This is a genomic window from Planococcus sp. 11815 (genome assembly GCF_051096385.1).
Taxonomy (GTDB): Bacteria; Bacillota; Bacilli; order Bacillales_A; family Planococcaceae; genus Planococcus; species Planococcus citreus.
Map to the genome: position 1 here is coordinate 2,431,266 of NZ_CP096991.1, position 461,373 is coordinate 2,892,638.

Annotated in this window: 448 protein-coding genes, 6 riboswitches and 2 other annotated features (2 of these 456 running past the window's edge); of the genes, 104 read left to right on the forward strand and 344 right to left on the reverse strand. The window is 48.3% G+C overall.

The genetic code is table 11. The annotated features are described in order from the left end of the window. Nucleotides 1-21, forward strand: the 3' end of a protein-coding gene (locus M1Q06_RS12305) for a GntP family permease (RefSeq protein WP_434399779.1). Its footprint begins 1,323 nt before the window's first position; 21 of the gene's 1,344 nt are visible here — the last part of the coding sequence; its start codon lies beyond the left edge, outside the window; it ends in the stop codon at nucleotides 19-21. A gap of 163 nt (nucleotides 22-184) precedes the next feature. Here M1Q06_RS12305 and M1Q06_RS12310 read toward each other — a convergent pair whose 3' ends face one another. From M1Q06_RS12310 to M1Q06_RS12325, 4 genes are all read right to left on the reverse strand, one after another. Further along, on the reverse strand, nucleotides 185-457 hold the full coding sequence (locus tag M1Q06_RS12310; protein WP_434399780.1) for a glutaredoxin family protein: 273 nt from the start codon (nucleotides 455-457) through the stop codon (nucleotides 185-187). Between the two features lie 49 nt (nucleotides 458-506). Next, on the reverse strand, nucleotides 507-2,963 hold the full coding sequence (locus tag M1Q06_RS12315) for a heavy metal translocating P-type ATPase (protein ID WP_434399781.1): 2,457 nt from the start codon (nucleotides 2,961-2,963) through the stop codon (nucleotides 507-509). Nucleotides 2,964-2,988: 25 nt separating this feature from the next. Continuing rightward, nucleotides 2,989-3,429: a CopY/TcrY family copper transport repressor gene (locus tag M1Q06_RS12320; RefSeq protein WP_434399782.1), complete on the reverse strand. Its 441-nt coding sequence runs from the start codon at nucleotides 3,427-3,429 to the stop codon at nucleotides 2,989-2,991. Nucleotides 3,430-3,662: 233 nt separating this feature from the next. Next, nucleotides 3,663-3,878, reverse strand: coding sequence for a YgaP family membrane protein (locus M1Q06_RS12325; RefSeq protein ID WP_241663150.1), 216 nt, complete (start codon nucleotides 3,876-3,878; stop codon nucleotides 3,663-3,665). 404 nt (nucleotides 3,879-4,282) lie between these two features. On the opposite strand from M1Q06_RS12325, the gene M1Q06_RS12330 reads away from it, so the two are divergent. Then, the gene (locus M1Q06_RS12330; RefSeq protein WP_434399783.1) at nucleotides 4,283-4,888 is read left to right on the forward strand and encodes a transposase; all 606 of its coding nucleotides are present in this window, start codon (nucleotides 4,283-4,285) and stop codon (nucleotides 4,886-4,888) included. A 188-nt stretch (nucleotides 4,889-5,076) separates the two neighbouring features. Here M1Q06_RS12330 and M1Q06_RS12335 read toward each other — a convergent pair whose 3' ends face one another. The 4 genes from M1Q06_RS12335 to M1Q06_RS12350 all read right to left on the reverse strand — a co-directional run bounded on the left by M1Q06_RS12335 (nucleotide 5,077) and on the right by M1Q06_RS12350 (nucleotide 9,954). Next, nucleotides 5,077-5,625: a DUF2179 domain-containing protein gene (locus M1Q06_RS12335; RefSeq protein WP_434399784.1), complete on the reverse strand. Its 549-nt coding sequence runs from the start codon at nucleotides 5,623-5,625 to the stop codon at nucleotides 5,077-5,079. A gap of 233 nt (nucleotides 5,626-5,858) precedes the next feature. Then, entirely contained in the window at nucleotides 5,859-6,647 is a 789-nt protein-coding gene (gene nagB / locus M1Q06_RS12340) for a glucosamine-6-phosphate deaminase (protein ID WP_434399785.1), read from the reverse strand. Between the two features lie 459 nt (nucleotides 6,648-7,106). Beyond that, entirely contained in the window at nucleotides 7,107-9,368 is a 2,262-nt protein-coding gene (locus M1Q06_RS12345) for a cell wall-binding repeat-containing protein (RefSeq protein ID WP_434399786.1), read from the reverse strand. Between the two features lie 364 nt (nucleotides 9,369-9,732). Then, a complete protein-coding gene (locus tag M1Q06_RS12350) occupies nucleotides 9,733-9,954 on the reverse strand; it encodes a hypothetical protein (protein ID WP_121298107.1) in 222 nt (73 codons plus the stop codon). 173 nt (nucleotides 9,955-10,127) lie between these two features. Here M1Q06_RS12350 and M1Q06_RS12355 point away from each other — a divergent pair, with 173 nt between their 5' ends. Further along, nucleotides 10,128-10,865, forward strand: coding sequence for a GDSL-type esterase/lipase family protein (locus tag M1Q06_RS12355; protein ID WP_434399787.1), 738 nt, complete (start codon nucleotides 10,128-10,130; stop codon nucleotides 10,863-10,865). A gap of 222 nt (nucleotides 10,866-11,087) precedes the next feature. Then, a complete protein-coding gene (locus tag M1Q06_RS12360) occupies nucleotides 11,088-11,912 on the forward strand; it encodes an aldo/keto reductase (protein WP_434399788.1) in 825 nt (274 codons plus the stop codon). Between the two features lie 152 nt (nucleotides 11,913-12,064). Here M1Q06_RS12360 and M1Q06_RS12365 read toward each other — a convergent pair whose 3' ends face one another. The 7 genes from M1Q06_RS12365 to M1Q06_RS12395 form a co-directional block, all read right to left on the reverse strand. Beyond that, a complete protein-coding gene (locus tag M1Q06_RS12365; protein WP_434399789.1) occupies nucleotides 12,065-12,397 on the reverse strand; it encodes a winged helix-turn-helix transcriptional regulator in 333 nt (110 codons plus the stop codon). Between the two features lie 59 nt (nucleotides 12,398-12,456). Continuing rightward, a complete protein-coding gene (locus M1Q06_RS12370) occupies nucleotides 12,457-13,281 on the reverse strand; it encodes a Cof-type HAD-IIB family hydrolase (protein ID WP_434399790.1) in 825 nt (274 codons plus the stop codon). Between the two features lie 223 nt (nucleotides 13,282-13,504). Then, on the reverse strand, nucleotides 13,505-14,041 hold the full coding sequence (hxlB, locus tag M1Q06_RS12375; RefSeq protein WP_434399791.1) for a 6-phospho-3-hexuloisomerase: 537 nt from the start codon (nucleotides 14,039-14,041) through the stop codon (nucleotides 13,505-13,507). 19 nt (nucleotides 14,042-14,060) lie between these two features. Beyond that, complete coding sequence (gene hxlA / locus M1Q06_RS12380; protein ID WP_434399792.1) at nucleotides 14,061-14,702, reverse strand: 3-hexulose-6-phosphate synthase; 642 nt, start codon at nucleotides 14,700-14,702, stop codon at nucleotides 14,061-14,063. Nucleotides 14,703-15,039: 337 nt separating this feature from the next. Continuing rightward, a complete protein-coding gene (locus M1Q06_RS12385) occupies nucleotides 15,040-16,245 on the reverse strand; it encodes a mannitol-1-phosphate 5-dehydrogenase (RefSeq protein ID WP_434399793.1) in 1,206 nt (401 codons plus the stop codon). A gap of 5 nt (nucleotides 16,246-16,250) precedes the next feature. After that, nucleotides 16,251-18,326 carry a BglG family transcription antiterminator gene (locus M1Q06_RS12390; RefSeq protein ID WP_434399794.1) on the reverse strand — a complete coding sequence of 692 codons (2,076 nt, stop codon included), beginning with the start codon at nucleotides 18,324-18,326 and terminating at the stop codon, nucleotides 16,251-16,253. Between the two features lie 806 nt (nucleotides 18,327-19,132). Further along, nucleotides 19,133-21,076 carry a PTS mannitol transporter subunit IICBA gene (locus M1Q06_RS12395; protein ID WP_434399795.1) on the reverse strand — a complete coding sequence of 648 codons (1,944 nt, stop codon included), beginning with the start codon at nucleotides 21,074-21,076 and terminating at the stop codon, nucleotides 19,133-19,135. A 468-nt stretch (nucleotides 21,077-21,544) separates the two neighbouring features. Between M1Q06_RS12395 and M1Q06_RS12400 the strand changes: the two genes are divergently transcribed. Beyond that, complete coding sequence (locus M1Q06_RS12400; RefSeq protein WP_101190995.1) at nucleotides 21,545-21,814, forward strand: phosphocarrier protein HPr; 270 nt, start codon at nucleotides 21,545-21,547, stop codon at nucleotides 21,812-21,814. Next, a complete protein-coding gene (gene ptsP / locus M1Q06_RS12405) occupies nucleotides 21,811-23,517 on the forward strand; it encodes a phosphoenolpyruvate--protein phosphotransferase (RefSeq protein WP_434399796.1) in 1,707 nt (568 codons plus the stop codon). Before M1Q06_RS12400 ends, ptsP begins: the two co-directional genes overlap by 4 nt. A gap of 131 nt (nucleotides 23,518-23,648) precedes the next feature. Here ptsP and M1Q06_RS12410 read toward each other — a convergent pair whose 3' ends face one another. The 4 genes from M1Q06_RS12410 to M1Q06_RS12425 all read right to left on the reverse strand — a co-directional run bounded on the left by M1Q06_RS12410 (nucleotide 23,649) and on the right by M1Q06_RS12425 (nucleotide 27,329). Then, entirely contained in the window at nucleotides 23,649-23,819 is a 171-nt protein-coding gene (locus tag M1Q06_RS12410) for a hypothetical protein (RefSeq protein ID WP_434399797.1), read from the reverse strand. Nucleotides 23,820-23,958: 139 nt separating this feature from the next. Beyond that, a complete protein-coding gene (locus M1Q06_RS12415) occupies nucleotides 23,959-24,369 on the reverse strand; it encodes a hypothetical protein (RefSeq protein WP_434399798.1) in 411 nt (136 codons plus the stop codon). 794 nt (nucleotides 24,370-25,163) lie between these two features. Beyond that, nucleotides 25,164-26,582 carry an alanine/glycine:cation symporter family protein gene (locus M1Q06_RS12420; RefSeq protein WP_434399799.1) on the reverse strand — a complete coding sequence of 473 codons (1,419 nt, stop codon included), beginning with the start codon at nucleotides 26,580-26,582 and terminating at the stop codon, nucleotides 25,164-25,166. A gap of 228 nt (nucleotides 26,583-26,810) precedes the next feature. After that, the gene (locus M1Q06_RS12425; protein ID WP_434399800.1) at nucleotides 26,811-27,329 is read right to left on the reverse strand and encodes a DUF6241 domain-containing protein; all 519 of its coding nucleotides are present in this window, start codon (nucleotides 27,327-27,329) and stop codon (nucleotides 26,811-26,813) included. Nucleotides 27,330-27,611: 282 nt separating this feature from the next. Between M1Q06_RS12425 and M1Q06_RS12430 the strand changes: the two genes are divergently transcribed. Together M1Q06_RS12430 and M1Q06_RS12435 are read left to right on the forward strand one after the other, a co-directional pair. After that, nucleotides 27,612-28,388, forward strand: coding sequence for a hypothetical protein (locus M1Q06_RS12430; protein WP_434399801.1), 777 nt, complete (start codon nucleotides 27,612-27,614; stop codon nucleotides 28,386-28,388). A gap of 25 nt (nucleotides 28,389-28,413) precedes the next feature. Continuing rightward, nucleotides 28,414-28,887: a VanZ family protein gene (locus M1Q06_RS12435; RefSeq protein ID WP_434399802.1), complete on the forward strand. Its 474-nt coding sequence runs from the start codon at nucleotides 28,414-28,416 to the stop codon at nucleotides 28,885-28,887. 203 nt (nucleotides 28,888-29,090) lie between these two features. Here M1Q06_RS12435 and M1Q06_RS12440 read toward each other — a convergent pair whose 3' ends face one another. The 4 genes from M1Q06_RS12440 to M1Q06_RS12455 all read right to left on the reverse strand — a co-directional run bounded on the left by M1Q06_RS12440 (nucleotide 29,091) and on the right by M1Q06_RS12455 (nucleotide 32,622). After that, entirely contained in the window at nucleotides 29,091-29,708 is a 618-nt protein-coding gene (locus tag M1Q06_RS12440; protein WP_434399803.1) for an HAD family hydrolase, read from the reverse strand. A gap of 183 nt (nucleotides 29,709-29,891) precedes the next feature. Then, the gene (locus M1Q06_RS12445) at nucleotides 29,892-30,473 is read right to left on the reverse strand and encodes a competence protein ComK (RefSeq protein ID WP_434399805.1); all 582 of its coding nucleotides are present in this window, start codon (nucleotides 30,471-30,473) and stop codon (nucleotides 29,892-29,894) included. Nucleotides 30,474-31,154: 681 nt separating this feature from the next. Beyond that, a complete protein-coding gene (locus M1Q06_RS12450) occupies nucleotides 31,155-31,628 on the reverse strand; it encodes a hypothetical protein (RefSeq protein ID WP_434399806.1) in 474 nt (157 codons plus the stop codon). Between the two features lie 112 nt (nucleotides 31,629-31,740). Then, on the reverse strand, nucleotides 31,741-32,622 hold the full coding sequence (locus M1Q06_RS12455; RefSeq protein ID WP_434399807.1) for a glycerophosphodiester phosphodiesterase family protein: 882 nt from the start codon (nucleotides 32,620-32,622) through the stop codon (nucleotides 31,741-31,743). 368 nt (nucleotides 32,623-32,990) lie between these two features. On the opposite strand from M1Q06_RS12455, the gene M1Q06_RS12460 reads away from it, so the two are divergent. After that, nucleotides 32,991-33,287, forward strand: coding sequence for a YrhK family protein (locus M1Q06_RS12460; protein WP_434399808.1), 297 nt, complete (start codon nucleotides 32,991-32,993; stop codon nucleotides 33,285-33,287). 170 nt (nucleotides 33,288-33,457) lie between these two features. On the opposite strand, the gene M1Q06_RS12465 is transcribed toward M1Q06_RS12460, so the two are convergent. The 23 genes from M1Q06_RS12465 to M1Q06_RS12575 form a co-directional block, all read right to left on the reverse strand. Continuing rightward, nucleotides 33,458-34,189: an SIS domain-containing protein gene (locus M1Q06_RS12465; RefSeq protein ID WP_434399809.1), complete on the reverse strand. Its 732-nt coding sequence runs from the start codon at nucleotides 34,187-34,189 to the stop codon at nucleotides 33,458-33,460. Between the two features lie 25 nt (nucleotides 34,190-34,214). Then, nucleotides 34,215-34,484 (reverse strand): phosphocarrier protein HPr, encoded by a 270-nt coding sequence (locus M1Q06_RS12470; protein WP_434399810.1) that lies wholly within the window; start codon nucleotides 34,482-34,484, stop codon nucleotides 34,215-34,217. Between the two features lie 19 nt (nucleotides 34,485-34,503). Next, nucleotides 34,504-35,226, reverse strand: a complete 723-nt coding sequence (locus M1Q06_RS12475; RefSeq protein WP_434399811.1) for a GntR family transcriptional regulator — start codon at nucleotides 35,224-35,226, stop codon at nucleotides 34,504-34,506. 5 nt (nucleotides 35,227-35,231) lie between these two features. Next, nucleotides 35,232-35,972: a glucosamine-6-phosphate deaminase gene (nagB, locus tag M1Q06_RS12480; protein ID WP_434399813.1), complete on the reverse strand. Its 741-nt coding sequence runs from the start codon at nucleotides 35,970-35,972 to the stop codon at nucleotides 35,232-35,234. Nucleotides 35,973-35,977: 5 nt separating this feature from the next. After that, entirely contained in the window at nucleotides 35,978-37,138 is a 1,161-nt protein-coding gene (gene nagA, locus M1Q06_RS12485) for an N-acetylglucosamine-6-phosphate deacetylase (RefSeq protein WP_434399814.1), read from the reverse strand. 62 nt (nucleotides 37,139-37,200) lie between these two features. Then, complete coding sequence (gene nagE / locus M1Q06_RS12490; RefSeq protein ID WP_434399815.1) at nucleotides 37,201-39,114, reverse strand: N-acetylglucosamine-specific PTS transporter subunit IIBC; 1,914 nt, start codon at nucleotides 39,112-39,114, stop codon at nucleotides 37,201-37,203. A 260-nt stretch (nucleotides 39,115-39,374) separates the two neighbouring features. Further along, the gene (locus M1Q06_RS12495) at nucleotides 39,375-40,604 is read right to left on the reverse strand and encodes a nucleotide sugar dehydrogenase (protein WP_434399816.1); all 1,230 of its coding nucleotides are present in this window, start codon (nucleotides 40,602-40,604) and stop codon (nucleotides 39,375-39,377) included. Nucleotides 40,605-40,683: 79 nt separating this feature from the next. Then, nucleotides 40,684-42,198 carry a lipopolysaccharide biosynthesis protein gene (locus M1Q06_RS12500; protein WP_434399817.1) on the reverse strand — a complete coding sequence of 505 codons (1,515 nt, stop codon included), beginning with the start codon at nucleotides 42,196-42,198 and terminating at the stop codon, nucleotides 40,684-40,686. Between the two features lie 54 nt (nucleotides 42,199-42,252). Further along, nucleotides 42,253-43,227: a glycosyltransferase family 2 protein gene (locus M1Q06_RS12505; protein ID WP_434399818.1), complete on the reverse strand. Its 975-nt coding sequence runs from the start codon at nucleotides 43,225-43,227 to the stop codon at nucleotides 42,253-42,255. Beyond that, the gene (locus tag M1Q06_RS12510) at nucleotides 43,224-44,441 is read right to left on the reverse strand and encodes an O-antigen ligase family protein (protein WP_434399819.1); all 1,218 of its coding nucleotides are present in this window, start codon (nucleotides 44,439-44,441) and stop codon (nucleotides 43,224-43,226) included. The genes M1Q06_RS12505 and M1Q06_RS12510 overlap by 4 nt, the downstream gene beginning before the upstream one ends. Nucleotides 44,442-44,450: 9 nt before the next feature. After that, on the reverse strand, nucleotides 44,451-45,575 hold the full coding sequence (locus tag M1Q06_RS12515; RefSeq protein ID WP_434399820.1) for a glycosyltransferase family 1 protein: 1,125 nt from the start codon (nucleotides 45,573-45,575) through the stop codon (nucleotides 44,451-44,453). 1 nt (nucleotide 45,576) lies between these two features. Then, nucleotides 45,577-46,758, reverse strand: coding sequence for a glycosyltransferase family 4 protein (locus tag M1Q06_RS12520; RefSeq protein ID WP_434399821.1), 1,182 nt, complete (start codon nucleotides 46,756-46,758; stop codon nucleotides 45,577-45,579). Between the two features lie 26 nt (nucleotides 46,759-46,784). Next, nucleotides 46,785-47,861 carry a capsular polysaccharide biosynthesis protein Cps4G gene (locus M1Q06_RS12525; protein ID WP_434399822.1) on the reverse strand — a complete coding sequence of 359 codons (1,077 nt, stop codon included), beginning with the start codon at nucleotides 47,859-47,861 and terminating at the stop codon, nucleotides 46,785-46,787. 4 nt (nucleotides 47,862-47,865) lie between these two features. After that, the gene (gene wecB, locus M1Q06_RS12530) at nucleotides 47,866-48,993 is read right to left on the reverse strand and encodes a non-hydrolyzing UDP-N-acetylglucosamine 2-epimerase (protein ID WP_434399823.1); all 1,128 of its coding nucleotides are present in this window, start codon (nucleotides 48,991-48,993) and stop codon (nucleotides 47,866-47,868) included. A gap of 3 nt (nucleotides 48,994-48,996) precedes the next feature. Beyond that, the gene (locus M1Q06_RS12535) at nucleotides 48,997-50,109 is read right to left on the reverse strand and encodes a polysaccharide biosynthesis C-terminal domain-containing protein (RefSeq protein WP_434399824.1); all 1,113 of its coding nucleotides are present in this window, start codon (nucleotides 50,107-50,109) and stop codon (nucleotides 48,997-48,999) included. Further along, a complete protein-coding gene (locus M1Q06_RS12540) occupies nucleotides 50,106-51,131 on the reverse strand; it encodes a polysaccharide biosynthesis protein (RefSeq protein ID WP_434399825.1) in 1,026 nt (341 codons plus the stop codon). The genes M1Q06_RS12535 and M1Q06_RS12540 overlap by 4 nt, the downstream gene beginning before the upstream one ends. After that, the gene (locus tag M1Q06_RS12545; RefSeq protein WP_434399826.1) at nucleotides 51,104-52,366 is read right to left on the reverse strand and encodes a glycosyltransferase family 4 protein; all 1,263 of its coding nucleotides are present in this window, start codon (nucleotides 52,364-52,366) and stop codon (nucleotides 51,104-51,106) included. Before M1Q06_RS12545 ends, M1Q06_RS12540 begins: the two co-directional genes overlap by 28 nt. Before the next feature lie 23 nt (nucleotides 52,367-52,389). Next, the gene (locus M1Q06_RS12550) at nucleotides 52,390-53,253 is read right to left on the reverse strand and encodes an NAD-dependent epimerase/dehydratase family protein (RefSeq protein WP_434399827.1); all 864 of its coding nucleotides are present in this window, start codon (nucleotides 53,251-53,253) and stop codon (nucleotides 52,390-52,392) included. Nucleotides 53,254-53,271: 18 nt separating this feature from the next. After that, nucleotides 53,272-53,874, reverse strand: coding sequence for a sugar transferase (locus tag M1Q06_RS12555; protein ID WP_434399828.1), 603 nt, complete (start codon nucleotides 53,872-53,874; stop codon nucleotides 53,272-53,274). Between the two features lie 23 nt (nucleotides 53,875-53,897). Continuing rightward, nucleotides 53,898-55,739, reverse strand: coding sequence for a polysaccharide biosynthesis protein (locus M1Q06_RS12560; protein WP_434399830.1), 1,842 nt, complete (start codon nucleotides 55,737-55,739; stop codon nucleotides 53,898-53,900). 125 nt (nucleotides 55,740-55,864) lie between these two features. Then, nucleotides 55,865-56,632 (reverse strand): tyrosine-protein phosphatase, encoded by a 768-nt coding sequence (locus tag M1Q06_RS12565; protein ID WP_434399831.1) that lies wholly within the window; start codon nucleotides 56,630-56,632, stop codon nucleotides 55,865-55,867. Nucleotides 56,633-56,815: 183 nt separating this feature from the next. Further along, nucleotides 56,816-57,520, reverse strand: a complete 705-nt coding sequence (locus M1Q06_RS12570) for a CpsD/CapB family tyrosine-protein kinase (protein ID WP_434399832.1) — start codon at nucleotides 57,518-57,520, stop codon at nucleotides 56,816-56,818. Further along, a complete protein-coding gene (locus M1Q06_RS12575; RefSeq protein WP_434399833.1) occupies nucleotides 57,513-58,247 on the reverse strand; it encodes a YveK family protein in 735 nt (244 codons plus the stop codon). Before M1Q06_RS12575 ends, M1Q06_RS12570 begins: the two co-directional genes overlap by 8 nt. Before the next feature lie 393 nt (nucleotides 58,248-58,640). Between M1Q06_RS12575 and M1Q06_RS12580 the strand changes: the two genes are divergently transcribed. Next, nucleotides 58,641-59,243, forward strand: a complete 603-nt coding sequence (locus M1Q06_RS12580; protein ID WP_434399834.1) for an SGNH/GDSL hydrolase family protein — start codon at nucleotides 58,641-58,643, stop codon at nucleotides 59,241-59,243. Between the two features lie 12 nt (nucleotides 59,244-59,255). Further along, nucleotides 59,256-60,176, forward strand: a complete 921-nt coding sequence (locus M1Q06_RS12585; RefSeq protein WP_434399835.1) for a LytR family transcriptional regulator — start codon at nucleotides 59,256-59,258, stop codon at nucleotides 60,174-60,176. Between the two features lie 54 nt (nucleotides 60,177-60,230). Here the strand turns inward: M1Q06_RS12585 and M1Q06_RS12590 are convergent, their stop codons facing one another. The 5 genes from M1Q06_RS12590 to M1Q06_RS12610 all read right to left on the reverse strand — a co-directional run bounded on the left by M1Q06_RS12590 (nucleotide 60,231) and on the right by M1Q06_RS12610 (nucleotide 64,158). Continuing rightward, the gene (locus M1Q06_RS12590; protein ID WP_434399836.1) at nucleotides 60,231-60,677 is read right to left on the reverse strand and encodes a hypothetical protein; all 447 of its coding nucleotides are present in this window, start codon (nucleotides 60,675-60,677) and stop codon (nucleotides 60,231-60,233) included. A gap of 323 nt (nucleotides 60,678-61,000) precedes the next feature. Further along, nucleotides 61,001-61,240, reverse strand: coding sequence for a hypothetical protein (locus tag M1Q06_RS12595; protein ID WP_404466685.1), 240 nt, complete (start codon nucleotides 61,238-61,240; stop codon nucleotides 61,001-61,003). A gap of 258 nt (nucleotides 61,241-61,498) precedes the next feature. Further along, nucleotides 61,499-61,693: a hypothetical protein gene (locus tag M1Q06_RS12600; RefSeq protein WP_404466686.1), complete on the reverse strand. Its 195-nt coding sequence runs from the start codon at nucleotides 61,691-61,693 to the stop codon at nucleotides 61,499-61,501. A 197-nt stretch (nucleotides 61,694-61,890) separates the two neighbouring features. Then, on the reverse strand, nucleotides 61,891-63,048 hold the full coding sequence (locus M1Q06_RS12605) for a glycosyltransferase (RefSeq protein WP_434399837.1): 1,158 nt from the start codon (nucleotides 63,046-63,048) through the stop codon (nucleotides 61,891-61,893). 36 nt (nucleotides 63,049-63,084) lie between these two features. After that, entirely contained in the window at nucleotides 63,085-64,158 is a 1,074-nt protein-coding gene (locus M1Q06_RS12610) for a dTDP-glucose 4,6-dehydratase (protein ID WP_434399838.1), read from the reverse strand. 389 nt (nucleotides 64,159-64,547) lie between these two features. Between M1Q06_RS12610 and M1Q06_RS12615 the strand changes: the two genes are divergently transcribed. Continuing rightward, entirely contained in the window at nucleotides 64,548-64,796 is a 249-nt protein-coding gene (locus M1Q06_RS12615; RefSeq protein ID WP_434399839.1) for a hypothetical protein, read from the forward strand. 609 nt (nucleotides 64,797-65,405) lie between these two features. Here the strand turns inward: M1Q06_RS12615 and M1Q06_RS12620 are convergent. The 4 genes from M1Q06_RS12620 to M1Q06_RS12635 form a co-directional block, all read right to left on the reverse strand. Continuing rightward, nucleotides 65,406-67,421: a bifunctional 2',3'-cyclic-nucleotide 2'-phosphodiesterase/3'-nucleotidase gene (locus M1Q06_RS12620; RefSeq protein ID WP_434399840.1), complete on the reverse strand. Its 2,016-nt coding sequence runs from the start codon at nucleotides 67,419-67,421 to the stop codon at nucleotides 65,406-65,408. An 825-nt stretch (nucleotides 67,422-68,246) separates the two neighbouring features. Then, on the reverse strand, nucleotides 68,247-68,621 hold the full coding sequence (locus M1Q06_RS12625; protein ID WP_434399841.1) for a hypothetical protein: 375 nt from the start codon (nucleotides 68,619-68,621) through the stop codon (nucleotides 68,247-68,249). A gap of 227 nt (nucleotides 68,622-68,848) precedes the next feature. Beyond that, complete coding sequence (locus M1Q06_RS12630; RefSeq protein WP_434399842.1) at nucleotides 68,849-69,874, reverse strand: acyltransferase; 1,026 nt, start codon at nucleotides 69,872-69,874, stop codon at nucleotides 68,849-68,851. A 93-nt stretch (nucleotides 69,875-69,967) separates the two neighbouring features. Further along, complete coding sequence (locus M1Q06_RS12635) at nucleotides 69,968-70,933, reverse strand: patatin-like phospholipase family protein (protein ID WP_434399843.1); 966 nt, start codon at nucleotides 70,931-70,933, stop codon at nucleotides 69,968-69,970. A gap of 1,317 nt (nucleotides 70,934-72,250) precedes the next feature. Between M1Q06_RS12635 and M1Q06_RS12640 the strand changes: the two genes are divergently transcribed. The 5 genes from M1Q06_RS12640 (at nucleotide 72,251) to M1Q06_RS12660 (ending at nucleotide 76,284) form a co-directional block, all read left to right on the forward strand. Then, nucleotides 72,251-72,982, forward strand: coding sequence for a C40 family peptidase (locus tag M1Q06_RS12640; RefSeq protein ID WP_434399844.1), 732 nt, complete (start codon nucleotides 72,251-72,253; stop codon nucleotides 72,980-72,982). Between the two features lie 219 nt (nucleotides 72,983-73,201). After that, the gene (locus M1Q06_RS12645; RefSeq protein ID WP_434399845.1) at nucleotides 73,202-74,242 is read left to right on the forward strand and encodes an ArsR/SmtB family transcription factor; all 1,041 of its coding nucleotides are present in this window, start codon (nucleotides 73,202-73,204) and stop codon (nucleotides 74,240-74,242) included. A gap of 148 nt (nucleotides 74,243-74,390) precedes the next feature. After that, nucleotides 74,391-75,077 carry a DUF2294 domain-containing protein gene (locus M1Q06_RS12650; RefSeq protein ID WP_434399846.1) on the forward strand — a complete coding sequence of 229 codons (687 nt, stop codon included), beginning with the start codon at nucleotides 74,391-74,393 and terminating at the stop codon, nucleotides 75,075-75,077. Between the two features lie 405 nt (nucleotides 75,078-75,482). Then, complete coding sequence (locus M1Q06_RS12655; RefSeq protein ID WP_434399847.1) at nucleotides 75,483-75,845, forward strand: GNAT family N-acetyltransferase; 363 nt, start codon at nucleotides 75,483-75,485, stop codon at nucleotides 75,843-75,845. 43 nt (nucleotides 75,846-75,888) lie between these two features. Then, nucleotides 75,889-76,284 carry a hypothetical protein gene (locus tag M1Q06_RS12660; protein WP_121298184.1) on the forward strand — a complete coding sequence of 132 codons (396 nt, stop codon included), beginning with the start codon at nucleotides 75,889-75,891 and terminating at the stop codon, nucleotides 76,282-76,284. A 60-nt stretch (nucleotides 76,285-76,344) separates the two neighbouring features. On the opposite strand, the gene M1Q06_RS12665 is transcribed toward M1Q06_RS12660, so the two are convergent. Then, nucleotides 76,345-76,551, reverse strand: coding sequence for a hypothetical protein (locus M1Q06_RS12665; protein WP_121298185.1), 207 nt, complete (start codon nucleotides 76,549-76,551; stop codon nucleotides 76,345-76,347). 524 nt (nucleotides 76,552-77,075) lie between these two features. Here M1Q06_RS12665 and M1Q06_RS12670 point away from each other — a divergent pair. Beyond that, nucleotides 77,076-77,453, forward strand: a complete 378-nt coding sequence (locus M1Q06_RS12670) for a VOC family protein (RefSeq protein WP_101191073.1) — start codon at nucleotides 77,076-77,078, stop codon at nucleotides 77,451-77,453. Nucleotides 77,454-77,504: 51 nt separating this feature from the next. Here the strand turns inward: M1Q06_RS12670 and M1Q06_RS12675 are convergent, their stop codons facing one another. The 8 genes from M1Q06_RS12675 to M1Q06_RS12710 form a co-directional block, all read right to left on the reverse strand. Beyond that, nucleotides 77,505-78,008: a peroxiredoxin family protein gene (locus M1Q06_RS12675; protein WP_101191075.1), complete on the reverse strand. Its 504-nt coding sequence runs from the start codon at nucleotides 78,006-78,008 to the stop codon at nucleotides 77,505-77,507. A gap of 66 nt (nucleotides 78,009-78,074) precedes the next feature. Further along, a complete protein-coding gene (locus M1Q06_RS12680; RefSeq protein ID WP_404466701.1) occupies nucleotides 78,075-78,740 on the reverse strand; it encodes a haloacid dehalogenase type II in 666 nt (221 codons plus the stop codon). Nucleotides 78,741-79,103: 363 nt separating this feature from the next. Further along, nucleotides 79,104-79,379: a hypothetical protein gene (locus M1Q06_RS12685; protein ID WP_434399850.1), complete on the reverse strand. Its 276-nt coding sequence runs from the start codon at nucleotides 79,377-79,379 to the stop codon at nucleotides 79,104-79,106. Between the two features lie 27 nt (nucleotides 79,380-79,406). Then, nucleotides 79,407-79,814 carry a hypothetical protein gene (locus tag M1Q06_RS12690; RefSeq protein ID WP_434399851.1) on the reverse strand — a complete coding sequence of 136 codons (408 nt, stop codon included), beginning with the start codon at nucleotides 79,812-79,814 and terminating at the stop codon, nucleotides 79,407-79,409. Further along, nucleotides 79,811-80,380 carry an AAA family ATPase gene (locus M1Q06_RS12695; protein ID WP_434399852.1) on the reverse strand — a complete coding sequence of 190 codons (570 nt, stop codon included), beginning with the start codon at nucleotides 80,378-80,380 and terminating at the stop codon, nucleotides 79,811-79,813. The genes M1Q06_RS12690 and M1Q06_RS12695 overlap by 4 nt, the downstream gene beginning before the upstream one ends. 36 nt (nucleotides 80,381-80,416) lie before the next feature. Beyond that, entirely contained in the window at nucleotides 80,417-80,833 is a 417-nt protein-coding gene (locus M1Q06_RS12700; RefSeq protein WP_434399854.1) for an NUDIX domain-containing protein, read from the reverse strand. 31 nt (nucleotides 80,834-80,864) lie between these two features. After that, complete coding sequence (locus M1Q06_RS12705; RefSeq protein WP_274625627.1) at nucleotides 80,865-81,236, reverse strand: hypothetical protein; 372 nt, start codon at nucleotides 81,234-81,236, stop codon at nucleotides 80,865-80,867. A 22-nt stretch (nucleotides 81,237-81,258) separates the two neighbouring features. Continuing rightward, nucleotides 81,259-81,969 carry an alpha/beta fold hydrolase gene (locus M1Q06_RS12710; RefSeq protein ID WP_434399855.1) on the reverse strand — a complete coding sequence of 237 codons (711 nt, stop codon included), beginning with the start codon at nucleotides 81,967-81,969 and terminating at the stop codon, nucleotides 81,259-81,261. Between the two features lie 561 nt (nucleotides 81,970-82,530). On the opposite strand from M1Q06_RS12710, the gene M1Q06_RS12715 reads away from it, so the two are divergent. Then, on the forward strand, nucleotides 82,531-83,067 hold the full coding sequence (locus M1Q06_RS12715) for a hypothetical protein (protein WP_434399856.1): 537 nt from the start codon (nucleotides 82,531-82,533) through the stop codon (nucleotides 83,065-83,067). Here the strand turns inward: M1Q06_RS12715 and M1Q06_RS12720 are convergent. After that, complete coding sequence (locus M1Q06_RS12720; protein WP_434399857.1) at nucleotides 83,051-83,881, reverse strand: DUF4037 domain-containing protein; 831 nt, start codon at nucleotides 83,879-83,881, stop codon at nucleotides 83,051-83,053. The genes M1Q06_RS12715 and M1Q06_RS12720 overlap by 17 nt on opposite strands. 160 nt (nucleotides 83,882-84,041) lie before the next feature. After that, complete coding sequence (locus tag M1Q06_RS12725) at nucleotides 84,042-86,159, reverse strand: heavy metal translocating P-type ATPase (RefSeq protein WP_434399858.1); 2,118 nt, start codon at nucleotides 86,157-86,159, stop codon at nucleotides 84,042-84,044. A 212-nt stretch (nucleotides 86,160-86,371) separates the two neighbouring features. Between M1Q06_RS12725 and M1Q06_RS12730 the strand changes: the two genes are divergently transcribed. Continuing rightward, the gene (locus tag M1Q06_RS12730; protein WP_101191097.1) at nucleotides 86,372-86,704 is read left to right on the forward strand and encodes a four-helix bundle copper-binding protein; all 333 of its coding nucleotides are present in this window, start codon (nucleotides 86,372-86,374) and stop codon (nucleotides 86,702-86,704) included. A gap of 47 nt (nucleotides 86,705-86,751) precedes the next feature. Here M1Q06_RS12730 and M1Q06_RS12735 read toward each other — a convergent pair whose 3' ends face one another. Next, nucleotides 86,752-87,429, reverse strand: coding sequence for a response regulator transcription factor (locus M1Q06_RS12735; RefSeq protein ID WP_434399859.1), 678 nt, complete (start codon nucleotides 87,427-87,429; stop codon nucleotides 86,752-86,754). Beyond that, a complete protein-coding gene (locus M1Q06_RS12740; protein ID WP_434399860.1) occupies nucleotides 87,422-88,810 on the reverse strand; it encodes a sensor histidine kinase in 1,389 nt (462 codons plus the stop codon). The genes M1Q06_RS12735 and M1Q06_RS12740 overlap by 8 nt, the downstream gene beginning before the upstream one ends. A gap of 812 nt (nucleotides 88,811-89,622) precedes the next feature. Here M1Q06_RS12740 and M1Q06_RS12745 point away from each other — a divergent pair. Both M1Q06_RS12745 and M1Q06_RS12750 read left to right on the forward strand, forming a co-directional pair. After that, nucleotides 89,623-90,273, forward strand: coding sequence for a YdhK family protein (locus tag M1Q06_RS12745; RefSeq protein ID WP_434399861.1), 651 nt, complete (start codon nucleotides 89,623-89,625; stop codon nucleotides 90,271-90,273). A gap of 35 nt (nucleotides 90,274-90,308) precedes the next feature. Beyond that, nucleotides 90,309-90,761 carry a DUF305 domain-containing protein gene (locus M1Q06_RS12750; protein ID WP_404334526.1) on the forward strand — a complete coding sequence of 151 codons (453 nt, stop codon included), beginning with the start codon at nucleotides 90,309-90,311 and terminating at the stop codon, nucleotides 90,759-90,761. Nucleotides 90,762-90,810: 49 nt separating this feature from the next. On the opposite strand, the gene M1Q06_RS12755 is transcribed toward M1Q06_RS12750, so the two are convergent. Further along, nucleotides 90,811-92,067, reverse strand: coding sequence for an MFS transporter (locus M1Q06_RS12755; protein WP_434399862.1), 1,257 nt, complete (start codon nucleotides 92,065-92,067; stop codon nucleotides 90,811-90,813). Between the two features lie 63 nt (nucleotides 92,068-92,130). Then, nucleotides 92,131-92,374 (reverse strand) — a binding site (T-box leader). A gap of 73 nt (nucleotides 92,375-92,447) precedes the next feature. After that, nucleotides 92,448-92,678 (reverse strand): hypothetical protein, encoded by a 231-nt coding sequence (locus M1Q06_RS12760; RefSeq protein WP_434399863.1) that lies wholly within the window; start codon nucleotides 92,676-92,678, stop codon nucleotides 92,448-92,450. 505 nt (nucleotides 92,679-93,183) lie between these two features. Here M1Q06_RS12760 and M1Q06_RS12765 point away from each other — a divergent pair. Together M1Q06_RS12765 and M1Q06_RS12770 are read left to right on the forward strand one after the other, a co-directional pair. Further along, nucleotides 93,184-93,399, forward strand: a complete 216-nt coding sequence (locus M1Q06_RS12765) for a DUF6366 family protein (RefSeq protein WP_434399864.1) — start codon at nucleotides 93,184-93,186, stop codon at nucleotides 93,397-93,399. 31 nt (nucleotides 93,400-93,430) lie between these two features. Continuing rightward, nucleotides 93,431-93,931 (forward strand): hypothetical protein, encoded by a 501-nt coding sequence (locus tag M1Q06_RS12770; protein WP_404334530.1) that lies wholly within the window; start codon nucleotides 93,431-93,433, stop codon nucleotides 93,929-93,931. A 75-nt stretch (nucleotides 93,932-94,006) separates the two neighbouring features. Here the strand turns inward: M1Q06_RS12770 and M1Q06_RS12775 are convergent, their stop codons facing one another. The 5 genes from M1Q06_RS12775 to M1Q06_RS12795 form a co-directional block, all read right to left on the reverse strand. Further along, the gene (locus M1Q06_RS12775; RefSeq protein ID WP_434399865.1) at nucleotides 94,007-94,378 is read right to left on the reverse strand and encodes a hypothetical protein; all 372 of its coding nucleotides are present in this window, start codon (nucleotides 94,376-94,378) and stop codon (nucleotides 94,007-94,009) included. 308 nt (nucleotides 94,379-94,686) lie between these two features. After that, nucleotides 94,687-95,067, reverse strand: a complete 381-nt coding sequence (locus M1Q06_RS12780) for a hypothetical protein (RefSeq protein ID WP_434399866.1) — start codon at nucleotides 95,065-95,067, stop codon at nucleotides 94,687-94,689. A gap of 24 nt (nucleotides 95,068-95,091) precedes the next feature. After that, a complete protein-coding gene (locus tag M1Q06_RS12785) occupies nucleotides 95,092-95,283 on the reverse strand; it encodes a hypothetical protein (protein ID WP_434399867.1) in 192 nt (63 codons plus the stop codon). 26 nt (nucleotides 95,284-95,309) lie between these two features. Further along, nucleotides 95,310-95,771, reverse strand: coding sequence for an NUDIX hydrolase (locus M1Q06_RS12790; RefSeq protein ID WP_434399868.1), 462 nt, complete (start codon nucleotides 95,769-95,771; stop codon nucleotides 95,310-95,312). 177 nt (nucleotides 95,772-95,948) lie between these two features. Next, a complete protein-coding gene (locus tag M1Q06_RS12795) occupies nucleotides 95,949-96,566 on the reverse strand; it encodes a YczE/YyaS/YitT family protein (protein WP_434399869.1) in 618 nt (205 codons plus the stop codon). A gap of 97 nt (nucleotides 96,567-96,663) precedes the next feature. Between M1Q06_RS12795 and M1Q06_RS12800 the strand changes: the two genes are divergently transcribed. From M1Q06_RS12800 to M1Q06_RS12835, 8 genes are all read left to right on the forward strand, one after another. After that, nucleotides 96,664-97,116 carry a MarR family winged helix-turn-helix transcriptional regulator gene (locus M1Q06_RS12800; protein ID WP_101191120.1) on the forward strand — a complete coding sequence of 151 codons (453 nt, stop codon included), beginning with the start codon at nucleotides 96,664-96,666 and terminating at the stop codon, nucleotides 97,114-97,116. Between the two features lie 21 nt (nucleotides 97,117-97,137). Next, nucleotides 97,138-97,650 (forward strand): GNAT family N-acetyltransferase, encoded by a 513-nt coding sequence (locus M1Q06_RS12805; protein WP_434399870.1) that lies wholly within the window; start codon nucleotides 97,138-97,140, stop codon nucleotides 97,648-97,650. 237 nt (nucleotides 97,651-97,887) lie between these two features. Next, the gene (locus tag M1Q06_RS12810) at nucleotides 97,888-98,502 is read left to right on the forward strand and encodes an FMN-binding negative transcriptional regulator (RefSeq protein ID WP_434399871.1); all 615 of its coding nucleotides are present in this window, start codon (nucleotides 97,888-97,890) and stop codon (nucleotides 98,500-98,502) included. 65 nt (nucleotides 98,503-98,567) lie between these two features. After that, a riboswitch (guanidine-I (ykkC/yxkD leader) is annotated at nucleotides 98,568-98,663 on the forward strand. A 281-nt stretch (nucleotides 98,664-98,944) separates the two neighbouring features. Beyond that, nucleotides 98,945-99,286, forward strand: coding sequence for a DMT family transporter (locus tag M1Q06_RS12815; protein WP_434399872.1), 342 nt, complete (start codon nucleotides 98,945-98,947; stop codon nucleotides 99,284-99,286). Beyond that, nucleotides 99,286-99,600, forward strand: coding sequence for a DMT family transporter (locus M1Q06_RS12820; RefSeq protein ID WP_404334552.1), 315 nt, complete (start codon nucleotides 99,286-99,288; stop codon nucleotides 99,598-99,600). The genes M1Q06_RS12815 and M1Q06_RS12820 overlap by 1 nt, the downstream gene beginning before the upstream one ends. A 121-nt stretch (nucleotides 99,601-99,721) precedes the next feature. Continuing rightward, the gene (locus M1Q06_RS12825) at nucleotides 99,722-100,618 is read left to right on the forward strand and encodes a 3-hydroxyacyl-CoA dehydrogenase (protein WP_434399873.1); all 897 of its coding nucleotides are present in this window, start codon (nucleotides 99,722-99,724) and stop codon (nucleotides 100,616-100,618) included. A gap of 208 nt (nucleotides 100,619-100,826) precedes the next feature. After that, the gene (locus tag M1Q06_RS12830) at nucleotides 100,827-101,477 is read left to right on the forward strand and encodes a DUF6088 family protein (RefSeq protein WP_434399874.1); all 651 of its coding nucleotides are present in this window, start codon (nucleotides 100,827-100,829) and stop codon (nucleotides 101,475-101,477) included. Between the two features lie 76 nt (nucleotides 101,478-101,553). Next, nucleotides 101,554-102,393, forward strand: coding sequence for a nucleotidyl transferase AbiEii/AbiGii toxin family protein (locus tag M1Q06_RS12835; RefSeq protein WP_434399875.1), 840 nt, complete (start codon nucleotides 101,554-101,556; stop codon nucleotides 102,391-102,393). Between the two features lie 160 nt (nucleotides 102,394-102,553). On the opposite strand, the gene M1Q06_RS12840 is transcribed toward M1Q06_RS12835, so the two are convergent. The 3 genes from M1Q06_RS12840 to M1Q06_RS12850 all read right to left on the reverse strand — a co-directional run bounded on the left by M1Q06_RS12840 (nucleotide 102,554) and on the right by M1Q06_RS12850 (nucleotide 105,773). Then, nucleotides 102,554-103,525: a carbohydrate kinase family protein gene (locus tag M1Q06_RS12840; protein WP_434399876.1), complete on the reverse strand. Its 972-nt coding sequence runs from the start codon at nucleotides 103,523-103,525 to the stop codon at nucleotides 102,554-102,556. A 32-nt stretch (nucleotides 103,526-103,557) separates the two neighbouring features. Beyond that, nucleotides 103,558-105,027: a glycoside hydrolase family 32 protein gene (locus M1Q06_RS12845; protein WP_434402876.1), complete on the reverse strand. Its 1,470-nt coding sequence runs from the start codon at nucleotides 105,025-105,027 to the stop codon at nucleotides 103,558-103,560. Between the two features lie 293 nt (nucleotides 105,028-105,320). Further along, nucleotides 105,321-105,773 (reverse strand): hypothetical protein, encoded by a 453-nt coding sequence (locus M1Q06_RS12850; protein ID WP_434399877.1) that lies wholly within the window; start codon nucleotides 105,771-105,773, stop codon nucleotides 105,321-105,323. A gap of 283 nt (nucleotides 105,774-106,056) precedes the next feature. Between M1Q06_RS12850 and M1Q06_RS12855 the strand changes: the two genes are divergently transcribed. Beyond that, nucleotides 106,057-106,257, forward strand: coding sequence for a cold-shock protein (locus M1Q06_RS12855; RefSeq protein ID WP_058383049.1), 201 nt, complete (start codon nucleotides 106,057-106,059; stop codon nucleotides 106,255-106,257). 796 nt (nucleotides 106,258-107,053) lie between these two features. Here M1Q06_RS12855 and M1Q06_RS12860 read toward each other — a convergent pair. The 8 genes from M1Q06_RS12860 to M1Q06_RS12895 all read right to left on the reverse strand — a co-directional run bounded on the left by M1Q06_RS12860 (nucleotide 107,054) and on the right by M1Q06_RS12895 (nucleotide 114,465). Beyond that, nucleotides 107,054-107,977, reverse strand: coding sequence for an alpha/beta hydrolase fold domain-containing protein (locus M1Q06_RS12860; protein WP_434399879.1), 924 nt, complete (start codon nucleotides 107,975-107,977; stop codon nucleotides 107,054-107,056). 393 nt (nucleotides 107,978-108,370) lie between these two features. Next, nucleotides 108,371-109,339: an arsenic resistance protein gene (locus M1Q06_RS12865; protein WP_434399880.1), complete on the reverse strand. Its 969-nt coding sequence runs from the start codon at nucleotides 109,337-109,339 to the stop codon at nucleotides 108,371-108,373. Nucleotides 109,340-110,085: 746 nt separating this feature from the next. Further along, a complete protein-coding gene (locus M1Q06_RS12870) occupies nucleotides 110,086-110,256 on the reverse strand; it encodes a hypothetical protein (protein WP_405314147.1) in 171 nt (56 codons plus the stop codon). Between the two features lie 729 nt (nucleotides 110,257-110,985). Then, nucleotides 110,986-111,888, reverse strand: coding sequence for a hypothetical protein (locus tag M1Q06_RS12875; RefSeq protein WP_434399881.1), 903 nt, complete (start codon nucleotides 111,886-111,888; stop codon nucleotides 110,986-110,988). Nucleotides 111,889-111,937: 49 nt separating this feature from the next. Next, a complete protein-coding gene (locus M1Q06_RS12880; RefSeq protein ID WP_434399882.1) occupies nucleotides 111,938-112,426 on the reverse strand; it encodes a hypothetical protein in 489 nt (162 codons plus the stop codon). Between the two features lie 75 nt (nucleotides 112,427-112,501). Beyond that, nucleotides 112,502-112,786, reverse strand: coding sequence for a hypothetical protein (locus M1Q06_RS12885; RefSeq protein ID WP_434399883.1), 285 nt, complete (start codon nucleotides 112,784-112,786; stop codon nucleotides 112,502-112,504). Nucleotides 112,787-113,038: 252 nt separating this feature from the next. Then, nucleotides 113,039-113,989, reverse strand: a complete 951-nt coding sequence (locus M1Q06_RS12890; protein ID WP_434399885.1) for a ribose-phosphate diphosphokinase — start codon at nucleotides 113,987-113,989, stop codon at nucleotides 113,039-113,041. A 23-nt stretch (nucleotides 113,990-114,012) separates the two neighbouring features. Then, complete coding sequence (locus tag M1Q06_RS12895) at nucleotides 114,013-114,465, reverse strand: hypothetical protein (protein ID WP_434399886.1); 453 nt, start codon at nucleotides 114,463-114,465, stop codon at nucleotides 114,013-114,015. A 144-nt stretch (nucleotides 114,466-114,609) separates the two neighbouring features. Here M1Q06_RS12895 and M1Q06_RS12900 point away from each other — a divergent pair, with 144 nt between their 5' ends. From M1Q06_RS12900 to M1Q06_RS12910, 3 genes are read left to right on the forward strand one after another with little or no spacing between them, the layout of a single operon-like run. After that, nucleotides 114,610-114,933, forward strand: coding sequence for a hypothetical protein (locus M1Q06_RS12900; RefSeq protein WP_434399887.1), 324 nt, complete (start codon nucleotides 114,610-114,612; stop codon nucleotides 114,931-114,933). Nucleotides 114,934-114,971: 38 nt separating this feature from the next. Beyond that, nucleotides 114,972-116,948 (forward strand): ABC transporter permease subunit, encoded by a 1,977-nt coding sequence (locus M1Q06_RS12905; RefSeq protein ID WP_434399888.1) that lies wholly within the window; start codon nucleotides 114,972-114,974, stop codon nucleotides 116,946-116,948. Nucleotides 116,949-116,979: 31 nt separating this feature from the next. Continuing rightward, nucleotides 116,980-117,477, forward strand: a complete 498-nt coding sequence (locus M1Q06_RS12910) for a hypothetical protein (protein WP_434399889.1) — start codon at nucleotides 116,980-116,982, stop codon at nucleotides 117,475-117,477. Nucleotides 117,478-117,507: 30 nt separating this feature from the next. Here M1Q06_RS12910 and M1Q06_RS12915 read toward each other — a convergent pair whose 3' ends face one another. Together M1Q06_RS12915 and M1Q06_RS12920 are read right to left on the reverse strand one after the other, a co-directional pair. Beyond that, nucleotides 117,508-117,879, reverse strand: a complete 372-nt coding sequence (locus M1Q06_RS12915; protein WP_058383030.1) for a hypothetical protein — start codon at nucleotides 117,877-117,879, stop codon at nucleotides 117,508-117,510. Nucleotides 117,880-117,904: 25 nt separating this feature from the next. Then, complete coding sequence (locus M1Q06_RS12920) at nucleotides 117,905-118,390, reverse strand: DUF4306 domain-containing protein (protein WP_274624003.1); 486 nt, start codon at nucleotides 118,388-118,390, stop codon at nucleotides 117,905-117,907. Nucleotides 118,391-118,629: 239 nt separating this feature from the next. Here M1Q06_RS12920 and M1Q06_RS12925 point away from each other — a divergent pair, with 239 nt between their 5' ends. The 4 genes from M1Q06_RS12925 (at nucleotide 118,630) to M1Q06_RS12940 (ending at nucleotide 121,252) form a co-directional block, all read left to right on the forward strand. Next, on the forward strand, nucleotides 118,630-119,055 hold the full coding sequence (locus M1Q06_RS12925; RefSeq protein WP_274624002.1) for a DMT family transporter: 426 nt from the start codon (nucleotides 118,630-118,632) through the stop codon (nucleotides 119,053-119,055). A gap of 12 nt (nucleotides 119,056-119,067) precedes the next feature. Further along, nucleotides 119,068-119,730, forward strand: coding sequence for a Crp/Fnr family transcriptional regulator (locus M1Q06_RS12930; RefSeq protein ID WP_434399890.1), 663 nt, complete (start codon nucleotides 119,068-119,070; stop codon nucleotides 119,728-119,730). 11 nt (nucleotides 119,731-119,741) lie between these two features. Next, a complete protein-coding gene (locus M1Q06_RS12935) occupies nucleotides 119,742-120,230 on the forward strand; it encodes a DMT family transporter (RefSeq protein ID WP_434399891.1) in 489 nt (162 codons plus the stop codon). A 173-nt stretch (nucleotides 120,231-120,403) separates the two neighbouring features. Further along, the gene (locus M1Q06_RS12940) at nucleotides 120,404-121,252 is read left to right on the forward strand and encodes an STAS domain-containing protein (protein ID WP_434399892.1); all 849 of its coding nucleotides are present in this window, start codon (nucleotides 120,404-120,406) and stop codon (nucleotides 121,250-121,252) included. Between the two features lie 56 nt (nucleotides 121,253-121,308). Here the strand turns inward: M1Q06_RS12940 and M1Q06_RS12945 are convergent, their stop codons facing one another. Further along, nucleotides 121,309-121,761, reverse strand: a complete 453-nt coding sequence (locus M1Q06_RS12945) for an SRPBCC family protein (protein WP_434399893.1) — start codon at nucleotides 121,759-121,761, stop codon at nucleotides 121,309-121,311. Between the two features lie 117 nt (nucleotides 121,762-121,878). Between M1Q06_RS12945 and M1Q06_RS12950 the strand changes: the two genes are divergently transcribed. Next, nucleotides 121,879-122,658 (forward strand): class I SAM-dependent methyltransferase, encoded by a 780-nt coding sequence (locus M1Q06_RS12950; protein ID WP_404466736.1) that lies wholly within the window; start codon nucleotides 121,879-121,881, stop codon nucleotides 122,656-122,658. Between the two features lie 55 nt (nucleotides 122,659-122,713). Here M1Q06_RS12950 and M1Q06_RS12955 read toward each other — a convergent pair whose 3' ends face one another. From M1Q06_RS12955 to M1Q06_RS13005, 11 genes are all read right to left on the reverse strand, one after another. Beyond that, nucleotides 122,714-123,256, reverse strand: a complete 543-nt coding sequence (locus M1Q06_RS12955) for a GNAT family N-acetyltransferase (RefSeq protein ID WP_434399894.1) — start codon at nucleotides 123,254-123,256, stop codon at nucleotides 122,714-122,716. Nucleotides 123,257-123,285: 29 nt separating this feature from the next. Continuing rightward, entirely contained in the window at nucleotides 123,286-124,650 is a 1,365-nt protein-coding gene (locus M1Q06_RS12960) for an MATE family efflux transporter (protein WP_434399895.1), read from the reverse strand. A gap of 355 nt (nucleotides 124,651-125,005) precedes the next feature. Next, nucleotides 125,006-125,560 (reverse strand): TetR/AcrR family transcriptional regulator, encoded by a 555-nt coding sequence (locus M1Q06_RS12965; protein ID WP_434399896.1) that lies wholly within the window; start codon nucleotides 125,558-125,560, stop codon nucleotides 125,006-125,008. Nucleotides 125,561-125,967: 407 nt separating this feature from the next. After that, nucleotides 125,968-126,456, reverse strand: coding sequence for an energy coupling factor transporter S component ThiW (gene thiW / locus M1Q06_RS12970; protein ID WP_434399897.1), 489 nt, complete (start codon nucleotides 126,454-126,456; stop codon nucleotides 125,968-125,970). Continuing rightward, on the reverse strand, nucleotides 126,453-127,070 hold the full coding sequence (thiE, locus tag M1Q06_RS12975; protein WP_434399898.1) for a thiamine phosphate synthase: 618 nt from the start codon (nucleotides 127,068-127,070) through the stop codon (nucleotides 126,453-126,455). Before thiE ends, thiW begins: the two co-directional genes overlap by 4 nt. After that, nucleotides 127,045-127,923, reverse strand: coding sequence for a bifunctional hydroxymethylpyrimidine kinase/phosphomethylpyrimidine kinase (thiD, locus tag M1Q06_RS12980; RefSeq protein WP_434399899.1), 879 nt, complete (start codon nucleotides 127,921-127,923; stop codon nucleotides 127,045-127,047). The genes thiE and thiD overlap by 26 nt, the downstream gene beginning before the upstream one ends. Beyond that, the gene (gene thiM, locus M1Q06_RS12985) at nucleotides 127,913-128,674 is read right to left on the reverse strand and encodes a hydroxyethylthiazole kinase (RefSeq protein ID WP_434399900.1); all 762 of its coding nucleotides are present in this window, start codon (nucleotides 128,672-128,674) and stop codon (nucleotides 127,913-127,915) included. Before thiM ends, thiD begins: the two co-directional genes overlap by 11 nt. Beyond that, complete coding sequence (gene tenA / locus M1Q06_RS12990; RefSeq protein WP_434399901.1) at nucleotides 128,667-129,356, reverse strand: thiaminase II; 690 nt, start codon at nucleotides 129,354-129,356, stop codon at nucleotides 128,667-128,669. Before tenA ends, thiM begins: the two co-directional genes overlap by 8 nt. 89 nt (nucleotides 129,357-129,445) lie before the next feature. After that, a riboswitch (TPP riboswitch) is annotated at nucleotides 129,446-129,547 on the reverse strand. A gap of 404 nt (nucleotides 129,548-129,951) precedes the next feature. After that, nucleotides 129,952-131,064: a S1C family serine protease gene (locus M1Q06_RS12995; protein ID WP_434399902.1), complete on the reverse strand. Its 1,113-nt coding sequence runs from the start codon at nucleotides 131,062-131,064 to the stop codon at nucleotides 129,952-129,954. A 182-nt stretch (nucleotides 131,065-131,246) separates the two neighbouring features. Further along, the gene (locus M1Q06_RS13000; protein ID WP_434399903.1) at nucleotides 131,247-133,256 is read right to left on the reverse strand and encodes an acyltransferase family protein; all 2,010 of its coding nucleotides are present in this window, start codon (nucleotides 133,254-133,256) and stop codon (nucleotides 131,247-131,249) included. Nucleotides 133,257-133,467: 211 nt separating this feature from the next. Beyond that, nucleotides 133,468-136,968, reverse strand: a complete 3,501-nt coding sequence (locus tag M1Q06_RS13005; protein ID WP_434399904.1) for a DUF6359 domain-containing protein — start codon at nucleotides 136,966-136,968, stop codon at nucleotides 133,468-133,470. Between the two features lie 370 nt (nucleotides 136,969-137,338). On the opposite strand from M1Q06_RS13005, the gene murJ reads away from it, so the two are divergent. From murJ to M1Q06_RS13025, 4 genes are read left to right on the forward strand one after another with little or no spacing between them, the layout of a single operon-like run. After that, a complete protein-coding gene (murJ, locus tag M1Q06_RS13010) occupies nucleotides 137,339-138,865 on the forward strand; it encodes a murein biosynthesis integral membrane protein MurJ (protein WP_434399905.1) in 1,527 nt (508 codons plus the stop codon). 15 nt (nucleotides 138,866-138,880) lie between these two features. Beyond that, on the forward strand, nucleotides 138,881-139,759 hold the full coding sequence (locus M1Q06_RS13015) for a PIG-L deacetylase family protein (protein ID WP_434399906.1): 879 nt from the start codon (nucleotides 138,881-138,883) through the stop codon (nucleotides 139,757-139,759). A 24-nt stretch (nucleotides 139,760-139,783) separates the two neighbouring features. Continuing rightward, nucleotides 139,784-141,247 (forward strand): O-antigen ligase family protein, encoded by a 1,464-nt coding sequence (locus tag M1Q06_RS13020; RefSeq protein WP_434399907.1) that lies wholly within the window; start codon nucleotides 139,784-139,786, stop codon nucleotides 141,245-141,247. Then, nucleotides 141,244-142,248 carry a GNAT family N-acetyltransferase gene (locus tag M1Q06_RS13025; protein ID WP_434399908.1) on the forward strand — a complete coding sequence of 335 codons (1,005 nt, stop codon included), beginning with the start codon at nucleotides 141,244-141,246 and terminating at the stop codon, nucleotides 142,246-142,248. Before M1Q06_RS13020 ends, M1Q06_RS13025 begins: the two co-directional genes overlap by 4 nt. Nucleotides 142,249-143,343: 1,095 nt before the next feature. On the opposite strand, the gene M1Q06_RS13030 is transcribed toward M1Q06_RS13025, so the two are convergent. Further along, entirely contained in the window at nucleotides 143,344-144,453 is a 1,110-nt protein-coding gene (locus M1Q06_RS13030) for a bifunctional metallophosphatase/5'-nucleotidase (RefSeq protein ID WP_434399909.1), read from the reverse strand. Nucleotides 144,454-144,971: 518 nt separating this feature from the next. Here M1Q06_RS13030 and M1Q06_RS13035 point away from each other — a divergent pair. Continuing rightward, a complete protein-coding gene (locus M1Q06_RS13035; protein ID WP_434399910.1) occupies nucleotides 144,972-146,330 on the forward strand; it encodes a hypothetical protein in 1,359 nt (452 codons plus the stop codon). A gap of 79 nt (nucleotides 146,331-146,409) precedes the next feature. On the opposite strand, the gene M1Q06_RS13040 is transcribed toward M1Q06_RS13035, so the two are convergent. The 29 genes from M1Q06_RS13040 to M1Q06_RS13180 form a co-directional block, all read right to left on the reverse strand. Then, entirely contained in the window at nucleotides 146,410-148,884 is a 2,475-nt protein-coding gene (locus tag M1Q06_RS13040; RefSeq protein WP_434399911.1) for a cell wall-binding repeat-containing protein, read from the reverse strand. A 359-nt stretch (nucleotides 148,885-149,243) separates the two neighbouring features. Further along, nucleotides 149,244-153,932: a cell wall-binding repeat-containing protein gene (locus M1Q06_RS13045; protein WP_434399912.1), complete on the reverse strand. Its 4,689-nt coding sequence runs from the start codon at nucleotides 153,930-153,932 to the stop codon at nucleotides 149,244-149,246. Nucleotides 153,933-154,826: 894 nt separating this feature from the next. Beyond that, nucleotides 154,827-155,531, reverse strand: coding sequence for a hypothetical protein (locus tag M1Q06_RS13050; protein ID WP_121298274.1), 705 nt, complete (start codon nucleotides 155,529-155,531; stop codon nucleotides 154,827-154,829). 16 nt (nucleotides 155,532-155,547) lie between these two features. Beyond that, nucleotides 155,548-157,809 (reverse strand): cell wall-binding repeat-containing protein, encoded by a 2,262-nt coding sequence (locus M1Q06_RS13055; RefSeq protein ID WP_434399913.1) that lies wholly within the window; start codon nucleotides 157,807-157,809, stop codon nucleotides 155,548-155,550. 269 nt (nucleotides 157,810-158,078) lie between these two features. After that, on the reverse strand, nucleotides 158,079-159,953 hold the full coding sequence (locus M1Q06_RS13060; protein ID WP_434399914.1) for an LTA synthase family protein: 1,875 nt from the start codon (nucleotides 159,951-159,953) through the stop codon (nucleotides 158,079-158,081). A 1,144-nt stretch (nucleotides 159,954-161,097) separates the two neighbouring features. Next, a complete protein-coding gene (locus tag M1Q06_RS13065; RefSeq protein WP_434399915.1) occupies nucleotides 161,098-163,470 on the reverse strand; it encodes a SpoIID/LytB domain-containing protein in 2,373 nt (790 codons plus the stop codon). Between the two features lie 192 nt (nucleotides 163,471-163,662). Then, on the reverse strand, nucleotides 163,663-165,048 hold the full coding sequence (locus tag M1Q06_RS13070; protein ID WP_121298283.1) for a cell wall-binding repeat-containing protein: 1,386 nt from the start codon (nucleotides 165,046-165,048) through the stop codon (nucleotides 163,663-163,665). Nucleotides 165,049-165,286: 238 nt separating this feature from the next. Next, nucleotides 165,287-166,384 (reverse strand): glycosyltransferase, encoded by a 1,098-nt coding sequence (locus tag M1Q06_RS13075; RefSeq protein ID WP_121298285.1) that lies wholly within the window; start codon nucleotides 166,382-166,384, stop codon nucleotides 165,287-165,289. Further along, nucleotides 166,384-167,106 (reverse strand): WecB/TagA/CpsF family glycosyltransferase, encoded by a 723-nt coding sequence (locus M1Q06_RS13080; RefSeq protein ID WP_434399916.1) that lies wholly within the window; start codon nucleotides 167,104-167,106, stop codon nucleotides 166,384-166,386. Before M1Q06_RS13080 ends, M1Q06_RS13075 begins: the two co-directional genes overlap by 1 nt. Nucleotides 167,107-167,166: 60 nt before the next feature. Continuing rightward, nucleotides 167,167-168,444: a nucleotide sugar dehydrogenase gene (locus M1Q06_RS13085; protein WP_274625330.1), complete on the reverse strand. Its 1,278-nt coding sequence runs from the start codon at nucleotides 168,442-168,444 to the stop codon at nucleotides 167,167-167,169. A gap of 225 nt (nucleotides 168,445-168,669) precedes the next feature. Next, nucleotides 168,670-170,091: an alanine/glycine:cation symporter family protein gene (locus tag M1Q06_RS13090; protein WP_434399917.1), complete on the reverse strand. Its 1,422-nt coding sequence runs from the start codon at nucleotides 170,089-170,091 to the stop codon at nucleotides 168,670-168,672. 95 nt (nucleotides 170,092-170,186) lie between these two features. Continuing rightward, a complete protein-coding gene (locus tag M1Q06_RS13095; protein WP_434399918.1) occupies nucleotides 170,187-171,278 on the reverse strand; it encodes an amidohydrolase in 1,092 nt (363 codons plus the stop codon). A 99-nt stretch (nucleotides 171,279-171,377) separates the two neighbouring features. Beyond that, on the reverse strand, nucleotides 171,378-172,991 hold the full coding sequence (locus tag M1Q06_RS13100; protein WP_434399919.1) for a M20/M25/M40 family metallo-hydrolase: 1,614 nt from the start codon (nucleotides 172,989-172,991) through the stop codon (nucleotides 171,378-171,380). Between the two features lie 42 nt (nucleotides 172,992-173,033). Beyond that, nucleotides 173,034-173,948: a DMT family transporter gene (locus M1Q06_RS13105; RefSeq protein WP_434399920.1), complete on the reverse strand. Its 915-nt coding sequence runs from the start codon at nucleotides 173,946-173,948 to the stop codon at nucleotides 173,034-173,036. Between the two features lie 44 nt (nucleotides 173,949-173,992). Then, entirely contained in the window at nucleotides 173,993-175,468 is a 1,476-nt protein-coding gene (panF, locus tag M1Q06_RS13110) for a sodium/pantothenate symporter (protein ID WP_434399921.1), read from the reverse strand. Next, nucleotides 175,465-175,737 (reverse strand): YhdT family protein, encoded by a 273-nt coding sequence (locus M1Q06_RS13115; protein WP_121298299.1) that lies wholly within the window; start codon nucleotides 175,735-175,737, stop codon nucleotides 175,465-175,467. The genes panF and M1Q06_RS13115 overlap by 4 nt, the downstream gene beginning before the upstream one ends. A gap of 179 nt (nucleotides 175,738-175,916) precedes the next feature. After that, nucleotides 175,917-177,224 carry an efflux RND transporter periplasmic adaptor subunit gene (locus tag M1Q06_RS13120; protein WP_434399922.1) on the reverse strand — a complete coding sequence of 436 codons (1,308 nt, stop codon included), beginning with the start codon at nucleotides 177,222-177,224 and terminating at the stop codon, nucleotides 175,917-175,919. Continuing rightward, nucleotides 177,221-177,910, reverse strand: a complete 690-nt coding sequence (locus tag M1Q06_RS13125; protein WP_434399923.1) for a hypothetical protein — start codon at nucleotides 177,908-177,910, stop codon at nucleotides 177,221-177,223. The genes M1Q06_RS13120 and M1Q06_RS13125 overlap by 4 nt, the downstream gene beginning before the upstream one ends. A gap of 1,014 nt (nucleotides 177,911-178,924) precedes the next feature. Next, on the reverse strand, nucleotides 178,925-179,155 hold the full coding sequence (locus M1Q06_RS13130; RefSeq protein WP_058382988.1) for a DUF2187 family protein: 231 nt from the start codon (nucleotides 179,153-179,155) through the stop codon (nucleotides 178,925-178,927). Nucleotides 179,156-179,233: 78 nt separating this feature from the next. Beyond that, nucleotides 179,234-180,196 carry an ABC transporter ATP-binding protein gene (locus tag M1Q06_RS13135; RefSeq protein ID WP_274625491.1) on the reverse strand — a complete coding sequence of 321 codons (963 nt, stop codon included), beginning with the start codon at nucleotides 180,194-180,196 and terminating at the stop codon, nucleotides 179,234-179,236. After that, entirely contained in the window at nucleotides 180,193-181,131 is a 939-nt protein-coding gene (locus M1Q06_RS13140; protein WP_434399924.1) for an NlpC/P60 family protein, read from the reverse strand. The genes M1Q06_RS13135 and M1Q06_RS13140 overlap by 4 nt, the downstream gene beginning before the upstream one ends. Nucleotide 181,132: 1 nt before the next feature. Beyond that, the gene (locus M1Q06_RS13145) at nucleotides 181,133-182,239 is read right to left on the reverse strand and encodes a mandelate racemase/muconate lactonizing enzyme family protein (RefSeq protein WP_434399925.1); all 1,107 of its coding nucleotides are present in this window, start codon (nucleotides 182,237-182,239) and stop codon (nucleotides 181,133-181,135) included. Between the two features lies 1 nt (nucleotide 182,240). Then, nucleotides 182,241-183,164: a S66 peptidase family protein gene (locus M1Q06_RS13150; RefSeq protein ID WP_434399926.1), complete on the reverse strand. Its 924-nt coding sequence runs from the start codon at nucleotides 183,162-183,164 to the stop codon at nucleotides 182,241-182,243. Nucleotides 183,165-183,546: 382 nt separating this feature from the next. Then, nucleotides 183,547-185,184: a peptide ABC transporter substrate-binding protein gene (locus M1Q06_RS13155; protein WP_434399927.1), complete on the reverse strand. Its 1,638-nt coding sequence runs from the start codon at nucleotides 185,182-185,184 to the stop codon at nucleotides 183,547-183,549. 187 nt (nucleotides 185,185-185,371) lie between these two features. Then, a complete protein-coding gene (locus M1Q06_RS13160; protein WP_434399928.1) occupies nucleotides 185,372-186,508 on the reverse strand; it encodes an ABC transporter ATP-binding protein in 1,137 nt (378 codons plus the stop codon). 4 nt (nucleotides 186,509-186,512) lie between these two features. Beyond that, nucleotides 186,513-187,433 (reverse strand): ABC transporter permease, encoded by a 921-nt coding sequence (locus tag M1Q06_RS13165; RefSeq protein WP_112230505.1) that lies wholly within the window; start codon nucleotides 187,431-187,433, stop codon nucleotides 186,513-186,515. Further along, nucleotides 187,433-188,368 carry an ABC transporter permease gene (locus tag M1Q06_RS13170; RefSeq protein ID WP_101191239.1) on the reverse strand — a complete coding sequence of 312 codons (936 nt, stop codon included), beginning with the start codon at nucleotides 188,366-188,368 and terminating at the stop codon, nucleotides 187,433-187,435. Before M1Q06_RS13170 ends, M1Q06_RS13165 begins: the two co-directional genes overlap by 1 nt. Before the next feature lie 12 nt (nucleotides 188,369-188,380). After that, a complete protein-coding gene (locus tag M1Q06_RS13175; RefSeq protein ID WP_434399930.1) occupies nucleotides 188,381-189,205 on the reverse strand; it encodes a M55 family metallopeptidase in 825 nt (274 codons plus the stop codon). 729 nt (nucleotides 189,206-189,934) lie between these two features. Continuing rightward, nucleotides 189,935-190,399, reverse strand: a complete 465-nt coding sequence (locus tag M1Q06_RS13180; RefSeq protein WP_434399932.1) for a transcriptional regulator — start codon at nucleotides 190,397-190,399, stop codon at nucleotides 189,935-189,937. A gap of 182 nt (nucleotides 190,400-190,581) precedes the next feature. On the opposite strand from M1Q06_RS13180, the gene M1Q06_RS13185 reads away from it, so the two are divergent. Together M1Q06_RS13185 and M1Q06_RS13190 are read left to right on the forward strand one after the other, a co-directional pair. Further along, nucleotides 190,582-192,114, forward strand: a complete 1,533-nt coding sequence (locus M1Q06_RS13185) for a hypothetical protein (RefSeq protein ID WP_434399934.1) — start codon at nucleotides 190,582-190,584, stop codon at nucleotides 192,112-192,114. Further along, entirely contained in the window at nucleotides 192,111-194,834 is a 2,724-nt protein-coding gene (locus M1Q06_RS13190) for a DEAD/DEAH box helicase (RefSeq protein WP_434399936.1), read from the forward strand. Before M1Q06_RS13185 ends, M1Q06_RS13190 begins: the two co-directional genes overlap by 4 nt. A gap of 53 nt (nucleotides 194,835-194,887) precedes the next feature. Here the strand turns inward: M1Q06_RS13190 and M1Q06_RS13195 are convergent, their stop codons facing one another. Both M1Q06_RS13195 and M1Q06_RS13200 read right to left on the reverse strand, forming a co-directional pair. Next, a complete protein-coding gene (locus M1Q06_RS13195) occupies nucleotides 194,888-195,031 on the reverse strand; it encodes a hypothetical protein (RefSeq protein ID WP_167358041.1) in 144 nt (47 codons plus the stop codon). A 20-nt stretch (nucleotides 195,032-195,051) separates the two neighbouring features. Continuing rightward, nucleotides 195,052-195,462 (reverse strand): single-stranded DNA-binding protein, encoded by a 411-nt coding sequence (locus M1Q06_RS13200; RefSeq protein WP_121298322.1) that lies wholly within the window; start codon nucleotides 195,460-195,462, stop codon nucleotides 195,052-195,054. Nucleotides 195,463-195,793: 331 nt separating this feature from the next. Between M1Q06_RS13200 and M1Q06_RS13205 the strand changes: the two genes are divergently transcribed. Further along, nucleotides 195,794-196,234, forward strand: a complete 441-nt coding sequence (locus M1Q06_RS13205) for a YwpF family protein (RefSeq protein ID WP_434399939.1) — start codon at nucleotides 195,794-195,796, stop codon at nucleotides 196,232-196,234. A gap of 54 nt (nucleotides 196,235-196,288) precedes the next feature. On the opposite strand, the gene fabZ is transcribed toward M1Q06_RS13205, so the two are convergent. From fabZ to M1Q06_RS13370, 33 genes are all read right to left on the reverse strand, one after another. After that, complete coding sequence (fabZ, locus tag M1Q06_RS13210) at nucleotides 196,289-196,726, reverse strand: 3-hydroxyacyl-ACP dehydratase FabZ (protein ID WP_101191249.1); 438 nt, start codon at nucleotides 196,724-196,726, stop codon at nucleotides 196,289-196,291. Nucleotides 196,727-196,781: 55 nt separating this feature from the next. Then, a complete protein-coding gene (locus M1Q06_RS13215; RefSeq protein WP_434399941.1) occupies nucleotides 196,782-197,045 on the reverse strand; it encodes a DNA-directed RNA polymerase subunit beta in 264 nt (87 codons plus the stop codon). Nucleotides 197,046-197,148: 103 nt separating this feature from the next. After that, on the reverse strand, nucleotides 197,149-198,144 hold the full coding sequence (gene mreB / locus M1Q06_RS13220) for a rod shape-determining protein MreB (RefSeq protein WP_434399943.1): 996 nt from the start codon (nucleotides 198,142-198,144) through the stop codon (nucleotides 197,149-197,151). 214 nt (nucleotides 198,145-198,358) lie between these two features. Then, entirely contained in the window at nucleotides 198,359-199,657 is a 1,299-nt protein-coding gene (gene murA / locus M1Q06_RS13225) for a UDP-N-acetylglucosamine 1-carboxyvinyltransferase (protein ID WP_121298330.1), read from the reverse strand. 373 nt (nucleotides 199,658-200,030) lie between these two features. Further along, entirely contained in the window at nucleotides 200,031-200,264 is a 234-nt protein-coding gene (locus M1Q06_RS13230; RefSeq protein ID WP_434399945.1) for a DUF1146 family protein, read from the reverse strand. A gap of 167 nt (nucleotides 200,265-200,431) precedes the next feature. After that, the gene (locus M1Q06_RS13235; RefSeq protein ID WP_058382971.1) at nucleotides 200,432-200,836 is read right to left on the reverse strand and encodes a F0F1 ATP synthase subunit epsilon; all 405 of its coding nucleotides are present in this window, start codon (nucleotides 200,834-200,836) and stop codon (nucleotides 200,432-200,434) included. A gap of 24 nt (nucleotides 200,837-200,860) precedes the next feature. Then, the gene (gene atpD, locus M1Q06_RS13240) at nucleotides 200,861-202,276 is read right to left on the reverse strand and encodes a F0F1 ATP synthase subunit beta (RefSeq protein WP_058382970.1); all 1,416 of its coding nucleotides are present in this window, start codon (nucleotides 202,274-202,276) and stop codon (nucleotides 200,861-200,863) included. A gap of 204 nt (nucleotides 202,277-202,480) precedes the next feature. After that, nucleotides 202,481-203,338 (reverse strand): ATP synthase F1 subunit gamma, encoded by an 858-nt coding sequence (gene atpG / locus M1Q06_RS13245; RefSeq protein ID WP_101191257.1) that lies wholly within the window; start codon nucleotides 203,336-203,338, stop codon nucleotides 202,481-202,483. 48 nt (nucleotides 203,339-203,386) lie between these two features. After that, nucleotides 203,387-204,895: a F0F1 ATP synthase subunit alpha gene (atpA, locus tag M1Q06_RS13250; protein WP_121298334.1), complete on the reverse strand. Its 1,509-nt coding sequence runs from the start codon at nucleotides 204,893-204,895 to the stop codon at nucleotides 203,387-203,389. Between the two features lie 28 nt (nucleotides 204,896-204,923). Then, nucleotides 204,924-205,454 carry a F0F1 ATP synthase subunit delta gene (locus M1Q06_RS13255; protein WP_121298336.1) on the reverse strand — a complete coding sequence of 177 codons (531 nt, stop codon included), beginning with the start codon at nucleotides 205,452-205,454 and terminating at the stop codon, nucleotides 204,924-204,926. Continuing rightward, nucleotides 205,451-205,972 (reverse strand): F0F1 ATP synthase subunit B, encoded by a 522-nt coding sequence (gene atpF / locus M1Q06_RS13260; protein ID WP_101191263.1) that lies wholly within the window; start codon nucleotides 205,970-205,972, stop codon nucleotides 205,451-205,453. Before atpF ends, M1Q06_RS13255 begins: the two co-directional genes overlap by 4 nt. Nucleotides 205,973-206,284: 312 nt before the next feature. Next, nucleotides 206,285-206,497 (reverse strand): F0F1 ATP synthase subunit C, encoded by a 213-nt coding sequence (gene atpE, locus M1Q06_RS13265; RefSeq protein WP_008433003.1) that lies wholly within the window; start codon nucleotides 206,495-206,497, stop codon nucleotides 206,285-206,287. Between the two features lie 59 nt (nucleotides 206,498-206,556). After that, on the reverse strand, nucleotides 206,557-207,267 hold the full coding sequence (gene atpB, locus M1Q06_RS13270; RefSeq protein ID WP_112230475.1) for a F0F1 ATP synthase subunit A: 711 nt from the start codon (nucleotides 207,265-207,267) through the stop codon (nucleotides 206,557-206,559). A gap of 28 nt (nucleotides 207,268-207,295) precedes the next feature. Then, the gene (locus tag M1Q06_RS13275; RefSeq protein WP_121298338.1) at nucleotides 207,296-207,667 is read right to left on the reverse strand and encodes an ATP synthase subunit I; all 372 of its coding nucleotides are present in this window, start codon (nucleotides 207,665-207,667) and stop codon (nucleotides 207,296-207,298) included. 3 nt (nucleotides 207,668-207,670) lie between these two features. Beyond that, nucleotides 207,671-207,892: an AtpZ/AtpI family protein gene (locus M1Q06_RS13280; protein WP_058382963.1), complete on the reverse strand. Its 222-nt coding sequence runs from the start codon at nucleotides 207,890-207,892 to the stop codon at nucleotides 207,671-207,673. A 620-nt stretch (nucleotides 207,893-208,512) separates the two neighbouring features. Next, complete coding sequence (gene wecB, locus M1Q06_RS13285) at nucleotides 208,513-209,631, reverse strand: non-hydrolyzing UDP-N-acetylglucosamine 2-epimerase (protein ID WP_434399951.1); 1,119 nt, start codon at nucleotides 209,629-209,631, stop codon at nucleotides 208,513-208,515. 19 nt (nucleotides 209,632-209,650) lie between these two features. Further along, nucleotides 209,651-210,280: a uracil phosphoribosyltransferase gene (gene upp, locus M1Q06_RS13290; protein ID WP_058382961.1), complete on the reverse strand. Its 630-nt coding sequence runs from the start codon at nucleotides 210,278-210,280 to the stop codon at nucleotides 209,651-209,653. A gap of 134 nt (nucleotides 210,281-210,414) precedes the next feature. Continuing rightward, nucleotides 210,415-212,589, reverse strand: a complete 2,175-nt coding sequence (locus tag M1Q06_RS13295; RefSeq protein WP_434399953.1) for an EAL domain-containing protein — start codon at nucleotides 212,587-212,589, stop codon at nucleotides 210,415-210,417. A 101-nt stretch (nucleotides 212,590-212,690) separates the two neighbouring features. Continuing rightward, nucleotides 212,691-213,926, reverse strand: coding sequence for a serine hydroxymethyltransferase (glyA, locus tag M1Q06_RS13300; RefSeq protein WP_434399955.1), 1,236 nt, complete (start codon nucleotides 213,924-213,926; stop codon nucleotides 212,691-212,693). Continuing rightward, complete coding sequence (locus M1Q06_RS13305; protein WP_434399957.1) at nucleotides 213,913-214,497, reverse strand: TIGR01440 family protein; 585 nt, start codon at nucleotides 214,495-214,497, stop codon at nucleotides 213,913-213,915. The genes glyA and M1Q06_RS13305 overlap by 14 nt, the downstream gene beginning before the upstream one ends. A 12-nt stretch (nucleotides 214,498-214,509) precedes the next feature. Continuing rightward, nucleotides 214,510-214,947: a ribose 5-phosphate isomerase B gene (rpiB, locus tag M1Q06_RS13310; RefSeq protein WP_058382957.1), complete on the reverse strand. Its 438-nt coding sequence runs from the start codon at nucleotides 214,945-214,947 to the stop codon at nucleotides 214,510-214,512. 197 nt (nucleotides 214,948-215,144) lie between these two features. Next, the gene (locus tag M1Q06_RS13315) at nucleotides 215,145-215,579 is read right to left on the reverse strand and encodes a low molecular weight protein arginine phosphatase (RefSeq protein ID WP_434399959.1); all 435 of its coding nucleotides are present in this window, start codon (nucleotides 215,577-215,579) and stop codon (nucleotides 215,145-215,147) included. A 1,140-nt stretch (nucleotides 215,580-216,719) separates the two neighbouring features. Continuing rightward, entirely contained in the window at nucleotides 216,720-217,709 is a 990-nt protein-coding gene (locus tag M1Q06_RS13320; protein WP_121298348.1) for an L-threonylcarbamoyladenylate synthase, read from the reverse strand. An 88-nt stretch (nucleotides 217,710-217,797) separates the two neighbouring features. Beyond that, complete coding sequence (prmC, locus tag M1Q06_RS13325) at nucleotides 217,798-218,673, reverse strand: peptide chain release factor N(5)-glutamine methyltransferase (RefSeq protein ID WP_434399961.1); 876 nt, start codon at nucleotides 218,671-218,673, stop codon at nucleotides 217,798-217,800. Further along, nucleotides 218,660-219,739 (reverse strand): peptide chain release factor 1, encoded by a 1,080-nt coding sequence (gene prfA / locus M1Q06_RS13330; protein WP_121298352.1) that lies wholly within the window; start codon nucleotides 219,737-219,739, stop codon nucleotides 218,660-218,662. Before prfA ends, prmC begins: the two co-directional genes overlap by 14 nt. A gap of 281 nt (nucleotides 219,740-220,020) precedes the next feature. After that, complete coding sequence (locus M1Q06_RS13335) at nucleotides 220,021-220,614, reverse strand: thymidine kinase (RefSeq protein ID WP_434399963.1); 594 nt, start codon at nucleotides 220,612-220,614, stop codon at nucleotides 220,021-220,023. Nucleotides 220,615-220,767: 153 nt separating this feature from the next. Next, the gene (gene rpmE, locus M1Q06_RS13340; protein WP_058382951.1) at nucleotides 220,768-220,983 is read right to left on the reverse strand and encodes a 50S ribosomal protein L31; all 216 of its coding nucleotides are present in this window, start codon (nucleotides 220,981-220,983) and stop codon (nucleotides 220,768-220,770) included. Between the two features lie 150 nt (nucleotides 220,984-221,133). Continuing rightward, nucleotides 221,134-222,417 carry a transcription termination factor Rho gene (gene rho / locus M1Q06_RS13345; protein ID WP_274625607.1) on the reverse strand — a complete coding sequence of 428 codons (1,284 nt, stop codon included), beginning with the start codon at nucleotides 222,415-222,417 and terminating at the stop codon, nucleotides 221,134-221,136. Between the two features lie 116 nt (nucleotides 222,418-222,533). Then, complete coding sequence (glpX, locus tag M1Q06_RS13350; RefSeq protein ID WP_101191286.1) at nucleotides 222,534-223,499, reverse strand: class II fructose-bisphosphatase; 966 nt, start codon at nucleotides 223,497-223,499, stop codon at nucleotides 222,534-222,536. 73 nt (nucleotides 223,500-223,572) lie between these two features. Then, the gene (locus M1Q06_RS13355; RefSeq protein WP_058382948.1) at nucleotides 223,573-224,871 is read right to left on the reverse strand and encodes a UDP-N-acetylglucosamine 1-carboxyvinyltransferase; all 1,299 of its coding nucleotides are present in this window, start codon (nucleotides 224,869-224,871) and stop codon (nucleotides 223,573-223,575) included. A gap of 26 nt (nucleotides 224,872-224,897) precedes the next feature. Next, nucleotides 224,898-225,548: a fructose-6-phosphate aldolase gene (fsa, locus tag M1Q06_RS13360; protein WP_058382947.1), complete on the reverse strand. Its 651-nt coding sequence runs from the start codon at nucleotides 225,546-225,548 to the stop codon at nucleotides 224,898-224,900. 57 nt (nucleotides 225,549-225,605) lie between these two features. Further along, a complete protein-coding gene (locus M1Q06_RS13365) occupies nucleotides 225,606-226,469 on the reverse strand; it encodes a class II fructose-bisphosphate aldolase (protein ID WP_216970549.1) in 864 nt (287 codons plus the stop codon). An 87-nt stretch (nucleotides 226,470-226,556) separates the two neighbouring features. Further along, on the reverse strand, nucleotides 226,557-226,916 hold the full coding sequence (locus tag M1Q06_RS13370; protein ID WP_274625540.1) for a response regulator: 360 nt from the start codon (nucleotides 226,914-226,916) through the stop codon (nucleotides 226,557-226,559). Nucleotides 226,917-226,988: 72 nt separating this feature from the next. Between M1Q06_RS13370 and M1Q06_RS13375 the strand changes: the two genes are divergently transcribed. Beyond that, the gene (locus M1Q06_RS13375) at nucleotides 226,989-227,474 is read left to right on the forward strand and encodes a DUF2529 family protein (RefSeq protein ID WP_434399968.1); all 486 of its coding nucleotides are present in this window, start codon (nucleotides 226,989-226,991) and stop codon (nucleotides 227,472-227,474) included. A gap of 93 nt (nucleotides 227,475-227,567) precedes the next feature. Here M1Q06_RS13375 and M1Q06_RS13380 read toward each other — a convergent pair whose 3' ends face one another. The 27 genes from M1Q06_RS13380 to M1Q06_RS13510 all read right to left on the reverse strand — a co-directional run bounded on the left by M1Q06_RS13380 (nucleotide 227,568) and on the right by M1Q06_RS13510 (nucleotide 257,269). Beyond that, complete coding sequence (locus M1Q06_RS13380; protein ID WP_434399969.1) at nucleotides 227,568-229,166, reverse strand: CTP synthase; 1,599 nt, start codon at nucleotides 229,164-229,166, stop codon at nucleotides 227,568-227,570. Nucleotides 229,167-229,442: 276 nt separating this feature from the next. Further along, nucleotides 229,443-230,045, reverse strand: a complete 603-nt coding sequence (rpoE, locus tag M1Q06_RS13385) for a DNA-directed RNA polymerase subunit delta (RefSeq protein ID WP_434399971.1) — start codon at nucleotides 230,043-230,045, stop codon at nucleotides 229,443-229,445. Between the two features lie 61 nt (nucleotides 230,046-230,106). Beyond that, the gene (locus tag M1Q06_RS13390; protein ID WP_167456518.1) at nucleotides 230,107-230,268 is read right to left on the reverse strand and encodes a hypothetical protein; all 162 of its coding nucleotides are present in this window, start codon (nucleotides 230,266-230,268) and stop codon (nucleotides 230,107-230,109) included. Between the two features lie 692 nt (nucleotides 230,269-230,960). Further along, nucleotides 230,961-234,212 (reverse strand): fused isobutyryl-CoA mutase/GTPase IcmF, encoded by a 3,252-nt coding sequence (gene icmF / locus M1Q06_RS13395; RefSeq protein ID WP_121298366.1) that lies wholly within the window; start codon nucleotides 234,210-234,212, stop codon nucleotides 230,961-230,963. 5 nt (nucleotides 234,213-234,217) lie between these two features. Next, nucleotides 234,218-234,859, reverse strand: coding sequence for a TetR/AcrR family transcriptional regulator (locus M1Q06_RS13400; protein WP_434399974.1), 642 nt, complete (start codon nucleotides 234,857-234,859; stop codon nucleotides 234,218-234,220). A 15-nt stretch (nucleotides 234,860-234,874) separates the two neighbouring features. Continuing rightward, on the reverse strand, nucleotides 234,875-236,014 hold the full coding sequence (locus M1Q06_RS13405) for an acyl-CoA dehydrogenase (RefSeq protein WP_274624265.1): 1,140 nt from the start codon (nucleotides 236,012-236,014) through the stop codon (nucleotides 234,875-234,877). 17 nt (nucleotides 236,015-236,031) lie between these two features. Then, nucleotides 236,032-237,168 (reverse strand): acyl-CoA dehydrogenase, encoded by a 1,137-nt coding sequence (locus tag M1Q06_RS13410; protein ID WP_121298370.1) that lies wholly within the window; start codon nucleotides 237,166-237,168, stop codon nucleotides 236,032-236,034. 18 nt (nucleotides 237,169-237,186) lie between these two features. After that, nucleotides 237,187-238,038: a 3-hydroxybutyryl-CoA dehydrogenase gene (locus tag M1Q06_RS13415; protein ID WP_434399976.1), complete on the reverse strand. Its 852-nt coding sequence runs from the start codon at nucleotides 238,036-238,038 to the stop codon at nucleotides 237,187-237,189. A gap of 2 nt (nucleotides 238,039-238,040) precedes the next feature. After that, a complete protein-coding gene (locus tag M1Q06_RS13420; protein WP_434399978.1) occupies nucleotides 238,041-239,234 on the reverse strand; it encodes an acetyl-CoA C-acetyltransferase in 1,194 nt (397 codons plus the stop codon). Nucleotides 239,235-239,554: 320 nt separating this feature from the next. Then, entirely contained in the window at nucleotides 239,555-241,696 is a 2,142-nt protein-coding gene (locus tag M1Q06_RS13425; protein WP_434399980.1) for a (Fe-S)-binding protein, read from the reverse strand. Between the two features lie 307 nt (nucleotides 241,697-242,003). Next, a complete protein-coding gene (locus tag M1Q06_RS13430) occupies nucleotides 242,004-242,678 on the reverse strand; it encodes an alpha-ribazole-5-phosphate synthase (protein WP_434399982.1) in 675 nt (224 codons plus the stop codon). Continuing rightward, the gene (locus M1Q06_RS13435) at nucleotides 242,678-243,151 is read right to left on the reverse strand and encodes an ECF transporter S component (RefSeq protein WP_121298379.1); all 474 of its coding nucleotides are present in this window, start codon (nucleotides 243,149-243,151) and stop codon (nucleotides 242,678-242,680) included. Before M1Q06_RS13435 ends, M1Q06_RS13430 begins: the two co-directional genes overlap by 1 nt. 2 nt (nucleotides 243,152-243,153) lie before the next feature. Further along, nucleotides 243,154-243,744 carry a cob(I)yrinic acid a,c-diamide adenosyltransferase gene (locus tag M1Q06_RS13440; RefSeq protein WP_274624259.1) on the reverse strand — a complete coding sequence of 197 codons (591 nt, stop codon included), beginning with the start codon at nucleotides 243,742-243,744 and terminating at the stop codon, nucleotides 243,154-243,156. Then, nucleotides 243,716-244,135: a bifunctional adenosylcobinamide kinase/adenosylcobinamide-phosphate guanylyltransferase gene (locus tag M1Q06_RS13445; protein WP_434399985.1), complete on the reverse strand. Its 420-nt coding sequence runs from the start codon at nucleotides 244,133-244,135 to the stop codon at nucleotides 243,716-243,718. The genes M1Q06_RS13440 and M1Q06_RS13445 overlap by 29 nt, the downstream gene beginning before the upstream one ends. Further along, complete coding sequence (locus tag M1Q06_RS13450) at nucleotides 244,087-244,671, reverse strand: histidine phosphatase family protein (protein ID WP_434399986.1); 585 nt, start codon at nucleotides 244,669-244,671, stop codon at nucleotides 244,087-244,089. The genes M1Q06_RS13445 and M1Q06_RS13450 overlap by 49 nt, the downstream gene beginning before the upstream one ends. Then, nucleotides 244,644-245,414 carry an adenosylcobinamide-GDP ribazoletransferase gene (cobS, locus tag M1Q06_RS13455; protein WP_434399988.1) on the reverse strand — a complete coding sequence of 257 codons (771 nt, stop codon included), beginning with the start codon at nucleotides 245,412-245,414 and terminating at the stop codon, nucleotides 244,644-244,646. Before cobS ends, M1Q06_RS13450 begins: the two co-directional genes overlap by 28 nt. Nucleotides 245,415-245,425: 11 nt before the next feature. Beyond that, nucleotides 245,426-245,974 carry a bifunctional adenosylcobinamide kinase/adenosylcobinamide-phosphate guanylyltransferase gene (locus M1Q06_RS13460; protein ID WP_216970567.1) on the reverse strand — a complete coding sequence of 183 codons (549 nt, stop codon included), beginning with the start codon at nucleotides 245,972-245,974 and terminating at the stop codon, nucleotides 245,426-245,428. Further along, entirely contained in the window at nucleotides 245,956-247,032 is a 1,077-nt protein-coding gene (locus tag M1Q06_RS13465) for a pyridoxal phosphate-dependent aminotransferase (RefSeq protein ID WP_434399990.1), read from the reverse strand. Before M1Q06_RS13465 ends, M1Q06_RS13460 begins: the two co-directional genes overlap by 19 nt. Continuing rightward, nucleotides 247,019-247,972 (reverse strand): adenosylcobinamide-phosphate synthase CbiB, encoded by a 954-nt coding sequence (gene cbiB / locus M1Q06_RS13470; RefSeq protein WP_434399992.1) that lies wholly within the window; start codon nucleotides 247,970-247,972, stop codon nucleotides 247,019-247,021. The genes M1Q06_RS13465 and cbiB overlap by 14 nt, the downstream gene beginning before the upstream one ends. Next, nucleotides 247,969-249,429 (reverse strand): adenosylcobinamide amidohydrolase, encoded by a 1,461-nt coding sequence (locus M1Q06_RS13475; protein WP_434399994.1) that lies wholly within the window; start codon nucleotides 249,427-249,429, stop codon nucleotides 247,969-247,971. The genes cbiB and M1Q06_RS13475 overlap by 4 nt, the downstream gene beginning before the upstream one ends. Then, nucleotides 249,430-250,422 (reverse strand): FecCD family ABC transporter permease, encoded by a 993-nt coding sequence (locus tag M1Q06_RS13480; protein ID WP_121298397.1) that lies wholly within the window; start codon nucleotides 250,420-250,422, stop codon nucleotides 249,430-249,432. Continuing rightward, on the reverse strand, nucleotides 250,415-251,392 hold the full coding sequence (locus M1Q06_RS13485) for an ABC transporter substrate-binding protein (RefSeq protein ID WP_434399997.1): 978 nt from the start codon (nucleotides 251,390-251,392) through the stop codon (nucleotides 250,415-250,417). Before M1Q06_RS13485 ends, M1Q06_RS13480 begins: the two co-directional genes overlap by 8 nt. Before the next feature lie 347 nt (nucleotides 251,393-251,739). Further along, nucleotides 251,740-251,921, reverse strand: a riboswitch (cobalamin riboswitch). Nucleotides 251,922-251,965: 44 nt separating this feature from the next. Next, entirely contained in the window at nucleotides 251,966-253,627 is a 1,662-nt protein-coding gene (gene argS / locus M1Q06_RS13490) for an arginine--tRNA ligase (RefSeq protein ID WP_101191329.1), read from the reverse strand. Beyond that, complete coding sequence (locus M1Q06_RS13495) at nucleotides 253,624-254,034, reverse strand: DUF1934 domain-containing protein (RefSeq protein ID WP_434399999.1); 411 nt, start codon at nucleotides 254,032-254,034, stop codon at nucleotides 253,624-253,626. The genes argS and M1Q06_RS13495 overlap by 4 nt, the downstream gene beginning before the upstream one ends. A 583-nt stretch (nucleotides 254,035-254,617) precedes the next feature. After that, nucleotides 254,618-255,490 (reverse strand): agmatinase, encoded by an 873-nt coding sequence (gene speB, locus M1Q06_RS13500; RefSeq protein WP_434400001.1) that lies wholly within the window; start codon nucleotides 255,488-255,490, stop codon nucleotides 254,618-254,620. Nucleotide 255,491: 1 nt separating this feature from the next. Continuing rightward, nucleotides 255,492-256,325: a spermidine synthase gene (gene speE, locus M1Q06_RS13505; RefSeq protein WP_058382917.1), complete on the reverse strand. Its 834-nt coding sequence runs from the start codon at nucleotides 256,323-256,325 to the stop codon at nucleotides 255,492-255,494. A 428-nt stretch (nucleotides 256,326-256,753) separates the two neighbouring features. Further along, nucleotides 256,754-257,269 carry a YwhD family protein gene (locus M1Q06_RS13510; protein WP_434400004.1) on the reverse strand — a complete coding sequence of 172 codons (516 nt, stop codon included), beginning with the start codon at nucleotides 257,267-257,269 and terminating at the stop codon, nucleotides 256,754-256,756. Between the two features lie 64 nt (nucleotides 257,270-257,333). Here M1Q06_RS13510 and M1Q06_RS13515 point away from each other — a divergent pair, with 64 nt between their 5' ends. Beyond that, nucleotides 257,334-257,519: a 2-hydroxymuconate tautomerase gene (locus tag M1Q06_RS13515; protein WP_058382915.1), complete on the forward strand. Its 186-nt coding sequence runs from the start codon at nucleotides 257,334-257,336 to the stop codon at nucleotides 257,517-257,519. A gap of 347 nt (nucleotides 257,520-257,866) precedes the next feature. On the opposite strand, the gene M1Q06_RS13520 is transcribed toward M1Q06_RS13515, so the two are convergent. The 3 genes from M1Q06_RS13520 to M1Q06_RS13530 are packed head-to-tail and all read right to left on the reverse strand — an operon-like array spanning nucleotide 257,867 to nucleotide 260,548. Beyond that, on the reverse strand, nucleotides 257,867-258,373 hold the full coding sequence (locus M1Q06_RS13520) for a YwgA family protein (protein WP_434400006.1): 507 nt from the start codon (nucleotides 258,371-258,373) through the stop codon (nucleotides 257,867-257,869). Next, nucleotides 258,374-259,678: an HD domain-containing protein gene (locus M1Q06_RS13525; protein ID WP_434400008.1), complete on the reverse strand. Its 1,305-nt coding sequence runs from the start codon at nucleotides 259,676-259,678 to the stop codon at nucleotides 258,374-258,376. It lies immediately after the preceding gene. A gap of 48 nt (nucleotides 259,679-259,726) precedes the next feature. After that, nucleotides 259,727-260,548 (reverse strand): lipoate--protein ligase family protein, encoded by an 822-nt coding sequence (locus tag M1Q06_RS13530; RefSeq protein ID WP_434400010.1) that lies wholly within the window; start codon nucleotides 260,546-260,548, stop codon nucleotides 259,727-259,729. 173 nt (nucleotides 260,549-260,721) lie between these two features. Here M1Q06_RS13530 and hemQ point away from each other — a divergent pair, with 173 nt between their 5' ends. Both hemQ and M1Q06_RS13540 read left to right on the forward strand, forming a co-directional pair. Continuing rightward, nucleotides 260,722-261,471 (forward strand): hydrogen peroxide-dependent heme synthase, encoded by a 750-nt coding sequence (gene hemQ / locus M1Q06_RS13535; RefSeq protein ID WP_121298416.1) that lies wholly within the window; start codon nucleotides 260,722-260,724, stop codon nucleotides 261,469-261,471. Between the two features lie 151 nt (nucleotides 261,472-261,622). Then, nucleotides 261,623-262,645 (forward strand): beta-carotene 15,15'-monooxygenase, encoded by a 1,023-nt coding sequence (locus M1Q06_RS13540; RefSeq protein ID WP_434400012.1) that lies wholly within the window; start codon nucleotides 261,623-261,625, stop codon nucleotides 262,643-262,645. Nucleotides 262,646-262,716: 71 nt separating this feature from the next. On the opposite strand, the gene M1Q06_RS13545 is transcribed toward M1Q06_RS13540, so the two are convergent. From M1Q06_RS13545 to M1Q06_RS13560, 4 genes are all read right to left on the reverse strand, one after another. Then, nucleotides 262,717-263,808: an acyltransferase gene (locus tag M1Q06_RS13545; protein ID WP_434400014.1), complete on the reverse strand. Its 1,092-nt coding sequence runs from the start codon at nucleotides 263,806-263,808 to the stop codon at nucleotides 262,717-262,719. 187 nt (nucleotides 263,809-263,995) lie between these two features. Next, a complete protein-coding gene (locus tag M1Q06_RS13550; RefSeq protein ID WP_434400016.1) occupies nucleotides 263,996-264,373 on the reverse strand; it encodes a DUF423 domain-containing protein in 378 nt (125 codons plus the stop codon). A 20-nt stretch (nucleotides 264,374-264,393) separates the two neighbouring features. Next, a complete protein-coding gene (locus M1Q06_RS13555; protein WP_101191349.1) occupies nucleotides 264,394-264,657 on the reverse strand; it encodes a YwdI family protein in 264 nt (87 codons plus the stop codon). 59 nt (nucleotides 264,658-264,716) lie between these two features. Then, nucleotides 264,717-265,391, reverse strand: coding sequence for a uracil-DNA glycosylase (locus M1Q06_RS13560; protein WP_121298426.1), 675 nt, complete (start codon nucleotides 265,389-265,391; stop codon nucleotides 264,717-264,719). 130 nt (nucleotides 265,392-265,521) lie between these two features. On the opposite strand from M1Q06_RS13560, the gene M1Q06_RS13565 reads away from it, so the two are divergent. Both M1Q06_RS13565 and pdxK read left to right on the forward strand, forming a co-directional pair. Continuing rightward, nucleotides 265,522-265,776, forward strand: coding sequence for a hypothetical protein (locus M1Q06_RS13565; RefSeq protein ID WP_121298428.1), 255 nt, complete (start codon nucleotides 265,522-265,524; stop codon nucleotides 265,774-265,776). Nucleotides 265,777-265,836: 60 nt separating this feature from the next. Further along, the gene (gene pdxK / locus M1Q06_RS13570) at nucleotides 265,837-266,670 is read left to right on the forward strand and encodes a pyridoxine/pyridoxal/pyridoxamine kinase (RefSeq protein WP_121298430.1); all 834 of its coding nucleotides are present in this window, start codon (nucleotides 265,837-265,839) and stop codon (nucleotides 266,668-266,670) included. 118 nt (nucleotides 266,671-266,788) lie between these two features. Here pdxK and M1Q06_RS13575 read toward each other — a convergent pair whose 3' ends face one another. Continuing rightward, complete coding sequence (locus M1Q06_RS13575) at nucleotides 266,789-267,799, reverse strand: ABC transporter permease (RefSeq protein ID WP_434400019.1); 1,011 nt, start codon at nucleotides 267,797-267,799, stop codon at nucleotides 266,789-266,791. Further along, nucleotides 267,800-268,663 carry an ABC transporter permease subunit gene (locus M1Q06_RS13580; RefSeq protein ID WP_434400021.1) on the reverse strand — a complete coding sequence of 288 codons (864 nt, stop codon included), beginning with the start codon at nucleotides 268,661-268,663 and terminating at the stop codon, nucleotides 267,800-267,802. Nucleotides 268,664-268,798: 135 nt separating this feature from the next. On the opposite strand from M1Q06_RS13580, the gene M1Q06_RS13585 reads away from it, so the two are divergent. The 3 genes from M1Q06_RS13585 to M1Q06_RS13595 all read left to right on the forward strand — a co-directional run bounded on the left by M1Q06_RS13585 (nucleotide 268,799) and on the right by M1Q06_RS13595 (nucleotide 271,533). Then, entirely contained in the window at nucleotides 268,799-269,149 is a 351-nt protein-coding gene (locus M1Q06_RS13585) for a YojF family protein (protein WP_058382902.1), read from the forward strand. A 12-nt stretch (nucleotides 269,150-269,161) separates the two neighbouring features. Continuing rightward, the gene (bshB2, locus tag M1Q06_RS13590) at nucleotides 269,162-269,842 is read left to right on the forward strand and encodes a bacillithiol biosynthesis deacetylase BshB2 (RefSeq protein ID WP_058382901.1); all 681 of its coding nucleotides are present in this window, start codon (nucleotides 269,162-269,164) and stop codon (nucleotides 269,840-269,842) included. 338 nt (nucleotides 269,843-270,180) lie between these two features. Next, entirely contained in the window at nucleotides 270,181-271,533 is a 1,353-nt protein-coding gene (locus M1Q06_RS13595) for a YjiH family protein (RefSeq protein ID WP_404334735.1), read from the forward strand. A gap of 49 nt (nucleotides 271,534-271,582) precedes the next feature. Here the strand turns inward: M1Q06_RS13595 and M1Q06_RS13600 are convergent, their stop codons facing one another. Further along, entirely contained in the window at nucleotides 271,583-272,527 is a 945-nt protein-coding gene (locus tag M1Q06_RS13600) for an L-threonine 3-dehydrogenase (protein WP_101191359.1), read from the reverse strand. A 240-nt stretch (nucleotides 272,528-272,767) separates the two neighbouring features. Between M1Q06_RS13600 and M1Q06_RS13605 the strand changes: the two genes are divergently transcribed. From M1Q06_RS13605 to M1Q06_RS13615, 3 genes are read left to right on the forward strand one after another with little or no spacing between them, the layout of a single operon-like run. Beyond that, complete coding sequence (locus M1Q06_RS13605) at nucleotides 272,768-273,586, forward strand: amino acid ABC transporter substrate-binding protein (RefSeq protein ID WP_112230368.1); 819 nt, start codon at nucleotides 272,768-272,770, stop codon at nucleotides 273,584-273,586. After that, the gene (locus tag M1Q06_RS13610) at nucleotides 273,573-274,274 is read left to right on the forward strand and encodes an amino acid ABC transporter permease (RefSeq protein ID WP_101191360.1); all 702 of its coding nucleotides are present in this window, start codon (nucleotides 273,573-273,575) and stop codon (nucleotides 274,272-274,274) included. The genes M1Q06_RS13605 and M1Q06_RS13610 overlap by 14 nt, the downstream gene beginning before the upstream one ends. Before the next feature lie 31 nt (nucleotides 274,275-274,305). Next, nucleotides 274,306-275,055, forward strand: a complete 750-nt coding sequence (locus tag M1Q06_RS13615; protein WP_434400025.1) for an amino acid ABC transporter ATP-binding protein — start codon at nucleotides 274,306-274,308, stop codon at nucleotides 275,053-275,055. Between the two features lie 45 nt (nucleotides 275,056-275,100). On the opposite strand, the gene M1Q06_RS13620 is transcribed toward M1Q06_RS13615, so the two are convergent. Continuing rightward, nucleotides 275,101-276,513 (reverse strand): YfcC family protein, encoded by a 1,413-nt coding sequence (locus M1Q06_RS13620; RefSeq protein ID WP_434400027.1) that lies wholly within the window; start codon nucleotides 276,511-276,513, stop codon nucleotides 275,101-275,103. Continuing rightward, nucleotides 276,510-277,634, reverse strand: a complete 1,125-nt coding sequence (locus M1Q06_RS13625) for a mandelate racemase/muconate lactonizing enzyme family protein (RefSeq protein ID WP_434400029.1) — start codon at nucleotides 277,632-277,634, stop codon at nucleotides 276,510-276,512. The genes M1Q06_RS13620 and M1Q06_RS13625 overlap by 4 nt, the downstream gene beginning before the upstream one ends. 149 nt (nucleotides 277,635-277,783) lie before the next feature. Between M1Q06_RS13625 and M1Q06_RS13630 the strand changes: the two genes are divergently transcribed. After that, nucleotides 277,784-278,986 (forward strand): M20 metallopeptidase family protein, encoded by a 1,203-nt coding sequence (locus M1Q06_RS13630; protein ID WP_434400031.1) that lies wholly within the window; start codon nucleotides 277,784-277,786, stop codon nucleotides 278,984-278,986. Between the two features lie 699 nt (nucleotides 278,987-279,685). Here M1Q06_RS13630 and M1Q06_RS13635 read toward each other — a convergent pair. From M1Q06_RS13635 to M1Q06_RS13695, 13 genes are all read right to left on the reverse strand, one after another. Beyond that, entirely contained in the window at nucleotides 279,686-280,876 is a 1,191-nt protein-coding gene (locus M1Q06_RS13635) for a glycine C-acetyltransferase (protein ID WP_434400033.1), read from the reverse strand. 77 nt (nucleotides 280,877-280,953) lie between these two features. After that, on the reverse strand, nucleotides 280,954-282,414 hold the full coding sequence (locus M1Q06_RS13640) for a YhgE/Pip family protein (RefSeq protein ID WP_434400035.1): 1,461 nt from the start codon (nucleotides 282,412-282,414) through the stop codon (nucleotides 280,954-280,956). Continuing rightward, nucleotides 282,411-282,869, reverse strand: coding sequence for a MarR family winged helix-turn-helix transcriptional regulator (locus tag M1Q06_RS13645; RefSeq protein ID WP_434400037.1), 459 nt, complete (start codon nucleotides 282,867-282,869; stop codon nucleotides 282,411-282,413). The genes M1Q06_RS13640 and M1Q06_RS13645 overlap by 4 nt, the downstream gene beginning before the upstream one ends. A gap of 148 nt (nucleotides 282,870-283,017) precedes the next feature. Then, entirely contained in the window at nucleotides 283,018-285,129 is a 2,112-nt protein-coding gene (locus tag M1Q06_RS13650) for a peptidase M6 (protein WP_434400039.1), read from the reverse strand. A 248-nt stretch (nucleotides 285,130-285,377) separates the two neighbouring features. Then, entirely contained in the window at nucleotides 285,378-286,511 is a 1,134-nt protein-coding gene (locus M1Q06_RS13655; RefSeq protein WP_434400041.1) for a bifunctional cystathionine gamma-lyase/homocysteine desulfhydrase, read from the reverse strand. Continuing rightward, a complete protein-coding gene (locus M1Q06_RS13660) occupies nucleotides 286,508-287,443 on the reverse strand; it encodes a PLP-dependent cysteine synthase family protein (RefSeq protein WP_404334752.1) in 936 nt (311 codons plus the stop codon). Before M1Q06_RS13660 ends, M1Q06_RS13655 begins: the two co-directional genes overlap by 4 nt. Before the next feature lie 11 nt (nucleotides 287,444-287,454). After that, entirely contained in the window at nucleotides 287,455-287,928 is a 474-nt protein-coding gene (locus M1Q06_RS13665) for an S-ribosylhomocysteine lyase (RefSeq protein WP_058382886.1), read from the reverse strand. 13 nt (nucleotides 287,929-287,941) lie between these two features. Then, nucleotides 287,942-288,577, reverse strand: a complete 636-nt coding sequence (locus tag M1Q06_RS13670; protein ID WP_434400043.1) for a class I SAM-dependent methyltransferase — start codon at nucleotides 288,575-288,577, stop codon at nucleotides 287,942-287,944. Between the two features lie 162 nt (nucleotides 288,578-288,739). Continuing rightward, a complete protein-coding gene (locus tag M1Q06_RS13675) occupies nucleotides 288,740-289,384 on the reverse strand; it encodes a YczE/YyaS/YitT family protein (RefSeq protein WP_101191385.1) in 645 nt (214 codons plus the stop codon). 55 nt (nucleotides 289,385-289,439) lie between these two features. Continuing rightward, a complete protein-coding gene (gene ybaK / locus M1Q06_RS13680; protein ID WP_434400046.1) occupies nucleotides 289,440-289,928 on the reverse strand; it encodes a Cys-tRNA(Pro) deacylase in 489 nt (162 codons plus the stop codon). Between the two features lie 14 nt (nucleotides 289,929-289,942). Beyond that, a complete protein-coding gene (locus tag M1Q06_RS13685; RefSeq protein ID WP_434400048.1) occupies nucleotides 289,943-292,102 on the reverse strand; it encodes a DNA topoisomerase III in 2,160 nt (719 codons plus the stop codon). A 141-nt stretch (nucleotides 292,103-292,243) separates the two neighbouring features. After that, nucleotides 292,244-292,813, reverse strand: a complete 570-nt coding sequence (locus tag M1Q06_RS13690) for an NADPH-dependent FMN reductase (protein ID WP_121298474.1) — start codon at nucleotides 292,811-292,813, stop codon at nucleotides 292,244-292,246. A 154-nt stretch (nucleotides 292,814-292,967) separates the two neighbouring features. Beyond that, a complete protein-coding gene (locus M1Q06_RS13695; RefSeq protein WP_434400051.1) occupies nucleotides 292,968-294,791 on the reverse strand; it encodes a cation:proton antiporter in 1,824 nt (607 codons plus the stop codon). A gap of 158 nt (nucleotides 294,792-294,949) precedes the next feature. Between M1Q06_RS13695 and M1Q06_RS13700 the strand changes: the two genes are divergently transcribed. Together M1Q06_RS13700 and M1Q06_RS13705 are read left to right on the forward strand one after the other, a co-directional pair. After that, nucleotides 294,950-295,132, forward strand: a complete 183-nt coding sequence (locus M1Q06_RS13700) for an SE1832 family protein (RefSeq protein WP_112231896.1) — start codon at nucleotides 294,950-294,952, stop codon at nucleotides 295,130-295,132. A 37-nt stretch (nucleotides 295,133-295,169) separates the two neighbouring features. After that, nucleotides 295,170-296,735, forward strand: a complete 1,566-nt coding sequence (locus tag M1Q06_RS13705; RefSeq protein WP_434400053.1) for an ABC-F family ATP-binding cassette domain-containing protein — start codon at nucleotides 295,170-295,172, stop codon at nucleotides 296,733-296,735. A 1,191-nt stretch (nucleotides 296,736-297,926) separates the two neighbouring features. Here M1Q06_RS13705 and M1Q06_RS13710 read toward each other — a convergent pair. From M1Q06_RS13710 to M1Q06_RS13720, 3 genes are all read right to left on the reverse strand, one after another. Further along, nucleotides 297,927-299,375, reverse strand: coding sequence for a phospholipase D family protein (locus M1Q06_RS13710; RefSeq protein WP_434400055.1), 1,449 nt, complete (start codon nucleotides 299,373-299,375; stop codon nucleotides 297,927-297,929). A 110-nt stretch (nucleotides 299,376-299,485) separates the two neighbouring features. Beyond that, nucleotides 299,486-300,022 carry an RNA polymerase sigma factor gene (locus tag M1Q06_RS13715; protein WP_121298480.1) on the reverse strand — a complete coding sequence of 179 codons (537 nt, stop codon included), beginning with the start codon at nucleotides 300,020-300,022 and terminating at the stop codon, nucleotides 299,486-299,488. Between the two features lie 137 nt (nucleotides 300,023-300,159). After that, nucleotides 300,160-301,434, reverse strand: a complete 1,275-nt coding sequence (locus tag M1Q06_RS13720; protein WP_434400057.1) for a hemolysin family protein — start codon at nucleotides 301,432-301,434, stop codon at nucleotides 300,160-300,162. Between the two features lie 150 nt (nucleotides 301,435-301,584). Between M1Q06_RS13720 and M1Q06_RS13725 the strand changes: the two genes are divergently transcribed. The 4 genes from M1Q06_RS13725 (at nucleotide 301,585) to M1Q06_RS13740 (ending at nucleotide 305,698) form a co-directional block, all read left to right on the forward strand. Next, nucleotides 301,585-302,964 (forward strand): dipeptidase, encoded by a 1,380-nt coding sequence (locus M1Q06_RS13725; protein WP_434400059.1) that lies wholly within the window; start codon nucleotides 301,585-301,587, stop codon nucleotides 302,962-302,964. Nucleotides 302,965-303,036: 72 nt separating this feature from the next. Further along, a complete protein-coding gene (locus M1Q06_RS13730; protein WP_434400061.1) occupies nucleotides 303,037-303,606 on the forward strand; it encodes a glycerol-3-phosphate acyltransferase in 570 nt (189 codons plus the stop codon). Nucleotides 303,607-303,715: 109 nt separating this feature from the next. Further along, nucleotides 303,716-304,579 (forward strand): DegV family protein, encoded by an 864-nt coding sequence (locus M1Q06_RS13735; RefSeq protein ID WP_434400063.1) that lies wholly within the window; start codon nucleotides 303,716-303,718, stop codon nucleotides 304,577-304,579. Between the two features lie 99 nt (nucleotides 304,580-304,678). Then, nucleotides 304,679-305,698, forward strand: coding sequence for a DUF2804 domain-containing protein (locus M1Q06_RS13740; RefSeq protein WP_434400065.1), 1,020 nt, complete (start codon nucleotides 304,679-304,681; stop codon nucleotides 305,696-305,698). Nucleotides 305,699-305,757: 59 nt separating this feature from the next. Here the strand turns inward: M1Q06_RS13740 and M1Q06_RS13745 are convergent, their stop codons facing one another. The 3 genes from M1Q06_RS13745 to kynA are packed head-to-tail and all read right to left on the reverse strand — an operon-like array spanning nucleotide 305,758 to nucleotide 307,501. Then, nucleotides 305,758-305,922 carry a hypothetical protein gene (locus M1Q06_RS13745; protein ID WP_434400067.1) on the reverse strand — a complete coding sequence of 55 codons (165 nt, stop codon included), beginning with the start codon at nucleotides 305,920-305,922 and terminating at the stop codon, nucleotides 305,758-305,760. Continuing rightward, complete coding sequence (locus M1Q06_RS13750; protein ID WP_434400069.1) at nucleotides 305,919-306,629, reverse strand: glycerophosphodiester phosphodiesterase family protein; 711 nt, start codon at nucleotides 306,627-306,629, stop codon at nucleotides 305,919-305,921. Before M1Q06_RS13750 ends, M1Q06_RS13745 begins: the two co-directional genes overlap by 4 nt. A 17-nt stretch (nucleotides 306,630-306,646) precedes the next feature. Beyond that, nucleotides 306,647-307,501: a tryptophan 2,3-dioxygenase gene (kynA, locus tag M1Q06_RS13755; RefSeq protein WP_434400071.1), complete on the reverse strand. Its 855-nt coding sequence runs from the start codon at nucleotides 307,499-307,501 to the stop codon at nucleotides 306,647-306,649. A 146-nt stretch (nucleotides 307,502-307,647) separates the two neighbouring features. Here kynA and M1Q06_RS13760 point away from each other — a divergent pair, with 146 nt between their 5' ends. Further along, nucleotides 307,648-308,166, forward strand: a complete 519-nt coding sequence (locus M1Q06_RS13760) for a YusW family protein (RefSeq protein WP_434400073.1) — start codon at nucleotides 307,648-307,650, stop codon at nucleotides 308,164-308,166. 45 nt (nucleotides 308,167-308,211) lie between these two features. Here M1Q06_RS13760 and M1Q06_RS13765 read toward each other — a convergent pair whose 3' ends face one another. From M1Q06_RS13765 to M1Q06_RS13780, 4 genes are all read right to left on the reverse strand, one after another. Further along, nucleotides 308,212-309,066 carry a GNAT family N-acetyltransferase gene (locus M1Q06_RS13765; RefSeq protein WP_434400075.1) on the reverse strand — a complete coding sequence of 285 codons (855 nt, stop codon included), beginning with the start codon at nucleotides 309,064-309,066 and terminating at the stop codon, nucleotides 308,212-308,214. 145 nt (nucleotides 309,067-309,211) lie between these two features. Then, nucleotides 309,212-311,035 carry an ABC transporter ATP-binding protein gene (locus M1Q06_RS13770; RefSeq protein ID WP_434400077.1) on the reverse strand — a complete coding sequence of 608 codons (1,824 nt, stop codon included), beginning with the start codon at nucleotides 311,033-311,035 and terminating at the stop codon, nucleotides 309,212-309,214. Next, nucleotides 311,028-312,752, reverse strand: a complete 1,725-nt coding sequence (locus M1Q06_RS13775) for an ABC transporter ATP-binding protein (protein ID WP_434400079.1) — start codon at nucleotides 312,750-312,752, stop codon at nucleotides 311,028-311,030. Before M1Q06_RS13775 ends, M1Q06_RS13770 begins: the two co-directional genes overlap by 8 nt. A 166-nt stretch (nucleotides 312,753-312,918) precedes the next feature. Then, nucleotides 312,919-313,830, reverse strand: a complete 912-nt coding sequence (locus tag M1Q06_RS13780; RefSeq protein ID WP_434400081.1) for a DMT family transporter — start codon at nucleotides 313,828-313,830, stop codon at nucleotides 312,919-312,921. Between the two features lie 267 nt (nucleotides 313,831-314,097). On the opposite strand from M1Q06_RS13780, the gene M1Q06_RS13785 reads away from it, so the two are divergent. Beyond that, a complete protein-coding gene (locus tag M1Q06_RS13785) occupies nucleotides 314,098-316,104 on the forward strand; it encodes an EAL domain-containing protein (protein ID WP_434400083.1) in 2,007 nt (668 codons plus the stop codon). A gap of 446 nt (nucleotides 316,105-316,550) precedes the next feature. Here the strand turns inward: M1Q06_RS13785 and M1Q06_RS13790 are convergent, their stop codons facing one another. From M1Q06_RS13790 to M1Q06_RS13810, 5 genes are all read right to left on the reverse strand, one after another. Further along, nucleotides 316,551-317,018: a threonine/serine exporter family protein gene (locus M1Q06_RS13790; protein WP_101191415.1), complete on the reverse strand. Its 468-nt coding sequence runs from the start codon at nucleotides 317,016-317,018 to the stop codon at nucleotides 316,551-316,553. A gap of 12 nt (nucleotides 317,019-317,030) precedes the next feature. After that, nucleotides 317,031-317,786, reverse strand: a complete 756-nt coding sequence (locus M1Q06_RS13795) for a threonine/serine exporter family protein (protein WP_058382863.1) — start codon at nucleotides 317,784-317,786, stop codon at nucleotides 317,031-317,033. Between the two features lie 91 nt (nucleotides 317,787-317,877). Further along, on the reverse strand, nucleotides 317,878-319,017 hold the full coding sequence (locus M1Q06_RS13800; RefSeq protein WP_101191417.1) for a zinc-dependent alcohol dehydrogenase: 1,140 nt from the start codon (nucleotides 319,015-319,017) through the stop codon (nucleotides 317,878-317,880). A gap of 145 nt (nucleotides 319,018-319,162) precedes the next feature. Next, nucleotides 319,163-321,301 (reverse strand): beta-propeller domain-containing protein, encoded by a 2,139-nt coding sequence (locus tag M1Q06_RS13805; protein WP_434400086.1) that lies wholly within the window; start codon nucleotides 321,299-321,301, stop codon nucleotides 319,163-319,165. A 71-nt stretch (nucleotides 321,302-321,372) separates the two neighbouring features. Beyond that, a complete protein-coding gene (locus tag M1Q06_RS13810; protein WP_434400088.1) occupies nucleotides 321,373-322,551 on the reverse strand; it encodes an alanyl-tRNA editing protein in 1,179 nt (392 codons plus the stop codon). Nucleotides 322,552-322,645: 94 nt separating this feature from the next. On the opposite strand from M1Q06_RS13810, the gene M1Q06_RS13815 reads away from it, so the two are divergent. Continuing rightward, nucleotides 322,646-323,557 carry a diacylglycerol/lipid kinase family protein gene (locus tag M1Q06_RS13815; RefSeq protein WP_101191423.1) on the forward strand — a complete coding sequence of 304 codons (912 nt, stop codon included), beginning with the start codon at nucleotides 322,646-322,648 and terminating at the stop codon, nucleotides 323,555-323,557. A 96-nt stretch (nucleotides 323,558-323,653) separates the two neighbouring features. Here the strand turns inward: M1Q06_RS13815 and M1Q06_RS13820 are convergent, their stop codons facing one another. From M1Q06_RS13820 to M1Q06_RS13830, 3 genes are read right to left on the reverse strand one after another with little or no spacing between them, the layout of a single operon-like run. Beyond that, nucleotides 323,654-324,844: an acyl-CoA dehydrogenase family protein gene (locus M1Q06_RS13820; RefSeq protein WP_434400090.1), complete on the reverse strand. Its 1,191-nt coding sequence runs from the start codon at nucleotides 324,842-324,844 to the stop codon at nucleotides 323,654-323,656. A gap of 16 nt (nucleotides 324,845-324,860) precedes the next feature. After that, the gene (locus M1Q06_RS13825) at nucleotides 324,861-326,027 is read right to left on the reverse strand and encodes a saccharopine dehydrogenase family protein (protein ID WP_434400092.1); all 1,167 of its coding nucleotides are present in this window, start codon (nucleotides 326,025-326,027) and stop codon (nucleotides 324,861-324,863) included. 14 nt (nucleotides 326,028-326,041) lie between these two features. Further along, entirely contained in the window at nucleotides 326,042-327,523 is a 1,482-nt protein-coding gene (locus M1Q06_RS13830; RefSeq protein ID WP_434400094.1) for an aldehyde dehydrogenase family protein, read from the reverse strand. 205 nt (nucleotides 327,524-327,728) lie between these two features. On the opposite strand from M1Q06_RS13830, the gene M1Q06_RS13835 reads away from it, so the two are divergent. Continuing rightward, the gene (locus M1Q06_RS13835; RefSeq protein ID WP_434400096.1) at nucleotides 327,729-328,523 is read left to right on the forward strand and encodes a MerR family transcriptional regulator; all 795 of its coding nucleotides are present in this window, start codon (nucleotides 327,729-327,731) and stop codon (nucleotides 328,521-328,523) included. Next, complete coding sequence (locus M1Q06_RS13840; RefSeq protein WP_277751604.1) at nucleotides 328,516-328,644, forward strand: hypothetical protein; 129 nt, start codon at nucleotides 328,516-328,518, stop codon at nucleotides 328,642-328,644. Before M1Q06_RS13835 ends, M1Q06_RS13840 begins: the two co-directional genes overlap by 8 nt. Before the next feature lie 51 nt (nucleotides 328,645-328,695). On the opposite strand, the gene M1Q06_RS13845 is transcribed toward M1Q06_RS13840, so the two are convergent. The 11 genes from M1Q06_RS13845 to M1Q06_RS13895 form a co-directional block, all read right to left on the reverse strand. Then, the gene (locus M1Q06_RS13845) at nucleotides 328,696-329,658 is read right to left on the reverse strand and encodes a rhodanese-related sulfurtransferase (RefSeq protein WP_121298524.1); all 963 of its coding nucleotides are present in this window, start codon (nucleotides 329,656-329,658) and stop codon (nucleotides 328,696-328,698) included. 153 nt (nucleotides 329,659-329,811) lie between these two features. After that, complete coding sequence (locus M1Q06_RS13850) at nucleotides 329,812-330,762, reverse strand: 2-hydroxyacid dehydrogenase (protein ID WP_434400099.1); 951 nt, start codon at nucleotides 330,760-330,762, stop codon at nucleotides 329,812-329,814. Nucleotides 330,763-330,809: 47 nt separating this feature from the next. Continuing rightward, nucleotides 330,810-331,421, reverse strand: coding sequence for a DedA family protein (locus M1Q06_RS13855; protein ID WP_434400101.1), 612 nt, complete (start codon nucleotides 331,419-331,421; stop codon nucleotides 330,810-330,812). Between the two features lie 129 nt (nucleotides 331,422-331,550). Then, nucleotides 331,551-333,122 (reverse strand): acyl-CoA synthetase MbcS, encoded by a 1,572-nt coding sequence (gene mbcS, locus M1Q06_RS13860; RefSeq protein ID WP_434400103.1) that lies wholly within the window; start codon nucleotides 333,120-333,122, stop codon nucleotides 331,551-331,553. A gap of 21 nt (nucleotides 333,123-333,143) precedes the next feature. Continuing rightward, nucleotides 333,144-333,698, reverse strand: coding sequence for a hypothetical protein (locus M1Q06_RS13865; protein WP_241663088.1), 555 nt, complete (start codon nucleotides 333,696-333,698; stop codon nucleotides 333,144-333,146). A gap of 12 nt (nucleotides 333,699-333,710) precedes the next feature. Beyond that, on the reverse strand, nucleotides 333,711-335,357 hold the full coding sequence (locus M1Q06_RS13870; RefSeq protein WP_121298534.1) for a solute symporter family protein: 1,647 nt from the start codon (nucleotides 335,355-335,357) through the stop codon (nucleotides 333,711-333,713). 3 nt (nucleotides 335,358-335,360) lie between these two features. After that, a complete protein-coding gene (locus M1Q06_RS13875; protein WP_101191442.1) occupies nucleotides 335,361-335,630 on the reverse strand; it encodes a hypothetical protein in 270 nt (89 codons plus the stop codon). 449 nt (nucleotides 335,631-336,079) lie between these two features. Continuing rightward, nucleotides 336,080-337,330, reverse strand: coding sequence for a mechanosensitive ion channel (locus M1Q06_RS13880; RefSeq protein WP_211655119.1), 1,251 nt, complete (start codon nucleotides 337,328-337,330; stop codon nucleotides 336,080-336,082). 188 nt (nucleotides 337,331-337,518) lie between these two features. Continuing rightward, complete coding sequence (locus M1Q06_RS13885) at nucleotides 337,519-339,663, reverse strand: sensor histidine kinase (RefSeq protein ID WP_434400106.1); 2,145 nt, start codon at nucleotides 339,661-339,663, stop codon at nucleotides 337,519-337,521. Nucleotides 339,664-339,800: 137 nt separating this feature from the next. Next, on the reverse strand, nucleotides 339,801-340,493 hold the full coding sequence (locus tag M1Q06_RS13890; protein WP_101191446.1) for a response regulator transcription factor: 693 nt from the start codon (nucleotides 340,491-340,493) through the stop codon (nucleotides 339,801-339,803). A gap of 80 nt (nucleotides 340,494-340,573) precedes the next feature. After that, nucleotides 340,574-341,437: a DMT family transporter gene (locus M1Q06_RS13895; RefSeq protein WP_434400108.1), complete on the reverse strand. Its 864-nt coding sequence runs from the start codon at nucleotides 341,435-341,437 to the stop codon at nucleotides 340,574-340,576. Between the two features lie 177 nt (nucleotides 341,438-341,614). Between M1Q06_RS13895 and M1Q06_RS13900 the strand changes: the two genes are divergently transcribed. Further along, on the forward strand, nucleotides 341,615-341,845 hold the full coding sequence (locus tag M1Q06_RS13900; RefSeq protein WP_434400110.1) for an excisionase family DNA-binding protein: 231 nt from the start codon (nucleotides 341,615-341,617) through the stop codon (nucleotides 341,843-341,845). 446 nt (nucleotides 341,846-342,291) lie between these two features. Here M1Q06_RS13900 and metX read toward each other — a convergent pair whose 3' ends face one another. Further along, on the reverse strand, nucleotides 342,292-343,311 hold the full coding sequence (gene metX, locus M1Q06_RS13905) for a homoserine O-acetyltransferase MetX (RefSeq protein WP_434400112.1): 1,020 nt from the start codon (nucleotides 343,309-343,311) through the stop codon (nucleotides 342,292-342,294). Between the two features lie 12 nt (nucleotides 343,312-343,323). Continuing rightward, on the reverse strand, nucleotides 343,324-344,613 hold the full coding sequence (locus M1Q06_RS13910) for an O-acetylhomoserine aminocarboxypropyltransferase/cysteine synthase family protein (protein ID WP_434400114.1): 1,290 nt from the start codon (nucleotides 344,611-344,613) through the stop codon (nucleotides 343,324-343,326). Nucleotides 344,614-344,714: 101 nt separating this feature from the next. Further along, nucleotides 344,715-344,829, reverse strand: a riboswitch (SAM riboswitch). 186 nt (nucleotides 344,830-345,015) lie between these two features. Beyond that, nucleotides 345,016-345,128, forward strand: a riboswitch (SAM riboswitch). Nucleotides 345,129-345,260: 132 nt separating this feature from the next. Here M1Q06_RS13910 and M1Q06_RS13915 point away from each other — a divergent pair. The 5 genes from M1Q06_RS13915 (at nucleotide 345,261) to pepT (ending at nucleotide 350,424) form a co-directional block, all read left to right on the forward strand. Next, nucleotides 345,261-346,292 (forward strand): methionine ABC transporter ATP-binding protein, encoded by a 1,032-nt coding sequence (locus M1Q06_RS13915; RefSeq protein WP_271853492.1) that lies wholly within the window; start codon nucleotides 345,261-345,263, stop codon nucleotides 346,290-346,292. Continuing rightward, nucleotides 346,282-346,932, forward strand: a complete 651-nt coding sequence (locus M1Q06_RS13920; protein WP_121298548.1) for a methionine ABC transporter permease — start codon at nucleotides 346,282-346,284, stop codon at nucleotides 346,930-346,932. The genes M1Q06_RS13915 and M1Q06_RS13920 overlap by 11 nt, the downstream gene beginning before the upstream one ends. An 86-nt stretch (nucleotides 346,933-347,018) precedes the next feature. After that, on the forward strand, nucleotides 347,019-347,852 hold the full coding sequence (locus tag M1Q06_RS13925; RefSeq protein WP_434400117.1) for a MetQ/NlpA family ABC transporter substrate-binding protein: 834 nt from the start codon (nucleotides 347,019-347,021) through the stop codon (nucleotides 347,850-347,852). 64 nt (nucleotides 347,853-347,916) lie between these two features. Further along, complete coding sequence (locus M1Q06_RS13930) at nucleotides 347,917-349,122, forward strand: M20 family metallopeptidase (RefSeq protein WP_434400119.1); 1,206 nt, start codon at nucleotides 347,917-347,919, stop codon at nucleotides 349,120-349,122. 84 nt (nucleotides 349,123-349,206) lie between these two features. Continuing rightward, nucleotides 349,207-350,424, forward strand: a complete 1,218-nt coding sequence (gene pepT / locus M1Q06_RS13935; protein ID WP_434400121.1) for a peptidase T — start codon at nucleotides 349,207-349,209, stop codon at nucleotides 350,422-350,424. A 100-nt stretch (nucleotides 350,425-350,524) separates the two neighbouring features. Here the strand turns inward: pepT and M1Q06_RS13940 are convergent, their stop codons facing one another. The 4 genes from M1Q06_RS13940 to M1Q06_RS13955 form a co-directional block, all read right to left on the reverse strand. Further along, nucleotides 350,525-351,022: a DUF4825 domain-containing protein gene (locus M1Q06_RS13940; protein ID WP_101805561.1), complete on the reverse strand. Its 498-nt coding sequence runs from the start codon at nucleotides 351,020-351,022 to the stop codon at nucleotides 350,525-350,527. Nucleotides 351,023-351,069: 47 nt separating this feature from the next. Next, nucleotides 351,070-352,014 carry a lipoyl synthase gene (gene lipA / locus M1Q06_RS13945; RefSeq protein WP_434400123.1) on the reverse strand — a complete coding sequence of 315 codons (945 nt, stop codon included), beginning with the start codon at nucleotides 352,012-352,014 and terminating at the stop codon, nucleotides 351,070-351,072. Then, nucleotides 352,011-352,850, reverse strand: coding sequence for a lipoate--protein ligase family protein (locus tag M1Q06_RS13950; RefSeq protein ID WP_404337839.1), 840 nt, complete (start codon nucleotides 352,848-352,850; stop codon nucleotides 352,011-352,013). The genes lipA and M1Q06_RS13950 overlap by 4 nt, the downstream gene beginning before the upstream one ends. A gap of 88 nt (nucleotides 352,851-352,938) precedes the next feature. Next, nucleotides 352,939-353,045, reverse strand: a riboswitch (TPP riboswitch). Between the two features lie 148 nt (nucleotides 353,046-353,193). After that, nucleotides 353,194-354,213 (reverse strand): STAS domain-containing protein, encoded by a 1,020-nt coding sequence (locus tag M1Q06_RS13955; RefSeq protein ID WP_404334810.1) that lies wholly within the window; start codon nucleotides 354,211-354,213, stop codon nucleotides 353,194-353,196. A gap of 134 nt (nucleotides 354,214-354,347) precedes the next feature. Here M1Q06_RS13955 and M1Q06_RS13960 point away from each other — a divergent pair, with 134 nt between their 5' ends. Together M1Q06_RS13960 and M1Q06_RS13965 are read left to right on the forward strand one after the other, a co-directional pair. Beyond that, nucleotides 354,348-354,578: a hypothetical protein gene (locus M1Q06_RS13960; RefSeq protein WP_101191467.1), complete on the forward strand. Its 231-nt coding sequence runs from the start codon at nucleotides 354,348-354,350 to the stop codon at nucleotides 354,576-354,578. A gap of 67 nt (nucleotides 354,579-354,645) precedes the next feature. Continuing rightward, nucleotides 354,646-355,068, forward strand: a complete 423-nt coding sequence (locus M1Q06_RS13965; protein ID WP_101191469.1) for a pyridoxamine 5'-phosphate oxidase family protein — start codon at nucleotides 354,646-354,648, stop codon at nucleotides 355,066-355,068. Between the two features lie 26 nt (nucleotides 355,069-355,094). On the opposite strand, the gene M1Q06_RS13970 is transcribed toward M1Q06_RS13965, so the two are convergent. Beyond that, a complete protein-coding gene (locus M1Q06_RS13970) occupies nucleotides 355,095-355,529 on the reverse strand; it encodes an RrF2 family transcriptional regulator (protein ID WP_058383791.1) in 435 nt (144 codons plus the stop codon). A gap of 216 nt (nucleotides 355,530-355,745) precedes the next feature. Here M1Q06_RS13970 and hmpA point away from each other — a divergent pair, with 216 nt between their 5' ends. Both hmpA and M1Q06_RS13980 read left to right on the forward strand, forming a co-directional pair. Then, nucleotides 355,746-356,927, forward strand: coding sequence for an NO-inducible flavohemoprotein (gene hmpA, locus M1Q06_RS13975; RefSeq protein WP_404466756.1), 1,182 nt, complete (start codon nucleotides 355,746-355,748; stop codon nucleotides 356,925-356,927). Between the two features lie 96 nt (nucleotides 356,928-357,023). Then, nucleotides 357,024-357,707 carry an IucA/IucC family C-terminal-domain containing protein gene (locus tag M1Q06_RS13980; RefSeq protein ID WP_101191473.1) on the forward strand — a complete coding sequence of 228 codons (684 nt, stop codon included), beginning with the start codon at nucleotides 357,024-357,026 and terminating at the stop codon, nucleotides 357,705-357,707. Nucleotides 357,708-357,736: 29 nt separating this feature from the next. On the opposite strand, the gene M1Q06_RS13985 is transcribed toward M1Q06_RS13980, so the two are convergent. Next, the gene (locus M1Q06_RS13985; RefSeq protein WP_434400127.1) at nucleotides 357,737-358,600 is read right to left on the reverse strand and encodes a VLRF1 family aeRF1-type release factor; all 864 of its coding nucleotides are present in this window, start codon (nucleotides 358,598-358,600) and stop codon (nucleotides 357,737-357,739) included. A 163-nt stretch (nucleotides 358,601-358,763) separates the two neighbouring features. Between M1Q06_RS13985 and M1Q06_RS13990 the strand changes: the two genes are divergently transcribed. After that, nucleotides 358,764-359,075 (forward strand): DUF3243 domain-containing protein, encoded by a 312-nt coding sequence (locus tag M1Q06_RS13990; RefSeq protein ID WP_068870281.1) that lies wholly within the window; start codon nucleotides 358,764-358,766, stop codon nucleotides 359,073-359,075. A 49-nt stretch (nucleotides 359,076-359,124) separates the two neighbouring features. Here the strand turns inward: M1Q06_RS13990 and mdrP are convergent, their stop codons facing one another. The 13 genes from mdrP to M1Q06_RS14055 form a co-directional block, all read right to left on the reverse strand. Beyond that, nucleotides 359,125-360,399, reverse strand: coding sequence for a multidrug efflux MFS transporter MdrP (gene mdrP / locus M1Q06_RS13995; protein WP_434400130.1), 1,275 nt, complete (start codon nucleotides 360,397-360,399; stop codon nucleotides 359,125-359,127). A gap of 31 nt (nucleotides 360,400-360,430) precedes the next feature. Beyond that, nucleotides 360,431-362,560 carry an ATP-dependent helicase gene (locus M1Q06_RS14000; RefSeq protein WP_434400132.1) on the reverse strand — a complete coding sequence of 710 codons (2,130 nt, stop codon included), beginning with the start codon at nucleotides 362,558-362,560 and terminating at the stop codon, nucleotides 360,431-360,433. A gap of 77 nt (nucleotides 362,561-362,637) precedes the next feature. Beyond that, on the reverse strand, nucleotides 362,638-362,811 hold the full coding sequence (locus M1Q06_RS14005) for a hypothetical protein (RefSeq protein ID WP_158290779.1): 174 nt from the start codon (nucleotides 362,809-362,811) through the stop codon (nucleotides 362,638-362,640). 15 nt (nucleotides 362,812-362,826) lie between these two features. Then, complete coding sequence (locus tag M1Q06_RS14010) at nucleotides 362,827-363,027, reverse strand: YwbE family protein (protein WP_121298572.1); 201 nt, start codon at nucleotides 363,025-363,027, stop codon at nucleotides 362,827-362,829. 93 nt (nucleotides 363,028-363,120) lie between these two features. Next, nucleotides 363,121-364,245, reverse strand: a complete 1,125-nt coding sequence (locus tag M1Q06_RS14015) for a YsnF/AvaK domain-containing protein (RefSeq protein WP_434400134.1) — start codon at nucleotides 364,243-364,245, stop codon at nucleotides 363,121-363,123. 124 nt (nucleotides 364,246-364,369) lie between these two features. Then, nucleotides 364,370-366,418, reverse strand: coding sequence for a catalase (locus tag M1Q06_RS14020; RefSeq protein ID WP_434400136.1), 2,049 nt, complete (start codon nucleotides 366,416-366,418; stop codon nucleotides 364,370-364,372). Nucleotides 366,419-366,575: 157 nt separating this feature from the next. Beyond that, nucleotides 366,576-367,547: a glutaminase gene (locus M1Q06_RS14025; RefSeq protein ID WP_135449298.1), complete on the reverse strand. Its 972-nt coding sequence runs from the start codon at nucleotides 367,545-367,547 to the stop codon at nucleotides 366,576-366,578. 113 nt (nucleotides 367,548-367,660) lie between these two features. Continuing rightward, the gene (locus M1Q06_RS14030; protein ID WP_434402879.1) at nucleotides 367,661-368,263 is read right to left on the reverse strand and encodes an alpha/beta hydrolase; all 603 of its coding nucleotides are present in this window, start codon (nucleotides 368,261-368,263) and stop codon (nucleotides 367,661-367,663) included. A gap of 121 nt (nucleotides 368,264-368,384) precedes the next feature. After that, nucleotides 368,385-369,254: an Hsp33 family molecular chaperone HslO gene (gene hslO, locus M1Q06_RS14035; protein ID WP_121298580.1), complete on the reverse strand. Its 870-nt coding sequence runs from the start codon at nucleotides 369,252-369,254 to the stop codon at nucleotides 368,385-368,387. A gap of 39 nt (nucleotides 369,255-369,293) precedes the next feature. Next, a complete protein-coding gene (locus M1Q06_RS14040; RefSeq protein WP_434400138.1) occupies nucleotides 369,294-369,503 on the reverse strand; it encodes a DUF896 domain-containing protein in 210 nt (69 codons plus the stop codon). A gap of 149 nt (nucleotides 369,504-369,652) precedes the next feature. Next, on the reverse strand, nucleotides 369,653-370,099 hold the full coding sequence (locus M1Q06_RS14045; RefSeq protein ID WP_434400140.1) for a GNAT family N-acetyltransferase: 447 nt from the start codon (nucleotides 370,097-370,099) through the stop codon (nucleotides 369,653-369,655). Beyond that, complete coding sequence (locus tag M1Q06_RS14050; protein ID WP_434400142.1) at nucleotides 370,099-370,980, reverse strand: patatin-like phospholipase family protein; 882 nt, start codon at nucleotides 370,978-370,980, stop codon at nucleotides 370,099-370,101. Before M1Q06_RS14050 ends, M1Q06_RS14045 begins: the two co-directional genes overlap by 1 nt. 27 nt (nucleotides 370,981-371,007) lie before the next feature. Continuing rightward, the gene (locus tag M1Q06_RS14055) at nucleotides 371,008-371,685 is read right to left on the reverse strand and encodes an SOS response-associated peptidase (RefSeq protein WP_434400144.1); all 678 of its coding nucleotides are present in this window, start codon (nucleotides 371,683-371,685) and stop codon (nucleotides 371,008-371,010) included. A gap of 164 nt (nucleotides 371,686-371,849) precedes the next feature. Here M1Q06_RS14055 and M1Q06_RS14060 point away from each other — a divergent pair, with 164 nt between their 5' ends. Both M1Q06_RS14060 and M1Q06_RS14065 read left to right on the forward strand, forming a co-directional pair. After that, nucleotides 371,850-372,281: a hypothetical protein gene (locus M1Q06_RS14060; protein ID WP_058382819.1), complete on the forward strand. Its 432-nt coding sequence runs from the start codon at nucleotides 371,850-371,852 to the stop codon at nucleotides 372,279-372,281. A gap of 119 nt (nucleotides 372,282-372,400) precedes the next feature. After that, a complete protein-coding gene (locus M1Q06_RS14065) occupies nucleotides 372,401-373,597 on the forward strand; it encodes an MFS transporter (protein ID WP_434402881.1) in 1,197 nt (398 codons plus the stop codon). A gap of 351 nt (nucleotides 373,598-373,948) precedes the next feature. Here M1Q06_RS14065 and M1Q06_RS14070 read toward each other — a convergent pair whose 3' ends face one another. From M1Q06_RS14070 to M1Q06_RS14080, 3 genes are all read right to left on the reverse strand, one after another. Beyond that, nucleotides 373,949-375,592, reverse strand: coding sequence for an SLC13 family permease (locus tag M1Q06_RS14070; protein WP_434400146.1), 1,644 nt, complete (start codon nucleotides 375,590-375,592; stop codon nucleotides 373,949-373,951). Nucleotides 375,593-375,817: 225 nt separating this feature from the next. After that, nucleotides 375,818-376,006: a hypothetical protein gene (locus M1Q06_RS14075; RefSeq protein ID WP_121298588.1), complete on the reverse strand. Its 189-nt coding sequence runs from the start codon at nucleotides 376,004-376,006 to the stop codon at nucleotides 375,818-375,820. A 65-nt stretch (nucleotides 376,007-376,071) separates the two neighbouring features. Further along, complete coding sequence (locus tag M1Q06_RS14080) at nucleotides 376,072-376,545, reverse strand: metal-dependent hydrolase (RefSeq protein ID WP_121298589.1); 474 nt, start codon at nucleotides 376,543-376,545, stop codon at nucleotides 376,072-376,074. Between the two features lie 104 nt (nucleotides 376,546-376,649). On the opposite strand from M1Q06_RS14080, the gene M1Q06_RS14085 reads away from it, so the two are divergent. The 4 genes from M1Q06_RS14085 (at nucleotide 376,650) to M1Q06_RS14100 (ending at nucleotide 380,156) form a co-directional block, all read left to right on the forward strand. Continuing rightward, entirely contained in the window at nucleotides 376,650-377,279 is a 630-nt protein-coding gene (locus tag M1Q06_RS14085) for a YfbR-like 5'-deoxynucleotidase (protein ID WP_121298590.1), read from the forward strand. A gap of 84 nt (nucleotides 377,280-377,363) precedes the next feature. Further along, on the forward strand, nucleotides 377,364-378,680 hold the full coding sequence (locus tag M1Q06_RS14090; RefSeq protein ID WP_241663049.1) for a hemolysin family protein: 1,317 nt from the start codon (nucleotides 377,364-377,366) through the stop codon (nucleotides 378,678-378,680). Nucleotides 378,681-378,796: 116 nt separating this feature from the next. Next, nucleotides 378,797-379,156 carry a YolD-like family protein gene (locus M1Q06_RS14095; protein WP_434400149.1) on the forward strand — a complete coding sequence of 120 codons (360 nt, stop codon included), beginning with the start codon at nucleotides 378,797-378,799 and terminating at the stop codon, nucleotides 379,154-379,156. 109 nt (nucleotides 379,157-379,265) lie between these two features. After that, nucleotides 379,266-380,156 (forward strand): YihY/virulence factor BrkB family protein, encoded by an 891-nt coding sequence (locus M1Q06_RS14100; RefSeq protein WP_434400151.1) that lies wholly within the window; start codon nucleotides 379,266-379,268, stop codon nucleotides 380,154-380,156. Between the two features lie 43 nt (nucleotides 380,157-380,199). Here the strand turns inward: M1Q06_RS14100 and M1Q06_RS14105 are convergent, their stop codons facing one another. The 34 genes from M1Q06_RS14105 to M1Q06_RS14270 all read right to left on the reverse strand — a co-directional run bounded on the left by M1Q06_RS14105 (nucleotide 380,200) and on the right by M1Q06_RS14270 (nucleotide 414,396). Continuing rightward, the gene (locus M1Q06_RS14105; RefSeq protein ID WP_434400153.1) at nucleotides 380,200-381,171 is read right to left on the reverse strand and encodes a dipeptidase; all 972 of its coding nucleotides are present in this window, start codon (nucleotides 381,169-381,171) and stop codon (nucleotides 380,200-380,202) included. Next, entirely contained in the window at nucleotides 381,172-381,894 is a 723-nt protein-coding gene (locus tag M1Q06_RS14110) for a gamma-glutamyl-gamma-aminobutyrate hydrolase family protein (protein ID WP_434400155.1), read from the reverse strand. It abuts the gene before it with no gap. Between the two features lie 179 nt (nucleotides 381,895-382,073). Then, the gene (gene dacB, locus M1Q06_RS14115; RefSeq protein WP_434400157.1) at nucleotides 382,074-383,573 is read right to left on the reverse strand and encodes a D-alanyl-D-alanine carboxypeptidase/D-alanyl-D-alanine endopeptidase; all 1,500 of its coding nucleotides are present in this window, start codon (nucleotides 383,571-383,573) and stop codon (nucleotides 382,074-382,076) included. 225 nt (nucleotides 383,574-383,798) lie between these two features. Next, nucleotides 383,799-384,722: a ribose ABC transporter substrate-binding protein RbsB gene (rbsB, locus tag M1Q06_RS14120; protein ID WP_434400159.1), complete on the reverse strand. Its 924-nt coding sequence runs from the start codon at nucleotides 384,720-384,722 to the stop codon at nucleotides 383,799-383,801. Nucleotides 384,723-384,734: 12 nt separating this feature from the next. Then, on the reverse strand, nucleotides 384,735-385,679 hold the full coding sequence (locus tag M1Q06_RS14125) for an ABC transporter permease subunit (RefSeq protein WP_241663066.1): 945 nt from the start codon (nucleotides 385,677-385,679) through the stop codon (nucleotides 384,735-384,737). Continuing rightward, nucleotides 385,660-387,162, reverse strand: coding sequence for a sugar ABC transporter ATP-binding protein (locus tag M1Q06_RS14130; RefSeq protein ID WP_434402883.1), 1,503 nt, complete (start codon nucleotides 387,160-387,162; stop codon nucleotides 385,660-385,662). Before M1Q06_RS14130 ends, M1Q06_RS14125 begins: the two co-directional genes overlap by 20 nt. A 26-nt stretch (nucleotides 387,163-387,188) precedes the next feature. Beyond that, the gene (gene rbsD, locus M1Q06_RS14135) at nucleotides 387,189-387,575 is read right to left on the reverse strand and encodes a D-ribose pyranase (RefSeq protein WP_434400161.1); all 387 of its coding nucleotides are present in this window, start codon (nucleotides 387,573-387,575) and stop codon (nucleotides 387,189-387,191) included. After that, nucleotides 387,572-388,447, reverse strand: coding sequence for a ribokinase (gene rbsK / locus M1Q06_RS14140; RefSeq protein ID WP_434400163.1), 876 nt, complete (start codon nucleotides 388,445-388,447; stop codon nucleotides 387,572-387,574). The genes rbsD and rbsK overlap by 4 nt, the downstream gene beginning before the upstream one ends. After that, entirely contained in the window at nucleotides 388,447-389,427 is a 981-nt protein-coding gene (locus tag M1Q06_RS14145; RefSeq protein ID WP_434400165.1) for a LacI family DNA-binding transcriptional regulator, read from the reverse strand. The genes rbsK and M1Q06_RS14145 overlap by 1 nt, the downstream gene beginning before the upstream one ends. A 409-nt stretch (nucleotides 389,428-389,836) precedes the next feature. Further along, complete coding sequence (locus tag M1Q06_RS14150; protein WP_434400167.1) at nucleotides 389,837-390,205, reverse strand: hypothetical protein; 369 nt, start codon at nucleotides 390,203-390,205, stop codon at nucleotides 389,837-389,839. 78 nt (nucleotides 390,206-390,283) lie between these two features. Beyond that, a complete protein-coding gene (locus M1Q06_RS14155; protein WP_434400169.1) occupies nucleotides 390,284-391,696 on the reverse strand; it encodes an MBL fold metallo-hydrolase in 1,413 nt (470 codons plus the stop codon). 159 nt (nucleotides 391,697-391,855) lie between these two features. Next, nucleotides 391,856-392,674, reverse strand: coding sequence for an enoyl-CoA hydratase-related protein (locus tag M1Q06_RS14160; protein ID WP_434400172.1), 819 nt, complete (start codon nucleotides 392,672-392,674; stop codon nucleotides 391,856-391,858). Beyond that, the gene (locus M1Q06_RS14165; RefSeq protein ID WP_434400174.1) at nucleotides 392,658-393,560 is read right to left on the reverse strand and encodes an NAD(P)H-dependent flavin oxidoreductase; all 903 of its coding nucleotides are present in this window, start codon (nucleotides 393,558-393,560) and stop codon (nucleotides 392,658-392,660) included. Before M1Q06_RS14165 ends, M1Q06_RS14160 begins: the two co-directional genes overlap by 17 nt. Continuing rightward, entirely contained in the window at nucleotides 393,553-394,734 is a 1,182-nt protein-coding gene (locus M1Q06_RS14170; protein WP_434400176.1) for an acetyl-CoA C-acetyltransferase, read from the reverse strand. The genes M1Q06_RS14165 and M1Q06_RS14170 overlap by 8 nt, the downstream gene beginning before the upstream one ends. Nucleotides 394,735-394,940: 206 nt before the next feature. Next, nucleotides 394,941-395,924 (reverse strand): quinone oxidoreductase family protein, encoded by a 984-nt coding sequence (locus M1Q06_RS14175; protein ID WP_434400178.1) that lies wholly within the window; start codon nucleotides 395,922-395,924, stop codon nucleotides 394,941-394,943. Between the two features lie 16 nt (nucleotides 395,925-395,940). Continuing rightward, a complete protein-coding gene (locus M1Q06_RS14180; protein ID WP_434400180.1) occupies nucleotides 395,941-397,323 on the reverse strand; it encodes a short-chain fatty acid transporter in 1,383 nt (460 codons plus the stop codon). Between the two features lie 18 nt (nucleotides 397,324-397,341). Further along, a complete protein-coding gene (locus tag M1Q06_RS14185) occupies nucleotides 397,342-398,115 on the reverse strand; it encodes an SDR family NAD(P)-dependent oxidoreductase (RefSeq protein ID WP_121298614.1) in 774 nt (257 codons plus the stop codon). Between the two features lie 50 nt (nucleotides 398,116-398,165). Then, nucleotides 398,166-398,525, reverse strand: coding sequence for a MaoC/PaaZ C-terminal domain-containing protein (locus M1Q06_RS14190; RefSeq protein ID WP_434400183.1), 360 nt, complete (start codon nucleotides 398,523-398,525; stop codon nucleotides 398,166-398,168). Next, entirely contained in the window at nucleotides 398,497-398,949 is a 453-nt protein-coding gene (locus M1Q06_RS14195) for an FAS1-like dehydratase domain-containing protein (protein WP_434400185.1), read from the reverse strand. The genes M1Q06_RS14190 and M1Q06_RS14195 overlap by 29 nt, the downstream gene beginning before the upstream one ends. A 69-nt stretch (nucleotides 398,950-399,018) precedes the next feature. Continuing rightward, complete coding sequence (locus tag M1Q06_RS14200) at nucleotides 399,019-400,071, reverse strand: phosphotransferase family protein (protein WP_434400186.1); 1,053 nt, start codon at nucleotides 400,069-400,071, stop codon at nucleotides 399,019-399,021. Nucleotides 400,072-400,087: 16 nt separating this feature from the next. Beyond that, the gene (locus tag M1Q06_RS14205) at nucleotides 400,088-400,933 is read right to left on the reverse strand and encodes a 3-hydroxybutyryl-CoA dehydrogenase (protein WP_121298622.1); all 846 of its coding nucleotides are present in this window, start codon (nucleotides 400,931-400,933) and stop codon (nucleotides 400,088-400,090) included. Nucleotides 400,934-400,949: 16 nt separating this feature from the next. Further along, on the reverse strand, nucleotides 400,950-401,732 hold the full coding sequence (locus tag M1Q06_RS14210) for an enoyl-CoA hydratase/isomerase family protein (RefSeq protein ID WP_241663067.1): 783 nt from the start codon (nucleotides 401,730-401,732) through the stop codon (nucleotides 400,950-400,952). Between the two features lie 12 nt (nucleotides 401,733-401,744). Beyond that, nucleotides 401,745-402,488 carry a 2-phosphosulfolactate phosphatase gene (locus M1Q06_RS14215; RefSeq protein ID WP_434400189.1) on the reverse strand — a complete coding sequence of 248 codons (744 nt, stop codon included), beginning with the start codon at nucleotides 402,486-402,488 and terminating at the stop codon, nucleotides 401,745-401,747. 18 nt (nucleotides 402,489-402,506) lie between these two features. Beyond that, the gene (locus M1Q06_RS14220; RefSeq protein ID WP_121298626.1) at nucleotides 402,507-403,100 is read right to left on the reverse strand and encodes a TetR/AcrR family transcriptional regulator; all 594 of its coding nucleotides are present in this window, start codon (nucleotides 403,098-403,100) and stop codon (nucleotides 402,507-402,509) included. Between the two features lie 24 nt (nucleotides 403,101-403,124). Then, nucleotides 403,125-403,673: a TRAP transporter small permease gene (locus tag M1Q06_RS14225; protein WP_434400191.1), complete on the reverse strand. Its 549-nt coding sequence runs from the start codon at nucleotides 403,671-403,673 to the stop codon at nucleotides 403,125-403,127. 15 nt (nucleotides 403,674-403,688) lie between these two features. Next, nucleotides 403,689-405,011 (reverse strand): TRAP transporter large permease, encoded by a 1,323-nt coding sequence (locus tag M1Q06_RS14230; protein ID WP_121298630.1) that lies wholly within the window; start codon nucleotides 405,009-405,011, stop codon nucleotides 403,689-403,691. A 75-nt stretch (nucleotides 405,012-405,086) separates the two neighbouring features. Beyond that, nucleotides 405,087-406,199: a TRAP transporter substrate-binding protein DctP gene (gene dctP / locus M1Q06_RS14235; protein ID WP_434400193.1), complete on the reverse strand. Its 1,113-nt coding sequence runs from the start codon at nucleotides 406,197-406,199 to the stop codon at nucleotides 405,087-405,089. Between the two features lie 57 nt (nucleotides 406,200-406,256). Further along, nucleotides 406,257-407,033, reverse strand: coding sequence for an enoyl-CoA hydratase/isomerase family protein (locus tag M1Q06_RS14240; RefSeq protein WP_434400195.1), 777 nt, complete (start codon nucleotides 407,031-407,033; stop codon nucleotides 406,257-406,259). Nucleotides 407,034-407,046: 13 nt separating this feature from the next. Beyond that, nucleotides 407,047-408,027 (reverse strand): NADPH:quinone oxidoreductase family protein, encoded by a 981-nt coding sequence (locus M1Q06_RS14245; RefSeq protein ID WP_434400197.1) that lies wholly within the window; start codon nucleotides 408,025-408,027, stop codon nucleotides 407,047-407,049. 34 nt (nucleotides 408,028-408,061) lie between these two features. Next, a complete protein-coding gene (locus tag M1Q06_RS14250; protein WP_121298636.1) occupies nucleotides 408,062-409,288 on the reverse strand; it encodes an acyl-CoA dehydrogenase family protein in 1,227 nt (408 codons plus the stop codon). Continuing rightward, nucleotides 409,281-410,870 carry a class I adenylate-forming enzyme family protein gene (locus tag M1Q06_RS14255; RefSeq protein WP_434400199.1) on the reverse strand — a complete coding sequence of 530 codons (1,590 nt, stop codon included), beginning with the start codon at nucleotides 410,868-410,870 and terminating at the stop codon, nucleotides 409,281-409,283. Before M1Q06_RS14255 ends, M1Q06_RS14250 begins: the two co-directional genes overlap by 8 nt. 219 nt (nucleotides 410,871-411,089) lie before the next feature. Then, the gene (locus M1Q06_RS14260; RefSeq protein WP_058382784.1) at nucleotides 411,090-411,806 is read right to left on the reverse strand and encodes a YebC/PmpR family DNA-binding transcriptional regulator; all 717 of its coding nucleotides are present in this window, start codon (nucleotides 411,804-411,806) and stop codon (nucleotides 411,090-411,092) included. A gap of 150 nt (nucleotides 411,807-411,956) precedes the next feature. Beyond that, nucleotides 411,957-413,122, reverse strand: a protein-coding gene (locus tag M1Q06_RS14265) for an IS3 family transposase (protein WP_434400202.1) whose coding sequence is annotated in 2 segments (ribosomal slippage) — nucleotides 411,957-412,846 and nucleotides 412,846-413,122 — 1,167 coding nt in all. Because the reading frame shifts where the segments join, the coding sequence is not laid out codon by codon here. Nucleotides 413,123-413,298: 176 nt separating this feature from the next. Further along, nucleotides 413,299-414,396, reverse strand: a complete 1,098-nt coding sequence (locus tag M1Q06_RS14270; protein WP_434400204.1) for a nitric oxide synthase oxygenase — start codon at nucleotides 414,394-414,396, stop codon at nucleotides 413,299-413,301. Between the two features lie 224 nt (nucleotides 414,397-414,620). On the opposite strand from M1Q06_RS14270, the gene M1Q06_RS14275 reads away from it, so the two are divergent. Then, nucleotides 414,621-415,421 (forward strand): HAD family hydrolase, encoded by an 801-nt coding sequence (locus M1Q06_RS14275; protein ID WP_434400206.1) that lies wholly within the window; start codon nucleotides 414,621-414,623, stop codon nucleotides 415,419-415,421. A 53-nt stretch (nucleotides 415,422-415,474) separates the two neighbouring features. Here M1Q06_RS14275 and serA read toward each other — a convergent pair whose 3' ends face one another. Next, on the reverse strand, nucleotides 415,475-417,061 hold the full coding sequence (gene serA, locus M1Q06_RS14280) for a phosphoglycerate dehydrogenase (RefSeq protein WP_434400208.1): 1,587 nt from the start codon (nucleotides 417,059-417,061) through the stop codon (nucleotides 415,475-415,477). Continuing rightward, entirely contained in the window at nucleotides 417,061-418,218 is a 1,158-nt protein-coding gene (locus M1Q06_RS14285; RefSeq protein WP_434400210.1) for a pyridoxal-phosphate-dependent aminotransferase family protein, read from the reverse strand. The genes serA and M1Q06_RS14285 overlap by 1 nt, the downstream gene beginning before the upstream one ends. A gap of 81 nt (nucleotides 418,219-418,299) precedes the next feature. Continuing rightward, nucleotides 418,300-418,524, reverse strand: a binding site (T-box leader). A gap of 327 nt (nucleotides 418,525-418,851) precedes the next feature. Between M1Q06_RS14285 and M1Q06_RS14290 the strand changes: the two genes are divergently transcribed. The 7 genes from M1Q06_RS14290 (at nucleotide 418,852) to M1Q06_RS14320 (ending at nucleotide 425,015) form a co-directional block, all read left to right on the forward strand. Continuing rightward, nucleotides 418,852-419,790 (forward strand): glycosyltransferase family 2 protein, encoded by a 939-nt coding sequence (locus M1Q06_RS14290; RefSeq protein WP_121298646.1) that lies wholly within the window; start codon nucleotides 418,852-418,854, stop codon nucleotides 419,788-419,790. Then, nucleotides 419,780-420,175, forward strand: a complete 396-nt coding sequence (locus M1Q06_RS14295; RefSeq protein ID WP_121299529.1) for a GtrA family protein — start codon at nucleotides 419,780-419,782, stop codon at nucleotides 420,173-420,175. The genes M1Q06_RS14290 and M1Q06_RS14295 overlap by 11 nt, the downstream gene beginning before the upstream one ends. A gap of 19 nt (nucleotides 420,176-420,194) precedes the next feature. After that, nucleotides 420,195-422,810, forward strand: coding sequence for a YfhO family protein (locus M1Q06_RS14300; RefSeq protein ID WP_434400212.1), 2,616 nt, complete (start codon nucleotides 420,195-420,197; stop codon nucleotides 422,808-422,810). Between the two features lie 70 nt (nucleotides 422,811-422,880). Beyond that, nucleotides 422,881-423,519: a superoxide dismutase family protein gene (locus tag M1Q06_RS14305; RefSeq protein WP_434400214.1), complete on the forward strand. Its 639-nt coding sequence runs from the start codon at nucleotides 422,881-422,883 to the stop codon at nucleotides 423,517-423,519. Between the two features lie 144 nt (nucleotides 423,520-423,663). After that, nucleotides 423,664-424,539, forward strand: a complete 876-nt coding sequence (locus M1Q06_RS14310; protein ID WP_434400216.1) for an SDR family oxidoreductase — start codon at nucleotides 423,664-423,666, stop codon at nucleotides 424,537-424,539. Between the two features lie 84 nt (nucleotides 424,540-424,623). Further along, complete coding sequence (locus M1Q06_RS14315) at nucleotides 424,624-424,914, forward strand: DUF2512 family protein (RefSeq protein ID WP_434400218.1); 291 nt, start codon at nucleotides 424,624-424,626, stop codon at nucleotides 424,912-424,914. Continuing rightward, complete coding sequence (locus M1Q06_RS14320; protein ID WP_434400220.1) at nucleotides 424,911-425,015, forward strand: hypothetical protein; 105 nt, start codon at nucleotides 424,911-424,913, stop codon at nucleotides 425,013-425,015. Before M1Q06_RS14315 ends, M1Q06_RS14320 begins: the two co-directional genes overlap by 4 nt. A gap of 40 nt (nucleotides 425,016-425,055) precedes the next feature. Here the strand turns inward: M1Q06_RS14320 and M1Q06_RS14325 are convergent, their stop codons facing one another. From M1Q06_RS14325 to M1Q06_RS14340, 4 genes are all read right to left on the reverse strand, one after another. Beyond that, nucleotides 425,056-425,748 carry a YqjF family protein gene (locus M1Q06_RS14325; protein WP_434400222.1) on the reverse strand — a complete coding sequence of 231 codons (693 nt, stop codon included), beginning with the start codon at nucleotides 425,746-425,748 and terminating at the stop codon, nucleotides 425,056-425,058. Nucleotides 425,749-425,822: 74 nt separating this feature from the next. Next, the gene (locus M1Q06_RS14330) at nucleotides 425,823-426,653 is read right to left on the reverse strand and encodes a manganese catalase family protein (protein WP_121298658.1); all 831 of its coding nucleotides are present in this window, start codon (nucleotides 426,651-426,653) and stop codon (nucleotides 425,823-425,825) included. A gap of 25 nt (nucleotides 426,654-426,678) precedes the next feature. Then, complete coding sequence (locus tag M1Q06_RS14335; protein ID WP_434400225.1) at nucleotides 426,679-426,963, reverse strand: hypothetical protein; 285 nt, start codon at nucleotides 426,961-426,963, stop codon at nucleotides 426,679-426,681. A 220-nt stretch (nucleotides 426,964-427,183) separates the two neighbouring features. Then, complete coding sequence (locus tag M1Q06_RS14340) at nucleotides 427,184-427,948, reverse strand: PAS domain-containing protein (RefSeq protein ID WP_434402885.1); 765 nt, start codon at nucleotides 427,946-427,948, stop codon at nucleotides 427,184-427,186. A 157-nt stretch (nucleotides 427,949-428,105) separates the two neighbouring features. Between M1Q06_RS14340 and M1Q06_RS14345 the strand changes: the two genes are divergently transcribed. Both M1Q06_RS14345 and M1Q06_RS14350 read left to right on the forward strand, forming a co-directional pair. Further along, nucleotides 428,106-428,810 (forward strand): type 1 glutamine amidotransferase domain-containing protein, encoded by a 705-nt coding sequence (locus tag M1Q06_RS14345; protein WP_121298664.1) that lies wholly within the window; start codon nucleotides 428,106-428,108, stop codon nucleotides 428,808-428,810. A gap of 59 nt (nucleotides 428,811-428,869) precedes the next feature. Continuing rightward, complete coding sequence (locus M1Q06_RS14350; RefSeq protein ID WP_121298666.1) at nucleotides 428,870-429,097, forward strand: hypothetical protein; 228 nt, start codon at nucleotides 428,870-428,872, stop codon at nucleotides 429,095-429,097. A gap of 66 nt (nucleotides 429,098-429,163) precedes the next feature. On the opposite strand, the gene M1Q06_RS14355 is transcribed toward M1Q06_RS14350, so the two are convergent. The 4 genes from M1Q06_RS14355 to M1Q06_RS14370 form a co-directional block, all read right to left on the reverse strand. Then, nucleotides 429,164-430,339, reverse strand: coding sequence for a S1C family serine protease (locus M1Q06_RS14355; RefSeq protein WP_121298668.1), 1,176 nt, complete (start codon nucleotides 430,337-430,339; stop codon nucleotides 429,164-429,166). Nucleotides 430,340-430,516: 177 nt separating this feature from the next. Then, nucleotides 430,517-431,920: a sensor histidine kinase gene (locus M1Q06_RS14360; RefSeq protein ID WP_121299531.1), complete on the reverse strand. Its 1,404-nt coding sequence runs from the start codon at nucleotides 431,918-431,920 to the stop codon at nucleotides 430,517-430,519. Beyond that, a complete protein-coding gene (locus tag M1Q06_RS14365) occupies nucleotides 431,910-432,590 on the reverse strand; it encodes a response regulator transcription factor (protein WP_121298670.1) in 681 nt (226 codons plus the stop codon). The genes M1Q06_RS14360 and M1Q06_RS14365 overlap by 11 nt, the downstream gene beginning before the upstream one ends. A 79-nt stretch (nucleotides 432,591-432,669) precedes the next feature. Next, entirely contained in the window at nucleotides 432,670-433,683 is a 1,014-nt protein-coding gene (locus tag M1Q06_RS14370) for a GTPase (protein ID WP_121298672.1), read from the reverse strand. A gap of 147 nt (nucleotides 433,684-433,830) precedes the next feature. Here M1Q06_RS14370 and M1Q06_RS14375 point away from each other — a divergent pair, with 147 nt between their 5' ends. Next, entirely contained in the window at nucleotides 433,831-434,157 is a 327-nt protein-coding gene (locus tag M1Q06_RS14375) for a CHY zinc finger protein (RefSeq protein WP_121298675.1), read from the forward strand. A gap of 83 nt (nucleotides 434,158-434,240) precedes the next feature. Here M1Q06_RS14375 and M1Q06_RS14380 read toward each other — a convergent pair whose 3' ends face one another. The 6 genes from M1Q06_RS14380 to msrA all read right to left on the reverse strand — a co-directional run bounded on the left by M1Q06_RS14380 (nucleotide 434,241) and on the right by msrA (nucleotide 438,411). Continuing rightward, nucleotides 434,241-434,720: a GNAT family N-acetyltransferase gene (locus M1Q06_RS14380; protein ID WP_121298677.1), complete on the reverse strand. Its 480-nt coding sequence runs from the start codon at nucleotides 434,718-434,720 to the stop codon at nucleotides 434,241-434,243. Between the two features lie 23 nt (nucleotides 434,721-434,743). Further along, entirely contained in the window at nucleotides 434,744-435,571 is an 828-nt protein-coding gene (locus M1Q06_RS14385; RefSeq protein WP_121298679.1) for a metallophosphoesterase, read from the reverse strand. 198 nt (nucleotides 435,572-435,769) lie between these two features. Beyond that, nucleotides 435,770-436,555 carry an ABC transporter permease gene (locus tag M1Q06_RS14390; protein ID WP_434400230.1) on the reverse strand — a complete coding sequence of 262 codons (786 nt, stop codon included), beginning with the start codon at nucleotides 436,553-436,555 and terminating at the stop codon, nucleotides 435,770-435,772. Next, nucleotides 436,552-437,433 carry an ABC transporter ATP-binding protein gene (locus tag M1Q06_RS14395; protein WP_121298683.1) on the reverse strand — a complete coding sequence of 294 codons (882 nt, stop codon included), beginning with the start codon at nucleotides 437,431-437,433 and terminating at the stop codon, nucleotides 436,552-436,554. The genes M1Q06_RS14390 and M1Q06_RS14395 overlap by 4 nt, the downstream gene beginning before the upstream one ends. Continuing rightward, nucleotides 437,430-437,624, reverse strand: coding sequence for a PLD nuclease N-terminal domain-containing protein (locus tag M1Q06_RS14400; protein ID WP_175578509.1), 195 nt, complete (start codon nucleotides 437,622-437,624; stop codon nucleotides 437,430-437,432). Before M1Q06_RS14400 ends, M1Q06_RS14395 begins: the two co-directional genes overlap by 4 nt. A 115-nt stretch (nucleotides 437,625-437,739) precedes the next feature. Next, nucleotides 437,740-438,411: a peptide-methionine (S)-S-oxide reductase MsrA gene (gene msrA / locus M1Q06_RS14405; protein WP_434400233.1), complete on the reverse strand. Its 672-nt coding sequence runs from the start codon at nucleotides 438,409-438,411 to the stop codon at nucleotides 437,740-437,742. Between the two features lie 107 nt (nucleotides 438,412-438,518). On the opposite strand from msrA, the gene M1Q06_RS14410 reads away from it, so the two are divergent. Further along, on the forward strand, nucleotides 438,519-439,103 hold the full coding sequence (locus M1Q06_RS14410) for a protein-L-isoaspartate(D-aspartate) O-methyltransferase (RefSeq protein ID WP_112230114.1): 585 nt from the start codon (nucleotides 438,519-438,521) through the stop codon (nucleotides 439,101-439,103). A 21-nt stretch (nucleotides 439,104-439,124) separates the two neighbouring features. Here M1Q06_RS14410 and M1Q06_RS14415 read toward each other — a convergent pair whose 3' ends face one another. Then, entirely contained in the window at nucleotides 439,125-439,610 is a 486-nt protein-coding gene (locus tag M1Q06_RS14415) for a DUF2243 domain-containing protein (protein WP_434400235.1), read from the reverse strand. Between the two features lie 161 nt (nucleotides 439,611-439,771). Between M1Q06_RS14415 and M1Q06_RS14420 the strand changes: the two genes are divergently transcribed. After that, nucleotides 439,772-440,476 (forward strand): DUF2294 domain-containing protein, encoded by a 705-nt coding sequence (locus M1Q06_RS14420; protein WP_121298689.1) that lies wholly within the window; start codon nucleotides 439,772-439,774, stop codon nucleotides 440,474-440,476. 43 nt (nucleotides 440,477-440,519) lie between these two features. On the opposite strand, the gene M1Q06_RS14425 is transcribed toward M1Q06_RS14420, so the two are convergent. The 17 genes from M1Q06_RS14425 to M1Q06_RS14505 all read right to left on the reverse strand — a co-directional run bounded on the left by M1Q06_RS14425 (nucleotide 440,520) and on the right by M1Q06_RS14505 (nucleotide 455,517). Continuing rightward, entirely contained in the window at nucleotides 440,520-440,711 is a 192-nt protein-coding gene (locus M1Q06_RS14425; RefSeq protein WP_121298691.1) for a hypothetical protein, read from the reverse strand. Between the two features lie 167 nt (nucleotides 440,712-440,878). After that, nucleotides 440,879-441,088 carry a heavy-metal-associated domain-containing protein gene (locus M1Q06_RS14430; RefSeq protein ID WP_121298693.1) on the reverse strand — a complete coding sequence of 70 codons (210 nt, stop codon included), beginning with the start codon at nucleotides 441,086-441,088 and terminating at the stop codon, nucleotides 440,879-440,881. A gap of 33 nt (nucleotides 441,089-441,121) precedes the next feature. Then, complete coding sequence (gene topB / locus M1Q06_RS14435; RefSeq protein ID WP_434400238.1) at nucleotides 441,122-443,230, reverse strand: DNA topoisomerase III; 2,109 nt, start codon at nucleotides 443,228-443,230, stop codon at nucleotides 441,122-441,124. Between the two features lie 1,129 nt (nucleotides 443,231-444,359). Beyond that, a complete protein-coding gene (locus M1Q06_RS14440; protein WP_058382755.1) occupies nucleotides 444,360-445,136 on the reverse strand; it encodes a sulfite exporter TauE/SafE family protein in 777 nt (258 codons plus the stop codon). Nucleotides 445,137-445,195: 59 nt separating this feature from the next. After that, nucleotides 445,196-445,423, reverse strand: a complete 228-nt coding sequence (locus M1Q06_RS14445; RefSeq protein ID WP_068870419.1) for a sulfurtransferase TusA family protein — start codon at nucleotides 445,421-445,423, stop codon at nucleotides 445,196-445,198. 311 nt (nucleotides 445,424-445,734) lie between these two features. Then, complete coding sequence (locus tag M1Q06_RS14450) at nucleotides 445,735-446,856, reverse strand: MBL fold metallo-hydrolase (RefSeq protein ID WP_434400241.1); 1,122 nt, start codon at nucleotides 446,854-446,856, stop codon at nucleotides 445,735-445,737. Between the two features lie 103 nt (nucleotides 446,857-446,959). Then, nucleotides 446,960-447,517, reverse strand: coding sequence for a sulfurtransferase TusA family protein (locus M1Q06_RS14455; protein ID WP_434400242.1), 558 nt, complete (start codon nucleotides 447,515-447,517; stop codon nucleotides 446,960-446,962). A gap of 44 nt (nucleotides 447,518-447,561) precedes the next feature. Further along, complete coding sequence (locus M1Q06_RS14460) at nucleotides 447,562-447,858, reverse strand: rhodanese-like domain-containing protein (RefSeq protein ID WP_068870424.1); 297 nt, start codon at nucleotides 447,856-447,858, stop codon at nucleotides 447,562-447,564. 18 nt (nucleotides 447,859-447,876) lie between these two features. Beyond that, nucleotides 447,877-448,242: a rhodanese-like domain-containing protein gene (locus tag M1Q06_RS14465; protein WP_434400244.1), complete on the reverse strand. Its 366-nt coding sequence runs from the start codon at nucleotides 448,240-448,242 to the stop codon at nucleotides 447,877-447,879. Between the two features lie 29 nt (nucleotides 448,243-448,271). Next, a complete protein-coding gene (locus M1Q06_RS14470; RefSeq protein WP_058382749.1) occupies nucleotides 448,272-448,751 on the reverse strand; it encodes a DsrE/DsrF/DrsH-like family protein in 480 nt (159 codons plus the stop codon). Between the two features lie 161 nt (nucleotides 448,752-448,912). After that, nucleotides 448,913-449,173, reverse strand: coding sequence for a metal-sensitive transcriptional regulator (locus tag M1Q06_RS14475; protein WP_058382748.1), 261 nt, complete (start codon nucleotides 449,171-449,173; stop codon nucleotides 448,913-448,915). A 171-nt stretch (nucleotides 449,174-449,344) separates the two neighbouring features. Further along, the gene (locus tag M1Q06_RS14480) at nucleotides 449,345-450,463 is read right to left on the reverse strand and encodes an MBL fold metallo-hydrolase (protein WP_434400247.1); all 1,119 of its coding nucleotides are present in this window, start codon (nucleotides 450,461-450,463) and stop codon (nucleotides 449,345-449,347) included. Between the two features lie 33 nt (nucleotides 450,464-450,496). Next, nucleotides 450,497-450,883 carry a DUF302 domain-containing protein gene (locus M1Q06_RS14485; protein ID WP_211655216.1) on the reverse strand — a complete coding sequence of 129 codons (387 nt, stop codon included), beginning with the start codon at nucleotides 450,881-450,883 and terminating at the stop codon, nucleotides 450,497-450,499. A gap of 139 nt (nucleotides 450,884-451,022) precedes the next feature. Next, on the reverse strand, nucleotides 451,023-452,402 hold the full coding sequence (locus tag M1Q06_RS14490; protein WP_434400249.1) for an SLC13 family permease: 1,380 nt from the start codon (nucleotides 452,400-452,402) through the stop codon (nucleotides 451,023-451,025). An 11-nt stretch (nucleotides 452,403-452,413) separates the two neighbouring features. Next, nucleotides 452,414-453,916, reverse strand: coding sequence for a tripartite tricarboxylate transporter permease (locus tag M1Q06_RS14495; RefSeq protein ID WP_434400251.1), 1,503 nt, complete (start codon nucleotides 453,914-453,916; stop codon nucleotides 452,414-452,416). A 15-nt stretch (nucleotides 453,917-453,931) separates the two neighbouring features. Beyond that, nucleotides 453,932-454,390 carry a tripartite tricarboxylate transporter TctB family protein gene (locus tag M1Q06_RS14500; protein ID WP_434400253.1) on the reverse strand — a complete coding sequence of 153 codons (459 nt, stop codon included), beginning with the start codon at nucleotides 454,388-454,390 and terminating at the stop codon, nucleotides 453,932-453,934. Between the two features lie 119 nt (nucleotides 454,391-454,509). Continuing rightward, nucleotides 454,510-455,517 carry a tripartite tricarboxylate transporter substrate binding protein gene (locus M1Q06_RS14505; protein ID WP_058382743.1) on the reverse strand — a complete coding sequence of 336 codons (1,008 nt, stop codon included), beginning with the start codon at nucleotides 455,515-455,517 and terminating at the stop codon, nucleotides 454,510-454,512. Nucleotides 455,518-455,735: 218 nt separating this feature from the next. Here M1Q06_RS14505 and M1Q06_RS14510 point away from each other — a divergent pair, with 218 nt between their 5' ends. After that, nucleotides 455,736-455,948 (forward strand): hypothetical protein, encoded by a 213-nt coding sequence (locus M1Q06_RS14510; RefSeq protein WP_434400255.1) that lies wholly within the window; start codon nucleotides 455,736-455,738, stop codon nucleotides 455,946-455,948. 111 nt (nucleotides 455,949-456,059) lie between these two features. Here M1Q06_RS14510 and M1Q06_RS14515 read toward each other — a convergent pair whose 3' ends face one another. From M1Q06_RS14515 to M1Q06_RS14540, 6 genes are all read right to left on the reverse strand, one after another. Next, the gene (locus tag M1Q06_RS14515) at nucleotides 456,060-456,728 is read right to left on the reverse strand and encodes a response regulator (protein WP_434400257.1); all 669 of its coding nucleotides are present in this window, start codon (nucleotides 456,726-456,728) and stop codon (nucleotides 456,060-456,062) included. Then, nucleotides 456,728-458,320, reverse strand: coding sequence for an ATP-binding protein (locus M1Q06_RS14520; RefSeq protein ID WP_434400259.1), 1,593 nt, complete (start codon nucleotides 458,318-458,320; stop codon nucleotides 456,728-456,730). Before M1Q06_RS14520 ends, M1Q06_RS14515 begins: the two co-directional genes overlap by 1 nt. Before the next feature lie 150 nt (nucleotides 458,321-458,470). Continuing rightward, the gene (locus M1Q06_RS14525) at nucleotides 458,471-458,917 is read right to left on the reverse strand and encodes an OsmC family protein (protein WP_434400261.1); all 447 of its coding nucleotides are present in this window, start codon (nucleotides 458,915-458,917) and stop codon (nucleotides 458,471-458,473) included. Nucleotides 458,918-458,934: 17 nt separating this feature from the next. Then, entirely contained in the window at nucleotides 458,935-459,873 is a 939-nt protein-coding gene (locus M1Q06_RS14530) for a carbohydrate kinase family protein (protein WP_434400263.1), read from the reverse strand. Nucleotides 459,874-460,060: 187 nt separating this feature from the next. After that, a complete protein-coding gene (locus M1Q06_RS14535) occupies nucleotides 460,061-460,891 on the reverse strand; it encodes a MetQ/NlpA family ABC transporter substrate-binding protein (protein WP_121298723.1) in 831 nt (276 codons plus the stop codon). A 12-nt stretch (nucleotides 460,892-460,903) separates the two neighbouring features. After that, nucleotides 460,904-461,373, reverse strand: the 3' portion of a protein-coding gene (locus tag M1Q06_RS14540; RefSeq protein WP_101191632.1) for a methionine ABC transporter permease. 202 nt of this gene lie beyond the right edge of the window; only the last 470 of its 672 coding nucleotides appear in the window; the start codon falls outside the window, past its right edge; the stop codon is at nucleotides 460,904-460,906.

The following is a 461,373-nucleotide window of genomic DNA, read 5'->3' on the forward strand; positions in this document are numbered from 1 at the left end:
GGGATTTTGCCTGGGCTGTAAGGAATAAAAAAATATGTAAAAAAGCCGCTTCCATTTTTGATGGAAGCGGCTTTTTGGTATAAAGATATGTCGAATTGTGTTGAACACAGGGACAAGCGACAAACGAAATCCCGGTGCGACAACATTCTGCCTCTGTGAATTGTGTCCAACACAGGGACAAAATCTACAACAACAAGTCCACTATCTCCTGGCGGTTCCGTTCGAAGCCGATGAAATGATGCGTCAGCTTCTTGCCGAACAATCCCTTTTTATAGAAGGCGAATACCGGCACGATCTTGGCGCCGGATATGTTTTTCATGTCTTGTTCGAGCGACGGGTCCGCGCCAACGTCTTTATGCTCGTACGGGATGTTATGCTCTGCCAGATAAGCTTTCGCGTCCTGGCAATCTGAGCAAGTCAGGCGCGTATAGAGCACCAATTCCGTTTTGTTATCCATTTCCATCAAACTCCTTTCATTTTCTACTATTATCCACTCAACTCACCCATCAAACCGCAGCTGGTTTGAAGTTTTTTAAGCGCAAGGCGTTGAGCAGTACCGATACGGAACTGAAGCTCATCGCCGCAGCCGCGATCATCGGGTTCAAGAGCGGTCCGCCGAACAAGTACAGGATGCCCATGGCAATCGGGATGCCGAGTACGTTGTAGGCGAATGCCCAGAACAGGTTTTGCTTGATGTTTCTGATAGTCGATTTGCTCAATTGAATCGCTGTCGGCACGTCCATCAAATCGCTGCGCATCAAAACGATGTCCGCCGATTCCATGGCAACGTCCGTTCCGGAGCCGATGGCGATGCCGATGTCGGCTTGCGCGAGCGCCGGGGCGTCGTTGATGCCATCGCCGGCCATTGCCACTTTATTGCCTTGTGCCTGCAATTTCTTCACTTCGTTCGCTTTTTCTTCTGGCAAGACTTCGCTCAATACTTCGTCAATGCCAACTTGCTTGGCGATTGCTGCGGCGGTCAATTTATTATCGCCCGTCAGCATCACTACTTTGATGCCCATGTCCTGAAGCTTGCGGATGGCATGGACGCTCGATGGCTTCACCGTATCGGATACGGCGATGATGCCTGCAAATTCTCCGTCCACAGCAACGAACATCGGGGTCTTCCCTTGATTCGCAATGCGGTCAGACGCTGCTGCAAATTCGCCGAGCGCAATTCCGGAATCGTCCATCAGCTTGCGGTTGCCGAGCAGGATTTCTTTTCCTTCAATTAATACTTCGATGCCGTGGCCAGGGATCGCGTTAAAACGCTCCACCGATTTCAGCGTCAGTTGTCGCTGTTCCGCGCTTTTGACGATCGCTTCGCCGAGCGGATGTTCCGAGCCTTTTTCAGCCGATGCGGCAAGGCTCAGCAATTCGTCTTCTGATAAACCATCTTGTGCAATCAATACATCAGTCACGGTCAATTTGCCTTCCGTGATCGTCCCGGTTTTATCGAAAACGATCGTATCGATGGCGTGCGTCGTCTCGAGTGCGCCGCCGCTTTTAATCAAAACGCCATGTTCTGCGCCTTTGCCGGTGCCGACCATGATAGCCGTTGGCGTCGCAAGACCGAGCGCACAAGGGCAGGCAATGACCAAGATGGAAATGGCGATCGTGAAGGCGAACAAGCCCGACTGTCCGCCAATATACCAAGCCAGTCCGGAAAGAATGGAAATAGCGATGACGATCGGCACGAAATAGCCGGAAATGATATCCGCCATTTTGGCGATCGGCGCTTTGGATCCTTGTGCGTCTTCCACCAATTTGATGATCTGGGCCAACGCCGTATCTTTGCCGACTTTGGTTGCTTCGTAGCGGATCGCGCCGTTTTTGTTGATGCTCGCCCCGATGACGCGGTCGCCGGCAGCTTTTTCGACCGGCATGCTTTCGCCCGTCAGCATCGATTCATCAATCGCTGTCGCACCTTCTACAACAATGCCGTCGACCGGCAGCTTCTCGCCGGGCTTAACGACGACGATATCGCCCGTTTCCACAGCGTCGACGGGAATTTCTGTCTCCACGCCATCACGTACGACGACCGCTGTTTTCGGTGCCATGCCCATCAATTTCTTGATCGCTTCGGACGTTTTTCCTTTCGACAGCGCTTCAAAATATTTCCCTAAAGTAATCAAAGTCAAAATCACGGCGGCTGATTCGTAATAAAGATTCGTCGTGTACCCCGTATTGCCCATCAAGACGAAAACAGTCGCGATAACGCTGTAAATGAAAGCCGCACTAGTTCCCAGCGCAATCAGCGAATCCATATTCGGATGGCCTTTGAATAAAGTCTTGAAGCCGACCGTGAAGAAGTTTTTGCCAAGAACCATTACCGGTATGGTCAGCACGAGCTGCACCAGCACGAAGTTCACAGGATTAAACATCGGGTCAACCACTGCTGGTAGCGGCATGCCGATCATATGCCCCATCGAAATCAACAACAACGGAATCGTCAATGCGCCGGACATCCAGAAGCGCCGCCACATCGAGTGGATATGCTGCTGTTTTTTCTCACGATCCTGATCGGCAGTTGATTCGCCGTCGATATCCTCGATTGCTGTATAGCCAGCATCCGCGACTGCAGCTTTGATATCATTCACTGTGATTTGTTGCGGGTCAAAGCGGATGACCATTTTCTCGGTGGCCATGTTGACGTTCGATTCTGCGACGCCATCTAGCTTTCTCGTTGCTTTCTCGACCGATTGCACACAGGATGCACAGGTCATTCCTTCAATCGTGAAGGTTTTCGTTTCGGCAGGGGCCAGCGCTTTATAGCCGGCTTGTTCCACCGCTTCGTAAATCTCTTCTATTGAAACCGCTTGTTCATCAAAGCGGACTTTCAGTTTCTCGGTCGCGAGATTGACGCTCGCTTCTTCCACACCGGATAGTTTGCCGGCGGATTTCTCGACGGACTGTGCGCACGAGGCACACGTCATCCCTTCGATTGTCAATAATTTCTCCATTGCGTTTCACCTCTCTATTTTAAAATCAATGCGTGCTGCACTTGCACTGGCCCGGCACGCAATTGCATGCCACTTCATCGACCGCGTGTTTCTTTTTGTCATTGAGTACTTGCTGAATTAATTCAACATCCTGATGGCTAAGTGGCGCCTCTGACAGCATATCCGCGATCGTCTTGCCCGCCTGCTTATGGCAGATCTGATCGAACAGCCGGTGCGCGGCCGTTTTCACGCTATCCTCTTCGCTGATCGCAGCCGAATAAATGTATTTATTGCCTTCCGGCTCCGCGAGCAAAAAGCCCTTCTTCACCAAGCGGCCAATAAACGTCTTGGCCGTCGCCGGCTTCCACTCTTTTTTCGCCTCCAGCACATCGACGATATCTTTACTCGTCGCCTCGCCAAGCGTCCAAACTACGCGCATGATTTCCCGCTCTGATGCCGTCATCTCCACTTTCTCTTCAACTGCCATTTTGCATGCCTCCCTTTTCGTTTACAATTGTAATCGATTGACCTTAGTTTACAACTGTAATCTTTTTTAGTCAACCCTTCTAGCTCGGTTCCTGCTCGGTTCCCTGTGTTGCGCACAATTCGACGGGCGCATCCCTTGGTGTATAGGCATTTCGCTGTTGGATTGTCCCTGTGTTAGACACAATTCTGCAAGCACAAAAAAACGCCCCCAGCTGTCGCCGGAGACGGTCTCTCTTACTTCAAAAACTTCGAACCTTCTAAATTCAATGCATCTGCCACAGGGCAATAATAAGTTATGCCTTCCCCGACTTTCTGCGCGCCGGCAAATGCCACTCCGAGCTGTACAGCGGACGTGCCTTCACGCGCCATTTTCGCCGTCGCATACGCAAGCAACGTCAAGCCGCCGGCAATGCGAAACATCGAGTTATACGTGCCGATATTTTTCTTCACGGTAGCGCCTCCTCTTGAGATAATAGTCAGTTTAAAAATTCCCCATATTCATATGTCTAAACAAACCTCTTCACTGGGGCTCCCTGTGCTCCATACAATTCGACGGGCGAAATCCTTGTTATATCGGCATTTCAGTGGCCGTCTGTCCCTGTGTTACACACAATTCCACAGAAACCTTCGTGCCACACAAAATTCTATATACTATTTTTCACCCGTCGATTATACTAAACGTGAATATATCCTCTATAGAAAGAAGGGATTTTTATAAGCATTTTCTCCATTTCCTCTTACACACATTCAGCGCCCCGCAAAAGCTCTTCAACTACCACTTTTAATTCTCCTCCACAAGAAAACAGTTACCTAACTCCATTTGTCAACGTCCCCCAATCGGGCGGTGGCCTCACATGACGAGAAGACGCAATTTCAACCCGGATTCCTATTACCACGTCATTATGCGCGGCAATAACCGGCAGTCCATTTTCAACACAAAAGAAGATATGCTTGAATTGAAGCGGGCATTCTTGCATGTCCATCAGCATTATCCATTCAAGATTCTTGCTTGGTGCTTCATGTCCAACCACTATCATATTTTAATTAAACCGGAGCAAGATTCGCTCAGCAAAATCATGAGCTTGGTGAATCGCCGCTATAGTCATTCTTATAGCAAGCGTTACGGGCATCTCGGGCGCATCTACCAAAAGCGATATTTCGCCAAGGAAGTCGCTTCGCCGTACGGTTTATTGGTCGTCAGCAGCTATATCCATCGCAACCCCATCCAAACATCCACGCCTATGGTCAAGCGCCTGGCCCACTATCCGTATAGCTCGTTTCCGTACTATTGGAACGAGGATCTGCCGGCTCCGCCGTTTTTGGACCGCTCCATTCTATCCACGTTAATGCCCGAGCCTTTCGCACAAACCAACGCCGCCTATTGCTTATACTGCCTGAAATACAAGCAACAAGTGGACGAAGACAAGCATGTGGAGGAACTTGCCCCGCCGGAAATGTAGTGTGCGGCTGCAGGTTTTCGTCAAAGTCGCTATGTGCCATAAAAATGATAAAAGCCTCCATCCGTCTTTTGGGCGGATAGAGGCTTCTTATTTTCTGTTGAATTGTGTCTGACACAGGGACATTCGAGCAGAGAAATGCCTCTATACCTGGAATTCATCCCTGTGAATTGTGTGCAACACAGGGACATCTAATCACTGACCGTAATCGTCCGCTTTTTCAACGCACGGATCCAGAAACCGCCGTAGATCGTTTTCGCATCATAAGCAACGATGAACGCGTGGGGATCCAACTCTTTCACGATGCGGTAAAGCTCAGGCTCCTGTTTTTTTGGCATCAGGATCTGAAGCGAGCTGCGCTTCCCTTCGTAGCCGTTTGTCTCCCAATCCGTAACGCCATATCCTTTATCGCGCAATTGAATAGCCAGCCGCCCGCTGCTGTCCTGCGAAATGACATTCGCCGTCACATAGCCAAGGCTTAGTTTGTCTTCAATATTTGAACCGACGATGATGCCGGCCGCAAAACCAAACGCGTACGCCAATAAATTTTGCACATTCGCTAAATTGTCCAAGACCAGACCAAGTCCCAAAATGTTGATGATGACTTCGAGAATCGACAGGCCGGCCGCTGAATATTGATAACCCTTTACCATTAGAATCATGCGAATCGTCGACAAAGTGACAAAACTTAAACTGATACTGAAAATGATCAGCACCAATAATAAGGGATGTATTTCCACTAAATCTTCTCTCCTTCCCACATGCGAACGCTTCGCATGCGTTTAAAGCTTAATGACTTTTTCCCGATACGCATTGCAATAAACGCATGTGTCCCTTTTTGATTCGATGGGCATAAGTACTGTCTGGACAAGGGCTGAAAATGAATTTTTCCCATACAAAAAGCCTGGAAAGCAGCGCTTTCCAGGCTTTTAAATTGTGTCTTTCACAGGGACGCCCAGCGACCAAAACCCCGCTATATCAACATTTCTCCCCCATGAATTGCATCGTGCACAGGGACATTACCAAACGCAATACTGTCCAAGTACTGCAAAGCTGCTTCATCGGCAATGATAGTAGCGTTTTGATGCGTCTTTACTATCGACGCAGGAAATCCTTCATCAATTACCCCAAGCACCAAACGGCTTAAAGCTGTGCTTTTTGCCGCACCAGAGACAAGCAATAGAATTTCTTCGCTTCCCATAATGGTGGATATGCCCATCGTGATCGCCCGATTCGGCACCAAATCGAGACTTCCGAAAAACTTGGCATTCGCGGTTCTTGTAGCGAACGTCAATTCCACGACATGCGTCTTTGAATCGAATGGAGTTCCGGGCTCATTAAAGCCGATGTGGCCATTGCCGCCCAAGCCAAGAATCTGCAAATCCACCTTGCCGCTGTCTTGGATGAGCTTTTCGTACGCCTCAGCTTCTGCGAATTCATCCACCGCATCACCTTTTGGAAGGTGCGTATTCTTTTTATCGATATCGATATGGTCGAACAGCCGCGTATCCATATAGTACCTGTAGCTCTGGTAATCGTGTCCGGACAATCCGATGTACTCGTCTAGATTGAATGTCTGGACGTGTTTATAGGAAGTGCCGTTCATCACATGGTCGGAAATCAATTCCCGATACAATCCTTTTGGCGTGTCGCCTGTCGCCATCCCCAATTTGATTTGCGGATTTCGGTGAAGTTTATCGATGACATAGTCAGCTGCGATCCGGCTCATTTCGTTGTAGTCTGCGACTTTAATCAACTTCATGACAGCTTCTCTTTCCTTTCTTAAGCAAATGTCCCTGCCGTATCAAAGGCTATGCCCTCACTAGACAGAAGAACTTTTGCCTCTACTCAAGGAGTCCCAGCATATCGCCACGAATTCACTGTTTATCACTCTTCAGATTCAGTGCCATAATCATTGTTCCCGTTAAAATAAGCATACATTTTATGATAAATTTATGCTAATTAGAGACATTTTGTTGACGAAATGTTATTGCAATTTGTGAAATTATTTTGACTATACACAATTAAAATTCACTAAAAAAACGAAAGAAGAAATCCATCGCGATACTCAGCAGTTGTTATATCTGCCCAAAATAAAACGCTGTATCCATGAGCAGGATACAGCGTTTAAATTGTGTCTAACACAGGGACAAGCGAACGGAAAAACACCGCCGCGACAAAGTTCCTGCCCGACGAATTGTGTCTAACACAGGGACACTACTCACCGCCCAAGCATCCCTTTCACTCCGTCCGACACCGCGCCGGTGCCTCCGAAGATCGAGAAGCCATGATACACCGGCAGCTGCTGTTCAGTTGCTTTCGGGATGCGATCCGGGCGCACGAGCAAAATCGGCGCGTCGTTTTTCGCAGCCAACACAGAGCCCGTCAGCGCGTCCGGGAAGTCGAGTCCAGTAGCGATAAAGGCGCGGCTGTCGCCGAGCGGAAGCCGTGTCGCGACTTCGGAACCGGTGTCGTAGCGCGATTTGCCGCCGAATCGTTCGGCATCCGGCAACTGGGCGAACACTTCTTCACTGACGGCGCCGGTGCTGCCGATGACGTAGCTCGACGTATAGCGTTCAAGCGCGGTAGCGGTCTCGTTCGGCAAGGAGTCGCTGCGCGTCAGCAAAATCGGTATGCCGTTTTTCGCGGCATATGGCGAAACCGATAAAGCATCCGGGAAGTTCAATCCGCTTGCGACGACCGCACGCTCCGAGTCCAATTTCTCTGCGATCAACGCAGCGGTGTCATAGCGCGACTTGCCGCCGATGCGCTCAGTGGCAAGTCCCATGTCTTCTAGTTCCGTTTTCACTGCACCGGAAATGGCGATGCTTCCGCCGAGGATGATCGCCTTGTCAGCGCCAAGCCGTTCGATTTCTTCGCGCGTTCCTGAATGAAGTTCACCTGTACGCGTCAATAAAATCGGTGCATCTTCCAGGTAAGCGAGCGGCCCGCCAGCCAGTGCGTCCGGGAAATAGCCTGCAGTGGCGAGGACCACTGTGTCAGCCTCATCCCAGCCGGTTTGTGAAATCGCGATTGCCGTTTGATAGCGGCTAGTGCCGGATATGCGTTCCGGCATTTCTTCCGGCCCCGTTTCTTGCACGATAACTTCCAGCGCCTCGCTTTCATTGCCGTAGCGGTCGCGCACCAGTATCGTCAACGCGCTTCCCGCTGTTTGCTTCGGAATCGCCACGCTGAACGTGCCCGCTCCCGTGTATCCTTCTTGGCGCGCGATTTCACCGCCTTCATTATCAACAGTGATCACGGCGTCTTCTACGGGTTGATTCAAAGTGCCAGTGATTTCCGCCGAGCTTTCATAGACAGCATTCACTGACGGCTGTTCGATATCAAAAATCATCAAAGCCGCTTCCGCATCGACCCGGCCGTGGCCGAAATAAGGGTCTTTGCCGGCAGCGCCGAGGTCGACCGAGGTATCATACAGCCGCTGGGCGATTTCTTCATTCGTCAAATCCGGCTCGTTCGCTTTCACGAGTGCTGCGACCCCTGCCACGACCGGTCCCGCCATCGAAGTTCCGCTCATCGATGAAAAGCTTCCGCCCGCGATTGTCGACCAAATGCCGGTGCCAGGTGCCGTGATGTCTTGGTCAGCACCATAATTCGAGAACCACGAAATCCGGTCAGCACGGTCTGTCGATCCGACCGCGACAACGTTTTCGTAACCCGATGGATAATGCGTCTCGTCCGTGTCATCATTTCCGGAAGACGCAATCACCAATACGCCGCGCTCATGCGCATAGTCAATCGCCGCTTGATAGGACTCGCTCTTGTAATAATTGCCCAGGCTCATATTGATGATGTCCGCCCCGGCATCCGCCGCGTAATAAATGCCTTCGATGACATCGGACGAATATGCCTCTTCTCCTTCGAACACATCAATCGCGAGCACCCCAGCGTCTGGTGCAACACCCGCGCCGTAAGTCCGGTTATTATGTGCAGCGTTGATGATGCCCGCAACATGCGTGCCGTGGTCGTCTTCGCTTATGCTCGATGCTGTTGCATAGGAACTGACGAGTTGACCTTTCAAGTCTGGGTGGTCCAAATCGAATCCATTATCCAGAACGGCGACCAATACATCCGTCGTGCCCATCGTTTTCGTCCATGCACGTTCCGACCCGATCAATCCGTGATGATACTGGAATGAATAATAAGGATCGTTCGACACCGCCGTCGTCTTGAGCAAATGATCCGGCTCGACATTCGCCACGCCCGGCGCCGCGCCGAGTTCTTCTATGTATGCTTCTGCGCTTTGCCCTTTCGGCACTTCGACCGTCACCAGCTTATTGGCTGTATTGACCTCCAAAGCTTCGATTTTTTCCCCTGTCAATGCATGGCTGCGTGCTCCCGCCTCCAATTCAACGATGACGCGATCGGTCTCGACAGCATCATCCGCTGACACTGCTCCTGCCATATGCAAAACCGCCGCTCCCGTCAGCACAGTAATTCCGATTTTCTTAGATGTATTCACATTGTTGGCCCCTTCCATCTGTTCTCCGTGGCTGGTAAATTCCCGCTTATTGTAACATCTCTATTTTCCAATTAATAGTAATTCACTTTCTGTTTTGGAAATCATTTCATCTTTTAACATAGCTGTGGCGAGTCAAATTGTGTGCTGCACAGAGACAACCACCATCTACCAAGCCGCAAAAACCGCATCCCCTCGCCTTTTTGGCATTGGGAATGCGGCTGGAATTGTGTGGCGCACAGGGACAACTCACGCCGCCTGCTGTTCTTTTTCCACCGGTAATTGTGCCTGACACAGGGACATCCGAACGGTCAAACCCCGCCAAAACAAGGTTCCTGTCACGCAAATTGTGTCTGACACAGGGACATCAAGTCCGACGCCGACCCCCGAACACGATGCCAACCCCTCCGCCAATCACAGCCCCCACATACGCCGCCAGCTCATAACCTTCCAGTCCGGTATTTTCGTAAATATCCAACCCGCCTAAAAAAGTACCGCCGATGACCAGCCCGAGAAACGCGCCAGCAAACACCCCTGCAATCAATCCGATTATCCCGCCCGCCAATTTTGATCGGCCTCTATGCTTCACGCCCAGCCCTCCCTATACATCCTTTCTCCTTATGTTCTCTCCCCCGCCGATAATTCCTCCATTCCTTAAATCCGTGACAATCGGATTAAACGAATCATATGCGTTAAAAATAGATAGAATATTCGAACTACTAGTTTTATACTATAGCTGAATGAAGAGAAAGGGAGGGTTCTATGAAAAAGCTCATCAAAACCATCGTCGTTGTGTTGCTCGCAAGCCTGCTCGTGTCTCCAGGTGCCTTTGCCAAAAGCGACAACGCCAAAGAATCGCTCGTCGCAGTCGGCGATTCGATTCCATTCGGCTTGAATCTCGGCCAGACCAACCAAAATCCCGCGAAGACCAGCTATCCTTATCTAATCGGCAAGCTCGCTGATCTCCGGGTGCGCAACCTCGGCGTGTCCGGCTGGCAATCGGATCAACTGCTCGAAGCTTTGCAGAACGACCAGAAATACCGCCAAGCCATCATCCACTCGGATTACGTCGCCGTGACGATCGGCAATAACGATTTTCTCGCCATCCTGCGCGAAGCCGCAATCGAAAGCGGCGGCAATCAACCAGCGTTCCAGTATTTGCTTGCAGCGAAGCTCAACCAAAGCGACGTCTTCTCGAACATCCAGCAAATTATCACGGAAATCCGCACACTCACAGATTCACCGATCGTGCTCTATAATGTCTACAATCCGTTCCAGCTGACCGACTCGCTCCACTATATCGTCGATCCCATACTCCCGGACATTAACGATGCATTCGCCGGCCTTGCTTTCTCCAATGAAGACGTCTATCTGGCGGATGCTTACACAGCCTTCGGGAACAATCAAGCACTGTACGTCCTGCCGGGAGACATCCATCCGACAAATGCCGGCCAAGCGAAACTCGCTGAAATCGGCTTGCAATCACTCAGCCTGTACTAAGCGCATAATCCCCAAAAGCTGCCTCTTTCGGCAGCTTTTTTTGCGTTGAATTGAATTGTGTGGCGCACAGGGACGCCAAAACTACAAAACCCCGCTACAACCGCAATCACATACTCGAAATTGCATCTGACACAGGGACACCAAACAAAAAAGCTTATCCCCGCCCACTTCAGGGTATGATAAACATTGTTGTGACAAAACCCAAAAAAGGAGAAATGTCCCGTGAATCATGTAACACTAAATAACAAACTCAAAATGCCCCAACTAGGCTTCGGCGTCTGGCAAGTCGACAACGACCAAGCAGCCGATGCCGTAACGACTGCGCTAAAAACTGGCTATACATCCATCGATACGGCCATGATCTATAAAAATGAAGAAGGCGTCGGACAGGCGTTGAAAGAAACGTCTGTCCCGCGCGAAGATTTGTTCATCACCACGAAAGTCTGGAACTCTGACCAAGGCTACGACAGCACCTTGCGCGCATTTGACGAAAGCCTGGAGCGCCTCGGCCTCGATTATGTGGACCTCTACCTCATCCACTGGCCGACACCTGAATTCGACAATTACGTCGAGACGTATAAAGCGATGGAAAAACTATACAAAGACGGCCGCGTCAAAGCGATCGGCGTCTGCAATTTCCAACCCGAACATCTGCAGCGCTTGTTGGACGAGTGCGACGTGCCGCCTGTCCTCAACCAAATCGAATGCCACCCGTACTTGGCGCAAAATGACGTCAAAGAATTCTGCGCACAGCACGATATTTTCGTTGAAGCTTGGAGCCCACTCGACCAAGGCGGCGAAGTACTGAAAGACGAAGTGATCCAACAAATCGCTGAAGCACACAAAAAATCACCAGCTCAAATCGTCTTGCGCTGGCACTTGCAAAACAACACGATCGTCATCCCGAAATCCGTCACGCCATCACGCATCGAAGAAAACTTCAATGTCTTCGATTTTGAATTAAGCGAAGAAGACATGAACCAAATCAACGGGCTGGACAAAAACCGCCGCAAAGGCGCCCACCCGAACGAAATGAACGTCCGTTAAATTTTCCATAAGAAAAGCCCGTTCCTTTCCCGGAACGGGCTTTTCTCTACTTAAATTGTGTGGCGCACAGGGACATCCGAAGCTCCCAAAACCGAAAAAACCGCATCCCATCGCCTTTTCATGCGGTGGAATTTGTGTGGCGCACAGGGACATCACAAATTCCGCTCCATATACTCTTTGCCCCAGTCGTACATCGAATCGAGAATCGGCATCAAGCTCTCGCCTTGTTCCGTCAGCGAATACTCCACTTTCGGCGGCACGACCGGATATACTTCGCGGTGGACGATCAAGTGATCTTCCAGTTCACGCAGCTGGTTGACCAGCATGCGTTGCGTGATGCCCGGCATGAGTTTTTTCAACTCGCCGAAACGCTTCGTGCCGGATTTTCCTAAATGCCACAACACGAGCATTTTCCACTTTCCGCCGATGATGGAAAGGGTCAATTCTTTTTCACAATTAAATGTCTTCTCTCCCAAATTGGGCATTTACGTTCCCTCCATCGTTAGCGTATTTCGTTAATTGTTCGCTTTCTGGGATCTGCCGCTCACTGGCCAGATTCGACAGCGGCTGTCCGCGGTTCCAAGATGAATTTATTGAGCACATGCAGTACGCCTTCTTCGTTGTTCGACAAACTGGTGTAGTCCGCGAGCTCTTTTATCTCGTCGACCGCGTTGCCCATGGCGATGCCGAATCCCGCTGCTTTGACGAGGTCGGCATCGTTGTGGTTGTCCCCGATGCCGATGACTTCCGAAGTGTCAATGCCGAGATGTTCGGCCAAAAATTTCAAAGCGCTGCCTTTATTCGCTTCCGGATGCGTCACTTCAAGGTAGCGCAGTTTGGATTTCTCGATGCACGCCCCATTGCCTAAAACCGCTTTTAATTCTTCCTGCACCGGCGCGAGTGCTTCCGGTTCGTCGATAAACAGCAGCTTCATAAAGCCATTTTTTGCGAGCTTGAGCAGATCCGGTTCGATTTTATAGCCGACGCCGACTTCTTTGGAATACGCTCTGACTTGTTCGTTATCTACGGCACTGTAGAGCACATCGTCTTGATAAACCTGGATATGCATTTGCTTCTCCGCTGCCAAATGGATGCATTTTTGCGCGATCTCAAACGGCACGACACGCTCACGCAGCACTTCTCCGCTCGTCGCCGATTTGATCATCGCCCCTTGGTACGTGATCATCGGTGCATCGAGTCCCAACTCTAAGGCGATGCGCTGTGCGGACGGATACATGCGTCCCGTCGCAATCGTCACGACCACTCCGAGTTCTCTCGACTTTCGAATCGCTGTCATCGTATCCATTGTCACCGTCAACTCATCCGTCAGCAATGTTCCATCTAAATCAATTGCGATCATTTTATACATACACTTGCTCCTTCACATCAAAATAATTTCGTTGGCGGGCCTTTTATTATAATTAAGCACTGTACGAGCGGCTCGCCATTCATTTCAATCAACACTGCCCTGTCACCGCAGTTCTCCATTTCATCAATTTTGCACCTCTGTGAGCGAGTTGTCCAATAGGTAAGCTTGGCATGAAAAATAAGCTTGAGACGGAATCGCTTCCAGCCTCAAGCTTATTTCTGTTTTATTCCAAATTGGCGTGTGTGCCGAACATCGCATCGGCGGTAATGTGGTACTGCTCCATATACGTCAAAACGAGCGCGTCGTACACCACCAACAGCGATTGCTCGAACAACGAACCCATCGGTTGGATGGACTTGCCGCTCGCGCCTTCCGCTTTTGCTTGCGCCGGAATGGTGATGTGGAGATCGGCAAGCTTGCCGATTGATGAATCGGGATTGGTCGTTACCGCCGCGACCGTTGCGCCGATCGTTTTGGCTTTCTCGGTCATCGCAATCAAGCTGCCCGTTTCACCGGAACCCGAGCCGACGATGAACAAATCATTCTCCAGTAAACTTGGTGTCACCGTTTCGCCGACGACATAAGCGGTCAAGCCCATATGCACCATGCGCATGACGAACGCTTTCGCCATGAATCCCGAGCGGCCGCCGCCTGCGACGAAAATCTTGTCGACTTGCGCCATCGCAGTGACCAACCGGGATGCTTCTGCCTCGTCCACTTGCCCAAGTGTATGCGCAAGTTCAGCTGAAATTTCATTCATAAATCCAGAAGCGCTCAAGTTAAACCGTCACGCTTTCGTTCATCAGCGCTTTGATTTTCGCCGCTTCTGATTGCTTATCGTCTTTAGACGTGATGCCGCCCCCGACGATGATCAAATCCGGCTGCGCTTTGATCACTTCCGGCAAAGTTTCGAGCTTGATGCCCCCAGCAATCGCCGTTTTCGCATTTTTCACGACGCGTTTAATGGTGCGCAAGTCTGCGAATGAATCTTTGCCCTCTGCCTGCAAATCATAGCCTGTGTGGACGCAAATATAATCCGCTCCCAGCACGTCCAGTTCAGCGGCGCGTGTTTCGATGTCTTTCACGGCGATCATGTCGACCAGGATCTTCTTGCCGAGTTTCTTCGCTTCTTCGACCGCGCCTTTGATCGACGAATCTTCCGCCTGCGCGAGAATCGTCACGATATCCGCTCCAGCAGCCGCGGCATTGCCGACTTCATAAGCCGCCGCGTCCATGATCTTCACGTCCGCCAAGACCTCCAAGTGTGGAAACGCCGCTTTCACTTCACGTACGGCTTTCAATCCTTCTTTATTAATGACCGGTGTGCCCAGTTCCACGATATCGATCGACCCTTCAACTTCTTTGATCAATTCGATGGCTTGCGGAATGTCTACTAAATCCAATGCTAGTTGTAATTTCATCTATGTGTAGCTCCTCATATGCGTATTTTGATGCTTACCAAGTGTAAGTCCTTCCCTACATCTTGGGAAGTACGCACTTTAACCGCACATACAGACAAAAAGTATACCGTCACGTGCCGAATTGTGTGGCGCACAGGGAAGAACGGACAGCCAAATGCCGCTGTGACAGGGTTTCGACCCGCCAAATTGTGTGCAACACAGGGACAAGGAAGAATACTCCCCGCTGAAATTGTGTGGCGCACAGGGACGCAAACCACCACCCGCAACACAAAAACCGCATCCCGGCGCCGTTTTGGCCACCGGGATGCGGTTGGAATTGTGCGGAACACAGGGACACCTACTTCTTCATCGCCTCATACTGGCGCACAACTTCCTTAGCCAGTTCGCTGCCGGCTTCAAGCCCGCTGACTTCTGTCAATACGCGCTCCGGCCCGCCTTGTGCGATCATTTCCTGGATTTTCACCGCTTCTTCGTCTTCTGCATAATCGAACAACAAAGCCGCCGCGATCGCTTTCGCGAGATGCGAATACGCTAGCCCCGCTTTTTGCGCTTGTATAGCCGGGCGCACGAGGCGGTCTTCCGGGCCGAGCTTGCGGATCGGCGCGCGGCCGACGCGCGTGACGCCGTCGTTCAAATAGCTGTTTTTGAAGCGTTCGATGTTTTTATCGATATAGGCGAGGTGCTCCTGTTCGTCCAAGCCGTATTGCTTCACGAGGTACGCGCCCGTCTCTTTCAAAGTTTCGCGCACTTCCTGTTCGATTTCCGGATCCGCCAAAGTTTCATCGATCGTCGTTTTGCCGGCGAGATATCCATAATACGCGATGACCGCGTGCCCCGTATTGACCGTGAACAGCTTGCGCTCAATGAACGGCGCCAAGTCTTCGACAATCGTCATGCCGGACACGTGAGGAATGTCTTCAGTCGTCTCGACGACCCACTCGTAATACGGCTCGACCAAGACATCAAGCGAATGGCCTTCCTGGATCGGCACGATGCGGTCGACTGCCGAATTAAAGAAATACACTTTGCCCGCGAGATCCGCTTTCGCTTCGTCGCTCAAATGGCTCAAAATATGGCCTTTTAAAATATCGGTCGCGCCGATCTGGTTTTCACAGGCAATGATGTATAATTTTTCCGAACCCGCGCTCATGTCCGTCGCCACATCCAAGGCTGACGCCGGCACCAAATCCGGCCCCGTCGCTAAATTACCCTTGACGCGCGCTTCGATTCCTTTTGCGATTAACGGCGCGATGCGTGGCAAGATGTTCGGCCCGATCGCTGTCGTCAAATACGTCGCTTCCATGATCTTCGCAATGACCGCGTCTTCGTCTTTCATATTATTGATGCCCGACACATTCTCCACCAAGACGCTTTCTTCCGTCTCTTGCGCCATATTCACACGGTACTGGCCTTGTTCGTTCAATCCGTCGATAACTTGTTCTGCCACATCGACGAAACTGACGTGATAGCCGGATTCCGAGAACAACGCCCCGATAAACCCTCTGCCGATATTTCCTGCTCCAAAATGGATCGCTTGTTTCATTCCAATCATTCCTTCATCAAATTATTTTGTAAGTATTCGTAAAACAACTCTTCCAACTTGCCGCGGATGACGCCTTCATTCGACGACGAGAAAATCATCATCGCCGCTTCACTTTCAATGAGGCTCGAACTAATCAAGCTCATGATTTCCTGTTCGCGCTCGCTTAATTCCACCGGCGTCAGCATCAATAACAGATTCGTCATGTGCACGTCGCGGCCGTCCATCCCTTTGACCGCACTCGGCGTATCCAAATGCACCACTTGGAACAGCAACTGCCCGACCGATTCGTCTCGGCAATGAAACAGTGCCATATTGGTCCCCGGAATCCCGAGGCCGCCTTTCGTCTCACGGTCTTTTAATTGCCGCAACGTGCTCGCCGCATTCAGCAAACCGTCTGACTCCATCCCGTCCAACACATCCGAGAGCACCTGCCAATAATCGGTGCCGCGCATTTTCACGACCCCGAAATGCTCGAGTATCGCTTCCATGCCGGTCTGCACTTGCTTGATGTCCAATAGCAATTTCCGCAGATCCGGCCTATGCTTTTTGCCCACATCGCCATAATCCTCCGCCGGCAAATACTGCTTATTGCGCGTCACTTTCTGGATATTGTGCTGCAAGTAATTCTCGATATGGCTGATGTCCTGTTCATTCAAAAGCGGGCTCACCATCAAATAATCCACATCGGTCACCGGCAGGCGGATGGTCGAAATGACTAGATCGTAGTCCTCAAAATTCGCCGCCTGGAAATCGTGGATCGACAAAATCTTCACCGTATCGATTTCCGGCAGCTCTTTTTGGATGCGGCTCGCGAGCATTTTCGACGTGCCGATGCCGGTCGGGCACACGACGACTGCGTCGATCTGCACGCGCTCTTCATTCATCAATAAGGCCGAGCCGAAATGAAGCACGATAAACGCCACTTCATCCGCCGAGAACTCGAGGTCGTCAAACTCCGTCTCCAAGGTCTGCTTGACTGCGAGAAACAGCATCGGGTATTTCTTCTTGATCTCGTCGGTCAACGGATTGAACGATTCGAGCTTTTGCTTAAGCCGGAAAATGAGCGGCTCCATATGCGCTAGCAAGCCTTGGTACAAGGAGAAATCCTTCGTCAAATCGACGCCGAGCTGCCCCGACACATCGCGAATCATGTTTTTCACGAGTTTTCCAAGCAGCACACTATCGTAATACAGTACATTGGACGCCTGGATTTTCGAACCCTTCAACACCACCGCCAGAAACTCGATATCGCGCTCCGTCAATTCCACGCCAAGCCGTGCATGCAAATCTTCACAAATCGCTTCGATGACGTGGTAATCACCATTCGGTTCACTCATCGGCTCTTGCGCCCCCAGCAACAACCCGCTTTCGGTGCGCTGCAGCGCCAAAGCGAGATGAACGACCAAGCCGGTATAATCGCTGTCGGCCAAGCGGATCTGCTCGTCGCTGATGTGTTCACCGACCAATTTATTCGCCGCCGAGAGATAGTCCGGATTGAAATAACCGAGCACTTTGTCGTCCTGCGTCTTGCCGCGCTGCAAATAATACAGGCTTTCAATGAGCTCTTCGTAGAAATGAATGAGGAAATACGCCGCCAGCGCATGGCGTTTATGCGCTTCCTCACCTGCCACTTCCACACCGACACCGCGCTGGCGGGACAAAGTGACCGAGAACTTGCGCAGCCAATTGCCGAGTTCATCCAAATACGAAGTCAGCGTCGTCGTGCTGATGCCGAGCTGATTCGACAGCACCTGCTTTTTAAAAAACGCGCCTTCTTCCATTAAAATGATGAGCAAGCGCAGCTTCTTCTCCTCAGGCGTCGCTTCCGGCGCACTCGAGGCCGCAAGCTTCTGCATCAAGCGATAGATTTTTTCGTTATTGCCATCAATAAACAGCGCATCCGCCGCATTGCGCTTCATCGCGAGTCCGAACCCTTCCAATAGCTTATCCACCGATTTCAAATCCCGCTGAATCGTCCGCGCGCTGACATCGAGATACGTCGCCAAGGAATTGACCGTATGCTTCGCCGACATCCGCGTCACCAGCTCAATAATCGACTTTTCCCTAACCGTGACAAACATCCACTCACCTACTCCCTTGTCACCTTTCGTTGATGAAGACTTTGTTGAATCAAATATTTTTCTGTAAAGATTAATAGGAAACCGTGTTTTTCGAAGCTTACCGCTCGCTTTCCGTGGGCTCGCGTCCAAGCCTCCTCATTCGCTGCGCTTAGTGCGAAAAGACTTTGTTCCCCGCATCTGCTCCCACATCTGCATGGCAGATGCGTCGCAAATGAATGTGCTCAGCTATGCTTCACTCATTCATTTCTTGCGGGGTCTCGGCCGTCTCGCTGATCCACAGGAGTCGAGCGGACGCTTCTACAAACACTCTAATATCTCACTGAACATTTTGTTGTGAACTCTTACTCTTATGGCTATAAAAGCTTTTCAACGTTCTGTCTTCATTTTCTCACTACTATCCACATTCCGCAAAATAGCTCACTTTCCTCCTTTATCTCAATAAAGGTAGAAACACTCCAACATTATTCACACTAAAATGAAAGAGCGGAAGGCGGCGACTAATGAATAAGCGAAAGGACTTGAGCTTGTTCATTTGCGACGCATCTGCCCCGCAGATGTGGGAGCAGCAGCGTTTTAAACTGATTCATTGGTAAACAGGAAGCGGCTGAAACCGCGGGCAGCTGAAACCGCGACGTCCTGTCGCATCAGCTGCATGACCCGCATCCTGCAGGCCTAAAGCGTCCGCCTAGAGCGATTTCCCCACTAACATTTACTATATCTGTTTCCTTATTGATCTTGCTCACTTTGAATAAACCAAAGAAATAGCACAAAAAGGCAGGATTTCCCCTGCCTTTTCGTGGTGCTGATTATTTGCTGTTCAAGATGTCGAGCAGCTCTTTAGAGGACTTGGCGGCGACGAGTTCGTCGACGTTCGACTGCTCGGCGCAGATGACCGCGATGCCTGACAGGATCTCCAGGTGCGTGCCGTCTTTGCCAGCGATGGCGAAGATCAATTTCGCTTTCTCTCCGTCAAAGTCTACTCCGTCCGGAACTTGGACAACCGTGAAGCCGGATTTGATAACCGCTTTTTTCGCTTCTTCGGTGCCGTGCGGAATCGCGACATCATTGCCCATATAAGTCGTCGTGATTTCTTCGCGCTTCAACATTTCATCGACATACGATGGTTCGACGTATCCTGCTTTCACAAGCGCATCGCCTGCGAAGCGGATCGCTTCTTCTTTATTGCGGAAGCGTTTATTGATGAAAATATTGTCTTCCGTGAGTAGTGGAGCGTCGCCTTCATCACCAGTCGCTGCGTTCGCTTCGCTGTCGTCGACCAGTTCACTTTGCTCTTCTGTCACGCCATGTTTCATCCGCTCGATCAAGCGGTCGTATTCCGGGCTCGACAGGAAGTTATCGACTGAGATGTGATACGCATCCGGGCGTTTGTCTTTCGCACGCGGCGTCAATTTATCCTGCGTGATGATAATTTGTGAATCGGCAGGGATGGACGAAATCGCGCTATTGGTGACTTTGATGTGCATGCCCGCTTCTTTTACTTTCTTACTCAAAAGCGAGGCGCCCATCGCGCTCGACCCCATACCCGCGTCACACGCAAAGACGATTTTTTGGACATCGTCCGGGAACGTTCCAGCTGTAGAAGCCGTTCCTGCAGCTCCAGCGCTAGCGCCAAGTGCGCCCGCAACCGAACTCTTCTTGCCTTTCATTTCTTCCATGCGTTTTGTTGCAGCTTCGACGTCTTCATCTGAAGCTGTGTCTTTGCTGCGCTTCAAGATGATCGCTGAAATTAAGAACGAGACAGTCGCTGCGACCAAGATTGCCGTGAAGTTTGCGACATACGCCATGCCTTCAGGCGGTGTGACCGCGGCAATCGCGAAGATACTACCTGGTGATGCAGGGGCCATCAAGCCACCGCCCATCAAGACCAGTGTGAACACGCCGCTCATGCCGCCGAGGATGACGGACAAGAGAAGCATCGGTTTCATTAACACGTACGGGAAGTAAATCTCGTGGATCCCACCGAAGAAGTGGATAATGACTGCCCCTGGTGCCGATTGCTTCGCGATGCCTTTTCCGAAGAACATGAACGCGAGCAAGACGCCAAGACCAGGTCCCGGGTTCGCTTCGAGCAAGAACAGAACCGAACGTCCCGCTTGCTGGACTTGTTCAAGCCCAAGCGGCGTCAGGATGCCGTGGTTGATTGCGTTATTGAGGAATAAAATTTTCCCCGGTTCGATCAAAATACTGGTTAATGGAAGCAAGCCTGTTTCAAGCAACCAGTCAACGCCTGCGACCAATACTTGCGTCAACGCGCTGACGGCCGGCCCGATGCCGAGGTAAGCGAAGATCGCTAGCGCCCCGCCGATGATCCCGGATGAGAAGTTATTGACAAGCATCTCAAAACCGGAGCGGATCTTGCCTTCGATCAGATGGTCAAACTGTTTGATGACCCAAGCCGCAAGCGGCCCCATGATCATCGCGCCGAGGAACATCGGCGTATCCGGCGCCCCGACGATGACCCCCATCGTGGCAATCGCACCGATAACGCCGCCTCGCTGGTCGTGCACCAGCTTACCGCCCGTATAACCGATCAATAGCGGAAGCAAGTACGTAATCATCGGCCCGACGAGTGACGCGAAATTCTCGTTCGGGAAAAAGCCCGTTGGAATAAATAACGCGGTAATGAGACCCCAGGCAATAAACGCGCCGATGTTCGGCATGACCATCGAGCTCAGGAAGTTACCGAACTTCTGGACTTTCACTTTCACGCTTGAACGTTCTTCTGCCATTCCTTTCATCCTCCTTTTTTGGGCTCTTGCCCTTGTGCTTTGTTTGTTAATTCAGATTATACGCCCTTTGTGTAAGCGCATTCAATCTAATGAAAAACCAACTTTGTCGCCACTGTCCGGACAAGGCTGTCGTTGCCCTAAATTGTGTGGCGCACAGGGACGAATCAAGAGCGGAATCCTGCTGCGGCGCGAATCGCACACGCGAAATTGTGTGGTGCACAGGGACAGCTCCCAAACGCCCGGCGAATTGTGTCGCGCACAGGGACAAACCACCACAAAAACCCCGCTACGACGCGATTTCCACGCCCCAAATTGTGCCGTGCACAGGGACATGTCGCCGCCTCCACGACAACATTGTCGTTTTTGATCCCACCGCCGAACGGCTCCCGGCTATGCAATTTGCGCAGAAACTGTCATAATGAGGGGTGAATTCGCTTACATCTCAAACATCCTAAGGAGGAATTATTCATGGTAGAAAAAACATTCACAATCACAGATCCGGCAGGTATGCACGCACGTCCAGCTTCAGCACTCGTAGGTTCGTTATCAAAATTCCAATCAGACATCACGATGGAATTCAAGGACAAAAAAGTTAACTTGAAATCGATCCTCGGCGTTATGTCACTTGGCGTTCCTTCTGGATCACAAGTTCAGATCGCAGCAGACGGTGCGGACGAAGCGGAAGCGATGGAAACAATCGAACGCGTACTCCAAGAGCAAGGAATCTCGAACGCATGAGTCGCCTCTCCGGAATCGCAGCGTCTAACGGCATCGCTATCGCCAAGGCCTTCCGCCTGGAACATCCGGATCTGACAGTCGACAAGAAAAACGTGGCGGATCCACAGGCGGAGATCGAACGCTTCGGCTCAGCAGTGGATGAATCCATCGCTGAACTCGAAGTGATAAAAAAACGCACCGCAGAACAAATCAGCGAAAAAGAAGCGGACATTTTCGGGGCTCACTTGCTTGTCTTGCAAGACCCGGAATTAATCGGGCCGATCACCGACAAAATCAAAACCGACAGTGTCAACGCCGAATTCGCGCTTCACGAAACGTCTACAATGTTCGTCGACATGTTCGAAGCGATGGACAATGAATACATGAAAGAACGCGCCGCCGATGTGCGCGACGTCACGAAACGCGTGCTCGCCCATCTATTAGGCGTCAAGATCCAAAACCCGAGCTTGATCACTGACGAAGTCGTCATCATCGCAGAAGATTTGACGCCATCCGATACGGTTCAATTAAACCCACAATACATTAAAGGCTTCATCACCGATATCGGCGGGCGCACATCCCACTCCGCGATTCTCGCACGCACACTGGAAATCCCGGCGGTCGTCGGCGCGAAATCAGCGATGAGCTCTATCCAGAACGGCACGATCGTCATCATCGACGGCTTGGAAGGAGAAATCCTTCTTGACCCCGATGAAGCGACACTTGCCGAGTACAAAGAAAAACAAACGGCGTTTGCCGATCAAAAAGCCGAATGGGCCAAGCTGAAAAACGAGGCGACGCTCACGAAAGACGGTGTTGCAGTCGAACTCGGCGCGAACATCGGCACACCGAAAGACCTTACCAGCGTCCTTGAAAACGGCGGCGAAGCGATTGGCTTGTACCGGACAGAATTCTTGTACATGGGCCGCGACAACTTCCCTACCGAACAAGAACAATTCGACGCCTATTCCGCTGTCCTAAAAGGCATGGAAGGCAAACCGACCGTCGTGCGTACGCTCGACATCGGCGGCGACAAGGAATTGTCGTACTTGAAATTGCCGAAAGAACTCAACCCGTTCCTAGGTCTTCGCGCAATCCGTCTATGCCTCGAGATGCCGGACATGTTCCGCACGCAGCTGCGCGCACTTCTTCGTGCAAGCGTCCACGGGAATCTCAAGATCATGTTCCCGATGATCGCGACGCTCGATGAGTTCCGCGAAGCGAAAGCTCTTCTATTGGAAGAAAAGGCGAAACTCGAAGCAGAAGGCGTCGAAGTGAGCGATTCGATCGAAGTCGGCATCATGGTAGAAATCCCGTCGACTGCCGTCATGGCAGACACCTTCGCCAAAGAAGTCGACTTCTTCTCCATCGGAACGAACGATTTGATCCAGTACACAATGGCCGCCGACCGGATGAACGAATCCGTGTCATATCTCTACCAGCCGTATAACCCAGCCATCCTGCGCCTCGTGAAGACCGTCATCGACGCGTCCCACAAAGAAGGCAAATGGACCGGCATGTGCGGCGAAATGGCCGGTGACGAAATCGCCATCCCGATTCTCCTCGGCCTCGGCCTGGACGAATTCTCGATGAGCGCTTCGTCCATCCTAAAAGCCCGCTCCCAGCTAAGCCGCCTATCTAAAGCGGACATGGAAGGGCACACCGAACACATTCTCGGTCTCGCGACTTCCCAGGAAGTTGAAGACTACGTGAAAAACCTATAATGCAGAAAAAGCCGTGAACTCAAATGAGTTCACGGCTTTTTGAATTGTGTGGCGCACAGGGACATCCAAGCACCAGAATCCCGCTGCGACGCGGTTCTTCCCACGCAAATTGTGCCTAACACAGGGACAGCTTACACTCCACTCTCCACTTTTAGCGCCTTACGATCCACCGGCACATGCCACTGCGGAGCCAATTTCTCCAGCTTATACTGTTTATAGCCGTCAATATGTTCCTTATAAGTTTGCAAATAGGTTTTGTTCGGGATCTCCATTGTCATTTCTTCTTTTACAATCGCAGTCATCCGATTCATCCTCCTCGATTTTGATCCTTACAAGCATTGATCACGCGGCTACCAACTCATTTATTAAAAACATTGCTGTTGTTGCTAAAATAAATGCATATCTTCCCCCACAACAATAAACGGGATAGATTTGCCGTATTCACTTTTTTCGCGGAAGCACATGGAGCGCATCCGTCAGGCGTTCAACAAAATCAGGGAACTCTTCTTTTGAAGTAATCCGAAGTGCATGCTGTCCGTCTTCTACTGACAAACGTTGCGAATAACTCGTCGGCAGCAAAATCGGATGTTCAATGAGCGCTCGCGTAAAACTTGGCAATTGCTCAACCGAAAGCAGGATCGTTGCCTCGTTCAGCCCCTCCTGCTCATCCCGATACAATTGAACGGAAACGCCGCGGTCGAGTGGCAATCCGATATACAGCTGAGGAACTTGATGGCCTGCGATTTCAGGCGCACTGCCAATCGGGCAATTATGCGATTTCTCTACCGCTTGTGCGGCCTTTATCTTGGCTGTCTTGTCGTCTAGTGAAGTCACCTGCTGGGTGTTCATCATGTCAACCATTCCTCCGCTCGATTTAATCGATTTACCAATGAAAGCTTCTCCCTTACGAACACCAATAAATAATTAAAAATCAATTATTTATCATAATTGATACTTCGTATAACTAATAACACTACAATAAACCTACATTAAGCGCCAAAATATGTAAAGTAGTCTATGAAAATTCTCATAATTCAGATATTTTTTTGCTTTTCTTATATACTTTTAATGGAAGATAAATAATTTGTTTTTGTCTTAAGAAAAAATCAACACTCAACACAATCCACTGTTTCCAACGGTTTCCACGCTTCCTCTTTTCGCCGTTTCTCAATAAATACCCCACCCGGTTACCATTAAAAAGCAAATCGCAATAATGATTTTTCGAAACTTTTTTCGCATATTTTCAATGAAAATATCTATAGTTGCCAAACAATATCTATTCACTTTAATTTATAAACATTCAAAACCGATTCAGTCTTCTCTTGTATCGACGGTATCTCCTCACTCCTTCCTTATTCATCGAGTGCATAAAAGCTCCCGTTTTATTCTCTTCTATTTCCAACTACTTCTAGGAATAAAAGAAAAATATACTTCAGCAAATAGTGCCGCATTCGGCTAAGATCGATGAATAATATCATGCCAATAGAAAAAGCCTTGAACTCAATCGAGTTCAAGGCTTTTTACGCTGAATTGTGTGACGCACAGGGACATCCGAGCAGCAAAATCCCGCTGCGATGCGAATCGCGCATCCGAAATTGTGTCATGCACAGGGACAAACCCAATGCACAGGGACAAAATCGAAAACTCTACGACTCATACCCTTCTCTAACCGCTTTCTGGCGTTTCGCCCGTTTCTTCACTTTCCGATCTTTTCTATAATACTCATCCGAGGTAAAGAACTCGTTCTTCAACTCTTTCACTTTGTTGCTCAACAGTAAAATCGCGATAACGTTCGGGATGAGGATCGCGGCGAGCATGATGTCGAGGAAGCCCCAGATGACTTCAGCTGCACCGACTGCGCCTAAAATGACGGCGAATATGTATACCACTTGCATGCCGTATGCCGCTTTCAGGCCGAACAAGAACTCTGCTTGCTTCGCGCCGTAGAACACCACGACCAGAATCGTCGAGAGTACGAAGAAAATAAGGGCGATTGTTACGAGAATGGCACCGAAATCACCGAAAAACTCTTCAAATGCCAAGCTTGTCAACGCCGATGAGTTTTCCATGGCGCCTTCTTCTGTCCATACGCCAGAAGACAAAATAACAAACGCTGTCGCCGTACAAACGATCAAGGTATCCACAACTACACCAATGACGGCCCAGAAGCCCTGGCGCACGGGATGGTCGGTCGTCGCAGCTGCGTGTGCGATCGGTGCTGTCCCAAGTCCCGCTTCGTTGGAATAAAGACCGCGGGCAAAGCCCCAACGGATAATTTCCACAATCGCCGCACCGGCAAATCCGCCCACGACAGGCGCCGGAGAAAAGGCGTTGCTAAAGATCAACATAAAGAATTCCGGTACAGCTTGGACGTTCATCAACAAAATGACAACCGCTCCGCCGACATAGAACAAAGCCATGAACGGTACGAAAATCTCCGTCACTTTACCGATGCGCTTGATGCCGCCGAAGACGACGATCGACACGAGCACAGCTGTCGCGATGCCCGTCCACAATACCGGTACATTGAATGTCGCTTGCACCGTATTCGCGATGGAATTCCCTTGCACCATGATGCTCGGAATCAATTCGATCATCAACGCGAACGAGAACCAGACGCCGAGCCATTTCATGTTCAACCCTTTCTTCATATAATACATCGGCCCACCGACAAATTCGCCGTTGCCGTTTTTCTCGCGGTATTCAACCGCCAGCACGCTTTCCGCGAATTTCAGTGCCATGCCGATCAATGCGATGACCCACATCCAGAAAATCGCGCCCGGTCCACCGAACATGATCGCTGCCGGGACCCCGACGATATTCGCCGCACCGATTGTCGATGACAGCGCAGACGTCAATGCTTGGAACGGCGTGACCGTCCCTTCGCCTTTTGGCCTTCTGAAAATACTGCCGAAAGTCTGTCCTACTATGTAACCGAAATAACGAAACTGAAAAAATCCTAATTTAAACGTCATATAAAGTCCAGAAACCAATAACAATGTTATGAGCGGGATGCCCCATATCCATGCTGAAAACTCAGCAATCCCCTGCAAAAATCCTTCCAACTGCTTTCCCCCTATATTATTTCAAGATATGAAATAATTCCCCGCCTGCCTAAGGATTAAACAGAAATCAGGGAGTTTTCTAATAAATTTAGAAAAAATCGGCAATTAAGCCCATGCTGCTATCACCTATTTAATACAATAAACCTTCCCTAAAACACAAAAGCCCTGGACTCCATCGAGGAATCCAAGGCTTTCGTCTGATAGCTTATGAAATTCAAATACATTTGATCAACGGAAATTATTCTCCACGTACTCCGCTTCCTGTTCTTCTGACAACAACCCCGTCGCGCGTCCGACCGTACCATTGTGCCATTCCCAGATGGTGTTGTGCACATTGACGGCATTGGAGAAATTGCCTTCTTCCCAAGCGCTCAAGCTTTGCTCATAGAATTCGTACTCTTTATAAGCGCCTTCGTTAGCCCGTAAGATTTTTAACATTTCATCGATGCGCTCCGGCGTCATTTCGATCGCCCCCCGCTTTTCGGTCGCTTGGATTTTTTGATGCGTCATTTGGTGAAGATGAATCTGGAATTCACCTTCACTCAAGCCCACAGTTTCAACAAGCTCATTCGCTTTAGGTGCTTCAGTATCTTCCCCTTGTTGCAGCTTATCTTCAGCTTCCTCTGCAGCCTTGGAAATTTGCTGCTCATCGCTCGCGGTCAAGCTCTTGTACGCCCAATATCCAGCTCCCGCGAGTATAGCTAAGCTCACCAGGAGGATAATAATCGTTCGTAATACAGTTTTCAAATAGACACGTCCTTCCTTTCAACGGCAAATTCATTCCGCCAAAAGCGATTTAAAACAAGCAAGGACTATTATACAACAAAAATCCATGAAATGCTGTACTTCTCCTACCTTTCTTCCTATTCGATTTAATTTTCATATTACTCCAGCACTTCTATTCTTACATTTATTAAAAATTAAGCCAGGTTCTTGTTAATGAACATACCTCAAAAAGCGATATTCTTGCTATAATTTAAATAGGCATTTATACATAGACATCATTTTCATCAGGAAAGGACTTTCCCCATGACCCAACCCAAACGCAAACGCCTGATTATCGGCATCATCCTCGTGGCACTTTCGCTTCCCTCCATCACGCCGATGCTCATGGAAATCGCATACAAGATCGAAATGGACACGCGCTACTACATCGACGAGTTGAACGCTGATTACGCCGGTGCTCCGGATGATGCCAATTACTACGGGAATATCATCCGCGCCTCGCACATCACAACCGGCGAGCCATATTTTAACGCCTGGGACGATTTGGTCCACCCGAGCGACATCCGACTCACCGTCAACGGCGAAACGGTCGAGACACTTAAGGACTATCCGGTCCAATTGCTTGAATACGAAGAACTCGCCGTCGAAGGCCTCGACCGCTATAATGGCGCCATCACGTACTGGACCGTGGAAGACAAGTTCACGGACAAGGATTTCTTCGCCATCACGATCTCCCGGAACGGCTACGATATGCGCTTCCACCGCGACGGCGAAGTGATGCCCGGCTATGTAGACATGGAAGACCGGGAGTTCAAGCTCATCAAGATCGCAAAGGACGGCGCCGTCTCGGAACAGCTGTTCACCTTCGAAGACAAATCCAAGCTGCAGACGCAATTGATCACCGAAGACTTCATCGGGCCGATCAATTATTACTTGCCCCCGGGCTATTACTACCCGTCGTTGTTGTATCCGCTGCTCTACCCATGGGTCACGGCAATCGCCGGGCTGGGCTTGATTCTTCTCAATTTACCTTATAGGGCAATGAAAAGACGAGATACGAAAGACGAGCTAATCAACTAACATCTATTGCGGAAGGAACCATGACATGAAAGCCAAATACATCCCGGTCATCCTGTGGGCATTATGCATCTTGGTCGCCACCAATAATTACAATTTCACGGCGCTGTTGGCGAACGACATTGACTTCAACATCCGCCTGTTCCCGAACCTGTCCGACCTATTCATCACTAGCGACATCCATCTCGACAGCAAGCTCTACGTGTTCCAGAAAACCGGTCACGCTTTATCATTCGGCATTTTATATTTACTCATGAATCAAGCCGTCAAAGAACGCCACGTCGCCTTCGTGCTATGCAGCTTGTTCGCCTTTTTCACCGAGTTCCTGCAGCTGTTCTTTGAGCGCAGCGGCAGGCTCGTAGATGTCCTGATCGATATCGCAGGCGTCTACGCGGCATATCGATTAAGTATCTATGTAAAAGCACATGGCGGCATCGTTCCCGCTTTCTCTCATGCCACACAGACAATATCCAATGTCTTAAAAGACGACAAAACCCATTAACGGAACACAAAAAGCCGAAAATCTCGATACGCCGAGATTTTCGGCTTTTCTGCCTACTGCGTAGTAACAATTCGATTGGTATCCGTCTCTGTCAAAGCTCCAGCTGATTGCGCTACTACGCAGTTTGTTCCAATAGTTCAGTAGAGCTGCTGAAAATACAGCCAGAAGCCTGTCCTGTCCGAAATGCCAAGCTTTTCATTTCTTCATCCGAACAAGGCCAATAATTCCTCAAACTCCTTCAGCTTATAATCATACTCATCCACGTCCCCAAATCCATACGCCGCATAGACAAACGGGAGTCCAGCCATTTTCGCTGCCTCATGGTCGCCTTTCGTATCACCGACATACACGGCCTTCGCCACCTCGTTCCGCTCCATGATCAATTGGATGTTCTCGCCTTTCGATAAGCCCGTTCTCCCCGGATTCTCAAAGTCAACGAAGTGACTATCCAATCCGTGGTATTCATAGAAGCTTTCGATATAGCCTTCCTGGCAATTGCTGACGATGTACAAATTGTATTTCTGTGACAGCCGCTCCAGTACACGCTCCACACTCTCATACAATTGCCCGCCTTGTTTTCGCAGATACTCACATTCCAATTGCGAGGATTCTTCCGTCAGTTTTTCGCATTGCTCTTTCGAGAGATGTGGAAACAACTTCTCACCGACTTGATCCGCTTGCAGCCCCATGATGCCTCGCAAATCGTCTTTCGTCAGCGTTTCGTCTACCCCATTATCAGCCAATACCCGGTTCCATACCGCTACCGACACGTCGAGCGGATTCCAAAGCGTGCCGTCCAAATCAAAAATGATGCTATCCATATGTATAACTTCCTTTCCTCTGTGTTTTCTCCAGTTTACCGCATCAGGAGAATTGTGTCTTACACAGGGACGCAAAGCGAGACGAATCCCATTCCATCAATCTTCTCTACTCCTGAATTGTGTGGTGCACAGGGACACGAACAAGAAAAAAGAGCAGGCAACAGCCCACTCTCCCCCTCTCATCTATTCCAAAGCCTTATGCTCATAATTCACTTGCCCAGCCTGCTTGACCAAATGATACGTCGTCTCTGGCATCACCCGGCCACTTTCAAAAAATCGCTTCTGCGCTTCCATCTTGAACTGGAGTTCATATGCTTTTTCCATGCGGCGCTGGATCGACTTCTTGCTGCCATCGAGGATGATCGAACTGCCATTGCTCAAATTGACCTTCGTCGTGCAGCCATCTATGCTGATGCATTCCATAATGTGCTGCAAGGATAACCAGACACAGCCATCCAAAAGCGCTGATTTGCTTGGCAATAAAATAACCCCTTTATCGCGATCGATGATGATCGGGTTCTTGTTAAGCTTGCCAAGAATCGCCGCTGAGCCTTCCACCGCGCCGCGCATGCTCGAGCCCCGGAAGCGCAAATTCGTATCAATCAAATCGAAGGGCTTCGACTCGACTTTGATCATGCCGTCCGTATGGTAAATCACCGAGTTCAAGCAACCATTTTCATCATAGTCCGGCAAAATCAATACGGTATCTTGCCCGATTTCCTTCTCTATGTTCATTTCCAACTTGAAATTCTTACGCTTTCTCACGTTTCTATCCCCTTTTGTGGTTTTTGATGTATTTCTTTACCGAAAAAGGAGTATACTAACTAATAGTTGGTACACTCCAACTGACTGCCTCCGGATGTTTGTCGGCCAAGACTATGACATCCGGGGGTTTCTTTTTGTCTTTATCCCCCTAACAGTGAACACAGCACACCTCCCCATTTCTATATTCATCGTCAGTTTCGAGAACATCTATCCGATTCATTAATACGCCACAATCATTATCGCGGCATATTACCTTCTTCCACGCCTGAGAGAAACGCCAATCAGCGAACACTAAACTGATGGCTGGTCGACCCAATCGGGCTCTCACGACCGTTGATCTCCAACGAGTGCATTCGGATTTCTTCTAGCCGCTAAAGCGGAATAAAATTTGTCGCTCTATTCTAACTTTTATCATTATATAGTTTTTATGGTCTACTTGTATAGATATTTTTTCCTTTTTTAAACGAAAATGGTCATTAGTTTATTAAAGCTATTATGACCTGTGAAAATGACTAGAGTTAAGCTTAATTATGCCGTTTTCTAGCTTAATTTAAGCAAAAATAAGCTTATTTCCTTCGCTGCAGATTACCTCCACTTTGCGGATTTGATCAAAAAAAGCCTGCTTTTCAGCAGACTTCTTTCAACAATCCGTATACAGAACCTGAAAATGTATTAAATCCTCTACACTTTCATCTGTCCGACCACAGCCCACTGGCCCCATCCTTTTTCAACCTGTTCCAGCTTCTCGTTCCAATACTTCACATACATCATGTCTGCTTGTTCGCGTGCGAAAAATTGGCGGTGCTGTTGTTCGGTCAAATAATAAGCCTGGAGTTCCGCTACGCCCATACGCCTCGCTTTCGCCACGCGATGATTGCCGTCGATCAACTTGAAAAATTCCGGACGCATCCAAACAATGATTACCGGCTTCGTAACATCCGCTTCCGGAATCCATGCCTCATCCAAAGAGTCCGAATCCGTCCCTTTTGAAGGCGGCGCGATTTGTACGACTGACAAATCGACTTGGTCCAAATTGTTGTCAATCCACGTTTGCACATGCGTGATATTCCAAGTGAACGGAAAACCGCCGAACGTTTCATCATCGACCACCGGTACACAAGGCGTAAAGTTTCGATTCGCTTTTAGTTTTCTCATCCGCTTACCTGCTTTCTGAATTGTGTCTTGCACAGGGACAAAACCAAATACAAACCCTCACCTTACAGCTTTTTTCGCCCTGAAATTGTGCCGTGCACAGGGACGCTAACAACTATTTCAAACTGCTAACAGCTTCAATATCATTCGTGAAGATCCCAGTTGCTCCCCGGGATTTCAGCTTCTTCCCTACTGCCAGTTTGTCGACAACAAAAGGATGGACCAATAAGCCGGCTTCTCTTGCAGCAGCAATATATGCCTCATCCGCCTCCCTGTGGCTAACTCCAATACCGACGGCATATTCCCTATACAACTCAAAAGTTTCAGGGGAAGGGATTACTTGCTCCGAGTCGTCTATCAATTGGATGAGTGGTATATCGTCGGCCAATTCATGAATCGTCTTTAAACTCTCTGAACTAAACGACTGGATAATCACTTTGCCTTTCGATAGAGACTCGTCCAACAACTCAAACTGATCGAGCAATTCCAGCAGCTTCTCTTCCATTTCTTCACTTTCAGCCGGTTGCTTGGTTTCAATGTAATAATTGGCACTGTCACCGAAAGCTGTAAAGATTTCCTCAAGCGTCGGAACTTGAATGCCTACATACTCATCTTTCGCTCTGTCCGGTTTTTCAGCATTGAACCAGGCACCCGCATCCAGTTTCTTAATGTCCGCCAAGTCCATTTCCGCTACTTTTCCGCTGCCATCGGTCGTGCGGTCCATAGTATCGTCATGCAAGGCAACCAGAACGCCGTCTTTTGTCATCTGTAAATCAATTTCAATAAAATCTGCACCCATATCCATCGCCAGTTGATAGGATGCCAACGTATGCTCAGGGGCAATTGCGCTTGCCCCCCGATGAGCAATCAAAAGAAAGGCATCTTCATCCAATAAAGCAGACTGCTGATCATTTTTACCGGCATTTCCTAAAATATAAATAGCCGCACAGATCATCACTATCACTAGTATAATTAACAGTTTTTTCAATATTATCATCAACCTTCACACTATAATGTTGTGAATACACTGAGTCGTTTTTGACACAGGGACGCGAATTTTTAATATTGCTATACTATGATCAAAAGCGATTATCATGGTTTTTGGTAAGACGCCTCCCGTCGAGCTACTGGTAATAGCCAACACGCCTTTTACTTTCTCTAGAGTTATTAAGGACATTATATCCGTCAATTTCTGGACAAACAATACCCTCAAATTTCGGACATTAAGAAACGGCAAGGAATACATACGGAAAAAAGAAGACCTTTTAATTTTCGTCAGTTTAGGGTATAGAAAAAATGAAACAACAACAAATTGTGCGTGAATAAACGGAATTGGCACCGTATCTTTAGGGGGTGCATCCACTAATGCCACAAAAAAACGGAAATGATTCTTCGGAAATCGAGTTGAGCTCTAAAAATCACGAGCTTTACATTCGCAACCGCTATAAGTTCTACTACAATATCAACGATGTCTTGATTGCGGTTTGGTTCATACTGGGCAGTGTTCTGTTCTTCTGGAAGGAAACTGAAACGATAGCGATTTGGTTCTTCCTGTTTGGAAGCGTCGAGCTTCTCGTTCGCCCGCTGATGCGCATATTCAGCGAAATTCACTTAAAGAATATCCGCGGAAAAACTGGCTCTGACGATAATTCCGGCCACTGAACAGTCGGGGTAAACGATATCAATAATACAGGATTTACTTTTCTCTCCCCCTCTATTCGTTACCGAATAGAAGTACTAGCAAAAAGCCAGCAACCGGGTCGACCGGTTGCTGGCTTTTTGCTTGAATTGTGCCGTGCACAGGGACACTAACTACTACAACCACACAACCACTACAACAACGAAATCCGCTCCTGATACTTCTCAATGAGCCGCGCATTATGCGCATCCGCCCCGTCGATATTGCCGCTCAAGAAAATGGGTGGCGCAAAACCGGAATTAGCCATACTCTTAATCGCTTCCGCAAAAATCGCATTCAGCATCGTGGCTCCGACCACAGTAGAGGTCGGTCCAAAAGGAACTTCGACGTGTTCATACGACAAGATGGCATCCCCAGACACCGAATGATTGTCGATGACCAGATCCACAGAATCGAACAGGTACTTGCCAGACTTGTGGCGTGAAGACTGGCCCCCTGAATATTCGAGCGATGTGATGCCAATGACAAATGCGCCTTTCTCGCGAGCCGCCAGTGCCACGTCCACCGGCACTGGATTACGGCCGGATGTGGAGATGACAAAGACCACATCGCCAGTACGGAAATCCTGTTCCTGCAAGAACCCGGCGGCGTAGTCATTTTTTCGCTCCAGCTGGGATGACTGGACCGCACCTTCATGAAGCATAAGCGGCTCGACAAAAATCGGCTTGACTGGCACCAATCCACCGGCGCGGTAGAATACTTCTTCTGTCAAAATATGCGAATGGCCGCAGCCAAACAATTGAACGATGCCGCCTGCTTGGATCGCATCTGACACTTTTTCAGCCGCCGCAAGCATCGCCGGCCCTTCTTGTTTTTCCACAAGCTCCAAGCGTTCCTGCACTCGTTTAAAATAATCGCTTAACATCACTCGTCCACCTCAACTCACTGACTTACGCTTTTCCTAGCCCTTCCGCTACGATCAATTCTTCCACTTTGGCCATCAAGGATTCTTCATCGCTGCCATCGGCTGTGATTTTGATGGCGTGGCCTTTGGAGACGCCGAGTGACATGACGCCCATAATGGACTTCAAGTTCACTTCTCTTTCTTTATACAGCATTTTGACATCCGCAGAAAACGGCGATACCGCTCCTACTAATTTGGAAGCTGGTCGTGCGTGAAGCCCTTCGTCGCTGATGATGGTGTAGGTTTTTTCAATCATTTCCATTTCTCCTTTGCGCTTACCGCTGAATTTCGGTCGTGAATTTATAACGGTCGGCCCGGTACGTGCTGCGGACCACTTCAAATGGCAGATCGCCTTCAAGAAAACTGATGCGTTCAATCATGAGGATTGCTGCGGGCGGTTTGATGTGCAGCAAATCGGCATCCTCTTTCTTCACCAGCTCTGCTTCTATACGCTGTGTAGCGTGGCTGATTTTCAGTTGCTGCTTGTTCTCGATGACCGCATACAGCGAGCCTTGAAACGACTCTTCGGTCAGATTCGGAAAGCGCTTGACCGGCAAAAAGGTGCGTTCGATGGCCATTGGCTTGTCGTCCGCAAAACGAATGCGCTCGACAAAATACACTTGATCGCCGTTGTTCAGTTGCAACTCTTGTGCGACGTCGGCATCCGGCTCCAAGATTTCAAAACCGATCAGTTTACTGCTCGGTACCATGCCGCGCGACTCCATGTCTTCCGTGAAACTGGTCAAGCCATTGAGCGGCTGCTCCACTTTTGGAGAGGCCACAAACGTGCCGCGCCCTTTTTCCCGGTACAACAAGCCATCATTGACCAAATTGGTGATGGACTGGCGCACGGTCATGCGGCTTACCCCGAAGCGTTCGGACAATTCGCGTTCTGAAGGAATCGACGTGCCAACGGAAAAGTCGCCTTGCTGAATTTGTTGCTTCAGCTGTTCTTCTATTTGAATGTAAATGGGAATCGGCGATTGTTTGTCCAGCACAGCATTCACTCCTTTTCTGCCGCTGCCAGGCTATAGGCTTCCTCGTCTACTATGAGTGTAACATGAGGATGCTTCCATAAAAACGACACCGGAAAATCTTCACTGACCCCGCCAGCCAAAAACCGCTTCACTGCCGGCGCTTTCTTTTTGCCGGAAGCAAGCACCAAGATTTGTTCACTTTTTAGAATCGACTGAATGCCCATCGTAATGGCATGCGTTGGCACACTATCTAGGTCGCTGAAAAACCGCGCATTGCTCTTGCGTGTCGATTCTTCAAGCTTAACGCAATGAGTCAGGCTCGTTTCAGCTGTACCGGGCTCATTAAATCCGATATGGCCATTCGTTCCGAGTCCTAGAATCTGCAGATGCGGCGGGCCGATTCTATCAATTAATGCCTCATAGCGCCGGCATTCCTCTTCTACTGGAGAAGCTGTGCCGCTTGGAATATGGGTATTGGCCAATTGAATATCGATGTGCTGGAATAGGTGTTCATTCATAAAATAGCGGTAGCTGTTCGGATGGTATGCGGAAAGTCCACGGTATTCATCCAAGCTGATGGTTTGAACATGCTTGTAAGAGATGTTTCGTTCACGGACGCCGCGGATCAGCTGCTCGTAAAGGCCGAGCGGCGTCGATCCGGTGGCGAGTCCAAGTACCGAACGGTTGTTGTTCAGGATCTGCTGTTCCACCAATTTTGCCGCGCTGCTGCTCATCTCTTCGTAGTTTTCGACTCGTATCAGTTTCATCACAGTCATTCCTTCCTGTAGGCGATTGTCCCTCGGCAGATGGTCAGTTGGACGTTCAAGTCTTCATCCAGTATGGCGATATCCGCATCCGCACCATCATGGATTTTTCCTTTACCTGCCAATCCCAGTTCGTTTGCCGCGTTGGCGGAAGTCATGACTACCAACTCATTCACACTGCAACCGGTGATAGACTGCACATTCTGAATCGCTCTATCCATCGTCAAGATGCTGCCGGCTAAAGTTCCATCCGCAAGCCGCGCGTCTTTTTTCGTTACCTGTACATCCTGTCCGCCCAAATCATAGACGCCAGGTGGCAGGCCTTTCGCGCGCATTGCATCGGTAATCAACATCAAGCGGTCCGCCCCTTTTTGGCGAAATGCCATTTCGACGGAAGCGGGATGGCTGTGAATGAAATCGGCAATGACTTCGACCATCAAGCCCTCTTCCATCAACGCCGCTCCCACAACTCCCGGCTTGCGGTGATGGAACGGGCTCATTTGGTTATAGAGATGCGTCACGTGGCTCGCGCCGGAGCGAACGGCTGCCTGTACTTCTTCAAAAGTGGCATCAGAATGGCCGATGGAGGTAATGATGCCATCGTCTGTCAGCTTTTTGATAAACTCCATGGCGCCGTGGGTTTCTGGCGCTAAGGTAATTAAACGGATCTGGTTGCCGCTGAGTTTTTGCCATTTTTGAAACAACGGATACGACGCTTTGACGATGTGTTCAATCGGCTGCGCCCCTGCACGTTCAGCGGAAATAAACGGCCCTTCCAAATGAACACCAAGCATTTCCGCTTGCCCTTCACCAGCTTGGAACTCACGGATATTGTCTAGCGCCGCTGAAATGGCCTCATCCGATTGCGTCATCGTGGTCGCGAGAAAACTGGTCGTGCCTTCTTTTGGCAAAGCTTTCGCTAAACCAACCAAGGCTTCCGATGTAGCGTCCATCACGTCATGCCCTGCCGCCCCGTGAATGTGGACATCGATAAATCCGGGAAACGCGGTCCAGTTTTTGCCGCTTGCTTCAATATGAACGTCTGCTTCTACGTCGATCTTTTCGGCGACGCGGCTTATTTGGCCGTCTTCGATGAGGATATCTCCTACAATACTTTCTTCCACCGCATCCGCAATGGTGATGCCCGAAATCAATAGGCTGTTCTTCACGTTGATCCCTCCTTACGAAAAACCAGGAGAATCACGATGGATGTCCTGGCTTTTCTGTTTTTCTATTCAATTTTCACAATGGAATGGGTTCCTTGTGGTTGATCGCCATCTTTTAAGATGATGACTTTTTGGTCTGTCAGGTTAGTGAAAATGACCGGTGTTGCAAGAGATGGTGCATTGGCGTCCAAGAATTCCAGATCCAGCTTCAGCAATTTGTCTCCGCGCTGGACGAGCTGGCCTTGTTCAACGAATAGCTCAAAGCCTTCGCCATCCAGTTTGACGGTATCCAAACCGACGTGAATCAAGATTTCAATGCCAGTATCGGTTTCGATGCCGATCGCGTGCTTCGTCGGGAAGACGCTGACCACACGGCCATCTACTGGTGAATAAAGCACATCTCCAGTTGGCAAGATAGCAAAGCCAGGTCCCATCATTTCTTTTGCAAACACATCATCCGGCACTTCTGATAGCGGAATGATTTTCCCTTGGATCGGCATTTCGAAATCTTTCGGGATGATTTCTTTCATGGCCGGTTCCTCGTTCGACGTATCTTCAACCGCTGCGGTTTCTGTTCCAGCTTCAGGAGCCGGATTGCCGTTTGCCACGCGCGGTTTCATTGCATCTCCTAGGAATTCGACAGCCGTTCCGATGACCACTTGGACATTGGTTTTATTGATTTTCATGACGCCCATCGCACCATGGCGCTTCAAGGCTTTTTCATCCACGAGATCTGCATCTTTCAGTGTCATGCGCAGACGCGTCGTGCAATACTCGGTCGCGACAATATTATCCGCGCCGCCCAAAGCTTCAATCGTGTTATAGGCTCTTACATCAATTGCGTTATTGCCTGAAGCCGCATTGTCTGCATCCTCGTCTTCGTCTTCACGGCCAGGTGTTTTCAAATCCAGTTTGACAATCAAGAAATAGAAGATAAAGAAGTAAATGACGCCGAACACGAGTCCCATCACCAATAAAATGAGCGGGTTGGTCGCGAGCCCGAAATTCAGCACATAGTCAATCGCTCCGGCAGAAAAGCCGAAACCGTGATGGATATCCAAAGCATAAGCGACCATCATCGACACGCCCGTTAGTAAAGCGTGGACGACATACAACACAGGCGACAAGAACATGAACGTGAACTCAATCGGTTCTGTGATCCCTGTTAAAAATGACGTGAAGCCGATACTGAAGAACATCCCGCCAACCAATGCTTTGCGTTCTTTTTTCGCTGCCGCGTACATCGCAAGACAAGCAGCCGGAAGCCCGAACATCATGATTGGGAAGAACCCAGACAGGAATGGTCCTGCCGTTGGGTCTCCTCGTAGGAAGCGGTTGATTTCTCCGCGCACGACTTCTCCACTGGCAGTAGTGAACGTTCCGAAATCAAACCAGACAATTGTGTTGATGACGTGGTGAAGGCCTGTCGGCAACAACAGTCGGTTCAAGAAACCGTAGGCGCCAACGCCAAACATGCCTGCATTTAAAATCCAGTTGCCGGCACCGTCAATAAGATCCTGGATCGGAGGCCACGCAACACCGAGCACACCCGCCAAAATCGTCATGGCTGCAGCTGTAATAATCGGCACAAAGCGCCTGCCGCCGAAAAAGGCCAGCCATTGCGGGAATTTCACGTTATAGAACTTATTGTACAACAGACCTGCGACAATACCGGAGATAATCCCGGCAAAGACGCCCATATCGATCGTCTCGTTAATCGTGACGATCGCCGACGTCAACACCAGATACGCAATGGCACCAGCCAACGCCGCTCCCCCGCTGCCATCATGTGCAAGACCCATCGCAATCCCGATGGCAAAGATAATCGCCAAGTTATCGATAATCCCCGCTCCTGCCGCTGACATGAACGGAATCCCAAACACATCATCTTGCCCCAAACGCAGCAGCAAAGCCGCAGCCGGCAATGTCGCAATCGGGAACATCAACGATTTCCCTATTTTCTGCAGAAAACCAAACATAAAATTTCCACCCCTTTATGTATTCTTAATTTTCACTATAGCTTTTAGAGGTATAGTTGTCTATACCAATTAAGCAATTAAAGTAAAATGTCTCACCTTTATTGAAGTGGAGTATTGCAAGATCCCAAAGAGAGAGGCAGGAATTTGGCTCTTAGTTACAAGGAAGCCTGAACGGTAATTAAATTGTAGAAAGGGGCTGTCCCAAAAAGTCGTTTTAAGACTTTTTGGGACAGCCCCTTTCTATTTAAGAGATCAAGCAATTATAACTTATAAAAGCCTTTATCCTCATTAGCAATATTCTTAGTATCAAGCACTAACTTACCTTTTAACGAATTTAAGTTCTCTTTAATATGGTCATGCCCTACTAGCAATACTACAATTTCAACTTCATTTAGAAACTCATTGAAATCCATCACTTGATCTTCAACTATTTGTTTTTCTACAAATGGATCATAAGATTTAACACCAAAGGCTAAATGTTCATCTAAGGTTTCAAGCAATTGTAGAGCAGGACTTTCTCTAGTATCATCCACATTTTCTTTATATGCCAAACCATATAAACCGACCTTAGAAATATCACTAATGTTATATTCACGCATAATGTCGCGGATACGCTTTAATACATGTGATGGCATTGAGTCGTTGATCTTGCGGGCAGCAAGAATTAGATTTGTTAAATCTGGATAGTCACCAACTAGGAACCAAGGATCTACCGAGATGCAATGTCCCCCAACGCCTGGACCTGGCTGCAAAATATTTACACGTGGGTGCTTGTTCGCGATTCGAATAATCTCATATACATCCATATTGTCTGCTCGACAAATTTTAGCTAGTTCATTAGCAAACGCGATATTCACGTCACGGTATGTATTCTCTACGACTTTAGACATTTCAGCTGTACGAATATCAGTTAATACAATTTCAGCCTTACAGAAGCTAGCATATAATTCTTTGATACGTTCTCCAACTTCTAGGTTATCTGCTCCAATAGTTCTTGAATTATACTCTAGCTCATGGACCATGTTTCCGGGAATAATCCGTTCAGGTGCATGCAACAAATGAATATCTTCACCAATTACAAATCCTCGTTTTTCAATTTCAGGGCGAATATAGCGATCGATGGTACCGGGGGAGATAGTAGACTCTATTATTACTGCCGCTCCTTTTTCACATACATTAAGAACATTATTTAAAGCGGCAATAACATAAGTGGCATCTAGTTTCTTACTTTCTGCAATATATGGTGTCGGAACAGCTAATATATATGCGCTAGATTTTTGATACTCAGTAGAAAACTCTACTCCGTTTCTTAGAGCTTCATCAAATAGTTCTTGGAGACCTTCTTCTTGGAATGTTAACTTTTTTTGATTTAGAGAAAATACTAAGCTTTTATTTAAGTCTGTTCCTATGACTTTCACACCGTTTTTTGCAAACATTAAAGCCGTAGGTAATCCAATATATCCCATTCCAACTACATTAATAAGTTTCATAGTAGTTTCCGCTCCTTTCCTAACAAGTTAATAATAGTAATATGTACTTTTAAATATTTAATAGTTTTTTGTTTAAAATTTAATTACTTTTTTCAAAAAAAATTTTCCAAATCTCTTTTCTACTGCTTGAGCTAAGTACAAAGAAATTGATAAATACAAGCGACATTATTGTTACTGATATAAATATCCAGAATAACTCAAACCAACTGTTAACTTCGTGAAAATATTCAATGAAATTACTTACAATTATCACCACACTAGTGCTTAATATCGCCTTTATAATTGTAGTATAGAAAAATTTGTTTTCTTCGTTCAAACATTTAGCTGCATATTGAATAGTGAACAAAATAAATGTTAATATACTCACAATAGCAGAAACAATAGGTATTACTAATAAACCATAATCAGTTATTGATAAAATAATTAAGATTATAATAACTTTTAATGCCCCTGTACATAACATAACTAGAGAGGGGATTTTCAAACGGTTGGTAACTGTGAAAACATTTGCAAGCATATTCCCTCCGCTTGTAATAACTAAAGCTATTAGGGAAACTATTAAAAGTAAATAAAGATCACTTTCACTCTCGTTAGGCAGCCAAAGTTTGAAAAAACGATCTCCAAACACTAGAAAAAGTCCTATAGGTATTGCAATTAAGCTAGTGGTGAATTCCATAGAAACCTTAACTGAATTTGCGAGGTTTCTTTGATCTTTCGAATAAATCATTAGAAATCGAGGAACAAATAGCATCGTTAGGATAGATATCAAAGAAAGTATGAGTGAGTTAATGCTATTAACTATAGCAAATTGTCCTGCCGCTAAAGCAGTAATAAAAATATTTGCAATTAATAAATCCAATTGCGTAAGTAAAACATTACTAAGCTGATTTAAAGAATTCCATATTCCTGAAGATAGGAGTTCTTTAATTGCACTAATACTAAAATAATCCTTTGAAAATTTAAGTTCAGGAAGTAATTTCTTAGTATACTGAATATTAGTAATAACTGTGAAAACAGTTACTACTGCAGTTGTTAATGTAACAAAAAAGATTTTGGGGTCGAATAAAGTGAAAAGAAGTATTAATATAACTACTCGTATAATATTACCTTGAATTAATCTTATTGAAGTTAAATCCAATCGATTTTTAGTAAACGGACCAATAGCAAAAATATTGCCAACTAGTGCAATTATTATATTTATAAAAACAAATAGAAATGTAAACTTTACATCTTCAATTAAAGAATTCGGTATATTCAGTATACTATTTAAGAATACTAAAAAAAAAGTAAAAGGAAGGATAAGTAACGAGGATAAAATCACATTCGAAATTAGTACCGAATTGTAATATTTATTAGCCCCTTCTATCCTATTCGAGTTTATTTCAATAGAAATGAATCTACTAGCCATTGAGTTTAGAGCTACTGTTAATACTCCAATTATAATTACAAAATTGTTTGAAAGAGCAATAAAACCAAAAGCTTCACTGCCAATATTTCTAACTATAAAAGGAGTAAGAATAAAAATAACTCCTATATTTATTATAAAAGCTAGTATAGATGCAACTAAATTTATTAGCATTTGGTTTTTTCTCATAAATTCACACTCTGTCTTTCTTATTTTAAAATTAAATTTTATAAAACTAGAAAGTTATTTACTTAAAACTCGCTTACCCACAGAATAATAAAATAGTTTAAACGGACCCAATCCCAAAAAAAGTATCCATCCAAGAATATTATACTTAAATCCGAAATCTCCTTTATTCTTAGTTTCAAGCAATAAATTTCTCACTGACTTTACCAATAGTTTTGGATACTTTTTATTATTGTATCCATTATTAAGCATTCTTATTGCAGTAATTATATACAATCTTAACTGAGATTTATTACAGTATTTTACTGAACTTGATGAATGTGCTCTCAATTCTTCTTTCATAAGTTCATATGCTTTTGTTACTGTAAAGAACCTATCATTAATCTCTGAACTCGAACTATTGGAATGTCTAATGTAATGATAACCAAATGTAGGTATGAAAACTACTTTGCTAGATTTCACCATTGCTATTGTATTGAATAACAAGTCTTCATACATATTAATATTTTCGTTTAGAAAATCAGACTTGAATACTTCCGACCTGTATAACTTGTTGCATAAATGTCCCATATAAATTTCACCTTTAAATAACTCTTCTATAGCTTCATTATTATCAAAAATTTTTATATTATCACGATTGGTACTTTTTTGTACATTTTCATTTTCCTCGCTTACGTATCCGCAAACAGCGATTGTAGCTTGATACTTTTCTATTGCTTTTACTAATTCCATGTAATAATCTTTTTCAATCCAATCATCACTATCAACAAATCCGATATAATTTCCTTCTGCTACTGAGAGTCCTATATTTCTTGCCGCGGAAACTCCACTATTTTCAATATTTATAACTTGAATTCTGTTATCTATATCTCTAAATTCTTCACATATTTTTAGTGATGAGTCGACTGATCCATCATTTACGATGATGATTTGCAAATTTGAATACGACTGCTGAATAATACTTAACAAACATCGCTCTAAAAATAATTCAGAATTAAAAACTGGTATAATAACAGAAATACATTTATTCATTGAATCACCAATTCTTTATTTATTTGTTTTATTCTAAAAGAAATAATAAACCCAAAGAAAAACCATAGCTCGGAAGAAACTAAATATGTTCCACTAAATAAAAGCATAGTTAAAGGAAACAAAGCTAATACACCTAAATAGAATATTTTCAAGTCTTGTCTTACTAACTTTAAAAACTTAAAAAATATGAGTATTGATACTATAGAGAATGTAATTAGATAAACAATTCCACCACTAAGCAGAATTTCTAAAATTATGTTATGGGGATTATCCATATGAGTGAAATATCCAAAAGGTCCATACCCTAGTAATGGTTGATCTAGTATTAGATTAATTGCCTGTTGATAGACTATTTCTCTGTTTGAAGTTTGATTCCATTGAATTGCACCACTTTCAATATATGAAAATGCTCTGTTAAAGCCATTTTGAACGATTTCATTCTTGCTAAATTGTATAAAAGGAAGGACACTTACAACCAGTGTAAAAATGATTTTCTTAAATTTAATTAAATGTAAATTTATAAAGAAAAGTAACACATATGTAAGTATGTAAACTAAAACCAATACGGAAGCTCCTCTCCCTCCTACTATAAATACAGAAAGTGCAGTTAGAGGAAGAAATACTGTTGATAAAACTTTATAAATGGTTAGATGTACAAATTGAAATCTTTGTATTTTTATGTTTGTGAAGTTTAAAAATAAATTTAATCCAAAAGCAAAAGCTGCTATATATGATAGAGTCTGATTAGTAGCCCCACCTATACCCGAACTGTAGCTTCCTTGAAGAACATTTGCTAACACACTCACAATGGCAGCAATTGAACTCATAAGCATTACTATATCAAGTGATTTTATTAAGTAAACTACTCTTCCCTCCACTGTGAAATAAACCCCAATTAAAAATGCCGGTAATGACCAAAGTAAATAATATGTAAAAAACATATTGGAAAACTGAGAAGAACCGCTAATAAAAAAAGAGAATAAATATGACAAGGCAATAAATCCAGGGATTAGAAGTATAAGATAATGAATTTTCCTATTAAACTTAGCAAAGTCTATTAAAAAAAATAATACACTTGTAATGGAAATAATAATAGTGAAGTACTTATAAACACCACTGCTATTTTCACCTAAGTAAGTCAATCCAAAGAGAGCAAAAAAAACAAAAAAGGCATGAGATCCAAAAATACATATAATAGGTATTATAATTTTCATAATCTACTCCTAACCTTGCGCGCTTTGAATTGATTTTAAATAATATTGTAGTAACTTTGGTGCTTGATTTTTTATATTAAATAGAGAGTTGTTTAGATCAGTGTTTAACCTTTGCTTATTAGAAAAATTATTATCACAAATTTCTTCAGCCCATTTTTGAGGGGTATCTTGAATATCCAAAAAACATGTTTTATTGAATAAATTCACCTCTTTAGGGACTCTATTCGAAACAAAGCAACTTAGCCCTGTCATTTGTGCTTCAATTACGCTCATCCCAAGTCCTTCGAATTTAGATGGAAAAATAAAGAAATCTGCAGCAAACAAAAAATCCTGAACGTTTTCTTTTTTCCCTAAAAAAATTACATCTTTTTCAATTTCAAGTCTTTTAGATAGTAAATTTAATTCTTCCTTTTTACTACCGTCTCCAATTAAAAGTAGTTTAGTATTACTATTGAGATTTTGAATCTCTTTAAATATTTCCAGAAGAAATGCATGATTTTTAGCGTCAGTAAACATACCAGAATGAACATACACTGTGGCATTCTCTATCATCAGTTTTTTTCTATATTCTTCTCTTACCTTTTGTTTAAATGCGAATTTTTCCGTTTCTATACCATTTACTATGACTTTAAAATTCGGTTTTTCTATAATCTTTTTTCCATAGAGCCATTTTCCAGCTTCTATTGAACAAGCATAAAAATCAGTTGCATAAAGTGGCAAAAGTTTTTTAAATGCTATTCTCTTTGCAATAGTTATAAAATTATTTGCAGGGTAATGGCTATGGCTATGTGAAACTCGAACAGGTATTCCTGCTTTCTTAGCTATTTTCAAAGGTATTATATTTAAGAAATTTTGATGTACATGAACTATTTTATAATTCACATCGTTTGATAAAACCTTTTTAAATTCTCTTTCAAAGCTTTTCTTGTCAATATGGAGAGGTGGTACTCTGTATATAATTCCTCCTAAACTTTCTACTTCGGGTTCAAAATACTCGATTTCCGGAGATTGTACAACAAAATCAAACTGCACTTTACTTCTATCAATATGTCTATAATAGTTCATTAAATTTGATTGAACGCCTCCAAATGTCAACTTAGTAATTACATGTAAAATTCTTATAGGTTTATGCATATTAATCCTCATTAGTGTATACTTTTTTTATTTCTTGCATATACTCGATACTCTTATCACTATAATCGTATCTATTTCTCACCATCTCTATTGCATTATTTCGCATCTTTTGATACTCATTAACCGGCATAGAAATACAATCAATAATCTTTTGCCTAAAATCATGTAAGTTTTCTTTTTCGAAAGTAAATCCGTTATTAAATTTTAGACGATCTGTATTGATACTATTGTTTTCAGATACTACGGGCAATCCACAAGCTTGGGCATCATAAAAACTTAAACTACACTGCTTTGGAAAAATTGATAAATCTGAACTTTGATAAAACTTGGCTAAGTCTTTGTATTTTTGGGTAGGAAACCTTAAGATTCTATTCTCGGATTTCTCAAATATTTTTTCGACTTCAGATCCATAATGGCCGTTACTATTTCCCACTACTAGTAAAACTACATTTTTTTCATTAAACTTGTTTACAAATACATTTGCTAGTAATTTTGCACCTTTCGCTTCATCTAACTTCCCAGTGTATACAATTACAAAGTCTTCATCGCCTATGTTTAATTCTTTTCTAAAACTTCTTCGCATTTGTTGATCTTCTTTAAATATCAAGGTATCAGATCCCACAGATATCCAAGGTGATTGGCTTAGAGGAATACCTAGGTGTTTCTCAACATAGTTATCATTTTGTGTTCTAATTACTGGTATTTCATTTTTTACTATTATAGGAGAAAAAAATGATCTATAAAAAAATCTAAAAACCTTATTAAACTTATTTACAGATGCCATTTCTAACATGTGACTATCCAGAACTAGTGGAAACTTCTTTTTTTTGTACCTTAATAAATATCTCATCGCTGTTAACGAATCGTTGCCATGAACATAAATTACATCTGGATTAAGATCACTAACCACTTTAAACAGTTCTTTTTCAAAAACAGCTCTACCACTAATAAAACCTTTTGTATCAACTCTTTTTATTTCAACGCCAGTATCTGCAGTGTATTCTTGGTCTTTCAAACTTATGTCGTCTTTTCCAAAGAAGTCTGTTAAAGACTCCGGCGCCTTATTAATTTTAGAAGTAATAACATAAACTTTATGCCCTTGATTTACCATGTATTTTGGAAGTATATTTATTTGATATCCCGCGTCAGGATGGAAAAAATCCTCAATATGAACAATCTTCATAGATATATACAACTCCAATTATCTTATTAATTTTCACTAAAAAATTTTTGAATCCTTTTATTAAATATAACATTATCTTTTTTGACTTCACTAAGAAATTCTTCACAATTATCTATGAGATCTTCTTGATTTAGAGATTGATAATACTCATATAGATTATTACATAAAAGAGGGTCTTCTAGATTCACGCTATATCCAAAATTAAATTTGGTACTGACACTTTCCATGAATGTACCAGGGGAGACCAGTATGGGTCTTGCTAATTTAGCTGCATAATACAATTTATTAGAAAGAGCGTAATCTAAAAGTGGCGAATTATTACCATATAAGTTATAGACTATATCAGTTTCTCTATAATAGTCTAATGTATCCTCTGGATTGAACTGATCAATTAGCACTACATTTTTAATGTCATTCTCTACGCAAAAGCTTTTCAATGCATAAGCATCTTTACCAATAAATTTTAAAACAAATCTGCTATCGTTTTTGAATTTTTCAATAACTTTCTTATTTTGATCATGAAATCTAATTAATCCAATACAGGAAATTCTGATTTTTTTTACTTTTTCTTTTAATCTAAGTTCATATATTTTATGAGCATCAATGTCAACATCATTATGAACTAAGGTGTAATTATTTTTCGGTAAAAACTCTTCGTATCCCTTAGAAGAAATAACAGTAATATATGACTTTTTAATTATATTTTTCAGTAAATGATAAAAAAGAAAGTTTTTTTCTAGTGTGTAGTCTCTTATATCTAACACATACCTTTTGTTGTATCTTGATATTAACTCTTTATTTAATAATAAACTCACACTGGTTTGTAAAATAACTAGACCATCATATTTATTTTCTTTCAAAACTTTTAAAGCATAGTTTTTGAATTTAATATATCCAAGAACTTTCCGAAATTTACTTTGTCCTTCTTCCATATTAATATTAAATCTATAATGATTTACTGCCCCTATGTCTTCCCCAACGTCATGCCTATCCCAATAAATAACGTCGTACTCATCTTTCATTAAATTAGTATATTTTTCTATATAAGGACATAAATACATATTATTTAAAGATATAAAACAAAATCTTTTCTTTTTTCTCATAACTTCAATCCTTTTTCCAAACTACTCTGTTAATGTAATCAGTATAGGACAATATAATTCGTAAAACTTTATCAGCAACATTTGGAACCTTATAATCATTAACATCTTTCAAACTGTTTTTGTCTTGAATATCTATGATTTTTAATCCTTGTAAGATTCTTTCCTTTTTTAATCCTGTCATTATAACTGCTGCTTCTTCCATTGCCTCTGGTCTTTCATGAGTTTCTCTGATATTTAAAGCTTTGAATCTTAATATTGATGACTCTTCACTTATAGTGCCACTATCACTTAGAACAACTTTTGCGTTTAATTGTAACTTTACATAGTCATTAAATCCTAAAGGCTTAAGCATTTTAACTAAAGAGTGAAATTGCACTTTTTGATTCTCAATCATATTTTTTGTTCTTGGATGAGTGCTTATAATAATAGGTAGTTGATATTTTTCTGCTATTGAATTTATACTCGCTACAAGCTCGAGAAAGTTTTTGATTGAATTTATATTTTCTTCGCGATGTGCAGATACTACGAAGTATTCCCCTTGTTCTAATTGTAATTTTTCTAAAATTGTTGATTTTTCTATCGTGGCTTCTTTAGATTTCAGCACCTCTAACATCGGACTTCCAGTTTTGATAATACGATCTGCGGGAAATCCTTCTCTTAGTAAGTATTCTCGAGCTATATCACTATATGTAAGGTTAATATCAGCAATATGATCAACGATTTTACGATTTGTTTCTTCGGGTACACGTTGGTCAAAGCAACGATTTCCTGCTTCCATGTGAAAAATAGGTATCTGTTTACGTTTTGCTGCGATCGCACTCAAACAACTATTGGTATCACCTAAGATTAAAAGTGCTTCTGGTTTTACTTGATCGAAAATAGGATCAATCTTCACTAAAATATTGCCGATTGTTTCAACTGCAGTTCCATTAGCTGCATTTAAGAAATAATCTGGTTTTCTAAGATTAAAGTCTTCAAAAAACACTTCATTTAGTTCATAATCGTAATTCTGTCCGGTGTGAACCAATACATGCTCGATCGCTTCAGATTGTTCTAGTTTATTGATTACCGCAGACAAACGAATAATTTCAGGCCTCGTACCTACTACAGTCATGACTTTCATCTTTTTCACAGGTCAAACCTCCACAAAATATGTATCAGGATTATTTGGATCAAAGCTTTCATTGACCCACATAACAGTTACTAAATCTGTTTCTCCTGTATTAACGATTGAGTGAGTATACCCTACTGGTATATCCACAACTTCTAGTTTTTCGCCAGTGACCTCGTATTGGATCACTCTATCACTATCCAATTTCCTGAAACGTATAACCCCTTGGCCGCTCACCACTAAAAACTTCTCGTTTTTCGTATGATGCCAATGGTTCCCCTTTGTAATACCAGGCTTTGAAATGTTCACAGAAACTTGACCGCGGTCTGGAGTTCTAATGAATTCGGTAAACGATCCGCGTTGGTCTTCGTTCATCTTCAAATCATAAGAAAACTGGTCTTCAGGTAAAAAGCTCAAATACGTACTGTAAAGCTTCTTATGAAGGTCATTGTTCATGTCCACAATAGACAAATCTGAACGACTTCCCTTAAAACTCTGAATAAGAGTGGCGAGTTCTCCCAGCTTAATCTCATGAGTTACAGGAATCGCGCAATAGTCGTTTTCTTTTTTAGCATTGTCGTTCAAAGCATTCATAAATTCTTCTAGTACATCATCGATATAAGCTAAATTTAAATGTGCTTCGGGGTTATTGACTTGGATTTCTAAGCCCCTTGCAATGTTGTAACAATAAGTTGCTACTACAGTATTGTAATTTGGTTTACTCCATTTTCCAAACAGATTAGGAAGTCTGTACACATAAACCTCAACACCTTTGTCAGTACCATAGGCTAAGATTTCATCCTCCCCTGCTTTTTTACTTTGGCCATAAGGATTATCTTTATTTGCTTGAATTGATGAGCTTAGCAATATAGGGCAAGAGTTATCGTTTTCTTTGAGTTGAGTAAGCAACTCTTTAGTTAAACCATGATTCCCCTTCATAAATTCATCTTCATTTTTAGGACGGTTTACTCCAGCTAAATGGAAGACAAACTCACAATCTTTTGTATACTTTTTTAAATCTTCAAACGAACTTTCTCTAGTATAAAGATATAAGTTTTCATATCCATGGTTTCTCAGTTCTGCGACCAAATTTTTTCCTACAAAGCCTTCTGCTCCTGTCACAAGGATTTTCTTCATACAGTAACACCCATTTTTTCAAGTTCGTCTTGTACCACATCTAGGGTCAAAAGAAGTTTTTTGATTTCATCCATGGAAAGTCTGTGGGTATTATGTGAGTTATACTCCCAGCCTTCTGAAATTTCTTCTTCACCTTCAGTGAAGAACTTGTTGTAATTTAAATCTCGGTTGTCAGCAGGAATGCGATAGTACCCCCCCATGTCAGTAGCTACCGCCATTTCTTCACGAGTTAAAAGTGTTTCAAAGAGCTTTTCACCATGACGTGTACCAATAACTTCAATTGGATTGTCCACTTTAAATAACTCTTTTAAAGCTTGTGCCAATTCTCCAATAGTGGAGGCAGGCGCTTTTTGGACGAAGATATCCCCTTGAGCAGAGTTTGTAAAAGCGAATAAAACTAATTCTACTGCATCATCTAAAGACATTAGGTAACGAGTCATGGATGGATCTGTTACAGTTAACGGCTCTCCAGCTTTGATTTGTTCAATGAATAATGGAATTACAGATCCACGAGATGCCATAACGTTTCCATAACGAGTTCCACTTATTGTTGTATCTTCAACATCTACTGTCCGTGATTTTGCTACCGTAACTTTTTCCATCATTGCTTTAGAGATGCCCATAGCATTTATTGGATAGACTGCTTTGTCTGTAGATAAAGAAATAACTTTTTTTACATTGTGTTGGATTGCAGAATTCAACACATTTTCTGTTCCAAGAACATTTGTTTTAACTGCTTCCATCGGAAAAAATTCACAGGACGGGACTTGCTTCAACGCTGCTGCATGGAACACATAATCTACATTATTCATAGCCATGTTAACGCTGTTGATATCTCTAACATCGCCAATGTAGTATTTCACCTTATCATTGTTTAATCGTTTTCTAATGTCTTCTTGTTTTTTTTCATCACGCGAAAATAGACGGATTTCTTTAATATCCGTGTCTAAAAATCGTTTTAAGACTGCATTCCCGAAAGATCCTGTCCCGCCTGTTATAAGTAAAGTTTTTCCTTTGAACATAGTTTTCCCTCCGAAATTGGAGCTTCCCCGAAATAACTATCCATTCGATTTAGGAGCTCATCTTTATTAAAATTAGCATTGTAATAATTCCTTGCATTATGACCTATTTCTGTTAATTCATTTTGCGACTTTGCAGATAAGTTTATAATCTGCTCAGCAAGCATCTCAGCATTTCCAGCAGGACTACAAACGCCACCCTTTGATGAATTTATCAATTCATTAGTTTCGCCATTAGCTGAAGCAATCGTTGGAATACCGCATGCCATATAAGACTGCAATTTAGCTGGAATAGTTTTTGTAAATAACGGATTATTGGATAGACTTAGGAATGCAGCATTATTAGCTGCCATTAATTGAGGAATTCTAGTAGCCGGTTGTTTGGGGATGAAATTAAACATGTCCTCAAGTTTAGAATCTTTAACTAAATTAATCAACTCAGTTTTATATCTACCATCTCCGACTATATTAAAACGTATTTTACTGTTATAATTTTTAGATTTGATTATTTTTGCAGCCTTGGGCAAAATGTCCAACCCTTGAGCTTGTCCTATATTACCTGCAAAAATGATATTAAAAGAATTATCGTTTGGAATTTCTGGAACTATATTTTTTTCTACAGGTACGTAAAAATCCTCAGCGAACTGAGGCCAATATTCAATCTTACTCTTCGGAACTCCACGTTCGTGAATAGATTCCACAAAACTTTTAGAAGTAGTAAAGATTTTATCGCAACTTTTATAAATGTAATCCACCATCTTACCAATTGATCCTAGAATATATTTATTCTTTATGCCCGTTATTATTTCTACATTTTCTGGCCATAAATCTTGTACATAAACATAACAAGGAATTTTTCTTTTCTTTGCGTACCAAACTCCTGGCAGCGCTTGGGACATAGGAGAAACTTCAAAGATGAATACATAATCAGCCTTTATTTTAGCTAACACTTTCCATATGTATCCAGAGAAAACAAACGATGAATAGTTAAGAGCTAGCATTAACGGATTGTTTCCTCTGGGTACAAGAGGAATCCGAACAATGTCAATACCTTTATATTTTTCTCTATTCTTCTTAAGAATTCCATAACCATCATAATACTTACCTTGAGGATAATTAGGTATACCAGTAACGACAGTAACCTTATAGCCCCTATTTATCCATTCAGCACATATATCGTTTATCCTAAATTGTTCTGGATAGAAATATTGTGAGATGACAAGAATATGTTTTTTCATATATTACTCAAAACCTTTCCATCTCATTTCTCAGTTACTCTTACCGATTCACTTAAATCTCTGACTCGGTAATTTTCTTTATATACACTAATATTCTGGTCGTACACCAAGTTACCAAAAACTTTATTGATAATATTGATTCTTTTTATAAGAACTTTTATGAGCGGATTAAATGTTTTTACCATGAATATCTTCTTATTGTGAACAGTTGAGATCTCTTTTACCAAATCACTTGTTTTCACATATTCAGCATTTTGAGGAAAAAATAATCCAGATTCATTATTATCAACAAGCTTTTTAATAAATTCGGATAGATTATCTACATGCAACATACTTCTTTGATTTTCGTACTCTGGAAAAACCGGAAGTGATTTTGCGATTTTTGATAATTTCGGGTAATTCCCTTTTGAGTTTTTCCCGTAAATCATAGGAGGTCTGATTACTGAGATTTTAAAATTTTGATCTTCTAGATGCTTTAATCCCTCTTCTGCTAAAAGTTTACTATTACCATAAAAGTTGCTTGGGTTTGGTAGAGTATCTTTGCCAATCACCCTTTTAACATTGTCTCCATCCCCATAGACAATAATGCTACTCATAAAAACAAACTGTTTAGTGCCTTGCTCTTTAGCGAATTGTGCTACTTCAATCGTTAAATCTCTATTAATTTTGTAATATCGTTCTTCCAACTTAGGATCTGCAGAGACATGAGCAATTCCAGCCACATGAATAATTGTGTCATAGTTACCGAAGTTCTCTCTCTTCCATTCATTTCCCCGCACAGAAATTTCAGAGACATCGTATTGGTCCGGCCATTGTTTTAACCACTTTATGAAGTTAGTACCGACATAGCTTCCTTTACCTGTGATTAAAATCTTTTTTTTCTCCATGTCTCTAACATCCTTATATTAAGAGTTTTTATTACTTATATCCGTACCTTCCTTAACGCCTTCACTTCTCAATACACTAAATACAGTTTTCACAAAAATCTCTGAATCAAGAACTGGATTTTGCTTTTCAACATACTCTCCATCGATTCTTGCTTTTAATGCTATGGGCAACTCGTCACGTCCACTAATTTGCGCTAAACCAGTCAATCCCGGAAGCACATCATTAGCTTTGTATTTATCACGCTCTTCAATAAGATCGAGCTGATTCCATAAAGCTGGACGGGGCCCAATTAAGCTCATATCTCCCTTAAGAATATTAATCAATTGAGGTAATTCATCCAAACTGGTTTTACGAAGAAACTTTCCTACTGGGGTAATATATGCATCCGGTCTATCTAATAAATGCGTAGGCATTTCTTTCGGCGCATCTGTCTTCATCGTTCTAAATTTTAAAATATGGAATTCTTTTTTTCCTTTGCCAATGCGTTTTTGTTTAAAAAATACTGGACCTTTAGAATCTAACTTTATAACCAAACTCAAAATGAGAAAGACGATAGATAAGCCAGCGAGAATTAGCAGTGAAAGCGTAAAATCTACAAAACGTTTTATAATTGGGAACATGCCTCTTCCCCTTCCAATTCGAATTAGCTACTACTTGCTACTAGTTTCTTAGTTTCAACATTCTTACGGTTAGCGAGTCCAACCAACAGTTCTTTAAGTTCTATGTCTTCCATCTCATGCAACTTCTCCATGATATATTTGAGCTCTAATTCTGCTACTGGATTTGCTACACCGATAAAGATTTTGGGAAATACTTGTTTATCCTGAATTTCATCCGAATCAAGTAATTCCTCGTACATTTTTTCTCCAGGACGAATTCCAGAGAAATTGATTTGGATGTCATCTTCCGAATAGCCAGATAAGCGAATTAAATTTTTTGCTAAATCGACTATTTTTACAGGTTCACCCATATCAAGAACAAATACTTCTCCACCACGTGCTAAAGTTCCAGCCTGAATCACTAAACGAGAGGCTTCTGGAATCGTCATAAAATAGCGCGTCATGTCTGGATGTGTAACGGTTACAGGTCCACCAGTTGAGATTTGCTTTTTAAAAAGTGGAATAACTGATCCACGAGAACCAAGAACGTTACCAAATCTAACAGCTACAAAAGTTGTTTCGCTCCGCTTCGCTAAATTCTGTACAATCATCTCTGCAAATCGTTTCGAGGCCCCCATCACATTCGGTGGATTAACCGCTTTGTCAGTTGATACCATAACGAAGTTTTTCACTCCCGCCATGTGTGAGGCTTCTGCAACATTCTTTGTCCCGTAAATATTGTTTTTCACAGCCTCCATCGGGTTTCCTTCCATTAAAGGAACATGTTTATGTGCTGCAGCATGGTATACAACATCTGGTTTGTACTCATCCATAATTGTAATGATTCGTTCACGGTCTTGAATATCTGCAATTAGAGGAATAATTTCAGTTTCGTTGCCCATAGACTTGCGCAACTCCATGTCTATTAAGTAAATGGAGTTTTCACCATGGCCAAGTAATAAGAGTTGTTTGGGACCAAAGCGCGCAATTTGACGACAAATTTCAGATCCAATCGATCCACCCGCGCCTGTAACCAAAATCGTCTTACCAGTTAGTTGATCAGCAATCTTATTCATATCAAGTTTTACTTCTTCACGTCCGAGAAGATCCTCAATTTTCACATCTTGAATATCAGTCACAGAAACCTTACCCGTCATGACGTCTTCAATAAGGGGGATAGTCTGGGTTTTGATACCGGTGTCCATACAGTGCTTAATTAGTTCTGCAGCTTCTTGCTTGGAAAGTGAGGGAATCGCAACGATAATCCGCTCAATGGCATTATCTTTTGCGATGGCATCAATGTCTTTTGTTTCGCCATGTACGACACGTACGTCATAAATGTCTAGACCGTGTTTATTCTTATCATCGTCAACGAACAATACTGGCAAGAATCCATTCTCAGGATTGTTCAATAACTGGCGCGCAACAAGCGTGCCGGCTTTTCCCGCACCTACGATCATTGTTCTTTTCAGTTCTTGATCTGAAGGTTTCAATTTAAAAGCTCGACCACGCATCATACGCCACGAAAGGCGAGATCCACCGATTAAAAGTACATGAAGCATCCAAGTGATAGCTAACGCACGGACTAAGATGTCACCACGATATAGGAATTGGACAAGTCCGATTGCGACAATGGATAAAGTTACAGCTTTTACAATAGAAGAAAGTTCACCAATAGAGGCATATTCCCATACTTTCCGGTAAAGGCCAAAGTACATGGCGAATACGTGATGGGCGATGAAAATGGTTAATGCGCTTGCTAAGAGGAATTGATTCTGGAAGATATCTACGTAAGGATAGAGGATGTAGTAACCGACGAAGATAGAGAAAAATACTATTAACGAATCGACTACTATGAGTAAAGACATTCTGTTTTTCAGTGACATATGGGTCCACCCTTTCACGAGGTACTACTATTTACACAAGTGCTGGAAATCTGTTGCTAATTTTAACACGCATTTCCCAGTAAAGATAGAGTAGAAATGTAAAATTCATACTAAAATATTAGGTTTTAAGCAAAGATATTCCACCACTTGCCCTTTTCTATGTCTTGTGGCTCAAGAACGTACAAGTCTTGGTCCAGGAGGATGCGGTCATTGTTCTCAAGTAGGATGTCAATCATCTGGTGACGGTTCTTTTTCTCAAGCACATCAAGACCCGCATTGAAATGGAACGGCCGCACGTCTTCACTGTGCACATCCGAACCATATACATGGATCATATTCGCATCGATCAGTTGCAGCGCCGTTTTTTGGATGCTCTTGCCGAAGCTTCCTGAGAGTGATCCTGCTGTCACTTGCGCCATTGCGCCATGAATTAATAGTTTCTTTAATCGTTCCGGTTTTTGGATGATCCCTTGATTGCGCTCTGCATGGGCAATGATGGGAATGTAGCCGGAAGTAATCAATTGTTGGATGACTGGCACTGTGTAAGCCGGAATTCCAGAAGAAGGCAGCTCTAATAGCACATAGCGAGATTCCGCTAAGGTCAATGCTTCGCCATTCGCGAGACGTTCTGGCAATTTATCGGATAAGCGGCATTCCTGTCCGCTATAAATTTCAAGCGGCAATTGCGCTTCTTTTACATAGTCTTTCACTGTTTTCAATTGCATATGAAGTGCTGCTATATCGGTCTTAAAGTTCGGGTGGTGACCGTGCGGCGTCGCAATAATCCCTGTCAATTGTTCATTGACCGCCATATCTAATAAGCGTTTTGTATGGTTCATCGTTTCTGCACCGTCATCCAGCGCCGGTAAAATATGTGAGTGCGTATCGATCATGTTTAATTCCCTCCTGTTGCTCGGCAATCATTTCTCAGGTCCAGGTATTCATTTCTCTATAAGAGTTCTCTATGTATTAGTTTGTGATTGATAGATTTGACAACTATGGCTAGCTTTAAATTTTTCTTTGAAAAAATTGGGTACCGCATTTAAAAGAAAAAGCAAAAGGAGGAGACCCCCCTTTTACTCTTCAGCATTGCCGTAGTATTGGTAATAATAGCTGTCTTTTGCCAGCTCAAAATTGTTCAATACGGCGCCGATCAATTTGCTGTTGGACGCTTCGATTGCCTCTTTTGCTTTGGCGGCCATTTCCTTTTCCGTGCTTCCGGAATTGACGACCAAAATGGCACCGTCGCATTTATTCGCCAGCACCTGTCCGTCCGTTACAGACAAGACAGGAGGTGCGTCAAAAATCACGACGTCGTATCGTTTCTTTAAATCAGAAATGAGCATCCCCATTGCGTTGGATGCCAATAGTTCTGCGGGGTTCGGCGGAATCGGTCCGCATGTCATCAAGTCTAAACGCTCAATTGTAGTTGGACGGATTGCGTCTTCTACAGAAGCCTGACGCGTCAAGACGTTTGATAGGCCAATTGTATTCGGCATATGGAATGTGTAATGAGTTGTCGGTTTGCGCATATCGCCATCTACAAGAAGTACATTCTTGCCTTCTTGTGCGAATACAGTCGCTAAGTTGGCAGATGTTGTTGACTTTCCTTCACCTGGTGCAGCGGAAGTGACAACGATTGAACGGAGTTCCACATCGGGTGATGCGAAATTAACGTTTGTCCGAAGTGTACGGAATTGTTCTGAGACAAAAGAACGCGGCGTTGTATGCGTGATGACTTTACGTGCTGTCGTTTGGAGACTTTGTTTTTTCTTAGCCATTCAATTCCGCCGCCTTTCTGCGATTGCTCGTTGTTGTTTCAAGTTCTGCTTTTTCTTTAATCGGTGAAATCACACCTAGTAGTGGAACTCCAAGAATGTCTTCAATGTCTTGTTCAGTCTTCATCGAGGTATCGAGGTATTCACGTAAGAATGCGATACCGACTCCAAGCATTAAACCAACTACTGCGGCGATTGCCATATTCAAGATTGGATTCGGTTCAACCGGGCTTGGATTTTCTTTTAATACGGCTGGCGATAAAATCGATACGTTATCGACGTTCATCAATTCACGAACATCATTCTCAAATACTTCCGCTGTCGTATTAGCGATTTCGACTGCTTGTGCTGGATCTTCATCACGTACGACTACGTTCACTACTTGTGAGTTTTCTGCTGTATTAACAGTAATTTTTGAAGTTAATGCTTCAGCGCTCATATCCAAGTTCATTTGCTCAATGACTTGATCGAGAATTGCTGGGCTTTTAATGATGACCGAGTATGTATTGATGAGTTGCAGGTCAGTTTGAATGTTTTGATTCGTCATCTGTGATGCTTCAGTTTGTTCTTGGTTGACAAGAATTTGTGTCGAGTTCTCATAAATCGGCGTCAAATACAGAAACGAAATCGCTCCTGCAATCGTGATCGCCAGGATTGTCGTCAGGGCAATAATTCCGAGGTTCTTCTTTAATGTCTTGAATAAATCCTGTAAGCTAATAGTCTCTTCCATGTAGTAAATGGCTCCTTCTATTTTAATTTAAATAATAGACAAATTTAAACAACATAAGACAGTATATCACAGGAATATACCATTTGGACTTCCAATTTTAAAAAGTTATATAGGAACAAGGATGGATTTATGCTATCTTTAATTTATATTAATGGCTATTTTTGAAAGGAGTAAAGTATGAAATTGTATAAATTAGGAGGGCTCGTTGCAGTCCTTGCTTGTCTAGGAATCCTTGTCTATTCTTACTTATCTTGGCAGGATAAATTACAATCAGCCACAAAAGCTGATGCAGAAACAACGATTGAAGCAGAAAGTGAAAGCACAAAAAGCAGCACTGAGAGTTCACAAAATAAAAGCTCAAACACTGATTCAAAAGAAAAAAGTGACGAATCTGTGAACACAGAAATTTTTTCAAATATGGATGAACAAGTCCAAGAACTGTTCCTTCAGAAGACTTCCGAAGGCGAAACACTCCAATTATTGATTACAGGCTCTGAAGCACTTGAATCCGGCGACCCGGGTTATGCGGAGCGCTTGAAGACTTCATTAGAAGAAGCATATGGCGATTCCATTGAAGTTACGATTGAACCAGTAGAAGGAACATCCTACAATTTGCCGAGCGTGGATTTATCAGCCGGCTACGATCTAGTCTTGCTCGAGCCGATGACGCTTATGAACAACGATCGCATTTCCATTGAAGATGAGCGCAAAGATGTCCGTGACTTCACCACTCGCCTGGAAGCAGAAAATCCAGATGCAGTTCTTGTCCTACACGCACCGCAGCCGATTTATGGCGCCGGGTTCTATCTGGCACAAGTGCAGGCACTCGAGGAATTCGCCAATCTTTACGGTCATCCGTACATTGAGCACTGGGATGCATGGCCCGAAACGGACGACATCGCTTTGAAGGAACATTTGACTGAAGACGCCGTCCCTAATGATAAGGGCGCTGAAATGTGGGCAACCGAACTAGCAAATTATTTTATCGCGAACTAACGGAGGACCGACATGAAAAAGAAAAGAAAATGGCCCAAGTACGTGCTCATCGCACTGCTTTTGGCGCTTATCGCTGGCGGCATCTACGCCTATAGCGTCTACTCGAATTTCACGACGACACTGGATACAATGCACGAACCTGTCGAACGCGAACAACCGTCTGTCGAACGGACCAAGATCGTCGAGTTCGACCAGCAAGATCCGTTCTCTGTGTTACTGCTCGGCGTCGACGAACGCGAAGACGATCGCGGCCGTTCGGACACGATGGTCGTCATGACCGTCAACCCGGAAACACAGTCGACCAAAATGGTTTCCATCCCGCGTGACACTTACACCGAAATTATCGGGCGCGGCACCACAGACAAGATCAACCACGCCTATGCATTCGGCGGCATCGAAATGTCGATGAACACGACCGAGAACTTACTTGATATCCCGATCGACTATGTCGTGCAAGTGAACATGGAAGGCTTTGAAGATATCGTCGATGCAGTGGATGGCGTGACCGTCAACAACTCACTCGCGTTTGATAACTTTCAGGAAGGCGAAATTCACTTAGACGGCGAAGAAGCATTGGAGTATGTCCGCATGCGCTACGAAGATCCGCGCGGCGACTTCGGGCGCCAAGACCGCCAGAAACAAGTCATTCAAGGCGTTATGCGAAAAGGCGCTTCCATTAACAGCCTCTGGAACTACAAAGATATCTTTGACGCGCTCGGGCAAAACGTCCGCACGAACATGACCTTCGACGAAATGGTCGACGTGCAGCGCAATTACCAAGACGCCGTTACCAATGTTGATCAGATGATTGTTGAAGACGGCTACGGCGAAACCATCAACGGCATCTGGTATTATATGATGGACGACGCAGAACTTGCAGAAATCCAGTCTACGTTGAAAGAGCATTTGGAATTGGAACAAGCAGCGGAATAATAACAAAAACTGCACCAGAGCCTAAATGGCTTGGGTGCAGTTTTTTGTTTACTGTCATATTTGGACTGTGGACATGCTTGATTGCTGTTCGGGCTTTTCTCTTTTTCGCAAGATCTCATCCACTACAAAGAACACAATCGATGAAATGACCGCGAAGATGACATAATCACGCAGGAATAAGTACGAAATAAAGCCAAATGCAATATGGATCAACAAGGCCAATAAAACACAGAACTTCTCCGTACGCACAGTCACCCAATCAGCAATGAGCGAAGTGGGAATCCCAAAGACAAAATTACCGAATAGAAAGATCAGTAAGATATGCGACGCCAAGAAGAATGCTGCAACATCTATCCCTTCTAGCTCACTTATCGTATACATCAACAACGGCACCAAGACCAAGCCTAGCGAAGTATAAAGAGCCGCCTTCGCTTTTCGTTTCACCCGATCCGGTTTGTGCAGTTGTTTGCTGATTTTCGGGATGAATGTCAGGGCGATCACCCCAAGGGCAATCATATTTCCAACGATGCGATATGAACTACCGGCATGTATAACACAAAAATGAAAAACGGCGCGTATATTATATATTTAGTCATCACTTGCCTCCTCATTTTTATGCTATAAAAAAACGGACTCGCCGGACAAGGAAATTGGCTACCCTTAATTAACACTATAACTAGAGATGTAGTGGAAAGCCGTGACTCCTGAGGGATCAGGACGAGCTGAAGACCCTGGACTGAGCAAAGCGAAGGAAGCGGCTGAAGCCGACCCCCTCGGAAAGCATCGGCTTGGAACGAAATCTCAACCCACAAAAATAGCCACCCTCAAAGGGCAGCCATCAATTCACCGGAGTTCAGTGCTTTTTTTTTAATGAGGTCGAACTTTGCGGCCTGCAGCTCGCATTGCTGGACGAAGTAGACGAATGCCCGGCGCGGGATGCCCAGTTCTTTTGCACCAACAGCCGGTCCTAAGTCCTTCTTGATATAGTAATCGTACATAATGTCTTCAATTGCTTGCTTATGTTCTCTCTCTAATTGCTTTTTTACCAGCTCGTAATCCTTCATATCCCCGGACACTCCTCCCGTGATTTGCGTTTATATACGGTGTTGTATTTTAAGATGTACCTATTATATTCCTTTTAATCCCTTTTGACTAGTCCTTTTTGAATATTTGTACCTACTACTTTAAAATAATTAAATTATTTTGTTTTAAACCGGTTCGTTATTCCTCTTTCTTCTATATATACAGTATAATTCCGTATTTCCTTAACAATTTCTTTTCAAAGAAAAAACCGCTCCATGTAAAATGGGCGGTTTGTATAGTTATAGGCGCTGCAGCTTATCCGGCTTTAAATTGAATTCGTGAACGAAATGCATAAACACCTGTCTCGGGATTCCAAGTTCTTGTGCACCCGTGGCAGGGCCGTAATCTTTATCGATGTAAACGGTGCGCATGATTTGTTCGATCGGTTGCCCGTATTTTTTCTCTAAGCGGTGTTGGTATTCATTGAATTCCATCAAGCTCCACCTGCTTTCTGCTTATTCAGGGAGTGACTGGAGTCCCTTCCTGTATTATCTAATTCTCAGTATACAACAGGATTCTCCCAAATAATAGACCAAATGACACAAGAAATCGATATATAATTTCCAATTTCATCAAAACGCCTTTATTTAGCGGTTTTTGAGTGAACTTTCAGACAAATAAACAGCTATTCTTATCCGTTACTTTTTCCCTTGCCTGATAGTTTACCGTTCGCCAGCTCGATGAATTCCGTCATCACCGCATCAATCTCGAATTTGCGTGCTTTGTGTTTGCAGCGCTCCGCCACTTTTCGGTAGACATTTTCCGACACTAGCAGGTTTTTCACGAGCTCGCCAATTTCATACATCTCCGGCGCTTCCCAGTAGGATTCTCCGACTTCATAAGGCGGCAACTCGTGAAAATAGCCTTCCGATAACGCTTCGGCATCATTCGCGCGCGACGTGATGCCTGGGACACCCGATCCGCATGCCTGAATCATCACCGCACCGGAGCCGATAAAGCAAAAGCAGTCCAGCAGCACTTCTTCAACCATTCCGCTTCTTGGCATCGAATGCAAGAAGATATGGTCGCGCGCTTCGGATTCCGCAATGCTTTTGCGTAAACGTGCTTCGTCCGGTCCTTCTCCGTAAATATGGTAAGTGAACTCTGGATCGATTTGGATGAGCTCTTCCATCAATTCGATCACTTGCGCGTAATGCGTGGTGAATTGCTGAATCGCCCCGACCGAGACGATGCGCCTCGAATGCGGGCTGCCGAGCTGTTGGTCTTTCGCACCTTGTTCGACGGGTGGTGGCATAAACTGTTCCGGTACTTCTGACCCGAGTGCACGCGCCGTATAGCGCCGCACTGTCGGATTCATAAACACCAGCTTGTGATGGAATTCTTTATCAATCGCCTTCAGCGCACGGATAATCTTTTTATTGCGCTCGAGCTTGTACATCTCGGGCTGATAGACGCCCGATAAGCGCAGCTGAGCAGGCACCGCATACGACAACAGCATTCCTGATGGACTGAAGGAATACACCAGATCGTATTTATCAGACCTAACAAGCTGGTTCAATACCGACAAATCGAGCGTCGGTTCTTTGCCGTTGTCCCGGACGATGACTTTAAGCTTGTTGATTTGCTGGAGATGTTTAAGGAGAGGGCCGCCGCTGCTGTAGAGATAGACGCTCACGTCATAGCCGTTTTCTGCCAGCCAGCGCGACATGCGGACGATCAATGCTTCGACGCCGCCCGCTTTCATATGTTTATGGACGAGGGCGATTTTTCGGATCTGCCCGTCTGTCCTATTCTTGCCTTGTTTCTCAACCGTTTCAAATGGAATCATGGGACACCTCGTAGCACTCGTCGTTTGGTTTACGTGTTATACAACTTCCCATAGCCGCTTTTTCGAAAGCGTCCAATCGATTGTTTCTTTAATACCTGCATCAAACTCCGTTTCCGGTTCGTAATCGAATTGCTGTTTCAATTTATTCGAAGACACCGCAAAGCGATGGGGCGGTTTTGCGCCGCTCGCTGGTTCGACAAAACGGATCTGGTTTTTGTACGTGTCATTTCCCGGGAAATGACGATCGAGCGAGTCGCAGATCTTCTCGACGATTTCAATGGTCTTCAGCGGCGCGTTGCCTCCTGCAAGATAAATCTCTCCTGCATCCCCTAAATGAAACACGGTATCCGCCGCACGCCAAAAATCTTGGACCGACACCCAGTCGTGAACATCTTCTCCTCCTGAATAGACGGGGATAATGCTTCCGGACAGGGCTTTTTGCAAAATGATCGGAATGAGCTTATCGTCTTGCTGGTGCGGGCCGAATACATTTGATGCTTGCAGCACGACCGCATCTATGCCGTAGCTTCCGTGGAATCCGGTCACCATCAAATCAGAACTCGCTTTACTCGCCGCATATGGGCTGATCGGATCGTATTTCATCGTCTCATCTGCGAAGCCTTGTTCGCGCGGCCCGTAGACTTGATCGGTCGAGATGTGCAAAAAGCGCGAGCCTTCGTAGCGTTTTTTCATTTCAAACGGGCCGTTCATCCATTGTTTGCGCGCCGCATCGAGTACGTGAAAAGTGCCGAGCACATTGGTTTCCGCAAAAATCCCCGGATTTCTCATCGACTCTCCGACATGCGTTTTTGCCGCAAAATGGACGACGTCGCTGATTTCGTAATGCTCAAATACCTGCTCGACCGCATCGCTATTGCGGATATCGATCTGATGAAACGCATAGCGCTGGCAGGCTGATAAGGGCCGCAGCAATTCCGGCACGTTTTCTGCCTCCTCGTCGATCGCCACTACTTGGTAGGCCGGGTATTTGATAAGTAGTTCGTGGATAAAGCGCGATCCCAAAAAGCCGTGTCCTCCCGTTACCAAAATCGTTCTCATGATTGGCTTTTCCTCCTCTCCTGTTGGTTTGAATCCCACATCAGTTCTCATGGTGCCCCCACCTCTTCCGCCGTTTTCTCTAATTTACCGGTCAGAAGTTAAAAACAAGTAAAAAACTTGTATTTTAAATAATGGTTTAAGTATACAAAAAATTTAGGTATTATGGAACACTTTAGGTAAATTTAAAGAGACTATAGTTATAATTATTGTAAGATATTATCCATTTACTTAATAAGAAGAAAACAAACTTGCAGTAAACCCCGTTTCTTTATAAATTATTGCTATTAGAAATCGTGTTTTGTACTAGAAATTAGAGAGAAAGAATGAATCTTGGGGTTATCGGCTTTAGAAAAGGTGGCCATTATATAGAAGAAAGCGGAATTGGGTATGTTAAGGTAACGGAAAGAAAGGGGATGTGACGTATCGAGATACCAATTGTTATGTATATTCTTTTCGTAGGCGCTGCGCTCATTATGGGGGCACTCTCTGCCATTATTTTCATGACGATCTACCGCAAGAACAAACGCGCTGGCCTATTAGTAGGCTCCCTGTTCCTTCTCTGGTTTGCCTATCAGATGTTCACGCTGTCCAATATCTCCGCATCGCTCGCTGTGACGGTTTTTGCGATTTATTTGTTATACGGGATTGCGGCTTATCGGAAGTTGAAAACTGAAGGATCTTTGGCTTGAGGGATCAGCCCCGCTAGGGGGATTTGTGTCAATCTGCCTCATTCACCTTGTTCTGGTTATAGTGAATGGAGAACTGGTTGCCTGATGCGTCTGTTTTTATTCGCAGTCGCCGCTTAGGGTTGAGCTTTCGCACTAAGCCAATGAATTGGCGAAAGGCAGTTGAGCCGATTCATTTGCGACGCATCTGCCTCGCAGATGTGGGAGCAAGGTGTTAAAGCGAGGCTAAGCAAAGCGACAGTAGAGAAATGACTTTGCTGAAGTTGATGATTGCTTCGCTTCACCCATGGCGCGGAACTGCTTGGAAATTTCATTGTGAAGAGTTAGTGAGATGTGAGTGTTACAGTACTTATCGCACGGCTGTATCGACACTTAGTATTTGGGGTGACTGACTAAAGCTTGTCTATTCCACTGCACAAAGAAACTTTGCATTGGAAGCGGCTGAAGCCGGCCCCCGGGCAGCTGAAAACGCGACGTCCTGTCGCATCAGCTGCATGACCCGCATCCTGCGGGCCCAAAGCGTCGGCTTGCAGCGCAATCTCCACCACTATCCATTCCTATATAAAACAAAAAAACAGACCCAAGAGAAAATCTCTCGGGTCTGTTTTGTGTTTACTGGATCGTATAGCCGTATTTGGCGAAGCCGTTTTGTGTGGCTTCGATATACTGGATAGCTGGCTCATTCTCTGCCAGGCTTTGTGCCGAGTTCGACGTTTCGAATACAAGGTTCGGGTCGCCTGCTACCGGCGCGAACTGCCAGTTGCCGTCTGCGGATGGATCAATTGTGCCGACTTCCAAGATGTAATCTTGGATCGCTTGGCGGTTCTCATACGCAAAGTCGATGGATTCTGTTGCATTGCGGACACCTGGGAAGTTGCCGCTCGCACGGTAGTTGTTCGTTACCACTAGGAATTCCTGGTTCGGGTCGATCGCAGCGCCTTCGTATTGAAGGTTCTCGATGCGTTCTGCGCCTTCATTGACAACAGCGCCTTCGCCGTCGTATTTCGCCGGTTCTGTGATATCGATGTCGTATGTGACGCCATCGATGACATCGAAGTTATACGTGCGGTAGTTGTCGTTGATGAATGTCTGCTCGCCCGCTGCGTCCGGGTCGATTTGTTTGAACTGGCCGGCTGACATTTCGAGCCATTCCTTGAGGTCTGCGCCTGTCAGTTTCAAGACGAAGACGGTGTTGTCGTAGACGTAAAGATCTGCGACGTTTTTGATGGCGATTTCGCCGGTTTCGATATTCGTGTAATAATCGCCGCCGTTGCGCCCGCCTGCTTTAAACGGAGCTGCTGCGGAAAGTAACGGAAGATCTGCGTTTGCCGTTCCAGCGAGTTGCTGCTCAGCGTACCAAAGTTGTGCATTGTTGACGATTTGCACGGATGGGTCATCTTGCACGAGTGAGAAATAGCTGTTGATCGGAGCCGTCGTTTCGCCGACAGGGCTGCGGATGTATTCCACCGTGCCTTCATGCGTTTCTTTCACGGCTTCGATGACTTGCTCAGCGACTTCATCTGTCGTTGAATCGATGGCGCGCAGTTCCGCTTCACCGTTTGTGATGCGCCATTTCTTGCCGCGCGGCTCCAGTGTCAAATCAATGACGCCGAGATGGCTGCCGAATTTACCAGGCATGACGACCGGTGTGCCGTTAATCGTGCCGTTTTCCTGGTCGACATTTTCAAGGTCGCCAAACGATCCCGGGAAGACGTCGTGGTTATGGCCCGTGATGATCGCATCCACGCCGTCCACTTCTGTCAGCTGATACGTGATGTCATCTTCTTTATCAGTATGAACTTCATCACCCATTCCGGAGTGGGATAGAACGACCACCACATCCGCTCCAGCTGCCTCAACTTCTGGAATGAATTTCTCGACGGTGTCCGCTGCATCTTCTGCAATGACTTCGCCTTCAAGGTGTGCACGATCCCAGCCCATGATGCCAGGTGCGACAACACCGATGACGCCGACTTGGATGGTGTGCTTTTTGCCTTTACGGTCTGTTACTTCTTTATCCATGATCGTGTACGGCGTGAAACGGTTCTCGCCCGTTTCCGCATCGTATACATTGGCGTTTAGTACCGGGAACGATGCTTCTTCTAATGCGTTATCGAGATACTCGAGCCCGAAGTTGAACTCGTGGTTGCCGAGTGTCGAAGCATCGAAATCAAGCGATTCGAGTGCAGCGAACGCTGGGTGCAACTCATCTTTTTCAAGCGGGTCGACATTGACCTTATAGCCGCCGAATGGAGTGCCTTGGATCAAGTCGCCGTTGTCGAATAACAAGCTGTTCGGGTTTTCTTCGCGTGCATCTCCAATCAAAACGCCCGTTTTCGCGAGCGATAATGAATTGGATTTCGCGTCGCGGTAGTAATCGTAGTTGACGAAGTTTGTATGTAAATCCGAGGTGCCGAGAATCTGTAGTTCCACTTCTTTGAGCTTTCCTTTTTTGCCGCTATTCTTCCATTCCTGGATGTATTCTTTGAAGCTTTGCCCCTTGCCTTTTCCAGGGTTTTCTTGCGCTTGCGGATTGCTATCTCCCGCTGCAATCGCTGGTGCCCCCGTTGTCAAACTGCCTAGCACGAGCACCGAAGCGGCGAGCGTCAAGGATAGTTTCTTGCTCATTCTTCCATCTCCTCATCATTCATAATGGTCAAGCAAAGTTATTATACTACTTCGGGTTTCGGAATAGAATGCGTTTACAAAAAATTGTGTCTATTGTAACAAGCTTTACTTGATAGAATCGTATTGATGGGTTTCTGGAGAACAAATAGTCACGCGGAAGTTATAGCTAATTGATTAGTTGTGTGAGATGGAATGGGCATCAGCTGGGTAAATCCCTTAGTGGTTGTTACTCACCCTAAATTGATAGATAGATGAGAGGTATTTGATTTGGGGCGTCTCTCGAAAGAGCCGCAGTGTCCGCTTGGGGTTGAGCTTTCGCAATAAGTCAGGAAGACCACCTGTCTTATTGCTTCGCTTCACCCTTGGCGCGGAACTGCTTAGAGATTTCATTGAGAAAAGTTAGTGAAGTGAGATTGGTTCTCTAGTGATCACATGACCGCATCGAAGCTCAATCGATAGGATGAATTTCGAAAGCTTGCTCATTTTACTGCAGGTATTGCATCCAGTGGAATATTTTTTCTAAACACCATTAAAGAATATGACACTTTTAACATACGATCTATTTATAGAGATGTAGCATAGGGCGGCGACTAATGAACAAGCGAAAGATACTTGAGCTTGTTCGTTTGCGACGCATCTGCTCGCAGATGTGGGAGCAGTGGGATTTACTACTACTTCCCGAGCGAGCTGGAAGCGGCTGAAGCCGGCCCCCTCAGAAAGCGTCCGCCCGAAGCGCAATCTCCCCCACTATCCATTCCTATATAAACCAAAACAAAAAGCCCTGCAAACAACAGAGCTTTATTACCTTTATGCTATTTGTACATCCTATTGAAGAATCTTTTTCAGATCTTGCGTCTGTTCTGCCGTCAGCCTGAAGAATTCTTGGTTTTCTTTATGGGATAGGACGTTGCGTTCATTGGACATGATGGCCCGGCCATTGTCGCGGTACCAGATAAAACGACGGATTTCCTGGACGCCATCGTCTGGACGGTCAATGGTGAAGACAGCCTGCGGTTCAACCGACAACCAGTCGAGCGACTCGAGCTCGGTTTCGTTTTGCAGAATCGTTCTGAGTGACACAATGGAAGCTCGGTCACTGATGTCTTTCTGGAAATGAACCCCTTCGGTCAAGCCATCGGTAAATGGCACGCCGACCCGTATGACTTCATTATTTGTACATGCCGATAGCACAATCGCCATCGCTATCATTACGCCTAGCCAAATCGACCTCTTGATACTATCACCCCTTTATACCCACAAACCCGCCTTTATTTACAATTAAATACAGCTTATCATGGTATTCCGTTTAATACGAGTTATTCTATCAAATCCATCAAATTTTTAATCATCAACCCCGTCCACACACTGCCACATTAATCAGTAGCCTCTTGTGTATAGGGTTATATAGACATAAGTGCTTAGATTCCCTACGGGACTAGCCTTCTCACTACCGGTGTCTTCTGCATCAGGCGGATAACGACATACGACAAGATGAAGATGACAATCCACGACAAGGGGACGCCAATCCACACATTGATGGTCGTTTCGTTGAAATTAAACAAGCGGTTCAAATACGTCTGGATTAGCGGGTGAATGATATAGACACCAAACGTGGCCGTACTGATGCGCGTAATGAGCGGCGTCGATTTCAAGTTCTTGCCCAGCTGCTGGAACGCAACGAAGACGAAGAGCGAAACAAAAATCGCGTGAGGGTAATAATGCTCGTAGAAGAAGTCATCGAAATCGCCCGCTTCACGCCCCACATTGGCCGACACCGTTCCGTACAGCGTAACCGCATAGCCAATAATCGCGAGTACCCCAAGTGTCGGTAGCCAGCGTTTCGGCAATGGGTACATGACCAGGTACGCACCGAGCAGGAAATAGCCGATATACGGCGCGAACATTTGCCCCGCGAAAGCGACTTCATAACCCGTCGCCCGCGTAAAAATCGGTACCGCGGCCGAGAACAAGAACCAGAACGCGAAGAAATAATGGAACATCGTCTTGTCCATATGCTTTACGAGAATGCGTAAAAACGGCGCCATCAAATACAGCCCCGTGATGATATAGAGAAACCAAAGATGGAAATAAATATCGTCCGAAATGAATGCACCGAGCATTTGCCCTGGCGTATATTCCTCACCGAGCTGAAAAATATTATAGGCCATGTAGATGGCGCTCCAGAACAAGAGCGGCAATAGGACTTTGCCGAGCCGCTTCCGGAGAAATTCACCGATCTGTTCTTTTGAGTCGCGCGTAAGGAGCAATGCGCCGCTCAGCATGAAGAAGATCGGCACGCACCAACGGAGTGCGCTGTCGATCGCGTTTGCGTAATGCCATTCCCAATCGCCGGTTGTGTAATTATTGATGATTTTCGATGCGACGTGGACGCCAACGACCGTAATGATCGCAAACACCCGCATCCAGTCCATATAGCCGTATCTTCGTGCCATTGGGTTGACCTCTTTTCACTATGATTCCTCGCTTATTTTAACCGAGCCGCCGCTGCAATTACCACGACAAACGCATTACACTTCGATGACAACTCATAACAAGCGGCACAATTTATCGAGTTCAGCGCTTTGGCTGTCGATCATGCGCTTCGCGACTTGCCGCAGCCGGGCGAGGTTTTCCGGCGTCACGCGGTCTAGCTGTTCGATCCCGGAATCGTCCGCGGGCAGTTTTTCCTGAAAGCGGTAATAGCGCTGGTCGATTCCCTCGTCTTTCAATAAATGACGCAGTTGATGGTCGACGGAGTCGGAACTGCCGTCCATCATCACTTTCAATAAAGAACGCGCCCAGCCGTAATGGAAAAAGGCCCGCCATCCGGTCACTTCCACTTCGCGCTGCGCTTCCCCGGTACCGAGCGATACGAGCAGAAAGTCTTCCTCTTCGTCTCCGTAAAGTTCGAGCCCTTCCGTATAGGCGCTCATCCCCGGGTCATTGGCGAACACGCCGCCGTCAATAAACGCCGCTTTCGGGTAATCCGGAATCTTTGCTGGCGCAAAATAACTCGGAGCCGCCGTCGCAGCCCGAATGATGTGACGGATTTCGCTGTCAGGCTGTCTTTCGTTCAAATTGATGACGGTGCTTTTGAAAAAGTGCGCATGCCTTCCGTGGATGTCATAAGTCGGGATGACAGCTGGCTGTAGCAGGTCGGATAATTTCAAGTGGTTGAAGTAATGTTTGAGCACTTGTTCGAATTCGCGGTGGCTGTATTGCGTATGAAGAAAGCGTCCGACGAGTCCGAATGAGCGGTGAAGGAAGGATTTCCGGAACATGCGCTCAGCTTCTGTTTCGTATAGCTTGAGGATGTCATTCGCTGTATAGCGCGGCTTTTTGCCGTCCGGCACTAAGAGTCCAAGTGCCAAGATCGCGCCGGTCGAGGTGCCAACGAAGATATCGAATTGTTCAGAGACCGGTTTCCCCGTCCGCCGCTCCAGTTCACACAGCATCATCGCCGGCAAAATCCCCCGTATGCCCCCGCCATCGATCGATAGGATCTTCTTCATATGGACAGCCTCCTTCTATAGATATGCGTTTCTTTTCTTCTATCGGTTAAAAATAAGTGATCTATGATTTTTAGAATGCTGGATGTGATATCCGTTAACACAGCGCTTGGCGCTTTGGGCATGGCTCCTGTGATGAGCCCGAAAGACCATCGGTCTCATCACTTCGCCTAGCCCTTGGGCGCGCCGGCGCTCGGGTCAATTCAATGTGAAATGGATAGATTAATTGGATTTCATTATTTTTATTTTGTGGTGACGCGAAGAATGCGAGACTGCTCCCAGCGCTTTACGCTGAGTCGCGGCGACTTGTACTAACGGTGAAGTGAGGTTTTCTAAACTTAAATTGTGATTCGTCAAAAACTACTTTCTTCTATATAAGTAAGCAGAAATTCAAAAAGCTCTTTCTACTAGTAACGCTTATCACTCAGTGAAATATGGCATTTACTGCCCCTCTAAAACTAGAGATGGAGCGTAAGGCGGTGACGCCCGAGGGATCAGCGGGTTTGAGAGACCCCGCAGGAGCGCACGGTTTTGCGCGACGAGGAGGCTCGATTCCCGCCCCTGGGCAAGCTTCCGCCTGGAGCGCAATCTCAACTCTTCACTTTTTCTATATCTATTGAAGATCAAAACACTATCATTTTATATATTCTCTAAATCACCCAGTGTAATGTGTTTTTTGCTTATTCCTCTAAAACTAGAGATGGAGTGAAAATCGGCGACTCCTGCGGGAATAGCATGAGCCGAAGACCCTGGACTGAGCGCAGCGAGGGAAGCGGCTGAGGCCATGCCCGCGGAAAGCGTCCGATTGCAGCGACATCTCCCCCACTCAAATACTTCTATTAATTTCCGTATACCCCTAACCCACAAAAATAAAGCAATGAATGAATTGTTACAGTTGTGTAACAAAGCTTTATTGCTATAGTTTTTGACTTTTCTAATAATTATATGATTAACTTGACTAAAAAACTGCTATGAAAGTATTCAAAGTCCCGATTTGGAAATTATAGGAGCTGAAATTTACAACAAATTCTGCTGGATTGTAATATTTTATGAATTCAAACTCTCGCGAAATGCTCGTAATTCCCGTTTTTCAAAGAAATAAACATCTACTTGTAAATATTACCACCTCCAAAACCCTTGATATACCTGGGTTTATGAGCCGTCATTCACTTGTAATATTGTTGTAACCTAATTGAAACTCCACAGACATTGTTTTTGTAGGGGGCAGTCTATATAGTAAGTGGCAGAGCAAATTAATGATAATCCTTATATCCACATAACATAAATTTAAAAAAACTATCCTTCGGAGGTACTGACTAAATGAAAAAAGCATTCTTTACACTACTCGCAGCAGGCGCATTGGTCTTTTCTAGTTCAGCTACAGACGCACAAAATACAGCACAAGCACAACCACAGACAGAAGTTGCACAGAAAGCATCTGAGCCAGCGATCGTCCAGGTTTCCAACAGCACTTATAAATTCAAATACGCTACAAACGTCCGTAGAGATGCCGGCACAAGCCACGGCGTCATCAAAGTCGCTTCTAAAGGCGCAACTGCAACAGTTACAAAATCCGCTACAATCGGCAGCGGTAAATGGTTCAAAGTCCGCACTGGCGGTACGCACGGTTGGGTACACAGCTCACTCGTAACAAAATCATCAGGATCTGGCGTTGTCCAAGCATCATCTAGCGTTTCTTCTTCAGCAGTCGTTTCTAAAGCACTAGCGCTTAAAGGCATCCCGTACCGTTTCGGCGGCACGACAACAGCTGGGTTTGACTGCTCAGGATTTGTACAATACGCCTTCAAACAAGCTGGCAAGAACGTTTCACGCACTACGCTCACTCAATACGCCCAGTCTTACGAAGTTACAAATCCGCGCCCAGGAGACTTGGTCTTCTTCGCAAACACTTACCGCCCAGGAATCTCACACAATGGGATCTACATCGGGAACAACCAGTTCGTTCACTCTGGCGGTTCTAAAGCAGAAGTAAAAAGCTTGAGCGGCCCATACTGGGGACCTAAATTCCACAGCTTCAGACGTTTCAAATAATATAGGCTTCAGGGAGTATCCGAAATCTCGGGTGCTCTTTTTTTTCGTGCATTTTTTGGAATGAACTTCGTGTGTTGTACGGAATCTCTTCTCTTTCTTCTATATAAAGAGAATCGCTTTTCTTTTCATTCGAAATAAACCGAATTAATAATTCAATTTATATTGAATTAATGATTCCATTCATTTAGAATAGAGAAAATGCTTAAGGAGGTTTTCAGTATGAAGATCATGGATGCTGCGTTACCCGAAGAGACGATTCACTTAGCTGTAGAACAGTCGCCGGTGTGGGAATGGATTGTCGGGATTGCTGGCTATACGCACGGGCAATTGCGTCATACGTTCGAGATGGATGAGGAATGGACACAGGATGCACAAGCGATGCCTGCTGCTTTGCTAGAGTCTTTAGCGAAGATCGAAGAGACGAATTTATGGTACGGGCTGCTGTTGTTGCAAAATGAGTTCGGGGCTCGTTCTGTTGAGGAACTTGCGGAGCGTCTGGCAGAGATTTCAGAGGAGCGATTTTACGACGTTTTACTGCCCTATCATAGCAGAGCTGCAGAAGCGTTACGGGAACAGGCAGCACAACAGCCTGAAGACAGTGGCTGGTGGTCTTCTTATGCCCGCTTGTTTGAAGGACATGCATATCTCAGCGGTTACGTATGGCAACTTCACGGGCATACAAGAGCCCAGCTAAGCGAATTGTTTATGAAGGTGCTAAGCGAATGGCAGGACTGGATGACGAAGAAGTTTTATATCGGGAGATGGCTGCATGCGCTGACGTTTGAAGAACAGCAGCACCGCGGGCTTGATTCCGCGAATGCGGCGAAGGAAATCGAGCGTGTGGCGAGTGTCGACTATGCACCGGAGCCTTCCATTTGGTCGGTCAAGCTCATTCCGCATGTGTCGTATCGGCCATGGCTGCTGACGATCCGTACGGCTGATGTGAAATTGTTTTTCTATCCGGTCAGCGAACAGCAGCTGCTCGATCCGGAAGTGCCGCCGAACGAATTGATCCAAGGACATAAAGCACTTGGTGACGGATTGCGCTTGAACGTGTTGCATTATTTATGCCAGGGCCCCGCTCCCTTGCAGGAAATGAGTGAGCGATTCAAAATGTCCAAGACGACTTTGCATCATCAACTGGCTTTGTTGAAAGCAGCGAAGTTTGTGAAGGTCGACAAAGGCGTCTACTCGATTCAGCCAGAGAAACTCCAGGCGTTTTCTACTCAATTGAACCGTTATTTAAAACTGGATGAGTGACAAGCAGTTCCAATACGAGACGATGACATGACTTAGGTCTGCCCCAGTAGTTTACTGAATTGGTCCCATAAGGTATCTATTTGTGCTAAAGCCCTGTACACTTGCCCAAATGGAATGGATAGCTTCTTCCGTTTAGAGGAGAGAGCACATGACTCAAGAGAAAACGGTCGAATCCATCATCAGCGGTTTCACTGCGTCCATCTTGCGGGAGCATTTCGGCAAAGGGCCAAGTTCAGTGTATGTGACCATTTACAAATCATTCGTCTGCATTCAAGTCCGGGATTTCTTGGCCCCGATGGAGAGAATCCTGTTGGATCAAAATGAAAAGAACCGCGTGTTGAAAACCAGGGATTTATTAATGGTTGAATTGATGGCTGAGTTCAAGAGGAATTTCTGGAAGCAAGCTGACCTGGATGTAATGGAGTTGTATGCCGATTGGAATTTGGACGATTATTCCGGCATGATTCTAGGCGTATTGGAAGAACCAAAATCGCATAAACTCAGATGGCCGGAAGAAGTGGATGAAACGGCACTCCGGAAAGAAGTCATCCGTTTAAGCATCGCCGGACAGAAAGAACCGGAAGAAACCAATTTCTTTTGGCTGAACGACCGGACACTGCTCATTGAACGGATCGGCATCTTCACTTTGCTGGAGAAAGAACTGATCAAAAATGAATTTCAGGAAGCCTTGAAACTGGCAAAACGGCCGCTGGAGTATATGTTATTTGCAGAATCGGAAGTGCCCGCGATCGTTAACCGCCCATTAATCGGCAGTTATGTCGACTGGGACTTTGAAGAAGATAAAGGCTTCGCGCTACTGGCCTTTAAAAAATAAGCCTAGTTTCACTCCCCCGGAGCTGTCGTGGCAACGCGACAGCCCGGGGGTTTATCATGACAATAGCTGTTCATCCCCGCCGCCTAAGCAGGCGCTGTCGTTTTGCGATGCGAAAGCTATTTTTTCTAAACTTTAGGTAAAATTTCATAACAAGCGTTTCTTTATAACCATTTTCTCAATAGTCAGTTTACTTAATGAAAAAAATTGGGTATGGTGTAATTGTACAAGTTATCTTTGAACGCAAAGCAACTGCCTTTTTCATTTTAAAGGCCAACCCAATAATGAATCGGTCGTATACACCAGACACCAGTGCTGGAGGTAGCGCCAAAAAGAATGTTCTATTCTTTTTGGCGCTTTTTTAATGGCCTTTCATCGATGAAGCATATTTGAGAAGGAGGGATTTGAATGATGATTGCATACGAATCACGCCACCGGGAGGCTGTACTGCGCTTGCTTTCCCATCTACCGTCAGCCCAGCAAGGAGTTTCAGTCCAGCAAATACTCAGCGCCTACGAAAGACAACCGGAGCGCCGACTGTATCTGTGGGAGGAAAATGAAAAAGTCGTTGGAGTGATCGGCATCCACATACAGAAACAAACTTTTGCTGTGCAGCACATCGCCGTTCTCCCTTCCTTCCGCGATCGGGGAATCGGCAGTGCGTTGATTCAAGCCGTCCAGGAAGAATACATTTCACAGGCGATGTGTTCGACTCAAGAGACCAAGGATTTTCTGGACAGATGCTGGCACAAGCAATCTCAATTTAGTTGATTTCCACAAGTCGCGCCGAATACTGGCAGAAAGGACGATCGACATGGAGACGTTAACAGCAAGTGCAGCGGAGAAGGTCAAATCCTATTTGGATGCTGAAGTGGAAATTACTGCTGGCCAGACAGTCGTTAAAAAATCCCGTGAAATGAAAATTTTTCGGGAGCAGCAATGCTTTACGTGCATCATCGAACATGATATCTCGTTTGAGAAAGTGAACGCTGACGGCACGGCATTGAACCGCGCAGAGATTTTTCTATTGCCTGAAGAGTATCCTTCGTTCCTGTTTGCCTGGAATGATTTCCACATTCCCTTGCCGACCGATTATCGCCAGTGGCAACAGGTCAATCCGCATATTGTCAGTGTCTGCATGGAGTCGGTCGAAGCGCCAGAAGATTTTGCCGCGCGCTTGGCCGCTGCCTTCAATGCCTTGGAGGCGTGACTTCTCATCGAATAGAAGTATGTGCAAGAACTCTCTTTCACTGTCTTGGCGACACTTCGGCTAGGGATTGCCCCGGCTGAATTTATATAAAGCGACTCCTAAATCAAGCACATCATGCTTGTTCTGGGAGTCGCTGTTTTGTTGGCGCTCGATGACTCGTTCGATCTCGTGCTTCGGCAATAAGCCGTGGTAGGTTTCAGGGTTGTCGACTGCGCAGACTTTTCGGATACCAGCTGCGTCTTCGGCTTGTGCTTTACGGATGTCCATTATGTAATTGCCTCCTTATCTGAACAAGTATGACAAGATAAAACCGGTGATGATGCCGAGCGTAAAGAATAGAATGAGTTTCGGTGCTTTTTTCATGGGTCTCCTCCTCTTTTAGGCTTGCTATGATTAGTGTATCAAACTTCTATGGCTTGGATTGTGAATGTTCCACTTTTATGTAAAGATGGGATTTATCATTTTATTTAACACAGTCCCGAAATTGAATAGGTTAAGGAGTGATTTATCTGAGCCACTTATTATTGTCCAAGAAATTTGTTCCGGTTTATTTTATTGTAGGTTTTCTTTCCATCTTATTATTCCGTTTCTTAGGGGCTTCTTGGATTGAAGTATTCCTTCTGAGCTTTTTATGCTTTCTGGTTGGTATCCTTTCTTTTGTCGAAAACTTTATCGTTCCCCTTGGATTAAAACGCAGCCCTTAAATAGCTGGCCATCTAAAGGGTTTTCCCTTTCCCCATCGAATTATTAGGGTGACGAGACTCATCATTTTATTCAGAGGAGGAAAAGCAATGATTTCAAAAATCGGACAGGTCATGGTGTATGTGCGCGACCAGGACGCAGCTGTTGCGTTTTGGAAGGAGAAGATGGGCTTTGTGGTTTTGCAAGACGTCGAAAATGATGGCATGCGGTGGATCGAAATTGCGCCTCGTGAAGATGCGGAGACGAGCATCGTCTTGCATGACAAGAATTTGCTCGAGCAGATGGATACGGGCTTGAGTTTGGAGACGCCGTCGCTATTGTTTTACGCGAACAATTTCGAGCAGCTGCGGAACGAGTTGGCGGAAAAAGGTGTCACGGTCGGCGATATCGTCGAGATGCCGACAGGTCGGACGTTCAATTTCGCCGATGCTGAAGACAACTATTTCGCTGTGCGCGAGATGGATTAAGCAATGAAAAAGAGCTTGGAGAATTCCCTCCAAGCTCATTTGTATATTATCTTATTTTAGGTTTTTACGGATGTACGCAGCGATTTTGCGTAATTCTTTTGCGTGCGGACGGCCGAATGGGCTCGTTTGCTGCTGCTGGTACATGACCTTGCCTTCTTCATCGAGCAAGTAATAAGCTGGCTCGCCGTGAATGCCATGGTCTTCGTACAATGCGTCTTCTCCATGATGGTAGACCCCGTATTGTTTCAAGATGTCTTCAGTCGCATCGGCCAAGATTGGAGAGGTCAAGCCGTGTTTTTCTTTCATTTCATTAAGGTCCTGCTGATTGTCTGTGGACAAGAACGTGAAATGGATATCCTTGCCTTCAAAATACGATAGGCTGTCTTGGATTTCCTGCAATTCTTCGTTGCATACTGGACACCACGAGCCTCTGAAGAAAATGACAAAGCGCCAGCCTGGACGTTCAGATAAGTCCTGTTGCAATGAGTAATCTCCGCCTTCAGCGCGCGGCAATGTAAATGACGGGGCTAAATCCCCTAATTGTAGTCTATTCATGTGAATGCCTCCTCTTATATATAAGTAGTTTACCCGGAATAATAAGCTTTAATCTTTTTGACCGTTCTATTTCCATTTCAACAAGCCATTCAAGTCCGAAAATACATAATCCGGCTCCAGGCCGAGCTGTTCGATCGGCGCTTCTTTGCGGTTGATCCACGCGGTGCGGAAGCCGAAATTTTTCGCTCCCGAGATGTCCCAGCCATTTGATGACATGAACAGGATTTCGTCGCGCTCGATGTTCAATTGGTCCAATACGTATTGATAAGCGGCCGGTGCCGGCTTGAACTGCTTGATTTCATCGACGCTGACGGCTTTGTCGAGCAAGTCTTTTATTCCTGCGTTTTCGATCAAAGGGTCGAGCATATCGTGCGAGCCGTTTGAGAACACGACGAGTTGGTGATCCTGCAGCTGTTTCAACACCGCTTCCGATTCTTCGTAGAGCGGCAAATGCAAATAGGCGTCCATCAATTGCTGTTCGATATCATCTGTCGAGTCGAGTCCCTCGTCTTCAAGTGCGTATTTCAAGGCGCTTCGGGTGACGGTGTACAAGGTGTCATATTTCCCCATGAGCTGGCGCATCATGAAATATTCGACTTGCTTCGTGCGCCACGTCTGGCTGATTGCTTCGCCGTGCCCCGGAAATACGTCCTCGCATTGCTCTTTGATGGCGATGACGTCGAACAATGTGCCGTACACATCGAAGACGAACGCTTTGATCGGTTTGTCCATATGATCGTCCTCCTTTAATATCGCTAACGAATTCAACTGCTTTTCCTTGTATCCCCTTTTAGGCAGAAAAATAACGGCATTAAAAAAAGCATCTTCTGTGAGATGCCGTGGGAGTGTATTTCAGGTTGTCGAGAAACTTGAGAGACCGTATTTTCCGAAGCTTATCGCTCGCTTTCCGTGGGGCGGGAATCGAGCCTCCTCGTCACTGCGTTCCTGCGGGGTCTCTCAAACCCGCTAGTCCCACAGGAGTCGAGCGAACACTTCTCCAAATACTTGGACAGTCCATTCATTTTTAAATGTAGAAATAAAGTCCCCTTTTTTCATCTAGTAGACTATAAACTTATCTAACTCTCTGAAATGTATTTAGTTTTCTCGGTTTTTTTCATTCTGAAAGTCTCTGACAAACTTTTCATCCTTCTTCTTTTCAATGAAACTCCAGACGGCAAAGATCAATACGGATATCCCGAGAATCAGGAGCGAAGCAGTAAAGACAAAATCGAAGTCCATCTCTTGCACCACTTGGTCGACGCCAGCCCTTTGGGTGTGGTGTGTCCAGCTGCTTTCATACTCCATAAAGCTGAACGATAGAATGAGCCCGAAGACGATACCGCCCACGATTGATAAGAAAAACTTCTTCATGCAACCGCCTCCCTTATCTTTGTCCATTCAATCAAGCAGATTTTCGGATGAAAGAAAGCTGTAGAGTTGCTCGGCATGCTGTTCTTCCAAGGTGTAGAGTGTATGGGTGTCTGCTTCATCCATAGCGGACCCATGATTTGCCGATACCCATAAATAGAATTCCTTTTCACCAAACTCCACTTTGAAATTCGGATCCGCTACGTCTGCGATTCCTGAGACTTTATCCGCACGCGAAATGGCTTCTGCAAATAACTCGATCGTTTGTTCATCCGTTACTTCGAGTCGTGAGTTCTCCATCACTTGCCCGAAACTTTCCATTTTGTACAAGACAATTTTGTCAGCAGCTTGTTGTTCGGCATTCAGTGAACCATTCTGGCACGCCGTTAAGGTGAAGAGCATGATTAGCAGCAATGACAGGACTGACAGTTTTCTCATGGGCTATCCCCCCTGGCAGCTATCTCCCTGATTTCTGAAATGGCCGCTTCTGCTTGTTGTTCATTTGTTACGCTAAACAGGTAATCCGCTTCGTCTGGTGTGGGTGTGACGCCGGGGTTATCGACAGATTCAGCTTGTTGACGAACGAGGACATCCTTGAATGAAGAAACGGTGCGCAAGACGGAAGTGTCACGCCCGGCCTGATCGATTCTCGTTTTTAACACCTCGTCTGCCATGTCAAAGTTCACCAAGATAGTCGTAAAGCCTTTCGATCTGTAAAAATCCAGCAGCTTCAAGCGACCTTGCCGGTTACGATTAGCGTTACACAAAATGATGTGGCAATCGGTTTGATCGACCGCGTGATTGACGATGGTCTGTGTCAGGGCATACTTGATCGCATTCGCCCCCTCTTTCGGGACGAGCGCCGGATAATAAGTTTTCAGGATTTCTGCATGATTGTCCTGATCAACAACGATTGCATTGGCAAGCTGTCGCTCAAGCGCTTTGGCGAATGTCGTTTTGCCACTATGGGTTTTGCCGACCGTGATGACCGCTACTCTGTTCACATGCGCAACTCCGTTCGTATGGTTTGTGAAAAGCGATTACTGGATGGCCGCCGCGCGATTCATGAACGCAATGAGGTGTTCTTGGTCTTCCGGGTAATCGTGAAGCAGTTCTTTCAGTTCGGCTTCTGTTTTCCACATAATTTCGTCGATTTCATTATCCGGGTCCTGGAAACAAATACCGCCTGAGATGACTTCGCACAGAAAATAATGGCTGGTGACTTCGTAATGGCCGATTTGCACATTTTTTGTATGAAGCTGTTTCTTCACTTCAATGCGAAAGCCGGTTTCTTCCCTCACTTCCCTCACACATGCTTGTTGTGGGGATTCGCCCGTTTCGATTTCTCCGGACGGGATGCTCCATTTACCAGATTCTTTCGATTTCACCATTAGGATTTGTTTGTTATCGATGACCACTCCAGCGGCCCCACGCCAAACTTTTTTAGTCCTGGTCATTTGGCTGCTCTCCATCTCTTAAGTTTAATTATCATTCAGTCGTCAACGCGAATTCCTCGACTTGCCCGTCCCATTTGATCTCCACATCCAACTCTTCATCTTGTTGAATGACCGCACAGCCTTCGCAGGCACTCTTGCCGACCAGCACTTCACCTTCATCGACCAAGACATTGCCACTCGATGCACCGGCAGTCGATTCAATGGAATAGATGATGGTTTCAGGAGGCGGCTCTTCACCGGTGTAGACGATTTTCCCAGTCGCTTCCTTGCTGTCTTGTGAAGTGACGTCGACCGTATAGAAGACCTCCCAATTGTCGCCGCTTCCTTTGAAGTTATAACGGTCGCCCTCCGAACAGCCGCTAAGGATGATCAGTATGGCCAAAAGTGATCCGAGTTTTTTCATGAGATACGAGCCCCTCTCCTGATTAGTCGACGTGGCTTAGGAATAATTCAAGCGTTTTCGCATGCAATTCCGCTTGTTCGGCATGAACCAAATGGGATGCGAAGGGAATGACCGATACGCGGACATTTTCATGCTTGTTGGGGTAATACAAGACGCCTTTCGTTTCGTTCGGGTTGCCTTCTCCTGTGATGTAGAGGATCGGTGCATGAATGCCCGACAAATCGTTCGTTTCTTCGAATGGATACCATTCTTCACTCTGTCCCATTTCGATAAGCTTCCGCCAATCGCCTTTATGCAGTTGGTCAAAATACGCATTCGTTTCCTCGTATTGGAAAATCTGTTGTTGGTTACGTGTTTCCTGTTCGCGCAATTGCGCCCAATTATCTGGCTTTTCTGCCGTGACGCCAGATATCGTCAGGCTATTTACTTTGGATGGAAAGCGCTTCGCGAACACGATCCCGACCAATGCACCGAACGACGCCCCGACGATATGGGCCGAGTCGATTCCCAACCGTTCGAGTGTCTCTGCCAAATCCTTCGCGTTGCTTTCAAAATTATCGCTTATATCAGTGCTGACGGAATTTCCATGCCCGCGCAAGTCCGGCACAATGACCTGGTAATGTTCTTTAAAATAATTGCGCTGGTATTCAAAATCGGTGAGCCCGGTCTGCAGCCCACTATGGAGGAACACAATCGGTTCCCCTGTGCCGAAACTTTCGGTATGTAAAATCATCTAATTCCCCTTTTTAATTATAGATAGTGGCTTTATGGCGTTCATTTCTCCATATAAGTAGGCTAATAATATTGAAAATATGGTTAATTCTAGTTTAACCTATTTTCACTGATTATTCAGTACAAAGAGGCAGTTTTTTGTCATCTTGAATGGTATAATGGAATCAACTACTTACGAAAACACCTATGTCTAACGCCAGGCGGCAGTTATGCAATTCGATTCACCCTCCTTTCCTGTTCGTTACATAAAATTTGAGGAGGGGTTCCGATGAAGCGCCAATTGTTTGTGCTGTTTCTGGCCGGTGTGTTATTGCTTGCAGGATGCGGCGAACAGGACAAAAAGCCGCAGTATGAAGCGATGGAACCGGTGATTGCTGCTGGGTCTTGAGTCTGGACGGTGCACATTTCTGGACTGTGCTACCGCATACTAAAAAGCGACAAAGCAGCTGCTTTGTCGCTTTTGTATTTTTGGATGCGCTTGTTCACTCTCGGTTCAGCTTGCTTTAATATTGCATAGTTCCATAGACTTCCGCTTGTTACAATAGAAGCAGGGGGAATCCACATGTACAAAGTTTTTTTATACATACTAGTTTTTTCTATATTGGCGTTCATTGTATGGGGCAGTTTCTTTTGGATACAGATGAAAGTTGCTTTAAGTTTGATTGCATTGACGTTTTTGCCGGTCATTGGCAAAAAACTATACAACGACGATGCACTATTCCGAAAAGGCAAAGCAGCGCTCTATACTTCCCTATTTTTGACCGCTATGGGATTACTTTCAACGATAGGCTCGATCATCAAGGGGAACGGAATGGATTTCGCAGCATTGTGGCTTTCTGTTTTTTTGTTTCTGATTTTACTGTTTGGGTCCGCAGTCTACGGAATTCCCGTTTCATCATTTTCTGATTTGGCGACTTCCAAGGTGGAGGGGTATCGCTTCCCACTCGCTTTTCTGATCCATTTAGGGTTCGGCTTATTGTCTTATCTATTTCTCGGCCCGCTTATGTATTTCGCAGTAATCGTAGCTGTGGTGTTTTTCCTCTTTGATGAGCTATTGCGAAAAAGGGAAATCACGCGTTCGTTCAAATCTTTGGCCTGACGAACGACGCTTTGCGAGTTGCTTCAGAAAGGTCGATATGTGGGAGTTCTTGACGGATCAGCCCGAAGATTTCTCCAATGAGCGCTTCCAGTTCTTTCACGGCGTCAGACGGCTCTTGAAAAAACACAGACTCCAAACGAGCGGCGCAATTCTTTGGTTTGATGTCCATTAACGCGAGCGAGTTTCGCTGCCATTTGAGTGCCGGATGGGGGATGAATTGGCGATTCAAACCGAATAGCAGACCCATAATATTCGTTTGGACGGAAACGACCACTTTGTAGAACATGAGCCAATCCTTCCGGTGAACGAGTGCTTCCCGGTTGTTCCAACGGCTTCCGAAATCGCTATAATAATTAATCACCGCTTCTTGCAATTCAAGCGGATAATGCTCGACTTGTTTTTTCAGCTGCTCGATCGTCGTCTCCCCATAGAGCGGAATGCCGTATTGGACAGCTGCCGCAATGCATTGCTTGTCCGGATCAACGTCGAGTTCTCGGGTCACTTGATGGATCGTTTGGCGAATCGTTCCGGTGAGAAAACTGCTAATTTCGAATTTCACGCCGTTGACTGTATAGGTTTCCGCCCATTCCTGCTCTTCATATGGATGAAATTCCAATAGTTCTCCGCCCAGTTGACGGATGGTTTGTTGACGTTCTTCGTCCGATGGCGTTTCCCTCCAAAAGATGAGCAATTCAATACCCGAGAATTCGTCCTGCCAACCCCTCGATACCGATCCCACCAGCATCACCGCTTCTATATTAGGGATTTGCGCGTACTGTTCAGCAGCTTGCACCGCTAGTTTTTTGAGTTCCATTCCATCTCTCTCCGTTCGTTCCGACTTTGGCAATCGGCCAGGTCTTATTAGCTTTACTATATATTTTTCTTTATACATTTCCTATCTCTTTTACATATCAACAGAAACAGAGCGTCCACTCAAATTGAGTAGACGCTCTGTTTTTTCATGGCTATTCATTTTAAGCCTTCAGTAATTTCGCATTGATCGCGACGATGACCGTACTCAAGCTCATGAACACGGCACCGACTGCCGGGCTGACGATGATGCCCCACGGTGCCAGAACGCCGGCAGCGAGCGGGATGGCGAAAATATTATAGCCGGTCGCCCACCACAAGTTCTGGACCATTTTGCGGTAGGTCTTTTTCGACAAATCGATGAGCGCGACAACATCGTTCGGATTGCTTTTGACGAGGACGACGTCTGCTGTTTCCATCGCAACATCTGTCCCGGCGCCGATTGCGATGCCGAGGTCGGCGGTTGCGAGTGCGGGGGCATCGTTTACGCCGTCTCCGGTCATGGCGACGCGCCAGCCTTTGTCTTTAATTTTCTTGATTTGGTTCGCTTTGTCGTCTGGCAGCACTTCGGCGTATACTTCCTTGATGCCGAGTTGTGCGGCGACCCAGTTGGCGACTTTTTGGTTATCGCCTGTCAGCATGATCGAGTGGATGCCTTTTTCCTTCAAAGCCGCGACTGCTTGTTTTGCCGTGTCGCGCACCATGTCGGCAAGCGCGATCATGCCGGCAAGCTTGTCATCCGCTAGAACGAAGACGACCGTTTTGCCTTCTTCCGACAATGCGTTAAAGACTTGTTCATCATATGGCAGGTTTTCGCCTTTGATGTAACCAGGGCTGACGGCGTTGACTTTCATGCCGTCTACTTGACCCTGTATGCCTTTGCCGGTGATTGATTCGAAATCGCTGACTTTGCCGATTGTCAAGTTGCGCTCTTTTGCCGATTGGACGATTCCCGTCGCAATCGGGTGTTCCGAGTTCTGCTCGATCGCTGCGGCGAGCTGCAAGACTTGTTCTTCGCTATAGCCGTCATTCGCGATGATGTCGGTGACCCCAAACTCGCCCTTCGTCAGGGTTCCTGTTTTATCGAAGACGACGGCATTCAAATTGCGTGCGCCTTCAAAATCGGCACGGTTGCGGATCAATAAGCCTTGCTTCGCTGAAATTGATGTCGATACCGCGACGACGAGCGGTGCTGCAAGGCCGAGTGCGTGCGGACAGGTGATGACCATGACCGTCACCATGCGTTCGATAGCAATATCGAAGGAATAGCCGAGTGCGAGCCAGGTGAAAAGTGTCGAAAATCCGGCAACGAGCGCCAGATAAAATAGCCATTTCGCGGCACGGTTCGTCAAATCCTGTGTTCTCGATTTGGATTCCTGGGCTTCTTTGACCATCGTGATGACTTGGGACAGATAGGAATCTTCTCCGGTTTTCTCGACTTCCACGACGAGCGAACCTTCTTTATTAACCGAGCCGCCGATGACCGCATCGCCGTCTTCTTTTTCAATAGGGATCGATTCACCCGTCAGCATCGATTCATCGACTGCGGAATGGCCTTCGACGATGACGCCGTCGACCGGGATTTTCTCGCCCGGCTTGACCAATACCCAATCCTTGTTACGGATTTCAGACAAAGGCACATCTTCAACTTGTTTATCGTCATCCAAGCGATGCGCTTCATTGGGCATCAATTTGACGAGCTGTTCGAGCGCGTTCGACGCCCCCATGATGGAGCGCATTTCAATCCAATGCCCAAGCAGCATGATGACGACCAATGTCGCGAGCTCCCAGTACAGCTGATTGCCGTCCCAGCCGAACACGACGACGGTGCTATAGCTGTAGGCGATGGTGATCGCGAGCGCAATCAAGGTCATCATGCCTGGCGCTTTGTCTTTCAGTTCAGCGATGCCGCCCACGAGAAACGGCCAGCCGCCATAGAAAAAGACGATTGTCGACAAGGCGAACAACACATACATATCGTTGTCAAAGCGCCAATCGACGCCCATGAAATGCTGGATCATCGGTGAAATCGCAAGGATCGGGAGGGTCAGGATCAGCGAGATGAAAAAGCGCTTCTTGAAATCCTCCACCATGTCTTCATGTCCACCGTGCCCGTGATGGCCGTGTCCGCCTCCGTGATCTTCCGAGTCATGTCCGTTATGCTCATGTTCTGTGTGCACATGCTCTTCCTGCACGGTCGAATCGTCTTCATGCATGCCATGATGGCCTGTACCTGGTGAATGATCGTCTGCATGCGGTTTCGTTTCGTCATGTTTTGCCATTAGCTTTCACCTCTCGGATCGTTTTTCGGTTCTCTTGACTACATTATAAGCTTCAATTGTCGAGAAATTATCGAGAACCGCCAAGCATGCCCTATCCGGAATTTGTGCAGTTTCTATGGAATTTTCGTGGAGTTCGGCACATTCCGTTTACTTCCAGTTCAAGCGGGAAATTTCCTTACTGACAACTTAAATCTAATGAGGAGGTTTTTGGAATGGCTCAAGAACAACACCAGCAATTGCTCGAAACGCTGCACGATTGCATGGCAGCGTGCAACCATTGCTTCGATGCTTGCTTACAGGAAGACGATGTCAAGATGATGGCGGAATGCATCCGGTTGGACCGGGAATGCGCAGATATGTGCGCGTATCTGGAACAAGCGATTACCCGCAATTCACCGTTCGTTTCCCAACTGGCTAAAGTATGTGCAGAAATCTGCCAGACTTGCGGCGACGAATGCCAGAAACACGCCGATATGCACGATCATTGCAAACGCTGTGCAGAAGCTTGCCATAAATGCGCGGAAGCTTGCCGTTCAATCGCATAAGACAGAGAGAGCCAGCTGGAACGTTTCCCGCTGGCTCTTTTTTGCGTTTATTCGGCTTCGTTCAACCATTTATAGCCGACGCCCCAAACGGTCAGAAAATGCTTATCGATTGGAAAGCCGGATTGGCGGATTTTCTCCCGGACGTTGCGGACATGCGAATCGATCGTGCGCCCTTCTGTTTCCGAGTCATAGCCCCAGATGAGCAAAATCAATTGGTCGCGTGAAAACACTTTGCCCGGGTTTTTCACTAATTGCCCGACCATGAAGAACTCTTTAGGCGTCAGTTTGATCGGCGTGCCCAAATAGCTCAGTTCAAAGCGTTCTTCGTTCCATTTCAAGCCGCCCACTTCGATGATGTTTTTCGGCGCCTGCCGCCTGAGCAACGCTTCGATGCGGGCGAGCAATTCTTCTTCATTAAACGGCTTGGTGATGTAATCATCCGCGCCGAGCTTGAGCCCTTTGACGATGTCTTCCTGCTGCTCGCGCGCCGTCAGCATGATGATCGGCACATCGGAAAAGCTGCGGATTTTGGCGCATAGCTCAAAACCGCTCATCTCGGGCATCATGATGTCGAGCAAGACGATATCGAACGCCTGCGTTTCCAAATAACGCAGCGCTTCCCGCGGCCCTTGCGCTTTCGTGCATTGATACTGATGGGGCGTTAAATACAAGGACAATAAATCGAGCATGCGCTGCTCGTCATCGATCAATAAGATTTTATGCACGCCCGTCCCCCCTTTTCAATGTAATGGTGACCGTCGTTCCCGATTTCGGCGCAGAATCGATGTTTATGTGGCCGCCGTGCGATTCGACCAGCTCCTTGGCGATTGCGAGCCCAAGACCGCTGCCGCCAAACTGACGGGATCTGGATTTGTCGACGCGGTACAGGCGGTCGAAGACAAACGGCAAGTCTTTTTGCGGAATGCCTTCGCCCGCATCGGTCACGCTCAGTGTGATGGATTCCTGGTCTTGACGCCCTTGCAAGGTCACCGTAGTGTTCGGCTCGGAATGCTTGCGCGCATTGTCGAGGATATTCAGCAAGACTTGCTGGAAACGCGCCGGGTCGATCCACGCGACGATTTCCTGATCGCATTCGACTGAAATCGTGATGTTCTTGTCATTGAATGCCGGGCGCACGAGCGCTGCGACCGAATGGCATAGCGCATCGATCTGCACTTGTTCTTTCTGGATCGTAAATTGATTGTGGTCGAGCTGTGCCAGTTCGAATAGTTGCTTGATGAGCTTCGTCAAATGGCCGGTTTCCTCGCGGATGATCGCGAGGTATTCATCCCGCTCTTGTTCCGTCAGCCCAGGGCGGCTCGCGATATCGGCGTAGCCTTTCACATAGGTGAGCGGCGTGCGCAGTTCATGGGAGATGCTCGCAAGAAAATCGTTGCGTTCTTGCTTGAGCCGGTCCAAATCATCGGATAGATGGGTGATGGCATTCGCCAGTTCACCGAGCTCATCGTTGCGTTCGATATGAAGCGCCACTTCGCTTTGGCCTTTGCCCAGTTTCTCGGTCGCTTCTTTCATACGAATGAGCGGCAAGGTGATAAAGCGCGACAATAGGAAAATGGTGATGACCGTCAACAGCACCGAGATTAAGCCGCCGAGAATGAATTGATTTCTCATGCGGTCGACCATTTCTTTAATATGATTCGTTTCCGCGAACATAAAGACATGGCCGCGGTGCTCGCCGCCGATGGTGATTGGACTGTCGGTCGCGATAAAGCGCTCGTCGCGCCAATTGTCTTCAAGGATTTCGCCTTGTTCCGGAATCTGTTCGATATCGGTATGGCCGAGCACGTCGAGCATTTCCGGTTCGATCCGGTCGGAATGGGTCAATTCGTTGCCGGTTTCATCCGTGATAATGACAATGAAGTCCGAGGACGATTCCATCATCGCGACGTGGGACAAGGTCGTTTCGTTGAAGCTGTCTTCGAGCACTTCGCTATGGGTATTGCCCCTCGCGAGTAGGTTTGACATCACTTCATCGACGCGTTCGTTGACGTAGGTGATGTAGAGCGTCGAAAACAAGAACAATTCGATGCTGACGATGAAGACGAAAAATAATAAGCCGATTTTTAATGCCAGTCGATTGAACATATACTCCCTCTTTCAGCGACTCTTTTTTTCACAAAATGATACCGTATATTCCGCAAAACCGCTCCGCTTTCCTGTGGGCGAGCGCCGAGCCTCCTCAGTCGCTCCGCGCCTTGCGGGGTCTCGTCTATCTCGCTTTCCCACGGGAGTCTCCGCAGTTTTGCTCCATATTTTGAACTTAATATGATGTTGTAGTTTGTATCAAAAGCAGAATCATTTCATCAATTTAAGTTTCATCGTTTATAAAAGTTTCTGGATTGAACGTATTATTCCTTTATATATAGCAATTCATTCTACTATACCGGATAAGTTTCGAGTTTTTGTGCATATCCGGGAAAAGCTGCTTGCTTCTGCCACATAAAACTTAATTAATTTCCAGAAAGATAAATTGTCACGTTTCCTGCACACTTTATGCAGAACTTCGGGGTAGCTTAACCATATAGGGCGTGTTTCATATTTTCTTCCGTTGACATTCCGCAAAACCGCTACGAAAAGCTTTGCTCAACTCTCACTTTGTTCGAGCATCGCAAATGAATAAGCTCAGCTTCCCTTCGCTTATTCATTTCCTGTGGGCGAGCGCCAAGCCTCCTCAGTCGCTTTGCTCCTTGCGGGGTCTCGGCTGTCTCGCTTTCCCACGGGAAAGGTGTTGACCGAAGCTTGCGAGGGCAATCCTTTGCGACGCAGTGCGCAGCGCTGTGGGAGCAGTACGGTTTTCTCCGCAGTTTTGCTCCATGTCTATCAGATAGAAAATAGAATCTGCTCGTTGTTAGTATTTAATTTCAAGAAGCATACAACTAAGAAAAGAGGGGTAGAAAATGATTAAAGATAAGATGATGATGGGTGCGCTGTCGATTGTGGCTGCTTTGGCGCTTGGTGCGTGCAACGCAGATCCGTCACCGGCTGACGCGCCGATGGATATGGACGAGCAGATGGATATGGACGAGCAGATGGACGAAAACATGGGAGAGAACTCCGATGAGATGAACGACCAAATGGACGAGAATATGGATGATGAAGATGGCCATATGATGAACCATTCCGGCTCCGGCGAAGTTCCGGATGACTTAGAGGAAGCTCAAGATCCTAAGTACGCTGTCGGAACGCAAGCGATCATCACGACCGATCATATGAGCGGGATGAAGGACGCTGAGGCGACTATTGTCGGCGCTTATGACACTACCGTCTATGCGGTGAGCTATACGCCTGAGGGCGGTGGTGATCCGGTTGAAGACCACAAATGGGTCATCCACGAAGAATTGGACGATGCACCTGAAGAACCTTATGCAGCTGGAGATGAAGTGGTGCTTGATGCCGACCATATGGAAGGCATGGACGGCACTTCTGCGACCATCGATTCTGCCGAAGAGACGACTGTTTACATGATTGATTTCACTACAACAGATACCGAAGAAGAAGTGACCAACCATAAATGGGTCACGGAAGATGAATTAGCACCTGTTGAATAACACATAACCAAAAAATCATAAAGGAGAGAGAGATGATGAACAATTATTTAAAATTCGGAATCATGATCGGGACATCCACATTTATTATGTACTGGCTGATGTATTTGAATGTCTTTGAATTTGCGCATGTCAGCTATAGTGAAACGCGGCTCTATATGGCTTTGATCATGGGCTCCGTGATGGCGATCGTCATGATGCTGTTCATGTGGCCGATGTACAAGAACAAGAAAGCGAATGCCGGAATCCTTGCCGGTAGCGCGCTGATTTTCGCCTTATCGCTGTACCTCGTGCGCAGCCAAGTGCTCATTGAAGATACCGGTTGGATGAAAGCGATGATTCCCCACCACTCGATCGCGATTTTGACGAGTGAACGCGCGAACATTTCCGATCCTCGCGTGAGACAGTTGGCGGATGAAATCATCGAAGCCCAGCGCAAGGAAATCGCGGAAATGGAACAATTGATCAAGGACTTGGAGAATGAAGAATAAGCATTCCAAAGAGAAAGACATGCTGAAATTCCAGCATGTCTTTCTCTTTTTATATTGACGACCTTTCGCCTTCCAGTGCAAATTCGGCTGCATCGCTCTCTTTGGGTTGCTTGAAACTCACCACCAACAGCAACAGCGAAATCCCGAACATGGCGGCAGTCGAAGCGATGACCACTGGCTGAACGGTAACCAGTTCCGACGCCACACCGATGACCGCTGTCGTGATGATGATGAGCAGTGCTTCTAGAAGACTATAGACGCTGACGGTCCTGCCCATGACGTCGACAGGGGTATGGTTTTGCGTGAAGGTGTGGAAACCGGTATTGGCGAAGGCGAGCGAGAACGCTAGGATGAAAAATCCGGTCGCTGCGCCGGCGAATGAACTCGAGAACGCGTAGACGAGATAACCAATCGACACCATCACCGATCCACCGCCAATCAATGCAGCGACAGTCAATTTCTTCGTGAACACGGTATTGACGATAGCCCCAACAATAATCCCGGATCCTGCGATACTCACGAGAAATCCGTATTCGCCGTCTGTCAGGCCGAGCACCCGTTTCGAGAAGGTCGCTTCCTGTGAATCGATCGCCGTCGCCATGACCATCATGCAGCTGAATAAAAAGAAGACCGTCATGACAAGAACGTAGCGTTTGCTGAAGGCTATAACGATTCTCCAGTCAGCACGGACTATTTCCCAGGACATACGTTCAGGAAGTTTCACGTCTCCTTTCTTTTGTTCAAGCTTCGGCATAAAACTAAGTATGATTGCAGAAACGAGGAGAGCAACTGCGTTCAAATAAATGGCCGTCACCGGCGTTCCCATCATGAACAAGACACCAGCGACTGCCGGACCGATAAGAAAGGCGCCTGAGTCGATCAGGCTGCGGAATGCATTAAAGCGCTGGCGGTTTTTCTCGGGGATCAGTTTGGTGATATACGTCATCGACGCCGGTTCAAACATCGAACCTGCCATATTGATGAGCAGCACGAATACGTAAATGAGCCATAAAGTTGAAGCGAACGGCAGGCAAGCGATGAGCACTGCCCGCAACAGATCAAGCGTGATCATCAAATTGCGCTGGTCGACCCGGTCGATGACGCTGCCCGACCAAAAGTTCGTCAATAGTGTCGCAGCGGGCTTGACGATATAAAGCCCCGCGACTGCAAGCGCCGATCCGGTCATGTCGAGCACGATCAAGTTCAAGGCGATCAAATACACCCATGCCCCGAAGTTCGCGATGCCGATGCCTGTCAGTAATACAGCTGGCTCCCGCCATTCTTTGTCTTTCCATATCCCTTTCATCTCCGCCACCACTTTCCGTTAATTTTTGGGCAAATAAAAAAATCCCGCCCCCAAGACAATTGTCTTGGGGACGAGATTCCGGTCGTGGTGCCACCCCTGTTCGCCCATATATCGCCATATGGGCCTCATTCGGTACATTGGATCTATACCTGAGCTCTGTAACGGGAGCTCCCGCCGCATCATCCCCGCCTGGTTCCGATGCGGTGCTCAGAGGCTTGTTTCGCTGGCATCCTTTTGCCCCGTTCCACCACCCTGGAGCTCTCTAGGAAAAGGATTTGCCTGCTACTATTCTCTTCGTCGCACTGAATTTTGATTTTTACTAGATTACCATGTGGAGATGGACTTGGTACATAATAAGTTTCTGTCCATTTCACCAACATTCACTCAACCGTTACTCGGGATGCAAGAAAATAAGGAATATTAGGCGTGGTATCAAACGGGGTCACTTCGACGCGATCGCCTTCTTCCAGCTCCTCGAACGAGCTGACGGCTCCGCTGAATTCGGTATGGTCGGTCAGGAAGATTTCCTCTGTGGCGTCTTGCCGCGCATCATCTGTATGGACTTCCAGAATAAAGCTTGCTTCCGTCTTTTCAACCACTGTTCCTTCCAACCTTCCGCAACCTGTTAAAAATACTAATGAAATGATCAGTAAACTAATCAGCTTCTTTATTGTTCTCACTCCCCCATCCCCGAAAAATTTTATGTATTGCTCATTTTTTAAAGCCATCTATCGTTTTCTTAATTGCTTTAATCACGAAATAAACAACCGCAATGGTTAGAAGCAGCATTACGAGCATTGCTCCTGGTGCCATGATTTCGCCCCCTTTGTTCGACTGCAATTTATATGGATTTTATGGAAAATATTGATAAATAAATCGTATCATATATAATCAAGGCAGAATATAGTTAATCATGAGCAATTTCACCTAAAAGAAATAACTGGAATTATGGAACATTTTGGAACCAATGCAGTATAGTTAAATGAAACCGTTTTGAAGCATTGTGTTAAAAGATAGAGAGTGAACCGTTTCATGCGCCTTTTTTTGGGAAAATCATTAAGTAACACGCGTTTACACTGGACTTGGCAAAAAATTTAGAGTTAAGGAGGAATCAATATGTCTAAAAACAACAAACCGGAAGACCAACGCGACCGCCTGCAATTGAAAGACCAAAAAGAACATGCAGGCAGCAATGTCAACGACTCGACCAACCGCGCACAAAGCGGCATGCCCGATACGAGAGGGATAGGCTTGAAGGAAATCGGCGGGGTCATTTTGCTGTTGGTGATCTTGGTGATTGCTTATGGTTTGTATCAAATGTTTTTCGGTTGAGACGGCCGTTTAGCGGAAGGGATTGGGGAAGTTGAATAAGAAGATTTTGATTGTGGTGTTAAGCTTGATGGTGTTTGTGGCTTTAGTCGGCGGGACGCTTATGTTTTTGAAGAGCAAGCCTCCACTTGAGACGACTACAGTGGCCTCGGATCAAAACCAGCATTTTGTCATTGTCGGATTTGGTAATAAGGGATGGGGAGATATCCAATTGACGGAAGTGGCAGTCAATAATTTTGAAGAGCCGATGAAAAGCAAAATACAGATGAGCAATCCAATGCAAGGTTTCATCATGACGGATGATTTTGAATCTGAAGAGTCACAGCCTTACCGCTTCACCGAGATCGATGAGGCCACGATCAAAACAGGCACATCTCCTACCGCCACTCTGGAAAAACAGAACAACGGCACCGCTTCTGAAGAAGATGAGACATACGGGCTTACGGTCATGCACGACGAAGTCATTCAGACCGTCCACATCAAATATAGCTATTTCGGCATTACCTTGTTTGAAGAAGTAGAGATAAGGTTTTGATTTGGATCTTAAAGAACGACGCAGCCTATTGAAAAGCTGCGTCGTTTTTCTCTGTCTTTATTCGAATGGTCATTTCTACTCTTCCAATAGAACGATCCGCTCCGCGACGACGCCTGCCATTTCAGGACCTTCATCGAATTTCCAGACAGCCACTTTATCTCCTTCTTTAAATCCCTTTTCGAACCTTGTCCCATTAGAAAAAAATGTAGCCGTCGGAAGTTCATAGCTTTGGTAATCGATTTCGAGCGCTTGCTCTTTGGTGATTCTTTCGACCACTACCAAGGCTTGCTTTTCCTCGAGCACTTTGATCACATGCCCTATGACGACAGGCGGATCCGCTATCAATTCTGTTGCCGGGTAAGGTGAGTTGCCGACATCCGGTCCATCCGAACAGGCGGATAGGAAAAGCACAGCGCTTGCGATTACTATGTATTTTAGAATTCTCAATTGCCCTCCTCCTTGATAGTTTTAATTTCAGTTCATATCGAATAACCGTCGCTCTTCAAGGATTCATTCCAAAGTAATTTTTCTTATGCTATGCTTGTCTTATTAACAATTAATTGGAAATGAATGAATCCAAAAATCTGTAGAGAAAAATATAACTAAAAAGGGGATTTTACAATGACTTCTGTATTCCTGACTGGAGTGTTCAGTTTAATATTCACCTATTTTTTGCCGATTGCCATCATTATTGCATTGGTAGTGCTATTCAAAAAGGTAAATCGATTGGAAAAAAAGCTCGATAAGTGAGTCGTTTAAGATTCTTCCTCATCCAAATTGAATGTTTCCGATTTTCCATCCCATATGATTTCGACTTTAATTTTCGTGTGCTCTTGAATGATTCCACAATCCACGCAACTTGTGTTTTGCAGCACTGCTTTTCCATCTGTTACCGGCACATTCGTCGTTGATTGGCCTCGAATAACCGAATTCATCGAATAATCGATTGTCTCTGGTGCTGTCCCTGCTCCTATATACTCTAGCGTCCCCTCTACTTGCTGGCTGCCGCTTTGTGCCTCAACTATTTTATACGTCATGCTCCAACTCTCACTTTTTCCTGAATAAAGATATTGCTCTCCGCCAATACATCCACTTAATAAAACAGCAGCGAATAAGATTGTGATCAGTTTCTTCATCAGCTTTGCCTCCTTATTCGGTTGCTACTCCTCTTTTTGCTCAATCCGCCAAACGATGAACTTCACAAGCTCAGCGACAAAAAAGAAGCCGAGCACCCAGAGGAGTAGGCCTTCCGCTGCCACATCCGTAAAGATTTTGGCAACTATAAACCCAATGATGACAGCGGCGAGGAATGATAAATGATAGGCCTTATTTTCTTTTAAGTATTCTCTCATCCCTTCCACTCCCATTCGCTGCGCATTTATTTTAATATCGGCAAACTCCCCTTATTTACCCAATCCATAACGAAGCGTTCCTGATGAGAGTTGATTTTCGGCAATTCGTCTGGGCTGAAGAAACGGTGTTCGTGGCTTTCTTCCCCTTCTTGCATCAGCTCTCCTGAAAACTCTTGAGTATGAAAAATGATTTGCACGCTATAGACCTGGTCTCCATTTTGGTATTCGGCATAACCTTCCGCTCCTGAATACAGGCCGAACAGCTGCAAGTTCTCTGCATGCAGGCCGGTTTCTTCATGTGTTTCCCGAACGGCCGTCTCGAGAAATGTTTCGCCAGGCTCCATGACGCCGCCGGGAATCCCCCAGACATCTCGGTCTTTTCGGTGCTGAAGCAAAATTTGGCCGTCCTTTTCCAGAATGATTCCACATCCAACCGTCATCAATAGATTCGAGCCGATCAGCTCGCGCATGTCTTTTATATAATTCATAAAAACCTCCTCATTACATCTATCGCAAAACCTTAAACCCTCTTCTAGATTGCTATTTCTTTTGGTCCTTTTTAATATACCAAAAAAACCCAACATAAAATCAAACAAAGAGAAGAATTTTCAGATTCTTCTCTTCAATCTCTTGCTATCATTTTCATTTATCCGTTAAGTTCAACATTAGGGTATTAGTGACTCTTTCGGAAGCAACATACGATCTAATGTTTTCGCCGTCACGGGCATAATGGCGTTCAAGATTAGCCCGCCGAAACATACGGTCAGCACGGTCCCGATGCCGATTGGTCCACCGAAAACAATGGCCAAGACCAGGAACATCAAATAGATGGCGGTTCTGGAGAAAAACAGATTGGTCTTCGCCAGTTCTTTTACGAGAAGCGTCAGGCGATCCACTGGAATCGGCGCGAAATTGGTGTGGAGATAAATGGCGGTGCCCACCCCTACTGCGAAGAGACCTGCTGTAAAGTAGAGAATTTGGCTGGTGACACCAACAGGCGCAATCGCTGTGCTCAATGCATGAAGCCAGAAATCGATGCCGATCCCCACAATGACGGCGGTCATGATGCCAAGGAGTTCCGGTTTTTGCCGGCCGAGCATGGCGTTGCCGACGATCATGATGGCGGCGATGATGATTTCCCAGCTCCCGACCGTCAACCCGATGTTAAAGCTGAGGCCGACCAATAAAGCGTCGAACGGCGACGTGCCAAGGTCTGACAAAATGGTCAGCGCTATTCCGAGTGACAATAACAGCAAGCCTGCGACGTAAAAGAAATATTTCATTTTTTTCGCTCCTCCTTCTTGCATTGGCCGAATGGTTCTTGTACACTCAATATAATTCATTATTGTTGCAAATGCAACATAATAAAGGAGTTATTCTATGGCAGAAATTCTGCGTGAAATCGGCATGATTGCCCGTGCCCTTGATTCCATCAGCAATATCGAATTCAAAGAGCTGGAGCTGACGAAAGGGCAATATCTCTATCTCGTCCGCATCTGCGAAAACCCTGGAATCATCCAGGAGCAATTGCTCGACCTCATCAAAGTCGACCGCTCCACCGCAACTCGGGCGATCCAGAAATTGGAGAGCAACGGATTTATTGAAAAACAGAGTGACCCAGACAATAAGAAAATCAAAAAGATCTACCCGACCGAAAAAGCTCGCCAGGCCTACCCCTTCATCATCCGGGAAAATGAGCATTCCAATGCGGTGGCACTCGAGGGCTTTACCGAACAGGAAGCGTTGGAGGCCGAGCGCTATTTGCGCCGCATCCGCCAGAACATCGAAGTCGATTTCGAATCGGTTAAAAAAGGCCATAAGCGTGATTACTAATCATTAAAGGAGCGAATCTTCATGGCAAGCCTACGTAAATGCACAACAAACGATCTTCAAGAACTGCAAGACATCAGTATTCTCACTTATAAAGAAACCTTCGACGAACACAACAGCGAAGAAAACATGAACGCCTATCTTGAAGCGGCCTATAACAAGCCGAAGCTCGAGAAAGAACTCGCCACCCCCTCTTCCCATTTTTATTTTGCAATGGTCGATAATGAAGTGGCCGGCTACTTAAAAATCAATACAGACGAAGCGCAAACCGAGCCGATGGGCAGCGAAGCGCTCGAAGTCGAACGCATCTACATCAAGAAGAAATTCCAGAAAAACGGCGCCGGGAAAGTGTTAATGAACCAGGCGTTCGAGATGGCGGAACAACTCGGCAAGAACAAAATCTGGCTCGGCGTCTGGGAGCATAACGATAACGCCCGCGCCTTCTACGAGAAAAAAGGCTTTGTCGAAACCGGCAGCCATTCGTTTTTCATGGGCGACGACGAGCAGACGGATTTGATTTTGACGAAGACACTATAAAGAGGCGAACCATTGACGTTTATAGAGGAAGTTACGTAAAACTGCTGCGAAAAGCTTTGCTCAACTCTCACTTCGTTCGAGCATCGCAAATGAATAAACTCAGCTTCCCTTCGCTTATTCATTTCCCGCAGGCGTCTTCGCAGTTTCACTCCACATCTTATATTCATTTAAGTAGAAGTGTTATATTCTTATCTTTTCCACACAAATGATAATATTACTTAGATAAGGCGGTGCGTCATGTATATCCCAAAATACTATAAAGTGAATGACCCGGAAGAGATTCGTGAGTTTATCCAGGCCAATGCGTTCGGCACCTTGATTACGACGCGAAAAGACCGGCCGATTGCGACTCATCTCCCCTTGCAGCTGAAAAAAGAAGGCGAGTATTATTACCTGACCGGCCATTTCGCTTATGGCAATCCGCAATGGCGTACGATCGAAGAGACGGATGAAGTGCTCGTCACGTTCCAAGGGCCGCATTCCTATATCTCCTCTTCCTGGTACGAGCAGCCAAACGTGCCGACCTGGAACTACCAATCGGCGCATGTATACGGGACGGGGCGTTTGTTGCCGGAAGATGAACTGCGCCAGGACTTGGTGACGCTATTGGAAACTTACGAGCAGCATCGCGACGAGCCGGTACTGTGGGATACCTTGCCAAAAGAGATGCTCGAGCAGGAAATCAAAGGCATCGTCGGGTTCAAGCTGAAAATCACCGAAATCCAAGCGGCCTATAAGTTGAGCCAGAACCGCACAGCGAAAGACTACCAAAACGTTATTGACGGACTGCGGCAAGAAGAACATCCCGCTTCACACGGAGTGGCGGACGCCATGGACAACAGGCGCCCTTAAGCATTCGACCCTTCTCGCTTGATGTTCGGGCCCATTTCTTATATAAATAAGGTAATTGAATTACAAAAAAAGTTTTCTAGGGTTCCGCAGCATAGCTGGCTTGGTCCGAGAGAAAACACACAGCAACCGCTGTGACACGGAGGGACAAAAGCCTGGGAGAAACTGTTTTTACAGTTCTCCCGGGCTTTTTATTTTGCTTAGTAGCTTTCTTCAACGACAAACATTCCGCAAAATAGCTGCGCTTTCCGGTGGGCTTGCGCCGAACTAACTCGGGCTTATCGCCCGAGTGGATTTCGGCACTTCGCTTTCCCACGGGAGTCTCCGCTATTTTGCTCCATTTCTTCAGCACATTAAAAATAATTAAGCTGAAATTTGGACTTTGTATAGGCTACTTTACACTCTAATGAAATTTAATTAATTCGTACGTACAGGAGGAATTCCAATGAATCTTCAATGGGGAAAAGTATTGATCGCGGCATTGTTTGAAGTGGCGTGGGTTGTGGGATTAAAGCATGCGGATTCGCTCGGCGATTGGCTAATTACCGTCGTTGCGATCGGTGTCAGCTTCACGTTGCTGATCGATGCCGGAAACAAATTGCCGGTCGGTACGGTGTATGCCGTATTCGTCGGGCTCGGGACAGCCGGTACAGTCTTGTCGGAAATTGTGTTCTTTAATGAACCTATCAATGCCGCAAAACTGGTACTCGTCGGAATTTTACTGCTGGGCGTTATCGGCTTGAAACTCGTAACACCGGATTCTGTACCTGAAAGGAGTGAAGCGTGATGGCTTGGATTTCGTTGATATTTGCAGGGATTTTTGAAATGATTGGCGTCGCCATGATCAATAAATGGCATCACGACCGTAAATGGCAGTCACTCGCGATGCTCATCGGCGGATTTGTCGCGAGCTTCTTATTTTTGTCCGTTGCGATGGAATCATTGCCGATGGGAACGGCGTACGCAATCTGGACCGGCATCGGGGCATCCGGTGGTGCAATCATCGGCATGCTGTTCTATAACGAATCAAAAGACTGGCGGCGCATCCTGTTTATCGCGATGGTGCTCGGGTCTGCCGTCGGGTTGAAGCTTGTTTCTTAATTTAAGAATGGCGAAATCTTCCCGCTTCCCCTACTATGAGAATTAGAGATCGTTGGCAGAAACATCATTTTTTGCCAATACACCAAGACTTGCATCATCTATTCAAAGGGAGTGGGATGGAATGGATTTCAAATATGTAACGGTCGCAGGAAGCGGTGTGCTGGGCAGCCAAATCGCTTTTCAGTCTGCGTATCATGGATTCGAGGTCGCGGTTTACGATATCACCGACGAAGCCTTGACTCGCGCGAAAGAACGATTCGAAGTGCTCAAAGGGCATTTCAAGAAAGACTTAAAAGCGACAGATGAAGAATTGGACGCAACTTATCATCGCCTGTCTTTCCACACGGATTTAGGGGAAGCCGTGAAAAACGCTGATTTGCTGATTGAAGCGGTGCCTGAAGTGCTCGATATCAAAAAGGAATTTTACACGGACTTGGCAAAAGTCGCACCGGAACAGACGGTCTTTGCGACCAATACGTCGACGATGCTGCCGAGCACCTTTGCGGAATATACAGGACGGCCTGAGAAGTTTTTGGCGCTTCATTTCGCTAACGATATCTGGCGCAGCAATACCGCAGAAATCATGGGCCACGGCGGAACCGACGAGAAAGTCTTCTATGATGTCGTCGAATTCGCCAAAGCGATCGGCATGGTTGCGCTGCCGCTCCAAAAGGAACAGCCGGGCTATATCTTGAATACCTTGCTCGTGCCGTTCTTGAACTCTGCGCAATATTTGGTCGTCAACGGCATCGCCGACCCGCACACGGTCGATAAGACCTGGATGATCGCGACCGGCGCCCCGAGAGGCCCGTTCGCGATCTTGGATGTCATCGGCATCAACACGCCGTATCATCTATCGGTCGCCAAAGCGAATGCCGGCGACGCGGAAGCCGCAAAAGTCGCGGAATACCTGAAAACGGAATTCCTCGACAAAGGCCGCATGGGCATACAGAACGGCAAAGGCTTTTACGATTACCCGAACCCTCGCTATATGGACAAGGATTTTTTGAAAGAGTGAGATGAGAAAACTCGCCAACCTGTGTTTGAATAAACACAGGTTCGCGGGTTTTTATTATGTCTATCTATGTAGTATCAATACCCATGTCTGTACTGTTTGATTTCAAATAGCTCGAACAAAACAGCCATTATTTCACTAGACATGGATGTAACGTTTTTTGAAATTGGCATTATAGATATGTTACAATACAAGAAAGAGGTGAGCACCGATGGAATTCTATCAATATCTATTAGACAAATACGGATACGATGAACCTATTCTCACTGAGCAGCTGAAAGAGGAGCTTAAGCTGAATCCAAATACACTTAGGCAGTATATAAAGCGCCTTTCTGATAAAGGATCACTTACGAAAGTCCAGAACGGCATCTATTTCATTCCAAAAAAGAAGCCTATTTTTGGATCGGCTGTGCTAGATACTGACCAGATTATCCGCAAGAAATTCCTTGTGAACCATAGTGATATCATTGGATATAAATCAGGCACCAATTTCGCCAACGCATTGGGCCTAACTTCCCAAACAGCCGCGGTTGAAACCCTTGTAACGAATAAAGCTTCTGCTGCAAAACGGGAAGTGAAGGTTTATAAAAAACGGTTTATCATTCGAAAACCGAGAGTAATCGTGAATAAATCCAACTATAAGCTTCTTCAAGTGCTCGATCTATTGAACAATTACGAGCGATATAGCGAAAAACCACTTGAAGCGGCGAGAGAAAAGATTTTGATGTATCTAGAGGACATTTCAATGAATGAGTCGCAAGTGAAGGAATGCCTCAACGCTTATCCGATAAAAACAAAACTAAAAGTCTATGAATTAGGGTTATTTGATGCGGTTGCACGAAGAGAACGAGTTGTTCAATGAGTTGGTCCAGTCGGCAGCAATAGCGAATGGATTGCAAAACTTTCAGATTGAAAAAGATTATTACGTATCGCTTCTTTTGAAGCAACTGGTCTCCACATATCCTGGCGTTGTATTTAAGGGCGGAACCTCGCTCTCGAAATGCTACGATGTCATCAAACGTTTCTCAGAGGATTTAGATCTCAGCGTTCCCCTCGATGAAAACAATAAGCTGCCAAGAAGGGAAAAAAGAGAGTTGAAGGCGGCAATCGAATCCGTTATTGAGGATCTCGGCTTTTCATTGCTCAATCCGGAAAAAGTTCTATCAGGCCGCGAATTCAATGAGTATGAAATTGGCTATCGAAAAGCATTTGAAGGTGACGGCGAGATGTCTCCCCACATATTAGTAGAAACAAATGCCGCTTATAAACCTTTCCCATTCGAACAGCTTGCAGTCAGCAATTACATCACGAAGTTCATCATGACTACTGAAGGTAATGAAGCAGAAAAAGAACATTTCTTGGATGTATACGAGATGAGGCCTTTTACAGCAAATGTCCAAACCATTGACAGAACATTTCTGGATAAGATTTTTGCCATCTGTGATTATTACGAAAAGAGGGAAAGCACTCGCTATTCAAGACATTTTTATGATTTGCATATGATTTGGACAAGCGGTCTTGTTCGCCCAGAAGAACTGAAAATATTGATCCCAAAGGTCATCGATATTCGCAGAGATGGCCGGGACACAGCTTCCTGCCAGCTTGGCTATGAACTTGAAAAAACTTTGCACGAAATCATTCGTACCGATTTTTACAAGCAAGACTATAACCGCAATACCAAAACGTTCCTGGCAGAAGACGTATCGTACGAAGAAACTATCGAGAGCTTGAAACAAATCATCGACAGCGATTTCTTACCGAATGTCATCAAAATATAAAGAGGTCTTCTTCATAAGGCAGTGTCTCATAACCTCTTGAAGAAGACCTCTTCACATTTAACAGGATTGGCAGATGTCCATTGGGAAAGATATTTCCAACTCCCAAGGTGTAGCTCATAAACAATTTGCTTCCGAGTGAACAAACTGTATCCGAAAACTCCTAATTTTGCTTCATTAACTCCAAGACCTCATCTCTTGTCGGAAGTGAAGAAATGGCGCCTTTTCCAGTAGTGACCAGCGCCCCGCTGGCGTTTGCGAAAGCCAGTAGTTGCTGGTGATGTTCTTTTAGCATGGCTTCCAAATTGTCTTGTCCCGCACCCAAATTCAATAATTGGTACAAGAATGCGCCAGTGAACGCATCTCCCGCTCCCGTCGTGTCTTCGACTGTTACCGGATATCCCGGTGATGAGTATTTTTCATTTTGTACATACAAAGCTGCACCCTTAGCGCCTTTCGTTAACACCACTGCCAATACATCTCCTGTAAACAAAGAATTGATGGCTATGGACTCGTCCGCAATACCGGTGATGAACTCCAGTTCGTCGTCGGAAACTTTGACGATATGTGCCGTTGGAATAAATTCCTGGATGGTCTCACGGCATTGCTTCGGATTGTCCCAAAGCGGCAAGCGTACATTGGGATCAAAACTGATGATCGCGCCATGCTTCTTGGCGGCTCCAATCGCTTTCACGTGAGCTTTTTTCATCGGGCTGTCGACTAAATCGACCGAACCGAAATGCAGCACATCGCCTTGCCCGAACCAGTCGGCATTCACTTCTGAAGCTTTAAGAAGCAAATCCGCAGAAGGGTTCCGGTAAAACGAAAAGTCCCGTTCCCCGTCTTCGCGCAGCGAAACGAAAGCAAGCCCCGTATTCGCTTCTTTAGTCCGTGGAATCTTATCGATTTTCACGCCCATCTCGGCAAGCCGTTCCAACAGAAAATCACCAAAGGCGTCTTGTCCGACTTTGGTGATCAATGAAGCTGTGCCGCCAAACTTCGCAACCGCCGCTGCCACGTTGGCCGGCGCACCGCCAGGCACTCGTGTAAACGAATCCACATCTTTCAAGGCGATGCCTTTTTGATGGGGAATAAAATCGATCAGTATTTCGCCAATCGAGAACAAGTTTCCCATTCGGCACCTCTCCCTTTTCCTGCTTTCATTCATCAATAATCCCATTTCACTGCTTTAAACTTAGCTCGGCCGCCTGTCGTAAACAACCGGATCTCCTGGCTTCTAATATCCGGGAAGATTCGTGCGGTAAACACTTCTTCGCCGTCGTTCACGAAAATCTCCACGGACGATGAATCGACGAATAGGTGAAACTTGTACACATCTCCATCAATCCGGCATTTACGTTCGGTGCCATGCTTGCTGCCGATCACTTTGCCCGATGCTGCCCGATCCATGTTGACTTTCCCTTGGGCGACATCGAATTTGATCACCGTTTTTTCGGTATCGCTCGCGCGGAATTCGATGCCATATTCCAAGGCGTCCACGCGTTCAAATTCACAGATCAGTTCATACGTGACCCCTGAGAATCCTTCAACGACTTTCTTTTCATCCGAAAGTTCCCCTTGCGCTTCCCTTTTAGCCTTGCGGAGTGATTGAAGTTCGGGAATCGGCGTCTGGATGATTTTCCCGTCCCGAAGCGTTAATTCCCGGAGGATGGTCAAGCAGTTGGCCCACCCATTGATATCGGTCGGGTACTCAATTTCCGGCAAGCCCATCCAAGCGACCATAAGCCGTCTGCCGCTCGGATCTTTCATCGTATGCGGGGCATAAAAATCAAATCCCCGGTCGAGTTCGACAAAATCCCCGTGAATCAATTGCCGCCGCTCTAAATCAATTTTCTCGCCCAGTACATAGCCGGCCTGATAAATATTCTGATAAAGATCCCCCTCTGGCTCCAGGCCTTGCGGCGAGAAGATCAAGATGCCCCGGTCGTCCATTTCAAAATAATCCGGGCATTCCCACATAAAACCGAAATTGTCCAGATTAGTAGCCAGTTCTCCTTCGAACTTCCATTCCAATAAATCGGATGAACTCAATAAACAAACAGCCCCTGTTTCATCAGTTCGCTGCGCGCCGATGACCGCGTAATACCGGTCTTCCACTTTCCATAATTTCGGATCGCGGAAATGCTCGGTGTAGCCCTCTGGCACTTTATCGAGCACAGATTTTTTCGATTTGATGATATTTCCCTCATCGTCCATCTGCGCGATGCACAGGTAAGGATGTCTTACAAGATTCTCATCCCGTGTATTGCCGGTATATAACAAGTATAATTTTCCGTCATGTTCCACAGCACTTCCCGAATATGCGCCATGGCTGTCAAAATACTCGTCCGGCTTGATGGCGATCCCGACATTCTCCCAGTTGACCAGGTCTGTCGATTTGGTGTGGTACCAATACTTCAAGCCATGGAAAGGACCGAGTGGATGCCATTGATAATACAAATGAAATTCCCCGTTGTAAAAACAAAAGCCGTTCGGATCGTTGAGCAGCCCGGACACCGGTTGGATATGAAAGGTTTGCCGCCACGTACAGCTATTGACCCTCAAAATCAAATTGTCGATATCCTCTTGGCTGATCTGGTCCAGACGGATGTAACTCTTCCCCCGCGGTAACTCCATCTTTGTCATTTCTCTCATTCTCCTTTTGGTAAAAGCAGAATTTTGTCATGCCGCATGACTTAAAAACTCCCTTGTGACATCCCCTCCTTGTAATCAGAATCCCTGGATGGCATATGCTAACCTTCACCAAAATGATAGCGATTATTTAAAAGAATTATAATATTATCAGGGTATTTTATCAATGAGAGGCACTTAAAAAGTCTGATATTTCTGTAAATTTGTAATAGGTGTGTGTCTTGGGTTTTGCCGGGTGATTCGACTATAAGATGATTTAATTTCACCCAGTACCACTATTACTCTAAAATCGGATTCGATGAAAAGACGATGATTGGAAATTCCGGATTTTCCAACATTTCATAATATTTCACAACAGCTCTTTCTTCTGCCGTTAGTTCGGTTGATGAATGCTTCATATTTTCTATAGCTGTATCATCCTGCATATAAATCCCATACCAGTTTTCCTGATTTGCATCTTCCAATTTAATGGACACTGTATTGTATTCTTCTTTTAGCTTGGCAAAAGAATCTGCAATCGATTTCTTTGCCGCTTGTTCTCCAGAGCCTTGTGTTACCAGGTTGACCGTAATTAGGCTCTTATTAGCTCCTTCCTGTCTTTCCTTTTCAGTAAAGGCAGGGATGTTGTTTTCGTCTACTCCCATTTCGTCATAGACTGAATCACTGCAAGCAGATAGAAGCAACACAGCTATAAATGAAACAGCAGTTAAGCTGTTCTTTTTACTGAACACCCATTTCCCCTCCGTTTCCTCTATCTCTTGCACCTATTCCGCACAGAAGCTTCCATTTGAACCACGGATACAAGTCGATTTTGCTGGTGAAGCAAGTATCATTATCATCCCTTAAAAATAAGATCGAATCCTTTTGCTATCTTTTTCATCACATCCATGTTACCTTTAGGAAGAGTTATTTTTGTTCGGTTTCAGATTGAGAATACATTTTGTTTTTCGTCTAAGGTATTTGAGCAAGGATAGTAACACATTGTGTGGAGATCCACACTAGGAGGCAACAATTATGGAACAAGGTACAGTGAAATGGTTTAATGCAGAAAAAGGTTTTGGTTTTATCGAGCGTGAAGCAGGAGATGACGTATTCGTACATTTCTCAGCTATCCAAAGCGACGGTTTCAAATCTTTAGACGAAGGTCAAACCGTAACATTTGATATCGAAGAAGGACAACGTGGCCTACAAGCTACTAACGTCACAAAAGCTTAATAATAGCTTTAGAGAGACCCTATATTATATAGGGTCTTTTTTTGTGCTTAAAAACTATCAGAGGGAATCCATTCAAATGCTGCTTCGCCGAGAGCGTAAAATGTTTAATCCCATCATAGCTATCACTAAAACGGAAAGTATGAGACCGATAAAAGTATTCACAGAGATTTGAAAAAACATTCCCAAGATAAGATTGGTCAGCATCACAACGAACAGGGACCAAAATACTTGCTCATTTCTTTTCGTATAAAACGTTATAGCTCCACTCGCCAGAGACAGGACGAGAATCCCCCATATAATTGGATGCCAGATATAAATCCCCCACTTCTTATTAGTGTATGCAGAATGGCTTAACACTCTTTTCTTTAGCAATCTCTCCAAATATTTAAGTTAAGAGAGAACCAAAAATTAATACTAAGGCAATAACTACTGTGTTAATTACAGTAATCACAAAAGCACTTATAGAAACGAGATTGCGTTTGATTTTGTTTAAAATAAACAGGATTGAAAAAATCAACGTGATGGCTGCTCCAAATAAAATGAGATAGATCAGCAAACTGGCTACAACTTCTGACGATGCAATTGCAATAGGATCTAGGAATATCATCAGCAAAGAAACAAGTATGCTTAACATAAGATAGATAGTATTTATAGAGTTTTTAATCTCGAGACCTCCTTGAATTTAGCGAGCTTATATTATCTGTATTATACATTTTTCCCAATTAAAAACAGGTGATTTTTTTATTTTTCAAGTGAGACGAAATATGAGTGATCCTCGAAGCGGCAATAAGGGTTCTTAATTACGAATGATATTGATTATTTTCTGTTGAGCATTTTCAGCTTCAGGAACCGGCATAACAACAAACACATGATTCATCTTAGGATATACAAAGATTTGGATTTCAATTCCTTGCTCCGTTAATTTTTCGTCCAATTTAACTGCGTCTGGATATATGAGTTCATGTGTTCCGACAAATTGAGTAATCTTGCCGAGTCCAGTTAAATTTCCATAAATTGGGCTAATCAAGGGATCCTCTAAGCTTCTATCATCGGACCAAATATTAGTGATCACGTCCATTCCCCCGGCCGATAACATCGGATCCTTTTTTTCGTATTTTGGGATAAGGGGATTATCAAGAGTTAGATCAACGGCTGGGGATAACAAAATGATATCCTTCGGTTGAGGTGAGTCGTTTATCTTTAACAGTTGGGCCAGCCCAAGCGCGATATTTCCCCCGGCTGAATCCCCCATGATAGTTAGTTGCCCAGGACTCTCAACTGTCCGAAGCGTCTCTTTGTACAGGCTCAACAGTTTCGAATATGTATGCTTGTAATTAAAATGGGGCACTTTTGGATAAATAGGCGCGATGATCTTTGCATCCACTGACTGTGCAATCTTATCCATGAGCTTCCAATGGAAAGACAAAGGCTGGTTCGTCCACGCTCCGCCGTGCAAATACAGTACCACCCTCTGTTCTCGGGAATTCTGGTCGTTTAAGGTGAACACCTGTATGTCTTCATACATCTCCTCTTTCAACAAGTTGGAAAAGCTCATATTTTCAATCACATACGGTTTGATATTTTCAGTTCCTCTTTGCTGAACGAACTTTGTTGTATGTGCGACACTGGAGAACCCCTTTTTTGTACCTCGCAAAATTAAGTATTTCTCGAGGATCCGACTCTTTACGGACCGTTTTCCCCCATAAGTTTGGATAACCATTTACTAGCTCCTCTCCAAATACGTTGACGACACAACACTATTCTCTTCGCTTTCTGCTTGCCGAATCATCAATACAAAATACATTTCTCCATCAGAATATGATTCACCTCTAACGCCTACCGCCTCATACTTCTTTTTACTTCAAATTATAGATCTGCGTCTGTTTTCATTTTTTATCAATGAGACGGAATTACAACTTCAGCACTCAACTCAACTAGCTCATTAGTCGAAACAGAATTCTGCACCTCAAAATTTCTTGAAAAGACAATTCAACCATTTTGAAATTCCATCGATGCAAATTAAAAGAAGAAGAAAAACAAAGTATCTGGCTTTTCCCCTTCCGATAATCCTTCTATGTTAACTCAGCTTAACCTACCTTCTTTAGGCAAATGTCTATTTGGAGTTTTTTGCTGTGCTAGTTTTTCTTAAAGTGAGTAATGCTTGAGAAACAATCGCTAACACAGGCAATTCAATGAGCGGGCCAATGATTAAGGCTAACGCGATTAGTGGTTGATCTGGAAAGGCAATGACTGCAATCGCCAAAGAAACGGGAGAATTGCGTGCAATGATGGTAAGGCTTAGGCTCACTGTATCTTCGTACGAAAATTTCATGGCTTTCCCTACAGTTTGGGCAAGCAAGAAGTTAATAATGAAGAAAAGTAACACCGGGATGAGCAATACAGAAATAACCTCAAGATTACTGATTAAATATTTTCCTTGTGACGCGAACATAACCATAATTGCTAGAGATAAAAAGATAATTTGTGCAGTAGCGAAAAAGGGAACAAGTTTCTCGTTCAATAAGGCTGTCCTTTTCCGCAAGGCATAGCGTGTCAAATGCGCCAAAACGAATGGAATCACCAGCACAAGGACGATGCTTTCGCCGATGGTCGCCAGCGGAATCGGTTCAATCGTGCCGGCGAAAATCAACAAATAGATCGGCAGCAGCACGAGCTGAAGGATCAAGTTGATAGGCAAGACAGATGTCGATAAGGCTACGTTCCCTTTGGCAATGGAAGTGAACATTAAATACCAGTCGGTACATGGAGTCACCATTAACATAATAAATCCAATCCATAGAGCTGGATGATCAGCAAGAAAGACTGCACCGAGCCCCCACGCCAATATGGGAGTCCAGATAAAGTTGATGATGGTGCTGGTATTAAAAAATTTTCGATTTTTGAAAGCATCTTTTAGATACTGCAAGGGAATAGTTAGAAATAATCCATAAAGCATGAGCAGTAAAAATGGGACGATCATGGACTTAGCGTACGTTTCAAAAAAAGCCACCTGTCCCAGTAGAAGTCCGATCCCTACTGCCGATAAGGTGATAACCGTTTGGAACTTTTCAAATACGTTCATGATGGCACTCCTTTACGAAAAGAGAAAACTAACGATATGAGCGACTGCCTATTAAGATTAACTAAGTCAAAAATATTAAGCCAGCACTTTTACATACAAAAAAGAGAGAAGACAAGCTTCGGACAGCCTCTTCTCCCCTTCGTATATTCAGCTTTCGATAACGTCACGATATATAAACTTAGATCCTTATGAAGTCTGTGCTTTAAAACCCTATACTGCAGTAATTTGAATGTATTATTTTTTTTAGTGAATTTATTTTCACTAATGACGCTTCTAACTTCTCTAGAATAGGAATTCTGAATGTAACTTAATTACCATTAAGTTACATTCAGTTCTAAATAGAAAATTTTTAAAATTTATCTGATTTAGCAACTCTAAAAATGGTATTTTATGTTAACATATTACTTAAGTTAAAATATTCCAAAAAGGAGATGTTGAATGTGACTATGGGTATTATTCCTCTAGTATCGATAATTATCTGGATTGCAGTGACCTATGAACTTAGTAAACCTTCAGAAAAGCAAAACAAACGAAATATCATAACGTTTACAGCTCTAGGTACATTATCAACTGTAATTTTGACTATTTCACTTTTTCAAAACTTCATATCGTTTTAGAAAAGAATCCTTCGATTTTGAAGGGTTCTTTTCTAAATTTGAATGTAACTTAATTCACATTAAGTTACATTCACATCTCTAAGAACAAAATTCTAAACCCTTTATTAATTTAGTTATCAAACACCATAACTAAAGAGCATCATTAGCTGATTTCTCTGTATTTTGCTTTCGAACTTGATATCCCACTACAATCCCAAGGATCAAATAAATTAGTCCAGTGGTATCCCAATCATTTGTAAAGAAACTAATTGCAAACCAAGCCGCCACTGCCCCTAATATTGCTAAAAATAAGCCTTTCATTTCATCACCTCACTCAATTATTCCGTCTCTTCTATTATTTTTTAAATTTAACATACATTTTATTCAAATATTTGGAATTTTTATTTCGAGAAATAAAAAACCTTTATGGGAAACGAATGTAACTTAACTGCACTTAAGTTACGTTCAGTTTTCTCGTTAGCCTTACTGAGACTCTCTTTTGAAAACATGACGTGCATTTATATAAAAGACGCTGCCAAGTAAAAAGAGCAATACATTCATCCAGGAAGCGATGCCTGAATAATCATTATTCAAAACAAAGACGCTTAGAAAATTGACGAACATGAACAGAATTGAAACTATGTACATGCCTTTTACGAATTTCATATTGCTTTTTCCTTTCCTATCAGTGAACTTCTAACTTTCTTTTTCCATATGTAATATTTTGAATATAGCTTGAACCTCAAGCACTTACTAAGAATGCTTGTGCCGAAACAAAGAGGATAAACAGAGAACTCAGGACAAACATATAGCCCCAAAACTCTTTTCGATCGTTTTGAATTCTTTCAAATCCCGCGACTAACATAAACATTCCAAGCGTCAGCATGACGTATGGCATTAGCGTAAAGTTCTGGCTCCATAACACGTAAGCTCCAAATCCAATCGATGCTAGCTGGAGGATGATCCTAAGTATTTTCATGATGGCATTGCTCCTCTTCTGGGTAGTCGTGCTAAACATGTTTCCCTATGGAGTCTCCATTACGCCAGAACTTATTTCAGCTTAAAATTCAAGCTGCTTTGGCCGATAAGTTCTTTCCCATCCCGCCATAAATATTGAACTGAGTATTGGTTTCCAAGGTCTTGTTCGGCAACTTCAATAGTGATTGTAGAACTGTTAGACGATCCAATTTCTTCGCTTACTTCTTCTTCATTGTTGTCTATTTCGATAAATATAACTTCGCTTGGCTTTGGCTCCATCATTTCCCAGTCAATGACAATGCTGTCGCCCACCTCTACATTTCCAGCATGAACATCAGGGATATCGTAGCCGCTGTTGAAATAACAATTGTTCCAGCATACTTGGGAATAGGTATGATCGAACATCACGCCGCTTGGGTCCGTGGAATTCACCTTCGTTATCGAGGGCATTTCCATATATGTGTACTTTGGTAGCTGTCCGGCTTCTTGCCCTGATGATTCTTCGATAACGATGTTCCCTACATATTGAGCTTCATTGTCTCGGTCGATAAATTCCACTGCTAATGCATAATTCCCTTCCGTTTTCGGAAAGCGAAATTCTCTCGAGTCCGTTAGTTCAATCTCGGTTTCTTCCCCATTTTTCCACAAAGCAGCCGTGATTGTCGGGTTTGTCCAAATGTCCCCGCCATTTTCTTCATTCTCTTCAAACTCCAAATAGGCAGGCAGGTTAGGAGAAACTGTAGTGGCTTCTTGGGATAAACCGAACTCTTCGATGTCGTCTGTCGTTTCCGTTACATCTCCGCTCGACGAACTCCAACTGATGTTGGCTTCTGTTAATGGCATGGGTTGGCTGCGTAAACTGTCATTCGCATGTAGATATGCTCTTGGAACACCGACATCGTAATCTTCGGCAAAGCAAGCTGCTAATGCGGAAATTAATAGAATTACAGAGATGAACTTCATGCTTTTCCTCATAGAAAGCCACTCCTTGTAAAGTTTGAACTGATTTTCATTTAGTGTCCGGTTATTTCGGCGTAAACTTCATCACCGCGTTGAACAGGTCGGAAGTCGACTCCTGGAATCCCCGCTCTTCGCTCTTGAAGCTGTCGAGTAATGTATAGCCGAAAACGAGCCCGGCGATTGTTTGTGCTGTGGTGCTGCTAAAAAGAAGCATGTCAATTTGAATATAGATTTCATCAGAAAAAATCAGGTTTCCGATAGGCAATAAAGGCAAAATTGATAGCGCTAATACGATGAATGCCGGCACGCCGACCGCCAAGAACTTACTCCAATCGAAGCCGTCGATCCGGCTTTCTTTTCTTTCCAGCATAAACTTTGGTGTCCGCAATAATAAGCCGATGATGATTGGGAAAATAACAACATAAATCCAGAGAGGTGTTGGATTGAATGCTGCAGCTGCCCTCTCATCCAATACTTGTTGAAGCTGTAATCCTGCATACACAATAAAGATGATGGCGATGCTCCAAATGAAGTAATAGAAAAATCTTTTCATTTTCTTTTCCTCCTTAAATTAATTAATTGGTATATATACTGTTAAAAATGGAAAAGCGTTTCGTTTTATTTCTAGTCAGATGAATGCCAGCATAAAAATAAAAATGACAGCAATCGGAAAAATAATGAACAGCCAGTTCAACGCCTGGAGAATCCATACACCGGATGGTTTCGGGCCTTCCGTCTTTCGGATATAGAGAAATGAAACGAGTCCGAAAACCGGCGTCATTAATTGCATACCGCCGCCATAATTCGGGGGCGATGCGTCTAATAACTCTTCCATCAGAAATGAAAATAGTACGAGGTTGATGGCGAGCAACACAAGTGGAATCGACAGATGAAATTGTTTCAAGGTGTTCATCGTTCACCCCTCCTCAATAAGCATAGGTCGAGCTCTGCACACTTTTAATTCCATAATTTAACTTTAACAGTTTTCTTCCAGAATCGATATACTCTTTATAGAGGTGGTTGCTGATGAATTCTATTTCTATAAAGAAGATATTGAGTCCAGAGATTGCTGATTAAATTAAAGAAAGCTAGCTAAAACAAAACGAACCCCAACTGAGCGCCGTCTTACTGGCACTCATTTGGGGTTCGCTTCATGTCTCTACTATCATCCTTCAAACAAAGGACTGACTGGCTTTTCATTGTGCACGTGCTCGATTGCTTCTGCGAGCAATGGCGCGATCGAGAGAATGGTGATTTTCGGGATGCGTTTTTCTTTCGGTACGTGGATCGTGTTGGTGACCACGAGTTCCGTCAACGCGGAGTCTTCGATGCGTTGAACGGAATCGCCGGACAACACGGCATGCGTACAGCATGCGTAGACTGCTTTCGCGCCATTTGCCACGAGCAGGTTCGCTGCATCGGAAATGGTCTTCGCTGTATCGACGATGTCGACGATGATAACTGCGTTTTTGCCTTTGATGTCCCCGACGATGTTCATCGTCTCGGCTTCGCCTGGCATCTTGCGCTTGTCGATGAAGCCGATCGGCACATTCAGCCGATCCGCAAGTCTGCGTGCTCTGGTCAATCCGCCGTTGTCTGGTGCTACGACAATGGCATCTTCGAGGTTCTTATTGATGAAATGCTGTGACAACTCGGTAATGCCGAGCAATTGGTCAACCGGGATATTGAAGAAGCCCTGTACTTGCGGTGCGTGGAAATCCATCGTAATGACGTGGTCCACCCCCGCTTTTACCAGCATGTTCGCCACGAGTTTCGCCGTGATCGGTTCACGTGAACTCGCTTTCCGGTCCTGGCGCGCGTAGCCGTAATATGGAATGACCGCTGTGATGGAGTCTGCGGATGCCCGCTTCAACGCGTCGATCATGATCAATAATTCCATGACGTGCTCGTGCCCTGGCTGAGACGTCGATTGGACGACGTAGACTTCCGCCCCACGCACGCTTTCTTCGATATGGATTTGGATTTCCCCATCGCTAAAATGGGTGATGGAGTTTTTGCCCAGCTCACAGCCGAGGTGATCCGCGATCTCCTGAGCCAGTTCCTGGTTTGAATTCAATGAAAATAGCTTGAAGTTGTCTCTTAATTGATAAGCCACCGTTCAACTCCCCTTTCAGCAAATTATAAATTCGTAAATTGATAGCTGACTGTTTCCCATGAAATTCTGTTCATGCGGCTTGTATCAGTTGATTTCATGATAGCTCTTTCTGGGTTCAAATGCCACCAAAGATGGAGAATCCTCCTCGCGTTCACAGGCTTAGTAGAAAATCTGCCACAATATCGAGATTCCAAATTAAAAAGATTAAACCGATTAGTGAAGCTGCCATCAACAAGCTGATCAAACGGAAAGCCGCGAGTTGAAACCGTTCCGGAAAAAATTTCTCGCTGCACCAGAACAGGAAGCTGAACAATAACCCGAAAATGAGAAAAGGGCCATCTCCATACGAAAACACTTCCTCCAAGTCTCGTTTCTCTCCATCTTTCATTGGCTTGACGGCTACGTATATATTTTGAATCGCGATGCCAGCCAAAAGCACCGTTAGCGCAATTATTCCCCATAACGGCAAGTTTCATCTTCCCCTCATCCAATAGAATCGTTTGCCCAAAAATCTTTCGTATGACATGTAATTGTCTGATTCTTGAAACCATTTACCCATTATACCGTACAGTATGTTAAGGAAATTAACATTTTTTTCAAAAACCCAACTGGAGGTACATATGAAAAACATACTCATTGTCTCATTTACCATGCTTGTACTCGTACTCGGCAATTGGCTTGTAAGCTTTTTTACGCCACTCGGGTTTTTGGACATCGCCATCCCGTTCGCTGGGCTCGCGGTCGTCATCATATTCTTTTTCAAGTCAAAAGGCGGCATGGCCAGCCGCCATTTGGATATGTCGATTCAAGGGTCGACTGGCATCCGGATGGAACAGAGTGCGCCTGTCTCCAATCGCTCCTATATTTTGATTTGCGCCATTTTGTATTTGGTGCTGATGGTCGGGATTACGTTTTTCGCCTACCGGGAGTATTTTTTTAATTAAGTGCGATGCGGTTATCATTTTGATTAAGGGGGGCGAATATGAAACGTTTATGGACTATTTTAACGAAATTTCTCTTCGGCGTGATCGGCATCATTTTAATCAGTGCTGCTCCAGCTTTATTCAATGGTAGTTCGTTTTTGGATTTTCGTTCATACGGAGAGGCTTTGCAAATGATTTTCACCGGGTTTACGACTGCTTCTGAGTGGACCTTGAGTTACCGCATTCCGGGTTCTCTTGAGACGATTCCGGTATCCTTCGAAAAGTTTTTAAGCGGCCCGTATGTGTATTCGATGTCCATCTTCCTCATGGCACTGGCATTAGCTTTCGTTTCAGCCTTTATCCTTTCTTTTGCCGTGTTGTTGTCAAAAGGCGCCTTGAAGCGCTCGATGCTGGAAATCATTAAGGTCCTTCAGTCTTTCCCTGACTTCGCCTACATATTCTTGATTCAAATTGGCGTCATCGCCATTTTTCAACAGACCGGGTTTTTACTTCTTAGCTTTTACAGCTTAGGCGGCGAGGAGATTTACTTGGCGCCCGTCGTGTGTTTATCGGTCGTGCCCGCAGTGTTGTTTTTAAAGCTGTTCATTTTATTGTACGAAGAAGAACAGCGATACCCTTATGTGGAACTTGCACGTTCCAAAGGGCTGAGCCGTTTTGAGGTTCTGTGGAAGCATTGTACATCCAATGTATTGAAAAGCGCGTTCTATCAATCCAAATCGATTGTGTGGCTGGCCCTTTCTGCGCTATTAATCATCGAGCACTTATTCGGGGTCGAAGGCATCCTGTATTATTTGCGCAATGATTTCAGCCCGAAAGGCATTGCATTCATTCTCTTGACGGTGTTCATTCCATTCTACATTTTCTATGCGCTGGTGGAGTTATGGCTTGGGAAATACGAGATCGAGCGAAATGCGGTATTTAGCAAATTCAATTTGCGGCTTTTCGACTTGAACGAAATCCGGGCTAGTTTCCGTTCGCTTTTCGCCAATCGCCGGTCTGCTTCGACGCGCTTGGCAACTCTCAAAAATCCGCGTATCTTGATCCCTTCATTTATCGTGCTCGGCTTGTTCACAACGAGTGTCCTTTATGCCGTGTTCACAGGCGATGCCATTGCCCAAATCAATTATGTGTACGACGAAGAGGGCAGCATTGAAAGCAGCGCGCCGCATTCACCTTCCGCAGAAATCCTATTCGGAACCGATCCATACGGCTATTCCATCGCCCAGCAATTATTGGTCGGCATGAAATACACCATTGTCTTGAGTTTATTGATTGCCGGCTTGCGCATCATCTTTGGTTATCTATTCGGTGTGGTCTATACCTTTTTCTTTACCGACAAATTGCGTCATTTCGTCAATTCGATCGCAGATGGCATGCATTTCTTGCCGCTGACGTTGGTGACCTATATTTTATTGCAGCCGGTCCTCATCAGCTACGGCCAATGGGAGCTAAGCTTATCGGAGCGTTTGATGTTCCAAGGGTTGATCATGTCACTCGTCGTCTTGCCGATCACGACAAGCGCCATCGGGAATGAAATGAACGACACCTTGAAGAAAGAGTATGTCATCAGTTCGGTCTTGATGGGCGGGTCGATGAGCTGGATCCTCTCGAAGCACATCCAGCCGGAGCTATGGCCAAAACTCGTGTTGATGTGGGTGCAGCACATCATTCAAGTGTTGCAGATGTTCGTTCACCTAGGAATCTTGAATATCTTTGTCGGCGGCGCTCTTGCCCAATCCGATTCGCCGCGGCTCATTCCGGAAATTTACGAACTATCGGGGATGATCGCTATTTCCCGGGAAGTTTTCTCCACCAATCAATTCTGGATGATCCTCCCTCCCTTGGCTGTGTTCATGATTTTGATCTATTGTTTTATCACGATCGCTGAAGGGCTTACGCAGAAACAATTACCTGTTGTGCAACCGGAAGTAGAAGATGCTCGGGATTCTGTGAAGAACGTAGACAAGAGACCTTCTTTTACACGCATTCGCTATGCCGAAGCCAATAAGGAATGAACGGTTTACCTCATCGATAAAGGAGAATTGGATGCTATTTTCAAAATGGACTGTTTTCCAAGCGGCCGCTTTGGCAGGCTTGATCGCACTGGCTGTTCTGGCCGAATTTTATTCACTCAATATCGGGAACGCGCTCACGTCGGGTGGCATCAGTTCGATGCTGATCGTGCTGACCTTCATCTTGCTGAGCACGAGCTTGATCCATTTGTTTTTCGTCTTCCACAGCAAAAAAAGCGAGCGCTTCTTGTCACATCCTTTGTGGAACAAGATGAACGTGCTGTCGGGACTGTTGCTCGCAATTTTCGTCGTCGTGTTCATTTCAGCGGCGGTGTTCACTCCTTTAAATGACTGGATCACGGATGGCCGCTGGATCTTATACGGAATCCTTTATTTCTTCCTGTTCCTTTACAGCCTGTTCGTGCTGTCAGTCGTGCACAAAGTAAAACGTGAAAGCACGAAAGAAACGAAAATCGAGATTTCGTTCGGTGCGACTGTCGTGAGCTTATGTGTGTTGCTATTCCTGCTATAAATTTAAAAACAGCCTTCGGTTTTGGCCATTCTATGGCTTAAACCGAAGGCTGTTTAATTTGAAGGAGGGCAGTTCTTTAGGGCCTTGCCGTTTTGGCATGATTCCGAGTTCAGCAACGAACATCATCAACAAGCAGTAGAACGCAGTCAAGCTAGCGGCATTGGCTGTACTAGCGGGTTGAGGAAACGAATAATTATAGACGGCTAAATTGACGATCAAGGCCACGACGAATCCTGCATAGGACAAAGTAAACAAGTGACTTCCAACGATTATTCGTTTATCGTTTGTCGAATCCCATGGCACCGACTTTGCAACAGCAATGGATTGTTTGATTTGCCCAAATGCGCCGTAAGCAAACCCTGCGATGATTAGTATCGGAACGAGATCCACCAACCATTCCATTTGAACACCTCCAAATTAAGAATTCTTAGTTTGTCCGTTGGGCTGCCCTGCGCAGCCATTTCTGGTTGTTGCGGTACAGTATTAGAAGTAGCGTCAAAAGCCCTGACAGCCCGAAGAAACCGGAGAACAAAGTGAGCCCAATCGTTGGCGAATTGAGCAACATCGCGCTCATCAACAGTAAGCCTACCGCCATCAGCGACAGGAAAATGATGTGCGTCGTTTTACGGTCTTTCAACAGCCAAGCCGATAGTTGGAAGATGATGAACAGGAATGAAGCCGCCATCAATAACGGAAACAGCGGCTCGAATTTCGCAGCGTAGACGAAATGGTCAATCACCAAGATGTCACTCGCCTCATTCACTGGCCCGTTCAGCCAAGTAGAAAATACGGCTGAGTATTTCCATTCCCATGAAATATCGCGCAACTGCCCGCCTTCATACCAACTGGCAAGTGTCGAAAAAATAAATACGAGAGAAGCGCCGATCAGGTAAATAATGTGTTTGAATTTCATGCAATTCCCCTTTCATTTTCTAAGTCTTAATTCCGTTAACCTTGTTGCTTTTACTATACTAATAAGGCTCTGGAATTTCTACATAATTCTGGAAAAAAGCTGACTGCTTTATTGCATATACTCAGAGAATTATTAAGTCAATTGAATAACGTTCGTAAATTTTTATACATAGGGACATATGTCCTTCCATCCACTTGAAATGCCGATTATCCTTAAATTAACGAAAGGCGGTGGAGCGGATGAAAGGAATTCTATTTGCACTGGCGGGAGGATTTTTCCTGACCTTCCAAAGCGTGGCGAACGCGACGATCAGTGATCAGATCGGCACGTGGCAAGCGGCGGCAATGACCCAGTTGACCGGCTTTGTACTCGCTATCTTGATTGTTTTGGCACTAAGAGATACATCGATCAAACACTTGAAAAAAGTTTCTCCGCTGTATGCGTCGGGTGGGTTGCTTGCGGCGTTTATCTTGTTCAGCAATATGACCGCCATCCATCGCATGGGCGTGACGCTGACGATCAGCCTGTTCCTGATCGCGCAGCTGATCGCGGCAATTGTCATTGACGGTAAAGGCTGGTTCCATATGGCGAAGAAGAACGTCGGAAAGACACAGATTGCTGGAGTGGTGCTGATGATTGCGGGCATTCTCATCTTGAAATGGTAAGGAGGAAAAACGATGCAGCCGATTAACGAGTATCTTCAACAGTATGGCTTGGCGGATTTGTTCCCCGCTGCCGTCGTCGATTCGATGCAGATCGAACGGTATGCGGCAGGACATCGATTGTTCTCACAAGGCGACACTGCTGACACTCTCTACTTGCTCGTCGCAGGCAAGTTGAAGATTTCCATGTTGTCGCCAGAAGGCAAACGGCTGATTTTGGCATTCAAGACGCCTTTTGACATTGTCGGTGATATCGAATACGTGCAGAAATGTCCGTTCATCAATACGGTCGAAGCTGTCACCGATTTAGTATTGCTGCGCGTCCCGCACAAAGCCCTGGATTATGAAATGAGCGGCAACGCCCTTTTCCAGCAGTTTTTATTGGAGACGATTACCCGCAAGTTCGTGACGAAAGCGCAGGAATTGAACTTCAATTTGCTGTATGCGGTCGATGTGCGCGTGGCGAGTTATTTGCTGTCGATGACACCGGATAAGCCAAGGCTCGATTCGCCTTCGCTCATCGATATGGCGGACTTGATCGGCACGAGCTATCGCCATTTGAACCGGGTGCTCCAAAAATTCGAGCAGTCCGGCTGGATTCAGCGCAACAACGGCAAAATCGATTTGCTTGACCGTGACGCCTTATTGGATCAGGCGGGCCATAATATTTACGAATAGGAGGAAATCTCATGGTTCTTGGCATCATACTGGCACTTTCAGGCGGCGTCTTTGTCTGTCTGCAAAATATATTCAACGCGAATGTGAAACATCATGTCAGCGTCTGGGCGACGACGGCACTGGTTTTGTTACTTGGATTTATCGGCTCGTTTATCGCGGGCCTTGCTGTGAACGGGATGGAATTGTTTCGTTTTGAGGCAGAACCATGGTTTTGGTTCAGCGGCGTGCTCGGTGTCGGGGTCGTTGTCTGCGTCACGCAAGGCGTCCAGACATTGGGCCCGAGCCGTGCGATCTCGATTGTCATGGTATCGCAAATTTTCTTCGGGTTGATGTGGGACACAGCGGGCTGGTTCGGGATCGAGCAAGTTCCTTTCACTTGGCAATCGCTGCTTGGCGTGCTTTTGATCAGCGCGGGCATCTTGTTGTTCCAACTCGGACCTGTCTTGGAGCGAAAACCGTTTCTCCAACATCAGAAAGCTAAGCAAAGCACTTCGTCTTAAGCATGTGCCCTTTGCTCAACAAAATTTGTCTGCAATTCCAACATCAGACTTCGTGCATATTTTTTTCAACTGCTATATCATGTATGTATAATACTGCTAGTTTGAATTCATGAAGTTTATTTGACGCATGATTTTTCGTAAATGAAGCATTGTGCTATTAAGGAGAAGAAAAAATGTTCAAAAATGTTGAATTGCAGGATTTTTTGCTGGAGAAAACTAAGGGATTAACGGAACAATGGTACGAAACGCTCGATAAAAGCGCAGGTGGCGTCTATGGCGAGACTGAACCACAAGCAATCGAGAAGCTGAAACAGCAGAATTATGAGTTCCACGAGCTGTTCTGCTCGGCTTTCAGCAAGGAGAAAAACGATTGCATCGAGATCTTCAAGGAATGGATTGTACGCGTTGCCAATGACGAAGCGCATTTGTCGACACCGTTCAACTCGGTCATCAAAGAATTTTTCCGCACGCAAAAGCAATACTTGGAGCTGATCGAGGAATTTGCTGTCCTGCAGGAAGAAACCATTTCGCATGCCCAGTTGAATGCATGGAATCAAGCCGTGGTCGACACGACAAATGCCATCATTCTCGAGTTTATCGACCAGAACACGAAAGCGGCCGAACGCCGTTTGAATGCTCAGCAGGAAATGATCGTCGAAATGAGCGCACCGGTCATCTTGCTTTCAAAAGACAGCGGATTGCTTCCGTTGATCGGTGAGATCAATACATACCGTGCAAAAATCGTCTTCGAGAAAGTCTTGCAGCAATGCCATGAGAAATCGATTGAGCGTCTGTTTATCGACCTTTCCGGTGTCCCAATCATCGATACGATGGTCGCCCACCAAATCTTCCAGCTGATCGAGGGCTTGAAAATCATCGGTGTGCGCACGGCACTCGCCGGCATTAGCCCGGAAATCGCCCAGACCGCAATCCAATTGGGCGTCAACTTCGGCGAAATCGATGTCTACAATAAATTGGACCAGGCCTTGCGCTATCACAAATTAGAGTTTACGAACAACTAAAATCACTACAAGAAAATCCATCCGCAGTGTCTCTGCGGATGGATTTTCTTGTATGCTTATCGGTTTTCAGCGATGCGCTTTAATTCGGCAGCGCGCGTCGACAGGAATTTTTCCATATGGCGTTCGAGAAATAATTTATCGGCAAGTTTTCCGATAATCCCAAACGGCGCCCGGTAAACGAACCAATCTTTCATCAGGGTGCCGCTTCCACTTTCGGTAAACTCATGTGTGTGATGGAAAGAATGAAAAGCGCCTTTTACCATGGCATCGCTGAATCGGTACGGCCGTTCCATATCGGTGATTTTCGATGTGAGCGTTTGGCGGACGCCAAGATGCGTCGCTTTCCACGTCACCCAGTCGCCTAGTTCCATCAGGCCGCTCGTCGTCCCCGCAATCGCGCGTTCGTTGGTCTTCGAGACGGTTTCGATATGCACTTCGATACTTCGCGCCAGGTCAAATACACGTTCGATTGGTGCTTCAATATAAGTTTCATGATAGATCATGGGCATGTGATTCCCTCATTCCTCGCGTTGGCTAACTTTCTTTCTCTTTCCTTACCCTTAACGTAGCCGCGTTATTCGTTTCTGTCTTATTCGGCAAGAAGGAGATTCTTTCACTTCCCGAGAATGATTAAAAGGACAGGAGGAGTTTTAGTGAACATAGAAATACTGAAACAAAACCGCACGAGCTGGAACACGGTCGCCGACCATTTTAACGGCATCGATGCACTGCCAGGGTACGGGCCATTCACACAGAGCGAGGAAGAATTGCGCTTATTCGATTCGATTGAAGGTAAAAATGTGCTTGATATCGGCTGTGGCAGCGGGCATTCCTTGCTTTACATGAATGGACAAGGCGCTAAAGATATTTGGGGCGTCGATTTGTCTGATATGCAAATCGACCGGGCAACTGAGATGTTAAATGGTCTGGATGCACAGCTATATTGCGCTGCGATGGAAGAAGATATCGGGCTGCCGGAAGCCTATTTCGATATTGTCTACTCGATTTATGCGATCGGCTGGACACTTGATCTCGACCGGACGTTCGGATTGATCTATTCGTATTTAAAGCCTGGCGGTTCGTTCGTTTTCAGTTGGGACCATCCACTCTATGTCCATTTGAAAAGCGAAGATGGGCTTGTTTCACTAAAGGGATCTTACCAGGATGAAGGCAGCGTGCATTATGCCAATTTCAAAGGCGAAGATGCACCGATGACCATTCCGAAGCGCAAGTTCAGCACATATTTGAATGCTTTGGTGAAAGCCGGTTTTTCGATCGAACAAGTCGTCGAACCGGATGTTCCGCATGACTTAAAGGATGTTGAGCCGGAAGTGTCCGACCGTTATTACTCTCTCTATAAAGCACAGAAATTCCCGACGAGTTTTATTATTAAGGCAAGGAAATAAAAAAGGCCGTGTCTGCGCTTTCGCGTAAACACGGTCTTTTATCATGATTCTTTAGTTAGCGGATCCGCCCCATCACTACCGTATCGTAATAGTTGCCGTCCGCTAAGCGCTTGTCCATTTTCAGCATGCCTTCCACTCTAAAGCCGCATTGTGTATAAAGTGCAATCGCGTTCTCGTTGGTTGAGAGCACTTTCAAGATCATCTTTTTGAACCCATTATCCTCCGCCCAGTGGATCGATGACTCCAAAAGCTTACGGCCGATGCGATAGCCCCAATACTGCTTGAGCACGCCGACGCCGAACTCCACTTGATGCTTTGTCCGTTTCAGTTCGTTTACTTCGCATCTGGAAAACCCGGCGATGTGCCCGTCCACTTCGGCTACCAAGAATATATTGCAGCTGCTTTTGGCATCTTCTTCGATGAGCCGCTTGAATGCCTCTGCGTCCAAATAAGCTTCTCCCCGCTCGCGGTCCATATTTTCCGTCTCCCCATCAATCAGCAAACGGACTTTCTCCAGTTGCGCTGCGTCTTGGATCTCCGCACTTCGAATAGAATAATCCAAGCCTTTCACTTGAAACAGCTGTTTCGCTAATTGCATCTCATCTTCCCCTGACCTGTTGGAATCGGTTATTTATATGGAGCCGTCATATCCGCAGTGAACTGCAGTTTCTTTTTCTGCCTGACTTGATAATAAACGATCGTCAATAGCACAATCAATTCCGATAAGGGAATCGCAAGCCATGCGCCCGTCACGCCGAAGAATACGGGCAAGATGCTCAGCAAAATCAACAGCACGACAATTTCACGCGCTGCGGTGATCCATGTTGCCATGCGGATTTCGCCCGTTGATTGATAATAAATCATCATGACAAAATTTGCGCCCATGAACAGGTAGGCAATAAAGAACAGCTGAATGCCGGAAGTTGCGAGATCCATCACGGCGTCCGGGAAATCGCCGAATACGCTGGCGATGGTGGCGGCAAAGAATTGCCCGAAGACAAAGAACAGCAAGCCTGCCACGAATGCCGTTCCGATCGCCAATTGCAGCGTCTTCTTGATTTTCGCCTGGTCTTTCGCCCCACTGTAATAACTGACTAATGGTTGGATGGCCGAACCCATTCCGAGGAATGCGAGCAGCATGACGCTATGAACGTAATTGAGGATCGCGAATGCCGCAACGCCTTCCGTTCCTGCCAGGCGTTCAAAGACATTATTATGCGAAATCGTGAACACCGACATGCCGACTTCCGCCAAGAAGCTCGGGAAGCCGATCACTAGAATCAAAAGCAACAATTTGCGGTTCGGCTTGAACCGGACAAAACGCAATTGATTGCCTTTTTTAAAGAAATGCGTGCACAAGACGAGCATGCCGACAAATGCCGCGAGCAAGGTCGCAGCTGCCGCACCCTTGACGCCGAAATCCAACACGAACAAGAATACATAATTCAAGCCGATGTTCAGTAAGGAAGTCGTGATAAGCGACACCATCGCCAAGTTCGGGCTGCCGTCATTGCGTACCATGATGCTGAGCGCATTTTCCATTGTGAAGACGAAGCCAAACAACAGCATCAAGTACAAGTACTCGGAGACGTATGGATAGGTTTCCGCGTTCGCCCCTAGCAAATAAGCGAGCTCCGTGCGGAACGGGAATGCCACTAGGCCGATGATGAGCGTCACCGCAAAAATCGACGCCATCGCATGCGAAAAGACGACGCGTGCTTCTGCTGTCCGCTTCGCCCCCATGAGAGCAGAAAATCTCGTAGCGCCGCCGATGCCGATCCATAGCGACATCGCGACGAATAATGTATAGACCGGTGCCGCAATCCCGACGCCACCCAGTGCGACCGGCCCGAGGCGGTTGCCGACCATGATGCCGTCCGCGACGATATTGATTGCCATCAGCAGCATGCCGATGGTCGAGGGTACTAAATAACGGATGAATGCCTTGCCGACCGACTCGTTATCGAGACGGTGAATAGATTGTTGTGCCATGTTGAATTGCCTCCTAGCTTTCTAAAACACTGAAAACTATATTTGTTTTTTTAGTTTTATTAGTCCGAAGAAATACTGGCGTTGGTTAGCCAGTTTATTTGTTATATAATCCTACGCTTGATATTGATTAGAACAAATACTTAGATACATTTGTTAACGAAATATCTAAGTGTTTGGAGAATCGTCTGCTCGACTCCTGTGGATCAGCGAGACGGCCGAGACCCCGCAAGACGCTTAGCGGCTGAGGAGGCTTGGACGCGAGCCCACGGAAAGCGAGCAGTAAGATTCGGAAAACACGGACCGACGAAAGCTATAAAACTTAAGTAAAATCAGCTTTAATCAGCCAGCATTTTTCCTATTCGTTTTTGACGAAGCCATCCAATAATAATTCACTCATCGTTTCAACAGCTTCCTTGATGGAGATGCTTTGCTCCGAGAAGAACTGCTGGTCCAAAGTGATATTGACGACATTCAAGATCATCTTCATCAACAGGTCGATATTCTGTCGCTTGATCAGCCCGCTTTCCATGCCTTCTTCAAGCAATTGCTTCAAGTCGTCCCATTGGTTCATTTCCCGGTCGACGCGTTGCCATTGTTCCGGGTAATACCGCTTCAATTGCTCCAATATGCGCAAGTCGAAAAAGTCATTATGGTTCGGGATCATGACGATGAGCTGATGGATTTTTTCCTGCAGGTCGAGGGTTTCGTCTTCGCGGATAGCACGCGCACGCTGTTCGTACTCCGAAAAGGCCTGGTCGATGATTGTTTTCAGGATTTCCAGCTTGGATGAGAAGTTCTCATACAAGGTGCGCTTGCTGATACCTAGCCGTTTAGCCAAATCATCCATCGTAAATTTGATGCCGTTGTTTTTCGTTTCTTCGATAAACGCCTGTATAATCCGGTTTTTCACAGCTGAACCCCCTTCATGAAAACTAATAATACTATAATCGTTTTCTCAGTTCAAGTAGAAGGATTTGATGACGTAAATAAGGATCCGTATTTTCCGAAGCTTATCACTCGCTTTCCGTGGGCTCGCGCCCAAGCCTCCTCAGTCGCTTCGAAAACCTTGTGCTCCCACATCTGCGTGGCAGATGCGTCGCAAATGAATGCGCTCGGCTAAGCTTCGCTCATTCATTCCTTGCGGGGTCTCGGTCGTCTCGCTGATCCACTGGAGTCGAACGAACGCTTCTCCAAATACTTAGATAGGTCATTGGTTTTTGAATGTCGAAAAGATGATCACCTTTTAATTAATAACTGGCTAATAGACTTATTCAACACACTGAAATAAGGATCGGCTTTGTGAGCCGATCCTTATCTTCAGACCAATAATTTACTGCTTTTCGTTTTCTCCAAACGGTACACTAACACCACGCCAAGCACCGCACCGCTAATGCTCGATACAAGAAATGGCGGCATGAAGAACAAGGCGCCGACTTCGGTTCCCATGAGAACACGTGCATAGGGCACCGCGACCAGTGAGGCGATGATGCCGGTTCCGAGAATTTCACCGGCTGCTGCAAAACCGAGCCGTCCGCTGTAGCGGTAAAAGATACCGGCAAGCAATGCGCCGATCATGCCTCCCGGAAAAGCGAGCAGCGAGCCGGTCCCCGTCAAGACGCGAACCGCACCGGTCAATAAGGCGATGACGACTGCAGGCCCTGGCCCGAAGACGACAGCTGCGATGACATTGATGGCATGCTGTACCGGATAGGCGCGGGCGATGCCTGCAGGGAACCAGACAAACGCGGATCCGGCGACGGCGAGTGCGACGAACATCGCCATGAGTACGAGTTTTTTCGTGTTCATCCGACCTGCCTCCCCGGAATCGATTGTTTAAACCGTTCGATTTGACCTGCGACATCTTGTGCCTGTGCTATTGACGAAATGACGGCGATGCCTGATACGCCTGCACGCCAGACCATTTCAGCGTTGCCCGGTTCGATGCCGCCGATGCCGATGACGGGTACGTGCGGATATTGAGCTTTCACTTTAATGATTTCAGCGACACCCGCGGGCGGTTTCGCATCGCTTTTTGTGCGCGTGCCAAATACCGGTCCCATGCCGAGATAGGTGGCGCCGCACGTCAGCGCCTCGTTCGCTTCTTTGACTGAATGCACCGAAACGCCAAGAGCCATCGACGCGCCGATTTGTTTTCTCACTTGTCCGCAGTCCATATCGTCCTGGCCAATATGGATGCCGTCCGCTTCGATTATGCAGGCGAGTTCGACATCGTCATTGATGAATAGCGGCACATCGTATTCACGGCATAGGCCCTTGCACTTTGCGGCGAACTCCACAAGCGCATCGCCCGTTAATGCGCCTCGCCCTTTTTCGCGCAGCTGGAAATGGGTGATGCCGCCTTGAAGCGCTTCTTCAAGCAAGGCGAGCGGCTCTTTAGTACCTGCGTTTGTCGTACCCATTAGAAAATAAATCGCTGGATTCCCGAACAAGATGAACCACTTCCTTTTCAATAGATTCTTTGTACGCCGCATGATGCGTCGGGCCGTGGCCATACCCAATGTTAAGCGGATACGCGAGTGCTGCCTGGATGAACTCCTTGGCGGTGAACAAAGCTTCTTCCACGGGTTTGCCTTTGCCGAGTTCAGCTGTCAATGCCGCTGAAAACGTGCAGCCCGTGCCATGCGTCTGTTCCGTTTGAAGACGCTCCGAACGCAGCAAGATCACCGTACCTTGTTGATCTAGATAAAAGTCTTCTGCAACGTCAGGGTCACTGCTATGGCCGCCTTTGATGACCACCGCTTCCGCTCCGAGCGATAAGATCGCTTCCGCCGCATTTCTGCGCGAGGCGTCGTCTGTGATGTCTATGCCGCTCAACACTTCCGCTTCCGGGATATTCGGGGTGATGATGGCAGCGAGCGGGACGAGCAAGGTTTTAATTGCTTCGACCGCTTCCTGCTGCAACAAGGAAGCGCCGCCTTTTGCGATCATGACAGGGTCGATGACGAGCCTGTCCCAGCCGTAGCGTTTGATGCCTATCGCTGTTTCTTCGATGATGCCCGCGTCAAACAGCATGCCGGTCTTGAGCGCACGGATATCGAAGTCGGTTCCAATCGCATCGAGTTGTTCTTTGACCGCTTGCCGGTCCATCGGGTAAATACCGTGAACGCCCTGCGTGTTTTGGGCAGTCACCGCCGTTACTGCAGAACAGCCGAATGCGCCGAGTTCCTGGAAGGTTTTCAAATCCGCCTGTATCCCCGCTCCACCGCCTGAATCAGATCCGGCGATGGTCAATACTTGCGCTTTAGCGTCCATAAAGTGCCGCCTCCTGACGTTTCGATAGCTCGTCCAAAAAGGCCATTTGGAAAGTTCCCGGGTTCAAGGCGATTTTCGATGCACGGCTTCCTGCATTCGCATAAATCTGCAAACCATATGCAAGCGCATCAAGCGGGGTAGATTCTTCGTCCGTTAAAAATGCTGCAAGTACCGCACTGAGCAAACAACCCATTCCGGTGACCGACGCCATCAACGGGTCTCCGCCTGTGATGTGCTCGGTCCGTTCACCATCCGTCACCAAATCGCTTGTGCCTGTCACCGCGACAATTGTTTGGTATTCATCAGCAACTTGCTTAGCGATAGCTTCCAAATCGCCTTGTCCTTCGCCTGCGTCGACGCCGCGTGCTTGCCACTCTTCTCCTGCAATGGCCGCGAGTTCGCCTGCGTTGCAGCGGAGTAGCGTGATATCGAGTTCCGTCAGCAATCGTTTTACGGCTTGCAAACGATAAGCTGTCGCTCCGGCACCGACCGGATCCAACACAATCGGGATGCCTTTTTTCATCGCGGCGCGTCCCGCGATGAGCATGCTTTCGAAAGAGCGCTCCGTGATTGTGCCGATATTGAGCGACAAGGCATCGGTGTGCCCTGTGAGTTCAGCGACTTCCTGTTGTTCGTCGCCCATGACCGGCGAGACGCCGAGCGCGAGCAAGCCGTTTGCCTGGAAGTTCGAGACGACGTGATTGGTGATGCAATGAATCAATGGCTTCCGTGCGCGCAATTCCCTAAGCATGGCGGACACTCTCCTTTTTCACGGGCAGTTCCCAGGTTTCCATCGTCCACGCTTGCTGCCAGAACTGCCATTCATAATAACTGCTTCTCATAAAGCGCTTTTTCAATTCGTTGCGCCGCTCTTCCGGCAATCCTTCAGCCAATCGGTCCATGCGTTCGATCTGTTCATTGACGAGTTCCCCGAACCATTCGGAACCGTATGTGCCGATCCATTTTTGGAAAATCGGTTCTTCCGGTGTCGCCGTCTTCAAACGTTCGCCGATTTCATAATAAAGCCAATAACACGGAAGCAGTGCGGCGAGTACGTCGGCCAAGTCGCCTTCTGCGGAGCGGTACATATGCGAAACGTAAGCATACGCGTGCGGCGACGGTTCGAATAGTCTCCAATCTTCCCCGGTCACCCCGAGCAATTCCATGAACGATTCATGAAGCGCGAGTTCCGCGGCGCAAGTCTGTTCTGCGTGATGCGCAAATGACTGCGTCGTCTTAAGGTCTTTGGCTTTGGTGGCACCGATCGCCTGGACTTTCGCAAAATGCGTCAGGTAATAGGCGTCTTGCATAACGTAGAACTTGAAAACATCGAGCGGCAAATCGCCTTTCGCGATGCCTTTCACAAACGGGTGTTCAAAACTGGCGTCCCATAAATCTGCACATTCCAACCGGACTTCTTTACAAAATGTCATGTCGCTCTCTCCTTTTTTGGGCAAAATAAAACACCGCTTCCCAGGTAAGGAAGCGGCGATAAAGGTCAGCTGAAGAAATTGGAGAAAGGCTCACAATTCGCCCACTTCCCTACGCTGGTATAATCCAGATCAGGTTCAAAGGGTCCGAACTCTTGTCCGTCTCAGCCAACATGGCTCCCCTAGTGGAATAGCGATATTTTTTATTGTCGGCAATAGAATACCATAACTGGCTTTTGAATTCAAAACTTTTTGAAATTAAGGTTTTTTTGGAATGCATAATGCGAGAGATTGGGTTTGCCAAATATGTGATTAGGTTAGTCATTTTGTTGACTTCGTCCGTTTTAATCCATTTTCTTAGAAGTCATCATTTTATGCATATGAAATTTAATGGGCTATGTAATTCATTGTCATTTCAAATATAGAGCTGTAGTGGAAGGGGCTGACGCCGGAGGGATCGCGCGGGACTGGCGAGACCTATATGGCATAGCCATAAGGGCTCGACGCCCGCCCCTCGGCAAGCATGCCCCTGCAACGTAAGCTCATCCACACTTAATTCCTTCACAAAAAAAAAAGAACCTCCATAACTGAAGGCCCTTTATCGTTCTTCCACATATTCAATCTGATAATCCCCGTACTCATCAATCACGACAGTGTAACGGCGGCGGTGGTCGATCGTTCCGGTCTCGCCGTTTGCTTCATGGTAATTGAACACAGCGCCTGCTTCCACATATGCGGCATCGCCTTCAATCTCGACGGAAGTGACTTCCGGCACGACCGAATCATACACGCGGCCCTCTGTTGAATACTCTTGTATAACACTGTCGACTTCTTCAACTGCCTGGCTTCCCGGTACTAAATACGAAGAATAATAATTCAGTTGCTCATCATTCATGGAATACGGCAGCAAGTCATAATAGGCTTCGATGAAACTCTCCAGCAACGCTTCATCAAAATAGGCATCCTTCACGGACGGTTCGACCAATTGCGACTCGGGAAGCGGTTCCGGATTATTCGCCCAGCTATCCAACATTTCCTTTTTCAAGTACAGCGGGATCGTGTAGCCGATTTCGGGATTGTCCTCGAGCATGACCGAATTGATGCCGAGCACTTTGCCGGTGCTTGCATCCAAAAGCGGCCCGCCGCTCGAGCCTTGCTTGATCAAGGCATTCATTTCATAGAGATCCGTATAGACGAACATTTCCGAAAAATCGACGCCGGTATCGGTAATTTCCCCTTCGGTCGCAGTGTTCGCTGCGTTCTCCGGGCTGCCGATAGCGATGACCGGCGTTCCGATATCGACCGGTTCCATTTCCTGCTCGAGCGGCTCTTTTCCTGCGAGGTCCTCGACACGGACCAGCGCCAGATCTTCATCAAGCGATATGCCGATCACTTTGCCTGCGAACTCCTGGCCGTCGCTATTGACGAGTGCAATAAAGGTCGCATCGCGCACCACATGGGCATTCGTCAAGATATCGCCTTGGTCATTGTACAAAAAGCCGGAGCCTTGCTCGAAATCGGTATAGATCGTGTAGACATGCGTCTTCGCATTCGCGATCATCACCGCTTTTTCCTGAGCGGCCGTATCAACCGGTGAATCCGCCTGCTCGGTTTCAGCTGATGGCGGTGCTTCTGTATCTGTCCCTCCGCAAGCCGCGAGGATCATCGCTGACAGGAAAATCATCAGCCAGTGCATCATCCGTTTGTCCATAGTCTCAACCCGCTTCCGTTAATGTGCATTCATTATAGCAAGCCATAATTGAAAAAGGAACGGGAAAGGACACTGAAATAGAGGGAATGTAGTTCCATTGCACGCCCGGCATTGAATGTCCGGAATCAGAAAAGCTGCCTTAGCGCACTGCTTTCGCAGCAGCCAAGGCAGCTTTCAATCCATTATTTTTCTTGAGCTTCCAATGCTTCTAGCAATGGCTTTTCGAAGACCGGAGCGAACGTTCTGGAAAAAGTCGCTGTCAGATGGTTGCTGTCGAAATGCGTGACGACGTTTCCGACGACATAATAACAGGATTCCTGGTCACAAAAATAATCAGTCAGGTCGATCGTGTTAGTAGTTTCCGGCATATAGTCCACTTCTTCTAAAGGACTCGGGTCCCGGATGACATCCTCACGGTCGGATTTACAATTTTCCGGATTATCCGGATTTTCACTTAGGCACGTCAACACGTTTTGATCGTACCAAGGCGTATCACGCACGAGGAATAGCGGAACTTCGTGCTGCTCGAAAAACTTCCAAGCTTCAACAAATCCATCCGAAACTTCATCGAAATCTTCTTTCGAGCTCCCTACATTCCCTACCGTGAAAATCAGATCAGGTTTTTCATTAATTAATGCCTCTTTTACATTTTGGAACCAGACATCGCATTCTTCAAAACCTTTTCTGCTCTCTTCCGTAAATCGGCAATTGCCTTTTAAATAAGTGACAATCTTTAGATCATGGGCATCGGCTAGTTCCGCAAGCATCGGCTGCCAATGGGCGGCATGTGATCCCCCGACCAACGCGATCGTATGGCTGTAATCGGTCAATGCCCCGTACTCACACGGCTCGGCTTCTGTCGTTCCCTTGCCGGACAAGCAGCCATCTTCATATATTTCAGATCGATCCTGCTTCACGAAGTCCAAGCTCGGCAGGAAGGATTCCTCAAATTCCGCAGGAGGCGTTAGGCGGCCGTCTTCCAAATAAGTGACGGCACCTGGGTGCGTCTCGAAACTTTCGCTGAGCAACTCGGAACTGACGGGCGGTCCCGCCAAGTAAGTTTCTTGATAAGCGATGGTCGAGACCCAAATGGCGGCAGAGAAGACCGCAATAATGCTGGCGGTTTTCCAGACCGGGAACTGGATTTTCCGGATCGGCAACTCGAAACCGTAAATCGTAAAGTAAGCAAAAATCGTTGCTACAGCGATAATCGCCAATCCGCCCTGGAGCGAAACCGATTCGACGTCAAATAGCGCATAGTAGAAAATCAGCAATGGCCAATGCCATAAATAGAAGGCGTAGGAAATGCTTCCGAACTTGACGAGCGGCTTCCAACTAAGCAGTTGGAAAGCTGAATAGTTCGTTGAATTATTCCCCGCGATGATGATCAGAACGGCTGAAAGCACCGGCCATAGCGCAGCATAGCCCGGGAATAGCTCTGACACTTGAAGGATGATCCCGCAGCTGATGAGCCCGATTAAGCCCATCCAGCCGAATAGCCAGGCCACACGGCTCGAGACGACAAGCTTGTGGATTGTCAATGCGACCAAGCCGCCAATCCCAAACTCCCATACACGAGTGAATGTATGGTAATAGGCCACTGGCTGATTGGCTGCGGTCAAGTAGACCGAATAGCTGAATGATGCCAAGGCAAGCACGGCAATCAATACCGTCAGCATGCGTTTCATATTATTTCCTGAAATCAGCTTCAGCACCGAGATGGCCACAAAGAAGACGACAAGCCATACCAGATAAAACTGGAACTGAATACTCAGCGCCCAGAAATGCTGAAACGGCGAGGCGCTATTGTTCTGTGCTAAATAATCCACCGAATCCATCGCAAGCCGCCAATTCTGGAAGTAGGAAACGGAAGCTAAAAATTCATTGACATTCTGCTGTTTCGTAAATGGGGGCAATATGTACAGGCTTGCAATCAAGACGGTAATCCCGATTAACCAAGCCGTCGGCAATAAACGTTTTAATAGTTTTACAATATAGGAAAAGTATAAAATCCGGCCATTTTTTCGGTACATCGAAAGCAATGAAGTCGTGATCAAAAATCCGGATACGACAAAAAATACATCGACTCCGCCTGATACGCGATTAAACCATATATGATAGATCGCAACCAATAATGCAGCGATTGTGCGTATGCCTTCTAGTTCCGGCCGGATACGTCTTTCAGTCTCCATAAAAATTTACAGCTCCTTGCATTTTCATAAATCACACAAATTTTATATTAGCATATTCTTCCTTTTAAATCATAAATCATGACAATTATTTTCACTATTTCATGATAAGACAATCAAGTAATTCTTCTTTCAAGGCACAATTCTAGTTCTTCCTATTTAAAAAAACTGCCGAATTCCCAGCAGATACTGGGTTTCCGGCAGTTTTCCCTTGTTACTTTTTGCTTTTCTTCAGTTGCCCTTTGTTTGTGATGACTGTGTAGTTGCCGAATTCGTTCACTTCAAGCGTGAATGTTTCTCCGTTCAAGTCACCTTGGATGATTTTCCATTTGCCTTTGTCATCCTGGCGTGCGCCGAACTGGACTTTGACATCCGGGTTCGTCAGGAAGTTCAATTCCATCGGTTCACTGAGTGTCAAGCCAAGTTCTTCGCCGTCCGCTCCAAGTACAGCGATATCAAGCTGGTCGCTGAGTGCCGGGCGCTTATCGACTTGCTCTGCGTCATCGACTGCTAGGGCAAGCGTCATTTCCGCCCCGGCCGCTTCGGCCAATTGCTGAAGGTTGGCCGCTGTGAACGTAAAGTTCGCTTGTTCCAATTGAACCGTCAAATCCTTGCCGCTTTCAAGAAGTTCATCGATTGTGCCTTCTGTGAATGTGATGTCGAGTGTTCCGTCTTCATCGAATTCACCGGCTGTGATGACTGCTTCTTCACCTGACAAATCAGGATCCGCTTGCTGCTCGCCTGGTACTTGCGGTTTGTCGAAAGTGATTTGAGCAAGTAGTGGGTCATGATCCGATGCACGCCCGTGTTCTTCCATGAACATCGAGTTGATGTGGACCATATCAAGTTCTGTGTTATCCGCCAAGTTGTTCGTCACCAGCAAGTGATCAAGTACTTGCGAGTTGCCTTGGTAGTAATAAGAGAAACGGTCTTCTTCCGGCACATCGTTGACTTTGTTCGTCAAGATGTCGCCTTCTAGTGCATCAAGTGCCGGTGTGAATTCGAAATCGTTCATATCGCCAGTGACGACGACATTGAGTTCCGGATTGATTTCCAGGCCTTCTGCAATGAATCCGTTGATGGCTTTCGCCAATTCAATGCGTTCGATTTCAGACGTGAACTGCGGCGGCTGGTTTTGACCGAACAAGCTTTGGTCCCCGCCTTTTGAGTTCAAGTGAGTAGCGATAACGACGATTTCTTCGCCTTGGAATTCAAATTGTGCTGCTAGTGGCTTGCGTGTGTTTGGCATTGCAATCGGCTGGACGCGTCCTGGATTCAATTCAAGATCCCCTGAATCTGTCCACGAGTTGTTTTCAGTAGATGTTCCTTTTGTACCTTCTGACAACTCAACGCGGTCTGGATTGTATAAGAAGCCGACGCGGATGTTGCCGCCTGGCTGTCCGCCGTCCTGGTTGTATTCCGGGGCAATATCTGTCCAAGCGTATTTAGGCCCGCCTGCTGCTTGGATGTCTGCGATGAGACGCTCATAAGAAGCCGATGCATCACTATTTTCAGATCCTTCAGGCCCATCATTGTCCTGTACTTCGACCATCGCGATGATGTCCGGTGAGTTCAAGTCGTTGACGAATGATTCTGCGATGCGTTGTGCTTTTTCATCCGATGTGTGATTCGGGTCTGCAGAGAAGTTCTCGACGTTATACGTGGAAACCGTCAATTTATCGTCTGCGTTCTCGATCCATGTCTGTTCCGGCTGTGTTCCGCCGTCTACGATTTCCGGTACGTCCGTTTCGTCCGTCCAGATCTGGTAGTTGCCGAATCCGTATCCGAGAACGCCGACTGGTGCTTCAGCGAATGTGTCTCCGGCTTTTGCGACGACGCCGTCACCTGTTGTAACGGTGATACGTTCCGGGTTGAAATCGTCTTCCTCAAGAAGAATTCCGCCTTGCTTGTGGAATTCGTTGTTAGTCGCATTTTTCGATACGACAAATACTTCGCCATAATCTTGTGGGCCGACGATTTGTGCATCGGCCACGCCGACACGCATCAATTCAAGCGCTTCCCAGAAATCGATGCCGTCTTCTTCCGGCTGGAATTCTGTCAAGCCGTCGTTTTCGATGTTTTGAGTCGGCGGGAACACGTCTTCGCCGATAACGATCGGTTCAGGTAGTGCCGCCGTTCCAGCTTTCACGACATCCGTTGAACGGATGCGTGTGAGCGGCAAATCGTTGTCGCGCATATCGGAATAGCCTTTATAGAACCATTCTTCGACCGTACCTGCGACTGTTACGACATCCCCAACTGCAAAGTCGCTTGATGCAGATGAACGGTTGACGATGATCGCTTCTGACGTTTTCCAGTTGCCGTCACCTTCTGTATCTTGGATGACGAAGTTTGCGCCGTTATAGAAATGTGTGATGACGCCTGTCACTTCATTGACAGCTACATCTTCATATTTCGAGTAATGTCCTTGCCCTTGGATGTCGCGGATTTTCAAGTCCTCTGATTTCAGGACCGTGTAATCAAATGAAAATACTTCCGATGTTTCGCCTGTCACTGCGATCGCTTTGATCACTGTATCTTGTGTCAGGACGATCGGCTCAGCGTAAACTGCGCTGTCCGTTGTCGGCTCTGACCCGTCTAACGTGTAATAGATCGTTGCATTGTCCAAGCCGCTTGCGAGCGTGATTTCAGTTCCTTCCGAGACGACGCCCGGGAAGATGTCTGTGTAAACAGCCGGCTTGTTGACGAGCTCGAAGCTGTCGAAGCCGAGCGTTTTCACTTGGTACGTTTCGTTATATTTCGAAGCGATGCCTGAAAGATAGATCAAGTCGCCTTCTTTGTATTGTTTTGTGAAATCTTCGAACGTCAAGCCATTGCGGTTGTCGTTGCGGACGACGACTTGCTCGCCATTTTCCGCCACTGCCGTGAACTCGAACGTTCCATAATTGTTAACGGCTTTCAAGTTAGTGATTTCGACGCGTTCGATCGAAATGCGTTCGCCTTGAGTCTCTTCATTGACGCCTGCCGGTGAAATCAACTGTGCTTCCGGCAATTCATTTCCAGAAGACACGACTTCTACTGTGTTCGGCTGCAATTGAAGCTCGCCGCTGTATTCAGAAACGGTACCTTCCAGACGGACGATGTCGCCCGGCGATACAGTTGAGCTAGATGTATAGACGTAGATGCCTGCTGTGTCATCTTGCACGTAAAAAGCGTTGCCGCCCCAGAAGCCTGTTCCAGTTGTCACAGTCGCTTCCACGGAAATCAATCCTTCAGAGTAGCGTGCTTCCTGGACATTGTCTACAGGTGTAGCGGTTGGAGGTGCTTCGCCTTCAGACAGGATTGTGAATGCTGAAGCTGAACGTAAACCAGGAACTGTGAAATAAGCTCCAAGCGTTCCGCTGATCGTTACTTCTGCTTTATAGTTAGCTGGGTTATCCATCAAGTTCAAGCCCGAACGGATGGACCCTGATGGCAATTGAACCGGCAGGATTTTCGCCGGGTCTGTTTCATCCGGTGAATCTGCCAATCCTAAGTTGGTTGCTGAAGTAAAGGGAGCTTCCTGATCATAATTGGTGCCGCTAGTTGCGGTGCCAACGATAAACCCTTTCACCGTTGCTGTTCCTGTATTGTTTTCAATGGCTTCTGCAACTGAAATGGTTTCTGCTGCTTCGGCTGTCGCCATATATGGCAAGGCAGCTGATAAAGCCAGTAAGAGACTCAAAAAGATCTTGCTGAACGCGCTTTTTGTCACAAACTTTCACTCCTCTGATAATTTATTGTCATACGAAACCAGTATACTAAAAATTTGTAAGCGCTTTATTAATAAATTGTAAATTCTAACTATTTATACCCAAATTGTTCATCCTTTTTCCTTTTTTATCCTGTAAAATAGTCTTTAAATTCGCTTTCTTCTTGAAATTTTACTATCGGTAATTCCTTAGACTCATCCCCTTTCCAGATGTGAATTTTTCCGCAACATAATCGGCTTAGGGACGTCTAAATAGAGAGGTTTCGTGATAAGATAGGGAAATGGAATTGGGAGATTATTGCTCCTATATATAAGGAAAGAATTTGGTTTCGCTTTTCACCGCTAAACCATTTGAAGAAAGTAGGATTTTGTTTTGGGCAGAAAACTCGCTATTACCGGAATTTTGTTTGTCATTGCGTCACTGTTTTTGAAAGTTTCTGGGCTTCTCCGGGATATGGTTATTGCCTATCAATTCGGTGATTCCTATCAATCTGCTGCGTATTTCGCTGCATTCGCTTTGGCAAATACCTTTATTTTATTTTTTACTACCGGCATGAAGAACGCTTTTGTGCCAAGTTTCATCCATGCACAGGCGGATGGCAAAGGCTATCATCATTTTTCACAGATCATCCGCGGGACGATGGTGCTCGGATTGATTGTTTCCGCTCTCGGTGCATTGGCATCGCCATTGCTGCTACCTTTGCTATTTCAATTTCCTAACCTTCAGCCCGACGTGCGAGCTGAAGCGATTGAATTGAGTGTTGCTTTAGCTATTATCTTCTTTATAGCTGTTTTTCTCGTGTCGTTAAACTCGGTCTATGAGGCCTATCTTGATGCAGAAAACAAATTTTCATTGTCGGTTATTTCACAGATCATTGTTATCGGCAGCACCATTCTTAGTACTTTATTGTTTGCAGACGAAATCGGCGCCTACTCAATGGCGTTTGGATATTTGGCCGGTGCGTTGTTATCGTATATCGCCAAACGACTCTGGTTCGTCCCTAAAGCCAGCCATAAAGTAATCGGCAAACTCGATTGGGAAGAAATCAAGCCCTTTTCAATCATTTTCATCCCGGTCGCCATTACGGTTATGGTCGGCCAAGTCAACTTGACAATCGACAATATCTTTGCGAGTTCGTTCAGTGATTCAGCAGTCAACTACGTTAACTACGCCAAGAACATCGTCCACTTCCCGCAAGCGATTATTGGCGTAACCATCGGGACGATTATTTTCCCGATTTTGTCGAAAGCCATTGCTAATGCCAATGAGAAAAGCTTCAAGCAAGGTATCGAATACGGCTTGATGTTGACGCTTTTGGTTTTGCTGCCTGCTGTTGCGGGAATGATGTGGCTGATGCAAGATCTCATCACGATCGTCTACGAACGCGGTGCTTTTACAGCGGACGCGACGGCAGCCACTGCAAATGTCGGCTATCTGTACCTGGGATCGGTATTGTTCTTCAGTTTGCAGAACATCTTGAACAAAGCTTTCTATTCAAAAAAGCAAGGCCATGTCATTTTGCGCATTTCCTTATTCTCCATCGCGCTCAATGTCGCATTGAACTTCCTGTTCATCGCATTGCTTGACTCGTATTTGGCGATTCCACTCGCTTCGTCCGTGATGGCGCTCGTTTATTTTGCGCTCAACTGGGTCGTCTTTAACCGGACGCAAGGCAAACTCAACTCCCGCTTTATCGTTAAAGACGCGGCCAAAATCTTTGCGGCGACCGCTGTGATGCTGTTGGCTTTATGGCTCGCTTCAGGAATTCTCGAGGATCTCAATATCTATATCCGCTTCGGTCTGACCGCGATCATCGGCGCCATTGTCTACGTCATCGCGGCGCTGGCCTTGAAAACGGAGATTGCCCGCTTCCTCATTAGCAAGCTTAGAAAATCATAAGGAGTTTTTTGCATTATGAAACAGGCATTAATGAAAAACGCTGCGCCGGTGCTGAATCCGGCAATTAAAACGTCCTTGAAACGCTTTTACAAAGCCAATAAACCGCTCACTCCGCTTGAACCGGCAAAGCGTGTATTGGTATTTGCGCCACATATCGACGATGAAACGATCGGACTCGGAGGGACCATCCGCCGCTATGCCGATGCCGGCACACACATCACCATCGCCATCATCACCGACGGCAAAAACAGCAACGCCGCTCCGGTTGAAGCCGATGCCTTGGCCGAAACGCGCAAACAGGAATTGCGGTCGATCCAGGATCTGCTCGGCTTTACGGATGTCCGTTACCTTGATTATCCCGACAGCGAAATCAAACATGTTGCATCAAGCGAACGTTTTGGTGAGCTGATTGATGAAATCCGTCCTGATACCCTCTATACCACGAGCTTGATCGATGCCCATCCGGATCACGTGTACAGCGCGCATTTGGTGGCCGATGCACTTAAGCACACGGCCCATCAGCCGGAAATCGTCCGCGAATATGAGATTAATTGCCCTGTGCCGCCAGAGGAAATCAATTGTATTATGGACATTACCGATCAGTTTCCGCTCAAGCAGCGGGCAACCGAGGCTTTCAAGAGCCAAGTCATCGCATTCGATGGATTTTTGGCGCTCGCTGAAATCAAAGCTGCACAGACAAACGATGCACAAGCACGCTACGTAGAGACCTTCATCGAAAACACACCGCAACAATTTATCCAGGCGGCAGATCACTTGAAGACGCAAGACCGCCAATATGAAAAGCATTTCAAGCAAGCGAATCGCACCGTCACTTTGTGGTGGGCGATCTTCAAGAATTTGAAGTTGAAAAAGGCGATTTATCAAAGCCGCTAATTATAAATGCATTTGGAGGATATTATGAACTTTTTTAAGAACGATAACGAAAAATGGTTTTGGCTCATCGCCTTGATCGCCATCATGCTAATAGGTTACACAGAGCTCGCCATCATCGGCTATGCCCTGACAGTTGTGTTGTTCGCCTATGCGTTCATCAATCCGAAACACGGCATCTTGCTGCTGTTCGTTTACATCCCGGTCCGTGAGTTCATCACGCAATACAATCCAGGCCTTAACTATTTAACCGAAGCACTCGTATTCGGTGCGTTGTTGCAGGTCTTCTGGATGAACCGCAAATCGATCGGGAAGTTATTCCGTTTCAAGAATTTCGAATACGCCTATTTCGCTTTTCTGGCAATCGGCTCTATTTCCGCACTCATCACCGGCATCAGCCCGGTCCTGATTGCGATGACTTTACGCCAATTCCTGCTCTTTTACCTTGTCTATTACATCGTCTATCGCCTCGGAATCACCCGCAAGGATTTGGTCAATCTCGTCTGGATCTTCGTCTGGACGGCAATCCTAGTCATCATCCAGGCAATGGCTGAAAAATTGTCCATCCGCAACTTCTTCCTGCCTGAGTCATGGCAGGCGATGGCCTTGTCGGCGAAAAACCGCGTGCGCATCTACGGCATGCTCGGCAACCCGAACGTGCTCGGTATCTACTTGATGTTCGCGTTCATCGCGTTCTATTATGCGAAGAATAAATTAAAAGAATTCAACCCGCGCTATATGGATATCTTGAATGTACTGTTGGTGGGCATCCTTGTCTTGACGTATTCACGCGGCACATGGTTAGGCTTCCTGATCGCTGCCGCCGCATTCTTGATCATGACGCGCAAAATGAGCATACTCATCGACTTCGTGAAATACACGGCGATTGCACTCGTCCTTGTCGTGCTGCCATTGAATTTATTGACCAATTTCATTGAAAGCACCGATGTCGGCAGCGAGAAAGTCACCAATATCCAGCAATTCGATGTCGGTGGCGAGTCGGGCTTCCGTGACCGCATCGGCAGCACGTTCAGTGAAGATACCGTCACCGGCAGCCAAAGTTCGGGCCGTTTGTTCATTGTCAAAACCGGCTTTGAAGTATTCAAGGACCATCCGATCATCGGTACGGGCTTTGCGACGTTCGGCGATTCGACCACCCTTTCGAACGGTTCGCCGATCTATGATGAATACGAAATCGGCCACAAGTTCTATTCCGATAACCAATATATCCAAATCATCGTCCAAACCGGCGTACTCGGCGTCATCGCCTTTGCTGCTTTCTTATTGATGATGCTTTGGCGTTACGCGAAGAAGCATAAAGAAAGCTATCTGTATTCACTGACCGCCAGCATCTTGCTCGGCGCGTATTTCATGGGTCTCGTCTACAACCTATGGGAATCCGATATTTTCGGCCTCGCGTTCTTCGCGCTTCTTGCGGCCGCGTCACGCCGCGAAGATTTCGGACTGCAGGATGACGGTGAAACATTATGATTCGCCTGTACCAGCCGGGTGATGAGCTCGGCATCAATGCTCTTTATGAAAAAGTATTTGGGAAAAGACGGTCTCTTGCTGAATGGCAATGGAAATTCGAGACCTTTCCGGAGAGCGCCACGATCGTCGTTTCTGAAGAAGACGGCCAGATTAACGGACATGCCGCTTTCTTGAAGCTCACAGCCCGACACCAAGGCAAAGAACTGGCTCTTGGCGAACGGGTTGACATCATGGTCGATCCGGAAGCGCAGGGCCGCGGCATCTACAAGCAAATCGTTTCCCGCATGATCCAGGAATGTGAAGCCGAAGGGCTCGATATCCTGTACGGCTTCCCCGCTGAAACGGCAAAGCAAGTGTTCATGAAAGTGGCCGGCGGCAAGGATCTCGGGAACGTTCCGCGCTTCCTTGCAGTCAATAAACCAGGAGCTTTGCTTGCGGCTAAAGTCAGCAAGTTAAAAGCGATCCAGTCGCCAGTCGACAAAGCATTTTCTGTGAGTGTCCCGAAAAAGAGCACGCATCGATTGCGTGAACTTGGCGACCGTTTGGCAGTAGCGGAAATGTTGTACGGCCGCTTTGAAAACCAGTACCCCCTTCATGCCAAGCGCAACGATGGCTATATCCAACGGCGCTTCCTTGACCATCCGACGAAGGATTACCAAGTGTATACCTTGGAGCAGAATGGCTATGCAGAAGGCTATTGCGTGTTGCATGAGGAAACGAAAGATAATGGCGTCACGTTCACCACGATTGTCGATTTGTTCGGACCGAACGATGAAGCGATCATTGCGGATCAATTGAAGGCCATCCGCCGCCATACAAAAGCGGATGCGCTCAATTGCTGGGCAGTGCCGGACAGCCCGCGCTACCGTGCACTGAAGAAAGCCGGCTTTTTCCATATCAATAGTCCGATGCCGTTTGTCATCAAGGATTTCACCGGCACGGGTTCCTATGACGAGCTGGCTGACTGGCATTTGTCGCAGTCGGATGTTGATTCGTATTAACGCTTGCCCTTCTTCCGGGATTCCGGGAGGAGGGCTTTTTTTTGAGTCTGGAAATGAAGGCGGAGCTTGGATAGCAGATAGCGAGGGTTTGCTTGTGGAATTGTTGCGATGTTCTATTTGTTCGTCATGTTAGTAGTCGCCGCCTTGCTTTGGGTTGGCCTTTGGCACTAAGACAGGAAGAGCGCCTGTCTTACTGCGTCGGCTCACCCTTGGCGCCGGCTGGCTGAGAGATTTCATTGGACGAATACTGTTTAAGCTGTCCTGCTTCTTTATTCAATTGCCGGCTAGTGGGGGAATCGCTTCCCGGGACAAGTTTGAAAAAGATAGTGAGGGTTTGCGTGTTAAACAGTTTCGATATTCGATTCGATCTTCATTTTGCTATTCGCCGCCTTGCTTTGGGTTGGCCTTTGGCAGTGAGCCAGGAAGAGCACCTGTCTTACTGCGTCGGCTCACCCTTGACGCCGGCTGGCTGAGAGATTTCATTATTGTAGATTGTTTAATCGGATCTGCTTCTTTAGATAATTGCCGGCTAGTGGGGGAATCGCTTCCCAGGATGAAGCATCAGAACATGGTGTTAAATCGAAAAGCTTTCGGTGAAATCAGCACTCTTGATTGCCTTGTCTTTGATACATGTGATACGACCTACAAAGCTTGAAGCATTTCCACATTTTCTATTGAGTGGACAGAAGAAATTTCCTTCCTCTCTAAAACTAGAGACGGAGTGTAAGGGGGCTGACGCCTGTGGGACCGCGCGGGCTGGCGAGACAAACGTGCCGCTCTCTTTGGCACGTTGGCTCAACACCCGCCCCATACTCGGGCAGCTGAAAACGCGACGTCCTGTCGCATCAGCTGCATGACCCGCATCCTGCGGGCCCCAAGCAGCCCCCTGCAACGTAGTCGAAAAGTGGAAGCTTTTCCAATCTCTTCTTTCTATCTAACAGTTCTTGTCGCATCAGAAGCATGACCTATTGCCTGCATGACCCTGCAACGCAGTCGAAAAGCGGAAACTTTTCTACTCTCTCCTTTTAATTCCATACTTCCCACCCCATCAAAAAACAGGCACCCATTCATTGCGAATGGGTGCCTGTTCTCTATTCACTCGATAAACGCTTCATATGTATCCAGTTCGCCGGCTTTGATGACATGTCCGATAAAGTCTTCGTAGCTGACGATGCCGAGTGCTGTGGCTTCATCGAACAGTTCCTGCACGCGTGCTGTGTCCGGATGGATGTCTGCGTTTTTGGTCGGGTGCAGTTTGCCGGAATGGCTGGCGATCTTGCCTTCTTCATCGAAAACGACGTTCAGTTCACCGAGGTTGGTGTCGTATTCGCCAGTCTGTACGACCAATGTGTCGCCGATTTGGTTCGGCGGGTTGGTTGTGACATGCGAGTGGCCACCGATAATGACGTCGATGCCTGGTACTTCTTTCGCCAATGTGCGATCATGGCCGACGCCGATATGGGTCAGCGCCACGATTTTATCGATGCCGATCGCTTCGAAATGGGCGACGGCTTGTTTGGCCGCTTCGGTGTAATCTGCGAATGAAACATCGCCAGGAACGGTCACCACTTCATTGTAATGTGTGATGCCGAATATCCCGACCTGCTCGTCGCCGACTGTTTGCACGAAACCTTTATTGATGCGGCCGTCCACCGGCTCGTCTGTGTAGCTATAGTCTGCAAAGGGCTCAAGGAATTGATCTTGCGAGAAGTCAACGTTGGCACCAAGCACCGGATGCGACGCGTTTCTAACGTAGGTGCTGAGCGAGCCGTGGTCGATGACGCCTTCGCCTAGGTCAAACTCATGATTGCCGAGCACCATCCCATCATAATCGAGGTGGTTCATGAATACCGCATTTGCGAGTGAATCCTGCGCTTTCCGCCCGATTTCCCAAGATGTCACATCCCCTGCCGACAATAAAAGATGATGGGTGCTGGCTTCGCGGATGTCTTCAATCAGTGAAGCGCGCCGTGAGATATTATCCATCACGGTATGGGTATCGTTTGTGTGGATTAAGGTCAGCTCGAACGGTTCGGGTTCTACGGGTTCCGGAGATTCATCTGATTCAGCACCTGACGAAGCTGTTTTGTTTCGCTCCGGTGCTTCAGCGTCCCCGAGACCTTCACTTTGATCTTTTTGCGGCCACATGAGGAATGCGGTAAAGCCGACCATGATTGCCGCTAAGAGTGTCACGATTTTTCGCATAGTTGTCACGTCCATTTCCCTAAAAAATCTCTATGCACAGTCTACTATAGAATATAGGGAAAATACGCAATCTCATGGATTCTTAACCATTTCTTCACCCTTCTTTAATATTCCTCAACAATAAATGAGCCTCATGCATTTCATCCTCCCGTAACCATGCACTGAGTTGTGACATTCATTGTCTAGCTCGATCGCTTAGCGGGAAAAATGCCATGGGCTACTAAATTACATGCTGTTTATCCTATATTTGGGTGTATGGGAATTAATGACCTGATTTTCATTTATTTATTTTATTTTCTATTTTAGTTTATAATAGAGATATGATTGAAATAGAAAGGATTTTTTTTGTGAAGCTTAAAAAGCGAGCGATTTGGTTCAGTCTTTTTGTGTGTTTTGGTTTGGTACTTATTGCGTACGCCCCTTTTACATCAGGGAGTGAATTCCAAGTTACGGCAGACGGAGAAGACCTATCAAGCACTGATACTGAACAATTACATATAGAAGATATTTATCAAGAAGTGATTTCATATAATGTCTTGGATCGAGAACAGAATAAAGCCGAAATCACGTTAACTACACGGGAATTCCCAAACGGAGATACGATGGTTTACCTTGAAGCGGAAACAGATGGCTATCTTGAACCGATCGATTTCCAACTGCCCCTTAGCGGTGAAAGCGACTTGGAGTATTTAGAAGAGCAGACGGTTCCCGAATTGTATCCACACCGGAAAGAACGGAAACTTGAAGACCCCTTATCTACAACACTTAAATATATGGAAAATGAAATGAATAGTGCACTCATTGGCACATCTGTTTATTATAATGATATTTCCCACACTTACGAAAATGGCCAATTAAGCCGCGTCGTTGAATTCCAACGGGAAGCGGATACCTTGGATATCAGTGAAGAGGGATGGAAAGTGACGATTGAGTTCACTCCTGGTGAAGAAAAATTCTCAACCTGGCTCATGATATCAGAAGAGCCATTGATTAGCAGCAAAGAACAATTTGAACAAGTCCATAAAATCGCTGCAGATGAATTCCGTTGGATTACACCCGATACATTGTGGTCACATGGATTGAACGCCATCTTCCCTAAAACCGATCGTGCCTTCGTCCGCTCCCTCGTCAGGCAAAGCGGCCGGGCTAGTGCAGTCATGTTGGAGACAAACCCTTCCCGTATTTGGGAAAATATCAATCGCCACCAATTCGCGGCACTGGAAGTCTCGCGAAACGAAGATGGCTTGTGGCATAGCGACTACACCAGCACTTGGCTTGAACGCGCTTATGACATAGGCCCTGAATACATCGATACGAGGCATAACGACAATATTTTCCGGGCACAATTAAAACGCGCTGAACAATTGGGCTATGAGGCTTATGCGCAAGAGCGCGCCGTTTATGCTGATTTTCTAATCGAGATGTCTGAAGCGGGCTATACGATTCCTCAAGGCCCCGGTTATTATTTAATGGATTATTTTGATATGCAGCATGATACCCACAGCTCCTTGAATCATGCACTCAGCTTGATGAATTACCAATACGATGCCTATCTTCATCTTGGAGACGAGAAATACCTGGAGAATGCGGAAGCTCAATTTTCCGCTCTTCTCCATACCGGCACCGGTTGGGTGGATGAGGAAAACACGATCATTTACCAAATGCGGCCGGATGGCACGATGAGCGGCCAGGATTATAACCTGGTTACTTATTATGATTTGCTTTACACCAAAAAACTTCGAAACGAACTTGAGCTCCCCGCTTCAGAAACACTCGATTATTTGATTGAAGTGAAAGAGCAGAACTTGCAAAATAAGGATATTGCTATTGAAGGCACTTTTGAAAATGTCGAAGAGTTCGTGGGATTAATCGAATAAAAATAAAAACGGAGCTTCCATTTTAAATGGGAGCTCCGTTTTTGTGAATCCGGTTAAAGCCTGATAATGAGGCGCAAATTTATTCTTGGTGCAAAGCTTTCACAACTTCTGGTGATACTGCCAAAGTTCCGCCTGTCGTGAACACTGTGCCATAGTAATGGGCTCTTGTTTCAACGGCTTCGTTTACGCTGTCTTGTTTCACAAGAAGCATAGGCGCATCATAAGCTGCTGCGAGGACGTTTCCAGTCAAAGCATCCGGGAAGTTCTGGCCGTTTGCAGCCAAGCCTTCTACAGCATTTTCAAACAATTGTTCCGCTACAGCAAGTGAAGTCAAGTAACGGTTTGCGCCGCTGACGCGTGTAGCGTTCGGCAACGAGTCTGCTACATCTTCGGAAACAGCTAAAGTTCCGCCGATTACAGTAGTCGTTTCGTATTCTTCAAGCTCTGCTTCAATGACAGCCGGGACGCTATCCGGGCGCGTCAACAAGATCGGCTTGTCGTTAACCGCTGCGTAAGATCCCGCTGATAGTGCATCCGGGAAGTCCATTCCGCTTACGACAACCGCGTCAGTAGCATCAGTTACCAATTCATCGGCAATTGCTACAGCTGTTTCGTAGCGTGTTTTTCCGCCGACTCTATCTACTTCCAGTCCCAAATCGCCCAACTGGTCAGCAACATCTTCTGAAACAGCCAAGCTACCGCCCAATACGATCGCTTTCGTTGCACCCAAGCGCTCGATTTCTTCGACTACCGCGCTTGGCAATGAACCAGAACGCGTCAATAGCACCGGTGCGTCTTCCTGGTCAGCCAAAGGTGCTGCTGTTAAAGCATCTGCATACTGGTCGCCGCGAGCGATGACAACCGTGTCAGCAGAATCCCAGCCTTGTTTCGATACAGCAATCGCTGTGTCATAGCGGCTTTCGCCTGACAAGCGCACTTGGTTGATGCGGCGCTCTTCGTAAGGCTCTACGCCTTCGTCAGCAAATGATTGTGCGTGCTCTTCGAACATTTCCCAGTCCGTGAATCCTGGCTCTGTGACACGGCCATCTTCGTAAGCTTTTCCAAACGATTCAAAACCATCGCCGCCTTTAGCAGTGAAGGAGTTCGTTGCAACTGTATAGGTTTCTTCAAGATCCAATTCATCGTAATAATCCCCTGTGTCTACGAACACTGATAAGACGCGATCGCCGGCTGGCGCTTTGCCGTCATAGTTGAAGAACATGCCGGATACGTGAAGGAATCCGCCGTTTTCCTCAGGGAATAGACGAACGCTGTGTTCGAGCGCATCTTTGATTTCCTGGCCAGTGACTTCCATGATCGCCAAGGCATTGCCGAATGGCAAGACTGTCAATACTTCACCGTAAGTAATCGGCCCTTCGTCGATAGAAGCACGGATGCCTCCGCCGTTTTGAAGTGCGATTGTCGTATTAGGGTTGATTTCTTTCGCTTTTGCGAGCATGCCATCCGTGATGAAGTTTCCGAGGTTCGTTTCGCTTGCACGGATTCCGAACTCTCCGCGCGTGCCGTTCAAGAAGACATTCGCTTCAACGCCGATTTCCGTTTCTTTCAGTTCTTCCACTTCTTCTTTATAAGATGCAAGTCTTTCTACTGCTCCAGCATCCGCTTCTACTGTTGACTTGTCTCCAGTATCGTGTAACTCTCCAGCAAACTCTGTGACGTTCCCTTCTTCATCGAAAGTTACATCCAGTTGGCCAAGGAATTTACCGTATTCATTTGCTTGGACAATTACAGTATCTTCCACTACTGCCGGAGGTTTAATTCCTGTATGCGTATGTCCGCCGACGATGACATCGATGCCATCCACTTCTGCAGCTAGCGTGCGGTCGTTGTCGACTGCTGCGTTGTCATCGTAGCCGATGTGCGTCAAAGCGACGATTTTGTTGACGCCTTGCGCATCAAACCACTCTACTGCTTCATTCGCCGCATCGATATAATCCGAGAATGTTACATCGTTCGGGCTTGAGATGTCTACTGTTTCAGCAGTTGTCAAACCGAAGATGCCGACTTCCTCGCCGTTCACTTCTTGCACAACACCGCTGTAGATTTGTCCGTTAGCAGCCGTTTTCGTAAACGCTTCGTCCGCTACAAGCGGTGACATATTAGCGTCGCCTGAGAAATCAACGTTTGCCCCAAGCATCGGGAAATCTGCCCCACCGACGAATTCAGCAAGCGCCTGGTGTCCTTCTTCACTTGAACCAAGGTCGAATTCATGGTTACCGAATACCATAGCATCGTATTCCATGTAGTTCATGAGATCCAAATCTGCTTGCCCTTGGAATGTGTTGAAATACAATGTACCTGAGAAGACATCGCCCGCATCAAGCAATAGGTTGTTCGCATTCTCCGCACGGAGTTGCTTGATCAATGTTGCGCGTTTCGGCGCGTTGTCCAGGTTCGCGTGCGTGTCATTCGTGTGCATGATCGTTAACTCGAAATCGCCTTCAGCTGCCTCCGCTTTTTGCGAATCGTAGATCCCGACGACTGTCAAAGCCAGTGTCGTCGCCATTACAGAAGTGAAAATCTTTTTCGGCATTTCTACACCATCCTATCAATTTTTTTTGACGAACGTCTCTCAGGGCTGTATCTTTCTGACTATGTATGAAGACGTTTGTCCCTATTACCCATGATACTACAAAAGATTTAGAAGGTAAGTAAAATTTTGATAAATATTTCGAAAACGTTTACATTTTTTCAGATTGGAATAAATTTATTGAATTAATTCCATATAAAGGAAAAATAACATAGCACTTTTAACAGGTAAATCCGGTTACGTTTCCACTTCAGTTTCTTTTATGTGATGAGTTTCTACTATTATAATAGTGGTTCCATGACTGCTCCCAATAAAGCAAAAACAAAAGCGGAGCGCCTTTAGGCACTCCGCTTTCATAGGTCTTACTTATTGTTCAAATACTCGTCCAATTGCTTTAGGATTTCATCGGATACTGCTTGCGATCCACCGATCACTTTCGCGTATTCGACGCCATTCTTCTGCAAGTGTTCGCCAAGTTCTGCTGGTACGGATTTTCCTACCAAGTAAACGCCAGTGTCATGTTTCGCTGCCAGCGCGCCGCCTGCTAGAGCATCCGCAAACGCTGTGCCTGTCGCAATGTACACTGTATCAGTAGGGCTGCCGAAGTATTTCGCCACTTCAAGGGAAGTTTCATAGCGGTTAGAGCCCTTGATGCGGAACGAATTCGGAAGTTCAGATGCTGCTTGTTCGCTGATCGCTTGAGTACCACCGATGATCAAGCTGCTTTCCGCTCCCATTTTCACCAATGCCGCTTTTGTAGCATTCGGAATAGATCCTTCGCGTGCCAATAGGATTGGTGTGCCTTCAGAACCTGCATAGCTTGCTACGCTAAGTGCATCCGGGAAGTTCTCGCCGCTTACTACGATAGCAGATTCAGATTTACCGAATTTCTCAGCGATCTTAGCTGCAGTCTCATAACGGCTTGCCCCGCTGATGCGTTCCACTTCAATGCCGTCAGATTTCAATTGCTTCACGACATCATCAGAAATGGCAATTGTTCCACCCAGGACTTGAACTTTCTTCGCGCCTAGACGCTTGATTTCATCATATGTTTCAGATGGCAATTTCGCTGTGCGAGTCAGAAGAAGCGGTGCATCTTGTTGCTTCGCAAGCGGTACGCCCGCTAGTGCATCTGCATAGTTATCCCCACGTGCAAGGACGACTGTTTCTGAAGAATCCCATCCTTCTTTGCTCAACTCAACAGCTGTGTCATAACGGCTTACACCGGAAATGCGCTCAGCGCGTAGTTCAGAGTCAGAACGGTCGATCTTCACTTCTTTTTCGATCTTGTTGCCAGCTGCGTCTTCTGCAACTACCATGAACGTGTTAACGCCAGGTGCCAAGTCGACTTTAGCTGTAACTGTTTTGCTGATTGGATCAGCTACTTTCAATTCATCGTAGACATCTTGATTGTACAATACGTCTCCATCAAGTGATAGTTTCACCATGTTGAAGTTATCTTTCACCGTAATGTCGAATTCCACTGATTCCTCATCTTGGTCAACAACGCCAGGAGCGTCGATCGCAAGCGTCGGATTCACTGTATCCACAAAGATTGGGCGAATGATCGAAGATGTGTTGCCGTTGTAATCCGTTGCTTCGAACTTCACATCTTGGCGGCCAGTTTCAAGTTCGATAGTTGTATCGAACGCGAAGCCTTTATCCGTTTCAGTGAAATCAACTTCTTTGCCGTTCACTTTCAAGGCCTTCAAGTTTTCTTCGACTACATACCCTTTGACCGGTACAGTATTCGTTCCATAAATGTTAAGAGCCGCTGGGCCGTTATCATCAACGTAGATGACTGGTTTCACAGTGTCATCTGCATTCGAGATGGCATAGCCAGCATTGAATGCATGGTCATAAACATTCACTTGAATCAAGTCAGCTTCTGAAGCAACCAAGCCAAACTCATCCAGGTCGATAACCGTTTCATCTGCATCGAAGTAGCCTTTTGCAGGCAAGCGCTCGTTGTCAACATCTACTGAGAAGAATGCAACACCTACTCCTTTATCAGACAAGGAAACTTCCAATGTATTGTCATCTTCATTTACAGTGACAGAAGCTTCCGGTGCAGTTGTATCGATGTAAACCGGCAATGATTTGCTCTGCCAATCTGCTTCTTCGTAGTCAACTTTCGCTTTGTACTCGTATTCGTACAAGCCGTCTGCTGCTACTTCACCCTTCACTTTGCCGTCCCAAGCACGTGCTTGAACATTGCTTAGGAATGTTCCAGATCCGCCGTTAAAGTAGTTTTTACGGACGTCTTTCTCGATGTTGACCGTACGGACTTTCTCGCCTTCTGCATTTAAGATATTTGTTTGCAGCTCATCCGCGTTACGGAGCAGCGTGATGTTGCCGTTGATCTTATCGTTCAATCCGTCGCCATTTGGAGATACTGGGTAAACCCATTCGCCGTCAACTTCCACTAGGTCGTAATAGTGTTTGTTGTCTTCTTCGTCGACTGTCGTATCGTCAGCGTCTTTAACTCCGAATGCGTCATAATAAGCCTGGTAGAAATGCGGCTCATCCTTTTCTTCGACTCCGAAGGAATCAATGATGTCCGGACGGTCCCATTCGCCGTAGAAGCTGATGTATGGCAAGACCAAATCAGGATTCGACGATCCTTCTTCAGCTGTCAATTTCACGAAGCCTTCTACGAAGACATCTTCTTCAAGCGCTTTTGTGATTGCGTTTCCGTCTTTATCAAGTCCAGGCACTTTGCCTTCGCTGATATCGACTGTTACTTTCACATCGACTGTTCCATTAGCAGGTACAGTCACTGTTTCAGGAGCAGTAACTTTCGCTCCTTCAAGAGCACCTGATTGCAGCAAGTTGGACGTGACAGCTCCATTTTCCTGGAACATATCGACTAGCACTGAAGTGTCAACGGAATACGTTGCTGCTTCATTGGACAAGTTTTCAGCTTTCAATGTGAACGAGAATGAATCGCCAGTGAAGTCTTTGACGTTTACTTTCGCTTCGTTCGTCGCTTTTTCAGTCATAATAACTGGCGTAGTGACAGCGCCGTTAAGCTGCATCATGCCTGCGCCTTGGCGGCGAGGAGAGATTGTGTCGCCGGATTTTCCGTGCGTGATGTCAGCAGTGTTTAGTAGCAATACTTTTGCAAGGCGAGTACGTTCTTCTAATGAAAGATTTTTGAACTCGTCATGGTTTTTCAAGTATTGTTGGACAAGCGCCGCTCCGCCCGCAACGTGTGGAGCTGCCATTGACGTTCCGCTCATTACGCCGTATTTGTCGTTTTCAAGCGTCGACAAAATGTTTCCGCCTGGTGCAGACAATTCCGGTTTGAACTCAAGGTCCGGCGTTACGCCCCATGAAGTGAAGTCTGTTGCACGGCCTACTTCAGGTCCTTCTTCTACAGCTGTTTGTTCAACATCTGCGCCAAGTTCGCCGTCTTCAGCAAGTGCTGCTTCAAGCTCCAAGCCGTCTTCTCTTGTAATCTTCATGAACGGAATATCCCAGCCGCCTTGGTCTTTATAGAATATTGGGCTGTCAGAGTTATAAACAATGATTCCTGCTGCTCCAGCTGCTGCTGCCCAGGTTGTTTTATCAGCGAATGTATGTGCTCCGCGTTCGACAACAACGACTTTCCCTTCTACATCGATGCCTTCATAGTCTGAAGCAGCACCTAATGCACTTTGATTCCCAGTCAACTCTTTCAAGGAGACGACTTCAATGTCATCGCCTTGCACTTCAAAATCCGTCCAGTCATCCACGCCGAATCCTTCTACCGTGAACTCATCGAACTCCACTTCATGTGTATAGTGGTTGACGACATTTCCTGTAGCCGCGACTTGGATTGTATCTTTGTTAAGTCCTGGAGATCCAACCAAACCGTAGTCTGGGTTATCGTAATGCGGGTTATCGTAGCCGTAGCCGATATGCCCCGAGTTACCTGCAGATACAGCCGAAACGATTCCGTTGTTAACAGCGTTTGTGATAGCTTTATCTTCTGCGCTGTCAGCGTCATAGAATGATGAAGTTGAACCGAGGCTCATGTTCAATACATCCGCTCCAAGTTTCACTGCATCGTCGATCGCTGCCAAGTAAATATCAGAGAACGTTGACGGGAAGTTGACGTCATTCGAGAATACTTTCATGCCGAGGATCTGAGACTCAGGAGCTACACCTTTCAAGCCGCCTTCGCTTTCGTCTCCGTTAGCGCCCACTGTTCCTGCAACGTGCATGCCGTGCATGGAAGCACCTGGGCCATCGTCTTGGATTTCAGCGTTTTTATCGTAATAGTTATAAGCGTAAGGAACTTTAACGTTTTGATAAGCGCCTTTCAAGCCGTCTTTGGAGATAAGCCCTTCAACATCAGATTTCGTCAAATCAACTTTTGAGTCGTCTGTGATATTGAAATCTTTATGTTCAGGATCGATTCCTGTATCGATTACCGCAACGACCATGCCTTCACCTTGGAACTTGCTGTCTGCCCATACTTGACGCGACTGGATGAAGTCGTGGCTCGTCGTCATATCCGGCTTAGCTTCTGGTCTTTCGTACTCGTTTGCAATATATACGTTCTTAACGTTCGGCAAGTCTTTGATCTTCTCAACGTCGCTGAATTTCACAACACCGCTGAAGCCATTGAATGCCGTCGTATATTCATATTGGGAATTTAGTTCAACGCCTTCGGAAGAAATGGATTTCTTCACGCTTGAATGCGTTTTCACCAATTGAGTTTCAATCTGCTCTTTTTCTGCTTTAGCGAGCGTTTTGTATTGGACGCCTTTTGCAGATGCCACTTCAACTGCTGACTGTCCTTCAATTTCAATAATAACGCGAACTTCTTCGTTCGGGTCTAATGCATCTTTTTGGACCATGTCAGGACTTTCCTGTTTCTTAAGCTGCTTGATCAGCTCTGCTTTTTCGTTAGAAAGAACGTTGATTGCCTGCAGATCTTGCTCACTGGCTTTCTCTTTCTCGCCAGATGTAGCACTTGCAGTCATAACGCCGTTACTTGCAACTAAACCTGCGATCATAGCAACAGATACAAACTTTTTCCAAGTCTTTGAACCGTTTTGCACAATGTAGCCTCCCCTAATGTTTTTTCGAGGAAATTCACCCTATGTATGTTTCCCACTTATGTACGTATTTCCTCACAGATAAAATAGTAACAATAGTCATACAATTATGTCAATGTGTTATTTGAATATTCTTGTGAATTGAATTAATGGAATTTAATAGAAATCATATAAGCATAAAAGATGACTAATAGGACAATATATTCCTGCGAATTGCATGTGCATAAGGAACCTTTTCGAAAAAATAAATTTTCGAGTTACGAATAATATTAGGTATTTATATCTATATTTAACGTTTTTATTTTTACCTATTTGTATTTTTTAAAAATAGTGGGTATAAATAATGCTTTTTCCGATAGATCTGAATATCAGAAAAAAATCTCTGATTTTTTCTAGTATTTTTTTACTTTTTGCTAGTTTTCTTGCAATGCTCTTCATTCAGAGAGCTTATTTATGGGAGTTCAAGAGTGGTGATTCGGAAATGAAGATTCGGTCAAAGAGCAGATGGTGAGGGTTTTAGTGCGGATATGTTCCAATGTTCTATTTGTGTTTCTTGTTAGTAGCCGCCGCCTTGCTTTGGGTTGGCCTTTGGCACTAAGCCAATGAAATGGCGAAAGGAAGTTGAGTCATTTCATTTGCGACGCATCTGCATAGCAGATGTGGGAGCAACGGTTCTTCTGCGATGCTCGAACACAGAGAAATTCGGTACATTGGCTCAACACCCGCCCCACGGCAAGCAGCCTCCTAGAACGCAGTCGAAAAGCGGAAGCTTTTCCACTCACTTCCTTTTGATTCCTCTTTTTCATTCAATTTTCATGCCACCAAAACTAAATAGCCCCTCTCTCTTTCATCCACACAAAAAAACCATCCACCAAGAGAGGCAGATGGTTCTTCGTATTATTTGTAGCTCACCAATTCAACAACAGATTCCTGTTTGTCATCTCCGTTAGCGACTACTGTTTTTTCCTGGATGAATCCAAGACCTGGCGCGAAATAACGCGTCATTGTCGTTACTTGGTCAGATGATTCGGATTTCAGGACTTGCTCGACGACCAATACGTCTTCGAATGTGCCCGCTTGTGTTTCCAGCGTTTCGCCGTTCGATGTAATAATCCATTCACCTTCAGTGCTGTTGGCTTCGTCGATCATGACGACCGGCGCACTCATCGGCACCAAACCTTCGATCGAAATGTCGCGCTCGCCTTCGAGTTCAGATGTTTCGATCAGCATGTTCATGGACGACTCTGTCCATTCAGTCACTTCGATCGTAGCAGCTTCGCCGAATGTGATTTCCTCGAGCACTTGGTTTCCGGATACTTCAAGAACTTCACGCGTCAATTCGAAGTCTTCCACTTGGAAGTTCTTGACGAGGCCGAGTTCTGGCATGTACAACTGGATACCTGTCGGGTCTGTCACTTCGATTGGTGCGTCTTCTGTTGATTCCACATCTGTTTCAGTTGTTTCTGTTTCCGCGGCTTCGGTTTCGGTTGTTTCTGTGCCGCCTGTGCCGTTGACTTTATCGTCTTCTGCAGAATCGGTCACAGCGGTACCACAGCCTCCGAGGAGGACGGCTGTGAGCAAAAGACCACTGAATTTCTTCATGTATTTAACCACCTTATCATTTTTGCATTGCGTTGATCGTTGTTTTAATAGACGAGTTGACTGCGCCGCCAATGTAATATGTGCGGTTGATCAGTTTCTCTGTGCTGTGTTGCGTCAATGAATCCGTTAGTGTAGATGGCAATGATTTATCGGGCACCAGGAAGAGTGGTGCATTGTAACGGGCAGAGACTGCGGATGATACAAGCGCATCCGGGTAGTTCGTGCCAGTTGAGACAATCAAACGGTTCGACATGAATTCATCTGCGAAGTAATCGATCGCAGCCGTTCCTGTTTCATAACGCGTTTTGCCTGATAGGCGGCGGACAGCGTCAGAACCAATTTCACGTTTCACGGCTGTTTCCAATGAAGCTGAAACTGCAGATGTACCACCGACGATGACGACTTCGTCACCGAAAGCTGTCTTCAAGCTGGCCGGTACGGCCTGACCATCGCCAACAAGAACAATCGGCCAGTTCTTAACTACAGCAATGCTGGCAGCAGTTAAAGCATCCGGATAATTATTGCCCGCGGTAACAAATACGCCATCAGTAGCAGGCAATTTTTCGTTGATTTTCTCATTTGTGTCATAGCGGGTTTGGCCAGACAAGCGTTCAACCGATAACCCCATATTCTTCAACTTGCTTTCTACAGAGCTAGAGAGCGCAATCGTACCGCCCACTATAATCACTTTATTGGCTTTTAAGCGTTTCAGCTCTTGTTCCACGGCTGGAGTAAGAGCATCCGTTCTGCTCAAAAGGATAGGAGCATTGCCGTAATGTGCCGCCAAAGGACCAGCTGACAATGCGTCAGCATATTGGTTCGATGTAGCTAAAACTACAGTTTTCTGACTCTTCGTAGATGCAAATCCGTTAGGGTAGAGCAACTTGGACACGGCAACGGCTGTATCGATGCGGCTCTTGCCTTGCACATTTTGCGGAGTATACGAATACTTGGTTTCATCTGTGTTCGTATAGATTACTTTCTTAGCCCACACATCATACAATTCCGAGTTCGGCCAGTTGCGGGCATAATCACGGGCTTCCTCGCGGTTGTAAAGGTGGACCATCTCGCCTTTATCTTTCGAACGGACGATGAAGTTTTTGCGTTTGAAGTTCGACCAGACGATATCGTCTTCGAGCGTCGACTCATCGATGACAGATGCCTGAGATAGTTTGCCGGCTCTGGCAATCGCCGCTTCTTCCTGGTAGAAACGATCCACTTCTTTATCGCTGCCGTCCAGGACGACAAATTTCTTCGGCAAGTAATTGGACCACAGGACGATTCCTGTTGTCGTATGGACAACTCGGGTGTTTTTCCATTTTTTCGCTTCGTTTACCGCTTCTTGTTCTGTCCCGAATAGATTATTGCTCATTTTTACAGATGGATGATAAATGCCATAGACTAATGGGCGGTCAACTGGTTCAGGATCAGGCTTCGTTGCGCCGTCCACTTTCCCGGTTTTCTTATGAATTACATAACTGCCTGAAATAGTTTTCGAATAATTCAACGCATCGGTTTTCGATGTATAATGCTTGATCGCTTTGCCGTTTTTATCGTTGACGACATAAACGTTGAAGAAATCATCTACGCCTTTTGCAACATTCGCTGCAATTTTCTGTTGGAACCAAGCTTGTTTGATCATCGCTTCTTCTGTCGGGTTGGACATATACCCGACTTCGAGTAGCACAGCTGGCACGTTTGATGTACGTGTTACGTAAAGGCTGTTTGCGACGATGCCGCGGCCTTCCTTAACGCCTGAGTTGATGACTGCGCGGTGCGTGTTCGTTGCCAAACGGCCGCTTTCCGGCGAGTAATGGCGTTGCAATACTGATGGTGGATATGACGAACTCGCATATCGATTATCGAAGTAATACGTTTCGTATCCACCGTATGTAGGTGAACCCGTCGCATTGTGGTGCACGGACATGAAAATGGTATTGTCATTATTTCCGCTTGCTATCATGCCGTTTGCGACTTTCATCCGCTCGACGAGATCCGCACTGGATGAAATGCGTGAAAACTGGACATCGGATGTTCTGGTCATGTGAACGACAAATCCTCTTTTCTCTAGTTCGGATTTCAATCGCTTCGACACTTCCATATTGGCGTGTTTCTCGTAATAGCCGGTCCGGTTTCCTGAGTAACCAGCCGTTCCGCCGTAAGCTCCTCCGTGTCCCGGGTCTAATATAACAGTTGGTTTACCGGCTGCCGAAGCAGTTCCGGTCCCCATTCCAATGGCTAGCAGCAGCAACAACACAAACAAAAGTTTCTTTTTCAATGCTACATTCCCCTCTTTCTGACCTAATAGTACGGGGGAAAATTAGGAGAAACAAGAGAATTTTACAATATTTTCTTAAAATGATTCTTTATACAGCGTTTAAAAGTGAATTTTTCAGACGCAAAGATAATAGTCCTATGTAAATTACGAAAAACCCTTTAATTGTATACACAATTTAGGTATTTATAATCAATATCTTTTTATTGATTATGCAATAAATTTGCATTATCATTCGTAAATTTGAATTAACAAAAAAAACCAGAGAAGAGTTAACTCTCTTCTCCGGTCTCTGCTTCTTCGTCGTCATCCAGGAAATTGCTCAGTAATGCATCCGAATGGTTTAAGATTTTCAACGCTCTTTCCTGCTGCTCTTCAATGATTTCAGGCTCCGGTTCGATTCGCTCCATCGTTTCGAAGTCGTAATAGCGTTCGGGATATCTGGCGTTTTGTCCCAAGTACATATGGTCGCCCGTGATATAGGAGCCTCCCGGCAAGTAATAGCGCACTGCGAGCAAGTTATTCTCGTATTGCAGCATATTATGCCCGACCATCGGGGCTTGCGGTTCAATGCCCATCAAATTCATGATGGTTGGCATCATGTCCACTTGCCCGCCAAAATTCGAATTCACTTCTGACTCGAGTAATCCAGGAGCTGCGACGATGAATGGCAAGAGGAATCGGTCTTTCAACGAATAAGTATGCCCGAGCAAGTCGGCCATCAGCTCGTTGTCCTCTTTTGTCATCGGCCGGCCATGAAGCCCTGAGTGGTCGCCATTGACGACAATCAGTGAGTCTTCATAAATGCCTTCCGCTTTTAGGAAATCGATGAATTCCCCTACCGCTTCATCGGCATACCGGATGGATTGCAGGTAATTTCCTGTGTAAGTATCCACGTATTCTTCCGGCAATTCCAAATACTTGTCTTGTTCACGCACTTCAAAAGGCGTATGGCTCGTTACGGTCATCAAGTTTGCATAGATTTTTTTCCCAGAGGCGATTTGCTCTTGTATTTCACCTTCTGCAAACTCGAACATCGTCCGGTCGGATGGCCATAACCCAATCAGGTCTTCATTCGGGATCTCCTCGCTCGAATACGCATAATCAAATCCAAGCGATGGGTACAATTCCGAGCGGTTCCAATACTCCAACTTGTCAGCATGATAAGTCGTTGTGTAATAATCACGCTCATTGAGCATATTGACAAGCGATGGCAATGGGCTGCCGTTCAAATAATTGACCGTCGGATCCAAACCTCTCGTCAACAGTGACATATGCAATAGCCACTCGGCATCGGATGTGTTGCCTGCGCCGATCTGTTGGAACATGCGGTCAAAATACAGGCTGTCGCTAAGCAGTTCATTGAGATTCGGCGTCAATTCCTGCCCATCGATCGATTGGTTAATGGCGAAGTTCTGCAAGGATTCGACTTGAATGATGAACAAGTGGCGATCTTTTGCGATGCCGAAGCGATCGTGTTCCGTATAAGGCACGAACTCATTGCCTTTCAACTTAGCCAGCTCCTCATCCGATAGCAAATGCATTTGGGCCGATGCGCTATTTTGCTGCGCTGCCTGGACCAATTGGGTCTGGACAAATCCTTGTTCCTTTGCGAATAAAGTCATATCCAAAATCGGCTTTTGCAAGGCGACCACTGTCGTCACCACGCTCAGCACCACCAGTACAAAAGCTGCTACGCTGATCTTCTTGCGGTTTTTCATTGTAAGCGGCCGGTTCCAGTATAAAACGAACAAAGCTATGTAGACGATGATATCTGCAAAGAACAGGAAGTCGAGCGGCGCATACAATAAGCTGACCGTTTCCATGACCGAGCCGGCTTGATCGCCTTGCTGAAGGTCAAAATAACTCGGCACGGTCTGGAAATAGCGCTCATACCAGACGATCGACACAAGAAGCGCCGAGACGAACAGGTTATAGATTAACGCCACGAGCGGGCTGACCCGGCGCAGCACGACGAACAATAGCACCGGCAAAAGCATGAATACCGGAAAATCGATGGCTATTAGGCGCAGCCAGGAGACTTCACCGTAGACCAGGGTACGGAATACCCCTAGCTTGATGAGCAGAATGACGGATAAAATCACTAAAACCAGCAACGGGGAATTAAGTTTTTTTGTCTTTTTCATAATAAACACCTCATAATCAATGAACCCATCATAGCATTTTTATTACAATTATTACAATAGCGCTAATATTAGGTAAAGACGCCAAACTGTGGCGCAAGGTTCCTTTATGCCCCCCATCCCTTGAGCGACAAGACATCGGTAGATTTTCACGACATTGAGATTTTACAGAAAATTATTATAGAAAATCAGGTAGATAGATTCCAGAGTTCTATTGAATGAAGTTAAAAATGACAGCGGGAAGTGCTTTTTCAGGGAGATAGGAGTGTTTGCATGCCAACCTGTTTTGACATTCGATTCTGGCTTCAGGTTGGCATTCGCCGCCTTGCTTTGGGTTGGCCTCTTGCCATAAGCCAAGAAGAACACTTGTCTTACGGCGTCGGCTCACCCTTTTACGCTAGGCGGCTTGGTGATTTCGTTGAGTCGAGTGTGTTTAGGTAGATCTGCTTCTATACCCAGTTGCCGGCTAGTGGGGGTATCACTTCCCGGACATATTTGAAGTGGATAGTGAGGGTTTACGTGTGAAGTGTTTCAGCATTCTACTTGTGCTTCAGCTTCGTAGTCGCCGCCTTGCTTTGGGTTGGCCTCTTGCCATAAGCCAAGAAGAACACTTGTCTTACGGCGTCGGCTCACCCTTTTACGCTGGGCGGCTTGGTGATTTCGTTGAGTCGAGTGTGTTTAGGTATATCTGCTTCTATACCCAGTTGCCGGCTAGTGGGGGAATCGCTTCTTACATTCTAGCGTCTGCCATGCTGGTGCTCCTATCGAAAACCTTGTCGATGGAACAGAACTAATTAGTCTCTCCACAGCAAAAGTGATTTGAGCTACACAACATAATGCATTTCTACATTTTCCATCGAGTGGACTGAAAAGTTTTTCTTTCCCTCTAAAACTAGAGACGAAGTGAAGGGGCCGACTCCGGGAGGATTAGCGAGACAATTGAGACCCTGCAGGAGCGTAGCGACGAAGCGGCTCAATGCGAGCCCTCCGGAAAGCGTGCCCCTGAAACGCAGTCGAAAAGCGGAAGCTTTTCCACCCTCTTCTTTTTCATGGAATATTTTCTCCTCATTCTCTTTTCAATCATTTTTTCCCACAAAAAAGCCGCCCTGGTGAGGACGGCTTTTTGCTATATCGTCTATGCCAACATTTACTTCACGAATTGTGATGTGTGTTCGATCGAGACGTTTTGGTAATAGAAATTCAAGATGTCCTCTGCGCTGTGGCCGGCTTGTGAGCGGTAATAGGATCCCCATTGGCTCATGCCAATGCCATGGCCGAAGCCTGTTCCATCCATGACGAAGCGGTCTGATGCATCCACGATGTCAAAGTCGACGCTCTTCAAGTTTGCTGCCCCCACCAATGTGCGGAAAGTGGTCATGCTCGGTTTTTCACCGGCTTTATATGTGACGATGGCTTTGTGCTTTTTCAAAGAAGAGCCGATGTACTCGTCACTCGCCGTCTTCAATGCGCTTGGAATGACTGATTCGCCTCCAAGGTAATAAGCCTGGTCTTTTGTCAGTTTGCTGACTTGCTCCATATGTTCAGCCGGCAAACGGTTTGGATCCGGATGCAGCATGAGGATCGGAGAATTCGTTTTCGCAGCTAACACAGATCCTGCGAGCGCATCGACAAATGAATGGGCATTGCCGACAACAAGGTTTTTGCCGTTCATCGGCAATAGGCGGTTGATTTCAAGGCTGGTATCCACACGGGTTTTGCCGCTGATCCGGTCACTGTGGATATCGAGTGCCTCTAAAGCACCTGCCATATTTTCAGAAATCGCTTCATTCCCCCCGATGATCAGTGCTTTCTCGGTTCCGCTTTGCTCCATGAATGAGGCGGTATTGCCTGAAAGGTTCTTGCCTGTATGAATCAGGATCGGCAACTGATGAACAGCTGCGTAAGCAGAAGCTGATAATGCGTCTGATGATTGATCATTTCCAGTAGCCATCAACACGGTTTGCGTCTGGCCGATTTCTTGTGCAATCAGCAATGACGTGTCGGTACGGCTTTTTCCGGCCAATCGCTTGATGTTAAAACCTTTATCAATTAAAGCCTGTTCAACATTTTCTGAAATAGCCAAAGTGCCTCCCAACAGGTAGATAGTAGCCCCTTGGACGGTTTGCTTTTCCAAGAACTCCTCTACAGAAGATGGCAAAGCGTCACTCTTGGTAAGCAACATCGGCGAGCCATATTTATGTGCCAGAACCGTTCCGGCCAATGCATCCGCAGGTACATCCCCGCGGCCCAATACGATAGCTGGCGCTTTTTCAGTACCTAATAATTCTTTTGCAATTTCGATGGCCGTGTCATAGCGGCTTTTACCAGCCAATGTTTTGGATGCTGCACCGGCTGCCATGTCGAAGCTCAAGGCCCCGTTTTTGCTGTTGCGGATATAATAATCCATTTCAAGCGTGATCGATTGGACTTTTCCGGTGTTCGCGAAGTCTTCGGTTTGGATTTTGTTGATGGAAGCGATTTTGATCGATTCGACAGTTGAATCCTGGGCTTTTGCTTTACTCAATAAATCTTTTTTAAAATTGTTGAACGCATTTTTGCTTTGCTCACCGACAAGCGTGCCATTCAGGTTCAATTCACCTATCGTATTCCACCAAGGAGCCGGGGCCATCAAATCGACAGTAGCCGGAAGCTGCTGCTTAAGCCAGTTGAGTTTCCATGGTGTTTGGGGATCGAATTCGTCTTTTTGCGTAGCAGAGAGATAAGGCAATTTGCTCGACCAATACTGTTCAGGCAGTTCTGTTTGTCCGCCATTGCTTGATGAGAAATAAGCGGTGACAAAACCTTTTTGGCCGTCTGCTTTTTTATAAGTGAGAATCTGCCCTTCTGTTTCATCGACTGCACGGTTTGTGTATTCGTAAACTGGATTGTAATGCGGGGAGAGCGGATCCCACATAAAGCCTTTATATACTTGGAAAGTTGTCGTATCGTCGATTTCCAATGTGCTTTGGCTCATCTTAGAGAAGATATAGGAACGGGCGACAATGGCTTGGGCTTTCAGTGATTCCATGCCCCGGTTCGCCCCCCAGCTGGCCGGGCTTTCGGATGGCACAACGCCTTTTAGGTAATCTTCAAATGGCAAAGAGTTCACGGGCTGTATTTTCGTAGTACCCGACATGCGGAAAAGGATGGTACCGAGATACGGATAGATCGTCTGGGATCCAGGTTTGTAAAGATGGATGTTATTGGCCTTTGAATAAACAGACGGTTCGATCGTCACCGTGTTCAAACCGCTTTTCAAGGTTTGGCTGCCTTTTTTCAATACCAATTTGCCCGATGACACTTGCACCTGGTAGCGGGTTCCTGCTGTTAACTTCACGGTTTTGTCTTCTTTTAGTTGTGAACTGCCTTGTGGAACGAAATCGTAGCTGCTGTTCGTGCCCAAATTATTGGTCAGCCGGACTTTGACTGTAAAATCATCAGCTGCCGAGACGTTAGCCGCCCCACCCGCAAGAACCCCGATAAACAACAACATGGCCAAACCCTTCAGTAAAATTCTCAATGCTTTTCCCCCTAGTTAGGCTATTTTAGATGAACATTCTCTCTTTTTTAACAGTATATTCTAGATTTTTATTAAAAGGTACATAAATTTTCTAAATATTTGTAAATAATACCACCTATAAATTCTGTTTTTGTTAAGTATCACTCGATTCCCTGTCTACGCGGGCAAAAAAAAATGGCCGAAGCCATTTTTTTAATCTGTGTAGGAACGGATTGTGACGATTTTCTTGTCCCAATGGCCCCAAGATGTGTCAAGTGGTGTGATTGTGACGCCTGTACTTGTTCCAGCATGGATGATTTTTCCATCACCGATGTAAATTCCGGCGTGTGATGGACGTGTCGGCGTGCTTCTTACCAAATCCAATAATACGATATCGCCGACTTTAACATTCGAATAGCTGACTGGTTTGCCGGACTGGGCCATCAAAGCAGTCGTTCTCGGAATCGAGATTCCGTTTTTATTGAAGACATACATCAAATATCCTGAACAATCAAATCCTGAAGTCGTTGTACCGCCCCAGCGATACGGTGTGCCGATATGTTTTTTCGCTTCATCGATAATATTAGAACGGATATCCACTGATGGCTTGACGACTGGTATCGGAGCCGGCTTTGGATTCGGGTTCAAGGCTTCTTTTGAAACTGCTACTTCCCCGCCAATGACTGTCAGTTTCTGTACGTTTTTGTTATTGATGATATCTTTTGTTTGGGAAGGCAATGCCGACTGTTTAACAAGTAAAATCGGCTTGTTCTGTTTCCCGCCCAATGCAGAACCTGTGAGTGCATCGGCAAATTGTTGCCCAGAAGCTACCAGGGAATCGTCAATGGTTTTTGGATACAGTTTCGCAACGACCGCTGCCGCCGTAGCGTATCGGTCTTTTCCTGAAATACGCTGCACTTTGGCTGATTGGCCAATTTTGTTGTAGACCGCTGAACTAACAGCGACCTCTCCGCCCACGACTGTTACATCCTCATAATTTTTTAATGCTTGCTCAACTTCTCTAGACAATTCTTTTCCGGATGTGAGAAGAATCGGCTTTCCAGTTTCTGCAGCATGAGAAGCAATCGACAAAGAATCGGCATAGCCGGATCCGCTCGCCACGATGGCAGAAGTCCCCCCGACTTCTTTGGCAATCAAGGCCGATGTTTCTGATCTGCTGCTTCCTGCAATTCGATCCACATTAATGCCTTTTGACTCCAATTGCTTGACCACTTGGTTGGAAATCGCAATTTCACCGCCGAGAATGGTTGCATTCTTAGCTCCGAGACGGCCAATTTCAGACATAATCGACGCCGGTACAGTATCTTTTTTCACCAACAGGATTGGCGCATTCAATTTTTTAGCAAGTGGAGCACCCGCGAGAGCATCCGGGTAATTATCGCCGATGACGAGCACGACATTATCGGTACTGTTAGCAGTCCATCCTTCACGTGATACCTGGATGGCCGTTTCATAACGATCCGATCCTGAGATGCGGTCAAACTTTTCATAGACGCTTGCTTCTGAACTGGAAGCGAAAGCAGTCACTGATAAAGCAGTTGCGGCGATCATTGTTCCAAACCATTTTGTCATTTTCATATGCTTCTTCTTCCCCCTGAGTTCTATAGTCTGCTTTTCTGTATTTATTAGGCAATTTTTTATTCTGAATAATTCAGAGTTTATCACTGAATTATTGAGATGAATATTACATTTATGTTACAGGGACGACAAAAAACCCTTTGAGACAGTGCTCAAAGGGCTTTAAAAACCGCGTCCTGTATAGGCTGAACGGTATATTTCATAATATTAACATTTTAAAATAAACAGGAGTAATTACCTAGTTTAACTTCAAAATAGCGCTATAAACTCGTTGGATTTCCCGTTGTAGATTTTCATTGGAAAAATTTTCTTTTGCAAAGCTCCGAAGCATGCTTCCCATTTCTTGCACATCCGCATCCATCGCCTTTTCCATCACGTGTTGAAGAGCATCTGCACGCCCCGGTTCAACGATCCATCCGGTTTTCCCTGGATCAATCAGTGCTGGCACGCCGCCAACATTTGTCGAGATAACAGGCGTTGCCATATCGGCAGATTCCAACAGCACCAGCGGAAAACTCTCACTATGTGAAGTCAATAAAGATACATCCGCCGCATATAATAATTGGTCGACATCCTTCCGCGCCCCCAAAAATTGCACGCGCTCTGAAATGCCGAGTGCCGCTGCCTGTTCACTTAGTTTCTGGCGTAGGTCGCCTTCGCCGATGACCCATAGTTTACACGGTCGATCGATTCGTGAGAGTGCATTAAGTAAAATATCATGGCCTTTGACTGGATGAAGACGTGCCACAATGGCAAAGACGAACTCATCTTCTCGAGTCTCGAGGGATTCGCGAATGGCTCTTTGATCAAATTCCGGCAAGGTTTCATGGAAATTGATGCCATTGAATACCGGCGTGATTTTCTTCGATTCGACGCCCATTTGGATCAGCATATCCTTAAATTTCTGCGATACGGCAAACAAATGGTCCGCACGGCGCATCGCCCGCTGGTTCAAGATAGTGAACACTTTTGCGAGCGGCTTGGGCTGATGAAGAAAATCGAGCGTTGGATCGCTGTGTACCGTGATGAACCACGGCATGCCCAGCTTTTTATAGACCGAGTCGATCAGAAAATTGGCACGTGCCCCGTGGGAATGGACAATTGAGAATCCGCCTTTTTTCAAGACCATCAAAATCTTGCGTGGGGCTGACCGGTCAAGACGGCTGTTTTGCTGGACGACCGTTACTGGAATCCCCATTTTTCTTGCATCTTCTGCAAATGCGCCTTCTGTCAATAATAGCAACTCTGCTTCTACGGGAGAGTTCGTCAATAGCTGCAATAAATGCTTTTTGGATCCGCCGGTTTCGCCGCCGCTGATGACATGAAGTACTTTCATCAGCGTTTTCCCCCTTTATCGCGCACAGCTTTGATAAGAAATTGCGGGAGCGCCATTTGGCGTTTGATACGCGTAGGCTGGCTCGCCAGACGGTAAAGCCATTCGGTTCCCGTGTTCAAGAACAGCTTCGGCGCGCGTTTAACATTGCCGCTGTAGACATCGAAACTGCCGCCCACGCCTTGGAAGATATTGACGTCCAACCGCTCCATGTTTTCACGGATGAACAATTCCTGTTTCGGGCTTCCGAGCGCGACGAATAAGATCTGCGGTTTTGCTTCATTGATGGCTTGGATGATTTTCTCAGGGTCTTTTTCATAGCCGTCGAGTGTCCCGGCGACGATAAGGTTCGGGTATTTCGCTTGGATGTTTTGTGCAGCCAGTTCCACAGTCGCCTTTTTCGCCCCGTACATGAAGATGCGGTGGCCGTGTTTATCGGCGAGTTGAAGCAGCGCATCCATCATGCCGATGCCTGTCACGCGTTCGCGAATCGCGCCGCCACGCATGCGGGAAGCGATTTTAATGCCGACTCCGTCTGGAATCTGGTAGGTCGATTCGTTCAACAGTGTCCGGAGTGCCGGATCTTTTGAAGCCATCATGACTTTTTCAGGGTTGATCGCAACGATGCGTGATTTGCGCCCTGTTTCGATATCGTTTTGGATGTTATCCAGCAATTGCTGCTCGGTTTCTTTATTGACGGTGACGCCTAAAATTTCTTCTTTCATGTAGTTCGTGCCTCCATGCAAAACCGCATTTCCAAAAGCTTGAAAATGCGGCCGTGTATTTTAATTTTTCGGATTGCCTTTGCCGTCGCCGAGACGGTAAACCGTGAATCCAGCCTCTTCGTAAGCTTCACGGCTAATGGCATTTTTCGTGTCGAAAATGGCTTTATGGCGCATCGTTCCGCCAAGGTTTTTCGGATTGTATTCCTTGAATGCTTTATGGTCGGTCAAGATGACGATCAAATCCGCGCCTTCGACTGCTTCGTCATAGGATTGCGTCTGGAACGGCGCTTTGTTTTCTTTGACATGCGGGTCAAAAGAAGAAATGCGCAGGTTTTTCGCTTTCAGGTGTTCCAGTACTTCCATCGACGGGCTTTCGCGGATGTCGTCGATATTGCCTTTAAAGGCCAAACCGAATACAGCGACTTTCGCATCGGCCACATCTTTTAGGATGTCGTCGATTTTGTCTGCCGTGTATTGCGGCATGCCGTCATTCGTATTGCGTGACAGATGGATGATCTGTGAAAGATCCTTCTCTTTTTCGACCAAGAACCACGGGTCAACTGCGATACAATGCCCGCCCACTCCGGGACCTGGCAAGTGGATATTGACGCGCGGGTGATGGTTGGCAAGGCGAATCGCTTCCCATGCATCAACACCGACATTGTCGGAGATTTTCGCGATTTCATTGGCGAAAGCGATATTGACGTCGCGGTAAGTGTTTTCCATGACCTTGACCATTTCAGCAGTCGTCGCATCCGTCAAGATGAACTCGCCTTTAACGAATGATTCGTAATAAACTTGTGTACGCTTTGAAGATTCCTCGTTGATGCCGCCGATGATGCGGTCATTTTTCACGAGCTCTTCGAAAACTTTTCCAGGAATGACGCGCTCTGGGGAATGCGAAACAAAGAGTTCTGTCCCGATTTCCAAATTGCTCTTCACGAGAATCGGCATCATGACATCCAGCACAGTGCGCGGAGGAACGGTTGATTCCAAGACGACCAAATCACCTTTTTTCAGGAATGGCACAATCGATTCTGTCGCTGCGCGAATGTAATCCATATTGGCAGTTTTATCTTCCGCAATCGGAGACGGCACAGCGATGATGAACATGTCCGCTTCTGCAGGTTTTGTCGAAACCGAGAAGGTGCCTTTTTCCAATGCTTTGTTCAAATAATCTTGAAGAAACGGTTCTTCAATGTGAATTTGCCCATCAGACAGCATGTCCACTGCTTTTTGATTGACGTCCACGCCGTGAACATCATAACCATGGTTTGCGAACATGACCGCTGTCGGCAAGCCGATATATCCTAATCCAACTACACAGATTTTTTCCATTTCGTTAATTCTCCTCAATCGCCAGTAATTTTTTATCTCCCGCTCCAGAAGCGAGATCTTATATCAATAATTTTTGCTAATATCAATAGTTCATTCTACCATAGCATAGCCTTAGGCAGAAATCGTTTTGGTGTATTTTTCATTACGGTTTCGTTACAGGACGCAGGATGGCTCGATGGGTTCCCAAAGAAAAACCTCTCCCGCAAATGCGGAAGAGGCCAGAAGTTATTCGTCGTGACGATGTGCTTCTTCTCCCCAGCATTCCGTGTTTCTCAGGCCAGGCAAATTTTTCGCATAGAACACCGGATTCTTGCCGGCTTTTCTTTGCCCCATATAATCGTCGAGGACGCGGAACGCGATCTTGCCGAGCAGTGCGATGACGACCAAGTTGATGACGGCCATCATGCCCATGAACAGGTCGGCCATGTTCCAGACAAGCTGGACTTGTGCGATCGACCCGAACATGACCATCGCAAGTACACCGAAGCGGTAAGCGGTCAACCACAAGCTATGGGCATTGATGAATTCGATATTCGTCTCGCCGTAATAATAGTTCCCGACGATTGAGCTGAAAGCGAAGAACGTGATAGCAATCGCCAAGAAATACGGCGCCCACGCTCCAACGTGCATTTCAAGTGAACTTTGGGTCAACAAAATGCCTTCCTGTTCGCTTGTGCGGTACAGATCCGCGAGAATGATGACGAACGCCGTCGCCGAACAAATGATGATTGTATCGAAGAACACCCCAAGGCTTTGGACGAGCCCTTGTTTTGCGGGATGCGATACGTTGGCGGAAGCAGCAGCATTCGGGACCGAACCCATACCGGCTTCGTTCGAGAACAAACCTCGGCGTATCCCCTGCATGATCGCAGCACCGATACCGCCGCCGACCACTTCTTCAAGACCAAACGCATTTTGGATGATTAAGGTGAAGACCGCCGGAATTTCCGTAAAATTAAGTATGGATATGTAAGCGACGACAACCAAATAAGCAACTGCCATGACAGGTACGACAATTTGCGTGACATGCGCGATCCGGCGTACTCCGCCGAAAATGACGATGGCGGACAAAACGACTAAGCTTGCGCCGACGACCCAGTTCGGGATGTCCAATACATCGCTGACCGATTGGGCAATCGTATTCGATTGCACCGAGTTAAAAATAAAGCCGAATGCGAGCGTCAAGAGAATGGCAAATACGATGCCCAACTTGCGCGTGCCAAGTGCTTTTTCCATATAATACGCAGGGCCTCCGCGGAATTGCTCACCGTCTTTGATCTTGTAGACTTGAGCAAGCGTACTTTCGATGAAGGCTGTCGCCATGCCGATCAAAGCTACGACCCACATCCAAAAAACAGCACCCGGGCCGCCAATGGCAATGGCCAAAGCGACGCCTGTGATATTGCCGGTTCCGACGCGGGATGCGGTCGAAATCGTGAATGCCTGGAATGCGGAAATCCCGCCCGTTCCGTCTTTCTTTTCAGTAATGACGCGGAACATTTCCCCAAACAAGCGCACTTGCACGAAGCGTGTGCGGATAGTGAAATATAAACCAAGACCGAGCAAAAGCCCAATCAATATGTATGTCCATAATAAGTTATTGCCTTCGTCGACGATCCACGTCAACCCGTTCAATATTGCATCCATCTCGATGACCCCTTTAAATTTCTTTAGTATCAGCATTTGTTCCATACCCTAAATGACCTGCCGGGAAACTATTCCCGGCACGTCACAGGCATGCTTTAAGCAAGGCGCAAAGTTTCCGCTAAAACGCGTGCGCCGACATCAAGAGCTTCCCGGTTAAATTTCATATCCGGATGATGCAGTCCGGGCGTTAAATCAGCACCGATTCCGACCATCGCCGCTTTCAACCCGGGCTGTTTAATCGTGTAGAAATGGAAATCGTCCGCCCCCGTTGTCTGGATCGCTTCAGCAAACGCCTCGTCTCCGAGCACATTGCGAATCGCTTGTGCAGCAATCTCCATCGCCTCGTCCGACACTTCGGCAGCGGGCGTGTAGTCGTCCCATTTCAAATCGATTTCGACGCCATGAAGCGCGGCGATCGCCCGCAAGCCTTCTTCGAGGCGAACTTTCATTGTGTCCATCAAAGCATTCGACTGCGAACGCACATCGAGTGCGAACGTCGCACTTCCCGGAATGATGTTCAAGCTTTCCCCGCCGGTCTGAATATTCGTCAGCTTGGCTGAATAAGATTCGAACGGCGAGAAATAGATCGTTTTCACGAATTGATGAATCGCCGCGATAACGTCGATGGCATTTTTACCTTGATGCGGCCGCGCACCGTGTGCATCTTCGCCGGTGATCTTGCCTTTCAGGAAAATCCCGGACCCGTGATGAAGAGCTGGCGTCACTTTGCCGAACGGCAGCTCTTCTTGTGGGCGCAAATGGACGCCGAATAGATGCGTCACCCCTTCTAAAGCGCCGCGCTCAATCATCGCAAGCGAACCGTTGCCCTGCTCTTCAGCCGGCTGAAAAATAAAGCGGATGCGCTTGTTCAAGGATTCATCTTTCAAACGCAAAAGCGCTCCGAGCACCATCGACATATTGGCGTCATGGCCGCAGGAATGGTTGGCTTGCACTTTGCCATTCACTTCCTGCCATAAGGCATCGATATCCGCACGGACTGCAATCACTTCCTCGCCTTCGCCGATTTCCGCGAACAAGCCGGTGACATCATCGAATGTCCGGTATTCTACCCCTAGCTCTTCCATGATCTGCGCGAGTTTCTTCGTCGTTTCGACTTCTTTGAAGCTGACTTCAGGATGCGCATGGAAATGATCAAAATACGTTTCGGTCTGCTGCTTGAACTCCATAAAAGATCCGCTCCTTTAAATTTTTCATCTTTTTGAATTGTACCTGTCTTCTCAATTCAAAACAAACCGGATTGTGAAAAGCTGTTTCATTCTACGATATCAATCCGCTTGTTCTCCAATGTGCAAAATCAAGCTTGCGATGATTTCCGGTATTTCTTCGAATGCATTTTTGATATGGAGCCGTTCGGTTCGTTTATGCGGGTCCTTGCCGAAAGGCCCGATGTTCAGGACCGGCGCTTTGAGCTGCTGCATTGCCTGGAACGGGATGCTGTATGGATCGCCGTAAACCGGCGTGTTGTTCTCATAGCTGACCCATCCGCTTGACGTGTCCTGGTAATTGACGTAGCTGAGGTCTGAAATGCCATTGAAGAAATGCACTTGCTCAAGCTCCAAATCAAAGCGTTCGAGTGCATCGCGTGTAACATGTGCCACACATTCCTCGATAAACGGGTCTTCGCTTGAATTGACCGCTGGATAATAAGGCGGCGCAAATAACAAGACAATGCCTGGCGTCAATTCCTGGCAATTGAGCAGCAAGATGTCCGCGATATGGAATGACTTATCTCGGACGTCGCGTTCAGGGTCCATCAACGTGTCATGAATCAATTGATTGATGTAATCAATCCCGAATTTCTCTTCAGCGTAGTCCACCAATTCTTCGTAACGGAGGACGCGGATATCATCGAACCGCGGTACCATGCCGACTTTTTCGCACAATGCACGATAATCTTCCATGCATTCCGCAGCAGATTCCTTGGCCAAGCCCTCAAAAATATCCATAATGTCTTCCGCATTTCTATCCATGGTGAAGACGTTGTAGAGCGCTTTTGTCCGGTAAGGCGTCTGAACCGAATACTCAGCTTTCATATCCCCTTGCGTCAGGGTTACCGGAAGCGGCGTCTCTTCCCCGTGTACGGTCTCGGAAAATGCTGGATTCCATTCCATTTTCCGCGTCAAATACGTCGACAGATAGCTTGAAGTCATGCCGGCAAGCGGCTCGCCTGCATGTGTTTCTTTTCCGTAGAATAATGCGCTGGGCATGATTTTTCCAATCGACCCGGTATAAATGTATTGGGATTCATCGCCGGGCGATTTCGCGAACACCGGCTCGCCGTTCAAAAACAATACATATTCCAAGCCATGTTGGCGTTCGAGATCGAGCAGCTTTGACACGCCGTAACGCATGCCTGCCGAGTTGACTTCCTCATCCGGCACCGACATGAGCACAATATTGACCGGCCAATTTTCGAGGCTTGCCCGTTCGATCAATGCCATATGGATCGCCAGCCCCGACTTCATATCCATGATGCCGCGGCCGAATAAATAATCACCGGAGGCGAGATCGTCCTGCATCTCCGGCTTGAATTCGCTTTTGATTTTTTGGAATGCTTTCTCCAGTTCTGCCGGCTGATAGGCGAGCGGCGCCAAATCCCCATATTCGTGCACGGCAACCGTATCGAAATGGCTGAGCAGCACGACGGTCCGAGTGGCTTTTTCGTGCTTATATAACGCGGTCAAATACCGGCGTTCCCAATTGACTTCACCCAAGGAAACGAGTTCCGGGTGGTTGCGGAAATATTCCATCTCCATTAATTTGGCTTTTAATCGTTCCGGGAATTTCACTTCCCCTTCTGTCAATCCTTGTGATTCCCAGCCCACCAATTGTTCCGTCAGCTGGCGTAATTGTTCGGGTGTTCCCCATAAACCTGCCATCCATTATTCTCCTTTCGCTATTCCACTATAGAAAAAAACGGCTCATACGGGGAGCCGTTTCCTGCGTTTCCGAAGCAGATCCTCCGCTGCCCCTGAGCCGAATATCACGCCGATCACAATGAGCACGAGGCCGATCAAATGGCCCGGCGTAATCGTTTCACCGAGAATGAGGCTTGCTGCCACGAGCGAGAACAGCGTATTCAGGTTCATGAAAATTGCCGCTTTCGTTGGTCCTGCCTGGCCGATCGAGTAATTATAAAGCATATGTCCGACCGCCGTCCCGAGCATCCCAGAAAAGAAGAACGCCAACCAGAACGACGATGGAACCTCCCCGAATGCCGCGATTTCTCCCGGCTCCTGGATAAGCGCGATGATGAACAACACGATCGCCCCCGTCACGAGCATGTATCCCGTCAACAGACGTGGATCCAGCGAACGCGCGGCATTTGCTATGACAATATAACTGAAGACCTGTGCCAAAATGGAGATGAAGACCAATATATCGCCTAGACTCAAGCCCGATGCCGAGTCGCTCCCGACCATTACTGTCGTGGCGACGCCGGCAAAACCGATGAACACCCCGAGCCATTGCAGCCGGGACGGCACATTACGCATGATCAGCGATACGAGAACCGCCGTCAGCATCGGCCCGGTCCCGAGAATCAACCCAGCGTTCGTTCCGGAAGTAATCGCCAAACCTTGAGACAGGAAATAATGGTGCGCCACTACGTTGAGCAAAGCTCCTAGCAATATGTATTTCCAATCGCTGCGCTTTGGCCAGCGCATCATGCCGAGCGATGCCAAAATGATCAGCACGGTCACGCCTGCCAGCAAGATCCGAAACGCCGTCAGCGTGACCGGATCGACAAATTCCAATAAATACTTGACCGCTGCGAGGTTGAATCCCCACACGACCATCACCGATGTTAAGATGCCGTAAACTTTCCATGGAGTCAAAAGTGCAGCCCTTCTTTCTCTTATTCCAGATATAGCCCTTTATTTTACGCTTGTTTTTCGTTTCTGTATAGAATGGCATTGTAATCATATGCCTGACGCTTGATCAGCAAACTGAAGGCGATAAAGGCGATGAGTGACAGAACGACCGGCAAGGTGACGGTATGGACGCCGAACAAATTGCCGTTTGCGATGTTGTAGAAATGAAGTGCGATATAGCTCGCAATCCCTGTCCCCATGCTTGCAATCGCCCCGTATTTATTGCCCCATTTCCAGTAAAGCCCGAGAACAATCGGCCATATGAACGCCGCTTCCAGACCGCCGAACGCGAATAAATTCAAGAAAATCAGCAAATCAGGCGGGTCGAGAGCCAGCAAGAAGACAATCACGCCGAGAATCCCCGTGACCCCGAACGACATGCGTTTGATGGTTTTCAGGCTTGCATCCGGTTTAACGTAATTCAAATAGACGTCTTTGACAATCGACGAGCTGACGAGCAACAGCAGTGAATCGACCGTCGACATGATTGCCGCCATCGGAGCTGCCAGGACGATGCCCGCAACCCACGGCGGCAAGGTTTCCAGCGCGATAAGCGGAATGACCTTGTCACCGACTTCAATGCCTGGAAGAATCGGGCGGGCGAATACGCCAATCAAATGCATATTGAGCATAATGAAGCCGGTGACGATCGTGCCGATGATGAGCGCGCGGTGCATCGATCGCGCATTTTTATAGGACATCGCACGCACTGCGATTTGCGGCAAGCCAACGACACCGACACCGACGAGAATCCAGAACGAGGACACGTACGCGGCGCTTAGATTGCCTTCCGCCCCGTACGGCGTGACCAAATTCGGGTTTTCATTAATTAAATCCTGCATGATGTTCGAGATCCCGCCACCTGAAATGATGACGGCGATCAACAGGATCAGCGTGCCGATGAGCATGACCGCCCCTTGCACCGCGTCGGTCAAGGCGACAGCCCGAAAGCCGCCGATTGTTACGTAAACGAGAACGCTGATGGCAAACAAGAACAATGCCGATTGATAGCTGAGACCCGTTAACGACTCGATGAGCCGCGCGCCGCCGATCCACTGTGCCGCCATCGCGGAAAACAGGAAGATGATGATGCTAAGCGCCGATAATAAAACAACGGCTGTGCTATTGTAACGGGCTTTGAGAAAATCGATCATCGTCACCGCGTTATAGCGGCGCGCCATGATGGCATATTTTTTTCCAAGAATCATCAAGACGAAATAACCGGTGACTACTTGCGTCATCGCGAGCAACACCCAGCCGAAGCCCATCGTATAGGCTGTCCCGGGCCCGCCGAGGAAACTCGAGGCGCTGCCATATGTCGCGACCATGGTCATCGCCAGGACAAAACCGCCAAGCTCGCGGCCCCCGAGGAAATAATCACTGATGAAGTTCGAGGAGCCGGCGAGCTTCTTGCTCGACCAATAGCCGATGAAAAAGATGATGATTAAAAAGACAATCATGGGAATGAGGACTGAATAGTTCATCGGCCTTCCTCCTGTTCTTCGTCAAATGGAACATCGACGAAGAAAAACTTGACGACGACCGTGACGAGCACGACCATGACCAAAAAGCCGACGATGCAACTGTAGAAAAACCAATCCGGCAAGCCAAATATGTACGTGTATTCTTCGACTGGGCGATTGCCGAGCCCGTAGGCGAAAGCGAACCACCAGATGAAGTTGAAGAGCGCAAGGCCGAGGCCGATCCAGGCTTCCCGGTGCGCGACGCGGAAGCGCCAATCTGTTTCTTTCATGGATATCCCACTCCGATCAATGGCTGTAATGTATTGTTTCTATCGTACACCAATGGCGGCTGTAAATTAAGCGCAAGTTTCGCCGGCGTTTTCGCTGCGCTTATTTACACAGTAAATGTTCGCGCTTTCCCGCTTTCATTGCCATCAAAAAAACCTCCGGAAATCCCCGGAGGTTTTGCTTAGCGTGCCAATAAATATTCAATATAGGCGCGCCATTCTGTATTCTTCGCATAATTAAAGTCCGGCGTGCGGATTGGGAACGGCATGAAGAGCTTCGGCCGTCCCGGATAATCGTGGAGCTGTTCTTCATTGATGGTGATGTCCCCTGCTTCCATGCCGCTCGCAAGAACGACACGGCCTTGTTGGGTGAAGGCGATCTCGACAGGAACGGCATTCGGGCGGCCGTCAATGTTCAAGGTATAAGCAGTGCCCGACGTGTTGTGGTCGTCGTAAACCCAGCCGTCGCGCAAGGCAATCGCATCTTGTGCTTCATCCAAGGTGATTTCTGCGTTGACGTTGCTGCCATAAGGCATCGTGTCCTGCAGAGGTGTTTCAGGAGCGATGCGCACTTCATAAAAGGCGATCGGATTGTTTTGTTCGATACGGCCAAGCTTCCTATATGCTTCGAACCACTTGGATTCTTCAGCCGGGATTTCAGAAACGCTGCGGACCGTTCCAGGAATCGCGCCTTCAATCCCTGGCGCCTGGATGAATACGCGGTCAGCTTGTTCCACTTCGTGCCATTCATCTTCCAGTAGATATGTGACGAATTCCCGTTCATTATTGTAGATCTCGATGCTGAGCGGTTCGGTGTCACGGTTAATGCTCGCGACCGTCCCTTCGACCGGGCTGATGAGCGCCGGATTTCCCTGGCTTTGCGCGAGCTGCGCTTCCACGACCGCAAGTTCAGAATCAATGGCTGCCAGACGTTGCTGGGCTTGCGCGATGCCTGAAGCATATGAGCCGTCTTCAGGCACTTCAACGCCGACCGAGACGTTGACATCCATGCGCAGTTCCTGCTCCATGTCTTCACCTAGGCCAGGATAGCTGGAGCTGTTATTGGAGTTTTCGGATACGCTGCTGTCTTGCGATGCGCGCGCCTGTGTCAATTCCTGCAACGTGGACTGGACTTCACTGCGTTCTGCTTGAAGCGCACTTTGTTCCGATTGCCAAATGGCGCGCTGGTCTTCCGATTCGCTTTCATTCAAACGTGCCAGTTCAGCACCTGCCGTTACAGCATCGCCTTCTTTGACGAGCCATTGCTCAAGCGCTTCATGGTCCTGGACATAGATTTCCATCGTATCCTGCGGCGCCGTCAAGGCTTCTTTCGGCAACGTTTCAGTATATGTATGGGTATACGCCTGTTCATATTCGCTGACATACAGTTCTTTTGAAATGATGCTCTTTTCACCGAACAGCAACAGGAAGTTCGAGGTCAAAAAAGCGACGATGGCAATGGATAAGCCGATAAAGAAAAAGCGGTTCATAGGATCGGCCCCCCTTGCATAAAGTCACGCAGCATTTCGTCGACTGGAATCTGGCTGAACAACGCGACGAACAATGCCGAAAGTAGATGGATGATGATTAGTGAAAGCAAAATGAACTTCGGTGATACACGCGAAAAACTTTTGATGAAACGGTATTGAATCGCGATAATCAATGACGTAAACAAGGTCAATTGATTAAAGAAATAAATCAGGTAGCTGTTCTCCAGGAACGTCGCGGCGATCGGCCCGAATGAAAACGGTGAAAAGGCCATCGTGTAGCCATTCCAGGCGAATATACCGAAAATCAAGCCTTTTTCCAGCACCAACAATGCCGTAACGTAAGCTTGCATGACGATCATCGCCTTCCACGGGATGCCGATGATCCGGCCGTACAGATACGCGGCTATGTACAAATGGAAGCTCAAATACAAGCCGCCCCACAGCAAGGTGCCGACAAGCGAGGTCCAACGCGCGAGTGTATAGCCGTCGAACATACCTGCCGCAAGCAGCGGCGTCAACGATCCGGTGTTCATGCCCCAGATTTCAGGCAAGGCGAATACGATCAAGCCAAGCACAAGAATAACGGCCAGGCGCTTATTGATTTGCCTCATTTCGGTGTGTCGCAAATTATGTATGAGTTGGCCTTGGTTCAGGAAGAAATGCCAAAATTTAAAATCAGATATCATGCGTCTAAGTCCTTTCAGGCAAATGGCGTTCTGCTTAGTTTTACTTTACCAAAAAAACATACGCTTTGAAACGAATTCCCTGCCACAATTTTCAATATTTGGTGGCTTTGAGACGAATGGCATAGGATTGTGGTGAATTTCAAATCGGGAGAGTGTGAAGTAATGAAAAAGAAGTGATTGGAAAAGCTTCCGCTTTTCGACTTCGTTGCAGGGGGCTGCTTGCCGTGGGGCGGGTGTTGAGCCAACGTGCCGAAGAGCGTGGCACGTTTGTCTCGCCAGCCCGCGCGGTCCCACAGGCGTCAGCCCCCTTCCACTCCGTCTCTAGTTTTAAAGCGGAAGATCGTTTCTTCAGTTCATACAAAGTAAAGTGTGGAAATACATTATGCTTTTAGCTTATATTATTTGGATCAAAGATAGTGTGATTTTCAGTTCAAATACTTGTGTGTCAGATGCCGCATCTCGGGAAGCGATTCCCCAACTAGCCGGCAAGTGTCTAAAGAAGCAATTTTATCTAAACACACTTTGATCAACGAAATCTATCAGCCGCCGAGCGCCAAGGGTGAGCCGACGCAATAAGACAGGTGGTCTTCCTGGCTTATTGCCAAAGGCCAACCCAAAGCAAGGCGGCGACTACTCAGATGACACTTTAATAGAATATCGGAACAATTTCACAAGCAAACCCTCTCTATCTCATTGCACACTAGACTCGAGAAGCGATTCCCCCACTAGACGGCAACTAACTATAGAAGCAAATCTAACGAAACTCACCAGAATCAACGAAATCTCCCAGCCGCCCAGCGCCAAGGGTGAGCCGATGCCGTAAGACAAGTGCTCTTCTTGGCTTGTGGCAAGAGGCCAACCCAAAGCACGGCGGCGATTATTGATGTGAAAAATAATTAGAACATCGAAATGATTACACACCTAAACTCTCACTAATATTTCCACATACAAACACTCGCTAACTTCACTTAATTTCACAAAATGAAAAAACCTCCGCGGCTGCGGAGGTTTCGTTTATTGATCTGCGACAATCTTGTATTTCTTATGTGAAATTACGGTCATGTTGGAAGCAGCGCCGATTTCCTTGGCGTCTTCTGGTGAGATCTCGACGATCACCGAGTTGTCCATAATTTTGAAGATGGTTCCGTTAACGTCGACGCCATTGCGGGTGAATGAAATCCATTCGCCAATTTTGCGGGCCGCTACAAATTCAGATACTTCTTTTTCATGGGGTTGAAATGCCATAGTTATCCACGCCTCTCTATAATGAAAACATTATCTATCTATTATAGCATAAATTTATGGTTATTTCACGTGTTTCACTTACTCATACAAATGACAAGCGACGTAATGGCCGGGCTCTTTTTCCTGCCACGCCGGCTTTTTCTCCGCACAGATGCTCATCGCATGTGGGCATCGTGTCCGGAATACACAGCCGCTCGGTGGATCGATCGGACTTGGCAGTTCCCCTTCCAAAATGACACGTTCACGGGCTTCTTCGATGTCCGGGTCCGGGATCGGAATCGCGGACAGCAAGGCTTCCGTGTAAGGATGAAGCGGCTTATCGTACAGCTGGTCAGCCGTCGTCAGTTCGACCATATGTCCGAGATACATGACGCCGATGCGGTCTGATATATATTTGACCATGCTCAAGTCATGCGCGATGAACAAATACGTCAGCCCTTTTTCCTTCTGCAGCTTTTGCAGGAGCATGACGACTTGCGCTTGGACCGACACATCGAGTGCCGAGATCGGTTCATCCGCAATGATGAAATCCGGGTCGAGTGACAAAGCCCGCGCGATGCCGATGCGCTGTCTTTGACCGCCAGAGAATTCGTGCGGATAGCGGTTGGCATGGTCGCGGTTCAATCCGACATCTTCCAGCAATTGATGGACGCGAGCCTGCAATTCTTTTTTATTCTTATAAAGCCCGTGGACTTGCATCGGTTCGGCGATAATTTCGAAAACAGTCGAACGCGGGTTGAGCGACGCGTACGGGTCTTGGAAAATCATCTGCATATTGCGCAAATAATCAAAGCGGTCTTTTTCGGACATTTTATGGATATCGACGCCGTCGTATTCGACTTTGCCGTCGGTCGAGCTGTATAAACCCATGATGGTCCGGCCGGCTGTTGATTTGCCGCAGCCTGACTCTCCTACGAGTCCAAAGGTTTCGCCGCGCTTGATATCAAATGAAATGCCATCGACCGCTTTTAACGTCGTGTCTTTGCCGAGATCGAAATGGCGTTTGAGTTCCTGTACAGACAATAAAGTTTCGTTCGTCATGTTGTTTCCTCCTGTGTAAATCTGCGGACAGCACATAATTCCTTGTCATAGACCGTGCCTTCGAGACGGGTGATTTCAATGGCTTTGCCGGATGTCGGCGAATGGATCATCATGCCATCTCCGTAATAAATGCCGACATGGTGAAGTTTCCCCACCCCTTCATCGTAAGCGAAGAACAAGAGATCGCCTGTTTGCCAAGCAGCAGAATCAAGACGGTCGATTTCCACGCCTTCCACAGACTGGTCTCCTGCATCACGTGATATGTAATAGCCGTTCGCTTTCAGCATATGATGGGAGAATCCGGAACAGTCATAGCCGAGGCTCGACATGCCGCCCCAGAAATACTGCAATCCCAAGAATCGTTCTGCCTCATCTACGATCGATTGGCCATTTCCGAGCGGAATCTGTTCAGGCGCCGGGACGAGCTGGACGTGCTTAGCTTCGATATATGCATCGCCATCCGGCGTATGGACATGGACACGCATTTCGTTCGCATCTTTGACCGGCAGCAAGCTATTGAATGGAAGCTGTGCAATCGGGCGGCGGTCTAGCGTCCATAATTGCGCTTTATCGGCGGATACACGCGCGTAGCTTCGATCTGCAACTGAGTCGATTTCTTTTAGATGCGCTAGTGGCACCCACCCTGGATAGCCACGTTCGTCTTTATGGGACGGCTGCCACAGGGTAATGATTTTCGCCCACGTGCCGTCGATTTCTTCTATTAAAACAGGCTCCCCGTAAAGCAGCTGCGTTTGAAGGCGATTGCTTAATGTGAGGTCCTTCGTTTCCTTTTGGTTCATCGCTTCACGCCATTTATTGATGTCCGGCATGTCTGCGACGCCGTGGGCATCCACGTCCCTCACTTTATCGGGATGGGTCCAGACGCTTGTCACCGGAACGCGGCAAACCCAAGTCGTCGATTGTGTCTGTGCCATGTTATCCTCTCCGTTCACGTAAAGTTTCCAGGAACCGCTCCCGATCGATGCCAAGCCCCGGCCCATCTGAAAAGTGGATAGTCTTGCCGCTGTAGTGGATGCCGCCTGGCAATACATCCTCTTTCAGCATGAGCGGCGCATCAAAATCGAAACGTGTCACATTCGGCTGGCTCGCCGCAAAATGGGCAGCCGCGGACAGGCCGAGTTTCGTTTCGATCATACTGCCGGTCATGCACGGCACGCCGAAACTCTCTGCCAGTGCATTGATTTTCATTGCACGGTGGATGCCGCCCGCTTTCATCAATTTGATATTTATCAAGTCTGCTGCGCGCAATTCCAACACGCGTTTCGCGTCCACCGGTGAAAAGACGCTCTCGTCCGCCATGATCGGTGTCAATGTATTGTCCGTAACGAATTTCATTCCTTCGATGTCATGTGCCGGAACCGGCTGCTCGATCAATTCGATATTGAATCCGGCGCCTTCCATCTGATTGATGATGCGCACCGCCGATTTTGGATCCCAGCCTTGGTTGGCGTCTAAACGTAGTGTGACTGTATTCCCGACACGCTCCCGGATGGCCTGGATTCGCTTCAGGTCCTGTTCAGGGGTATCGATACCAACTTTCACTTTCAAGACCGTAAATCCTTGCTGCTCATAATCGGCCGCATCTTGCGCCATTTCTTCAGGAGCATTGACCGAAACCGTGTAATCGGTCTCGATCGATTCACGGTAGCCGCCGAGAAACTGTGTCAAGGGCATGCCGGCTTGCTGAGCGATTAAATCATAAAGCGCCATATCCACCGCCGCTTTGGCACTGGTGTTGCCGACGAGCGTCTTGTGAAGCTTCTCGAAAAGCTGTTCCCGGCGCCTCACGTCCATCCCGATTAACCCCGCGCCAATCAAGTGGACAGCGCGTTCGATGCTGTCCAAAGTTTCACCCGTAATAACATGGGTCGGCGGCGCTTCGCCGAAACCGGAGCGGCCGTCTTGCGTCGTCAAATGAACGATGACCGCTTCAGCCGCTTCCACGGTCCGGAGCGCTGTCTTGAACGGTTTTTTTAAAGGAACGGCTATCCGGTAAGTCTCGATAGACGCTAAAACGGGCATATTACTCGACCCCCGGCAGGATGGTCAAAGTTTTTGCATTAGCATCAAGACGCGCTTTTACGCCGAGTGGCACAGAGAAATGCGGTTCGCAATGGCCGATCTTAAAGCCTTTGACGACCGGCACGTCCAGCTCTTTGAAATAATCATCCAGCACTTGCGCGAGCGTCCACGATTGTTCCGGCTTTTTCGGTTCAGCATTTTTGAAATCGCCGATGACAATGCCGGCCACTTGCTCGAATTTGCGGGCTTGCTTCAGCTGATTGAGCATTTCATCCACTTGATACGGTTCTTCTCCCGTATCTTCAATCAGCAAGATCTTGTCTTTCGTGTCGATTTCAAACTTTGTCCCAAGCGTCCCGCGAATCAATGATAGGTTGCCGCCTACTAGTTCGCCGTCTGCCATGCCGCTTGCTAAAGTTTCAAGCTCGGAGATGGTTTCGTCGTAATGCAATTCGAATGGCTGGAACATCTGTCCGAACATGCGGCCGCTGCGTTCATGGAATTCCGGTTTTCCGACATCCGACGCCAGCATCGGCCCGTGGAACGTTACCAACTCTGCATACATGCCGATCGCATTATGTAAAAATGTCACATCTGAGTAGCCCCAGAAAATCTTTGGGTTTTCTTTGATCATCGCGTAGTCGATCCGGTCCGCATAACGGGCAGCGCCGTATCCTCCACCTGCGCAAATGATGCCTTTCACTTCCGGGTCTTCGAACATGGCATGCAAATCCGCCAACCGTTCGTCATCTGTTCCTGCAAGATAGCCGTTTTTCGCTTCGACTGATTTCCCCATCTTCACTTTTAATCCCAATTCTTCTAAGAAAGGCAAAGCCTTTTTCAAATTCTCTAAGTTTGGCGGGCTTGATGGCGAGATGATGCCCACCGTATCCCCTTTTTGCAATCGTTTTGGCATTGTGCGCATATTGCTCACTCCTCTTGTTTTCTGTTCTTCACTCATAAAACTACCAGTTTTCCTCAGTGAAAAACAGAAAAGCGCGGCGCCTGGCCGCGCTTCTGTTTTTTCAGATGATCATTTCCGGTGAACGGGCGTGATCGCTTTTAGTTTTATCCAGATCTCACGCCCAACTCCTCGGGTCATAAGCCACTTCCACTGTGCGGCAAAAAGCGCCGCTTCGTGGAATCGTCTTATGCCTGTCGGAGCTTAGCAGGCGTGATCGCTTTTAGTTATATCCAGCTCCTTGCCCCCAACTCCTCGGGTCGTAAGTCAACCCAGCATTGCGGCAAAGAGCGCCGCATTACTGGTCTGTCTTACGCCTGTCGGAGCTGAACGGGGGCAGTCGCTTTTAGTTTTTATCCGCTGTTTTAAGGTCGATATACCCTACCGGATGGCGGAGGATGCCTTCGACGCCTTCTTTTTGCAGCTGGACTTGGTTATAGAAATGGATTGGGAAGATCGGCATTTCGTCCATCAGGATTTTTTCTGCTTCGATGAGTTTTTCCCATCGAACTTCTGAATCCGTTTCTGCTTTTGCTTCAGCGATGAGTTTATCGAATTCTTCGTTGGACCATTGTGTACGGTTCATGGAAGAATCCGTGATGAAGCTTTCAAGTGCGTTGACTGGGTCAGCGTAGTCATGCAGGAATGAGCTGCGTGATAATTGGTATTTGAATTCTTTTTGTTCTGTCAAGAAGACACTCGCTTCGACGTTTTGAAGTTCAACGTCTACACCCAAAGCGGTCTTGAACTGGTCTTGCAATGTTTCAGCAATGTTTTGGTGTGATTCGCTTGTTGAGTAGGAAATCGTCACTGGCGGCAATTCATCCCACCCTTCTTCTTCCATGCCTTCTTCAAGCAATTGCTTCGCTTTGTCAGCGTCAAATTTCACCAATTCGCCTGCTTCGTCGCGGAATTCCTGGCCGTTCGGGCCTTCAAATCCGTAAGAAACAAAGCCGTATGCCGGTTTTTCACCGTTTTTCGTCACATATTGGACGATATCATCTTGGTTCACCGCATAAGCGAATGCTTGGCGGACTTTTTTGTTCGTGAATGGTTCTTCTTCAACATTGTAACGGTAGAAATACGTACCCGCTTGGTCCATTACGCCAAGTTCAGGAGAATCCTGCAATTGCTCGGACATTTCAGCTGGCACGCTCGATACATCCAGTTCGCCCGCTTCGTACATTTGGTATTCTGTGTTCGGGTCGTTGACCATTGCCCAGTGGACTTTATCCAAGTTCACGCTTTCAGCATCCCAATATTCTTCGTTCTTTTCAAAAACGAAATCTTCGTCATGGCTCCATGAAGCCAATGTGAACGGCCCGTTTCCGACAAAGCTATCCGCTTCTGTATGCCAATCCGGATTTTCTGTAGCTGTCGCTTCGTGGATCGGGAAGAAGCTTGGGTTAGTGATGATGTTCAAGAATGCTTCTGTCGGTTCCGTCAATTTGACGACGAAAGTCTTGTCGTCTTCTGCAGAAATCGCGACGTCTTCTACAGCGCCTTCTCCGTTATTATAAGCTTCAGCGCCTTCAATGAAGTAAGCAAGGAAAGCTGCCGGAGAAGCTGTTTCCGGGTCTAGCATATGCTGCCAAGCGAAAACGAAGTCGCCGGCTGTGACCGGTTCGCCGTTTGACCAGTTGGCGTCTTCACGGATATTGAATGTATACGTCAATCCATCTTCAGAGACGTCGATCGATTCAGCAGTCGCTTCGACCGGCTGAGATGATTCATCCAGGCGTGTCAAACCTTCCATCAAATTGTTCAAAGCGCCCCATGATACCGCGTTAAAGCCGATCGATGGATCGAATGAAGTCGGTTCTTCGCCGTTATTCATAAACAATGTTTTCTCTCCGCCCGAATCAGCGGAGCCTTCTTCGCCTGAATCGCTGCTCGTGTCTTCTCCCGCGTCTTCGCTTGCTGTACAAGCTGCGAGAACGAACACGAACATCGCCATCAGAAACAATACGAGCCATTTCTTCATGTGTTTTCCCCCTAGTGTTTTCTTTTTATCACACTTCAACGGTCCGTAAGACTCCCACTTTTACAAGCGGGAGATTCACGGTCCCTAAAAGTCTGATTGGATCAACTAACAATCAGTGGGATAAGAAAAACCCCCACTGATTGAAGTTTCTCTTTATGTGAATGCGCAAATGCGCCTCCAGCCAAATTTATCTTGCAAAAGCCTGTTCATCGATCAATTTTTGAGCCCTTGGATCCTGCAGCCAGCAATCCACTTTATGGGTTTCGGATAAAGCCGTCACTTCCGGATAGACATTCGTGCAGACGTCCATCGAAAACGGGCAGCGCGCAGCGAATGGGCAGCCGGTCGGCGGAGCGAACAGATCAGGCGGCGTGCCGTCGATCGGTTTCAGCTCTCCGCCAGCCAAGTCGAGCCGTGGCACGGAAGACAATAAGCCTTTTGTGTAGGGATGTTGCGGATTATAGAAAATCTCGCGCTTGTCGCCGGTTTCAATCACTTTGCCGGCGTACATGACCGCGATGCGATCGGCGATTTTTGCTACCACGCCAAGGTCGTGCGTGATCAAGATGATCGATACGCCGGTTTTTGCTTGGATTTCCTCGAATAGTTCCAGGATCTGCGCTTGGATTGTCACATCGAGCGCAGTCGTCGGTTCATCGGCAATCAATAATTCCGGCTCACAAATCAAGGCGATTGCAATGACGATACGCTGTCGCATGCCTCCTGAGAATTGGTGAGGGTATTGCTTGAGCCGCTCATCCGGATTCGGGATGCCGACCAGCTTGAGCATGTCGATAGCGCGCTCTTTCGCTTCCGCTTTGCTCAAGTTCTTGTGCTGTTTGACACCTTCTGTCAATTGCTCGCCGATTGTTAAGGTCGGGTTGAGCGCGGTCATCGGATCTTGGAAAATCATCGAGATGTCAACGCCTTGGATTTTGCGCATTTCTTTCTTCGACAATTTGGTGAGATCCTGTGTTTTGAAATGAACGCCTTTGGAACTGATTTTGCCAGGCGGCTGCTGAATCAATCCCATGATGGCGTTGGATGTTACTGATTTGCCGCAGCCCGATTCCCCGACAATCGCCAAAGTTTCTCCTTTATACAAGTCGAAATTGACGCCGCGTACGGCCTGCACCGTTCCTCCGTATGTATTGAAGGTCACGTGCAGATCCTGTACGGAGAGAATGCGCTCGTCTGTTACAGTCTTGCGCTTTTTCTGCTTTACAATCCTGCCACGTTTGCCGGTATGGTCGACCGCGTCAATATCCGCCCCTTCTTCCAAGCGGGTTCGGGCCAACTCTTCAGCTATCTGCTTTCCTGTCATGTCTTCACTTCCTCATCTTCGGATCGAGTGCGTCCTGCAGCCCGTCTCCAAGTACGTTAAATGCGAACATCGTCAATGAAATAAATAATGCCGGGAAGAACAAGCGCCACCAGTCGCCGGTAATGATGACCGGCAACGCGTCGTTCGCCATGACGCCCCAGCTGGCAAACGGCGCCTGGATCCCAAGGCCGAGGAAGCTTAAGAACGCTTCAGCAAAAATCGCACTCGGCACCGTCAAAGTCATTTGCACGATGATCGGCCCCATCGAGTTCGGGATCAAGTTCTTGCGGATGATGCGCGGCGTTTTCGCACCGAACGATTTCGATGCCGTAACGAATTCATAGTTTTTCACTTGCAGCACCTGGCCCCTGACAATCCGGGCCATGCCGACCCAGCCGGTGATGGTGAGCGCGAGGATGATCGTCCATAAAGACGGCCCCATCACGACGAGCAGCAAGATGACCACGAGCAAATACGGCAAGCCGTAAAGAATTTCGATGATGCGCATCATGATGCCGTCGGTTTTGCCGCCTTTATAGCCGGCGATGCCGCCGTAGACGATGCCGATAACAAAATCGATCAATGCGGCCATCAAGCCGACGAATAAGGAAATGCGTGCGCCGTACCAAGTACGGGTAAAGACGTCGCGCCCTGCTTCATCAGTGCCGAACCAATGCGTCGCGCTCGGCGGCTGGTTTTGGTTCGGCAAGTCTTGCGTAGTGACGGAATGCGGCGAGAAGATAGGGCCGAATATCGCCATCACAGCGAGCAAAGCCAGGAAAATCAGGCCGAGCATCGCCAGTTTGTTTTGTTTCAGCCTGCGCCAGGCGTCTTTCCAATAGGAAAGCGACGGGCGGACGACGGCTTCTTTTTCATCTGCACTGTTGTCAGATGGGCGGAACCATTCATCACGGACTTGAGTCATCACACATCACCTTCTTTCTTGTGGAGCTTGATGCGCGGATCCAATATGCCGTAAACGATGTCGACCAGAAACAGCATGAATATCAAGAACGCACTATAGAATACTGTAGTGCCCATGATGACCGGATAATCGCGGTTATTGATCGAATCGACAAAGTATTTGCCCATTCCGGGAATCGCGAAAATCTTCTCGATGACGAAAGTTCCGGTTAAAATGCCGGCAAGCAAAGTTCCCATGATCGTGACAACCGGCATCAAGGCATTGCGCAGCGCATGTCGCAAAACAATGCGCATCGGCTTGATACCTTTGGCGCGCGCCATTTTAATATAATCCTGCGTCAGCACTTCGAGCATGCTCGAGCGCGTCAGGCGGGCGATGATCGCCATCGGCCCGGTCGCGAGCGCAAGCACCGGCAGCACCATATGCATCGGGCTGGTCCAGGTCGCGGGCGGGAACAGATTCCAGTTGACCGCGAGCTGCTGGATCAGCACCGTTGCGAGCACAAAGTTCGGGATCGAGATCCCGATGACCGCAAAGGCCATTGCCGCGTAATCGATCATTTTATTGTGCCGCAGCGCAGCCATCGTCCCGAGAATGATTCCGGAAACGACCGCTACGAGAATAGTGATGATCCCCAGTTCGAAGGAAATCGGGAAGCCCCTTGCTAACAGTTCGTTAACGGTGCGGTTCGGGTCTTTGATCGACGGCCCGAAATCGAACGTGACAATCGACTGCATATAACTCAGGTATTGAATATGTAGTGGCTGGTCGAGTTTGTAGAAGCGCTCCAGATTCGCCTGCACCGTCTCGTTCGTGTTGCGGTCGCTTTCAAGCGGTGATCCCGGAACGGCGTGCATGAGGAAAAACGTCAGTGTCGCGATGATGAAAATCGTCACGAGCATCATCAAAAATCGTTTGAATATGTATTTGCCCATTGTTTCTTCCCCCTAACAGAACTTCGCTTGCATCGCCAGTTCTGTCATGACCAGCATGGCGCGATAAGCTTCCAGTATGTTTTGTGCTTCGTAGCGAACAATCGTCGTGCCTTCTTCAATGCGGGTGCCAGGCATCATTGCCGCCAGCTCCGCTTCCCCATAATTGGTGAATTCCATGCGAAGCGTCGGCTTCTCAGGCGGCACGAGCGGCTTTACGCGGTCTTTATTTTGGATCGCTTCCTGCGTTTTCTCTCGCAACAGGCGCTGCGCTTTTTTCGGATGCAGTGTTTTCACAGCAGAACGCGTCAAGGTCTCTTTGACTGCGACAGTCGTGACACCTGGAATAAGCGCTTCCGCTTCCCTGCATGCGCAGTCATCTCCCGCTACCATCAACACCGGAACGCCATGGTAACCTGCGACATATGCATTGAATCCGAGCTCACCGATTTCGACATCATCGATCCACATTGACCGGACCCCGAAAATCATGGCGTGCGACATGACGCCTTTTTGCCCGGCGCGTGCATGATAGCCTGCGAAAAAAGCACCCGTGTAGCTATCGTCCAGGCCTTCGACCATCGAAAATGCTTTGACACCGCCTGTTATGAGTTCCGCTTCTTCGTGAAGGTCTTCGGCAATCAAATTGTTCATCTTGGAATGCGAGTCATTGGCGAGAAACGCTTCAGCTCCTGAATCGAACGCTCCGTGAATGATGGCATTGGCGTCGCCTGTCATGAGGCGCCGTCCCCTTTCATAATTCGCTTCTTTCGAGTCCACATATGTATAATCCGGAAGTGCCGTCACGCCTTCCATGTCCATCGACAAGTAAAATTTCATGCTGCGTATTTCCCCTTTGTTTGTCTAATTCGGAATATTTTTGAAACTTTCTATGTACTAATGTATCAATATTGTAAGAATATTTCAATATAATTTTTTATTCGATATACTTCATTCCACATGCAATTAATAACAGACAAAAACCCGAAATTGACCGTTTACTTGCTTGTTTCCGATTTTCCATGCATAAAAAGTGCATGGCATCACCCATGCACTTTTTCGATATATCGTTGCTGACCAGACAATTCATTTACCTGTTGCCAGTCCATCCTTTTTCCAAAAGGGGCATGATGATTTTATAAATTCAAATAGGTATTTCTCTATTTATTTTAATTTTTAGAATATTTGGTAATTTAGTCTCATGCATTTTCTTCCAGCCCCTTATACACTGTAAATAAGTTATAAATAGTTCAACCGAACACTATAACTGGCAAACAGGGTTTCCCGACAATCAGAGAAGGAGCGGATCATCATGAATAATTTTGAAAAAGTACTGGAGATGCAATGGGGAGATCTTGCGCTGGGCGTGACGGGTTCTGCAGTCGTAATGTTGGCACTCAATTACTTCATGCTCATGTAGAAAGGAGCACCATATGATTTCCGAACATACGTAAAAGCCCTTTTCCGATAGACGGAAAAGGGCTTTTGGCTTGTTTTCTTCCATATAAAAACGCCTGCTCTCGAATTCACGGGCAGACGTTTCTTATCCATAGGCTGTTGTATGCTTCATCATAGACCTCCATCGAGTAATTGTTTTTGCTGGGACAGCAGCTTCTCAAACAGTTCCTTATCCCCCGCGGCTAATGCCTGGTCGATCATGCGGTTGAAGTTTTCCTGCTCCAGGAACTGGATTGCTTCGGTCGCTTCTTTCTTTGTCTGTTCGTTCACTTCGATCAATTCCGCCCTTTCTTCCTTCAATATGCTCTGAAGGTGTGTATGAATATCCGAGACCAGCAATAATTGGTAGAGCGGCAAACGGATAAAGCGGTTCCCTTTTTGGAATACAAAGACTTCGGAAAGGTTTTCTACTTGGAAGGTATTCAAATTGACGATGATTTCCTTCCCTTCGACAGGGATGAAATGAAACACTTCCTCGTCCTTCAGGATCGAAAAGTATTGATAGGCGAACACAAACTTGATGCGGTGCCCTTCTCTCTTTGTATAAAACGGCTTCATCAGTTTTACATGCAACATCTGACTCCCCTCCTTATATTTCAGAATATTCTGCTTACATGAATCATACCATAAATTGGTCGAAACGAATAGAAATAAGTATGAATAAACGATGGCATTCCCGCTTCTTTCTCCTTCTTCGTTTACTGTATTGCCACAAATGCGTATAATAGAAGGAAATGTTTTTATTTGGGGCGATGCAGATGGCTACGGTTCTATCCTTAGCAAAACAATACGAAGATACGATCCACAATTATATGGCTGCTATCGACAAGTCGCTTCATCCTACGCGTGCGCTGGATGAGGAAATGGTTCGAAAAGCAGTCTTTTTAGTGCGCCATGACGGCGTGCAGATACATTCTTTCAATGAAGAACGCCTGCTGCTCGAAGCGAGCGTGAAAGATGCCCACTCGGTAAAAGTGGTGCTCAATTTCGGAAAACTCGCTGCCGTATGCGCTTGCCCGCAGGAAACAAACTGCCGTCACCGATTGGCGGTCATTTTTTCGCTTTACCAAAAAATCGACTCGCTTTCCGAATGGGTCGCGAAATGGCGTGATAAGGAGAATGAGAAATTGTCGACACTGACGAACAAACGCTCACCCGATCAATGGGAAGCATTAATCCGCAGCACGTGGCGCGAACCGATCAATGATTACGTCACGCGCAATTATTTCTATTTTGAGCAATTATACGAAGGACGCTTGAAAAACGCCCTGTCCTTCATGCCACTCGAGCGTGAATGGAAAACTTTATATAAAACCTATGCCCACCTGATTTCATTGACAGAAGTATGGGAGACGTTCAGCGCCGGGACGAAAGAAGTGCATCATTCCTTCTTCAAAACCTGGTTTGCGGACGAATTGCATGCACTGCGTGATATGCTTGGCCAATTGCGCGGCTTGCACCGCACGTTCGAATCGGATGCTTTTTTCACCCATTTGCGTGAATTGGTCCGCGAATTTGCGGAAACGAACGACGATTCGTTTTCGGAACGCTTTGAAATCTACCAGCTGTTCTGGACCGAATTATTCATCAGCAGGCGCGAACGGCTGAGCGGGCTCGAGGAATTCCGACGCCCAGATGAACGAGTCAAAGCCTTTTTCGCTTTGCTGCTCGGAAACGAAGTCTCTCCTGGCAACATTACGCCGGGCGCTGCAGCGGACTGGATCAAACTTGCCGTGCTCGCTGAAGAAGAAGGCCATCAACAAGGGCTTTCTGCGATCTTGATGGCCATCAAGCCGCATGTCCGGACATTCCTGTTTGACGGATTGTTTACACAGTACCGCCACCACTATGTCCGCGTTTTGAGCCGCCTGTATTCATTGATCGACTTGACCGAAGACGATTGGGAAGATTTGTTTACACAATTCGGCCACTACGGCTTGCCTGCCTATTCAGCCTATCTTGTCGAAAAAGGCATGTACAAGCAATGGGCAGAACTTCACCAGTTGCATAATTCCCCTCTGTATTTTGCAGAGGAATGCGGATTGAAGGAAGTGCATAACTCCGCTCCCGATTTCGCGCTGCCACTATACCACCGCTATGCGCTGCAACATCTCGATGAACGCAGCCGGACAAGCTATAAACAAGCCGTCCGCGTATGGAAGAAAATGAAAGCCGCGTGCAAGAAAAGCGGACAGATGCCGTTTTGGAACGCTTATATGAATGAAATCCAACATCGTTATAAACGCTTGCGCGCACTCCAGGAAGAGATCGAGAAAGGAAAGCTGTTATGAATCAATTCCAAACCGAAGGAAGCCGTACGTATTATTTAAAAATAGAACAGTCGGATGTGTTCCGGCTTCAGGCTTATAACGACAGCGGCAACCGGATCCCTCCGGAAATCTGGTCGCCATTCCTGTTTTTCGCCGACAAGGACAGCTTTTTCGGCATGAACGTTCAAACAGATGGCTTAGACCTGTTATTGACGCCAGCCGATTTTGTCCGGTTGTTCCAACAGGATCCCCATCATTATGTCCAGTTTTCAGGGCGCCGCCTGCAAGACGAATCTTGGCTGAAACTTGCGCGCCGCGTCGCCGACTCCTTGAACGATTCCGCCTTATGGCAGCATGTTCAAGTCGAAGATGGCGTCATTTCCATTGATTCGGCATATGGCGATGCGGAAATCCGCTCGTTCTTGACCGATACCATCGGACACCAGCTGCGCCAAAAAGGGCTCACTTCTGCCCAATTGCCGTACCTTTTGCATTTCGTCGAACATGCCGGCTGGGACGGGCTGGAACCTGCGGATGATTATGTGCTCGCGATGCAATTGACCGAACCGGACGATAGCGGCTTATGGGCATTCCGGACAGCGCTGCGCACTAAACGCGGGAGCGCTTATTGGACGCCTTCGAAACGCCGTGAAAATGAAGTGATCGAAAAAGTGTTGCCTGAAAAATGGCGTGCCCATGCGCGTGACATCCAGGAGCGCCAAAGCTTGATCCTCAGCTTATGCCCTTCTGTCGACCGCTACGAAGCGGACCAAATGTATATCGCCCGCTGGACCGATGCGGAAGTGTTGAACTTCCTCCGCAACGACGCCGACTTATTGCAGGCATTCGGCGTGGAAGTATCGATCCCTTCCTGGTTGCAAGCTGTTCAGGAATCGAAAGTGCGCGTCAAAGCGAACGTCACTTCCCCGGCGAAAAAAGCATCGGTCGTTGGCCTGGACCAAATCATCAGCTTCGACTGGAAATTCTCACTCAACGGCGTTGATTTGAGCATGCAGGATTTCGAGCAGCTAGTGACGGAAAACCGCGAATTCATCCGTGTCGGCAACGAATGGGTGCGCGTCGACTCGAATCTGTTGATGCAGCTGCGCCAGATGATCGAAGAAGCGGAAGACGCCGATTGGACATTGAAAGACATGCTGTTCCATAATGTGCCGGACGTCATGCTCGAAGAACCGGGCGAGGAAGACGATCCGCTCGTCGAGTTCCATTTGAATAAATCCCTGAAAATCCTGCTCGACAAATTGCTCGATAAGCGCGACTTGCCGGAAACGCCATTGCCGGAGAACTTGAAGACAGAATTGCGCCCTTACCAGAAGACCGGCTTCGATTATTTAACCTTCATGCGCGAAGAAGGCTTCGGTTTATGCCTAGCAGATGATATGGGTCTCGGCAAGACGGTGCAGTTAATCGCCTACTTGCTTCACGTGCACAGCGAAAAGCCGAAACAGCCATCGCTCATCATTTGCCCGACTTCGGTCCTCGGCAACTGGCAAAAGGAATTGGAGCGTTTTGCGCCTGATTTGAAAGTAGCCACGCATTACGGCAGCAACCGCCCGAAAGGCCAGGCCTTCTTGGACTCGCTTGCGGCTGACCAGCCGGACGTCGTGCTGTCGACTTACGGCATCGCCTCGTCCGACAGTGTCGAAATCCAATCGATCACGTGGACGAGCATCACGCTCGATGAAGCACAAAACATCAAGAACATGTACACGAAACAATCGCGGACGATCCGCAAGTTCAAAGGACAGCATCACATCGCCCTCACTGGAACGCCGATCGAGAACCGCCTATCTGAACTATGGTCGATATTCGATTTCATCAATAAAGGCTACCTGTACCGCATCAAGCAGTTCCAGGAAGCCTTTATGGTGCCGATTGAACGGGATGATTCCGAACAGGCCAAGGAAAAGCTGCGGCAGCGCATTCAGCCATTCTTGCTTCGCCGGACGAAAAAAGACCCCGAACTGCAACTCAACTTACCGGAAAAGCTGGAGCAGTTGGAATATTGCCCACTCACGCCGGAGCAAGCCGCGCTGTATGAGGGGCTTGTGCAAGATACGGTGCAGAAGATGGGGACGCTCACAGGCTTCGAGAAAAAAGGCCTCGTCCTGAAAATGCTCAGCAAGCTGAAACAGCTGTGCAATCACCCGTCCCTTTATCTAAAAGAGCCGTATACGACCGCAGACGAATTATTGCCTCGCTCCCAAAAACTTGAGCGTATCGTGACACTTGCGGGGGAAATCGCGGAACGCGGGGAGCAATGCTTAATCTTTACGCAGTACATCGGAATGGGCCATCTGCTGCAGCAAGCGCTGAATGAATTATACGGGCATGAAGTGCCGTTTTTGACTGGCAATATGCCGAAAAATCAGCGTGATTCACTGGTCGCTGCATTCCAGAATGGTGAATTCCCGATATTTATCCTATCCTTGAAAGCGGGTGGCACCGGACTCAACTTGACGGCTGCTACGCATGTGTTGCATGCGGACCGTTGGTGGAACCCGGCTGTGGAAAACCAGGCGACCGACCGGGCGTACCGCATCGGCCAGACGCAGTTTGTCCACGTCCATAAATTTGTGACGATCGGTACGATTGAAGAGAAAATCGATTCACTGCTTACGCAGAAGCAATCGATGTCGGACCAGTTTATCCAATCCAGCCAATGGATGACGGATCTGTCCGATGATGAACTGAAAGAATTGTTCACGTATAGCTTCTAAAAAATCCGGCCAGGACCCCACCTGGACGGATTTTTTCTTTTGGACAGCAATCATCAGTTTTTCTCGCCTGTGGCGAAGACCCGTTTCAGTTCTGACAGCTCCCGCTCCGCTTCAATCATGCGCTGATGAAGCGAAGCAGTCAGTTTGATCAATTGCTCCATATGGACTTCCAATTGGAGCTGAAGTTCTTTCGGCATTCCACTTGCCTCCTTATGCGTCAACTGTTCACCTGCTCAGTTTCGGGCGGCTGGAAATCGAACTCTGCACTAGAATCCGGTTCCGTCCGCTTGGGGATGAGATCGTCTGAGGGCTTTCGTTTATCGAGGAAACGTACTTGGTCGCCTATCACTTCCGTTACATAGACGCGGGAGCCATCTTCCTTATCGTAATGGCGTGATTGGATTCTTCCCGTAATGGCGACTTGAGAGCCTTTCATGCAATACTTGGCGACGTTCTGGGCTGTCCGGCCCCAGGTGGAGCAAAGGACATAATCGCTTTCGATTTCACCACGCTGGTTTCTGAAGTTGCGGGAAATGGCTACGACGAAGGTAGTATGTACACGCCCTTCCCCCAGCACCCGCATCGACGGATCTTTCGTTAATCGACCTACAATGCCTACTTGATTCATTGATTTCACCTCCTGCCGGACAGGCCGATTCAACTGCTGGTATATTCGCCTGCTTGCTGTCCTGCCGGTAATGAAAGCATACTAATACCACCATTTCCTTGGCAATGTGGGAAATCGCGGATTTGAAAGGATTTCGGACATCATTTGCGGAATTCCGGAAAGAGCAAAAAGTTTTTCCAACCATTTCGTTCTGTGAACTATAGTGCTTCTTGCACAGTCAGCCGGAATGCAAAATCGCCATTTTGTTGCAATGCATTTTTTCCATAGACATTCGCCGGGCATTTCCCCGCTATGCTATACTGAAAACAAAGCTTTATCTGGAGGGAATTGCATGAAAACATTCAAAATGCTGTCGCTCGCCGTTGTAGACGGAGAACAACTGGTAGATTACCCGCTCCATGACGGCCTGATCATCAACCAGGAAAATTCCCAGCGTTCATGGGTTCTTGAACTGCTGGTCGACGAAAAGCATGAAGCTATTTTTCTCGATATGAAACAAAGCGGCAAAGTGCATGACGTCAAAGTCGTCATTTCCTATCCTGGAAACGAACCGGCCACGTTTGAAGTGATCATCCATGCCGTCAAACCAATCGGCGGACATGTCTCTGTGCTGATGAAAGGGACCTTGAAACGGGCGCGCCGCAAATACGCCGAGACGTTATTGTCGGAGCTATTGGAAGACGGGCTCGAAGGAGAGGAACTGCTCGAGCGTTTTGAAACGGATATGCGGGAACGACCGGTATTGCGCAAAGACGAAACCAAATCCACATAATAAAACTGCCTCCCGCGGCCGAATTGGCTGCGGGAGGCAGTTTTGTTTTCCAGCTTATTTTTCCTGGACTGGCCCAAGCGCGAACAAAATATCGCATTCACAAGCGATTTCGCCGTCTACTGTCGCAATGGCATGGCCTTTGCCCATAGAACCGCGCAGGCGCGTCAACTCCACTTCCAGGCGCAATTGGTCACCAGGCGTGACTTGGCGCTTGAAACGGCAATTATCGATGCCTGTAAAGAAGGCTAGGCGGCCTTTGTTTTCTTCCATCTGAAGAACGGCAGCTGCTCCGACCTGTGCCAGCGCTTCAACGATCAAGACGCCTGGCATGACAGGGTATCCCGGAAAATGGCCGTTAAAGAAATCTTCATTAGCGGTGACGTTTTTCAGCCCGACCGCTTTTTTCCCCGCTTCGATTTCAACGATCCGATCGACCATCAAAAAAGGATAGCGGTGAGGCAAAATTGCCTGTACTTGTTCTGTCGTCAACATATGTTCCATTCCCTTCTTCACGTCCTGTTCATCTCAAGATTTTGTCGCTGCGTAATCAAGTTACGCCGTGCATGATGTCGAAAATGTGCTGCCACGTTTCCCATTTCAGTGCATCTCCCGCATTGCCGTCTCCAATGACGCCATAGCCGATCATAGCGCCCAGTGCTGCCATAACGACGAGAAGCGCAATGACCAGGAGGATGCGCAGCCAGATCGGAAACATGCGGATTTGCACCCAACGTGTTTTCTTTTTCGGCTTGTCGGTTTGCGTATTCGGTTTATCTGGCTGAGTCGAGCCAGCTTTTCGTGATTGTGCCATTGCTATGTCAACCTTTCTTCTTTAAATGCCCAATGCCCTACAAGTTTCTTCACTATCTGCCATTATACTAAAAAGCCTGGGCTGTGGAACAAAAATTTGAATTTTATCTCCTTGAACGGAAAATATCCTGTTTTGCTTCAAGCATTTTCCCGGTTCCAAGAACGACGCATTCTTTTGGATGTTCCGCAATGGCGATCGGGATGCCAAGACGCTCTGCCAGCAACCGGTCCAATCCGCCAAGCAAAGCACCTCCGCCAGTCAACACGCCGCCACGGTCGATGATATCCGCTGCCAGTTCAGGTGGTGTTTGTTCAAGCACCGTTCGCACACCTTCTGCCACTAACTCGACCGATTCATGCAAGGCTTCCGTAATCTCCTGGGCTTTCAATGTAATGGTCCGTGGATAGCCTGTCAGCATATCCCGTCCGCGAATGTCCATCGTGGCTTCCTGGTCGCCGCTGAGCGTCCCGAATTCCACTTTCAGTTTTTCAGCTGTCCGTTCCCCAATCAGCAATTTGTATTTTCTCTTTATGTAATGGAGTATATCCAAGTCGAAATGATCGCCTGCTACTTTCAAAGTTGTACTTTTAACGATTTCACCCATCGACAAAACCGCAATATCGGAAGTTCCCCCGCCAATATCGATAACGAGGCTCGCATCCGACTGATAAATATCAAGTCCTGCACCGATCGCCGCAACTTTCGGCTCCACTTCGACATAGACTTTTCGCGCGCCGGCTTTTTCAGCCACTTCGCGAATCGCTTTCTGTTCGATGCTCGTGATATTTGCTGGGCAGCAGATGAGGATGCGCGGCTTCATCATAAACCCTTTCAGTTTCAATACTTGGATAAAATGCTTGAGCATCAATTCTGTAATATCGAAATCATGGATGACGCCATCTTTCAATGGGCGGATCACCGCAATATGCTGGGGTGTGCGCCCCATCATCTTCTGCGCTTCCGTGCCGACCGCGATCAGTTCATTGGATTTTTTATCGACTGCTACTACGGACGGCTCGTTTAAAATGATGCCTTTGCCTTTTACATAGATCAGCACATTAGCTGTTCCGAGATCAATGCCTATATCTTTCGAAAACATTACGCCGTCCCCTTCCTGTATTCTGCGATGTTGATTGAGCTTGATTTTCCAAGCTTACATTTCCATTAGAATTGTCTAGTTAAAATCTTATCATAATCCTGCAACGACTGACAAAATTCTCCGAAAATACTTTCAGCTCGTTTTTCTACGAAAAAAGCCTGCCGCTCAATTGTGCGGCAGGCTCTTGATCATATGAAGTATGAGTCCTGATGAATTAAACCATTTGCTCTTCTTTTACTTCGCTTGTTTCAGTCGATACGCGTTCAATATCTGCTCCTAGAGCTTCCAGCTTCAAGTGGAAATCAACATATCCGCGGTCTAGATGATAAAGCTCGTGTACACGTGTAATGCCTTCAGCAGCAAGTCCAGCCAAGATCAATGCAGCAGCTGCACGAAGATCTGTTGCTGATACTTGAGCGCCTTGCAATTTAGAAGGGCCTTCCATGATCACTGAACGTCCTTCGATCTTAACGGATGCATTCATGCGGCGGAATTCTTCAACGTGCATGAAGCGGTTTTCAAAAACCGTTTCAGTCAGGATGCCGTTGCCTTGTGCAGTCAACATCAATGACATCATTTGCGATTGCATGTCTGTCGGGAATCCTGGGTGCGGCATCGTCTTGATGTCGATCGAACGAAGCGGACGTGTCGCACGGACGCGCAAACCTTCATCCGTTTCTTGGATATCGACTCCCATTTCGCCCATTTTCGAGATCAAGGCAGCCATATGTTCCGGAACGGCGTTTTCAATGATAACATCGCCTTCTGTGATGGCAGCTGCCACCATGAATGTCCCTGCTTCTACACGGTCAGGAATGATCGAGTGATGCGATCCGTGAAGTGTCTCGACGCCTTCGATACGCATAGTATCCGTACCGGCACCTTTGACGTTTCCGCCCATTTCGTTGATATAGTTCGCAAGGTCGACAATTTCCGGTTCTTTCGCTGCGTTTTCGATGATCGTTACCCCATCTGCAAGCGCTGCGGCTGACATGATGTTCTCTGTCGCACCCACACTTGGGAAGTCGAGGTAGATTTTAGCACCGCGTAAACGGCCATCCGTTTTTGCTTCAACGAAGCCGTTTCCGAAAGTGATGTTCGCTCCCATTGCTTCAAAGCCTTTTAGGTGCTGATCGATCGGACGAGATCCGATGGCGCAGCCGCCTGGCAAAGCGACACGGGCAAATCCGTTGCGTGCAAGTACAGGTCCCATGACCAGAATCGATGCACGCATTTTGCGGACATATTCGAACTGTGCTTCACTCGATAGTTGTGAAGATGCATCGATGTGCATCTCGTTTTTCTCCGGGAAATACTCGACTTCTACATTCAGGCTTCTCAATACTTCCTGAATAGTGTAGACGTCTGCAAGATTCGGTACTTCCGTAATGAAGCTTTTTCCTTCACTTGCAAGAAGCGCGCCTGCCAATACTGGCAGTACTGCGTTCTTCGCTCCTTCTACCCGTACTTTCCCTGTTAATTTCTTTCCGCCTTTAACGATGATATGATCCAAAGCATAGCCCTCCATGTGTTTAATAGTCCCTAATTTATACAGCTCTCACGTATATTTTCTCATTTAATAATCTCTGTAGTTTATGGTAGTAAAAAATGAAAACCTTATCTATAATACCTTGTTTTTTGATAAGAAACAAGCATTACAAGGATTTCTTATCAAAAACTCAATATACCCCATGTTGTTCGCATGCATAGGTATTTTTATGTCCGTAGCGAAAAAAGAAATATTACAAATTGATTACAGTTAATTGTTTCCCCACTTCAATAGAAATAAACCCTTAGACACTGAATATTTCCCGGGAAATAGTAAAACATTGCCGATTTGCCATAGGAACGGCCTGCATCCGCATTACCATGGCAAATCGGCCATGCTAAAACAGGTACGGCAATTGCCTAGACCATGCCGAAATTTGTAAAAAGAAGTTAGAAACAGAGGTCCCGATGACAATGCTCAAAAATATGTATAAGATCTGGGCCTGCAATACATGGTGTTTAGCTATCCATTTATCGAACATCACAGCCCGCAATGCATAAAATGAAACGCCGGTGAAAAAGATATGGCTGATGATTGAAATCAATGCCTGCTGTCCGATGTACAATTCCACTCTACACTCTCCTTTCGTCTCATATCTTATTTGTTGAAACCCCTGCTGTTAGTATAGCTGAAATTATTTCATGTGGCATAAAACTTCATGAGTTTTTCGTGAAATCTTGTCCATAATCCAATAAAAAAGACGGACGGAAGCAAATCGCTTCCATCCGTCCCATTTTATTAAATGTTACCCTCATAAACGTTGATACGATTCATCGCACGTTTTAACGCCAATTCCGCGCGTTTGTAGTCGATCTCATCTTTTCTTGCCTGAAGAAGTGCTTCAGCACGTTTTGCAGATTCCTGCGCACGTGCCAAGTCGATCTCAGTCGCAGTTTCTGCTGATTGAGCAAGAATCGTCACTTTTTCAGGGCGGATTTCAAGGAACCCACCGCTTACAGCGACCAATTCCGTCGAGTTTTCTTTCTTTAATCGGACTGCGCCGATTCCAAGAGGAGCTACTGTCGGAATGTGACCAGGCAAAACGCCCATCTCACCGGTTGCTGTAACTGCAATCACCATAGAAACTTCTGAATCGTATACTGGGCCGTCGGGAGTGACAATATTGACTGTAATGGTCTTCATTTTTTTCCCTCCTGGTCCCTGATTTTAGACTTGTACGCCCATGCCTTTGGCTTTTTCGATAACTTCTTCGATGCGGCCGACTAGGCGGAAAGCATCTTCCGGAAGATGATCGTATTTGCCTGCAAGGATTTCCTGGAAGCCTTTGATCGTTTCCTGAACTGGAACATACGAGCCTTTTTGGCCAGTGAACTGTTCAGCAACGTGGAAGTTTTGAGACAAGAAGTTTTGGACACGGCGTGCACGGTTAACCGTCAGCTTGTCCTCATCGCTCAATTCATCCATACCAAGGATCGCAATGATATCCTGAAGCTCTCTGTAACGCTGCAAAGTTTCTTGAACCTGACGTGAAACACCGTAGTGTTCTGCGCCGACGATTTCAGGAGACAATGCGCGGGAAGTAGAAGCAAGTGGATCCACCGCTGGGTAGATACCCATCTCAGAAAGTTTACGCTCAAGGTTAGTTGTTGCATCAAGGTGGGCAAACGTTGTTGCCGGAGCCGGATCCGTATAGTCATCGGCTGGAACATAGATTGCCTGGATCGATGTTACAGAACCAGCGCTAGTTGTTGTGATACGCTCTTGCAATTGACCCATTTCAGTCGCAAGTGTCGGCTGGTAACCAACCGCTGATGGCATACGGCCAAGAAGGGCGGATACTTCAGAACCTGCTTGCGTGAAGCGGAAAATGTTATCGATGAACAAAAGAACGTCTGCGCCTTGCTCATCACGGAAATATTCAGCCATAGTCAAACCTGTCAAAGCAACACGCATACGTGCGCCAGGCGGCTCGTTCATCTGGCCGAAGACCATTGAAGTTTTCTTGATAACGCCGGATTCGCTCATCTCGTGGAACAAGTCGTTTCCTTCGCGCGTACGCTCGCCAACACCAGCGAATACAGAAAGACCGCCGTGTTCTTGTGCGATGTTGTTGATCAATTCCTGGATCAAAACAGTTTTACCTACACCGGCACCACCGAAGAGGCCGATTTTACCACCTTTGATGTAAGGGGCAAGCAAGTCAACAACTTTGATACCAGTTTCAAGAATTTCAACTTCAGTGGAAAGATGCTCAAACGTAGGAGCTGAACGGTGAATCGGGTCGCGGCGTTCTGATGCCGGGATTTCCTCACCCAAGTCGATTACTTCACCAAGTACGTTGAATACTCGGCCAAGTGTAACATCTCCGACAGGAACAGAAATTGCTCTGCCCAAATCGGTTACTGCTGAACCGCGCTGCAATCCGTCAGTGGATTCCATTGCGATGGTACGAACTGTGTCGTCGCCAAGGTGCAAAGCTACTTCAAGAGTCAAAGTAGTTTGAGCTTGATTGGGACGATCAATATTAACGGTTAGGGCGTTGTAGATCGCTGGAAGTTGGCCATTGGAAAACTTAACGTCTACAACCGGACCCATAACCTGAAGAACGTGTCCTGTGTTCATGCTGTTCCCTCCTGTCTTACTTTTATTGAACCTATTTAAAGCTCGAGCGGCTTTATCGGCCGCTTTCGCTTTCGCTTTTCTTTGTGTCTAGTCTCCGACGGCCAGGCCCTCGAGGTCACAAGCCATTTTGCTTGTGCGGCAAAGAACGCCGCTTCAGCAAACTGTCTTGTGCTTGTCGGGCCTAAACGGCCGTCTTCGCTTTTCTTACTCTAACGCTGCAGCTCCGCCGACGATCTCTGTGATTTCCTGAGTGATCGCAGCTTGGCGTGCACGGTTGTAGACAAGCGTCAGATCGCCGATCAATTCTGATGCGTTGTCGGTTGCGCTCTTCATTGCTGTCATGGAAGCAGCATGCTCACTTGCTTTGCCGTCCAGCAAGGCTCCAAAAATCAAGCTTTCCGCGTATTGTGGAAGAAGAACTTCCAGAATCACTTCCGCTGATGGGTCGAACTCGTAAGAAGCAGTCGATCCTGTTGGCTGAATGTCAGTCAACGGCAGCACTTTCTTTTCGGTAACCTCCTGGGAGATGGCAGAAACATAATGGTTATAGTACATATAAACTTCGTCATACGTACCATCTGCGAACATACCAACAGCTTTGCGCGTTATTTCCTTGATATCCGCAAACGCTGGGTGGTCCGGAAGCCCGATTGAACTTTCGATGATGTTATAGCCTTTCTTCGCAAAGAAGTCACGGCCTTTCCGCCCGACGCTGAGGATAACAAATTCGTCGCTTGACGTGTGGCGCTCATTGATTTTAGCCATGACAGTACGCAAGATGTTACTGTTATAGCCGCCAACAAGGCCACGGTCAGAGGTAATGACCAAATATGCCGTTTTCTTAACAGGGCGTGCCATCATCATAGGATTCGACACGTCGCTGGAACCGGCTGCGATCGAAGCGACCACATCCTGGATCTTTTCCATATATGGAACGAAAGCTTTCGCGCTCATTTCTGCTTTGTTCAATTTAGAAGCGGAAACCATCTGCATCGCTTTCGTGATTTGGCTTGTTTTCTTGGTTGACGTAATTCGTGTTTTTATATCGCGTAAAGATGCCACTGGTATTTCACCACCTTGTTATTTTTTCTTCCGATCCTGCCAGGGAGCTTATTCTGATTTCGCGAATGTGTGCTTGAATTCGTTGATTGCTGCACCGAATTCGTCGTCAGATGGCAATCCCTGAGTTGAGCGGATGGTATCCAAAACGTTTGTGTGGTTTGTATCCAACCAGCTAGTCAATTCAGCTTCGAAACGAGTGATGTCTTGTACAGGGATATCATCGAGGAATCCACGAGTCAATGCGTAGAAGATAACAACTTGTTTTTCAACTTTAATCGGGCTGTTCAAGTCCTGCTTGAGAACTTCAACTGTACGTTTACCGCGCTCAAGTTTTGCAGCTGTCGCTGGGTCAAGATCTGAACCGAATTGGGAGAATGACTCCAATTCACGGTAAGCTGCCAAGTCAAGGCGCAATGTACCAGCAACTTTCTTCATCGCTTTGATCTGAGCTGAACCACCTACACGGGATACAGAAAGACCTGCGTTGATCGCTGGGCGAACACCGGCGAAGAAAAGATCCGATTGAAGGAAGATCTGGCCATCCGTAATCGAGATTACGTTTGTTGGGATATAAGAGGAAATATCGCCTGCTTGCGTTTCAACGAACGGCAATGCAGTGATCGATCCTGATCCGAGTGATTCGTTCAACTTCGCTGCGCGCTCAAGAAGGCGTGAGTGAAGATAGAAAACGTCACCTGGGTAAGCTTCACGGCCCGGAGGACGACGAAGCAAGAGTGAAAGTTCACGGTAAGCGGAAGCTTGTTTTGTCAAATCATCATAGACGATCAAAACATGCTTGCCATCGAACATGAAGTCTTCAGCCATTGTAATACCAGCGTAAGGAGCTAGGTATAGAAGTGGCGCTGGTTGAGAAGCAGACGCTGTAACAACGATCGTGTAGTCAAGCGCACCGTTTTTGCGGAACGTCTCAACAACGTTACGGACAGTCGACTCTTTTTGGCCGATTGCTACGTAAATACAGATCATGTCTTGGTCGCCTTGGTTCAAGATCGTGTCGATTGCGACAGATGTTTTACCAGTCTGACGGTCACCGATGATCAATTCGCGCTGCCCACGGCCGATTGGCACAAGAGCATCGATTGCTTTAATACCCGTTTGAAGCGGTTCGTGCACGGATTTACGTGCCATAACGCCTTGTGCTGGGCTTTCGATAGGACGGGATTTAGTCGTGTTGATCGGTCCAAGGCCATCAACTGGCTGTCCTAGTGGATTTACTACGCGTCCGATAAGTTCTTGTCCTACCGGTACTTCCATAATACGGCCAGTTCGACGTACTTCATCGCCTTCTTTGATGTCTGAGAATGGCCCAAGGATGATGATACCAACGTTGTTGGCTTCCAAGTTTTGTGCCATACCCATTACACCATTAGAGAATTCTACAAGTTCTCCAGCCATGATGTTGTCGAGGCCATGAGCGCGAGCGATACCGTCACCAATTGTGATGACTGTACCGACTTCGTCAACTTTCATCTCTGATTGATAGTTTTCAATCTGTTGCTTAATCAGATTGCTGATTTCTTCAGCTTTGATGCTCATGTATTTCACCCTCTCATAATTTCATAAATTAGCCGATCAATTGACGTTGCAGGCGGGCAAGTTTCGTGCTGACGCTGCTATCAAAGATGCGGTTTCCGATTTGAAGGCGCAATCCACCGATCAACGATGGGTCGATTACGTTTTCAATCCGTAAAGAATTCTTGCCGATGCTTTTCGCGAAAGCTGTGGAAAGAGATGCCGTTTCTTCTTCCGTCAATGGACGGGTCGAATAAACTGTTGCATCCTCGATTCCCTGCTCTTCGTTCGAAAGCTTGATATATGCTTGTGTCATATCACTGATTTCGTTCATGCGTCTGCGATCACCCAACATCTGAAGTGTATTCAAGACGTATGTGTTAACGCCTTGGAATACTTCGTTGATGAGGTTTGTGCGCTTTTCAGATGAAAGTTTCGGTGACACGATCAATTGGTAAAGTTCAGGAGTCAACTTGAAAACTTTACGTACTTCACGGAGATCCTGTTCGATTTCCAAAGTCACATTGTGTTCTTTGGCTACCTGGAATAATGCCGATGCGTAGCGCTCAGCGACTTGGCTCATTGCACTTCGCCTGCCTTCGCAATCGTTTCGTTAATCAACTGACGGTTGTCTTCCTCAGAGATTTCCTTGTCCAATACTCTCGTAGCTGCCAACAAGGACAGAGCCACAACTTCTTCACGTACTGCTGCGATCGCTTTTTCGCGCTCGTTAGCAATTTCTGCCACTGCGGATTCTTTCATGCGGGCAGATTCAGCACGCGCTGTCGTAATGATTTCCTCACGAGAAACTTCGCCTTGTTTCTTGGCATTTTCAACGATTTCCTGCGCTTGGTTGCGGGCATCCTTCAAAAGGTTGCGCTGCTCATCAAGCATTTGCTGTGATTCCTGACGGCTTTTTTCAGCAGTTTCGATCTCACTTGCGATCAGATCTTCACGCTGCTGCATAACGCCCATCAATGGACCCCACGCAAATTTCTTCAACAGGGCCATTAGGAGCAAAAAGATGACCAATGTTGCGATGATGTCTCCAATATTCAAAAACTCCCCGGTTGCACCGAGTACGAGGTGATCAAAAAACACGATTGTTTCACTCCCTTCAAGAGCCTAAAATACTTTTTCTTCTATTATATATACTGCTTAAAATCGTTAGATGTGCTGTCGAAATCCAAAATGCATCATACAAGCATAAATGGCGAAAAACATGCCGGAGCATTCTCGCCATTTAGCTTTTCAATAATAAATTGCTTTGACTAGTTCCGCTTTACGCGATGTCTAGACTCCAGTGCCTAGCTCTTTGGGACATAAGTCAACCCAGCTGTGCGGCAAAGAACGCCGCTTCGCTGGTTCGCCTTATGCCTGTCAGAGCTGAACAGGCACTTTCGCTTTTCGAAATTAACGGTTCATTACGATGAACGCGATAACTACGGCGATGATCGGCAATGCCTCGACCAAAGCTACACCGATGAACATTGTTGTTTGAAGAACGCCGCGTGCTTCTGGCTGGCGAGCGATACCTTCAACTGTTTTTGAAACGATAAGTCCGTTACCGATACCTGCACCTAGTGCTGCTAATCCTACTGCAATTGCTGCTGCTAATAAACCCATTTTAAAATGTCCTCCTCAGGATAATTGTTTTTTTTGTTTTGCCCGAAGGCAGTTTATACTCAATGGTCTTCGCTGACTTTATGCGATAAATAAACCATCGTTAACATAACGAAAATGAACGCTTGGATAGCCCCGATAAAGATCGAGAATCCTTGCCATGCCATCATCGGCAAGATTGCACCGACGAATCCGAAGATACTTGCTGAAGCAAGCCCTGCCAACAACGTAAGCAAGATCTCACCAGCGTAGATGTTACCGTAAAGACGCAGACCGAGTGTCAGCGTATTTGCGAATTCCTCAATGATTTTAAGCGGGAACAAGAACGGCATCGGTTTCAGGAAATCTGAACTGTAGCCTTTCAAGCCTTTCAGCTTAATACCATAATAATGGCTCAAGATGATGATTGTTGCAGCCAATGTCATTGTCACGACTGGATCCGCTGTTGGTGATTTCCACCAAAGGTCTCCGTTGACGACAACAGCAAATGGGAGCCCGAGCATGTTCGAAACGAAGATGAACATGATCAGCGTAATTCCAAGAATATGGAATCGTCCGCCATCCCGCCAGTCCATATTGCTTTTAATGATTCCTTTAACAAAGTCCATTACCCATTCCATGAAGTTCTGCATGCCTGTTGGCTTCAGCTTCAAGTTGCGGGTAGCGAAGAATGCGATAAGGAAAACAATAAGAGCGGCTACAAGCAGCATCATAACGTTCGATAGGTTGAACCAGATTCCGAACACCTCGAGCATTGGAGCGCCATGATCCACGATAAATTCACCTCTCTTTCCACTTTCTTTAATGGTGTTTCATGTGATAAACGATCCGCTCCACCAAAAGGAGACCATAAGGGATCATCAACCCGATTACCGCACTGACCAAGTGTATATGCTCAGCGAACAAAATAGCGATCGCCACAACGGCTACACCTGATGCGAACCGTAATGCCGTTCCGAGAGAACGGACTTTCGAGCCTTCTTCCACCGCCCGGTCGAATTTTTCCATTCTCCGGACCAGGATCCACATATTATAAATGCCGAACAGAGATCCGACGATTAGGCCTGCGAACACTTCTGGATAAGGAGTGACTCCCCACCCTAAAACGAACACGGCGAGGATGAAATACATCAGCCTCTTCAATCTTTTATAGATCTCTTGAAGTCCATCCATTTTTTACATGTCTCCTGATTCGAATTTTCGGACGGTCTGAAGCATCGCCCAAACCCCGGCACTAAGACCGACGAGCAAGCAGATGATCAAAAAGAGCGGGGCGGTTCCGAATTGCTCATCAAGCCACATCCCTGTAAAGACTCCGATTAGTACGGACCCGACAAGTTGTGAGAGAATGACGGAATAAATCGCCATTGCTTGTAAGGGACTTTTTTTCGGGTGCATGATAAACCCCTCGAAATTCATAATGATTTGACATTCACGCCCATAAAAAGAGCAGTCGCATCTGGCTTTCAATAGCACATCCATTATGTATGAAAACCCTCTCATGCAGACCCTTTGTAAGCATACAATAGGGGTAAAATCATGTCAATTACATGTAGTGAAAAACTTCACAAGCAAAAACCCGCCGACATATGATTGACAAATTTGTTACAAGAAAAGCGGAGGCAGCCGTTTAGACCCGACAAGCACAAGACGATTTGCTGACGCGGCGCCTTTGGCCGCATAAGCAAAGTGGCTTGTGACCTCGAGGGTCTGGCTGCCGAAGCTAGACACCAAGAAAAGCGAGAGCGCCTGATGGCGGAAGCTAAGCTAAGTGCGCGACGTCCTGTCGCAACGCTTAGCTGACCCACATCCTGTGGCCCTCAGACATGCATAAGACGGATCAGCAATGCGGCGCTCTTTGCCGCAATGCTGGAACGGCTTATGACCCGAGGAGCTAGGCGCTCGAGCTAGACACAAAGAAAAGCGGAAATGGCCAATTGGAGGCTAAGCTAAGAACGCGACGTCCTGTCGCAACGCTTAGCTAACCAAACTCTGCGACCCCTCTACTCCCCTTCTCCTTACAACTCGCCGAAATACTTGTGCAAAGCTTCCACGATTCGCTGAGATGCTTTTCCGTCGCCATATGGATTCGATGCTTGCGACATCGCTTCATATGCAGCCGCATCCGTCAGCAATTCCTTGCCGAGGCGGTAGATCGTTTCTTCGTCCGTTCCGGCAAGTTTCAACGTGCCGGCATCGATGCCTTCCGGCCGTTCCGTTGTATCGCGCAACACCAAAACTGGCTTGCCGAGAGACGGCGCTTCTTCCTGCACCCCGCCTGAATCGGTCAGGATGAAATAAGACTGGGCTGCAAAGTTATGGAAATCCAATACTTCGAGCGGCTCGATCAAGTGGATGCGCGGGTCGCGCCCAAGCACTTCGTCTGCCACTTCGCGAACAGCTGGATTCATGTGGACCGGATAGACCACTTGGATATCTTCATGCTCTTCGGTCAAGCGCTTGATCGCACGGAACATATTGCGCATCGGTTCGCCGAGGTTTTCACGGCGATGTGCGGTCAATAGGATCATGCGGTCGCTGCCGATTTTATCGAGCACCGGGTGATGGTAATTATCACGTACCGTCGTCTGCAAGGCATCGATCGCCGTATTGCCCGTAATATAGATGGTTTCTTCTTTTTTATTCTCATTACGCAGATTCTGTGCAGACTTCTCGGTCGGCGCAAAATGGATGTCCGCCATGACGCCTGTCAATTGACGGTTCATCTCTTCCGGGAAAGGAGAGTACTTATTGTGGGTCCGAAGCCCGGCTTCTACGTGCCCGATTGAGATTTGATTGTACAAAGCAGCTAAACTTGCAGCGAATGTCGTTGTCGTATCTCCATGTACCAGCACGATATCCGGTTTCGCTTCTTTCATCACATCATCCAGGCCCTGCATAGCCCGCACCGTGACATCACTCAAGGTTTGGCGGTCTTTCATGATGTTCAAATCAAAATCGGGGGTGATGCCGAATGTTTCGAGCACTTGGTCAAGCATTTGGCGATGCTGTGCGGTCACAGTCACAAGCGGTTCGATCGTTTCTGGGTGCTTCTGCAGTTCCAGCACAAGAGGCGCCATTTTAATTGCTTCCGGACGTGTGCCGAAAATCGTCATCACTTTCCATTTTTTCGTCACTTCTGATCAACCCGCTTTCTTATTTTGTTCCGAACAAGCGATCTCCGGCATCGCCGAGGCCAGGCACGATATAGCCTTTCTCGTTGAGCTTCTCATCGAGTGCTGCGATATAGATGTCGACATCCGGATGTGCTTTTTGCAAAGCTTCCACACCTTCTGGAGCTGCGATGATGCACATGAACTTGATTTTCGTCGCGCCGCGTTTTTTCAACGAGTTGACCGCTTCAATCGCGGAGCCGCCTGTCGCGAGCATCGGATCAACGACGATCAATTCGCGTTCAGAGACATCGGAAGGCATTTTGAAATAATATTCCACTGGCTGTAAAGTTTCCGGGTCGCGGTACAAGCCGATATGGCCGACCTTGGCCGCTGGAATCAATTTCAAGACGCCGTCAACCATTCCAATTCCTGCACGCAAAATCGGCACGATGCCTAATTTCTTTCCGGCCAAGACGTTTGATTTGGCAACTTGCACCGGCGTTTCCACATCGATTTCCTGAAGCGGAAGCTCACGCGTAATTTCAAAGGCCATTAAAGTTGAAATCTCATCAACCAATTCACGGAATTCTTTTGTTCCAGTCGATTTGTCACGGATATACGTCAGTTTATGCTGAATCAGCGGATGGTCAAAAACGAATACTTTTCCCACAGTGTATCTCTCCTTTTTCATACATTTTCCTAAACAGTATAACAGAAAACGAAAAGGTTTAGAGCTTCACCCCTGCATTAGAATTATTCAGTCAACTTCATAGGCAAAATAAAAACCGGGGACAAGTACCCCGGTTAAAGCAGATGCGCTTCATCGAGCGGCATCGGCCGATGGAACAAAAAGCCTTGGGCGATCGTGCAGCCCATCTCAAGCAATTGCGTTCGGTCGTTTTCTGTCTCGACGCCTTCCGCCACTGCCCGCAGCCCTAGATTATCTGCCAATTGGATGATGGTCCGGATGACAGCGCGCGTCCCGTGTTCTTCCATATTGGACACAAAGGAACGGTCGATCTTAATTTCTTCCACAGGCAGCTTCTGGAGATAGCTAAGTGACGAATAGCCGGTTCCGAAATCGTCGATGGAAGTCGCAAAACCGTATTTTTTCAACTGATCGAATACTGTCCCTGCCGTATCGATATCGACGACGCCGATGCGCTCGGTAATCTCGAGCTGAATCCATTTCGGATCCACGCCGAATTTTTTCGTTTCGTCCACCAGGTGGGGCACAAAGGAGTGGTGGAAGAAATGTTCAGCCGAAATATTGATCGCCACTTGACGCAGCTCCAGCTCCTGCTCCTGGCGTTTTTTCAGCCAAGCCAAGACTTGCTCGATGACATGCTGCTCAAGCTGACGGATCTTGCCGTTCTTCTCTGCTGCAGGAATGAAGATGGCAGGCGAAATATCCCCGAGTTCTGGCGACTTCCAGCGAGCCAGTGCCTCAAAACCGAGAATATCACGGCTTTCGAGCGCCACTTTCGGCTGCAGGAAGACACTGATCTCTTTTCGTTTAAGTGCCGCAGTCAATGCATTGGCAACGCGCAAATCGCGCATCATTACTTCATCTTGTTCATTTTCAAAATAGCAGACCGCCTCGCCGACACGTTCTTTCGCCTTCGATAACGCACTATCAGCGCAGCGGACCAATTCTTCCGCGTTCTGCTGTGCAGGCGTGACAATCGCCACGCCGACTTTGACTGTCAAAAATAAATCCATTTCGCCGATTGATACCGGCTCCCGCAGGCTGCTTAAAATATCTTCCAGAAATTCAGGCGCCCGTGTCAGCGGAATGGTGCTGTAGAGTGACAATCTCGAATCGGAAAAGCGCGCAACCAGTTTTTCCCCCGCGCCTCCTGCCAGCACGAGACGGCGGCCAAGTTCACGGCATAGGTCATTGCCTGCACGGTGGCCGTATTGATCGCTGATTTTAATGAATTCGTCAGCCGAGATAAAAGCGACAAAGCCTTCTTTTCCGTCCTTCAACAGCTCTTTTAGTTCGGTGCGGAAGTAATGGCGGTTCGGCAGCCCCGACTCTTCATCAATATAAGCAAGGCGAAGGATTTCCTCCTGTTGGCGTGAAAACTTCACCGCTAATGAAACGATCGACGCGATTTCTTCCATAAAGACTAAATCTTTTTCCGACGGCTTATAGACAGCAGGAAAATAAATCCCGAATGTGCCGATCGCTTCTTCCTTGCCGTTAAAAATCGGCACCGACCAAATCGCTTTAATCCCGAACCGGTCGAGGACATCTTGCTGGCCGCTTAGAAGCGCATCCTGTGCTACGTCTTCTACTATGACCGGTTGCTGGCGCAGATAAGCCGCGCCACAAGGGCTCAGATCAGTGGATACTTCCAAACCGCGCATCCCAACCGTGAATTCATCCGGCATCGATTTCGCCGCCCCCACTTGCAAACGCTTCGCCTCGTCCACCAACAGAACGGTGCAGCGTACACCGTCGAGGAAAAACGATTCAGCCGTTTCACAGATGTTCTGCAGCAGCATTCCGAGCACATGCCCTTTTTCAATGCCTTTGTATGTTTCTTTCTGCAAATCAATCAAAGTCTCCGCACGCCGACGGTCACTGATATCCCGTTGGAGCATTAAGATATAACGCAGTGATTTTTCCGGGAACGCCAAAGGTTGCACCGTGATTTCATTCCAGAAAGGCGTTCCGTCTTTTCGGTAGTTGACGATTTCAAAAATGCCAGGCTGGGCGGATGCCGTTGCTTCACGGATTTGGCTGCCGGTATTGGCATCGGTTTTCGTGCCATGGAGGAATTTACCGTTTCTCCCGATAACTTCCTCTTCGGTATACCCAGTCATTTCAAAAAACGCTTCATTCGCATAGGCAATGGGGTGTTCGGAAATTTCCGAGTTCACGACGACAAAACTCGTGTGGAATTCGATCCCGAGACGGCGCAGCCAATCTATGATCACTTTCCGGTCTTCCTGGATTTCATATTGATGCATACGCGTCCCTCCCAGTTTTTCTCATTATGTATGGTGAAAAAAAGCCGCCAATGCATGCGGCGGCTTTATTCATTTCTATATTCATCTAAATAGCCAGCTGCTTATTTATATAAAGGATGGGCAGCTGTTAATTTCGCTGTACGGTCAGCCGCTTCCTTCTTCACAGCTTCGTCTTCCGGATTTTTCAAGAGAAGCGCCATGATCGAAGCGATTTCCTTCATTTCTTCTTCTTTGAAGCCACGGGATGTGACGGCTGCTGTGCCGAGACGGATGCCGGATGTGACGAATGGGCTTTCCGGATCGAACGGGATGGTGTTTTTATTGGTCGTGATGCCGACTTCATCCAACACATGTTCCGCGACTTTCCCCGTCAAGTTGAGTGAACGGAGATCAAGCAGCAACAAGTGATTGTCTGTCCCGCCGGAAACGATGTCGACGCCTTCAGCTGTTAAGCTATCAGCCAAGACGTTCGCATTCTTGACAACCTGGTCGATGTAATCGGTGAACTCAGGTTGCTGGGCTTCGCCGAATGCGACAGCTTTTGCTGCGATAACGTGCATCAACGGGCCGCCCTGGATGCCTGGGAAAATGATTTTATCAATTTTCTTCGCAAATTCTTCTTTGCAAAGAATCAAGCCGCCGCGAGGGCCGCGCAATGTTTTATGGGTAGTGGAAGTAACAAAATGTGCATGAGGCACTGGATTCGGATGTGCACCGGTTGCGACAAGCCCTGCAATATGCGCCATGTCGACCATCAAGTATGCACCGACTTCATCAGCGATTTCACGGAATTTCGCGAAATCCAATGTGCGGGAATAGGCACTTGCGCCGGCAACGATCATTTTCGGCTTGTGCTCAAGAGCTGCCTGGCGAACTGCTTCGTAATCGAGCAATTGCGTATCTTTATCGACGCCGTATTCGACGAAATTATACTGCATGCCGCTGAAGTTGACTTTGCTGCCGTGTGTCAAATGCCCGCCATGGTTCAAGTTCATGCCAAGGACTGTATCGCCTTGTTCAAGCATCGCTGTGTACACAGCCATGTTCGCCTGTGAACCGGAGTGAGGCTGGACGTTTGCATGCTCTGCGCCAAAAATTTCTTTCAAGCGGTCGCGTGCGATATTTTCCACTACATCTACAAATTCACAACCGCCGTAATAGCGTTTGCCCGGATAGCCTTCTGCGTATTTATTGGTCAACACGGACCCTTGTGCATCCATAACTGCCTGGGATACAAAGTTTTCCGATGCGATCAATTCGATATTCGCTTCTTGGCGTTCTTTTTCCGCGTTCATTGCTTCATATACTGCCTGATCCTGCGCCTTAATCAATTCCATCTGTCTTTCCCTCCCGTGATTGAAGAACCTGGCGATCATAGCTCGCACGGACGCCGCCGATCAATTTCGGCCGTGTCGTCGCACTTGATACGATCGCTTCCCCTATTAGTTTAACAGAAGTCCGCACCGGAACGGCGACTCTTTTTAAATGCATGCCGATCATCGTCTGCCCGATGTCCACTCCGGCGTGGGCAGCAATTTCCTCGACGACGACCGGGTCACTCATATTCATGAAGGCGTAAGCACTCATCGACCCGCCGGCTTTTGCTACCGGCACCACCGATACCGGCTCCAAACCGTAGCGTTCGGCAGCTGCCCGCTCAATGGTCAGCGCGCGGTTAATATGCTCACAGCCTTGAAACGCCAGAAACAATCCATGCCGTTCCGCAAACACGCGCAACGGTTCGAACAGGCTTTCCGCAATATCAAGCCCGCCGCCTGTGCCGATGCGCTCGCCGGCCACTTCAGAAGTCGAACAGCCGACGACGAATAATTCGCCTTCCTTGAATGCAATCTGTTGCTCCAATTCGCTGAGAACCTCTTCAAGCTGCAACTGCCATAAGCTTTGCATGCTTACTCCTCCTTAGTTTTCGAGTGCGCTGATTTTTTGTACGCGGTTTTCGTGGCGGCCGCCTTCAAAATCAGTCGTCAGCCATGTTTTCGCAATTTCTTTCGCAAGTCCTGGCCCGATGACACGCTCGCCCATCGCCAAGACATTCGAATCGTTATGCTCACGCGTCGCTTTCGCGCTGAATACATCGTGGACAAGCGCGCAGCGGATGCCTTTTACTTTATTGGCGGAAATCGACATGCCGATCCCTGTCCCGCAAATCAAAATGCCTTTATCAAATTCTCCGCTGGCGACACCTTCCGCTACCGGTTGTGCATAATCCGGGTAGTCGACAGAGTCGTCCGTTTGCGGACCGAAGTCTTTGTATTCGATGCCCAGCTCGTTCAATAGGTTGACAATCTCCTTGCGCAGATTATTGCCGCCGTGGTCTGATGAAATTGCTATTCTCATGATTAACCCTCTTTTCGTTTTCATTTAGCGAACAGTTCTTAAATCAGCGCCGCCGCTTTTATTTAATTCTAACATTTTTGAACAGTTCCATGTTACTTCCTCATGCCTGCTTTCTGCAACTGAAATACTCGCGTCCGGCAATCGAAAAGAGCTGTCCTGAAGCACATGCATTTATGCTCTTGGACAGCTCTTTCCAATTACTTGATGTCTAATTGCTTTGCCATCTTGTCGATCAATTGTTCCAGCTCTTGATAAGTCTTGCGGTAATCAGCCAAGGAACCGCCATATGGATCGCTGACATCGCCAGTCGAACCTTCCGCAAATTCCTTCACCGTGTGCAGCTTTGTCGCTACTTCGGGATAGTATTGCATGAGCGTCATCTTGTGCGAATAAGTCATCGTCAAGATCAGCTCCGCCCATTCCACATCGCGTGGGTCCAGCGGCTTCGAGATATGCTTAAATTCAATGGACTGTTCGTTCAGAACTTTACGCGCATTGACTGACAGCGGTGCTTGCCCCGCATAGATTCCTGCAGAGCGGGCTTCCATGCCTTCAATGTTACGGGTGTGCACAATCGCTTCCGCCATCGGGCTGCGGCACGTATTTCCCGTGCAGACGAATAAAATCTTCATCCAATCCCCCCCTTGTCCAAGCTTCTGTGTCGCCATCTTTTGCGTTCAGTGAATTCTCCAGATAGCGTGTGTCTACCTACTATTATACCGCATTTTATCAAGCTATTGTAAGGATGCGGATTGGGCTGGAAGGTGTAGCAGTCATTGTGTATAGCTGGACTTGATAGCGAGATGGATTGTTCATTGATCTTTTCTTCGCCAAGGAGTCGCCTCCCGCTTTGGGCTGGCCTCCCGCAATGAGCCAAGAAGAACACTTGTCTCATCGCTTCGGCTCGCCCTTGTGCGCGCTTCGGCTTTTAGATTCCATTGGATGTTGTGTGCGAGGAAGTATCGCTGTTGATTGGATGCATCCGCTAGTATCGTCGCCTAGCTGAACTTGAGAGTGAAATGGATTGTTCATTGATCTTTTTCTTCGCCAAGGAATCGCCTCCCGCTTTGGGCTGGCCTCTCGCAATGAGCCAAGAAGAACACTTGTCTCATCGCTTCGGCTGGCCAATGAATGGGCGAAAGGGAGTTGAGCCAATTCATTGGCGACGCATCTGCTCGCAGATGTGGGAGCAACGGTTTTTCTGCGATGCTTGAGCATAGCGAAAGTTGAGCACGGGTTTGTGCGCGGTTCGGCTTTTAGATTTCATCGGATGTTACGTCCGAAGACGTGTCACTATATTAATTGTTTTCATCTGCTGGTGGGGACGTTTAGCTAGGCTTGATAGTTATGAAGTTGCCGTGGCTATTCAATTTGAACTTACAAAGCTGAACAAAACTATTCAAACTAATTCCAGTGCCAGATACATTTGATTTACTTTCTAAACCTAGAGATGGAGCGGAAAGGGGCCGACGCCTGAGGGACCGCGCGGGCTGGCGAGACAAATGTGCCGCGTTCTTTGCGGCACATTGGCTCAACACCCGCCCCTCGGCAAGCGTGCCTCTTGTAGCGGAATCTCTTCCACTAACAGCTCCACTATCCATCTTCAAAATGGCGACGTCCTGTCACATCAGCTGCATGACTCGCATCCCGCGAGCCCCAAACGTGCCCCTTACAGCGGAATCTCACCCCACTCCCTAAATTTCAAATAACAAAAAACCACTGGGAAATTTCCCAGTGGCTTTACATTCTGTCATCTAATTTATTTGCTTGAGTCAGCTGAACCATTTATGGTCCGCTGCTTTTTCCAGGCGGTTCATCAGGGCAGCGTCTTCATTTTCCGGCAATACACAGGCCAGGATCAAATCAGCATCCGTCTGGTCGCATCTGCGAAGGCTGTCGTATAACTTATCCACAGCGAGCGGGAAGCAATAATCCGCTGTCTCGAAATCTTCGCGGCTCAGCACCGCGATTTTTTTCTTCTTGCCATGGATATGGTCGATTGCCTTTTCGATAAGCTTACTATTATGCTCAATCAAATAAAGCGGCGCTTGTGGAGCGTAATGGGCATATTTCATGCCAGGAGATTTCGGGGTATTGCCTTTTGTCTCAGAAGACAAGCGGACAGTCCCAATCACTTCTTCCAATTGTTCTTTCGTTACTTGGCCAGGGCGCAGGATAACAGGCGGTGCACTCGTCATATCGAGCACCGTCGATTCAATGCCGACCTGTGTCGGCCCGCCGTCCAAAATGAGCGGAATCTTGCCGTTCATATCGAAATAGACATGCTCAGCCAAAGTCGGGCTCGGTTTTCCGCTCGTGTTGGCGCTCGGCGCTGCTACCGGCTGCTTCAAGCGCTTCAATAAGTTCAACGCTGCCGGATGGTTTGGCACACGGATGCCTACCGTCGGCAAGCCTGCTGTTACATTAGAGGCAAATGTATCCGGTTTCGCCTGCATGATCAAAGTCAGTGCCCCTGGCCAAAAAGCATCCATGCATTGCAGCGCTTTTTCGGGAACATCTTCGACATACTCCAAGGCGGTTTCTTTGGAATCCACGTGAACGATCAATGGATTGTCGGTCGGGCGGCCTTTCGCTTCGAAGATTTTATCGACAGCGGTCGCGTTCATCGCATCCGCGCCGAGGCCATAAACGGTTTCGGTCGGAAATGCGACAACTTCCCCCCCACGGATATAATCCACAGCTTGTGCATAACTTTCGTCATTGTTCACATGTTCATCCACAAGAATTGTTTTTGTTTCCACCTAAACATCTCCAGTACAATAAGGTTTTGGCGACAATATCCACATTTTGTGGATAACACCCCTTAATATCAGGTGATTTGTGCACAAGTTACTCTAAAATACAAAATACCATGCGGTCGTGTTTGTTGATATCTTTTTTGCAATAGACCCGCGCATCAGGCAAGGCTTTCTGGAACAATTCCGTTACGGCAGCTCCTTGGCTGCTGCCGATTTCAAGCGCGATGATGCCCGGGCGGCTGATCAATCCAGGTACTTGTTCTGCCAATGTTTCGTAAGCCGCAAGCCCGTTGCTGTCTGCGAATAAAGCTTCATGCGGCTCGAATTCGCGAACGGTATCAGACAAGCCCGGCGCTTCGTGATGGGCGATGTACGGCGGGTTGGACAGGATGATATCCCATTTTCTCCCCGCAAGCGGCGCTGCTAGGTCCCCTTTTGTGAAATGGACATCCGCGCTCAAAGATTCAGCATTGCGTTCCGCCATGAACAAGGCTTCTTCCGAAATATCCGTCGCCATCACTTCCGCTTCGGGCAATTCGCATTTCAAAGTGATTGCAATGACTCCACTCCCTGTTCCGATATCCGCTGCCTGCACTTCTTCCGTGCCGAATAGCTCGCGCTTCAGTTTCAAGGTTTCTTCAATCAGCTCTTCTGTTTCCGGGCGTGGAATGAGGACGGCTGGAGATACTTGGAAGGTTCTGCCGTAAAATTGTTCAACGCCCGTCAAATGTTGGACGGGTACGCCTTCAATCAATTCTTCGACATTTGACCAGTAGGCTTCAAATTTGCGCTCTTCGATTTTATCGCGCATCGCCGCGACCAAACCGGAGTAATCCACTCCGAGTTCATGCTGCAACAGAATGCGGGCCGGTGTTTCTTCACGGCCGTATTGCTTTAAATAGCTTGTCGCTTGCTCCAAGGCTTCATATACAAATTCCACTGTCGTTAAGGTTTCAACTTTGTTCATTGTTCAAACTCTCCATCCTCGTTGATTGTTCATCGATCACCAGGGCGTCAACAATTTCATCCATCTTGCCTTGCAGGATTTGATCCAGCTTCTGGATGGTCAATCCGATGCGATGGTCCGTCACTCGGTTTTGCGGGAAGTTGTAAGTGCGGATACGCTCTGAACGGTCACCTGTACCGACAGCGGATTTACGTACGGAATCATATTCAGCTTGTGCTTCTTGCTGAAACTTTTCATAGACGCGGGCGCGCAAAACTTTCATGGCACTCGCTTTATTCTTGATCTGGGATTTTTCATCTTGGCACGTGACGACAATATTCGTCGGTAAATGCGTCAAGCGCACTGCCGACATGGTCGTATTGACCGATTGTCCCCCCGCTCCTGAAGATGCATAGGTATCGACGCGGATATCGTTATCGTGAATATCAACTTCGACTTCTTCTACTTCCGGCAAACATGCAACCGTCGCTGTCGAAGTATGGATGCGTCCCCCGGATTCGGTTTCAGGAACACGCTGCACACGGTGGGCGCCGTTTTCGTATTTCAGTTTGGAATAAGCGCCTTTTCCGGTCACCATAAAGACCAATTCCTTAAATCCGCCAATTTCTGTTTGGTTCGAGTCCATAATCTGGACTTTCCACCCATTGGCTTCAGCAAAACGGGAATACATCTTGAACAAATCGCCTGCGAACAAGGCTGCTTCATCGCCGCCTGCTGCCCCGCGGATTTCCATGATAACGTTTTTGTCATCGTTCGGATCTTTTGGAATCAACAGGATATGGAGACGTTCTTCCAATTCTTTTGAACGCCCTTCAAGTTCTGCAACTTCTTCTTTGACCATTTCACGCATATCGGCGTCCATCTTTTCCTCAAACATGGCTTTGGAATCGGCCAATTGCGTCTGGACGTCTTTGTATTCACGATAGGTTTCTACAGTTTCCTGCAAATCGGATTGTTCTTTGGAGTAATCGCGCAGCTTATTCGTATCGCTGACAATATCAGGGTCACTCAACATTTCGTTGAGACGGTCGTATCTGTCTTCGACAGACTGTAAACGGTCAAACATTGTTTTCACCTCTAGTTTCTTCTATATAAAGTCGATAACTCTGTGCATAAGATTTCATTGTTTACGATATTCCGCGAAATAGCTGGCTTTCCGGGGGGCTTGCACTGAACTAATTCGGGCTAGACACCCGAATGGATTTCAGTACTTCGCTGCTCCCCCAGGAGTCTGCGCTATTTCGCTTCATATCTTTTCTCAAAAAATACAATAAAAATTTAAGTCCATTGATTTCTTAAGGTCTGTAATTTGTTTATATAAGCGCTTCTTCAAACTAATTGGTGCTTTTATTCTGTAACCGTAACACCGGCTGGGACTTCGTGGTGATGGCGGCAGCGCGGTTCGTAGGCTTCTGAAGCGCCGACTAGGATGATCGGATCATCCGAACCGGCAGGCTTGCCGTCGATCAGGCGCTGTGTGCGGCTTGCGGGAGATCCACAAACTGTGCAGACGGCCTGCAATTTGGTCACTTGCTCCGCGATCGACAACAAGGATGGCATCGGACCGAACGGCACGCCACGGAAATCCTGGTCGAGGCCTGCGACAATTACGCGGAAGCCGTGATCGGCCAATTTTTGCACATGGTCGACGATTTCCATATCAAAGAATTGCGCTTCATCGATGGCGATGATATCAAATTCGTCAGTTATATATTCTTTCATTTCACCGGAATGCCCGATCGGCAGCGCGATGACCGTAGTTCCGTTATGGGAGACAACCGCTTCCTCGCTATAGCGGTTATCCAATTTCGGCTTGAATACCGCAATTCTCTGCTTGGCGAATTGCGCGCGGCGGATGCGGCGGATCAGCTCTTCGGATTTTCCGGAAAACATGCTTCCACAGATCAACTCAACCCATCCGGTCTGTTTCATGACGTACATAGTGGAGACCCCTTTCAAACATTTGCTGTTAATATCATACCAAAAATGGTGGGTGTGCCTATCATTTTTCTGCTATGTAATTGATTTTTTCCGTTCCTTGACGAAAAAAAATACCCGTCCGGCGTTTTCGCGACGGACGGGTATAATAGTGACTTAGTTGTTGATTTCTTCTTTGAGGCCGTATTTTTTGTTGAAACGGTCTACGCGGCCATCTGCAGCTGCGAATTTTTGGCGTCCAGTATAGAATGGATGACATTCTGAGCAAAGCTCAACGTTGATGTTTTCCTTTACTGAACCTGTTTCGAATGAGTTGCCGCATGAGCAAGTCACTGTTGCTTTTTTGTACTCTGGGTGAATACCTGTTTTCATAATATTTTCTCCTCCCGCCCTGAACCATCTGGAACAGAGTTTAATCTATTTTGCCTATTGCCTTACACGGCTCGTTAGGCCGTATATGCAATAGTACTGTTTTGTTTCACTCTTATAATCATATCAAAACTTATGGGATTTTGCAAGCAATCAATTCGTCTTTCGCGGAGTGCGCGATGACTTGCTGTCTCTTGGCAATTGCCCGAAAAACTCTTCATTGGTCTTCGAATGGCTAAGCTTTTTCATGAAGCGCTCGGTAAAGTCCGGCGAATCCGAGAAGGTTTTTCGGATAGTCCATAGTTTATCAAGTTGTTCCGGATCCATCAACAATTCTTCCTTGCGTGTGCCGGAACGGCGGATATCGAGCGCCGGGAAAATGCGGCGTTCAGCCAAGCTGCGGTCGAGATGCAACTCCATATTGCCCGTGCCTTTAAACTCTTCGTAGATCACTTCATCCATGCGCGATCCGGTATCGACAAGTGCGGTCGCGAGAATCGTCAAGCTGCCGCCTTCTTCGATATTGCGTGCAGCCCCGAAAAAGCGTTTCGGGCGGTGGAATGCAGCTGGATCGATCCCGCCGGAAAGCGTGCGGCCGCTTGGCGGAATGACCAGATTATACGCTCGCGCCAGTCGCGTGATCGAATCCATCAAGATGACGACATCACGCTTGTGTTCGACAAGGCGCATGGCGCGTTCGAGAACCAGCTCGGCTACTTTGACGTGGTTTTCAGGAACTTCATCGAAAGTCGAAGACACTACATCAGCGTCGACCGAGCGTTCGATATCCGTCACTTCTTCCGGCCGTTCATCGATCAGCAGCACGATCAGTTCCGCTTCCGGATGGTTGGTCGTTACGGCATTGGCGATTTCCTTCAACAGCATCGTTTTTCCGGCTTTTGGCGGTGCGACGATCAAGCCGCGCTGGCCAAAGCCGACCGGGGACACAAGATCCATGATGCGTGTGGATAAATGTTCCGGCCCAGTTTCAAGGCGGATATGGCGATCCGGATACAACGGCGTCAAGCCTGGGAAATGGACGCGTTCTTTTGCGACTTCCGGGTCTTCGCCGTTGACGGCTTCTACTTGAAGCAACCCGAAATAGCGTTCATTTTCTTTTGGCGGACGGACTTTTCCGGATACTTTATCGCCGTTTCTAAGGTCGAATCGGCGGATTTGGGAAGCGGAAATGTAAATATCCTGCGAACTCGGTGAATAATTGATCGGACGGAGGAACCCGAAGCCTTCCGATTGGATGATTTCCAGGACGCCTTCCATGAAAAAGAAGCCTTCCTGTTCCGCACGGGTTTTCAAAATGGCGAAAATCAATTCTTTTTTCGTCAGTTTGCTGTAATTGTTCAGCTTGTATTCTTTTGCCAGGTTATAAAGCTCTTTGAGCGTCATATTTTCCAATGCAGAAATTGTCATCGTTGCCATCTAGTTGGACACCACACTTATCATTAGTTTCAGAGTTCCTGGGGAATTTCTCTTGTTCTGGAGTCATTAAAGAAGGAGCCCGGCATAAAGCCGGACTCAGGTTTGGAGTATGGAAATCAATCTTTCATGACGAGATCCGGTTTTTTCTTGAGGCTGTGGCGCCCTTCGACAAAACGAACCGTGCCGGATTTTGCACGCATGACCAAGGTATGGCTTTCGGCAAAAGAACCTTTCAGCTGAACGCCGCGAAGAAGTTCTCCGTCAGTGATCCCTGTCGCTGCAAAGATCGCATCGTCGCCTTTGACCAGGTCATCCATCATCAACACTTTGTCGACTTCAAGGCCCATATCTAAGCAGCGCTGTCTTTCCTCGTCATCTTGAGGAACCAGCTTACCTTGAAATTCACCGCCGAGGCATTTCAATCCGACTGCTGAAATAACCCCTTCCGGAGCTCCGCCGATGCCAAATAGGATGTCGACGCCCGTTTGGTCGAAAGCTGTATTGATCGCACCGGCGATATCGCCGTCAGTAATCAATTTGATGCGTGCTCCCGCATCGCGAATTTCCTTGATGATCTGTGCATGGCGCGGCCGGTCAATAATCGTGGCAACAACGTCTTCGATATCCTTGTTTTTCGCTTTAGCGACTGCGCGCAAATTGTCGATGACCGGGGCGTTGATGTCAATTTTGCCGACAGCTTCTGGGCCGACTGCAATTTTATCCATGTACATATCCGGTGCATTGAGTAAGTTTCCGCGGTCCGCAATCGCCAGCACGGCAATCGCATTCCAGCCGCCGGCGGCGACAATGTTCGTGCCTTCTACAGGGTCGACCGCGACGTCCACTTCAGGGCCGTCGCCTGAACCAAGCTTTTCACCGATGTAGAGCATCGGCGCTTCGTCCATTTCGCCTTCACCGATGACGACGGTTCCGCGCATCGGGATCGTATCGAACACGGTCCGCATCGCTTCGGTTGCCGCATCGTCCGCTTCATTTTTCAGGCCGCGGCCCATCCATTTTGAAGAGGCGATTGCTGCCGCTTCTGTAATCCGCACTAATTCCATCGAAAGACTTCGTTCCATAATTCATTTTCCTCCGTTCAATCTTTGTATATGCCATCTACATTGTAGCATATATGCAAACGCCTTTAGAGAGTCAATTCACGTCGGAACTGAGGTCGGACTTCCCGCTCGCCACAGGATCGATAGTTTCGCGGCGAATGTCAGCGCCAAGGCCCCGCAGCTTTTCGATGATGTTCGAGTAGCCGCGTTCGATGTGATAGATCTCACGCACTTCCGTTTCGCCTTCTGCTAATAAGCCGGCGATGACAAGTGCCGCTCCTGCGCGCAGATCGGAAGCGACAACGGTCGCTGCATTCAACGGAGTCGGCCCGGTAATGATGGCCGCACGCCCTTCCACACGCCCGACCGCATTCATGCGGCGCAACTCATCGATATGCTTGAAGCGCGCTGAATAAATGGTATCGGTGATCATGGAAGATCCATGGGCTTGTGTCATCAAGACCGAGAACGGTTGCTGCAGATCGGTCGCAAACCCTGGATAAACCAAAGTTTTCACGTCAATCGGCTGCAAGTTTTCGGTTTTCGGGATGTGGATCGATTCTTCATCTTCCTGAACTTCGACGCCCATTTCACGGAGCTTCGCAGTCAAGGCTTCCATATGGAAAGGAATGACGTTATCGATTGTCACGCCATCGCCGGCAGCGGCAGCCATAATCATGAATGTACCCGCTTCGATGCGGTCAGGAATGATTGTATGGTTAGTACCGTGCAATTCATCCACGCCTTCGATGCGGATCACGTTGGTGCCAGCGCCTTTGATTTTAGCACCCATATTGGTCAACAGCGTCGCGACGTCAATGATTTCCGGCTCTTTCGCCGCATTCTCGATGACGGTCTGGCCTTTCGCACGTACGGCAGCGAGCATGATATTGATCGTTGCGCCTACGCTGACGACGTCGAGATAGATTTTTGCGCCGCGCAGTTCGTCGGCACGCAAATAAATCGCCCCGTGCTCATTGGTCACTTTTGCACCAAGCGCTTCGAAGCCTTTAATATGCTGGTCGATCGGGCGCGGCCCAAGGAAACAACCTCCTGGAAGGCCGATTGCTGCGTGCTTGAAACGGCCAAGCATCGCACCCATCATATAGTAGGAAGCCCGTAATTTCTTGACGTTGCCGTTCGGCAGTGGCATGTCGACCATTTCAGTCGGGTCGATTTGCATGACGCCGTCTTCGAATGTGACGGACCCTCCAATTTCTTCCAAAATACTTTTCAATGTCCAAACATCGGATATTTCTGGCAAGCCTTCAATCGATACTGGCGAATTCGCCAAAATCGAAGCCGGGATCAAAGCCACGGCACTGTTTTTAGCACCGTTGACTTTAATCGTTCCGGACAGGCGTTTGCCGCCTTTTATTTTATAAACGTCCATTGTATTTCTCCTTTTCCCTGTCAGCCTTATTTCACAGAGCGGGTTTCCCAATCGGCTAGGAATGCTTCGATGCCTTTATCCGTCAACGGGTGCTTGAACATCATTTCAAGCACTTTCATCGGCATTGTGCCGATATGCGCGCCGTTAAGAGCTGCTTCCGTCACGTGTTGCGGATGGCGGATCGATGCGGCGATGATTTCTGAATCGATGTCGTGGATTGCGAAAATTTCAGCAATCTGCGCGATCAAATCCATGCCGTTATGCCCGATATCGTCAAGGCGCCCAAGGAATGGGGAAACGTAAGCTGCTCCAGCGCGTGCTGCTAGAAGCGCTTGGTTGGCGCTGAAGATCAATGTAACATTGACTTTTTTGCCTTCGCCAGCTAGAACTGCACATGCTTTCAAACCTTCCGGAGTCATCGGCAATTTCACTGTGATGTTTGGCGCAAGTTCAGCCAATTCACGGCCTTCTTTGATCATGCCTTCCGAATCAAGTGCGATGACTTCTCCGCTGATCGATCCGTCGACAAGGTCGGCGATTTCTTTCAGGCGGTCGTGGAACGAGACATCTTTTTCTTTTGCAACAAGTGATGGGTTTGTCGTGACGCCTGAGAGAATGCCCCAAGCGTGTGCTTCTTTAATTTCGTCGAAGTTTGCTGTATCAATGAAAAATTTCATGTATGGTTTCCTCCTGTATGTGGAAAAAGAGACGGATTCGCCTCTCTTCCCAAGTTTTTATGAATTTGCTTGTTGTGAACTTCCGAAATCGCGCATTTTACCGATGACAGTCGCTTTGATCGCATCGCGAGCTGGCGTCAAGTATTTACGTGGATCGTAGACGTCTGCATCAGATGCCAATTTTTCGCGGATTGCTTTCGATGCGGCAAGTTGGCTTTCCGTGTTGACGTTGATCTTCGATGTGCCCAGTGAAACCGCACGTTGAACATCTTTCAGCGGGATGCCTGTACCACCGTGCAAGACAAGCGGGACATCACAAAGCTGTGAAATTTCTTCCATTTCAGCGAATCCGAGGTTCGGTTCGCCTTTATACGGCCCGTGGACCGAGCCGAGCGCTGGCGCTAGGCAATCAATGCCTGTCTGTTCGACAAGCGTCTGGCATTCTTTTGGATCAGCGTAAATGACGCCTTCTGCGATGACATCATCTTCCTGTCCGCCAACTATGCCCAGTTCCGCTTCTACGGAAACGCCTTTAGCGTGAGCGTACTCAACCACTTTACGCGTAATTTCAATATTTTCTTCAAATGGATGATGCGATGCATCGATCATCACTGATGTGAAACCTGCATCGATTGCTTCTTTGCATTTTTCAAAACTGGAACCATGATCTAAATGGATAGCGACCGGAACTGTAATATTGTAATCATGCATCAGGCCTTTCACCATATGTACGACAGTCGTGAATCCACCCATATAGCGTGCTGCACCTTCTGAGACACCACAGATGACCGGGGATTTTTCTTCCTCAGCCGCCTGCAGGATCGCTTGTGTAAATTCCAAGTTGTTCAGGTTAAATTGCCCGATGGCATAACCGTCCTTCTTACCTTTTATCATCATTTCTTTCATCGAAACCAATGGCATTATTATTTTTCCTCCTCAGAATAGGCACAAGCCCAATATCTTTTTCACTATATCAAAAATGGCGCTGTTTCGCCACTCGGTGCCTGTTTAATCGCCAATCAGCTCGCGGACGGCATCGCGCAATTCGAAAACATCGAAGGGTTTGGTGAAATAACGCACCACTCCCCAATTCATCGACTCTTCGATCACGCCCATTTCGCCGTAAGCCGTCATCATGATCACTTTGCAATCATGCCGCCGCTTCTTGAACCTCTTCAGCAATTCGATGCCATCCATGCCCGGCATCTTCATATCCATCAGCACCATATCGGGACAGGTTTCTTGCGTCAGTTCCAATGCTTCTTTTCCGCTCCCCGCAATCAAGGTCTCGTAACCTTCCCGCTCGAATACTTCTTTCAATAACAGGCGGATGCCTTGTTGATCATCTACTATTAGAATCTTTCTCACATCAGCCACTCCTTTCCACCTTTTTTTCGAAGAGCAGCTCGTTCTGCTATACTCGTTTTGAGGTGAACCCATTTGAAAATATTGACGACACAATTGACTGGCCTGTTCCAACGCCTCGCCAAGGAAGAAGAAGCCATCGAAGATACAGGCCGGCTTCTCGCCCAAGCAATCATTGGCGAAGGCCGCATCCACCTGGCTGCTTTCGGCGAACTCGAAGCTGTCGCAGCCACTGCTTTGAACGGCCCTGAAACGCTCGAATCAGCGGTTCGCTACGACCCATCCGTTGACTTGTCGACGGCCGACCGGGTGTGGATCCTAGCCCGGAAAGGCGAAGGCGACTCCTTGGCCGATGAATTGGCAGGGCGCGCCATTCCGTTTGCGATGCTGACAGCTGAAAGCCACGGCAATGAAACAGCGGACGTCTTTCTCTCCATGAACATCGACAAGGGCTTGCTGCCGGGAGAAGACGGCGGGCGCATCATGATTCCCCACGGGCTCGGCGCTTTGTATGTCTACCATGCAGTCAAGTTAACAATCGATGAAATGCTCGCAGATTGACGAGCCGCAAAAAAGCCTTCCCTAGAGTGGGAAGGCTTTTTCATCTGATCGATGCCTGCCTTCCAGGAAATGAAGCGGCTTACCACAAATTGATTACTGGTTGTCCAATGATGCGCGTACAAACTCGCGGAACAATGGCTGCGGGCGGTTCGGGCGCGAGATGAATTCCGGGTGGAACTGGCAAGCGACGAACCAAGGGTGGTCAGCGACTTCGATAATTTCAACAAGGCGGCCATCAGGGCTTGTGCCTGTGAATTTGAAGCCTGCTTTTTCGAACTGCTCGCGGAATTCATTGTTGAACTCGTAGCGATGGCGGTGTCTTTCGTAAACGAGTTCTTCCCCGTATGCTTCATAAGCTTTCGAAGTCTTATCGAGCTTCGCTGGGTACAAGCCAAGGCGCAATGTGCCGCCCAAATCTTCGATGTCTTTTTGTTCCGGAAGCAAATCGATGACCGGATACAAAGTTTTCGGGTCCAATTCAGACGAATGTGCACCGTCCAAGTTCATGACGTTGCGTGCATACTCGACAGAAGCAAGTTGCATGCCGAGGCAGATGCCGAAGAACGGTACTTTGTTTTCGCGTGCGTATTGCGTTGCAAGGACTTTTCCTTCCACGCCGCGATCGCCGAATCCGCCTGGCACGAGGATGCCGTCGCAATCCTTGAGCATTTCCGCCACATTTTCTGCATTGACGTGCTCTGCATTGATCCAGTCGACTTCGATATCTGAATCGAATGCGAAACCGGCGTGCTTCAAGGATTCTACAACAGAAATATAAGCATCCTGAAGTTCTACGTATTTACCGACAAGGCCGATCTTCACGTATTTCTTCAGAGACTTCACTTTCTCGACGAGCCCGTTCCATTCCGTCATGTCCGCTTCCGGCGCTTCGATGCCGAAGTGGTCCAGGACGATTTGGTCCATATGCTGCTCCTGCAAACGAAGCGGCATTTCATAAATGACATCGACATCGCGTGACTCGATGACTTCTTCGGATTTGATATCGCAGAACAATGCGATTTTATCTTTCATGTCCTGCGGTACAGGATGTTCTGTACGCACGACGATCAAGTTCGGCTGGATGCCGAGGCTGCGAAGTTCTTTCACGCTATGCTGTGTCGGTTTCGTTTTCATTTCTTTGGCAGCGCCAAGATAAGGAATGAGCGTACAGTGGATGTACATGACTTCTTCGCGGCCAAGGTCCGAACGCATTTGGCGGATGGCTTCGAGGAATGGCAGCGACTCGATATCGCCGACCGTTCCGCCGATTTCCGTGATGACGACATCGGCTTGAGCCGTTTTCGCTGCACGCAGCAAACGGTCCTTGATTTCATTCGTGATGTGCGGGATGACTTGGACCGTTCCGCCCAAATAATCACCGCGGCGCTCTTTTTGGATAACCGTCGAGTAGACTTTACCGGTCGTCACATTGGAGTACTTGTTCAAGTTGATATCGATGAAGCGCTCGTAATGCCCAAGATCCAAATCCGTTTCTGCGCCATCATCGGTAACGAACACTTCCCCGTGCTGGTACGGGCTCATCGTACCCGGGTCAATATTGATGTATGGGTCGAATTTCTGTATCGTGACGCTGAGGCCGCGATTTTTCAGAAGGCGTCCAAGAGAAGCTGCCGTGATTCCTTTCCCTAATGATGAAACCACTCCACCTGTTACGAATATGTACTTTGTCATGCTTTGTTTCCTCCTCGAGTAATGAAATAAAATGCAACCGTTCCACGTCATGCAATCCCGAATCGCGCGCAGCCATAAAAAACTTCAGCCACCCAAAAAAGTGGATGGCACGTTGATTTGCTGCCAGATAGCAGCACTAAAAAAATAAAAAGCGCCCCTCCTGCAAAGCGTGCAGGGGGAGCGCGTTAGCTATACGAATCATCTCTCCTATTTTAAGGAGCCCAATAAAATCTTATCCTGTACAGCCGTTTCCGTCAAGGTGAAAAAAAGTTCAGACTACTTCAGCCCATCCTCTTCTTCTTCCTCTTCGTCATCTTCTTCTTCGTCGACGATGTTGCCATCAAGGTCTTCTACGAGCACGCCGACATCTTCCACTTCGTCGACATCGTCGTCATCATCTGTCGAATCGAAATCAAGATCAACGACCGGTGCTTTGACAGCCACTTCGTCATCATCATCGTCATCGTCGTCATCTGAAGAAACATCGCCATCGTCTTCGCCGAAATCTTCGAAGTCCAGCTCGTCTTCCAACTCGAGATCCATATCATCGAAGTCATCGTCCGTCGATTTCGATTTCTTCTTCTTGCGGGCTTTAACTGTCGGTGCAGATTCTTCTTCGATCTGCTCGACCGGATACCATTCACGAAGGCCCCAGCGATTTTCGCCAAGGATCAGGAAGCGGCCATCAATGTTCATGTCAGTGTAATACTGTGCAAGATGCGCTTTCATCTCTTCTTCAGAAAGGCCGATCAATTGCTGCAATTCAGCGACTAGCTCTGAAAAAGTTTTCGTTTCTTTGGTTTCTTCCAAAATGGCATATGTTAAGTCGACGAACGACTCTTCTAGCAATTCTTCTTTCGTTAATTCACGGATGTTCATTCGTGCACGTCCCTTCTTGTATCGTAACTCTATCCATTATATACAAAGTCCTTGCTGTCCGCTACCGGGATTTCTTTTTTCTGCGCATAAGCTGATCCCACCCGAAATAGAAAAAGTAGGCGGACAGGATTAAAAACGGTATCGAGCCGAGCGCTCTATTGTACAGTACAATAAGCAGCACGACCGCTGCAATGATGATCGAGTAATGAGCAGCTTTGGGCATGTTGTCATCCATCTCTTTTCTTTAGAGTTTCAACTTCTTCCATTATAACGGACTTGCACCGCCAAATCGACCGAAGTGCCGGATGAGATTTGAGTTGTCAATACAACTAAGTTTATAGAGTAAATGTATGTGGGGGAGGTTTCGCTCCAATGGCTGCTTTCCGGGGGGCGGGTGTTGAGCCAATGTGCCAAAATGCACGGCACATTTGTCTCGCCAGCCCGCTCAGTCCCCCAGGAGTCAGCCATTTCCGCTCCACCTCTAAGTATAGAGTGGAAATGAAATTTATCTGTCATTGAAATTAGCATGAACAGTTCTGGACAGCTTTGTAATTGCATAAAGAATAGCTAGTGAACCATCTTTTCCGCTATCAACTCTAACTAGGCGTCTTCACCAGCGGACTAATACAATAAAAAAAGACGTGTCCTCGCATGCAACATCCAATGAATTCTAAAAGCCGAACCGCGCTCACGGGCGAGCCGAAGCAATGAGACGAACGTTCTTTTCGGCTCATTGCGGGAGGCCAGCCCTAAGCGGGAGGCGGCTCATTCGTGATGAAACAATCAACGAACCACCCATCTCATTCACTTGCCTCGCTCACTTCTCCACACACCATTCTAGCTAAGCATTAATGAAAGCTTATGCTCAAGCATAAAAAAATCCCCTCGCCCGGTTAAAGGCGAGGGGATGGGATCTTACATGTTTCTGCGGTACTGGCCGCCTACTTCGTAGAGAGCTGAAGTGATCTGGCCAAGGCTTGCGACTTTGACAGTCTCCATCAGTTCCTCGAAGATATTGCCGCCTTCTTTCGCGACTTGTTTCAAGCGCTGCAAGGCTTCATCTGAAGGATTGCGCTCTTGGAACGCGCGCAAATTGTTGATTTGCGTTTCTTTTTCTTCTTTCGTCGCACGGGCGATTTCCATCGCGTTGATGTCGTCGTCCGATTGCGGGTTCGGGTTCAAGTAGGTGTTGACCCCGATGATCGGCAATTCGCCGGTATGCTTCTTCATTTCATAATGCATCGATTCTTCCTGAATCTTGCCGCGTTGGTATTGTGTCTCCATCGCGCCAAGAACACCGCCGCGGTCGTTGATGCGGTCGAATTCCGTCATGACGGCTTCTTCGACCAATTGCGTCAACTCTTCCACCACGAATGCGCCTTGCAACGGATTTTCGTTTTTCGACAATCCGTGTTCTTTCGTGATGATCATCTGGATGGCCATCGCACGGCGCACGGATTCTTCCGTCGGCGTCGTGATTGCTTCATCGTAAGCGTTTGTGTGAAGCGAGTTGCAGTTGTCCTGAAGCGCCATCAAAGCCTGCAAAGTCGTACGGATATCGTTAAAATCGATTTCCTGTGCGTGGAGGCTTCGGCCAGATGTCTGGACGTGGTATTTCAGTTTCTGGCTGCGTTCGTTCGCGCCGTATTTATCGCGCATGACGATTGCCCAAATGCGGCGTGCAACGCGACCGATGACCGTGTATTCCGGATCCAAACCGTTCGAGAAGAAGAACGACAAGTTCGGCGCGAAATCATCGATGTTCATGCCGCGGCTCAAATAATACTCGACGTATGTGAAGCCGTTCGACAAGGTGAACGCCAATTGCGAAATCGGATTCGCGCCCGCTTCCGCAATGTGGTAGCCGGAAATTGACACCGAATAGTAATTGCGCACTTTGTGGTCGATAAAGTATTGCTGGATATCGCCCATCATGCGCAGCGCAAATTCTGTCGAGAAGATGCATGTGTTCTGCCCTTGGTCTTCTTTCAAAATATCCGCTTGAACCGTTCCGCGTACCACTTGCAGCGTACCTTCACGCACTTCGGTGAATTCTTCGACCGTCAATGTGCGGCCGAGCTCTTCTTCACGCTTTTTCACTTGCTGATCGATGGCCGTGTTCATGAACATCGCCAGGATGATCGGCGCTGGCCCATTGATCGTCATCGAAACGGAAGTCGACGGCGCACACAAGTCAAAGCCGTCATACAGTTTCTTCATATCTTCCAGCGTACAGATGGAAACACCTGATTCACCTACTTTTCCGTAGATGTCCGGACGGTGATCCGGGTCTTCCCCGTACAATGTTACCGAGTCGAATGCAGTGGACAAGCGTTTCGCGTCATCACCTTTTGACAGATAATGGAATCTTCTGTTTGTGCGTTCCGGCGTACCTTCTCCCGCAAACTGGCGTTTTGGATCTTCACCCGCGCGTTTGAATGGGAACACCCCTGCCGTATATGGGAATGAACCTGGCACGTTTTCGGCATAGACCCAGCGCAAGATTTCGCCATAATCCTTGAATTTCGGCAATGCGACTCTCGGCACTTTGATGCCGGACAAGCTTTCTGTACGCAGCAATGTACGCAATTCCTTGTCGCGGACTTTCGTGACCAATTCATCACCTGCGTAATCTTCCTGAAGGGAATTCCAGTTATCAAGGATGCGTTTTGATTCAGCTGTCAATTCATCACGCACGCCTTGTGCGAGTGATTCCAAGGACTGGACGAGTGCATCATCCGGCGCATTTTTTTGGACTTCTTCGATGGCGCCTTCGAGCTGGAACAAACGACGCGCAAATCCGGCTTGCTCTGCGCTTTTCGCATGGTAACCACGAACGGCATCCGTAATTTCACGCAAATAATAGCGGCGGTCGTTCGGAATGATGAGGTTTTCTTTTTGCGTTTTCGCAAACGCTTCATAGCTCGTTTCCCAGTCCATGCCGCATTTCTGGTTGACTGTCGCGACAAGTGCAGCGAACAAGGCATTAGTGCCTTTATCGTTGAACTGGCTTGCGATCGTGCCGTAGACCGGCATGTCGTCAAGGTCGTTTTCCCAAAGCAGGTGGCTGCGCTGATACTGTTTTTGGACTTGGCGCAATGCGTCTTCTGAGCCTTTTCGTTCGAATTTATTAATGACAATCAAATCGGCGTAATCGATCATGTCGATTTTTTCAAGCTGTGTCGGCGCACCGAATTCACTCGTCATAACATACATCGAGACATCGGAAATGCCAGCGATTTCAGCATCGCCTTGTCCGATACCGCTTGTTTCCACGACAATCAAATCGAACCCTGCCGCTTTCACTACATCGAGCACATCGCCGATCGCCGCGGACAATTCCGTTCTAGATCCACGAGTGGCGAGGCTTCTCATGAATACGCGTTTATTGAAGATTGCATTCATGCGGATACGGTCGCCAAGCAGCGCACCGCCCGTTTTTTGTTTCGTCGGGTCGATTGACAGGATGGCGATTTTCTTGTCCGGAAGCTCAGTCAAAAAGCGGCGGATCAATTCATCCGTCAACGAGCTTTTCCCGGCTCCCCCTGTTCCGGTAATCCCGAGAACCGGCGTATTTTTCGATTTTTCACGGACCGCTTTCATCAAATCGCCCGTATCGAGATTTCGCGTGTGCGCTTCTTCCGCCGTCGTGATGACGTTGGCAAGCGCTACCGGGTTTTCAGCAGTCAAACCGTCTAAGGAAACGTCTTCTTTCGCTGTGGAAAAATCGCATTCCTCGACGATTTCCGCGATCATGCCCTGCAAGCCCTTTTTGCGGCCATCTTCAGGTGAGAAAATGCCGGCAATGCCGTAGTCTTCAAGCTCACGGATTTCACGCGGCAAGATGACACCGCCTCCGCCGCCGTAAATGTGGATATGCCCTGCTCCGCGTTCTTGAAGCAAGTCATGCATGTATTTGAAATATTCCACGTGGCCGCCTTGGTAAGAAGAGATAGCAATTCCTTGGACGTCTTCCTGGATTGCTGCATTGACGACTTCCTCCACGGAACGGTTATGCCCGAGGTGGATTACTTCGACGCCATTTGCCTGCAAGATCCGGCGCATGATATTGATCGATGCGTCGTGGCCATCGAAAAGGCTCGATGCCGTGACGAACCGGATATGGTGCTTTGGCTGATAAGTGGTGTTTTCTTGTATAGTAGCCATTATGGTCAAGCCCCCTGTATGGTGATTTTTTCCCCTGCCATCCCCTGCAGCAGAAACTTTGTTTGCATTTCGATAAATTCCCCAATGGTGTAGTCATCCAGCGCCCAGCGCCTGAACGCCCACATCTGCCCTTGCACGAACAAATGATGGGAAGCCAGGACGATTTCTTTTTGCGACAAGGACAATTCCCCTGACGCGGCGCATTTTGATAGCAACCGTTCGAACAAAGCCGTCATTTCGATTTCCTTGTTCAGTACGTAACGCAGCGCATCTTTCGGCAAGGATTTGGATTCCTGGTACATGACGACGAATTCATCTTGCATATCGTCGATCAATGTATAGTATTGTTCGAGTGCTTTGACCAGCGTCTCGAGCGAGCCTTCCTCCAAATCCAGCCGGTCGAGCCGTGCGTTGACTTCGTCGTAAATCGAGTCGCACACAAGATAGAGCACATCTTCTTTTGTGCGGATGTATTCATATAATGTGCCGATGCTGAAACCGGCTGCTTTTGCAATTTCCCTCGTCGTCGTCCGGTGAAAGCCCTTTTCCTTAAAAAGCGTGACAGCGCCGCTGATCATCTGTTCGCGGCGCTTTTCAATCAGGCTTTCGTCTTTCACGGAGGACTGAATTTCACGCTTTTTTGTCATAGGCCGACCCTCCGTTTATTTCGTGACCATACGGGAAATGACCAAACGCTGGACTTCCTGTGTGCCTTCGTAGATTTGAGTGATTTTCGCATCGCGCATGAAACGCTCAACCGGATAATCTTTCGTGTAGCCGTAGCCCCCGAAGACTTGAACCGCTTCTGTCGTCACTTTCATCGCTGTGTCGCCAGCCATCAATTTTGCCATGGCGGATTCCTTGCTGTAGGACAGTTTGTTCGACTCGAGCCAAGCTGCCTGGTACGTCAATAGGCGAGATGCTTCGATGCCTGTCGCCATATCCGCAAGCTTGAAGGAAATGCCTTGGTTCGCTGCAATCGGCTTGCCGAATTGCTCGCGCTCTTTTGCGTAATCGACTGCTGCGTCCATCGCGCCTTGTGCGATTCCGACAGCTTGGGCTGCGATGCCGTTGCGGCCGCCGTCAAGCGTCTGCATGGCAATTTTGAAGCCTTGGCCCAGTTCGCCAAGCACGTTTTCTTTCGGCACGCGGCAGTTGTCAAAGATGATTTCAGTCGTCGGGCTTGAACGGATGCCGAGTTTTTTCTCTTTCTTGCCGACAGAGAAGCCTTCGAAATCTTTCTCGACGATGAAGGCTGTTGTACCTTTATGTTTCGAGTCTGGGTCAGTCACGGCGAAAACGACGTAGATATCAGCGATGCCACCGTTTGTAATGAAGATTTTAGAGCCGTTCAAGATATAATGGTCGCCGTCTTCTTTCGCGCTGGTTTTCATGCTTCCTGCATCTGATCCTGCAGATGGTTCTGTTAGTCCGTAAGCGCCGACTTTTGTGCCTTCAGCCATCGGGCGCAAGTATTTCTGCTTTTGCTCTTCCGTTCCGAATGTATAGACCGGCCATCCGGCAAGTGATGTGTGGGCAGACAAGATAACGCCGACAGAACCGTCCACACGGGACAACTCTTCAACCGCGATGCAGTATGCCAAGTAATCTGAACCGATACCGCCGTACTCTTCCGGCCACGGAATGCCTGTCAGTCCGAGTTCCGCCATTTGATGGAAGATTTTCATATCGAAGCTTTCTTCTTCGTCGCGCTGTTCTGCTGTCGGCGCCACTTCGTTTTTCGCGAAGTCGCGGACCATTTTACGGATCATTTTATGTTCTTCAGATAGTTGAAAGTTCATTGTGTTATTTCCCCCAATTATTTTAGTAGTTGTTTGCTGATAACGATGCGTTGGATTTCGCTCGTGCCTTCGTAGATTTCTGTGACTTTGGCGTCGCGGAATAAGCGCTCGACCGGATAGTCTTTCGTGTAGCCGTAGCCGCCGTAAACTTGGATGGCTTCCGTCGTGATGTCCATCGCCGCTTTTGAAGCGAACAGCTTCGCCATTGACGATTCCTTATTGCATTCGATTCCTTTTGCGTACATATCGGCTGCGTTGTAGACGAGCAGTTTAGCCGCTTCGACTTGAGTCGCCATATCGGCAAGTTTGAACCCGATGCCTTGCTGCTGGGCGATTGGTTTTCCGAATTGCTCACGCTCTTTGGCGTATGCTACTGCGTATTCATAAGCAGACTCTGCGATGCCCAAAGCTTGTGCGGCGATCCCGATGCGCCCGGCGTTCAAGTTCGCCATCGCGATCGAAAATCCTTTGCCTTCTTCCCCAAGCAGGTTTTCAGCTGGTACTTCCATATTCTCAAACGTCAACTGCACGGTCCGCGAACCGTGAAGCCCCATTTTTCTTTCGTCTTTCCCGACCACAAACCCTGGAAAATCTTTTTCCACGATAAAGGCAGAAACTCCACGAGGGCCTGCTTCCGGATTCGTCGATGCGAACACGATGTACGTATCGGCTTCGCCGCCGTTGGTGATATAGACTTTCGATCCGTTCAGGATATATTTCCCATCTTTTTTAACAGCACGCGTTTTCAGCGCCGCTGCATCGGATCCGGCCGACGGCTCTGTCAAACAGAATGCGCCCAAATATTCGCCCGTCGCCAGTTTCGGAACGTACTTTGCAATCTGCTGTTCCGTCCCGAAATTGATGATCGGGTTGGTGCCGACCGATGTATGAACCGACAAAATGACGCCGATAACGCCGCTCGCTTTAGACAATTCATGAATGGCTGTGATGTAAGATGTGAAATCCATTTCCGAGCCGCCGTATTTTTCTGGTGCGGTGATGCCCATCAATCCGAGCCCGCCCATTTTCTTGAGTATCTCCGTCGGGAATTCGCCTTCTTCCATGCGATCGATAAAAGGCATGATTTCTTCTTTTGCAAAATCGCGCACCATATTGCGCATCATCAATTGTTCGTCTGTAAAATGCAGATCCATTAAGGCTCCCCCTAAATCTTAGTTGTATTCGTAGAAACCGCGTCCGGTCTTTTTGCCGAGCCAGCCGGCTTTCACGTATTGGCGCAGGAGCGGGCTTGGACGGTATTTGCTGTCGCCGAAACCGTCGTGCAGCACTTCCATAATGTAAAGGCAAGTATCCAGTCCGATGAAATCAGCCAATTGAAGAGGCCCCATCGGATGGTTCATGCCGAGCTTCATCACTTCGTCGATTGCTTCTTTTGTCGCGACGCCTTCTTGCAGCGTGAAGATCGCTTCATTGATCATCGGCATCAAAATGCGGTTCGAAACGAAACCAGGGAAGTCATTTACTTCAACTGGCGTTTTCGATAATTTCACTGTCATGTCTTCAACTGCCTGATATACTTCGTCCGTTGTTGCAAGGCCGCGAATGATCTCGACCAATTTCATCACCGGTACCGGGTTCATGAAGTGCATGCCGATGACTTGTTCCGGGCGCTTCGTTGCTGCTGCGATTTCAGTGATCGGCAGTGAAGATGTATTCGATGCAAGAATGGCATGCTTCGGTGCCACTTCGTCCAAAGTCTTGAAGATCGTCGATTTGATTTCCATGTTCTCGACAGCGGCTTCAATGACGATGTCGACATCGTGTGCATCTTTTAAATCCAATGAAGATTGGATGCGGCCGAGTACTTGCGACTTCTCGTCTTCTGTCATGCGGCCTTTTTCGACATTGCGCGACAAGTTTTTCGAGATGCTCGCGATGCCGCGTTCGTATGCTTCTTGTTTCATATCGTTCAGTTTTACGTTAAATCCAGCTTGTGCACATACTTGTGCGATACCGGAGCCCATTTGGCCGGCTCCGATGACCATGACGTTTTGGATAGACATGTTTAGTTTTCCTCCTTTGGTACTTCGATCATCACTGCATCGCCTTGCCCGCCGCCTGAACAGATAGCGGCAATTCCGATGCCGCCTCCGCGGCGTTTCAATTCATAAGCGAGCGTCAAGATGATGCGCGCCCCGCTCGCCCCGATTGGATGGCCAAGTGCAACGGATCCTCCGTTGACATTGACTTTCTCTTCGTCGAGACCAGCAATTTTCGAGCTTGCCAGCGCAACCGCCGCAAATGCTTCATTGATTTCAAAAAGATCGATTTCTTCCAATGATTTGCCGGTTTTCTTCAATAATTCGTTGATGACGAGCCCTGGCGTTTCAGGGAAACGGTGCGGTTCGACCGCGACTTCTGTGTGTCCTAGAACGTGAGCCAATACGGCTTTCCCATCTTTTTGGGCGCGTTCTTCACTCATCAATACAAGTGCTGCCGCTCCATCATTGATTCCTGGTGCATTCCCTGCCGTAATCGTGCCGTCTTTTCCGAATGCCGGGCGCAGTTTCGCCAACACTTCAGATGTTGTGCCTTCACGCGGCGCTTCATCTTGGTCGACTGTAATTGGATCGCCTTTACGTTGAGGCACTTCCATTGCCGTAATTTCTTGTGAAAAATGATCGCGTGCTTTAATTGCGCGTTCATGGGAACGGGCTGACCATTCGTCTTGTCTTTCACGTGTCAGCTCGAAAGTTTCTGCCGTTGAGTTGCCGTATGTGCCCATATGCACTTTGTCTGGATGGAAGGAACATGACAAGCCGTCGTGGACCATGCCATCAATGACTTGAGAATCGCCCATGCGAAGGCCAAAGCGTGCTTTCGGCAAATAATAAGGCGCATTCGACATTGATTCCATGCCGCCTGCAACGATCAACTCTTCGTCTCCCAAGCGAATGATTTGGTCTGCTAGCGTGACAGAACGTAAACCGGATGCACATACTTTATTAATTGTTTCGGATTTAACGTTGTAAGGAATGCCCGCTTTATAAGCCGCTTGGCGGGAAGGGATTTGCCCTTGGCCTGCCTGCAGGACATTGCCCATGATAACTTCTTGAACATCTTCAGGTTTTACATCTGAACGCTTCAGCGCTTCCTTGATCGCCGCTGCCCCTAGGTCGCTTGCTGTGAATGAACTGAGTGCCCCGCCAAATTTCCCGAATGCTGTGCGTGCTCCATCAATGATGACCGTTTTTGCCATTTACAATTCCTCCTCATATTTTGGAAACGTTTTCATAACGATAAAAATTTTTTCAGCCACAATCGGCTGATTTTGCTTTTCTTGGTGTCTAGCAAATTCCAGCCAAGTTCTCGGGTCATAAGCCAACCCGGCTGTGTGGCAAATAGCGCCACTTCGCCGGTTCGTCTTATGCCGGTCGAACCTGATCGGCTGGTTTTGCTTTTCTTGGTTGACTGAACGCTCGCTCGACTTGATTACATAAGAAAAGGGAGTGTAGCACTCCCTTTCATTTTTCTCTATGCTGTTATTCTACTCAATTTTCTGTCAGTTGGCAAATCTATTTATTGTACGATTTCCTCAACTGGTGGTGCGTCTTTTCCGAGAACAGCCATCTCAAGGAGTTCAGCGACATCGTATGTGCCGACCTGCTCTTCGACTTCTTTCGCTTTCGTTCCATCCGATAGCATCGTTAAGCAGTACGGGCATCCGGAAGAAATCATCGTCGGGCTCACTTCAAGCGCCTGCTCGGTGCGGGCAACGTTGACGCGGTGTCCGGCGTCTTCTTCCATCCACATAAGTCCGCCGCCAGCTCCACAGCACATGCCGTCTTGGCGATTGCGTTTCATTTCCACGAGTTCGACGCCTTCGATCGCTTTAAGAATCTCACGCGGCGCATCGTATACATCGTTGTAACGGCCGAGGTAGCAGGAATCATGGAAAGTGATTTTCTCGTTCACTGCATGCTGCGGCTTCAACTTGCCTTGCTGGACAAGGTCAAAGAGCATTTCTGTATGGTGATAGACTTCTGCTTCAAAGCCGAAATCCGGATACTCGTTTTTGAAAATATTATAAGCATGCGGATCGATCGTGACGATCTTAGTGACACCCGCTTTTTCAAACTCCTTGATATTGGCGGTCGCAAGTTCCTGGAACAGGAATTCATTCCCGAGGCGGCGCGGTGTATCGCCGGAGTTCTTTTCTTTATTACCGAGAATCGCGAATTTGATACCTGCTTCATTCATCAAGCGTGCAAAGGAAAGCGCGATTTTCTGTGAACGGTTGTCGAATGAGCCCATCGAACCGACCCAGAACAAGTATTCAAACTCTTCTCCAGCTTTGCTGGCTTCTTTGACCGTCGGAATCGAGATATCTGGGCGAGCGTCTCTCCAGTTTTCTTTTTCCTTGCGGTTCAAGCCCCATGGATTGCCTTGTTTTTCAATGTTGGTCATGGCTCGTTGTGCATCTTTATCCATCTTGCCTTCCGTCATGACCAGGTAACGGCGAAGGTCGATGATTTTGTCGACGTGTTCGTTCATGACCGGACATTGATCTTCACAGTTGCGGCATGTTGTACAAGCCCAGATTTCTTCTTCTGTGATGACATCGCCTATCAAGCTCGGGCTGTAAAGTTCATCGATTGAGATGCCTTCAGCGCCTGCAGCCATCGCCAACTGGTTTCCTTGCGTATTGCTGAATGCCATCGCTGGCACCCACGGTTTTTTCTGGGTCATGACAGCACCCGTGTTCGTCAAGTTGTCACGGAGTTTCGTGATCAGGTCCATCGGCGACAGCATTTTGCCGGTTCCGGTAGCCGGACACATATTCGTGCAGCGTCCGCATTCTACGCATGCGTAGAAATCGATCATCTGTGCTTGCGTGAAATCGGTGATTTTACCGACGCCGAATGTTGGCATGGCATCTGGATCTTCTTCATTTTCTTCTTCCATATCCTCGAAATTAATTGGCTTCAAGCGGCCGACATGATCCAAACGGTGGAACCATGTGTTGACCGGCCCGAAGATCAAGTGGGCGTGCTTGGATTGCGGAACGTAGACCAAGAATGTCAATAAGAACAAGAGATGCGCCCACCACATAACGTAGAAGATGGTCGCTGCAGCCGTTTCAGGAAGCCAAGCGAATGCCGCTCCGATGACGCTTGCGACAGGTTCTGTCCAAGCCCCTTCATGGCCGTGCCAGATCATGTTCATGCCGTTCCCGACAAGGACGGTGACCATTAAACCACCGATGAAAATCAGCACAAGGCCGGATTTCCAGCCGCGCTTCAGGCGAACCAGTTTTTCGATATAACGTCTATAGAATGCCCAGACGACAGCGACCAAGATCGTTAATGTAACGAATTCCTGGAAGAGTGTAAATGCCGGATATAATGGGCCAAGCGGCAAATGTGAATCAGGCGACAAGCCTTTGATGATGAAATCGATGGCACTCGCTTGAACAAGCAGGAAGCCATAGAAGAACATCACGTGTATCGCACCGCTCTTTTTATCTTTCAATAATTTCTTCTGGCCAAACACGTTGACCATTACTTTGCGGACCCGTTCATTGAAGTTTTCTTCAAAATCTACTTTTTTGCCAAGCTTGATATAGTCATAGCGCGACTTCAGCAAGTAGATGAACAAGTAAACGGCGTAAGCGGTTACAAGTATAAATAAAACCCAGTTAGCGATGAGCAAAAACTCCATCGTGTAGTCCCCCCTTGTTGAATGTGTAAATCCCCAATTCTACTCCAAAGTTTACGTGAAGTGCGGCAGAATGTCGATACTATGTTCTAGTTTAAAAGTGAATGAGCATTCAGTCAATAGAAATCTATAGCCTTTCCGAAATATAATTTCCAATAACTGATATTCCACACGCCCTCACTGCATTCCTGCCTGCCAAAACAATTGAAACAGCTATCATCCGGCTGCTTTTGCCGCGATGGTCTCCATGATTCCATCCTCCAGCTGTTTTTCCCCCAAAAAAATAGCCGCTCGATAGGCGGCTTATAGGCTATTCAATTAATTCGCGAAAATGCTTTCCGAATAGGCATTTTGCTTTCTCGGCTTTACTTGATTTGAGACCGACTAACAAGCAAGTCGCAGGACCGCCGGACGCTTCTTTGGCAATTCCTTGTGCTAGCGGCATCCTGCAGCCGAAGAGCTTGTCAGCTTCCCGCTCAATCCCCTCTGACCCAATCGGCCAGATTCGCTCAATTTGATTGCAGTCGAATGCGTTTTTTACGATCCGCAAATCGGCGATCCGGTCGGGATGATTGATGACCGCTTCCCCGACAAGCGGCTCTCCGTAAATAAACCATTCAAGTTCATGCGGATCAGCGAGCATGCGAAGCTTTCGCCCGATGATCGTCACCGCCAGCGCCGATTGCAGCGTCTCGATATTGCTTTCTGTGCTTCCTGAAACCGGCGGAACCGGCATTTCGAGCTCGGAAAATAATTGCGTGATTCCTGAGACATAACGCGGCCAGTGCTCTTCACCGCTGAAATTATGGAGCAGAATGGCAGTTGCTTCCCCTCCAGCCGCCCATTGTTCTGCCAATGCGACACGTGCGGCGAACTTCGCGGCGACTTCATCCGGGACGTTTACGATGTCGTGCGGCTTCTCTCCGATTGCCGCTGAATTATCCGTCGTGATGACCATCCCATCGACCATCAATTCGTTGCGCATCAGGCCAATCTCCTTGCAGCTGCTGTAACAAGCGGGGCAACGAGTGCAGCGACTGCAGCATTAATCGATGCGGCCAACAGCAATCCCGGGACGGAGGCATAGAAAAAAGCAGGAGATAATAGGAAATAAAATGGCACGGCCGCCAACACGCCGTTTCCGATAATGAATGCTATCCATTTCCACCAGGTCTTGCCGTTGCTATGCAGTTTCGCGAACAGCCAGACGACCGCAAACATCTCCAGCGCGATCAATAAATGAAACGGGCCGAGCGGCATGCCGCCGAATAAAGCCGATAACAAGTGGCCCGCTGCGGCGACAAAGCCGGCAAGCGGTGCCGCGAGAAACAGCGCCGCAACGAGTGCCGGCATGGCATCAAGTGCAATCGACGCGATGCCGAGCGGGATTTTCACCATGCCGCCGATTGCGGACAAGCTGATAAAAATAGCAGCCAGGGCAATGGTCTGCGTCTTCATTGTCATTCCTCCCGCTTTTTCGAACGCCCGCCGTCCTTGAAGACTTTGGCGCTGCGCACATATTCATTGTCCGCTACATCCATTCGCGAATTGGCAACGCGTGCTGCTGCAAAAAGATAATCCGACAAACGGTTCAAATAACGCTGGATGACCGCTGGGAATTCCTCGCCGGTTTTTGCCAGGCTTACAGTTTGGCGCTCCGCACGGCGTGTAATCGTGCGTGCGATATGCAAAGTCGCTGCAGCGGGCGTGCCTCCCGGAAGGATAAAACGCTCAAGAAGCGGCGGTTCGTCCATCAATACATCGATGCGGCGTTCCAGCTGTTCGACCGATTCCTCATTCGTCTTGTATTGCGGCGTGTTGCGGACATCCGCCAAGTCGCCGCCGCAATCAAACAACTCATTTTGGATTGTTTGCAAATCTTCCAGAAGATCGGCGAATACATCGCGGTCAAGTTCTGTCATCGCTTTTCCGATAAATGAGTTCACTTCATCAATCGTGCCGTATGCTTCCACGCGCGGATCGTCTTTGTCCGTCCGCCCCCCGATTAATCCTGTCTGCCCTTTATCCCCGGTTTTCGTGTAAATATTCATCTCGACCATCTCCTTTGATTGTTTGTGGAATGCCGTACCAAATGCGTGTGATGTGCTCCGCGTTGCCAAATAAATACTGATAGCTCCTGCCCGTGACATCGCGCCATTCGCGCTCAAGCGGATTGATCGGCACAATGCCGCGGCCGATGTCAGTCAAAATCCAGATGCGATCGCCGGCGCTTTCCGCGAGTTCACGGATTGCCGCTATTATATCCTGTTCCGGTCGTTGCTGTTCCAGTTGCTTGCGGATCCATTGCTCCAATCCGGCAATCACTGCGCTCTCACCCGGTGCCGGCAGTTCGCCTTCGAGCCAAACGCTTGAATCCAGCTTCAACTGTTCTTTTACATACTTGCGCTTGCCGTTAAAGGCTCCGCCGAATACGATACGCATGGATGGCCCTCCTTATACGCTGACTTGCTCGCCCATGTGACGGTATAACAATGCCCGTGTGCTGCCTGCTGGGAAAAGAATGGCTGTCCGGTTGCTTTGGACAGCAGGTAGCGAATCGGCCCTCCGTGAGTGACGAGCGTAAAATTTCCTGTATCGGAAAAAGTTTCTATTGCTCGATCAACCCGTTCCGCCAGTTGCTGGAAGCTTTCCCCGTTCGGCGGCTTTACGGCCTCAGGGTCATCGATCCACTTACGGTAGCGTTCATTAAATTGCAACTCGCTGTACGTGCAATTTTCCCAATCCCCGAAATTCAGTTCCCGCAAATTTGGAACTGCCCGGTAACTGGCAGTCGGAAACAATCGCTGGGCCGTTTGCCGGCAACGCAGCAAATCGCTCCCCCACACGAGGTTGATAGTATGATCCGCTTTGGCTTCGAACGGCAAAATCGGTTCATCGGTCCAGCCGATATATGCCCTCCGCACATTCCCTGCGGTCGGCGCGTGGCGGATCAGACGAAGAACAAAAGCATGATCCATAACAACAGCTCCATTCCTTCTGCGTATGCCCCGAGCAAATCGCCCGTGACACCGCCGAAATTCTTGTCGCACCATTTTTTATAAGCAAATGTCGCAATGGGCACAACAACCAAAAAGGCGATCGCCACTGTCCAGCCACAGAATATAAATAAGATGGCAAGCATAAGCAGCGACCAGGCGAACATTGCTGACAATATCGTCTTGCGGTCGATCAAACGCTGAAAATAAGCCGCGAGCCCTTCTGTTTTCGCCGGCTTTGCAGTGGCGGATAAAGCAGAGAGTCCGACCCGGCTGACGACCGGCACCGCGGCAAGAGCGATCAGTGACACAGTCGGAATCAGTTCTGCAAGAACGATGATCTTACCGACAATCGCAAAAATCAGCACCATCGCCCCGAATGCGCCAATGCGTGGGTCTCCCATGATTTCCAGGCGTTTATCCTTGTTCTGGTATGAAAAATAAGCGTCGCCGGTATCTGCCAACCCGTCCATGTGCAAGCCCCCCGTTATCGCCCACAATAATGAAGCCAGCAAAAACGCAATCATTAATGGACCGATATCGGTGGTTTCCTTCATTAGCCAGATCGCGGCTGAAGCCATTGCCCCTGCCACTAATCCGACCACAGGCAACAAGCTGTACATTGCCGTTACTTGCGGTTTTTTCATTGGAATCTCTTTATGTACCGGAATGGATGAAAAGAATTGAAATGCGAGCAGCAAGCCCCCAAGCGTCCGATTCGCCATTCGCATCACCTTCACTTTCTTCGAATTGCAAGGCCATTCTCCATTTCAACCGCCTGATCTGCGCGGCTTGCGAGCCATTGGTGAATCTTTCCGAGCCACTCTTGATAAGTATGGTCGACAAGCGGTTCATCCAGCACTTCATTGGAAACGACGGCAAAATAAACGGCTTTCGCGCGGATCGAATCGATGGTGTTTTTTAGCTCATGCCATTTTTGCTCCATGCAGCCGGGCGTGTCTGCGCATAAACCGCCTTGCTCAAACTCTTCATACAGTTCATTTGCGAGCCAGGTCGTAACGCAATCCCACAACACCGCGTCATTTTGCCGGATGAGCGGCAAGGCTTCTGATAATTGCTGAGGCTGTTCAATTGTCCACCAGCCGTCTTGTGCACGGTCTTTGCGGTGGCGCGCGATGCGTTCGGCCATTTCCGGGTCGCGTGCGATGCCACTGGCAATATATACATTGCGACCCCCAGTCGCCTGCCGGACAAGCGTTTCAGCATAAGCGCTTTTTCCGCTGCGCACTCCCCCTGATACAAAAACTAATTGTCCTTGAACCATTGCTGCATCTCCTTTCTCAACCGTTCCATTGCTGAGGCGCTTTTCATGCCGATGCGAAACCATTCGCCGTCCATTCCTTTAAATGAATAAGTATGGCGCAAGACGATTCCTGCTTCTAGCATTGCATGGAAAAATGGCTCTGAACGCACCGGATTGGGTAATTGAAAACACAGGAAGTTGGCTGCTGAAGGGATGAACGGACAACCCATCATTTCCAGAAAATCTTCCATTTTCGTGCGTTCACTGTCGGCCGCCCGGATAATTCGCTCCCGGTACGCCTCTTCAGAAAAACAGCGTGCACCGGCTGCGGCCGCTAAACCATTGACATTCCAATGGGCGGCGGCACCTGTCAATTCGCGGATGATGCTGGACTCGGCAATGACATAGCCAAGCCGAAGACCCGCAAGCGCATACATTTTGGTCATCGAACGGACGATGATGACATGCGGATACCGTTTCAGCAGCGGAATGAACGATGTATGTTCCCCGATAAAATCAATAAACGCTTCATCGATTACCAGCTCACACTTTCCTTTGCACAACGCGGCGATTTCTTCGAGTTTCGCCAAGCCCAGCAAGCGCCCGGTCGGATTATGCGGGTTGCAAATATACAATGCATCGCACTGTGCTAACTGTCTTTTTACATCTTCTACTTCTAATTGCCACGCACTTTCAGGCTTCAAACTAATTTCTAATATATGGATATTCTCAGATTCCAAAGTGCTCCGGTATTCAGAAAATGCTGGTTCCACCAAGGCCACCCGTTTGCCGCGGTAACGCTTTGCAAGCCAGGTAAAGATTTCTGCAGCACCGTTTCCGGCAGCGACCCGCTCTTTTTCGACGCCGTGGTATTCGGCCGCCGCTGAACGGAAAGGTTCCGCTTCCGGGTCTGGGTACGAAGACAGCAAATTGTAAAATTCTCCCCATTGTTCTTTTAAAAAAACGGGCGGCCCGAACGGATGGACGTTTTCACTGAAATCGATCACATCCGAAGGTTGCTTGTGCCCCGCTTGTTCATAGAGGCGATGTGGATTGGCTCCGTGTTCAGGCAATTTCAAGCAGGATTCCCCCTATTGCAATCAGTGCGAAAAAACTGATTGCGGCAATATTCATTTGGTTCACTGCACTTCTAATATGTGTTGCTTCGAGTTTGAACAATGGTTCGCCCATTTTAGCGCGGATTGACCGAACGCCGCCATAGGAGTTCACGCCCCCAAGTTCGATGCCCAGCTGCACAGCCGTTGCCGCTTCCAGCCAGCCGCTGTTCGGGCTCGGATGTTTCCTGGCATCGCGCAGCCAGATCGACAGGCGTTGTTTCAACGGCATGCCGCTTTCATTTCGGGTGAATAACACGATCAACAAGCCGGTCACACGGCTCGGCACATAATTCAATACGTCATCGAATTTCGCGGAAGCAAAACCGAAATCATGGAATTCTTCATTTTTATAGCCGACCATCGAATCGCACGTATTGACCGCTTTGTAGATCCATAACCCAGGCGCGCCGAACAATAGCGCCCAAAACATCGGAGCGGTAATGCCATCGCTTGTATTTTCGGAAACCGTTTCGACGACGCCGCGGGTGATCTCGCTTTCTCCCAAAGTTTCTGTGTCGCGCCCGACAATCCATGACAGCTTGTTGCGGGCAAGCGCAAAATCACCTTGGACGAGCGGCGTGTAAACATCTTCCGCTGCCTGTTTCAAGCTTTTCTGCGACAAACCGGAAGCGATCAACAGCGCTTCAGCTAAAACTCCGATCGCCGGATGGAGCGAATAGGCAACAGTAACGATCGCGACCGTAGCCGTTGCGACAATCGCCAATACAATCGAAAGCATGGCAAAACCGTTGCGAAACGCATACTGTGGTACATTCAGCCGTTTTTTTAACCCATTAATTAAGGTGCCGATCCACCGAACAGGATGGGGCCATGCCGGCGGATCCCCGATTAGGCGGTCGAGCAATAGGCCGATGCCGATTGCCAACACATGGTGGATCATGCTTTTTTCGCCTCGCGGTAAAGGTGGATCGCTTCAACTGTACATTCGAAGACACCTGTGCCGATGAGTTTCCCTACTTCAGTAATCGGCCCTGCATACGGCAGCGCTTCTCCTTGCTGCGTAGCGGCGACCAGGCAACTATCGGTTGAGGTGCCCGTCGCGATCGTTCCGGTTAGCGGATCGATGACTTCTTCATGCTGCAAAGCTTTCGTTTTAGCTTCAGTCGCTGTGATCATCGCTTGAATAAAAGCTTCATCCGACAGAATGCCGTTTACCATGATCCACGTGTTGATGGTGCCGACGCGCTGTTCGCGCGCCACGGCCTGCGATACATCGACGCCGTTTCCGACACCCGCTGTCACCGCCACGACGATGCTGCCGAAATCCCCCGCGTATTCACGGACAATGGCATGCTCAGTGCGGACAGCGGTCATCATCGCTACGGTATCCGTCGCTTTCAATCCGCTGTCTTCGATATAATCGACCATTTCCTCAAAACTATTGTCGATATTATAGCTGGCATCGACGCGTCGATTGAGGAAATTGCGGAACCATCCAGAACCCGCGTTGACGACGGCAGACGAAACGGTCTTCAGTGGAAGCTGGCTTTGGTAGGCGACAAATTCCGGGGTCACGAGAAAATCTTCTGCTCTCACTCGCTGTCCCGCCGGCTTTCTGCGAACGCCAGGCAATAAAGTGATTTGCGGCTTCGGCAGCTCCGGATGGGGGTGATTGCTGACACGCGTCTGGTAGACAGATTCGACATCATGCGTCCTGACAACTTCGTGGGGCTCTCCTATTCGGACGATGTTTCCTTCGTCCATCAATAGAAGTTCATCGCAATACATGGAAGCCAAATTGATGTCATGGAAGATGGAGATAACCGTCAATTCTTTTTCGATCGCCTGTTTTTTGATGGTATCCAACAATTCTTTCTGGTGGTTGATATCGAGATGGTTGGTCGGCTCGTCAAGGAGCAAGACCGCCGCGTTTTGCGCCAAGGCTTGCGCTACGAAAACGCGCTGCTGTTCGCCTCCGGACATCTCTTCAAGTAATGTCGATTCATAGTGGCTGATGTCCATGAGCTTCATCGCTTCCTGGACTGCCGCTTCATCTTCTTCGGACCAAGACGAAAACCAGCCGCTTTGATGCGGATACCTGCCGAGAGAAACCGTTTCACGGACAGTGTGTGAAAAAGCATGCGCATGCAGCTGCGGCAAAACCGCCATCTTGCGGGCCAATTCCTTAGCTGGGAAATCGCCAACAGGCTTACCGTCGATCCGGACAACGCCGGCTGTCGGCTCCAAGACGCCGCTGATCAATTTCATCAAGGTAGATTTGCCGCTGCCATTCGGCCCGAGTATGCCAAGCATGCGGCCTTTTTCGACACCGAATGAGATGCGGTCGACGATTTTCTTGTCGCCATAGCCGCCTGACAACTTTTCAATTTGCAACATTTAAAGCCCTCCTCTGCGCTGGCGGAAAAAGATGAATGCAAAGACCGGCGCCCCGATAAACGCAGTAATAACGCCAATCGGCAATTCGGTCGGTGAAATGATCGTCCGCGCCACCAAGTCGCAAACAATTAAAAGCGCAGCCCCGTTGATAAACGATAACGGCAAGACATGGCGGTGGTCAGAGCCCCATACGAGGCGCGTGATGTGCGGGACGACCAAGCCAACAAAGCCGATGGTTCCAGATACTGCAACTGCTGATCCCGTCAGGACCGATCCGCCGATCAAAATCGCCATCTTGCTCTTCCTGACGTCTACACCCAAATGTTGTGCACGTTCTTCACCGAATAGCATCGCGTTTAATTCACGGCGGTAAAGCCATAAGACGAATGAACCGACAAGCACAAACGGCAGCGCCATCTGGACATAGGGCCAGCCGCGCATCGACACGCTGCCAAGCAGCCAGCCGATGATCTGCCGCAGTTCTTCACCGGTCAACGCAATCATCAAAGACATGATCGACCCCAGGAATGAACTGAAGATGATGCCGGTCAAAATAACTGTTTCCATCTTCATCGACCGGTCGACAAGCCGTGCAAAACCCATGACGGCGAGCATCGTGATCAAAGCGCCGATCATGCTGATGACCGGCAAGGTGAACAGGCCAAGAAACGGAATGGAGATGCCGAAAAAAAGCGTCATCACGGCACCGACAGCGGCACCGGACGACACTCCCAAAGTATATGGATCAGCGAGCGGGTTTTTCAGCAAGCCTTGAAAAGCTGCGCCCGCAATCGCAAGTGCCGCACCGACTAGTCCCGCAAGCACCACACGCGGCATGCGGATATTCCATAAAATATTCGCAGCTGCTTCGTCCGATGAAGGGTTCCAGATAACCGCCGGTGAAATTGGCACCGTCCCGACCGTCACTCCGAGCACTACTGCCCCGCCCAATAAAATCAGGGAGACTACATAGGCGAGTGCAGATTTACTCACTGAATGTCTCCGGATAAATCACTTCTGCCAAAGTCATCAAGCCTTCCGTCAAACGCGGGCCTGGACGCGTGACAGTATCAGGGTTCAATTCATAAATGGCATCTTCTTGCACGGCCGTCACATCTGCATAACCGCTGCGCTCTTTGATCAATTCAGCAGCATTTTCGATATAACCGCCTTCTGTGGTGATGATGATTTCAGGGTTTGCCGCAACAACTGCTTCCGGATCCATGCTGATCCAGCCTTCTTCGCCTCCTGCGACATTTTCAGCTTGAATCATTGTCAGCATTTCATGGATGAACGTACCTGTACCGGCTGTATAAAGTTCCGGTTCGCTGCCAATCTCTACGAAGACCGATTTGGATTCGTCGACACCAGCCGCCAGTTCTTCAACTTCCGCGACTTGCGCTTCCATTTCCTCGATTAACCCGTCTGCTGCTTCCACTGCGCCTGACACTTGGCCTATGACGGAAATCGTTTCATATACTTCATCAAATGTTTCTGCGTTTTCTACGACAAAGACATTCAATCCGGCATCACGCAGCTGCTGATATCCTTCAGTTCCCATGCCAAGCCCTGATTCATGGGCCAAAACGACATCCGGCTGCAGGCTGATGATTTTCTCTACATTGAATTCTTGGCCGCCGATTTTTTCTAGATCTGCTACTTCTTCCGGATAATTGTCGAAATCCGAAACGCCGACCATTTTTTCGCCCAGCCCAAGCTCATAGGCGATTTCTGTATTAGAAGGAATCATCGAAACAAATGATTCCGGTTCTTCTTCGATGACTACTTCATCGCCCATTGCATCGACTAAGGTAACCGGGAATTCCGCTTCCGCTACTTCCGACGGCGGTTCAGCCGGTGTTTCTACATCTTGATCTTCGACAGGTGCCGCTTCGTCGCCGCATCCAGCCAGTACAATTGCGGCCATTCCTGCAGCCGTCCCGAATTTCCATATATTTTTCATCCTTATTCCTCCTGGTGTTTTGTTTTTTCCCTACCAAGCGCTCGCTCGGGGGCTCACAGGATGTGAGTCAGCTAAGCGTTGCGACAGGACGTCGCGCATTTAGCTTAGCCTCCATTCAGCCGCTTACGCTTTTCTTGGTGGCTAGTTCCAGCGCCTAGCTCCTCGGGTCATAAGCCACTCTGGCTGTGCGGCAAAAAGCGCCGCTTCGCCAGATTGTCTTATACCTGTCGGAGCTGAACAGCCGCTTCCACATTTCATTAAAAAAGTCCCCTGCATAAAGGATGCAGAGGACTTACAGGACGGGTTCGCAAAAAACAAGCGCGTCCGGCCTGTCCTCGCAAGCTTTCGGTTCGGTGTTCATGAAGGCAGGTCTCCTGGCTTGTGGTCATCGCTTGCTGCGCCTTCCCGGGATCTCCTAGTGGCCTTGCAGTTTGCTCTCACATACAGTGGCGGGACCGCGCCGGAATTGCACCGGCTTCCCTTTTAACTCATGTTCTTAGACATAAGCACCTTCATGATTGCTATTCAGTTGATTTGATGACTCCATTATACACCGAAAGCTCTAGTTGTCTTCTACATTTTTTCAGGAGCTTGGACGCCGACTGTCTTCAAGGCATTTGCGAGTGTCGTCTTAACCCCTTCGATCAGGGCAAGGCGCGAACGCGTCAATTCTTCATTGCTAGCATCCAATACTTTATTGGCGTTATAGAAACTGTGGAAGTTCGACGCCAGTTCATGGATATAAGTCGTGACGCGGTGAGGCGCACGGAGTTTTGCAGCATCTGCGATGACTTGTGGGAAATCGCCGATTTTCTTCAATACTTCGATTTCCTTTTCGTCCGTCAACAGCTCCAGATGCTCAGTCGAAGCGGTGAAGTTCTGCTCCGCTGCCTGGCGCAAGATCGAGCAGATGCGCGCATGTGCGTACTGGGAATAATAAACCGGGTTTTCGTTGGACTGGGAAACGGCCAAATCCAAGTCGAAATCCATATGGGAATCGCCGGAGCGCATCGCAAAGAAATAACGGACCGCGTCTAGGCCGACCAAGTCGACCAATTCGCGCATCGTCACGGCTTTACCGGTACGTTTGCTCATTTTCATTTTCTCGCCGTCTTTATACAATTGCACCATTTGGATGATGCTCACTTCAAGCGTATCGCGGTCGTAGCCAAGCGCTTCGATTGCTGCTTTCATGCGTGGGATGTAGCCATGGTGGTCAGCTCCCCAAATATTGATGAGCTTGTCGAAGCCGCGCTGGATTTTGTCTTCGTGGTAAGCGATATCCGGCGTCAAATAGGTGTAGGTGCCATCGTTTTTGATAAGCACACGGTCTTTGTCATCGCCGAATGTTGTCGAGCGGAACCAAGTGGCGCCGTCTTCTTCGTAAATATGGCCATTGTCGCGCAGTTTTTTCAATGCCGCGTCGATCTTGCCGTTTTCGTAAAGGGAAGTTTCCGAATACCACACATCGAAATGGACGCGGAAATCGGCCAAGTCTTTCTGCAATTTCGCAAGCTCCACTTTCAAGCCGTGTTCACGGAATGCTTTATAACGTTCTTGTTCTGTCATATGAAGGAATTTATCACCGTGCTCTTCAACGAGTGCCGCAGCGATATCGATAATGTCTTGCCCGCGGTAGCCATCTTCAGGCATACTTTCACCTTTGCCAAGCGCTTCGAAATAACGCCCTTCAATCGACAAAGCCAAATTATTGATCTGGTTGCCCGCATCGTTGATGTAATACTCACGGGACACGTCATAGCCGGCAAGGTCCAGGATATTGCACATCGAATCGCCAACAGAGGAACCGCGTGCGTGACCCAGATGAAGATCGCCTGTCGGGTTCGCAGAGACGAACTCGACTTGGACGCGCTGGCTGTTGCCGGAGTTCGAGCGGCCATACTCTTCGCCTTGCTCAAGTACAGTTTTGATGACATCGTTCAAATAATCTTTTTTGATGATGATGTTGATGAAGCCAGGGCCTGCGATTTCGACTTTTTCGATATTCGCTGACTGGGTGTCCAAGTTTTCCACGATGGCTTCTGCGATTGCGCGCGGCGGCTTTTTCGCAAGACGCGTCAATTGCATGGCCACGTTTGTTGCGTAATCGCCGTTCGCTTTATCTCTCGGCGATTCCAATTGGACCTGAACCGGTTCTTCTGTAAGTCCCGCTTTTTGGACCGCTTCGGCGATCGCCTGTTTAATGTTTTGCTGTACTTGTTCTACTGCGTTCATTTGGTTCCCTCCATAAACTGTATTTCCATTTCGTATTCGCCGGCAAAATCGTTTCCGAGCGCTAAGTCATAGCGCACTTTGAAACGGCTTTCCGTCATGATGAGTTCATGTGCTTTGGTCGTGAGCATGAACGATTCTTCCCCGTGGCGCAAATTGCCGGTCTGTTCCTTATCCAACAGAAACGGCAGGCGCATCTGCAAACCTCCGCTGCGCATCACGACCGCATCCGTTTCACCGAGTTTGACCGTTGTCCGGATATCGAGATCATCTTGCCGCTCATCGTATTGCAGATAGCGGCGTCCATTTTTCACGGTCAGAACGCCTTCTGAACGCAGTTCCATCACTTGATCTTCAGCACCCGGCTGGCGGATGATCGTCGTCAATTTGATTTTCACCGATTTCTTCATGTGCATCCGCCTTTCCGATAAATAATAACCTTTTCATTATAGCCCGATTGGCGCCGTTTTTTCAATCTAATCCGAGCCAGCTCCTCCGATGCTTCTATAAATGACAAAGGGCTTTCCATTGCCGTGATTTAGTTTTAGGCAAAACAAAGCCGGCCTGTTAAATACAGGCCGGCTTTGTTTTCGTTTTTGGAATTGGAAAGGCGCTTCCGCTTTTCTTCTTGTCCAGCTCCAGCGCCCAGCTCCTCGGGGCCATAAGCCACTCTGGCTGTGCGGCAAAGAGCGCCGCTGCGCCAGATCGTCTTACGCCTGTCGGAGCTGAACAGGCGCTTTCGCTTTTCTTATTGTCCAGCTCCAGCGGCTTGCCTCTCGGGTCGTAAGCCGACTGCCCTGTGCGGCAAAGAGCGCCGCTTCGGTCATTCGTCTTACGCCTGTCGGAGCTGAACAGGCGCTTCCGCTTTTCTTATTGTCTAGCTCCAGCGCCTAGCTCCTCGGGGCCATAAGCCACTCTGGCTGTGCGGCAAAGAGCGCCGCTGCGCCAGATCGTCTTATGCCTGTCGGAGCTGGACAGGCGCTTCCGCTTTTCTTATTTAACCCAGCCAAGAATCATTTCGCGGATGAGTTTGCTTGCCGTGTTCGCTGTTTGATCGGAATGATCGTAAACTGGCGCGAGTTCAACGAGGTCGAAGCCGACGACGTTGACGCCCGATGCTGCGATGGCATGGATCGATGCGAGCAGTTCGCGCGATGTGATGCCGCCAGCATCGACCGTCCCAGTGCCTGGCGCGTGTGCTGGATCGAGCACGTCCATATCGATCGTAATGTAGACCGGACGGCCGTCGAGTGTCGGCAGTACTTGTTTCAAGGGCTCGAGCACTTCGAATTTATACAAATGCATGCCTTGCTCTTTCGCCCATTCGAATTCTTCTTTCATTCCTGAACGGATGCCGAACGAGTAGACGTTTTTCGGGCCGATGTGATCGGCAATTTTACGGATCGGCGTTGAATGCGAATATTCTTCGCCTTCATAGTTTTCACGGAGATCGGTATGCGCATCGAAATGAATGATGGCAAGATCGTCGTAGCGGCTCGCGACTGCTTTCATGACCGGCAATGACACCAAATGCTCGCCGCCCATGCCCATTGGGATTTTCCCATCAGCCAACAACGTGTGTACATAGGTTTCGATTTCGAGAAGGGATTTTTCCGGATTGCCGAACGGCAACGGGATGTCCCCTGCATCGAAGAATTTTACGTCTTCAAGTTCGCGGTCAAGGTATGGGCTGTATTCTTCCAACCCAATCGAGACTTCGCGGATTTTATTCGGGCCGAAACGCGAGCCGGGACGGTAGCTGACGGTCCAGTCCATCGGCATGCCGTAAAGGACTGCTTTCGACTCTTCGTAATTCGGATGGCTTTTGATGAATACTTTTCCTGAATAGGTTTCGTCAAAACGCATCTTATTCACCCGTCAAATCTTTCACAAATTTCGGCAAAACGAATGCCGCGTTGTGCAATTCCGGTGTGTAATATTTTGTTTCGATATCGTGGAATCGCTCAGCTGGCACTTCAAGCGGGTTGTATTTTTTCGAACCGATCGTGAACGACCACAAACCGCTCGGGTAAGTCGGGATGTTCGCGAGGTATAATTTCGTAATCGGGAAAATCTCTCTGACATCGCTTTGCACTTGCTTGATCAAATCCGGCGTGAACCACGGATTGTCCGATTGTGCCACAAAGATGCCGTCTTCTTTCAAGGCTTTCGAAATGCCAGCGTAGAAGCCTTTCGAGAACAAATTCACTGCCGGCCCGACCGGTTCAGTGGAATCGACCATGATGACGTCGAATTCATTTTCCGATTCCGCGATGTGCATGAAGCCGTCGCCGACGATTACTTCAACGCGTGCATCTTCTAAGCCGGATGCGATCGATGGCAAGAATTTTTTCGAGTACTCGATGACTTTGCCGTCGATGTCGACGAGCGTCGCTTTTTTCACGGATGGGTGTTTCAGGATTTCACGGATGACGCCGCCGTCTCCGCCTCCAACGACCAATACGTTCTCCGGGTTCGGGTGCGTGAACAAAGGCACGTGCGCCACCATTTCGTGGTAGACAAATTCGTCTTTTTCAGAAGTCATGACCATGCCATCCAAGAACAACATATTGCCCCATTCGGCTGTTTCAGCCATTTCTAAATATTGGAAATCTGTTTGTTCTGTATGAAGCGTTTTATTGATTTTCATTGTGATGCCGAAGTTTTCAGTTTGTTTTTCGGTATACCAGAATCCTGCCATGTATAATCAAACTCCTTTATTTATCAGATTGAAATCACTTTACAAAGTATAAGTGTTTTCCGCAAAAGTGCAATACTCTTTTCCGCCACTTTTCTTTACCCGATTTGGCGTGGACTATGCATGGCGGATGCGGACGAGACCCCCTTGTAAGACTTAACAGGGATTCTGTTTTCATGCATGCAAAAAGGCTTTCTGCAAAGGGAATCGATTCCCTGCACAGAAAACCTTTTTGGCCTGATGGTCGCGGAGAAAGTGACATGAGGCATTGGGCTTGGGTTTGTCGCAATGGCTCATAGCACTTGCCCGCTATCAGGTGTCCTAGCTTTCTAGTTGAAAAGCTGTACTCTCAGTTTACTTTTTTTTCGGCTCAACTTCAACTGCCGGAAGAACCGAATTTCATCTTTCACATTTCGTTCAAAAATCCAGCCTTATTGTGACAAATCATTGTGCAATTGTTCTAAGCTGCGCTCCCACATTTCAGGGTTGTGGGTCTTCAAATACTCGGCGAGCACTTTTTTCGACGGTGCGTCCATATGGTCGACGAGGATTTTCCGCTTCATCGACTTATCCATCAAATTGACGTGGTCCGCCAAGATTTTGTAGCCACGCCGCTTCTCGCGGTTGACGACCATTTCACATGCCGTGACGCCGGCATAATAAGGGCCTGCTGGATTGAAATCGATCGTGATCCACACGAGCCAATAATCTTTTCCGCCTGCGGAATCTTCGCGGTTGGTCGTAAATTTGATGCCGCGTTCCGTCTGGCTTCTCGCGTGCATCGCGCCGATATCAAGCACCGCGTCTTGTTCTTCGACGTCGATGATGAGCGGCGAAACGTTCTCAAGAGATAAGGAACCGATGCCGTAGCCTTTATGCCCGTCTGTCGGATCGTCTTTTATAATGGTGAATCCCAATTTCTTTTTGGGCTTTTCTTCATTTGCCATTTGTACAATTCCTCCATTCTGATATGATAAGCCTAACATCCAATGAAAAGGAGCTGCATCCATTATGCCATACGTAACTGTAAAAATGCTCGAAGGCCGCACAGACGAGCAAAAACGCGCACTCGTCGAAAAGGTCACTGCCGCTGTATCCGAAACAATCGATGCCCCGCCAGAGAAGGTTTTTGTGTTCCTCGAAGATTTGAAGAAAAGCGAATATGCGGTCAACGGCAAGCTGTTGAACGACGAGTAGACAAAAACTCCCCTCGGGGAGTTTTTTTATGTGCAAATGAATGGGCTCATCTCACTGCACCTTCCGCTGTTCGACTGCGCTTCAGGGACTGCTTGAGGCTCGCAGGAAGCGAGTCATGCAGCTGATGCGACAGGACGTCGCGTTTTCAGCTGCCCGGGAATGGGGCGGGTGTTGAGCCAAGGCGGAAGAGCACCGCCTTTGTCTCGCCAGCCCGCGCGGTCCCCCAGGCGTCGGCCTCCCTTTCGCTCCGTCTCTAGTTTGAGGGATGAATAGAAATTTCATCACCATCTCAGCTACTTATGCTGAATACAAAAACAGTATAATCGACTATAGTATTGCGTGCGGTTTTACGAAAGTTTCAATTGCTCGAGTTCGTCTAGAAAGCGGTAAGCTTCTTCGATTTCAGTTTCGGTGAAGTTGAGTTTGCCTTTGACGCTATGTAGTTTGGCAATTTGTTCGCCACGCTCCAGATGGCCGAAGTATAAAAGCGTCGAGGCCAGTTCCAGAAAACGCGCGCTTTTGGCATTGAGCAAAGCGGCCGCTTCGGGATTTTTCGGGATGGAAGCGCCGACGGCATTGCGGAATTCCATACCTTCGTCCGTTACGGCGTATTTATATTGCACATAGGAACCTTTGTCTTCAAGCGCTTCTGATAAAAAGCCCATATCGCATAATTCCTCGATGCGCGCCGTCAATTCTTCCGAGTACGGCCCATAAATATGGAATTCGTATTTCTCCTTGAACGGGACATTGAGCTTTTTCATGATATAGACCATTTTCTGCAGTTTCTTTCGGCCGGTTACTCCTTCGGCCGTCGCGATAAAATCGACGATTCTTGCATGTTCTTGGAGCAACTAAATCCCTCCTTCTCTAAGCATCTCCAGGATTTGCTGCTTGATGGCTTTTTTCTTGCCGTCGATGAGCAGTTCCGCTGGAAAATACAATTTATAATCGGTTCGGCGTTTACCGGAAATGGCATCGACAATCTGCGACAGCCTTGAGAGTTCCTTAATATCGCCGTTTGGCATCAATAATTGGATTGGCAGGCGTTCCTCTTCTTCGCCCGGCCGGTAGAAATCATAAGGCAAATCGGAAGTCGAATCATCGATCAAATAATACTCAGGATCGATGCCCGCTTTCTTGAACAAAGCCGAAAGCTCACCGAGTTTTTTATAATCCGTCCCGGGATCGAAATCGACATATTGGAACAAACGGCGATTGACGAAACGGTCGCACAGGTCGGCGAGGATCGGGTCGCGCTCGTTTATCCACAACTGGAAATAAGTCATCAAGACACCTTCATCCAGTGCCAAATAATCGGCAAGCGTGAAGCTGCGGTCGAAAAAGGCGAGAAAATGGGTCGGCGGCTGCTGGAATTCGTAGCCGCTTTCGCTCAATTCTTTGGCTCGCTGCAAAATCTTCCGCAAAATGACTTCTGCGCTCCTTGCGACGGGGTGGAAATACACTTGCCAGTACATTTGGTAGCGGCTCATGATATAGTCCTCAACCGCGTGCATGCCGCTCGACTTGATGACGACTTGATCATCAAGCGGCCGCATGACGCGCAAGATGCGCTCCATATCGAAATGGCCGTAGGAAACGCCTGTGTAATAGGCATCGCGCTGCAAATAATCCATCCGGTCGGCATCAATCTGGCTAGAAATAAGCGAGACCACTTGTTTATTGGAATAGGTTTTGGCGATGACTTCCGCTACATGTCCAGGAAAATCAGGCGAGACTTTTTTCAAGATGCCGTTCACTTCGGTATCACCGGTCAAAATCGCACGCGTGAATTCCTCGTGGTCGACATTGAATACTTTCTCAAATGAATGTGAAAACGGGCCGTGCCCAAGGTCGTGAAGGAGCGCTGCGCACAATACGGTCAAACGCTCGCTTTCATCCCATTCAGGGCGGCCGTGGAACACATCATCCGAGATGCGCCGGACGATTTCATAGACGCCAAGTGAATGGTTGAAGCGGCTGTGCTCCGCGCCGTGGAAGACGAGGTAGGATGTCCCGAGTTGTTTGATGCGGCGCAGGCGCTGGAACTCTTTCGAATTGACGAGGTCCCAAATCACTTGGTCGCGTACGTGGATATACCGGTGAACCGGATCTTTGAACACTTTTTCTTCAGCTAGTTTCTGTGTCGCGTAGCTCACGGGCACTCCTCCTCGAATCGTACTGGTTATTTTACACGAAACGAACGCTCATTCAAGCGTCCGTTCGAGCATTTTTTCATTGCGTTCAAGTACCCGTTTCAAATAAAACGAATACAATTCAAATTCTTCTTCCTGGAGCGGCATCGGGGCCGGCGAGCCAAGCAGCGCATGCAAATCGAGCACCACTTCAGGAACGGTGATGTCGCGGCCGAGCAGTTCGCTGAGCGACGCCATCACCTCTGGCTGGATCTCCGGGTAACTGAACTTCGTCTCTTCTCCTTGCTTGCCCGCTTCATAGAACTCGCGGATCACTTCCGCCCGCCCTGCGCCGCTTCCTTCGATGCACAGATATACTTGCACCGCGATGCCGCGGCGGATGCGGCGCTGCGAGATGCCGGCGAATTTCTTGCCCCCGATGCTCAAGTCGTAGCTGCCCGGGCAATACGAGCCAACGATTTCGTAGGCGTCGATTTCCGCTTCCGGAAACAAGGCTTCGACGAGTTCGACCATCATATCGTAACCTTGCGGAATATCGATGGCGCCTTCTTTTTCCGACAGGACGATGGAAATGTTCAACACGCCGGAATCGAGGACAACGGCCAGGCCGCCGGAATTGCGGACGATTGCTTGGTAGCCATTGTCTTCTAAGACCGCCATCGCTTGATCGATATGAGGCAAGCGGTGGTCCTGGATTCCAAGAACGACGGTGTCATCATGCACCCAAGTCCGGACGGTCGACGGGCTTTTCTGCGAGCCGACCAGTTCACATAGCGTGTCATCCGCCGCGAACGATTCGAGCGCCGAACGTTTGCGTGCGCTCAAGGATTGATCCCAAAAGCGCCATTTTTTCTCTTCCATAAATAAAGCCATGCTGTCATTCTCCTCTTTTTGAGTTCGCTGTTTTCAGTTTACCCTTTTCAGTGGAGGCTGAAAAGGCGCTATGCCCATGTCAAATTGGTGACAGGCCCCATTCGGATAGGAACTTATATCTTTCATATGATAAACTGTGGAAGAGAGATTCACATAAAAGGAGTGTTCTACTGATGAATGAAGCAGCAATTACATTAGACGGCTGGTACGTGCTCCACGATTTCCGTTCAATGGACTGGGTCGCGTGGAAAATGCTCGACGACGAAGAGCGCCAATTCGCGATCGACGAGTTCAATACGTTCATGGAAAAAGTTAACCAAGCTGACGAAAACAAAACCGGTGCCCACGCCCTTTATTCCATCATCGGCCAAAAAGCCGACCTCATGCTCATGCTTTTGCGTGAAACGATGGATGAATTGCGCGAGCTCGAAACCGAATACAATAAATTGACCTTGATCGCCTACACAGTGCCGACGTATTCTTATGTTTCTGTCGTCGAGTTGTCGAACTACCTGTCAGGCGAAAGCAACGAAGACCCTTACCAAAACCCGCATGTCCGTTCGCGTCTGTACCCAGAGCTTCAACGCTCGCAGTACATTTGCTTCTATCCAATGGATAAGCGCCGCGAAGGCAACGACAACTGGTATATGCTGCCGATGCAAGAGCGCAAAGATTTAATGCTGTCACACGGCAAAATCGGCCGCAGCTACGCAGGCAAAGTCAAACAGATCATTTCCGGTTCTGTCGGATTCGATGATTACGAATGGGGCGTCACCTTGTTTGCAGAAGACGTTCTCCAATTCAAGAAGCTTGTTTACGAAATGCGTTTCGATGAAGTATCCGCCCGCTACGGCGAATTCGGTTCATTCTACGTCGGCACGATTCTCGACAAAGAAAAAACCGTAAAATTCCTTGAAGTATAAATTTCTCCAAAGCACCGCATCCTCTCATCAGGCTGCGGTGCTTTTTTTATTCCATGGCCTCTACCTAAGCAGACTTTCGATTTTCCGCCATACTTCCACTATCGAAACCTTCCATTTATTGGGTATATTAAAAGAAAAACGAGGTGTTTGTATGTTCGTAATGCGCCAGACAAACTATGCAAAATGGGCTTTCGCTTTCTTGCTTCTCGTACTGACCAGCAACCTCTTGATTTACCGCTCTCCTATTTCTTCCAATGTGATACCGGAAGATGCCTTTTGGCTCGTTGCCGGCTCGTTGGTTGATTTTGGTGTCGTCATCCCTTTATTGATGCTCGCTTCTTTTCGTCTAAATGCTAAACAATTGCTTACCGTTTTAGCCGCGGGGCTGATTGCTGCGCGCATCATCATCCCTGCGCTGTATTTCGAACCCTTCGCCCCCTTATTTTATATAGGGGTCGGAATTGAGGTGCTCGTATTGGCGGCAGAACTAGCCCTGCTTGGCCTATTGCTCATCCACATTCCAAAAATCCGGCGCTCCATGCGCAACCATGCCGCCAGTCCACTTTTTGCCTTATTTCCCGCAGTGCATGCGAACATCAAGCCGAATCCGCTCATTCATATCATCCTGTCTGAAGCGCTCGCGTTTTACTACGCATTTTTCACGTGGAAAAAACACCCTCCAGAAGGCCCATCAGCCATCACGCTCCATAAAAACACGAGTTCCATCGCTTTTAATATCATGCTCATTCATGCCATTATCATTGAGACCATCGGCATCCATTGGTGGCTCCACGATAAATCCGCTTTACTTTCTATTGTCCTGCTGGTCTTGAATGTCTATAGCGTCATCTATTTCATCGGCGACATCCAAGCCACCCGCTTAAATCCTTTGACTATCCGCAACGGGAACTTGAACGTTTCGTTAGGGTTGAACAAACGAATCAGCGTACCGCTCGATTCGATTGAAACGGTGCGGTGGGGCGCAAAACCAGAAACACATGCATTGGAATTCGTCGCCAAAGATTTTGAAGAGCCTGAACCCCAAGTAGTGATCGATTTTTACACTCCCCAGCAAGCGGTGCTATTTTTCGGAAAGACACGGGCAGTGTCACAAATCGCGCTAAAAGTGGACAATCCTGAAAAGTTACGGCGATTGTTAAATCCTATAAAATGACCACAAAAAAGTTGCCTGCACTGTGCTGCAAGCAACTTTTTTAGGTAATTCGCTTATCTTAAAGACATCGGTCAAGCTTCCGATAAGCCCTTGTTTCCATTATCCGTGGCCGGCTTGACCTTTTTGACAGAAGGCACCGTCAATACGACGCGGCCGAACGGCAATTTCTGGACGAGCATGATGATTCCGACCGTGATGGCCATGACCACCACATACCACACTGGAAACAATGACAGCGTCCATACGCCTTCCGGCAAATTTCGCTGCAGCATATTGATGACGAACGGGTGGATCAAATAGATCCCCATCGACATCGCACCAAGTCTTGAAGCAAGCGTATGAAGCAACGGATTTCGTGCCACTTTCTCGGAAATGGCCATGATGAACAAAATGAGAATCGGCAAATTGATGATATTGGAAACCCGGTTGGAACTTATGTATCGTCCCCATTCATATTCTACTGCCGCGAAATAGAGAATCAACAGCACCCCGATGAATAAACCAACTCGCCATTTATACGCCCATTGTTTCGCCGCTTCCCAGTTATTGGCGAGAAAACCGCCGAAGATGAAGAAGAAAATCCATTTCGGCAAAAAGGCGCGCTGCTCCATAATCATCCCGATCAGGCCGTCAAATTGCGATGGGTCCATAATCTTCATCGCGTAAATGTGAACGATAGCCGATGCAGCCAGTGCTATGATCCAAGCCGCCTTTCCTTTGATCAATTGCAGCAAAGGAAAAATCAAATAAAATTGCAGCACGATGGAAATGAAATAAAGATGGGAATACGTCTCCCCAAACGCCACTTCAAACAAAAAGCGCTTGATTCCTGCGTCCAGCGGGTTTGCCCCGAAGACCACCCACAAATAAAACAAGTAAAAGGCTGTCCAGAACAGGAAGGGAATGACGATTTTCTGCAGACGCGACGTGACGAAGCGCTGGAAGAAAAACCCTTTGTTTTTTGCTTGCAAAAATAACAGCAGACCGCTGACGATAGCGAAGATCGGTGTCCCGAAACGGCTCGCCTGGTTGAGGAATAAAATGACATCCTCCCATTCCCCGCGCTGGACATAATACAATGCGGATACATGGACGAGCACGACCATCAAGCAGCCGACTGCCCTCATGACATGTATATCAAAAATATGTGCTTGCTGTTTCATATGTATCTACACCCTTATCCGTTAATCAAACCTTATCCATTGTATGACTACCCGTAATAGGGATACAACATATTTACAAAAACTTAACGTAATCTGTTAAAATTTCCATTCTTCTGAGCAATGGAAATGTTCTTGCCAATAAAAAAAGCTGCCTGCATTTGCCATGCAGGCAGCTTCCTCCTTATCATTACAATGCCTTTGACGCCGCGATGATGACCATAATCCATCCCGCGATGAATGCGACGCCGCCGATTGGCGTGATGGCGCCAAGCACACTGATGCCCGTCAAGCTCAAGACATACAAGCTGCCCGAGAAAATCACGATTCCGGCAAGCATCAAATACCCAGCCCAGTTCAGTGAACCGAGCGGGCCGATGAGCGCGGAGCTCATCAAAATGGCGACGGCAATCAAGCCGATGGAATGGAACATTTGGTATTGCACCGCTGTCTGCCATGTATCCAAATATTTATCCGCTACGCGGCCTTCGAGCATATGCGCCCCGAAAGCGCCGAAAGCGACTGCGAGCAGTCCATTGACCGCTCCCACTATCAAGAAAAATTTCATTTGTTTCGTCCTCTTTCCATTTAAAATTCAAAAAGCGAATCGCCGTTCGCCCCTTCTTCCTGAAGCCTCGTGGCCGCGGGAACCGACTGCGGCCGGTTCACTGGGTCCGTCTGAAGCGGCATGGCGCGCGGTTTCTTTGGCGCTTGCATGCCGTCTTCGAGAAGCAGGTCGCATAAGGCTCGGATTGCGGCAAGGGATTCCCGGATCTTTTCGGGTTCGCTCCCTCGCGCGCGGGCTGTATGCTTATCGATTTCGTCTAAAATGCGTGTCGTTTCGATGCCCATGTGTCATGGCCCCTCTCGCTGTTAGTCCCATACAGTTTACCACGTGCCTGCCGGATTCGTCAGTCCAGGCAGAAATCAATCGGTTCTTCACCGCGCGATTGTAACAGCTTGTTCACTTTTGAGAACGGCTTACTGCCGAAAAATCCACGATGTGCACTGAGTGGGCTCGGATGCGGTGCTTCGATGATGTCGTGGCGTTCGGTATCGATCAGGCGTTTTTTCATCTGTGCCGGTTTGCCCCATAAAATGAAAATAACCGGCTCTTTTCGTGCCGACAATTTCCGGATGACTTCGTCCGTGAACTGCTCCCAACCTTTTTTCTGATGCGAATGCGCTTGCCCTTGCCTTACCGTCAGGACGGTGTTGAGCATGAGCACCCCTTGGTCAGACCATTTCGTCAAGGTCCCGTCCACCGGTTTCTCGCAGCCGATGTCGTCTTCTAGTTCCTTGAAGATATTGCGCAGGCTCGGCGGATGTGCGATGCCTGGCTGAACGGAAAAGCTCAAGCCGTGCGCTTGATTCGGCCCATGGTAGGGGTCTTGCCCGAGGATGACTGCTTTGACATCTTGATAAGCCGTATGTTCGAAGGCATTCCAGATATTCTCTTTTACCGGATAAATACTTTCTTTGGCATATTCGTCTTTTAAGAACTCCCTCAACTCCTTGTAATAGCTTTTGCCGAATTCTTCCCCTAAGATTTCCTGCCAGTCGTTGCTGAAAATTTGCTTGGTCATGATATCTACTCCTCCGTCAAATAACTTTTCTTTTCAATACCCGTTCTCTTTTTCTCTAGTCTTCTTCCTCTGCAAGCGCTTCAATTCGCCACCCCGCCGTGTTACGATGGAGAAAAGGGGCGGAATATACATGGCAGACTGGCGTCAAAGAATTTCTGATATTTCCAAAACGAAAGGCGACAGCGCACCCGAAAGCGCTAAACGCGCCGGCATGGGCTGTCTGATCGGCTTGATTGTTCTAGCAGCCATTTTAACATTGGTGATGGCGATTGGCTTATTCACTAGCGGCCATTGGGTCATCGGGGGCATCACGCTGTTATTTTCTCTCGCTTCCATTGCGACCGTCCTGGCATTGGCTTGGCCGCACAGGCCCAAACCGTTGTAAATGGCGCAAAATTTCTATAAAATTAGCTCAATGACTAAATAGCCTAAAGGAGATTGACTTATGACACTCAAAAAGACACTCACCATTGCAGGATCCGATACTTCCGGCGGCGCTGGCATCCAGGCCGACCTGAAGACGTTTCAGGAACACGGCACATACGGCATGAACGCTTTGACGGTCATCGTCACGATGGACCCGGACAACCATTGGAGCCATGGCATCCATCCGATCGCGCTCGATACACTAGATGCACAGTTGAAAACAGCATTCTCGACTGGAATCGACTCTTTGAAAACCGGCATGCTGCCGACTGTCGATATCATCGAAATGGCTGGCAAGGCCATCGAAGCATCCGGCATTACCGATGTTGTCATTGATCCGGTCATGGCTTGTAAAGGCGAAGATGAAGTGCTCTTCCCTGAAAACGTCGATGCGATGGTCAAATACTTGCTGCCGCACGCAAAAGTCGTAACACCGAACCTTGTGGAAGCCGGCCAATTGTCAGGACTCGGCACACTTCACACGGTCGAAGACCTGCAAAAAGCTGCGGAAAAAATCCATTCACACGGTGCAAAGTTCGTCGTGATCAAAGGCGGTAAGCAATTGAAACACGAAAAAGCAGCCGACCTTCTCTATGACGGAGAAAAGCATTACCTGTTGACGGCCGAGAAAACCGATACGACTTATAACCACGGCGCCGGCTGCACGTTCGCTGCGGCGATCACGGCCAATCTTGCCAACGGCCAATCGGTCAAAGACGCTGTCTACAACGCGAAAATCTTTGTCTCTACAGCGATTGCCCACGGCTGGAAGCTAAACGAATACGTTGGCCCTGTCATGCACGGAGCGGCGAATAAATTCCACAAAGCTGAAGTGGAAGTTGTGGAACTGTAATTCAATAAGATGTAAAAGGAGGGCGCACAGGCGCCCTCCTTTTTATATTTTCAGTTCCCACCCAGAAATGCTCCCCCCCGAAAACTCTCCCCCTTGGTGATTGTTCGGACAGGCCGCTTCAGTTGGGATAATCTTCATTGTTCAACCGGACCATTTTTTCCCGTAGCTGTTGCCGGTTCCATTCGACGAGCGGATCGTCTTGTTCGCGTTGACGGGTTTTTTTGATTTTCGGGTTTTTCGAACGCAGATAGCCTTCCATCATCAATGATACGGAGAAAATGCCCAGCCCAATAAATAGCACTGGCATTAGCGGCAGCCATGGCGCCCCTTGCAAATAGCGGAATGTTGAACCGAATAGCCCCGCCCATTCGTAAGAGATCGACATTGGCGGGTCCCCGAACAAGGGGTCATAACTGACTTTGGTGCCCCCGAGGAATAAATTCAGCAAACCGAGATGCGCGAGGATGATGAAAGTTTCCATCACTTGCTGGCCATACAGAACAGCGATTTTTTCGCGCATTTGCGGGTACAGGTGCTTGCGGATGATGCGTAAGCGCCCGGCGCCGAGTGTCTTCGCGGCGAGTATGTATTCTTTGTTCTTGAGCAATGCCGCTTCATTGCCGACGAGAATCGAGACGATTGGCACAGTCAATAGCGCCATCATCACCACTTGTATGGCAATGCGTTCCCATAAAGTGGTCGAAAACCCTTCCTCCGGCATCCATAACACCGGCGTCAGTACATAAGCTGCAAACAAAGTCAGCGGGATATAATGCATTGAATCGGCAAAACTTGAAAGCCATTTCCGGTGCTTGTCCAGATAGATTCCAAGTATGTAACCGGCCGGTACAGCGATCAGCATGCGCAAGGCAGCCACGGCCAATGCCGCCAGGATGGTGTATTTTGCGCCGAGCATCAGTTTCCCGAGCAAATCATAGCCGTACTGGTCTGTCCCGAACGGATATTGCCAGCTTGGTGAAAGAGGGGCTCCTTCCACCGCTCGGCCGTTTTCCATCACGTAATAGATTTGACGGGGCACATTTCCCCAAATCCATTCATAGACAAAACTGCCGACGAGAAAAAAGGCCAAAATGCTAAAGCCAATTACAAAATAAGGCTGTTTCCACATTTACGCCACCGCCTTTTTATGCCGGCGGGAAATGAAAAACCATTCTCCAAAGCTATACAGCAGGAACATCGGCAGGAAAAAGCTGAAGATCGCGACCAAAAATCCCATCGGATGCATATTCCCGCTCAGAAACAGCATGATACCCGGGAGATTGAACATCAATTCCAATACAAACAGGTTCGACAGCATGAACCACATCGTCTTTTTGGACTGGAAGAAGACGCTGATGATAGCGTTGCGGAACATATGGACAAGAACGATGTACACTTTTGAAAACCCGAGTGCGCGTGCCAGTTCCACATACATTTGGCGCTCTTCTTCCTGGAATGTCAGCATCGACAGGCGGTACAGTTGAATCGTCGGTAAAATGGCGAGGCACAGGACTGGAAGCCAGTAGATGCGGTCATCACCGGCCACAGCAATTTTTGAAATTAAAATGCCTGTCTGCTTGAAAAACACGATGACCAAAAGCTGCGCCAACATGATGATCAAAAGATCTGGAATTGATTCCAAAAAATAAAGTGCCATCTTCACCCGTTCACGCACCTTTTCCGCCAGCAACATGGTCACGACCGTCAATACCAGCGAAACGGCAACCGCTGCGATCAAAGCCATAAACAAAATTTCGAGCGAATACACAATATAGGCAGAAACGTTCGGAAATAATGCAATTTCCTGCCCCGCCCTGTAATTGAAGAAAGCGATCTCGCCAATCGGCCAAAGCCCTTCCAACGTTGTCCGGATGGATTCGAAATATACTTGCCATCTCCACTCGCCCAAAAGCCAGCCAGCAATCAGGATTGGCAAACTGCCGGCCAGTATGATTCCGGATATGGCCATCAAAATATTCAATAAGGCTTTCATGTTCCCCATCCTTTTTTGGAAAATTCTCTCTTTCCTCATTCTATCATTATTCTGTACGCCTTAGAGCATAGGAATCGCATTCGTCCGCTGAGTTCCTTATACTGTTAGAATACCGATTTAATTAGGAGGCACACCATGGAACTAGTAGAAGTCAACCAACTCCAAGCGGCGATCGATTCATTCGTCGGCAAGGACGTCTACCTTCACCTGGAAACGACAAATGGCAGCTACGCCAGCCATTTCAATGAAGGCTTTTTCAACGCAGGGGCATTCATCCGCAATGTCGTCATCAACTTCGAACTGGGGAAAGTTGTCGGCGACAGCCCGCACCGTGTCGGGCTGAAACTCCCGCAAGGCTGGGTATATGCGCAAGGCATCACTCATTTTGAGATCGATGAAGAAGGCCGCTTGCTGCTCGCAGGGCACGACGGAACCGGAAAATTGGCGGTGGCGCTGCAACTTAGCGAAACACCGTTCAGCTATTAAGGAGGAATTTTAATGACCATCCCGAAAGAACGACATGTACTGGTCATCTTCCCCCACCCCGACGACGAAGCGTTCGGAGTGTCGGGAACGATCACGACCCATATCCAACAAGGAACGCCCGTTACATACGCCTGTTTGACACTTGGCGAAATGGGCCGCAATCTCGGCAACCCGCCGTTTGCGACGCGTGAATCTTTGCCTGCCATCCGTAAGAAAGAACTTCTCGCCTCCGCCGAAGCGATGGGCTTGACCGATCTTCGCATGATGGGCTTACGCGACAAGACCCTAGAGTTCGAAGATGATGAAAAAATGGTGCGCATGATGGAAGAGCTTATTGAAGAAACCAATCCTTCCCTGATCATCACGTTCTATCCAGATTTCGCGGTGCACCCTGACCACGAAGCAACGGCGCGCGCCGTAGTTCGTGCCGTTCGCCGCATGGAAGACCGCCCGAAACTCCATTGTGTGGCGTTCGCTAACAATACGCTGGATGTGCTCGGTGAGCCTGATATTGTGTACGATATCAAGCCTGTACGCGAGCATAAGATGAATTCGATGAAAGCCCATATCTCGCAAACTGCGTGGATGCTCGAAGAAATGGAGCACAAGCTGCAAAACGGCGATACCGAAACCGAAAACTGGCTGACCCTTGAACGGTTCTACACTTACCGTTGGGACCAGGATTTCGAATAAGATCGTGAACCGAATCCCGCCCTGCACGTCGAAAAGACCTGTTAGGCGGGATTTTTTTAATTTTGCTAAATCAATTGTGCAGAGATTCCAGGCTGGCGAATGACACGCCAAACAGCGATGCCATTCATCTTTTTACCCAAAAATAAACAGCTGGAGATGCTCCGCCAATATTATCCATATTCGGCAATAAGATTTTCTTTCTTAAAAATACTATTATTTTCTGATGTTTTCAGATAATATAAACATTACTAATGACAGCGGTTCCAAAGGGGGAAGTGTTGTATAATTAGTATAAATCACGATTATTCATACAACAAAAAGAAAAGGGGAATACTATTTTGAAAAAGTTTTCAGTTTCTACTTGGTTATTATTCCTGATTCCGTCTTTCCTGGGGATCCTTTTGTTCCTCGTTCCGATTCCGACAGATGAAGGATGGAAAGTCACGATCGCCGTACTGGCAGATCTTATGGCCGGCCAGATCGAATCGTTCGTCCCTTGGGTAATGCTGGTCATTTTAATCATTGCTGCCCTCGGCTCTTTGGCCTTTATCGCCAAGAAAGAGAACACCTCCGATACCGTTCCATTTTTCGAGAAATTGTTCAACGTCAACCTGTTCTGGACATTGACGCGGGTTGTCGCTGCTGTTTTTGCTTTCATGATATTATTCCAAGTCGGTCCTGAGCCAGTTTGGAACGAAAATACAGGCGGCTTGCTGTTGTCAGGAAGCGGACTGCTTTCATTCCTATTCACGATCTTCCTTTTTGCCGGCCTGTTCTTGCCGCTTTTGATGAACTTCGGCCTGCTTGAGTTTTTCGGCACCATGATGGTCAAAATCATGCGCCCTCTATTCCGCCTCCCGGGCCGTTCTTCTATTGATGCGCTTGCCTCATGGGTCGGCGATGGCACGATCGGTGTCCTGCTGACGAGCAAGCAATATGAAGACAATAAATACACACAGCGCGAGGCCGCGATTATCGGAACGACCTTCTCTGTCGTCTCGATCACGTTTGCCATCGTTGTTATCGAAGAAATCGGCCTTGGCTCTTATTTCCTTCCATATTACGGTACCGTTATTCTTGCCGGATTGATCTTGGCGCTCATTATGCCGCGCATTTATCCGCTGGCACAGAAAAAAACGGAATTCATGGATGGCTCCCCGCAAGAATCGCTCTCAGAGGATGTACCGGATGGGCAAGGCTTGGCATCACACGGACTTGAAAAAGCACTCGAAAAGGCGAACCGCAACCGCTCTGTTGCTAATTTCTTCTCCGATGGCATGAAGAACGTACTCGATATGTGGATCGGGGTCGCGCCTGTCGTCATGGCGTTTGGTACCATCGCCTTGATTCTTGCGGAATACACCTCAACATTCGTCATTCTCGGCGCACCATTTGAACCTTATTTGAACCTTCTCGGCGTCCCAGAGGCTGCAGAAGCTGCACAATTGATGGTCGTCGGTTTTGCGGATATGTTCCTGCCGGCTATTCTCGGTGCAGGCATCGAGTCCGAAATGACGCGCTTTGTCGTCGCAACCATGTCTGTTACGCAATTGATCTATATGTCTGAAGTCGGGGGCTTGTTGCTCGGCTCCAAAATCCCGGTCAATATTTTCGATTTGATCATTGTCTTCCTTTTGCGCACAGTCATCGCCTTGCCGATCGTTGTCGGCGTGGCACACCTATTGTTCTAATCACGCTATAGAAAAGGCGCTTTTCCGGTTTCGGAAAAGCGCCTTTTTATTATGCTTGCTGTAATTTTTGCTTTAGTTTCTCCAGCATGTCTGCCGTCATGGCGTCCAAGTCGTACTCTGTTTTGAAGTTCCATTCGTCTTTTGCGGCACTGGCATCGATGCTATCCGGCCAGCTGGCAGCGATCGCCTGGCGCGTTGGGTCGACATCATAGCTCAATTTGAAATCCGGGATGTGCTTGCGGATCGATGCCGCAATCTCTTCAGGTTCAAAGCTCATCGCCGTGACGTTGAATGCGTTGCGGTGCACGAGCTTATCTGCATCGGCTTCCATCAAGTCGATAATCGCCTGAAGCGCATCCGGCATGTACATCATGTCCATGCGGGTGCCTTCTGCGATATAGGAAGTGTAGCTGCCTTTTTCGATTGCCTGGTAATAGATATCTACGGCATAGTCTGTCGTTCCGCCGCCTGGAGGCGCAACGTTCGAGATCAAGCCAGGGAAACGAAGGCCGCGGGTATCGACGCCGAATTTCGTGAAGTAGTAATCGCAAAGCAATTCCCCCGCTACCTTATTGACGCCGTACATCGTCGTCGGGCGTTGAAGCGTGTCTTGCGGAGTGTCGTTTTTCGGCGTTGAGGGGCCGAATGCGCCGATCGAGCTCGGCGTGAAAAATTGCATATCGAGTTCACGGGCTGCTTCAAGGGCATTGACCAATCCGCCCATATTCAAGTTCCATGCAAGCAGCGGCTTTTCTTCTGCAGTCGCAGACAATAGCGCTGCCATATGGATCATCGTATCCGCATTGAAGTCACGCGCTAAAGTCAGCATGCGTTCTGCGTCTGTCACATCCAAGATTTCGAAAGGCCCGTCTTGATTGTCGGATGGCCGGATATCGGTTGCCAATACATTTTCCGCACCATATGTGTCGCGCAATTTGCCTACTAATTCCGAGCCGATTTGCCCTAAAGCTCCTGTCACCATGATTCGTTTCATTTTTCAAGCACTCCTTTTCTATAAAACATTTGTCCGCTCTAAAAAGACATTTTTATCTTTCTAAATGCTTTCATATCAAGCTTTTCGTTAGAGTCATTATAAATTGTTCTCTTTAAAAAAACAATGGCTTTTGCTTATTTTGCTCCGCTGATTAAACCTACTATACAGGTAAGCTTTAATATGCTTAAATAGAACAACAACGCCATAAAGGCAATAATATAACGAAATGGGGAACCATCGATGAAGAAACAATGGGCATTTTTGCCGATCGGTGCAGCTGCATTATTCCTAGCAGCTTGCGGCTCTTCCGATAATGCAGACAACACAGACTCGGGCAGCAGCACAGAAGGCGAAACGGACTTGCTCGCTGAAATCCAGGAAGAAGGAACTTTGGTCATCGGCACTGAAGGAACATACCCTCCTTTCACATTCCATGATGACAGCGGAGAATTGACAGGGTTTGACGTAGAAATCGCCCGTGAAGTCGCTGAACGCCTCGGCGTCGAAGCCGAATTCCTCGAAACGCAATGGGATGCGATGTTTGCAGGTCTCGATGCAGAGCGTTTTGACATGGTCGCCAACCAAGTCGGCATTAACGAAGAACGCCAGGAAAGCTATGATTTTTCAGATCCATACATCACTTCGACGGCAGTTCTCGTCGTAGCCGAAGGCAATGAAGAAATCCAAAGCTTCGATGATTTGGAAGGCAAGCTCTCGGCACAGTCATTGACAAGCAATTACGCCGAAATGGCTACTTCTTACGGCGCAGAGCTTGAAGGCGTTGAAGGCTTTAACCAGGCAATCGAATTATTGGTATCAGGACGTGTCGATGCGACAGTCAACGACAACTTGACTGTGCTTGATTTCCAGAACCAGCGTCCGGATGCGGGCATTAAAGTCGTCGATGAATCCGGCGATGCGGCGCAAAGCGCGTTATTGTTCCGAAAAGGCAACGACACCTTCGTTGAAGCAGCAAATGAGGCACTTGCTGAAATGATCGAAGATGGCACATACGAAGAAATCTCTAATAAGTGGTTCGGCGAAAATGTACTTGAATAGTATTTTCTCAAACCCTGAACGGTTGGAGCGGCTCGGCGACATCGCCCAGTCCTCCTTCTTGCCTTTGATCGAAGCGGCTGTGCAATTCACTTTGCCGCTTTCGGTCATTTCTTTTATCCTCGGGCTATTCCTGGCCATCGTCACTGCGCTTGCCCGCATCTCCACCGTCCGGATTTTCCAATGGATTGCGCGCGTCTATGTCTCGATCATCCGGGGAACGCCGCTTCTCGTCCAATTGTTCATCCTGTTCTACGGCTTGCCGACGATCGGCGTCACCATCGACCCCTTCCCGGCTGCCGTCATCGGATTCTCATTGAACGTCGGCGCCTATGCTTCGGAAGTCATCCGTGCGGCGATTTTGTCGATTCCTAAAGGCCAATGGGAAGCAGCCGATACAATCGGCATGTCCTATTCCCAAACTTTGCGACGCGTGATTTTGCCTCAAGCATCACGCGTCTCGGTCCCACCGCTATCAAATACTTTCATCAGCCTGGTCAAGGACACATCCCTTGCCGCGTTGATCTTGGTGACGGAAATGTTCCGCGTCGCCCAGCAGATCGCTGCGACCAATTACGAATTCCTGCTTCTTTACGGGCAAGCGGCATTGATCTACTGGATCATTTGCTTCTCGCTGTCACTCGTCCAAGGACGATTGGAAAACCGCTTTGACCGTTATGTTTCCCGTTAAATCCAGATCGATCCATAGATAGGAGTTTATTATGATTTCAATTAAAAATTTGCATAAAAGCTTCGGCGAGCTGGAAGTGCTGAAAGGCATCGACCTCGACGTCGAAAAAGGGCAGACCATTGTCGTCATCGGCCCTTCCGGTTCAGGGAAGACCACATTTCTTCGCTGCCTCAACATCCTTGAGAAGCCGAGCGCCGGTACTGTTGAAATCGGCGGGCTTGTCGCTGATTTCTCGAAGCCGATGTCCAAAAAGCAGATCACGGCATTCCGTAAGCAATCGGCGATGGTGTTCCAGCATTACAACCTGTTTCCTCATATGACCGTGCTCGACAATATCATGGAAGGGCCCGTAACCGTCCAGAAAAAAGGGAAAGCACAGGCGAAAGAAAAAGCCTTGGCGCTGCTCGAGAAAGTCGGATTGTCGGACAAAGCCGATTCCTACCCGTACCAGCTGTCAGGCGGACAGCAGCAGCGCGTCGGCATCGCCCGCGCGCTGGCACTCGAACCGAAAGTCATGCTGTTCGATGAGCCAACTTCCGCACTTGACCCGGAACTCGTCGGAGAAGTGCTGCAAGTCATGAAAGACTTGGCGCAAGAAGGCATGACAATGGTCGTCGTCACCCATGAAATGCGTTTTGCAAAAGGCGCCGCTGATGAAGTATTGTTCATGGACAGCGGACGGATTGTTGAACGCGGCACACCGGACGAGGTGTTCAATCGCCCACAAGAAGAACGCACGAAACGCTTCTTGAATTTAATTCAAGACACGGATACCATTTAAACAAAGAAAATCCCCAGTGCACTTGGCACTGGGGATTTTTTGTATTCAGGATACGCCGATCATGACGGCGATGACGAGTGCGACGAGCGCAATCACCAGCCAACCGACGACCAGTTTCCAAACGAATTTCACCCATTTTTCATAAGGGATTCCGGCAACCGCCAAATAACCCATTAAAGCTGCGGATGTCGGGATGATGGAGTTCGTGATTCCGTCCCCGTATTGATACGCAAGCACCGCCACTTGGCGTTCGATGGACAATAGATCCGACAGCGGCGTCATGATTGGCATCGTCGTCGCCGCCTGCCCGCTTCCGGAAGGAATGAAGAAGTTGATGACGACTTGCGTGAAGAACATGCCGATGACCGTCAAAGCATTCGGCAAGCCGCTGATGACGCTTGATAAGCCGTGGATCATCGTGTCCATGATGACTCCTTGCTCCATGATGACCAGGATCGCACGGGCAAACCCGACGATCAACGCACCGAAGACGACCAATTTCATGCCGTCGACAAAGGCATCGAACATGCGGTTGACGCCTAAGTTTCCGACAAGCCCTGCCGCAAAGCCAATGATGACAAACGAAGCGGCGAGTTCAGTCAAATACCAGCCCCATTCAAAGACGCCATAGACATTGATGCCAAGGCCGACTGCAAGGAATACGAACACCATGCCGTGGCGCCAGTTGAACGCACCGAGCGCTTCTGCCTGGTCTTTTGTCGATGATTTCTGTGCGCGTTTCTCAATTTCATAGATGACGCTTTGCGTCGGGTCTTTTTTCACTTTCGCCGCATAGCGCATGACGTACCAGATTGCGAAGCCGAGGAAGAAGATATATGCCCCGAAGCGGAAGCCGATCCCAGAGAAGATCTGCAATTCCGCGATGCCTTGTGCAATCCCGACGGTGAACGGATTGAGCATGCCGCCGATAAAACCGGATGCCGCACCGAGCGATACCATCGCAGTTCCCGTCATGGCATCAAAGCCAATCGCCCGTGCAACTGCAATGCCGATCGGCACGAAGATGATGACTTCTTCGGCCATCCCAATTGTGGCACCTAATACCGAAAACAGGATCATGATGATCGGGATGAGCCATTTTTCACGCTTCTCGAGCCGATCGACTACTTTGGCGATTCCGGATTCGATCGCCCCAGTCGCACGGATGATGCCAAATGCGCCGCCGACCAGGAAGATGTAGAAGATGATGCTTGAAGCTTCAGACATCCCTGTGGGAATCGCTTTGAACAATTCAAAGAATCCAACCGGGCTTTGTTCCACCTCCGCGAAGGAATTGTCGATGACGACAGTGCGCCCATCCACTTCCTCCCGCTCGTATTGCCCTGCTGGAATCAAGTACGAAGCGACCATCGCCGCGATCATGATCAAAAATAAAATCGCATATGTATGCGGGATCTTGCCTCCGCTTTTTTTAAGCTTTCCGGGTTTTGCCGTCATGCAAGATCGCCTCCCACCGCGCAAGATGTGACCGTCAATTTCTTCAGCTTCTCCGGATCGACTTCAATCCCGAGACCCGGCTTGCCGCTCAAGAGCACATGCGGATGCTCGTATTTCAAGTCGCCGATTTCTTCGCTGAATAATAGCGGCCCTGTCAATTCCGTGCTTTCGATATTGATCCGTGACATCGCCGCGTGATAACCTGCACTTGATGCAACCGACGATTCCACCATCGAACCGATCTGGCACAGCATGCCTGCAGCTTCTGCGGTTTTCGCCATTTGCACCGCATGGAAAATCCCGCCGCATTTCATCAATTTGATATTGATGACGTCCGCAGCATCGAGACGGATGATCTCGAGTAAATCTTCCATCGATTGCACCGTTTCGTCCGCCATGATCGGTACGGCTGTTTTCTGCCGCACTTCCGCCAAGCCGCGGATGTCGCCCATGCGGATCGGCTGTTCGACCCAGCTGAGCCCCGCTGTTTCCAGCTGGCGAATGGCCGACACGGCGGTCCCGACCGATTTCCACCCTTGGTTGACATCCACACGGATCGGCACAGAATCACCGACTTCCTTGCGCACCGCCAGGATCCGTTCCACATCCAGCTGGGCATTATCCGCACCGACCTTCAATTTCAACGACCCGTAGCCCGCTTCTACCGCTTGTTTCGCTTTTTTCGCCATGATTTCAGGCGCCTCGATGCTCAAGACGCGCGGATAGGATAGATGCTCTTTCGACTGCCCGCCGAGCAGATTGTAGACGGGCTGTCCCGACGCTTTCCCCATCAAGTCGTAGCAAGCGATGTCGACCGCGGCTTTCGCTGCCGGGTTACCTGCCAAAATCCCTTTCATCTTATGATGGATCGCTTCAATATCGAATGGGTTCATGCCGATCACGGCCGGCAGGAACAATTCCTTCAGCACTTCGTAGCTCGCCGTGAAATATTCGCCTGTCACATGCTCATCCGGCACCGCTTCCCCATAGCCGACCAAGCCGTTATCCGTTTCCAGTTCAAGGATCAGAGACGGCATGTCCGGGTAGGTCGCATAGGAAATGATGAATGGTTCATGCAAAGGAAAGCGCACTGCATGCAATCGTGCTTGAGTGATTTTCATAATGAAGCCCCCATTTATAAGTAGTATTGTATGATTATACTACAAAAACTTTTGAAATAGCGTAATAATTTTGATGCTTCCGGAAATACGGCGTATAATGGCGTCAGTGTGTTTGTAAAATTTATTCAGGATAAAGGAGTTTATTGTTGATGAGCTTATTAAAACAAACCGATACATTGATCGATTCCCTACAAGAGGAAATGGTGGGCATCCGCCGCCATCTCCATATGCACCCGGAACTATCCCACCAGGAAGTGGAAACGCCTGCTTATATTGCAGACCGCCTCGAGGAAATGGGCGTCGAAGTGCGCCGCGGTGTTGGCGGGCGAGGTGTCGTCGGGACGATCCGGGGCGGCAAACCCGGCAAGACGATCGCGTTCCGCGCCGACTTCGATGCACTTCCGATCGACGACCAAAAAGAGGTTTCTTATAAATCGACGATTCCAGGCATCATGCACGCCTGTGGACATGACGGCCACACCGCCGGCCTTCTCGGCTTTGCGAAGGCGATGATGGCGATCAAGGACGAACTCCCTGGAACGATTGTGCTGATCCACCAATTCGGCGAAGAACTGTCCCCAGGCGGTGCACGCGCGATGATCGAAGACGGCTGCCTCGACGGCGTCGACCTCGTATTCGGCGCGCATCTTCAAAGCAAGATGGAGTCAGGAAAAGTCTATCTCCGAGATGGCTACCTGCAAGCTTCTGAAGACGCCATCAAGATCAATGTCTACGGCTCCGGAACCCATGGCGCCGAACCGCATACCGGCATCGATCCGATCCTTGCCGCGAGCCATATCATGGTCGCCTTGCAATCGATCGTCAGCCGAAATGCCGACCCGCTGAAAGAACTTGTCGTGTCGATCGGCAAATTCCATGCCGGTGATGCCGATAATGTCATCCCAAGCAAAGCCGTCATGGAAGGCACGATCCGCGTGTTCGATCCGGAACTGCGCAAGCTCGCCAGCGAACGCGTCCGCTCAGTCGCTGAAAACGTCGCCGCTGCCATGGGCGCACGAGCTGAAGTGATTGTCGAGACGGGCTACGATTCGCTCTGGAACCACCCGGAAGCAGCGGAAATTGTCCGCACTTCCGCTCGCCCTGTCGTCGGTGAAGACAATGTCATCGACATCGACCCGATCATGCCGGTCGAGGATTTTGCGTATTACACGCAAGTGAAACCAGGCGCCTACTTCTTTGTCGGCGCGAAAATGGCAGACGAAACGCTCGTCTATCCACACCATCACGAAAATTTCGATTTCAATGAAGACGCGATGAACACGGCGGCAAAAGTCTTCGCATCCATCTATTTCAATGCCCAGCAAGCAGACACTGATTCTGCAGAATCATAAAGCATATCTCCCTTCAGCTGATCAGCTGAAGGGGGATTTTTTCTTGCCTTAGAAATCGGGCCACAAGCTTTACCCGTTTCATCCACTGGGTGTAGCTTAATTGGATTTGTGAGCGTAGTGGATATTCCGATGTATGTTTCGCCCTGTGCCAGCCGCCTCCCGCTTTGGGCTGGCCTCCCGCAATGAGCCAAGAAGAACGCTTGTCTCATTGCTCCGGCTCGCCCTTGGACGCGGTTCGGCTTTTAGATTTCAATGGGTGTTGTGTGCGAGAAAGTATCGCTGTTGATTGGATGCATCCGTTGGTGGAGACGCTTAGTTGAACTTGATAGTAATAAAGATGCTTCACTGACTATTCTTCTTGTAATTATGAAGCTTTCCAAAGCTGTTTGTGCTTACTTCAACGTGTGATGAATTTCATTTCCTTTCTAAAACTAGAGATGGAGCGGAAAGGGGCGACTCCGGGAGGATTAGCGAGACAATTGAGACCCTGCAAGCGAATCCGCGAAAGATATTGAGCGTATTCGTTTGCGAAGCACGAACGTAGTGAGAGTTGAGCAGGCGGGGTTTTGCGCAGCGATCGAAGCGGATCAATGCGAGCCCTCCGGAAAGCGTCCCCTTGGAGCGAAATCTACCCAACTAATTCTTACTATTCACGCTCAAAAAACCCGCACAACTCGAATGAGCTGTGCGGGTGTGGTATTACTTGATGACATTCAGTTCTTTGCCGACTTTTGCGTAGATCTCGATCGCTTCGTCGAGCATTTCTTTCGTATGAGCCGCTGTTGGCATGTTGCGCACACGGCCAGTGCCGCGTGGAACCGTCGGGAAGACGATCGATTTCGCGTAGACGCCTTCTTCGAACAAGCGTTTCGAGAACTGCTGGGTCAATTTCTCGTCACCGATGATGCATGGCGTAATTGGCGTGGCAGAATCGCCGATATCAAAGCCAAGCTCTTTCAAGCCTTTCTTCAAATAATCGCCGTTGTCCCATAGCTTATCGTGAAGTTCTGTTGAATCGATGATTTTTTGGACGGCGGCCGTCGTCGCTGCGACGTCCCCTGGCGTTACCGCTGTCGAGAACAAGAACGGGCGTGAGCGCACGCGCAGCCAGTCGATCAATTGCTTCTTGCCGGCTACATAGCCGCCGACAACTCCGACTGCTTTCGAGAGTGTCCCCATCTGCATGTCGACTTCTTTTTCCAAGCCGAAATGCTTCACAGTGCCTTTCCCTTTACCTGTGACGCCTGAACCGTGCGCGTCGTCAACGTACGTGATCAAGTCAAACTCTTTTGCGATTTCCACGATTTCCGGAAGCTTCGCGATGTCGCCGTCCATGGAGAAGACGCCGTCTGTGATGACCATGACTTTATTGTACTGGCCGGATTCAGTCGCTTCTTTCGCTTTCTGGCGAAGGTCTTCCATATCAGAGTGTTTGAACGCGATGATTTTCGCTTTCGATAAGCGGCAGCCGTCGATGATCGATGCATGGTTCAATTGATCGGACAGGATTGCATCGTTTTTGTCCATGACCGCAGAAATCGCCGCCATATTGCAGTTGAAGCCGGATTGGAATGAAATCGCTGCTTCTGTCCCTTTGAACTGAGCCAATTTTTCTTCTAATTCCACGTGCAAGTCGAGTGTCCCGTTGATGGTACGGACAGCGCCAGCGCCGACTCCGTATTTTTCGATCGCTTGAATCGCTACTTTTTTCAAGTCTTCATCTGTTGCAAGCCCCAAATAGTTGTTTGATGATAAGTTGATCAGGTCCTTGCCGCCGATTTTAATAATCGCTCCGTTCGGCCCTTCTACCGGATCGATCTCATTATATAGGCCTTGTTCTTTCAATTCCGTTAAGTTTTCTTCCAAAAACGCATCTAATTTTTTCGACACAGTCCTCTTCCTTTCAAAAAACAAATTCTGACTCCATCTTATCACACCGGGATTTTTTCCAAAAGAAAAAGCGGGCCTCAGACGGCCGCTCCTCTTTTTGCTAATTCAGATGCTGTTTTCCGTTCTTTCTGGAAGCGGAAATAATAGACGGCCCCTAAGAGCAAAATCATCGCCAATAAAATAGCCACAAGAATCCATAATGCTTGTTCGAACGGAACATTTCCTTCAAAGCCGAAAATCGACTCTCTCAATGCTTTGATTGCATACGTCATGGGGGAATATGGGTGGACAGCTTGGAAAAAGCCATTCGTCAATTGGATCGGAAAGGTTCCTTCACTGGCACCAAGCTGCAAAACCAACAGCAAGATTCCCAGGAAGTTTCCCACTTTATCGAATGCAGCAACCAAAACAGACAAGATGAACATCCACGTATTCGAAATGACAAAGAGAATCAACAGGAAAGACCCTAGATTTTCCACAGGGATATCCAAAACTTTCAATATGAACACAGCTAATAAAGCCGCTTGGAACGTTCCCTGTGCCAATATGACCGATAGTTTACTGCCCCACCAAATAAGCAGTGTCGTCGATTCACGGTCGCGTGTCCGGAAAGGATAAATGGTCGAAAAAGCGATTGCCCCGACAAACAAGCTGAGCGCAATAATATAAGGCGCAAAGCTCTGGCCATAGTTTTCGACTTCAGTTACGGTCTCTTTATTTACCTCCACGGGTTCGCTGATGAGCTTGGCATTTGCCGTTTCAAACGCATACGCTGAAATTTCTTCCGACGCTGCGGACAACTCATCGCTCAAACTCGCTGATCCACTGCCTAATTCATCGATGCCTTGGCTGATCTGCTTGTTTCCTTCGATTAGTTTTTCAAGCTCTGCAGCCAGCGGTGAAGGCGATTGGCCGGCAAGGGCTTCCATGCCAGTCCCCAATTGCCCTGCCGATTCTGCCAGCTGCTCCGCCCCGTCCGCTAACTCCCCTGCACCGGATGAGGCTTCTTTATAGCCGTCATTCATGTCGTTTACCGTTTCAAATACTTTTTCGGTGTATAATTCCCGAACTTCGGAAGCTACTGCCGTTTCCACGGCCAAGATGCTTTGGTCCGCAATCGATTTACCAGAATAACTATAGCCTGGATTGGTTTCCACATCCAAAGCCATTTCCTTCGGCTCGTCAGTCAAAAGTGAGGAGGCATTACTCGAAAAATCTGCGGGCAAAGTAATGGAAGCATAATAATCCCCTTTTACCACGCCTGCATGTGCTTCGTCACTTTCGACGAAATGCCATTCAAAATCATCATTGCCTTTAAGCTCGGCCACAATCTCCTCACCGATTTGAATGCTTTCCCCTTCTAATTCAACTTCTTGGTCTTCATTGACGACCGCAATTGGAAGATCCTCCGTTTTTCCGTATGGATCCCACATAGAGGTCAAGAACGAAGCGCTGTAGATAACCGGTAAAAACATGACAGCGATTAAAGAAATAATCAGCATTTTTTTCGAGAAAACCGTTTTCAGTTCATGAATCATTGTTTTTCGCCATCCTTTTCCATTTTCAAACAATTGACGATTTCATCCAATTGGCTAGTGAACTTTATGATTTCATCGCCTGTAAAGCGTTCAGCCAGCAAATCATTCAGATTTTCAAAGATGACTGTCTCGCTAATCACCAATAGTTCCGTTCCTTTTTGAGTAATTGAAATGGCTTTTTTACGTAAATCCTGATTAGTCAATATGGCAATCAAGCTATCTTGCTCCAATTTCTTGATCCGGTTGGAAATGGCTGTTTTAAAGACTCCCTGGATATCCGCGATCTCACTTTGGGAAATGGCTGGATTTTTTTTGATGATCCGCAAAGTCTGCAATTGTTGCGGAGAATAGGCTTTTAACTCTTCATGATTAGCGAATATATCTGCTACATATGCATTTACTTCCAAAATGGCTTCACTGAATTTCGAGTACGCCGTGAATAGTTCCTGAGACATTAGTATACCCCCTGTACTTATTTCTTTTTATAGTACACCCGCTGTACTATATATTCAAGTATTTACTTCGCTCTTTGCTGTAACGATGGATCTAGCTGTAAAAAACACAGCAAAAAAAGAGCGGGCAACTGCCCGCTCTCATCATCACTTATTTTTTGTTATTGCCTTTTCCTTTACCTTTGCTTTTATCTTCTTTGTACAGTACTTCGTACGTAAATTCTTTTGCTTCTTTCTGGTCTGGCGCTGCTGCATAAGAAGTGATCATTTTCAAATTGCCTTCACGCAGCACTTGCTGCAAGTCGAGTGCTTCTTTTTCCGTTACATTGTACGGATCGACATTGAAGACGCGCTGCTTGCCATTTTTCTTCGTTTGAATGAATGTCGTTGTGAAGTCGACATACTCGCCTTTCAACTGGCCAAGCGACTGGAATGGCTCTGTCGACGTTCCATCTGCCGTGAAGCTGCCTAGTTCGATGTTTTTCACGAACCAGCCTGCTTCGTTGGAACCCCAGTCCGTCAAGTTGCGGAACGAGACCAATACGTCTTGTCCTGCGTATTCAGCCAAATCGAATGTTTCAGTAGACCAATTTGTTTTCTCGCCTGTGAAGCCTGGCAAATTCTCCTTGATTGTCGGGTAGCCTTCTTCCACTACATCGTCGCGTGTGTTTTCGTTGCCGAGTGATTTCCACGTTTCGCCGTTATCCGTAGACACTTGAACTGTCGCGAAATCCCATTGCTCTTCGATATTGTAATAATGCTCAAAGCTCAATGTCGGGTTTTCAGCTGGTACTGTTGCCCCGAAGATCAAGGCTTGGTCTGCTTCGTCGCCATTGTTCGCATGAAGCACTTGCTCAGAAGCGTCAAGCGGATTGGCGACCGTTTCCCATTGCAATGGCAGGAAGTCCACGCCGTCGAACTTCATGCCGCGCACTGTGCGGTCCAAGTCGAATTCCTTAAAGTCGCCGCCCCATGCCGGAACGCCTTCTTTTTCAAAAGTTTTCGCTTTCTCGAAATCCACTGTTTTGCCGCGGACGCCGTCACCGACTGGCAGTTCGCGCAAATCAATGCTGTCGAAATTATAATCAGGGCTGATTGAACTGTCATCGAGCGTCAATGCCGTCATGAAGTCCTGGTAGAGCTCAGTGAATGTTTTGTTAGTGCCGTAGTCTTCGAGTACTTTATCTACGCTTGCCATGCCTTGAGTCGCGCCGTCTGTCGCCAGTTCACGGATGAACTCCTGGCCGAACTTATCGTACATATAAAGCGTGAACAAGTAGACCTGGCCATAGTCTGCAATCGTTTCAGGTCCTGTTGCCGCTGTTCCGTGCTCATCCCAGTTGACGAGCGAGTTTTCCGGGTGGTCCAAATAGAAGTTGATCGATCCTTCGCCGTGGCCATAGCCGCCAAGGAACTCAGAGAATGTTGACATCCCTTCGTTGAGCCATGTTTCTTCTGCACCGTCATTGTCCGCTTGGATCAAATGCTGAAGCTCGTGGATCGTTGTGCCAAAGAACGTGCTTTCCAAACGCGTTTCCCATGAATTCGTATCGATCGTGATGATATTGCGGTCCGTATAGTTTTCAAGCGTCTGCCAGAAGAAGCCGGCTACGAAGAACGGATAAGATGGATTGTTCCAGCCTTCGTCCTGGACGTTATCGACAAGCATGATCACTTTATCCGAACCTTCGTAATACCCTTCCGGAAGGCCAACCATGCCAGGAAGCGGGGAATTCGAGCCATCCAGCGAATCCGGTGTTCCGAAGAAGTCGGTCGCGACAGGATAGATGTTGCTATCGAATTCATCTTTCAATTTATCCACTTGCGCTTGCGTGACGATGTCAGCGGGTTTCGGGTTGTTTGGCCCGTAAGCTAAATCATTGGCGACCCAAATTTCTACATTATCGCCGACGCTGCGGAGCGTGAAGTCTTTAAATTTTAAATTGCGATTTAGGAACTGCTTTGTGCCGCCGTCATATGTGAAATGTTCGCTTGCTGCAGCATTTTCACCACCGTCGGCTGTTTCATCGTTCAATGCTCCAGCTTGGTCTTTGATGCGCTGCTCTGCTTCTTTTTGGAACGATTCATCATTCGTTAACCGGTTTAATTCTTGGTCGATATCGATGCGTTCGCCGTAGCGATCTTCATCCCAAGCGCCGAGTGACGGCAGCTCCTCAACCGGTGCAGCACTTGCTGCTGGAGAATAAAGCGAAAGCGCCAGTGCGCTCGCTGATAGAATCGGGAACCATTTGCTTTTTTTCATGAATATGTATCTCCTTCCAGAAATATCAGAATATTTTTTCTTTCTAAAGATTACCACTTATTTCGGTCTTGCTGAATAGGGTAAACTATTTATTTCGTTACCCGAAATACAGGATATTGGTTACACCTACGTTGCGCATTCACTAGGTAAATTATATTAATATTCTGATTTGGCAGTCTTTTAGTTTTATTAAAATCTATAGAATTCCATTAAAAAAAGCGGGCATCTGCCCGCTTTCTTTTAAAAATCTATGCTAATGCTTGCTGCAAGTCTTCTATTAAATCTTCCACATCTTCAATTCCAACCGAAATACGCACCAAGCCTTCTGTGATGCCGAGTTCTGCACGGCGGTCTTCAGGAATCGAGGCATGCGTCATCTGCGCCGGAACGGAGATCAGACTTTCCACCGCACCCAGGCTTTCCGCCAAGGTGAAGTATTTCAGTTTGGCCAACAAGTCATCCGCTTTTTCTTTGCTGCCGACGTCAAACGAAATCATCCCACCGAAGCCCCGTGCTTGTTTTTCCATCAAGGCTTTGCCTGAATGGTTATCGAGCCCAGGATAAATGACCGCTTCAACCGCCTCGTGCCCATCCAAAAACTCCGCAATTTGCTGGGCGTTGGTATTGGTCTCTTCCATGCGGATGCCGAGCGTTTTCAGTCCGCGCATCAACAGCCACGAATCTTGCGGCCCAAGAATGGCGCCAACAGAATTTTGGACGAAATGCAATTCTTCAGCCAGTTGCGCCGTATTAACTACGACAAGACCTGCGACGACATCGCTATGACCGCCGATGTATTTCGTTGCGCTATGCAAGACGATATCCGCCCCAAGCGAGATTGGGTTTTGGAAATAAGGCGTCATGAATGTATTGTCGACAATCGTCAACAGCCCGCTCCCTTTGGCGAACGTCGCGACTGCTCCGATATCCGTCACTTTCAACAACGGATTGGTCGGTGTTTCAATAAAGATCGCTTTCGTATTTTCCTGTACGGCAGCTTTCACTTGCTCCAAATCACCCGTATCGACGAATGTAAATTCGAGCCCGAAGCGGTTCAGCACTTTGTTCATCACGCGATAAGTTCCGCCGTACACATCATCCGTCAAGATGACGTGGTCGCCTGCTGAAAACAGCATCATGACAGAAGAAATAGCCGCCATTCCCGAGCCGAACGCAAAACCGGCGTGGCCGTATTCGACATCTGCAATGAGTTCTTCAAGTGCATGGCGCGTTGGGTTGCCGGTGCGTGAATATTCATAGCCCTTGAACTTCCCGACTGCTTCTTGTTTATAGGTACTCACTTGGTAGATCGGTGTGGATACGGCGCCTGTCGCTTCGTCTCCGAAGATGCCGCCATGGATCAATCTTGTTTTCGGTTTCATTGTTGTTCCTCCTTAAAAAGAGCCCCGTAAATGTCCTGACTCAAGTAACGCTCGCTCGAATCGGCAAAGACTGTCGCGATGGAGCTGCCAAATGGGGCATTTTCTGCTTCTTTTAGCGCTGCTACAAACGCTGCACCCGATGAACTGCCGACGAGCAACCCTTCGCTTTGGGCAAGTTCAGCTACTGCGGCGAACGCGGCTTTATCAGTAATGGTGTGGATGGTACCGAAATACTCCGTATCCATAAACGGCGGAAGCAATTCCATGCCGATGCCCTCAGTTTTGTGCGGGCCGGACTCGCCGCCATTTAAAATCGATCCTTCCGGTTCCACGATCACCGTTTTGATTTTCGGGTTTTGTGCTTTCAGAAAACGCGACGTGCCCATAAACGTACCGCCGGATCCTGCACCAGCGACAAAGATGTCGATCTTGCCGTCCATCTGCTCCCAAAGTTCAGGGCCAAGCGTCTGGACATAGGTGTCCGGATTGGCGGCGTTTGCGAATTGCGCCGGCATGAACGCGCCTTCTTGCTCAGCTATTTCAGTCGCTTTTTTGATGGCGCCTTTGATGCCATCGGCGGTCGGCGTATTGATCACTTCAGCACCTAATGCACGCATGAGCGTTTGTTTTTCCATGCTGAACTTTTGCGGAACGACCAGCTTCAGGCGATAACCTTTGCCGATTGCCGCAATCGCGAGTCCGATGCCCGTGTTGCCGGCAGTCGGCTCTACAATCGTGCCGCCCGCTTTGAGCTCTCCGTGTTTCTCCGCGTCAGCAATCAACGCTACACCGAGTCGGTCTTTGACGCTGCCACCCGGGTTGAAAAATTCCAACTTGGCGAATATCCGGCAACCGTTCGGAATCGTGCTATGTGTCAACTCCAGGACCGGCGTACGGCCGATCAATTGCTGAATCTCTGTTGCGTATTCCATGCTGATTCCCCTTATGCAGTTTCTTCTTTGAATACTTGGCGCCACTCGTCTTTTTTCGCCAGCATTTCTTTAGCTAGTTCATGTGCGCCTTCTAAGCTATGGCTTGCTGCCCAACCGCATTGCACTTCGTTGCATGCTGGTACCTCGTCTGCCGCAATGACATCCGTCAAAGTCGCTTCGAGAATGCGTAAAATGTCTTCGTAGTCATCGTGGTTAATGACTGACAAGTAAAAGCCCGTTTGGCAGCCCATTGGCCCGATGTCGATAATTTGGTCCGAATGGTTGCGGCTATGCTCCGCCATCATGTGCTCAAGTGAGTGAAGCCCCGGCATATCCATATGTTCTTTGTTCGGCTGCTTGAAACGGATATCGTATTTTTTGATGGTATCTCCGTTTGATCCTGTTTTTTCACCAGCTAGGCGGACATAAGGTGCCGCTACTTTTGTATGGTCTAGGTTAAAGCTTTCTACATTCATTTTTTTCATTGGAATCTCCCTCTCATCGTTTAGTCGCATCGATCAAAAATACATAGTCATTTAAGCGTGTAAATATAACGTCAAATCCATGTTCCTGAAAAATCATTTCCAATACAGGCACAGTTGTATAATGTTCGCGCTTCAAGTCTTCGACAAGATTCGCATGGCCTTCCCCTTCTTCGTAAACGATGCGCCCGAGTTTGGCCTCAGCTGATTCGAATACGGTATCGGCGAAAACGATTTTCCCGCCCAAAGGCAATAGCTCGGCATATTGCTGAATTGCCTGAGCTTTTTCTTCATCCGTCAGATGATGGAAGGCATAACTGCTGACGAAGCTGTTCGGCTTTTGAGGCAAATCAAATACCAAAAAGTCGCCATCCATTATATCGAGCTCAGGAAATTTTTGTGCGGCTACGTTTCTCATGGCGCCATTCGGCTCGATGCCAGTTACGGTATGCCCTTCTTGGAGAAGTGCTGAAGTCAAATTGCCTGTGCCGACGCCAAATTCCACAACTGGCTCCTTAGATTTCTTCGCGACCGCCGATAGAATCTCCTGGTAATTTTCGAAAACTGCTTTATATTCCGGGTCATGCCCACTTACCGAGTCATCATATGTGTGCACCCATTCATCAAATATCTCAACAAATTCTCTTCCCATATCGGCACTCTCGCTCTCTTGGATGTTATTTTAAACTAAACCAATAATGTTACTTGGTTTTATTTATAACATATGCTATTGTCTAGTTCAACTGCCAGGTTTTTTCTGGGTTCATCAGAACCATATATAAAAAAGACCTAGCATCCGCCAGGCCTTTCAACTTTATATTTTCAACACCGGTGGAACGTCTTTTTGATGCTTTAAAATGAGCCATTTCAATAAAGATTCACATTGCACGAGTGATTTCTGTACAATCCTGCCGATCAATAGTGCACTCACCACGGTACCGATTCCCACAGGTCCTCCGAGCATCCAACCCAGAAGCGCAACAATCACTTCAATCGCTGTCCGGATGGTGCTGACGCTGAACCCTGTTTTCTGAACCAAGATCAGCATCAAGTCATCTCGTGGGCCAGCTCCCATTTTGGGTGAGACGTACATGCCGACACCATAGCCCATCACAAAAATCCCCGCTATAAAAATCAGGATTTGCCCGATTAGCGAATGGATATCCGGGAGAAGGAAATTGAATAAATCGATAAACAAACCGATCAGCAGCATATTTAGCCACGTCCCGAACTGGGGCCATCTTCGGCGCACGAGAGACGTAGTGCTGATCAGTGTAAATCCCGCAATGATTGACCACGTGCCGATTGTCAGGCCGAAATTCTCGTACAAGCCGACATGCAAAACATCCCACGGCCCGATGCCGAGACGATAGCCTTTGATGGTCATGGAGATTCCGAGGCCCAGCAACATCATGCCGAACAGGAAAAACAGCCATCGGTAATACATAGATACTTTCATTCTTTATCCTTCTTTCTTCTGAATCCTATACGCCGGAGCAGCGAACAGGAAACACTTACGGCTTCACCGTCAATTCCGCAAACTCACCTCGTGTTGCTTTCAGCAAGTCTTCCGGTGCCAGTTTCAACTGTGCCCCGACTTTTCCGGCAGAAACGATAATTTCATTCAACTGGGAGGCTTGTTCGGCGACGAATGTCCTGAACGGCTTTTTCATGCCGAACGGGGAACAGCCTCCGCGCACGTAACCCGTGAGCGGCAAAATCTCTTTGACCGGCACCATCTCGATTTTCTTTTCGCCGCAGGCTTTTGCGGCCAGTTTTAAATCCAGCTCTTCGGCGACCGGCACGAGAAATACGTAATGATCCTTGGAGGACCCCGCTGCCACGAGTGTCTTATAGACAGTCTCTACAGGTGCTCGGATTTTCGCCGCAACCGATACCCCATCGATTTTCCCGTCATCGGTGCTGTACTGAAGCGGCTCATAATCGATTTTTTCACGGTCCAATATGCGTGCGGCGTTGGTTTTTGCTGCTTTTTTCGCCACCTTGCCCCCTCCTGTCAGTCGTTTTGCTCGAGCAGTTTCTTCAAGGCATCCGCCATTGCCGTGTTTTGCGGCGGCTCGTCTTGTTTCTTCAAATACTTGTTAACATCTTTCTTGTTTGCTTTCGATTGTCCTGCTTTTTTGCGTTTTTCAAATGCTGATAATTTTTCACGGTGTCCGCATTTGCAGACGAACATTTTATTGTCGCCATCTCCGACCATGTCCATTCGTTTATGGCAATTCGGGCAGCGGGCATTCGTCTGCATCGAGACGTTTTTCTTGAAGCCGCATTCGCGGTCTTGGCATACGTGCATCTTGCCGCGTTTGCCATTCACTTCAAGAAGCGGCTTGCCGCAGTCCGGGCACATTTTGCCGGTGATGTTATCGTGTTTGAATTTCTTGTCGCTGGATTTGATCTCAGCTACCGACTTTTTCGAAAAGGCGACCATTTCTTCCATGAACTGCTCTTTCTTCAACTGGCCTTTGGCGATTTTCGTCAATTGCGTTTCCCAATCCGCCGTCAATTTCGGTGATTTCAAGTCTTCTGGGACGAGTTCCAATAGCTGGCGCCCTTTCGACGTAATCGTCAAGTCCTTGCCTTTTTTCTCGATCAGGAAGCTATTGAATAATTTGTCGATAATGTCGGCACGCGTGGCGACAGTTCCGAGGCCGCCGGTTTCACCGAGCGTCTGGATCAGCGCTTTCGATTCCCCCGCCATGAACTGGGCCGGGTTTTCCATCGCCCCAAGCAAAGTTCCTTCATTGAAGAATGCAGGCGGCTTGGTTTTGCCTTCGGTCAAGGTGATGCCTTTCAATTCCACGGCCTGTCCTTGTTCGAATGGCGGCAAAGTCGACTCGCCTTCCTCGTCGGCGTCGCTATAGACACGCTTCCAGCCATCGTTGCGGATCGTATTGCCTTTTGCCTGGAAGCTTTCACCTGAGACATCTAGCGTAACGGTCGTCCGGTCGTATTCATGCTGTGGCAGGAAGACGGCCAGGAAGCGGCGGACGATCATATCGTACAATTTGTATTCCTTGTCGCTGAGCTCGTGGAGCATCGGTGTTTCTTCAGTCGGGATGATGGCGTGGTGATCCGACACTTTTGCATCGTCGATGACGCCTTTTTGCGGAACGCCTGCACTTTTCAATGCCGTGTTCGCAAGCGAACGGTATTCCCCGACCTGTACCGCTTTGATATGCTCTTTTAACGTGTCTTTCATATCGCTCGTCAAATGCTTCGAGTCCGTACGCGGATACGTGACGATTTTATAGCGTTCATAAAGGTTCTGCAAAGTATTGAGCGTTTCTTTGGCGGACCAGCTATAGCGTTTATACGCTTCTTTTTGCAATTCGGTCAAATCGAATAGTGGCGGCGCCGGTTGTTTTTTTGGCGTGATTTTCACGTCCGTCACCGTGCCTTTATTCGCTGTATCGAGCTTGCCGAATAAACGGTCGATCCGCTCTTTATCGAAACTCTGCGTCGATTTCCCGTCCGTCCAGGTGAACGATGCATTGTCGCTGATTGCCTGAAGGCCGTAATAAGGTTTCGGCTGGAAGTTGCGGATGTCTTGTTCGCGCTGCGCAATCATCGCCAGTGTCGGCGTCTGCACGCGGCCTGTCGACAATTGGGCATTATGCTTCACGGTCAGTGCACGCGTCGCATTGATGCCCACCACCCAGTCGGCTTCCGCACGGGCGACCGCCGCCTGGAATAAGCTTTCATAAGCTTTGCCGTCCTTCAGGTTTTGGAAGCCGTCTTTGATCGCTTTATCGGTGACAGATGAAATCCATAGCCGCTTCACCGGCTTGTTGACTTTCGCTTGTTCCAAAATCCAGCGGGCGACCAGCTCCCCTTCACGCCCTGCATCGGTCGCGATGATGACTTCTTTCACATCGCTGCGGTTCAATTGCGCTTTGACTGCATTGTATTGCTTCATGGTCTGTTTGATCGGGACCAATTTGAACGGCTCCGGAAGAATCGGCAGGCTTTCCATCTTCCATTCTTTCAAGTCGTTATTGTATTGTTCCGGTTGTGCATGCGTCACCAAATGGCCAAGTGCCCACGTGACGATATATTGTTTGCCTTCTAGAAAGCCGTTTCCCTTTTGGGAGCATCCGAGCACTCGCGCAATATCACGTGCAACGGATGGCTTTTCTGCAAGAACTACTGATTTCATAAGCTAAAACCCCTTTTCTACAGCGTCTAGTATAGCATCTTCTCCCCGTTCTTGGGGAGGATGCGCATTTGATCGGCCTTATGCCTTTTTCAATTAAGTTTGGTATTCAGGCCGAAAAAAAACCTCCCGAGGGAGGTTTTTTTAATGGTCGTCGATATCGATTGTATCTTTTGAAAGATGGGTGCTCATTTCTGCATATTGCGCAAACACACGTGCAAGTTCGCGCAGGCGGTCATGGACATCGTCATTGATGATGGCATTCGTATCATCGAAATGGCTCGTATGTGTATAGACGTAGTTCGGCGTCACGAGGCAGCGGAAATAATCAAGAATCGGTTTCAGCTGATTCTCGATAACCAAATGATGCTGATACGTACCGCCGTTAGCGACGATCGATACCGGTTTGTAGCGCATCGTCCGGGGGTGCAGCATATCGAATGCATTTTTCAAGACGCCTGGAATCGAACCTTGGAAAATCGGCGAAGCGATGATATAACCGTCCGCTTCTTCAAAACGCCGCACCATTTCACGCATACTGTCGTTGTATTCCGCGTTCGGGCGCCCATCTACGAATTGATGCTCATATTCGCTCATGCTCAAAATGCTCAGTTCCATCTCCGGATTCGCTCGCTCGAGATAGACTTTGACCTGTTCCAATACAGCGCCGGTCTTGCGCCCCAGTATCGTTCCATCCACTAATAAAATCTTCATGATCCTGAATCCTCCTTGACTACGTGTAAGCGGGCAGCGGAAATCCACTGCCTTTTCCTATTGATTGATCTGGTGCAGTGCATGCTGCAGCTATTGTTTATCATAGCAAAGACGCATTCTTCTTGCGTACAGATAGGGCTTATAATGAAAGATTTCATTCTTTAGTCTGAGAATCCTTTTTGATGCGTTTTGTTTCCAAACGTTCCTGAATGCGGTCGGAATCTCGCTCCGGCCCAGTGAAGCTGATGATGGTATCGCCTTGCTTCGGCTCCAGCACTTTATCGGAAGTGAAGAACTCAATGTTTCCTTGTGCCGTTTCAATGAATAACGGAATCGTATTGGCTGACCATCTCTTATTGAATTCCTCATAAGTGAAACGCTCCGTCAATTTTGTGGAACGGATGGCGTAGCCTTGCTCTTCCTTCTCATCAAGCACGTGAATGTTCCAGTCTTCGGTGAAAAGGATTCGCCCGCTCAATGAAGCGTGGAAATCGGCAGGGTCCCCTTGGTGAAGCGCCGTCTGATACAAATTGATGCGCCCCATTTCCGGCACGAAGTTATTGACGACAAGCGCGTTAAACGAATCCGTCTCCGAAGCGACGAGCATTTTCTCGTAAGGCGTCAAATCCACTTCGTATTCCGTATGCTCGGAAAGGATGTTTCCGACATAAGTCTTGATGCCGATTTGGCGCGCTTTTTGCAGGCGGCCCCAGGAATCATCGACGAGCAGCACATTCTTCTCCATATCATACAGGGCTTTCGCCATCGCAGTCGTGAACCTGGTGGCCCCGATGATGATGATCCCTGGATCTTCCGCTGAAGCCAAACCCAATTTGCGGCCGACCCAGGTGATGGAAAATCCATGCGCAACTACCGTGGAGAATACGAGCGCAAAGGTCAGCGCGGTCAAAAGTTCCGCATCTTCAAATCCGGCATCCAATAAGACACTGGCAAAATACCCCGAGACAGTCAACGCGACGATGCCCCGTGGGGCGATCCACCCGACCAGGGCTTTTTCCTGCCAGCTCAAGTCGGTACCGATGGTCGCCAGCCAGATGGATAGCGGCCGGACGATAAATAACATGACCAACACAAATGAAATGATGGACCAATTGAAGATTTCGAACAGCACATCCATGCTGAGAGAAGCCGTCAGCATCAAGAACACGCTGGAAATCAAGAGAATGGACATTGTCTCTTTGAAATGGCGCATGTCATTGATCGAGGTGATGTTCATATTCGCCATGACCATCCCCATCGCCGTAACCGCTAGCAAGCCGGTTTCGTGCATCACGATATCCGAGATGACAAATGTCAACAGCACGACGCCGAACACCATCGGCGATTTAAGGAATTCCGGGATTTGGCCGCGCTCGAACATCCAGCCCATCCCAAGCCCTGCCCCTGCGCCGATTACCGTCGCAAACAGCGATGCCAGGAAGAATAGGCCGAATGCTGCAGCCGTTACATCCCCTTCTGCAAATAACACGAATTGGAACGCAAACAAAGCCAGTAATGCACCGAATGGGTCGACGATGATGCCTTCCCATTTCAATAAGGCTGCCGGCCGGGATTTCAGCTTGGCTTGGCGAAGCAACGGCATGATGACAGTCGGGCCGGTCACGATGAACAAGCCGCCGATGACGAACGAAACTGCCCACGAAAGGCCGGCTACATAATGCGCAGCCAAGGTCCCGCCTGCCCAGGCAAGCAAAGCGCCGAATGTAACGATCCGCCACACCGGCTTATTGAATCCGCGGATCTCCTTGAAATTCAAGTTCAAGCTGCCTTCAAACAGGATGATGGCAACAGCTAGCGACACAAGCGGCCGGAATAATTCCCCGAAACTCTCTTCCGGGGAAATCACGGCGAAAATCGGGCCGATCAATAACCCCGCAATCGACATCAACACAATCGCTGGAAGGCGGAGACGCCAGGCGATCCATTGCGACAGAACGCCGAGGAAAATAATTAACATGAGATCAAACAATAAACTGTCGATGGCATCTCACTTCCTTTTTCATTTTTTGTTATTATAAAGGAGTTATAGTGCGCAATGAAAGCGAGAAGCCGAGCGTATCGATTTAAATTTTCTCTATTTGTGGTACAATACAGAGAAAAACTAGGGTGATTTTGTTGAACAAGCAGGAAATCGAATACGCCATCGCCGAACTGAAGAGCGATTACGTACGCCAACAGGGTGATATTGAAAAACTGGAAACGACCGGCCACCATAAAATGGTCGATAAAGCCGAAGAACGGCTTGAAAAAATGGAACAGCGTCTTGCGGAATTAAACAAAAAACTCGCGGAACTTTAACCGCGGTTTTTTTTATGGAAAGTGGAGGAACATATACATGAGTTTATTGACAGTAGAAAACCTGAGCCACACATTCGGTGACCGTACTTTATTCAATGACATTTCTTTTCGTTTAGTCGAAGGGGAACATGTCGGGCTTGTCGGGGCGAATGGCGTCGGGAAATCGACACTGATGAATATTTTGACGGGCAAGCAAATCCATGACGAAGGCAAAGTCGAATGGCAACCGAAGACACATTACGGCTATTTGGACCAGCACACACAGCTGGCGCCTGGACGCACCATCCGCCAAACTTTGCAGGATGCCTTCTTGCCGCTTTATGAAAAAGAAAAAGAATTGAACGACATCGCCATGAAAATGGGCGACGCCGATCCAGAACAGCTCGAAACTTTGCTTGAGCAGATGGCGGAAGTGCAGGACGCACTCGATGCCGGCGATTTCTATACTTTGGACGTCAAAGTGGAAGAAATCGCACGCGGGCTCGGACTCGATGCTATCGGGCTTGAGCGCAGCGTCGAATCGCTTTCAGGCGGACAGCGGACCAAGCTTTTATTAGCCAAACTATTGCTGGAAAAACCGAAAGTGCTATTGCTGGATGAGCCGACCAACTATCTGGATGAAGAACATATCCAGTGGCTCGTCAATTACTTGAAAAACTATCCGCATGCTTTCCTGCTCATCTCGCATGATACGGAATTCATGAGTTCAGTAACTGGGGTTATTTTCCACTTGGAATTCTCCCGCCTGAACCGCTACACCGCCTCTTACGAAAAGTTCATCGAGCTTGCGGAATTGGCGAAAAAGCAGCATCTCGAAGCTTATGAAAAACAAGAAGACATGATCAAGAAAACCGAGACCTTCATCGCAAAAAACAAAGCGCGCGCTTCGACTACCGGACGCGCGAAATCACGCCAGAAGCAATTGGACCGCATGGACCGCATCGAAAAACCGGAAATGGCGGCCAAACCGCAATTCGCCTTTAAGGAAACACGCAGCCCAAGCCGCTACGTTGTCGAAGCGGAAGCGCTCCGCATCGGCTACGACAAGCCCTTGTTGCCGCCTTTGTCGTTCATGATCGAACGTGGCGAAAAAATCGCGCTCGTCGGCATGAACGGTGTCGGGAAATCGACTTTGCTCAAGACGATGCTCGGCAAGATCAAGCCGCTTGATGGGGACGTCATCCGCGGGGAATACTTGACGCCTAGTTATTTCGAACAGGAAGTCAAAGCACCGACGCATCGCCCGATTGACGAGATCTGGGATGCCTATCCTTCAATGGACCAGGGCCAAGTGCGCGGCGCCCTTGCCCGCACCGGATTGAAGAGCGAACACATCGGCCGCCCGATGAACCAATTGAGCGGCGGCGAGCAAGCGAAAGTGCGCTTGTGCAAATTGATGCTTGAAGAAAGCAATTGGCTGATCTTTGATGAACCGACGAACCACTTGGACATCGATGCGAAAGCCGAACTGAAGCGCGCGATGCAAGCCTATAAAGGCACAATCGTCCTCGTCAGCCACGAACCGGATTTCTACGACGGCCTTGCCACGAAAGTCTGGAACGTCGAGGAATGGATCGAAGCCGGCAAGCAGAACGAAGAATAAATTTAAAAACCGCTGCACACGTGAAATTTCGTGTGCAGCGGTTTTTTGATGCGGAATTTTGTGTGTGGAATCGTTCCTAAATTCTATTTTTGCTTCAAATCGCTAGTCGCCGCCTGGCTTTGGGTTGGCCTCTTGCCGCAAGCCAGGAATAACACCTGTCTTACAGCATCGGCTCACCCTTTTACGCTGGCCGGCATGAAGATTTCATTGATTCCGGTGCGTTTAAATAGATCTGCTTCTTTAGGTAGTTGCCGGCTAGTGGGGAAATCGCTTCCCTGGTCTAGTTTCGACTGAGATATTAGAGTTTGTTTGTGGAATCGTTCCCAACCTCCATTTTGCTTCAGCTCACTAGTCGCCGCCCTGCTTTGGGTTGGCCTCTGGCAGTAATGAATTGGCGAAAGGAAGTTGAGCCAATTCATCTGTGATGCTTGAGCGTAGCGAAAGTTGAGCAAGCCGTTTTATATGATGATTGGATGCAGCTTTCACTTACTGCTTCGGCTCACCCTTGGCGCTGGCCGGCTTGAAGACTTCATTGATGGGGGTGCGTTTAATCAGATCTGCTTCTGTACGAGTTGCCGGTTAGTGTGGAAATCGCTTCCCTGGTCTAGTTTCGACTGAGATATTAGAGTTTGATTGTGGACTCGTTCCTAACCTTTATTTTGCTTCAGCTTATTAATCGCCGCCCGGCTTTGGGTTGGCCTCTTGCAATAAGCCAGGAAAAACGCCTGTCTTATTGCATCGGCTCACCCTTGGCGCTGGCCGGCTTGAAGATTTCATTGATTCCGGTGCGTTTAAATAGATCTGCTTCTTTAGGTAGTTGCCGGCTAGCGGGGGAATCGCTTCCCTGAATCTAGCGACTGGCAAGCAGATTATTGAATAGAAGGTTTTTTATTATGTGAGTGGAGAATCGTGACATCATTTCCTTCTATCTGAATGAAGCAAGTTACAGAGTGTAGTGCTTTTTCACAACTTCTTCTGAGTGGACCGAAGAAATGATTTTTCGCTCTAAAATAGAGACGGAGTGGAAGGGGCCGACTCCGGGAGGATCAGCGAGACAATTGAGACCCTGCAGGAGCGCAGCGACGAAGCGGCTCAATGCGAGCCCTCCGGAAAGCGTGCCCATGGAACGCAGTCGAATAGCACAAGCTATTCATACTTACTCTGTTTCTCATATTACTTACTTATTTATTTTCAATAAGTCGTCAGCTTGAAGAGTTTTTGGAAGTTATAGATGCCGCGCTGCCAGAAGGTGAAGTCGTCTTGATATTCTTCTACATCCAGCGTATAAAGAGCATCTTCATTGTCCCAAAGCCGGTCGAAATAAGTGTTGAGATCCCCGACCAGTTCGCTGTCGGTCGGCGCTTTGATCAGGATATCCGCTTCCAGGTTATAATCCCTTAAGGCCCTTTCTGTCAGATTGGCTGCTCCGCTGACAATGACCGTTTCTTCCTGTTTCTTGATCATTGTCGCTTTTGTATGGAATTGCCCGATCACAGCGTTGTACCAGCGCACTTGCATTTCATCATCGGTTGCGGCGCGCATTTCGTGGACCGCGGGGCGGTTAGGCAACCCGGTCTTTTCGTTTCCGAATGCGTTCGCATTGGGGTCCAGCACGAGCCGGACATCCACTCCCCGGTTGGTAGCCTCGACCAAGCTGTCCATAATATCGCTTTCGGACAAATAAAACATGGCCATGCGGATGCTGTCGCCCGGCTCGGTATCATTGATATGCTCCAGCAAAGCTTTTTGCACTTGGCGTTCGGTGACGTATTGAACACCGTACTCTCCCTGCTGTTCAGGCGCCTGTGCCCGCGGGAAATCGGGGCCTCCAGACATGTGGGATACCGCTTCTTCAGCTTCGAGCATATCGTCTAGTACAGGCCCGCTCACCCGAAAAGCCATATTGCCGTGGAAGCCACTTACGTTATGCGGATTGGCGGAGCTGACAATCGCCTCTTTTTCAGAAATGATGGTTTTGCGATGATTCGCCTTAACATTCATCAACTTCATATAGGACGAGAGTGTCATATCGGGAGCATCGCTCGACATCCCATTTTTTATCCAGCCTTTTCCGTCGTTATCGAACCACTGGAAAATCACCCGGTACAGCCCTGAATATAAAGGCATCGAATCGCGCAATTTGTCAAGGTCTGTTAGGATGACTTCTATCCCTTCCGCTTCAAGTGCAGAAAGAAGGAGGCTGTCGTACGACCCATAACCCGTGTTCAACGGGTCCGAAATAAAATAAATTTGAAAATCCGGATTTTCCTGCTTTTTTGCTATCAAGTGATCGGCCAAACGTTCCGCAATGGCAGGAAACTCTTCGTCCTGGTCATTGAAATTATCGAATAAGAAAAAATCGAGGACTAAAAATTCGTCCGCCCGATTGATCAAACCGTTAATTTCATCAAAAATCCTCATTTCATGTTGCAAGCCCATGCCGTTTTTATCCTGCGCAAAACTGAGGTCATAAATCATCTCCACTTGCTCGGCACTGTGCAGCTCGCCTGCGAATGACACGCCTTCCGGCAAGGGTTTAAACGTATGCCAAATGATGACAATTATGTACAGCGCAGCAAGCACTCCCACGACACCCATGATAATGCGTCGACGCTTGCTGTAATTCTTGATTTTTTTCATTAAGTTCCCGCCCCTTTGCTTCATTATAAGCGGAAGGGCCACAGAAAAATATCAGTTATTATTTTCCATATAAAAACCCCAGCCACTCTTCAGCTGGGATTTCGGCAATATTAAGCAATTACTACATATTCGCGGGTTCTTACATCTTCCATAAGCATGTCTTTCAAGCGCTGTTTGCCTCGGTGCAGGCGGGATTTCACCGTACCGATCGATACTTTCATCGTCTCTGCGATTTCAACGAGTGAATATTGATGGACGTAAAAGTAAACGATCGTCGTCCGGTAAATCGTATCCAGTTCCGAAATCTTGTGGCGGATCATGACAGAGACATCTTGTTTTTCCAATAATTCAGCTGTCCCAGTCTCATCAGTTGGGATCAAATCCAGAAGAGAGACGTCGAGTCCTTCCGGCTGGTTGGCGATGTGTTTGCTACGGCGCACGTTTTTGCGGTAGCGGTCACGGAATGTATTCATGCAAATGGTCGTCAACCAAGCTTTGGCGTGGTCGACTTCGGCGATTGATGATTCATAGCGTACTACTTTCAGCCATACTTCCTGCATCAAGTCTTCTGCTTCGGCTTTGTTGCGGGTAAGTTTCAGGCATAAATGATAGATATAGCGGTTATATTCGGCATATAGCTCTTCCATCGGTGTTACCTCCGTCCGGTGATCTTATGCCCTTATTGTGCCTGAGTTTCGGCTTACGCTCTATCGTTCCCTCTTTCAGTCTCCTTACAATGTTGTAAGAAATAAAAAAGCCGCCCCACATTCGGGACGACTTTTGCTTATTGTCTTTTGGCTGCGTTTTCGCTGATCGTTTCCCGTTCTTCAGGTTCAGCGAGTTTTGTGATCGTCAGCCGCTCGATGCGGTTTCTGTCCATTTCATTGACGACTACGTGCAAGTTTTCGTAAGTGAATTCTTCGCCGACTTCCGGCACATGGCCAAGCTGCTGCATGACAAAGCCAGCAATCGTGTCATGGTCTTCCGGCACTTCGACTCCGAACATTTCATTGACATCTTCAATTTCCAGGCGGCCATGGCATGACAATTGGCTGTCGTTGATTTCAAAGACCAGTTCATCGTCTTCGGCGTCCGTCTCGTCTTCAATATCCTGCCCGATCATTTCCTCGATAATGTCCTCGTGTGTCACGATCCCGAGCGTTCCGCCGTATTCGTCCAAGATGACGGCCATATGCTTTTTCTTCGCCATCATCAATTTGAATACTTTCTCGACGCTCACCGATTGCACGACGAATAATGGGTTGTCATCCATCAGTTCCGTTAAGGTCAAGTTCGGGTTCATCGACCATTCGATGAGCTTTTTGGAATAGAACAAACCGACAACATTGTCCATGCTTTCTTCGTATACGGGATAACGCGTGTACGAGGAATCCAAGATTAAATCACGGACTTCTTCATAAGTCAGGTCAATCGAAATGCCGACCGTGTCCGTGCGGTGTGTCGACATGACATCCGACACGTCCTTATGCGGAAAATCGAGCACGCCTTTAATGCGCTCCGATTCGTCCGCTTCAAACGTTCCTTCAGTCGACGCGATATCGACCATCGTCCGCAGCTCTTCTTTGGTCATCGTCGCTTCTTTGACGCTGCCTTTGGAGATGATGCGGATAAAGATATTCGTGAACTGGGCGAGCAGCCACGTCAATGGTTTAAAGATCACTACCAGAAATCCGATGACCGGCGCTACGATATATGCGATTTTATCCGCAAACGTCGCAGCAATGGTCTTCGGCAGCACTTCACCGAAGATGATCAGGACAACCGTCAAGATGGCTGTCGCCAACCCGACTTCCCATCCTTCCGTAATGGCGATCGTCGTGACGAGTGTAGGCAGCATGATATTGGAAATATTATTACCGATCAAAATAGTCGTAATCATCCGGTCCGGCTTCGCGATCAATTTTTCGAGCTTTTGGGCTTTGACGTCCCCCTGCTCCGCGCGAAGATGGACCTTCATCCTATTAACTGCCGTGAGTGCCGTTTCGCTTCCCGACAGGAAAAACGACATGATCAGAAATAAAGCCAATGCTATAAACAAATTTACTTCCTCCAGTAACATGCATATCAAATTTTTTCGATCTGTTTCCGTATTATCCATAATACCACAGCAATTTTCCTCTTGTCGAAAAGGACAACTTAGCTATGCTATAATTTCCACATACTAAAAATACTGGAAAGCAGGGATTTTATGAACGCCACTCAAATCGATAAGTACTTCAAAGATCACCGCCAGGCCCATCTCGAAGAATTGAAAAGTTTTTTGCGCATTCCATCGGTCAGCTCCCTTTCCGAACATAAAGCCGATATGCAAAAAGGCGCGGAATGGCTTATCAAATCGTTGACTAAAGCCGGGCTTGAAAATGCCAGCATCGATGAAACCGACGGCCATCCCGTGGTCTACGCAGACTGGCTCCATGCCGAGGGCAAACCGACGATTCTTGTGTACGGCCATTACGATGTCCAGCCGGTCGACCCGCTTCACTTGTGGGAAACGCCGCCGTTCGATCCGCATGTGCGCGACAATAAATTGTATGCCCGCGGTGCGAGCGACGATAAGGGCCAAGTATTCATGCACATGAAAGCAGTTGAAGCACTTCTTCATTTAAACGGCGAACTTCCCGTCAATATCAAGTTCATCCTCGAAGGCGAAGAAGAGATCGGCAGCCCGAGCTTGCCGAAATACGTCGAAGACAATAAAGAAAAACTCGCTGCTGACATCATCGTCATTTCCGACACCGGCATGCAAGGTCCAGGGCGCCCAGCTGTCTGTTACGGGCTGCGCGGGCTTGCGGGTATACAGATCGACGTCAAAGGCCCTAAAGGCGATTTGCATTCCGGCCTTTACGGTGGCGCTGTCCAAAACCCATTGCACGCCATTGTGGAAATTCTCGAATCGTTCCGCGACAAAGAAGGCGTCATTCAAGTCGAAGGCTTCTACGACGATGTGCGCCCCGTCTCGGACGAGGAACGCGCGGAATTCGCCGCACTTGATTTCGATTTGGAGAACGAAAAGCAGGCAATCGGCATCTCAGAAGATTTCGGTGAGAAAGGCTACTCATTCGTCGAGCGGACATGGATCCGCCCAACACTCGAAGTCAACGGCATCACCGGAGGATTTTCCGGCGAAGGCATCAAGACCGTCCTGCCGGCAGAAGCCAGCTCAAAAATCACTTGCCGGCTTGTTCCAGACCAGGACCCGGATGACATCATCGCCAAGCTGAAAGCGCATGTTGAAGCGCATAAACCAGCAGGTGTCACGGTCGGCATCACCGAATTCGATAAAGGCAAGCCGTTCCTGACGCCATATGACCATCCGGCCATCCAGGCAGCGGGCCGCTCTTATGAAAAGATCTACCAAGTGCCGACCGCCTTCACGCGCATGGGCGGGTCGATCCCGATCGTCGCTGCGTTCGATGAAATTCTCGGATTCCCTGTCGTCTTGATGGGCTTCGGACTTGCGTCAGAAAATTTCCACGCGCCGAACGAACATTTCCATTTGGAGAACTTTGATAAAGGGCTCCGCGTGATCAGCGATTATTTGTTTGAAGCGTCAACACTAGGCCAATAATCTTAATAGCCTCCCCTGATTTGGGGAGGCTATTATTTTTATGAAATTGCAGTTATTTGCTGGAGGGATACGATGGTTATTTTGTATTGGATAGGCAGTTATTTACTTGGCACTGTTTTGACTGCCCTGTGGATAGGGAAATGGAAAGGTGTAGACCTGACTGCTTCAGGCAGTGGAAATCCCGACGCCCGCAACGCCTTGGCCGTACTTGGGCGCAGATCCTCCTTATTGGTGTTTCTCGGCGATTTCCTGAAAGGTTCAGCCGTTGTATGGGCTGGCCTGTGGCTTGATTTTCCTTTGTGGTCCGTTGCCGTCGCCGGGTTGCTTTCAGTCATCGGGCATATTTATCCGCTATGGCGAAAAGGCCTCGGCGGAAAAGGCATCTCGACATTTGCCGGCGTCGCATTTTGGCTGACGCCCGATTTATTTTTGGCGATGATTGTCTTGTCATTCGCTTTCTATCCATGGTTGAAAAGCGCTACTTTATCGATGCTCGCAGGCTTCAGCGCCTTTTTTGCAGTCGCTTTCGCGTTTCAGGTGCAGTCAGTTGTCTGGCCGTTGTTTCTGGCCATTATTATTATTGTAATTCGCCACAAGGCCGATATTAAAGTTTCGATCGAAAAGCGCTTTCCTTCTAAATGAAGCCTAGCCTCCCTGCTTTTGGAGATTTTTATTCAAGAAAGCTAGGACCATATTATTATCCGTGTTATAGTTTTATTATTCAAAATACTCAATAGATAGGGGTTTTACGATGAAAAAACCAATTGCATGGATCATGGATACGACCGGATATGTCACAGAACAATTCAAATCGCACCCCGATGTCTATATTGTTCCGCTGAATATTCATTTCGGCTCGGAAGAATTTATTGACGATGGCATCGACCTCTCGAACGACGAGCTCTATGCACGCATGAAAAGCTCGAAAGACTTCCCGAAAACCTCCCAGCCTTCTGCAGGAAAGTTTGCGGAACTTTATGAAAAGCTGAAAGAGGAATACGAATGTGCCATCGCTGTCCATGCTTCGGCTAAGTTGAGCGGCACGATCGCTTCTTCCATGACCGGTGCTGAAATGACGGATTTCAAAGTGTACACCGTCGATTCACTCGCCTTGTCATACGGGCTATCCGGGCTTCTCGAGCGCGGGTTGGCGCTTCAGGATCAAGGCCTTTCCGCGGAAGAGATCACCCAGCGCCTTGAACAAGAAACGACAGATTTTCGCAATTTCATCCTGATCGGCAATTTGAGCCAATTGTATAAAGGCGGCCGGATGAGCGGCGCACAGTATTACATCGGCAGCGTCCTAAAGATCAAGCCGATCGTCCAGCTTACCGAGAAAGGCGAACTTGAGCCAATCGACAAAGTTCGTTCCCATAAGAAAGCGCTCGCTTATTTGCTCGATCGTGCAAAAGCAGACCACGAACTATACGGGATCGATTACTTCCAGATTATGCACGGGCACATCCCCGAGCAGGCGGAAGAGTTGAAGGCGGAACTTTTAAAGTTTGCGCCTGAAGCCGAAGTGCTGATCGGAAATCTCAGTTCATCACTGGCCGTCCACGCTGGAGAAGGCACACTTGCGTTCATGTGGAGAAGGCCTCCAGCTTCCGTATAAGAAATCGCTAGTCTTTAGGCCCGTCTTACAGCATTTTCCCGGGAAAATCTGGGGAATTCTGATACAATAAGGGCATATAAAGACAGTGAGGTGGATTCAATGCAACATGTTGAACGGGAACTTACAGAACACGTTAAATTATGTGACGCCAAAGGCCAATTGAATCCAAGCGCTATCGGCTATGCAAAGAAGCCCTTAGTCGAAAGCAATCTGAAAGGCAATTTCCTTCGTAAGAAGAAATGGAATTATTGGTGTGTATTCGGCGATGAGATCGTTTTCTCGGCCACCATCTGCCATCTGGATTATGCCGCTGTCTGCTTCGTTTATTTCTTAAATTATGAAACACAGCGCTTTTTCGAAAAAACGGTTATGGTCCCCTATTCGAGGAATTTACGCTTATCCGACAGTGTGTTGGACAGTTCACTTTTCCATAATTCGGAGATATCCGTCCATTCCATCTTTGAAGATGGCAAAACCCGATTGGCAGTGACCGTGCCTGATTTTGACGGCGAAAAATTGCATGCTTCGCTGACGATTGCCCATCCGGAAGATATGGAATCATTGAATGTCGTCATTCCATGGAATCGCCAAACCTTCCAGTTCACTGCGAAACATCACGCTCTGCCGACAACTGGAACGGTCCAGATCGGGGCTAAGCGCTATGAATTCGATGAATTGGACAGTTTTTCGGTATTGGACTATGGCCGGGGCGTCTGGCCGCGCGAATCGACATGGAACTGGGGGATGGCTTCCCAGCGCTCTCTCGGCAAAGTGATCGGATTGAATTTCGGCGGCAAATGGACTGACGGCACAGGCATGACGGAAAACGCCTTTTTCGTCAATGGCCGCATGACCAAAATCAGCGAAGACGTCATTTTCCGTTATGATGAAGAAGATTTCAAAAAGCCATGGCTGATCCACACGAAATTGACCGATGACGTTAAATTGACGTTCACTCCTTTTTACGAACGCGTGTCCAAATCGGATGCGCGTCTTGTGAAATCGGAAGTTCACCAATTGTTCGGCTATTACAACGGCTACGTCCGCTATGCGGATGGCAAGAAGCTGAAAATCCACCAATTGCTCGGCTCTGCAGAAGAACATTACGCAAAGTGGTAATTAACTTCCTATTAAAAACCGCCTGATGGATGTCAATCCGACATCCATCAGGCGGTTTTCTATTTGTGTTCGGCTGTTTTTTTCTTAAAGCTGCTATACCAAGGCTTCCCGATAAAAAATGCCGGGAACAGGATTATTCCTGCAACGAGCGGCCAAGCTGCAGCACCGGTGACTCCTAAAGTGAATGCTGCAACCACCCATATACTCAATGCAACTAGTTTCATTTCAATTCCCCCAGCATTTTTTCCGGATAATCCGTAAAGATGCCCGAGACGCCAATCTGCTGCAATTGCTCAGCGTAGTCCAGCCGGTTGACTGTATAGACATAGACCTCAAAATCTTTTTCGACCAATTCGGCACCGTGGCGAAGCGCATACGGCAGCGACAAATGAAGCCGTTTCGTCCCGACTGTCTGTGCATAAGCGGCCATATCCACTAAAATATTGGAAGCCAAAATCGCCCCTGGCACGTGATGGCGATCCATCGCCAGCTTTACGTCCAGGTGGTTGAATGAAGAAATGACAAGCCGATGTTCCATGCCCTGTTCAGCTGCAAGCTTAGCCACTTTTTCCACCGCTCCCACATACGGGAAAACGTCCGTTTTCAGTTCCACATTCAGCACGTGATGGGTGTTTTTAAATACCCCAAAGACTTCTGCCAATGTCGGAATTTCGGTTCCCGCCCATTCGCCTGCTTTCCAGCTTCCGGCGTCCAGTGTTTTCAGTTCGGCAAGCGTCATGTCTTTTACATAGCCTTTGCCCTTAGTGGTGCGGTTCACTTTTTCATCATGAATGACAACAAGTTCATCGTCTGTTGATAAATGCACGTCCAGTTCCACCCCGTGGACCGGCAAGGCTGCAGCTTCCATAAAAGCAGGCAGCGTGTTTTCCGGATGCGTGCCCGAACTTCCGCGATGCGCAAAAATTTCCATAAGCCAACCTCCTGCTTTTAGACGTCTGTCCGGATTTGCCAAAGTTCCGGGAAGAAATATTGATCCAATACTTTCTTCAAATAATTGACGCCTGATGATCCGCCTGTCCCTTGTTTGAAACCGATGATCCGCTCAACCGTTTTCATATGGCGGAAACGCCATTGTTGCAGCCAATCTTCAATATCGACTAATTTCTCCGCCAATTGATACAGTTCCCAGTGCTCATCGACGTTGCGGTAAATTTCCTTCCATGCTTCCCGGACGCTGTCATTCGGTTCGTATACAGTACTGACATCTCGCGATAGTACGCTTTCGTCGATTTTGAATCCGCTGCGCGCCAGTTTTTGGATGGCGGCATCATACAAGCCCGGTGCGTGGAACGCTTCTGTTAATTGCTCGTGCAAGACCGGATCTTTTTCATAGATGCTCAAGACATGCTTGGTTTTATAGCCGAGCGCGAATTCGATCATGCGGTACTGATAGGACTGGAAGCCGCTTGCATTGCCAAGGTCATCCCGGAACTCCAAGTATTCGGCAGGCGTTAAGGTCGACAGCACATCCCAGCCTTGGATAATCTGCGACTGGATGCGCGATACGCGTGCCAATTGCTTGAACGCCGGCTGCAGATCATCCGCTTCGATATGGCGGATGGCCGCCGACAACTCATGCAAGATCAGCTTCATCCATAGTTCGGATACTTGGTGGATGATGATGAAAAGCGATTCATCGTGGTGTCCGCTGACACCGTCCTGTGCAGACAACAGCTTGTCGAGATGCAAATAATCGCCGTAAGTCATGCTTTCCTTGAAATCCGTGCGGATATTTTGTTCGTTTGCAGCGGCGATGTTCTGCCCGTTTTTGTATTTATCCATTTGAATGGCTCCATTCAAGCTCAGCTTGTGCTCGACTCTGCTAGTGATTCCTATCGTACGATACTTTTTTACATTTTTCATTGCTTACTTCCCATAATTTCGGGAATAGAACGGTAAACATAAATTTGAAAGGGAGTTTGTATATTATGACTAACCATAAAAAAATGATCTTTCCAGTTCTTATCATGTCTGCTACACTTGCCCTAGCAGCTTGCGGCGATGACGAGGAAGTCACGCAGCCTGTCACAGAGGAGTCACCAGAAGAAACGGCAACGCCGGAAGCTGAGTCGACTGAAGATGCTTCTCCAAGCGGCGGAACTGAAGGGACCAAGGACGGTGAAACTTACGGATTTACTGACTTGTCCGTTGATGTCGATATGCCTGACCAGGATGATGCCCTAGACCTTAGCTACGAAGAAGAGCGCGGTCAGGTAGAGGCCGAATATGAAAATAAAATCGACGGTGTTGACCTGACCGGCGATGACGCTTTCAATGAAATGGAACAAGGTTTGTCCCAGTTGAATTTAACCCCTGACACGTCGGATGAGGAAGTCATCAGCCAAGTCGTCGAGGCTTTCGGCATCGATCCTGGCTTCAAGAAAATCGAAATTGAAGTAGACTATGCAGACGGCTCCGATAAGAACTACGAACAAACAAATCAATAATACTAAAATATAACTGTCCGGCGGGTTTACCGCCGGGCAGTTTTTTTATTGCAGCGGGCGCTGCCAATAGGAAATGGTCGACAACCTTGTAAAGCCCGCCTTTTCATAAACAGGCCACGCCACATTTTCCGTTTCCACTTCGACCAGCACACGCGCCAATTTTTTCTGATGCGCCAAATGCCGCGCCCACTTCAGAAATGCTTGGCCATAGCCTGATCGCTGGGTATCCGGTGACACTGCGAGCGCTGTCACCCACAACGCCTGGTCTTCACTGCTCAATGTAGCCGTCGCCACAAGTTGGCCTTCCTGCCGCATCAAATAGACATGGCGCTCCGTATCTTCCAGGTTGTGCTCAAGCACCGGAAGAACAGATTCATCAAATGCCGCGCGCAGAAGATCCACCAATTCGCGTGAATATTGCTCTTCATACGGAATAATTTCGACCGTTTCAGCAAGTTGGTACGTAGAAAGCGGCTGCGCTTCAAACTGCAATTCCTGGAAAGTACAATGATAGCCGAGACCTTCTAGCCAGCTATCTGATGCGCTATGTTCCGTGAATGCCGCGAGTTCACTTTCCGCCCCGCGCTGTACGAGGGAATGCTGCACGCCGTCAGCCAAAGCTGTTGCCAGCCCAAGGCGGCGGTAATCCGGCGAGACAAATGCCGACCATTCGTAATGGTTCACGCCGACCAAATCTGCTGCCGCCGCACAGGCCACCAGCTCTCCGCTATCGGTGTAAGCGAGCACCGCAAATCCTTTTGCGAACGGTTTTTGCCATAATTCATTCTGAAGCAAGGTCCGGCACTGTTCCGGCTCGCCGTCAATCAGCCGCTCCATTTCCCCGGCAGTCTCCGCATCCAGCGGAAACGACGCAATCGACAGGGACAATTCCATTTCCATCCCGCCTTCCTTTTTCTTCTTATCATAACTGCCTAAAGCGCTTGCCGCCACCTGATTCCCGAAATTAAGGTTTCTTCCCAGGGCTTTTCATTTCCATTAAAAAAAGCAGAAGCCGGGATCTCCCCCGCCTTCTGCTTAGATTTCGCTATAATTTAGCATCTGCCAGCATGGTGGCATACAAGCCGCCTTTTTCCAGCAATTCGTCCTGGCTGCCTGATTCGACCAATTTGCCGAGCTCCATGACATAGACGAAATCCGCCTTTCTCACCGTATTCAAGCGATGGGCGATGACAAAACTCGTGCGCCCTTCCATAAGGCGTTCGAGCGCTTCCTGGATTTTCAGCTCTGTCACGGTATCGATCGAACTTGTCGCTTCATCAAGCAACAAAATGACCGGATCGGCGATAAGCGCCCGGGCGATCGACAAGAGTTGCTTCTGCCCTTGGCTGATCATTGAACCGTCGCCAGACAGCACCGTGTCATAGCCTTCCGGCAGTTTGGAGATGAAGTCATGGGCATTGGCTTTTTTCGCCGCTTCCACCACTTCTTCGTCACTCGCATCAAGCTTGCCGTAGCGGATATTGTCGCTGACTGAAGCTTCGAACAGGAACGGGTCTTGCAAGACGAAGGCAATCTGCTTGCGCAAAGTTTCGCGCGGCATCGCCCCGATTGGCGTTCCATCGATGCGGATCTCCCCTTCATCGACATCGTAAAATCTCGCCAAAAGCTGCATGACGGTCGTTTTGCCTGCGCCTGTCGCACCGACGAATGCCGCCGTCTGCCCGGTTTCCACCGTAAAGCTCAGATTACGGATCGTCCATTCTTCTTCCGCGCCTTCGTATTTGAAAGACACATTATCGAATTCTACTTTTCCTTCAAGCCGCTTATCGGCATTCTTTTTCGTATCGTCCGCTTCTTCTGCTTCGTCCATGATGGCAAACACGCGTTCAGCCCCCGCAATGGCCGAGAGCACCGTGTTGAATTGGTTTGCCAAATCGTTCAACGGACGCGTGAACTGGCGTGAATACTCGGTGAAGATAACGATGACACCGATTGTGACCGAGCCGTTCAAGGCGAGCAATCCACCGACACCTGCAACGAGCGCGAAACTTCCGTTGTTCAGGAAGTTCATCACTTTCGGAATGAATCCGGCATACGTCCAAGCCCAGAAGCCGGTGCGGCGGAGCCGTTCGCTTTTGACGAGGAACTCATCCATGACGCGGTCTTCCTGGGAAAAGGCTTTGACGATTTTCTGTCCCGAAATGGTTTCTTCAATCATGCCGTTCAGATCCCCGACCGCTTTTTGCTGTTCTTTATACAAAGGGCCCGTACGTTTGGTGATCCAGCGAACGGCCCAATACATGATTGGGATAATAATGAACGTCAATACCGTGAGGATCGGGCTGAGAAACACCATCACCACTGCCGTCCCGACCAGCGTCAAAATGCTCGAGAACACTTGAATGAACGAGGTGTTGAGCGTCGACGAAACGTTTTCGATATCATTGGTCATACGGCTCATCAATTCGCCGTGCTGGCGCTTATCGAAAAACGACACCGGCAAACGCTGCAAATGGCCAAACAGCCCCGCACGCATCTGATAGATGACTTGCTGGGCGATGCCGACCATCCAGTAGTTCTGCAAATAGAGAGAAACCGAATGGAGCACATAGACCATGATAAGCCAGCCGATGATCAAGCCCATGCCTTCAAATGCACCCGGCACAATATAGGTATCAATGATATAACCGATCAAAAGCGGCCCGAGCAACGCCATCGCGGAACTGATGAACACAAGCGTCAGAACGATGATCAATAGCGTGCGCTGTTCGTCGACCAGCTTCCAGATCCGCAGCAAGGTGGACTTCCAGTTTTTCGCGCGTTCATTCTTTTTATCTGGTGATTTCTTTAAATCTTCTTTCGTCAATACCGGCTCATAGCCAAAAGGCCGGCGGATCGCATTAAACATATTCATCCACCTCCTCCGCTTGCTGGGACAGCGCAATTTCACGATACAAAGAAGAACTATCCAGCAATTCCTCGTGAGTGCCGTAAGCCGAAGCGACGCCATCCTCCAACAGCAGGATGCGGTCAGCGCGCATAGCCGTCCGCACTTTCTGCGTCACCAACAGTGTCGTCGCTTGTTCTTTGTCGAGCTCGGCCCACAGCGCAGATTCGGTCTTCACATCAAGCGCGCTGGTACTGTCATCGAGAATTAAGATCGATGGTTTGCGGACCAATGCCCGTGCGATCGACAAGCGCTGCTTTTGGCCGCCGGATAAATTGACGCCTTTTTGGCCGACACGCGTTTCATATCCTTTCGGGAAGCGCTGGACCGTCTCGTCAATTTGGGCTTTTTCTGCGGCCTCTGTAAGTTCCGGAATCTCCGCGTGCTCTTTGCCCCAAGACAGGTTATTGGAAATGCTGCCGGTAAAGAGCATCGATTGCTGAGGCACAAGCCCGATCGTCTTGCGCAGTTCCTGAAGGTCCCACTCGCGGACGTCACGGCCGTGCACCGATACGCTTCCTTCGGTCGCTTCGTAGAATCTCGGAATCAGCTGCAATAAAGAGGTTTTTCCGGATCCCGTGGCACCCATGATGGCCAGTTTCTCGCGTGGCGCCAGTTCAAAGCTGATGTTTTCAAGCACTCTTCGCGAAGTGCCTGGATACGTAAAGGAAACATGGTCAAAACGGACGGTTCCTTCTCTAACCGGCACAGTTGCACCATTCGATTCTTCGCCGCCATCATCCGCCAAAAGGATTTCTTCGATGCGGCCAGTAGATGCCATGGCACGCGCAAACGCCATAATGATGAATGAGAACATCGAAAATGCGCCGGTCATACGCATCGCGTAATTGACGATGGCGACCAATTCACCGATTTGCGCGTCTCCGCTCTGGATCTCAAAAGCACCAAACCAAACAACCGCGAGTAGAGACACGTTCATGCCGAACAGCAGGATCGGCAAGATGATTTCCATGATGCGGAATGCTTTGACCGTATCGGTCTTGAGCGCACCCGCCACTTCCGAAAAGCGGTTCGCTTCATACTTACCGCGCAAGTACGCTTTGATCAGCCGGACCGCCTGCAGGTTTTCCTGTACCATGCGATTGACTTTATCAAGCCGCTGCTGCACAAAGCTGAAATAGACGACGCCTTTTCGTACCATGACATACAAAAATGCCAATAAAATTGGAAAGACGATGATCAAGTAAATCGCCAATTGTGCATTGACGACAAACGCCATGACCATGCTGCCGATGACAAGCAACGGCGCGCGCAGCATGATGCGCAAGCTCATATACAGCACTTGCTGGATCAGCTGGATATCACTCGTCAGCCGTGTGATGAGGCCGGATGCTGGAAATTTATTGAACATTGCCAGCGAGAAAGACTGGACACGCTCATAAACTTTGCGCCGGACATCAAAAGAGAAGCTATGGGACACATGGGAAGCGAAATACGAATTGGCGACACCCGATAAAAAAGCGATTAATGACAAGCCCATGAGCACAAGCCCCAAGCGAATGATCGTATCCTGGTCACCTGCCACGATGCCGTCATCGATGATGCTCGCAATGACCAATGGCTGCAAAAGCTCGACGACCAACTCCAGGAGCATCAGGAACAAAGCGACGCCGATCAGAAATGAATATGGTTTAGTATAAGAAAAAACGGTTTTCATAAGGGTGCCTCCTGAACATTTCGAAACTCGAACTTTATTTAAAACTAGTATGCCATAATTTTCAGATATCAGGTAGAGATATCCCTTTTTTTGTCATGCATTATAATGAATCTTTTTTGCTTCCGAAAATGAAAAAGGCACGCAGCATTTTGCTGCATGCCTTTACTCAAGAGCGGTCATCGGCAGTTTTTTCACTGCCCGCAAAAGATAGCCAAGTGACGAATACCAACATGAGAAAAGCTCCACCGATTTGCAATGGGGATAGAAAATGGCCGAACCACACAAGCGAAATGACCATCGCCGTCAATGGCTCCATCGCAGACAAAATGCTCGTCTCCACAGGCGAGATGAAACGCATGCTGCTGAGGAACAGCACAAACGCCATCGTGCCGACCACAATAATCGCGATGATCGCCAGAATGAGCGTCGGGTCTGCCAATAGTCCCCATTCATCCGACAGGAAAATCGGATTGATGAGCCCGAGAAAGATGCCGCCGAACAGCATCGACCAGCCGACAACGAGCAAGACGCCCCATTCCTGCATCAGCCGGGCTGGATAAAGCGTGTAGAATGTAAACGCCAAACCGACCAGAACGCCCCAAAACAGCGCTTCCCCGCTGATGACCAGGGAATCCAAACGCCCGTCCGTCAACAATAAAAACAAGCCAGCGAGCGTACCGACCATGCCCAGCACTTGATAGACCGGCGGCCATTTGCGAAGGCGCATGGAAATGAAGACAATGACATAGACAGGTGCCAGAAACTGCATCAATGTGGCAAAGACGGCATTGCTCGTATCGATCGCTGCGACGAAACTGTATTGGACACCGAGCATGCCGGCTACTGAAAAGATCAATAAAGGACGCGTCCATATCTTTTGCCGAAAAATCGAGGTCACCTGCACCTGCTTCATTTTCAAGAACAACAGCAGCAAGATGCCAGCGACAATAAGCCGGATAGTCAATAGAAAGGGCACAGTGATTGGGTAGACATCGAGCGTCCATTCCATGAGCGGCCCGGTCGCTCCCCAAAGCATCGCCCCTATCAGTATCATGGATACTCCCTTTAGCCGTTCCATTCGCCAGCACTCCTTTCATTTAACAAAGCCAATCCATGACGAATTGGCTAATTCAGCTGTTTTTATCGTTAGAACCCTTTGTAATCGGGACAAATTGGTTGTTTTCCTCAATTTTCAATCGAATCATGCCTATTCTCTCACGAGAGGGTCAAAAAGGCTAGTATGATTTCTGTGCTAAAATTCCCGTATTATATTTTTGTAAAGTGGTGACGAAAGACCTTTTCTTCTTTATAATGAAAGTACAAAACGGTTAAGGAGCGTCAGTTAATGAGTGAAAAGCAGGATTTTTTGGCACAAACCCTAGCATATAACCATATTCCCTTCCCTATCATCATTTTCGATCAAGAAGGACTCATCACTTGGTTCAACGGGCACGCCGAACGCATCTTTCAACTAAATACAGAAACCGCTAAAGGCCAACCCTTTTCCTATATGAATCCAGAACAAGCCGCTTTCCATAAACAACCTTGGGAAATGCTGTTGGAAAGCACAGACCCTGTCCGATTCGAAAATATGGAAATCGGTCTTGGCAGCGGCGGGCAGAGCTATTCCACAGTTGTCACGAAAGCGTTCACATCGCATGGCGAACGTTTTCTCCTGACGATCTATGAGATCGATGATAGCGTAAGCGCCGACTCGGCGGCAAGAGAATTGAGCCATCTTCGCCACGGGCTGGATGACTCGTTCATGATGACTTATTTCGATCAAGAGTTTCTTGTCACTTACGCGAATCCCCATTTCCTGAAACTCAGCAAATGGACCCCGAAACGCGTGCTCGGCAAACCCGTATGGCAAATGTTCCATGACAGCGAAGAAGACATCGAGTTCGTCGATTCGATTCTGGAAAGCCTGAAAGAGGGGCAAGTATGGAACGGCGAAGCGAACAAAGCGACAAAAGACGGTGAAACGTATTGGGTCGACCTGACGGCGATTCCGATGCAATTGTCTGAGGAAGATGCGTATTATATTTTCCTTGAAAAAGACATCACCGAAACGAAGCACGCCCAAAAGCACCTTGAGGAAATCGCATTTATCGACCCGATTACAGGGCTTGAAAACCGCCACCGCCTTGAACAAGCTGTCGCGGAACATATAAAGGAAGGGCGTCATTTCTCTTTTCTGTTCCTCGACATCGACCGATTCTACACCTTGCGTGATGTATCGGATACCGATACTGAAAATGAATTGCTTATCGAATTCACGAAACGCTTGCGCATGTATTTCTCGGATTCATTGATTACACGCGCCGGGCTTCATGAATTCGCGTTGATCACGCCTTTGCCGAACTGGTTCATCGAGGGCTTCCTGCCTTATTTGCAGCAGCACCCGATCTATATCGGCGGCACAGCAGTTCCTTTGACCGTCAGCGGCGCCATCACGAAATACCCGGAAGACCAGCAGAGCTTCGTCCACTTGATCAAAGCTTCCTATGCGACAATCAAGAAAGTCAAAGACCGCGGCGGCAGCGCCATTTCCACTTTGACAGCAGACGACCACGAACGCCTGAACCGGAAAGCACTCATTGAAAAACGCCTTGTCCATGCACTGGACCGGAAAAACCTGCAATTGCTGTATCAGCCACAAGTCAATCTCTCGACTGGCAATGTCGAAAGCGTGGAAGCGCTCGTCCGCTGGAATGACGATGAAATCGGCGTCGTGACGCCCGATGAACTCATTCCGATTGCGGAAGAGAATGGCATGATCCATGAAATCGGCAGTTTCGTATTGGAGACCGCCTGTGCACAGCTGAAGGATTGGAAAGCGAAAGGCATTAATTTGCGCATCAGCATCAACTCCTCCATCCGCGAATTCCGCGACAAGGATATGGCGAGCATGCTGATCGAGCAAATGAAAGCGAATAATTGCGATCCACATTCCCTTATGATCGAGATCACTGAAAAGTTCGCGCTTGAAGCGGAAGCCGAACGTCCGATCATGCTGCAAATGAACCGCCTGAACCAGCAAGGCGTGCAATTTGCACTCGATGACTTCGGGACAGGCTATGCGTCTTTCCGCTATATGCTGTTATTGCCGATTTCTTCTTTGAAGATTGACCGGACTATCATCCAGTCGATTACGAAGCAGGAAAAAATGCAGAAAATGATTAACGGCATGATCCAGTTCGGCAAGTCACTTGATTTCCAAGTGATCGCTGAGGGTGTCGAAACGAACGAACAGCTGGAATTGCTTCGGGTGATGGACTGCAATAGCATCCAAGGCTATATCATCAGCCACCCGATGAACGCCCAGGAACTCGAAAAATGGTTAAAATAATCTCTCTCCCCCAGACTGCGGAAATTTCGTGGTCTGGGTTTTTTTGTTCTGGTAGGATTGAAAACTTAGTATAGGAATTTTAAATTATTGGAGTTCGCATCATACGGATATTCGCTGCCTCGCTTTGGGTTGGCCTTTGGCTACAATGAATTGGCGAAAGTAAATTGAGCCAATTCATTTGCGATGCTTGAGCGTAGCGAAAGTTGAGCAAGCCGGTTCATACGAATATTGGGTGCAGCTGTTCTCCTCCTGCGTCGGCTCACCCTGTGCGCCCGGCAGCTTATACATTTCACTGATTGTAAGGTGTTTACGGGAATCTGCTTTTTTACAAGTTGCCGGCTAGTAGGGGAATCGCTTCCCGGGGTTCGTATCGGATTGAGGCGCTCTTGTTAGCTCCTGAACAAAAAACAGGCCGCCCACAAATGAGGCTGCCTGTTCGTTATTGATTATTCCTGTGTAAAGCCCATTTTTTTCTGAGTCCGTCTTGCTTGATGCTTGAAATATAATTGCATGAGCACTTCCGCGAACACCAGGCCCATGGCGATGGCACCCGAAATCATCAATGCCTGTACAGCGAAATCGACCGCTTCCATGTAATCATTCTCCACGATATTGCGCATCGCATTGTATGCACGGCTTCCAGGAACGAGCGGAATGATGCCGGCGACACTGAAAATGATCATCGGCATTTTAAAGATTTTCGCCAAGATGTGCGCAACGATCGCGACAATAAAAGCGCCGGCGAAGGTTGCTTGAATCGGGTCATCAAACATGAGGAAATAACTCCGGTAGAAAAGCCAGCCGCTCATCCCGACAAGCCCGCAACTGATAAGCGTCTTTCTTGGGATATTGAAAATGATGCCGAATGCGCCGGCTGCCAAAAAACTTAGAAACGCCTCTAAAGGCCAGTTCATTCGATCTCCTCCTTAAAATGACAATACGATGGCGATGCCGGCTCCGATGGCGAATGCCGTCAGAAAAGCTTCCGCACCCATTGATAGGCCCGATACAAAATGGCCGGCCATCATGTCGCGTACGGCGTTGGTGATCAGCAAGCCGGGCACCAGTGGCATGACCGAACCGATGATGATCGTATCGGGATCGTTCCCGAATCCACTATTCACAACGAGCACCGCTAAAGTACCGATGGCGACCGCTCCGATAAATTCCGCGAAAAACTTGACCCTTGTTTTCACGAGTACCATTTCCACAATATAAAATCCGATTCCCCCGATGACAAAAGCGAAAGGAATGTCCGCCCAGCCACCGCCCATCAAAATCAGGAAGCAGGCACTGGCAACTGCAGCTGCGAGCACTTGCAGCCACAAAGGGAACAAGTAATGGTTTTTTTCGATTTCCGTCATTTCTTCATACGCCTGCTGCAATGTCAGCTGGCCCGCCACGAGACGCCTCGATACGGCATTGACACGCGCCACCCTTTCGAGGTCGGTACGGCGCCCATGGATGCGGACAAAGCGCGTCGGCAAATCATTGCTCGGGGAAAACATGATGCCCGCTGGAGTCACAAAGCAATGGGAATCCATCATATTTTGCGAAACCGCCATCCGGATCATCGTATCTTCCACCCGGTATGTCTCCGCGCCGCTTTCCATCATGACTTTTCCGGCCAACAGAAAACAATCCAGCGCAAGTTCTCTTCTGACTTCCGATATTTCGGCCATCTGGTCTCCCCCCTTTTTCTTCTGTACCATCATACCGCAGGCAAGGCAAAATTAAAACGCTCCGGTTACCGGAGCGTTTCATTGGCATATTTTATGGTTTTAAAATGACTTTGGTACACTCGTCTTCGTGGTCGTTGAAAATCCGGTACGCTTCACTCGCTTGATCGAGCGGCACGATGTGTGAAATGATTTCACGCGGATCGAACTCGCCTTTTTCGATCTTGTCGAGGAGCATCGGCATCAAATGGATGACCGGTGCTTGCCCCATTTTCATCGTTACGTTGCGTTCGAACAAATTGCCGAGTGGGAATTGATTATAGGTCAATCCGTAGACGCCCGTCAATTGGATGGTCCCGAACTTGCTGACGGCATCTTTCGCGATATCGATTGCGCTTAGCGTCCCGCCTTGCAGCATCAGCTTTTGCTGAACGGCTTCCGCAGTCGATTTCTTGCCGTCCATCCCCACACAATCAATGACAACTCGTGCGCCGCCTTTTGTAATCTCGTGGATCAGCGCCCCCGTATTATCATGCTGGCTGAAGTCAACGATTTCCACATTATTCATCTTTTTCGCTTTTTCCATCCGGTACGGCAATTCATCTACCGCAATAACCCTTGCCGCCCCTTTCATCCAGGCAAACTTCTGGGTCATGAGGCCGATTGGTCCGCAGCCGAGAACGACGACCGTGTCACCTTCTTTGACACCTGCGTTCTCGACGCTCCACCAGGCTGTCGGCAGTACGTCTGACAGGAATAGGACCTGTTCATCTTCGAGCTCTGAAGATTCCGGAATGACCAATGGCATGAAGTTAGCGTAGGGCACTCGCAAATATTCAGCCTGGCCGCCTGAATAATCGCCATAGCGTTCCGTCAACCCGAAATAGGCACCCGTATCAAAATGGGGATTGCCGTTTGAATTGTCGCATTGGCTTTCCATTTCATGTGAGCAATAGAAGCAATGGCCGCAGCTAATATTAAATGGAAGGACGATTCGGTCGCCTTTTTTCACTTTGGTGACGTCTGGTCCCGCTTCTTCGACAATGCCCATCGGTTCATGGCCGATGACGGTATTCTTGGTGGTAGGCAATGCCCCTTGATAGATGTGCAGGTCTGTCCCGCAAATGGCGGTGGAAGTTATTTTTACGATGATGTCATCACGTTTTTGGAGTTCCGGATCTTTGACTTCTTTGACTTGCATATCTTTCGTTCCCTGAAACGTTACTGCCTTCATGTTTTTCCCTCCCGTTTATTGATATCAGAATATTTCTGTTATTCCCGTTTTCTGTCAGTACAAACACCTTTTTTTTATCCTGCCCCGGCTCGAAACCATAAAGAGCGGATCTCTTTAGAAGAGATCCGCTCTTATCCATCATTTTTTATTGCAGGGGCAATGTGCCGAGAGGTTCGAAATCCGACAAGCGATAGCTTCTGACTTCAGTATTCGCCACTGTATACAAGGCGTCTTTTGCATAAGCCAGGCGCTGGACCGATGTATTCCAGTCTTCATAGGGCTGGTCGGATGCTTGGGTCAAATCGGCTGATAGCTCGATTCCTTCTGGGGTGATCGAGTAAATTAAAGCCCCTTCTGCCTGAAATTCGATATACTCCATGCCGTCTCCTTTATAGATCGATACCGGAAAACCGAATAAGCTTTGCTGTTCATCACGGAATAAAGCTTTGTGGTCATATTGCAAAGCAGAATAGGTCCCAGGGCCGCCGATGATTTCCGTATCGGTTTCCTTGGGATCACCCATATCGCTGACATCGAACAGCGAGATCTTCATCCCGCCCGTCACGATGCGCGGCTCGCCGCCCCCTTTGACTGGCTCGATTTTTGTATCGTAGCCAAACCCGATCAAATGCTTGTCATCAAGCGGATGCAAGTAATTGGAAAATCCAGGAATTTTTAATTCACCCAATACTTCTGGATCGGCAGGATCTGAAACGTCGATCGCAAACAGCGGATCGGTCTCACGGAAAGTCACCATATAGGCTTTGCTGCCGATAAAGCGGACCGAGTAGATGCGTTCGCTCGGCGCCAAGTTTTCCACTGAACCAACTTGTTCCAATTGTTCGTTCAAAATGAACAGGTGGTTTTTCGGTTCGGAAGCCGGTGCCCAGTCGACTCCTTCTGTTGTCGCTAAACGGAAATGGCCTTCGAATTCATCCATCGAAAACTGGTTCAATAGAGACCCTTGCACACGGGCCGAAGCGATAAATTCCACCGAGATGCCGTCCAAGCCGAATTTAAAAATTTCCGTATCCGCTTGTTGCGGCACCCAAAGCGCCGTATCTTCAAACTCCCCTTCAGCCGTCTCAAACGCAGAAGCTGTCAAATAGAGATGCTGTTCGTTCATATACATTTGTTCATTGCCACCCAAAAAGCCTTTTGTGGAAATTTCGTTTGAGGCGGGCGCTTCCAGGCTAACGGAGGTGATGACGCTATAGCTTCCTTCCATCGTTCCTGGCAGGATGGTCAGGTCTTCATAAGGCAAGGGTTCAAGCTCTCCACCTTGTGCGGAATCGAATAGTCTTGGCCGCAGTTCGATATCAGGCTGCTCCTCCAATATCCAGTAATTCGGAAACACGTTACTGACATAATACAGGATGCCGTTCGATAGCCTCGCATTATTGAATGTGCCTTCATTGCCAAATTCGCGGATCAGTTCCGGATTGTCAGGTGAAGTTACATCATAGAGAGAGACAGCTGTGATGCCGGAATAAGGCATAAAGCTTTCCATTTCCGCATCTCCTTCGGTTTCCATGAGCGAAAAGCGGCTTGAAATGACGGCAAGCGTATCGCCGGATAAGAATAATTCCTCTGGATACGTTTCCCCGTCAAACTCCAAGACTGCTGCAAGCTCCATGTTTTCTGGGTCTCTGATATCGGAAATCACCACACGCGACTCGCTGACGGAATATAAATAATCGCCATCCGTTTGCACAATATCCCCTTCATCGATGCCTTCGACCTGGTTGTTTGTGGACGAATGGTCGCCGCCTCCCATTCCGCCCGACTCGCCTGATGCACTGTCCTCCGCTTCTTCCACCCCTTCACCGAAGCCGCGGTAGAACGGATTGTCTTTTTGGAGATTCAGCAATCGCATAAAATAAGTACGCAATTCCTCTTCCCCCGCCAGGTTTTGGACTTCGTCTTGTATCGTGAACTCGAGTTGGTTTGTCGAAAGGCTTTTCAGGAAACTGCTCGATAAGGCTGATTTGGTGACATGAAGCGTATAGTCTCCGCTTGCGATGTCCGGAATTTCAAGCATCCGGCCGCCATTCGCCAACTGCATATCGAGATCGAGCTTTTGGCCATCTGCACCCGTAAGGTAGACGGCGCCTTTTTCGATCGCATCCGCATCGAGCGGCGCTGAGAAATTGGCCCGCCAGCCGGATTCTGAAAGGGCTGTGGAGGATCCGCTGATGGCTACATTTTCCGTCAGCATAACAAAAGCTATACCTGAAAATACTAAAAGAATCGCCGCTATCCACCAGGCTCTGCTCCATTTCACGAACACCACGACCTTTCCCGTGCCATTTACCCATTAGACCCTTTACGCCTCCAAAAGGTTACAGCTTGCGTTCAGTCATTGGCATGAATTTCGTTGAAAATTTCCCGGAAGCGTTCGAACGGCTCTTCTGTATTGCCGCCGCCTTGCGCAAGTGCAGGGGTTCCGCCACCCTTGCCATCTGTTTCTTGAAGCAAGCGTTTCAAGGTCTCTCTCATATCGGCGGATGATTCATTGCCGCGGGCGCATACCAATCGGATGCTGCCTTCTTCTTGTGCTGCAAATAACAGGCAGACGGACGGGTATTCTTCAGTAGCCAAACGCGCCAGCTGCTGCAATTCCTTGACGGGCCGGTCGCCGAAGTTCCGGATCGCGACGCCCCCTTCCGGCGTTAACGCTTTTGCCTCTGAAAGCAGCAGTTGTTTTTTCAACTCCACGATTTCCTTATCGGCTGCAATTTTCTCTGATAATAAAGCATCTGCCGCTTGTACCAGTTCAGCGAGCGGGGCATTCAGTTTCCCAATCAATGCATCGCTCGTGTCGCTCAATTTACCGAAATGTTCGAGCGCTCGCTCTCCACATAGAAAATAGAGCCGCGTGCCGCCTTTGGCTTTTTCTGTCCCGATAATTTTCAACAGCCCGATTCCCGCGGTATTGTCCGGATGCGTACCGCCGCACGCATTCAAATCGATGCTATCTATTTCCACCAGGCGGATGTCTCCCGTGACAGCGGGGGGCTTCCGAAGGTTCAATTGCTCAAGCTGACTTTCATGTACGAAACGCGTGCGGATTGGCAAATGGCTTTGGATAATTCGGTTAGCTTCAAGTTCCACTTGCCGCAATGTTGCCCGGTCGATGGAGGCTTTATGCAGATCAATCGATACCCGCTCTTTCCCGAGATGGAAACTGGTGGTCCGGTAGCCATGGCGATCTTCCAATAACGCGCTCAAAAGATGCTGGCCGGCATGCTGCTGCATATGGTCCCATCTTCTGTTCCAATCCAGCGCCGCCTTGTATTCGCCCAGTTCCAGGGGCCGGTCCAGGTAATGGCGGATTTCCCCGCCATGATTTTGGACATCAAGCACTGCGGCAGTTCCAATCATCCCCTGGTCCGCTGGCTGCCCGCCGCCTTCCGGATAAAAGCAGGTTTGGTCGAGAACTACATACTGCCCGCCTTCATCAGCTGCCGACTCGGCCACTTGAACAGTTATTTCTCTTAAATAAGGATCGTCGTAATATAATTTCCTCGTCATATGAGCACTCCTTTTTACGGAATTCCGTTGATGCGTTTACTAGCCCTTCATTAGTGGAATGGTTGAGTAATGATGAAAAATGGAGGACTTACGCATGGCCGGATTCACGCATTCCGTATTATTGTATAATGCTCAGGCAGGCGCGTCCACGTTAGATGCGGTTATGGGCTTGGCCGTGCCGCAACTCGCCGCATCTTCGAAAACACTGGAGCTGATCAAGACCGATTCCCCGGAAGAACTGGAATCGGTCTGTCGTTCTGCCGCCGAACGCGCCGACGCATTGTTTGTCGCAGGCGGGGACGGCACGGTCCACCTGGCCGCACACGCACTCAGCTCACTCGACAACCCGCCGCCCCTCGGAATTTTGCCAAGCGGGACGTGCAACGATTTTGCGCGCACGATGAACATTCCGTTGTACCTCGACGAGGCCGCGAAAAGCTTAAGCCAAGGCAAATTGCAGCAAGTCGATACGGCGACCATCAACAAAGGGACGTTTTTGAACTTCGCAGGCATCGGCTTGATCACAGATGCTTCCTTCAATATCGATCCCGACCTGAAGGAACGCTACGGCAAGCTCAGCTATTTCATGAGCGCAATGCAGACGATGAGGCAAGCAGAACCGTTTAATGTATCGCTGGTGATCGACGGTCAAGCGTACGAAGAAGAAGCCGTTTTGGTGCTGGCCATGAACGGGAAATCCATTGGTACCCATTTGTTCCCGATGCAAAGCATTGACCCCGCTGATGGGCTCTTGGATGTATTCATTATCCAAAGCTCTTCGTTCGCCGCCATTCGCGAATGGTTTTCATTATCCAAACCCAACCTTACTGCAGAAGATCTCGAGCACATCATCCATCTGCAGGGACGAGAAATCGACATTCGCACAGACGCTCCGATGGATATCGACACGGACGGTGAAATCTATATGAAGACACCGGCATCAATCAGTGTCCAACCGGGAAAGCTCAATTTGCTTGTGCCGAACGAAGAAGATATTTTTACGTAAAAAAACTGCCGGATGCTACTCGGCAGTTGAAGGAACGGGGTCTATGCCCGTTCTTTTTTATTTTTCACTGAAAAGACTGCGAATCGAATCCAAAATTCATTCGAACGGCCAGGCAGGCAGCATCTGGTTCAATTCCTTGTCTACACGGTTGCCGAGCACATAGTCCGCCTGCATGAGCGTATGAATTTCCCGGGTGCCTTCGTAAATGACCGGCGCTTTGGAATTGCGCAGGTAGCGGGCGACTGGATAATCATCGGAATAGCCATAAGCACCGTGAATCTGCACCGCGTCATCTGCCGCTTTATTGGCAAAATTGCATGCCTGCCATTTGGCGAGCGAGGTTTCGCGCGTATTGCGCTTGCCGCTGTTCTTCAATTCGCCGGCGCGGTAAACGAGCAATCGGCTCATTTGATAGCCTGCTTCCATATTAGCAAGCATTTGCTGTACCAGCTGATGCTCACCGATCGGCTTTCCGAAGGTCGTGCGCGTCTTGCAATAATCCAGGCTTGCTTCCAAACAGGCCATCATCAAGCCGCATGCGCCGGCAGCAACCGTGAAACGGCCATTGTCGAGTGAAGCCATCGCAATCTTGAACCCTTCTCTTTCTTCTCCGAGCCGGTTGCCTGCCGGGATGCGCACATCTTCCATGAACAATTCTCCTGTATTGCCTGCCCGTATGCCGTATTTCCCTTTGATTGCTTTGGATGAAAAGCCTTCACGGTCACGTTCTACGATAAAAGCACTGATTCCTTTATGCGATTTCTCTTTATCAACATAGGCGAAAACGAGGAAATGGTCTGCTTGGTCACAGAGTGAAATCCATGTTTTCTGCCCATTCAACACATAGTCATCTCCGTCGCGTTTGGCGGTAGTTGAAAGCGCGGCCACGTCCGATCCGGCTCCTGGCTCCGTCAGCCCGAACGCGCCGATTTTTTCGCCTTTTGCCTGCGGCACCAAAAATTTCTGCTTTTGCTCTTCTGTGCCCCATTGCAGAAGCGATAGCGAGTTCAAGCCTGTATGGACAGAAACAGCCGTGCGGAACGTGGTGTCGCCGCGTTCAAGTTCTTCGCAGACGATGGCCAGTGAATTATAATCCATGCCGCTGCCGCCGTATGCTTCCGGAATGCACACCCCCATCAAACCGAGATCGGCCAGTCGCTGCCAAATCGATTCGGGGAAATGACCCTCTGTGTCCCAGTCTTTTATATAGGGCATGATTTCTTCATCGACAAATTTCCGGACGGTTTTACGCAGCATCTCTTGTTCTTCGCTGTATTCAAAATCCATGCCGTTTTCCTCCTTGCTAGTTATGATGCGTTGCCCGTTGCACCGTTTCTTCAATAGTTACCCCGCGCTTCTTCATTTCCGCGATGTATTCAGCACCCGGCACAATCTGCTCCGGTGGATAGACGCCTCGTTTTTGGATACGCCCATCCGCGATCATCTGCGCCACAACAGAAATGCTGTAGGCCGTGGCCTGCGCCATCGCCGTGACGCCAGTCGATTCATCGCGAATGGTCACCATTTCATATCGGTAAGTGCATTCCTCTTGCTCTTTCACACCGGAAACCGTCACGCGCAAAAGCACGGCATCTTTCTCGTCGCCAAGTTCTGTAATCGGCTCGAGCACTTTCAGCAGCACTTCACGCAGCGACACTTCATGCCCTCCGGCTGTCACTTTTCCTTCGCGATTCGTCAAGCCCAATTCGACGAGCAAACGGAATTTGTCGGCATGGCCCTGGTAACGGATCGTTTTGTACTCCAGTGAATCCACATCGTGGAACGTTTTCGTCAAGGTCGACGTACCGCCTGATGTATGGAAAGCTTCCAACTCATTGAACCCTTCGAACGCGATCGGCTCGATTTCCGATAGCGATTCGACTTCTTCCAGTTCTCCACCACGGATGACGTGCGACGGGTCCGTGTAATGGTCGAAAACGCCTTCGAGTGAGAAAACGTGTTTGTATTCGAGCGGCGGTGCCGGGTGGAGCGGAATGCCTCCGACATAAATGCGGATCGATTCGACCTTGTCCAATTGGCTCGCACCATAGCCGGTTAAAATATTGATCATCCCCGGCGCCACGCCAAGATCCGGAATGACGGTTACGCCTTGGTTGGACGCTTGGTCGTGCATGGCGAGCACCTTATCTGTAGCGCCTCCGATATGCCCGCCAAGGTCGACGGAATGAACACCACATTCGATCGCGATTTTCGCTACTTTCTCATTGAAGGTATAGAACAACGCATTGATCACGACATCCGCCTGTGCGATGACTTGCTTCAGCTCATTGTCACGGCTTGCATCCATCTTGGCGATTTCAAGCCGCGGATCGTCCAGTTGCTGGCGGAACGCTTGCGCTTTTTCCGTTGTCCGGTCCGCCAGAATCACTTTTTCCACCTGCTCATTGCGAAGTAAATCACGCGCTGCTTGTTTTCCCATCAACCCTGCTCCGAGTACCGCAAATTTCATCTCCGCCGCCCCCTTTATGCTTCGTTGTCGATCTGTGCACGCTGCAATTTACCACTGAAATCCACATAGACACTTTTCCATTCGGTAAAGACATCGAGTGCCGCAACGCCTGAATCACGGTGGCCATTGCCGGTTCCTTTCGTGCCGCCGAACGGCAAATGGATTTCAGCCCCTGTCGTTCCCGCGTTGATGTAGACGATTCCTGTATCGAGGTCGCGCTGCGCTTTGAATGCCCGGTTGACATCCGCTGTGAAAATTGAGCTCGACAAGCCGTAAATGACGCCGTTGTTCACTTCGATCGCTTCCTCGAAACTTGCAACTTCAATCAAGGAAATGACCGGCCCGAAAATTTCTTCCTGTGCAATGCGCATTTCTGGCGTTACGTCCGCAAACAATGTCGGTGCGTAATAGTTTCCTTTATCGTAATGGCCGCCCGTTAAAATTTCGCCGCCCCTGACGAGTTCCGCCCCTTCTTCTTTGCCGATTTCAATATAAGAATGGATTTTCTCCAACGCTTTCTTATTGATGACCGGTCCGACTTTGACGGATTCGTCCATACCGTCGCCGATTGTCAGTTTCTCTATCTTTTCGAGCAGACGCTGCTGCAGCTGTTCTTTGACATCCCGATGGACGATGACACGGCTGCAAGCAGTGCAGCGCTGGCCGGCGGTGCCGAACGCGCTCCAGAGAATTCCATCCACTGCGAGGTCCAAATCTGCATCATCCATGACGATGACCGCGTTTTTTCCGCCCATCTCAAGCGACACTTTTTTCAAATGGCGCCCGCCGAGTTCCGCCACTTTACGTCCTGTATCCGTCGATCCGGTAAATGAAATGACCCGGATATCCCGGTGCTCGATCATCGCCGTCCCAACTTCTGAACCGGAACCGAAAACGATGTTCGCAACACCATCCGGCAAGCCAGCCTCCTTGAAGATTTTGGCCATTTCATAAGCCATCATCGGCGTTTCCGTTGCCGGTTTCCAGATAAATGCATTGCCCGCCACGATCGCCGGGAAAGATTTCCACGTGGCGATCGCCACCGGAAAATTCCACGGTGTGATGAGCCCGACCACACCGATTGGCGCACGGACACTCATCGCGAATTTGTCCGCCAGTTCCGAAGGCGTTGTCTCGCCGAACAGCCTTCTGCCTTCACCTGCCATATAAAATGCCATATCGATGCCTTCCTGAACTTCGCCGCGCCCTTCTTCGATTACTTTCCCCATTTCTTTTGTCAGTACCGACGCGAGCTGCTCTTTCTTTTCTTTCATCAAGCGCCCGATTTCATATAGATAATCCGCGCGTTTCGGTGCAGGGACAAGCGCCCATTTTTTCTGTGCCGCTTTGGCTGCTTTCACCGCTTCCTCCACATCCGCGGCAGTTGACCGCTGTACAGCTGCCAACTCTTCGCCTGTTGCCGGATTGACAACTGGCACAAAATCAGCGCCCGCCTCTTGCTGGAACTCCCCATTCACAAAATTCGTCAGTTTCATCGAATTACCCCTTTCTGCAATGAATGTAAACGCTTTCACTATTTACTTTATTCCCTACAAAACGGAAAACTCCTACATGCTTTCATAACTTCCTTTCATAACTTTGCAAAGTCGGTCACATTCGGGCGCCTTTACAATAAAATTCCCCGGAAACGGTTGACACTGACCATTCGTCATAGTCTAATCAAGAGTAGAGGTGATTGAAATGTACAAAGTACAAGAAGTGGCAAAAATCGCAGGTGTCAGCGTACGGACACTGCACCATTACGACAGCATTGATTTAATGAAACCGAGCAATAAAGGATCGAACCGATACCGCTATTACAGCGACGACGACTTGAAATTGCTGCAACAAATCCTATTCCTTAAAGAACTCGGATTTTCATTGAAGAAAATCCAGGAAATCATAAAAAATGGCTATGATGCCGAATATGCCATGGCGCGCCATATCGAATTGCTTGAACAGAAAAAATTCCGCATTGAGCAATTGATCGATAATGCACGCGCAACACAAGAGGAGTTTTCATCCGGAGAACCCCTCAGCAACGAACAGCGCTTTTCTGCGTTCTCCCTCCGTCATACGCCGGATCGCATCGACTTGTACCAGAAGCCGGAAATTGAAGTATCCGTCAAGGACGACCTTGAAAACATCAAGGAAGAGACTTCTGTCCTGGAGGCTTCGGAACCGGAAACCGTAAAACCACAGAAAGAAGCCGAGAACTTGGAAGAAATCGATCGTGAAGCGAACCGTATCTATAGCGCTGTTGCCAGCCTTATGGATTTACCGGTCGATGCAAAGGAAGTCCAGAAAGAAATGGCCGCGTATTACCATCTGCTTGACCGCTTCTATGAATGCACGCCGAATATGTTCCGCAATTTGGCCAATCTTTATGCTAACGACAGCCGCTTTTCACGGACCATCGACCAGCACGGCGACGGTTTATCCGACTATCTGAAAGACGCGATGCACGTGCACGCGAATGCCTTGCAGCATGCGTGAACTCATCGGCCCTTGCAGCAATTGCGGCAAAGATGTCTATTGCCGTGACGGATTTTTGGACGGCGTCTATATCGACGGCGAATTGATTTGCCACGATTGTGCAGAAGAACTAGACAATTAATCCATAAAGAAAAGCCTGAACGGATAATGCCGTTCAGGCTTTTTGGGTTGCTTATGATTGTGCAGTTTCTTTCAATGCGTCGAGGCGCTGTTGTACTTGCTCCCCTGTCATACCATGCTCAAAAGCATAGCGGTTGCGTGGATGCTCGCGGCATTCGTCTGAACATGAACGCATGTATTTGTGCTCGTTTTCTTCTGAAGCCAAGATTTTCGCATTGCATTCAGGGTTCGCGCAGTTGACGTAGCGCTCGCAAGGCTCGCCGGTGAAATGGTCTTTCCCAACAATTGTGTGTTCGACACGGTTGACCGGCACGGCGATGCGCTCATCAAAGACGTACAATTGCCCGTCCCAAAGCTTGCCTTGCACTTCCGGGTCCTTGCCGTACGTGACAATGCCTCCGTGAAGTTGGTTGACGTCATCAAAACCTTCGCGTTTCATCCAGCCTGAGAATTTTTCACAGCGGATGCCGCCTGTACAATAGGTCAAGATTTTCTTGCCTTCGAACTGCTCTTTGTTTTCGCGGATCCATTCCGGCAAATCACGGAAGGTTTCAACATCAGGACGTACCGCACCGCGGAAATGGCCCAAGTCGTACTCGTAGTCATTGCGTGCATCGATGACCACGGTATCCTGGTCTTGCATCAATTTATAAAATTCTGCCGGCTCCAAATAATTGCCGGTCAATTCATTTGGGTTGATATCTTCTTCGAGTCCAAGGTGGACGATTTCATTTTTTGCACGGACGTGCATTTTTTTGAAAGCATGGCCATCCGCTTCGTCGATTTTAAAGACGATGTCCGCAAAACGCGAATCGCTCTTCAGCATTTCCATGTATTGTTCAGTTTGCTCGATCGTGCCAGAGCATGTGCCGTTGATCCCTTCGTCCGATACGAGGATGCGGCCTTTCAATCCGATTTCCTTACAAGCAGCCAAATGCTCGGCAGCGAACTCTTCGGGATTTTCAATCGGGGTGTATAGATAGTACAGTAAGACATTATGTGTATGATTTTGCATGAATCATACCTCCTGATTTTCGATTTGGCACATTTCCTTGATACAGGAAAAACCTAGCCTATTTTACCCCAACGCGCAAAAAAATTCAACATCCCCTGAAGCTTCATCCCCGAATGCATATAAAAACAGCCCCGCTTTACGGGACTGTTTTTTTCAGCACACCCGGTTCTTGACGGGTTTGCTGTTTGCGCAAGCTTGCAGCGCTTCTTTGTTCAATTGCATCATCGCATAGCGCGTCTGCACCGTCGCGCTTCCGATATGTGGCGTAACCGTCAAATTGTCGAGCGTTTGAAGCGGATGGTCCAGCGGCAGCGGCTCTTGTTCAAACACATCAAGCCCCGCTCCCCATATGGATTTATTCTTCAATGCTTCATAAAGGGCCTGTTCATCGACAATCCCGCCTCTTCCGCAATTGATGAGAATCGCAGTCTCTTTCATCAAGGATAGCTCCCGGTCGCCGATCATGCCTTTCGTTTGTTCGGTCAGCGGGGCAAGGATCACAACGAAATCGGAGCGCTTCAATAAATCATCAAGTTCCGCATATTGGGCTTCTTCCAGGCTTTTGCGCGTCCGGTTATGATAGATGACTTCCATATTGAAGCCTTGCGCACGCATGCACACCGCTTCCCCGATGCGTCCCATGCCGACAATCCCGACAGTGGTGCCGTGCACGTTCTGGCCGGTCAATCCCATCGGCGTCCAAGCTTGCCATTCGCCGTTTCTCACCGTCTTCTCCGCTTCGATCAAGCGGCGGGCCGTGGCCAGCATCAAAGCAAATGTTAAGTCAGCCGTTGTTTCAGTCAAGACATCTGGTGTATTCGTGACGATTACTTTATGTTCTCTCGCTGCATCGAGATCGATATTATTATAACCAACTGCCAAATTCACGACGATTTTCAAGTTCGGGGCCGACTCGAATAGCTCGCGGTCGATTTCATCGCCGAGCATGGTCCAAAGCGCCTTCGCTTCCTTCGCTTCTTCAAGCAATTTTTCACGCGGCGCATTGCGTTCCTCTTCCGGCCACATGCGCACTTCGTAGACATCGTGCAAATCCGCTACTGCCTGTTCCGGCAATTGCTGGGTAATGAATAAAATCGGTTTCATGAAACTCCTCCACCCTTCTCCTGATTAACTTTCCTATCGTAAAAGATTCACTGTCCTGCGCCGCGCCTTTTCTTAAACAACCACAACCCGACGATGGCACCGACAATGAGCAAGGCATAGACGATATTCGAATAAATGCCCAATTGTGCCAGGATTTCTTCCCGGTTCTCCCCGACCGCACGACCGATATAGACAAGCACGGTATTCCAGATCAAGGTGCCGGCTGTCGTAAAAGCCAAGAATAAAACGAATTTCATATTGGACATGCCTGCTGGAATCGATATGAGGCTGCGGACAAGCGGAATCAGCCGACCGATGAATACGGCAAACCCGCCGAAGCGGTCAAACCAGCGATCTGCTTTGTAAAGGTCTGCTTTTTTGAGGCGCAGCCAATTGCCGTGTTTGTCAATAATTTGCTCCAGCCGTTCAACATCCAACAAAAGCCCGAGCCCATAGAGCATGACCGCACCAGCAACCGACCCTGCCGTGGCTGACATGATGACTCCCCACACAGTGAGGCTGGTCGTCGATGTCATAAATCCCCCAGCCGTCAGAACTACTTCAGAAGGCACCGGCGGAAAGACATTCTCCAACAAAATAAGCAGGAAAATCCCGAAATAGCCGTAATTTTCCATTACCGATGTAATCCACTGTTCCATAAGCGGCCCCCTCTAAACACACCCGGACTCCCAATTTCCTTCATGTCCGTCTACCTATATATATTGACGAAAGCAGGACATCTTAAACAGCATAGAAAAAGCCGCGCTTGTTTCAGCGCGGCTTGCTTTTTAAGCGTTCATCTTACGCAATTCCACGCGGCGAATCTTTCCGGAAGTCGTTTTCGGGAGCTCCGTCAAAAATTCGATGACACGCGGGTATTTATAAGGTGCGGTAATTCCCTTGACATGGTCCTGCAATTCCTTGACCATCGTTTCGTCCTGCTTGCCGCCATCTCTCAATACGACAAATGCCTTGACGATATTGCCGCGGATTTCATCCGGCGCTGCTACGACTGCACATTCCTGTACGGCTGGATGCTTCATGAGCGCATCTTCCACTTCAAACGGCCCGATTGTATAGCCAGAAGAAATGATGATGTCGTCGCTGCGGCCCTCGAACCAGAAATAGCCATCTTCATCGCGTGAAGCCTGGTCACCGGTCAAATACCAATCGCCGCGGAACGAAGCTTGTGTCCGTTCCGGGTCCCGGTAATATTCGCGGAACAGCGCCGGACAACTTTTGTGTACGGCAATATCGCCGACCTCTCCTGGCGCGGCTGGCTGTCCGTCTTCGTTGATAATATCAACCGGATTTCCTGGTGTCGGTTTGCCCATCGAACCGGGTTTCATGTCCATGTCCTGCAAGATGCACACAAGCAAGGTATTTTCCGTCTGTCCGTAGCCATCACGCACATTCAATTGGAAAGCTTCCTGAAAAGCATCGATCACTTGGCGGTTGAGCGGCTCTCCAGCAGAAACCGCACTGCGCATATGAGGCAATTTATAATCGTTCAGGTTTTCGACTTTCGCCATGATACGGTATTCAGTCGGTGTGCAGCACAGCACATTGACTTTTTCTTCCTTCAGAATATCCAAATATTTCAGTGCATCGAACCCGCCGTTATAGACGAGCGCCGTCGCCCCGAGCGTGATCGTCGAAAGGAACGGGCTCCAAATCCATTTTTGCCACCCTGGAGCTGCCGTTGCCCAAACGATGTCGCCGCTTTGCACGCCGAGCCATTCAGTCGCAGCCGTCCGGACGTGCGCGTAGCCCCATCCGTGTACATGCACGACACCTTTCGGGTTGCCGGTCGTTCCGGAGGTATACGATAGAAACGCCATGTCTTCACGATTCGTGTCGACTGCTTCAAATTCTTCTGATTCTGCAGAAGCCAACTGTTCCAGTGACTGCCATCCCTCTTCTTTTCCGCCGACAATTAATTTATTGTCCAGCGCAGCGTATTTCTCATCAATGGAATTCGTTTCGGCCGTCGTTTTGAAATGTGCGATAATCGCTTTCGCACCGGAATGCTCCATGCGGTAGCTCAAGTCTTTTTTGCGCAGCATTTCAGAACACGGAATCGCGACCAGCCCTGCACGCAAACACGCCAGGTACGTAATATACGCTTCCGGAATCCGCGGCAGGATGATCAATACGCGATCTCCCTTTTCGAGCCCTAATTTCATGAAGGCTTGTGCGTATTGATTCATTTTGGAGAAAAGATCCTGATATGAGAGTTCGAGACGGTTGTTGTCCGCATCGAACCAGCGAACCGCAATCCGTTCGGCATCATTTTTGTATGCTTCCAACTCGGAAGTAATATTGTATTGTTCAGGTGCAATCAATTGTTCCACATTCATCTAATTTCCTCCTTTTCCTATTCAACTCGCAGGGATGACCAAATAATAGACGCTTGCCAAAAACAAGAATGCCATTCCAGCAGACAAATACGCTTTCGTTGCATTGAACCCTTGTACGGCTTGTATGATCTTCACGCTGACCAGATACATCCACACCACGCCGATGACAAGGAAGAGATTGACCCACAATGAACCGTCGCCAAGACCAGCAAGGTGAGGCGCGCCGAGCAAGCCTGGAAGCAGGGCCACCGGGGCCACCAAGCTGATAGCTCGGTATTTTGCAGTTCCGCCGAGCGCTTTAGATCCCGCCCACAGCAGCGCCGCCATTCCAACTTTCGTGATAAATGCCGTCAAGATCCCAAAAATGATGAAGATGGCCGGGACGAGAAAATTCTGCAATAAAGCGGAATCGAAACTGCTTATGTACGAGGCTTGCGACGCGATTGAAATCGCGCCGTAGCCTACTCCCACGATGAGCAGCAAAATCCGGCTCACCGTTTCGGTTTTCGGTAATTCCAGGAATGACCGGTAAGATGGATCATCCAGGCTTATCATTTTTCCAACCAACTTTGCCACTCCCTTTACCATTTACATTCCCCAAGGCATTAACGCCCAGATTGCCACTGCCGCAGAAACAACCACCGTGATTCCCGCACCGAGCGTGCTGTTATAGCGGTAAGCTTTGATATCTTTCCAGCCATGGATACGCTCGATCAATTCGATATCCGCTTGTTTCGTCAATTTCCCGGAAAGCGCCGGCATGCGGTTCGTAATATAAGAAACGACAATCAGCAAGATAAAGCTGATCGGTACCGCAAGCATTGCACCCGATAGCCCCATGCCGTCAGTCACTCCATGTCCCGTCAACACAATGCTCGGGAAAACGAATGGAGATACAATGATATAGATAGCACCGCCGACGACAGACGCTGCGATCGCGCCGAATTTATTCGCTTCTTTCCACCAGACACCGACGATGATCAGCGGCGCATTGGTGACGCCTGCCAAACCGAACGCCCAGAGAATACTGACGACAAGGAATGCCGGCGGGTTAATCGCAAGCAAGATACTCGCAATCCCTCCTGCAAAAATTGCGATAAAGCCAATACGCAAGTTTAAGCGCTGCGAAATGTTCGGTTTCAATGTAGAGATGATGTCTTGTGAAATCAATGCACCGATTGCCAGCAAGTTTCCGCTCAAGGTCGAGAGGCCAGCAGAGATGGCACCGGCAATAACAAGCGCTGTTACCCATTCAGGGTTATAGACCATGTTCAAAATAATCGTTAGTTTATCCGCATCCGCATCTGAAATCGTCACGCCTTGCGTAGTTGTCGCAAAGACCCCGACAAAGCCCATCGCATAAGTCGCCGAGAAGACCAGCCCGAGAATGAACGCGAACCAAACCATCGCAGAGCGCGCACTTTTCAATGAAGAAGCCGTGTAGACGCGCATTGCCAAGTGAGGCAATCCGAGCGCCCCAATCGTCAGCGCAGGGATGATGGAGAAATACCACTTCGGTGAAAATTGGTAATCAAAAAATGAAGGCAATGCGTCCATCATTGCCGGAACCATGTCCGAATAAAGCAATGGCGGGAAATACCATCCTGAAGCACCGATCGCTTTCATGATTGCCGCAAGCGGTACGATGAACATCAAAGCAATGATGACCATTTGGATCGCAGCGTTATTCGTCGCTCCAGCCATCCCCCCGATCGTGATGTAGCCGACGATCAAGATACCAAAGATGAACAGCCCTGTAATATAAGGGATGCCAAGCAATGTCTCAAACGTAATCGCGATGCCGATCATCTGGCCAAGTGCATACATAATCGATACTAAGATCATGAACAATGCAGCAATGATAGAAGCCGTCGTGCCGTAACGGTCACGGATAAAGTGAGTCGGTGAAAATGCACCCATACGGCGTAAACTTGTTCCATAAATAATCGTGATCAAGGGAATCGCCAAGATCAATTGAATCCACAACATAATAAACGGAACCTGCAATTGCAAAATAAGAGCGGTAATGCCTAAAAATGTTGCCAAACTCATATATGTAGCAGCCATCGCCAAGCCATTCGTGATCGCTCCGACGTTTGACCCGCCCACGTACAACTCTTTAGCTGATTTACTTTGGCGGTTCGAGATGAAACCTACGATATAAAACAAAACGAATGTTGCACCTACGACCACAAGCCCAAGTATTGGATTGTCCAGTTGCCAACTTTGCTCCATCGCTTACACTTCCTTTGCTTCGTCGGCATTGCCGAGCGTATCATTTTCTCTTTCGATCTCATCATCGATCCGGTTGCCGATTTTCCCTGCTACAAGTGTCAACAGGAAAACGCCGAACCAGCCCATCAAAATAGGCACGATATACATGACCGGAAACCCGAATAGCATGGCATCTACCGGAAAAATGGAAAAAATCAAGCCGACATTTCCTACTAGAATAAACGCCGCCGTCATCCAAATTGTAAACTGGACTTCCTTTTTGTAAGCTTTCATGCTTTCCCCTCCAATTTGTGTAATCTCTCTTTTCATACACCCCAGACTGAGCGTTCGCTCAGATTTTATTCAAGCGATCCCCCTTCAAAAATTATTATGATAATAACTCCCTTGATTGTAACCGCTTGCATAAATGATAGTCAACTGAATTTTTATAAAATTTAAACAATTATAGCAATAACCTTTTGAACCATATTCCTGTTCATCTATTCGCTTAACTATGCTATTTATCCCTCATACTCTTTTACAAAAATCATTTTCCAAGCTTTTTTTCAAACGCAAAAAATTATATAAATATATAATTACTTCAAACTAAAATAGGGTTTTTCTGTAAAAAAATATGTATATTGATGATTAATTATTCATTCCCTGACAGAAGCTTCGTCTCTCCACTGTATGTGAAGACAAAAAAATGCGCCTGGCATATGCCAGGCGCAGCAGAAGACGACTTACATATTCGGTTTATTGTCTTCTTCTTTCATTTTCTTTTCCATTTTAGCCAATTGGTTTTTCGCAAAGTCACGGCCGCCAATTCCGAATGCGATGGCGAACGCTACGGCAAGGCCGGCAATGATGAACAGGAAGGCCAAGTTGACAATGTTTGAAGCAAAGTTCAACTGGTCAAGCGTCATGAAAATCGCAATGATGAAAATTGCGTATTTTACGATGCCGCCGAACAATCTATTGCCCGAAGCGCGAGTGATGTAATTCCCGAGCATACTGCCTCCAATGAGCCCGAGCCCAAGGATGATCAATGAGCTGATCAATAGCGGCAAGTACGCGATGATTGCATTGCCGATGGAATTCAACACATCCAGCTGCAAGACATTCATGGCTTCCACCACGAAGAAGATGATGATGATCGCCTGTACGACTTTGCCAATAATTTGGGCAATGTCGAATGACGGCTCTTTGTTCTTGTCAGGGCTCAAATATGAAGAGAAGCGGTTGATCCCTGTGCCATTCAATAAGCCAATCAGCAAATCGGCGACGAATTTCGCGATGAAGACACCCGCAAGGATAAGGATGATGCCGACAAAGATATTCGGGATCATGCCGAGCACTTGGTTGAGCATCGATACGATCGGTTGTGAAATCGATTCGATGTTCAAGGTTTCAAGCGCTACCGTTACGATCGGGATGAGCACGATGACAAAGACCACATTCGCTAAAACTTTAGCAAGCGTGTTTTGGTCGCTTGGAGCCACCCGCTCGTTCGTGCCGGATTTATTGGTCATTTTATTGAACCATTTGTCGATGTTCATCGTGGCCAATAAGCTTTCCACCAATTTTTTAACAAACTTCGCGATAAAGTAGCCAATCACCAAGATCAAGAGCGCCATGAACAGGTTTGGCAGGAATGCCAGGAACTTGTCCATCATGTTCGAGATCGGCTGGGCGACGTTATGCATGTCGAGTGCTTGCAATACACTTGGAATGAACAGGATGAAAATCAAATAATAAAGAATTTTTCCGATAGAGTCCAGTTTGTCATCCGCGTCTTCCTTCGTTTTAGCCATATGGCCTTTTACCATGGCGTTGTCAGCACCGATTTTTTTCAACCCTTTCGAGAAGATCGCTTTAACGATGGTAGCGACGAGCCACGCAACGACAAGCAATAATAGGGCGCCGAGAATGTTCGGGATGTAGTTGATGATCGTATTCCCGACATTCTGGAATGAATTGGTTACATCATTCAAATGTGTCATCTCCTTTACAATTTAATGGTTCATTTTTAGTATCCCCCTTATATTTTTTCCTAAACGCAATCTGGCGACATTCCGGCCCTAATGCCAATTTAATTTTAAAATGACGGTGGCGCTCCCGAACGAACACAATAAACCGCCGACGGGAATCCTGTCGGTGGTTTATTGTGTTCATTCATCCATTAATGATTTGGCAGCAGGACGGTTACTTTGAACAGATCTCCGTCCACCTCCAGTTTCATCTGCCCGCCGTGAAGATCCACGATGGACTGGGCGATAGCGAGCCCGAGCCCCGATCCTTTGGTTTGCCGCGAGGTGTCGCCGCGCTTGAAGCGTTCGAGCAATTCTTCTGTATTGTCGCCCAATTCGTAGCGCGTGACGTTTTTCATCGTCATGACCAGTTCACCAGCTTGCTCTGTCAGCGCAATATAGACACGGCTTCCCGGCAATGAATATTTGGTGGCGTTCAAGATCAAATTATCGAGAAGGCGCCACCACTTCTGGCCATCGACCGAAGCGTATACGGGATGGTCCGGAGCCGCGATGCGGACGTCGAGTTCCGCTTCCTGTACCGCTTCCTCATGCTCTGCCAAGGCTTGTGTGACCAGTTGCTTCATATCCAAGCGTTGCTTTGAGAGTTCTGCGTTTCCGCTAGCCATTTTTGAAACTTCAAATAAATCTTCAATGAGTACTTTCAAGCGCTCTGATTTCCGGTCGAGTATGTCGACGTATTTCCGCCGCTCTTCATTTCCTAGATCTTCATTTTTCAATAGATCCGTATAGGTGATAATCGAAGTGAGCGGCGTGCGGAGGTCATGGCTGACATTGGTAATCAGCTCGGTTTTCAGGCGTTCGCTTTTTGCCTGTTCCGATACCGATGCCTTGTAACCTTCCCGCAAAACATTCAAATGGGCGGCATGGCGGCCAAGCGGCGACTTGCCTTTTATTTTCAATTCCGCTCCCAAGCTTCCGGCAGCCAGTTGTTCCGTCCCTTTGAGCAAGCGGTTCAAATAACCGAAGCGCGTCATCAAAAATAATAGCGACGGCAGCCCGATCAATAATGTAGCCGGCAGCCAAACAATCACCACGACCGGTTGTAATATCATAAGCGCTGTTCCGGCGCCCCATAAAAACACTACCGCTAGCACCCAGGCCATCTGAAAACCGATTGTGCGGTTGAGAAACGCATCTTTCGCCGAGTAAACCTGGGAAGCGATGAAACTTTGTTGAATCTCTTCTTTAAAGCAGCTCCATTTGCCGAAATGCTGCCATAGCCAAATTGCCTGCAATATACTTAGCGACCAGAACAGCACTGCGAGTGCCAGTGCGATAAAGACTTCCAGGAAAGAGCCGCTCCCGCTTTCCCACGGCCTTGTCAACACTGCCGCGAAATGGTTCGCAGCGGCCAAGGCGAGCATCGCCGATACGGTGAACCCGATAAGCTTCCACTCGACCGCAAGTTTTTGCCATTTGTGATAGCTCGTTAATCCGGTATACCACGCTGTCCGGACCGGCCGCTTTTTGACTAGCCACCATGCACCGGCTGCTACTACTGCCAATAGGAAATACAGAAAGAACTTGAGCAGTCGGAATTGGTTTATCCCGCTGATCACCGAAGCACCTGCTACTCCTTTTTCCGGTATTTGGATGACCCCTGAAAACCGGTTATCAGCCAGCGTACTGTTGGCATCGTCGTATGGAAAGTCAAAACTCCAATAGCCATTGCTGAAATAAAGCGGCTCTTGTGCAGAATACACTTGTTCGAAAAAGGGCTCATCGTTGATTGTTCCTTTGGTGAATACTTCACCGCTGTCCAAATCCCTTAATTGATAGACATAGCCCGCAGCCTGGCCTTCAAATTGGGCCTTTTGTGAAGCCAGTTGCCCCAGCGCTTCCTCGTAATCCGCTTCGCGTTGTTCGATAATCGCTTTTTTCGCTGCTTCGTCGTCGGAAAAGTTTTCACGCACAGATAAAATTTCCTCTCCGCGCTGCTCTTCCAATTCTTCCACTAAAGAGTTATCGCCTTCTTCCTCTGCTGCTGAAATTGCATCCGCATATTGATCCCGAACCATCTGGATCTGGTCAGTCAGGGAGTTATTATCCATGCGGTACTGGTCGATTTCCCAGGAAGCGACCGATTGATCGACAGTGGATTTCGGCGGGGCGAGTTCGAACAGCAGCAGCCCTTCCGTAAATCTGGCGAAATCGTAATGAAAATCTTCTGTGTCCGTGTAAGCCTTGCCGAAATAACCCAATCCTTTTTCCGTGACGGTCCATAAGCATAAGAGCAACAAGGAAATGCCTGCAAGCCACATCCATTTCTTCATATCATATGTCTCCTTTTGTTAAGTGGCGAAGTGTGGCAAGCAATTCTTCTGGAGACTTGATGACAAAGTCCAAAATAAAAGAAGAGCAGTAGACGAGGCATATCGCAGCAACCGCAATCGCAGCGACAGACCAAAGATCATTTTTCCATTTTGTAGCCAATGCCCCACACCACCTTTACATACCTCGGATTTTTCGGATCCGCTTCGATCTTCTCCCGGATTTTACGGATATGTACAGCGACGATGTTTTCTGCATTATATGCCGGCTCCCGCCAGACCCGCTCGTAGATCTCACCGATGGAAAAGACACGGCCAGGATGCTGCATCAACAACTCGGTTATATTGAACTCCGTCGGTGTCATGCGAATTTCTGCGCCGTCTACCGCAACCGTTTTCGACTCTGAATCCAGCCTCAATCCGTCGATTTCAAGTGTATGGCTGGACTGCCCATAATCTCCAAGCTTCACGTAACGTCTGAGTTGTGATTTCACCCGTGCCATCAATTCCATCGGATGGAAAGGCTTGGTCACATAATCATCCGCACCGATCGACAACCCGTGGATCTTATCAGAATCCTCGCTTCTGGCACTCAGCATGATGATCGGGATATTGCGTTTTTCACGAATCTTGAATGTTGAATGAATGCCGTCAAGCTTCGGCATCATGATATCCATGATGACGAGATGCACTTGCGTCGTTTCCAGCAAATCGAGCGCTTCCTGCCCATCTGCTGCCCCTACTACCAGAAAGCCTTCATTTTTCAAATAGATGCTGATGCCTTCCCGGATTTCCTGGTCATCATCTGCCACCATGACTGTCAGCTGTTCCACACGTTCCACCTCTTTTCAGTTCTGGCTTAAGTATAAAATGAAATTCTTAAGCGAAGCCCATTCAAATTCTGAAGAAATTCTTAAGCTTTGCGGTTTTTGCCGAATGCCAGCAGCGCAATGCCGCCAATCAACAGCGCAATCCCGAACCAAGACTGCCCGCTTAACGCTTCACCGACTACGGCAACCCCCAATACAGAAGCTGTCAGCGGCTCTGCTAGCGATAAGGTGACCGCCGATGAGGAAGGAATGGTTTTCAATCCGCTCGAAAATAATAAATAAGCAAGGCTTGTCGCGGCAAGGCCCAAATATGCCACGATCATCATATTTTGCGGTACTGCTAAATAGCCGGTATCCAGGAAAAACAGGAACGGCAATAAGCCAAGCCCGCTGAGTGAAAAGATTACAGCCACCGCGGGCACTACTTCCATGAGGCCCAGGACATTTTTACTGAACATGGCATATCCTGCAAATGCCAAACCTGCCAGCAGCCCAAGCATCACGCCGAGCGGGTCGACGATATAACTATCACGGTTCGCAAAAAGCAAAATACAGCCAACGACCGACAGAGTGCTTGAAAATACCCACACACGTTCAGGTCTGCGCTTCAATACGAGTGCTTCCAATATTCCCGAAAAAGCTGGTGCGCTGCCGATTGCCACGACCGTCCCGATCGCGACGCCCGTCAATTGCACGGCTGAAAAAAAGAAAGGTTGAAACAAGGCCATGCACAATGCGGAAAGCCCGACCCAAAGCCACGGAATCTTTACACCTTTTAGCTTTCCTGAAATCCACACAAATGCCAAAAGGCCAAAACCGCCGATTGCGAGGCGGGATGCCCCGATCGTTAACGGATGGGCTTCCCCCACCAGAAACGTCTGTGCTGTCCCGGTCGTGCCCCAAAGCATCGCTGCGAATAACACCCACATGTATGCCTTAATTTGCATCAGCTTCCCCCGCTTTCTCTCTCTAAAGTTTGAAATTTATTTAAGCATAGTTGGAAAATAACCATGCTTGTACTAGATTATGGAAAATTAATCCACACTCCTAAACATACCACGGCACGGATGGTTTGAGATAGGGTTCAAATAACATTATAATAGAAGAAAAGAGGAGGCGATCGCATGTATATGACAGTCTCGGAAACTGCCGTTTTTTTGTCGATGCCGGAAGAGCAAGTCAACCGTTACGTACTTGAAGGCCGGATTCGAGCAGTCCATGACGGAGAACAATACTTGATCAACACCTCCCAATTCGAGAGCCATTTCAAACAGCTCGAAATCGCCAAACTTGAGCTAGAAGAGTGGCGCGCTACGCCAATCCCCGATGATATCGATATTAAAGACGAGGATTGACGAAACGCAAAAAAAGATCGGAGCCATTTAGGCTTCGATCTTTTTTTGATATCTTGTGGAGAAGCTAAAAAGTTGTATTTTCCGAAGCTTATCGCTCGCTTTCCGCGGGCGGGAATCGAGCCTCCTCGTCACTGAAAACGTTGCTCAACTCTCACTACGTTCGAGTATCGCAAATGAATGTGCTCAGCACAGCTTCACTCATTAATTGCCTGCGGGGTCTCTCAAACCCGTCGCTTCGCTGCTCCCGCAGGAAAGATAAAGCCGACCTACGTGAGACATTGTCTTTGCGAAGTAATGCGCAGCATTATTGAGCAGAAGGTTTTACGAGCGAACGCTTCTCCAAATACTTATAGAGGTCATTGATTTTAGAATGTAGAAAAGGTCATCAACTTTTTTAATTTGTAGTTCATCATGGACTTCTTCAATACTTTTTATGATGAACAAGTTTATGCTAATACATGGCTTTTGGCATTCACCGTTTTCTGTAATTGATTCTGTACGTGGTGCGCCCATTTTTCGAATTCCACCAAGAACCCGTCATGGCCGAAATCCGTTTCGATTTTCTCCCATTTTGCATTGGGCTGGTTTTCGACCCACGGAATCATCAACTCTCCCGGATACAACAAGTCGTGGCTATAGGAGATTGAGAGCAGCTCGGCGGCTAATTCCGCCTCTTCCACATCATGTGTGTTCATGGCTTTCAGCAAAACGAGGTAGCTATTCGGGTCAAAGCGCCCTGCCAATTTGCGCCCCTGATAATCCAGATAAGACTGAACTTCGAACTCTTCCCCGCAGCGTGAACGACCGAAGCGGCCATTGAATAATTGGCTGCTCCGGTACGTCACCATGCCGGCCATGCGCGCGATTTCGAATCCTTTCAACCTGGTTTCCTGATGATAATTGCCTGACTGGAACTCGGGATCGTTTTCGATTGCCTGAATGCCGATGTGATTGAATGCAACGCCATAATCTCCATAATAAGGCGTTACAGCAAGTGCAATGGCCGTATCCAGAAACTCTGGATAGAGCTTTGCCCATTCCAAGGTTTTCATGCCCCCGAGAGAACCGCCGATCACCGCTGCCAAATGGTTGATGCCCAAAGCTTCAAGGGCTTTCCGCTCCGCTCTTACCATGTCACGAATGGTCAGTTCAGGAAATGACGCTCGATAAGGTTCACCGGTTTCCGGATTGATCGAAAGGGGGCCGGTCGAACCGCTGCAGCCCCCGAGCACATTGAACGTGATGACTTGGAACTGTCCAGTATCCACCGCTTTGCCTGGGCCGATCAACCCCGCCCACCAACCCGGTTGATCTGCAGTACCCACTGCATATTGATCGCCCGTCAGCGCGTGGCAAACCAGAATCGCCGGCGCGGAACTTTCCCCGACGCGTTCATACGCCAATTCCACTTCACGCAATAGTTGACCTGATTCAAGTTTTAGCTGGCCGATGGATACTGTCGTCATCCGAATCCCTCCTTACGCGTTCTCGAGTACTGCCGCTTGGATCGCTTGCTCCAAATCAGCGATTAAATCTTCGTGGTTTTCCAATCCTACAGACAAACGGATCAATTCTTCCGTTACGCCGCTATTTTTCAACTCTTCTGCTGTCAATTGCTGGTGTGTCGTGGACGCCGGGTGGATGATCAATGATTTGGCATCGCCGACATTCGCCACGTGCGACCATAAATTAACGCCATCGATTACTTTGCGGCCGGCTTCCCTGCCGCCTTTAATGCCGAAGTTGACGATCGAACCGTAGCTGTCTTTCAAATATTTATCAGCAAGTGTCTTGGATGGATGCCCTTCAAGGCCAAGGTAATTGACCCACTCGACTTGCGGATGGTCTTTCAAATATTCAGCGACCTTCTGCGCATTCGTCGCGTGGCGCGGAATCCGGAGGTGCAAAGTTTCAAGTCCCTGAAGCAGTGCATGGGCACTGTCCGCACTGAGTGACGGGCCGAAATCGCGCAACAGCTGGACGCGTAATTTCGTCGCGAATGCCGCTTCCGGCACATCAATTCCGAAACGGATGCCATGGTAGGTTTCATCCGGCTCCGTGTAATTCGGGAAGCGCGGGTTGTCCCAGTTGAACCGTCCGGCATCAACCGCTACGCCGCCGATCGTCGTTCCGTGCCCGCCGATCCATTTCGTGGCGGAATGGATGACCACGTCTGCACCGAATTCGATCGGATTGCTGACGAAAGGCGATGCGAAAGTATTATCGATCAACAGCGGAACCCCGTTTTCGTGTGCGATATTAGCTACTTGCTCGACGTCGAACACGTTCAAGCTTGGATTTCCGATGATCTCACCGAACAAGGCTTTCGTCTTATCGGTAATCGCTGCACGGAAATTTTCAGGATCTGTCGCATCGACGAATTTTACGTTAATGCCATAGCGCGGCAATGTGTTGGCGAATAGGTTATAGGTTCCACCGTATAAATTGCTGTCGGCGATAATTTCGTCTCCCGCTTCCGCAATGTTCAAAACTGAAAATGCAATGGCTGCCATCCCTGAAGACAAAGCTACTGCAGCGGTCCCGCCTTCAAGAAGTGCGACGCGCTGTTCGAATACATCAACTGTCGGGTTCATGATACGCGAATAGATATTGCCCGTTTCTTTCAAGCCAAATAGGTTTTGTGCGTGCTCGGTATCTTTGAATACATAAGAAGTCGTTTTATGGACCGGTACGCCGCGAGCGCCTGTCACTGGATCTGGTTCTTGGCCACCGTGTAATAGAAGAGTTTCTGGTTTGAAGTTTGTCATTGTCAATTCCTCCTGTTTTTGTAATAGTTTTGTTCGTTTTGAGGAGGACATAAAAAGACCCTCTTCAGAAAGAAGAGGGCCGTCATATACGGATTTGCCTCCTCTTATCTTTCAGCGGCGCAAATGCGCGCTGTAGGATTTAGCACCTTTCCAGACATGAGCCTGTTGGTTGCCGGGCATCGTAGGGCCTATTCCCTCCGCCTCTCGTGATAAGAGTATTCAGTTATTTTTTGCTTGAGGAAAAGTATAGGGTACATCCAGGTTTAAAGTCAAGCATATTTTTCTAAAAATTTTAACTACTATTAAACGCAATTTTCCGCAAAACTTTTTTTATCAAACTTGTTGACTTTTTCTCTATTTCGAAATAGAGTAGGAATCACGAATTGAATAGCTTACATCACTTTCTTATCCAGAGAAACCGAGGGACAGGCCCTATGACGTTTCGGCAGCAGATTCGCAAATCAGCGAAAACTGTGCTAATTCCTGCAAATGTTTCGGCATTTGGAAGATGAGAATGAGATGGTTTCATATTTTGGAGCCCTCTTTTTTCTTGCGTATAAGAAAAAAGAGGGCTTTTTGTTGTTATTCCAAGAAAGTGTTCGTTCGCACTCATTCGAATCGTTATTTGCAGCCACAGGAGGGACACCATGATTCAATTTGAAGCAGTCAAGAAAACTTACGTATCCGGCAAGCAGGAAGTCCATGCGCTCAACGGCATCGATTTGACCGTCGAGACCGGGGAAATTTACGGCGTCATCGGATTTAGCGGCGCGGGGAAAAGCTCATTGATCCGCACGGTGAATTTGCTCGAGCGCCCATCAACAGGACGCGTGCTCATCCACGGAGAAGACATTTCCACTTTAAGCGCACGCAAAATCCGCGATACGCGAAAAGACATCGGCATGATCTTCCAGCATTTCAATTTGCTGAACTCGAAGACCGTACACCATAATATCGCGATGCCGCTGATTCTGGCCAAGACCCCGAAAGCGGAAATCGATCGGAAAGTGGCAGAACTATTGGAGTTTGTCGGGCTTGCCGACCAAGCGAAAAAATACCCGGATCAATTATCCGGCGGGCAAAAGCAGCGCATCGGTATTGCTCGTGCACTCGCCACCAACCCGTCAATACTGCTATGCGATGAAGCAACATCAGCGCTCGACCCGCAGACAACCCAGTCCATACTGGATCTGCTGCGCCGCATCAACCAGGAATACAACATCACCATTTTGCTCATCACTCACGAGATGGGCGTTATCCGGGAAATCTGCGACAAAGTGGCCGTTCTTGAAGAAGGCCGTGTCATCGAGCAAGGCAGCGTATTTGAAGTGTTCAGCAATCCCCAGCACGCGACGACGAAGCGGTTCGTCCGTTCTGTCATGAACGATGAATTGCCGGCTTCGCTGCTTGAGCAGATCCGCCACAACGACGGGACACGCCCGATCTACCGGGTGCAGTTTACCGGGAATTCAGTCGGCCAGCCATTCATGTCACGGGTGTCACGCGAATTCCAGCTCGATTTGAATGTGTTGTTCGGTAACATTACAGAACTTCAAGGCATTCCATACGGCAACTTGATTGTCGAGTTCGACGGCGCTCATGCAGAAATCGACCGCGCACTCGCCTCGATCCGAAACGATAACATCCAAGTAGAGGAGGTGCAGCAACATGCAGGTTGATCAATCGCAAATCTTAGAAGCTTTATGGGAAACCCTTTACATGACGGGTGCATCATTCGTTTTCTCGCTCTTCATCGGCTTGCCGCTCGGCATCTTGCTGGTCGTCACGAGAAAAGGGCATCTGCTCGAGAATGAAGCAGTCTTTAACGTATTGAACATCGTCATCAATATCTTCCGTTCGGTTCCGTTTATCATCTTGATGGTCGCCATCATTCCATTGACGCGCATCATTGTCGGCACATCGATCGGCACCGCCGCAGCCATCGTCCCATTAGTATTTTATGCAGGTCCGTACATCGCCCGGCTGATCGAGAACTCATTGCTCGAAGTCGATAAAGGCGTCATCGAAGCCGCCCAGGCGATGGGCGCTTCTCCCGGCCAGATCATTTTCCGCTTCCTTATACCAGAAGCGCTCAGCTCCCTTGTCCTGGCATTGACCATCGCCATCGTCGGCTTAATCGGCGCCTCCGCAATGGCAGGTGCAATCGGAGGCGGCGGGCTCGGCGACTTGGCCATCACTTACGGCTATCAGCGCTTTGACACATTGGTCATGCTCTTGACTGTCGCCATTCTGGTCGTCCTTGTCCAAGGCGTCCAATCGCTCGGCAACCTCATGTCCCGCAGAGTGCGCCGGAGCTAAGTCCTTTTATTCACATCAATTAAATACAATCAAGCGATTTATTCATCAGCACAATCACTTTTAAAAAACCATTGGAGGATTTCATCGTGAAAAAAATTACAGCTCTTTTTGCAACAGCAGGCATCGCCGCGCTTCTCGGCGCATGTGGCGACGATAGCTCAGCCGGCGAAACCACGAAAGTGACACTTGGAATCAGTGGATCGGACACGACGATTTGGGATTATGTCGGCGACAAAGCCGCTGAAGAAGGCATCGAACTCGACATCATCACCTTCTCGGATTACGTTGCGCCGAACTTGGCACTCGCTGAAGGCGAACTCGACTTGAACGCCTTCCAGACCATCTCGTATTTCGATGAATTTGTCGAAGAGCACAATGTCGACATCGTACCGATCGGCTCTACCGTCATTGCGCCGATGGGCTTGTATTCCGACAAATACGAATCCATCGAAGAACTTCCTGAAGGAGCCCAAATCGCTATGCCGAATGAAGCGACCAACATGGGCCGTGCACTCCTCTTGCTCGATGAATCCGGGCTCATCACTTTATCCGATGATGCCGGATTGACGGGAACAGCAGAAGACATCATCGACAACCCGAAAAACATTGAAGTCGTCCCGATGACTTCCGCCCATACGCCGCGCGCTATGGCTGACGTCGCTGCTTCCATCGTCAATAACGGCATCGCAGTGGATGCTGGATTGAACCCGACAGAAGACCCGATTGCCCGTGAAAGCGATACGGCAAAACCTTATATCAACTTGATCGCTGCACAAGCTGGCGAAGAAGATAACGAGGCGTATCAGCGCATCGTCGAATTGTACCAGGAAGAAGACACAGCTGAATTTGTCATCGAGCACACAGAAGGCGCTCAAATCCCGACTTTTGTTTCAGTCGAGGAATTAGTCGATTACCAATAAAAAAACAGTGGCACTGCAGCAACAGACCATGATTAAAAGAAATCCATTCGAGGGGGACGATCACATGACCATCATTAGCGAAGCGCGCGAGACAATCACCGAATCGATCGACAAGAACCGCGCACAATATTTACGCATCAGCCATGCTATCCATGAAAATCCTGAAATCGGCAATGAAGAAGTGTTCGCGAGCGGGCTCTTGACCGGATTGCTCGAAGAAGCCGGATTCCAGGTTGAAGACGGTGTCGCTGGCCACCACACCGCCTTTTATGCAGTCCGCGACAGCCAAAAGCCAGGGCCGACCATCGCGTTTCTTGCTGAATACGATGCTTTGCCGGGCATTGGCCATGCATGTGGACACAATATTATCGGCACAACCAGTGTCGCAGCCGCGATTGCGCTCAGTAAAACCTTGGAATTGACCGGCGGGCGCGTCGTCGTCCTCGGCACCCCCGCCGAAGAAGGCGGGCCGAATGGCAGCGCGAAAGGCAGCTTCGTCAAACACGGTTTGCTCGAAAAGATCGATGCCGCTTTGATGCTTCACCCTTCAGGCAATTCGGCTGTGACTGGCCCATCACTTGCTGTGGATCCCTTGAGTTTTCATTTCTACGGCAAGCCGGCCCATGCTGCCGGGTCTCCTGAAAAAGGCATCAATGCTCTCGATGCCGTGCTTCAATTGTTCAACGGCATCAACGCCCTTCGCCAACAATTACCGGATGATGCACGGGTACATGGCATCATCACGCACGGAGGCGACGCGCCGAATATCATCCCAGAATACGCCTCTGCCCGCTTCTATATCCGCGGCGATTCTTGGAAAAAAACAGCCGAGACGGCGAAAAAAGTACGTGCCATCGCTGAAGGCGCTGCCCTAGCGACAGGCGCCCGTGTCGAAATCGAACGTTTTCAGAATGAAGTGAAGGATCTTGTTGTCACGCCTGAGCTCGATGAAATCCTTAAAGCCGAACTTGAAACATTGGGCGACAAAGTAGCCGATTCGCGCATTTCCGGACTCGGTTCGACCGATGCCGGCAATATCAGCTATGAAGTGCCGACTGCCCACGGCTATATCAAAATCGGCCCTGAAAGCCTCATTGCCCATACCGAACAATTCCGCGAAGCCGCCCGTTCGAAAGCAGGCGACGAAGCCTTGATCAAAGGCGCAAAAGCATTGGCGCAAACAGGTTACCGTTTGCTGACTGAACACGCTTTATTGGCGCAAGTCAAACAAGCCCATATCCGCTCACTCGCCGCCAAACAACAAGATTAAAAACCAGCGCCCCGGCGCTGGTTTTTCTATGTATTTCGAATTTCGTGTTAAAATGGAGTCATTACATACATAGGAGGCTCTACCATGATCGAAAAATTGATCGAACGCCTGATTCGCTACGCCAAAATCGACACGCAATCCGATTTTGAAAATGACGCAACCCCTTCTACACCGGGCCAATGGGATTTGCTCGCTGAACTGGAAAAAGAAATGAAGAACATCGGCTTGGAGGAAGTCGAAGTGGACGACCACGGCTATTTATTCGGCACTTTGCCGGCGAATACAGAAGAACAGCGCCCGGTCATCGGCTTTCTGGCACATGTCGACACGGCCACCGACTTCACCGGAAAAGGCGTCAACCCGCAGCGCGTCGAAAAGTACGACGGGAAAGACATTTCATTAAATGACAAAGTGACGATGAGAACGGCTGATTTCCCTGCCTTGCAGAATTACATCGGCCATACTTTGATCACGACAGACGGCACGACTTTGCTCGGTGCCGACAATAAAGCAGGAATTGCCGAAATCATGACTGCCATGGAATATTTGATCGAACACCCGGAAATCGAACACGGCAAAACTCGCGTCGGCTTCACGCCGGATGAGGAAATCGGCCGCGGCCCGCATAAATTCGATGTCGCCCGTTTCGGCGCCGACTATGCGTACACGATGGACGGCGGCCCGCTTGGCGAGCTTCAATACGAAAGCTTTAATGCCGCGAGCGCGAAATTGACCATACACGGAACCAGCGTCCACCCCGGTTCCGCCAAAAACAAAATGGTCAACGCTATTACGGTCGCGACGCGCTTCCAGGCTGAAATGCCATCTGATGAAGTGCCTGAGAAAACGGAAGGCTACGAAGGCTTTATCCACTTGAACAACTTCAATGGTTCCGTCGAACAAGCGGTGCTTCAGTACATTGTGCGCGATTTCGATAAAGACAAATTCGAAGCGAAAAAACGCCATATGGAACAAGTGGCTGCCGGATTGCAAAAAGAATTCGGTGAACAAGCAATCGAACTCGAGCTCGAAGACCAATACTATAATATGCGCGAAAAAATCGAACCCGTGATGGAAATCGTCGACCAAGCCGAACAAGCGATGAAGACATTGGGGCTTTCCCCGGACATCATCCCTGTACGCGGCGGTACGGATGGATCCCAATTATCTTATATGGGCTTGCCGACGCCGAACATCTTCACAGGCGGCGAAAACTATCACGGCAAATTCGAGTTCATCTCCGCTGAAAACATGGAAAAAGCGACTCAAGTGATTGTGGAAGTTGCAAAAATCGCCAAATAACCGGGTTCCCCTATCCATTTCCCGGGAAATTTTTTCAGTACGATTCAACACAAAAAAGCAGCGGCCTAATGCCGCTGCTCTTTTTAGGTTTCATGCAGTTTTAGGATTGTGTCAACAGCGCATCAATTTTTTGGTCTTCATCCAAATATTGTTCGAGCAGCTCTTCTAATTTCTCTTGCTCATCAATTTCGGTCAAATCCACTTCATACCAAGCTTGCAATTGCTCTCTCGTCAGTTGGTATTGTTCCACGTCTGCTCCTGTGTCGAAGTCAAATTGGACCCACTCCACATTGTCGATCAGCGTAAACAAATAAGTCGCATTATGTGCCGCTGTTTCCTTATCCGATAATGTTGCCTTTTCCCAATCGTAAGAGGCGGTGACTCCATAAGGCTGTTGTTTCGTCTCCAGTTCAAAGCCTGTAAAATGCTCTGCACCCGGCAGCCTGTTAAGGGTGTTGAGAACGGCACTGTTATTCCCGACTGCCGCCCCTTCATATTCGAAGAGGTCTGGTTCCTCTGCCGCAAGCAACGGGCTGCATGCGCTCATAACGAACAGCGCGGTGGATAACAGCATAGCCGCAGCAAGTATTTTTCTCAATTCAAGCCCTCCTCTAAGAAAGGTTTCTATAGACCCGCTCCGCTATTTCAAAATTCGATGCGGTCGATTTTCGCGCCCGTTGATTCGACGCCTTTCATGTATTTGATGCGTTTCTGCACAGCGGTTTCGTTTACTTGCTCATCCGCATGGTATGAAGAACGCACCATCGGGCCGGCCTCGCAATGCTTGAATCCTTTCGCCAATGCGATTTCCTTCAACTCCTGGAACTCGTCCGGATGGTAGTAACGGACGACGTCCAAATGCTTCAATGTCGGTTGCAAATATTGGCCGATCGTCATGATGTCGACTTTGTGCGCCAACAGATCATCCATCGCTTCGATAATCTCTTCTTTCGTTTCCCCGAGCCCAACCATGATGCTTGATTTGGTCGGCACATGCGGTGCGATTTCCTTGACCCGCAATAGCAATTCCAGTGAACGATCGTAGGTCGCTCTCGCACGGACCCGTTTGGTCAGGCGGCGCACCGTTTCAATATTATGGTTGAAAATATCCGGTTCGCTGCTCATCAACATATGCAAGCTTTCGTAATCGCCTTTCATATCGGACGGCAAAATCTCGACCGTGGTCTCGGGCATTTTCCGGTGGATGGCGCGGACGGTTTCCGCAAAGACGGCAGCTCCGCCATCTTTCAAATCATCGCGGGCGACTGCTGTAACGACGACATGCTTCAAGTTCATGATTTCCGTCGATTCCGCTACGCGTTCCGGCTCGCCCCAATCCAGTTCGTTCGGCAACCCGGTCTTGACGGCGCAGAACCGGCACGCTCTTGTGCACGTATCCCCCAAAATCATGAAGGTCGCGGTACGGCGTTCACTCCAGCATTCATGGATATTCGGGCATCTCGCTTCTTCGCATACCGTGTTCAATTTTTTCTCGCGCATCAATTTCTTCAGATCATTATAAGTTTCGTTCGTGTTCAATTTCACTTTCAGCCATTCGGGTTTACGTTCACGCTGCTTTGTTTTTGTCATCGCATAAGTTCCCCTTTCTCTTCTCGTCGGTGGTTCCATTCTTCGCTTGCGTATTTGTCTTCGAGCACGCGCACTTCTTCTAGCAGTTCAGCTGGCGGTTCAAATTTTTCCAAACGGATGCCAAGCCCCGTTTCAAATCCATCCTTGAATGCCTGTTGCACTTCTTCTAAACTTGCCGGTTCTTGCATCAGTTCGTTGATTGCAACGGCGCGTGTTCGGAAAGCTTGGCGCGCCCTTTCCTTCACCGCTTCACTCGGGTATACGAACAATTCGAACAACTGGTTTTCATCAAGCTGAAGCGGAATCGAGCCGTGCTGCAAAATGATGCCTTGTTTTCTTGTCTGCGCGCTTCCTGCCGCTTTTCGACCTTCAACAGTCAATTCATGCCAAGACGGTTCTTCAAAGCATACCGCTGAAGATTCTTTCGAACGCTTCTTCTCTGCAGCAAGTTGTGCTCGAATCCCTAAATTGCGGTAACCTTCAAGCAAGCCTCGGGAAATGACCAAATACGCTTCTTTTACAGATTTTGGCATGGATGGATGATGTTCCGGAATTACCACGCTGTAAGTCAATTCCTGATCGTGGAGTACGGCTTTTCCGCCGGTCTGCCTCCTGACCAAGGGAATGCCTAATTGCGCAGCTTTTTCGAGATCGATACTGCCATTCAGTTTCTGGAAAAATCCCACTGAAATCCCGGCTGGCGCCCATCCGTAAAATCTGAGCACAGGTTTCATGCCTGTCTTTCGCTGCCAGTTCATCAATGCTTCGTCCATTGCCATATTGTGGGCCGGGGTGCAAAGCCCCGACTCCATATAGCCCCATGTTTCCTCCAAAATGTCTCAACTCCTCTCAGCTTATGCATGACTCCAAAGCCCATAAAAAAACACCGCTTTCCCATGGGGAAGCGGTGTATGCAGACAAAAGGAAGCATACGCACCACTTCCCTACGCTGGCATGGTCCAGATCAGGTTCAAGGGGTCCAAGCATTCGCTCGTCTCAGCCAGTCAATTCCGGCTCCCCCAGTGGTCAGCTATGTATAGTTCTTCTCAAGCTTATCATTTCTTTTAAGAAATCTCAATATACTAAATAGTTTTTTCTTTATATTTTTATCCAATTTATTCAAAAATATCCAAAAAAAGCTTTCCCTACGCGTTTCTGCGAATCGGGAAAGCATTGTAATTAAATAATGGTCTTGCCGTTCTGCGCCAACGCGAAGTGGATACTGTGTTGAAGCGTACGGAAGCATTCATAGCCTGAGAGGTCTACTCCCGCTTCTGTGATCGTTATGCTGGTGTGCGGCGAAATGCCGGCCAGCACCGTTTTCGTCCCGATCAAATTCGCGGCAGACCCTAATTTTTCGATCAGCATCGCCGCATGCTGGTTGAAGCTTTCATTGAGACCGGTCAAATCGAGCAGCAAATAGCGCGCTTTGTATTTCGGCAAATTCTCAAGCGTTTTGGTCAATAACTCTTCAGCACGCGCTTCATCATAGCGTCCGAGAAGCGGAACGACCACAATATCTTCGAGCACTGGAATAAGCGGTGAAGAGATTTCCCGGATCATGTCATGGAGATCCGCTGTCTTTTCATCCACCAGCTGTTCGAGTTCGCGGATTTTCTCCGATTCTTTGCGGCGTGCCAGTGTATGGATGTTCTTTTCAATCGTCTCTTCTGACGGGAAATAGCGGATCAGGCATTCATCATGCCCTTCAATCTGCGAGTGGACCACTTCATACCAAATGCTGCGGCCGAGGAGCGAGCTGAAGATTCCCGCGTAATGGGCCGGCAAGAAACTGCCGCCGGTCTTTTTTCCTTGTGCCACATTGATCTGATATTCCCAGCTGTTTTTCAGCGTCACTTCCAAAGTGGCGGCTTCTATATCCAAATTGCGGATGGATGCCAATCCCCAGCCAGCTGATGCATATGTATTGGTTATAAGTTCCGAAGCTTTAAAAACGGAAATCCCGCCCATTTTGTGGAAATAATCCCCCACTACCTGGCCTTGGCGAAATCCTGTCGACTCCAAAACGACAGTTGCTGCGTCTTCCCCAGAGATTTCCTCGATGGAATCAAAGAACATTTTCATCGCAGTGGAAGTCCAGAACAGTACGGAATTCTGCCCTTCAAAGAGGAAGCGCCCTTGTGGGAGATCCCATTCAAAATCCAGGCCGCCCACGTTTACCTTCGTTTGTTGCGTCATTGTATAGCCATCCTCCTTATTTAGCACTATTAAATAATCATACGCCAGCCGGGTATCCCCAGCAAGTTCTAATGTTTTAAAGCACTCCAATTAAGGAATAGATAGACAAGAACGCTAAAGGAGAGGTGCTAACGATGGCAGAAAAAGACCGTTTCAACGAAAAGGAACGAAAAACAAGCGACGGAGCTCCAATGGACAATCCTGAGCAAGTTAAGACAGATAAAGAAACCATGACAGAAATGCACGAAGAAGAAATGAATGTGGATTCCATCCCATTGGAAGACTTGAAGCAGGACATGAAAGACGAAAAAAATCCCCGTGATACGAAAGATGATTCAGCAAGCGAGGAAAAACATCCAGAATGATTTCTTCTGCGGGCTTATCGCCCGCAGTTTTCCTGGCAAACGATACTACTGTAAAGGAGAGATTTGAATGGCACAACAAGAATTAAAACAACAAGCATTGAAAATTTTGGAAGACAGCATGATCGGGACTTTGGCAACGATCAAAGACAACAAGCCGCATTCCCGTTATATGACATTCTTCAATGACGAGTTTACTTTATATACGGCTACAAGCAAGCAGACACAGAAAGTGGACGAGCTCGAGAAGAATCCTAACGCCCATATCCTGCTTGGCTACGAAGGGGAAGGCGTCGGCGATAGCTTCCTAGAAATCGAAGGCCAGATGTCGCTGCGGGATGACCGTGAGCTGATCGACAAAGTGTGGAACGAACACTTGACCGGCTGGTTCGATGGCCCAGAAGACCCCAACTTGATCATCCTGGCAATTACGCCAACGCGTGTCCGTTTAATGAACCGCAAAGGCAAAGATCCACAAACAATCGAATTATAAAAAAAGCCTCCGCTATCGGAGGCTTTTTACGTGCGCAATAAATCACGTAATCCTTCTTTATTAAATAGAAGATCTTGCAAATTGTATTCATCCAATACTGACAGATACGCATGCAGTGCCTTGCCGAGAACACCACGTAGCCCGCAGATCGGGGAAATCGGGCACATATTGGTCTCTGGATTGAAACATTCCACCAAGTGGAAATCTTCTTCCATTTTACGGACGACCTTGCCGACATTGATGTTCTCGGGACGGTCCGCCAAACGAATGCCGCCTCCCCTGCCCCTGACCGTCTCGATAAATCCCGCTTTGCCGAGTTCGAATGTCACTTTCATCAAATGGTTTTTCGATATATGATAAGCATCGGAAATTTCCTGTATGGTTGTCAGTTTGCCATCTTCTTTTGTTCCCAAATAGATGAGTACGCGCAATGAATAATCCGTATACATCGTTAATCTCATTGGTTTCACCTTCCCTGCACGTTTATTATACGCGCCGCCATAATTTCTGGAAAGGAAACGCATCTGCAGAATCGGGGCTTTTTCAGCCCATTATTCCATGTGTGACTTTTCTGTGAAATGAAATGTGTCTAAATTTTAAAGATGTATTTTAAATATATCTTTTAAACTCCTTTCGGTTTATAGTGGGATTATAGAAAACAAAAGGAGAGATTGACTATGTTATCCGAACAAACAAGAACCATTGTCAAATCCACTGCCCCTGTATTAGCTGAACACGGAAAAACCATCACCACCGTTTTTTACAGCAATATGTTCGAAGCGCATCCGGAACTTTTAAATATTTTTAACCAAGCCAACCAAAAACAAGGCCGCCAGCAAACGGCGCTTGCCAATACTGTGTATGCAGCTGCGGTGCATATCGATAATCTCGAAGCGATCCTTCCAGCAGTTGTCCAGATCGCCAATAAACACGTCAGCCTTGGCGTTAAAGCTGAACATTACCCAATCGTCGGGGAATACTTGCTGAAAGCGATCAAAGAAGTACTTGGCGATGCGGCGACAGATGAGATCATCAATGCCTGGGCAGAAGCATACGGCGTCATTGCCGATGTCTTCATCAGCATCGAAAACGGCATGTACGAAAAATCCGAAACCCAGGAAAACGGCTGGAGCTTCTTCAAAGACTTCACCATTGCACGCAAAGTGAAAGAAAGCGAAAACATCACTTCGTTCTATCTAAAACCGGCTGATGGCAAGAATGTGCCGAGCTATGAAGCTGGCCAATACATCACGGTTCGCCTTGCGATCCCTGGAGAAGAATTCCTTTTCAACCGCCAATACAGCTTGTCCCAAGCATCGCGTCCGGATGAGTTTCGTATTTCCGTCAAGCGCGAAGCTGACAACGACCCGAACGGCCTGGTGTCCGTTTACCTGCACGAAAACATGAACGAAGGCGACCGCATCGAAGTCAGCGCGCCTGCCGGCGAATTCGTGCTCGATACAAAACGTGAGACGCCTGTCGCTTTCGTCAGCGGCGGCGTAGGTATCACGCCGATGATGAGCATGTTCGAAACGGTGGCTACACAAACACCGGAACGCCCGGTTTCCTTCCTTCATGCAGCACGCAACGAAACTTTGCATGCTTTCGACAAAGACGTCCAAAAATACGTCGCGACGATGGACAATGCCAAATACAAAACTTTGTATTCCGATGAGCCACAAGGCTATATCACTCGCGAAATCTTGGAAGACATGGTCGATGCAAGCGGCGAAGTCTACGTCTGTGGACCCGTTCCTTTCATGGAGAAAATGATCAGCGAATTGCGCGCACTCGGTATGTCCGATGAGCAGATCCATTATGAATTCTTCGGCCCTGCTGTCGCCCTACAATCCGTCTAAACAGCAAAAGCCGCTTCCCGATTGAGGGAAGCGGCTTTTTTGATGCTTGGCAGCCCCGCCCTATTCCGGTAGCATGGAGAAAAAGGGGGAATTGAGATGCACTTGCCTATGGCCGTTAAACAAGCACTCCAAATGCAATCGGTCATCGTCGACCGGCTTCCTGCCCATCCCTTTTCTTCTTCCAATCCGGAGATATTGATTGAAGAGTTAAAGGACTGGAGCGGAACGGAAAACAATGGAGTGGCTGTTTCTTATTTTTTTCGCCAAATCGCATTATTCGTGACGGCCCAATTCAGCTTAATCCACCAGCAGGGCGGATATTTCAAGACCCCGCCTGAAAAACTTGGCTATGGCCGGATACAGAATTACGGCTTGCCGCTCATTTCTTTTCACGTCGAGTCAGCTGATTTCATTGAAATTCCCGCTGAACAAAGAAGCGAAGCTTTCCGGTATGTATTGATCGGGCAGACAGATGCGCTGCTCCGGCAATTGCGCCGCCACGCAAAGATATCGCCGATTACGTGCTGGGAAAATGTGCTCGGCTCACTTGCTTGGTATTACGCAAACCTTCAAAGACACTATCCGCGGATGGCCGCTGAAGATCTCGAATGGCTGATGGAAGACCAGAATTGGGAACCCCTCCGCAAATCCCAGTGGCGCAATTTCATCGGCACCACGCCCCTTGAACGGGCAGTCTCCGTGCCAATGCGGAAAACTTGCTGCTTGTATAAGGAATTGGCGGCGTTCGATACATGCACGTTTTGCCCACAACCCCATTAAAAAAGCTCCGGCTGGGCCGGAGCTTTTTATTATTTCTCGAAAACTTCATGCAGAATCTTGTCTGCACTATTATTGATCAGGTTTTTATGGATGCAGCTGTTGGGCTTTTTGTGGAGCGCTTTCGAAAATGACTGGGCGTGCTCAGCTTCCCCGATGACGTGGATTTCTTCCCAGCGCCGCTCTTTTTTCAACTTCTCGATTTTCGCGCCCATGTCTTTATAGAAACGGTCCAAGTTTTCTTTTAAACGGTGGTCGAGTTCATCGACAGGGCTTCCCCCGCCGCTTCCCCCGATGACCGGGCTGTTTCCGCCAGCAGCGCCGCCGCCAGTCGAACCAGCGCCGCTGCGGCCTTGGATGCGCCCCGAGCTTCTGACGCCTTTTTGCTCAGTCCATACTTCAAGGCCTGCGTCGAATTCGTAATAGACTTCTTCATTGACGATGCCGACAGATGTATCAAGCACGCGGATGCCTTTGAAGCTCGGCAGGATCACGCCTGCATATGGATATGCTTTGTAGATATAGCGCAATTGGTCGAGTGCCGGTTTGTTTTCCCATTGGAAATCGGTTTTGACGGAAATCTGCAAATGCTTCACCCAAAACAGGTCGTCTTGAGTGGATGCAAAAATAACGACACCCTTCTGGAGGTCGCCTTGATTGTCCAATATTTCCTTTTCCACTTTTTTACGTAATTCTTTGTAGGCTTTCAATTCCTTTTCATCTTTTGAGGCGGTCAAATACTCCTCGAGGCGCTTCAGGCCGTTCTTCAACTGGATCTTCCAGGCCCCGTTCTGTGCTTCACGGTCTGCCGGGTTCGTATTGAGATATACACTCAATACACAGCGGTCTTCACATTCGAATTGTTTCAGCTCTTGGATTTCGTCGTATAATGTCATTCACCCATCATCCTCCTTTAATCCTTACTTGTTATCTGAATACCCCAACCGCCTGTGCTTAAACGGCAGCCACCCTTTTCTTTTTCAATATTCCAACGTTTAAATTGTCCTGTCTGTGGTAAACAATTACTAGCAACAAAAAATGACGAGGAGTGAATTATACATGGAAAACATTGATAAAAAAGTAGAAGAGAAATTGAGCAATACGGATAATAAGAAGAAAGAACAGATTTTAGCGGAATTCTCGACTTTCATCGACTATTTGGGCGATAAAGTTCAGATGGGCGAGAAAATGGGCTTAAGCGAAGAGCGCATCGCGCAGCTGGCGTCTAAAGTAGCCGATTACCTGGCGAAAAAAGAAGACCCGAAAAATAGCGAAGAGTACCTATTGCAGCGCTTATGGCAAGTAGGCGACAAAGAAGAGCAGCATATGCTCGCCCATATGCTAGTCAAGTTGGCAAAAGAACAGAACTGATCACGCAAAAAGCCTGAGCTTAACCGCTCAGGCTTTTTCCTATGCTCAGCTATGCGCTTATGGCAGCTCTTTTTTCATATAAATGGAACATCCATAGATAAACGAATCCGCTCAACACCGCGAATGCCCCAAGGATGATAAAGGTCCAGCCGAACCCGAACCAGGCAGTCATCGGGATGGAGACCGGCGCAATCATCCGGCCAATCGTATAGCGCAGGCTCGCCGCGGCGAAATACTGGCCGCGCATCGATTCGGGCGCAAGTTTGGAAATGAAGCTCTGCTGCAGCCCGACAATCATCAATTCAGCAAATGTAAAGACCGCCATCGCCACAAAGAATATCCAAAACCACGAAGTCATCGGGAAAATCGCCATCGATAAGCCGAACAACATGGCCGAGAAGAAGAACACCCATTTTTCGGGGAACTTGGTCATCCACCGTGTAATGACGACTGTCAGAAGTGCCACAATCAAACCATTCTCCGCAAGCAGGATACCGAAAGACGTTTCCCCGGTCACCGACCATTCACGACCCAGGAAGTCCAGGATCGTTTGGCGGTCAATCGTTTCCTTCAAGTAGACCGGGATGACAAGGTCCAGTTGCATGAAGGTCTGCGCTCCCAATACTCCCGCTACGACAAACAATAAAAAGACACGGTCTTTCAAGATGATGCCGTAATCCTTCACTTGCGAAAGCAATGCGCCTCTCCATCCAGTCGCTCCCCCTTCTTTCCATTTATCCATAACTTCAGCCGATAAGGTCTCTTCAGTGTACAGGCGCAATAATAGCCCGAGCAGCATCGAAATGATGGCAACTGCCAACAGCAACTCGAAACGATAAGAGAAAAACAGCACAGCACCGAATAAAGGGCCGATAACGACGGCAATATTCAAGGTCGTATAGAACACCGCAAATACATCGCTCCGGTATTTTTCAGGAATGACGTCCGCAATCATCGCCTGGCTCGCTGGCCAGTACAAGGAACCGCACATGCCGGCCAGCGTGAACGCCACGAAACTGAGTTCGGGCGAACTGAGCCACGGCGAGTTTGCCGCAGCGAACAGCAAGAACGCAAAACCCTGTGCCACAGCAGCGGACACGAGCATTCGCTTGCGCCCGAAACGGTCAGCAAAATAGCCGCCAAATAAATTGGCAGCCACAGAAAACATTTGGGAGACGATTAATAAGAAGCCCGCCATCCCTTTCCCGAACTCTTCCGCAAAATAAATCGCTAGAAATGGGAACACCATCCAAAAACTTGTATTCATGAAAAATTCGCCCACCAGCCGCACTTTCAGGCTGCGGTTCCAATCCCTGATCTTCATCTATACTGCCTCGCTTCTGCGTCTGTCTTTCTTATACCAGTTCGAGCAATTGATATTGCAGGCAAATTTCCAATAGAAACTCTTTATGCTCTTTGGCAAACTGGATGCTGACTTTCTCTTCATCCAAATCCGTAATCCGGCCATTTCCGAAGACGCGGTGGCGTATATTCGCCCCCACCTGCAATTCCTCAACAGAACGGACCGCATCGGGATTATCCGGTACTGTAATTTTTGCTTTCGGAGCTTTCGGCGCGGACGGTTTGGCTATTTCCGCCTGTTTCATTTTCGGCAAGGCGATGCGCCGTACTTCTTCTACAAAACGCGATTCCTTGTCATAGCTGAGCAATTCCAGATGGCGTTTCGCCCTTGTCATGCCAACATAGAACAAGCGCCTGGCTTCCTCCAGCAAAGCGGGATCATCGGCGTCTTCTTCTGTTGGCACAATCCCTTCGACTAAATCGATCAAATAGACCCGGTCAAACTCCAAGCCTTTTGAGCTGTGCATCGTGGACAATGTCAACATATCGTCGGTCTTTTCGGTCTTCGCCTGCTTCGTCACTTCCTCCAGCTGTTTCAAGCGTTTCGCGAAATCCATCATCGTTGGAAGCGGTTCGGCGATTTGTTCAAGCGTGTTGAGGATCTGCTGTAAATAATCGAGCTTCATGCCGAATTTTTCCGCGCGGCTTTTGAGCATCTGGTCATAGCCCATATCGCGACGGATGGTTTGGATCACTTTCAAAGGCGGCATATCCTTCAACGCGCCCATCGATTTCCGCTGTTCCGCGATAATCCGAAGCTGGTAATCCTTCATGGTGATGGCCAAAGTGATTTCTTCGAATGCATGCTGCTTTGTCGGCTGCATCCTCCCTAATTGCTTGAGCTGAGAAGCCGACCAATAGGCATTCGTCTTCGAAGCGATCTTGGAATATAAGTCCACCCGTTCCGGACGCAGGCTGAAACGCATGAAGTTTAAGATATCCTGGACAATCCAATGGCTGAAAAAGCGGTTGTCCGCATCTTTCATATAGAAAGGAATGCCGAGGCGGTCCAACTCATCCATCAATAAAGTTGAAGAAGAGTTGTTGCGGTACAAAATCGCGGCATTTCCGTATTCCTCGAGAGCGTATAGTTCTTTCAATAAATACTTCAACTGGGCTTCTTGCGAAGCAAGGCGCCGGATGACAATCGGTCCGCCTTCTGGCCTGTCGGTGAACATGTTTTTATCATGGCGCAATTTATTCGCTTTGATGAATTGATTGGCCGTACTGACGATGGTGCCCGATGAGCGGTAATTGCGCTCCATTTTCATGATGTAGGCATCCGGGTACACTTGGCGGAATTTGAGCAGATAGCTCGGCTCCGCCGCCCGCCACGTGTAAATCGACTGGTCGTCATCCGCCACGACGCATAAATTGCGGTGGCTCTCGACCAGCTTTTCAACGATGGCATGCTGGACCATGGACGTGTCCTGGCTTTCATCCGTCATGACATAATCCCAGCGCTGCTGGTATTTTGACAAGAGCTTGCGGTCTGTATTCAGCGCCTCAAAAGCGATTGTCAACATATCATCGAAATCCACAAGCCTTGGCTCATGATTCTCTTTGAACTCTTCGTAAATCGTCAAAATATCAATAGCGCTCGGGAATGGTTCATCAAGTGTCTTCCATTTTTTCTTCGGCACCATTTTGTTTTTCACAAAACTGATGAACGACACCAATTCTTCCAATTGATCGTCGGTAATCGGCTCGTCGTTTTCACGGGCGTAAATGTCTTTCAATAGGCGTTTTTTGTTAAGGCGATTCGAGTCGGCCCCTTCGATCATTACATAATCGTCTGCCGACAAATAGTCCCTCGTAATCTGAAAAGCCAAGCTATGGATCGTGGAAAAATCCACCGGCGTAAGGCCTGGGAAAAACCGTGCATAGCGTTCAAGCATATCGGTCGCCGATGCCTTGCTGAAGGTAATCGCTTTGATGCGCTTCGGCTGGACGCCCTTTTCCTCGATCAAATAGCCGATCCGCATGATCATGGTTGTCGTTTTCCCGGAACCGGGACATGCGAGAAGCAATAGCGGCCCTTCTGTCTTGGTCACCGCTTTTTTCTGTATTTTATTCAGCTCGACACCGAGCTCTTGTTTTTTCCGTTCAAAAAAATCACTCATGGTAGACTCCTTTTTGCGTTGGCAATCTCTTTCATAATAGCACAAAAGCAGGCCTATTTAAGCGGCCTGCTTTTCATTCAAATAAAATTGCGTTCCTGGGGTTTGGCGGGGTCGCCTGTTCGGCGCTTGTCCTTTCGCGTGGCCAAATCTTCATGGACACGCTCTTTTTCGTCCTGTTCTTTGCTCGTGCGGTTCGCCCCGATTCTTCTCGGGTCAGATGATTGCAGATCGTCGTTCTTTTGGTCGCTCATGCAAATCCCATCCTTTCACTTGCCGTTTAGAATTTCACAGACGCGGCCGACTTGCCCGTCCTCCAGGCGCACTTTAATGCCGTGAGGATGCGTCGCTGAATTCGTCAATAGATCCTTGACGACGCCTTTCGTTTTCTTGCCGGTCCGCTGGTCTTTTTTCAAGATCACGTTCACTTCAAGCCCAGGCTTTACATCGCTTCTTTTTTTCCCGTCCATTTTCATCCCTCCAAGCTTGTTTCCATTATAATCGAATTGCGCCGTGCATACAAAAAAGCGAAGGGTTTCCCCTCCGCTTATCATTCTTGCTTTTTATAGTCTATCGCGGTCTGTACGGTCTGTACGGTCAAACTCGTCTTCTTCGACTAAGTCGCCGTCTTTGTGGATGTCGGCTTCTTCTTTGCGAACTGTTTCGCTGACATGCTCTGTATCCTGTACTTTGTTTTTGCCGATGGAGATTTCTTCGGACACTACGTCTTTCTTTGTGACATCGACGCGTTCTTCAGAAACCGGAACGTGAATATCTTCGCCTTCAGTATAGTTATGCGTGCCAGTTGTATCTTCTTCGTTCACTGGGCGGCGCTCAACGTATACTTCTTCGCGTTCAACCGGCACTTCAAGTGATTGCTCTTCCTCGACGACATGCTTATCGACATGCACCTCGCCTGTTTGGACGCGTTCTTTATTGACTTGCAAACGCTCTTCATGCAAACGCAGGCGCTCTTCTTCAGATCCTGCACGGTCTAGGTCACGGTCGATATCTTCAACTGTGCGGTTGCGGTTTGTCGTTTCATCATTGAAGTCCGAAGTCGCACGATGAGTGCCTGTCGCATGGGCATCGTTTGTCGTACCGTCATCAGCTCCAAGCCCGAACCCAGTGCCGCGTTCTTTGTCGACACCTGCAGTTTCAGAGCCCAGTGCATCGCGCTCCGTGTTGTACGCTACATCGTTTTCATCATTGGTATCGACAGTCAAACCATCGCGTGCCACAGCCGAGTTGTCGACTTTTCTCTGGCTAGTCGTGCTATCGACAGTCCCTGAGCTTTCCGTGCTGTCGACATTGCCGTAGCTTGTGTTATCGTAAGGCGCTGCCCCTTCATAGTTCGCGCCGAACTCGCGGTCGACGAACAAGAGGATCTTGCCGTTTTGCACTTCGTTATAGTAGCGGTCTGCTTCCGCTTCGTCTACACCCATATTGGAGAAGGCTTCACGCGTTGGTTCATTACCGGATAGGAAGCCCATGAATTTATCCATCCAATTACCTTCGGATGATTTGTAATCCACGTCTGTGCGTCCGCGTACCATTGAGATCTGGTCTTCGTTGCGGGCCATCACATACATGTCTTCTTCACGTGAGCCTTGCGCTTTCATGTCTTCGATTTTTTTCAGTACTTCTGTTTCTGTGTCGAATGTTCCCATGAATTTATTGTTAGCCATTTCAAATTCCTCCATTTTTTTGAGAAGTTTTTTTGCTTTCTAGTCTTGAAAATACCCCTCAGTTATGTTATTAAACATATTCGGTTCGAAATGTGCCAAAATACTACTTTTCCACCATATTTTATCAAACTTCCCGAGTCCAGTGGCGGTGCGCTGTGATTGCCTCGATAAAGCTATCTGCGAATCCTTTCATGGAATCATCCGTGACGACTCCCGGTTCGCCGGTGTAGCCATTGGCATCCAGCCATTTCTTGCCTTCATGTGTTGCACCGATCGGCTTGAAGTGCCCGAATGCTTCCGTTACATAATAAGCGGTGTTCCGGGCGAACTTCTTGCTGACATCGGGGCCGCCTACTGCATAGATGGCGTCGAACAATACCGGGTCCGCTGTCGTGAAGGTATGGTCGATTTTCAGTTGTTTGCCGTTTCCTGCATCCAGCTTCCCTTGCTTCTCGCTGATGATTTCATATTGAAGGCCTTTGGATTCAAGCTGCTCCAATACTTCCATGACTTCCTTGCCGTTGAAGTCAGGGGCTACGATGACGCCAACCTTGCGCGTCTTGGCTGACTTAACCGTATTTTCCTGGCTTAACGCAGGTGATTTTTTGCTCGTATCGGTATTTCCTGTCTCAGGGGCTTTGACGCCGATGTTGGCAGCAATTTCCTGTGCCAGCTTGAGATTGACGTTCGCATACATGTCCACGATCTGTTGGCGGATATCGATGCTGTCGCATTTGCCGAGCTCGAAGCTGAACGCTTCGATGATATGTTGTTTTTCCGCATCGCTCATGCTGTTCCAGAACATAGTTGCTTGCGAGAAGTGGTCCTTAAAGCTATCGCTGCGCTTGCGCACTTTGCGGCCTTCCACTTTCTCCTGGTAATGGACATATCCGCCGTCCGCTTCGCTGACAGGTGCCGGCGTATGGTTGGTGAAGGAACTCTTCTGATAGGAAACTTTTCCTTTATTGATCGTCTGGCGGCCATAGCCATCGCGCTGGTTGTTATGGAACGGGCAAACGGCGCGGTTAATTGGCAGTTCATGGAAATTCGGCCCGCCCAGGCGAATCAATTGCGTATCTGTATAGGAGAATAAACGGCCTTGGAGAAGTGGGTCATTCGAGAAATCGATTCCCGGCACTACATGGCCTGGATGAAATGCCACTTGCTCGGTCTCCGCAAATACGTTGTCAACATTGCGGTTCAATGTCATCTTGCCGACGATGTGGATCGGAATCTCTTCTTGTGGCCACATTTTTGTCGCATCGAGCAAGTCAAAATCGAATTTGTGCTCGTCTTCTTCCGGCACGATCTGGACGCCCAATTCGTATTCCGGATAATCACCGTTTTCAATGGCTTCGTGCAAATCTGCCCGGTGGAAGTCGGGGTTTTTCCCGTTTATTTTTTGAGCCTCATCCCATACGACTGAGTGAACTCCTAGCGTCGATTTCCAATTGAATTTTACGAAATGGGATTTTCCTTCCGCATTGACGAAGCGGAATGCATGGACCCCGAATCCGTCCATCGTCCGGAAGCTTCTTGGGATGGCACGGTCAGACATCGTCCACATGACCATATGGGCCGATTCCTGGTTGTTCGCGACAAAATCCCAGAACGTATCGTGTGCTGTTGCCGCTTGCGGAATCTCGTTATGCGGTTCCGGTTTAATCGCATGGACCAAATCAGGGAACTTGATGGCATCCTGGATGAAGAATACCGGGATATTATTGCCGACTAAATCGTAATTGCCTTCCTCGGTATAGAATTTCGTTGAAAATCCGCGTGCGTCCCGCGCTAACTCTCCTGAGCCCCGCGAGCCAGCTACTGTGGAAAAACGGACGAAGACCGGGGTTTTTTTGCCTTTTTTCGACAGGAATTTTGCTTTCGTCAAATGTTCAAGCGAATCATAGGCTTCGAATTCACCGTGAGCTGCAAAACCACGTGCATGGACCACGCGCTCAGGAATGCGCTCATGGTCGAAATGGGTCATTTTTTCACGGAAATGAAAATCTTCCATCAAAGTCGGCCCGCGCTCCCCCGCTTTTAAGGAAAATTCGTCCTCCGATAATTTCAAGCCTTGGTTTGTCGTCAAATCTTTACCGCTGTCATCTGACCGGAATTGTTCCAATTGTTCGTTCTTGCTGTTTTCATCGACTTTCTTCGGATCTTGTGCCATTTTTCCACTCCTCATCTATTTATGCATTGCTTAGTCTTTCTGTACCCCCTCACCATGACCGGAAACAAATAAATAGAAAAATCGAAAAAAACTATGAAAAAAGGCCTTGCAGTGAGGAGATTTCACTGCAAGGCTCTGCTTAATCTTGGCATTTTTATCAAAAAATACTTAAATCCCATTCTTTTGAAATTTGGCGAAGCATCATCGTTCCGGCAGCGCTGTTTCCTTGCACATCAATTGCCGGACCATAAACGCCGATACCTGCCCCTGCACGGAATTCATAGGTTTGTGAGTGAAGTTTCGGCGGTACGGCTGCCATGATACCGCCTGAGACACCGCTTTTCGCCGGGATGCCGACATGCGCCGCGAAATTCCCGGATGAATTGTACATGCCGCAAGTGACCATCAACACTTTCGTCACTTGTGCGATTTCTTCGGAAAAATGCTTCACTTTCGTAATCGGGTTGTAACCGTCGTAAGCGAGGATCAATCCCAGAAGTGCCAAGTCTTTCACTGACACTTTGATGGCGCATTGGCTAATGTAGATATCGAGCGCTTCTTCCACTTCGAGTTCGAGGAAGTTCGCTTCCTTCAAATAATAAGCGAGTGCCCGGTTGCGGTGCGACGTGGCCCATTCCGAATCGTAAACTTCCTTGTCGATTTCGATTGGGTGCCCAAGCAGCTCTTCCAGGAAGCCTTTCAAAAACTCAAATTTCTTTTGCGCATTCCGCCCTGGGAGCAGCGATGAGATCGTAATGGCCCCTGCATTGATGAACGGGTTGAATGGCTTATTCGGCCGGTGGATTTCAAACGGCACGATGGAATTGAACGCTTCACCCGTCGGCTCAACGTCCACCCGCTCCAATACGAAGTCCAAACCATAATGGCAACTTAGCGCCACAAATGTCAGCGCTTTGGATATGCTCTGCAAAGTGAACTCGGTGTCGGTGTCTCCTGCACAATAATAATGGCCGTCTTCGTCGATCATGCAGATACCGAGTTTGCCCGGGTCGACTTTACCCAGGGCTGGTATGTACTGGGCCGTGGTGCCGAGAACGGCATGCCCTTTGTTTTCTTTCACCCAAGCTTCAAGCTGCTCGGTGATGCGCGGATTGTTTTGCACCGCCATCCCTCCTTCAGTTCGTTTTCATTAATCATGACCGAAGCATATCATGATTGTCAAAGCTTGCGGAACGGAATCGGGCGAAAGAAAAAACTCCTCCAGAGTTGGAGGAGTTTTGTTCACCCTTTTTCATACCAAGCTTTCGCTGCAACCAATTCATCCATCGTCAGCTGGTGGCCTTGGTTTTCCCAATGCAGGTCGACTTTGGCGCCGGCTCCGCTTAGCAGTTTTTCCAGATCTTCCGATTCTTCTTTCGGGCAGATCGGGTCGTTGGTTCCAGCAGCGATGAAGACACGCGTCCCTTCCAGATTCGGCAATTCCTTATTGCGGTCCGGTACCATCGGGTGGTGCAAAATCGCCGCTTTCAGTGAATCTTCATACGAGAACAGCAGGTTGGCGGCAATATTCGCGCCATTTGAATAACCGAGCGCAATGACGTTATTGCGGTCAAAGCCGTATTCATCAGCTGCCTGACTAATAAATGCGTGCAGCTCTTCTGTCCGTTCACGCAAATCTTCCATATCGAAGACACCCTCCGACAAGCGTTTGAAAAATCGCGGCATGCCGTTTTCCGACACATTCCCGCGAACACTCAGCACGCCCGCTTCCGGATCGATATGCCCTGCTGCAGGCAATAAGTCCGTTTCCGTCCCGCCTGTTCCGTGCAACAGCAAGAATGTCGGCTTGGACGCCTCCGCTGGTGGGTTGTAAATATGTTTCATCATGTAAAAACCTCCTATTTATAATATCTTTAATTCGAGATAATAACATCATATCATATCCACCTTACGCTTCCAAATCAAAAAGCCTGCGGAATATTCCACAGGCTTTACATAAAGTAAATTAAGACAACATGTCCTGCAATTGATCTTTCGAGAACACATAGGTTTCGTTGCAGAAATGGCATTGCGCTTCCGCCTTGCCTTCGGTCACGATGATATCTTCGATTTCCGCAGACCCAAGGCCCTGAATGGCGTTATGGATGCGCTCACGCGAGCATTGGCATTGGAAATTCACCGGCATCGTATCGAGCGCTTTGACGTTTTCTTTGCCCAAGACTTCGTCCAAGATATCTTCAGGCGTCAAACCGGCACGCACCATATTGGAGATGGTCGGGATTTCGGCCAGGCGCTGTTCGAGCTGGCTGATTACTTTTTCATCAGTACCCGGCATCAATTGGATGATGAACCCGCCTGAAGCCAGGATGGTATTGTCGGGATTGACGATAACGCCGACACCGACAGAAGAAGGCGTCTGTTCGGAAGTCACGATGTAATGGGTAAAATCATCCCCGAGTTCGCCCGAGACGATCGGCACTTGGCCGACATACGGATGCTGCAAACCGATATCTTTGGAGACAGTCAGTGTCCCTTCTGTCCCGACTGCCCGGCGGACATCGAGTTTGCCTTGCTCATTCAAGTCAAAATGGGTTTGGGGATTGGACACATAGCCACGCACTTCACCTTTTGCGTTGGCGTCAACTAGAATCGTGCCGAGCGGGCCGCCCCCATTGATTTTAATCGTCAATTTCTCCTCGCCTTTCAGCATCGCACCGAGCATGACGCTTGCTGTCATGGAGCGGCCAAGTGCCGCGGACGCTGTAGGCCATGTGTAATGGCGGCGTTGCGCCTCGTTCACCGTTTCTGTCGTACGGGTTGCGAAGGCACGGATTTGGCCATCATAGGCCAAGGCTCTCACTAAATAATCGTTCATCTATTTTCTTCCTCTCTGAAACCGCTTTGGTTTGTTCGTTTATCTTGAGTCTTTGACTTTGTTTGGCGTGACATCCGCGCCGAGCGGGTCAATGACCGTCATATTCGTTACCGTCGTCTCGACTTGTCCACGGATTTCATGGAGATATTCGCGGCGGAGCACTTGCTGCTCCCGGATTTCCGCATAGCTCAATCCGTAGCTGCGCTCTTTTTGTGCCAATTCATTAATGCGCGGTAAGATCTCAATCATCTGAATCGCACTCCTTTCTGTGCGGACAGGGACATATCCACTTCCTTCATTTTATATTATCTCGAATTAAAAATAAATAAATGTGCCTGCATCTTCTGAAAGCACAAAAAACCGCCTGCAGTCCTCAAAAGAACTACGGCGGAGGGCGGTCAATTGGCAAGACGGAATTGAGTGCATGTAACCCCTGGTGCCACTTCGAAGGTTTCTTCTTCCCGAAAGCCGAACGATTCATACAGCTTGCGGGCCGGCGCATTTGCCGTGCCCGTGCTGACGATGAACTCCTTTTCTTTGTTGTGCTCTAGGAGATGGCCGACCAGGCTGCGGGCAATGCCTTGCCGAAACTGAAGCGGGTCCACGACAAGCCGGTAAATGTCGATAACATCACCTTCTTCTTTATAGGAAATGAACCCCTTCAAATACTCTTCCTGATAACCGAGGAATGTCTCTTCGCTTTGCTGGATTTCTTCGATTGTCTCGGAAATGTGAGGAATGTCATGAAACCCCATCAGTTCCGCTTCAATCCGATAAGCTGGCCGCTGGATTGATTGGATGTCGCGTGCAGTTTTCTCTTTTGTCTGGTCTATTCGGACAATCATCACAAACTCCTTTCCAAACTTAAAGTATTATTCGCCTGGATGAATTTCCGGGCCCGTGGCACCATCAATTCTGCATCCCGGTAGCCTTGGACATACAAAGCCGCAAGCCGCTCCTGATCCCGTTCGATGCCGCGCAGCTTATGCAAATTGCGCGGACGGATGATCATGGCCTCTTCTTGCGCTTCAAGCGCCTCTATGTGCGCCACTGATTCATTATAAACTCGCTGCCGTTCTTCCAATGCCCGCGCAAGGCCTGGATATTGGCGGGCAAATGCAGGCGCCAGGCGCATTAAGGGCGTATGGCGCTTCCGGTAGCTCTTTTCCCGGGTCATCACGATGATTGGCTTGGTCACGCCATCTGATAAGGCTTGTTTAATCGGCAGCGGATCGGCGAGGCTGCCATCCATAAGAAGGCGTCCGCCGAATTCCACAGGGCGCGACATGAACGGCAGCGAACTCGATGCACGCACAACCGTGAGCAATTCTTCCGGGGGCAGCGGCTTGCGGTAATAGATTGCTTCCCCCGTCATGCAATCCGTGGTCCCAACGACGAATTCTTCCGCAGCTGCACCGAATCCGCCATAATCGAATGGCACCAGCCGGTTCGGGATATCATCGAAAATCAAGTTCATGCCGAACAGTTCCCGTTTCTTCAGCAAATTCTTCATGGAAATATAATCGGGATGGGTGACATAATCGATCATCACCGTCCGGTTCCTGCCGCTTTGCCGGGAAAGATACGATACGGCATTACATGCGCCAGCCGAGACGCCAATGACATAATCCGTAAACACATCCTCTTCCATAAGCTTCTGCAGCACGCCTGCTGTGTAGACACCCCGCATGCCGCCGCCTTCCAAGATCAATCCGCTTTTCACCATGACCCTCCCCTTTGCTTGAAAGTGTGATCATCCGATTTTCCGAATCAATTCCTGCCCTTTATTCTTTGGCGAGTTGACCGCGCTGGAGACTTCGTACGCTTCCAACACTTCCGCTTCGTAAGGCTTGATGAGTTTCTGCAATAGCTCGGGGTCCTGGATATTCGGATCGAGCCAGGTTTTTTCCGCTTCCTTGTCCAAAATCACTGGCATGCGGTCATGGATATCCGCCATCACTGCATTCGGCTGTGTCGTCAAAATCGTACAGCTATGGACCACTTCCCCTTCCGGCGATTCCCATGACTCCCACAACCCTGCAAACGCAAACAATTCGTCACCCTCCAAATGGATGAGCATCGGCGTTTTGCCATCCTGCCCTTTTTTCCATTCGTAAAATGCATTCGCCGGAATGAGGCAGCGCTTTTTCTTGAAGGCGCTCCGAAAACTCGGTTTTTCCGCAGCCGTTTCCGCTCGGGCATTAATCATTTTGTAGCCTATCTTCTCGTCTTTCGCCCATGACGGGATGAGCCCCCAGCGTAATGTCCCAAGCCGGTTGCGCTCGCCGTCATTGATGACCGCAACGATTTGCTGGGAAGGCGCCACATTGTAATTCTCTTCGTAAGAAGCCTGATCGAGGGCGGCTTCTTCTATCTCAAAACGCTCAAGCAAGGCTCCATAATCTGCATATAAGGCAAATCTTCCGCACACTGGAATCCCCTCCTTTTTCTAAGTGGATTGGCTTACTTCCAATATAACAGATTTTTCAAACTTCTCTAGCAATCTGCTGTCCATTGCTTTAGGTACGCCCTTTCTGCGTATAAGCCAAAAGAATGTTATAATAGAAAGACTATAAGGAAATGAGGAGGAATTGCATGGCTACTGCGCGCGAAATGAATTTGGTCAATAAGGATCTTTTGGTTGAGGAATTGGGCCTCAAGCAATTCGGCAACTCGAATGTATTTTACAATGAGGACTTTTTTGTCCTTTCTCCGTCTGTGCAACGTTACGAAAAAGGTTTTGATGTAAGTGAATACAATCTCTCGAAATATGACCCAGAAAAACACCAAGGATTTGTCATCGTCCGTTACATGGATACGTTCCTAATGGCGAAACTTGAAAGCTTCACTGACAAGATGATGCCTCCTGAACTGCAATTGAAGAAAAAGAACGTGAAGCCGCATTGGAAATTTACGGTTGTCGAAAACCCGGCCTATCATCTCGTGAATACCCAAAACAAAGAATTGCGCTATCGCCTGCAGGAACCTACCCGCAAACAAATTCTTGCGTATTTCAATAAGCTTTAACGTCCAGCCCGCATGTTTCATGCGGGCTTTTTCACACCCTTTTTGCCGCTCCCACTTATTTGCCAATGAGTGATAGAATGGATAGCAGAAGCTTTGACGAAATGGAAGTGATTGCCTTCATGGAAAAACGCACATACACGGTACGCGACCGTGAATTCTGGAAAATCATTGCGAGCCTGCTAATGGCTTCGTTATTTATTTTTGCCAATATTTACTCCGTACAGCCTTTGCTGCCGGTATTCGTCTCGGATTTCGGGGTGTCGGTCTCGACTTCCAGCCTGTCTCTTTCCCTGACGATCATCGGATTGATTGCGGGGCTGGTCATTCTCGGCTTCTTTTCTGACCGCAACGGGCGGCGCTCCTATATCATCTGGTCGCTGCTCGGCTCTGCCATCCCGTTTTTCATCCTGCCGTTTGTCGAATCGTTCACGGTATTTCTTGTGCTGCGATTGATCCAAGGCTTTGCGCTTGCCGGGGTTCCAGCTGCAGCACTCGCCTACATCAGCGAGGAAATCGACCGCAAAAACATCGCCTATGCCACCGCTTTATACATATCGAGCAATGCACTCGGAGGCATGCTCGGACGCGTTTTGACTGGATTTCTCACGGATGCGTTTTCCTGGCAATTGACGTTTTTCGCATTCGGCGTGACCGGCATCGCTTTGTTTATCGCCGTCTTTTTGCTATTGCCGCCTTCCCATCATTTTGAACCGAGCGAACTGAGCTTTTCAAAAGATATCGAGGGCTTCCTGTTCCATTTGAAAAATCCCGCGCTGCTCGTTGTGTTCGGCCTCGGGGCGATTCTCCAAATCGCCTTTACCGGCGTCTGGACCTATTTGCCGTTCCACCTCGAAGCACCGCCATTTTCCATGTCGCTGCAGGCGATCTCCTATCTGTTCTTCGCCTACGGCATCGGGGTCATCGGCTCGCCTATGGCTGGGCGCGCCGCTGAAGCGTTCGGCTTGAGGCGCGTGCGTATCATCGGCGTGTTCATTTTTTCTGCAGGCGTGTTGATGACACTCGGCTCTGAACTGTGGATGGTCGCAATCGGCTTATGCGTGACCTGCCTCGGGTTTTTCACGGCCCATTCACTGACCGCTGCTTCTGTCGGCCAGCAGGCTACGCATCATAAAGGCAGCGCATCGAGTTTATATCTCGTATCGTATTATATTGGCGTGGCGGCTGGGAGCTCATTGCTCAGCCCTATCTGGACCCGCTTCGGATGGAACGTGCTGATCATTCTTTGCGCAGCGATGCCAGCGATTTATGTAATGATCGTTACTTGGTACAGAAAAAGAGCCGCCTCGATTGCATGAGGCGGCTCTTTAGAGTATTGAAGAAGTCTGTAAGTCACTATAATTCAACTAAGTGGTTGCGTTTTGTCATTTAAAAATCAATGACCTAGCTGAGTGTTTGGAGAAGCGTTTGCTCGTAAACCCTTCTGCTCAATAATGCTGCGCATTACTTCGCAAAGATAAGGTCTCACGTAGTTCGGCCTTATCTTTCCTGTGGGACTAGCGGGTTTGAGAGACCCTGCAGGAGCGAAGTGACGAGGAGGCTCGATTCCCGCCCCACGGAAAGCGAGCAATAAGCTTCGGAAAATACGGCTTCTTACTTTCTAAACAGCCTGAAGAGCCGCCTCGATTGCATGAGGCGGCTCTTTTATTTTATTCCAGGAACTGTGCCGGGGTACTCAATAAATCGATGCCCCAGACGAGCGGCAGGAAGTAGTAGACAGCGAGGCCGACAAAAACGATCCCGAAAACGTTCAGGATAAAGCCGGCACGGGCCATATCGATGATTTTCAAATAACCCGACCCGAAGACGACGGCATTTGGCGGTGTTGCCACCGGCAGCATGAATGCACAGGACGCTGTCACAGCAGCCGTTACCATCAGCGCATACGGATGGATGCCGAGCGCGACTGCCAGTGAAGCCATGATCGGGAACATCATCGACGCAGTAGCGGTATTGGAAGTGATTTCTGTCAGGAACAGCACGAATGCCGCAACGACGAGAACGATAATAAGGACATTAACTCCTTGCAAGCCGATCAATTGGCCGCCTACCCATTCAGAGAGCCCTGATTGAGTGAAGCCTGCGGCAATCGCCAAACCGCCCCCAAAGAGCAATAAGATCCCCCATGGCAATTTAACGGCTGTCGACCAATCCAGCAAATGGTCGCCTTGGCGGTTTTTCGACGGAATCGCAAACAAAATCAGTGCAGCAATCAATCCGACCATCGCATCGTTCAAGCCAGGCAAGAATTCCACCAACAGGAACGAGCGGGTGATCCAAGCAAAAGCTGCCAGCAGGAAGATCGAAAAAACGATTTTTTCTTCATAGGAAGCGTTGCCGAGCTCCGTCTTTTGTTCTTTAATGACGGCACTTCCCCCTGGCAATTCTTTTAATTTCAACGGAAAAGCTATTTTGATCAGATAAAACCAAGCCACAAAGATAAAGATCCAGGCAAGCGGCACGCCGAACAGCATCCATTCGGCAAAAGTGATTTCAATGCCATAAATTTCATTGACTGCACCGGCAAGCAAAGTGTTCGGCGGCGTCCCGATTAAGGTCGCGATTCCGCCAAGAGAAGCGGAATAGGCAATGCCGAGCATGAGCGCTTTGCCAAAGCTGAAGTTTTCTCGGGACGTATCGATGGAATCGTCATGCTTCAGCGCTTCCGATACCTGGTAGATAATCGCCAAGCCGATCGGCACCATCATCATGGCCGTGGCCGTGTTGGAAATCCACATAGACAAGAAGCCGGTCGCCACCATGAACCCGAGAATGATGCGTTCTGTGTTTGTGCCGATCAAGGCAATGATGGTCAAGGCAATGCGTTTGTGCAAATTCCATTTTTCCATCGTCAAGGCGATCATGAAGCCTCCCATGAACAGGAAAATCGTGTCGTTTCCATAAGCCGAAGTGGTCTCCCCTACGTCCAATCCCCCGGTTAACGGAAACAGCACAATCGGCAAAAGCGAAGTTGCCGGGATCGGAATCGCTTCTGTGATCCACCATGTCGCGATCCAAATGGTGCTCGCCAGGATTGCTTTCGCTTCCGGTGTCAAGCCTTCCGGATTCACGAACAGCATCGTTAAAATGAACAGCAAAGGGCCGAGGAACAGCCCGATCAGCTGCGGCGTATTGTAGCTTTTCTTTTTGAAGCGTTCATCGTATGTACCTGCGTCTTCTGCACGGTCGCGGTCGTTCCCTGGGGAAGTCGAGCCGGGCTTGGCGAAAAAGCGCAGCATGTCTTTTGCCTGATGATGTTTTTCCCACATCCAGTTCCACGTCGTTGAAATCATCTCATCACTCCATTTTTTAAAAAATTGTTTAATTATTCCACCCGCTTTAGTGTATCCGTTTTCATTTTTTAGGACAAGTGCTGTACTGAGGTCTGACCTGTGAACTTTCCGTTTTGGAACCACCCGCATTTTATCCATTTTTTCTATTCGGCAATGCTTCGCCTAATTAAGCATAAGCTAAAAAAGAAGCTGCCGGGAAATTTCCGGCAGCTTCTGTTCATGCTATTATTTGCTTTCCGATTCGCCGATCGGATTTCGTTCATCGCCGACGCCGGTATTGCTATGGGCGCCTTCTTTTCTCATCTTCTGGCCGTCTTCCTGCGATTCACGGTCAATCCCTTCGAACTCTTCACGTTTTCTTCGGTCCGTATTCCGCGATGGGTTGGCATCTCTGGAAAATTCGTCTCTAGGCATTGCGCTTCCTCCTCTTGGACTGCTTTCCCCTCCTATTCCCTAAGAACACCGCTTAAAACGTATTATCACAAGTTGAACAGCCCATAGCCGAAATAAACCGATAGGACCGACAAGGCAGCGAATACCAGATGTTCCACAAAGCTGCCGGTCGATGTCGTAAGCGGCAAGCGGACCGTTACGCGCAGCGGAAATAAAAGCTTCACGCCCCGTTTCGTCGCCATATCCAATACGATGTGGCTGATCATGCCGACGAGAATCCCTGCCGCCAAAGCTTCATTTGGCAGCACCGCTTGAAACAATACTGTCATGAGCAGCAGAAACAGCAGGCTATGGGTGAAAGTTCGATGGCCGAACAAGGTGCTGATCAGTTTCGATAAGATTGGCAGGCTCCTGCCGATTTTGCTCGATCCGTGGCAAATATCGGGAATCAACGCCCCGGCCACTCCGCCGATCAATAAGATGGCCGGTTCGTAATGGGAAACTTGCGCAAATGCCAGGCTTGCTGCGATGCCGCCCGTGATGTGTGTTTTTCCTGTCATAGCTGATTGCGCTCCTTTTTCACGTGAATCACTCTTCAATTTCTATTATAACGTTTTTCGGGTATGCTAAAGACATCGAAATCAGCAAAAAGGAGTCGTTTTTCATGGGAATTCACCGTTTTTTCACCTCATTAAATGATTTGGAGCGAATCATCCGTGCACCCGGCAGGTTCAAGTTTGAAGAGCATAACGTCGCCGCACACTCCTGGAAAGTCAGCCAGTACGCCATGTTCTTCGCTACGATTGAAGAACGCGAAGGCCGCCCTGTCGATTGGAAATCCCTCTATGAGCGGACTATCAACCATGACTTTGCAGAAGTGTTTATCGGGGACATCAAAACCCCTGTAAAATACGCATCACCTGAACTCAAGGAAATCCTCGCGAAAGTCGAAGAAGGGATGATGGAGAAATTCATCCTGAAAGAAATTCCGGAAGAATTCCAGGAAGTGTTTTTCGACCGGATGAAAGAAGGCAAAGACGAGTCGCTTGAAGGCCGGCTATTGGAATTCGCCGATAAGCTTGACCAATTCTACGAAGCGTTTGCGGAACTGAAGCGCGGCAATACCGATAAGGAATTCCTGAAAATGTACCGCATTGCCCTCAGCAAGATCCTCGACCTTCCGCTTACCGCGAGTGTCACTTATTTCCGCGAAGTGATACTCGATGACATCATGACGGAAGATACAGCGATCGATATCCGCAAAATTACAAAGCGCGTTCTCGACGCACATTGATACAATTCCTCAGCACCATTATGTAAATTGTGATAAATTAAAAGAAACTATCTCGGAGGTGAATCCCTTATTTAAGGGAATTTATTGGACCCCATACTTTTACTGAATTTAGCTCTTCTCGTCTTACTCATTGCATTAACCGCATTTTTCGTCGGTACGGAATTTGCTGTCGTTAAAGTCCGCATGTCACGCATCGAGCAGCTGATCGAGGAAGGCAATAAAAAAGCCGTCACTGTCAAGAAAGTCGTCAGCGATCTGGACTATTATTTGTCCGCTTGCCAGCTCGGCATCACCGTGACCGCCCTCGGCCTCGGATGGCTCGGGGAACCGACTGTCGAACGGCTGCTTCATCCGCTATTCGACTGGCTCGGTGTCCCTTCAGCGGTTTCGACGATCGTGTCGTTCGCATTCGCTTTTGCACTGGTGACATTTTTGCACGTCGTCATCGGGGAATTGGCGCCAAAATCGCTGGCATTGCAATTTGCGGAACGAATGACTTTGTCGCTGGCCCCAGCGCTTTATATCTTTGGGAAAATCATGTATCCGTTCATTTTCGTCTTGAACGGCTCTGCCCGCCTGCTGCTTCGCATGTTTGGCGTTGAACCTGCCGGCGAACAGCAAGCCCATTCAGAAGAAGAACTGAAGATTATCATGGCGCAGAGCTTCCAAAGCGGTGAAATCAACCAGACGGAGCTTTCCTATATGCAGAATATCTTTGCATTCGATGAGCGCAGCGCCAAAGACGTCATGATCCCGCGCACGCAAATGGTCGCGTTTCCAGACGATTTGTCCACTGATGAATTGCTGGCAGAACTTCGTGAGCACCGCTTTACACGCTACCCGATTGCACGCGACGGCGATAAAGATGATTTAATTGGCTTCATCAACGCCAAGGAAGTATTGACTCATTATGCGATCAATAACGATGTTCAAATGATGGAACTTGTCCATGACCTTCCGTATTTCCACGAAACGACACCGCTACAGATGGCGCTCGTGAAAATGCAGAAAGACCGCACCCATATCGCACTCGTCATCGATGAATACGGCGGCACGTCTGGCCTGATCACGATGGAAGATATTCTCGAGGAGATCGTCGGGGAAATACGGGATGAGTTTGATGAAGAAGAGGAAGCTGAAATCGTGAAAGAAAGCGACATCCGCTATGTGGTGAATGGCCGTGTGCTATTGAAAGACTTGGAAGAGCGATTCAGCCTGAAATTTGCGGATAGCGACGAAATCGATACCATTGCGGGCTGGATGCAACATCAGCTCATCGAAGCCGAAGCCGGGGATTCATTCGAAAAAGGCGGCTACCAATGGGAAATCATTGCGATGGAAAATCACCATATCCTCAAAATTGCATTCGAGAAAATTGAAGAACCGGAAATCAATGCGTAAACAAGGCTGCCCACAGGCAGTCTTGTTTTTTTTTGGGAAAAGAAGTGATTGACCATTAACCATTATTTCTTTACGATAAGAACAAATGTTCTTATTTTTAGAAAGGAGTGGTGAAGATGAAAAAGAAACATCATTTGACGGTTAAAGGGGACGTATTGGACAGAGGGCAATTGAAATGGGGGGCACTGATGCTGCCGGAACATGTCCGGATGCTGCGGGAATGGCGGGCCGATGAACCTTCCAAGCATAAGCCCCATCTCGATGAAGAAGAACTCGGTTTGTTGCAGGAAGAGATCGGCATTGCACACCAGCGGCAATGCATGGCCGAAATGCGCTATTGGGACGACGGGCTGGCAGCCGTATCCGGGATCATCACTGCTATCGACCTATCCAACCAAACACTAGAAATCACCTCCGGCCCTGATATTTTCCGCATCGCTTTTGCCGACCTTCTCGGCATCCGAACGGTCGACTAAAGCTATATGTTATGGCGTGAAAACGGATAATTTCCTTTTTTAAGGTTATTTCTTGGCTACAGCGGGCATATACTAAATAACTTTACAAAACAAATGGAGGTATAAAGTTATGAGCAAAGTGACGTCCTATGCCAAAGAACTTGGCCAAGAATTCAAAAAAGACCACGCGACGACACTTGCGGCAGCCCAGGCATATTATTATCTACTGGCAATTGTCCCATTATTGATTTTGCTGCTGGCCATTCTGCCGTATTTGCAGATCGACCCGCAGCGGGCTGTCGATTTCATCGGCACGATTTTGCCGGGTGAAGTCGCTTCAACATTCGAAGATACCATCGTCAGTGTCGTGACGACACCATCCGGCGGCCTATTGACTTTCGGTATCCTCGGTACGCTTTGGTCCGCCTCGAACGCAATGACTGCGTTTATGGACGCAACAAACCAAGCGTATGACGTAGAAGAAACCCGTTCTTTCTTCGTGAAGAAAGGATTGGCGATCGTCTTGACGCTGTTCATGCTGATTGCTGTTATCGTTGCACTGGTCCTGCCGATCTTCGGTGGCACGATCATCGATATGATCAATCAGTTCCTGAATCTGCCGCAACAAACGGAAATCATCTTCCAAGTGCTCCGTTGGGTCATTTCAATCGTAGTCATGAGCCTGGTATTGGCGATGCTCTACAAATTTGCGCCGAATAAACATTTCCCGTTCAAGGAAGTCATTATCGGTGCCGTCATCGCTACGATCTTGTGGCAGCTGGTTTCCCTCGGCTTCTCATTCTATGTATCGAATTTCGGAAGCTATTCAGCTACTTACGGTAGCCTCGGCGGATTGATCGTCTTGATTCTTTGGTTCTTCCTCACAGGTTTGATCCTGGTCGTCGGAGCTGAAATCAATGCAATCCTACACCGCCGGAAACATGCCAAGAGTGATTCGGAAGAAAGCAAATTGCAATCTGCTGAATCAGGTGACACAGAGTCTTCCATGAATAAGTATTAATGACAAAAGCCATCCGCTGATTCACTAGCGGATGGCTTTTTTTTCATATTTTTCTACTGGTTTGTTCGATGCCTGGACGATGCGCCAGGAAGTTTCGGAACGCAAACCCTTCCACTTGGGTTTCCGAATAGCGTTTTTGCAAAGCCTCGATTAAATTCGGATAATCCGAAGCGTTTTCAAGACGCTTGACATGATCGAAAATGCCATCAAAATCAGATCCTAGTCCAATATGGCGTTCTCCACCGAGCGTACAAAGATGGTCGATATGGCGCAGCAGATCCTCGATCGCCACCTGCTGGCTTCCGGGGTTGATGAACTCCGGACAGAACACGACATCGATCAAGCCGTTGCGCGAGAACATTGCCTCGATTTGCCCGTCGTCCAGATTGCGCGGATGATCGCACAGCTTCCGTGCATTCGAATGGCTCGCAATTGGATACTCGGCGAGTTCCATCACTTCCCAAAATCCTTCGAGCGATAGATGGGATACGTCCGTGAACACACGGTGATCGTTATTCAACTGCACCACTTGCTTGCCGAGCAGCGTCAACCCGCCGCCTCTCGGTTCGCCGACGCCATCTGCGCAGAGGTTGGCGAAATTCCATGTCAGCCCGATCGACAGCACGCCGAGCCTATAGAGATGCCGCAGTTTCGCAAGGTCGTTTCCAAAAGCATCTGCCCCTTCGAGCGCGAGCACTGCACCAATTTCATCCGGGCCGAGTGTGTCGATGTCTTCCCAACGGCGGATATGTTTCATAAGCGGCTCACTGAGCACTTCGCTGTAGAACAAATCGATCTGCTCCAATGCGTGCTGCCATTTCTCATTGTCCGGCAACTCAGGGTGCACGAACACCGCGAAAAACTGGACTTTGACGCCGCCTTGTTGCAAGCGTAGGAAATTGGTGTCGAGTTCTTCCGCATCGAAAAAATTGACAGGCTTTCCTCGAAACAATTCGTTGCGCTTCGCTACCTGCAGCTTCAGTAGCGCGTCGCAATGCGTATCAATGATCTGCACTCACTCATCCCCTTCTTCTGTACAGGCGCTGACAAAGCCTTCAAAGATGCGCAAAGACGCTGCGTCGCCTGCACGTGCCATATTTTCCGGATGCCATTGCAGCCCAAGCGCGAAACCATGCTCTTTGCTTTCAATCGCCTCTATGACGCCGTCGCTTGCGATCCCGGACACGAGATAATGTTCAGGCACACGGCGGTTCGACTGGTGGTGGCGGCTATTGACCTTGAGCTTCAGAGAATCCGTCAGCCGGTGCAAAAGCGAACCTTCCGCAACCTCGACAAAATGCGAGCCATGCTCTTTCGGCGCACGCTGCTGATGCTGCAGCAGGTTGCCCGCCAATTGAGACGGTGTATCCTGATACATGTCCCCCCCGACTGCGATATTCAAAATCTGGGCGCCTCGGCAAATCGCCAGCACCGGCTTATTTTTCTCCAGCACTTTTTCCAATAGCTCCAGCTCGAAGCGATCGCGTGAGGGAATGATGACGCCAAGGCCCGGATGCGGCTCTTCGCCGAATAATGTCGGGTCAATATCCCAGCCGCCGGCGAGGAACAATCCATCGATGTGCTCGGCGAGTTCTTCCAGTTCCGCCTGCCCTTCAATATGTGGAAGCATGATCGGCAAGCCGCCCGCTCGCACAATCGCTTCTGTGTCCGCAAGCTCTACATTGTATTCATCTTTCCCCAATTCCTTTGACGCGGTAATGCCGATGATCGGTCTCATTTCCATCACTCCTAAGTTGTTTGAATACTTGATATATTCACCATACAGAAGTTTTTTCAGGATGGAAAGAACAATCCAATCTTTCCCATCAAAAAGAAACAGCCCGCAAAAGACACGAAGCCTTCCGCCGCTGTTTCTGTCAAAACTGATTATTTATCGTCCTTCGAAGCTCTCCCCTATCATTCGGCTTGATATCCGGCAATCGCTTCGGCAATCGCGTTTTCGATCGGCGTGACATTCGCCAAATCATTGTTCAGGATGATCGCGAAGACCAGCCGTTCGCCGTCTTGTGTCGTTGCATAGCCGGCCAGAGAAGAAACCGAGGACAAGCTGCCGGTTTTCGCCTGGACATTGCCTTCCGCCGCCGTGCCTTTCATGCGGTTGCGTAAGGTGCCGCCGACCAAGCGTTCCGAAGCACCTGCTACCGGCAAGGATTCAAGGAACGTATCAAACCATGGTTCATTCTGAGCACCGGATAGTAACTGCGAAATCTCATTCGCCGGAATCAAATTGACGTGGGACATTCCGGAAGCATCGCGCAGATGAATGGTGTCGACATTGACGCCAAGCTTGCCAGCGGTTTCCTCCATCACGTCGAGGCCCGCTTCCCAGCTGCCTTCCCCGTTCACCACGCGGCCCATTTGTTTCGCCAACGCTTCACCATGTCCGTTATTGCTCAGTTTCATGAACGGGATTGATAGTTCCGCAAGCGTCATCGATTGATGTTCCAACAACATGCGGCTATCCGGCGGCGCAACGCCCATCACCGTTTCAGAGTTCCCGATCAGCTCGACGCCTTCCTTATCAAGGGCCTTTGCGAACAAGCTGAGCGCATATCCGGAAGGTTCATCGACTGCGATCCATTCACGCGTCCGGCTGCCCTGTTCCGGGATATTGCCTTCCACGATGATTTCATTCGTTCCGTGGTCTCTCGTGATGCTCAAGGTTTTCGGTTCGCCAGCTGCCACCGTTTGGGCGTTATTGGTGATCGTCACATAATCCGTTTCAGGCGACAAACTGACCCGCACCTCATCTCCCGCCGCCTCTCCGGCATTCGCTTCCACGATGATCGACCCCGCGTCGTAATCGCCATTCGGTGAGGCGGTCAATGCGGATACTTGGGCTCCGACATAATACACTTCATTTTTCCATGTCATGTCTTCAGATAAGCGTTCATCATCGAACCAGCTATCGTCTCCGATCAAGTCGCCTTTCACTTTATGTATGCCTTGTGCTTTCAATTCTTTTGCAAAGCGCTCGAAATCCTCCTCGAGCAATGTCGGGTCGCCTTTGCCTTTCAAGTAAAGATTGCCTTGGAGCACTTTGCCTTTCAGTTCCCCGTCGGTATGCAGCTCTGTCGAGAACCGGTGATCTTCTCCCAAAGTTTCAAGTGCCGCCGACATAGTGAACAGCTTCATATTGGATGCCGGTTTGAGCCGGATGTCGCCAAAATGATCGTATATTTTTTCCCCGCTATTCGCTTTTCGGATGCTGACGCCTGCGAGCGCGCCGTCCAAGCTGTCATCTTGCAGAATATCATTCACTTGTGCAGTTAACGCTGCATAGTCACCGTTTGCTCCTGCCATCTCTCTATCACTTCCCATCTGCAGCGGGGATGCCGCCAAAGCTCCTGCCAGCACGAGCAATCCCGCCGCTCTCCATCGATTCAATTTCGCCATTTTACTTCCTCCTCCAAGTGGTTTGTAAAAAATGTACCACAAATAAAGTAAGAATTTTCTGATACCTGAATAATCAGAACTAATGGCTTACTACTATTTTATATTAATAGTAAATAAATCCAAATAAAATCTATATTTTTATTCGTTTCTTTTTCGCTAGGTTCTTTCAGCCTAGCCGCATTAAAAAAACCGCACCGGCAAATTGCCGATGCGGTTTCTTCTTTATTATTGCTCGATCAATTCCAATTCTACAGGAATCGATGCTTCCACTTCTTCGCCGTCCAAGTGCTGGATAGCCGTTTCGACAGCCATTTCACCGATCATTTCCGGTTTTTGGGCAATCGTTCCGGCAAGACGGCCTTCTTCTACTGCTGCGACTGCATCGTTTGTGGCATCAAATCCGACAACGGTGACATCTTTGCCAGAAGCTTCAATTGCTTCAAGTGCACCAAGTGCCATTTCATCGTTGTGCGCAAACACTCCGGTTACATCAGGGTTTGCTTGCAGGATATTTTCCATAACCGACAAACCTTCTGCACGGTTGAAGTTCGCCGTTTGCTTGGCAACGACATCCAAGCTGTCTGCTGCGATATTATTGAAGCCTTCTCCACGTTCACGAGCTGCAGAAGATCCTGGAACTCCTTCAAGTTCCGCTACTTTTGCTCCCTCACCTACCAGTGACAATAGGTGCTCAGCTGCCATTTCACCACCCGCTACGTTATCCGAAGCAATGTGGGAAACCACTTCGCCGTTTTCCGCGCTTCGGTCTACAGTAATGACCGGGATATCTGCATTGTTGGCAGAAGCGACTGCTGAAGCAACTGCTTCAGAATCGACCGGGTTGATTAGAATCATGTTCACGCCTTGTTGGATCAAGTCCTCTACATCACTTGCCTGCTTCGATGCGTCGTCTTGTGCATCAACTACAGAAAGAGTTGCGCCAAGTTCAGAAGCTTTAGCTTCTGCCCCTTCACTCAATGTTACGAAGAACGGGTTGTTCAATGTCGAGATCGAGAAACCGATTGTGTAATCGCCGCTCGCTTCCTCTCCGCCTGTTGTTTCTTCTGAATCTGAACCTGGTGCTTCCATGGAACATGCGGCCAAAACCATCATTGCCAAAAGGACGAACATCAATAGCATTTTCTTCATTTCTACCACTCCCTATACTGTTTTTTTACGGTCTAGCAATACTGCAAGCAATATAACTGCACCCTTCACCACTTGCTGGAAGAAGGAGGACACCCCAATCAAATTCAAACCGTTATTCAAGACGCCGATGATAAGCGCACCGATCAAGGTGCCGACGATCCATCCGCGGCCGCCTGTCAAACTCGTTCCGCCGAGTACCACGGCTGCGATGGCATCGAGCTCAAACATCTGGCCCGCTGTCGGCTGAGCTGAATTCAAGCGCGAAGTCAAAATCAGCGAAGCCAAAGCAGCAAGTGCACCCACCAAGGAATATACGTAAATCTTGATGCGGTCAGCATTGATTCCCGAAAGCACGGAAGCTTCTTCGTTGCCGCCCACTGCGTATACGCGGCGGCCGAATGTCGTTTTCTTCAAAATGAAGTAAAGGATGCCGAAACTGACGAGCATCGTCACGACCGGCACCGGGATGCCGAGGAAATAGCCTTTTCCGAGCATCTGGAACGCCATACTGTCGCCAAGCCCTGAAATCGGCCGGCCTTCTGTATAGACGAGCGTCAAGCCCCGGTAAATGGTCATCGTCGCAAGTGTCGCGATGAATGGCGCCACTTTGCCTTTCGCGATGATGACGCCGTTGATGGCTCCGAGAACAGCCCCGAGGAATAGCCCCAGCAGCATCGCTAAGATCGGGTCAATTCCTGAAGCCATCATGCCAGCTGTCACAGCACCCGTAAGCGCCAAGATCGATCCGACCGATAAGTCGATTCCGCCGGTCAAGATGACAAAGGTCATCCCGAATGCAATCAACGCATTGATCGACACTTGTCGGAGGACGTTCAAAATATTGCTCATGGATAGAAAACTCGGGTTAATTGCGGTAATGATGATAATGATTAAAATCAACCCGATAAACGGCGCGATTTTTTGGAACAAGCTTGTATTAGCGGACTTCAGCTTCAAGTTTCCCACCTCCTGTTGCATAATGCATAATAGTTTCCTGAGTCACTTCCTGCTTCGGCAAATCTGCCGTCAGTTTGCCTTCGTGCATGACGAGCACACGGTCTGCCATGCCGATCACTTCCGGAAGTTCGGAAGAAATCATCAGGATGGCAACGCCTCGAGCGGCCAATTCGTTGATGATCGAATAAATCTCTTTTTTTGCGCCGACATCGACTCCCCGTGTTGGCTCATCGAGTATGAGCACATCCGGTTCGATGCCGAGCCATTTCGCGATGACGACTTTTTGCTGGTTGCCTCCACTGAGCGATTTGGCTGCCTGGTCTGGCCCTGATGTCCGGATGCCAAGACGTTTCACCATCCGGTCGTACAGGCTGCGTTCTTTTTCTTTCGACAGCAATCCTTTTTTGGAAATGGATTCAAAGTTCGCCATGCTGATGTTTTCTTCGACTGTAAAATCGACGATCAGCCCCTCGGATTTGCGGTCCTCGGTCACATAGCCGATGCCGAGCTCTTTCGCTTTTTGCGGATTATCAATCTTTGCCGGCTTGCCATCGAGTTCCACAGTTCCTGAATCCGCTTTCTTATAACCGAATAATGACTGCGCCACTTCTGTGCGCCCGGCCCCCATCAACCCAGCAATCGAAACGATTTCCCCTTTGTGGATATCGAAGGAAATATCTTCAAAACAATCTTTCCGCGATAGGCCTTTAACTGATAGTTTCACATCGCCTATTGCTGAGCTTCGTTCCGGGAAACGATCGCCGAGTTCACGGCCGACCATCAACTGGACAATTTCTTCGAAGCTGGTTTCGCTGATCTTCCGTTCACCGACGAATTCACCGTCGCGCAATATGGTGATGCGGTCGCACAGCGAAAAAATTTCTTCCATGCGATGTGAAATATAGACGAATGACACGCCGCGCTTTTGCAGGTCGCGGATGGTCACGAATAAAGTTTCGATTTCGCGGTCCGTCAGTGCCGCCGTCGGTTCATCCATGATGATCATTTCCGCATCCATCGATAAAGCTTTGCCGATTTCCACCAATTGCTGCTGTCCGACAGACAATGTGCTTGCGGGAAGCGATGGGTCGATATCGAGTCCTAAATCCCCTAAGATCTTTTTCGTTTTGCGTTCCATGTCTTTCGTCTTCAGGATGCCTGTGCGCCCGACGGTTTCCTCTCGGCCGAGAAAGAGATTGTCTGCAATCGACAGGTGCGGAAGGATATTCAATTCCTGATGGATGACGGCGATGCCTTCCGCTTCTGCCTGCTTTGGCGAAGTGAATTCGACTTTTTTGCCTTTCACTTCCACTGTACCGGAGTCGCGTGTATAGATGCCGGACATGATTTTCATCAAGGTCGATTTCCCGGCGCCGTTCTCGCCCATCAAGGCGTGGATCTCGCCTTTTTCAAGAGAGAAGTGGACGTTTTTCAAGACGTTGTTGCCGCTGAACGACTTGCAAATATCGGTCATTTTGATCATATTGATCATTTCGTTCACCTGCCTCATTAAAAGATGACGCCCGACTGGAGAATGACATTCGCATATGGGCTTGCTTCCCCTGTGCGGATGATCAGTTTGGCGTTATGGCTCATCGCCTTCAATTCCTCGTGGCTGATATAGCGGCAATCCAATTGCTGTTGCATACCAGCTTCCAAGCCTTTATTGTGATCGCTTATTTCCCGGGCAATATAAGCCGCTTCCGCTTCGAAATCCTCAAGCACTGCAGCCAGCACCGTCTCAAAAGAAGGCTCCCCGATGCGGTAGGATAAATCGACGCATGGCACATGTTCCGGTACCGGCAGCCCGCAATCGGCAATGACAAGCAGATCAGTATGCCCGAACCGCGCCAAATGGCCGGCGATGTCGCGATTGATTATGCCTTGTTTTTTCATTTTGCTGCCTCCATCCGGGAAACGACTTCCGTACGGTTCGGCATGCCGCCTTGCGCCCCGAATTTCTCCACCGATAAGGAGGCAGCGGCGTTGGCAAAGCGGACAGCTTCTTTGAACTCGCTGCCTTCAGCTAGGGCAACTGCTAAGGCACCGTTAAAAGTATCTCCCGCTCCCGTCGTATCGACCGCTTGTGTCGGAAACCCTTCGACAGTTACATGCTTGTCGCCATCGAAATAGCGGGCACCGTTTTTTCCAAGTGTCACGACCATGCGGTTCGGATAACGTTCCAGTTCGAGTTCCCAATTCGTGCCGAACAACTCTTCCGCTTCGGTTTCATTCGGCGTCAAAAAGTCCGCTTGTTTCATCGCCTCCGTGAATCCGCCAGCTGGCGCTGGATTCAAAATAGCCGGTACGCCGAGTTCTTTAGCAAGTTGCAGCGTATATTCCACGACCGGAATCGGCAGTTCCAACTGCAGAATGACCATTGAACTTTTTTCAATTGCCTTTTTCTGTGCATCGATGTCCGATTTCGTCAGTTCGTGGTTGGCGCCTGGCACGACGATGATGCGGTTGTCGCCTTCTGACAACAGGATATTGGCGATTCCGCTCGCCCCGTCCGTTTTTTTGACTCCTTGTGTGTCAATCTGTTCTGTTTCCAAGCCACTTAGAAGCTGTGTGCCGAACGCATCGCTGCCGACTGCCCCGACCATATGCACTTGGTCGCCGAGCCTTGCTGCTGCGACTGCCTGGTTGGCGCCTTTTCCGCCAGGGACTGTCGTATATAAATTCCCTAGCACAGTTTCGCCTTGCTTCGGAAAGCGTTCCGTTCCGACCACAAGATCCATATTGATGCTGCCCACTACTGTAATCATCATTCCACACTCCTTGTTGTGCCGCGCAAGACCAGCTTGACCGGAATTTCGTAGAAGGTTTCTTCCACAGGTTTGTTCTCGATTCGCTTGATCAAAATGCGGGTGGCAATTGCGCCCATTTTATAGACGTCCTGGGCGATGGTCGAGAGGCCTGGCGACAGCATCTCACCCATTGCAATGCCGTCAAAACCGATAATCTGCAAATCGTCCGGCACGTTTCTGCCGAGTATTGCAGCCGCTTTCAAAGCCCCCGCTGCCGACACATCGCTCGAGGCGAAAATGCCGTCAATTGCTGGGTTTGCCTTCAGTTCCCGCTCCACGATTTTCTGTGAGTCCGCGTAATGGAACGGGCAGGTGACGATACGATAGTCGACAGCCGATTTTCCGATTGCTTCCATGAATCCGTCATAGCGGTCATTTGCAGGATTCAATGCTTCCGGTCCCCGCAGGAACAAGATGTTTCGGCATCCGCGTTCGAGCAATGCATTCGTCCCAAGCACCGCTCCCTCTTTATTATTCGAGGAGACCACGGGGATCTTTTCGTTGATCGCCCGGTCCAGTGCCACAATTGGCAGCTTCGTATCCGCATAATGCGGCGCGTCGAGCTGATTCGATGTCACGATAAAACCGGCGATGTATTTCTTCTTCAAGGTTTCGATATAGTTCTTCTCTTTTTTCGGGTCTTCGTCTGAGTTGCACAAGATAACGGTATAGCCATAGCTCAAAGCGACATCTTCCACCGCCCGCGCAAGCTCCGGGAAAAACGGGTTCGTGATATCCGGCAAAATGAGTCCGATTAAACTGGAACGTTTCGTGTTCAAAGAGCGTGCGACCGGATTCAATTCATATTCCAATTCCTCGACTGCTTCTGTCACCGCTTTGGCGGCATCGGCGCTGACATAGCCGCTGCCATTCAAAAAACGTGAAACCGTCGCAACGGAAACGCCTGCTTTTTTCGCCACATCTCTAATCGTTGTCATCGCTCTTCTCCGTTCTCAGGTTATGTGTAACCGGTTACACATACTATAAAACGTCCCTTTCTGCTTGTCAACGTGATTTGATATTTTGGTATTTTTCAAAATATAAAAACACCCCGACAATTGATGTCGAGGTGTTCTAGGCTGTCGAGAAAGTTAAAAAGCCGTATTTTTCGAAGCTTATCGCTCGCTTTCCGTGGGGCGGGAATCGAGCCTCCTCGTTCGCTCCGCTCACTGCGGGGTCTCTCAAACCCGCTGCTCCCACTGGAGTAGAGCGAACGCTTCTCCAAATACTGAGACAAATCGTTGATTTTTCATTGTAGAATAATGTCGTACTCTTTTCACTTATAGTGGATTATAGACTTCTTCAACACTCTAAAACACCCCGACAATGGTGTCGGGGTGTTCATAATCAATATGCCAGCATCCGCTCGCCGCAGTTTTCTTCGGTTAAGCTATAGCTGATAACGTTTTTCCTTTTTTTCCGCAGCAAGCGGACAGCCATATTCTTTTCCATTTCATCGGAAGCGATGACATGGATCGGACAGTCCGGTATTTCTTCGTAGCTGCGGATAAAATAAGCGACTGGGAGTTCGAATGCGCCTTCGACGGGATCTTTATAGGAAATATTATAGGCTCTCACATCCAGCAAGAGAATATCGCCATCTTCTTTCAGGTTGTCTGCACAGTCGTGCTTGACCCCTTTGGCCGTGACATAGCGTTTATAGAAACCGTTGGAGCCGGCAAGAGCCAGCAACGCGATCGGGATGCCAATACTCATTGTTTCGATCTTCCCCTTCTGGATTGTGTTTTTCAAAGAGAAACCGCCGAAGCCAAAGCTTAAGCGGTTGTGCCTCTATTATTGTTTCACGGACGCGACTTCTTGCTGCCATTTGCTGTAGCCGCCTGTCATATTGACCAGGTTATCGATGCCGTTCGCTTTCAGTACACTTGCAGCGATAGCGGAACGGGCACCCGCCTGGCATTGCACGATGATCGTTTTGTCTGTATCCACTTCATCCAAGCGATTTTTCAAGGTACCGACCATAATGTGCTCGGCGTTATCGATATGCCCTTCATCGAATTCCGTCTGATTGCGGACATCGAGCACATACGCTTCGCCTTTTTCGACCATCTCATTCGCTTCGGATGGCGAGACGTTTTCATAAGAAGCCAAGTTGTCCGCTTGTGCCAGGACAGTTTCTGCCTCTGCAAAACCGTAGACTTCATCAATTCCGACTGAACGGAGGGCAACCAATGCTTCATCGAGTACTTCCGTGTCGAGAAGCAAGTACAAGGGTTTGTTGTAATCAACGACCCATCCTGCCCAGTTCGTGAAGGAATTGTTGAACGGAATGTTGATCGTTCCTTGGATATGGCCTTTGCTGTAGGCATCTGCCGGGCGCATATCAAGCACTTGTTTGCCTTCTGCAAGAAGCGCTTCGATATCTGCGGCTGATGTAATTTCTTTCAGTTCCGGCAAGTCTTTGATCAGCTTCTGGCCGACTTTATTGACCGATTTCATCACTGCGAAGTAATACGGCGGCTCCGGTTGGCCTTCGAGCAAAGCTTTCTTGAAAGAAGCTTCATCATCGAATTGCATCGCCCAGTTAAAGGCTTTTTCGTAACCGACTGTCGTCGATGGAACCGCGCCGAGCGCTTTACCGCAAGCAGATCCGGCACCATGCGCCGGCCAAACTTGTAAATAATCCGGAAGCGCCTTGAAGCGTTCAATCGATTTGAACATCGACGCCGCACCTGAATCGGACGTACCTTGGATGCCTGCCGCTTTTTCCAGAAGGTCTGGGCGCCCGACGTCGCCAACAAAGACAAAGTCGCCTGTAAAGATGCCCATCGGCTTGTCTGCGGATCCGCCTTTATCCGTCAATAGGAAGGAAATGCTCTCCGGGGTATGGCCTGGCGTGTGCATCACGTCAAATACCAGGTTGCCGATATTGAACTGGTCGCCGTCTTTCAATAATTGATGGCTGATTCCATCCAGGTTCTGATATTTCCAATCGGCATCGCCTTCATCCGAAACATAGAGCTTCGTGCCGAAACGGTCATTCAGTTCCCGTGAACCGGACACAAAGTCAGCATGGATATGCGTTTCAAGAGCGCCAACAATATTCAGTTTCTCTTTTTTCGCCAGTTCTTCGTATGCTGTGATATCGCGCATTGGATCAACGACGACTGCTTCGCCTGTTTTTTGGCACCCTACTACATAAGATGCGTGAGCCAATTTTTCGTCATAGAAATATCGTAATAACATGGAATCAATCTCCTTTTTTTGTTTTCGTTTTCTTAATCTTAATATACCCCATAGGGTATAAATTGTAAACACATATGCTTACATTTTTATCGGCTTTCTTCAACACATTAAAAAAGCTCCAGGAGGGCAGCAAGTGCGCTCTTGAAGCTTAAAGGCGTATCATTTTTTTCCATTAAAAAAATCAGGAAGCTCGCTCGCTTTCATTGGAAACTGCGCTTTTCGCTTGTTGACAAAGGATTGAATGCCTTCATCCGCATCAGCATTCTGCCCCGCCCAGTGGAGGAACTTCGATTCCGCGAGATGCGACTCATGCGGATGATCCGCGCCAAGCATCTTCCATAATAATTGGCGCGTAAAGCTATTGGAGGTGGCGGCGGTATTTTCTGCAATGTCCCGTGCGATTTCATATGCTTTTTCAAGTGGATCTTCCGATTCATATTGCATGAGCCCCGCCTCTACCGCTTCAGCCGTCGGGATATAGCGCCCCGTCAGTGTCCATTCGAGTGCTTTTCCGATGCCGACGATGCGCGGCAAAAACCAGCCGGAGGAAGCTTCCGGGCCGATGCCGCGGCGTCCGAAGACGAAGCCGATTTTCGCATCTTTTTTGACGATGCGGATATCCATCGGCAAAGTCATGGTCATGCCGATGCCGACCGCAGGGCCGTTGATGGCGGCAATGATCGGTTTTTTCACTTCATAGACTTGGTTGCTGACCTGCCCGCCGAGGTCACGGTATTCTTCCGCGCTTTGTTCGGAAGCGAACGTCGAGCCGCCGTCCGATAAGTCCATCCCGGCGCAAAACGCACGCCCGGCGCCGGTCACGACAATGACGCGCACTTCGTCGTCGGCATCCACATTGCGGTAGAAATCCAATAGTTCTTCGTTCATTTGTTCCGTATAGGCATTCATTTTTTCAGGGCGATTCAAAGTCAATGTCAGAATCCCGTCCGATAATTCGGTTTTAATGGTTTCGTACAAGCGTATTCACTCCCTCTTCATATTCCCGCTCCAGCTGCTCGACAGCTTCCTTGACCGTCTCGCGCTTCGTCACCGTCGTCACGCCGTGGCCAGCCGACCAAATATCACGCCATGCCTTGGCATTGACGAGATGAGACAAATCGACTTCCTTTTTCGGCTTTAAGGTTTTCGGATCGATGCCTTGCTTTTCAAGGCTCGGGATGAGTACATTCACCGGAACGCCGCTGAACGAATCGGTGTAAAGAATGTCTTCGATCGATGAATCGATGACCATTTGCTTGTACTCTTCGGGCGCGCTGCTTTCCTCGACTGCCAAAAAGCGCGTACCCATATAGGCATAATCTGCGCCCATTAATAAAGCAGCTGCCACATCTTGCCCGGTCGACAAAGAACCCGACAGGATGATGGTGCCGTCAAAGAACTTCTTGACCGCCGCAATGAAAGCGAACGGATTGAGCGTGCCCCCGTGCCCGCCAGCGCCTGCGCACACAAGGATCAATCCATCGACGCCGCTTTGTGCCGCTTTCTTCGCATGCTTCGCATTTGCTACATCTGAATAGACGAGGCCGCCGTATGCGTGGACGATTTCGAGCACTTCTGCAGGCGAGCCAAGCGACGTGATAACAATCGGCGGCTGATGCTCACGGATCAATTCAACGTCTTCGTCGTAGCGCTTGTTCGAACCACGGTGGCTGATGAAATTGACAGCCCACGGAATATCGCCAAGCGCTTCTTTCACTTCAACGAGCCATTTCGCACATTCTTCAGCGGGGCGCGCATTCAATAGAGGAAACGAGCCGATGACGCCGGCACGCCCTGATTCAATGACCATTTGAGGCGTCGATACAAGAAACATCGGCGCCACGATAACCGGCAGCTTAGGCATGTTCAATCACCACCGCAATTCCCTGTCCGCCGCCGATGCATAGGCTCGCGACTGCATATTTCCCGCCGCGGCGCTTCAATTCATAAGCCGCTGACAGCAAGATACGTGCGCCGCTCGCACCGACCGGATGGCCAAGCGCAATCGCCCCGCCGTTGACGTTCACTTTCGAACGATCCAGCCCAAGCTCTTTCTCCACCGCCAAATATTGCGCCGCAAAGGCTTCGTTCACTTCGACCAAATCAATATCATCAATTGTCAGTTCCGCTTTTTCCAGCGCACGGCGGATGGCAGGGACCGGGCCGATGCCCATGATTGTCGGATCGACGCCGGCGACATGCCAGGACACGATGCGGGCGACAGGCGATAAGCCATGCTTTTTGACTGCATCTTCCCCTGCCACGACAAGAGACGCCGCACCGTCATTGATGCCTGAAGCATTGCCTGCTGTTACGGAGCCGTCTTTCTTGAACGACGGGCGCAGTTTCGATAAGCCTTCCGTATTGGCATCCGGTTTGATATGTTCGTCTTTATCGACCACAACCGTGCCTTTTCGCGTTTTCACTTCGACGCCGACAATTTCTTCGTCAAACTGTCCGCCAGTTGCCGCTCTAGTTGCCCGCTGGTTTGATTCGACCGCGAATTCATCCTGGGCTTCACGGGAAATATCGTATTGCTCTGCCAGTTTCTCCGCTGTCATCCCCATCCCGCTGCCGGTATATTGGTCGGTCAGCGTCGCGAGCAGCATGTCTTCAAACTGCATCGGCCCCATCTTCGCCTTGCTGAAACGCTGCGTGAAATTCGCATACGGCGACATCGACATATTCTCCGCACCGCCAGCCAAGACGATATCCGCTTCACCGAGCAAAATGTGCTGCGCTGCGGAAACGACTGCCTGCGCACCCGATCCGCAAAGCCGGTTCAATGTCAGGGCCGGCACTTCCTGTGGAACACCTGCATTCAGCCCGATATGGCGTGCCAGGTAAGCTGCGTTGACATTCGACTGGATGACATTGCCGTAAATGACGTGATCTACATCTTCCGCTTTGACATTCGCTCTTTTGAGCGCTTCCACCGCTGTCGCCGTGCCAAGTTCTGTCGCATCGGTATTCGCAAATGAACCGCCAAAAGCCCCAAATGCCGTTCTTGCTCCATCTACTAGATATACATGTTTCATGTCCATTTCTCCTTTTCACGCCCGCTCTGAAAGGGCTTACATATTTTCGCTTCACTTGTCAGAAAATTTAATTATCCATTCAATCATACCGTCCAGTATGTGCTTTTGCAAAAATATTTTACCTTCTATTTAAAATTCAACGCTTTGTTTAATTTAATTTGCGGATCACCAGAAAAAGAAGACCCATGACGAGTCTTCTTCTATTGTTAAGGAAGCAATACCAGTTTCCCTGTACTTTTCCGGCTTTCCATAAGTGCATGGGCTTGCGCCGCCTGTTCGAGCGGATAGCGCCCGGTAATCGAGACGTTCAGTTTGCGCTGTGCAAGCAGTTCGCTGATTGTGGCTTCTGCATGCTTCAAAAACCCTGGACGCTGCTTGCGGTAGGTGCCAGTGCTGTAACCGAGCACCGCCCGGCAGCTTGAATGGAGTTCGTCTGTTTTGACATTGCCCGGAACAGAGCCTTCATTGGCATGGCCGAATGACACGATGCGGCCGAAAGGAGCCAGAACCTCAAGACTGCGCTCGAAATTTTCACCAGCAATTGTATCCAGGATGACGTCCACACCCTTGCCGCCCGTCAGTTCAGCGACCACTTCCGCGAAGTTTTGCTCGCGGTAATTGATTGCAATCGCGCCAAGGTCTTCTACCACTTTCTTTTTCTCTTCGCTGCCGACCGTTCCGTAGATTTCCGAGACGCCGGCAAGTTTCGCCAATTGGATGGCGATCGTGCCGATGCCGCCTGCCGCTGCATGGATCAAGACCGATTCACCTGGCTGTATCCGGGCGACTTCATGCAGCACATTATAGGCAGTGATGCCGACAGTCAAAGTCGCTGCCGCCTCTTCAAAGGAGACGCTGTCCGGAATCTTGTAGACAAGCTGGTCGGAGGCGACGACATATTCCGCGTAGGACCCGGAAGCCGGGAATGCACGCACACGGTCGCCTGCAGACAAGCCGGTCACTGCGCTCCCCGTTTCTTCGACGATGCCCGCGCAATCCAGCCCCGGCGTGAAAGGCTCGTTATTTGCCACGCCGTGATATTGTCCGAAGCGCGCCTTAATATCGGCAAAATTGACGCTGACCGCTTCGACTTTGATGAGCACTTCATGGTCTTTCGCTATTGGTTTTGGCACTTCCTGAAGCTTCAGCACTTCAGGAGGGCCAGTTGTTTCTGCAATGATCGCTTTCATGTGGACGCCCCTTTCATTAGAAAATCAACAGGCAGGCACCGATGACCAGGCCGCCGTAAATCAAGGCGATCATCGTGTAGCCCATGATGTCGCGGATTTTCAAACCGGCAATCGCGAGCAGCGGAATCGCCCAGAATGGCTGGATCATATTCGTCCAGCTATCGCCCCAGGCTACAGCCATGACGATTTTTGCAGGATCGACGCCCATTTCGAGCGCTGCCGGAAGCATGATCGGCGCCTGGACCGCCCATTGGCCGCCGCCTGATGGGATGAAAATGTTCAAGATTCCTGCCGACAAGAAGGTGAAGAGCGGCAAAGTCGTTTCATTCGAAATATCAATGAAGAAATTCGACATCATGACAGCAAGCCCCGACGCGCCGAGCATGCCCATGATTCCTGCATAGAACGGATATTGCAACACGAACTGGCCGACGCTGCTGACGGATTTCAACAATCCTTCTGCCAGCTCCCGGACATTTCCGAACATGAGAAGCGCGGCTGTCAGGAAGATCAAGTTGACGGTGTTCAAATCGAGTGAGAAGCCATTCGTGTAGAAATGGTTGATCAAATAGCTTAAGCCGAGGAATCCGCCGATCAATGGGATGAGGCGGGATTTCTCGATTTTGTCATTCGGATAATCCTCATGATCTTGCGGTGCCTCTTCTGTAACTGGCTCTTCCAAACGCGCCGGATCCACCAGATAACGGTCTTTCGGGTTGCGCGGATGGATAAAGCGCATGACGAAAGGAAGGGTGAAGAACAGGATCACCACAATGGCAATATTCACTGCAGAAAGCAGCGTTTCCGAAATCGGCACAATTCCAATATCCCCTTCAAACACATGCCCTGCGGTCGCCACAAAAAGTGCCGGGGAAGAAGACAAGCCGCCTTCCCAGATTAAAAATCCTGAATATCCCGCAGCTACGAGTACACGGTAATCGACGTCGTGCACTTTCTTTGCGACCAGTTTCGCAATAATGCCCGCTACGACAAGGCCAAAAGCCCAGCTGATAAGAGATGCGCCAAGTGCCGTGAAGGTCACCATTAAAATGGCGGAATTCGGCCCTTTAGGAATGCCGGCAATCTTTTCAAGCGCCCTGGAAACGGTCGGCGTCAAGGCCAGCGCATAACTCAATACGAAAGTCGTGATGATCTGTGCTGTAAAAGTCAAAAGGCCCCACATGCCGTCTCCCCAGTGGCGCATCATGTCGATCGGCCCTGAATCTGTAAAGAAGACCCCTGCAATGAATGCAATCGCCGTCAGCAACACCGCGAATACGAATGCATCCGGGAGCCATTTTTCGGCGATTTTGGCCAACACATTCGCTACTTTGGCGAGCGGGTTGTTCTGCTGTTTCTCTAAAACTGGATCTCTCTCATTGTTTTTTCCATTTGCCATCGTCTTTCCCCCCATTATCTAATTGGCGGTCCATCCGCCATCTACATAAAGAATCTGTCCCGTCACGTAGCTGGATGCTTCCGACGCCAGGAATAAAGCAGGGCCGATCATCTCGCCTGCTTCACCCATGCGTTTCAGCATGGTTCTGCTGACCAATTTTTCTAGCCGTTCCGGATCCTGTAGAAACGGTTCTGTCATTGGTGTTTTAATATAAGCGGGCGCCAAGGCGTTGACGCGGATATTATGTTCAGCGAGTTCCGCTGCCCACACTTTCGTCAATTGATTGATCCCGCCTTTGCTTGCCGCATAGCTCGTCTGGAGCGGATTGCCGACTTGCCCCATAATGGATGAAATATTGATTATGCAGCCTCCTTTTTGGCCGATCATCCGCTTTGCTGCTTGCTGGCCGACCAGGAAGATGCCTTTCAAATTGGTACCGAGCACCCGGTCCCAGTCTTCTTCCTCCACTTCCACCAAAGGTTTACGGATGTTCATTCCGGCATTATTGACGAGAATGTCCACTCCACCGAAATCGGCATCGATGAATTCAAATAACTCAGCGACGGCTTGTTTGGATGTCACATCCGCCGATTTCCAGGAAACATCAAGGTTCCGGCTATTCATTTCGTCTGCCGCTTCCTTGAGCACTGTTTCATCGCGTCCGGTAATGAGCACTTTAGCACCGGCATGGGCGAGCCCAGCTGCAATCGCCAGGCCAATTCCTTTGCTGCCACCGGTAATGAGCGCTTTTTTTCCAGTCAGGTCGAAACTTGGATAAGTAAATTCCTCCACGCTTATCTCCCTCTCTATTTATAGAAGTATTCCGTCAATTGATTGTGCAGTCACGCCAGTTCAAAGCTTCCGACGAGTTTCCCCGTTCCGGAAGCATCCTTGATCTGCAGTTCCCCAGCATTATCTGTTGTCAGCATTCCTTCGATAATGAATGCTTCACCTGCATGCGCCATCCCGACAAAACGCACGGTGAATTTACTCAGTTTCCTCCCCGGAAACCACTCATCCAGTGCATCTGCAGCCCAGCCCATCAATAACATGCCGTGGGCAATCGGTTCCTTGAACCCTTTACTGCGGGCAACTTTCGAAACCGTATGGATTTCATTAAAATCGCCTGAAGCACCCGAATAACGCACCATGTCAATCGGTGCAAGTGCTTTCTTATGAATGTCCGGCAATTTCTGCGCCATGCTGTTCCCGCCTTTCGATTAAAGTTGCCCGCCCGATGCGAACCACTTCATTTTCTTGATTGCGGTATGTCGTTTCAATCTGATAAAATCGTTTGTCTTTTTTATCGAATCGATCAGTCAGCACGGACTTTGCTGAAATAACATCCCCGCTGATGATGTCTTTTTCGTATTCGAAACTTTGCTCGCCGTGCAGTATGTCATTCGGGTCCAATCCCCAAACCTTGAATAATTGATAGAAATCCAGTTCATTCCAGAAATCGATGACTGTCGTGTATGTAGGCGGAGCCGGGATATCCCGATACCCTGCATCCAATGCTGCTTCTTTGTTGAAATAAACCGGATTCCTTAAACCAAGAGCCAATGCGAACTCCCGGATTTTTCCCGCTTCTACGCGGAACGGCGCGTAATGAAATTCCTGATTCATCCCTTTTTCCTCCTCTTCCCGGCATTCCGCTTCACTTCATCAAGCAAGAAGAACTTCTACGATTTCTTGTTATAACACTTCGCCCCTGCGCGTCCGGTTCGCCATATCGATCAAGTTCGCGACCGCTTTATTTAAATGGCGGAAACGCTCGTCTTCAATCTCCCCGTTTTTCCAACGATAGTAAATCTGCTGCAAAATCCCAGCCAGCTTATAAAACCCGAACGCTAGGTAATAGTTGATATTCGACACATCGCGCCCGCTTTGCTTCGCGTATTCGTCCACAAACTCCTTGCGGCTGTAGAAGCCTGGCTGGCTTGAGATGATGTTGATGCCGATATCCGCATCTTCCGCCTGGCCCCAGTAGGCTAAAGTCGAGCCGACATCGCTGAGCGGATCGCCGATTGTCGACAATTCCCAATCAAGAACACCCGTCGCAAGCCCTGGGCTTTCTTCGTCAATCACCATATTGTTCAATTTAAAATCGTTATGGACGATTGTGGTTTCTTCATTAACAGGGATATTTGCCTTAAGCCATTGCTCCAGCTCTTCAAGCCCTTCAATATCATCGGTTTTGGAGTGATGATAACGTTTGATCCAGCCGTTCACCTGGCGCTCCATGAATCCTTCCGGTTTGCCCATCTCGGCGAGTCCGGCTTCTTTGTAGTCGATCGCCTGCAGTTGGACCAATGTCGAGATGACATTCTTCGAAATAATCGGTCCTGCTTGTTCCGGGCTTCCGTATACTTCCGGAAGTTCTTCATCGATGACAAGCCCCTGTTTTTTCTCCATGACGTAAAAATGCTTGTCCATCACTTCGGGATCTTCACAATACACATATGGTTCAGGTGCCAGCGGGAACACTGGATGCACTTTTTCGAGCATCTTGAATTCGCGTTCCATATCGTGCGCTTTGGGCGGAATCTCACCAAACGGCGGACGCCTCAAAACGCCTTCCCAGTCCCCGATCTGCAGGAGATAAGTCAAGTTAGAATAGCCTTCAGAAAATTGGCGGACCTTCATCTCGCCTTCTGGCAACTGGGGAAGCGCATTGCGCAGGAAACGTTCGACTTTTGTCCAATCCACTTCCTGTGTTTTCTTCGTTTTCGGTGTTGCATCGCTCATATTGATGCCCTCCATGTCATTCGTATTTAAAGAATCCTTCTCCCGACTTCCTGCCGAGCTTGCCGGCGCGCACGTATTGTTTCATCAAAGGCGCCGGCCTGTATTTCGAGTCTTTCGTTTCTTCGTAAAGTGTCTCAGCCACAAATAGCATCGTATCGAGCCCGATCAAATCAGCCAACGCCAGCGGGCCGATTGGATGGTTTGCGCCGAGTTCCATGCCTTTATCGATATCTTCAGCTGAAGCGATGCCCTCCATCAACACAAAGACCGCTTCGTTGATCATCGGCGTCAAAATCCGGTTTACTGCAAATAAAGGCGCTTCCTTCACGGAAATCGCGGTCTTGTTGAAGCGCTGTGCAATTTCATGCGCCCGCTCAAACGTTTCGTCGCTCGTCTGTTCAGCCCGGATGATTTCGACCAGTTTCATGATCGGCACCGGGTTGAAGAAATGCATGCCGACGACTTGTGCGCTGCGGCCCGAACTTGCAGCCATTTCTGTAATGCTGAGGCCAGACGTATTCGTTGCGAAAATCGTCTGCGCTTGGCAAATGCGATCAAGCTGGGCGAATAATTCCTTTTTCGGTTCGAGTTTTTCGATGATCGCTTCGATGACGATATCCATCTCTTTCAAGTCATTGATCTCCGTGCTGGGGCGGATCCGATGCCATACGCTTTCACGTTGCTCTTCGGTCATGCGCCCTTTTTCGACGTTGCGGCGCAGCGTTTTGTCGATGCGCTGCATTCCGCGTTCCAGCCCAGCCGGATCGAGGTCGTATAAAATGACGTCCATGCCGCCTTCTGCACCGACTTGCGCGATCCCATTCCCCATTGTGCCTGCGCCGATTACTGCCAATCGCTCCATTTGTTCATCCCCCTCATCATTTCCCTGTGAAATTCGGTTTGCGTTTTTCAATGAAGGCTTGAACACCTTCATCCATGTCTTCCGTGCCGACCAGCTTCGCGAACATCCGCGTTTCCAAAAACTGCGCTTCGGATAGAGGCAAATCCATGCCCTCATCAATCGCTTCTTTTGCGAAGGCGACTGCAAGCGGCCCTTTTCCGGCAATTTGTTCCGCCAATGCATAAGCTGTTTCAAACGCTCGCCCTTCTGGCACCACCCGCTCGACGAGTTTCGCTTCGTAAGCTTCCTGTCCATTGAGCCAGACTCCCGCGAGGACAAGTTCCTTGGCTTTGCCGGGTCCGACCAGACGGGAAAGCCGCTGTGTTCCGCCGTATCCTGGCAATATGCCAAGACCCGTTTCAGGCAGCCCGAATTTTGCGTTTTGTTCGGCAATGCGTATGTCGCAGGCAAGTGCCAGTTCCAGCCCTGCACCAAGCGCTAAGCCATGAACTGCGCAGATGACAGGGGCTTTCCCTTCCGTCAGCTTGTCGAAAATCCGTTTTCCCTTTTCCAGCAATTCGATGCCACCCATTTTAGTCAGTTCCGGAAATTGGCTGATGTCTGCACCGGCAGCAAATGCCTTGGCACTTGCCGAGCGCAGCACGACCGCCCGCACCTCTGTTTCCTGCAACGCGTCGATCGCTTGGTCCAACTGTTCCAAAACCGCATCGCCCAGTACATTGAGCGGCTGATGGTCCAGTGTCACCACCGCGATAGAATCATTTGTTTCCAGATGTACAGCATCCCAATGCTTCACCATAGGGTTCCTCCTTTATTCAGCATTTCTCACTTGATCGCGCTCTTTGACGATCATGCCGTCTTCATAGACCGGCACCACATCCAGCTTTTCGTGATGGCGGATGACGAACTCTGCCGCTTCAGGAAAATTAAAGCGTTTGAGCAAATCCGCCGTTTCACTGTCCAGCAATTCGTTGAAGCCTTCCGCATAAGAATTGCGGTACGCTTTTTGGGCAAGCTTCGCAGCATCCGATAGCTCATAGCCTCCCCACCGCGCCAGATGTTCGACCAGTTGGCCGGCACCGATAAAATCTTCCATCGAGAAACGATCATCATTTCCTGAACAGACGAGCACAATCGATGAACCATCCTGTTCCTGGTGGATGCGCTCAGCTACACGGTGCCCATTCACCAACGAGGAGATGTACAATCGCTTAGCATCTTTCGCTTTTTCGATGGCAATCGTGCCATTCGTTGAACAAATGATGGCTGCTTTCCGCTCCGGACTGTACTTGAGTGCGCATGGATCAGGATAATCAAAGCCCTCGAGCCCTTCGCCTTTCGACTCGCCAAGCAATAGATGCTCGGCCTCCTGCAACTTCGACAGTTCGAGTGCCCGCTCGCTTCCGAGAACCGCATGCACCGGCTCATAATTGCGATCCAATAGGAAAATGATTGTCGACGTCGCCAGGAATACATCGATCACTGCGGCTGTGCATCCTGCAAGCCGCTCTTCCCTCACTGCTTCCTTTTGCGTAATGACGTGTATTTTTCTCATTCCATCAATTCCTTCAAATCAGGATGTTTTCCTCAGCATCTTCAATAACAGATCGGCATAAATCTCTTCCACATCTTCAGGCGAATACTTGCCATCAGGTGAATACCATACTTGAATCCAGTTGGTCGCCCCCAAAATGATCATGCGCGCCATTTTCTTCTCCGGAACTTCGAATTCCCCGCGTTCGGCGCCTTCGTCGATGATCCGGTCGAACAGCTTTGCATAATCATCGCGCTTTTCGATAATTTCCGGGATATTATCCTCTGAAAAAGTCGTTTCGGGTTTGACGATCAAATTGAACACTTCTTTTTCGCGGATCGCCACTTCAATATGATGGCGCAAAGCCATGCGCATCTTCTCAACAGACGAGACCTCCGCCCGGACAATCTCTTCCATCTTTTCTTTCGCTTCCGTCAAGATCAAGTCGTGGCAGCGGTACAATAATTCTTCCTTGTTCTTGAAGTAATAATAGAGCGCCCCTTTTGTCATCAATAATTCCGCGGCAATGTCTTCCATCGTTGCATTATGATAGCCCTGCCGTGAAATGACCAAACTGGCTGAACGAAGGATATCCTCCCGTTTCTTTGCTGCTTTTCGTTCCCGTAGATTCATTCCACTCCCTCATTTGCTGTTTGATTAGAGATCCTCGACTGGCCCTTTCGGCTCTTCCATCAATAGGCTAGGTTTCTTCTCCAGTACATTTCGAATTAGGATAAACAGGTTTTCGACGACAATCATTCCAAAAGCAATCGGAATCAAGAAGAAAAACGGATACAGCGGATACAGTGTGCCCGCCGCCGGAAAAGCAATTTCCCGCTCGAGCCCGTCTATTGCATAAGCCCAGCTGAACTGCACGATTAGCACCAGAACGAAAAGCTCCAGCAAAATCATCAGCAGGATGATTACTTTTTGCATCCCGGCCCCGAAACGGTCGAGAAGTAAATCCATCTTCGGCAAGACACCCGACGAATAAACATACGCGAGACCGGGGAATACGACGAGGGGCATCATGTAATTCTGGATGATTTCAAACCCTCCGCGGATCGAACTCGAGAACAGCGTCCGCATCACCACATCGTAGACAATCAATAACATCATCGCTACAACCGCGATGCCGCTGACCCAAATACCGATAAGCTTTAAATAGTGAAAAAGCCGATACGCTTTCCATACACCTTTCATCATGCTTCCCTCCTTTTGCTACATTGAATTCGGCAGCCAAGTGGCAAGCCCCGGGAATGCGATCATCAATCCTGTCACGACCACCATCGCCACCAAAGCAAAGACAGTCGTCAAACGGAAAATCGAACCTGAGTTGATGCCGCTGACACCGGCGACCGCATATACGCTCAACCCCACCGGAGGCGTGATCAAGCCGATTGTACAAATGACTGAAACAAATACACCGAACCATAGAATATCGACTTGCAGTTCCTGAATGATCGGCAGAACGACTGGAATCGACATCAAAATGACCGCTGCGCCTTCGATGAACATGAACATGATGAACAAGACGATGGAAATGACAATCAGCACAAGAACCGGTGTGTCCATGATCGGTTCGATCAATTCAATCAAACGTCTCGGCAGCAAGGACAAGGAAACAAAGCGTCCGAAGATCTGCGCGCCGATCATGATGATCATGACCATCCCTGTCAGTTTCACCGTCTCAATCAAAGAGGTTTTAAAGAACGCAAAATTGACTTTCCCCAATAAAAATGCCGCAATCAAACCGACGAACGCTCCGACAGCACCCGCTTCCGTCGGCGTGAAGACACCTGAATAAATGCCCCCGAAAATGATGAATACAATCGCAACGGCAATGACACTGGCGATGATCAAGCGAATGACCGGCACCTTTTCTTCCGTTACCGTTTCTTCGAACATTTCTTCCTGTGCCGCCTGTTGCTTCTTTTTGCCCAATTGGAAATAGACGAGCATGACAGCGATAAACACCAACATCGTCAAAATCCCTGGGATGAATGCACCGACGAATAGGCTTCCGACCGGTGTTTCGGTAGCGACCCCGTAAAGGATCAAGATGATACTTGGCGGGATGATTCCTGAGAGCGACCCGCCGGAAGCAGCGACTGCCCCGGCGAGCGGCGCACTATACCCATGCTTGCGGAGTTCCGGAATGGCAACTTGTCCAAGTGATGCTGAAGTAGCTGTACCCGATCCAGAAACCGCTCCCAACAGCCCGCCGATAATCAAGGTCAACACGCCGAGTAGGCTGTTCTTTCCTTTCGACACTTTATGGACCATATAAAAGATGTCCTGGACGAGCCCCGATTGCAGGATGAATTGTGCCATTAACACAAACAACGGGATGGTCGTCAAAGTATAACTGGCCACGCGGTTGAACGGTTCGTTGCCGAGAAGACCGGGCAAAATGCCGAACCCTTCCAAAAGAATCAGCCCGATGATGCCGCTCGCCAGCAATACGGAGTGGATATACAGCCCCGCCAGCAGCAAAACGATCATCATGGCCAAAATGATTCCAATAACCAGTAAATTGTCCATTCTCTGGCCTCCTTGCCTCCATTATGAAAAAAGAGGATGAGCGACACCTCAATGCGCTATCCTCTTCTTGCTTGCTTATTCCAAATTCATGACCGCTTCTGGCACTTCTCCGCCTTCTTCAATCAAGAGATCTCTCCACATTTTGACTACTTCATTGCCTGGCAACCCATTATCTTCCAGAAGTTTCGCGTAATCTGTCCACGTATCTTCAATGCCTGTATTGAAGTGATCTTGCACTTCCTGGTCCAATTCACTGAACTCGACGAACTTGCCGCCGTTTTCTTCATTTTCCGGGATGATCGCTTCAGCACGGTCCATCCATTCCTGGGCGCCGGCTTCGAAAATGTCTTCATTGGCTTGAGTCATCGCTTCCTGGACATTTTCCGGGAGTTCATCCCATCTGCTTTGGCTCATGCCGATAAATGCATTGAAATGGCCGAAGTTGATGCCCGTGACCGTATAGCGGAACAAATCCTGGAAGCCGTATCCTGTCCAGTCGGCGATGCTGTAGAATGCGCCTTCAAACGTGCCGCGGCTGAGGGCATCGTAGATTTCGACAGCTGGCATGGTCACGCTATTGATGCCGGTTTTCGCGGCATACATTTCATGGATGCGGGAAGGCGTGCGAAGGGATGTGCCTTCGACATCGCTAACTGAATTGAATTCATGCCCTGTCGTGGAAATGGAATATTCCTGTGTCGTCGATACTGGGAATACTTTGAAATCACCGAATTGCATCTCTGTATACGTTTGCCCATCCGCCAATTCTTCTTCACTCTCCAGAAGCTTTTTCCAGGCCTTGGAAGCGATCATGGTATCGGAATGGTTGAGCGGCAGCATCGTCACTTCGGCCATCGGGAATTGGTCCGGTTGATAGATCGGCAACACCAAAGCGACATCGACCGTCCCGCTTTGAAGGGCGTCGCCTTCATCCGGAACCGAAACCAATTCTCCGCCAGTGAAAGTTTCAAATTGCACTTGGCCATCCGTCAATTCCTCGACCCGCTCCATCCAGGGAACCATCGAAGCTTCCCACCAGGCATGCTGCGCGCTTAATCCCGTGGCTGCGCGAAGTGTGATTGTTTCCCCTTCAGCGCCACTGCCCTCAGAATCTCCACCGCCACACCCTGCAAGTAGAAGGGTCATTGCTGCACCTGCTGCTAAAAAACGAGAACCGTGTTTTTTCATAGAAAATACCTCCATCCGGTTTTTGTGCCGTGGCCGCATCAAATGGTAACGCTTACATCATTTCCCTTGAAATTCAGGTGTGCGTTTCTCAAAGAAAGCAGCGATGCCTTCTTTATGGTCTTCGGTCTGGAGAAGCAGCGTCTGGATGAGATTTTCTTGCATGAATGTCGCTTCCTGCGGCAATTCATCCAAATGGTTGACCAGGTATTTGACGTATTTATTGCTGATGGCTGGCCCTTGTGCGAGAAATTCCGCAAATTCCATAGCGGCCTTGCCGACATCCCCCCTTGAGATGCGATTGATCAAGCCGTGATCTTGCGCTTCCTGTGCGCTGATTACTTTTGCGGAAGCGATCCATTCCTTGGCGAGCGGCGGGCTGATTCGTTTACGGAGCGCTTTGATGAGCCCGAGATCGGGAATCAACCCGATATTCGAAAAGCTCAAAGCGAATTTAGCATCTTCGTCTGCCACGATAAAATCCGCAGCCAGCGCCAGGCTGAAACCAGCTCCTGCTGCATAGCCGTGAACTGCGGCGATAACGGGTTTATCGCTGTCCATCAAAGCTTTCGATAAGCTCGAAATGAAATCGATCCATTCAGCGACTTCGTGCGCATTGCCTAAAGACTTCATCGAGGCAATATCGCCCCCTGCAGAAAATGCTTTCCCTTCCCCTGACAGGACGATGGCTCTGACAGCTGGATCTCCTTCCAATCGCTTGAGCGCTGCGAGCATTTCTTCGACCATCTCCCGCGATAAGGCGTTGAGTTTATCCGGCCGGTTCATGTGGAGCTTTGCAATCGCTCCGTTCACTTCTGTCTGGACAAGATTTCCCATAGGCTTTCCCCCTTTATGGTGTAACTATTAATTTCCCATATGTTTTTCGGCTGCCGAGCTGATCGAGTGCGTCGATGACTTCATCGAAGGCGAATTCTTTATAGATGAGCGGCTTGATGGCTCCTTCTTTATACAGTGCCATTAACTCGTGATGGGCTTTCATCACTTGGTCAGGCATCAAATTGCGGAACAAGCCGAAATGGACGCCGACAATCGAGTAATTTTTGATCAAGGCGTGGTTGGTCGGGGCATCGGCGATTCGCCCTCCGGCAAAACCGATGACCAAGATACGGCCTTCAAAAGCGATGCATTTTCTTGAACGGTCGAAAGTATCGCCGCCGACCGGGTCGAAAATAACATCCGCCCCTTTGCCGCCGGTCGCTTCTTTCACTTTCGGGACGAAATCCTCTTCACGGTAATTGATGACGATATCCGCTCCAAGTTCTTTGCATACCGCAAGCTTATCCGCGCTTCCGGCAGTCGCGATGACCGTCGCGCCTGCTGCTTTTCCTAGCTGGACCGCGGCGGACCCGACACCGCCTGATGCGGCATGGACCAGCAATACTTCGCCTTTTTTCAAATGGCCTGAGCGATGCAAGGCGAAATAAGCCGTTTGGTACGTAATGAATAGCGCTGCCGCTTCCGCATACGAAAGTTCATCCGGAATCGGGAAAATCCCTTGTTGTTTGACGACTGCCCATTCGGCGAGGCCGCCGCTTGGCAGCATTGGCGTCGCGAGAACACGCTGCCCGATTTCGCCCTGTGTGCCTTCACCTAGCGCTTCGATCGTTCCGGCAATCTCCGCTCCTGGCGTAAAGGGGAGTTCGGGGCGTTCCTGGTATTTCCCTTGGCATTGCAGAATATCAAAGAAATTGAGCGCTGCCGCTTCCACTTTGATGAGCGCTTCGCCCGCGCCTGGGCTTGGCTTCGGCAATTCTGCAACGGCTAAAGCCTGTTCCGGGTCGCCGAGCTCTGTCACTTGCCACGCTTTCACTGTCACCACTCCCATCTTCTTCGTTTGCAAATTTTTATTGACGTGCTTCATTCGCTTTCAATTGCTCACGCAGTTCAAGGCGCCCGACATCGCGCAAATGGACTTGGTCCGGCCCATCGACAAGACGCAACGTGCGTGCGTTTGCGTAATGTTCAGCAAGCGGGAAATCCTCTGTCAGGCCGGCTCCGCCGAATACTTGCATCGCCCGGTCGATGACATTGATCGATACGCGTGGGGCGGCAATCTTGATCATGGCGATTTCTTTGCGTGCGGCTTTCGCACCGTGTTCATCGATCTTGTGCGCGGCGTTCAAGGTCAACAAACGTGCCTGTTCGATTTCGATGCGGCTTTCGGCGATGATTTCCTTGATGACGTCTTTTTCCGCCAGTGTCGAACCGAAGGCGACGCGGCTTTCCGCCCGTCTACACAATAGTTCAAGGGCACGTTCGGCAGCGCCGATTGCACGCATACAGTGATGGATGCGTCCTGGCCCGAGACGGCCTTGTGCGATCTCGAATCCTCGTCCTTCACCAAGCAGCATATTGCTCGCCGGGACGCGGACATTTTCGTAATGCACTTCCGCATGCCCTTGCGGTGCATCGTCATAGCCGAACACGGTAAGCGGGCGGACAATCTTGACGCCTGGCGTATCGAATGGCACAAGGATCATCGACTGCTGCTTGTGCTTTTCGGCATCGGGATCGGTTTTCCCCATGACGATCGCGATGCTGCAGCGCGGGTCCATAGCGCCTGTCGTCCACCACTTCTTGGCGTTGATGACGTATTCATCGCCGTCACGGACGATACTGCTTTGGATATTGGTGGCGTCGGATGAAGCGACGTCCGGCTCTGTCATGGAGAAGCATGAGCGGATTTCGCCGTTCAATAAAGGCTCGAGCCATTGTTTTTTCTGCTCATCCGTGCCGTATTTCACGAACACTTCCATATTGCCGGTATCCGGCGCGTTGCAGTTGAAGATTTCCGGAGCGATGAGTGAGCGCCCCATAATTTCACATAAATGGGAATATTCGTAATTTGATAAGCCTGCCCCGTATTCCGGATGGTCGAGGAAGAGGTTCCATAAGCCTTGCGCTTTTGCTTTTTGCTTCAGCTCTTCAATAACCGGCGGGATGGTCCAACGGTCGCTTGTAGTTTCTTTGTATTCTTTTACTGTCTGTTCAGCCGGATAGACATAGTCATCCATGAATTTCAGCAGTTCCTGGCGTAATTGTTCCGCTTTTGGCGATAATTCCTTAAGCATTTGATCGGCCCCCTGTTTCTTTTAATGTGTTTTTCAATATCTTTCCTGACGCATTGCGCGGCAGGCTTTCCAAGAGCACAAACTGTTCCGGCACCTTGAATTTCGCAAGCGTCTTCTTGCAATGCGCCTGCAACTCCGTGAAATCGTCTGGATCCAGTCTCGGCCCGACGACAAACGCTTTCACTTTCTCGCCGAACACCGGGTCCGGTTCTCCGATGACAGCTGCTTCTACGACATCCGGATGGCTTTTCAGCGCATCCTCCACTTCGATGGAGAAAATTTTCTCGCCGCCGCGGTTGATCATGTCTTTTTTGCGGTCACGGATATAGACATAGCCGTCGTCATCCATAATGCCGAGGTCGCCTGAATGCCAGTAGCCCTCAGTGAAACTCGACTGATTGGCGGCCGGGTTGTCCCAGTATTCCTTGATGATCATCGGTCCTTTGATATACAATTCGCCGGATTCCCCGTTCGGCACGGTTCGTCCTTCCGGGTCGACGATTTTGATGTCCGCGACGTCGACCGGCAAACCGACCGATGTCACTTTCGATTCCGGATAACTCACCGGCATCAACGTGGCAGGAGATGTCGTTTCCGTCGCCCCATATGCATTGTGAAGCTGTGCATTCGGGAACGCTTCTTTCAGCATTTGGAAGGTCTGCTGATAGATCGGGGAACCGCCGAACGCCACTTTCTTCACAAATCCAAACGAATGCTGCTGGAATTCTTCGCTCGTCGACATCATGATGAAAATGGTTGGCACATTGAATAGGAAATTGATTTCGTGTTTCAAGATCAGCTCGATATAGCGTTCATTTTGATAGCGCCTCATGCTGTAGACTGTACCGCCGACATAAAACATATGGAGCAGTTGCCCGACCAGCCCTGTCACATGGAACATCGGGACAGCGACCAGCGTTTTCATCGAATCATCGGTCTCAAAACGGCGTTTGTAATTCATCACGCTGTGCACCGCATTGATATGCGCCAGCACCGCGCCTTTAGGCCGGCCGGTCGTCCCCGATGTATAAAGGATGAACGCGCCATCCTGTTCATCGACGCTCACTTGTTCAAATGCAGCCGACTCATCCAGCAATTGGCCGTAGGAATTCTCATCCCCGATGATAAAGAGTTCCGGTTGTTCCGTCTCCTGCAGCCCACTGTTTCGAGTGGCTTCTTTCACTTTTTCCGCATATTCCGCTTCTACAATCAAGAGCTTCGGCTTGGAATGCCCGATAATGTATTGAAGCTCTTCGACTTGCAGTTTGACATTGATCGGTACCATGATCGCCCCGGCCTTGGCACAAGCGAAGACGACCACTGGAAATTCAGCGCAGTTTCCGACCACCGCACCCACCCGGTCGCCCACTTGAATGCCGCGCTGCTGAAGGTTGGCGGCAAGCGTGGTCGATTGCTTGTCAAGCTCCCGGTAGCTTAAAGTCTGTTGTTCCGTGACGACTGCCGGTTTTTCTCCGTAGCGCGCCACAGTATCTGTAAGCAATTGGCTGATTGTCGAAGGGCGCTGCGCAAACACCTTCACTTCCGCCCGCCCAAAAAGTTCCATCGTTTCAATAGCTGCCAAACGAAAGCCTCCTTTTAAAGAAAATGTAAACCCTTACATCCTGTTTGAAAAAAATAAACTTTCCGGTCATTTATTAAACGTTGATTCAAAAAAAGTATACGTTTTAATATTTTGAATTACAAGTTAATTTTTAAATTATTTTAAATATTCTTTTTATTAATTATCGCAAAAAAACTTCTGCCCGTTTTTGGACAGAAGTTGATTAGTCTATAGAATTGTTTATACCAAGTCGACGTTGTGATAGACCTGCTGGACGTCTTCGAGGTCTTCAATAGCATCGACCATCTTTTCGAATTGCGCCTGATCTTCTTCTGACAGCGGCAATTCATTCTGCGGGAGCATCGTCAATTCAGCGACCGTGAAGTCGGTTACGCCGTCCGCTTTGAACGCTTCTTGCACTAGGTGGAATTGATCCGGTTCTGCATAGACAATGACGGTGCCCTCTTCTTCGAGGATGTCACGCACGTCAATATCCGCTTCCATCAATAGTTCCAGCGCTTCGTCGGCCGACTTGCCTTCTACGCCGATAACCGCCGTATGGTCGAACATATAGGCTACCGATCCGCTGACGCCCATATTGCCGCCGTTTTTACCGAATGCTGCGCGCACGTCGGAAGCGGTGCGGTTGACGTTGTTGGTCAAGGTATCGACAATGACCATCGAGCCGTTCGGTCCGAATCCTTCGTAACGCAGCTCGTCGTAGTTCTCTTCCGATCCGCCTTTTGCTTTTTCGACAGCGCGATCGATGATGGCTCTTGGCACGTTATAGGTTTTGGCGCGCTCCAGCACGACTTTCAATGCCTGATTCGATTCCGGGTCCGGCTCGCCTTGCTTGGCGGCTACATATATTTCACGGCCGAATTTTGCATAGATTCGGCTTGTGTTGGCATCTTTGGAAGCTTTTTTCTCTTTAATATTATTCCATTTGCGTCCCATTGTTATTCCTTCTTTCTCAAATTTCTTACGATGAAGAACATCATTTCATTCTATTATAATACAATACCTTCCGCTCTATCGACCTTCAGCCTTAAAAAACCGTCTTCCTAGACTGACATAGCGATTTGAGACAACCATAAAACACCTTTATTAGGCTGCTTGCGCCCCGAACTCTCGGGGCGACAAGTAGCCTAATTTTGTTAGAATCCGATCTTCGTTATAATGCTGGATGTAGTTGTTCACTTTTTCAATCACGTGAAGATTCGGAAGGGAATTGAATTTAACAAATTGAAACTCCTCTGACTTGATACTTGAGTGGAACGATTCAATGACGGCATTATCCCAACAGTTTCCACGCCTCGACATACTACTTACTAAGTGCTTCTGTTGAAGCACCTGTTGATAGGCGTGAGAGGTGTAGACGCTCCCTTGGTCCGAATGGACAATGACCCCTTCTGGATAGCCTCGCTTTTCTAGAGCCGCATATAAGGTATCGACGACAAGTGAGGTCTGTTGGTGCGAATAGAGCCGGTACGCCACAATTTCGTTGTTAAACAAATCCATGATGGCGGAAAGATACAAGGTCGAACTGCCGTACTGAATGTAGGTGATGTCCGTGACCCATTTTTGATTCGGGGCCGAAGCAGTGAAATTCCGTGCCAAAAGGTTGGGAGCGATAACAACCGATTCTCCTTGCGACTTCCACTTTCGCTTCTTCTTGATGCGACATTGCAAATTGTGTTTTTGCATTAAGCGTTGAATGGTATTGCGATGCCGGACTGTCTGATATTTTGATTTGAGCAACTTCTTAATTTTACGGTGGCCATAGCGATACCGGGTCTGCTTGCACAATGCAATCAGATCCCTTTCGACTTGGGTTAGTTCATAGGAGATGCCTTCGGCCATCCACCGATAATAAGTTGAACGTGCTACCCCCAATGCGGTAAGAATCGCCGTGACCGTATATTTCCGGCGATACTGATCCACCAACTGGAGAATTACTTGTTTTCCAACTCCTTTGCGATCTCCAAATACTTTTTTAAGATGTCATTCTCCATCCGCAGATGGGCATTTTGACGATCTTTCTTTTCCAACTCACTGGCGAATTCCGGCCCATGACCGAACGAATATTGCTTGCCAATCGGTTGGTCGAATCGATGGATCTCATTGTTTCGATACCATTTCATCCACGTCTTGATCTGGGAGACATTCTTGATCCCGTATTTCTCCATGATTTCTTGATTCGTGAATTGGCCACTCATTTTGTCTTTTACGACCGCCCATTTGACGTCGCTTGAATACACGTTTTTGCCCATGCAAAAACACCTCCGATTTCAGTACTTGTGGTAAGTGTACCATCTCGAAGGTGTTTTATAGTGTCTCAATTTACTGTGTTAGTCTATCCATCCGCTAATTTTCTTTACCCACAAAAATCGCTTTAGCTGTCCCGGCTGTGAATAGCTCCAGCGGGACAGTTAAAGCGATTTCACTTTTATTCTTTATAAGGCGTTTGCTGGTAAAAATAATTCGGTTTGACGACGTCGTTTTTATAAGGCTTATGGAAAATATGCGTAGTTGCCGGCGACATCGGCGGGATCAGCCACGCCCAATTGCCCGTGACTTGGCGCCCTTCTCGTTCTTCGATTTTCTCGAAATTCTTGAACTGCTTGGCGGCGGTATGGTGATCGACGATGGTCACGCCCGCCTCCGCAAATGATTCAAGCACCGCCACGTTCAATTCGACGAGCGCTTTATCTTTCCATAGTGTCCGCTGTGAACTCGTTTTGAGTCCCATGATTTCTGCCATTGCAGGCAACAGGTCATAGCGATCTTCGTCCGCTAAATTGCGTGCGCCAATTTCCGTCCCCATATACCAGCCATTGAAAGGCGCCATGCAATATTCAATGCCCCCGATTTCAAGCTTCATATCGGAGATGAGCGGCACTGCATACCATTTCAGCCCGAGCTCCGCCATAGCTGGCCAGTCAGGATGACCGATCGCCACTTCAGGTTTGGCGTCGGTCGGCAACTCGAACCATTTCGGCTGATTGCCGGCTGCACCGATCACCACTGGTAATAAGTCGAACCCGCTGCCCGCACCTCTCCATCCGAGCGCCTCGCATTGCTTGGTAAATGCAAGAGACGAAGAGTCGCCGACGATCCGGCCGTCCCGTTCATATCCTGCATAGCGCAATAATTGATGGTTCCAGATGCGCATCCCGCTTTGGTCTGACTGCTTGAAAATCGTAATGGCCGGGCGGATTTTCCCTCCGTTGAATGCAAAGCGCAAATGGCGGACGATGGCCGAAAATACTTGTTCTTCCGTTTCCGCTTCGCGTTCATCAAAAATTTCCAAAGTCTGCCAAAACAAACGCCCGATGCAGCGATTGTTATTACGCCACGCCATGCGCGCCCCATGCTGCAATTCTTCCATTGTATGTAAATAGCTGCCCGTAGACTCGATTTCCTGTTCAATCTCCGCTACACGGCTACGGATTTCTTGTTCGCCTTTTCCCAGTTCCAAATAGCAAGTTTCAATGAAATGAGCTGCCTCTTCCAATAACAGAGGGCGTTGTGCAAGCTTTTCCATAGTTTCACTCCTTTCCGTACATCGTACCACCGGAAGTGGCACACGGTCGTCAGATTTGTGACAACTCTTTGATTTTCAACTGCGCTTTAGTACACTATAAAAAGTGAATTAAGTATTTTGAAAATTAAAAGAGAGCGATGCAGTCGCTTCAGGCGGACGCTTTCCACTCTTTTATAAGATTCATCTAATTGATACATAATAAAATAGCAAGGGAGTGGTTCGATATGGTGAAAGCGATTTTCTTTGATTTGGACGACACTTTATTATGGGATCAGCAAAGCGTGAAAGAAGCGTTCCGTGAAACATGCGAATGGGCAGCGAAACAAACAGGTGCCGATTGCAGTGATTTGGAACAGGCGGTGCGGGAAGAAGCCCGCAAGCTATACGCGGGCTATTCGACACATGCCTTTACGCAAATGATCGGCATCAACCCGTTTGAAGGGCTGTGGGGGCGCTTCGATGATTCGGGAGACGATTTCCAGAAACTTAAAGAAGTTGCGCCAGGCTATCAAGAAGAGGCTTGGACACTTGGACTGAGACGTCTCGGCATTGACGATCCTGCCTTAGGAAAACAACTCGCCGCGTATTTTCCGGAAGCGAGAAAACGCAACCCGATACTTTACGAAGACAGTTTGGAAGTGCTCGATCAATTGAAAGCCCGTTTCGATTTATTGCTGTTGACCAATGGATCGCCAAGCCTGCAGCAGATCAAGCTCGACATCACACCGGAAATTGCGCCGTATTTCGACCACATCGTCATCTCCGGCGCGTTCGGGTGCGGCAAGCCCGACGCTTCCATCTTTGAACACGCTTTGTCAAAGTTCGGCTATGCCCCGGAAGACGTATTGATGGTCGGCGACAACCCGTTGACCGATATTCTCGGCGCTGAGCGTGCCGGCATCCCGTCAGTCTGGTTGAACCGTGAAAACAAGATGCCTCATGAAACGGTAGTTGCCACTCACGAAATTAAGAACCTTCGAGAGCTATTGCCTTTGCTCGAGCAATTGAAAACTGTATCTAAATAAGAAAAGCGCCCGCCCCGATTGGTCTCTTGACAATCGGGGCGGGCGCTTTATTTTTACAGATCGATCGCCGTAACGCTTTCGATTTCTTCGAGTTTCTTCAATTCTTCCAAATCTTCCGGATCGGCGTGCTTGTCGATCGACAACATCATGATTGCATCGCCTCCGACATTCGAACGCCCTACCTGCATTGTTGCGATATTGATGTCTTCTGCCCCGAGCAATGTGCCGACGCGGCCGATGACGCCTGGACGGTCATTATGGCGGATGAACAACAGGTGGCCGTTCGGCAGGAAGTCGACGATATAATCATCCACTTTGACGATGCGTGCGCCTTGGCCGTTCAATAGCGTGCCGGATGCTTTCCGCGTGCCGCTCTGCGTTTTCACTTCGACAGTGATGAGGTTCGTAAAGCCGCGGGATTCGGTCGATTTGTGTTCGTTGACATGGATGCCTTTTTGGTTGGCGATATACATCGCGTTGACGTCATTGACGTGCTTGCCGAGATGGCGTTTGAGCATCCCTTTGAGCATATTGCGCGTCAAGGGGCCGACTTCCAGGTTGGCAAGTTCGCCTGAATAGTAGACATTCACTTCATCGGCCGTTTCACCTGTCAAATCAGTGAGGAACGTACCGATGCGTTCTGCCAAATCGAAATATGGCTCAATGCGTTTCATGATTTCTTTCGGTACAGACGGCAAGTTTACCGAATTGCGGACCGTGCCGTATTTGACGAAGCTAACAACATCTTGGCTGACATCGACTGCGACGCTTTCCTGCGCTTCGAACGTGCTCGCTCCGAGGTGAGGCGTCGCGATGATCTCTGGCAATTCCAACAAGCGGAAATCGACCATCGGCTCTTGTTCGAAGACATCAAGCGCGGCACCGGCCACTTTGCCGGACTTCACCGCATCATATAAGGCGCTTTCGTCGATGATGCCGCCGCGCGCGCAGTTGATGATCTGCACGCCGTCTTTCATCACTTTAAAAGCTTCCGCATTGATCAAATGCTTGGTTTCTTTGAGTAGCGGCGTGTGAACCGTGACAAAGTCAGCCGCTTTCAAGACATCTTCCACCGAACCGAAGTCAACGCCGAGTTTTTCCGCTTTTTCAGCAGTCAAAAATGGATCGTAGGCAATGATGTTCATGCGCTGGCCCTTAGCGCGCGCCGCCACTTCCTGGCCGATGCGGCCGAAGCCGACGACGCCGAGCGTCTTGTTTTTCAATTCGACGCCGACATAGGCTTTGCGGTCCCATTTGCCTTGCTTGAGGGAATTATAGGCTTGTGGAATCTTGCGTGCCATGCCCATGAGCATGGCCATCGTGTGTTCGGCAGCCGAGTTGGTATTGCCGTCCGGTGCATTGACGACAATAATGCCATGCTCGGTTGCCGCTTCCAAATCGATGTTATCAACCCCAACGCCTGCGCGGCCGATGATTTTCAAATTGGATGCTTTTTCGATAAGCTCACGCGTCACTTGCGTCTGGCTGCGGACGAGCAACGCATCGAACCCGTCGATGCGTTCGGCAAGTTCAGCTTCAGATAAATTCGTCTCCATGACGATGTTGATGCCGTCGGCGTGGCGCAGCGGATATACGCCTTCTTCTGATAGGGGGTCGCTGATCAACACATGAAATGTCATTATTTATCCTTCCCTTCCAAAAAGACTTGCTGCGCGGCTGCGATGCCCGCGCCAAGCGTGATATCTTGCCCAAGTTTCTTCAAGACCACTTCCGATGCGGCGAGTGCCTGCAACACTTCCGCCGGGGAGCAATAGCCCATATGCCCGATGCGGAAGATTGTCTTCGCGAGATGCTGCTGGCCACCCGCAAATTCAATGGCAAACTCTTCTTTCAGCACTTTGCGGAACTGTTCTGCATCAAAATCTTCCGGATATACAGCGGTGACGGTCGGTGATGCATCCTCATCGCTTGTCAGCAAACGGACGTTCAGCGCTTTGAATGCGGCGCGTGTCATATCGCGCATCAAGCGGTGACGGCGGTAAACGTTCTCCAGTCCTTCTTCCTCCAATAAATTCAATACTTGCTGCAAGCCGTAAAGAATGGAGATCGCTGGCGTGAACGGTGTCGTGTCTTTTTCGATATTGTCGCGGTGCTTTTTCAAATCCAAATAAAAGCGCGGCTGCGGATTGGCTTCGATTTTTTTCCATGCCCGCTTGCTCGCTGCGATGAATGCGAGACCCGCCGGCAGCATAAACGCTTTTTGGGAGCCGGTGACGACAACATCGATGCCCCATTTGTCCATTTCCGTCTCTGTACCCGCTACGCATGAAACGCCGTCAACGACGATCAGCGCGTCCGACACTTGTTTTACCGTCTCGGCAAGTTCTTTGATCGGGTTCAGGACGCCGGTTGAGGTTTCACAGAACGTAGAGAAAATGACGCGGATGTCCGGATGCTCCCCAAGGAAGTTTTTCACGGCTTCCGGATCCACCGCTTGCCCCCATTCCACGTTGAACACATGCGTCGTGATTCCGTAGGCTTGGCAGATTTTAGCAAAACGCTCGCCGAATGCGCCGGTGACAAGCACCATTACTTCGTCGCCTGGCGCCACGGTATTGACTACTGCACTTTCCAGCGCGGAAGTTCCGCTGCCTGTCAAAATCATCACTTCTTCTTTTGTGCCAAATACTTTTTTCAATTTCGGGCGGATATCTCTGATCAATGAATACGTGCTTTCCCCGCGGTGTCCGATCATCGGTTGTGCCATGGCACGCCCTACACTTGGCGGAATCGGTGTCGGTCCTGGAATTCGCAAAATTTGTTGGTCTGTCAGCATGATAATGTCCCCTTTCGATTTGAAAAAATTGATTCTGGAAATTTGTATACAAAAAAAGACTCTACGCCCCACATCCAAGATGCAAGGGGCGAAGAGTCTCTAGTCGCGGTACCACCCTAATTCACTGCCCAAGTTGCAGGCAGCCTCATTAATATCATGCGTAACGGGCATGAAGCGGATGGGCCTACTACAGTTTCAGCACATCTATTCGGGAGTGCTGCCGAATGCTGGAACCGCTGATTCGCACCACCCATCAGCTCTCTTTGGATTCCTCTGCATACGGCCTATCTCCGTCGCAATAGTTAATCGATATTAGTGAATTGAGTCCATCATATATACGGAAAAAACTATTGTCAATATATAAAAAATATTAAGATTTCTTTGCAAGCGTTTCCAATGCCGCTGTTACTGTAGCCGTTGCGCAAAAAATCTTTTCTTTTTTTTTTCAGAGAATTCCGCATTCCAGGGTAATTCAATTGTAATAGCCCTGACATGTCAGCAAAGCGGATTTTGCGTATAATGAATGGAGCTTCCTTTTTCCTTATTGGCATTTTCCAGGAATAATGTCCTGAAAAATGGGTAAATGGATTTTCAGGGAAGATTTTGAATGCCCATTGAAAGGAGAACACCATTATGAAGCTGATCTCTATTATTGTGCCAGCTTTCAACGAAGAAGCGAACATCGCTTCGATGTACAAGACTTTGGTGCAAGAACTTGAGCCGCTTCCTTATCTGTATGAAATCATGTTTATCAATGACGGCAGCAGTGACGGAACTTTAGACGAAATACTCAAACTCGCCAACGAACACGAAACCGTAAAATATATTTCCCTGTCCCGTAATTTCGGGAAAGAATCCGCCATGTTTGCAGGCATGAAACGAATCAAAGGAGACGCTGCCATCCTGATGGACAGCGATATGCAGCACCCACCCACACTCATCTGCGAAATGATCCAAGGCTATGAAGACGGCTTCCATCAAGTCGTCGCCAAACGGTCTCGCAAAGGAGATTCGAAACTGCGCAGTGCATTTTCTTCCCTATACTACAAAATAGTCAATTCCGTAACCGATGTCAGCTTCGAAGACGGCGAAGGCGATTTCCGCCTCTTGAGCCGCAAAGCCATCAATTCCATCCTGTCGCTCAGCGAGAGCAACCGCTTTTCCAAAGGCATTTATTCGTGGATTGGCCTCAGCAAGAAAACCATCAGCTATGAAAATGTCGTGCGCGCAGAAGGCGATTCCAAATGGTCCTTCGCAAGCCTCGTCAATTACGGCATCGACGGGATCATTTCATTCAATATGAAACCCTTGCGCATCTGTTTTTACACAGGATTTCTCGTTTTGTTCCTGTCCTTGCTTTATATCGCTTTTACGTTTTACCAAATCATGGTGCGGGGCGTCATCGCACCCGGTTATTTCACGACCATCACGGCGATTTTGCTACTTGGCGGCATTCAATTGATCAGCCTTGGCGTCATCGGCGAATACGTCGGACGCATCTATAACGAGACCAAGCAGCGGCCCCATTTCTTGGTCGACATGAGCAATGTGGATGAATACGATGAATCTTAAACGCTTGAATACGGAGTTTACCCGCTTTGTTTTTGTTGGGGTCGTCAACACGCTCAGCTATTACTCCATCTACCTGTTTTTGCATAATGTGCTCGATTGGGCCTATATGCTGTCCCATGTCATCGGATTTTTGATCAGCTTGAACATTTCGTTTTTCCTGAACACTTACGTAACGTATCGTGTCAAACCGACATTGAAGAAGTATTTGTATTTCCCGCTAACGCAAGTCGTGAATATGTCGGTTTCTACATTCCTGATTTTTATATTCGTGGAATTCCTTCATATCAACAGCAATATCGCGCCGTTTGCCGCAGTGATTTTCACCATTCCGGTGACCTTTGTCGTTTCCGGAAAAATCCTGAAAGCGCCGGTGCAATCCAAATAATCATAAAGACGGTGGCATTATGCGTTCTTTTCGTCCCTATCTTCTACTGACAATTGCATTTCTAGCCATGGCCATCATCGGCCATGGCATATTTCTGTTTCAATGGACCCAAAACCAGTTCATGGCCGGGCCCAATGACGGCCTCGCCCAAATGATGCCGTTTAAGCAATTGCTTTATGACCACTACACGCAAGGTGAATTCTTCTATTCTTTCGATTTCGGCCTCGGTGCTGGCATATTCAGCGAACTATCGTATTATTTTTCGACGTCTTTCGTGTATATCTCGACACTCGTGATCGTCTATTTGCTCGATTCACTTCAATTGATCGGTGATCCGGATGTCCTGTTCTGGGCCAACGCTTCCGTGTTCATCAGCGTCGCCCGGTTGGCGATCGTTCTGATCGTCACTTACACATTGTTCCGCTATATGCGCATTTCGCGCTTATCGGCATTTGTCGGGGCAAGTATCTATGGCATCTCTGGGATGTACTTTCGCCATGCGGCTTTTTGGGAGTTTTTTGCGGATGCGTTCATCTGGCTGCCCTTGCTGATTTTCGGTGCGGAAAAAATCTTCCGCGAACAAAAACCGGGCTGGTTTATGTTTGCAATCGCGATTTCGATGATCGACAATTTCTATTTCGCTTATATTAACTTCCTCTTGGCAGGCATCTATATTTTATTCCGCTTGTTCATCCCGCTTGAAAAGGCGGAAACGAAATGGAAAAAGGCCATTGTATTGTTCTTGATTGCCGGATTGATCGGTGCGGGCATGTCCATGGTGTCATTTATCCCTTCTGTATATGCGTTCTTGAACAACCATCGCCCAGCGTTCCAGCAGGATATTCTCTGGTTCGAGGAAACGGAAAACATTCTGTTCATGAGCCGCTACATCCTGTTGCCGGCCATGTTCATGCTATTTCTCTTCATTCCGGCGCTGTATAAACTTCAGCGTTTCCGTCTTTTTGCATTGATCGGCATCCTGACGATCGTCTTGTATCACAGCCCGATGGTCGGCAGTATTTTCAATGGGTTTTCTGCGCCCCAGCACCGCTGGGAATATTTTATGTCATTTGTGGCTGCAGGCGCCATTGCCAGCGGCTTGGATCATTTTCATAAGCTGCGCTTGAAAGATGTTGCCACGGCTGCGATTTTGACCGCCCTTCTTTATGGATGGTTCGCTTGGCGAGATGAAGCACTTGAATTCACCACGCTTTATCCGCGCCTGGCACTGGCGGGTCTCGTACTGACCTTGGCAGCCGTGTTGGCCGCTACGGCCATTCGGCAGCGATCGCAAAAACCGCTGCTGGCTGCTGTGCTGCTCGCTTTGGTGTTGGCAACTGCCAATGTCTACCAAAGCGAAAAATTGCTGGATAACGCCGATATCGCGGATGTCGATGAAGCTTTAATTACCGGGGAAGATTACGACAACGCGGAAGTTCGTGCTTTGATCGACGAAATTAAAGGACGCGAAACGAGCGAGATGTACCGCATCGACTGGATGGAAGGCGTCCGCAACAATACGCCGATTGTCCAGGACTTCCAAGGGCTCAGCGCTTATTCCAGCATCTTGAACAAAAACTTGCTGTACTTCTATTTATACGATTTGGAGATCGATATGCAGCGGGAAAGCGTCAGCCGCTATGCGACACTTGGCAACCGCAGCAATCTACACAGTCTTTTGCAAGGCAATTATGCCATACGGGAACGGGACGACCCGAATGTGCCATACGGTTTCCGCAAATTTGCCGCTACCGATAATTTCATCGCATATCAAAATCGCTACCCACTGCCTTTCGCGCGGCCGGCTTTCCAGGTGTATCAAGAGTCCCAGCTAAAGGATGAACCGCCGTTGCTGCGTGAACATGCCATGCTCAGCGGAATTGTCTTGGACGAAACAACTGAAACCGAACCCCTTCCCGACCGCTTCCCGGGAGAAGCTGATTATGAAATCGAAGAAGTGGGTGCGAATTACGAAGACGGCGTACTCGATATTTCCGAAGAAACCGGCGGAATTGATTTGCTGCTCGATGAAGTTCCGGAAGAAGGCGATTTGTATATCTCTTTCCATCTGGAAAATACCGCAGCGGACCAGGGCTTCCCGCTCGAAATCAATGAATACCGGACGACCCGCAAATCCAATCAATCGATTTACAAGACCTTTGTCGACGACTTGACGATCCGTGTCGAGGCTGCACAAAAAATTGAAATCCGCATGCCTGAAGGAACATATGAGCTGACGGATATTGAAATTGTCAAAGAGCCTTATGCCCTTTTAAGAGAACAAAATGCTTTAGCAGACCGCACGAGCAATTTGAAAATCGACGGCAGCCAGGTTGACGTCACTTACGACAATCAAGACGGTGCCCCTTACCTCAATTTATCGATTCCTTACGAAAGAGGTTGGCAGGCGACCATCAATGATGAACCGGTCGATGTGTTAAAAGCCAATTATGCGTTTTTAGCCGTTCCGCTCGAAGACGGGATGAACGAAATTGAGCTCCGCTATCGCCCGCCGTTCTTCTTGCCTTCCCTGTTCATCAGTATGTTGTCGCTCGCCCTCGGCTTATTTTGGCTGCGCCGGCGAAAACGAAACGAAGCCCGCGGGGATGAGCCAAAAGACACCATGACGAATTGACGGGTTTAGCTCCCCTCCTACATGTGTAAGGTATGGTAATAACAATTTTTAGGAGGAGGGAGTAAATACGATGAAATCATGGTTGATGCTTATGCTTTTAGGCCTTTTACTGCTGCTGGCGGCATGCGGTGACGACACAACAGAACCCCCAACAGAAACGGATGGAGCTGAACCACAAGAAGAAGAAGTGGAAGAACAAGAAGGTGAGCCACAAGATGGTTCGGGAGGCGAATCAGAAGGCGCTAGCGAAGTTCAATTGCTGACGGTTGAATTCCTGAATGCAGATGGAGACGCTGCCGGTACTGCTGAATTGACGGAAGAGGATAACGGGGTCATGGTCACATTGAATGTGGAAGGATTGGAGCCTGGTATGCACGGTATCCATTTCCATGAAGAAGGAATGTGCGAAGCGCCTGATTTTGAATCAGCAGGCGGTCATTTCAACCCGACCGACGCAAGCCATGGACTAGATAACCCAGAAGGCCCCCATGCAGGCGACCTCCAGAATATTGAAGTTGCAGATGACGGGACTTCGACCGATGAATTGACAGCAGAAAACGTCACTTTGCAAATCGGCGAAGATAACTCATTGTTGAAAGAAGGCGGAACAGCGCTCGTCATCCACGCTTCAGAAGATGACGGCCAAACCGACCCTTCCGGTGATTCCGGTGAACGCGTCGCTTGCGGCGTGGTGACAGCTGAAAACTAAACACTAAACCAGCCAGGGAATCTTCTCCGGCTGGTTTTTATTGTGCCATTAAAACTTTACCGGCCGAATAACGGTTTCCCTCGCGTTTAGCCGGAATCGGAACGGGAATAACTACCATATATTCAGATCGAGGAGGACGCTTACATGTCAAAAGATAAATACGAAAAAATCCATGACCAAATCGACCCGCAGGAACAAGACCACCAGCCAGGGGTAGAAAGCGAAATGTCCCCGGAACCGATTTATGACGACGAAAATTATAAAGGCGCAGGCAAGCTGGAAGGAAAAGTCGCGTTGATTACAGGCGGCGACAGCGGCATCGGCCGCGCCGTTGCAATCGCTTACGCCAAGGAAGGCGCAAACATTGCGATCGCTTACTTGGATGAACACGAAGACGCGGATAAAACCATTGAAGCCGTGAAAGCTTATGGTGCAGAAGCGCAAAAATTCGCAACGGACGTGAGCCAAGTGGAAAACTGCCACCAACTAGTCGTTGATGTCATTGCCGAATTCGGGCAACTGAACGTACTCGTCAATAATGCAGGCAAGCAATTCCCGACAGAGGATTTCCTTGATATCAGCCCGGACCAATTGCATGAAACTTTCGAGACGAATATTTACAGCATGTTTTATTTGTCCCAGGCTGCCTTGCCGCATCTCTCCAAAGGAGACAGCATCATCAACACATCATCCGTGACGGCTTATCGCGGCTCGCCGGCACTCATCGATTATTCATCCACTAAAGGAGCCATCACCAGCTTTACGCGTTCATTGGCTGCGAATGTCAGCGAACAGGGCATCCGTGTCAATTCAGTCGCGCCAGGCCCGATTTGGACGCCGTTGATCCCTGCCACATTCGACGCTGAAAAATCCGGCAAGCAAGGCGAAGGCACACCGCTAGAACGCCGCGGACAGCCAGCTGAACTCGCCCCGGCATACGTTTATCTCGCCTCCACCGATTCCACATATGTGACCGGCCAGGCAATCCATGTGAACGGCGGAGACTTTATCACTTCATAAAACTGCTTTTACTTATCCAGAAAACAACTCATGTCCTGAAATTACCTTGCCTATTGGAATTCAACCATTTTAGGAGGATATAAAATGAAACACATCGAAGCGATCTTGATGAAATTTGCAATGAGCTTTGCTGTTGTCTTCTTGATTCTCGGGCTAATTTACGGAGTTTCCGTATTTAATATTTTCATTATCAGTTTAGTGATTACTGCGATTGGCTACGCCGGCGATATGCTGATATTTCCCCGCACATCCAACAAGCTCGCCACTGGTGGAGACTTGGTGCTCGCGTTCGTGATTGTTTGGTTATTAGGAGAGTTTCTAATTGAAAAGCCTGATTCTCCATACTTGCAGCGTCAATTTACACAGCGATTTTGATTGCTGCTGGCGAATGGTTTTACCATATTTATTTGAAGAAGCGTCTATGGGAGCAAAAAGAAACCTCTCATACTTTGAAACAGGAGCCAAACCGAAAATAACTGTAACAAATAAAAGCCGATCATTTTTAGTGATCGGCTTTTACCTATGTTCTTTTACAGGTGGATAGAATCGTGTTTTCTGCTTCGCTGAGAAATGGGCTAGCGGCTCTTCCCCATTCCATCCAACAGGAAGATATCCAGCAAGCGAATTCTCGGCTATTTCTATATGGACTTTTTGCAATTGCCACGGCACATGATCAATATCCACACGGTACAGGACCGTTTTCGGCTTTGTCCATAAACAATAACGTTCCGTCAGCCATCGCTCGAGCTTTGATGCCTCCAGCATTCCAGTGCTTGGCGTGAAGCCTATCCTAAAACTCTCGCCAATCCCTGGTTTAGCGAGGCGGCTCGTAAATGCATAACGCCTGTCTTTTTTCACAACTTTCATGCGGGCATATCGGTATGGAAGAAATCCTCCTGCGCTCGCCGCTTTTACCGCTAGCAGGCTATCGGCATCGAGGCTGAAAAAATAGACTCCAGACCGGCCGTTGCACTTTACATAAGTCCTTACATTCAATTCGCGGTAGGTTCCCACAATGGGAAATGGCAAGGAAAAGCGCAGGCGCGTATGATCGGCAATAAACGGAACGATGCCGACCCATGCCTGCCCGTCAAATACATCAATTTCAAGCTCTGAAGGTACGAATGGCCGCAGTGCATCGGGCGAAATCGGCCAATGCAAAAACACCAGATCCCGCCAGGTCTGTGCCATGATCCATGGCTTTTTCATCAAAACACCTCTCTTCAAAAAATATCGATAAGCAAAGCGGGACGAAGAAAATTTCTCCGTCCCGCTTGATGCGTCTATCCTTTTAACTTGTCTTCAGGCAGTGTGTCATGCGACTCGAGCGGCCCTGGTTTCAAGATCGGCTTTTGCCCGAAAGCTTGTGCCTGCTCGTATTTGAATGGATGGCCATCCGGTGCGTTGCCGCTCATCCATGGCAATGATGCGCTGTCTTCGCCTTCCGAAAAATTATAAAGCGTATGGGAATATTCGGTCGCTTCCCATTCCGGCGGCACAGTAGAAGGTGCGATGACGCCGCCTTCTTTTTCTTCCAAATCACGAATCGCGGCGATCCACTGGTTTTGGTGCATTGTATCGCGAGCCAGCAGGAATGACAGTAAATCTTTTACGCCTTTATCATCCGTCAGACTGTACAAACGCGCTACTTGCAGGCGCCCTTGCGACTCTGCATTGACGTTGGCACGGAAGTCGGCAAGCAAATTGCCGCTTGCGATGATGTATCCGCCACTCCACGGAACTCCGGCACTGTTCTCTGGGGTTGCGCCAAGGCCTGAGACGATTGCATGGTGCGGGTTCATGCCACCCATGATCGCCCCAATTACCGGGTCGCTCGCCGCTTTTTCCTGCTCATAAACCGGTGCTCCTTCAAGCAATTGAGCCACCATCGTGGCGAGCATTTCGATATGCCCAAGTTCCTCTGTCCCCGTATCCATCAGCAAATCCTTATATTTTTCATTCCCTCTTGTATTCCATCCTTGGAATAAATACTGCATCGCCACAGACATTTCACCGAACTGGCCGCCGATGACTTCTTGCAGCTGCTTCGCAAATATCGGATCCGGTTTGTCCGGCTTGGCTTCGAATTGGAGTTCTTTTCTATTGAAAAACATTTAACATCCTCCTCGCATGTTTGGATTATCCATCTTTGTCTATCCGTCCTTCGCTATTTTCCTTGGCGTCTTTCGGATGCCCGCCGTCATAATCGGAGTCGTTGCCCCCTGCATTAAACTCTTTCTTTTGTCGTTCTTTCTGTGCGCTTTCTTTTGTCTCGCCGACTCTGCCTTCACCGCCGGGAATGCTGTCCTGGGGCTGCCCGCCATCGTAATCCGAGCTATTGCCGCCTGCATTGAATTTCTTATCTTCTTTATCCGGGATCTCATGATTTTCAGGTCCTTCACGCTGGTTATGGTCTGTTCCCATCGTTACGCCTCCTTGGAAAATCTGGAATTTCTGTTCCCTAATAATCTACCCAGCCTTAAAAGACTAAAACCGAATAAACTATTTTTTCAGTTAATTAACCAAATAGTAATAGCATTGTTTAGCCAATAGATTAAAAAGCAGCCTAAAAATTCCTTTTATTGTAAAAATAAATGCATAAAAAAACCTCATTCTACCTGAATGAGGCTTATCAATCATTCATCTATTCATTAATATCAGCTAATGCCTTTTCGATGCTCGAATAGGTTTTCAACATATTATCCCGGTCGAGGTCGCGCACCAATTCCGTGGCCGCCTGGGGAGTGACACCGGTAATGTACAGATGGCTTCCCATAATACGGAGCGCTTCACAAATCTGCGTGAACCAATGGAGCGGAGATTCCTCGTTCCATGTCAATCCTGTAATATCAAGAAGCGCATGTTCAATCCGATGCTCGCTGACATATTCGCATAATTTCACTTTCAATGCTTCAAAACGTTGTAAGCTCATCGTCCCAACGAGTGCTACCGTAGCAACGTTCGGCTGTATCGATAAAATCGGCAGCATCAGTTTCTCGATTTCGCTTTCGTTTTCGTTAATCGCTTCCTGCTGCATTTTCTCAACAGTAATATCTGTCTGGGTGCCGATAAAATAGAGCTTTCCTTCGACAGTGACCGGGGCAATCGCCAGGCGGTTCCAAAACGGCGTTCCGTCTTTTCGGTAATTGCGCAAAATCACGGTCGTTTTCTCCTGGTTCTTGATGGCTTGCCGAATTTGGTCAACTGCATCCGGAGCCGTTTTCGGGCCTTGCAAGAAACGGCAGTTCCGGCCGAGGAGTTCTTCTTTGGCATAGCCGGTCATTTCCGTAAATGTATGGTTTGCATAAATGATCGGATTGTCTTCTTGTGCGGGATCTGTGACGATGGTGCCGACTTTGCTGCCGTCCAGCATGGCTTCAAGCAGCTGAATCTGTGTATCCACTTCCATTTTCTCCATATAAATTAATTCACCTCAAATTTTTACTCATATTATTTTAACACAGCGTAGCGCGCAGCCAAAACCGGGAACTACCGGAAGTTTCAGGAATCCGTCAAAGGGTAAATGTACAACAAGAGCTTCCTAAAGAAATGGAGAGGATACCCAAATGGCAAAAGTATTGGCAGTATTATCAAGCGGCTATTCAAACGAAGAGCATAATTACGTAACTGGCTGGTGGGCAGAAGAATTATTCGAGCCTTTATCCGAACTTGAGAAAGCAGGCCATTCAGTAGGTCTCGCTTCCATTGACGGCGGCAAACCGGTCGTCGATCCCTTAAGCCTCGATAAGGCTTATGATCCCGAAGGCAAATATAAAAAATTATACGATTCCGGCATCGCTGATAAGACAACGCCGGTCGTTGATGTACGGGCAAGTGATTACGATGCCATTATGATCGTCGGAGGCCATGGCGCGATGTTCGATTTGGCGCACGATGAAAATCTGCACGCCGTCATCAACGTCGTCCACGAAACCGGCGGCATCGTTTCGGCTGTCTGCCATGGGCCGGCTCCGCTTGTTTTCACGAAAACGAAAGACGGCAAGCCCTTATTGCAAGGCTTGAAAGTGACAGGATATCCGAACGATATGGAACCGGAAGAAGTCGATGGGCTATTGCCGTTCAGCCTCGAAGATGAAATGGCCAAAATTGCGCAATATGACAAGGGCGATGGCCAAGACGAGTACTTTGTTTGGGGCAGTGACCGTCTGCTGACTGGCCGCGATCCCGGTTCCTCACAGGCATTCGGCCGTGAGTTGGCGAAGAAGCTGTCTGAACTTGAAGAGCACCAACTCGACAAACACTTGGAGTGACTGGTTACTAGAAGCAACCAACTTGAAAAAATGTAGCAACTATTAAAGGAGGAGATTGAATGGATAACAAAAATAACCACAATGATAAAGACAGGGAACAGGAATACATGAAAACGAGCGAGCAGGAATTGGACCGTAAACCACCGACAGAAAAAGAAGGGCTTGAAGAGCCGAAAAGAACAGGCTATCCGCCTCTACAGCTTGGATTGATCGTTTTTGGCATAGCTGTTTTAGTGATCGTCGGATTTGCCATCGGTTTCGACTGGTTCGGCTTGTTCGGGAATTAATTGTATTGTACGGCTCACGCAAAAGCGGCAGACAGGAAATCCTGTCCGCCGCTTTTTTGCATGTCCTTAAATTTGTTCGCTTAACTGGACCTCAAATGTTTTCAATTCGCCGTTCCGGTAAGCTTTGATTGTTACAGTTCCTTGGTCTTCGACTTCCGTATAGAGATATTGGCGGAGTTCCAAAACAGAAGAGATGGCTTGGCCGTTCAATTCAACGATGGTATCTTTCGCTTGGATCCCCGCTTTGTCCGCGCCAGATCCTTCTTGTACCGATTGGACGACAATACCGTCTTCTACTTCACCCGGAAGGTTCAATTCCGCATTTCTGATTTCTGCAGGTACCTGTTCCAGTTCAAGCAATGCGACGCCTAGAGACGGCCGGGAAACTTCCCCTTCTCCTTCAAGTTCCGAGATGATCGGGATTGCGGAATTGATCGGAATCGCAAGTCCGATGCCTTCCACTGCGTCCTGGGCGATTTTCATCGAGTTGATGCCAATGACTTGGCCCTGTGCATTCAATAAGGCGCCGCCGCTGTTGCCGGGATTGATTGCGGCATCGGTTTGAAGCACTTCTGACTGCCAGTCTTCCTGGCCGTCTTTATTGATATCGATTGGGATAGCGCGTTCCGTCCCTGAAATGACGCCTGTCGTCACCGACCCCGAAAATTGGAGGCCAAGCGGGTTGCCGATTGCAATGACTGGCTCACCTGATTTCAGTACCGAGGAGTCGCCAAACTCTGCGACTGTTTCAATTTGTGCCCCAGGGACTTTCAGTACAGCAAGGTCGGTCCAGACATCCGAACCGAGCACTTCCGCTTCGAGCTCTTCGCCGTTTGCCAAGGTCACGACGACTTCTTTAGCGCCTTCCACTACGTGATGGTTCGTAACGACGAATGCAGTGTCCCCTTGTTTTTTATAGATGACGCCCGATCCTGCCCCTGCTTCTTGTGTAGAGGTTTGGGCAAATGGATTATTGCCCGCTTGCAGGTTGGAGACGCCGACCACAGCATCTCCCGTCGCATCAACGGTTTCTGTAACATCTGTCGTGACAATCGCCGAGTCGCTTTGCAGTTCACTGCTTTGGACGCCGGCAGTGGCGGATTCCGTTTCCCCCAAATCGGTTCCCGTGACTAGCGTGCCTACCAGCAACGCACCGGCCAATACGCCTCCGAAACTGGAAGCCATATAGCGTTTCCATGGATTCTTCTGATTATTTTGCGGTGTTGTATTGTAGTAGCCCATTATTTTTCCATCCCCTTAATGATTGTTTGTCGTTTGCCTTGTGGCTTTCGATATTCTTATCATACAAAGCAGATATGAAAAAATTATGACCAAACATGCAACAGAAATGTAAAGTTTTCGATGCGGGCAGACGCTAAAAAACCTGCCGCAACAACCGGCAGGCTTTCAATGTTTCAATTACTTATTTGGTTGTTTATGCGGCAGGCGGATCGTGAATTTCGTCCCGCTGCCTTTTTCGCTTTCCACCGAGATTTCCCCGTCGTGCAAATTGACCAACTGGCGGACGATGGAAAGGCCCAGCCCGAACTGGCCGCTTCCGCGAGACATATCCGCTTTATAGAAGCGGCGCCAGATCATCTCCAATTCATCGACCTCGATGCCGTCTCCGGTATCTTCCACTTCCAGAACGGTCGCGCCGTCTTCCGCGCGGGCGCGCAGGAAAATATCGCCGTTATCGGTGAATTGGATGCTATTTTTGACGATGTTCACCAAGATTTGAATCAACCGGTCCATATCTCCGTAGATCATCTCACCGGGCTCGGCTTCGATCAACAAGCGATCGCCTTTTTCAGCTGCCTGCATTTGCAGCTGTTCCTGGATGATTTCCAACAGCTCAGCCGCCTCGATTTCTTCTTTCATAAGAGTCACTTGATTCGACCGGATTTTCTCGTAATCCAAGTTTTCATTGACGAGGCGCATAAGCCGCTTCGTCTCATCACTTACCAGGCGGATGCCTTTTTCGCGCTGCTGTTCTTCGATCATGCCGCTCTTCAACCCTTCGATGATGCCGGCAATGGTCGTAAGCGGCGTCCTCATCTCATGCGAGACATCCGCCATAAAGCGCCGCCTGCGGTTTTCGAGCTGTTCGATTTCTTCATTGGAGCGCTGCAATTTGTCCGCCATGACATTGAAGTCATGCGCCAAATCCCCGAATTCGTCAAAATTCGATTCCGGCAAATTGACTTGGTAATGCCCTTCGCTGATCATCGAAGTCGCTTTGCGCATACGCTGCAGCCGCGTCACGTGAATTTTGGCAAGCAACAGGCTGAGCAGCAAGGCGAACGGCAAGGAAATGGCGATTACTGCGACGAGCGTCCGGTTCAATTCCGTCACCATTTCCCGGATGCCGCTTACTGGCGAAGCCAACAACACCCCTCCTGCTAGCGTACTGCCTTCAACATACGGCAACGCCACGAACGTCATCGACCGCTCAAAGCGTTCGACATCCCGGTAGACGACCAATGTCTCGCCGCGCTCAATGACATTCCATTCCTCCGGTGTCAGCTCGACCGACGGGAAATTGCCGTTGATCGGATAAAGGATCCGGCTTTGCTGGTCGAAGACGATGAAATTGATGTTCTGTGCTTCGAGCACCGTGACATAGGATTGCAGATCCGTGCCTGGGCGCGCTTGTTCTAGTTCCTGTAGGATCTGCTCGCCGTAGCGCTCCAACTCCTCCGCCTTATCCGAATACGCCACCCGCTCGCCGTAAAAAATGAACAGCGTGCTTAAAATGGCTACTGCAAACACAAGGACGCCCATATGGCTCGCGATTAATTGATAGAAATACTTAACCCGCAAGTTCTTCAAATTTATAACCTACTCCCCATACCGTATGGAAGAGCTGGTCCCCTTCCGGAATTTTCTTGCGCAGCCTTTTGATATGGACGTCTACCGTCCGTTCATCGCCGTAGAATTGATAGCCCCATACTTGCTCGAGCAATTGCTCACGGCTGAATACTTGCTTCGGATGCTGCAGGAAGAACACCAGCAGATCGAACTCCTTCGGCGTTAGATTATCGATCGCTTGGCCGTCTTTGACAACTTCGCGTGTTTCTTTTCTGACATGGAAATGGGAGGTGCGGATGCCCTCCTCGGCCGCTTCGCCTTTTCGAGCCCTTCTGGTCACCGCTTTGATGCGTGCCATCAAGGTCAAGGGGCTGAACGGCTTGGTCACATAGTCATCTGCTCCCATTTCAAAACCGATCACTTGGTCGGATTCGCTGTCTTTCGCTGTCAGCATAATGATGGGCACTTCGCTTCCCGTCTCGCGGATTTTCCGGCATAGAGCGATGCCATCCATTCCGGGAAGCATCCAATCCAGGATCAACAGGTCAAAATCGCCTTCCTGGAATTTTCGGTAGCCCTCCAGCCCGTCTCCAGCGAATTCCCCTTCGAGCCCCTCTTTTGAGAAAAACAATTCCAGCATCGAGCTAACACTCGGGTTGTCTTCCACTACTAAAATTCTCATAAGTCCCACCTCCAAATTTACGGTTCAATCTCTGTGTTAAAACAAAAAGCCGCCCTAAAAACGGGGACGGCCACATGGTTCAAGCATTCTTTTCTCGCTTTTTCAGCTTATCATAGAGGCTGCCGATCATTTCATAATCGATGGCGATATTGTTTTCGTACGCATATTTCACACCGTAGCCGAGCGCCAGTGTCATGGAGCTCGCCACTGTACCGCCGATGATTGAGCCTGCCCCTGGGACAAACTTCAATGCCTGGCGGTAAAGGGTATGGCCGATCGTCTGCGTTGCAGTAATGACGATCATGTCTTTCGCCGCTTTTTTCGTCAAAGGCTTATCGTACAGATTCGACAGTTTGACGATGAGTCCGACCTGCAGCGTCGTCAGCGGCAATACGTCCGACCCTGGGATCGGTGACGCGCCGATGATTCCAGCTGAGACCCCGGCCCCCACGATCCAGCGCGTGGCAGCAGACGATTTCTCTTTCATGCTTTTGGCGAAGAGCAGGTCTTTCCCCTTCTTTTCCAGCAACAGCAAAATTTCCTTTTTCAGCAAATCCAAGTTCTCTCCCGTTTTCGAAGACACCGGGATCACTTTGTATTTATTGTTTGTGTGCCGTTTGATAAACCTGATGATCGATGGGATATCTTCTGCCGCATCGATTTTATTCAGGACGATAAGGATGTCTTTATTATGTTTTTCGATCTCCGCGAATTTTTGCTTTTCGCTATCTGAAAAGACCGTTCCGGCAGCGTTCAGGAAAAACAGCACGACATCCGATTGCTGGACGAACTCTAAAGTCTTTCTTGGGTTTTCATCATTGGGGTCATTGAGCCCCGGTGTATCCATGAATTTGATGTTTTCGAGGCCGCGGATATTATAAGGGTCCACGCTGACCGTTTCGCCAGGCATCGGGTTGGTGCTGGCAATTTCTTCACCGATGATTTTGTTCACCGTCGTCGATTTCCCGGCATTGACTTCACCGATCAATGAGATCAATAAATCCTGCTCGAGCGTCTCGCTCACTTTTTTCATCTCATCTTCAAACACTTTGTCCATCGCACGCATGACTTCATCTTCGAATTCCTTAACCATTGCCCAGTCTCCTCCTTCAAGATACTTATCCCTATTATAAAGGCTTCCGGCGCTCGCGACCATTTTCAGCTATCATCCGGCACTCGTCAGCAAGCCTATTTCATAGTAGCATGAAAGAAATATGTGAATTAAAAAGGAGTGCCTGTCATGTGTGAACGCCCTCGCGTCATCGGGCTCGATGTCGACCCTGAAACCCGCTGCCGCCATTACCATTCGGAAAATGACCGGATTGCCATCCGCTTCCATTGCTGCGGAAAATATTTTCCTTGCTATGAATGCCATCAAGCAGTCGGCTGCAACAATACATCCGTCTGGCCGAAAGAACAGTTCCACGAAAAAGCGATTTTATGCGGGACGTGCGGCAACGAGCTCTCCATCCGCGACTATCTCGATTGCGCTTCTTCCTGCCCGCATTGTACTGCTGCCTTTAATCCCGGCTGCAGCCTACATAAGCACTTATATTTCGAAGTTTAAGGTTATTAGGATTAAATTCCACTTAATAAAAAACCGCCTGAAAAGCTGGATTCCTCCAGCTTTTCGGGCGGTTTCGGGATGGTTTATTTCACTTTCAGGCACATTGCGAATTGCTCGCCCTTTTTGCCCATGACTCTTCGGCCGGTGTCTTCAAAACCGGCTTTTTTATAGAGGTTCTGTGCAGCGATGTTGCGCGCATTGACGCCGAGCACAACTTCGTCAAAAACTTCAAATTCTTTTCGCAGAAAAGCAGGCAGAGCTTCAAGTGAGCCCGTTGCGATGCCGCGCCCTTGGAATTTGGGATTGACGGAGTAGCCGCGCAATAGCAAAGCTTTCGGGTTATCGGAATAGCGTTTCCGGTCCTCCGATTCATCCAGCTCGAAAAATCCTGCCACTTCGCCGCGCGCGCGGATGACGATGAAATGCTTTTCGGGATTCCCCGCGTCCCGCTTGATGAGCTCCTGCGGCATCATGGTGAATTCCTGCTGGTCCGCCGGGAGATCATAGGAAACATTTGTTCTTTTGGTATAGCAATGCAATGTCACTTCACTTTTTCTAATCACGAAAATCGGTCCCCCTACACGAGTTATTCATTCTCTAACGTTACGACCACGACTTCGGGTAAATTGAAAACACGCAATGGAAATCCGCTATTTCCGAGTCCCCGGCTCAACACCAGCTGCGTATCACCTGATTCGAAGACACCTTCTGTCATGCTCGGAAACCAGCCCTGCCCTGGGGCAATCAAGCCGCCAAGTCCTGGAATGCGAATCTGGCCACCGTGTGCGTGCCCGGCGAAAACGACATCGATGCCTTCGCTTGCATAAGTCTCCAATTGTTCAGGCCGATGGGCAAGCAGCAAAGTAAACGCGTCGTTGAGCCCAGCTTCTGCGATGCTATTGCGCGTGAACTCCTCTTCGTGAAGATAAATATCCATTAACGGATCGTCGATGCCCGCAATTTGTATAGCTTCTCCGTCCTGTTCCCACATGAGTGATCGATTGCGCAACACTTCGACACCGCGTTCTTCCAAGGCTGGAACGATTTCATCATCCAACCGGTTTGATGACACTTCGTGGTTGCCGATGACATAATACACTTCGCTCATCTCCACCAGCCCGTCGACAGCTGCCAAACTTCTCTCCAAATCGTAGCGGTCGCTGTCAATCAAATCTCCGGTAATGAAAATGGCATCCGGATTCGCCGCTTCGACTTTATCCAACAAGGATTGCTGTTGATCTCCAAATTCAGCATTGTGAAGGTCCGATACTTGAACGATGCGTTTGCCGGCAAATGCATCCGGCACTTTGTCCGATTGGACCGAATATTCGGTCGTGACAATCCAGTTATTATTGACCCAGGCAAACCCCAGCACGAGCAATGCCACAAAAATCAATGCAATCAGTTTCTTCATATTTTATTCCTCAATTCGTTAGTATGGCCCGTGTGTCCATTGTATTGGCCACTACGAGTCCTAGTTTGGCATGCATATTCTCCGCTTGAACGGCCAATCCACTGGAGCATAAAAGCTCTCCAGCGCTGCGCCAAATCCTGTTCTTATTCTACCAGCATTCGCCCAAAAGAAAAGCAATCAGCTAACCGCTGATTGCTTCTATACTTTCGTTTTTGCACGGTTTCTTTTCGAGAACCAAATGCCCAGTGCCGCCAGCCCTATCAGGCATACTAGCGAGATCGCAAGCGTCCAGATCAGCGCTGTAACATCCGGTCCGATATCCAGGAAGGAAGCCGCGTAATTCGGAAGTTTCAATGGCGACCATTCCCAGCGGCTGCCGAACAGGCTGTCGATAAGCTGTAGAATAAGCAAGGCAGCAAGCGTGAACCCGGCAGCCAATCCTGCATTTTGCATCGACGCGCTTGCAAATAACACCAAGGTCACGACCAGCACCATCCACAAACTATACGTCGCCGCAAACGCCAGGAACTCCCCGAACGGAACCGCTGAAAACAGCACAGCGGTGTAATAATAACCCGCCAAAAAACCGGCCCATACACTGATCAACGCCACTATCGAAGCCATTAGCCATTTACTGAGAAAATAGGATACATACGATAATGGCCTTACATATAAAAGAGTCGCCGTTCCATTTCTGCGCTCGCCAACAATGCTCCCCATATAAGCGAGAACGAGGACGAGCATGCCGATCAGCTGGAATTGACCCATGACCGCAACCAGCAATTGTTCAGGTTCAGGATCCGGCAGTTCGATCACGGCACCATCCGGCAAACCGCCTGTGGCATCGAGAATCTGAGGAAGGTAATAATTCGATAAAGGTTCTGTGACGCCTAACAGAATAAAGACGACGGGAATCCAGAAAATCTTAAAATTGCGCAGGTTTTCACGCCATTCCTTCAATAGCAGTGTCGAAAATTGCTTCATTTTCCTGCCACCACCTTCAGGAAAATGTCTTCCAGGCTGGCGGTCTCTTGCTCGACCCCAACCACGGGCAGGCTTTTAACGGACAGGAAACGGAACACGTCCTGCATGATCGGTCCTTCCGCTTTTACAGGCACAATAACTGCTGTGCCTTGAACGGCAGCTGGCCACGGTGATTCATGCATAAACCTCTCCGCAGCGTTAGTGTTTTCAAAGCGAATCCGGATTTGCGGGTCCGCATAGCGGCTGCGCACCTGGTTGAGGGAGCCGTGTTCCACGAGGCGCCCATTCTGCAGAAACAATAGCTGGTCTGTCATTTCTTCAGCATCATTCAAAATATGGGTGGAGTAAAGAATTGTCGTTTGGCCGAGCAGTGATTTCAATAATTCCATCACTTCCCTTCGCCCGGTCGGATCCAAGGAAGAAATCGGTTCGTCCAATAACAACAAGCTTGGCTGGTGCACCATCGCTTGCGCCAGCCCGAGCCGTTGCTTCATGCCTCCTGAAAAACCGCCGATTTTCTTATTGGCCACTTGACCTAGCCCGACAAACCCCAATGTCCGTTCTGCTTGCTGGCGGGCTTTTCTGGAATCGACGCCGCTTAGCTTGGCAGCCATTTCCGTAAATTCCAAAGCGCTCAGCCATGGAAAGAATCGCGGATATTGAGGCAAAAATCCGATTGATAAGTTTTTCTTGCGCTGGATTTCTCCTGCACTCGCTTCCAAAAGCCCAGCAAGCATCGACAGTGTCGTGGTCTTTCCGGCACCGTTCGGGCCAATCAATGCCGTTGCACTGCCTTCTGCAAGCTCGAAGCCCAATCCATCCACTGCTTGTTCAGTGCCGAAGCGCTTTGTTAATGACCTGACTTCCAATACGTTCAATAATTCCGCCTCCCTATGACAAAGTACAGAATCGGCCCGATAATATTCAGCAAGACGATGATTGCCGCCCACATCCACTTCGGACCGTTCGGATTCGGATTTCTGATCAAATCCACCAATGCGAATATCATTAATGCTATCTGCAAAACCAAGATGGGCAGCACCAATAGAATTGTACGTTCATCCAACATGTCCACGTTCCCCCCTGCATCTTTTTTCTCTATTGTTATTTCGGTATGGCTGCCGGCTCTCCCTGCAACAGCAAAAAAAAGACCGCAATCAGCGGTCTTTCCAGCACTCATCAAATTACCATTTCAGTTTAAGCAGCACTTGCCGAAGAGCATCACTGTGTCCTTTGTTGATCGGCCATCCGTTGATTTCCTCGAGCAATTGCTGCCGGCTGCCGAAGCCTTTGACAAACCCGTTCAGCCGTGCAGCGAAAGTCGACGGTGTCAAAAGAGCCATCTCGGGATAAAGTTCTGCCAATTGCTCAAGCGCTTTCGGATAGCGTTTTAAATAATATTTCTGATGGCGCTCCTCCGCTTCCGTAAATCCGTCGAACGGCCGGATTTCTGTTTCAACCGGCTCGTTCAGTTGCTGCTCTTTTTCTACCTTCAGTTTCTCGATGATGTGCTTTTGCTCTTCGGAGTGCCAAAACAGCAAGGAAATGTATTGGCGCCCTTTGTATGCGTCGCGGTTCGGGTAATGGCCGCGCCAAAATTCCCTGATGATTTCTTCAAAGCGGATCTGACTAGGATCAAATGCCACTTGGATGGTTTCCGTATGGTCGCCCATCTGCCGGTATGTGGGATTGTCCGAAGTGCCGCCTGCATAGCCGGTCCGTGTCCGGATCACGCCAGGCAATGAACCGAACTGTGCATCGGGACTCCAAAAGCAGCCCATCCCGAAGGTTGCGGTTTCGAGATTCACTGTGTCCGGCAAGTCCTGTTCAAGTGCTGAAATTATTGTGTTCTCCATATGAGGTTCCTCTCCTTAAGAGCCGCCCTTTGTGCTTCGGGCCATTTTTCCTTATGATAGTAGCAAGGAGTCCATCAAACAAATCGAACGAAAGCAGGTGTATCTGCATGACTGCACGTAAACAGGACATCACCGCTTATTTCCGCTCACTTGACCGGGGTTCGTTCATGGATCGCCATCAGCAAGATGCCGGGCGAGACGAAGCTTTGCCAATTGGATATGGCCAGACGATTTCACAACCTTCACTCGTTTTGGAAATGACGGTTGCACTCGATCTCGAAGACCATCACAAAGTGTTGGAGATCGGCACAGGATCGGGTTTCCAGACAGCGCTTCTGGCAGCTTTTTCACGTGAAGTCTATACAGTCGAGAAGATTCCACAGCTAGCTGAGAGCGCAAAAAAGCGGCTCGAAGCGAAAGGGTTCGAAAACATCTCGTTCCTGCTGGGCGATGGCAGCCTCGGCTGGCCTGAACATGCACCGTACGACCGGATCATCGTCACTGCTGCCGCCTCGGATATTCCGAAAGAATTGGTGGACCAATTGGCAAACGGCGGGCGCATGCTCATCCCTGTCGGCCATCAGTACAGCCAGGACCTTCTCGCCATCGACAAATCCAGCGATGGGAGATTGGAAAAGACAGCGCTTGAAGCGGTCCGGTTTGTCCCATTAAAAGGGAAGTATGAAAATTAGGGTATAGTAAAGTGACGAGGATTAATCTCCATCTTTTGAAGCATTGCGCAAGACCGACCAGCCAAGCAAAAAAAGGAAAGCGGCTGTTCCGAGCCATAGCAATTCGTAGAAAACAGGGTCCCCAATGTCCCTGACGGTATGAAGATTCAACAGCAGGCGGAACACCAGGCTGTCGAATATCAGCAACACGCCGCCTCCAATCAATGCACTGCCTGAAAAGCGCGCTGGCCAGAAGGCTTTTCGCCTGGCCAAATCGGCAGCGATCCATAGAGACAAAACCGTCAATGCCCAGCCGATGACCTGGTAAATTCCTTCCCCGGTCAAAATCGCTTGGGGGCCATTGCCTTCGTAGAAATGATGCCATTGCAGGAAAAAATGGAAAATGCTTTGCTCGAGCACTGAAAACATCCCGGCTCCGAACAATAAGCCCGCCCAAAAATTCCGTGAAGTGTGGACGCGCCGGTTTCTTGCTGTCGTAAGATCTGTCTTGCGTTCTGCCGAAACCATTCGATCCACCCCTTTTGAATTCCGTCCGTATCCGTTTTTCCATTTATACCCGCTCTGCCGGCCCCTTAATCGTTATTGGCCGTTCAGTGCATGGCACGCCCAATACAATAGACATTGCCCTATCCGGCAGACCAATTACTTTACCCAAGGAGGCGAACCATTTGCAGAATTCAAAAACCATGCAAAGTGAAATCGGCGGCTATATTTCAACCGTCATCCGCGAACACTTCGGGAAAGGCCCGACATCTGTATTCGTGATCGTGAAACCACCCTTTGTCATCGTCCACCTGAGAGGTTTCCTAAGCCCGACAGAAAAGATCCTGCTCCAGAAAAACGAGTTTAGGCGAGTGATGGAAATCCGCCATTTGCTGATCGAAGAACTGAAGCCAGATATTTGCGCTGCCTTCTCCCGTGCTTCTGGCGAAAAAGTCGAATCGATTTATTCCGATTGGCATCTGGAAAACCAGACCGGCATGCTTATCGGGGTCATGGCTAGCCGGGATGCTGCAACTGAATTTGACTGGCAGTCTGACGCGACGCAAGAAGCTCTCCACGATTCAGTCGTGGAAGCCAGCCGAAAAGCCGAAAAGAAACCCGAAAGCACCGAGCTGTTCTGGTTGAATGACCGGACCTTATTAATCGAACGCACAGGCTTCTTGGTGGAGATCGAACGTGAGCTCATACGCAGAGGGTTGGCCGAAGAACTGAAACAAGTGAAACGGCCTCTCGAAAAGCGCTTGCTTTTGAAAGAAACCCCGTTCCCTGAACTACTTAAACGGGATATCCGCGAAATTTTCCTCGATTGGGAATTCTCGACGGATATCAGTTACATTCTCGTGCTTCTTGAACCGAATAAGCATTCTTAAAATGAAAAAGCCGCCCAATTGGCGGCTTTTTTCTCTATCCAATTTAACCGACAGTCGACTGTGCAGTTTGGCAGTACGGGCAATGTTCATATTCCTTTTCTGCCAAGCTCTCCACATACTCCATTTTATCGGTAAACTCCCGTTGATCTATAGGCGTTTGCAAAAAGCCGCAGCTATCTCCTGCAAACTGGCTATGATGGATTTTTTTCGTTCGATGATCTACAAAATAACCCATTACTGCTTCCCCCCTATAAAAAAAGCCGAAAAGAGCCCCTCAAAATGAAAGGAATCTTTTCGGCTTTGCCTCCGGCGCTATGGTCCGCGGCATTTGACCTATTATATGCAGTTATTGCTATTCAATGATTCCTATTGTACAGGAACACCTACTGTGTGGCAAAGAAATCACTCCACGTGAAACCCCGCTTCTTTGATGAGACGGATGATCTGGCTTTCCTTGATCTTCGTTTCGTCCAGCTCCAGTTTGACTTCGCCATCTTTCACATCCACTAAAGCCCGTTCAACCCCTGGCTCATTCAGCAATAAATCTTCCAGTTCGTGAATCGGACGCTGTGATTTCGCTTCCGCTACATAGATCGTCATTTTTCTCATCATCTGCACTCCTTCCTGTATATTTCCTGGGAAATATTAAAACTTCATTGCCAATTTTCCCTCTTCCAATACGAGACTGGCATTGAATTTTTTACCGTTCTTCGATACGAAACCTTTAATGACCGGCGTTTTCCCTTTAGTGCATAAGTATTCGATGTGTTTTGCCGTTAACCTTTTTTTCAAAAACACCGCCGGGAATGATTGCTTGCAGCCATTGGCATGTTCTGTACAGCCGTATGAGCCTTTGCGGGAAACAATCGAACCTTTTCGGCAGCGCGGGCATATTGCAATTTCTGTCCCTTGCAAGGCAGGCATCTGGTCCGGCATGCCGTTGCTGCGCAATTGCTCCGGCACATCCTGCAACAACTTCTCAATGAATTTTCCGATGGTGGCGAGAAATACTTCGGATGAGCCTTCGCCTTTGCCGATTTTCTTCAAATAGCTTTCCCATTTTGCGGTCATCGACGGGCTTGAGAGCAAATTGCCTTCAATCGCTTGGCACAGCATGCGCCCTTTTTCTGTGACTGATACGATGTTTCTCTTAACCTCAATATAATTATGGCGCTTGATCGTTTCAATGATGCCGCTACGTGTCGCTTCCGTTCCGAGCCCTTCCACTTCCTTTAGGATTTCACTATCGGCTTCATCTTCCGCGAACTTTCCGCAAGTTTTCATCATGGCGATCAATTGCCCTTCTGTATAGGGCTTCGGCGCAGTGGTCATGCCTTCGACAATGGCAACCGCTGCAGCTACTTGCTCATGGAGTGCCAATTCAGGAAGCGGCGGATCCTGTTTCGCTTCTTTTGACGTCGGAAACAGCGATTTCCAGCCTTTATCGAGCTCTGTCCGGCCAGTTGTGTAAAACTCCAACCCATTTACATCGGTCACGACTTTCGTTTCGGCATAACGGGAATCCCGGTGGAACATGCCGAGCGTCGTACGCATCACTTCTTCGTATAAATTCCGTTCGTCCTGCGGCAATCCTTCGATTTTACGGGCTGTCGGCAAGCTCTTCGTCGGGATGATGGCATAATGCTCCTGCACTTTTGTGTTATCGACAAAACGCTTTTTCGGTATTTTCGATGCAATCGGAAACGGTGCATCGATAAGCTTTTGGTAACTCTCAACTTGGGCTGACAAATAGCCGAATTCCGCCGAGGTGATATGGCGGGAATCGGTCCGCGGATAACTCACCAGTTTTTTCTCATAGAGCTTTTGCATCGCCGACAGCACTTTTTGCGGGCTGTATTTCCATTTCCGGTTCGCGGCTGCCTGCAGGCTGGATAAGGAATTTAGCGGCTGCGGCGGGATGTGTTTTTCCGCCGTCTTCAATTCTTTGATATGGCCTTGCGCTTTGCCGTCCGTCAACTCATGGACAGCCAGGAGCTCTTCCGCTTTTTTGCGCTCTTTCGCTTTCAGTTTGGCTTTTCCTTTATAGCTGCCTTTCGCGGCTTTGAATTTCCCTTCGATTTCGTAGAACGGCTCCGGCTTGAACGCCTCGATCTCCTTTTGGCGCTGATAAATCAAAAATACGGTTGGCGTCTGAACCCGCCCAATCGCAAATACTTCGTGGATGCCGCGTTCTTGAAGCAGCAGCGAGTAAAGCCTTGAGCCGTTCATGCCGACCAGCCAGTCGCTGATTTGACGCGCCCGCGCTTCTTCGTACAGGCGCAAGTCTTCCTTGTTGTCGCGCAAATTGAGGAAGCCTTCGCGTACTTCATCAATTTCGAGTGAATTGATCCACAGCCGTTTGATTTGTTTGCCGCGCACGCCGGTCTGCCGGTAGATGCTGTAGAAAATATTCGAGCCTTCGCGGTCTACGTCGCAGGCATTGATGACGGTATCGGTTTCTTTCAGGAGTTTTTTGATGATATTGAATTGCTTCGATTTGCCGCGGGCTACTTGAAATTGGTATTCGACCGGCAGAATCGGCAAGGAAGCGAGCGACCATTTGCCCCATTTCGGGTCGTAGGCTTTCGGCTCTTTCAATTCGACAAGATGGCCGATGCCCCAGGTAATGAACGCGCCTTCTGGAAAGATCGGATTCGGCGCCATTTCCATATAGCCTTCCCGCTTCACCGTCTTGAACGCATCGCCATACGCTTTCGCCTGGCTCGGCTTTTCGGCTACAATTACTGGTTTCATGCTGTTCTTCCTTTCCCATGCTCTTTGTTTCATTGTACTCTTTCCACTGAAAAATCCAAATGAAAGCTTATTTGTATTTCCGAAATTAACTGCTTTTTTGGGCGGGTTTTAAATGAAGATAGCGGGGGAGCTTGTGGCAATATTCCTGGAGTTGAGTCGGTCTTCATTTTGGTATTCGCCGCGCTGCTTTGGGTTGGCCTCTTGCCATAAGCCAAGAAGAGCACTTGTCTTATGGCGTCGGCTCACCCTTGGCGCTTAGCGGCTTGAAGATTTCATTGTACGAAGATTGATTAGATAGATCTGCTTCTATATTCAGTTGCCGGCTAGTGGGGAAATCGCTTCCCTAGTCTAGCGTAGAAATAGAAAATGAGGGTTTTCCTGTGGACATGTTGCTGAAGTGGATTCGAGCTTCACCTTGATATTCGCCGCCCTGCTTTGGGTTGGCCTCTTGCCATAAGCCAAGAAGAGCACTTGTCTTATGGCGTCGGCTCACCCTTGGCGCTTGGCGGCTTAGAGATTTCGTTGTGTAGAGACTGTTTAAGCGGATCTGCTTGTGTAGTCAGTGCCGGCTCGCAGGGGAATCGCTTCCCGCACGGGTGTCGAAGAAGAGAGCGAGGATTTTCGTGTGGAGATGTTTCGCTGGCTGATTTTTTGATTCATCGCGTTCGCCGCCGCCATGCTTTGGGTTGGCGGCTGAGAGATTTCGTTGTGTCGAAACTGTTTAAGCGTTTCTGCTTTTGTATTCTGTTGCCGGCTCGCAGGGGAATCGCTTCCCGAGACACGGCGTCTGGTTAGGTGATGCTCCAATCAGAAAGCTTAATGTTTTTTAATGGAGACTCGTGATACTTCATTCTTTGACCTGGCTGAAGCAAGCGACAGAATACGATGCATCTCCACACCGTCTGTTTTGTGAGCCGAAGAAATGATTTTCTGTTCTAAAAATAGAGACGGAGCGGAAATGGCTGACTCCTGGGGGACCGAGCGGGCTGGCGAGACGAACGTGCCGTGCTCTTTGGCACGTTGGCTCAACACCCGCCCCCCGGAAAGCAGCCATTGGAGCGCAGTCGAAAAGCGAAAGCTTTTCTACTCAGTAAAAAAGCTTCCGGCAGCTGCCGGAAGCTTTTCGCTCTTATAGAATATCAAGCCAGATTTTGATTGCTGTACCTAAAATCAACAGCGACAAGATCCATTGTAATAATTTGGTGTTCGCTTTTTGGCCCACTTTCGCACCCAATGGAGCTGCCAGGATACTGGCCACGATCATGACTGCAGCCGGACCATACAGGATCTGGTCAGTGACGATTTTACCGACCGTTGAACCGATGGATGAGATAAATGTAATCGCCAATGAAGTCGCGATTGTCATGCGAGTTGGAATACGCAAGACGACCAGCATGATCGGCACTAGGATGAAGGCGCCTGCTGCACCGACAATACCTGCCGCAATTCCGACGATGAACGCCAGGCTTGCAGCAATCCATTTATTGAAAGTCACTTGATCAGCCGGAATATCATCCAAGCCTTTTTTCGGGATAAACATCATGACGACTGCGATTGTCGCCAGGATGGCATAGACAATGTTGATGGCAGACTCAGACAAGAGTGTCGAACCGTAACCGCCGATAAAGCTCCCGACTAGAATAGCGCCGCCCATATAGGCGATAAGGGACTTATTCAAATAGCCACTGCCTCGGTATGCCCATACCCCCGCGATTGTCGCGAAGAATACTTGAATGGCACTGATGCCTGACACTTCATGTGCTGAAAATGCCGTGTATCCCAGCATGACCGGGATATACAACAGCATCGGATACTTGATGATAGAACCGCCGATTCCGACCATCCCCGAAATAAAGGAACCGACAAAACCGATCAAGAAAATAACAATCATAAAATCAATACTCATGGAAACTCACCTTCCCAAAAAGCATTTCTGCTCTTCTTTGCAATCTAGATGGCTGATGCTCAGCCCTTTTTGATCCAGAACTTCAGCACGTCGCCATCGACTTGCTGTTCCAAGAGCTCGTGGCCGCCTGATTTTGCCCAAGCAGTCAAATCTGCTGAAGCGCCTTTATCTGTTGCTTGGATTTCCAAGACTTGCCCGGAATCCATGTCTTTCATTTCTTTTCTTGTTTTTACGATCGGCATTGGGCAAGCCAAGCCTTTTGCGTCTAGTACTTTATCTGCGTTCATCAAAATCTCTCCTTTAGAATGTTTTATTATAGTTACTTGCTATATAAGTCTAAATGCAATTTCACTACAGTCGATATTCCACAAAACAGCTAGCTTTCCTGGGGGCTCGCGCTGAACTAATTCGGGCTAGGCGCCCGAATGGATTTCAGCACTTCGTCGAAACGGAGTTGGAAAGCCAGCTCCGTTTCTGCTCCCCAAGGAGTCTGCGCTGTTTTGTTACATATCTATTTGACTATCTCAGATGAAAGCGACCGCCTGGATTGATTTCATCGCTCTTTTTGACTCTTTATCCAATTCGTAATCGGTAAAACTTAACGTACGGCGCAGCGGTTCGGGCCGATTTCCATTTCACGTTGCATTTCGTTTTCTGGTGTAATCTTGCCCATATTGGTTTTGCGGATATCTTCGTAAGCATTCGGCTGCGGTGGCAAGTTTTTCGTTACCATATCGCGGAATTCCTGCTCATCTTCGATATTCAAGCCGTGGTTTTCGTTGAACAAGTCGCCCAATTTTTTGGCGACGCTACCGTCTTCGTTCAACTCATCCATGATCATGAAGTGAGCCGGCAGAACAGACAATTCGTTTGCAAGCGCCTGGTAGCGGCTGTATAGGGATTCGCGCAAATCACCGACCCAGTCTTCCGCTAGTCCTGCAAGGTCCGGGCGTCCGATGGAATCGATGAACAGGATATCGCCTGTCATCAAGTATTGATTGTCTACGATAAATGAAGTCGAACCGATGGTGTGTCCTGGCGAATAGAGCGCTTCGACTTTCGAGCTGCCAATTACTGCTTCGAAGCCACCTTCAAGTGGTGTATATTCGAATACCACTTCTTCAGCATCAGCCGGCGGCAAGTAATACGTAGCGCCTGTCGCTTGTGCGATTTTGCGGCCGCCTGAGATATGGTCTGCATGAAGATGTGAATCGAATACGTGCTTGATTTGTGCGCCTTTTTCCTGCGCGAAGTTCAAGAAGACATCCGTCATGCGAGTCGCGTCAATGACTGCCGCTTCCACGCCGGAAATCGCCATGTAAGACAAGCAGCCTTTGCCGATGCGGACGAATTGGTAAAGCTCTCCGCCATCGTTCAAATCGCCGACTTTCACCGGCTCCAAGTGCTCGCTCCATGCTTTCATGCCGCCTGACAGGTAAGCCGTTTCCACGCCTTCATCTGCAAGCATATCTGCGACCATGATGGAAGATCCTTCTTTGGCACAGACAACCAAAATATCGCGGTCTTTCGGCAATTGATCGATGACTTCTTCAACGCCGTCTAATAAATCAAAATATGGGATGTTCAAGTACTGGATGTTGCCGCCTTCGATTTTCCAATCGGCGAATGCGTCGCCGTTGCGGACATCAAGGATGAACAATGGTTCGTTATCAATTACTTTGCGGGCTACTTGCGCCGCGGTCATTGCTTTTACTGACATTCATTAATTACCTCCCGGGGTATTTTTTATTTCAAAAAAAATTAATGCCTATATTTCTCAAGCTTGCATAGAACATTTCGGCTTGGTGCCAGGACTGGCCCGATTACTCGGTTTTGCCAGTCCAATCACGCATGCCTGGTACCACATTGTACAAGTTTTTAAAGCCTTTTTTCGCCATCATATCGCCAGCAACTCCGCTTCTGCGGCCTGAATAGCAGATGATGTAAATTTCTTGGTCTTGATCCAATTCGTTCATGCGGTTTTCCACTTCACCAAGCGGAATATGCTTGACGCCAGGGATATGCGCTTCATCGTATTCTTCTTGCTCGCGAACATCCAAAATGTTCAACGAATCACCGTTTTCAACCCGTGCTTGAAAATCAGCGAGTGATACTTCAGGGATTTCAATCGTCTCTTCTACTTCATTTGCGCCGTCTTTGCGCAAATAATGAAGCAAGACGTCTCCTTCTGTTTCCGTGCCGATGTATTCGTGGCCTGAGCTTTTCGCCCATGCTTGTAAATCGGCTGTTGACCCTTTATCGGTAGCCTGGATTTCCAGCACATCGCCGGAAGCCAGGTCTTTCATCGCTTTTTTCGTCTTAACGATTGGCATTGGGCATGCAAGCCCTTTAGCGTCCAATACTTTATCTGTTTGAACCATTAATCATTTTCCTCCTTTTATAAATCAGTGCCTGCGGCTGAAGATTACTCGGTGTCGCCTTCCCAGTCCAACATCCCGCCGTCCATATTGATGACGTTATAGCCGCGGTCTTCAAGAAAGCGGGTCGCCTGTCCACTGCGGTTGCCCGAACGGCAGACCATGATATGCTCTTTTGATTTATCGATATCCTGCAAACGGAATTCCAACAAGCCTAATGGAATGTGCTCAGCTCCAGGAATTTTTCCTGCAGCGACTTCTTCTGTTTCGCGCACATCGATCAGCGATGCCTCGGGGTTGTTTTTGATGTATTCCTGAACTTCTTGTGTAGTCATGCTTTTCATGTTAAATTCCTCCTCAAATTATCCGCGGTAACTGCTCATTCCGCCTCTGATATTCACTATATTGGTAAACCCGTTTTTCTTCAATAATTGGCTCGCTCTGCTGCTGCGCATGCCGCTTTGGCAGATGACCAGTGTTTCTTTATCCTTCGACAGCTCATTTATGCGCTTCGGCAAATCATTCAATGGAATGTTCTTGAAGCCTTTAATATGGTTAGCTTTGAACTCTGCAGGCGTCCGGACATCGATATACTGCTTATCTTTCTTGCCGAGTGCAGGTTTCAGTTCGTCAGTAGACATTGTCTTGATTCCTTTAGTTGGTGCAGTAAAGCGGGAGATCGCGAAATAGGCAATAACCCCGACTGCAATCCAGAGCAACCATTCCATCTATACTTCATCCTTTCCACTTTTGGGAGTTAGATAAACAAGTTGACGTTGCCGTCTTCTGCGTCGCCAAGGTAAGCAGCAACTCCTGCATAGACGATATCGTCAAGCAACTCTTCCTTCTGTAAACCTAAAAGATCCATTGTCATCGTGCAGGCAACCAATTTAATGTCTTGCTCCTGAGCCATCTCGATCAGATCCGGCAAAGGCATTGCGTTATGCTTTTTCATCACTTGCTTGATCAGTTTCGGGCCCATGCCCCCAAACTGCATATTGGAAAGGCCCAGTTTATCAGCGCCGCGCGGCATCATTTTTGAGAACATCGTTTCGAGACGGCCTTTTTTGATTGCTGGCGGATTTTCTTTGCGGAGTGCATTCAATCCCCAGAATGTATGGAAAATGGTAACTTCGTGATCGTAAGCCGCTGCTCCGTTTGCGATAATGTAAGCGGCCATTGCTTTGTCATAATCTCCGCTGAAAAGTACGATTGTTGTCTTCTTCTGTTCTGCCATTCTGTAAATTCCTCCAATAATTACCCCTATGGGTATATTTTATTCCAAAAAAAAGAACGTTTTATAGTGGCGTCGCACTTCTTTTTAATACCCTATAGGGTATATTAAAGCATGTATTCTACTATGTCAACAGGAAACTTCTTTTTTTATTTTATCCCGTTTTAACGGCTTTTTACGAGAAGCTCGACCGCTTCTTTTACGACGTCTTCCGTACTTTCGCCTTTTTCCAAGCTATCGCGTACACAAGACTGCAAGTTTTCACTGACAATGACTCCGATCGTCCGGTCCACTGCGCTTCTTACTGCTGACAGCTGGGTCACTACATCACGGCATTCACCGTCTGCTTCGACCATTTTGATGACTCCACGCAATTGGCCTTCAATCCGCTTGAGGCGGTTTTCAATCTTTTTATCGTATTCCATCAGACAAGCCTCCTGTTCAAAATATAAAGTGAAGTTGTTATGCCTATAATATACCCCTTAGGGTATAATGTCAAACGAAAAAATCGTAAGTTCTTTTCACTTTGTCTGATGTTATTTTAACATGTAAAGTCCCCGCCAATACAGCGGGGACCCTTGTATAGCCGGCACTGCTTAGACCGCGCAGTTGTTCGGGCCGGTTTCCATTTCTTTTTGTTCGTCTTCGGATGGGATGATTTTTCCCATATTCGTTTTGCGGATATCTTCATAAGCGTTCGGTTGCTCTTTCAAGTTTTCCGTCACACGTTTGATGAAACGTTCTTCATCATCGATATTGAGCCCTTCATTTTGATTGTACAGCTCGCTGAGTTTTTTGTGGACGCTGCCGTCTTCGTTCATTTCTTTGACGTCTGCATAATGTGCAGGCAAAACAATTAAGTCTTTCGACAGGTCATCGTAGCGTTCATAAAGCGTTTCATGCAGGTCTTCTGCCCAATCCGTCACTTTCCCTGCAAGGTCCGGACGGCCGATCGATTCGATGAACAGGATATCGCCTGTCAGCAAATATTCATCGTCGACGATAAATGAGGTACTGCCGATCGTGTGGCCAGGCGAATAGAATGCCTTGACCTTGGCTTTCCCTACTTCCACGATTGTTCCATCTTCAACTGGTTCATAACCGAATACCACTTCATCTGCGTCTTCCGGTGGCAAATGGTACTGTGCGCCGAATTGTTCGGCCAGTTTTCTGCCTCCCGAAATGTGGTCGGCATGGAGATGGGTATCCAACACATGAGTGATTTTCGCCGAATGCTCTTTTGCGAAGTTTTCATACGGTTCGGTCATTCGTGCCGCATCGACCACCGCCGCTTCGCCATCCGATTCGATCAAATAAGACAGGCAACCCTTGCCGATCCGGACAAATTGATAGATCGTACCGCCAGTCTTCAAGTCGCCGATTTTCACCGGCTCCAATTGTTCACTCCAGGAAGCCATCCCGCCTTCAATGGAAATGATGTTTTCAAATCCTTGATCCTGCAAGTACTCCGCCGCTTTTTTCGATGTATTGCCTTTCGCACACATCGTATAGAGCGGTTTTTCCTTCGGCAGCTTGTTTATTTCTTCACTGCTTTCTTCTATTTTATTGAATGGAATATTATGCAATTCAACTTGGCTGCCTTCTACATGCCAATTTTCCACATCTTCTTTGCTGCGGACATCGAGAATGGCAACAGGTTCATTGTTCATTACTTTTTCTGCAATTTCTTCAGCGGATGTAAATTTGACTGTCATAAAAAAATTCCTCCATTCGTAAATTCCCGAAACTTAGGCGGTCCGGTCGATGCAGCTGATCAGGCGATTTTCGATATCTGCCGCCACTTCAGTCAATTTGCCGCCATCTTCAGCCATGCCGATCAGTGATGTCGGCTTCGGCATGCCAATCTTCGTTTCTTCACCATCTTTGTAAACAACAATTTTGCATGGCAGGAAATAGCCGACCATCAAGTTTTCAGAGAGTACCGTATTCGCTTCTTTCGGGTTGCACACTTCCAAGATCTTGTACGGGGTATCGAAATCCTGTCCCTTTTCCTGAAGTTTTGCCGTCAAATCGAAGTTCCATAAGACGCCAAACTGCTCTTCTTTCAAGTTTTCCTCAAGTGATGCCACTGCTTCATCTACAGATTTGCTAGTCGTAACGGTATAATCAAACATTTTTTCTGCCTCCTCTTAGTTAAATCGCTTCTAAAATTACCCTACCCCCTATTTTTTCAACTAAACATATGGGCTCTTTTCAGACAAAAAGCCACCCTTCTCTTTGAAGGCTGGCTTTGGCAATTGTGAATGGATTCCATCACCAGATGAAAACCGCGAAAAGGATGGCAATTGCCGTGATGACAACACTTGAAAAGCTGCCAATGAGCAATTGTTCACGCTGGGAAAACGCCCCTTTTTGAAATGCCAGAAAAGTGGTCGGTGAATGGATCGGCAAGATGGTGACGCCGCCGATGATCATGATCAATAAAAACGCCATTGGCAAAATCGGTAAGCCCAACATTTCTGCAAAACTGACGATGATCGGAAAAATGACAATCATCGATGTGGAAGGCACGACAAACAAAAAGCGCAATAGGAAAATGAGACAAGCGATAAAAATAATATTTACCCCCTGACCCATTCCTGCTGGCAGCAGTTGAATCAATTGGCTCGCCAAGACACCAGCCGTTCCGTTTTCTTCTATTAAATAGCCAAGTGAAAATGAGGCGCCGAGCAATAGGAAAGTTTCCCAGTCGTAATCCCGGACGAGCCGGTCATCGACAAGCCCATTCATCGGCAATGCATAATATGCGAGCAATAGGAAAGGCGCCACTATGAGTGGAATCTGTTCCTGATCGATGACGATCCAGCTGATGATCATAGCGAAAAATGGGATGATCACCCACCAGAAACGTTCCGGCAAGCGGGCTGCTGGAGAGAATTCCATCTGCTCCATCTGAAGCCCGGCACCGCTGCGGCGTTTGAAAAAGAACCAGACACCGAAACTGATCAATAGCAGCGACAGCCAAAGCGCAGGTGCGATGCGAACGAACCAGCCAAGCCAGGAGATTTGGATACCCCCAAAATCGCTCAGCAATTGAGCCGCAAGAATCGGGAATCCACCACCCGTGAAGACGATCATCGTCGAGTTCTGGTTCATCATGCCGATAACATAAAAGCTGAACTGGCGGAACAGGCTTCTCTTGCCGAGTGCGAAACGGTCGTTCACTTGCTCGATGATCGGCTCCAAAATCCGGAACCTGGCGACAGCTGAAGGCAGCAGGATCGGCAAAAAGACGATCAATAGCGGCAAGCCGACCAACAGCCGCTGGACTTTGCCTTTGCTCATTTTCAATAACACGCCGACAAAGACTTGATCGGCTCTCGCTTTCACTAGCACTTTGGAAATCAAAGTCAGTGCCAGGATAAAATAAAGCGCATCCGACAGAAAACCGGCAAAAGCCTGCTCCGGCTCTTCCGTTAAACGGAAAAGCAGCAGCAGGCCGAGCACCAGAAGACTCGAAGCGGCGAGCGGCATGGCGCTTACCGTCCACAAACCAATGGCGATGCCAAGCAATAGCAGCGTCAGTTTCTGGTCATCCGTATAAGCATCCAATAAACCGAACGCCCATAAAAGAGCAAAACCGGCGGCCAGCAGAAAAGCAAGAATACGCGGCACTAACTTAGAGTTTCTCACTTTTCCACCCCTTAACGTTGTTTATATGCCAGCCTATTGCTTCTCCATTTCAGGAATGCCGGAACCAATAGTGAAACGAGTGCAACCAAGAGCAAGGATAGCGGAAGCGGAGTATCGACAAAAATGCTCAAGCTGCCGTTAGAGATGGTCATGGATTGGCGGAAAGCCTGCTCCATCATGCCTCCAAGGATAAATGCCAAGATGAATGGCGGTGCTGGAAATGAAAAGATCCGCATCGCAAATCCTAATGCGCCGAATACCAGCAGCATATATAGGTCAAAGACATTGAAGCTGATTGAATAGACGCCGATCAAACTGAACATGATGACGAGGGAAATCAGCAAAGGACGTGGAATGCTCAAGATTTTTGCCAAATATGGAATCAACGGCAAGTTCAAGATCAACAGGAACACGTTCCCGAGATACATGGAAGCGATGATGCCCCAGAAGATTTCCGGGCGGTCGGTCATCAAGAGCGGTCCTGGCTGTACGCCGAGCACAAGGAATGCGCCCAACATGACAGCTGTCGTCCCTGAACCTGGAATCCCTAAGCTCAAAAGCGGGACGAACGCACCGCTTGTCGCGGCGTTATTGGAACTTTCCGGTGCTGCGAGCCCTTTGATAGACCCTTTACCGAACTCTTCAGGATTCTTAGCGATTCGTTTTTCAAAAATATAACTGATGAAAGAAGCGATTGTCGCTCCTGCACCTGGCAAGACGCCGAGCAAAAAGCCGACGAACGACTGGCGGCTGACTGGCCCGCTCATTTCCTTCAAGTCTGCCTTGGACAACTTCAAGCTGCCCAGTTTCTGGTCGTCGCTCAAGCTGCGGTTTTTGCGGTTCAGGATCAACATGCAGACTTCAGCGACCGCAAAGAGCCCAAGCGCGATGATCAAAAAGTCGAATCCGTCGAACAGGTTGACATTCCCGAAGGTAAAACGCTGCGTCCCTGTCTGCGGGTCGATACCGATCGTGACGACCATGAAGCCTGCGACGGCTGCGATCATCGCTTTGATCGTCGAGCCTTCAGAAAGACTGGAAATCGCGGTCAAGCCCATGAACATCAAGGCGAAATACGCTGGCGGCCCGAAAGAAATCGCTACGCTCGAGAGCGCCGGCGCGAGCAGCATCAAGAGGACAACCGAGACGGTTCCTCCGATGAATGAAGAAATCGCCGCAATGGCCAGCGCTTTGCCGGCCTTCCCTTGCTGGGCCATCGGATAGCCGTCGAATGCTGTAGCGACCGTTCCGGAAATTCCCGGGGCGTTCAACAGGATCGAAGAAGTCGACCCGCCGAATACAGCCCCGTAATAGACGCCCGCCATCATGACGAGTGCCGGTGCCGGGTCCATCCCGTATGTAATCGGAATCATGATCGCAATGGCGCTGATCGGGCCTAGCCCTGGCATCATCCCGATCAATGTACCGACGATAACGCCGATCAGTACGAACATGATCCCTTCTAGACTTAAGGCAACTTGAAAACCGGTCAATAGACCTTGAAATGCATCCATATGGAAACTCCCTCCTTAAAATGGCAAGATGCCGCGCGGCAAGACAATCCCCAACGCGAAAACGAAAATAGCATACATAACAATCGGGAACAGAAGAGAGACCAATATATTTGTCTTCCATGCTCTATAACCTAAAAACCACGAACAGAAGAAAATGAATAATGCCGTCGTGATGATAAAGCCGATCGCTTCAAACAATAGAATGTAGACGAAAATCATGGCAAATACCGCGGCAATGACCCCCAGTTCTTTTTTGGGGATATTGCGCTTCGCCTTTTCGGCATCCGTTTCCACTACACGGGAAAAGAACAGGAAGACGGACAGCACCAATAACAAGATGCCCAAGCCCTTCGGAATGACATCCGCATCGATCGGGGCATATTCGTAATTGGGCAATTGAAAACTTAAATATAAATAGACGGCCGCAACAATGAAAATCAGCAGCCCTAACTTCCGGTTTATGGTTGCAAGCAAACGAAACGCCTCCTTTTGACTGAAAAGAGAGAAACCGAATGCCAAAGATCCGGTTTCACTTGTTGATTTTTTACTTTTGAGCTGACCAGGCAGCTATATGTTCTTTTGCAAAAAGAATTTTATTGGCCTAATCCAATTTCCTCGAGCAATGCGGCAATTTCCTCTTTTTCGCCTTCGAGGAATTCGCTGTATTCTTCACTGCCCATGTACATTTCGTTCCAGCCGTACTTCTCGCGGACTTCCGCAAACTCTTCGGATTCACTCAATTCCTGGAATTTGGCTTCATAATAATCGACCGCTGCCTCATCCATGCCTGGAGGCCCGAAGAATCCACGCCAGTTGACGAAGCTCTCATCGATGCCCTGCTCAATCGCTGTCGGGAATTCGGAAAGCACTTCCCCTTCCATGCGTTCTTCTGCCGTCACACCCAGAACTTTGATATTGCCGGCACGCACTTGCTCAATCGTTTCGCCGACTCCTGTGGAGAAGACATCTACCGAGCCGTTCAGAACCGCTGTCAAAGCGCCGCCTTCTTGGTCAGAAACGTATTTGATCTTTGTCGGGTCCACGCCTGCCGCTTTGGCGATGCGCACAAATTGCATATGGTCCATGCTTCCCGGAGCGGAAGTACCGATAACGGTGATGCTTTCCGGATCGTCTTTCATTTGGTCGAATAGATCGTTCAAATCTTCAAATTCGCTATCTTCACGGACAGCGAACGCGCCGTAGTCTGCAATCATATTGGCAAGCGGCGTAAAGTCTTCATGGCCATGTTCCGATTGGCCATTGAGCGGCACGAACATCAGTGGCGGTGAAGCGACGAACATGCTGTGGGCGTCGCCTTCTTTTGCGTGGACATAAGCCCATCCGATTGCCCCGCCTCCGCCTTCACGGTTGATGACGGTCATATTTTCATCGATGATTCCCGTTTCGCCGAATACACGGGCAACTTCACGGGCTGTCGTATCCCAGCCGCCGCCTGACCCAGCCGGTGCTACCATTTCAATCCCTTTCGACGGTTCGAAGGTTCCGTCTTCTCCCGCTGTATTAGCCGTATCTTCGGATCCGCACCCGGCGAATGCTAAAGCGCTTACAGTCAAGACACTGGCAAAAATCGTTTTCTTCATTTTATTTCCCCCTCAGTTCAAGTAGTTTTCTTATGAGTTGAAGTATAACTGCGAATTTTCAGAATGTAACCGTTTGCAAAATAAGCTGTATAAAGGATTTTGTGAACATTTTGTTCATAAAGTTCACGATAAGTGTCCTGGTTTACTGATATTTCATTTATAGGAAACTACAGGGAATTATGCTAGAGTTTAGAGAGTAAACTTTAAGGAGGCCTACTATGAAACGCCTACCAGATGCAACTCCCGGCATGGCGGCCATTGCGCTCAGCATCATACTAGTTCTCAGCATCGGAAGCGCCATTATGGTACAAAGCTATTTTAGTTATGTAGAAGTGACCGAAGCAGCCGACCGATGCTATGAGTTGGGCGGATTTCCTGAAATCGAGAAAAGCGGTTGGCAAATGACTCATTTCGAATGCCACACCGACTGATTGCCGACAACGAAACGATAACGCAAAAAAGCAACTCCCCTAATTCAGGGAGTTGCTTTTTTTAGAACTCTAGAGAAGTGTGTCTGCCGGAACTTGTCACTCGCCTTCACTTCATTTAACAAAGTATTTCCGTTCCGGCCTGCCGACAATCCCGTATCCAAGCTCAGCGTAGCAATCATCCGTCGACACCAAATATTCCAGATAGCGCCTGGCGGTCGTGCGGGAAGCGCCCATCTCTTCGCCCATCTTCTCAGCCGTTACGCCTTCCTCGTATTGCTCCAATAATTTCTGCACTTTCTGCATCGTCAGCGGATCAATGCCTTTGACTGCTGGCGCTTCTTTTTTGACCGCCTTGACGCCAAACAGTTCATCCAAATACGCCTGGTCGATGGTTTCTTGGTTCGACAGCTTTTCCCTGTCTTTCCGGTATTTTTCGATAGTCGCCGTGAACTGGCTAAGTTCGGCAGGTTTTAAGATGATGCCTTTTACGCCTTTGCGCAGCGCCGTTTCGATATACTCCCGCTCGTTTGCTGCTGAGACGAGGATGATGTCGGTCTCCGGGCTTTCCTTTCTTAACTCATCGATCAACTCGATGCCGAGCCCGTCCGGCATGTAATTGTCCAATAACACCAAATCCGGCCGCTCTTGCTTGACCGCCGCCAGTGTCTCTGCGCAGTCTTTTGCTTTCGCCGCCAGTTCCACTTGCTTAATCTTTGCTAAAAACTTCTCGTGCACTTGCGCGACACGAAAATCATCTTCTGCAATCACTACCCGCAGCATTATGCCACCTCCATCGTTTTTTTCGGGATAAAGACGCTGAATACCGTCCCGTGCTGCGGCGTCGAATCCACTTCAATCCAGCCATCCAAGTCTTCAACCGCTTGTTTGACGATCGCCAAGCCATAGCCCCTATCCGCTTTTTCAAGTTTTGTGGAGAATCCTTGCGTGAAAAATTGGTCGAGGTTGCCGGTTTCGATTCCGCGCCCGCTGTCCTGGACTTCGATGACCAAGTCGTTGCCGATATCGGTAATGAAGAAAGACACTTCTTTCCTGTCGCTCGACTCGACTTCTTCAATGGCATTGTCGATCAAATTCCCGACAATGTGAATGACTTTGGAAATATCGACATGAGCAGGCAATTTGGCCAGTGAACTGTTTTCGTCCACAGACAGCTCGACTTTCGCTTCAGAAGCTTTCCCCATTTTACCGAGCAGAATTGCCTGAACTTTTTTGTCTTCGATATGATTCAGTGTATGCTTCGTCTGCTTTTCATGATGATGGGTCTCTTGCTGGATCAGCCGGACCGCTTCCTTGGTCTCTTCCAATTGTAGAAGACCGGATATGGCATACAGCTTATTGGCGTATTCATGTGTTTGCGCCCGCAGGCTTTCCGAGTATTGGCGGATTTCCGATAGGGTTTCCAGCACTTCCTGCACTTCCGTTTTTTCACGGAATGTCGAAACGGCGCCGACCATTTCCCCTTCTGCCCAAATCGGCTTTTGATTGACAATAAAAACGGTACCGCCAATGAGGATTTCTTTATTCTTCCATGAATTCCCTGTCGTCAAAGTTTCGCCCATCCTGAGTTCCGGCAATATGTCATCGGACGGTGTGTGGAGAAAACTTTGGTCCATGGCGAGCATCTTTTCTGCGGAACTGTTCAGTTCGGTGATGCGGCCGTCTTTATCGATGGCGATGACCCCTTCGATAATCGATGACAGCAAAGCTTCCCGGTCCTGATACAAACGGGCGATTTCACGGGGTTCGAGCCCCAGCGTATCTTTCCGGATATTCCTCGCGAGCAATATGCTGCCAAGTATCCCGATGACGAGCGTCAATAACGCCAATGACATCACGTCCATGATATTGCCGAAAATGATCGCTTCAATATCTTCGATCATATACCCTACTGACACCACACCGATGATCCGCCCGTCGCCATCATAGATCGGCGCTTTGCCGCGCAGGCTTCTGCCGAGCGAGCCGAATGCTTCGGACACATAGAGTTTGCCATCTTGGAGAGCGCGCTCATTATCACCCCCGACCATTCTTTTGCCGATTTTGTCGGGATCCGGATGCGAATATCGGATGCTCTCCCTATTGCCGATGACGATGAACTCTGCGCCCACTTGCTTGCGCAAATACTCGGCGATCGGTTGGATTTGCAGCGCCGGTTCCTCGTCATCCATCGCTTCGACAATCGTTGGCATGGCCGAAATGCCAATCGCCGTTTCCTGCGCCCGCTGGCCGATGTTCTCTTTGATTTCCGCAATTTCCTGATAGCTCAAAATCCCGCCGAACACCACTGTCGTCAACAGCACGAGCGAAGTCGTCAGCAGGATGATTTTGGTTTGCAGCGATAATTTCTTCATGGCACTCATCCCCTGTATAGACCGTTTTTCATTAAATGTAGTCTACCATATCCCGAAACGGCCGAAAGAAAAAATTCTTAGAATTCTCTAAAAACATCATTTTTCCAATAAAAAACCCTGTTCTCCAAAATGGAAAATCAGGGCTTCGCTTTATGCTCTTGTAATATCGGCTTCCAGTTCGACTGCGACATTTCCTTGGATAGCGCGCGTGATCATGCAGGAAGATTCCGCTTTTTCCGCGAGTTTGCGGGCCAGTTTGAATTCCTTCTCCCCTGCCTCGGCCGACAAGACGACTTTCGGGCGGTGGATGATTTTTTTATAAGTGATGACGCCATTTTCGACTTCCACGATTCCTTCCGAATCCATCGTCAGCGACTCTTTCGCAAGCTTGCTGCGCTCCATCATCGCGGCGAGCGTGATGATATAGCAGGTCGCTGCCGCACCTAGCAGCATTTCATCCGGATTCGTGCCGGCTCCAGGGCCGTCCATTTCAGGGGGGATCGAAATTTGCGTCTTCAGGTTCCCCGTTTCGATAGTCCCGACATCGTTTCTGTTGCCGGGCCAGTCTGCCGTTAAATGAAAACTATGCAAAGCCATTGCTGTTTCCTCCTCTTCTATTCCCAGTCTTCCATATCTTCGCTTCGCGGCATCGCTGTGATGGCTCCCGCCCGCGTTGCACAAAGCGCCCCCAGCTTATTGCCGAATCCAGCGCAAGCAATCAGTTCTTCCCGGTCTTCCGGCATGCCGTTCAAATGGACATGGCGGATGATGCCTGCCATGAATGCATCGCCGGCGCCCGTCGTATCTACAGGCTTGACCGGCACGACCGGTACATGGACCGTCTCGTCTTTGAATACCGCGTGCGTGCCATGCTCACCATCCGTGACGAAAACGACAGGAAGCCCGTAAGCCTTCAGGCGCTCGATTCCTGCTTCCAGCGAATCAGCTTCCATGAGGAATAATAATTCTTCGACGGTCAGTTTCAGGATATCCGCCTGCGGCAAAAAGCGCAGGACGGTCTGACGGCACAACTCTTCACTTTCCCAGCGCAGCGGCCGGATATTGACGTCATACGAACAAATTACGCCGTGAGACTTGGCCAATTCCAAAGCCTGGGCCGTCGTTTCACGCGCTTCCGGGTGAAACAGCGTCCCTGAGCAAAAATGGAACAGGCTCGCGGATTCGAACGCTTCTCCCGCCAACTCGCCAGCCTTCACTTGCAAATCAGGCGTTTCATTATCATAGGAAGCGAAGACGCGGTCGTTCGTTTCCGTTAAATGAATGTATACCCCACTGATGCGCTTTTCAGGATGTTTGATTGAATGTGACAAATCGACACCTTCCGCCCGCAGCGCCTGGCAGAAAAAGTCCGAAATCTCATCGTCGCCGGTGATCGTGATGAATGCCGACTGTACTCCGAGGCGGCTGACGCCGGCCGAGACGTTGACGGTGGCGCCTCCGAGATACAAATCGAATAGATCGTTGTTTTTGGTCGTTGCGATATAGTCGACAAACGCGTCGCCGTAAGTCAGGACGTGCCTGTTAGCTTCCATATTTCTCTCCCCTTCTCCAAAGAACCCTTAGCTGCAGCCTTATTCGCAGCAAGCTGTTGAAATTCACTTTCCCTATTATTTCAGCAGAAAACAGGCAGGGCAAGGAAAAAGCCTAAAAAGCGCGGTGCTACAATATTTTGCATAAAAAAACAGCCGAAGAAAATAGCTCTCCGGCTGGGTTCTCCTATTATTCAGCCATCCACTCCGGTTTTCCGAAGCCTTCGAATTGCTCATCGATGACCGTTTCAAATTCTTCCGACTCTACGATCTCGACCAAATCCGCCGCCAGTTCACTGTCTTCATTTTCTGCTGAAACGGCGACAACGTTACGGTACTGGTCAGGCATGTTTTCAAGTGCCAGTGCATCAAGAAGGTCCATGTCCGCTGCCAGTGCGAAGTTTCCTGGAACGGCTGCAAGGTCCGTGCCTTCAACCGCACGCGGCAATTGCCCTGCCTCAATCGGCTGGAATACCAGGTTCTTCGGATTTTCCGTTACATCGCGTTCAGACGCCTGAAGCACTTCCGCTTCCGGATCAAGCTCGACCAATCCCTCGTCCTGCAGCATCAATAATGCACGCGCACCGTTGACAGGATCGTTCGGAATCGCGATGGTGGCCCCGTCGGATACCGCATCCAGTGAATCGAATTCATTAGAGTAGATACCCATCGGCGCGGTCGGCACCGTAATCAATGCGCTCAAATCCATATCGTTTTCTGTTTCGAAGTTTTCTAGGTAAACCGTATGCTGGAACAAATTGGCGTCGATCTCGCCGTTGTTCAACGCATTATTGGGCTGGATATAATCGCTGAATTCAATCGTTTCGACGGTATAGCCTTTTTCTTCAAGCGCAGGCACGATCGCTTCGTTCAGCATGTCGCTATAAGGGCCGGCTGTCGCACCGAGCTTGATGTCTTTCGACGCTTCGCCGCCTTCTGTCGTTCCTGTATCCGCTTCTTCTCCACCGCATGCGGCTAGTGCAAGCGCGCTCGCTGCCAATATCCATGTGAGTTTCTTCATATCATTCTCCCCTTATCGTTTATCGAGTTTTTTGGCTGTAAAGTCGCCGGCCTGTTGAATCAATTGGACGAGCACGATCAAAATGACGACCGTGACAATCATGATCGTATTATCATAGCGGTAATAGCCGAAGCGGATCGCCAAATCGCCGATGCCGCCGCCACCGACGACGCCCGCCATCGCGGAATAGGCGATGAGGCTGATGACCGTCAACGTGATGCCTTGGATCAGGCTCGCTTTCGCTTCCGGCAAGAGCACATCTTTAATGATCATCCAAGGCGTCGCACCGACCGCAATCGCTGCTTCGATGACGCCTTTATCGATGTCACGCAGCGCCGTTTCCACAATGCGTGCGAAAAACGGAATCGCCGCTACCGACAAGGAAACACTCGCTGCGACAGGCCCGATTGTCGTGCCGGTAATCAATTGCGTCAGCGGGATGAGCGCGACGAGCAAAATGATGAACGGAATCGACCGGACGA

Excerpts from the sequence above, each read along its gene's own strand:
- M1Q06_RS12620 (WP_434399840.1), bottom strand. The coding sequence starts at position 67,421 with ATGAGCAAGAAACTATCCTTGACGCTCGCCGCTTCGGTGCTCGTGCTA.
- M1Q06_RS14390 (WP_434400230.1), bottom strand. The coding sequence starts at position 436,555 with ATGAAGCAATTTTCGACACTGCTATTGAAGGAATGGCGTGAAAACCTG.
- M1Q06_RS13050 (WP_121298274.1), bottom strand. The coding sequence starts at position 155,531 with ATGAAGAAATTCAGTGGTCTTTTGCTCACAGCCGTCCTCCTCGGAGGC.
- M1Q06_RS12365 (WP_434399789.1), bottom strand. The coding sequence starts at position 12,397 with ATGCCCAATTTGGGAGAGAAGACATTTAATTGTGAAAAAGAATTGACC.
- M1Q06_RS12670 (WP_101191073.1), top strand. The coding sequence starts at position 77,076 with ATGATTTCAAAAATCGGACAGGTCATGGTGTATGTGCGCGACCAGGAC.
- M1Q06_RS12740 (WP_434399860.1), bottom strand. The coding sequence starts at position 88,810 with ATGTTCAATCGACTGGCATTAAAAATCGGCTTATTATTTTTCGTCTTC.
- M1Q06_RS13030 (WP_434399909.1), bottom strand. The coding sequence starts at position 144,453 with ATGCGAAAAATCGTGACACTCTTAGCGGCAATCATGGTCGGCTTTACC.
- M1Q06_RS13335 (WP_434399963.1), bottom strand. The coding sequence starts at position 220,614 with ATGTACGTCATGAAACAGACCGGATGGGTTGAGTTGATCTGTGGAAGC.
- M1Q06_RS13955 (WP_404334810.1), bottom strand. The coding sequence starts at position 354,213 with ATGACGCAACAAACGAAGGTAAACGTGGGCGGCCTGGATTTTGAATGG.
- M1Q06_RS12315 (WP_434399781.1), bottom strand. The coding sequence starts at position 2,963 with ATGGAGAAATTATTGACAATCGAAGGGATGACGTGTGCCTCGTGCGCA.
- M1Q06_RS13735 (WP_434400063.1), top strand. The coding sequence starts at position 303,716 with ATGAAAAAACCAATTGCATGGATCATGGATACGACCGGATATGTCACA.
- M1Q06_RS14215 (WP_434400189.1), bottom strand. The coding sequence starts at position 402,488 with ATGAGAAAAATACACGTCATTACGCAAAAGGAAGCAGTGAGGGAAGAG.
- M1Q06_RS12715 (WP_434399856.1), top strand. The coding sequence starts at position 82,531 with ATGTACAAAGTTTTTTTATACATACTAGTTTTTTCTATATTGGCGTTC.
- M1Q06_RS13020 (WP_434399907.1), top strand. The coding sequence starts at position 139,784 with ATGAACTTTTTTAAGAACGATAACGAAAAATGGTTTTGGCTCATCGCC.
- mdrP (WP_434400130.1), bottom strand. The coding sequence starts at position 360,399 with ATGAAGATCAGGGATTGGAACCGCAGCCTGAAAGTGCGGCTGGTGGGC.
- M1Q06_RS12355 (WP_434399787.1), top strand. The coding sequence starts at position 10,128 with ATGAAAAAGCTCATCAAAACCATCGTCGTTGTGTTGCTCGCAAGCCTG.
- M1Q06_RS13040 (WP_434399911.1), bottom strand. The coding sequence starts at position 148,884 with ATGCCGAAAAAGATTTTCACTTCTGTAATGGCGACGACACTGGCTTTG.
- hxlA (WP_434399792.1), bottom strand. The coding sequence starts at position 14,702 with ATGAAATTACAACTAGCATTGGATTTAGTAGACATTCCGCAAGCCATC.
- M1Q06_RS14270 (WP_434400204.1), bottom strand. The coding sequence starts at position 414,396 with ATGGAAAAGCTTGCACAACGCCCTCTGTTATTGGAAGAGGCAGCTCAT.
- M1Q06_RS14080 (WP_121298589.1), bottom strand. The coding sequence starts at position 376,545 with ATGACAGGAAAAACACACATCACGGGCGGCATCGCAGCAAGCCTGGCA.
- M1Q06_RS12595 (WP_404466685.1), bottom strand. The coding sequence starts at position 61,240 with ATGAAGGATTACGAGCTGGTAAAAAAGCAATTAGAGAGAGAACATAAG.
- M1Q06_RS13790 (WP_101191415.1), bottom strand. The coding sequence starts at position 317,018 with ATGAACTGGCCTTTAGAGGCGTTTCTAAGTTTTTTGGCAGCCGGCGCA.
- M1Q06_RS12680 (WP_404466701.1), bottom strand. The coding sequence starts at position 78,740 with ATGGACAAACCGATCAAAGCGTTCGTCTTCGATGTGTACGGCACATTG.
- M1Q06_RS14275 (WP_434400206.1), top strand. The coding sequence starts at position 414,621 with ATGGTGAAAGCGATTTTCTTTGATTTGGACGACACTTTATTATGGGAT.
- M1Q06_RS14205 (WP_121298622.1), bottom strand. The coding sequence starts at position 400,933 with ATGGAGCGATTGGCAGTAATCGGCGCAGGCACAATGGGGAATGGGATC.
- M1Q06_RS12500 (WP_434399817.1), bottom strand. The coding sequence starts at position 42,198 with ATGAGAAAAAACCAAATGCTAATAAATTTAGTTGCATCTATACTAGCT.
- M1Q06_RS13900 (WP_434400110.1), top strand. The coding sequence starts at position 341,615 with ATGTATATGACAGTCTCGGAAACTGCCGTTTTTTTGTCGATGCCGGAA.
- M1Q06_RS12690 (WP_434399851.1), bottom strand. The coding sequence starts at position 79,814 with ATGAGAAAACTGTCAGTCCTGTCATTGCTGCTAATCATGCTCTTCACC.
- hxlB (WP_434399791.1), bottom strand. The coding sequence starts at position 14,041 with ATGAATGAAATTTCAGCTGAACTTGCGCATACACTTGGGCAAGTGGAC.
- rpoE (WP_434399971.1), bottom strand. The coding sequence starts at position 230,045 with ATGAACATCCGTGAATTAACGAAAGAAGAATTGCTAGAAGAGTCGTTC.
- M1Q06_RS14535 (WP_121298723.1), bottom strand. The coding sequence starts at position 460,891 with ATGAAGAAACTCACATGGATATTGGCAGCGAGCGCGCTTGCACTAGCC.
- mreB (WP_434399943.1), bottom strand. The coding sequence starts at position 198,144 with ATGTTTTCGAAAGATATAGGCATTGATCTCGGAACAGCTAATGTGCTG.
- M1Q06_RS13125 (WP_434399923.1), bottom strand. The coding sequence starts at position 177,910 with ATGATATCTGATTTTAAATTTTGGCATTTCTTCCTGAACCAAGGCCAA.
- M1Q06_RS12310 (WP_434399780.1), bottom strand. The coding sequence starts at position 457 with ATGGATAACAAAACGGAATTGGTGCTCTATACGCGCCTGACTTGCTCA.
- M1Q06_RS13560 (WP_121298426.1), bottom strand. The coding sequence starts at position 265,391 with ATGACCAAGCAAATTTTCAGCAACGACTGGCAGGAAATCTTAGGGGAA.
- M1Q06_RS14445 (WP_068870419.1), bottom strand. The coding sequence starts at position 445,423 with ATGAACGCAGATAAAGTACTAGACGCAAAAGGCTTGGCTTGCCCAATG.
- M1Q06_RS13875 (WP_101191442.1), bottom strand. The coding sequence starts at position 335,630 with ATGAAAGCTTACAAAAAGGAAGTCCAGTTTACAATTTGGATGACGGCG.
- M1Q06_RS14030 (WP_434402879.1), bottom strand. The coding sequence starts at position 368,263 with ATGAAACATATTTACAACCCACCAGCGGAGGCGTCCAAGCCGACATTC.
- M1Q06_RS14340 (WP_434402885.1), bottom strand. The coding sequence starts at position 427,948 with ATGGAAGTGGATACACAGATTCAGCTGCTTGAAGCCATGCTGGACGGC.
- M1Q06_RS12820 (WP_404334552.1), top strand. The coding sequence starts at position 99,286 with ATGGCTTGGATTTCGTTGATATTTGCAGGGATTTTTGAAATGATTGGC.
- glyA (WP_434399955.1), bottom strand. The coding sequence starts at position 213,926 with ATGGAATTGATTAAGGCGCAGGATCAGGCAGTATATGAAGCAATGAAC.
- M1Q06_RS12415 (WP_434399798.1), bottom strand. The coding sequence starts at position 24,369 with ATGATGAACACCCAGCAGGTGACTTCACTAGACGACAAGACAGCCAAG.
- M1Q06_RS14375 (WP_121298675.1), top strand. The coding sequence starts at position 433,831 with ATGTGTGAACGCCCTCGCGTCATCGGGCTCGATGTCGACCCTGAAACC.
- M1Q06_RS13615 (WP_434400025.1), top strand. The coding sequence starts at position 274,306 with ATGATTTCAATTAAAAATTTGCATAAAAGCTTCGGCGAGCTGGAAGTG.
- M1Q06_RS12550 (WP_434399827.1), bottom strand. The coding sequence starts at position 53,253 with ATGGAGAAAAAAAAGATTTTAATCACAGGTAAAGGAAGCTATGTCGGT.
- M1Q06_RS13485 (WP_434399997.1), bottom strand. The coding sequence starts at position 251,392 with ATGAAAAATATATGGAAATTCGGGACGGCTGCAGGAATGGCCGCAATT.
- M1Q06_RS12900 (WP_434399887.1), top strand. The coding sequence starts at position 114,610 with ATGAAAAACATACTCATTGTCTCATTTACCATGCTTGTACTCGTACTC.
- M1Q06_RS13130 (WP_058382988.1), bottom strand. The coding sequence starts at position 179,155 with ATGGCATTTCAACCCCATGAAAAAGAAGTATCTGAATTTGTAGCGGCC.
- M1Q06_RS14100 (WP_434400151.1), top strand. The coding sequence starts at position 379,266 with ATGAGCAAAGTGACGTCCTATGCCAAAGAACTTGGCCAAGAATTCAAA.
- M1Q06_RS12960 (WP_434399895.1), bottom strand. The coding sequence starts at position 124,650 with ATGGCACAACAATCTATTCACCGTCTCGATAACGAGTCGGTCGGCAAG.
- M1Q06_RS14015 (WP_434400134.1), bottom strand. The coding sequence starts at position 364,245 with ATGGCTAACAATAAATTCATGGGAACATTCGACACAGAAACAGAAGTA.
- M1Q06_RS12830 (WP_434399874.1), top strand. The coding sequence starts at position 100,827 with ATGGAATTCTATCAATATCTATTAGACAAATACGGATACGATGAACCT.
- M1Q06_RS14295 (WP_121299529.1), top strand. The coding sequence starts at position 419,780 with ATGAATCTTAAACGCTTGAATACGGAGTTTACCCGCTTTGTTTTTGTT.
- M1Q06_RS12925 (WP_274624002.1), top strand. The coding sequence starts at position 118,630 with ATGAAAGGAATTCTATTTGCACTGGCGGGAGGATTTTTCCTGACCTTC.
- M1Q06_RS13450 (WP_434399986.1), bottom strand. The coding sequence starts at position 244,671 with ATGGATCATGCTTTTGTTCTTCGTCTGATCCGCCACGCGCCGACCGCA.
- atpA (WP_121298334.1), bottom strand. The coding sequence starts at position 204,895 with ATGAGCATCAAAGCTGAAGAAATCAGCAATCTGATTAAGCAACAGATT.
- M1Q06_RS13740 (WP_434400065.1), top strand. The coding sequence starts at position 304,679 with ATGCAACATGTTGAACGGGAACTTACAGAACACGTTAAATTATGTGAC.
- M1Q06_RS12520 (WP_434399821.1), bottom strand. The coding sequence starts at position 46,758 with ATGAAGATTGTTCATATTGAGGATTTTTTCCATCCTGACGCGGGATAT.
- metX (WP_434400112.1), bottom strand. The coding sequence starts at position 343,311 with ATGACGACAGTATCCATCGGCCAGCTAAAACTTGAATCAGGTCAACTA.
- rbsD (WP_434400161.1), bottom strand. The coding sequence starts at position 387,575 with ATGAAAAAACAAGGCATAATCAATCGCGACATCGCCGGCCATTTGGCG.
- hmpA (WP_404466756.1), top strand. The coding sequence starts at position 355,746 with ATGTTATCCGAACAAACAAGAACCATTGTCAAATCCACTGCCCCTGTA.
- M1Q06_RS13160 (WP_434399928.1), bottom strand. The coding sequence starts at position 186,508 with ATGACAGGAAAGCAGATAGCTGAAGAGTTGGCCCGAACCCGCTTGGAA.
- M1Q06_RS13970 (WP_058383791.1), bottom strand. The coding sequence starts at position 355,529 with ATGAGATTAACGATGTATACGGATTATTCATTGCGCGTACTCATCTAT.
- M1Q06_RS12930 (WP_434399890.1), top strand. The coding sequence starts at position 119,068 with ATGCAGCCGATTAACGAGTATCTTCAACAGTATGGCTTGGCGGATTTG.
- M1Q06_RS12515 (WP_434399820.1), bottom strand. The coding sequence starts at position 45,575 with ATGCATAAACCTATAAGAATTTTACATGTAATTACTAAGTTGACATTT.
- pepT (WP_434400121.1), top strand. The coding sequence starts at position 349,207 with ATGATCGAAAAATTGATCGAACGCCTGATTCGCTACGCCAAAATCGAC.
- M1Q06_RS13670 (WP_434400043.1), bottom strand. The coding sequence starts at position 288,577 with ATGGGAAGAGAATTTGTTGAGATATTTGATGAATGGGTGCACACATAT.
- bshB2 (WP_058382901.1), top strand. The coding sequence starts at position 269,162 with ATGACCATCCCGAAAGAACGACATGTACTGGTCATCTTCCCCCACCCC.
- M1Q06_RS12875 (WP_434399881.1), bottom strand. The coding sequence starts at position 111,888 with ATGAGGAAAAGCATGAAGTTCATCTCTGTAATTCTATTAATTTCCGCA.
- M1Q06_RS13825 (WP_434400092.1), bottom strand. The coding sequence starts at position 326,027 with ATGAAATTTGCGGTACTCGGAGCAGGGTTGATGGGAAAACAAGCAGCG.
- M1Q06_RS12470 (WP_434399810.1), bottom strand. The coding sequence starts at position 34,484 with ATGATTGAAAAAACCTACACCATCATCAGCGACGAAGGGCTTCACGCA.
- M1Q06_RS12660 (WP_121298184.1), top strand. The coding sequence starts at position 75,889 with ATGGAGACGTTAACAGCAAGTGCAGCGGAGAAGGTCAAATCCTATTTG.
- M1Q06_RS13200 (WP_121298322.1), bottom strand. The coding sequence starts at position 195,462 with ATGAATCAAGTAGGCATTGTAGGTCGATTAACGAAAGATCCGTCGATG.
- M1Q06_RS13710 (WP_434400055.1), bottom strand. The coding sequence starts at position 299,375 with ATGAAAAAAATCAAGAATTACAGCAAGCGTCGACGCATTATCATGGGT.
- M1Q06_RS12585 (WP_434399835.1), top strand. The coding sequence starts at position 59,256 with ATGAAAAAGAAAAGAAAATGGCCCAAGTACGTGCTCATCGCACTGCTT.
- M1Q06_RS14130 (WP_434402883.1), bottom strand. The coding sequence starts at position 387,162 with ATGATCAAAATGACCGATATTTGCAAGTCGTTCAGCGGCAACAACGTC.
- M1Q06_RS13745 (WP_434400067.1), bottom strand. The coding sequence starts at position 305,922 with ATGAAACTAGTTGCATTGAGTATATGGGTGGTTGCAGCATTCACTTTA.
- M1Q06_RS13060 (WP_434399914.1), bottom strand. The coding sequence starts at position 159,953 with ATGAAAAAGACAAAAAAACTTAATTCCCCGTTGCTGGTTTTAGTGATT.
- M1Q06_RS14400 (WP_175578509.1), bottom strand. The coding sequence starts at position 437,624 with ATGTTGGATGAACGTACAATTCTATTGGTGCTGCCCATCTTGGTTTTG.
- M1Q06_RS12840 (WP_434399876.1), bottom strand. The coding sequence starts at position 103,525 with ATGGGAAACTTGTTCTCGATTGGCGAAATACTGATCGATTTTATTCCC.
- M1Q06_RS13545 (WP_434400014.1), bottom strand. The coding sequence starts at position 263,808 with ATGAAACAGCAAGCACATATTTTTGATATACATGTCATGAGGGCAGTC.
- M1Q06_RS14240 (WP_434400195.1), bottom strand. The coding sequence starts at position 407,033 with ATGGGAAATCTTGTCCAGACAGAAGTGAACGGAGCGATTGCAAAGCTC.
- M1Q06_RS12610 (WP_434399838.1), bottom strand. The coding sequence starts at position 64,158 with ATGAGAACTGATGTGGGATTCAAACCAACAGGAGAGGAGGAAAAGCCA.
- M1Q06_RS14190 (WP_434400183.1), bottom strand. The coding sequence starts at position 398,525 with ATGGCGCAGAAATTGCCGGACATTCATAAGAAAGCACTTGCACCGATT.
- M1Q06_RS13815 (WP_101191423.1), top strand. The coding sequence starts at position 322,646 with ATGGCCGGATTCACGCATTCCGTATTATTGTATAATGCTCAGGCAGGC.
- M1Q06_RS13835 (WP_434400096.1), top strand. The coding sequence starts at position 327,729 with ATGTACAAAGTACAAGAAGTGGCAAAAATCGCAGGTGTCAGCGTACGG.
- M1Q06_RS12625 (WP_434399841.1), bottom strand. The coding sequence starts at position 68,621 with ATGGCGATTGTGCTATCGGCATGTACAAATAATGAAGTCATACGGGTC.
- glpX (WP_101191286.1), bottom strand. The coding sequence starts at position 223,499 with ATGGAACGAAGTCTTTCGATGGAATTAGTGCGGATTACAGAAGCGGCA.
- M1Q06_RS12950 (WP_404466736.1), top strand. The coding sequence starts at position 121,879 with ATGATTAAAAGGACAGGAGGAGTTTTAGTGAACATAGAAATACTGAAA.
- M1Q06_RS13585 (WP_058382902.1), top strand. The coding sequence starts at position 268,799 with ATGGAACTAGTAGAAGTCAACCAACTCCAAGCGGCGATCGATTCATTC.
- M1Q06_RS14495 (WP_434400251.1), bottom strand. The coding sequence starts at position 453,916 with ATGGATGCATTTCAAGGTCTATTGACCGGTTTTCAAGTTGCCTTAAGT.
- M1Q06_RS12935 (WP_434399891.1), top strand. The coding sequence starts at position 119,742 with ATGGTTCTTGGCATCATACTGGCACTTTCAGGCGGCGTCTTTGTCTGT.
- rho (WP_274625607.1), bottom strand. The coding sequence starts at position 222,417 with ATGGCAACGATGACAATTTCTGCATTGGAAAATATGACGCTCAAAGAG.
- cbiB (WP_434399992.1), bottom strand. The coding sequence starts at position 247,972 with ATGATCCACCATGTGTTGGCAATCGGCATCGGCCTATTGCTCGACCGC.
- M1Q06_RS14505 (WP_058382743.1), bottom strand. The coding sequence starts at position 455,517 with ATGAAGAAAACGATTTTTGCCAGTGTCTTGACTGTAAGCGCTTTAGCA.
- M1Q06_RS13725 (WP_434400059.1), top strand. The coding sequence starts at position 301,585 with ATGAACGCCACTCAAATCGATAAGTACTTCAAAGATCACCGCCAGGCC.
- M1Q06_RS13885 (WP_434400106.1), bottom strand. The coding sequence starts at position 339,663 with ATGAAGAAATGGATGTGGCTTGCAGGCATTTCCTTGTTGCTCTTATGC.
- hemQ (WP_121298416.1), top strand. The coding sequence starts at position 260,722 with ATGAATGAAGCAGCAATTACATTAGACGGCTGGTACGTGCTCCACGAT.
- M1Q06_RS14050 (WP_434400142.1), bottom strand. The coding sequence starts at position 370,980 with ATGGTGAAAAGCGGATTGATCTTGGAAGGCGGCGGCATGCGGGGTGTC.
- M1Q06_RS13235 (WP_058382971.1), bottom strand. The coding sequence starts at position 200,836 with ATGAAGACCATTACAGTCAATATTGTCACTCCCGACGGCCCAGTATAC.
- M1Q06_RS12605 (WP_434399837.1), bottom strand. The coding sequence starts at position 63,048 with ATGATTCCATTTGAAACGGTTGAGAAACAAGGCAAGAATAGGACAGAC.
- thiD (WP_434399899.1), bottom strand. The coding sequence starts at position 127,923 with ATGGACGCTAAAGCGCAAGTATTGACCATCGCCGGATCTGATTCAGGC.
- M1Q06_RS14345 (WP_121298664.1), top strand. The coding sequence starts at position 428,106 with ATGGCAAAAGTATTGGCAGTATTATCAAGCGGCTATTCAAACGAAGAG.
- M1Q06_RS13410 (WP_121298370.1), bottom strand. The coding sequence starts at position 237,168 with ATGGATCTGCATTTTACAGACGAACAATTGATGATGCGCAATATGGTG.
- M1Q06_RS12655 (WP_434399847.1), top strand. The coding sequence starts at position 75,483 with ATGATGATTGCATACGAATCACGCCACCGGGAGGCTGTACTGCGCTTG.
- M1Q06_RS13760 (WP_434400073.1), top strand. The coding sequence starts at position 307,648 with ATGACTAACCATAAAAAAATGATCTTTCCAGTTCTTATCATGTCTGCT.
- M1Q06_RS14150 (WP_434400167.1), bottom strand. The coding sequence starts at position 390,205 with ATGAGTATTGGCATCCCGATCGCGTTGCTGGCTCTTGCCGGCTCCAAC.
- M1Q06_RS12630 (WP_434399842.1), bottom strand. The coding sequence starts at position 69,874 with ATGGCACGAAGATACGGCTATATGGACTGGATGCGGGTGTTTGCGATC.
- dacB (WP_434400157.1), bottom strand. The coding sequence starts at position 383,573 with ATGGCGAAATTGAATCGATGGAGAGCGGCGGGATTGCTCGTGCTGGCA.
- M1Q06_RS14025 (WP_135449298.1), bottom strand. The coding sequence starts at position 367,547 with ATGGCGGTGCAAAACAATCCGCGCATCACCGAGCAGCTTGAAGCTTGG.
- tenA (WP_434399901.1), bottom strand. The coding sequence starts at position 129,356 with ATGACATTTTGTAAAGAAGTCCGGTTGGAATGTGCAGATTTATGGGAC.
- M1Q06_RS13540 (WP_434400012.1), top strand. The coding sequence starts at position 261,623 with ATGTTCGTAATGCGCCAGACAAACTATGCAAAATGGGCTTTCGCTTTC.
- M1Q06_RS14285 (WP_434400210.1), bottom strand. The coding sequence starts at position 418,218 with ATGCTGACAGACCAACAAATTTTGCGAATTCCAGGACCGACACCGATT.
- M1Q06_RS14455 (WP_434400242.1), bottom strand. The coding sequence starts at position 447,517 with ATGGTTCAAACAGATAAAGTATTGGACGCTAAAGGGCTTGCATGCCCA.
- M1Q06_RS13575 (WP_434400019.1), bottom strand. The coding sequence starts at position 267,799 with ATGTGGAAACAGCCTTATTTTGTAATTGGCTTTAGCATTTTGGCCTTT.
- M1Q06_RS13920 (WP_121298548.1), top strand. The coding sequence starts at position 346,282 with ATGCAGGTTGATCAATCGCAAATCTTAGAAGCTTTATGGGAAACCCTT.
- M1Q06_RS12385 (WP_434399793.1), bottom strand. The coding sequence starts at position 16,245 with ATGAAACAAGCGATCCATTTTGGAGCAGGAAATATCGGCAGAGGGTTT.
- M1Q06_RS13780 (WP_434400081.1), bottom strand. The coding sequence starts at position 313,830 with ATGGAACGGCTAAAGGGAGTATCCATGATACTGATAGGGGCGATGCTT.
- M1Q06_RS14485 (WP_211655216.1), bottom strand. The coding sequence starts at position 450,883 with ATGTTTGATTATACCGTTACGACTAGCAAATCTGTAGATGAAGCAGTG.
- speB (WP_434400001.1), bottom strand. The coding sequence starts at position 255,490 with ATGCGTTTTGACGAAACCTATTCAGGAAAAGTATTCATCAAAAGCCAT.
- M1Q06_RS12865 (WP_434399880.1), bottom strand. The coding sequence starts at position 109,339 with ATGAACGTATTTGAAAAGTTCCAAACGGTTATCACCTTATCGGCAGTA.
- M1Q06_RS13610 (WP_101191360.1), top strand. The coding sequence starts at position 273,573 with ATGTACTTGAATAGTATTTTCTCAAACCCTGAACGGTTGGAGCGGCTC.
- M1Q06_RS14460 (WP_068870424.1), bottom strand. The coding sequence starts at position 447,858 with ATGAAAAGCATGACTACACAAGAAGTTCAGGAATACATCAAAAACAAC.
- M1Q06_RS14335 (WP_434400225.1), bottom strand. The coding sequence starts at position 426,963 with ATGGGAACAGACCATAACCAGCGTGAAGGACCTGAAAATCATGAGATC.
- atpD (WP_058382970.1), bottom strand. The coding sequence starts at position 202,276 with ATGAACACAGGACACGTTCTTCAGGTTATGGGTCCGGTTGTAGACGTT.
- M1Q06_RS13675 (WP_101191385.1), bottom strand. The coding sequence starts at position 289,384 with ATGAAAGTATCTATGTATTACCGATGGCTGTTTTTCCTGTTCGGCATG.
- M1Q06_RS14155 (WP_434400169.1), bottom strand. The coding sequence starts at position 391,696 with ATGTTATTACGATATTTCTATGACGAAAAATTGGCTCACGCATCTTAT.
- fabZ (WP_101191249.1), bottom strand. The coding sequence starts at position 196,726 with ATGTTGACGACAGAACAAGTACAGGCAATTTTGCCTCACCGCTATCCT.
- M1Q06_RS13195 (WP_167358041.1), bottom strand. The coding sequence starts at position 195,031 with ATGCCGAAAGAACTTCAGCTCCAATTGGAAGTCCATATGGAGCAATTG.
- M1Q06_RS12460 (WP_434399808.1), top strand. The coding sequence starts at position 32,991 with ATGCCACAAAAAAACGGAAATGATTCTTCGGAAATCGAGTTGAGCTCT.
- speE (WP_058382917.1), bottom strand. The coding sequence starts at position 256,325 with ATGGCAGGATTCTGGTATACCGAAAAACAAACTGAAAACTTCGGCATC.
- M1Q06_RS12390 (WP_434399794.1), bottom strand. The coding sequence starts at position 18,326 with ATGTTTGTCACGGTTAGGGAAAAGTCGATTATTGAGCTGGTGACGCGG.
- M1Q06_RS14085 (WP_121298590.1), top strand. The coding sequence starts at position 376,650 with ATGGGAATTCACCGTTTTTTCACCTCATTAAATGATTTGGAGCGAATC.
- M1Q06_RS12895 (WP_434399886.1), bottom strand. The coding sequence starts at position 114,465 with ATGAAACTTGCCGTTATGGGGAATAATTGCGCTAACGGTGCTTTTGGC.
- M1Q06_RS12955 (WP_434399894.1), bottom strand. The coding sequence starts at position 123,256 with ATGCAATTAGCGAAACAGCTGTTTCAAGTGAAAGGCTTGGATTATTCT.
- M1Q06_RS13665 (WP_058382886.1), bottom strand. The coding sequence starts at position 287,928 with ATGAAAAAAATGAATGTAGAAAGCTTTAACCTAGACCATACAAAAGTA.
- M1Q06_RS13785 (WP_434400083.1), top strand. The coding sequence starts at position 314,098 with ATGAGTGAAAAGCAGGATTTTTTGGCACAAACCCTAGCATATAACCAT.
- M1Q06_RS13660 (WP_404334752.1), bottom strand. The coding sequence starts at position 287,443 with ATGGAATACGCAACAGAGATTCAGCAATTGATCGGCCGTACGCCGGTC.
- M1Q06_RS12815 (WP_434399872.1), top strand. The coding sequence starts at position 98,945 with ATGAATCTTCAATGGGGAAAAGTATTGATCGCGGCATTGTTTGAAGTG.
- M1Q06_RS13895 (WP_434400108.1), bottom strand. The coding sequence starts at position 341,437 with ATGCAAATTAAGGCATACATGTGGGTGTTATTCGCAGCGATGCTTTGG.
- M1Q06_RS14315 (WP_434400218.1), top strand. The coding sequence starts at position 424,624 with ATGAAACACATCGAAGCGATCTTGATGAAATTTGCAATGAGCTTTGCT.
- M1Q06_RS13140 (WP_434399924.1), bottom strand. The coding sequence starts at position 181,131 with ATGGCACAGACACAATCGACGACTTGGGTTTGCCGCGTTCCGGTGACA.
- M1Q06_RS13650 (WP_434400039.1), bottom strand. The coding sequence starts at position 285,129 with ATGAAAAAAAGCAAATGGTTCCCGATTCTATCAGCGAGCGCACTGGCG.
- M1Q06_RS14110 (WP_434400155.1), bottom strand. The coding sequence starts at position 381,894 with ATGAGACCGATCATCGGCATTACCGCGTCAAAGGAATTGGGGAAAGAT.
- prmC (WP_434399961.1), bottom strand. The coding sequence starts at position 218,673 with ATGAACAAAGTTGAAACCTTAACGACAGTGGAATTTGTATATGAAGCC.
- M1Q06_RS14290 (WP_121298646.1), top strand. The coding sequence starts at position 418,852 with ATGAAGCTGATCTCTATTATTGTGCCAGCTTTCAACGAAGAAGCGAAC.
- M1Q06_RS12645 (WP_434399845.1), top strand. The coding sequence starts at position 73,202 with ATGAAGATCATGGATGCTGCGTTACCCGAAGAGACGATTCACTTAGCT.
- M1Q06_RS13025 (WP_434399908.1), top strand. The coding sequence starts at position 141,244 with ATGATTCGCCTGTACCAGCCGGGTGATGAGCTCGGCATCAATGCTCTT.
- M1Q06_RS14075 (WP_121298588.1), bottom strand. The coding sequence starts at position 376,006 with ATGCCTAGAGACGAATTTTCCAGAGATGCCAACCCATCGCGGAATACG.
- M1Q06_RS13070 (WP_121298283.1), bottom strand. The coding sequence starts at position 165,048 with ATGAAAATGACAAAATGGTTTGGAACAATGATCGCCGCAACTGCTTTA.
- M1Q06_RS12905 (WP_434399888.1), top strand. The coding sequence starts at position 114,972 with ATGAAACGTTTATGGACTATTTTAACGAAATTTCTCTTCGGCGTGATC.
- M1Q06_RS12705 (WP_274625627.1), bottom strand. The coding sequence starts at position 81,236 with ATGAAAAAACTCGGATCACTTTTGGCCATACTGATCATCCTTAGCGGC.
- M1Q06_RS13870 (WP_121298534.1), bottom strand. The coding sequence starts at position 335,357 with ATGGAGCAAAGTTGGCAACTGGACAATCCAATACTTGGGCTTGTGGTC.
- M1Q06_RS12940 (WP_434399892.1), top strand. The coding sequence starts at position 120,404 with ATGTTCAAAAATGTTGAATTGCAGGATTTTTTGCTGGAGAAAACTAAG.
- M1Q06_RS13435 (WP_121298379.1), bottom strand. The coding sequence starts at position 243,151 with ATGAAGACGCAGACCATTGCCCTGGCTGCTATTTTTATCAGCTTGTCC.
- M1Q06_RS12915 (WP_058383030.1), bottom strand. The coding sequence starts at position 117,879 with ATGGAATGGTTGGTGGATCTCGTTCCGATACTAATCATCGCAGGGTTT.
- M1Q06_RS13730 (WP_434400061.1), top strand. The coding sequence starts at position 303,037 with ATGGTTATTTTGTATTGGATAGGCAGTTATTTACTTGGCACTGTTTTG.
- M1Q06_RS13510 (WP_434400004.1), bottom strand. The coding sequence starts at position 257,269 with ATGGCAAATGAAGAAAAGCCCAAAAAGAAATTGGGATTCACCATTATA.
- M1Q06_RS13215 (WP_434399941.1), bottom strand. The coding sequence starts at position 197,045 with ATGGCACAATCACGAAAAGCTGGCTCGACTCAGCCAGATAAACCGAAT.
- M1Q06_RS12650 (WP_434399846.1), top strand. The coding sequence starts at position 74,391 with ATGACTCAAGAGAAAACGGTCGAATCCATCATCAGCGGTTTCACTGCG.
- M1Q06_RS14180 (WP_434400180.1), bottom strand. The coding sequence starts at position 397,323 with ATGGCAAATGGAAAAAACAATGAGAGAGATCCAGTTTTAGAGAAACAG.
- M1Q06_RS12535 (WP_434399824.1), bottom strand. The coding sequence starts at position 50,109 with ATGAAGAAAATCCTTGTGACAGGAGCAGAAGGCTTTGTAGGAAAAAAT.
- M1Q06_RS14000 (WP_434400132.1), bottom strand. The coding sequence starts at position 362,560 with ATGAGTGATTTTTTTGAACGGAAAAAACAAGAGCTCGGTGTCGAGCTG.
- cobS (WP_434399988.1), bottom strand. The coding sequence starts at position 245,414 with ATGGCGAATCGGACGCTTGGGGGCTTGCTGCTCGCATTTCAATTCTTT.
- M1Q06_RS13810 (WP_434400088.1), bottom strand. The coding sequence starts at position 322,551 with ATGACGAGGAAATTATATTACGACGATCCTTATTTAAGAGAAATAACT.
- M1Q06_RS14220 (WP_121298626.1), bottom strand. The coding sequence starts at position 403,100 with ATGAATCTACGGGAACGAAAAGCAGCAAAGAAACGGGAGGATATCCTT.
- M1Q06_RS14005 (WP_158290779.1), bottom strand. The coding sequence starts at position 362,811 with ATGAGCGACCAAAAGAACGACGATCTGCAATCATCTGACCCGAGAAGA.
- M1Q06_RS12710 (WP_434399855.1), bottom strand. The coding sequence starts at position 81,969 with ATGATTTTACATACCGAAAGTTTCGGCACAGGGGAACCGATTGTGTTC.
- M1Q06_RS14195 (WP_434400185.1), bottom strand. The coding sequence starts at position 398,949 with ATGAATCAGGAATTTCATTACGCGCCGTTCCGCGTAGAAGCGGGAAAA.
- M1Q06_RS13690 (WP_121298474.1), bottom strand. The coding sequence starts at position 292,813 with ATGAAGATTTTATTAGTGGATGGAACGATACTGGGGCGCAAGACCGGC.
- M1Q06_RS13075 (WP_121298285.1), bottom strand. The coding sequence starts at position 166,384 with ATGAAAGTACTTCATGTCATCAGCGGCGGCGAAACCGGCGGATCCAAA.
- M1Q06_RS13705 (WP_434400053.1), top strand. The coding sequence starts at position 295,170 with ATGAGTTTATTGACAGTAGAAAACCTGAGCCACACATTCGGTGACCGT.
- M1Q06_RS14425 (WP_121298691.1), bottom strand. The coding sequence starts at position 440,711 with ATGGGTTATTTTGTAGATCATCGAACGAAAAAAATCCATCATAGCCAG.
- hslO (WP_121298580.1), bottom strand. The coding sequence starts at position 369,254 with ATGAACGATTATTTAGTGAGAGCCTTGGCCTATGATGGCCAAATCCGT.
- M1Q06_RS12750 (WP_404334526.1), top strand. The coding sequence starts at position 90,309 with ATGAACAATTATTTAAAATTCGGAATCATGATCGGGACATCCACATTT.
- M1Q06_RS14530 (WP_434400263.1), bottom strand. The coding sequence starts at position 459,873 with ATGGAAGCTAACAGGCACGTCCTGACTTACGGCGACGCGTTTGTCGAC.
- M1Q06_RS12565 (WP_434399831.1), bottom strand. The coding sequence starts at position 56,632 with ATGATCGATACGCACTCACATATTTTACCGGCGCTGGATGACGGTGCA.
- M1Q06_RS12880 (WP_434399882.1), bottom strand. The coding sequence starts at position 112,426 with ATGAAAAGATTTTTCTATTACTTCATTTGGAGCATCGCCATCATCTTT.
- M1Q06_RS14470 (WP_058382749.1), bottom strand. The coding sequence starts at position 448,751 with ATGGCAGAACAGAAGAAGACAACAATCGTACTTTTCAGCGGAGATTAT.
- lipA (WP_434400123.1), bottom strand. The coding sequence starts at position 352,014 with ATGACAAAAACAAAGCAGCGTGAACGTAAACCCGAATGGCTGAAAGTG.
- M1Q06_RS12410 (WP_434399797.1), bottom strand. The coding sequence starts at position 23,819 with ATGACTGCGATTGTAAAAGAAGAAATGACAATGGAGATCCCGAACAAA.
- icmF (WP_121298366.1), bottom strand. The coding sequence starts at position 234,212 with ATGGCTACTATACAAGAAAACACCACTTATCAGCCAAAGCACCATATC.
- M1Q06_RS12725 (WP_434399858.1), bottom strand. The coding sequence starts at position 86,159 with ATGGCAAAACATGACGAAACGAAACCGCATGCAGACGATCATTCACCA.
- M1Q06_RS14510 (WP_434400255.1), top strand. The coding sequence starts at position 455,736 with ATGAAACGCCTACCAGATGCAACTCCCGGCATGGCGGCCATTGCGCTC.
- M1Q06_RS14515 (WP_434400257.1), bottom strand. The coding sequence starts at position 456,728 with ATGCTGCGGGTAGTGATTGCAGAAGATGATTTTCGTGTCGCGCAAGTG.
- M1Q06_RS14430 (WP_121298693.1), bottom strand. The coding sequence starts at position 441,088 with ATGATGAGAAAAATGACGATCTATGTAGCGGAAGCGAAATCACAGCGT.
- M1Q06_RS12400 (WP_101190995.1), top strand. The coding sequence starts at position 21,545 with ATGGTAGAAAAAACATTCACAATCACAGATCCGGCAGGTATGCACGCA.
- M1Q06_RS13795 (WP_058382863.1), bottom strand. The coding sequence starts at position 317,786 with ATGGCCGAAATATCGGAAGTCAGAAGAGAACTTGCGCTGGATTGTTTT.
- M1Q06_RS13280 (WP_058382963.1), bottom strand. The coding sequence starts at position 207,892 with ATGCACCCGAAAAAAAGTCCCTTACAAGCAATGGCGATTTATTCCGTC.
- M1Q06_RS12430 (WP_434399801.1), top strand. The coding sequence starts at position 27,612 with ATGACCCAACCCAAACGCAAACGCCTGATTATCGGCATCATCCTCGTG.
- M1Q06_RS12575 (WP_434399833.1), bottom strand. The coding sequence starts at position 58,247 with ATGGAAGAGACTATTAGCTTACAGGATTTATTCAAGACATTAAAGAAG.
- M1Q06_RS13565 (WP_121298428.1), top strand. The coding sequence starts at position 265,522 with ATGGCAGACTGGCGTCAAAGAATTTCTGATATTTCCAAAACGAAAGGC.
- M1Q06_RS12615 (WP_434399839.1), top strand. The coding sequence starts at position 64,548 with ATGTATATTCTTTTCGTAGGCGCTGCGCTCATTATGGGGGCACTCTCT.
- M1Q06_RS14355 (WP_121298668.1), bottom strand. The coding sequence starts at position 430,339 with ATGGGCTACTACAATACAACACCGCAAAATAATCAGAAGAATCCATGG.
- M1Q06_RS14465 (WP_434400244.1), bottom strand. The coding sequence starts at position 448,242 with ATGGAATGGTTGCTCTGGATTGCAGTCGGGGTTATTGCCTATTTCGCG.
- M1Q06_RS14175 (WP_434400178.1), bottom strand. The coding sequence starts at position 395,924 with ATGAAAGCGATCATTGCAGAAACAACTGGCCCTCCTGAAGTGCTGAAG.
- M1Q06_RS12810 (WP_434399871.1), top strand. The coding sequence starts at position 97,888 with ATGTATATCCCAAAATACTATAAAGTGAATGACCCGGAAGAGATTCGT.
- M1Q06_RS14525 (WP_434400261.1), bottom strand. The coding sequence starts at position 458,917 with ATGGCTTTGCATAGTTTTCATTTAACGGCAGACTGGCCCGGCAACAGA.
- msrA (WP_434400233.1), bottom strand. The coding sequence starts at position 438,411 with ATGGAGAACACAATAATTTCAGCACTTGAACAGGACTTGCCGGACACA.
- M1Q06_RS12540 (WP_434399825.1), bottom strand. The coding sequence starts at position 51,131 with ATGTTCAAAGGAAAAACTTTACTTATAACAGGCGGGACAGGATCTTTC.
- kynA (WP_434400071.1), bottom strand. The coding sequence starts at position 307,501 with ATGGATAAATACAAAAACGGGCAGAACATCGCCGCTGCAAACGAACAA.
- M1Q06_RS12675 (WP_101191075.1), bottom strand. The coding sequence starts at position 78,008 with ATGAATAGACTACAATTAGGGGATTTAGCCCCGTCATTTACATTGCCG.
- M1Q06_RS13840 (WP_277751604.1), top strand. The coding sequence starts at position 328,516 with ATGCGTGAACTCATCGGCCCTTGCAGCAATTGCGGCAAAGATGTCTAT.
- M1Q06_RS12755 (WP_434399862.1), bottom strand. The coding sequence starts at position 92,067 with ATGAAAGGGATATGGAAAGACAAAGAATGGCGGGAGCCAGCTGTATTA.
- M1Q06_RS13460 (WP_216970567.1), bottom strand. The coding sequence starts at position 245,974 with ATGGTTCAAGGACAATTAGTTTTTGTATCAGGGGGAGTGCGCAGCGGA.
- pdxK (WP_121298430.1), top strand. The coding sequence starts at position 265,837 with ATGACACTCAAAAAGACACTCACCATTGCAGGATCCGATACTTCCGGC.
- M1Q06_RS12910 (WP_434399889.1), top strand. The coding sequence starts at position 116,980 with ATGCTATTTTCAAAATGGACTGTTTTCCAAGCGGCCGCTTTGGCAGGC.
- M1Q06_RS13255 (WP_121298336.1), bottom strand. The coding sequence starts at position 205,454 with ATGAGCCAAGTCGCTGAGCGCTACGCATCGGCATTATTCCAGGTAGCC.
- rbsB (WP_434400159.1), bottom strand. The coding sequence starts at position 384,722 with ATGAAGAAAATGCTATTGATGTTCGTCCTTTTGGCAATGATGGTTTTG.
- M1Q06_RS13605 (WP_112230368.1), top strand. The coding sequence starts at position 272,768 with ATGAAGAAACAATGGGCATTTTTGCCGATCGGTGCAGCTGCATTATTC.
- M1Q06_RS13990 (WP_068870281.1), top strand. The coding sequence starts at position 358,764 with ATGGAAAACATTGATAAAAAAGTAGAAGAGAAATTGAGCAATACGGAT.
- M1Q06_RS14450 (WP_434400241.1), bottom strand. The coding sequence starts at position 446,856 with ATGTCAGTAAAAGCAATGACCGCGGCGCAAGTAGCCCGCAAAGTAATT.
- M1Q06_RS12440 (WP_434399803.1), bottom strand. The coding sequence starts at position 29,708 with ATGGATAGCATCATTTTTGATTTGGACGGCACGCTTTGGAATCCGCTC.
- M1Q06_RS14300 (WP_434400212.1), top strand. The coding sequence starts at position 420,195 with ATGCGTTCTTTTCGTCCCTATCTTCTACTGACAATTGCATTTCTAGCC.
- M1Q06_RS13135 (WP_274625491.1), bottom strand. The coding sequence starts at position 180,196 with ATGACGAACGAAACTTTATTGTCTGTACAGGAACTCAAACGCCATTTC.
- M1Q06_RS13625 (WP_434400029.1), bottom strand. The coding sequence starts at position 277,634 with ATGAAAATCACTCAAGCACGATTGCATGCAGTGCGCTTTCCTTTGCAT.
- M1Q06_RS13150 (WP_434399926.1), bottom strand. The coding sequence starts at position 183,164 with ATGCGCACAATGCCAAAACGATTGCAAAAAGGGGATACGGTGGGCATC.
- M1Q06_RS12665 (WP_121298185.1), bottom strand. The coding sequence starts at position 76,551 with ATGGACATCCGTAAAGCACAAGCCGAAGACGCAGCTGGTATCCGAAAA.
- M1Q06_RS12465 (WP_434399809.1), bottom strand. The coding sequence starts at position 34,189 with ATGTTAAGCGATTATTTTAAACGAGTGCAGGAACGCTTGGAGCTTGTG.
- M1Q06_RS12800 (WP_101191120.1), top strand. The coding sequence starts at position 96,664 with ATGGCAGAAATTCTGCGTGAAATCGGCATGATTGCCCGTGCCCTTGAT.
- thiW (WP_434399897.1), bottom strand. The coding sequence starts at position 126,456 with ATGAACACGAAAAAACTCGTACTCATGGCGATGTTCGTCGCACTCGCC.
- M1Q06_RS13620 (WP_434400027.1), bottom strand. The coding sequence starts at position 276,513 with ATGACGGCAAAACCCGGAAAGCTTAAAAAAAGCGGAGGCAAGATCCCG.
- M1Q06_RS13980 (WP_101191473.1), top strand. The coding sequence starts at position 357,024 with ATGCACTTGCCTATGGCCGTTAAACAAGCACTCCAAATGCAATCGGTC.
- M1Q06_RS14095 (WP_434400149.1), top strand. The coding sequence starts at position 378,797 with ATGAAAAAGAAACATCATTTGACGGTTAAAGGGGACGTATTGGACAGA.
- M1Q06_RS12320 (WP_434399782.1), bottom strand. The coding sequence starts at position 3,429 with ATGGCAGTTGAAGAGAAAGTGGAGATGACGGCATCAGAGCGGGAAATC.
- M1Q06_RS13960 (WP_101191467.1), top strand. The coding sequence starts at position 354,348 with ATGGCAGAAAAAGACCGTTTCAACGAAAAGGAACGAAAAACAAGCGAC.
- M1Q06_RS12370 (WP_434399790.1), bottom strand. The coding sequence starts at position 13,281 with ATGTATAAAATGATCGCAATTGATTTAGATGGAACATTGCTGACGGAT.
- M1Q06_RS12635 (WP_434399843.1), bottom strand. The coding sequence starts at position 70,933 with ATGAAGAAGATCCTATCGATCGATGGCGGGGGCATACGGGGGATTTTG.
- M1Q06_RS14440 (WP_058382755.1), bottom strand. The coding sequence starts at position 445,136 with ATGAGTATTGATTTTATGATTGTTATTTTCTTGATCGGTTTTGTCGGT.
- M1Q06_RS12870 (WP_405314147.1), bottom strand. The coding sequence starts at position 110,256 with ATGAAAGGCTTATTTTTAGCAATATTAGGGGCAGTGGCGGCTTGGTTT.
- M1Q06_RS12995 (WP_434399902.1), bottom strand. The coding sequence starts at position 131,064 with ATGGACAAACGGATGATGCACTGGCTGATGATTTTCCTGTCAGCGATG.
- M1Q06_RS14010 (WP_121298572.1), bottom strand. The coding sequence starts at position 363,027 with ATGGACGGGAAAAAAAGAAGCGATGTAAAGCCTGGGCTTGAAGTGAAC.
- M1Q06_RS13685 (WP_434400048.1), bottom strand. The coding sequence starts at position 292,102 with ATGAAATCAGTAGTTCTTGCAGAAAAGCCATCCGTTGCACGTGATATT.
- M1Q06_RS14370 (WP_121298672.1), bottom strand. The coding sequence starts at position 433,683 with ATGGTTAAGGAATTCGAAGATGAAGTCATGCGTGCGATGGACAAAGTG.
- rbsK (WP_434400163.1), bottom strand. The coding sequence starts at position 388,447 with ATGATTACAGTAGTGGGCAGCATCAATATGGATCTTGTGGTCGGAACG.
- M1Q06_RS13115 (WP_121298299.1), bottom strand. The coding sequence starts at position 175,737 with ATGAAAGAAACAGATTGGCGCTTCCGCGTCGCGCACCGGGAAGCCTGG.
- rpmE (WP_058382951.1), bottom strand. The coding sequence starts at position 220,983 with ATGAAAACAGGTATTCACCCAGAGTACAAAAAAGCAACAGTGACTTGC.
- M1Q06_RS14225 (WP_434400191.1), bottom strand. The coding sequence starts at position 403,673 with ATGATGAAAGGTGTATGGAAAGCGTATCGGCTTTTTCACTATTTAAAG.
- M1Q06_RS13415 (WP_434399976.1), bottom strand. The coding sequence starts at position 238,038 with ATGTCTATCCAAAACGTCATGGTCATCGGAGCCGGCCAAATGGGCTCC.
- M1Q06_RS14260 (WP_058382784.1), bottom strand. The coding sequence starts at position 411,806 with ATGGGACGCAAATGGAATAATATTAAAGAGAAAAAAGCTTCCAAAGAT.
- M1Q06_RS14045 (WP_434400140.1), bottom strand. The coding sequence starts at position 370,099 with ATGATTGTCCGAATAGACCAGACAAAAGAGAAAACTGCACGCGACATC.
- M1Q06_RS13765 (WP_434400075.1), bottom strand. The coding sequence starts at position 309,066 with ATGGAAATGGAATTGTCCCTGTCGATTGCGTCGTTTCCGCTGGATGCG.
- M1Q06_RS13775 (WP_434400079.1), bottom strand. The coding sequence starts at position 312,752 with ATGAAAACCGTTTTTTCTTATACTAAACCATATTCATTTCTGATCGGC.
- M1Q06_RS13830 (WP_434400094.1), bottom strand. The coding sequence starts at position 327,523 with ATGAAACTGACGAATTTTGTGAATGGGGAGTTCCAGCAAGAGGCGGGC.
- M1Q06_RS13190 (WP_434399936.1), top strand. The coding sequence starts at position 192,111 with ATGAATCAATTCCAAACCGAAGGAAGCCGTACGTATTATTTAAAAATA.
- M1Q06_RS13915 (WP_271853492.1), top strand. The coding sequence starts at position 345,261 with ATGATTCAATTTGAAGCAGTCAAGAAAACTTACGTATCCGGCAAGCAG.
- atpE (WP_008433003.1), bottom strand. The coding sequence starts at position 206,497 with ATGGGTTTATTAGCAGCAGCAATTGCAGTAGGATTAGCAGCACTAGGT.
- M1Q06_RS14520 (WP_434400259.1), bottom strand. The coding sequence starts at position 458,320 with ATGAAGAAATTATCGCTGCAAACCAAAATCATCCTGCTGACGACTTCG.
- M1Q06_RS13555 (WP_101191349.1), bottom strand. The coding sequence starts at position 264,657 with ATGGGCATCGAAACGACACGCATTTTAGACGAAATCGATAAGCATACA.
- M1Q06_RS14020 (WP_434400136.1), bottom strand. The coding sequence starts at position 366,418 with ATGGCACAAGATCCGAAGAAAGTCGATGAAAACAGCAAGAACGAACAA.
- nagB (WP_434399785.1), bottom strand. The coding sequence starts at position 6,647 with ATGAAGTTGATTAAAGTCGCAGACTACAACGAAATGAGCCGGATCGCA.
- M1Q06_RS12805 (WP_434399870.1), top strand. The coding sequence starts at position 97,138 with ATGGCAAGCCTACGTAAATGCACAACAAACGATCTTCAAGAACTGCAA.
- M1Q06_RS13645 (WP_434400037.1), bottom strand. The coding sequence starts at position 282,869 with ATGTCTCAGGAACTATTCACGGCGTACTCGAAATTCAGTGAAGCCATT.
- M1Q06_RS13355 (WP_058382948.1), bottom strand. The coding sequence starts at position 224,871 with ATGGACGTTTATAAAATAAAAGGCGGCAAACGCCTGTCCGGAACGATT.
- M1Q06_RS13440 (WP_274624259.1), bottom strand. The coding sequence starts at position 243,744 with ATGAATATTTACACGAAAACCGGGGATAAAGGGCAGACAGGATTAATC.
- M1Q06_RS13770 (WP_434400077.1), bottom strand. The coding sequence starts at position 311,035 with ATGTTTAATGCGATCCGCCGGCCTTTTGGCTATGAGCCGGTATTGACG.
- M1Q06_RS12885 (WP_434399883.1), bottom strand. The coding sequence starts at position 112,786 with ATGAACACCTTGAAACAATTTCATCTGTCGATTCCACTTGTGTTGCTC.
- M1Q06_RS13145 (WP_434399925.1), bottom strand. The coding sequence starts at position 182,239 with ATGCCCGTTTTAGCGTCTATCGAGACTTACCGGATAGCCGTTCCTTTA.
- M1Q06_RS14210 (WP_241663067.1), bottom strand. The coding sequence starts at position 401,732 with ATGGTGAAGCATTGGGATGCTGTACATCTGGAAACAAATGATTCTATC.
- M1Q06_RS13845 (WP_121298524.1), bottom strand. The coding sequence starts at position 329,658 with ATGCAAAATCATACACATAATGTCTTACTGTACTATCTATACACCCCG.
- M1Q06_RS12785 (WP_434399867.1), bottom strand. The coding sequence starts at position 95,283 with ATGAGAGAATACTTAAAAGAAAATAAGGCCTATCATTTATCATTCCTC.
- M1Q06_RS14200 (WP_434400186.1), bottom strand. The coding sequence starts at position 400,071 with ATGAGCGATGCAACACCGAAAACGAAGAAAACACAGGAAGTGGATTGG.
- ptsP (WP_434399796.1), top strand. The coding sequence starts at position 21,811 with ATGAGTCGCCTCTCCGGAATCGCAGCGTCTAACGGCATCGCTATCGCC.
- M1Q06_RS12640 (WP_434399844.1), top strand. The coding sequence starts at position 72,251 with ATGAAAAAAGCATTCTTTACACTACTCGCAGCAGGCGCATTGGTCTTT.
- M1Q06_RS14310 (WP_434400216.1), top strand. The coding sequence starts at position 423,664 with ATGTCAAAAGATAAATACGAAAAAATCCATGACCAAATCGACCCGCAG.
- M1Q06_RS13405 (WP_274624265.1), bottom strand. The coding sequence starts at position 236,014 with ATGAACTTTCAACTATCTGAAGAACATAAAATGATCCGTAAAATGGTC.
- M1Q06_RS12395 (WP_434399795.1), bottom strand. The coding sequence starts at position 21,076 with ATGGCAGAAGAACGTTCAAGCGTGAAAGTGAAAGTCCAGAAGTTCGGT.
- M1Q06_RS12525 (WP_434399822.1), bottom strand. The coding sequence starts at position 47,861 with ATGAGAAAAAAGAAAAGATTTTGTTTTATATCTTTAAATAATATGTAT.
- M1Q06_RS13095 (WP_434399918.1), bottom strand. The coding sequence starts at position 171,278 with ATGGAGTTCAAGCAGCAGACCGAAACGTATTTTGATCATTTCCATGCG.
- M1Q06_RS13315 (WP_434399959.1), bottom strand. The coding sequence starts at position 215,579 with ATGAAGATTTTATTCGTCTGCACGGGAAATACGTGCCGCAGCCCGATG.
- M1Q06_RS13295 (WP_434399953.1), bottom strand. The coding sequence starts at position 212,589 with ATGCATCAATATGAAATCCAGGAAGACCGGAAAGTGATCATAGATTGG.
- M1Q06_RS12510 (WP_434399819.1), bottom strand. The coding sequence starts at position 44,441 with ATGAAAATTATAATACCTATTATATGTATTTTTGGATCTCATGCCTTT.
- M1Q06_RS13930 (WP_434400119.1), top strand. The coding sequence starts at position 347,917 with ATGACCATCATTAGCGAAGCGCGCGAGACAATCACCGAATCGATCGAC.
- M1Q06_RS12450 (WP_434399806.1), bottom strand. The coding sequence starts at position 31,628 with ATGAGAAAACTAAAAGCGAATCGAAACTTTACGCCTTGTGTACCGGTG.
- M1Q06_RS12720 (WP_434399857.1), bottom strand. The coding sequence starts at position 83,881 with ATGGAACTCAAAAAACTAGCGGTGCAAGCTGCTGAACAGTACGCGCAA.
- nagB (WP_434399813.1), bottom strand. The coding sequence starts at position 35,972 with ATGAAACTGATACGAGTCGAAAACTACGAAGAGATGAGCAGCAGCGCG.
- M1Q06_RS13910 (WP_434400114.1), bottom strand. The coding sequence starts at position 344,613 with ATGACAAACTTCAAACCAGAAACTCTTCTATTACACGGTGGCCAAGAA.
- M1Q06_RS13080 (WP_434399916.1), bottom strand. The coding sequence starts at position 167,106 with ATGAAAGAAGAAATTTTAGGCGTCACCGTCAATAAAGAAACCGAGCAG.
- M1Q06_RS12790 (WP_434399868.1), bottom strand. The coding sequence starts at position 95,771 with ATGAATTATATAAAAGACATGCGCGAGCTGATCGGCTCGAATCTATTG.
- M1Q06_RS13800 (WP_101191417.1), bottom strand. The coding sequence starts at position 319,017 with ATGAAGGCAGTAACGTTTCAGGGAACGAAAGATATGCAAGTCAAAGAA.
- M1Q06_RS13205 (WP_434399939.1), top strand. The coding sequence starts at position 195,794 with ATGAAAACATTCAAAATGCTGTCGCTCGCCGTTGTAGACGGAGAACAA.
- M1Q06_RS13085 (WP_274625330.1), bottom strand. The coding sequence starts at position 168,444 with ATGGAAAAAATCTGTGTAGTTGGATTAGGATATATCGGCTTGCCGACA.
- M1Q06_RS12855 (WP_058383049.1), top strand. The coding sequence starts at position 106,057 with ATGGAACAAGGTACAGTGAAATGGTTTAATGCAGAAAAAGGTTTTGGT.
- M1Q06_RS12495 (WP_434399816.1), bottom strand. The coding sequence starts at position 40,604 with ATGAAACTTATTAATGTAGTTGGAATGGGATATATTGGATTACCTACG.
- thiM (WP_434399900.1), bottom strand. The coding sequence starts at position 128,674 with ATGCTTAGGGAATTGCGCGCACGGAAGCCATTGATTCATTGCATCACC.
- M1Q06_RS13655 (WP_434400041.1), bottom strand. The coding sequence starts at position 286,511 with ATGAAACCGAAAACAAGATTGATCCATGGCGGCATCTTCGGAGACGAA.
- M1Q06_RS14145 (WP_434400165.1), bottom strand. The coding sequence starts at position 389,427 with ATGACAACGATTAGAGATGTGGCGAAAAAAGCAGGCGTTTCCGTTGCG.
- mbcS (WP_434400103.1), bottom strand. The coding sequence starts at position 333,122 with ATGAATGTGGAACAATTGATTGCACCTGAACAATACAATATTACTTCC.
- M1Q06_RS13495 (WP_434399999.1), bottom strand. The coding sequence starts at position 254,034 with ATGAAGAAATCGGTGAAAATCAAATTGACGACGATCATCCGCCAGCCG.
- M1Q06_RS14480 (WP_434400247.1), bottom strand. The coding sequence starts at position 450,463 with ATGACAGTCAAATTTACATCCGCTGAAGAAATTGCAGAAAAAGTAATG.
- prfA (WP_121298352.1), bottom strand. The coding sequence starts at position 219,739 with ATGTTTGACCGTTTACAGTCTGTCGAAGACAGATACGACCGTCTCAAC.
- M1Q06_RS13155 (WP_434399927.1), bottom strand. The coding sequence starts at position 185,184 with ATGAAGAAATGGCTCGTATTGTTTCTGATGGCGATGTTCGTGTTCGTT.
- M1Q06_RS12545 (WP_434399826.1), bottom strand. The coding sequence starts at position 52,366 with ATGAAAAAACATATTCTTGTCATCTCACAATATTTCTATCCAGAACAA.
- M1Q06_RS13100 (WP_434399919.1), bottom strand. The coding sequence starts at position 172,991 with ATGGCAGGTTTATGGGGAACACCCGAACAATTACGCCAGCTGACGGAA.
- M1Q06_RS12945 (WP_434399893.1), bottom strand. The coding sequence starts at position 121,761 with ATGCCCATGATCTATCATGAAACTTATATTGAAGCACCAATCGAACGT.
- M1Q06_RS13165 (WP_112230505.1), bottom strand. The coding sequence starts at position 187,433 with ATGACTCAAGTCCGTGATGAATGGTTCCGCCCATCTGACAACAGTGCA.
- M1Q06_RS13695 (WP_434400051.1), bottom strand. The coding sequence starts at position 294,791 with ATGTTAATTATTTTCCTCGGCGTTCTGTCGCAATGGATCGCCTGGCGT.
- nagE (WP_434399815.1), bottom strand. The coding sequence starts at position 39,114 with ATGTTTGGTTTTCTGCAGAAAATAGGGAAATCGTTGATGTTCCCGATT.
- M1Q06_RS13015 (WP_434399906.1), top strand. The coding sequence starts at position 138,881 with ATGAAACAGGCATTAATGAAAAACGCTGCGCCGGTGCTGAATCCGGCA.
- M1Q06_RS13390 (WP_167456518.1), bottom strand. The coding sequence starts at position 230,268 with ATGCCCAAAGCTGCTCATTACTCGATCATCATTGCAGCGGTCGTGCTG.
- M1Q06_RS12765 (WP_434399864.1), top strand. The coding sequence starts at position 93,184 with ATGTCTAAAAACAACAAACCGGAAGACCAACGCGACCGCCTGCAATTG.
- argS (WP_101191329.1), bottom strand. The coding sequence starts at position 253,627 with ATGAACGCAGTAGAACAAGTACAGCAAAACATTAAACAGGCGATCGCC.
- M1Q06_RS13305 (WP_434399957.1), bottom strand. The coding sequence starts at position 214,497 with ATGCAAAGCTTATGGCAGTTGCAGCTTGAAGAGGTTCTCAGCGAATTG.
- M1Q06_RS14040 (WP_434400138.1), bottom strand. The coding sequence starts at position 369,503 with ATGATTGAGATCTTACCGCGCATTAATGAATTGGCACAAAAAGAGCGC.
- M1Q06_RS12845 (WP_434402876.1), bottom strand. The coding sequence starts at position 105,027 with ATGGAGTTACCGCGGGGGAAGAGTTACATCCGTCTGGACCAGATCAGC.
- M1Q06_RS13180 (WP_434399932.1), bottom strand. The coding sequence starts at position 190,399 with ATGTTGCATGTAAAACTGATGAAGCCGTTTTATACAAAGAGAGAAGGG.
- M1Q06_RS12435 (WP_434399802.1), top strand. The coding sequence starts at position 28,414 with ATGAAAGCCAAATACATCCCGGTCATCCTGTGGGCATTATGCATCTTG.
- M1Q06_RS13170 (WP_101191239.1), bottom strand. The coding sequence starts at position 188,368 with ATGGGCAAATACATATTCAAACGATTTTTGATGATGCTCGTGACGATT.
- M1Q06_RS13550 (WP_434400016.1), bottom strand. The coding sequence starts at position 264,373 with ATGAAATTTTTCTTGATAGTGGGAGCGGTCAATGGACTGCTCGCAGTC.
- serA (WP_434400208.1), bottom strand. The coding sequence starts at position 417,061 with ATGACATTTCATGTGTTGATCAGCGACCCCCTATCAGAAGAAGGCGTA.
- M1Q06_RS13600 (WP_101191359.1), bottom strand. The coding sequence starts at position 272,527 with ATGAAACGAATCATGGTGACAGGAGCTTTAGGGCAAATCGGCTCGGAA.
- rpiB (WP_058382957.1), bottom strand. The coding sequence starts at position 214,947 with ATGAGAATAGCAATTTCATCAGACCACGGCGGCAATAATCTGCGCAAG.
- M1Q06_RS12780 (WP_434399866.1), bottom strand. The coding sequence starts at position 95,067 with ATGAAGAAACTGATCACAATCTTATTCGCTGCTGTTTTATTAAGTGGA.
- M1Q06_RS13175 (WP_434399930.1), bottom strand. The coding sequence starts at position 189,205 with ATGAAATTTTACTTGTCGATGGACATGGAAGGCGTGACGGCACTTCCG.
- M1Q06_RS14385 (WP_121298679.1), bottom strand. The coding sequence starts at position 435,571 with ATGAAGAAACTGATTGCATTGATTTTTGTGGCATTGCTCGTGCTGGGG.
- M1Q06_RS13365 (WP_216970549.1), bottom strand. The coding sequence starts at position 226,469 with ATGCCATTGGTTTCGATGAAAGAAATGATGATAAAAGGTAAGAAGGAC.
- M1Q06_RS13430 (WP_434399982.1), bottom strand. The coding sequence starts at position 242,678 with ATGCGCAACGAATTGATGGTCGATGGGATGGTCATCACGACGGATAAT.
- M1Q06_RS12330 (WP_434399783.1), top strand. The coding sequence starts at position 4,283 with ATGACGAGAAGACGCAATTTCAACCCGGATTCCTATTACCACGTCATT.
- M1Q06_RS13850 (WP_434400099.1), bottom strand. The coding sequence starts at position 330,762 with ATGAAACCGATTTTATTCATTACCCAGCAATTGCCGGAACAGGCAGTA.
- M1Q06_RS12555 (WP_434399828.1), bottom strand. The coding sequence starts at position 53,874 with ATGTTCCCAATTATAAAACGTTTTGTAGATTTTACGCTTTCACTGCTA.
- M1Q06_RS13855 (WP_434400101.1), bottom strand. The coding sequence starts at position 331,421 with ATGGAACAGTGGATTACATCGGTAATGGAAAATTACGGCTATTTCGGG.
- M1Q06_RS13120 (WP_434399922.1), bottom strand. The coding sequence starts at position 177,224 with ATGAACCGCTTTTTCTTTATCGGCTTATCCATTGCCATCGTCGCTTTT.
- M1Q06_RS12685 (WP_434399850.1), bottom strand. The coding sequence starts at position 79,379 with ATGAAGAAGTTTTTCTTATCAATCGTGGGCGGTATCGTCTTCGGGCTC.
- M1Q06_RS14415 (WP_434400235.1), bottom strand. The coding sequence starts at position 439,610 with ATGGTTTCGGCAGAACGCAAGACAGATCTTACGACAGCAAGAAACCGG.
- M1Q06_RS13420 (WP_434399978.1), bottom strand. The coding sequence starts at position 239,234 with ATGGCAAAAACGGTCATCATTGATGGAGCACGCACAGCATTCGGGAAA.
- fsa (WP_058382947.1), bottom strand. The coding sequence starts at position 225,548 with ATGAAATTTTTCATTGATACAGCAAACTTCGACGAAATTAAAGAAGCA.
- M1Q06_RS12730 (WP_101191097.1), top strand. The coding sequence starts at position 86,372 with ATGGCTCAAGAACAACACCAGCAATTGCTCGAAACGCTGCACGATTGC.
- topB (WP_434400238.1), bottom strand. The coding sequence starts at position 443,230 with ATGAAACCAGTAATTGTAGCCGAAAAGCCGAGCCAGGCGAAAGCGTAT.
- M1Q06_RS12455 (WP_434399807.1), bottom strand. The coding sequence starts at position 32,622 with ATGATAATATTGAAAAAACTGTTAATTATACTAGTGATAGTGATGATC.
- M1Q06_RS14350 (WP_121298666.1), top strand. The coding sequence starts at position 428,870 with ATGGATAACAAAAATAACCACAATGATAAAGACAGGGAACAGGAATAC.
- thiE (WP_434399898.1), bottom strand. The coding sequence starts at position 127,070 with ATGGGTACGACAAACGCAGGTACTAAAGAGCCGCTCGCCTTGCTTGAA.
- M1Q06_RS12920 (WP_274624003.1), bottom strand. The coding sequence starts at position 118,390 with ATGAAATTCAAACACATTATTTACCTGATCGGCGCTTCTCTCGTATTT.
- M1Q06_RS13965 (WP_101191469.1), top strand. The coding sequence starts at position 354,646 with ATGGCACAACAAGAATTAAAACAACAAGCATTGAAAATTTTGGAAGAC.
- M1Q06_RS14165 (WP_434400174.1), bottom strand. The coding sequence starts at position 393,560 with ATGCCTAAGCTGCCGGTTATCGTGGCGCCGATGTTTCTTGTATCGACG.
- M1Q06_RS13580 (WP_434400021.1), bottom strand. The coding sequence starts at position 268,663 with ATGAAAGCCTTATTGAATATTTTGATGGCCATATCCGGAATCATACTG.
- M1Q06_RS13400 (WP_434399974.1), bottom strand. The coding sequence starts at position 234,859 with ATGACAAAAAAGCGTGAAATTCAGTCCTCCGTGAAAGACGAAAGCCTG.
- M1Q06_RS12795 (WP_434399869.1), bottom strand. The coding sequence starts at position 96,566 with ATGAAATATTTCTTTTACGTCGCAGGCTTGCTGTTATTGTCACTCGGA.
- M1Q06_RS13275 (WP_121298338.1), bottom strand. The coding sequence starts at position 207,667 with ATGGATGGACTTCAAGAGATCTATAAAAGATTGAAGAGGCTGATGTAT.
- M1Q06_RS13000 (WP_434399903.1), bottom strand. The coding sequence starts at position 133,256 with ATGGAGACTGAAAGACGTATCCGGCCGGAACTAGAAGGCATACGCACA.
- M1Q06_RS13630 (WP_434400031.1), top strand. The coding sequence starts at position 277,784 with ATGAGCTTATTAAAACAAACCGATACATTGATCGATTCCCTACAAGAG.
- M1Q06_RS14325 (WP_434400222.1), bottom strand. The coding sequence starts at position 425,748 with ATGAAAAAGCCATGGATCATGGCACAGACCTGGCGGGATCTGGTGTTT.
- M1Q06_RS12560 (WP_434399830.1), bottom strand. The coding sequence starts at position 55,739 with ATGTCACTGAAAAACAGAATGTCTTTACTCATAGTAGTCGATTCGTTA.
- M1Q06_RS13640 (WP_434400035.1), bottom strand. The coding sequence starts at position 282,414 with ATGATTCATGAACTGAAAACGGTTTTCTCGAAAAAAATGCTGATTATT.
- M1Q06_RS14060 (WP_058382819.1), top strand. The coding sequence starts at position 371,850 with ATGGCTACTGCGCGCGAAATGAATTTGGTCAATAAGGATCTTTTGGTT.
- M1Q06_RS13425 (WP_434399980.1), bottom strand. The coding sequence starts at position 241,696 with ATGGAGTTTTTGCTCATCGCTAACTGGGTTTTATTTATACTTGTAACC.
- M1Q06_RS14230 (WP_121298630.1), bottom strand. The coding sequence starts at position 405,011 with ATGGACAATTTACTGGTTATTGGAATCATTTTGGCCATGATGATCGTT.
- M1Q06_RS12825 (WP_434399873.1), top strand. The coding sequence starts at position 99,722 with ATGGATTTCAAATATGTAACGGTCGCAGGAAGCGGTGTGCTGGGCAGC.
- M1Q06_RS14250 (WP_121298636.1), bottom strand. The coding sequence starts at position 409,288 with ATGCTTAAGGAATTATCGCCAAAAGCGGAACAATTACGCCAGGAACTG.
- M1Q06_RS13820 (WP_434400090.1), bottom strand. The coding sequence starts at position 324,844 with ATGGATTTTGAATACAGCGAAGAACAAGAGATGCTGCGTAAAACCGTC.
- M1Q06_RS12570 (WP_434399832.1), bottom strand. The coding sequence starts at position 57,520 with ATGGCTAAGAAAAAACAAAGTCTCCAAACGACAGCACGTAAAGTCATC.
- M1Q06_RS14065 (WP_434402881.1), top strand. The coding sequence starts at position 372,401 with ATGGAAAAACGCACATACACGGTACGCGACCGTGAATTCTGGAAAATC.
- M1Q06_RS13715 (WP_121298480.1), bottom strand. The coding sequence starts at position 300,022 with ATGGAAGAGCTATATGCCGAATATAACCGCTATATCTATCATTTATGC.
- M1Q06_RS13185 (WP_434399934.1), top strand. The coding sequence starts at position 190,582 with ATGGCTACGGTTCTATCCTTAGCAAAACAATACGAAGATACGATCCAC.
- M1Q06_RS13750 (WP_434400069.1), bottom strand. The coding sequence starts at position 306,629 with ATGGAAATTTTTGCGCATCGCGGAAGTTCGGGCACGCATCCGGAAAAC.
- M1Q06_RS12600 (WP_404466686.1), bottom strand. The coding sequence starts at position 61,693 with ATGGAATTCAATGAATACCAACACCGCTTAGAGAAAAAATACGGGCAA.
- M1Q06_RS14305 (WP_434400214.1), top strand. The coding sequence starts at position 422,881 with ATGAAATCATGGTTGATGCTTATGCTTTTAGGCCTTTTACTGCTGCTG.
- M1Q06_RS13380 (WP_434399969.1), bottom strand. The coding sequence starts at position 229,166 with ATGACAAAGTACATATTCGTAACAGGTGGAGTGGTTTCATCATTAGGG.
- M1Q06_RS13475 (WP_434399994.1), bottom strand. The coding sequence starts at position 249,429 with ATGTTGCAAATTGAAAAGTTGTCAGGCGGCTATGGCGACAAGAAAATC.
- M1Q06_RS12505 (WP_434399818.1), bottom strand. The coding sequence starts at position 43,227 with ATGAATAAATGTATTTCTGTTATTATACCAGTTTTTAATTCTGAATTA.
- M1Q06_RS14475 (WP_058382748.1), bottom strand. The coding sequence starts at position 449,173 with ATGGAATACGATAAAAAGATTGAAAACCGCCTCAAGCGGATTGAAGGC.
- dctP (WP_434400193.1), bottom strand. The coding sequence starts at position 406,199 with ATGAAAAAACACGGTTCTCGTTTTTTAGCAGCAGGTGCAGCAATGACC.
- M1Q06_RS13445 (WP_434399985.1), bottom strand. The coding sequence starts at position 244,135 with ATGCGTATCGTATTCGGCGGAGCCTTTAACGGCAAGCGCAAGTATGTA.
- M1Q06_RS13090 (WP_434399917.1), bottom strand. The coding sequence starts at position 170,091 with ATGGATGCAATATTGAACGGGTTGACGTGGATCGTCGACGAAGGCAAT.
- M1Q06_RS14365 (WP_121298670.1), bottom strand. The coding sequence starts at position 432,590 with ATGAGAATTTTAGTAGTGGAAGACAACCCGAGTGTTAGCTCGATGCTG.
- M1Q06_RS12860 (WP_434399879.1), bottom strand. The coding sequence starts at position 107,977 with ATGGTTATCCAAACTTATGGGGGAAAACGGTCCGTAAAGAGTCGGATC.
- M1Q06_RS14410 (WP_112230114.1), top strand. The coding sequence starts at position 438,519 with ATGACTGCACGTAAACAGGACATCACCGCTTATTTCCGCTCACTTGAC.
- M1Q06_RS13530 (WP_434400010.1), bottom strand. The coding sequence starts at position 260,548 with ATGGCTTTATTTATGGAAGAGAAAAAATGGCGCTTTTGGGATCAATCC.
- panF (WP_434399921.1), bottom strand. The coding sequence starts at position 175,468 with ATGAACTATTCAGTCCTCATTCCCATGATTGTCTTTTTAATCATCATC.
- M1Q06_RS14170 (WP_434400176.1), bottom strand. The coding sequence starts at position 394,734 with ATGAAACATGTATATCTAGTAGATGGAGCAAGAACGGCATTTGGGGCT.
- M1Q06_RS14330 (WP_121298658.1), bottom strand. The coding sequence starts at position 426,653 with ATGTTTTTCAATAGAAAAGAACTCCAATTCGAAGCCAAGCCGGACAAA.
- M1Q06_RS13515 (WP_058382915.1), top strand. The coding sequence starts at position 257,334 with ATGCCATACGTAACTGTAAAAATGCTCGAAGGCCGCACAGACGAGCAA.
- M1Q06_RS14070 (WP_434400146.1), bottom strand. The coding sequence starts at position 375,592 with ATGATTTCAACGACGTGGAACTGGATGTGGGAAAAACATCATCAGGCA.
- M1Q06_RS12745 (WP_434399861.1), top strand. The coding sequence starts at position 89,623 with ATGATTAAAGATAAGATGATGATGGGTGCGCTGTCGATTGTGGCTGCT.
- M1Q06_RS12700 (WP_434399854.1), bottom strand. The coding sequence starts at position 80,833 with ATGACCAGGACTAAAAAAGTTTGGCGTGGGGCCGCTGGAGTGGTCATC.
- M1Q06_RS13985 (WP_434400127.1), bottom strand. The coding sequence starts at position 358,600 with ATGACATTATACGACGAAATCCAAGAGCTGAAACAATTCGAATGTGAA.